At 68.8% G+C, this 389,531-nt stretch carries 366 protein-coding genes, 3 tRNA genes, 1 rRNA gene, 1 other RNA gene and 2 pseudogenes; 218 read left to right on the top strand and 155 right to left on the bottom strand.

Annotated features, from left to right (window positions below):
• Nucleotides 1-540 precede the first annotated feature (540 nt).
• Nucleotides 541-1,760, top strand: a pseudogene (locus BM417_RS33390) (IS110 family RNA-guided transposase).
• Nucleotides 1,761-1,854: 94 nt separating this feature from the next.
• Here BM417_RS33390 and BM417_RS33385 read toward each other — a convergent pair.
• From BM417_RS33385 to BM417_RS33365, 5 genes are all read right to left on the bottom strand, one after another.
• Nucleotides 1,855-2,826, bottom strand: coding sequence for a ribose-phosphate diphosphokinase (locus BM417_RS33385; RefSeq protein ID WP_030482093.1), 972 nt, complete (start codon nucleotides 2,824-2,826; stop codon nucleotides 1,855-1,857).
• 14 nt (nucleotides 2,827-2,840) lie between these two features.
• Complete coding sequence (glmU, locus tag BM417_RS33380; RefSeq protein WP_093602742.1) at nucleotides 2,841-4,313, bottom strand: bifunctional UDP-N-acetylglucosamine diphosphorylase/glucosamine-1-phosphate N-acetyltransferase GlmU; 1,473 nt, start codon at nucleotides 4,311-4,313, stop codon at nucleotides 2,841-2,843.
• A gap of 47 nt (nucleotides 4,314-4,360) precedes the next feature.
• A complete protein-coding gene (locus tag BM417_RS33375; RefSeq protein WP_245822318.1) occupies nucleotides 4,361-6,058 on the bottom strand; it encodes a GGDEF domain-containing protein in 1,698 nt (565 codons plus the stop codon).
• Between the two features lie 13 nt (nucleotides 6,059-6,071).
• Nucleotides 6,072-6,142 (bottom strand) — tRNA-Gln (locus BM417_RS33370).
• 88 nt (nucleotides 6,143-6,230) lie between these two features.
• Nucleotides 6,231-7,370, bottom strand: coding sequence for an alpha/beta hydrolase family protein (locus tag BM417_RS33365; protein ID WP_245822317.1), 1,140 nt, complete (start codon nucleotides 7,368-7,370; stop codon nucleotides 6,231-6,233).
• A 173-nt stretch (nucleotides 7,371-7,543) separates the two neighbouring features.
• Here BM417_RS33365 and BM417_RS33360 point away from each other — a divergent pair, with 173 nt between their 5' ends.
• Nucleotides 7,544-8,485, top strand: a complete 942-nt coding sequence (locus BM417_RS33360; protein ID WP_093602738.1) for an acyl-CoA desaturase — start codon at nucleotides 7,544-7,546, stop codon at nucleotides 8,483-8,485.
• A 33-nt stretch (nucleotides 8,486-8,518) separates the two neighbouring features.
• A complete protein-coding gene (locus BM417_RS33355; RefSeq protein ID WP_143138896.1) occupies nucleotides 8,519-9,118 on the top strand; it encodes a TetR/AcrR family transcriptional regulator in 600 nt (199 codons plus the stop codon).
• A gap of 80 nt (nucleotides 9,119-9,198) precedes the next feature.
• On the opposite strand, the gene BM417_RS33350 is transcribed toward BM417_RS33355, so the two are convergent.
• Both BM417_RS33350 and BM417_RS33345 read right to left on the bottom strand, forming a co-directional pair.
• A complete protein-coding gene (locus BM417_RS33350) occupies nucleotides 9,199-10,308 on the bottom strand; it encodes a PQQ-dependent sugar dehydrogenase (protein ID WP_093602734.1) in 1,110 nt (369 codons plus the stop codon).
• 7 nt (nucleotides 10,309-10,315) lie between these two features.
• The gene (locus tag BM417_RS33345) at nucleotides 10,316-10,849 is read right to left on the bottom strand and encodes a DUF4291 domain-containing protein (protein WP_093602825.1); all 534 of its coding nucleotides are present in this window, start codon (nucleotides 10,847-10,849) and stop codon (nucleotides 10,316-10,318) included.
• A gap of 211 nt (nucleotides 10,850-11,060) precedes the next feature.
• Here BM417_RS33345 and mfd point away from each other — a divergent pair, with 211 nt between their 5' ends.
• Genes mfd through BM417_RS33325 form a run of 4 tightly spaced genes read left to right on the top strand, consistent with a single transcriptional unit; the run spans nucleotide 11,061 to nucleotide 19,685 of the window.
• Nucleotides 11,061-14,612 (top strand): transcription-repair coupling factor, encoded by a 3,552-nt coding sequence (gene mfd / locus BM417_RS33340; protein ID WP_177320728.1) that lies wholly within the window; start codon nucleotides 11,061-11,063, stop codon nucleotides 14,610-14,612.
• A 14-nt stretch (nucleotides 14,613-14,626) separates the two neighbouring features.
• Complete coding sequence (locus tag BM417_RS33335; protein ID WP_093602732.1) at nucleotides 14,627-15,568, top strand: hypothetical protein; 942 nt, start codon at nucleotides 14,627-14,629, stop codon at nucleotides 15,566-15,568.
• Entirely contained in the window at nucleotides 15,565-16,485 is a 921-nt protein-coding gene (locus BM417_RS33330; protein ID WP_093602730.1) for a MazG family protein, read from the top strand. Before BM417_RS33335 ends, BM417_RS33330 begins: the two co-directional genes overlap by 4 nt.
• A gap of 29 nt (nucleotides 16,486-16,514) precedes the next feature.
• Nucleotides 16,515-19,685, top strand: a complete 3,171-nt coding sequence (locus BM417_RS33325) for a S41 family peptidase (protein WP_093602728.1) — start codon at nucleotides 16,515-16,517, stop codon at nucleotides 19,683-19,685.
• 1,403 nt (nucleotides 19,686-21,088) lie between these two features.
• Here the strand turns inward: BM417_RS33325 and BM417_RS33320 are convergent.
• Nucleotides 21,089-21,907, bottom strand: coding sequence for a lysozyme family protein (locus BM417_RS33320; protein ID WP_093602726.1), 819 nt, complete (start codon nucleotides 21,905-21,907; stop codon nucleotides 21,089-21,091).
• A 130-nt stretch (nucleotides 21,908-22,037) separates the two neighbouring features.
• On the opposite strand from BM417_RS33320, the gene efeU reads away from it, so the two are divergent.
• From efeU to efeB, 3 genes are read left to right on the top strand one after another with little or no spacing between them, the layout of a single operon-like run.
• The gene (gene efeU / locus BM417_RS33315; RefSeq protein WP_093602724.1) at nucleotides 22,038-22,862 is read left to right on the top strand and encodes an iron uptake transporter permease EfeU; all 825 of its coding nucleotides are present in this window, start codon (nucleotides 22,038-22,040) and stop codon (nucleotides 22,860-22,862) included.
• A gap of 54 nt (nucleotides 22,863-22,916) precedes the next feature.
• The gene (efeO, locus tag BM417_RS33310) at nucleotides 22,917-23,999 is read left to right on the top strand and encodes an iron uptake system protein EfeO (RefSeq protein WP_093602821.1); all 1,083 of its coding nucleotides are present in this window, start codon (nucleotides 22,917-22,919) and stop codon (nucleotides 23,997-23,999) included.
• Nucleotides 23,996-25,243 carry an iron uptake transporter deferrochelatase/peroxidase subunit gene (gene efeB / locus BM417_RS33305; protein WP_093602722.1) on the top strand — a complete coding sequence of 416 codons (1,248 nt, stop codon included), beginning with the start codon at nucleotides 23,996-23,998 and terminating at the stop codon, nucleotides 25,241-25,243. The genes efeO and efeB overlap by 4 nt, the downstream gene beginning before the upstream one ends.
• Here efeB and BM417_RS33300 read toward each other — a convergent pair whose 3' ends face one another.
• The 3 genes from BM417_RS33300 to BM417_RS33290 are packed head-to-tail and all read right to left on the bottom strand — an operon-like array spanning nucleotide 25,244 to nucleotide 27,685.
• Nucleotides 25,244-25,615, bottom strand: a complete 372-nt coding sequence (locus BM417_RS33300; protein WP_093602720.1) for a tetratricopeptide repeat protein — start codon at nucleotides 25,613-25,615, stop codon at nucleotides 25,244-25,246. It lies immediately after the preceding gene.
• Between the two features lie 10 nt (nucleotides 25,616-25,625).
• Nucleotides 25,626-26,531 carry a DMT family transporter gene (locus BM417_RS33295; RefSeq protein ID WP_177320727.1) on the bottom strand — a complete coding sequence of 302 codons (906 nt, stop codon included), beginning with the start codon at nucleotides 26,529-26,531 and terminating at the stop codon, nucleotides 25,626-25,628.
• A gap of 14 nt (nucleotides 26,532-26,545) precedes the next feature.
• On the bottom strand, nucleotides 26,546-27,685 hold the full coding sequence (locus BM417_RS33290) for a MalY/PatB family protein (protein WP_093602716.1): 1,140 nt from the start codon (nucleotides 27,683-27,685) through the stop codon (nucleotides 26,546-26,548).
• A gap of 50 nt (nucleotides 27,686-27,735) precedes the next feature.
• On the opposite strand from BM417_RS33290, the gene BM417_RS33285 reads away from it, so the two are divergent.
• Entirely contained in the window at nucleotides 27,736-28,185 is a 450-nt protein-coding gene (locus BM417_RS33285) for an Lrp/AsnC family transcriptional regulator (RefSeq protein ID WP_093602714.1), read from the top strand.
• A gap of 1 nt (nucleotide 28,186) precedes the next feature.
• Here the strand turns inward: BM417_RS33285 and BM417_RS48120 are convergent, their stop codons facing one another.
• Both BM417_RS48120 and BM417_RS33280 read right to left on the bottom strand, forming a co-directional pair.
• The gene (locus BM417_RS48120) at nucleotides 28,187-28,360 is read right to left on the bottom strand and encodes a hypothetical protein (RefSeq protein WP_177320726.1); all 174 of its coding nucleotides are present in this window, start codon (nucleotides 28,358-28,360) and stop codon (nucleotides 28,187-28,189) included.
• Nucleotides 28,353-28,988 carry a type IV toxin-antitoxin system AbiEi family antitoxin gene (locus BM417_RS33280; protein ID WP_218164640.1) on the bottom strand — a complete coding sequence of 212 codons (636 nt, stop codon included), beginning with the start codon at nucleotides 28,986-28,988 and terminating at the stop codon, nucleotides 28,353-28,355. Before BM417_RS33280 ends, BM417_RS48120 begins: the two co-directional genes overlap by 8 nt.
• A gap of 107 nt (nucleotides 28,989-29,095) precedes the next feature.
• Between BM417_RS33280 and BM417_RS33275 the strand changes: the two genes are divergently transcribed.
• The gene (locus tag BM417_RS33275; protein WP_177320725.1) at nucleotides 29,096-30,613 is read left to right on the top strand and encodes an AfsR/SARP family transcriptional regulator; all 1,518 of its coding nucleotides are present in this window, start codon (nucleotides 29,096-29,098) and stop codon (nucleotides 30,611-30,613) included.
• A gap of 50 nt (nucleotides 30,614-30,663) precedes the next feature.
• Nucleotides 30,664-31,404, top strand: a complete 741-nt coding sequence (locus tag BM417_RS33270; protein WP_093602710.1) for an SDR family NAD(P)-dependent oxidoreductase — start codon at nucleotides 30,664-30,666, stop codon at nucleotides 31,402-31,404.
• Here the strand turns inward: BM417_RS33270 and BM417_RS33265 are convergent.
• A complete protein-coding gene (locus BM417_RS33265) occupies nucleotides 31,389-32,090 on the bottom strand; it encodes an alpha/beta fold hydrolase (RefSeq protein ID WP_245822316.1) in 702 nt (233 codons plus the stop codon). The two genes, BM417_RS33270 and BM417_RS33265, sit on opposite strands and share 16 nt — an antisense overlap.
• 15 nt (nucleotides 32,091-32,105) lie before the next feature.
• Between BM417_RS33265 and BM417_RS33260 the strand changes: the two genes are divergently transcribed.
• From BM417_RS33260 to BM417_RS33165, 18 genes are all read left to right on the top strand, one after another.
• Entirely contained in the window at nucleotides 32,106-33,332 is a 1,227-nt protein-coding gene (locus BM417_RS33260; protein ID WP_093602706.1) for a cytochrome P450, read from the top strand.
• On the top strand, nucleotides 33,329-34,186 hold the full coding sequence (locus BM417_RS33255; protein ID WP_218164639.1) for a hypothetical protein: 858 nt from the start codon (nucleotides 33,329-33,331) through the stop codon (nucleotides 34,184-34,186). Before BM417_RS33260 ends, BM417_RS33255 begins: the two co-directional genes overlap by 4 nt.
• 108 nt (nucleotides 34,187-34,294) lie before the next feature.
• Nucleotides 34,295-35,581 carry a phosphopyruvate hydratase gene (gene eno / locus BM417_RS33250; protein WP_093602704.1) on the top strand — a complete coding sequence of 429 codons (1,287 nt, stop codon included), beginning with the start codon at nucleotides 34,295-34,297 and terminating at the stop codon, nucleotides 35,579-35,581.
• A 12-nt stretch (nucleotides 35,582-35,593) separates the two neighbouring features.
• Nucleotides 35,594-36,088, top strand: coding sequence for an FtsB family cell division protein (locus BM417_RS33245; RefSeq protein ID WP_245822315.1), 495 nt, complete (start codon nucleotides 35,594-35,596; stop codon nucleotides 36,086-36,088).
• Nucleotides 36,064-36,567 (top strand): DUF501 domain-containing protein, encoded by a 504-nt coding sequence (locus BM417_RS33240; protein ID WP_245822314.1) that lies wholly within the window; start codon nucleotides 36,064-36,066, stop codon nucleotides 36,565-36,567. The genes BM417_RS33245 and BM417_RS33240 overlap by 25 nt, the downstream gene beginning before the upstream one ends.
• Nucleotides 36,568-36,719: 152 nt before the next feature.
• A complete protein-coding gene (locus tag BM417_RS48115) occupies nucleotides 36,720-37,994 on the top strand; it encodes a lytic transglycosylase domain-containing protein (protein ID WP_407656191.1) in 1,275 nt (424 codons plus the stop codon).
• Nucleotides 37,995-38,096: 102 nt separating this feature from the next.
• A complete protein-coding gene (locus BM417_RS33220) occupies nucleotides 38,097-38,927 on the top strand; it encodes a helix-turn-helix domain-containing protein (RefSeq protein ID WP_093602696.1) in 831 nt (276 codons plus the stop codon).
• A gap of 13 nt (nucleotides 38,928-38,940) precedes the next feature.
• Entirely contained in the window at nucleotides 38,941-39,096 is a 156-nt protein-coding gene (locus BM417_RS33215) for a DUF397 domain-containing protein (RefSeq protein ID WP_093602694.1), read from the top strand.
• Nucleotides 39,097-39,207: 111 nt separating this feature from the next.
• The gene (locus BM417_RS33210; RefSeq protein ID WP_093602692.1) at nucleotides 39,208-39,768 is read left to right on the top strand and encodes a GNAT family N-acetyltransferase; all 561 of its coding nucleotides are present in this window, start codon (nucleotides 39,208-39,210) and stop codon (nucleotides 39,766-39,768) included.
• Nucleotides 39,755-40,306 carry a GNAT family N-acetyltransferase gene (locus tag BM417_RS33205; protein ID WP_093602690.1) on the top strand — a complete coding sequence of 184 codons (552 nt, stop codon included), beginning with the start codon at nucleotides 39,755-39,757 and terminating at the stop codon, nucleotides 40,304-40,306. The genes BM417_RS33210 and BM417_RS33205 overlap by 14 nt, the downstream gene beginning before the upstream one ends.
• Nucleotides 40,307-40,315: 9 nt before the next feature.
• Nucleotides 40,316-41,257 carry a Ppx/GppA phosphatase family protein gene (locus tag BM417_RS33200; protein WP_093602688.1) on the top strand — a complete coding sequence of 314 codons (942 nt, stop codon included), beginning with the start codon at nucleotides 40,316-40,318 and terminating at the stop codon, nucleotides 41,255-41,257.
• Between the two features lie 178 nt (nucleotides 41,258-41,435).
• Nucleotides 41,436-43,058 (top strand): peptide ABC transporter substrate-binding protein, encoded by a 1,623-nt coding sequence (locus BM417_RS33195; protein ID WP_093602686.1) that lies wholly within the window; start codon nucleotides 41,436-41,438, stop codon nucleotides 43,056-43,058.
• A gap of 119 nt (nucleotides 43,059-43,177) precedes the next feature.
• Complete coding sequence (locus BM417_RS33190; protein ID WP_093602684.1) at nucleotides 43,178-44,107, top strand: ABC transporter permease; 930 nt, start codon at nucleotides 43,178-43,180, stop codon at nucleotides 44,105-44,107.
• Nucleotides 44,100-45,074: an ABC transporter permease gene (locus BM417_RS33185; protein ID WP_093602682.1), complete on the top strand. Its 975-nt coding sequence runs from the start codon at nucleotides 44,100-44,102 to the stop codon at nucleotides 45,072-45,074. Before BM417_RS33190 ends, BM417_RS33185 begins: the two co-directional genes overlap by 8 nt.
• 9 nt (nucleotides 45,075-45,083) lie before the next feature.
• The gene (locus BM417_RS33180; RefSeq protein ID WP_093602680.1) at nucleotides 45,084-46,070 is read left to right on the top strand and encodes an ABC transporter ATP-binding protein; all 987 of its coding nucleotides are present in this window, start codon (nucleotides 45,084-45,086) and stop codon (nucleotides 46,068-46,070) included.
• Nucleotides 46,063-47,058 carry an ABC transporter ATP-binding protein gene (locus tag BM417_RS33175; RefSeq protein ID WP_093602678.1) on the top strand — a complete coding sequence of 332 codons (996 nt, stop codon included), beginning with the start codon at nucleotides 46,063-46,065 and terminating at the stop codon, nucleotides 47,056-47,058. Before BM417_RS33180 ends, BM417_RS33175 begins: the two co-directional genes overlap by 8 nt.
• 245 nt (nucleotides 47,059-47,303) lie before the next feature.
• Nucleotides 47,304-47,687: a hypothetical protein gene (locus BM417_RS33170; protein WP_093602676.1), complete on the top strand. Its 384-nt coding sequence runs from the start codon at nucleotides 47,304-47,306 to the stop codon at nucleotides 47,685-47,687.
• Nucleotides 47,688-47,690: 3 nt separating this feature from the next.
• Nucleotides 47,691-48,128: a hypothetical protein gene (locus BM417_RS33165; protein WP_093602674.1), complete on the top strand. Its 438-nt coding sequence runs from the start codon at nucleotides 47,691-47,693 to the stop codon at nucleotides 48,126-48,128.
• A 7-nt stretch (nucleotides 48,129-48,135) separates the two neighbouring features.
• Here the strand turns inward: BM417_RS33165 and BM417_RS33160 are convergent, their stop codons facing one another.
• Genes BM417_RS33160 through BM417_RS33150 form a run of 3 tightly spaced genes read right to left on the bottom strand, consistent with a single transcriptional unit; the run spans nucleotide 48,136 to nucleotide 50,548 of the window.
• Nucleotides 48,136-48,672, bottom strand: a complete 537-nt coding sequence (locus tag BM417_RS33160; RefSeq protein WP_093602672.1) for a chloramphenicol phosphotransferase CPT family protein — start codon at nucleotides 48,670-48,672, stop codon at nucleotides 48,136-48,138.
• Nucleotides 48,669-49,094: a GNAT family N-acetyltransferase gene (locus BM417_RS33155; protein WP_093602669.1), complete on the bottom strand. Its 426-nt coding sequence runs from the start codon at nucleotides 49,092-49,094 to the stop codon at nucleotides 48,669-48,671. Before BM417_RS33155 ends, BM417_RS33160 begins: the two co-directional genes overlap by 4 nt.
• Nucleotides 49,091-50,548, bottom strand: a complete 1,458-nt coding sequence (locus BM417_RS33150) for a S10 family peptidase (protein WP_093602667.1) — start codon at nucleotides 50,546-50,548, stop codon at nucleotides 49,091-49,093. The genes BM417_RS33155 and BM417_RS33150 overlap by 4 nt, the downstream gene beginning before the upstream one ends.
• A 30-nt stretch (nucleotides 50,549-50,578) precedes the next feature.
• Between BM417_RS33150 and BM417_RS33145 the strand changes: the two genes are divergently transcribed.
• The 14 genes from BM417_RS33145 (at nucleotide 50,579) to BM417_RS33085 (ending at nucleotide 60,884) form a co-directional block, all read left to right on the top strand.
• Nucleotides 50,579-51,196, top strand: coding sequence for a uracil-DNA glycosylase (locus tag BM417_RS33145; protein WP_218164643.1), 618 nt, complete (start codon nucleotides 50,579-50,581; stop codon nucleotides 51,194-51,196).
• A gap of 10 nt (nucleotides 51,197-51,206) precedes the next feature.
• Nucleotides 51,207-51,563: a CPCC family cysteine-rich protein gene (locus BM417_RS33140; protein ID WP_093602665.1), complete on the top strand. Its 357-nt coding sequence runs from the start codon at nucleotides 51,207-51,209 to the stop codon at nucleotides 51,561-51,563.
• 19 nt (nucleotides 51,564-51,582) lie between these two features.
• Nucleotides 51,583-52,059 carry an SMI1/KNR4 family protein gene (locus tag BM417_RS33135; RefSeq protein WP_218164638.1) on the top strand — a complete coding sequence of 159 codons (477 nt, stop codon included), beginning with the start codon at nucleotides 51,583-51,585 and terminating at the stop codon, nucleotides 52,057-52,059.
• A gap of 81 nt (nucleotides 52,060-52,140) precedes the next feature.
• Nucleotides 52,141-53,274 (top strand): hypothetical protein, encoded by a 1,134-nt coding sequence (locus tag BM417_RS33130; protein ID WP_143138894.1) that lies wholly within the window; start codon nucleotides 52,141-52,143, stop codon nucleotides 53,272-53,274.
• A complete protein-coding gene (locus tag BM417_RS33125) occupies nucleotides 53,271-54,092 on the top strand; it encodes a hypothetical protein (RefSeq protein WP_093602661.1) in 822 nt (273 codons plus the stop codon). The genes BM417_RS33130 and BM417_RS33125 overlap by 4 nt, the downstream gene beginning before the upstream one ends.
• Nucleotides 54,093-54,163: 71 nt before the next feature.
• Entirely contained in the window at nucleotides 54,164-54,763 is a 600-nt protein-coding gene (locus BM417_RS33120; protein WP_093602659.1) for a DUF4129 domain-containing protein, read from the top strand.
• Complete coding sequence (locus BM417_RS33115) at nucleotides 54,760-55,110, top strand: hypothetical protein (RefSeq protein WP_093602657.1); 351 nt, start codon at nucleotides 54,760-54,762, stop codon at nucleotides 55,108-55,110. Before BM417_RS33120 ends, BM417_RS33115 begins: the two co-directional genes overlap by 4 nt.
• Nucleotides 55,107-56,048, top strand: coding sequence for an AAA family ATPase (locus tag BM417_RS33110; RefSeq protein WP_093602655.1), 942 nt, complete (start codon nucleotides 55,107-55,109; stop codon nucleotides 56,046-56,048). Before BM417_RS33115 ends, BM417_RS33110 begins: the two co-directional genes overlap by 4 nt.
• Nucleotides 56,045-57,274, top strand: a complete 1,230-nt coding sequence (locus tag BM417_RS33105) for a DUF58 domain-containing protein (RefSeq protein ID WP_093602653.1) — start codon at nucleotides 56,045-56,047, stop codon at nucleotides 57,272-57,274. The genes BM417_RS33110 and BM417_RS33105 overlap by 4 nt, the downstream gene beginning before the upstream one ends.
• Nucleotides 57,268-57,729, top strand: a complete 462-nt coding sequence (locus tag BM417_RS33100) for a hypothetical protein (RefSeq protein WP_093602651.1) — start codon at nucleotides 57,268-57,270, stop codon at nucleotides 57,727-57,729. The genes BM417_RS33105 and BM417_RS33100 overlap by 7 nt, the downstream gene beginning before the upstream one ends.
• Nucleotides 57,730-57,871: 142 nt before the next feature.
• Entirely contained in the window at nucleotides 57,872-59,197 is a 1,326-nt protein-coding gene (locus tag BM417_RS33095) for an NAD(P)/FAD-dependent oxidoreductase (RefSeq protein ID WP_093602649.1), read from the top strand.
• Between the two features lie 266 nt (nucleotides 59,198-59,463).
• Nucleotides 59,464-59,586, top strand: coding sequence for a hypothetical protein (locus BM417_RS49940; RefSeq protein WP_256238980.1), 123 nt, complete (start codon nucleotides 59,464-59,466; stop codon nucleotides 59,584-59,586).
• Complete coding sequence (locus BM417_RS33090) at nucleotides 59,583-60,689, top strand: hypothetical protein (RefSeq protein ID WP_245822313.1); 1,107 nt, start codon at nucleotides 59,583-59,585, stop codon at nucleotides 60,687-60,689. The genes BM417_RS49940 and BM417_RS33090 overlap by 4 nt, the downstream gene beginning before the upstream one ends.
• Before the next feature lie 118 nt (nucleotides 60,690-60,807).
• A tRNA-Leu gene (locus tag BM417_RS33085) sits at nucleotides 60,808-60,884 on the top strand.
• 220 nt (nucleotides 60,885-61,104) lie between these two features.
• Here BM417_RS33085 and BM417_RS33080 read toward each other — a convergent pair.
• From BM417_RS33080 to BM417_RS33060, 5 genes are all read right to left on the bottom strand, one after another.
• Nucleotides 61,105-61,965: a tachylectin-related carbohydrate-binding protein gene (locus BM417_RS33080; protein WP_093602645.1), complete on the bottom strand. Its 861-nt coding sequence runs from the start codon at nucleotides 61,963-61,965 to the stop codon at nucleotides 61,105-61,107.
• 16 nt (nucleotides 61,966-61,981) lie between these two features.
• Nucleotides 61,982-63,349: a hypothetical protein gene (locus tag BM417_RS33075; protein WP_093602643.1), complete on the bottom strand. Its 1,368-nt coding sequence runs from the start codon at nucleotides 63,347-63,349 to the stop codon at nucleotides 61,982-61,984.
• 19 nt (nucleotides 63,350-63,368) lie between these two features.
• Entirely contained in the window at nucleotides 63,369-64,418 is a 1,050-nt protein-coding gene (locus BM417_RS33070) for a YncE family protein (protein ID WP_143138893.1), read from the bottom strand.
• 294 nt (nucleotides 64,419-64,712) lie between these two features.
• Entirely contained in the window at nucleotides 64,713-65,396 is a 684-nt protein-coding gene (locus BM417_RS33065; RefSeq protein WP_093602639.1) for an SDR family NAD(P)-dependent oxidoreductase, read from the bottom strand.
• Nucleotides 65,393-66,133: an inositol monophosphatase family protein gene (locus tag BM417_RS33060; protein WP_218164637.1), complete on the bottom strand. Its 741-nt coding sequence runs from the start codon at nucleotides 66,131-66,133 to the stop codon at nucleotides 65,393-65,395. The genes BM417_RS33065 and BM417_RS33060 overlap by 4 nt, the downstream gene beginning before the upstream one ends.
• A 117-nt stretch (nucleotides 66,134-66,250) precedes the next feature.
• Here BM417_RS33060 and BM417_RS33055 point away from each other — a divergent pair, with 117 nt between their 5' ends.
• A complete protein-coding gene (locus tag BM417_RS33055) occupies nucleotides 66,251-67,093 on the top strand; it encodes an SGNH/GDSL hydrolase family protein (protein ID WP_177320722.1) in 843 nt (280 codons plus the stop codon).
• Nucleotides 67,094-67,133: 40 nt separating this feature from the next.
• On the opposite strand, the gene BM417_RS33050 is transcribed toward BM417_RS33055, so the two are convergent.
• From BM417_RS33050 to pqqA, 6 genes are all read right to left on the bottom strand, one after another.
• On the bottom strand, nucleotides 67,134-68,279 hold the full coding sequence (locus BM417_RS33050) for a PucR family transcriptional regulator (protein ID WP_093602635.1): 1,146 nt from the start codon (nucleotides 68,277-68,279) through the stop codon (nucleotides 67,134-67,136).
• Nucleotides 68,280-68,297: 18 nt separating this feature from the next.
• A complete protein-coding gene (gene pqqB / locus BM417_RS33045) occupies nucleotides 68,298-69,179 on the bottom strand; it encodes a pyrroloquinoline quinone biosynthesis protein PqqB (RefSeq protein WP_093602633.1) in 882 nt (293 codons plus the stop codon).
• Complete coding sequence (gene pqqE / locus BM417_RS33040) at nucleotides 69,176-70,255, bottom strand: pyrroloquinoline quinone biosynthesis protein PqqE (RefSeq protein ID WP_093602631.1); 1,080 nt, start codon at nucleotides 70,253-70,255, stop codon at nucleotides 69,176-69,178. The genes pqqB and pqqE overlap by 4 nt, the downstream gene beginning before the upstream one ends.
• Complete coding sequence (gene pqqD, locus BM417_RS33035; RefSeq protein ID WP_245822312.1) at nucleotides 70,248-70,526, bottom strand: pyrroloquinoline quinone biosynthesis peptide chaperone PqqD; 279 nt, start codon at nucleotides 70,524-70,526, stop codon at nucleotides 70,248-70,250. The genes pqqE and pqqD overlap by 8 nt, the downstream gene beginning before the upstream one ends.
• Nucleotides 70,523-71,218, bottom strand: a complete 696-nt coding sequence (gene pqqC / locus BM417_RS33030; protein ID WP_093602629.1) for a pyrroloquinoline-quinone synthase PqqC — start codon at nucleotides 71,216-71,218, stop codon at nucleotides 70,523-70,525. The genes pqqD and pqqC overlap by 4 nt, the downstream gene beginning before the upstream one ends.
• A gap of 87 nt (nucleotides 71,219-71,305) precedes the next feature.
• Nucleotides 71,306-71,428 carry a pyrroloquinoline quinone precursor peptide PqqA gene (gene pqqA, locus BM417_RS33025; RefSeq protein ID WP_063758378.1) on the bottom strand — a complete coding sequence of 41 codons (123 nt, stop codon included), beginning with the start codon at nucleotides 71,426-71,428 and terminating at the stop codon, nucleotides 71,306-71,308.
• A 270-nt stretch (nucleotides 71,429-71,698) separates the two neighbouring features.
• Between pqqA and BM417_RS33020 the strand changes: the two genes are divergently transcribed.
• The gene (locus tag BM417_RS33020) at nucleotides 71,699-72,694 is read left to right on the top strand and encodes a PQQ-dependent sugar dehydrogenase (RefSeq protein WP_177320721.1); all 996 of its coding nucleotides are present in this window, start codon (nucleotides 71,699-71,701) and stop codon (nucleotides 72,692-72,694) included.
• A 179-nt stretch (nucleotides 72,695-72,873) separates the two neighbouring features.
• The gene (locus BM417_RS33015) at nucleotides 72,874-73,908 is read left to right on the top strand and encodes a PQQ-dependent sugar dehydrogenase (RefSeq protein ID WP_093602625.1); all 1,035 of its coding nucleotides are present in this window, start codon (nucleotides 72,874-72,876) and stop codon (nucleotides 73,906-73,908) included.
• Here the strand turns inward: BM417_RS33015 and BM417_RS33010 are convergent, their stop codons facing one another.
• The 3 genes from BM417_RS33010 to BM417_RS33000 form a co-directional block, all read right to left on the bottom strand.
• Nucleotides 73,909-75,060, bottom strand: coding sequence for a polysaccharide deacetylase family protein (locus BM417_RS33010; protein ID WP_245822311.1), 1,152 nt, complete (start codon nucleotides 75,058-75,060; stop codon nucleotides 73,909-73,911).
• Between the two features lie 70 nt (nucleotides 75,061-75,130).
• Nucleotides 75,131-75,841 (bottom strand): class F sortase, encoded by a 711-nt coding sequence (locus BM417_RS33005; protein WP_177320720.1) that lies wholly within the window; start codon nucleotides 75,839-75,841, stop codon nucleotides 75,131-75,133.
• Nucleotides 75,826-77,214, bottom strand: a complete 1,389-nt coding sequence (locus tag BM417_RS33000; RefSeq protein ID WP_093602621.1) for an MSCRAMM family protein — start codon at nucleotides 77,212-77,214, stop codon at nucleotides 75,826-75,828. The genes BM417_RS33005 and BM417_RS33000 overlap by 16 nt, the downstream gene beginning before the upstream one ends.
• A gap of 320 nt (nucleotides 77,215-77,534) precedes the next feature.
• Here BM417_RS33000 and BM417_RS32995 point away from each other — a divergent pair, with 320 nt between their 5' ends.
• The 3 genes from BM417_RS32995 (at nucleotide 77,535) to BM417_RS32985 (ending at nucleotide 79,165) form a co-directional block, all read left to right on the top strand.
• Complete coding sequence (locus tag BM417_RS32995) at nucleotides 77,535-78,341, top strand: Bax inhibitor-1/YccA family protein (RefSeq protein WP_093602619.1); 807 nt, start codon at nucleotides 77,535-77,537, stop codon at nucleotides 78,339-78,341.
• A 69-nt stretch (nucleotides 78,342-78,410) separates the two neighbouring features.
• Nucleotides 78,411-78,743: a HEAT repeat domain-containing protein gene (locus tag BM417_RS32990; protein WP_093602617.1), complete on the top strand. Its 333-nt coding sequence runs from the start codon at nucleotides 78,411-78,413 to the stop codon at nucleotides 78,741-78,743.
• An 11-nt stretch (nucleotides 78,744-78,754) separates the two neighbouring features.
• The gene (locus tag BM417_RS32985) at nucleotides 78,755-79,165 is read left to right on the top strand and encodes a GNAT family N-acetyltransferase (protein WP_093602615.1); all 411 of its coding nucleotides are present in this window, start codon (nucleotides 78,755-78,757) and stop codon (nucleotides 79,163-79,165) included.
• Here BM417_RS32985 and BM417_RS32980 read toward each other — a convergent pair.
• The 3 genes from BM417_RS32980 to BM417_RS32970 form a co-directional block, all read right to left on the bottom strand.
• Nucleotides 79,162-79,371: a hypothetical protein gene (locus BM417_RS32980; RefSeq protein WP_143138892.1), complete on the bottom strand. Its 210-nt coding sequence runs from the start codon at nucleotides 79,369-79,371 to the stop codon at nucleotides 79,162-79,164. The two genes, BM417_RS32985 and BM417_RS32980, sit on opposite strands and share 4 nt — an antisense overlap.
• A 163-nt stretch (nucleotides 79,372-79,534) precedes the next feature.
• Nucleotides 79,535-80,755 carry an acetyl-CoA C-acetyltransferase gene (locus BM417_RS32975; protein WP_093602611.1) on the bottom strand — a complete coding sequence of 407 codons (1,221 nt, stop codon included), beginning with the start codon at nucleotides 80,753-80,755 and terminating at the stop codon, nucleotides 79,535-79,537.
• Nucleotides 80,756-80,846: 91 nt separating this feature from the next.
• Nucleotides 80,847-81,719 (bottom strand): SGNH/GDSL hydrolase family protein, encoded by an 873-nt coding sequence (locus tag BM417_RS32970; RefSeq protein ID WP_093602803.1) that lies wholly within the window; start codon nucleotides 81,717-81,719, stop codon nucleotides 80,847-80,849.
• Between the two features lie 118 nt (nucleotides 81,720-81,837).
• Here BM417_RS32970 and BM417_RS32965 point away from each other — a divergent pair, with 118 nt between their 5' ends.
• The 3 genes from BM417_RS32965 (at nucleotide 81,838) to BM417_RS32955 (ending at nucleotide 85,629) form a co-directional block, all read left to right on the top strand.
• Nucleotides 81,838-83,208, top strand: a complete 1,371-nt coding sequence (locus tag BM417_RS32965; protein WP_093602609.1) for a cystathionine beta-synthase — start codon at nucleotides 81,838-81,840, stop codon at nucleotides 83,206-83,208.
• A gap of 90 nt (nucleotides 83,209-83,298) precedes the next feature.
• The gene (locus tag BM417_RS32960) at nucleotides 83,299-84,372 is read left to right on the top strand and encodes an RDD family protein (RefSeq protein WP_093602607.1); all 1,074 of its coding nucleotides are present in this window, start codon (nucleotides 83,299-83,301) and stop codon (nucleotides 84,370-84,372) included.
• Nucleotides 84,373-84,483: 111 nt separating this feature from the next.
• Entirely contained in the window at nucleotides 84,484-85,629 is a 1,146-nt protein-coding gene (locus tag BM417_RS32955) for a cystathionine gamma-synthase (protein ID WP_177320719.1), read from the top strand.
• A gap of 54 nt (nucleotides 85,630-85,683) precedes the next feature.
• On the opposite strand, the gene BM417_RS32950 is transcribed toward BM417_RS32955, so the two are convergent.
• Together BM417_RS32950 and hppD are read right to left on the bottom strand one after the other, a co-directional pair.
• Entirely contained in the window at nucleotides 85,684-85,929 is a 246-nt protein-coding gene (locus tag BM417_RS32950) for a hypothetical protein (protein ID WP_093602603.1), read from the bottom strand.
• Nucleotides 85,930-85,983: 54 nt separating this feature from the next.
• Nucleotides 85,984-87,165, bottom strand: a complete 1,182-nt coding sequence (hppD, locus tag BM417_RS32945; RefSeq protein ID WP_093602801.1) for a 4-hydroxyphenylpyruvate dioxygenase — start codon at nucleotides 87,163-87,165, stop codon at nucleotides 85,984-85,986.
• A 74-nt stretch (nucleotides 87,166-87,239) separates the two neighbouring features.
• On the opposite strand from hppD, the gene BM417_RS32940 reads away from it, so the two are divergent.
• Entirely contained in the window at nucleotides 87,240-87,749 is a 510-nt protein-coding gene (locus tag BM417_RS32940) for an Lrp/AsnC family transcriptional regulator (protein ID WP_093602601.1), read from the top strand.
• 29 nt (nucleotides 87,750-87,778) lie between these two features.
• Here the strand turns inward: BM417_RS32940 and greA are convergent, their stop codons facing one another.
• Together greA and BM417_RS32930 are read right to left on the bottom strand one after the other, a co-directional pair.
• The gene (gene greA / locus BM417_RS32935; RefSeq protein WP_177320718.1) at nucleotides 87,779-88,273 is read right to left on the bottom strand and encodes a transcription elongation factor GreA; all 495 of its coding nucleotides are present in this window, start codon (nucleotides 88,271-88,273) and stop codon (nucleotides 87,779-87,781) included.
• 186 nt (nucleotides 88,274-88,459) lie between these two features.
• Entirely contained in the window at nucleotides 88,460-88,882 is a 423-nt protein-coding gene (locus BM417_RS32930; RefSeq protein ID WP_093602597.1) for a DUF4307 domain-containing protein, read from the bottom strand.
• A 96-nt stretch (nucleotides 88,883-88,978) separates the two neighbouring features.
• Between BM417_RS32930 and mca the strand changes: the two genes are divergently transcribed.
• Nucleotides 88,979-89,848, top strand: coding sequence for a mycothiol conjugate amidase Mca (mca, locus tag BM417_RS32925; RefSeq protein ID WP_093602595.1), 870 nt, complete (start codon nucleotides 88,979-88,981; stop codon nucleotides 89,846-89,848).
• A 35-nt stretch (nucleotides 89,849-89,883) separates the two neighbouring features.
• The gene (locus BM417_RS32920; protein WP_245822310.1) at nucleotides 89,884-90,177 is read left to right on the top strand and encodes a hypothetical protein; all 294 of its coding nucleotides are present in this window, start codon (nucleotides 89,884-89,886) and stop codon (nucleotides 90,175-90,177) included.
• Nucleotides 90,178-90,649: 472 nt separating this feature from the next.
• Here the strand turns inward: BM417_RS32920 and BM417_RS32915 are convergent, their stop codons facing one another.
• Genes BM417_RS32915 through BM417_RS32900 form a run of 4 tightly spaced genes read right to left on the bottom strand, consistent with a single transcriptional unit; the run spans nucleotide 90,650 to nucleotide 95,839 of the window.
• Entirely contained in the window at nucleotides 90,650-91,426 is a 777-nt protein-coding gene (locus tag BM417_RS32915) for a nucleotidyltransferase domain-containing protein (RefSeq protein WP_218164636.1), read from the bottom strand.
• Complete coding sequence (locus BM417_RS32910) at nucleotides 91,423-92,037, bottom strand: nucleotidyltransferase domain-containing protein (protein WP_218164635.1); 615 nt, start codon at nucleotides 92,035-92,037, stop codon at nucleotides 91,423-91,425. Before BM417_RS32910 ends, BM417_RS32915 begins: the two co-directional genes overlap by 4 nt.
• Entirely contained in the window at nucleotides 92,034-94,502 is a 2,469-nt protein-coding gene (locus tag BM417_RS32905; protein WP_093602589.1) for a polynucleotide kinase-phosphatase, read from the bottom strand. Before BM417_RS32905 ends, BM417_RS32910 begins: the two co-directional genes overlap by 4 nt.
• Entirely contained in the window at nucleotides 94,502-95,839 is a 1,338-nt protein-coding gene (locus BM417_RS32900; RefSeq protein ID WP_093602587.1) for a 3' terminal RNA ribose 2'-O-methyltransferase Hen1, read from the bottom strand. The genes BM417_RS32905 and BM417_RS32900 overlap by 1 nt, the downstream gene beginning before the upstream one ends.
• A 53-nt stretch (nucleotides 95,840-95,892) precedes the next feature.
• On the opposite strand from BM417_RS32900, the gene BM417_RS32895 reads away from it, so the two are divergent.
• Genes BM417_RS32895 through BM417_RS32880 form a run of 4 tightly spaced genes read left to right on the top strand, consistent with a single transcriptional unit; the run spans nucleotide 95,893 to nucleotide 99,820 of the window.
• On the top strand, nucleotides 95,893-97,869 hold the full coding sequence (locus tag BM417_RS32895) for a thioredoxin domain-containing protein (protein ID WP_093602586.1): 1,977 nt from the start codon (nucleotides 95,893-95,895) through the stop codon (nucleotides 97,867-97,869).
• Nucleotides 97,870-97,921: 52 nt separating this feature from the next.
• A complete protein-coding gene (locus BM417_RS32890) occupies nucleotides 97,922-98,476 on the top strand; it encodes a hypothetical protein (RefSeq protein WP_093602584.1) in 555 nt (184 codons plus the stop codon).
• Between the two features lie 10 nt (nucleotides 98,477-98,486).
• Nucleotides 98,487-99,290 (top strand): hypothetical protein, encoded by an 804-nt coding sequence (locus BM417_RS32885; protein WP_093602582.1) that lies wholly within the window; start codon nucleotides 98,487-98,489, stop codon nucleotides 99,288-99,290.
• Nucleotides 99,287-99,820, top strand: a complete 534-nt coding sequence (locus BM417_RS32880) for a hypothetical protein (RefSeq protein ID WP_093602580.1) — start codon at nucleotides 99,287-99,289, stop codon at nucleotides 99,818-99,820. Before BM417_RS32885 ends, BM417_RS32880 begins: the two co-directional genes overlap by 4 nt.
• A gap of 5 nt (nucleotides 99,821-99,825) precedes the next feature.
• On the opposite strand, the gene BM417_RS32875 is transcribed toward BM417_RS32880, so the two are convergent.
• Nucleotides 99,826-100,764, bottom strand: a complete 939-nt coding sequence (locus BM417_RS32875; RefSeq protein ID WP_093602578.1) for a DMT family transporter — start codon at nucleotides 100,762-100,764, stop codon at nucleotides 99,826-99,828.
• Between the two features lie 46 nt (nucleotides 100,765-100,810).
• On the opposite strand from BM417_RS32875, the gene pdxR reads away from it, so the two are divergent.
• Nucleotides 100,811-102,163 (top strand): MocR-like pyridoxine biosynthesis transcription factor PdxR, encoded by a 1,353-nt coding sequence (gene pdxR, locus BM417_RS32870; protein WP_093602576.1) that lies wholly within the window; start codon nucleotides 100,811-100,813, stop codon nucleotides 102,161-102,163.
• Here pdxR and BM417_RS48110 read toward each other — a convergent pair.
• Complete coding sequence (locus BM417_RS48110) at nucleotides 102,160-102,309, bottom strand: hypothetical protein (RefSeq protein ID WP_177320717.1); 150 nt, start codon at nucleotides 102,307-102,309, stop codon at nucleotides 102,160-102,162. The two genes, pdxR and BM417_RS48110, sit on opposite strands and share 4 nt — an antisense overlap.
• A gap of 90 nt (nucleotides 102,310-102,399) precedes the next feature.
• On the opposite strand from BM417_RS48110, the gene BM417_RS32865 reads away from it, so the two are divergent.
• The 5 genes from BM417_RS32865 (at nucleotide 102,400) to BM417_RS32845 (ending at nucleotide 108,275) form a co-directional block, all read left to right on the top strand.
• Nucleotides 102,400-103,929: an ATP-dependent DNA ligase gene (locus BM417_RS32865; RefSeq protein ID WP_093602574.1), complete on the top strand. Its 1,530-nt coding sequence runs from the start codon at nucleotides 102,400-102,402 to the stop codon at nucleotides 103,927-103,929.
• A 212-nt stretch (nucleotides 103,930-104,141) separates the two neighbouring features.
• Complete coding sequence (locus BM417_RS32860; protein WP_245822309.1) at nucleotides 104,142-105,050, top strand: GNAT family N-acetyltransferase; 909 nt, start codon at nucleotides 104,142-104,144, stop codon at nucleotides 105,048-105,050.
• Nucleotides 105,051-105,110: 60 nt separating this feature from the next.
• Entirely contained in the window at nucleotides 105,111-106,550 is a 1,440-nt protein-coding gene (locus BM417_RS32855; protein WP_093602572.1) for a GuaB1 family IMP dehydrogenase-related protein, read from the top strand.
• Nucleotides 106,551-106,554: 4 nt separating this feature from the next.
• Nucleotides 106,555-107,508 (top strand): ABC transporter ATP-binding protein, encoded by a 954-nt coding sequence (locus tag BM417_RS32850; RefSeq protein ID WP_093602570.1) that lies wholly within the window; start codon nucleotides 106,555-106,557, stop codon nucleotides 107,506-107,508.
• Nucleotides 107,505-108,275 carry an ABC transporter permease gene (locus BM417_RS32845; protein WP_093602568.1) on the top strand — a complete coding sequence of 257 codons (771 nt, stop codon included), beginning with the start codon at nucleotides 107,505-107,507 and terminating at the stop codon, nucleotides 108,273-108,275. Before BM417_RS32850 ends, BM417_RS32845 begins: the two co-directional genes overlap by 4 nt.
• A gap of 64 nt (nucleotides 108,276-108,339) precedes the next feature.
• Here the strand turns inward: BM417_RS32845 and BM417_RS32840 are convergent, their stop codons facing one another.
• Both BM417_RS32840 and BM417_RS32835 read right to left on the bottom strand, forming a co-directional pair.
• Nucleotides 108,340-109,644, bottom strand: a complete 1,305-nt coding sequence (locus tag BM417_RS32840; protein WP_407656190.1) for a PhoH family protein — start codon at nucleotides 109,642-109,644, stop codon at nucleotides 108,340-108,342.
• A 388-nt stretch (nucleotides 109,645-110,032) separates the two neighbouring features.
• Nucleotides 110,033-111,283, bottom strand: a complete 1,251-nt coding sequence (locus BM417_RS32835) for a DUF885 domain-containing protein (protein WP_093602564.1) — start codon at nucleotides 111,281-111,283, stop codon at nucleotides 110,033-110,035.
• 229 nt (nucleotides 111,284-111,512) lie between these two features.
• Between BM417_RS32835 and BM417_RS32830 the strand changes: the two genes are divergently transcribed.
• Both BM417_RS32830 and BM417_RS32825 read left to right on the top strand, forming a co-directional pair.
• A complete protein-coding gene (locus tag BM417_RS32830; protein ID WP_093602795.1) occupies nucleotides 111,513-111,776 on the top strand; it encodes a hypothetical protein in 264 nt (87 codons plus the stop codon).
• Nucleotides 111,777-111,864: 88 nt separating this feature from the next.
• Entirely contained in the window at nucleotides 111,865-112,134 is a 270-nt protein-coding gene (locus BM417_RS32825) for a hypothetical protein (RefSeq protein ID WP_093602562.1), read from the top strand.
• A 70-nt stretch (nucleotides 112,135-112,204) separates the two neighbouring features.
• On the opposite strand, the gene BM417_RS32820 is transcribed toward BM417_RS32825, so the two are convergent.
• Nucleotides 112,205-112,987 carry an isoprenyl transferase gene (locus BM417_RS32820; RefSeq protein WP_093602560.1) on the bottom strand — a complete coding sequence of 261 codons (783 nt, stop codon included), beginning with the start codon at nucleotides 112,985-112,987 and terminating at the stop codon, nucleotides 112,205-112,207.
• Nucleotides 112,988-113,064: 77 nt separating this feature from the next.
• Here BM417_RS32820 and trhA point away from each other — a divergent pair, with 77 nt between their 5' ends.
• Complete coding sequence (trhA, locus tag BM417_RS32815) at nucleotides 113,065-113,736, top strand: PAQR family membrane homeostasis protein TrhA (RefSeq protein ID WP_093602558.1); 672 nt, start codon at nucleotides 113,065-113,067, stop codon at nucleotides 113,734-113,736.
• Between the two features lie 51 nt (nucleotides 113,737-113,787).
• Here trhA and BM417_RS32810 read toward each other — a convergent pair whose 3' ends face one another.
• A complete protein-coding gene (locus BM417_RS32810; protein WP_093602556.1) occupies nucleotides 113,788-115,182 on the bottom strand; it encodes a class II fumarate hydratase in 1,395 nt (464 codons plus the stop codon).
• 63 nt (nucleotides 115,183-115,245) lie between these two features.
• On the opposite strand from BM417_RS32810, the gene BM417_RS32805 reads away from it, so the two are divergent.
• Complete coding sequence (locus tag BM417_RS32805; protein WP_093602554.1) at nucleotides 115,246-116,214, top strand: NAD(P)/FAD-dependent oxidoreductase; 969 nt, start codon at nucleotides 115,246-115,248, stop codon at nucleotides 116,212-116,214.
• Between the two features lie 28 nt (nucleotides 116,215-116,242).
• Here the strand turns inward: BM417_RS32805 and BM417_RS32800 are convergent, their stop codons facing one another.
• Nucleotides 116,243-116,704, bottom strand: coding sequence for an Lrp/AsnC family transcriptional regulator (locus BM417_RS32800; RefSeq protein WP_093602793.1), 462 nt, complete (start codon nucleotides 116,702-116,704; stop codon nucleotides 116,243-116,245).
• Nucleotides 116,705-116,787: 83 nt separating this feature from the next.
• Between BM417_RS32800 and BM417_RS32795 the strand changes: the two genes are divergently transcribed.
• On the top strand, nucleotides 116,788-117,756 hold the full coding sequence (locus BM417_RS32795; RefSeq protein ID WP_245822308.1) for a Glu/Leu/Phe/Val dehydrogenase dimerization domain-containing protein: 969 nt from the start codon (nucleotides 116,788-116,790) through the stop codon (nucleotides 117,754-117,756).
• 44 nt (nucleotides 117,757-117,800) lie between these two features.
• Here the strand turns inward: BM417_RS32795 and BM417_RS32790 are convergent, their stop codons facing one another.
• The 9 genes from BM417_RS32790 to BM417_RS32750 all read right to left on the bottom strand — a co-directional run bounded on the left by BM417_RS32790 (nucleotide 117,801) and on the right by BM417_RS32750 (nucleotide 123,689).
• A complete protein-coding gene (locus BM417_RS32790; protein ID WP_093602550.1) occupies nucleotides 117,801-118,211 on the bottom strand; it encodes a L,D-transpeptidase in 411 nt (136 codons plus the stop codon).
• A 56-nt stretch (nucleotides 118,212-118,267) separates the two neighbouring features.
• Entirely contained in the window at nucleotides 118,268-118,675 is a 408-nt protein-coding gene (locus tag BM417_RS32785) for a L,D-transpeptidase (protein ID WP_093602548.1), read from the bottom strand.
• Between the two features lie 9 nt (nucleotides 118,676-118,684).
• On the bottom strand, nucleotides 118,685-119,215 hold the full coding sequence (locus BM417_RS32780) for a L,D-transpeptidase (RefSeq protein WP_245822307.1): 531 nt from the start codon (nucleotides 119,213-119,215) through the stop codon (nucleotides 118,685-118,687).
• Nucleotides 119,216-119,358: 143 nt separating this feature from the next.
• Nucleotides 119,359-120,129: a S1 family peptidase gene (locus tag BM417_RS32775; RefSeq protein ID WP_093602546.1), complete on the bottom strand. Its 771-nt coding sequence runs from the start codon at nucleotides 120,127-120,129 to the stop codon at nucleotides 119,359-119,361.
• A gap of 131 nt (nucleotides 120,130-120,260) precedes the next feature.
• Nucleotides 120,261-121,301: a class II fructose-bisphosphatase gene (glpX, locus tag BM417_RS32770; RefSeq protein ID WP_093602544.1), complete on the bottom strand. Its 1,041-nt coding sequence runs from the start codon at nucleotides 121,299-121,301 to the stop codon at nucleotides 120,261-120,263.
• A gap of 67 nt (nucleotides 121,302-121,368) precedes the next feature.
• Nucleotides 121,369-121,602 carry an exodeoxyribonuclease VII small subunit gene (locus tag BM417_RS32765; protein ID WP_093602542.1) on the bottom strand — a complete coding sequence of 78 codons (234 nt, stop codon included), beginning with the start codon at nucleotides 121,600-121,602 and terminating at the stop codon, nucleotides 121,369-121,371.
• A complete protein-coding gene (locus BM417_RS32760; RefSeq protein WP_245822306.1) occupies nucleotides 121,599-121,943 on the bottom strand; it encodes a sugar ABC transporter substrate-binding protein in 345 nt (114 codons plus the stop codon). The genes BM417_RS32765 and BM417_RS32760 overlap by 4 nt, the downstream gene beginning before the upstream one ends.
• Nucleotides 121,933-123,183: an exodeoxyribonuclease VII large subunit gene (xseA, locus tag BM417_RS32755; protein WP_093602540.1), complete on the bottom strand. Its 1,251-nt coding sequence runs from the start codon at nucleotides 123,181-123,183 to the stop codon at nucleotides 121,933-121,935. The genes BM417_RS32760 and xseA overlap by 11 nt, the downstream gene beginning before the upstream one ends.
• Entirely contained in the window at nucleotides 123,180-123,689 is a 510-nt protein-coding gene (locus BM417_RS32750) for a lipid droplet-associated protein (RefSeq protein WP_093602538.1), read from the bottom strand. The genes xseA and BM417_RS32750 overlap by 4 nt, the downstream gene beginning before the upstream one ends.
• Before the next feature lie 63 nt (nucleotides 123,690-123,752).
• Here BM417_RS32750 and BM417_RS32745 point away from each other — a divergent pair, with 63 nt between their 5' ends.
• Nucleotides 123,753-124,697: a 4-hydroxy-3-methylbut-2-enyl diphosphate reductase gene (locus BM417_RS32745; RefSeq protein ID WP_177320716.1), complete on the top strand. Its 945-nt coding sequence runs from the start codon at nucleotides 123,753-123,755 to the stop codon at nucleotides 124,695-124,697.
• A 71-nt stretch (nucleotides 124,698-124,768) separates the two neighbouring features.
• Here BM417_RS32745 and BM417_RS32740 read toward each other — a convergent pair whose 3' ends face one another.
• The 3 genes from BM417_RS32740 to BM417_RS32730 form a co-directional block, all read right to left on the bottom strand.
• Complete coding sequence (locus BM417_RS32740) at nucleotides 124,769-128,146, bottom strand: nSTAND1 domain-containing NTPase (RefSeq protein ID WP_093602534.1); 3,378 nt, start codon at nucleotides 128,144-128,146, stop codon at nucleotides 124,769-124,771.
• Between the two features lie 190 nt (nucleotides 128,147-128,336).
• Complete coding sequence (locus BM417_RS32735; protein ID WP_245822305.1) at nucleotides 128,337-129,062, bottom strand: DUF6542 domain-containing protein; 726 nt, start codon at nucleotides 129,060-129,062, stop codon at nucleotides 128,337-128,339.
• Nucleotides 129,063-129,151: 89 nt separating this feature from the next.
• Nucleotides 129,152-130,063, bottom strand: a complete 912-nt coding sequence (locus tag BM417_RS32730) for a DNA recombination protein RmuC (RefSeq protein ID WP_093602530.1) — start codon at nucleotides 130,061-130,063, stop codon at nucleotides 129,152-129,154.
• Between the two features lie 98 nt (nucleotides 130,064-130,161).
• Here BM417_RS32730 and BM417_RS32725 point away from each other — a divergent pair, with 98 nt between their 5' ends.
• Genes BM417_RS32725 through BM417_RS32715 form a run of 3 tightly spaced genes read left to right on the top strand, consistent with a single transcriptional unit; the run spans nucleotide 130,162 to nucleotide 134,686 of the window.
• Nucleotides 130,162-131,301, top strand: coding sequence for an exonuclease SbcCD subunit D (locus BM417_RS32725; protein WP_093602528.1), 1,140 nt, complete (start codon nucleotides 130,162-130,164; stop codon nucleotides 131,299-131,301).
• Entirely contained in the window at nucleotides 131,298-134,174 is a 2,877-nt protein-coding gene (locus BM417_RS32720) for an AAA family ATPase (RefSeq protein WP_093602526.1), read from the top strand. The genes BM417_RS32725 and BM417_RS32720 overlap by 4 nt, the downstream gene beginning before the upstream one ends.
• 20 nt (nucleotides 134,175-134,194) lie before the next feature.
• Complete coding sequence (locus BM417_RS32715; RefSeq protein ID WP_143138890.1) at nucleotides 134,195-134,686, top strand: hypothetical protein; 492 nt, start codon at nucleotides 134,195-134,197, stop codon at nucleotides 134,684-134,686.
• A gap of 10 nt (nucleotides 134,687-134,696) precedes the next feature.
• Here BM417_RS32715 and BM417_RS32710 read toward each other — a convergent pair whose 3' ends face one another.
• Nucleotides 134,697-135,194 (bottom strand): methylated-DNA--[protein]-cysteine S-methyltransferase, encoded by a 498-nt coding sequence (locus tag BM417_RS32710; protein WP_093602522.1) that lies wholly within the window; start codon nucleotides 135,192-135,194, stop codon nucleotides 134,697-134,699.
• Nucleotides 135,191-136,477 carry a bifunctional transcriptional activator/DNA repair enzyme AdaA gene (locus BM417_RS32705; protein ID WP_093602520.1) on the bottom strand — a complete coding sequence of 429 codons (1,287 nt, stop codon included), beginning with the start codon at nucleotides 136,475-136,477 and terminating at the stop codon, nucleotides 135,191-135,193. The genes BM417_RS32710 and BM417_RS32705 overlap by 4 nt, the downstream gene beginning before the upstream one ends.
• 80 nt (nucleotides 136,478-136,557) lie before the next feature.
• Between BM417_RS32705 and ychF the strand changes: the two genes are divergently transcribed.
• The gene (gene ychF, locus BM417_RS32700) at nucleotides 136,558-137,637 is read left to right on the top strand and encodes a redox-regulated ATPase YchF (protein WP_093602518.1); all 1,080 of its coding nucleotides are present in this window, start codon (nucleotides 136,558-136,560) and stop codon (nucleotides 137,635-137,637) included.
• Between the two features lie 48 nt (nucleotides 137,638-137,685).
• On the opposite strand, the gene BM417_RS32695 is transcribed toward ychF, so the two are convergent.
• Entirely contained in the window at nucleotides 137,686-138,351 is a 666-nt protein-coding gene (locus BM417_RS32695; RefSeq protein WP_218164633.1) for a Uma2 family endonuclease, read from the bottom strand.
• Nucleotides 138,352-138,366: 15 nt separating this feature from the next.
• Between BM417_RS32695 and BM417_RS32690 the strand changes: the two genes are divergently transcribed.
• From BM417_RS32690 to BM417_RS32675, 4 genes are all read left to right on the top strand, one after another.
• Nucleotides 138,367-141,492 (top strand): AfsR/SARP family transcriptional regulator, encoded by a 3,126-nt coding sequence (locus BM417_RS32690; RefSeq protein ID WP_177320715.1) that lies wholly within the window; start codon nucleotides 138,367-138,369, stop codon nucleotides 141,490-141,492.
• Entirely contained in the window at nucleotides 141,489-144,200 is a 2,712-nt protein-coding gene (locus BM417_RS32685) for an AfsR/SARP family transcriptional regulator (RefSeq protein ID WP_093602514.1), read from the top strand. Before BM417_RS32690 ends, BM417_RS32685 begins: the two co-directional genes overlap by 4 nt.
• Nucleotides 144,201-144,262: 62 nt before the next feature.
• Nucleotides 144,263-144,418, top strand: a complete 156-nt coding sequence (locus BM417_RS48105) for a DUF6131 family protein (RefSeq protein ID WP_089909616.1) — start codon at nucleotides 144,263-144,265, stop codon at nucleotides 144,416-144,418.
• A 278-nt stretch (nucleotides 144,419-144,696) separates the two neighbouring features.
• Nucleotides 144,697-145,911, top strand: a complete 1,215-nt coding sequence (locus tag BM417_RS32675) for a mannosyltransferase (protein ID WP_093602512.1) — start codon at nucleotides 144,697-144,699, stop codon at nucleotides 145,909-145,911.
• Here BM417_RS32675 and BM417_RS32670 read toward each other — a convergent pair.
• Together BM417_RS32670 and BM417_RS32665 are read right to left on the bottom strand one after the other, a co-directional pair.
• Nucleotides 145,828-146,718, bottom strand: coding sequence for a glycoside hydrolase family 88 protein (locus tag BM417_RS32670; protein ID WP_177320714.1), 891 nt, complete (start codon nucleotides 146,716-146,718; stop codon nucleotides 145,828-145,830). The genes BM417_RS32675 and BM417_RS32670 overlap by 84 nt on opposite strands.
• A 152-nt stretch (nucleotides 146,719-146,870) precedes the next feature.
• A complete protein-coding gene (locus BM417_RS32665; RefSeq protein WP_093602787.1) occupies nucleotides 146,871-147,164 on the bottom strand; it encodes a 4a-hydroxytetrahydrobiopterin dehydratase in 294 nt (97 codons plus the stop codon).
• A gap of 138 nt (nucleotides 147,165-147,302) precedes the next feature.
• Between BM417_RS32665 and BM417_RS32660 the strand changes: the two genes are divergently transcribed.
• The 6 genes and pseudogenes from BM417_RS32660 to BM417_RS49400 all read left to right on the top strand — a co-directional run.
• Complete coding sequence (locus tag BM417_RS32660; protein ID WP_093602508.1) at nucleotides 147,303-148,301, top strand: thiamine ABC transporter substrate-binding protein; 999 nt, start codon at nucleotides 147,303-147,305, stop codon at nucleotides 148,299-148,301.
• On the top strand, nucleotides 148,277-149,935 hold the full coding sequence (locus BM417_RS32655; RefSeq protein ID WP_093602506.1) for an ABC transporter permease: 1,659 nt from the start codon (nucleotides 148,277-148,279) through the stop codon (nucleotides 149,933-149,935). Before BM417_RS32660 ends, BM417_RS32655 begins: the two co-directional genes overlap by 25 nt.
• Entirely contained in the window at nucleotides 149,935-150,885 is a 951-nt protein-coding gene (locus tag BM417_RS32650; RefSeq protein WP_093602504.1) for an ABC transporter ATP-binding protein, read from the top strand. Before BM417_RS32655 ends, BM417_RS32650 begins: the two co-directional genes overlap by 1 nt.
• A gap of 51 nt (nucleotides 150,886-150,936) precedes the next feature.
• Nucleotides 150,937-151,557, top strand: a complete 621-nt coding sequence (locus BM417_RS32645) for an SDR family NAD(P)-dependent oxidoreductase (protein WP_322789005.1) — start codon at nucleotides 150,937-150,939, stop codon at nucleotides 151,555-151,557.
• Nucleotides 151,529-151,651, top strand: coding sequence for an SDR family oxidoreductase (locus tag BM417_RS50145; RefSeq protein WP_322789007.1), 123 nt, complete (start codon nucleotides 151,529-151,531; stop codon nucleotides 151,649-151,651). Before BM417_RS32645 ends, BM417_RS50145 begins: the two co-directional genes overlap by 29 nt.
• Nucleotides 151,648-151,998: pseudogene (locus BM417_RS49400) on the top strand (HIT family protein); the annotation flags it as partial. The gene BM417_RS50145 and the pseudogene BM417_RS49400, both read left to right, overlap by 4 nt.
• 90 nt (nucleotides 151,999-152,088) lie before the next feature.
• On the opposite strand, the gene BM417_RS32635 reads toward BM417_RS49400, so the two are convergent.
• From BM417_RS32635 to BM417_RS32625, 3 genes are read right to left on the bottom strand one after another with little or no spacing between them, the layout of a single operon-like run.
• Complete coding sequence (locus BM417_RS32635; RefSeq protein ID WP_093602502.1) at nucleotides 152,089-152,892, bottom strand: ABC transporter permease; 804 nt, start codon at nucleotides 152,890-152,892, stop codon at nucleotides 152,089-152,091.
• A complete protein-coding gene (locus BM417_RS32630; RefSeq protein WP_093602500.1) occupies nucleotides 152,889-153,893 on the bottom strand; it encodes an ABC transporter ATP-binding protein in 1,005 nt (334 codons plus the stop codon). The genes BM417_RS32635 and BM417_RS32630 overlap by 4 nt, the downstream gene beginning before the upstream one ends.
• Nucleotides 153,890-154,963, bottom strand: coding sequence for a LolA family protein (locus tag BM417_RS32625; RefSeq protein ID WP_093602498.1), 1,074 nt, complete (start codon nucleotides 154,961-154,963; stop codon nucleotides 153,890-153,892). The genes BM417_RS32630 and BM417_RS32625 overlap by 4 nt, the downstream gene beginning before the upstream one ends.
• 167 nt (nucleotides 154,964-155,130) lie before the next feature.
• Between BM417_RS32625 and BM417_RS32620 the strand changes: the two genes are divergently transcribed.
• Genes BM417_RS32620 through BM417_RS49395 form a run of 3 tightly spaced genes read left to right on the top strand, consistent with a single transcriptional unit; the run spans nucleotide 155,131 to nucleotide 157,871 of the window.
• On the top strand, nucleotides 155,131-155,832 hold the full coding sequence (locus tag BM417_RS32620) for a response regulator transcription factor (RefSeq protein WP_245822304.1): 702 nt from the start codon (nucleotides 155,131-155,133) through the stop codon (nucleotides 155,830-155,832).
• Complete coding sequence (locus BM417_RS32615) at nucleotides 155,829-157,088, top strand: sensor histidine kinase (protein ID WP_093602494.1); 1,260 nt, start codon at nucleotides 155,829-155,831, stop codon at nucleotides 157,086-157,088. Before BM417_RS32620 ends, BM417_RS32615 begins: the two co-directional genes overlap by 4 nt.
• 9 nt (nucleotides 157,089-157,097) lie before the next feature.
• Nucleotides 157,098-157,871 (top strand): (deoxy)nucleoside triphosphate pyrophosphohydrolase, encoded by a 774-nt coding sequence (locus BM417_RS49395; RefSeq protein WP_245822303.1) that lies wholly within the window; start codon nucleotides 157,098-157,100, stop codon nucleotides 157,869-157,871.
• On the opposite strand, the gene trpS is transcribed toward BM417_RS49395, so the two are convergent.
• Nucleotides 157,864-158,787 (bottom strand): tryptophan--tRNA ligase, encoded by a 924-nt coding sequence (gene trpS / locus BM417_RS32605; RefSeq protein ID WP_093602492.1) that lies wholly within the window; start codon nucleotides 158,785-158,787, stop codon nucleotides 157,864-157,866. The genes BM417_RS49395 and trpS overlap by 8 nt on opposite strands.
• Before the next feature lie 185 nt (nucleotides 158,788-158,972).
• Here trpS and BM417_RS32595 point away from each other — a divergent pair, with 185 nt between their 5' ends.
• Nucleotides 158,973-159,275 (top strand): YciI family protein, encoded by a 303-nt coding sequence (locus BM417_RS32595; protein WP_093602488.1) that lies wholly within the window; start codon nucleotides 158,973-158,975, stop codon nucleotides 159,273-159,275.
• Here BM417_RS32595 and BM417_RS48100 read toward each other — a convergent pair.
• Nucleotides 159,272-159,919 (bottom strand): S41 family peptidase, encoded by a 648-nt coding sequence (locus tag BM417_RS48100; RefSeq protein ID WP_177320713.1) that lies wholly within the window; start codon nucleotides 159,917-159,919, stop codon nucleotides 159,272-159,274. The genes BM417_RS32595 and BM417_RS48100 overlap by 4 nt on opposite strands.
• A gap of 713 nt (nucleotides 159,920-160,632) precedes the next feature.
• A complete protein-coding gene (locus tag BM417_RS48095) occupies nucleotides 160,633-160,788 on the bottom strand; it encodes a hypothetical protein (RefSeq protein WP_167974072.1) in 156 nt (51 codons plus the stop codon).
• Between the two features lie 165 nt (nucleotides 160,789-160,953).
• On the opposite strand from BM417_RS48095, the gene typA reads away from it, so the two are divergent.
• From typA to BM417_RS32545, 9 genes are all read left to right on the top strand, one after another.
• Nucleotides 160,954-162,849, top strand: coding sequence for a translational GTPase TypA (gene typA, locus BM417_RS32585; protein WP_093602484.1), 1,896 nt, complete (start codon nucleotides 160,954-160,956; stop codon nucleotides 162,847-162,849).
• Nucleotides 162,850-163,240: 391 nt separating this feature from the next.
• Complete coding sequence (locus BM417_RS32580; RefSeq protein ID WP_093602482.1) at nucleotides 163,241-164,905, top strand: ABC transporter family substrate-binding protein; 1,665 nt, start codon at nucleotides 163,241-163,243, stop codon at nucleotides 164,903-164,905.
• Nucleotides 164,906-165,205: 300 nt separating this feature from the next.
• Nucleotides 165,206-166,984 (top strand): ABC transporter family substrate-binding protein, encoded by a 1,779-nt coding sequence (locus BM417_RS32575; protein WP_093602481.1) that lies wholly within the window; start codon nucleotides 165,206-165,208, stop codon nucleotides 166,982-166,984.
• A 102-nt stretch (nucleotides 166,985-167,086) separates the two neighbouring features.
• Nucleotides 167,087-168,085, top strand: a complete 999-nt coding sequence (locus tag BM417_RS32570; protein ID WP_093602479.1) for an ABC transporter permease — start codon at nucleotides 167,087-167,089, stop codon at nucleotides 168,083-168,085.
• On the top strand, nucleotides 168,078-169,010 hold the full coding sequence (locus BM417_RS32565; protein ID WP_407656188.1) for an ABC transporter permease: 933 nt from the start codon (nucleotides 168,078-168,080) through the stop codon (nucleotides 169,008-169,010). Before BM417_RS32570 ends, BM417_RS32565 begins: the two co-directional genes overlap by 8 nt.
• Nucleotides 169,010-170,182, top strand: a complete 1,173-nt coding sequence (locus BM417_RS32560; RefSeq protein ID WP_093602477.1) for an ABC transporter ATP-binding protein — start codon at nucleotides 169,010-169,012, stop codon at nucleotides 170,180-170,182. The genes BM417_RS32565 and BM417_RS32560 overlap by 1 nt, the downstream gene beginning before the upstream one ends.
• Complete coding sequence (locus BM417_RS32555; RefSeq protein ID WP_093602475.1) at nucleotides 170,179-171,171, top strand: ABC transporter ATP-binding protein; 993 nt, start codon at nucleotides 170,179-170,181, stop codon at nucleotides 171,169-171,171. Before BM417_RS32560 ends, BM417_RS32555 begins: the two co-directional genes overlap by 4 nt.
• 237 nt (nucleotides 171,172-171,408) lie before the next feature.
• Nucleotides 171,409-172,245, top strand: coding sequence for an N-acetyl-1-D-myo-inositol-2-amino-2-deoxy-alpha-D-glucopyranoside deacetylase (gene mshB / locus BM417_RS32550; RefSeq protein WP_093602473.1), 837 nt, complete (start codon nucleotides 171,409-171,411; stop codon nucleotides 172,243-172,245).
• A gap of 110 nt (nucleotides 172,246-172,355) precedes the next feature.
• Nucleotides 172,356-172,835: a hypothetical protein gene (locus BM417_RS32545; RefSeq protein WP_093602471.1), complete on the top strand. Its 480-nt coding sequence runs from the start codon at nucleotides 172,356-172,358 to the stop codon at nucleotides 172,833-172,835.
• Here the strand turns inward: BM417_RS32545 and BM417_RS32540 are convergent.
• The gene (locus BM417_RS32540) at nucleotides 172,811-173,533 is read right to left on the bottom strand and encodes a GNAT family N-acetyltransferase (RefSeq protein WP_245822302.1); all 723 of its coding nucleotides are present in this window, start codon (nucleotides 173,531-173,533) and stop codon (nucleotides 172,811-172,813) included. The two genes, BM417_RS32545 and BM417_RS32540, sit on opposite strands and share 25 nt — an antisense overlap.
• A 152-nt stretch (nucleotides 173,534-173,685) precedes the next feature.
• On the opposite strand from BM417_RS32540, the gene fdxA reads away from it, so the two are divergent.
• Together fdxA and dapC are read left to right on the top strand one after the other, a co-directional pair.
• Nucleotides 173,686-174,012 carry a ferredoxin gene (fdxA, locus tag BM417_RS32535; protein WP_030480843.1) on the top strand — a complete coding sequence of 109 codons (327 nt, stop codon included), beginning with the start codon at nucleotides 173,686-173,688 and terminating at the stop codon, nucleotides 174,010-174,012.
• Between the two features lie 2 nt (nucleotides 174,013-174,014).
• Entirely contained in the window at nucleotides 174,015-175,106 is a 1,092-nt protein-coding gene (gene dapC / locus BM417_RS32530) for a succinyldiaminopimelate transaminase (protein WP_218164641.1), read from the top strand.
• Here dapC and BM417_RS32525 read toward each other — a convergent pair.
• The 3 genes from BM417_RS32525 to BM417_RS32515 all read right to left on the bottom strand — a co-directional run bounded on the left by BM417_RS32525 (nucleotide 175,096) and on the right by BM417_RS32515 (nucleotide 177,509).
• Entirely contained in the window at nucleotides 175,096-176,001 is a 906-nt protein-coding gene (locus tag BM417_RS32525) for a hypothetical protein (protein WP_143138889.1), read from the bottom strand. The genes dapC and BM417_RS32525 overlap by 11 nt on opposite strands.
• A 75-nt stretch (nucleotides 176,002-176,076) precedes the next feature.
• Nucleotides 176,077-177,033 carry a 2,3,4,5-tetrahydropyridine-2,6-dicarboxylate N-succinyltransferase gene (dapD, locus tag BM417_RS32520; RefSeq protein ID WP_245822301.1) on the bottom strand — a complete coding sequence of 319 codons (957 nt, stop codon included), beginning with the start codon at nucleotides 177,031-177,033 and terminating at the stop codon, nucleotides 176,077-176,079.
• Between the two features lie 62 nt (nucleotides 177,034-177,095).
• On the bottom strand, nucleotides 177,096-177,509 hold the full coding sequence (locus BM417_RS32515) for a hypothetical protein (RefSeq protein ID WP_143138888.1): 414 nt from the start codon (nucleotides 177,507-177,509) through the stop codon (nucleotides 177,096-177,098).
• 60 nt (nucleotides 177,510-177,569) lie between these two features.
• Between BM417_RS32515 and dapE the strand changes: the two genes are divergently transcribed.
• The 3 genes from dapE to BM417_RS32500 are packed head-to-tail and all read left to right on the top strand — an operon-like array spanning nucleotide 177,570 to nucleotide 179,964.
• A complete protein-coding gene (gene dapE, locus BM417_RS32510; RefSeq protein ID WP_093602781.1) occupies nucleotides 177,570-178,637 on the top strand; it encodes a succinyl-diaminopimelate desuccinylase in 1,068 nt (355 codons plus the stop codon).
• 17 nt (nucleotides 178,638-178,654) lie between these two features.
• Complete coding sequence (locus BM417_RS32505) at nucleotides 178,655-179,431, top strand: LOG family protein (RefSeq protein WP_093602459.1); 777 nt, start codon at nucleotides 178,655-178,657, stop codon at nucleotides 179,429-179,431.
• Nucleotides 179,413-179,964 carry an LOG family protein gene (locus BM417_RS32500; protein ID WP_093602457.1) on the top strand — a complete coding sequence of 184 codons (552 nt, stop codon included), beginning with the start codon at nucleotides 179,413-179,415 and terminating at the stop codon, nucleotides 179,962-179,964. Before BM417_RS32505 ends, BM417_RS32500 begins: the two co-directional genes overlap by 19 nt.
• On the opposite strand, the gene BM417_RS32495 is transcribed toward BM417_RS32500, so the two are convergent.
• Both BM417_RS32495 and BM417_RS32490 read right to left on the bottom strand, forming a co-directional pair.
• Nucleotides 179,935-180,987 carry a winged helix DNA-binding domain-containing protein gene (locus BM417_RS32495; protein WP_093602455.1) on the bottom strand — a complete coding sequence of 351 codons (1,053 nt, stop codon included), beginning with the start codon at nucleotides 180,985-180,987 and terminating at the stop codon, nucleotides 179,935-179,937. The two genes, BM417_RS32500 and BM417_RS32495, sit on opposite strands and share 30 nt — an antisense overlap.
• Nucleotides 180,988-180,997: 10 nt before the next feature.
• Nucleotides 180,998-182,494 (bottom strand): CocE/NonD family hydrolase, encoded by a 1,497-nt coding sequence (locus tag BM417_RS32490; RefSeq protein WP_093602453.1) that lies wholly within the window; start codon nucleotides 182,492-182,494, stop codon nucleotides 180,998-181,000.
• Nucleotides 182,495-182,612: 118 nt separating this feature from the next.
• Here BM417_RS32490 and BM417_RS32485 point away from each other — a divergent pair, with 118 nt between their 5' ends.
• Together BM417_RS32485 and BM417_RS32480 are read left to right on the top strand one after the other, a co-directional pair.
• The gene (locus BM417_RS32485; RefSeq protein WP_093602451.1) at nucleotides 182,613-182,951 is read left to right on the top strand and encodes a hypothetical protein; all 339 of its coding nucleotides are present in this window, start codon (nucleotides 182,613-182,615) and stop codon (nucleotides 182,949-182,951) included.
• On the top strand, nucleotides 182,951-183,862 hold the full coding sequence (locus BM417_RS32480; RefSeq protein WP_093602449.1) for a glucosyl-3-phosphoglycerate synthase: 912 nt from the start codon (nucleotides 182,951-182,953) through the stop codon (nucleotides 183,860-183,862). Before BM417_RS32485 ends, BM417_RS32480 begins: the two co-directional genes overlap by 1 nt.
• Here BM417_RS32480 and BM417_RS32475 read toward each other — a convergent pair.
• From BM417_RS32475 to BM417_RS32460, 4 genes are read right to left on the bottom strand one after another with little or no spacing between them, the layout of a single operon-like run.
• Nucleotides 183,794-185,095, bottom strand: coding sequence for an amino acid ABC transporter ATP-binding/permease protein (locus tag BM417_RS32475; protein ID WP_245822300.1), 1,302 nt, complete (start codon nucleotides 185,093-185,095; stop codon nucleotides 183,794-183,796). The two genes, BM417_RS32480 and BM417_RS32475, sit on opposite strands and share 69 nt — an antisense overlap.
• The gene (locus BM417_RS32470; RefSeq protein ID WP_093602447.1) at nucleotides 185,092-186,441 is read right to left on the bottom strand and encodes an ABC transporter ATP-binding protein/permease; all 1,350 of its coding nucleotides are present in this window, start codon (nucleotides 186,439-186,441) and stop codon (nucleotides 185,092-185,094) included. Before BM417_RS32470 ends, BM417_RS32475 begins: the two co-directional genes overlap by 4 nt.
• Entirely contained in the window at nucleotides 186,411-187,034 is a 624-nt protein-coding gene (locus tag BM417_RS32465; RefSeq protein ID WP_093602445.1) for a cytochrome d ubiquinol oxidase subunit II, read from the bottom strand. The genes BM417_RS32470 and BM417_RS32465 overlap by 31 nt, the downstream gene beginning before the upstream one ends.
• Nucleotides 187,034-188,194 carry a cytochrome ubiquinol oxidase subunit I gene (locus BM417_RS32460; RefSeq protein ID WP_093602443.1) on the bottom strand — a complete coding sequence of 387 codons (1,161 nt, stop codon included), beginning with the start codon at nucleotides 188,192-188,194 and terminating at the stop codon, nucleotides 187,034-187,036. Before BM417_RS32460 ends, BM417_RS32465 begins: the two co-directional genes overlap by 1 nt.
• 131 nt (nucleotides 188,195-188,325) lie before the next feature.
• On the opposite strand from BM417_RS32460, the gene BM417_RS32455 reads away from it, so the two are divergent.
• The 4 genes from BM417_RS32455 to BM417_RS32440 are packed head-to-tail and all read left to right on the top strand — an operon-like array spanning nucleotide 188,326 to nucleotide 190,225.
• A complete protein-coding gene (locus BM417_RS32455; protein WP_093602441.1) occupies nucleotides 188,326-188,664 on the top strand; it encodes a PadR family transcriptional regulator in 339 nt (112 codons plus the stop codon).
• Complete coding sequence (locus BM417_RS32450; protein ID WP_093602439.1) at nucleotides 188,649-189,326, top strand: permease prefix domain 1-containing protein; 678 nt, start codon at nucleotides 188,649-188,651, stop codon at nucleotides 189,324-189,326. Before BM417_RS32455 ends, BM417_RS32450 begins: the two co-directional genes overlap by 16 nt.
• Nucleotides 189,323-189,640: a DivIVA domain-containing protein gene (locus tag BM417_RS32445; protein ID WP_093602437.1), complete on the top strand. Its 318-nt coding sequence runs from the start codon at nucleotides 189,323-189,325 to the stop codon at nucleotides 189,638-189,640. Before BM417_RS32450 ends, BM417_RS32445 begins: the two co-directional genes overlap by 4 nt.
• Before the next feature lie 18 nt (nucleotides 189,641-189,658).
• Complete coding sequence (locus BM417_RS32440; protein WP_281251383.1) at nucleotides 189,659-190,225, top strand: DNA-3-methyladenine glycosylase I; 567 nt, start codon at nucleotides 189,659-189,661, stop codon at nucleotides 190,223-190,225.
• Here the strand turns inward: BM417_RS32440 and BM417_RS32435 are convergent.
• Nucleotides 190,212-190,997 carry an enoyl-CoA hydratase-related protein gene (locus BM417_RS32435; protein ID WP_093602433.1) on the bottom strand — a complete coding sequence of 262 codons (786 nt, stop codon included), beginning with the start codon at nucleotides 190,995-190,997 and terminating at the stop codon, nucleotides 190,212-190,214. The two genes, BM417_RS32440 and BM417_RS32435, sit on opposite strands and share 14 nt — an antisense overlap.
• Nucleotides 190,998-191,007: 10 nt before the next feature.
• Nucleotides 191,008-191,805, bottom strand: coding sequence for a PaaX family transcriptional regulator (locus tag BM417_RS32430; RefSeq protein ID WP_093602777.1), 798 nt, complete (start codon nucleotides 191,803-191,805; stop codon nucleotides 191,008-191,010).
• A 210-nt stretch (nucleotides 191,806-192,015) separates the two neighbouring features.
• On the opposite strand from BM417_RS32430, the gene BM417_RS32425 reads away from it, so the two are divergent.
• From BM417_RS32425 to BM417_RS32415, 3 genes are all read left to right on the top strand, one after another.
• Nucleotides 192,016-192,183, top strand: a complete 168-nt coding sequence (locus BM417_RS32425; protein WP_065914675.1) for a DUF3117 domain-containing protein — start codon at nucleotides 192,016-192,018, stop codon at nucleotides 192,181-192,183.
• Between the two features lie 138 nt (nucleotides 192,184-192,321).
• Entirely contained in the window at nucleotides 192,322-193,731 is a 1,410-nt protein-coding gene (locus tag BM417_RS32420; protein ID WP_245822299.1) for a leucyl aminopeptidase family protein, read from the top strand.
• A gap of 80 nt (nucleotides 193,732-193,811) precedes the next feature.
• Entirely contained in the window at nucleotides 193,812-195,410 is a 1,599-nt protein-coding gene (locus BM417_RS32415) for an amidohydrolase family protein (protein WP_143138887.1), read from the top strand.
• Here the strand turns inward: BM417_RS32415 and BM417_RS32410 are convergent.
• Entirely contained in the window at nucleotides 195,392-196,285 is an 894-nt protein-coding gene (locus tag BM417_RS32410) for a LysR family transcriptional regulator (protein WP_245822298.1), read from the bottom strand. The two genes, BM417_RS32415 and BM417_RS32410, sit on opposite strands and share 19 nt — an antisense overlap.
• 52 nt (nucleotides 196,286-196,337) lie before the next feature.
• Between BM417_RS32410 and BM417_RS32405 the strand changes: the two genes are divergently transcribed.
• Complete coding sequence (locus tag BM417_RS32405; RefSeq protein WP_093602425.1) at nucleotides 196,338-197,582, top strand: MFS transporter; 1,245 nt, start codon at nucleotides 196,338-196,340, stop codon at nucleotides 197,580-197,582.
• A 1,329-nt stretch (nucleotides 197,583-198,911) separates the two neighbouring features.
• Here the strand turns inward: BM417_RS32405 and glgA are convergent.
• Entirely contained in the window at nucleotides 198,912-200,063 is a 1,152-nt protein-coding gene (gene glgA / locus BM417_RS32400; protein WP_093602775.1) for a glycogen synthase, read from the bottom strand.
• A gap of 88 nt (nucleotides 200,064-200,151) precedes the next feature.
• On the opposite strand from glgA, the gene glgC reads away from it, so the two are divergent.
• Nucleotides 200,152-201,366 (top strand): glucose-1-phosphate adenylyltransferase, encoded by a 1,215-nt coding sequence (gene glgC / locus BM417_RS32395; protein WP_093602423.1) that lies wholly within the window; start codon nucleotides 200,152-200,154, stop codon nucleotides 201,364-201,366.
• A 381-nt stretch (nucleotides 201,367-201,747) separates the two neighbouring features.
• Here glgC and BM417_RS32390 read toward each other — a convergent pair whose 3' ends face one another.
• Complete coding sequence (locus tag BM417_RS32390) at nucleotides 201,748-202,380, bottom strand: O-methyltransferase (RefSeq protein WP_093602421.1); 633 nt, start codon at nucleotides 202,378-202,380, stop codon at nucleotides 201,748-201,750.
• 219 nt (nucleotides 202,381-202,599) lie between these two features.
• Between BM417_RS32390 and sigE the strand changes: the two genes are divergently transcribed.
• From sigE to tatB, 4 genes are all read left to right on the top strand, one after another.
• Nucleotides 202,600-203,181: an RNA polymerase sigma factor SigE gene (gene sigE, locus BM417_RS32385; RefSeq protein ID WP_169746025.1), complete on the top strand. Its 582-nt coding sequence runs from the start codon at nucleotides 202,600-202,602 to the stop codon at nucleotides 203,179-203,181.
• A gap of 62 nt (nucleotides 203,182-203,243) precedes the next feature.
• Nucleotides 203,244-203,708 carry a zf-HC2 domain-containing protein gene (locus tag BM417_RS32380; protein ID WP_322789004.1) on the top strand — a complete coding sequence of 155 codons (465 nt, stop codon included), beginning with the start codon at nucleotides 203,244-203,246 and terminating at the stop codon, nucleotides 203,706-203,708.
• A gap of 65 nt (nucleotides 203,709-203,773) precedes the next feature.
• Entirely contained in the window at nucleotides 203,774-205,294 is a 1,521-nt protein-coding gene (locus tag BM417_RS32375; RefSeq protein WP_093602417.1) for a S1C family serine protease, read from the top strand.
• A gap of 17 nt (nucleotides 205,295-205,311) precedes the next feature.
• Nucleotides 205,312-205,686, top strand: coding sequence for a Sec-independent protein translocase protein TatB (gene tatB / locus BM417_RS32370; RefSeq protein WP_093602415.1), 375 nt, complete (start codon nucleotides 205,312-205,314; stop codon nucleotides 205,684-205,686).
• Nucleotides 205,687-205,767: 81 nt separating this feature from the next.
• Here the strand turns inward: tatB and BM417_RS32365 are convergent, their stop codons facing one another.
• Nucleotides 205,768-206,913 (bottom strand): Mrp/NBP35 family ATP-binding protein, encoded by a 1,146-nt coding sequence (locus BM417_RS32365; RefSeq protein ID WP_177320712.1) that lies wholly within the window; start codon nucleotides 206,911-206,913, stop codon nucleotides 205,768-205,770.
• Nucleotides 206,914-207,015: 102 nt separating this feature from the next.
• On the opposite strand from BM417_RS32365, the gene BM417_RS32360 reads away from it, so the two are divergent.
• Nucleotides 207,016-207,483, top strand: coding sequence for a MarR family winged helix-turn-helix transcriptional regulator (locus tag BM417_RS32360; RefSeq protein ID WP_035913526.1), 468 nt, complete (start codon nucleotides 207,016-207,018; stop codon nucleotides 207,481-207,483).
• A complete protein-coding gene (locus BM417_RS32355; RefSeq protein ID WP_093602411.1) occupies nucleotides 207,480-207,878 on the top strand; it encodes an NUDIX hydrolase in 399 nt (132 codons plus the stop codon). Before BM417_RS32360 ends, BM417_RS32355 begins: the two co-directional genes overlap by 4 nt.
• On the opposite strand, the gene BM417_RS32350 is transcribed toward BM417_RS32355, so the two are convergent.
• Genes BM417_RS32350 through BM417_RS32330 form a run of 5 tightly spaced genes read right to left on the bottom strand, consistent with a single transcriptional unit; the run spans nucleotide 207,868 to nucleotide 211,232 of the window.
• The gene (locus tag BM417_RS32350) at nucleotides 207,868-208,323 is read right to left on the bottom strand and encodes a hypothetical protein (protein WP_093602409.1); all 456 of its coding nucleotides are present in this window, start codon (nucleotides 208,321-208,323) and stop codon (nucleotides 207,868-207,870) included. The two genes, BM417_RS32355 and BM417_RS32350, sit on opposite strands and share 11 nt — an antisense overlap.
• Nucleotides 208,320-208,805, bottom strand: coding sequence for a DUF1003 domain-containing protein (locus BM417_RS32345; protein ID WP_093602407.1), 486 nt, complete (start codon nucleotides 208,803-208,805; stop codon nucleotides 208,320-208,322). The genes BM417_RS32350 and BM417_RS32345 overlap by 4 nt, the downstream gene beginning before the upstream one ends.
• A complete protein-coding gene (locus BM417_RS32340; RefSeq protein ID WP_093602405.1) occupies nucleotides 208,798-210,051 on the bottom strand; it encodes a magnesium transporter MgtE N-terminal domain-containing protein in 1,254 nt (417 codons plus the stop codon). Before BM417_RS32340 ends, BM417_RS32345 begins: the two co-directional genes overlap by 8 nt.
• Nucleotides 210,052-210,066: 15 nt before the next feature.
• On the bottom strand, nucleotides 210,067-210,897 hold the full coding sequence (locus tag BM417_RS32335; protein ID WP_093602403.1) for an aminoglycoside phosphotransferase family protein: 831 nt from the start codon (nucleotides 210,895-210,897) through the stop codon (nucleotides 210,067-210,069).
• Entirely contained in the window at nucleotides 210,894-211,232 is a 339-nt protein-coding gene (locus tag BM417_RS32330; protein WP_245822297.1) for a hypothetical protein, read from the bottom strand. The genes BM417_RS32335 and BM417_RS32330 overlap by 4 nt, the downstream gene beginning before the upstream one ends.
• Before the next feature lie 179 nt (nucleotides 211,233-211,411).
• On the opposite strand from BM417_RS32330, the gene BM417_RS32325 reads away from it, so the two are divergent.
• Nucleotides 211,412-212,371, top strand: a complete 960-nt coding sequence (locus BM417_RS32325) for an HpcH/HpaI aldolase/citrate lyase family protein (RefSeq protein ID WP_093602401.1) — start codon at nucleotides 211,412-211,414, stop codon at nucleotides 212,369-212,371.
• Between the two features lie 146 nt (nucleotides 212,372-212,517).
• Complete coding sequence (locus tag BM417_RS48090) at nucleotides 212,518-212,694, top strand: hypothetical protein (protein WP_157513054.1); 177 nt, start codon at nucleotides 212,518-212,520, stop codon at nucleotides 212,692-212,694.
• A gap of 2 nt (nucleotides 212,695-212,696) precedes the next feature.
• Here BM417_RS48090 and BM417_RS32315 read toward each other — a convergent pair whose 3' ends face one another.
• On the bottom strand, nucleotides 212,697-213,077 hold the full coding sequence (locus BM417_RS32315) for a DUF4190 domain-containing protein (protein WP_093602397.1): 381 nt from the start codon (nucleotides 213,075-213,077) through the stop codon (nucleotides 212,697-212,699).
• A 203-nt stretch (nucleotides 213,078-213,280) separates the two neighbouring features.
• On the opposite strand from BM417_RS32315, the gene BM417_RS32310 reads away from it, so the two are divergent.
• The 12 genes from BM417_RS32310 to BM417_RS32255 all read left to right on the top strand — a co-directional run bounded on the left by BM417_RS32310 (nucleotide 213,281) and on the right by BM417_RS32255 (nucleotide 235,802).
• Nucleotides 213,281-214,477 carry an acyl-CoA dehydrogenase family protein gene (locus BM417_RS32310; protein WP_093602395.1) on the top strand — a complete coding sequence of 399 codons (1,197 nt, stop codon included), beginning with the start codon at nucleotides 213,281-213,283 and terminating at the stop codon, nucleotides 214,475-214,477.
• A gap of 120 nt (nucleotides 214,478-214,597) precedes the next feature.
• Nucleotides 214,598-215,389: a hypothetical protein gene (locus tag BM417_RS32305; RefSeq protein ID WP_093602393.1), complete on the top strand. Its 792-nt coding sequence runs from the start codon at nucleotides 214,598-214,600 to the stop codon at nucleotides 215,387-215,389.
• Nucleotides 215,390-215,427: 38 nt separating this feature from the next.
• Nucleotides 215,428-216,027, top strand: a complete 600-nt coding sequence (locus BM417_RS32300) for a hypothetical protein (protein ID WP_143138885.1) — start codon at nucleotides 215,428-215,430, stop codon at nucleotides 216,025-216,027.
• Nucleotides 216,028-216,310: 283 nt separating this feature from the next.
• A complete protein-coding gene (locus BM417_RS32295; RefSeq protein WP_093602389.1) occupies nucleotides 216,311-223,009 on the top strand; it encodes a LamG domain-containing protein in 6,699 nt (2,232 codons plus the stop codon).
• 21 nt (nucleotides 223,010-223,030) lie between these two features.
• Complete coding sequence (locus tag BM417_RS32290; protein WP_093602387.1) at nucleotides 223,031-229,114, top strand: RHS repeat-associated core domain-containing protein; 6,084 nt, start codon at nucleotides 223,031-223,033, stop codon at nucleotides 229,112-229,114.
• Nucleotides 229,115-229,155: 41 nt separating this feature from the next.
• A complete protein-coding gene (locus BM417_RS32285) occupies nucleotides 229,156-229,509 on the top strand; it encodes a hypothetical protein (protein ID WP_143138884.1) in 354 nt (117 codons plus the stop codon).
• A gap of 159 nt (nucleotides 229,510-229,668) precedes the next feature.
• Complete coding sequence (locus BM417_RS32280) at nucleotides 229,669-230,229, top strand: general stress protein (RefSeq protein ID WP_093602383.1); 561 nt, start codon at nucleotides 229,669-229,671, stop codon at nucleotides 230,227-230,229.
• A gap of 168 nt (nucleotides 230,230-230,397) precedes the next feature.
• Nucleotides 230,398-231,651: an ABC transporter substrate-binding protein gene (locus BM417_RS32275; protein ID WP_093602381.1), complete on the top strand. Its 1,254-nt coding sequence runs from the start codon at nucleotides 230,398-230,400 to the stop codon at nucleotides 231,649-231,651.
• Nucleotides 231,648-232,607: a carbohydrate ABC transporter permease gene (locus BM417_RS32270; RefSeq protein ID WP_093602379.1), complete on the top strand. Its 960-nt coding sequence runs from the start codon at nucleotides 231,648-231,650 to the stop codon at nucleotides 232,605-232,607. The genes BM417_RS32275 and BM417_RS32270 overlap by 4 nt, the downstream gene beginning before the upstream one ends.
• Nucleotides 232,607-233,452, top strand: a complete 846-nt coding sequence (locus BM417_RS32265) for a carbohydrate ABC transporter permease (RefSeq protein WP_093602377.1) — start codon at nucleotides 232,607-232,609, stop codon at nucleotides 233,450-233,452. The genes BM417_RS32270 and BM417_RS32265 overlap by 1 nt, the downstream gene beginning before the upstream one ends.
• Nucleotides 233,453-233,460: 8 nt before the next feature.
• On the top strand, nucleotides 233,461-234,645 hold the full coding sequence (locus tag BM417_RS32260) for an ABC transporter ATP-binding protein (protein WP_093602375.1): 1,185 nt from the start codon (nucleotides 233,461-233,463) through the stop codon (nucleotides 234,643-234,645).
• A 269-nt stretch (nucleotides 234,646-234,914) separates the two neighbouring features.
• Complete coding sequence (locus tag BM417_RS32255) at nucleotides 234,915-235,802, top strand: SDR family NAD(P)-dependent oxidoreductase (RefSeq protein WP_093602373.1); 888 nt, start codon at nucleotides 234,915-234,917, stop codon at nucleotides 235,800-235,802.
• Between the two features lie 46 nt (nucleotides 235,803-235,848).
• Here the strand turns inward: BM417_RS32255 and BM417_RS32250 are convergent, their stop codons facing one another.
• Nucleotides 235,849-236,355, bottom strand: a complete 507-nt coding sequence (locus BM417_RS32250; protein WP_093602371.1) for an SRPBCC domain-containing protein — start codon at nucleotides 236,353-236,355, stop codon at nucleotides 235,849-235,851.
• Nucleotides 236,352-236,654, bottom strand: coding sequence for an ArsR/SmtB family transcription factor (locus tag BM417_RS32245; RefSeq protein WP_093602369.1), 303 nt, complete (start codon nucleotides 236,652-236,654; stop codon nucleotides 236,352-236,354). Before BM417_RS32245 ends, BM417_RS32250 begins: the two co-directional genes overlap by 4 nt.
• A 120-nt stretch (nucleotides 236,655-236,774) precedes the next feature.
• Between BM417_RS32245 and BM417_RS32240 the strand changes: the two genes are divergently transcribed.
• Nucleotides 236,775-237,767, top strand: coding sequence for a hypothetical protein (locus BM417_RS32240; RefSeq protein WP_093602367.1), 993 nt, complete (start codon nucleotides 236,775-236,777; stop codon nucleotides 237,765-237,767).
• Nucleotides 237,764-238,042: a hypothetical protein gene (locus BM417_RS32235; RefSeq protein WP_143138883.1), complete on the top strand. Its 279-nt coding sequence runs from the start codon at nucleotides 237,764-237,766 to the stop codon at nucleotides 238,040-238,042. Before BM417_RS32240 ends, BM417_RS32235 begins: the two co-directional genes overlap by 4 nt.
• On the opposite strand, the gene BM417_RS47150 is transcribed toward BM417_RS32235, so the two are convergent.
• The 3 genes from BM417_RS47150 to BM417_RS32225 are packed head-to-tail and all read right to left on the bottom strand — an operon-like array spanning nucleotide 238,035 to nucleotide 239,740.
• Entirely contained in the window at nucleotides 238,035-238,184 is a 150-nt protein-coding gene (locus BM417_RS47150; RefSeq protein ID WP_177320711.1) for a GNAT family N-acetyltransferase, read from the bottom strand. The genes BM417_RS32235 and BM417_RS47150 overlap by 8 nt on opposite strands.
• 31 nt (nucleotides 238,185-238,215) lie before the next feature.
• A complete protein-coding gene (locus BM417_RS32230; protein WP_093602363.1) occupies nucleotides 238,216-239,079 on the bottom strand; it encodes a ParB N-terminal domain-containing protein in 864 nt (287 codons plus the stop codon).
• Nucleotides 239,069-239,740 carry a metallophosphoesterase family protein gene (locus BM417_RS32225; RefSeq protein WP_093602360.1) on the bottom strand — a complete coding sequence of 224 codons (672 nt, stop codon included), beginning with the start codon at nucleotides 239,738-239,740 and terminating at the stop codon, nucleotides 239,069-239,071. Before BM417_RS32225 ends, BM417_RS32230 begins: the two co-directional genes overlap by 11 nt.
• Before the next feature lie 56 nt (nucleotides 239,741-239,796).
• On the opposite strand from BM417_RS32225, the gene BM417_RS32220 reads away from it, so the two are divergent.
• Entirely contained in the window at nucleotides 239,797-240,885 is a 1,089-nt protein-coding gene (locus BM417_RS32220; RefSeq protein WP_245822296.1) for a DUF2332 domain-containing protein, read from the top strand.
• Here the strand turns inward: BM417_RS32220 and BM417_RS32215 are convergent.
• Together BM417_RS32215 and corA are read right to left on the bottom strand one after the other, a co-directional pair.
• Nucleotides 240,869-241,246 carry a hypothetical protein gene (locus tag BM417_RS32215; RefSeq protein WP_093602358.1) on the bottom strand — a complete coding sequence of 126 codons (378 nt, stop codon included), beginning with the start codon at nucleotides 241,244-241,246 and terminating at the stop codon, nucleotides 240,869-240,871. The genes BM417_RS32220 and BM417_RS32215 overlap by 17 nt on opposite strands.
• A gap of 138 nt (nucleotides 241,247-241,384) precedes the next feature.
• A complete protein-coding gene (gene corA, locus BM417_RS32210; protein WP_093602770.1) occupies nucleotides 241,385-242,455 on the bottom strand; it encodes a magnesium/cobalt transporter CorA in 1,071 nt (356 codons plus the stop codon).
• Nucleotides 242,456-242,742: 287 nt separating this feature from the next.
• On the opposite strand from corA, the gene BM417_RS32205 reads away from it, so the two are divergent.
• Both BM417_RS32205 and BM417_RS32200 read left to right on the top strand, forming a co-directional pair.
• Nucleotides 242,743-243,246, top strand: a complete 504-nt coding sequence (locus tag BM417_RS32205) for a MaoC family dehydratase (protein ID WP_093602356.1) — start codon at nucleotides 242,743-242,745, stop codon at nucleotides 243,244-243,246.
• A 1-nt stretch (nucleotide 243,247) separates the two neighbouring features.
• Complete coding sequence (locus BM417_RS32200; protein WP_093602354.1) at nucleotides 243,248-244,243, top strand: DUF2332 domain-containing protein; 996 nt, start codon at nucleotides 243,248-243,250, stop codon at nucleotides 244,241-244,243.
• 28 nt (nucleotides 244,244-244,271) lie between these two features.
• Here the strand turns inward: BM417_RS32200 and BM417_RS32195 are convergent, their stop codons facing one another.
• Nucleotides 244,272-244,610 (bottom strand): NUDIX hydrolase, encoded by a 339-nt coding sequence (locus tag BM417_RS32195; RefSeq protein WP_407656189.1) that lies wholly within the window; start codon nucleotides 244,608-244,610, stop codon nucleotides 244,272-244,274.
• 215 nt (nucleotides 244,611-244,825) lie between these two features.
• Between BM417_RS32195 and BM417_RS48085 the strand changes: the two genes are divergently transcribed.
• From BM417_RS48085 to BM417_RS32180, 4 genes are all read left to right on the top strand, one after another.
• Complete coding sequence (locus BM417_RS48085; RefSeq protein WP_169746024.1) at nucleotides 244,826-244,984, top strand: hypothetical protein; 159 nt, start codon at nucleotides 244,826-244,828, stop codon at nucleotides 244,982-244,984.
• 87 nt (nucleotides 244,985-245,071) lie between these two features.
• A complete protein-coding gene (locus tag BM417_RS32190; RefSeq protein ID WP_093602352.1) occupies nucleotides 245,072-245,632 on the top strand; it encodes a PH domain-containing protein in 561 nt (186 codons plus the stop codon).
• A 36-nt stretch (nucleotides 245,633-245,668) separates the two neighbouring features.
• A complete protein-coding gene (locus tag BM417_RS32185) occupies nucleotides 245,669-246,526 on the top strand; it encodes a PHP domain-containing protein (protein ID WP_407656187.1) in 858 nt (285 codons plus the stop codon).
• A 12-nt stretch (nucleotides 246,527-246,538) separates the two neighbouring features.
• Nucleotides 246,539-247,153, top strand: coding sequence for a MarC family protein (locus BM417_RS32180; protein WP_281251372.1), 615 nt, complete (start codon nucleotides 246,539-246,541; stop codon nucleotides 247,151-247,153).
• Here BM417_RS32180 and BM417_RS32175 read toward each other — a convergent pair.
• Complete coding sequence (locus BM417_RS32175) at nucleotides 247,150-247,452, bottom strand: ArsC/Spx/MgsR family protein (RefSeq protein ID WP_093602350.1); 303 nt, start codon at nucleotides 247,450-247,452, stop codon at nucleotides 247,150-247,152. The two genes, BM417_RS32180 and BM417_RS32175, sit on opposite strands and share 4 nt — an antisense overlap.
• Before the next feature lie 98 nt (nucleotides 247,453-247,550).
• On the opposite strand from BM417_RS32175, the gene BM417_RS32170 reads away from it, so the two are divergent.
• Entirely contained in the window at nucleotides 247,551-248,390 is an 840-nt protein-coding gene (locus BM417_RS32170; protein WP_093602348.1) for a RecB family exonuclease, read from the top strand.
• A 600-nt stretch (nucleotides 248,391-248,990) separates the two neighbouring features.
• Complete coding sequence (locus BM417_RS32165) at nucleotides 248,991-249,287, top strand: hypothetical protein (protein ID WP_143138882.1); 297 nt, start codon at nucleotides 248,991-248,993, stop codon at nucleotides 249,285-249,287.
• 361 nt (nucleotides 249,288-249,648) lie between these two features.
• On the opposite strand, the gene BM417_RS32160 is transcribed toward BM417_RS32165, so the two are convergent.
• The 10 genes from BM417_RS32160 to BM417_RS32115 form a co-directional block, all read right to left on the bottom strand.
• Complete coding sequence (locus BM417_RS32160) at nucleotides 249,649-250,287, bottom strand: response regulator transcription factor (RefSeq protein WP_093602344.1); 639 nt, start codon at nucleotides 250,285-250,287, stop codon at nucleotides 249,649-249,651.
• 163 nt (nucleotides 250,288-250,450) lie between these two features.
• The gene (locus tag BM417_RS32155) at nucleotides 250,451-251,335 is read right to left on the bottom strand and encodes a type II secretion system F family protein (protein ID WP_093602342.1); all 885 of its coding nucleotides are present in this window, start codon (nucleotides 251,333-251,335) and stop codon (nucleotides 250,451-250,453) included.
• A 1-nt stretch (nucleotide 251,336) separates the two neighbouring features.
• Complete coding sequence (locus BM417_RS32150; protein WP_093602340.1) at nucleotides 251,337-252,944, bottom strand: VWA domain-containing protein; 1,608 nt, start codon at nucleotides 252,942-252,944, stop codon at nucleotides 251,337-251,339.
• Entirely contained in the window at nucleotides 252,941-254,293 is a 1,353-nt protein-coding gene (locus BM417_RS32145) for a CpaF family protein (protein WP_093602338.1), read from the bottom strand. The genes BM417_RS32150 and BM417_RS32145 overlap by 4 nt, the downstream gene beginning before the upstream one ends.
• Nucleotides 254,290-255,444: an AAA family ATPase gene (locus BM417_RS32140; protein ID WP_093602336.1), complete on the bottom strand. Its 1,155-nt coding sequence runs from the start codon at nucleotides 255,442-255,444 to the stop codon at nucleotides 254,290-254,292. Before BM417_RS32140 ends, BM417_RS32145 begins: the two co-directional genes overlap by 4 nt.
• An 8-nt stretch (nucleotides 255,445-255,452) precedes the next feature.
• Nucleotides 255,453-256,202 (bottom strand): Flp pilus assembly protein CpaB, encoded by a 750-nt coding sequence (gene cpaB, locus BM417_RS32135; protein ID WP_093602334.1) that lies wholly within the window; start codon nucleotides 256,200-256,202, stop codon nucleotides 255,453-255,455.
• Between the two features lie 15 nt (nucleotides 256,203-256,217).
• Nucleotides 256,218-257,255 carry a Tad domain-containing protein gene (locus tag BM417_RS32130; RefSeq protein WP_177320710.1) on the bottom strand — a complete coding sequence of 346 codons (1,038 nt, stop codon included), beginning with the start codon at nucleotides 257,253-257,255 and terminating at the stop codon, nucleotides 256,218-256,220.
• A 29-nt stretch (nucleotides 257,256-257,284) separates the two neighbouring features.
• The gene (locus BM417_RS32125; RefSeq protein ID WP_093602330.1) at nucleotides 257,285-257,686 is read right to left on the bottom strand and encodes a TadE/TadG family type IV pilus assembly protein; all 402 of its coding nucleotides are present in this window, start codon (nucleotides 257,684-257,686) and stop codon (nucleotides 257,285-257,287) included.
• Nucleotides 257,687-257,750: 64 nt separating this feature from the next.
• Nucleotides 257,751-257,906, bottom strand: a complete 156-nt coding sequence (locus tag BM417_RS47145; RefSeq protein ID WP_218164631.1) for a Flp family type IVb pilin — start codon at nucleotides 257,904-257,906, stop codon at nucleotides 257,751-257,753.
• A 2-nt stretch (nucleotides 257,907-257,908) separates the two neighbouring features.
• Nucleotides 257,909-258,100: a Flp family type IVb pilin gene (locus BM417_RS32115; protein ID WP_093602328.1), complete on the bottom strand. Its 192-nt coding sequence runs from the start codon at nucleotides 258,098-258,100 to the stop codon at nucleotides 257,909-257,911.
• A gap of 207 nt (nucleotides 258,101-258,307) precedes the next feature.
• Between BM417_RS32115 and BM417_RS32110 the strand changes: the two genes are divergently transcribed.
• Entirely contained in the window at nucleotides 258,308-258,916 is a 609-nt protein-coding gene (locus tag BM417_RS32110) for a prepilin peptidase (RefSeq protein ID WP_093602326.1), read from the top strand.
• Between the two features lie 2 nt (nucleotides 258,917-258,918).
• Here BM417_RS32110 and BM417_RS32105 read toward each other — a convergent pair whose 3' ends face one another.
• The 3 genes from BM417_RS32105 to BM417_RS32095 are packed head-to-tail and all read right to left on the bottom strand — an operon-like array spanning nucleotide 258,919 to nucleotide 262,738.
• On the bottom strand, nucleotides 258,919-259,797 hold the full coding sequence (locus BM417_RS32105; protein ID WP_093602324.1) for an alpha/beta fold hydrolase: 879 nt from the start codon (nucleotides 259,795-259,797) through the stop codon (nucleotides 258,919-258,921).
• A gap of 8 nt (nucleotides 259,798-259,805) precedes the next feature.
• Nucleotides 259,806-261,149, bottom strand: a complete 1,344-nt coding sequence (locus tag BM417_RS32100) for an Rv3212 family protein (RefSeq protein ID WP_093602322.1) — start codon at nucleotides 261,147-261,149, stop codon at nucleotides 259,806-259,808.
• A gap of 5 nt (nucleotides 261,150-261,154) precedes the next feature.
• Entirely contained in the window at nucleotides 261,155-262,738 is a 1,584-nt protein-coding gene (locus BM417_RS32095; RefSeq protein WP_093602320.1) for a DEAD/DEAH box helicase, read from the bottom strand.
• A 226-nt stretch (nucleotides 262,739-262,964) separates the two neighbouring features.
• On the opposite strand from BM417_RS32095, the gene BM417_RS32090 reads away from it, so the two are divergent.
• From BM417_RS32090 to BM417_RS32080, 3 genes are all read left to right on the top strand, one after another.
• A complete protein-coding gene (locus BM417_RS32090; protein ID WP_093602318.1) occupies nucleotides 262,965-263,606 on the top strand; it encodes a ferritin-like fold-containing protein in 642 nt (213 codons plus the stop codon).
• A gap of 43 nt (nucleotides 263,607-263,649) precedes the next feature.
• Nucleotides 263,650-263,874, top strand: a complete 225-nt coding sequence (locus BM417_RS32085; protein ID WP_093602316.1) for a DUF3107 domain-containing protein — start codon at nucleotides 263,650-263,652, stop codon at nucleotides 263,872-263,874.
• 193 nt (nucleotides 263,875-264,067) lie between these two features.
• A complete protein-coding gene (locus BM417_RS32080) occupies nucleotides 264,068-271,555 on the top strand; it encodes a DUF7927 domain-containing protein (protein WP_093602314.1) in 7,488 nt (2,495 codons plus the stop codon).
• On the opposite strand, the gene BM417_RS32075 is transcribed toward BM417_RS32080, so the two are convergent.
• Nucleotides 271,552-271,860 carry a DUF4873 domain-containing protein gene (locus tag BM417_RS32075; protein WP_093602312.1) on the bottom strand — a complete coding sequence of 103 codons (309 nt, stop codon included), beginning with the start codon at nucleotides 271,858-271,860 and terminating at the stop codon, nucleotides 271,552-271,554. The genes BM417_RS32080 and BM417_RS32075 overlap by 4 nt on opposite strands.
• The gene (locus BM417_RS32070; protein ID WP_090065711.1) at nucleotides 271,860-272,543 is read right to left on the bottom strand and encodes a TetR/AcrR family transcriptional regulator; all 684 of its coding nucleotides are present in this window, start codon (nucleotides 272,541-272,543) and stop codon (nucleotides 271,860-271,862) included. Before BM417_RS32070 ends, BM417_RS32075 begins: the two co-directional genes overlap by 1 nt.
• Nucleotides 272,544-272,604: 61 nt before the next feature.
• Here BM417_RS32070 and BM417_RS32065 point away from each other — a divergent pair, with 61 nt between their 5' ends.
• Nucleotides 272,605-273,492, top strand: a complete 888-nt coding sequence (locus tag BM417_RS32065; protein WP_093602310.1) for an AurF N-oxygenase family protein — start codon at nucleotides 272,605-272,607, stop codon at nucleotides 273,490-273,492.
• Nucleotides 273,465-274,247, top strand: coding sequence for an alpha/beta fold hydrolase (locus tag BM417_RS32060; protein ID WP_093602308.1), 783 nt, complete (start codon nucleotides 273,465-273,467; stop codon nucleotides 274,245-274,247). The genes BM417_RS32065 and BM417_RS32060 overlap by 28 nt, the downstream gene beginning before the upstream one ends.
• 36 nt (nucleotides 274,248-274,283) lie before the next feature.
• On the opposite strand, the gene BM417_RS32055 is transcribed toward BM417_RS32060, so the two are convergent.
• Entirely contained in the window at nucleotides 274,284-274,913 is a 630-nt protein-coding gene (locus BM417_RS32055) for a TetR/AcrR family transcriptional regulator (protein ID WP_093602306.1), read from the bottom strand.
• 126 nt (nucleotides 274,914-275,039) lie between these two features.
• On the opposite strand from BM417_RS32055, the gene BM417_RS32050 reads away from it, so the two are divergent.
• The 11 genes from BM417_RS32050 to BM417_RS32000 all read left to right on the top strand — a co-directional run bounded on the left by BM417_RS32050 (nucleotide 275,040) and on the right by BM417_RS32000 (nucleotide 288,668).
• Nucleotides 275,040-275,993 (top strand): alpha/beta fold hydrolase, encoded by a 954-nt coding sequence (locus tag BM417_RS32050; RefSeq protein WP_093602304.1) that lies wholly within the window; start codon nucleotides 275,040-275,042, stop codon nucleotides 275,991-275,993.
• Nucleotides 275,994-276,033: 40 nt separating this feature from the next.
• Nucleotides 276,034-277,026 carry a DUF3152 domain-containing protein gene (locus BM417_RS32045; RefSeq protein ID WP_245822295.1) on the top strand — a complete coding sequence of 331 codons (993 nt, stop codon included), beginning with the start codon at nucleotides 276,034-276,036 and terminating at the stop codon, nucleotides 277,024-277,026.
• A 79-nt stretch (nucleotides 277,027-277,105) separates the two neighbouring features.
• A complete protein-coding gene (gene moeZ / locus BM417_RS32040; RefSeq protein ID WP_093602300.1) occupies nucleotides 277,106-278,278 on the top strand; it encodes an adenylyltransferase/sulfurtransferase MoeZ in 1,173 nt (390 codons plus the stop codon).
• A gap of 87 nt (nucleotides 278,279-278,365) precedes the next feature.
• Complete coding sequence (locus BM417_RS32035) at nucleotides 278,366-279,163, top strand: TIGR02569 family protein (RefSeq protein ID WP_093602298.1); 798 nt, start codon at nucleotides 278,366-278,368, stop codon at nucleotides 279,161-279,163.
• 105 nt (nucleotides 279,164-279,268) lie between these two features.
• Nucleotides 279,269-281,188 (top strand): molybdopterin oxidoreductase family protein, encoded by a 1,920-nt coding sequence (locus tag BM417_RS32030; RefSeq protein ID WP_093602296.1) that lies wholly within the window; start codon nucleotides 279,269-279,271, stop codon nucleotides 281,186-281,188.
• Nucleotides 281,185-282,651, top strand: a complete 1,467-nt coding sequence (locus tag BM417_RS32025) for an FAD-dependent oxidoreductase (protein ID WP_093602294.1) — start codon at nucleotides 281,185-281,187, stop codon at nucleotides 282,649-282,651. The genes BM417_RS32030 and BM417_RS32025 overlap by 4 nt, the downstream gene beginning before the upstream one ends.
• A gap of 97 nt (nucleotides 282,652-282,748) precedes the next feature.
• Entirely contained in the window at nucleotides 282,749-284,053 is a 1,305-nt protein-coding gene (locus BM417_RS32020; protein ID WP_093602292.1) for an MFS transporter, read from the top strand.
• 112 nt (nucleotides 284,054-284,165) lie between these two features.
• On the top strand, nucleotides 284,166-286,634 hold the full coding sequence (gene nirB, locus BM417_RS32015) for a nitrite reductase large subunit NirB (protein ID WP_093602290.1): 2,469 nt from the start codon (nucleotides 284,166-284,168) through the stop codon (nucleotides 286,632-286,634).
• The gene (gene nirD, locus BM417_RS32010; protein WP_093602288.1) at nucleotides 286,631-286,942 is read left to right on the top strand and encodes a nitrite reductase small subunit NirD; all 312 of its coding nucleotides are present in this window, start codon (nucleotides 286,631-286,633) and stop codon (nucleotides 286,940-286,942) included. The genes nirB and nirD overlap by 4 nt, the downstream gene beginning before the upstream one ends.
• Complete coding sequence (locus BM417_RS32005; protein WP_093602286.1) at nucleotides 286,939-288,030, top strand: uroporphyrinogen-III synthase; 1,092 nt, start codon at nucleotides 286,939-286,941, stop codon at nucleotides 288,028-288,030. Before nirD ends, BM417_RS32005 begins: the two co-directional genes overlap by 4 nt.
• Entirely contained in the window at nucleotides 287,982-288,668 is a 687-nt protein-coding gene (locus BM417_RS32000) for a sirohydrochlorin chelatase (protein ID WP_322789003.1), read from the top strand. Before BM417_RS32005 ends, BM417_RS32000 begins: the two co-directional genes overlap by 49 nt.
• A 685-nt stretch (nucleotides 288,669-289,353) precedes the next feature.
• Here the strand turns inward: BM417_RS32000 and BM417_RS31995 are convergent.
• Genes BM417_RS31995 through BM417_RS31985 form a run of 3 tightly spaced genes read right to left on the bottom strand, consistent with a single transcriptional unit; the run spans nucleotide 289,354 to nucleotide 292,009 of the window.
• Nucleotides 289,354-289,677 (bottom strand): MGMT family protein, encoded by a 324-nt coding sequence (locus BM417_RS31995; protein WP_093602282.1) that lies wholly within the window; start codon nucleotides 289,675-289,677, stop codon nucleotides 289,354-289,356.
• 13 nt (nucleotides 289,678-289,690) lie between these two features.
• Entirely contained in the window at nucleotides 289,691-290,680 is a 990-nt protein-coding gene (locus tag BM417_RS31990) for an alpha/beta hydrolase (protein WP_093602280.1), read from the bottom strand.
• Between the two features lie 18 nt (nucleotides 290,681-290,698).
• Nucleotides 290,699-292,009, bottom strand: a complete 1,311-nt coding sequence (locus tag BM417_RS31985; RefSeq protein WP_093602278.1) for a cytochrome P450 — start codon at nucleotides 292,007-292,009, stop codon at nucleotides 290,699-290,701.
• Between the two features lie 182 nt (nucleotides 292,010-292,191).
• On the opposite strand from BM417_RS31985, the gene BM417_RS31980 reads away from it, so the two are divergent.
• Nucleotides 292,192-293,010: an SAM-dependent methyltransferase gene (locus BM417_RS31980; RefSeq protein ID WP_093602760.1), complete on the top strand. Its 819-nt coding sequence runs from the start codon at nucleotides 292,192-292,194 to the stop codon at nucleotides 293,008-293,010.
• A 174-nt stretch (nucleotides 293,011-293,184) separates the two neighbouring features.
• Nucleotides 293,185-295,197 (top strand): putative bifunctional diguanylate cyclase/phosphodiesterase, encoded by a 2,013-nt coding sequence (locus tag BM417_RS31975; protein ID WP_245822294.1) that lies wholly within the window; start codon nucleotides 293,185-293,187, stop codon nucleotides 295,195-295,197.
• Here the strand turns inward: BM417_RS31975 and BM417_RS31970 are convergent.
• Nucleotides 295,194-296,192, bottom strand: a complete 999-nt coding sequence (locus BM417_RS31970) for an alpha/beta hydrolase (protein WP_093602274.1) — start codon at nucleotides 296,190-296,192, stop codon at nucleotides 295,194-295,196. The genes BM417_RS31975 and BM417_RS31970 overlap by 4 nt on opposite strands.
• 17 nt (nucleotides 296,193-296,209) lie before the next feature.
• On the bottom strand, nucleotides 296,210-297,523 hold the full coding sequence (locus tag BM417_RS31965) for a cytochrome P450 (RefSeq protein ID WP_093602272.1): 1,314 nt from the start codon (nucleotides 297,521-297,523) through the stop codon (nucleotides 296,210-296,212).
• A gap of 164 nt (nucleotides 297,524-297,687) precedes the next feature.
• Between BM417_RS31965 and BM417_RS31960 the strand changes: the two genes are divergently transcribed.
• Together BM417_RS31960 and BM417_RS31955 are read left to right on the top strand one after the other, a co-directional pair.
• Entirely contained in the window at nucleotides 297,688-298,503 is an 816-nt protein-coding gene (locus BM417_RS31960; protein ID WP_093602758.1) for an SAM-dependent methyltransferase, read from the top strand.
• 208 nt (nucleotides 298,504-298,711) lie between these two features.
• Nucleotides 298,712-300,721: a putative bifunctional diguanylate cyclase/phosphodiesterase gene (locus BM417_RS31955; protein WP_245822293.1), complete on the top strand. Its 2,010-nt coding sequence runs from the start codon at nucleotides 298,712-298,714 to the stop codon at nucleotides 300,719-300,721.
• A 46-nt stretch (nucleotides 300,722-300,767) separates the two neighbouring features.
• Here BM417_RS31955 and BM417_RS31950 read toward each other — a convergent pair whose 3' ends face one another.
• Nucleotides 300,768-301,715, bottom strand: coding sequence for a chitinase (locus BM417_RS31950; RefSeq protein WP_093602268.1), 948 nt, complete (start codon nucleotides 301,713-301,715; stop codon nucleotides 300,768-300,770).
• 173 nt (nucleotides 301,716-301,888) lie between these two features.
• Between BM417_RS31950 and BM417_RS31945 the strand changes: the two genes are divergently transcribed.
• Together BM417_RS31945 and BM417_RS31940 are read left to right on the top strand one after the other, a co-directional pair.
• Entirely contained in the window at nucleotides 301,889-305,026 is a 3,138-nt protein-coding gene (locus BM417_RS31945; RefSeq protein ID WP_093602266.1) for an ATP-dependent helicase, read from the top strand.
• A 97-nt stretch (nucleotides 305,027-305,123) separates the two neighbouring features.
• Nucleotides 305,124-308,477: an ATP-dependent helicase gene (locus BM417_RS31940; RefSeq protein ID WP_093602264.1), complete on the top strand. Its 3,354-nt coding sequence runs from the start codon at nucleotides 305,124-305,126 to the stop codon at nucleotides 308,475-308,477.
• A gap of 597 nt (nucleotides 308,478-309,074) precedes the next feature.
• On the opposite strand, the gene BM417_RS31935 is transcribed toward BM417_RS31940, so the two are convergent.
• Entirely contained in the window at nucleotides 309,075-309,614 is a 540-nt protein-coding gene (locus tag BM417_RS31935; RefSeq protein ID WP_177320709.1) for a hypothetical protein, read from the bottom strand.
• 76 nt (nucleotides 309,615-309,690) lie between these two features.
• Entirely contained in the window at nucleotides 309,691-310,071 is a 381-nt protein-coding gene (locus BM417_RS31930; protein ID WP_093602260.1) for a DoxX family protein, read from the bottom strand.
• Between the two features lie 62 nt (nucleotides 310,072-310,133).
• Between BM417_RS31930 and BM417_RS31925 the strand changes: the two genes are divergently transcribed.
• From BM417_RS31925 to BM417_RS31915, 3 genes are all read left to right on the top strand, one after another.
• Nucleotides 310,134-311,558 (top strand): M20/M25/M40 family metallo-hydrolase, encoded by a 1,425-nt coding sequence (locus BM417_RS31925; protein ID WP_245822292.1) that lies wholly within the window; start codon nucleotides 310,134-310,136, stop codon nucleotides 311,556-311,558.
• On the top strand, nucleotides 311,555-312,598 hold the full coding sequence (locus BM417_RS31920; protein ID WP_093602256.1) for a potassium channel family protein: 1,044 nt from the start codon (nucleotides 311,555-311,557) through the stop codon (nucleotides 312,596-312,598). The genes BM417_RS31925 and BM417_RS31920 overlap by 4 nt, the downstream gene beginning before the upstream one ends.
• Before the next feature lie 80 nt (nucleotides 312,599-312,678).
• Complete coding sequence (locus BM417_RS31915) at nucleotides 312,679-313,320, top strand: hypothetical protein (protein ID WP_093602254.1); 642 nt, start codon at nucleotides 312,679-312,681, stop codon at nucleotides 313,318-313,320.
• Here BM417_RS31915 and BM417_RS31910 read toward each other — a convergent pair.
• Entirely contained in the window at nucleotides 313,289-313,744 is a 456-nt protein-coding gene (locus BM417_RS31910) for a hypothetical protein (protein WP_143138880.1), read from the bottom strand. The two genes, BM417_RS31915 and BM417_RS31910, sit on opposite strands and share 32 nt — an antisense overlap.
• 43 nt (nucleotides 313,745-313,787) lie before the next feature.
• Nucleotides 313,788-314,357 carry a single stranded DNA-binding domain-containing protein gene (locus tag BM417_RS31905; RefSeq protein WP_093602250.1) on the bottom strand — a complete coding sequence of 190 codons (570 nt, stop codon included), beginning with the start codon at nucleotides 314,355-314,357 and terminating at the stop codon, nucleotides 313,788-313,790.
• An 80-nt stretch (nucleotides 314,358-314,437) separates the two neighbouring features.
• Between BM417_RS31905 and BM417_RS31900 the strand changes: the two genes are divergently transcribed.
• The 3 genes from BM417_RS31900 to BM417_RS31890 are packed head-to-tail and all read left to right on the top strand — an operon-like array spanning nucleotide 314,438 to nucleotide 316,872.
• Complete coding sequence (locus BM417_RS31900; RefSeq protein WP_093602248.1) at nucleotides 314,438-315,106, top strand: response regulator transcription factor; 669 nt, start codon at nucleotides 314,438-314,440, stop codon at nucleotides 315,104-315,106.
• Nucleotides 315,103-316,380 (top strand): sensor histidine kinase, encoded by a 1,278-nt coding sequence (locus BM417_RS31895; protein WP_093602246.1) that lies wholly within the window; start codon nucleotides 315,103-315,105, stop codon nucleotides 316,378-316,380. Before BM417_RS31900 ends, BM417_RS31895 begins: the two co-directional genes overlap by 4 nt.
• Before the next feature lie 12 nt (nucleotides 316,381-316,392).
• Entirely contained in the window at nucleotides 316,393-316,872 is a 480-nt protein-coding gene (locus tag BM417_RS31890; protein ID WP_093602244.1) for a hypothetical protein, read from the top strand.
• Here BM417_RS31890 and BM417_RS31885 read toward each other — a convergent pair.
• The 3 genes from BM417_RS31885 to BM417_RS31875 form a co-directional block, all read right to left on the bottom strand.
• On the bottom strand, nucleotides 316,869-317,762 hold the full coding sequence (locus BM417_RS31885; protein WP_093602242.1) for a neutral zinc metallopeptidase: 894 nt from the start codon (nucleotides 317,760-317,762) through the stop codon (nucleotides 316,869-316,871). The two genes, BM417_RS31890 and BM417_RS31885, sit on opposite strands and share 4 nt — an antisense overlap.
• Nucleotides 317,763-317,774: 12 nt before the next feature.
• Nucleotides 317,775-318,983: a neutral zinc metallopeptidase gene (locus tag BM417_RS31880; protein WP_245822291.1), complete on the bottom strand. Its 1,209-nt coding sequence runs from the start codon at nucleotides 318,981-318,983 to the stop codon at nucleotides 317,775-317,777.
• 127 nt (nucleotides 318,984-319,110) lie between these two features.
• Nucleotides 319,111-320,136 carry a neutral zinc metallopeptidase gene (locus BM417_RS31875; protein ID WP_245822290.1) on the bottom strand — a complete coding sequence of 342 codons (1,026 nt, stop codon included), beginning with the start codon at nucleotides 320,134-320,136 and terminating at the stop codon, nucleotides 319,111-319,113.
• Nucleotides 320,137-320,397: 261 nt separating this feature from the next.
• Here BM417_RS31875 and BM417_RS31870 point away from each other — a divergent pair, with 261 nt between their 5' ends.
• The 4 genes from BM417_RS31870 to nudC are packed head-to-tail and all read left to right on the top strand — an operon-like array spanning nucleotide 320,398 to nucleotide 325,678.
• Entirely contained in the window at nucleotides 320,398-322,038 is a 1,641-nt protein-coding gene (locus BM417_RS31870; protein WP_407656186.1) for a DUF2207 domain-containing protein, read from the top strand.
• 9 nt (nucleotides 322,039-322,047) lie between these two features.
• Nucleotides 322,048-323,331 (top strand): M16 family metallopeptidase, encoded by a 1,284-nt coding sequence (locus tag BM417_RS31865; RefSeq protein ID WP_093602234.1) that lies wholly within the window; start codon nucleotides 322,048-322,050, stop codon nucleotides 323,329-323,331.
• Nucleotides 323,328-324,734 carry a M16 family metallopeptidase gene (locus BM417_RS31860; RefSeq protein WP_245822289.1) on the top strand — a complete coding sequence of 469 codons (1,407 nt, stop codon included), beginning with the start codon at nucleotides 323,328-323,330 and terminating at the stop codon, nucleotides 324,732-324,734. Before BM417_RS31865 ends, BM417_RS31860 begins: the two co-directional genes overlap by 4 nt.
• On the top strand, nucleotides 324,731-325,678 hold the full coding sequence (gene nudC, locus BM417_RS31855) for an NAD(+) diphosphatase (RefSeq protein WP_093602232.1): 948 nt from the start codon (nucleotides 324,731-324,733) through the stop codon (nucleotides 325,676-325,678). Before BM417_RS31860 ends, nudC begins: the two co-directional genes overlap by 4 nt.
• Nucleotides 325,679-325,757: 79 nt before the next feature.
• Here the strand turns inward: nudC and BM417_RS31850 are convergent, their stop codons facing one another.
• Nucleotides 325,758-326,963 carry an FAD-dependent monooxygenase gene (locus BM417_RS31850; RefSeq protein WP_177320708.1) on the bottom strand — a complete coding sequence of 402 codons (1,206 nt, stop codon included), beginning with the start codon at nucleotides 326,961-326,963 and terminating at the stop codon, nucleotides 325,758-325,760.
• A gap of 56 nt (nucleotides 326,964-327,019) precedes the next feature.
• Between BM417_RS31850 and BM417_RS31845 the strand changes: the two genes are divergently transcribed.
• A complete protein-coding gene (locus tag BM417_RS31845; RefSeq protein ID WP_143138879.1) occupies nucleotides 327,020-327,496 on the top strand; it encodes a MarR family winged helix-turn-helix transcriptional regulator in 477 nt (158 codons plus the stop codon).
• Here BM417_RS31845 and BM417_RS31840 read toward each other — a convergent pair.
• Nucleotides 327,485-328,504, bottom strand: coding sequence for a DUF2399 domain-containing protein (locus BM417_RS31840; RefSeq protein ID WP_177320707.1), 1,020 nt, complete (start codon nucleotides 328,502-328,504; stop codon nucleotides 327,485-327,487). The genes BM417_RS31845 and BM417_RS31840 overlap by 12 nt on opposite strands.
• A gap of 61 nt (nucleotides 328,505-328,565) precedes the next feature.
• Between BM417_RS31840 and BM417_RS31835 the strand changes: the two genes are divergently transcribed.
• Together BM417_RS31835 and BM417_RS31830 are read left to right on the top strand one after the other, a co-directional pair.
• Entirely contained in the window at nucleotides 328,566-329,183 is a 618-nt protein-coding gene (locus BM417_RS31835) for a TetR/AcrR family transcriptional regulator (RefSeq protein WP_093602754.1), read from the top strand.
• On the top strand, nucleotides 329,180-329,920 hold the full coding sequence (locus BM417_RS31830; protein ID WP_218164630.1) for a maleylpyruvate isomerase family mycothiol-dependent enzyme: 741 nt from the start codon (nucleotides 329,180-329,182) through the stop codon (nucleotides 329,918-329,920). Before BM417_RS31835 ends, BM417_RS31830 begins: the two co-directional genes overlap by 4 nt.
• Nucleotides 329,921-329,927: 7 nt before the next feature.
• Here the strand turns inward: BM417_RS31830 and BM417_RS31825 are convergent, their stop codons facing one another.
• From BM417_RS31825 to BM417_RS31815, 3 genes are read right to left on the bottom strand one after another with little or no spacing between them, the layout of a single operon-like run.
• Nucleotides 329,928-334,004 carry a TIGR02680 family protein gene (locus BM417_RS31825; protein WP_093602224.1) on the bottom strand — a complete coding sequence of 1,359 codons (4,077 nt, stop codon included), beginning with the start codon at nucleotides 334,002-334,004 and terminating at the stop codon, nucleotides 329,928-329,930.
• Nucleotides 334,001-335,197: a TIGR02678 family protein gene (locus BM417_RS31820; RefSeq protein ID WP_093602222.1), complete on the bottom strand. Its 1,197-nt coding sequence runs from the start codon at nucleotides 335,195-335,197 to the stop codon at nucleotides 334,001-334,003. The genes BM417_RS31825 and BM417_RS31820 overlap by 4 nt, the downstream gene beginning before the upstream one ends.
• A complete protein-coding gene (locus BM417_RS31815; RefSeq protein ID WP_093602220.1) occupies nucleotides 335,194-336,666 on the bottom strand; it encodes a DUF2397 domain-containing protein in 1,473 nt (490 codons plus the stop codon). The genes BM417_RS31820 and BM417_RS31815 overlap by 4 nt, the downstream gene beginning before the upstream one ends.
• Before the next feature lie 72 nt (nucleotides 336,667-336,738).
• Here BM417_RS31815 and BM417_RS31810 point away from each other — a divergent pair, with 72 nt between their 5' ends.
• Nucleotides 336,739-337,671, top strand: coding sequence for a cobalamin biosynthesis protein (locus BM417_RS31810; protein ID WP_093602218.1), 933 nt, complete (start codon nucleotides 336,739-336,741; stop codon nucleotides 337,669-337,671).
• Here BM417_RS31810 and BM417_RS31805 read toward each other — a convergent pair.
• Genes BM417_RS31805 through BM417_RS31790 form a run of 4 tightly spaced genes read right to left on the bottom strand, consistent with a single transcriptional unit; the run spans nucleotide 337,579 to nucleotide 340,118 of the window.
• Complete coding sequence (locus BM417_RS31805) at nucleotides 337,579-338,397, bottom strand: SURF1 family cytochrome oxidase biogenesis protein (RefSeq protein WP_093602216.1); 819 nt, start codon at nucleotides 338,395-338,397, stop codon at nucleotides 337,579-337,581. The two genes, BM417_RS31810 and BM417_RS31805, sit on opposite strands and share 93 nt — an antisense overlap.
• Nucleotides 338,398-338,401: 4 nt before the next feature.
• Nucleotides 338,402-338,950, bottom strand: a complete 549-nt coding sequence (locus BM417_RS31800; RefSeq protein ID WP_245822288.1) for a DUF1349 domain-containing protein — start codon at nucleotides 338,948-338,950, stop codon at nucleotides 338,402-338,404.
• 5 nt (nucleotides 338,951-338,955) lie between these two features.
• The gene (locus tag BM417_RS31795) at nucleotides 338,956-339,687 is read right to left on the bottom strand and encodes a fructosamine kinase family protein (RefSeq protein WP_093602212.1); all 732 of its coding nucleotides are present in this window, start codon (nucleotides 339,685-339,687) and stop codon (nucleotides 338,956-338,958) included.
• Nucleotides 339,666-340,118 carry a low molecular weight protein-tyrosine-phosphatase gene (locus tag BM417_RS31790; RefSeq protein ID WP_093602210.1) on the bottom strand — a complete coding sequence of 151 codons (453 nt, stop codon included), beginning with the start codon at nucleotides 340,116-340,118 and terminating at the stop codon, nucleotides 339,666-339,668. The genes BM417_RS31795 and BM417_RS31790 overlap by 22 nt, the downstream gene beginning before the upstream one ends.
• Nucleotides 340,119-340,247: 129 nt before the next feature.
• Here BM417_RS31790 and BM417_RS49390 point away from each other — a divergent pair, with 129 nt between their 5' ends.
• From BM417_RS49390 to BM417_RS31760, 6 genes are all read left to right on the top strand, one after another.
• Complete coding sequence (locus tag BM417_RS49390; RefSeq protein WP_245822287.1) at nucleotides 340,248-340,658, top strand: hypothetical protein; 411 nt, start codon at nucleotides 340,248-340,250, stop codon at nucleotides 340,656-340,658.
• A 67-nt stretch (nucleotides 340,659-340,725) separates the two neighbouring features.
• The gene (locus tag BM417_RS31780) at nucleotides 340,726-340,932 is read left to right on the top strand and encodes a hypothetical protein (RefSeq protein ID WP_030472678.1); all 207 of its coding nucleotides are present in this window, start codon (nucleotides 340,726-340,728) and stop codon (nucleotides 340,930-340,932) included.
• Nucleotides 340,933-340,968: 36 nt separating this feature from the next.
• Nucleotides 340,969-341,964, top strand: a complete 996-nt coding sequence (gene cobC / locus BM417_RS31775; protein WP_093602208.1) for an Rv2231c family pyridoxal phosphate-dependent protein CobC — start codon at nucleotides 340,969-340,971, stop codon at nucleotides 341,962-341,964.
• Nucleotides 341,961-343,010, top strand: coding sequence for a Nif3-like dinuclear metal center hexameric protein (locus BM417_RS31770; RefSeq protein WP_093602207.1), 1,050 nt, complete (start codon nucleotides 341,961-341,963; stop codon nucleotides 343,008-343,010). The genes cobC and BM417_RS31770 overlap by 4 nt, the downstream gene beginning before the upstream one ends.
• Nucleotides 343,007-343,744 carry a zinc ribbon domain-containing protein gene (locus tag BM417_RS31765; protein WP_093602205.1) on the top strand — a complete coding sequence of 246 codons (738 nt, stop codon included), beginning with the start codon at nucleotides 343,007-343,009 and terminating at the stop codon, nucleotides 343,742-343,744. The genes BM417_RS31770 and BM417_RS31765 overlap by 4 nt, the downstream gene beginning before the upstream one ends.
• A gap of 75 nt (nucleotides 343,745-343,819) precedes the next feature.
• Nucleotides 343,820-344,464, top strand: coding sequence for a hypothetical protein (locus BM417_RS31760; RefSeq protein WP_093602203.1), 645 nt, complete (start codon nucleotides 343,820-343,822; stop codon nucleotides 344,462-344,464).
• Nucleotides 344,465-344,473: 9 nt separating this feature from the next.
• Here the strand turns inward: BM417_RS31760 and BM417_RS31755 are convergent, their stop codons facing one another.
• Complete coding sequence (locus BM417_RS31755; protein ID WP_245822286.1) at nucleotides 344,474-345,028, bottom strand: hypothetical protein; 555 nt, start codon at nucleotides 345,026-345,028, stop codon at nucleotides 344,474-344,476.
• 136 nt (nucleotides 345,029-345,164) lie between these two features.
• Here BM417_RS31755 and BM417_RS31750 point away from each other — a divergent pair, with 136 nt between their 5' ends.
• Nucleotides 345,165-345,722, top strand: a complete 558-nt coding sequence (locus BM417_RS31750; RefSeq protein WP_093602746.1) for a TetR/AcrR family transcriptional regulator — start codon at nucleotides 345,165-345,167, stop codon at nucleotides 345,720-345,722.
• 5 nt (nucleotides 345,723-345,727) lie between these two features.
• Here the strand turns inward: BM417_RS31750 and BM417_RS31745 are convergent, their stop codons facing one another.
• From BM417_RS31745 to BM417_RS31735, 3 genes are all read right to left on the bottom strand, one after another.
• On the bottom strand, nucleotides 345,728-346,555 hold the full coding sequence (locus BM417_RS31745; RefSeq protein ID WP_093602201.1) for a phosphotransferase family protein: 828 nt from the start codon (nucleotides 346,553-346,555) through the stop codon (nucleotides 345,728-345,730).
• A gap of 141 nt (nucleotides 346,556-346,696) precedes the next feature.
• Complete coding sequence (locus BM417_RS31740) at nucleotides 346,697-347,899, bottom strand: HNH endonuclease (RefSeq protein WP_093602199.1); 1,203 nt, start codon at nucleotides 347,897-347,899, stop codon at nucleotides 346,697-346,699.
• A 188-nt stretch (nucleotides 347,900-348,087) separates the two neighbouring features.
• Nucleotides 348,088-348,170 (bottom strand) — tRNA-Leu (locus BM417_RS31735).
• Between the two features lie 65 nt (nucleotides 348,171-348,235).
• On the opposite strand from BM417_RS31735, the gene BM417_RS31730 reads away from it, so the two are divergent.
• On the top strand, nucleotides 348,236-349,312 hold the full coding sequence (locus BM417_RS31730) for a bifunctional RNase H/acid phosphatase (RefSeq protein ID WP_093602744.1): 1,077 nt from the start codon (nucleotides 348,236-348,238) through the stop codon (nucleotides 349,310-349,312).
• A 64-nt stretch (nucleotides 349,313-349,376) separates the two neighbouring features.
• Complete coding sequence (locus BM417_RS31725) at nucleotides 349,377-350,315, top strand: DUF3103 family protein (protein ID WP_093602197.1); 939 nt, start codon at nucleotides 349,377-349,379, stop codon at nucleotides 350,313-350,315.
• Nucleotide 350,316: 1 nt separating this feature from the next.
• On the opposite strand, the gene BM417_RS31720 is transcribed toward BM417_RS31725, so the two are convergent.
• Nucleotides 350,317-350,838 (bottom strand): NAD(P)H-dependent oxidoreductase, encoded by a 522-nt coding sequence (locus tag BM417_RS31720; protein WP_093602196.1) that lies wholly within the window; start codon nucleotides 350,836-350,838, stop codon nucleotides 350,317-350,319.
• 174 nt (nucleotides 350,839-351,012) lie between these two features.
• Between BM417_RS31720 and rnpB the strand changes: the two genes are divergently transcribed.
• From rnpB to BM417_RS31705, 3 genes are all read left to right on the top strand, one after another.
• Nucleotides 351,013-351,404, top strand: an RNA gene (gene rnpB / locus BM417_RS31715) — RNase P RNA component class A.
• A 17-nt stretch (nucleotides 351,405-351,421) separates the two neighbouring features.
• Entirely contained in the window at nucleotides 351,422-352,546 is a 1,125-nt protein-coding gene (locus BM417_RS31710) for a threonine synthase (protein WP_245822285.1), read from the top strand.
• 155 nt (nucleotides 352,547-352,701) lie between these two features.
• Entirely contained in the window at nucleotides 352,702-354,288 is a 1,587-nt protein-coding gene (locus BM417_RS31705; RefSeq protein ID WP_093602192.1) for a DUF6345 domain-containing protein, read from the top strand.
• Between the two features lie 46 nt (nucleotides 354,289-354,334).
• Here the strand turns inward: BM417_RS31705 and BM417_RS31700 are convergent, their stop codons facing one another.
• The gene (locus BM417_RS31700) at nucleotides 354,335-354,598 is read right to left on the bottom strand and encodes a hypothetical protein (protein WP_245822284.1); all 264 of its coding nucleotides are present in this window, start codon (nucleotides 354,596-354,598) and stop codon (nucleotides 354,335-354,337) included.
• Between the two features lie 425 nt (nucleotides 354,599-355,023).
• Between BM417_RS31700 and BM417_RS31695 the strand changes: the two genes are divergently transcribed.
• From BM417_RS31695 to BM417_RS31640, 12 genes are all read left to right on the top strand, one after another.
• Nucleotides 355,024-355,302, top strand: coding sequence for a hypothetical protein (locus BM417_RS31695; protein ID WP_176960163.1), 279 nt, complete (start codon nucleotides 355,024-355,026; stop codon nucleotides 355,300-355,302).
• A gap of 3 nt (nucleotides 355,303-355,305) precedes the next feature.
• Nucleotides 355,306-355,782 carry a hypothetical protein gene (locus BM417_RS31690; RefSeq protein WP_093602190.1) on the top strand — a complete coding sequence of 159 codons (477 nt, stop codon included), beginning with the start codon at nucleotides 355,306-355,308 and terminating at the stop codon, nucleotides 355,780-355,782.
• A 19-nt stretch (nucleotides 355,783-355,801) separates the two neighbouring features.
• Nucleotides 355,802-358,618 (top strand): ATP-binding protein, encoded by a 2,817-nt coding sequence (locus BM417_RS31685; protein WP_245822319.1) that lies wholly within the window; start codon nucleotides 355,802-355,804, stop codon nucleotides 358,616-358,618.
• Complete coding sequence (locus tag BM417_RS31680) at nucleotides 358,615-360,483, top strand: hypothetical protein (RefSeq protein ID WP_093602186.1); 1,869 nt, start codon at nucleotides 358,615-358,617, stop codon at nucleotides 360,481-360,483. Before BM417_RS31685 ends, BM417_RS31680 begins: the two co-directional genes overlap by 4 nt.
• 13 nt (nucleotides 360,484-360,496) lie before the next feature.
• Nucleotides 360,497-361,099: a hypothetical protein gene (locus BM417_RS31675; RefSeq protein WP_093602184.1), complete on the top strand. Its 603-nt coding sequence runs from the start codon at nucleotides 360,497-360,499 to the stop codon at nucleotides 361,097-361,099.
• 3 nt (nucleotides 361,100-361,102) lie between these two features.
• Nucleotides 361,103-362,107: a C40 family peptidase gene (locus BM417_RS31670; RefSeq protein ID WP_093602182.1), complete on the top strand. Its 1,005-nt coding sequence runs from the start codon at nucleotides 361,103-361,105 to the stop codon at nucleotides 362,105-362,107.
• Between the two features lie 18 nt (nucleotides 362,108-362,125).
• On the top strand, nucleotides 362,126-362,599 hold the full coding sequence (locus BM417_RS31665; protein ID WP_093602180.1) for a hypothetical protein: 474 nt from the start codon (nucleotides 362,126-362,128) through the stop codon (nucleotides 362,597-362,599).
• Entirely contained in the window at nucleotides 362,596-362,790 is a 195-nt protein-coding gene (locus BM417_RS31660) for a hypothetical protein (RefSeq protein WP_030481005.1), read from the top strand. The genes BM417_RS31665 and BM417_RS31660 overlap by 4 nt, the downstream gene beginning before the upstream one ends.
• 24 nt (nucleotides 362,791-362,814) lie before the next feature.
• Nucleotides 362,815-364,221 carry an RNB domain-containing ribonuclease gene (locus BM417_RS31655; protein ID WP_093602178.1) on the top strand — a complete coding sequence of 469 codons (1,407 nt, stop codon included), beginning with the start codon at nucleotides 362,815-362,817 and terminating at the stop codon, nucleotides 364,219-364,221.
• A 61-nt stretch (nucleotides 364,222-364,282) separates the two neighbouring features.
• Nucleotides 364,283-364,948 carry an NADPH-dependent F420 reductase gene (gene npdG, locus BM417_RS31650; RefSeq protein WP_093602176.1) on the top strand — a complete coding sequence of 222 codons (666 nt, stop codon included), beginning with the start codon at nucleotides 364,283-364,285 and terminating at the stop codon, nucleotides 364,946-364,948.
• Entirely contained in the window at nucleotides 364,948-365,709 is a 762-nt protein-coding gene (locus BM417_RS31645; RefSeq protein WP_093602174.1) for a helical backbone metal receptor, read from the top strand. The genes npdG and BM417_RS31645 overlap by 1 nt, the downstream gene beginning before the upstream one ends.
• A 50-nt stretch (nucleotides 365,710-365,759) precedes the next feature.
• Nucleotides 365,760-366,185: an RICIN domain-containing protein gene (locus BM417_RS31640; RefSeq protein ID WP_093602172.1), complete on the top strand. Its 426-nt coding sequence runs from the start codon at nucleotides 365,760-365,762 to the stop codon at nucleotides 366,183-366,185.
• Here the strand turns inward: BM417_RS31640 and pip are convergent.
• A complete protein-coding gene (gene pip, locus BM417_RS31635; RefSeq protein WP_093602170.1) occupies nucleotides 366,182-367,123 on the bottom strand; it encodes a prolyl aminopeptidase in 942 nt (313 codons plus the stop codon). The two genes, BM417_RS31640 and pip, sit on opposite strands and share 4 nt — an antisense overlap.
• A gap of 18 nt (nucleotides 367,124-367,141) precedes the next feature.
• On the opposite strand from pip, the gene BM417_RS31630 reads away from it, so the two are divergent.
• Nucleotides 367,142-367,999 (top strand): glutathione S-transferase family protein, encoded by an 858-nt coding sequence (locus tag BM417_RS31630; RefSeq protein ID WP_093602168.1) that lies wholly within the window; start codon nucleotides 367,142-367,144, stop codon nucleotides 367,997-367,999.
• An 8-nt stretch (nucleotides 368,000-368,007) separates the two neighbouring features.
• Here the strand turns inward: BM417_RS31630 and panB are convergent, their stop codons facing one another.
• Nucleotides 368,008-368,862: a 3-methyl-2-oxobutanoate hydroxymethyltransferase gene (gene panB, locus BM417_RS31625; protein ID WP_093602166.1), complete on the bottom strand. Its 855-nt coding sequence runs from the start codon at nucleotides 368,860-368,862 to the stop codon at nucleotides 368,008-368,010.
• A 125-nt stretch (nucleotides 368,863-368,987) separates the two neighbouring features.
• On the opposite strand from panB, the gene BM417_RS31620 reads away from it, so the two are divergent.
• On the top strand, nucleotides 368,988-369,350 hold the full coding sequence (locus tag BM417_RS31620) for a VOC family protein (RefSeq protein WP_093602164.1): 363 nt from the start codon (nucleotides 368,988-368,990) through the stop codon (nucleotides 369,348-369,350).
• Here BM417_RS31620 and BM417_RS31615 read toward each other — a convergent pair.
• Nucleotides 369,328-370,167: an alpha/beta fold hydrolase gene (locus BM417_RS31615; RefSeq protein ID WP_093602162.1), complete on the bottom strand. Its 840-nt coding sequence runs from the start codon at nucleotides 370,165-370,167 to the stop codon at nucleotides 369,328-369,330. The two genes, BM417_RS31620 and BM417_RS31615, sit on opposite strands and share 23 nt — an antisense overlap.
• Here BM417_RS31615 and lysX point away from each other — a divergent pair.
• The 3 genes from lysX (at nucleotide 370,129) to BM417_RS31600 (ending at nucleotide 375,110) form a co-directional block, all read left to right on the top strand.
• On the top strand, nucleotides 370,129-373,431 hold the full coding sequence (gene lysX, locus BM417_RS31610) for a bifunctional lysylphosphatidylglycerol synthetase/lysine--tRNA ligase LysX (RefSeq protein WP_093602160.1): 3,303 nt from the start codon (nucleotides 370,129-370,131) through the stop codon (nucleotides 373,429-373,431). The genes BM417_RS31615 and lysX overlap by 39 nt on opposite strands.
• 66 nt (nucleotides 373,432-373,497) lie before the next feature.
• Entirely contained in the window at nucleotides 373,498-374,577 is a 1,080-nt protein-coding gene (locus BM417_RS31605) for a helix-turn-helix domain-containing protein (protein WP_093602158.1), read from the top strand.
• Between the two features lie 50 nt (nucleotides 374,578-374,627).
• Complete coding sequence (locus BM417_RS31600) at nucleotides 374,628-375,110, top strand: hypothetical protein (RefSeq protein WP_143138877.1); 483 nt, start codon at nucleotides 374,628-374,630, stop codon at nucleotides 375,108-375,110.
• Between the two features lie 2 nt (nucleotides 375,111-375,112).
• On the opposite strand, the gene BM417_RS31595 is transcribed toward BM417_RS31600, so the two are convergent.
• From BM417_RS31595 to BM417_RS31585, 3 genes are read right to left on the bottom strand one after another with little or no spacing between them, the layout of a single operon-like run.
• Nucleotides 375,113-375,763, bottom strand: coding sequence for a response regulator transcription factor (locus BM417_RS31595; RefSeq protein WP_093602154.1), 651 nt, complete (start codon nucleotides 375,761-375,763; stop codon nucleotides 375,113-375,115).
• A 2-nt stretch (nucleotides 375,764-375,765) separates the two neighbouring features.
• Nucleotides 375,766-376,956 carry a sensor histidine kinase gene (locus BM417_RS31590; protein ID WP_093602152.1) on the bottom strand — a complete coding sequence of 397 codons (1,191 nt, stop codon included), beginning with the start codon at nucleotides 376,954-376,956 and terminating at the stop codon, nucleotides 375,766-375,768.
• Between the two features lie 55 nt (nucleotides 376,957-377,011).
• Complete coding sequence (locus BM417_RS31585; protein ID WP_093602150.1) at nucleotides 377,012-378,724, bottom strand: NAD+ synthase; 1,713 nt, start codon at nucleotides 378,722-378,724, stop codon at nucleotides 377,012-377,014.
• A 29-nt stretch (nucleotides 378,725-378,753) separates the two neighbouring features.
• Here BM417_RS31585 and BM417_RS31580 point away from each other — a divergent pair, with 29 nt between their 5' ends.
• Nucleotides 378,754-380,316 (top strand): alpha/beta hydrolase, encoded by a 1,563-nt coding sequence (locus BM417_RS31580; protein WP_093602148.1) that lies wholly within the window; start codon nucleotides 378,754-378,756, stop codon nucleotides 380,314-380,316.
• Nucleotides 380,316-381,839 (top strand): alpha/beta hydrolase, encoded by a 1,524-nt coding sequence (locus BM417_RS31575; protein WP_093602146.1) that lies wholly within the window; start codon nucleotides 380,316-380,318, stop codon nucleotides 381,837-381,839. The genes BM417_RS31580 and BM417_RS31575 overlap by 1 nt, the downstream gene beginning before the upstream one ends.
• Here the strand turns inward: BM417_RS31575 and BM417_RS31570 are convergent.
• Complete coding sequence (locus BM417_RS31570; protein WP_093602144.1) at nucleotides 381,794-383,308, bottom strand: MFS transporter; 1,515 nt, start codon at nucleotides 383,306-383,308, stop codon at nucleotides 381,794-381,796. The two genes, BM417_RS31575 and BM417_RS31570, sit on opposite strands and share 46 nt — an antisense overlap.
• Nucleotides 383,308-383,943, bottom strand: a complete 636-nt coding sequence (locus BM417_RS31565; protein WP_093602142.1) for an LppX_LprAFG lipoprotein — start codon at nucleotides 383,941-383,943, stop codon at nucleotides 383,308-383,310. Before BM417_RS31565 ends, BM417_RS31570 begins: the two co-directional genes overlap by 1 nt.
• 41 nt (nucleotides 383,944-383,984) lie before the next feature.
• Between BM417_RS31565 and BM417_RS31560 the strand changes: the two genes are divergently transcribed.
• The 3 genes from BM417_RS31560 to BM417_RS31550 all read left to right on the top strand — a co-directional run.
• Nucleotides 383,985-385,328, top strand: a complete 1,344-nt coding sequence (locus BM417_RS31560; RefSeq protein WP_093602140.1) for a glutamine synthetase family protein — start codon at nucleotides 383,985-383,987, stop codon at nucleotides 385,326-385,328.
• Between the two features lie 18 nt (nucleotides 385,329-385,346).
• Nucleotides 385,347-388,874, top strand: coding sequence for an FkbM family methyltransferase (locus tag BM417_RS31555; RefSeq protein ID WP_143138876.1), 3,528 nt, complete (start codon nucleotides 385,347-385,349; stop codon nucleotides 388,872-388,874).
• A gap of 481 nt (nucleotides 388,875-389,355) precedes the next feature.
• Nucleotides 389,356-389,531 (top strand): 16S ribosomal RNA (locus tag BM417_RS31550); the annotation flags it as partial.

The raw sequence follows: 389,531 nt of genomic DNA, 5'->3' as shown, positions 1-389,531 counted from the left end.
TGCGTGCTTCCCCTGGGGGCTCTGCCCCCAGACCCCCGGCAATCTGATCGGGGGAGGGCGCCACGGGTGGGTTGATGGCACGCCTGTTGGGTTGGGCGGCTGCGCGTTGCTTTGAGGGGTGCGTTGGCGGTGGGGTCCCGTCACGAGCCGCACCAGGAGCGGGCCACATGCAGGTAGGGGTGTCAACTCGACGAACAGCGTGTCGAGTTGACACCCCTACCTGCATGCAGCAAGAGCTGTGGTGCGACTCGTGACGGGACCCCACCGCCCGGCCCGTTTGGTAAGGACGGCTCGCCTAATGAGTGGTGGGCCGGTCGTCTGGCAGGCTCGTTTCTGGTAGTGCTGGTGGGTGAGCACTCTGCTCGCCTGGACTGTTGAGTCCTTGCCGAAGATCGTGCCCTCGCTGGTGCCGGGAGAACGTGATCGCTGCTGGGATGTCGTGCCCATTCTCAGGGGTGTGAGCACTGTTCATTAGGTCGCTGATGGTTCTCCCGCTGCTGCTGCCGGTGCTGGTGAGGTGCGAGCGGGGAGGGCGAGATGCTGTTGCTGATCGGTGATGACTGGGCCGAGGATCACCATGATGTCGAGGTGATGGATGTCGGCGGGCGTCGTCTGGTGAAGGCCCGGTTGCCCGAAGGCGTGGCGGGAATGGCCCGGTTGCACGCGTTGATCGCCGAGCATTCGGGTGATGCCGATGTCGAGGACGTGGAGGTGCGGGTCGGGATCGAGACGGATCGGGGTCCGTGGGTGGCCGCGCTGGTCGCGGCCGGATATACGGTGTTCGCGGTGAATCCGTTGTCGGTGGCCCGTTTCCGGGACCGGCATGTGGTGTCGGGTGCGAAGAGTGATGCGGGGACGCGCATGTGCTGGCCGACATGGTCCGCACTGATGCCCACCGGCTGAGGCCGGTCGCGGGCGATTCGGCCGAGGTCGAGGGCATCAAGGTGGTCGCGCGGGTGCACAAGACATTGATCTGGGACAACACCCGCCACACGCTGCGGCTGCGGCATTCTTTGCGTGAGTACTTCCCGGCCGCGCTGGAAGCCTTTGCTGATCTGGACGCGCCGGACACGCTGGAGCTGCTGGGCCGGGCGGCTGATCCGGACACCGCGAAGAGGTTGTCGTTCAACCAGATCCGCGGCGCGCTGGCGCGGGCCCGGCGTCGTGACGTCGACACCAGGGCCGCCGGGATCCAAGCCGCGTTGCGCACCGAGCACCTGGGCCGGCCGCCGGTGGTGACCGCCGCTTACGCGGCCACCACTCGTGCCACGATCGCGATCCTGGCCGCGTTGGCCGAGCAGATCACCGGCCTGCAGGGCGAGGTCGAGGCCCATTTTGGCCGGCACCCGGACGCTGAGATCGTGCTGTCCCAACCTGGGATGGGCGCGGTTCTGGGTGCTCGGGTGCTCGCCGAGTTCGGGGACGACCCTGACCGCTATGTCAGCGCGAAAGCCCGCAAGAACTACGCCGGCACCAGCCCGCTCACCGTCGCTTCCGGCCGCAGACGCACCGTCCGGGCCCGGCACGTCCACAACGACCGGCTCCTCGACGCCCTGATCGCCCAGGCGTTCGTCGCCATGCGGGTCAGCCCTGGCGCCCGCGCCTACTACCAGCAGCAACGCGCCCGCGGCAGCAGCCACAACGCCGCCCTGCGCCAACTCGCCAACCGCCTCGTCGGCATCCTGCACGGCTGCCTCAAAACCCGCACCACCTACGACGAGACCACCGCCTGGGCACACCACACCACCGCAGCCGCTTGACAGCCCCAGCAACTGGGATGTCTTCGGCTTCGCTAAAGCAGAGGGGCCTCCCGCGTCCTTTGGACTGCGGAAGGCCCCCACTGGGGAACAGCTCTCAGGCGTTGCCGTCGAACAGTGATGTGACGGAGCCGTCTTCGAACACTTCCTGGATCACGCGGGCCAGTAGTGGTGCGATCGAGAGCACGGTCATGTTCGGGAAGCGCTTTTCCGCTGGGATTGGCAGCGTGTCGGTGAACACGACCTCGCGGGCGCCCGAGTCCTGCAGGCGTTGGGTGGCCGGGCCGGAGAGGATGCCGTGCGTGGCGGCGATCACCACGTCGGAGGCGCCCTCGTTCAGGAGTTGCTTCACCGCGCCGGCGATGGTGCCGCCGGTGTCGACCATGTCGTCGATCACGATGCAGAGGCGGCCCTCGACCTTGCCTACGACGCGGTTCGAGACGACCTCGTTCGGGCGCAGTGGGTCGCGGGTCTTGTGGATGAACGCGATTGGCGTGCCGCCCAGGGTGTCCGCCCACTTCTCGGCCAGCTTGGTGCGGCCCGAGTCCGGGGAGACGACGGTGATCTCGTGGCCCGCGTACTTGCCGCGGATGTGGTCGGCCAGCAGCGGCATTGCCCACAGGTGGTCTACCGGGCCGTCGAAGAAGCCCTGGATCTGCGCGGTGTGCAGGTCTACCGAGACTAGGCGGTCGGCGCCTGCCGTTTTGAACAGGTCGGCTACCAGGCGGGCGGAGATGGGCTCGCGGCCGCGGTGCTTCTTGTCCTGACGGCTGTACGGGTAGAACGGCATGATCACGGTGATGCGCTTGGCGGAGGCCCGCTTCAGGGCGTCGACCATGATCAGCTGTTCCATCAGCCACTGGTTGATGGGCGCGGTGTGCGACTGGATGACGAAGGCGTCACAGCCGCGCACGGACTCCTCGAAGCGGACGAAGATCTCGCCGTTCGCGAAGTCGTAGGCCGACTGAGGAGTCACCGTGACGTTGAGGTGCTTCGAGACCTCTTCCGTCAACTCCGGGTAGGCACGCCCGCCGAAGAGCATCAGGTTCTTCTTCGGTGTGCCGGGCATCTGCGGGTTCACGGTCAGCGACCCTCCTCTGTGTTCTCGTCGGCATTCTGCTTCGCCAGGGCCTCGGCTGCTGCCTGAGCGGCGGCCGTGCCCTCACGACGGCTGAGGACCCAGCCTTCGAGGTTGCGCTGCGGGCCTCCGGACACGGCGAGCGCGCCCGGTGGGACGTTGCGGCGCAGGACGGTGCCCGCGCCGGTGTACGCGCCGTCGCCCACGGTCACCGGCGCTACGAACATGTTGTCCGAGCCGGTGCGGCAGTGGGATCCGACGATCGTGCGGTGCTTGTTCACGCCGTCGTAGTTGACGGTCACCGAGGCGGCACCGATGTTGCTGTGGTCGCCGATCGTGGCGTCGCCGATGTAGGACAGGTGGGGGACCTTCGAACCGTCGCCGATCTGCGAGTTCTTGGTCTCGACGAACGTGCCGATCTTGCCCTTCACGCCCAGCGACGTGCCGGGACGCAGGTAGGCGAACGGGCCGACGGACGCGCTGTCGCCGATCACCGAGTCGCTGCCGTGGGTCCGGATCACCGAGGCGCCCTCGCCGACGGTCACGCCGGACAGCGTCGTGTCGGGGCCGACGGTCGCCCTGGAGCCGATCACCGTGCCCGCGCGGAGCTGCACGTTCGGCTCGATCAGCGCGTCCTGGCCCACCCGCACGTCCGCGTCCACCCACACCGAGGCGGGGTCGACGACGGTCACGCCGGAGCGCATGAGGCCCTCGACGATGCGGCGGTTCATCTCGGCGCCGACGGCGGAGAGCTGCACGCGGTCGTTGATGCCCTCGACCAGCCACGGGTCGGACGCGATCAGCGCGCCGACGCGCAGGCCGTCGCCGCGGGCGATGCCCAGGACGTCGGTCAGGTAGAGCTCGCCCTGCGCGTTGTCGGTGGACAACCGCGAGAGGCCGTCGCGCAGCACCGCCGCGTCGAACGCGTAGACGCCGGAGTTGATCTCGTTGATCAGCTGCTCGACGTCGGAGGCGTCCTTCTGCTCCACGATCCGCTGCACGGTTCCGTCGGAGTCGCGCACGATCCGGCCGTACCCGGTGGGGTTCTCCAGCACGGCCGTGAGCACGGTGACCGCGTTGCCCGCCGCCGAGTGCTCGGCCAGCAGCGCGGTGAACGTCTGGGTGTCGAGCAGCGGCACGTCGCCGTAGCTGACGATCACCGTTCCGCCCAGGTCGTGGGGCAGCTCGGCCAGGCCGCACGAGACGGCGTGCCCGGTGCCCTTCTGCTCGGCCTGCACCGCGACGGTGACCTTGCGCCCGAGTGCACCCGCGAGGGTCTCCAGATGCTCGGTGACGGCTTCACGGCCGTGGCCGACGACGACGGCCAGGTGGTCGGGATCTGTGCCGGCCGCCGCGCGCACCGCGTGTTCCACGAGTGAGCGTCCGGCGATCCGATGCAGCACCTTGGGCGTGGACGACCGCATGCGGGTGCCTTCCCCGGCGGCGAGCACGACCGTGCTGACAGGGCCCTCGAGCATCAATGCTCTCCCTAACAGGCTGGGTGTTTCGAAGTCCGCGGACCAGCCTAAGCCTCCGCGGACGGCTCCCCGGCCACGGCCGCAACCTGGCAGCCACCTTGACGCTTCGCCACGTACATCGCCGAGTCCGCCCGTGACAGGGCCTGGTTGGCGGATTCGCGGGGGCGCAGCGAGATGACGCCGACCGACAGCGTCACGCCCCGGGAGAGGTCGATTGGCAGGCCTGCCACGGCATCCACGGCCCGGCCGAGTGCCGCTTCCGCGGCGTGCAGAGGGGCCCCCGGCAGCAGCACGACGAACTCGTCGCCGCCGTAGCGGGCGACCATGTCGTCACCCCGCAGGGCCTGCCGGAGTGTGCTGGCAATCACCCGAAGAACATCATCACCCTCGGCATGTGAATGCCGGTCGTTCACGCCCTTGAACCCGTCGAGGTCGACCAGCGCGATCGAGAACGGATCGACCTGACCGGCGATGAGCTCGCCCATCTTGTCGTCGAGCGCGCGGCGGTTCGGCAGCCCCGTCAGCGGGTCCTGCAACGCCTGTTGCGCTATCTGACCGTGCGCGCGCGTGAGCCGTTCGTGCTCGCGGCGCGTCTGCAACGTGGCCACGCGGGACTCCCGCATCTGCCACAGCTCCAGCTCCAGGGCCGCGTTGTAGGCCTGCAACGCCGACGTCGTGTGCGGTCCGCTCATGTGCGCGTACTCGCGCTCCAGCGACAGCACCAGCGACGGTTCCGACGTGTCGTGCTCCATCTGCGTGCGGGTGTCGTCGAGCACCTTGAGGGCGTCGTCCAGCCGGTTCGCCTCGACCAGGCACCGGGCCAGCGCGATCGCGACGATGATCAGTTCCCGCGCGTACATCGACAGGCCGCGCAACGACCACAGCCGGTCGAGGTGGCCTTCCTTCGGGTTCGTCAGCGCGTGGGCGGCGCCGAGGATCGGCACCTGCTCGGCGGCGTCGAGGTCGCGCCTGCCGGGGTGCAGCGACTGCCGGAACGGCACCTCGGCGGCCTCGGCGAGTCCGGAGGCGACCTTGAACTGCTCGTGCGCGGCGTCGTGGAGGTTCACCCGTTCGAGTCGCAGCCCCCAGCCGATCCGCAGCCGGGCCCGGTTCACCAGGTGTACGTAGATCTGGTGCGGCTGACCGCTCTCGCGCAACGCGTTGTTCGCGCCCGCCAGCACGTCGTCCGCCATCTCGTAGACACCGAGCTGGGTGAGCACGAGCGCGATGTCCTGCAGCGTCGTGGCGAGCAGCTGGTCCCAGATCCGCTTGTCGAAGACCGGGTCGACCTCGGGTTCCTCGTCGAGCATCATCGCGAGCGCCGACGCGATCTCGGTCAGCGCCTTGTCCTCGGCGTTGCCCAGCAGGAACCGGCGTCCGCGCAACGCCCGCGCGTCCGCCTCCAGCACGATCAGGCCGTGGCGGCGGCAGTGGGCGAGCATCTCGTCGAGCTGCGGGTCGGACATGTCGACGAGACCCGGCGTGACCAGCCTGACCACGGCCGCGGCTCGGAGCAGCTGCGCGACGATGCGGGGCTCACCACGACCCTGCGCCTCGGCGAGGATGTGGTCGATCTCGGAGGCCGCGTCGAGCTGTGCGGCGAGGTGGCTGCTCTGGGCCACGGCGACGAGTTCGGACGCGCGACCAACCAGCCACGCGTCGGACATCTCGTGATGGCGGTGGCCCACGTTGCCCTGCTCGTCGACCGTTTCCTCGGGCAGCTTCGCACCTCCCAAAGACCACACTGACCGTGCCCAGCTCCGCCACCAGGATTCGAACCTGGACCATCTGAACCAAAATCAGAGGTGCTGCCTTTACACCATGGCGGAATGAGCGAACTCGCGTCCGCTCAGGGCACATGTTGTCACGAGTGGTCCTCTTCTTGTCCAACCACCACTCAGTCGGCTCAGTTCAAGATCACGGCTTCGCGCCGACTGACCTGGTCAGAAAGTCGCCGAGAGCGCCCCGGTACGTGTCGGTCGCCACATTCCACCCCGAAGTGTGGTCGGCGCCGGGGATCTCGACGTACTGCAACGGCCACCCGAGCCCGCTCGCCGCCGTCGCGAGGTCGCGCGAGGACTGGGCCGGCACCGTGCCGTCCGCCGAGCCGTGGATGAGCAACGTCGGGGGCTTGAGCGCCGGAGGGTTGCGGATCAGGTCGAACCGGTCGAAGTCGATGTCCGCGCGCCAGCCGGAGACCAGTTCGGCCACGGGCGTGAGCCACGTCGGCACGCCCCGGTTCGCGGCCTGCAGGTTCAGCGTCTGCGTCCAGTTCGTGACGGGGGAGTCGAGCACCACGCCCGTCACGGCCGCCGCGAGCCCGGACCTGGCGAGCGTCTGGCCGACGATCGCGCCGCCCATCGACCAGCCGTAGAGCACGATCTTCTTCGCGCCCTGGCCCTGCGCGTACCTGATGGCGGCCTCGACGTCGTGCCATTCGGTGTCGCCGAGGTGGTAGAGGCCGTCCGGAGACTTCGGCACGCCGGCGTCGTTGCGGTAGGTGATCAGCAGGACGGGCAACCCGGCGCCGTGCAACTGAGGCACCACGCGCAGTGCCTCTTCGCGCGACGCGCCCCGCCCGTGCACGGTGATGACCCACGTGTCCTGGTTCGATCCCGGGACGAACCACGCGGGCATGTCGCCGAGTTCGCCGGGGACCGCGACGTCGCTGTAGACCAGGCCGAGCGACGTCTTGGGGGTGCCCTCGTAGACGTCGGTCTCGATGCGCACCTTCGTGCCCTCCGGCGGTGCGGTGCCTTCGAGCAGAGGACGTTCCACGCGGCCGTCCCTGTTCGAGGCGACGTCGCCGACCTTCGCGGTGCCGCCGGGCCAGACGATGCCGAACGTGCCGCGCAGCGTCGTGAGCTTCGATTCGGCGAGAACGACGTTCTTCTCGTCCACGCCGAGCGCGGTCTCCGGGTAGCGCCGCGGCACTTCCTCCGGTTCCAGCAGCTCACCGCTGTAATACCAGCCGACGACGCCCAGAGCCGCTGTGACCAGCACGAGCACGACGAGCAACGAGGTCACGGTGATCCGGATGATCTTGCGTCTGGCCATCATCCGATGATGCCGGGTCGAGGTCTCGATTCCAGGCGACACAGCGTGCTGATTCTGAGAACTGTCCGTGAGTTTCCAGGCGGGGTATGGCGAAAGCAGGGCAACCTAACTTACGCTTCCGTAAGTTACGGTCGCGTAGGTACGTCCGTCCCCTCACCCCCCGAGGTTCGCGCATGACGACGACGGTGAACCAGTCCACGGATCAGGGCCCCAAACCGCTGTTCGGCAAACGACGAAGTAATGCCGAACAGTCCGGCGTGTACGTGTTCGTCATCGTTCCCCTCATCGCCCTGCTGGCCGCCGTCCCCTTCGCGTGGGGCTGGGGCCTCGGCTGGGTCGACGTGGCCCTGTTCGTCGGCTTCTACTACCTCTCCGGCCTCGGCGTGACGATCGGCTACCACCGGTACTTCACGCACGGCTCGTTCAAGGCCAAGCGCCCGCTGAAGATCGCGCTCGCGATCGCCGGCTCGATGGCGTTGCAGGGCCCGGTGATCGACTGGGTCGCCGACCACCGCCGCCACCACGCCTTCTCCGACCGCGAGGGCGACCCGCACTCGCCGTGGCTGTTCGGCAGCGGCCCCGCGGCGCTGGCCAAGGGCTTCTGGCACGCGCACATGGGCTGGTTGTTCAAGCGCGACAAGACCAACCACGAGCGCTTCGCCCCGGACCTGCTGGCCGACAAGGACATCGTGTGGGTCGACAAGCACTTCGTGCTGTGGACGACGATCTCGCTGGCCGCGCCGGGTGTGCTGGGCGGCCTGCTCACGTGGTCGGTCTGGGGAGGCGTGACCGCGTTCTTCTGGGCAGGCCTGGTCCGCGTCGCGTTCCTGCACCACCTCACGTGGTCGGTGAACTCGATCTGCCACATGGTCGGCGACCGCCCGTTCGCCGCCCGTGACCGCTCCGCCAACGTCTGGGCGCTGGCGATCCTGAGCTTCGGCGAGTCGTGGCACAACCTGCACCACGCCGACCCGACCTCCGCGCGGCACGGCGTGAAGCGCGGCCAGATCGACATCTCGGCCCGCCTGATCTGGGTGTTCGAGAAACTCGGCTGGGCGACGAACGTGCGTTGGCCGAGTGAACAGCGGCTGGCCAGGATCACCGCGAAGACGTGAGCTTTGTAGGCTGACTCGATGGTCAGGGTCAGGATGACGGGCAAGGAACGCCGAGAGCAGCTCCTGGACGTCTCCCGGGCCCTGTTCGCCGAGAAGGGCTTCGACGCGACGTCGATCGAGGAGATCGCCCACCGCGCCAGCGTGTCGAAGCCCGTCGTCTACGAGCACTTCGGCGGCAAGGAAGGCATCTACGCCGTCGTCGTCGACCGCGAGATGCAGCGCCTGATGGACCAGATCATCACGGCCCTCGACGACGGCTCGCACCCGCGTGAGCTGCTCGAACAGGCCGCCTGCGCGTTGCTCGACTACATCGAGGGCTCGACGGACGGGTTCCGCATCCTGGTGCGCGACTCGCCCGTCGCGTCGTCCTCCGGCACGTTCTCGTCGCTGCTGAACGACATCGCGTCGCAGGTCGAGCACATCCTCGGCCTGCACTTCGCCAAGCAGGGCTACGACCGCAAGCTCGCCGCGCTGTACGCGCAGGCGCTGGTCGGGATGGTCGCGCTGACCGGCCAGTGGTGGCTGGAGGCGCGCAAGCCCAAGAAGGACGAGGTGGCGGCGCACCTGGTCAACCTCGCCTGGAACGGGCTCTCCGCGATGGAGCACAAGCCCAAGCTGCGCAGCCGTTCCTGAACCCTGAAACGGTCCGGGCCCCCTGAAGCGATGGACTTCGGGGTGGCCGTTCGTCGAGGGGTCGGGCGGCCATCCGGGTGTCAGGCGGTCCCGGTGAGCCTGAGCAGCTTGTCGTCCGTGCCGTTCGACGACGTGACGTAGAGCGACCCGTCCGGCGCGGTGCGGGCGGCCCGCAGCCGGCCGTACCTGTCGTTCAGCTCCTCCGGGATGCTCACGTTCTGCACCTTGCCCGCGGCGTCGAGCGTGAAGAGCAGCAGCTTCGAGCCCTTGAGCGCGGTGATCGCGAGCTTTCCGTTCCAGAACGCCGCCTGGCAGATCGCCTCGGTCGTCGACCCCGACGACCACGCCGCCGGCACCGCGTCCGGGAACCGTTGCAGGTCGGTCATCGGCACGCTCTCGTCATACCTGGCCTGCGTGCCGCCCTTGGACGGGTCCCAGCCGTAGTTGGCGCCCTTCTGCACCAGGTTGACCTCGTCGTCGACATCCGGCCCGTGCTCGCTGGAGAAGACCTGGTCGCTGCCCGGCCGGAACACCACGCCCTGCACGTTGCGGTGGCCGAAGGAGTAGACCCGGCGCTCGTTGGCGTTCGCCGAGGTGATGAAGGGGTTGCCGGCCGCGCCCTCGCCGGTCTCCGGGTCGATCCGCAGCACCTTGCCGCCGAGACTGGTCTTGTCCTGCGGGTTGCGGGCCTGCGCGATGTCCCCGGTCGCGACGAACATCGAGCCGTCCGGCGCCAGCGTCGGCCGGCAGCCGGAATGACGGCCGCTCGGGTTCGACGGCATGCCGGTGAGCAGGTCCTTGGTCTTGGTGGCCTTCGTGCCGTCGAGCCGGAACGTCACCAGCCGCACGTCCCTGACCGTGTTGTAGCAAACGGTGAAGCGCTGGTTGTCCGGGTGGATCACCAGGCCCATCAGGCCGCCCTCGCCGCGCACCTGCACGTCGGTGAGGTCGATGTCGACGGGAGTGACCTGGCCGTCGCGGACCAGCTTGATCCGCCCCGGCCGTTCGGTGACGAGCATCGAACCGTCGGGCAGGAACCCGATGTCCCACGCGTGCTGGAAGCCGCCCGCGACCTCCTCGACCTTGAGCCCGGCCGGCGCGGGAGCCTTCGACGGCGCGTTGCCGCCAGGTTCCGGCGACGAGCACGCCGCGAGGACCAGCACCAACCCAGCAGCAACGAGTGCGCGCATGTCCCAACTATGCGTTTTGTGCCGTGGAGGTTCCGTAAGGCCGCTCAACGGGCAGCAACGCGCGCGCTCCGTCCAGATCTCGCGCACGCACCTTGTCGTGAACCTCGCGCGCAAGGGCCGTCACGTCGGTGATGCTCGTGATCCACTCGTTGACGTACATGGCCGAGGCCTCACGAGCGAGTCCGATCTGGATGGAGCGGTGCTCCAGCGCCTCGTGGTTCAACCCGCGCTCCGGGTCCCACTGCACGCGCACCGACGGCTTGCCGCTGATCCTGCTGCTGACCGCGTTGGAGACCGCCCAATCGAACCCCGCGCGGGTGATGCGCACGGCCAGCACGCGTTCCTGGCCTTCCTTCCGGGCGTACCCGCAGCGGTACATCATCCAGAGGAACGACGGCTTGATCCACGTCATCCGCTCCGTCTTGAACGGCGGCACGAACCGGTGCGCCGCCACGGCAGCGTCGGCGATGGCTGGCGAATAGGCCTGGTAGACCACGATGGACTGATCGTCGTAGTCAGCCCTGATCTCTCTCGTTGACACGTGCACAGGGTGACGGCTCGTCCTTCGCCGTAGCCACCCGATTTCGCCGTGGCAACCGCAACCGGCCGCGCTCCCGGAGCCCCGCTCAAGCCACCCGATAAGGGGTCGCGGAACGAGCTAAGGTGGGTGGTGAGACCCCTCGTCCCAGGCAGGGGTCTGTCCGGCGTTCGCGCATCGTCCGGCCATTCCGCACTCGACCGGGGTTTCTCACATGCCGCTGCTCGGCCTGCTCGATGGTGTCCTGCCCGACAAAGCCCTCCGCACGTTGATCGACTCCGCCGGTGTCCCCGAGCTGGAGCTGGACGGCCCGCTGGCCGCCCGCCCGCTCGTCACCGCCGCGCTGTCCACGGTCCGGCCGGTGCTGGCCGTGACCGCCACGGGCAGGGAGGCCGAAGAGCTGACGAACGTCCTGAAGGACCTGATCGGCGCGGACAGGGTCGCGTTCTTCCCCAGCTGGGAGACGCTGCCGCACGAACGCCTGAGTCCCCGCGCGGACACGGTCGGCGCGCGCCTGCAGATCCTCCGCAGGCTCAAGCACCCCGAGGGCGACCCGATCAAGGTCCTCGTCACGACGGTCCGCAGCCTCATCCAGCCGATGGCGCCGGGCCTGGGAGACCTCAAGCCCGTGCACCTGAAGGTCGGCGAGGAGCAGGACTTCGCCGAGCTGATCACGCGGCTCGCCGAGAACGCCTACAGCCGCGTCGACATGGTCGAGAAGCGCGGCGAGTACGCGACGCGCGGCGGCATCCTCGACCTCTTCCCGCCGACGGCCGAGCACCCGTTCCGCGTCGAGTTCTGGGGCGACGAGGTCAGCGAGATCCGGCCGTTCTCGGTGCAGGACCAGCGATCGCTGCCGGTGGAGGTCACCGGCTTCGTCGCGCCGCCGTGCCGTGAGCTGCTGCTGACCGACGACGTGCGGCACCGCGCGGCCGAGCTGGCCGAGGAGCACCGGTCCGACGCGCACCTCGCGGAGATGCTGGAGAAGATCTCGGGCGGCATCGCGGTCGAGGGCATGGAGGCGCTCATCCCGGCGCTGTGCCCCGGCGAGCTGCAGCTGCTCACCGACGTCGTCGAGAAGGGCACGCACGTCCTGCTCCACGACCCGGAGAAGATCCGGGCCCGCGCGGCCGACCTGGTCCGCACCGGTCAGGAGTTCCTCGAAGCGTCCTGGATGGCGGCCGCCGCGGGTGGCAAGGCGCCGATCGACCTCGGCCGCAGCGGGTACCAGGGCATCGGCGAGATCTCCGGGCACGCCAAGGCGAACGACCGTCCGTGGTGGACGCTCAGCCAGCTCACCACCGACTCCCAGGACGTCGTGCACCTCGACGTCAAGCCGGTCGAGGCCTACCAGGGCGACGTCGAGCGCGCGTTCGCGGACCTCAAGGCGCACACGGCGACGGGCGGCGCGGCCGTGCTGGTCGTGCCCGGCGCCGGTACCGCGCAACGAGCCGTCGAACGGCTCAAGGAGGCCGAAGTCTCGGCCGTCTGCGTCGAATCTCTTGACGCGGCACCGAAAGCGGGCACCGTCACGGTCGTGCGCGGCGCGCTCGAGGACGGGTTCGTGCTGCCGGACCTCGCGCTGGTGGTGCTCACCGAGACCGACCTGACCGGCGGCCGCGGCGGTACGTCCACGAAGGACATGCGCCGGATGCCGTCCAAGCGGCGCAACGCGGTCGACCCGCTGGCGCTCAAGGCCGGCGACTTCGTGGTGCACGAGCAGCACGGCATCGGCAAGTACGTGGAGATGGTCCAGCGGACGGTCGCGGGCGCCACCCGCGAGTACCTGGTCCTCGAGTACGCCAGCAGCAAACGCGGCCAGCCCGGCGACCGGCTGTTCGTGCCGACCGACCAGCTCGACGAGGTCAGCCGGTACGTCGGCGGCGAGCTGCCGACGCTGAACAAGCTCGGCGGCAGCGACTGGAAGAACACGAAGTCCAAGGCGCGCAAGGCGGTCAAGCAGATCGCGGCCGAGCTGGTGCAGCTCTACGCGGCCCGCCAGAGCGCCCCCGGCCACGCGTTCGCGAGCGACACGCCCTGGCAGCGCGAGCTGGAGGACGCGTTCGCGTTCACCGAGACGCAGGACCAGATGGCCGCGATCGACGAGGTCAAGGCCGACATGGAACGTTCCGTGCCGATGGACCGCGTCATCTGCGGCGACGTCGGCTACGGCAAGACGGAGATCGCGGTCCGCGCGGCGTTCAAGGCGGTGCAGGACGGCAAGCAGGTCGTCGTGCTGGTGCCGACGACGCTGCTCGCTCAGCAGCACCTCAACACGTTCGCCGAGCGCATGCGCCAGTTCCCGGTGAACGTCAAGGGACTGAGCCGCTTCACCGACGCGCAGGAGTCCGCGCAGACGATCGCCGGTCTCGCGGACGGCGAGGTCGACATCGTGATCGGCACGCACCGGTTGCTCCAGAAGAACGTGCGGTACAAGGACCTGGGCCTCGTGATCGTCGACGAGGAGCAGCGATTCGGTGTGGAGCACAAGGAACACATCAAGGCGCTGCGCACGCACGTCGACGTGCTGACGATGTCCGCGACGCCGATCCCGCGCACACTGGAGATGTCGCTCGCCGGCATCCGCGAGATGTCCACGATCCTGACCCCGCCGGAGGAACGGCACCCGATCCTCACCTACGTCGGCGCATACGACGACAAGCAGGTCGGCGCGGCGATCCGGCGCGAGCTGATGCGCGACGGCCAGGTCTTCTACGTGCACAACCGGGTCTCGACGATCGAGAAGGCCGCGAAGCGCATCCGCGAGCTGGTGCCCGAGGCCAGGGTCGTGACCGGGCACGGCCAGATGAACGAGGACAAGCTCGAACACCTCATTCAGGGGTTCTGGGAACGCGAGTACGACGTGCTCGTCTGCACGACGATCGTCGAGACCGGCCTGGACATCTCCAACGCCAACACGCTGATCGTCGAGCGCGGCGACCTGCTCGGCCTGGCGCAGCTGCACCAGCTGCGCGGACGCGTCGGCCGTGGCCGCGAGCGCGGGTACTCGTACTTCCTGTACCCCGCCGAGACCCCGCTGACCGAGCACGCGCACGACCGGCTCGCGACGATCGCGCAGAACACCGAGCTGGGCGCCGGCATGGCCGTCGCGATGAAGGACCTGGAGATCCGCGGCGCCGGCAACATCCTCGGCGCCGAGCAGTCCGGTCACATCGCGGGCGTCGGCTTCGACCTCTACATCCGGCTGGTGGGCGAGGCCGTCGAGGCGTTCCGCAAGCACGCCGGGGCGGACGGCGTCGAAGAGGAGGAGCTCGCCGAGGTCCGCGTCGATCTTCCGGTCGACGCGCACATCCCGCACGAGTACGTGCCGGGCGAGCGGCTGCGGCTGGAGGCCTACCGCAAGATCGCGGCCGCGTCCGACGAGGCCGCGCTGACGTCCGTCTGGGACGAGCTCAAGGACCGCTACGGCACGCCGCCGGAGCCGGTCGAGCGCCTGCTCGGCGTGGCCCGCCTGCGGCACGCCTGCCGCCGTCACGGGGTCACCGAGGTGATCGCGATGGGCCAGAACCTGCGGTTCGCGAAGCTGGAACTGCTCGACTCGCAGCTGGTCAGGCTGCGGCGGCTGTTCCCGAAGGCCGTCTACAAGCAGGCCATGGGCACGGTCACCGTGCCTAGGCCGACGGAGGGAGCGGCGGGCGGCCGGATGGGTGCACCGCAGTTGCGCGACCAGGAGCTGTTGAACTGGTGCGGTGCGTTCCTCGACTCACTCGTGGGGACTCCCGTGACCCCGGTCACCAAGGCGTGAGAGGGTAGATCCTCGTGAGCACTGTTCTGAAGCGTTTCTCGCTGGTCGGTGTGGCTGTGGCGCTGTTCGCCACCGGATGCGCGACCGGGCCTGCGAAGGCCACCTCGGCCGCGATCGTCGGGGACCAGGCGATCGGTCTGCAGACCGTCCAGGACCGGACCGTGAAGGTGCTCAAGAAGGAGCCCGCGGCCCAGCAGATGCAGGACCAGGGCAAGCTCGACCAGGTCTCGAAGCTGGTGCTGGCCGACGAGATCAACCACAAGATCGCCGAGCGGGCGGGTCAGCTCGAGAACATCACCGTCGACGAGACCAAGGTGTTCGACGCGATCAAGGAGAAGGGCGGCCCCGAGGCCGCCGCCAAGCAGAGCGAGCAGGACGAGACCACGATCTACCGCCGTCAGCGCGACGTGCTGGTGATGGGTGAGCTCGCCCGCCGCAACCTCTCCACGCTCGAGGTCGTCATCGACTTCTTCCAGGTCCAGGACCCGAAGGAGGCCAAGGAGAAGGCCGCCGAGGTCACCGCCGACCCCTCGAAGATGTCGAGGTTCGTGCAGGAGGCCCCGCGCACCACCAGCGGTCAGCAGGCGTCGGCGACGAACCAGAAGGTCCGCGTCACCGAGAACCCGTCGCTGGTGCACACGATGCTGTGGGGCGTGAAGCCCGGCACCGTCGTCGCCTTCCCCGCCGACGAGCAGCAGTCGAGCTGGATGGTCGCGCTGGTCAAGGAGCGCAACAAGGTCTCGCCGACGCCCGGCGAGGACGACCTGATCGAGCGCATCGACCCGCAGCTGCTCGCGGCCTTCGGCCTGCGGATCGCGCAGTTCCTCACCGCGGACCTGAACATCGAGGTCAACCCCCGCTACGGCGTGTGGGACCCGACCAACGCGCAGATCGTCGGCAACCCCGGCGAACGCGCCGGTTTCGTCGGTGTGAGCTCGACCAAGAACAAGTCTTGATCACCGTCGTCGTCCTGAGCGAGCGGCTCGACGCCGTCCTGCCCGCCGCCGCCCTGCCCGCGTTGCGCTCGGCCAAGGCCGTCTACGCGGGTGAGGGCGTGCCGCTGGAGTTCTGGTCCTCGCTCGGGGTCGACGGGCCCGCGCCCGCCGTCGTGCCGGACGGCGCGGTGGTGATCACGACCTCGGCCGACGCCTATCCGGACGCGAACGTGATCACGACGCCGGAGCCGTTGGGTGCCGCGTTGCTCGACGCGGCCGCGGTGATGCACCGGCTGCGTTCGCCGGGCGGATGTCCGTGGGACGCCGAACAGGACCACGACTCGTTGCGCCAGTACCTCGTCGAGGAGACCTTCGAGCTGCTGGAGGCGATCGAGGACGGCGACCGCGCGTCGATGCGCGAGGAGCTTGGTGACGTGCTCCTGCAGGTGCTGTTCCACGCCCGTGTGGCCGCTGAGGACCCCGAGGATCCGTTCGACATCGACGCCGTCGCGTCCGAACTGGTCGCGAAGCTCGTCGGACGGCATCCGCACGTCTTCGAGGGCAACGATCCGGCGGTGCACGACGCGACCTCGCAGCAGCACCGCTGGGAGGAGCTCAAGCAGGCCGAGAAGCAGCGCGAGTCCAGTGTGGACGGTGTCGCGCTGGGTCAGCCGGCCGTCGCGCTGGCCGCGAAGCTGGTGCAGCGCACCAAACGCGCGGGCTTCCCCGTCGACCTGCTGCCCGAGGGTGACGACACGGGCACGACGTTGTTCGCCGTGACCGCTTTGTCCAAGCTCGCGGGTGAGGACCCGGAGACGGAGCTTCGCCAGGTCTGCCGCCGCTTCGCCGCGAACGTCCGCGAGGCGGAGGCCAAGGCACGGGCCGAAGGTCTAGATTCGCTTGCGGCTGAGGACTGGCGGCGTTTTTTGCCCTCCTGAAACGGTGAGCGTGGGCTAACGTCGATCTCGTGACTTACCTTCGGTACCCGCATCTGCGCGGTGACTTGGTGACGTTCGTGGCCGAGGACGACGTGTGGCTCGCGCCCGTCGACGGAGGAAGGGCCTGGCGCGCGTCCGCTGATCAGGTACCGGCCCGCACGCCCCGGTTTTCGCCCGACGGCACGCAGTTGGCCTGGGCCAGCTGGATCGACGGCGCACCGGAAGTGCGCGTGGCGCCTGTGGACGGTGGCCCCGCACGCCGGTTGACGCACTGGGGCGTGGCCCGGACGGCCGTGTCCGGGTGGACTCCGGACGGGCGAGTGCTCGCCGTGTCGACCACGGGACAGATGTCGCGCCACCGCAAGCAGGCGCACGCCGTTCCACTGGACGGCGGACCTTCCGAGGTGCTGCCGTACGGGTGGGTCAACGACGTGTCGTTCGGCCCGGACGGCCAGGTCGTCGCGTCCTCCAGCTACATGCAGGAACCGGCGTGGTGGAAGCGGTACCGCGGTGGCACCGCGGGCAAGCTCTGGGTGGACACCGAAGGTTCCGGCGACTTCGTCCGCGTGCTCTCCGGTCTCCAGTCGTCGCTGTCGAACCCGATGTGGGTCGACGGGCGGATCGCGTTCCTGTCCGACCACGACGGCGTCGGCAGCGTGTTCTCGGTGCTGCCGGACGGCACCGACCTCCAGCGCCACACCTCCGGGGAGTTCTACGCCCGCAACGCTTCCACCGACGGCTCGCGGGTGATCTTCCACCAGGCAGGCGAACTGTGGCTGCTCGACGGGCTGTCCGAACTGCGCAAGCTCGACATCAAGCTCGGCGGGCCGCGCACCGGCCTGCAACCCCGGCACATCAAGGCTTCCGGGAACATCGAGTCGTTCAGCGTGGACCACACCGGCCGCGCCTCGGCGGTCGAGGTCCGCGGCTCCGTGCACTGGGTGACGCATCGCGACGGCCCGGTTCGCGTGCTGGCCGACCGTTCCGACGTCCGCGCGCGGCTGCCGAAGGTGCTCGGCGAGACCGATCACGTGGTGTGGGTGACCGACGTCGAGGGCGAGGAGGCCCTGGAGATCGCGCCGGTCGGCGGGGTCGAGCCGGGCAACACCGCGCGCCGCGTCGCTTCCGGTGCTCTCGGGCGGGTCATGTCCCTGGCCGCCGCGCCCGATGGCTCGCGTGTCGCCGTTGCCACGCACGACGGCCGTTTGTTGTTGGTGGACATCGCTTCCGGTGAGGTGCGCGAGGTCGTCAGCGGTGCGAACGCGCACATCACGCACCTCGCCTTCTCGCCGGACTCCGCGTGGCTCGCGTGGTCGCATCCTGGGCCGACTCCGTTGCGGCACATCAAGATGGTGAACGCGGCGGATCTGTCCGTTGTGGACGTGACGCCGTTGCGGTTCGCCGACTTCGCGCCGACGTTCACCGAGGACGGCAAGTACCTGGCGTTCCTGTCGATCCGGACGTTCGACCCGGTCTACGACGCGCACGTGTTCGACCTGTCGTTCCCGACCGGCTGCCGCCCGCACCTCGTGCCGCTGGCGGCCACGACGCCGTCGCCGTTCGCCCCGATGCACGGCGGGCGCCCGGTTGGCGACGAGGACAAGGACTCCGAGGACGACGACGAGAAGGCCTCGGTCACGAAGGTCGACCTCGAGGGCCTCGCCGACCGAGTGGTGCCGGTGCCCGTCGCGGCCGCCGACTACGTGTCGTTGAAGGCGGCTCGCGGCGGTCTGCTGTGGCTGCGCCGGCCGTTGCTCGGCGTCCTGGGCGACAACCTGGCGTCACCGGACGCGCGCCCGCCGCGGACCGCGCTGGAGCGCTACGACTTCGGCAAGCAGAAGACCGAGTGCCTGGCGGACAGCGCGGACGCGTTCGCGGTGTCCGGCGACGGCAAGCGGATGGTCGTCGAGGACCGCGGTGACCTGCGGGTCGTGCCGTCCGACAGCAAGGCCGACGAGGACTCGGCCGACTACGTGGAGATCGACCTCGCCCGCGTGCGCGTCGTCGTCGATCCCGCGCTGGAATGGGCGCAGATGTACGCCGAGAACGGGCGGCTCATGCGCGACCACTTCTGGCGCACCGACATGGGCGGCGTCGACTGGCAGGGCGAACTGGACCGCTACCGGCCGCTGGTGGCCGAGGTGGGCAGCCACGACGACCTGGTCGACCTGCTGTGGGAGGTGCAGGGCGAGCTCGGCACCTCGCACGCCTACGTCTGGGGCGAGTCGCCGCGCGTGCCCGCGTCCCGTCGTCAGGGGCTGCTGGGTGCGGACCTGGTGCGTGACGGGGACTCGTGGGTCGTTGGGCGCGTGATTCCTGGCGAGTCGTCCGACCCGCACGCGCGTTCGCCGCTGTGCGCGCCTGGGGTGGCCGTGCGCGCTGGAGACGTTCTCGTGGCCGTGGACGGTCGTCCGGTCGGGTTGGCCGGGCCTGGGGCGTTGCTGGTGGGGACCGCTGGGAAGCCGGTGGAGCTGACCGTGCGTCCCGGTGGTGGTGGAGAGCTGCGTCGGGTCGTGGTGGTGCCTCTGGCCGATGAGGAGCCTCTGCGCTACCACGACTGGGTCGCCAACCGTCGTGCGTTCACGCACGCGCAGTCAGGTGGCCGTGTGGGCTATCTGCACGTGCCGGACATGATGGGCGCCGGCTGGGCCCAGCTGCACCGGGACCTGCGGGTCGAGCTGGCTCGTGAGGCTCTTGTGTTGGACGTCCGCGAGAACGGTGGCGGGCACACCTCGCAGTTGGTCATCGAGAAGCTCGGTCGCAAGGTGATCGGCTGGTCCGTCGCCCGCGGGTACACGGCGTCGGAGTCCTACCCGCAGGACGCGCCCCGTGGGCCCGTGGTGGCGGTGGCCGACGAGTACGCCGGATCGGACGGCGACATCGTCAACGTGGCCATCAAGGAGCTCGGGATCGGGCCCGTGGTCGGGGTGCGCACCTGGGGCGGTGTCATCGGTATCGACATGCTGTACACGCTGGTCGACGGCACGATGGTCACCCAACCGAGGTACGCGTCCTACTTCAAGGGCCACGGGTGGGCGGTGGAGAACTACGGTGTCGACCCGGACATCGAGGTGGTCATGACGCCGTCCGACCGCGTTTCCAGCCGCGACCCACAGCTGGAGAAGGCCGTTTCGTTGGCCCTGGAAACCCTTTCATCTTCGCCCGCCGCTCACGCTCCGGAGTTGCCGCCGCTGAGCTGAACACCCCATCGTGTGACTAAAGAACTGTGACGGACTGTTCCATGTGGACGATCAACCAGATGGAACAGTTCTCACCGTTCGGGGGTGTGCTGGAGATGAGTCACCGTGAAGAGCCGCGCAGTGGCCGTGGGTGTTTCGGGGCCGTGGTCGTCGTGCCGTTCCTGGCACTGGGCGGCATGTTCGCGTTGATCGCCTTGACGGGGTCGCCGGTCGAGGCGCCGTTGGCCGCGCCTCCGCCCGCTCGGCCCTCTGCCCCTCAGTGGTGGACTGAGCCGTTCGAGACCGGGGTCTCGCTGGCCACCGTTACCGAGACCGTGGTGGCGGAGGGGGCGGCTCGGGAGGTTCGGGCGGCTCGGATGGCCACTCAGACTCGGGTTGTCGGGACCACCGTCACCGAGACTGTTCGGGTTTCCGGTAGCAAGCCTGCTGCTGCTGGGCGGAATGAGCCTGGGGAGCCTGAGGAGGAAGAGCCGGCTTCGCCGCCTTCTTCGGATTCGGCTTCGCCGCCTGTGGTCACGACTTCGGTGCAGTCCACTGTGTCCAGTGTGGAGCCTCCGCCTGTCGAGGCGCCCGTTTCCACGGTTCCGCCTGTGGATCCGCCTGCTGAGGTTCCGCCGTCCACGCCCCGGGCTGAGGATCCTGTTCCGCCTGTTACTTCGCCTGTCACCACGCCTGTTGCGCCTCCGTGTGATCGGACCGAGCCTCCTTCGGAGGAGTCGGGTGAGGAGCCTGTGGTTTTCCCTGCCGAGGATCTGGCCACGTCCTCCGCGCCCTTGGCAGGGGTTTGAGGGTGAGGCTGAGGCCTTCTTCCGCCTGGCCTCAGCCTCCCCTTGTGTTTGGAACGCACAGATTGGTTGTGCAGTGCGGGGTTGGGTGTTGCCCGCCGGTTTGGCTTGACTGACCGGCTGTGTCCCTGGGTCGCCTGGCCTGCGGGGTGGCGGCTTTGCCGCTGCCCCGTTTCTGCGTTGGGGTGTGTGCGTTGGTTGGGTTGCGGGCGGCTGTGGCGGCTGCTTCCTGGGGCTCCGCCCCAGACCCCGCCAATCTGATCCAAAGCCGGGGCCTGCGCCGTGCGTGGGTTGATGGCACGCCTGGTGCGTTGGGCGGAGTTGCGTTGCTTTGGTGGTTGCGTTGGTGGGGTGGCTTCGTCACGAGTCGAGCCAAGAGCGGACCACATCAGGGAAGGGGTGTCAACTCGACGAAAAGCGTGTCGAGTTGACACCCCTTCCCTGATGCAGCAAGAGCTGTGGCACGACTCGTGACGAAGCCACCCCACCCGGACCGCTTGGTAAGGACGGCTCGCCTTCGGCTTCGCATGCGATCAGGCTTGCCATGATCGCGCGCTCGGACGGGCTTGCCTTCGGCTTGAAGCCAAGGGGACCCCTGCGTGAGCCTGCCTGGTGGTGCTACTGGGGCACGCTTGCCCGTGCGTAGGCGTCGGCCCCGCTGAACACGTTTTGGCCGTACTCCACGGAGTTGTTGTAGGTGAGGACGGCTGCCCACCAGCCCTGGCCCGTGCCCAGGTCGCGGGCGCCGCCTCCGCACAGGTAGCGGGCTGCGGTGAGGGCCGCGTCGTCGATGTTCTGCGGGTCTGCCGGTAGGCCGTCGCCTGCTGCTCGTTTTGCCCAGCGGTTCCAGGTGCCCGGGATGAACTGCATCGGGCCCACGGCTCGGTCCCACGTGGTGTCGCCGTCCAGGCGGCCGCCGTCGGTGTCCTTGATCGCCTTTACGCCTGGGCCGCCGTCCAGGGGGATGCCGATGATCGGGCGGGACGGCAGGCCGTTCTCCTGCAGGCGGGCGCCGTTGATGTTGCCGTGGTGCGACTCGATTCGGCCGATGCCCGCGAGGGTGGCCCAGCTGATTCGGCAGGCTGGGAAGTCCTGTTGCATCGTCAGGTCTGCTTGCGCGTAGGCGTGCAGGGCGCGGACTGGGATGTCGGTTTTTCCCGCTACTCGGGTTGCCCAGTCGGCCAACGGGTTGGCGGTTGCCGTCGTTCCCGGGGAGGCGGCGTTGCCTGGGGCGGCCGCGCCTGGTTCTACCTCCTGGATGGGGACCAGGAACGGGGGTGGGCCCAGGGGAGCTGCGTCTTTGCGGTTCAGGGCGCCCAGGCCCCAGGCGCCCGCGGCTACTACGACCATCAGCAGCAGCACCAGGACGATGCGGCCGAAGATGTTGCCGGAGCGGTTGCGGCGGGCGGGTTCCTGGACGGGCGGCGGCGGGACCATTGCACCCAGGCTACGTGCTTCCTGGAGCAGGTGGCGGCGTGAAGCGTGATGAGACCGGCACTGATGGCGGCTGGACAATCAGGTGAGCCTTACCTTAAATAAGGCTGACCTAATTTGTGGAGGCGTCGGGATGCTGTTTGCCAATGGGCTGATCGGGCTGCGCGAGGGCCTTGAGGCTGCGCTCGTGGTGAGCATCTTGATCGCATTCCTCGTCAAGACGGGCAGAAGGTACGCGCTCAAGTGGGTTTGGGTCGGTGTCGTGACCGCTGTGGCACTGTCCGTAGCGGCCGGCGCGATCATCACGTTCAGTGCTGCCGGCATGACGTTTGAGCAGCAGGAAGCGTTCGGCGGGACAATGTCGATCATTGCGGTCGCGTTCGTCACGGGAATGATCTTCTGGATGCGGCGGGCGGCCAAGACGATTGCGTCCGAGTTGCGCGGCAAAATGGACGAAGCGCTCAAAATCGGGCCCTTCGCGATCGTTCTTGTGTCCCTTTTGTCCGTTGGTCGGGAAGGGTTGGAGACGGCGGTCTTCTTCTATTCCAGTGTGCAGGCCGCCGGAGGCGGGACGACGGAGCCGCTCATCGGGTTCCTGTCGGGGATCCTGGTGGCCGTCGTGATCGCCGCGATGCTCTACCAGGGGGCGATCCGGTTCGATCTCGGCAAGTTCTTCACCGTCACGGGTGTGCTGCTCGTGTTCGTGGCGGCGGGCGTGCTCAGTTACGGCATCCACGACCTGCAGGAAGCCGCGATCCTGCCCGGGCTGAACACGCTGGCGTTCGACATCAGCGACACCCTGCCGGAGGACTCCTGGTACGGGGCGCTGCTCAAGGGCTTCTTCAACTACTCGCAGCGGACGTCCGTGCTGCAGGCCATCGCGTGGGTCGGCTACGTGGTTGTGGTGCTGTCCCTGTTCCTCATCCGGCCGCGCCGTCGCGTCGCCGTGGCCAACTGATCATCTACTGGAGCAACCGTGCGCAAGACAGCAGTCATCCTGGGCTCACTCGCGATGCTGGCGGCGTGCAGCGGTAACGGCGGCACGACCGGCGCGAGTGGCAACATCGCGGTCGAGGCGAGTGACGACGCGTGCAAGGTCGCCAGGACCGAGGCCGGCACCGGCAACGTCACGTTCGAGGTGGTCAACAAGGGCACCAAGGTGACCGAGTTCTACCTCTACGCCGAGGGCGACCGGATCCTCGGCGAGGTCGAGAACATCGGGCCCGGGCTCACCCGCAAGCTGATCGTCGAGGTCACGGAGTCCGGCAAGTTCCAGACCGCGTGCAAGCCCGGCATGAAGGGCGACGGCATCCGAGGCGACTTCACGGTCACCGGTGACGCCAAGAAGTCGACCGACGGCAACGCGTTGCTGGCCGAGGCGACCAAGAGCTACGGGCGCTACGTCAACTCGCAGGCCGACCAGCTGCTGGTGAAGACCGAGGAGTTCGTCAACGCCGTCAAGGCCAAGAAGGTCGACGACGCCAAGGCGCTCTTCCCCGTGTCGCGGCTGTACTGGGAGCGCATCGAGCCCGTCGCGGAGAGCTTCGGCGACCTCGACCCCAAGATCGACGGCCGCGAGGACGTCATCGAGGAGGGCATGGCGTTCACCGGCTTCCACCGCCTGGAGAAGGACCTGTGGGAGTCCGGGCTGCAGGCCGACTCGGACAAGATCGCGGACCAGTTGCTGGTCGACGTCAAGGAGATCGTGTCCAAGGCGAAGGCCGTCGAGCTGACGCCCGTGCAGCTCGCCAACGGTGCCAAGGAACTGCTCGACGAGGTCGCCACCGGCAAGATCACCGGTGAGGAGGACCGCTACTCGCACACCGACCTGTGGGACTTCCGCGCGAACGTCGACGGGTCGCAGGCCGCGATCGCCGCGCTGCGTCCCTTGGCGGAGCAGAAGGACAAGGCGCTCGTGTCCACTTTGGACGAGAAGTTCAAGGCGCTCGACGAGGCGCTGGAGAAGCACCGCAAGGGTGACGGGTTCAAGCTCTACACCGAGCTGAGCCAGGACGAGATCAAGGCGCTGGCAGAGGCCGTCGACGCGCTCGGCGAGCCGGTCAGCAAGGTAGCGGAAGTGGTGTCGGCCAAGTGACCGGAGTTCCCCGTCGCAGGTTGCTCGGGTTCGCGGGCGCCGGTGTGGCGCTCGCGGGCGCGGGTGCCGCCGCCGGCGTGCTGGCGGCCAAGCCGTCGTCGCCCGAGGTCGAGAACGTCGCCGCGGCCAAGGTGCCGTTCCGCGGCGATATCCAGGCCGGCATCACCACGCCCGCGCAGGACCACATGCACTTCGTCGCGCTGGACGTGAAGACGAAGAGCCGTGACGAGCTGATCAGCCTGCTCAAGGAGTGGACGCTCGCCGCGGAACGGATGACCGCTGGTCAGGAGGCCGCGGAGAACGGGGCGGTCGGCGGCAACGCCGAGGCTCCGCCGAAGGACACCGGTGAGGCGCTGGACCTCCCCGCGTCCGCGCTGACGATCACCATCGGCTTCGGGCCGTCGTTGTTCGACGACAGGTTCGGGCTCAAGGACCGGCGGCCGGAGCGGTTGATTGACCTGCCGCGGTTCCCGCAGGACGACCTGGATCCCGCGCGCAGCAACGGTGACATCTGCATCCAGGCCTGCGCGAACGACCCGCAGGTCGCCGTGCACGCCATCCGCAACCTGGTGCGCATCGGGTTCGGGCGGGTCGCGGTCCGCTGGTCGCAGCTCGGCTTCGGCCGCACGTCCTCGACCACACGGGAGCAGGCGACGCCGCGCAACATGTTCGGGTTCAAGGACGGCACCCGCAACATCAAGGCCGAGGACACCGAGCATCTCAAGAACCACGTGTGGGTGTCGAAGGAGGACGGGCCGGACTGGCTCGTCGGCGGCACGTACCTGGTGTCGCGCCGGATCCGCATGCACATCGAGATCTGGGACCGCACCTCGCTCGTCGAGCAGGAGCAGATCGTCGGCCGCACCAAGGGCGAGGGCGCTCCGCTGGGACAGCAGAAGGAGTTCGACGAACCCGACCTGCACGTCAAGGGCGCGGGCGGGATCCCGTTGATCGGCGAGATCGCGCACATCCGGCTCGCGGCGCCGGAGTCGTTGAACGGCGCCAGGATCCTGCGCCGCGGCTACAACTTCACCGACGGGTCGGACGGGCTCGGGCACCTCGACGCGGGACTGTTCTTCGTGGCGTTCAACCGGGACTCGCGCACGCAGTTCGTGCCGATGCAGCAGGCGCTGTCCACAAAGGACGACATGATGGAGTACGTGGAGCACACCGGTTCCGGGCACTTCGCGGTGCCGCCGGGCGTGCAGGAGGGCGGGTTCTGGGGCGAGGGCCTGTTCCGGTGATCAGTTCCCCAGGGCCAGCCGGGCTTTGACCTCGCCGAGCGCTTCCTGGTACTCGGGTGACGGGTGCATCGCGACCGCCATCCGCAACTGGGCGAGCGCCTCGGTGAGGCGGCCCTGCCGTTGCAGGGTCTTGCCGAGGGCGAACCGCGCGTAGTGGTCGCTCGGATCGAGGTCGAGCACCTTGCGGAACGCCTCTTCGGCCCTGTTGAGCTGCGCGGACCCGAGATAGGCCCGGCCGGCCAGCAGCTGCACCGACGGCGCCTCCCCGGCTTCGGCCAGCACCTGTTTCAGCTCGCGCAACGCGTCGAGCGGCCTGCGTTGCGCCATCAACGCCTCGGCCTTCCGAAACGCCTCGAAGGTGCCGTCCGTCATTCGATCAACGTTACCTATCGCCTGCCGGTTCTTCGACTGCCGTCCGGGCGACAGAACCTGAATGAGTGGCAGTGCCGAGCCAGCACGCTCCGAAACCGAGCACCAGTCCGGCCACGACCCCGGCCGTCGGCACCTGCCCGAGCAACGGCCACGCGATCAACGCCGTGACGGACGGGACCACAGAGGACAGCGTGGTCATCGCCGCTGCGCCGCCCCTGCGCACCCCGACCAGGAACAGCGACGCGCCGCCCATCGAGTTGACCAGCACCAGGAACGCGAGGGTCAGCCAGAGCTGCCGCCAGTCCGTGACCGGGGAGCTCTCGGTCAGGGCCAGCAACCCGACGACCGGCACCGACACGGCGTGCTGCACGGCGTTGCCGCTGCGGAAGTCCGTGTCCCGGCAGAACCTCTGCTGGTACACGCCACCCGCGACGAACCCGAGCATGCCGAGCACCGTGAACACCGCACCGGTCCCGAACGACCCCAGCCGGTCCCACAACGCCGCCAGCACCGCCGTGACCCCGAGCACCAGCCCGGCGACCTGCCTCAGTCCTATTCGGACACGGAACACCCGGGCGGCCACCACGGCCGTCAGCACCGGCGTGCACGAGATGACCAACGCGGTCACAGAAGCCGGCACACCCATCCGCAGCCCGAGGTACACACCGGAGAACTGGCACGCCTGCACCAGCAACCCGGCCACGCACGTGTGCACGAGCTGCCGTCCGCGCGGCCGGCTCGCGCTCGTCACCAGGGCCACGACCGCCATCAGCGCGGCGGCGATGGCGAACCGGATCGTGGTCATCAGGAACGGCGGCGCCACGGCCACCGCGAGGGCGCCGACCGGATAGCCGGACGCCCAGACCAGCACCGTCGTGGCCGCGAAGCCGGGTTTGATCCGCACGGACTCCAGCACTACCAGCCTCGCCGCTACGGAGCGAGGGTTTCGTTCCACGCCTTGGACATCCGGTGGACCGCCTCGGTGATGATCTCCGGCGAGGTCGCGAGGTTCATCCGCACGAAGCCCTTGCCTCCCGTGCCGAACGGAATGCCGGAGTTCAGCGCGACCTTGCCGCGCTTGAGGAACGTCCTGGCGGGGTCGTCGCCGAGCTCGCGGCAGTCCAGCCAGGCGAGGTAGGTGCCCTGGCCCGGCGTGTACCGGACGGCGGGGAGGTGTTCGGCCAGCAGTCCGGCGAGCAGTCGCCGGTTCTCGTCCAGCCCGTCCAGCAGGGCGTCCAGCCAGTCGACGCTGTGCCGGAACGCCGCGGTGTGGGCGAGGATCCCGACGTGGCTCGGCCCGTGGCCGACCTCCTCCGGCAGCCGGGCGAGATCGTCGGCCGCGCCGGGACCGGCGATGGCGAGCGCGGCCTTGAGCCCGGCGAGGTTCCACGCCTTGGAGGCCGACATCAGCGACAGCCCGTCGTCCGCGACGCTCAGGTACGGCACGAAACCCTCGGCCGTGAGCGGAGCGTGGATCTCGTCCGCCACAACACGTACGCCGTGTGCTCGCGAGATCCGTGCGACTTCTTCGAGCTCGGCGGCGGTGTGCACGGTGCCGGTCGGGTTCTGCGGGTTGCACAGCAGGTAGACCGAGCCCTTGCCCGCCTTGACGAACGCCGCTTCCAGCACGGCGAAGTCGATCCGCGCGTGCGCGTCCAGCGGTGCCTCGACCACCTGGCGGCCCAGGGACTCGACGAACTGGAAGAACGGCGGGTAGACCGGGCTGTTGACGACGACGGGCGCGTCCCGGTGGGAGACCAGCCGGAACATCTCGACGACGCCCATCATCACGTCCGGCACGATCTTCGTCCGTTCGACCGCGGGCGCCCAGTCCCACCGCGTCTTCGCGAACTCGGCGAGCGCCTCGGCATAGGCGGTGCCGTTGGGGTAGCCGGTGTCGCCGCGCTCCACCGCCTCGATGATCGCGCGCGCCACGGGTTCGGCGAGCGGGACGTCCATCTCGGCCACCCACACGGGCAGCACGTCCTCGGGGTAGTGGCGCCACTTCATGCTGGTCCGGCGCCTGAGCTGGTCGAGGGTCAGCTGACGTAACGGGTTCGCACTGGTCATGCAGCAAAAGCTAGGGGAACTCGCGGGCAAGGTGTTTGCGTTCTTTGCTCATGGACGCCGTGGACCGCAAAATTCTTGCTGAACTACAGCGCGACGGGCGAATCACCGTCACCGACCTCGCCCAGCGCGTGCAGCTGAGCATCTCGCGCTGCCAGCGGCGCCTGCGCGAGCTGGAACGCGACGGCGTCATCCACGGCTACCGGGCCGTGGTGGACGCGGCCGCCCTCGGGTTCGGCTTCGAGGCGCTCGTCTTCGCCAAACTGAGGCTGGACACCATGGACGACTTCGACCGCGCGCTGGTCGACGTGCCGAACGTGGTGGAGGCGCAACGGTTGTTCGGCAGCCCCGACTACCTGCTGCGCGTCGTCACCGCGGACCTCGCGTCGTACCAACGGTTGTACGAGGAGACGCTGGCGAAGCTGCCCGGGGTGCGCGGGCTGACGTCGACGATCGTGATGAAGCAGGTGATCGAGCCGCGCCCGCTGCCGGCCAACCCGTGAGCTACCAGCCGAGAGCCGTCGCGTACGTCTGCGACTGCCAGTCCAGTGGGGAGGGCAGCGCGGCGAACTCGTACCTCTGCACCGAGGCACCCGTCGCGTCGCGGACCAGGTCGGCCGCCTCCCGTGTCAGCGCACCCAGTTCGGCGACCGCGACGGGCTCCGCGCGCTCAAGCACCCGCCGCCCCCTTCACCCGTGCCAGCGCCGCCGGTCTGTGCTGATCGCGTGCGAGCTTCTCGGTGACCGTCCAGTCGATCTTCCGGGCGAGCGCTCGCAGGATCGACTCGGCCTCGGCTTCGTCGATTCCGCCGAGCCCGGGGCGAGCGGCGACGTCGAGCGCCGTCTGCTCCGGCGTGGTCATCCACCCCGCCGTGAGATCGGTTTCCACGCGTTCGAGGTCAAGGCGGCGTACGTCGCGCTTCACGAAGACCACGTCGCCCACGTTGGTGCGCAGCACGGGCCGTTGCTTGGGTGCGGCGACGACCGCCGTGCCGATGGCGCGCGGCAGGGCGCCGTGCCGACGGGCCGCGGTGATGCTCATGAGCGCTACGGCATCCCTGCCGTAGTCGGCCTGGGCCACGCCGAGCGCGACCGCCGCTAGATCCGGGCGCCATCGTGGATCGCCCAGCCGTTCCATCGGGGCCAGCGCGTAGTAGCCGGTGCTGATGCGGCTGAGCACCGCCTGCTCGAGCAACCGCTCGAACTCGCTGCGAGGGTGGGCGTACACGTCTCCCGCATCCCTCGGACGCAGCACCTTGTTCTCTCGCCTGGCGAGTGTGGTCGGGATGGTGACGCGGTCATTCATACGATCTCCGTAGGCTTGGAGCCTACGTTCATAGTACTCGTTTCGTTCGGGCATGCGGGGAATGCCCGGCGGCGTTGTCACGTTGCATGAGCCTGCGCTTCTCACTGATGGGTCCGGTACGAGCCTGGCGAGACGACGAGGAGATCGACCTGGGGCCGCGCCAGCAACGCGCGGTGCTGGCGGCGTTGCTGCTGAACAACGGCATGCGCCTGAGCAACGACCAGCTGATCGGCATGGTCTGGGACGACCCGACGCCGAGCGCGGTCATGGCGTTGCGGACGTACACGTACAAGATCCGCAAGGCCATCCCCGAGCTGGACCTGAAGTCCAAGGACGGTGGCTACACGCTCAGGGCCGAGATCTTCGACGACTGCCGCGACGAGCCGCTCGAAGGCCTGAGCAGCACCTACTTCGAGGCCCAGCGCGCCAGGATCGCCAACGAACGGCTGCAGTGCCGTGAAGCCCTGCTCGAACGCGAGATGGACGTCCTCGAACTCCAGAAGCACGTCGCGGCCTTCCCACTCAGGGAACGGACGCGCGCTCTCCTCATGCAGGCCCTCTACCGCGACGGCAGGCAGGCCGACGCCTTGGAGCAGTTCCATCAGGCACGCGCCCTGCTCAACGACGAACTCGGCCTCGAACCCGGCCCCGAGCTGCGCGAAGTGCACGCGCAGATCCTCCGGGGCGAGCTGAACCTGTCGCGCCGGCCCGAGCAGCTGCCGCCCGGCCTGCCCGACTTCACCGGCCGCACGGCCGAGATCGCGCAGGCGCTCCAGACCCTCCCGCGCACCGTCGGCATCACCGGCATGCACGGCAGCGGCAAGACGGCGCTGGCCACCCACGTCGCGCACCTCGCCAAGCACGGCTACCCCGACGGGCAGATCTTCGTCCGGGGCAAGGACGTGGCCAACGAGCTGCTGCGCGCGGTCGGCGTCGAGAACCCCCGCGGTGACAAAGCCGCGCTGTGGCGGGACAAGGCGCGCGGCAAGCGGTTCCTGATCGTCGTCGACGACGTCCACGACCCCGCCCAGATCGCGGACCTGCACACCCCGGGCTCGGCCATGATCCTCACGAGCCTGCGCCGGTGGAACGAGCTGCCCAGCGTGACCTGGGTGAAGCTCGCCGGGCTGACCGAGGCCGAGGCGAACCAGTTCTTCCGCAGAGTCCTCGACCCCGCCAGGGCCGACGCCGAGGCGGACGTCGTGGACGAGGTGCTGGCGCGCGTCTCGTACCTGCCGAACCCCATCCGCGTGCTCGGCGGCAAGCTCACCGGCCGCCCGAACTGGACCGTCACGATGCTGCTGGCCCAGATGAAACGCGAGACGCAGCTCGGCGAGGCCATTCCGTCCGACTGCATGGCCGTGGTGGCGCCGATGATCAAGGCGGACCAGCAGATCACCGAGCGGGAACGCCACCTGCTGCAGTGCTTCGCGCGCCGCGACGCGGACGTGATCGACGTGTGCGAGGCGGCGGAGATGTCCGGCGCCGATCCCGGCGCGATCGAGTTCCTGCTGGAGTCACTGGCCGACGTGCACCTGATCGAACCGCTGGTGCTCGGCCGGTACCGGCTGCCGAGGTTCGTGCGGATGTACTTCGGGTGGCGCGCACCCGCGCTGATCAGCTGATTCATCAGGAATTTATGGCCTGACGATGTGGCGTCGGCAGGTTCGTAGACATGTCAACGAAGGAACTCGCAGGCAAGAAGGCACTCGTCACCGGCGCCACCTCCGGCATCGGCCGCTCCATCGCGGTCAAGCTCGCGGAAGCAGGCGCCACCGTCTACGTCACCGGTCGCCGCGCGGAACTCGGCAAGGAGACCGTCGCGCTGATCGAACAGGCCGGCGGCACCGGTCACTTCATCGTCTCGGACGTCGCCAGCGTCGACGACGTCCGCAAGCTCGCCGAGGAGGTCGGCGAGGTCGACGTGCTCGTCAACAACGCGGGCATCTTCCCGTTCTCGCCGACGCCCGAGCAGTCCGTCGACGTCTACCAGAAGGTGTTCGACGTCAACGTCCGCGGCACCTACTTCCTCACCGCCGCCCTCGCGCCCGCGATGGTCGCCAAGGGCAAGGGCTCGATCGTCAACGTCTCGTCGATCGCGGCCGTGGTCGGCACCCCGGTCGGCTCCGTCTACAACGCCTCCAAGGCCGCGATGGACGCGCTGACCCGCTCGTGGGCCATCGAGTTCGGCCCCGCCGGGGTCCGCGTGAACTCCGTGGCGCCCGGCCCGGTCGCCACCGACAAGGCCCTGGCGGAAGCTGGTGAGGTGTTCGAGGCGATCGCGAAGGACCTCCCCCTCCAGCGCGTCGGCCAGCCCGACGAGATCGCGGAGGCCGTGCTGTTCCTGGCTTCCGACAAGGCCAGCTTCATCACGGGCTCGGTGATCACGGCCGACGGCGGCTACGTCGCGAGCTGAGCCAGCACGGTGCGCAGGGACGAGGGCGACTCGACGTGCACGTTGTGGCCCGCGCCGGGGAACGAGACCGGCTCGGGCACCAGCTCCCGCAGGTGCTCCTGAGGGCTCATCGGGTCGTTCTCACCCGCCGCCAGCACGACGTGGGCCTGCGCGGCCATGATCAGCCCGGCCATGTCCGGCCGGCCCACGCCGAAGGCCCTCATGTCCAGCGACGGCGCCCATCCACCGTCCACTTCGGACACGCCGTGCCGCAGCGGCACCCCCGCCATCTTCGAGGCCCGCTCGACGGCTTCCTCCTCGGTGGCGAAGACCTTCCCGGGCTTCGCGGCGAGCGCGGACGCCTTCCGCAACTCCTCGTCGGTCCACTGAACCTTGATCCCGACGCCGACACAGGTCGTGACCTCGACCCCGAACCACCCGCTCGCCAGCGCCAGCCCGACGACACCGCCCAGCGAGTGCCCGACGATCGTGACGGGCTCACGCGGGATCTCGTCCGCGACGGCCGCCGCGAACGAACCGAACGAGTACCGGTCGATCGCCGCGCTTCGTCCGTGACCAGGCAGATCGGGCACGAGCCAGCTGCCGGACCAGTCCTTCACGACGTCCTGCCACACCTCGCCGGTAGCGCCCAGCCCGTGCAGCAGCACCAGCATCGGCCCGTTTCCACCACGTTCGACATGAAGCACGTCAGAATCCGTTCTATGCCCAGGACCGATGCCGACCTCATCGTCGACCCGGACACGTATACCTCGGGAGTCCCGTACGACGCACTAACCCGGCTGCGTGAGAAGAACGTGGTGCGCATCGACGACTTCTGGGCCGTCTTCCGCCACGAGGACGTCCGCACGGTCCTGAGGACGCCTTCCGTCTTCTCCTCGCACCGCGGCGCCACCCAGATCCGCGACCCTTCGCCAGACGACCTGGCGTACGTCCAGCGCATGATGCTCAACCAGGACCCTCCTGAGCACTCGCGGTTGCGCCGCCTGCTGACCAGGGCTTTCACGCCCCGCGCCGTGGCGCTTCTGGAAGACCGCATCCGCTCGAACGCCCGCGAGATCGTGGCCGGCCTGTCCGGGGACTTCGCGCACGACGTCGCCGACCTGCCGCTGCTGACCCTGGCCGACGTCTTCGGCGTTCCCCGCCAGGACAGAGCGCTGCTCTACGACTGGAGCAACCGCGTGATCGGCTTCCAGGACCCGGACTACGCGCTGTCGTCCAGCTCCACGGCCGGCATGACCGACATGGCGCTGGAAGCGTTGCAACTCCGCCCTGACGACGGCCGCGACCCGCGCGCACGGGACGGCATGCCCGACCTCTACGCCTACGCGCACGCGTTGAGCTCGTACAAACGCGCGCATCCGTCTGAAGACGTCCTGAGCAATCTCATGCAGGAGGACATCTCGCTGGAGGAGTTCGAGAACCTCTTCTGGCTCTTCTCCGTGGCGGGCAACGAAACCCTGCGCAACGGCATCCCCGGCGGCATGATCGCCCTGCTCTCCCACCCTCGCGAGTACGCACGCCTGCGCGCCGACCGTTCGCTGCTTCCCGTTGCGGTGGAAGAGATGCTGCGCTGGTGGACGCCGGTCATGCACTTCCGCCGCACGTGCGTGCGGGACACCTCGTTGTCCGGGCAGGAGATCCGGGCGGGGGAGAAGGTCGTCGTCTGGTTCTCCTCCGCCAACCGGGACGAGCGCGTGTTCACCGAGCCGGACCGGTTCGACGTGGGGCGGCGGGAGGCCGACCACCTGAGCTTCGGGCACGGGCCGCACTTCTGCCTGGGCGCGCAGCTGGCGCGGACGCAGATGCGGGCCGTGTTCGACGCGGTCCTCGATCTGCCGGGGATGCTGGAGCTCGACGGGGAGGTCAGCAGGTTGCGGTCGAACTTCCAGAACGGCGTGAAGCACCTGCCTGTGAAGATGGTGTCGTGAACACCTCGGAATGGTCGGCCGGGGAGAACTCCCCGCTGCTGCTGATGCGGTTCGAGCCGCAGGTGCTGACGGAGGAGTTCGGGATCGTCTTCACCGAAGACGTGGACGAACTCGGTCCGCTGAAGCTCGCCGTGCTGGAGCGCTCGTTCGGGACGATGGGCCTGGTGCGGTACGTCGACTCGTCGATGAGGGGCACCGCCGTCTACGTCGACGAGGCCGCCGATCTCGAACTCGCTCATCGTGCGGTCGTGAGCGAGTTCGGGCTGACCGGCCAGGACATCAGCTGGGCGGCGCGCACGGCAGGTCTTCTGAACGCGGTGCGCGACAACGCGCGTCTGCGGGAGGTGCTCGCGTCCTTCGGGTTCGACGTGAGCCGCGCCGGCGTCCGAGGCACCGCGTCGATCGAATCCGGACTTCCGCTCGAACCGCTTGCCGGTGACTTCGCCGGAGGACGGTTCTACCTGTGCGGAGACGCCGAGTGGGAGCGTCAGGTCCTGTACGCGAGTGCGGAAGGGCAGGCCGGCCTCATCGCGAGCAGTCTGCGTGAAGCCCTGCAACTGGTCATCGGGCTGCCCTCTTGGCAGGACTGCCTGACCTGTGCGGGCGGCGTGCGCATCGACTTGACGGCGGATGCCGCGGAGGCCTCCGAACTCCTCTCGCTCGACCTCCCACCGCAGGACGTGCTGCTGAACCGCCTGCACGCCGCGGTCGCTCGTTCCGCACCCGAGTTCGTCTTCCGGGACGAGACGGGGGAGTACGAAGGCCTCGACGGCTCCTCCCTCCCTGAAACCTCACCGAAAACCGGCGGACACGTGGGCTATGGGCGGCGCGAGGCTTCTGGCACGATTCAGTAGACCGGTGCCGATGGCCCCACTGTGATCCGACGGTGGCGAGCCCCTGCCGGTCACCTGGCCCAAGTAGGCTCGTCGCGAGACGAGACGCAGGAGAAACAGGGAGCGCAAGTGGCGGTCATCGAGCAGGTCGGAGCACGCGAGATCCTGGATTCTCGCGGCAACCCCACCGTCGAGGTCGAGGTGGCGCTGGACGACGGCACGCTGGAGCGTGCGGCTGTTCCGTCGGGTGCTTCGACCGGTGAGCACGAGGCGGTGGAGCTGCGGGACGGCGACGCCAAGCGGTACGGCGGCAAGGGCGTCGAGCGCGCGGTCACCGCGGTGCTCGACGAGATCGGGCCCGAGCTGGTCGGCATCGAGGCCGTCGAGCAGCGCATCGTCGACCAGAAGCTCGTCGACCTGGACGGCACGCCGGACAAGGGGCGTCTCGGCGCCAACGCGATCCTCGGCGTGAGCCTCGCGGTCGCGAAGGCGGCGGCGACGAGCTCCGGCCTGGAGCTGTTCCGCTACATCGGCGGACCGAACGCCCACGTGCTGCCGGTGCCGATGCTGAACATCCTCAACGGTGGCTCGCACGCCGACACCGAGGTGGACATCCAGGAGTTCATGATCGCGCCGATCGGCGCGGAGACCTTCCGCGAGGGCCTGCGCTGGGGCACCGAGGTCTACCACGCGCTGAAGTCCGTGCTGAAGAGCAAGGGCCTCGCGACCGGCCTGGGCGACGAGGGTGGCTTCGCGCCGTCCCTCGGCAGCAACCGCGACGCGCTCGACCTGATCCTCGAGGCCATCGAGAAGGCCGGTTACCGGGCGGGCCGTGACATCGCGCTCGCGCTCGACGTGGCCGCCACGGAGTTCTTCTCCGACGGCGCCTACACGTTCGAGAAGAACAAGCGGTCCGCCGAGCAGATGATCGGCTACTACTCCGAGCTCGTCCGCGACTACCCGATGGTCTCCATCGAGGACCCGCTGTCCGAGGACGACTGGGACGGCTGGGTGCAGATGACCGCCGAGCTGGGCGAGAAGGTCCAGATCGTCGGCGACGACCTGTTCGTCACGAACCCGGAGCGCCTGGAGGAGGGCATCTCCCGCCGCGCCGCCAACGCGCTGCTGGTGAAGGTCAACCAGATCGGCACGCTCTCCGAGACGCTCGACGCGGTCTCGCTGGCCACGTCGTACGGCTACAAGTCGATGATGTCGCACCGCTCGGGCGAGACCGAGGACACGACCATCGCCGACCTCGCCGTCGCGACCGGTGCCGGCCAGATCAAGACCGGTGCTCCGGCGCGTGGTGAGCGCACCGCGAAGTACAACCAGCTGCTGCGCATCGAGGAGAGCCTCGGCGATGCGGCGCGCTACGCGGGTGAGCTCGCGTTCCCGCGCTACACGCCGGAGAGCTGAGAGGCTTAAGGCATGGCCGAGCGCGCGCGTCGTCCCCGTCGCCCCCGCGAAGAGCGGGAGGCGAGGCCCGCACGCGCGCGCAAGCCACCCCGCCCGAAGGCGCCGTCGCGGCGCAGTGAGGGCACGGGCGGCGCGTTCGGCATGACCGGCACGCGACGGGCCGCGATGTTCGCGATGGTGCTGTGCGCACTGGCGCTGAGCATCGCGGTCCCGTTGCGGACCTACCTCTCGCAGCGCGACGAGCTGCGGGACGTGGGCGCTGAACAGCAGAAGCTCAGGGAGACGGTCGCCGCACTGGAACAGCGCAAGGCGCAACTGCAAGACCCGGCGTACGTCGAGATCGAGGCGCGCAAGCGGCTGCACTGGGTGCGGCCCGGCGAGACGCCCTACATCGTGCAACTGCCGGGTGACGAGAGTCGCAACACTGAAACGGAGAGGCCGTCGGGCAAGCAGGCGGCACAAGGGTCTTGGTACGAGGAACTGTGGGAATCGGTGACGCACAAGTAAGTGCTGCTGACCTGGAAACGGTCGCTCAGCAGCTCGGCCGCACGCCGCGCGGGACACGTGCGATCGCCTCGCGGTGCCCCAGCGGGCACCCGAACGTCGTTCAGACGAACCCGCGGCTGCCCGACGGGACGCCGTTCCCGACGCTGTACTACCTGACCTGCCCGAAGCTGAACTCGCTGGTCAGCACGCTGGAAGGCGGCGGGCTGATGAAGGAGCAGCAGGAACGTCTGGCGGTGGACGCCGATCTGGCCGCGGCCTACCAGCGCGCGCACGAGGCGTACCTCGCCGAGCGCGACGCCATCGAGTCGCTGGGTACCCAGGTCACCGCTGGCGGCATGCCGGTCCGGGTCAAGTGCCTGCACGTGCACGTCGCGCACGCCCTCGCGAAGGGCCCCGGCGTCAACCCCATGGGGGACGAGGCGCTGGCACTCCTGGCCGAGCAGGGACTGTGGCCCGCAGGTGAATGTTCGGCGAGTTAACGGTCAACGGAACCGAACGCACGCTTCACTCCGTCTTGGGTACACCTAGGCTTCGGAGTGGGGCAGGGTGGAACAGGTCACCGACGGGGGCGTTCGCCGTAACTGCAGGACGGCGAGCCGCGATGACACACGAGAGGTGAGAATTCGTGGCAATGGCCAAACTGCGCGGACCGTCGGCGTTGACCCCTAGGCAAAAGGGCTTCGCCGTCGCTGCGCTGGCTGCGATGCTCGCCCCGGCGATGATCGTCGGCACCAAGCTCGTCGACTGGGTCAACCTCGCGAAGCACAACGACATCGCCGTCTCGCTCGGCCCCGCCGACGTCTTCGGCGCCCTGCACCGCGACCCGGCGGAGCTCGGCGCGTCCGGCCGCCTGCCGCTGTCCGAGGAACTGAGCGCCGCACTGCTCGCCGACCTGGAAGACGGCGGCCTGGATCTCGACGACGGCGGCCTGGTCGACGACATCCCGGGCGTGCACGACATCCCCGGCGTCATGGTCGAGGCCTACCTCCGCGCCGAGGACAAGATGGCCGAGCTCGTGCCCGGCTGCAACCTCGACTGGGCACTGCTCGCGGGCATCGGCAAGGTCGAGTCGAACCACGCCAACAGCGGCCGCGTGAACGCCGTCGGCGACGCCACCCCCAAGATCCTCGGCCCGGTCCTCAACGGCGCCCCCGGCATGGCCGCCATCAGCGACACCGACGGCGGCCGCCTCGACGGCGACAGCACCTGGGACCGCGCGGTCGGCCCGATGCAGTTCATCCCCTCGACGTGGGCGAGCTTCGGCGGCGACCTGAACGACGACAACAACGTCAACCCGAACAACATCTACGACGCCGCCCTGGGCGCCGGCCGCTACCTCTGCGCCGGCGGCGGAGACCTGACGAAGCAGGCCGACCGAGCCGCCGCCGTCTTCCGCTACAACCACTCCACGACGTACGTCGAGACGGTCCTCAAGTGGGCCAAGCAGTACAGCGAGAACGTCGACATCCTGCCGAACCTCCCGGCCACCGGGGACAACGCGCAGAACCCGGCGCCGGGCAACAACAACCCCGGCACGCCGACGACCCCGCCGCCGACGACGACAACTCCGCCGACGACGACGACCACGACGACCACCACGACGACGCCGCCGAACTGCCCGACCACGACGACGAGCACGACGAGCACCACCAGCTCCACCACGACGTCGACGACCACGTCGACCACCACGCCGCCGTCCACGTGCACGACTACGACCACTACGACGCCGACGACGACCACCACGACCACGACGACAACCACCACGACGACGACAACCACGACGCCGCCGCAGCAGAACTCGTCCACCGGCGCGTCGCAGTCGTCCACGAGCAACGCCGGCAGCAGCAGCGCCAACAGCTCGTCCGCCCCCACCTCGCAGAGCTTGGTCACGAGTACGGCGAGCTAGCACGGCGTGTCGGGTTGGAACGATTCCAACCCGTACTTCGTTCGGGGCGATTCGGGCAGAGACGTTGGAGCGAAGGGGATCTCGTCTCCTAGCTTCGTCTGCATGCCGAAGCGCAACTCAAGCGTGGTGGGCCGGGAGTTCGGTCAGGGCGTCCGCGACGCCATCGAACAGAGCGGCATGACCCAGCGCGGACTCGCCGAACTGCTGGACTGGCAGGAAGCCAAGATCTCCGACGCGGTGAACGGCAAGGGCGGCATCACCGAGGTCGAGCTGATCCGGTTGCTCTCCTACTGCCGCACCCCTTACGCGGAAGTCGAGCGCATGGTCGCGCTCTACCGCGAATCCCGGGAGAAGGGCTGGCTCCAGTTCCCCGAGGACGGAGTACCGGACCAGGTGCACTCGCTCATCAGCCAGGAACGTCTCGCCAGCAAGATCACCGTGTGGTCGATGAACCTCGTCCCCGGCCACCTCCAGATCGCCGGCTACATCCGTGCGGCGTCCGAGAAGTCCGCCAAGATCAAGCCGGCTGACATCGATTCGTTGATCCGGGCGAAGCTCGACCGGCAGTCGATTTTGAGGCCTGGCCGGGAGTTCGTCTTCTACGTGCACGAGCAGGCGCTCAGATTGCCTGTTGGCGGCCCGGATGTGATGCGCGCGCAGCTGAACCACATCCAGGTGATGCTGGTGCGGCAGTACATCACCTTCAGGATCGTGCCGATCGCGATCGGTGCGCACGCTGGGATGTCCGGCTCGTTCACCCAGCTCAACTATCACAAGTTCGAGCCGGTGGTCTTCATCGAGAGTCAGAACTCCGGTCTCTTCCTGGAGGACAAGGGATCGCTGGACAGCTACGCCAACGTTTTGAAGCGGTTGGATCAGGACGCCTTGGATGCGGAACAATCGAGGAGGTTGATCGCCACCATGCTTGCCTGAGGAGGCCTGCCGCATGTCCGAATGGCGCAAGAGCAGCTACAGCCCTGAGGCGAGTGACTGCGTCGAGGTCGGGCACGGCGTCGGCATCCGTGACAGCAAGGCCCCCGCCACCCACCTCCCGGTCTCCGCGAGGGCCTGGGCGGTGTTCCTCGAGCTCGTGAAGTCGTGAGGGTGAAGTTCGTCGTCTGACGAAGTTAACCCGGCGAACTCAGCCCAGTTCGATTGATCGGCTTCCGGTAAATCGGGTGGCACGGACCGAGATCCTTGACATGGTGCCGGTGTGCGTCTCGACTACCCGCTGAAGACCGGCCGTCTCCTCCTGCGCCCCTTCGAACCGGGCGACCTCGACGACTTCCACGCCTACCGCTCGCGCCCGGACGTCTTCCGCTACCTCTACGACGAGCCCGTCAGCCGTGAGGAGTGCGCGGAGCTGCTGGCCAAGCTGGTGAGCGACAACGAGCTCGCCGAGGAGGGCCAACGGCTCGCGCTGGCCGTGCACCTGCCGGACGCGGGCAGGGTCATCGGCAGCACCGTCCTCAAGTGGCGCAGTGAGAAGGACCGGCAGGGCGAGATCGGCTACAGCCTCAACCCCGACTTCCAGGGCCACGGCTACGCCTCCGAGGCGGCCAGGGCGATGCTCGCACTCGGGTTCGACGGCCTGGGGCTGCATCGGATCGTCGCCGAGTGCGACCCGCGCAACGAGCCGTCGTGGCGCCTCATGGAACGCCTCGGCATGCGCAGGGAGGCGCACTTCCGGCAGAACGAGATCTTCAAGGGCGAGTGGGGTGACCTCTTCGTCTACGCGCTCCTGAAAGAGGAGTACGAGCGTGCTCAGGCCTGACTATCCGATCAGGACCGCCCGTCTCGTCCTCAGGCCCTTCCGGCCGAGCGATCTTGACGACGTCTTCGCCTACCGGAGCCTCCCCGACGTCACCCGCTACCTGCACGACGAGCCGTACACCCGCGCGCAGGCCGCGGAGAACCTGGCCAAGTGGATCGGCCAGCGCGAGATCACCGAGGAGGGCCAGTGGCTGGCCACCGCGGTCACGCTCGACGGCCGCGTCATCGGCGAGGTCGACGTCACGTGGCGCAGCGAGGAGCACCGGCAGGGCGAGATCGGCTACATCTTCAACCCCGCGTTCCAGGGCAAGGGGTATGCGCGGGAGGCGGCCGAGGTGATGCTCGAGATCGGGTTCGAGGGCCTCGGGCTGCACCGGATCGTCGCCGAGTGCGAGGTGCGCAACGAGCCGTCGTGGCGGTTGATGGAACGGCTGGGCATGCGCAGGGAGGCGCACTTCCGGCACCACGAGTTCTTCAAGGGCGAGTGGGCCGACTGCTTCGTGTACGCGATGCTTGCCGAAGAACATCGGAACCACTGAGGAGTGCCCATGTCGCGGGTCGCGGCCATCGACTGCGGAACCAACTCGATCCGGCTCTTGATCGCGGACGTGACGAAGCGCGAGGACGGCACCGCGTGGCTGCGGGACGTCCATCGCGAGATGAAGATCGTCCGGCTCGGGCAGGGCGTGGACGCGACCGGGCGGTTGCACCCCGACGCGATCGAACGCACGCGCCAGGCCCTTCTCGACTACGCGCGCACGATGCAGCGCAAGGGCGTGGAGGTCGCACGGATGGTCGCCACGAGTGCCACGCGGGACGCGAGCAACCGCGACGAGTTCTTCGGCATGACCGAGTCGATCCTCGGCGCGCCCGCGGAGGTGATCACCGGGGACGAGGAGGCAAGGCTGTCCTACCTCGGCGCGGTGGCCGATCTTGACCCGGACGAGGGACCCTTCCTCGTCACCGATCTGGGTGGTGGCAGCACCGAGTTCGTCTTCGGCACGGGCGCCGAGGTGGAGGCCGCGAGGTCGATGGACATCGGCTGCGTGCGGCTCACGGAGCGGTTCATCCACTCCGATCCGCCCGAGAAGGACGAAATCGAACAAGCGGAAGCGTTTGCGCGCGCGGCGATCAAAGAGGCTTTCGAAGTCGTCCCCGTCGAGAAGACGAAGACGTGGATCGGGGTCGCCGGCACCGTTACGACATTGTCAGCCCTGGTCCAGGGGCTGGAGGTGTACAACAGCGACGATATTCACCTCTCCCGCATCACACTTGACAATGTTCGTGAAATCACCGACCGTATCCTCTCCATGACGCATGATGAGCGTGCCTCGCTGGGACCCATGCACCCCGGTCGAGTGGACGTGATCTGCGGTGGAGCGGTGGTACTGCGTGCGATTGCCGAGGAGCTGGAGAATCGCGCGCGAATTCGCACGCTCGTGTGCAGCGAGCACGACATCCTCGACGGCATCGCGTTTTCGCTGGTCTAGCGCCGAATTAAGGTGCGCTTGAGGTGATCGTGACAATTTTGTGACCGATTTCGGAGCGCGTACTACTGGACGCCCCGGTTAACGTCCTCTCACGTTTTGGGAGGTGGACGAGACCTCCCGGGGAGGCGCGCGCACGCAATATCTGCGGAGCGGCGCCGGGGAAAGGCGGGAGAGACTGATGTCGCGATCACGGGTTGCGTGGGTGGCTTTGCCAGCCGCGCTCGCCATGACGCTCAGCGCATGCGGCGGCGGTGGCGGTAGCACCAACGCCACCGATGGCAAGGACAACCCGGACGGCACGGTGTCCATCTACGGCACCGAGCCCAAGAGCACCTTGTTCCCGGCCAACACGACCGAGGCCGGCGGTGGCAAGGTCACCGACTCGCTGTTCTCGCGGCTGGTCGGCTACAAGACCGAAGACGGCGCGCCCTACAACTTGATGGCCGACTCGATCAAGTCGGATGACGCCAAGGTCTACAACATCAAGATCAAGCAGGGCTGGAAGTTCCACGACGGCACCGAGGTCAAGGCGAAGAACTTCGTCGACGCCTGGAACTGGGCCGCGTACGCGCCGAACGCTCAGCAGGCGGCATCGTTCTTCGCCCCGATCGCGGGCTTCGAGGACGTCCACCCGGCCGACGAGAACGCCAAGCCGGCCAAGGACAAGATGTCCGGTCTCGAGCTCGTGGGCGACTACGAGTTCAAGGTCACCCTCAACGGCCCGACCTCGGTCTTCACCACGATGATCGGCTACACGCCGTTCTCGCCGATGGCCGACTCGTTCTTCGCGGACCCGAAGGCCGCCGAGGCCAAGCCGATCGGCAACGGCCCGCTCAAGTTCGTCTCCCGCACGCCGAACGCGCTGATCAAGATGGAGCGCTTCGACGACTACAAGGGCGAGGACAAGGTCCACTTCAAGACCTTGGACTACAAGATCTACTCCTCCCAGGAGACCGCGTACCAGGACCTGGTCGCGGGCAAGCTGGACTTCATGGAGGCCCTGCCCCCGTCGGCCAAGGTCGGCGAGAAGTACAAGGCTGACCTCGGCGACGCCGTCGTGACCGCGAACCTGCTCGGCCAGAGCGCGATCGCGTTCCCGCAGTACATCGACGCGTTCAAGAACGTCAAGCTGCGCCAGGCCGTCTCGATGGCCATCAACCGCGAGCAGATCACGAAGACCGTGCTGGCCGGCTCGTACGTGCCGTCCACCAGCTTCGTCTCGCCCGGCATCAAGGGCTACCGCGCGGACACCTGCGGCGAGTACTGCAAGTTCAACCCGGAGAAGGCCAAGCAGCTCTTCGCCGAGTCGGGCTTCACCGGCAAGCTGACCATCCAGTCCAACCAGGACGGTGGCCGCAAGGAGCCGCTCGAGGCGGCGTGCAACAGCATCAAGCAGACGCTCGGTGTTGACTGCGAGTTCGTCGGTGCCACCAACTTCGGTGCGTTCCGTCAGATCGTCGACGGCAAGCAGCTGACCGGCATGAGCCGTTCGGACTGGTCGGCCGACTACCCGTCGATCGAGAACTTCCTCAACCCGCTGTACCGCACCGGTGGTTCGTCGAACGACTCGAACTACTCGAACCCCGAGGTCGACGCGCTCCTCAAGAAGGCCGACCAGACGGCCAACGAGGACGAGGCGATCAAGATCTACCAGCAGGCGGAGGACCTGATCGCCAAGGACCTGCCCTCCATGCCGACCTGGAACGAGAAGGGCATCGGCGGTCGTTCCAAGAACCTGCTCGACGCCAAGATGTCGTTCAAGCGTCAGGGCGCCCTGGAGTCGTTCCGCGTCAAGGCCTGATTGCCTAACACCTGAGTTCTGAACACCGTCCGGCCCCGCGTCCCTCGAGCGTTACGGGCGCGGGGCCGGACCGGTGTTCAGGACCTTGGGCGCCCCCCACCACGCAAGGAGCCGACCTCATGGGTCGCTATGTGCTGCGCCGTCTGCTGCAGCTGATACCGGTCTTCCTGGGGACCACTTTTCTGATCTACGCCCTGGTCTGGGCCATCCCGCAGGACCCCTTCGCGGGCAAGTGCGGCCAGCGGCCGTGCGATCCGGCCTACATCGCCGAGATGAGCCAGAAGCTCAACCTCAACGACCCGTTGGTGATCCAGTACTTCAAGTACCTGGGCAACCTGCTCGTCGGTGACTTCGGCACCACCTTCAACGGCGTCTCCGTCGGTGAGCAGATCGCCACCTCGTGGCCGATCACGCTCAAGATGGGCATCATCGCGCTGATCATCGAGGCGGTCATCGGCATCGTCGCCGGTGTCCTCACGGGTCTGCGCAAGCAGGGCTTCCTGGACAACCTGGTCCTGGTCTCGACCCTGTTCCTGATCTCGCTCCCGGTCTTCGTCACCGGTTTCGTGCTGCGGCTCTACCTCGGCCCGCAGGGCTTCGACCTGATGGACACCTCGGTCAGTTCGGATCCGACGTTCGGCGAGCTGATCCTGCCCGGCTTCGTGCTCGGCAGTCTCTCGATGGCCTACGTCGCCCGGCTGACCCGCTCGAGCATCGTCGAGAACCGGCGCGCCGACTACGTGCGCACGGCCATCGCCAAGGGCCAGCCGCAGAGCCGCGTCGTCGGCATCCACCTGCTGCGCAACTCCCTGATCCCGGTGATCACGTTCCTCGGCACCGACCTCGGCAGCCTCATGGGTGGCGCGATCGTCACCGAGGGCGTCTTCAACATCAACGGCATCGGCGGCCTGATCTTCCGCGGCATCCAGGAGAAGGAAGGGATCATGGTCACGGGCATCGTGACCCTGCTGGTCCTCGTCTACCTGCTGATGAGCCTGATCGTCGACCTCCTGTACGCCGTTCTCGACCCGAGGATTCGCTATGAGTGACCCAGGATCCGTGTCCGGCGGAACCGGACTCGAGGCGTCCGCGGCGGCAGGAGTCGACCAGCTCAGCCACGTCGACGACTCGTCGCAGAAGCAGAAGAAGCCGCGCTCGCTCTGGAGCGACGCGTGGGGCGAGCTGCGCACCAAGCCCACGTTCATCATCTCGCTGGTGATCATCGCGATCATCGTGCTGATGGCGATCTGGCCGACGCTGTTCACGTCGGTCGACCCCCGTCACGCCGATCTCGACAAGTCGCTGCAGTCGCCCTCGGGCGCCGCGTGGTTCGGCTACGACCTTCAGGGCTACGACGTCTACGCCCGTGCGATGCACGGCGCCCGCGCGTCGCTGCTGGTCGGGATCTTCGCGACGCTGCTGACCGTGCTGATCGGGTCGACCGTCGGCATCATCGCCGGCTACGCGAAGACGTGGATCGACAGCGTGTTGTCGCGCTTCAGCGACATCTTCGCCGGCATCCCGTTCGTGCTCGGTGCGATCGTCATCCTGACGACGCTCAACGCGCCCACGGAGAACCCCGGCGTCTTCCGGATCATCACGCAGGTGGTGCTCTCGATCGCTGTGCTGTCGTGGCCGGTGGCCATGCGCATCATGCGTTCGGCGACGCTCGTGGCGAAGCAGCAGGACTACGTCAAGGCCGCCCGCGGTCTCGGTGCGTCCCCGCTGCGGATCGTGTTCCGGCACCTGCTGCCGAACACCGTGGCGCCCGTGCTGGTGTACGCGACGATCGCCCTGGGTGCCTTCATCGGCGCCGAGGCGACGCTGGCGTTCCTCGGCATCGGCCTGCGTCCGCCGGTCGTGTCGTGGGGCGTGATGATCTCCGAGTCGCGCGACTACTTCCAGTCGGCTCCGCACATGCTGCTGTTCCCCGCGGGCTTCGTCACGATCACCGTGCTGGCCTTCGTCATGCTCGGTGACGCCGTGCGCGACGCCCTCGACCCCAAGTCCCGATAGGGGAATCCTGTGACTCAGCCATTGCTGGAGGTCGAGGATCTCCACGTGGAATTCCGCACCCGCGACGGTGTCGCGAAGGTGCTCAACGGCGTTTCGTACCACGTCTCGGCGGGCGAAACCCTTGCGGTGCTGGGTGAATCCGGTTCCGGCAAGTCCGTGACCGCCCAGACGATCATGGGCATCCTGGACACGCCACCGGGGTTCATCACCAACGGTTCGATCAAGTTCCGCGGTGAGGACCTGCTGACCCAGTCGGCGGAAGAGCGGCGTCAGGTCCGTGGCGAGGGCATCGCCATGATCTTCCAGGACGCTCTTTCGGCGCTCAACCCCGTGTTCACCATCGGGTTCCAGATCGAGGAGCAGCTCAAGGTCCGCCGAGGGATGTCCAAAGTGGACGCCCGCAAGCGCGCGGTCGAGCTGCTCGACCAGGTGAAGATCCCGAACGCCAAGGGTCGCGTCTCGGACTACCCGCACCAGTTCTCCGGCGGTATGCGGCAGCGCGCGATGATCGCGATGTCGCTGGCGCTCGACCCGGAGCTGCTGATCGCGGACGAGCCCACGACCGCGCTGGACGTCACCGTGCAGGCCCAGATCATGGACCTGCTGGCGGAGATCCAGAAGGAACGCGACATGGGCATGATCCTGATCACCCACGACCTCGGCGTCGTCGCCGACGTCGCGGACCGGATCTCGGTCATGTACGCGGGCCGCATCGTCGAGCACGCCGACGTGTACGAGCTGTTCCGCGCGCCGGGCCACCCGTACACCGAGTCGCTGCTCGAGTCCCTGCCGCGCGTCGACCTGCGCGGCCAGGAGCTCAAGACCATCAAGGGTCTGCCGCCGTCGCTGACCAACATCCCACCCGGCTGCCCGTTCAACCCGCGCTGCCCGCGCGTGTTCGACAGGTGCTCCACCGAGGTGCCGGTCGTGCACAACCTCGGCATGGGCCGCACCAGCCGGTGCCACATCGCGGAGGAGGTTGTCGCTCGTGGCTGAGCCAATCCTCGAGGTCGAGAACCTCGTCAAGCACTTCCCGGTCCGCGTCGGCGTGCTGTTCAAGCGCACCGTGGGCCACGTCAAGGCCGTCGACGGCGTCTCGTTCAAGTTGAACAAGGGCGAGACCCTTGGCGTCGTGGGCGAATCGGGTTGTGGCAAGTCCACGCTGGCCCAGGTGCTGATGCGCCTGGAACCGCCGACGTCGGGCCTCGCGCGCTTCGAGGGCCGCGACATGTTCGCGATGAAGGGCGCGGAGCTGCGCAAGCTGCGCCGCGACATCCAGATCGTGCTGCAGGACCCGTACACGTCGCTGAACCCGCGCATGACGGTCGGCGACATCGTCGGTGAGCCCTACGAGATCCACACCGAGGTCGCGCCCAAGGGCGACCGGCAGCGCAAGGTCCAGGAGCTGCTGGAGACCGTGGGTCTCAACCCGGAGCACATCAACCGGTACCCGCACCAGTTCTCCGGCGGTCAGCGCCAGCGCATCGGCATCGCCCGTGCTCTGGCGTTGAAGCCCAAGGTGATCGTGTGCGACGAGCCGGTGTCCGCTCTGGACGTCTCGATCCAGGCGCAGGTCATGAACCTGCTGGGCGACCTGCAGTCCGAGATGGGTCTCTCGTACGTCTTCATCGCGCACGACCTGTCGGTGGTCCGCCACCTGTCGGACCGCGTGGCGGTGATGTACCTCGGCAAGATCGTGGAGATCGGCACCGAGGAAGAGATCTACGAGCGTCCGATGCACCCGTACACGCAGGCGCTGCTGTCCGCGGTGCCGGTGCCGGACCCGACCCAGCGCGGCCGGCGCGACGTCATCCGCCTGACGGGTGACGTGCCGTCGCCGATCGACCCGCCCTCGGGCTGCCGGTTCCGCACGCGGTGCTGGAAGGCGCAGGACATCTGCGCGACCGAGGTTCCCGAGCTCGTGGTGCGCAACGACGGTCACCCCGCCGCGTGCCACTTCGCGGAGGAGCGCGCGGTCGTCTGATGTTCATCTGGAGGAGGGGCCACGCCGTCGGTGTGGCCCCTCCTTCGTTTTCCGGGTGCTTCCAGCGTTCACGGTGTTCGGCGGCACCCTGCTGGTGGCTTGGCATCACTCTCTCGGCCTAGTTGGTGATTATCCAAGTAGCTGTCGACCTGGGCGGCCGCTGCTCGTCCAGCGGTATCCCGGTTCAGGTCGCCGTCACTACTTTTCATCGCGTTCAGTTCCCGATGCCTGGGGAGGAAACAGTGATGAAGAAGACGTTCCTGGTCGCGGTCGGAATCATCGGCGCATTGGTCGCCACCGCCGTACCCGCCAGTGCGAGTGAAAGCGGTCTTTCCGGAAATCTGCGGAAAGGCGAGTGGGTCAACTACGGCACCCAGCGGACGGTGACCGTCGGCGGTAGCAACATCTACGTGCGCAAGACCGACGGGCCCGAGATCGACGTCAAGTGGCGTCGCTGTTCAGGCGGGGCCGAGGGATCCGCGGTGCGGCTGCAGAACGCGGACCCGACGCCGTACGTGCGGATCGGCTCCGGCTTCCGCGCGAGCACGGTCTTCTGCCTTTCCGCGAAGTCGTACGGCAGCAACTCCACGGACACCTGGAACGGCAACGTCCGCTGGAACGTGAGCTGAGAAATGCGGTTCGTTCTCCTGCTGGTGTTGTTCGCCGCGGGGTGTGGTGCGAGCGCGGCAGAGCCCGCCGGATATCCGGACGAGGTGCGTTCGCTCTATTCGGCGATGAAATGGCCGTCGGACGTCCGGCCCGACCTGGAGGCGCTGATCAAGGCGACGGCGCCGGCCCAGGGTGAGCAGGGCTTCGCACGCCAGGCGCTGGCGGTCGCGAACACCTGTGCCTGGTATCGCTCGTGGGACGCGGCGGTCACACGGGGAGACAAGGCGCAGGCGGCCACGGCACTCGACGCCATCGAACACCTCGTGACCCGGTACCCGCCGGAGGCCGACACGGCAGGACGCCAGTTCGTGCGGGACGCGGCCGCCAAGGCCTCGTCCGGCGACCCGGCGCTGGTCCGCGACTACGTGGACGCGAACTGCTTCGACACCAGGTGGGCCTAGGGCTCACTCACCCGCGCAGCACGTCGAAGGCGCGCTGCGCGGGTGCCCGGCCGAGGAAGTCCTTGATGGCGAGCGCGCACTCCCGCGGGCCGTTCGTGCTCGTGTCGACCTCGAAGTCGTAGAGCCCGTGCTGATGGACGTTCTGCAGCTGTTTCGCCGCCACGCCCGGCACCCGGTCGCCCCGTGCCCGTTCGCGCCGCTCCAGCTCGTCTGGAGGGCAGTGAACGCCCACGAAGACGACGTCCAGGCCGTCCAGGACGGTGAGGCAGTCCTGAAGGCGCCACGGCTCGCTCAGCACGTGGTCGACCACGAGGTCGTTGCCCGCCTGAGCCATTCCCGCGACGGCGCGGTGGAAGCCCGCCCTCGTGCGGCGCAGGACCTCGGCCACCGCCGGCCCGTCGAGCTCCAGCGTTCGCTCGACCGACCGCATGGCACCGAAAGCGTCGACCGCCAGGTGGAAGTACGGGGTGTCCAGCACCTTCAACAGCTCCGCGGCGATGCTCGACTTGCCGGAGCTGGACGTCCCGTTGAGGAAGATGATCACCGGCTCAGGTCCGTGATCGTCACCCCTGGAGCGACCTCGCGCGTACCGGTCTCGGTGAACCCGCGCTTGCGGTACAGGGCGAGCGCGGGCTCGTTCTTGCTGCCGGTGCTGACGGTCTGCGGACCGCTCGGCACCGCGTCGAGCAACTTCGACGCGATGCCACGGCGATGCGCCCGCGGGTGCACGACCAGCCGGCAGATGTCCACAGTGGACCCGTCGAGCCGGTAGGACACCGCGCCGGCGAGACCTTCCTCGTCGTAGAGCCCGAGAAAGGTCTCGTCGCAGGCACGGAGTTCGCCGAGCGACTCGTGCAGCGGGGGAATGCCGTCGAAGCCGATGATCTCGGCCTCGACGGCGTACGCCAGCCGTTGCACCGTCCACAGCTCGTGCAGGACGGTGTCGTCGGACAGGTCGAGGATCACGTGTTGGACGAGTTCCGCACGAATGCCGCGAGGTCCTCGGACTGCTGGATCCTGCTGGGCTCGTGGACGTACATCATGTGGCCGGCCGGGTAGTAGGCCGACTCGATGTTCGCCGTGAGCTCCTTCGGGATCTGCAGGTGCGCGATCAGGTGCTCGGCCGCGAAGTACGGCGTGGCGCCGTCGAACCAGCCGAACGCGACGTGCACCTTGAGGTGCGGGTTCGCCCGCATCGCCGCCGAGAGCTTGCCCGCCGTCGAGACGTGGCGGCCCTCGAACTCCTTGTACGACCAGTTCTCGATGACCCGCGCGAGGACCTCGTACGGCAGGTCGCTGGAGTAGCCGAGCTCGGCGTGCAGGTAGTGGTTGAGCACGGCGGAGTACGGGCCGAGGATCGCGTCGATCGACGGGTCCGCGGAGATGCCCTCGCGGCCGTAGTCGGTGTCCCAGCCGGTGAAGCGGGCGTCGATGCGGCCGACGGTCCTGCGGTCACGCCGCAGCAGTTCGGTGAAGAACCGGATGTGCTCGATGCGCAGGTCGACCGCGTCCACGTACTCCTCGGACAGACCGGTGAGCCGGGCGAGCTTCTCGATCGTCGCGGCACGCTCGACGTCGCTCAGGCGGTTGCCGCGCGCGAGTGCGTAGGGGTAGTCGCGGACCGCGAACTCCTCGGCCTCGGCGAGCACCTCCTTGAGCGGACGGTCGCCGTGCAGGCCGTGGTAGTGCGCGATCGCCGCGTACGTCGGCAGGAAGAGCGTGTAGCCGAGGTCGTGACCCTCGTTGAAGTCCAGCGTCGCGAAGTCCAGCACCGAGGAGATGAGCATGAGCCCGTTGAGGTACATGCCGTACTTCTTCTGCAGGTGCTCGGCGAGGCCGGCCGCGCGGAGCGTCCCGTACGACTCGCCGCAGAGGAACTTCGGCGACATCCAGCGGCCGTTGCGCGCGGTCCAGAGCCGGATGATCTCGGCGATGGACTCGATGTCGGGCTGGTAACCGTGGTAGCTGCCGGGCTTCTCACCCTGCGCGGCCCGGGAGAACCCGGTCGACACCGGGTCGATGAACACGAGGTCGCTCTCGGCGAGCAGGCTCTCCTCGTTGTCCGCGATCCCGTACGGCGGCGCGGTGAGGTTGCCGACGTCGCCACTGAGGACCCGGCGCGGCCCGAGGAGCCCCATGTGCAGCCACACGCTGGCGGAACCCGGTCCACCGTTGAACGCGAACGTCACCGGCCGCTTCAGCGGGTCGGCGCCGTCGAGTGTGTAGGTGGTGACGAAGACCTCGGCCTTGGGCTTGTGACCCTCGAACACGCCGTCCTTCATCACCTCTTCCTTGAGCACGATCCGCCCGGTGGTGGCGGTGTAGTTCAGCTCGCGGCCCTTGACGGTGATGCTGTGCTGGGTGGTGACCAGATCATCAGCGGGAGACTCGGGCTTCTCTTCGGTCTTCTCCTCGGACATGGGAGCAACACTACGGAACTCGACGATCGAATAACGGCCTGCCGAGCCTGTCCACGCCTGGTCGAGTGGCGCGAGACCGTGGCCGCGGAGAAGCGCGCGGCGTTCCGTTCGGAGACCTACTGGGGCCGGCCGGTACCGAGCTTCGGGCCGTTGGACGCCTCACTTCTCATCGTGGGCCTGGCCCCCGCCGCGCACGGGGCGAACCGGACGGGCCGGATGTTCACCGGCGACCGGTCCGCCGACTTCCTGTACCGGGCGTTGTACGAGGTCGGCCTGGCCTCGCAGCCCACTTCCGTGTCCTTGGACGACGGGCTGGAGCTCTACGGCGTGCGGATCGCCTCACCGGTGCGGTGCGCGCCGCCCGCGAACAAGCCGACACCCGCCGAACGTGACCGGTGCTCGCCGTTCCTGCGCGAGGAGCTCGGGCTGATGACGTCACTGCGGTCCGTGGTGGTGCTCGGGGCGTTCGGGTGGCAGGCCTTCCTGCCGTTGCTGGGGTCCGCGCGGCCCAAGTTCGGGCACGGGGTGGAGGTCGAGCTCGGTGGGCTGCGGGTGTTCGGGTGCTACCACGTTTCGCAGCAGAACACGTTTACCGGGAAGCTGACCCAGGAGATGCTTCAGGACGTGCTGAAACGGGCCTCTGTCTAGGATGCGCGCCATGGGGGACGAAGCCGTCGAAGGCGAAGGGTGGAGCCTGGTCCGCCGGGCCGAACCCGCGCCACGACCTGTGGACGGGGCCTGGTTCGGCTCGTACATCAGCATGAAGAACGTCTACGGGTCCGCGGACGGCGGCCCGTACACCTGCTCGTGTTGCGGCCACCTGACCCTGACCGTGCGCGCCGCCTGGGAGATCTGCCGCGAGTGCGGCTGGGAGGACGACGGTCAGGACGACCACGACAGCTCTGTCGTCCGAGGCGGCCCGAACGGCCCCGTCAGCCTCGACGACGAGCGTGCCGCCTACGTGGCGGAGGGTGGCGTTCGCGGCGACCACGTGCCGCCCGGTCCAGCCGTCTGATCTGTCCAGGATGCACCGCGTGAAGTTCTGGAGCGACAGCACATACGGCGTGCAACCACCGCTCACCGACGAGGCCGTCCGCGACGCCGAGAAGCTCCTCGGCGTGCGACTGCCGGAAGCGCTGCTGGACCTGCTGCGCGTGCGGAACGGCGGCGTCGTGGTCGACGAGCGGTCGGCGTTCCCGAGCGAGCCGAACTCGTGGGCGCCGGACCACGTCCCGTTCGACAGCCTGATGGGCATCGGAGCCGCGGAGCGCACGATGTCGTTGCTCGACACGCCCTACCTGGTGGGGGAGTGGGGGCTGCCGTCGCCTGTCGTGCTGCTGACCGGGGACGGCCACTGGTGGATCGCGCTGGACTACCGCGCGTGCGGTCCGGCCGGTGAGCCGTCGGTCGTCTGGCTCGACGCGGACGGGGAGTCGGAGCTGGCGCTGGCGCCCGACTTCCGGTCGTTCCTCGCCGGTCTGGTGCCCGCCGAGTCGTTCGACCAGGTCTGATCACGTCGCAGATCAACTTCACCCGGTCGTGTTCCGGCGGGACGCTTTCGCAAAGGCGTTCCGCAAACTAACATGTTCCATGTGTCGCGGAACGGCGTTGAACGTGGAACGACCGAGGCTGAGCTCATCTGGTCCGCCTTGCTCGCCATTCGTTCCGCGCTGCCTTCGACCTGGACGATCGAACCCGGTGTGCTGACGATTCAGGCCGGCCTCCGCCGCGCGTACAAGCCGGACGGCCAGTTCGTGATCACGGCGCCGGACGGCTCCAAGGCGACCGTGCTGCTCGAATGCAAGGCCGTCGTGGTGCCGCGGGATGTCGCCGGCATCGCCGAACAGCTCAAGCAGTACGCCAAAGCCGCGGAGGAAGGTGGCGTCAAGATCGGTGGGCTGATGCTGGTCGCCCCCTTCGTGTCGCCGACCACTCGTGCGCAGGCGGAACAGCACCACCTCATGGGCTGGTTCGATCTGACCGGAAATCTGCGTCTGCGGGTTGAACAGCCGGCCGTCTTCCTCGATCGCGCAGGTGCGGATCGCAGTGGGTTTCGTGATCCGGCCGACCGGTTGCTCAAGTCACTTCGGGGGCCCGCAGCGGCAAAAGTTGTTCTTGAACTGTGTGAGACGTCCGTGCCTGTCGGAGTGAGAGACCTCGCCGCGCGAGCGCAGGTCGGCGCCGCCACGAGCGCACGGGTGCTCGAACTGCTCGATCGGGAAGCGGTCATCACGAGAGGCGAAGACGGAGCAGTGACCGCTGTGCGCAAGCGGGCGTTGGTCGATCGCTGGTCGCGGGACTACAAGGTCCTGGCGTCCAACGAAGTTATCGCCACCCTGGACCCACGTGGATTGAGCCATGCGCTGGCGATGTTGCGCGACGAGGATTCGCGTGTCGTGCTGACGGGCTCTGCGGCCGCGCGCGCGTACTTGCCACAAGGCTTGACCGCTGTGTCGCCGTTGGTCTCGCTGAGCTTGTACGCCGAAGACCCGATCGGGCTCATGGATCGACTTGGCCTGAAGTCTGTCGAACGAGGAATGAACGTGCTCGTGATGCGACCGTACGACGACGTCGTCTACGTGAGGTCACGACGCGTCGAAGGGCTCGATTACGCCGCCCCTGCGCAGGTTGTGGCGGACCTGCTGACGGGTCCGGGCCGTTCGACGGAGGAAGCCGAGCAACTGATGACGGTGCTCGACACGAGTGAAGCAGGTTGGAAAGAATGATCTCGCCTGAGTACGTCCAGGCGCGGGCTGTGTTGCTGGAAGCCCTCGAAGGTCTGGGAGCGCACCGAGACGCGGTCGTCCTCGTTGGTGCGCAAGCTGTCTATCTGCACGCAGGGGCCGCCGACTTCGCGACCGCGCCGACCACGACAGACGCGGACCTCGCGCTCATCCCGGGGAAACTCGCGGATGAACCCGCCGTCGTGGACGCGATGCGCGTAGCCGGCTTCGTACCGGGCGATCAGCCCGGCAGATGGCTGGGGCGCGGTGGGATCGCGGTCGATCTCATGGCGCCTGAAGCACTGTGCGGAGGTAGCTCAAGCCACCGATCCGCGCGCCTTCAACCGCCGCACAACGACAAGATGACTGCTCGCAGGACTCTTGGGTTGGAAGCAGCCGTGCTGGACAACGACGTCCGGGTGATTCGCGCTCTGGACGCCGAGGACCCCCGATCGTTCAAGATCAAGGTCGCGGGTCCCGCGGCACTCGTCGTCTCCAAGGTCATCAAGATCGCGGAGAGGCGAGAGCAGCAACCTCACCGGCTGAAGCCGAAGGACGGGCTGGACGTGCTCCGCCTGCTTCGAGCCGAGAAGGATGTTCCGGGATTGGCGCGGAGTCTGCGGGACTTGGTCTCGAACGAGCTGTCGAGCGAGGTGGCGAAGCAGGCTGTCGACGAGCTTCGCGTGCTGGCGACGGAGCCTGATGACCTGCTTCCGACGCTTGCCGCCGAGGCCGAGGCGGTTTTCGGCGATCCTGATGAGATCAAGATGTCGATGGTCGCGCTGGTCGAGGAGCTGTTGCTCGAGTTCGATCGCGGCTAGCAGGCGGGTCACACCCGCGAGATGGCCAAAGGATCATCCCAACTCCGCTGGTGCGTGTAAGGCTGTCCGGCATGAAGTGGTGGCGGGCCGGGGTGGCGGTGGCGGCGTTGCTGATCGTCGTCGTCGCGGCCGGCGGCACGTCGCCGGTCACGTTCGTCAACCGCCTCGACGACCGCCCGCCGCCGCAGGACCGCGCGCCGCAGCTGGACGTTCCGCTACCGACCGAGTTGCCGGACGCGCTCGCCGTGCCGCTCACCGTGTACCTGGTGCTGCTCGCCGGGCTGGTCCTGTTCGGACTGGTCGGGATCATCCTCGCGTTCGAGCTGCCCCGGTGGCGCCGTCCCAGAGGCGTGCGGGGCGTGGAGGTCGAGAGCGGCGAGGTCGGGGAGTCTGCGGTCGTGCGGCGCGTCGAGAAGGCGTTGCAGGAGTTCACCGAGCATCCGAACCGGCCGCCGCGGGACGCCGTGATCGCCGCCTGGCTCGCGCTCGAAGCCGCGGAACCCCGGCAGCCGCACCAGACGCCCACCGAGTTCACCGAGAAGCTCGGCGTGGACGCGGTCGTGCTCAAGGATCTCTACCAACGCGCGCGGTTCGGGCACGAGGCCGTGACGGCCGCGCAAGCTCAACAGGCGCAACAAGAGTTGAGCCGCATCGTCCGGGAGCTCGCATGAGAACCGCGCTGGCACTGGTGATCGGGGTGATCATCGGCGTGGTGATCTGGTGGCTCGGCGCCTCACCGGCGTGGGCCGCGGCGCTGGCGGTGCCGCCGACCGCGTTCGGCGTGCTGGTCACCAGGTTGCCGCGGGCCACCGACATCGTCTGGAGTTCGGCGCCGCCGCCGCCCGGTTCGATCAGCAGCGCGCACGCCAGCACGCTCGCGAGCCGGCTGGCCGAGGCGGCGGAGGAGCCGAGGCGCTACCAGGAACGGTTCCGCGCCCGGCTCGCACGACTGGGGATCGAGGCGTCCGAGATGCCCGACCCGAAGCAACTCGCGGAAAGGCTCAGGAGGGTCGAGTGACCATCGCACACGAGGCCGAGGCGGTCCTCGACGAGATCGGCAAGGTCGTCGTCGGGCGCACCCGCACGCTGCGGCTCGCGCTCGCGGCCGTGCTGGCCGGCGGGCACGTGCTGCTGGAGGACGTGCCGGGCCTCGGCAAGACGTTGATCGCGCGGTCGCTCGCGCAGGCGCTCAGCCTCGACTTCCGCCGCCTGCAGTGCACGCCGGACCTGCTGCCCGCGGACGTCACCGGGTCGTTCCTCTACGACCCCGGCAGCCGCGAGTTCGAGTTCCACCAGGGGCCTGTGTTCGCCGGTCTGCTGCTCGCCGACGAGATCAACCGCACGCCGCCCAAGACGCAGTCCGCGCTGCTGGAAGCCATGCAGGAGCGGCAGGTCACGGTCGAGGGGCGCACGTTCCCGTTGCCGAAGCCGTTTCACGTGCTCGCGACCTCGAACCCCGTCGAGTACGAGGGCACCTACCCGTTGCCCGAGGCGCAGCTCGACCGGTTCCTGGTGCGGCTCGACATCGGCTATCCGCCCGCCGAGGAGGAGGTCGAGGTCCTGCGGCGGCGGATCGCGCGGCAGCGGGAGGAGGCCGAGGTGCCGCCGGTGCTGGCCCAGGGCCGGCTCGCCGAGCTCCAGGCCGAGCTGGAGAAGACCACAGTGGACGACGATCTCCTGCGGTACTGCGTCGATCTGGCCGTGTCCACCCGCAAGCATCCGTCCGTCGAGGTCGGGGCCTCGCCGCGAGGCGCGCAAGCGCTCGTGCTCGTCGCCCGCGCACTGGCCATTTTGGACGATCGCGCGTACGTGACGCCCGAGGACATCAAGGAGTGCGCGGTCGCCGTGCTGGCGCATCGGCTCGTGATGAAGCCCGAGACGTGGACGTCCGGCGTGAACGGCGTGCAGGTCGTCACCGAGCTGCTCGGCAAGGTTCCGGGCCCGCCCAGCTCATGAGCAGAGCGGACAAGATCCGGGAGGCGTTCGCCCAGTCGCACGGCGCGCACTGGCATCCGACCGACGCGTACTCGCGCGCCGTCTGGCTGGGCGTGGGGCTCGTCGTCGGCGGGATGTTCCTGCACCAGGTCGAGCTGGTGCTGTTCGGCGTGCCGCTGATCCTGTCCGTGCTGCTCACGACCAAACCGAAAGGCACGCCCACGGTCAGCGTCCGTCCGGTGCCGCGCGGGGCGGGCGCCGGTGTCGTGCACACCGTCGCGCACCTCGACGGCGCCGACGCCGAGCTCGCGGTGGTCAAGCTGCCCGGCGTCGTCAAGGCCGTCCCGGCGCACTCGCCCGACCTGCCGGTGGAGATCAGGCGCGACGCGTGGGGTCCCGGCGTCGACCTGCGGCTCGACCACCTGTTCGCCGGACCGGACGGTATGCACGTCTACGGGCCGATCGTCGGCATCGAGCACGTCCGCACGATCCTGCCGCCCGTCGAGCACCACCCCGCCGGTCCGCTGCCGCCCCGGCCCGCCGGTCTGGTCGGCATCCACCGCTCGCCCCGCGCCGGCGACTCGACCGAGCTGCGCGACATCAGGGCGTTCCAGCCGGGGGACAGGCTCAAGCGCATCGACTGGCGCGTCACGACCCGCACCGGCACCGTGCACGTCCGCGAACGGCACGCCGAGGCCGACGCGGAGATCGTGCTGGCCCTCGACACCCGTGCCGACGTCGGCGCGGACGTGGCGGAGTGGGCCTCGCCGCACTACGGGGCGACGACGCGTCCCGGCGGCAGCCTGGACCGCGCGGTGCGGCGGGCGGCGTCGATGGCCGCGGGCTACCTGCGGCAGGGCGACCGGGTGGCGTTGATGGATCTGTCGCGCCCGCAGCTCAACGTGCGTTCCGGCGTCGGGCGGCGGCACCTGATGCGCATCCGCACGCAGCTCGTCGTGTGCGTGCAGGCCGCCGGGTGGTCGTCGCGCGTGGCGTTGCGCAAGCTCCCGCACGGATGTGTGGTCGTGCTGCTGTCGCCGTTCCTCGACGACGACATCGCGGAGCTGGCCGTGCAGACGCGCAAGCACGGCCACGTGGTGCTGGCGATCAACACGCTGCCGTTGGAGCTGAAACCCGACCCGGAGACGGCCTGGGGTGAGGTCGCGGCCGAGATGATCGCCGCCGAGCACCGGCTGCGGCTACGGCGCATGGCCGAGCACGGGGTGGCGGTGACGCGCGAATGCTGATGCGTCTGGCGATCGTGCTCGCCGCGGTGCCCGTGGCGGTGATCCTGCACCTGGAGTCCTCGTCGATCGCGCCGTTGCTGATCGTCACGGCGCTGACGGTGCTCACCGTGCTCATGCCGGGAAGCGCGGGCGCGGCGCTGCTGATCGGCTACGCGGCGCTGGCGATGGCGTTCGCCGACGGGCACCCGTTGCGGCTCGGTGTGTTGATCATGATTCCGGCGCTGCACCTCATTCACGTGACGTCCGCGCTCGCGGCGGTCGTTCCGGTGAAAACGAAAATCGAGCCCGCTGCGCTGAAAGCACCAGCGCGCCGGTTCGCCATTGTCCAAGTGATCACATTTGTCGTCACGGCCTTCGCCGCGTTCGTCCCATCGGGTGCCGGCATCGGGCTCATGGAGGTCCTCGGACTGGGGGCTCTGACGGTCGTGATCGGGGTCGTCGCGCTGAGGATCTGAATCGTCCCTCTCAGGGAGAACGCCTCAACTTTGACTCAAGTCGCAGGTCAGCCGCGATCGTGTCCGGCATCACCGCGCGACGGTAGTCACAACAGCCCCTTCGGACGCGCGAAAAAGGGGGTCCTGGTGCGACCATATGTGTATGGCTGCTGTGAAGTCGCACCCCACTCGGATTGTCATTGTCGGCGGTGGGTACGTCGGGATGTACACGGCTCTCGGACTGCAGAAGAAACTGCGCTCCGGTGAGGCGTCCGTGACGGTAATCGACCCGCAGCCGCACATGACCTACCAGCCCTTCCTGCCTGAGGCGGCGGCCGGCTCGATCGAGCCGCGCCACGTCGTCGCTCCACTGCGCAAGGTGCTCAAGCGCTGCCACGTCGTCACCGGCCGCGTCACCAAGATCGAGCACGCGCGCAAGATCGTGACCGCCGAGCTGTCGGACGGCCACGTCGAGGAGATCGAGTACGACGTGCTCGTCTCCGCGCTGGGCGCGATCTCCCGCACGCTTCCGATCCCCGGCCTGGCCGAGGTCGGCATCGGCATGAAGACGATCGGCGAGGCGATCTACGTCCGCAACCACGTGCTGTCGCGCCTGGACCAGGCAGCGAGCACGAACAACGCGGAACTGCGCAAGAAGCTGCTCAGCTTCGTCGTCATCGGTGGTGGCTTCGCGGGCATCGAGACGCTCGCCGAGCTCGAGGACATGACGCGGTATGCGCTTCGGTACTACGAGGGCATCAAGCCCGAAGAGATGAACTGGGTCCTGGTCGAGGCCGCCGGGCGGATCATGCCCGAGGTGTCCGCCAAGCTCGGCGCGTGGACCGTCGAGGCGCTGGAGAAGCGCGGCATGAAGATCTACCTCGACACCCGCGTGAAGTCGCTCGAGGGCGGCCACGTCATCCTCGACGACGGCACCGAGTTCGACTCGGACACGATCATCTGGACCGCCGGCATGAAGGCGAACCCGGTGCTGCGCAACACGGACCTCCCGCTCGACGAGCGCGGCCGCGTCCGGTGCACCGCCGCCATGCAGGTCCAGGGCCTCGAAGGCGTGTGGGCCGCCGGTGACTGCTCCGCGGTGCCGGACCTCTCGCGCACCGAGGAGGACCCGACGGCGACGTGCGTGCCGAACGCGCAGCACGCCATCCGTCAGTCGAAGCTGCTGTCGAAGAACATCGTCGCGTCGCTGCGCGGCCAGAAGCCGAAGGACTACTTCCACAAGTACCTCGGCTCGGTCGCGGGTCTCGGCCTCTACAAGGGCGTCGCGGACGTGTTCGGCCTGCGCTTCAAGGGCGTGCCGGCGTGGTTCATGCACCGCAGCTACCACGTCGCGTTCATGCCGACCGTGAACCGCAAGCTCCGCGTGCTGATGGACTGGACGCAGGCGCTGTTCTACGGCCGCGAGATCGTGGCGCTGGGTCAGATCAACGACCCGAAGTCGGACTTCGATCGCGCAGTGCAGTCCTGAGGTTGTCGACACGAGCGCTCTTCTCGTGTCGACAACCTCAGGAGACTGCTTCTGGGAGTGACACTGACGTTCACTCTCTGTGAGTGACGTGTGCCCCGGACGATCTCCTCGTTCGGGGCACTTCGCTGGACCGCAGGCGGAACTTAAGCGCCCAATCGGAGTAAAGCTCCAAGGGTCGCCTTGACATTGCGTTACGTGTTTCGGAGACTACGGCTGGTGCATCACCTGAATGCGTGATTCGCCATGTGGGGAGAGAGGTGATCCCGATGTCTCTCGAGGAGCTGGCCGCACAGCTTCGTCGTGGCGAGATCGAGGACCCCGCGCTGGCGCAGTACGCCGCAGAGTACGCGCAGGCGGGGCAGGTTTTCCGCAGCAAGAAGGACGATTGAGCAGGTCGGCTGACGGACGGGTGCCAGGTGCCCCGTCCGAGGCTGCCAGACCACTTCTGCTCCAGGGTCAGGAATATCTCTTCCGCTCCCCGCCCAAGTGTCTGGACTTCCAGGAACAGGTCCACCGCCTCGGCATGGTCGACGAGGGCGACGGCAACCCGCAACCCTGCGTGCTCGTCCTGGCCCGCGCCGCCGACATGGAGATGAACGAACTCTCCATCGCACTGGCCGAGCGCGGCATCCGGATGGCCCGCATCGACGCCGACCGCTGCGTCGACCTCCCCTTGTCGGTCTACACCGACCAGCCGCTGATCGAACTCGACCGCTGGCTCCTGCGCCCCCTGCTGGTCTGGCGCCGCCACTTCGAGCTCTCCGCAGTCCCGGTGGAGCCGGGAACCCTGGCCGGCGCCTACGCCGTCGACCAATGGGCCTCAGTGGCCAACTGGCTGTCCTCACGCTCCGACTGGGCTCACGTGAACCCATCACGCTTCTCGACGCACCTGGACCGTCTCACGCAGCTTTCCGACGCCAGCGCGTTCGGCTTGCGTGTACCGCGCACGGCCGTGACGACGCGTCCAGGCCGCACGCGTCCAGGCGGCGGCGCCTGCATCGTCAAAACGGCCGGCAGGCACCTCCTGGAACCACGCCCAGGCGTACAACACGGCCTGTTCCCGCGCCCCCTGGAAACCTCCAGGGCCTCGGACGCCCCCGAACCCGCACCGGTGATCGTCCAGGAGTACGTCCCCTCGGACACCGAACTGCGCGTGTTCGTCGTGGGCGAGCGCTGCATCGCCTACCAGGTCGACAAACTCGACCCGGCCCAGCTCTGGGTGGATCCCGACGCGGTCCGCGTCACGCCGACCTCGGTGCCCGCGTCCCTCTCGGACAGGCTCTTCGCCCTGGCCCGCCACTGGCGCGTCCAGGTGGCGGCGTTCGACCTGCTGGTGACCGGCAGTGGTGACCACGTGTTCCTGGAGATCAACGTCAACTGCGACTGGCGCTGGTTCGAACACAGGGCGGGCGACAACAGCGTCTCCGCGGCCGTGCACGACTGGGTGGCGCTGCGCTTCAAGGAGCTGCTCGGAGCGGGGAGGGCACGCTGATGTTCGGGTCCGTTCGACGCTTAGCCGGATGCTCGCTCTAGTCCAATTCGCTGGGCCGCTCGGGCGAGAAAAGACCATCCGCTCACACAAGCCGACGATCAAGGCCTAGGCTCACCGCGCCCCCGTAGCCCAATCGGTAGAGGCAGGTCCCTTAAAAGGATCACAGTACGGGTTCGAATCCCGTCGGGGGCACCATCTGAATCCACCCCAGGATCTGGTGCCTGATCAGGCATTTCAGCCGTTCTCGGCGGTGGTCTCGCGGTCGTCTGAACGAGCTCCGCTCCCCTCCGAACGGTGTCCGGAGGGGAGCGGAGAGTAATCGTAAGTTGATCTTGGTCAGCGTTCAGGTGGACGCCGAGCCGAGTGAGCGGCGCGTCAACGGTGTGGTCTTGGTCACGACGCCATCGGCGTCAGGTCAGTTCTTCTTCACCTGGTTGAGCCGCGTGATCACGGCCCCGCCGTCCTGCATCCCGAACGAGTTGCACGCCGTGTCCCAGGGGAACCGGCTGCACGCGTTGGACTGCACGACGACGTCCTGCTCGTTGCTCCACCCGCTGCCGATGATCTTCGCGTTCTTCCACGCGTTGGTCACCGGGTTGTAGCTGTACCAGAGCAGGTTTCCGTTGTTCTGGTTCACGGCGTAGAACGCCTCGCCGCCGGCCGAGCTGAGGTTCTTCAGGTTCTGCCACCCCGTCGTGACGGGGGAGGCCGGCGTGAACCACGTCGCGGTCGCGCCCGACCAGAAGTTGATGTAGTAGCGGTACATCGCGCCGGCCGCGTTGCGCGCGTAGACCACGCCACGGCTCGTTGCGACGATCGCGTTGTACTGGGTCAGGCCCGTGGCCAGCAGTGCGCCCTGCACCGCCCACTGCTGGGTGGTGAAGTTGAAGTAGTGCGCCTTGAGGTTGCCGGCCGCGTCGAGGGTGTAGAGGACGCCGTCCTCGTCGACCGAGATGCGGTTGCGGGTGTTCGCCGCGGTGTACGACCAGCCCTGGCCGAGGACGCGGTACTGGCTGCCGTCGAGGTCGTCCCAGTTGGTTCCGTTGTAGTGCAACAGTCTCAGCTCACCGGTGGTGGTGATGCTGAACATCCAGCCGCTCGGGCCTGCGAGCACCCGGCCCTGCCAGCCGGCGCCGACCTGGTAGCTCTGGCCCCAGGCGAAGGTGCCGGTGGTCGGTGTCATGTGCTCGAACAGGAAGAGGTCGCCGGTCGTGCCGCACGGGTAGACCGGAGTCAGGCCGTAGCGGGCCGACAGTGTGGTGCTGGGTCCTGGCATGTCTTCGATCCACCCCTCAGAGATTCAGCATGGCTGTGCTGGCGTCGAGGACGACGCGCTCGGTCGTCCCTGGTGCGGCGGGGCCGCTCGGGCTGAACTTCAGTGGTGCGGGCCAGGGGTAGAAGGTCGTCCACGTGGCCTCGCCGGAGATATCGGGGTTGTCGACCCAGCCGGCTTCGTAACCCCAGCGCACCGCGCCGCCGTCCTGCAGGATGCCGTTGGCCGCCACGTAGCCCTCGGTCTCGTTGGCGTAGGCCATCACCCACAGCTTGCCCGGGGTCTGGTTCCGCAACTTCACCGCGTATTCCGAGAGAACCTCGTGCGACATCGCGAAGATGTTGAGGCCACCCATCTTCCAGCGCTGGATGGGCATCGGGAACACACGGGGAAGGCCCACGCCCGCGATCTCCTCGAGCATGACCTCGGCGTGGCGGTAGGCGAAGTCGCTCGGGGGGAGGTTGTCGAGCCGGTCGCTGTAGCTGTTGCGAGCGCGGATCACCGCGGCCGGGTCGCCGAGGTCCACGGTGAGCGGGAGGCTGAGCTCCTCGTAGTACGTGCTGATCGGGCCGGTGACGGCGGTCCAGCCGCCCGAGTTCACCATCGCCACGACCTCGTTGCCGAGGATCGTGCCGAGGTTCGTGACCTGGCCGGGGCCATGCGGGTCGTTGGGTTCCTGGTCACCGGCGGCGCCCTGGAAGAACAGTGCCTGCACGCCGAGCGCGTTGCTGATCACGTCGGTGGCGGCACCGGGGAAGTCGCTGCAGAAGTACCTGTCGTTGCCCCGTGCCACGGCGTGGCAGGCGTATCCGAAGAGGACGGTGTGCAGGCCGTTGTCGCTCGTGCGGCGGGCGATCAGCGCGTTGACCGTGGAGAGGTCGTTGGGCTCCCCGGCGCGGTTGTAGCCGATCGACGCGTTGCCTTCCTTGTACCACAACGTGACCTGCGTGCGGGCCATCGCGAGGGTCTGCTCCACGAGCTCGATCATCTGCGCGATGAAGACGTTGGTCGTGTCCTCGATCGCGCTGACGTCCGCGGGCGTGAGGCTCATCATCACGTAGGGATTCGGCCGTGTGGTGCCGATGAACGGGCCGGAGTGGGTGTGGCTGCAGATAATCAGGAAGTTGCCGTCGTGGTCGTCCACCATCGGTGTCACGCCGGACCTGATCGCCTGATGGACGTATCGCGGGATGCTGACGACGTCGACGCGGAGCATGACCTTGGGCCCGGCGCCGTCGTCGATGACGATGCACTGGGCGCGCAGCCTGCGGTCGACCAGGCCCTGGTTGCCGCGCGGCGCGCCGCCGTAGCCGGCCATCCAGAGGCTCGGGTAGGGCGGGTAGGCCGGGGTGTAGTCCAGGGTCTTCACGGACATGGAGATGGGCATCGTGGATTCCCTCCGGCGCTCAGGCGGTTTCGACGAACGCGACGGAGGTCGGCGTGTTCGAGTTGGGGGTCGACAGAGAGCTGTCCGGCTTGCCGGAGTCCGTGTCCGCTGAGATGACCTTGCGGTTCTTCTTGTCCAGCACGAACGCGCGCGCACCGTCCTTGCTCATCGCCAGAGGACCGTTCGCCTTGCCGTTGCCCTCCTTCGTCCTGACCTTGTTGGAGTTGATGTTCACCGTCACCAGCTGGGAGTCGGTGGCGCGGCCCGTGTAGAGGCTCACCACCGCGAACGTTCCGTTCGGGTGCACCGCCAGACCGCAGGGGACGCCTTCGAGCTCGGTCGAACCGGACTTCCCGCCGCGCAGGTCGAACGTGATCAGCTCACGCGACGACGCCACGTACAGGCTCTTGCCCTTGGGGTCGATGGCGAGCTGCAACGGCGACTTCTCGGTCTTGAACGAACCCGACACGGCGTTCTTCGCGGTGTCGATGATCGTGATGCCCTTGGCTCGCTCGTCCCCGACGAACAGCTGCGTGCCGTCCGGCGTCAGCGCCAGCGTGCGCGGCAGCAGACCTGCGTTGATCAGCGCGCGCACCTTGCCGGTCGCCGTGTCGACCACGGCCACGTGTCCGCGGGAGCCCCCGGCGCCGCTGGACCCGGTCGCGACGTAGACGGTCTTGCCGTCCGGTGAGACGACGAGTTCGTTGACGAACCCGCCGACCGCGACCTCGCTGGTCACCCGGCCGCCGTCCACGTCCACGACGCTCAGTCCCGGTCCGAAGACCGTCCCCACGTAAGCGCGCAGACCGTCGGGCGAGCCCACGATCCCGTTCGGCTGGCCGTTGACGGCGACGATCGTCTGCTCGCCGGTCAGGCTCGGGTCGGTCAGCTGGACGATCCCGTTGCCGAGCGGATCCACGCTGCCGATCAGGAGTTTCTTGCGGCCGGCCGCGGGCGCCGCGTTGGCGGCTCCGGCGAACAGGCTGTGGCCGACGACGCCCACGGCGGCACCGCCGAGTGCGGCGGTCAGGAGCGTGCGTCGGGAAACTGCTCGGTTCCCAGATGTCATGTCGTCCGTCCCCCTCTGGTCCAGTGCGACTGGTTGAGGTTTCGACGAGAAGGACGTGCCTGTTATCACTCTGGGTAGGCAAATTTTGACATGTGACCGAGTTGAGACATTTCATAGCCGATGGATACGGACCGTGCGCGCTGAGTTACTTATCGCGTCTGACCAGGTTTTTTATCGCCTATAGATGGACACTTCCGGTGGGGTCTTTGTGCCCTGTCGGTCCTGTACGAACTGGTGTAAAACGCGCATGTGATTACTTAGTGTCATGTCGACATGCTGTTGTGGTGACCGGGGTCACCAGGTCGGCCGGGCGGTCACTCCTCCATCGACCACGAGGTCGTGGCCGGTGATCCACCGAGCCAGGTCGCTGGCCAGGAACACGCACGCATCACCGACGTCCTCGGGAGTGCCGAGGCGGGTGAGCGGTGCCGCCGCACGCCACCGGGCAACGCCCTCCGGCCACTGCTCCTCGATGCCGGGGCGCGTGATCAGGCCCGGCGAGACCGTGTTGACCCGGATGCCGCGCGATCCGTACTCCAGCGCCGCCGCTCGCGCGTGCATGATCAGGCCGGCCTTCGAGGCCGCGTAGTGGGCGTGGCCGGGTGCCGGACTCGTGCCCTCGATCGACGCGATGTGCGTGACCGAGCCGCCTTCCGGGAGGTGCGCGGCGGCGGCCTGGGTGACGGCGAACGGGGCCGTCAGGTTGGTGTCCACGACGAACTGCCACTGCGCGGATGTCATGTCCGGCAACGGTTCCACGGGTTGGACGCCGGCGTTGTTGACCACCGCGTCCAACCTGCCGTGCCGGGCGAAGGCGTCGTCGACCACGCGCTTGGCCGACGTGCGCAGGTCGCCGTCCCCGACGCCCCGGTGACGGACGACCTGGGCGCCTGCGGCCTCGAACCGGAGAGCGATGCCGTTGCCGATGGGGCCGTCGGTGCCGGTGACGAGCACGACCCTGCCGCTGAGATCGATCACGAGACGATGCCTTCCATTCGTTGCGCCAGCCAGCCGACGATCTCACCCCGGCCGGCGACGAACCCGTTCGAACCGATCTCGCGGAACTCCCCGCCCGCCTCGCGGACCAGGACCGCGCCCGCCGCGACGTCCCACGGGTGGATGCCGATGTTCGCCGCCGCGTCCGCCCTGCCCGTCGCGACCCACGCGAGCGACAGGGCCGTCGAGTAGACGCGGCGCACGTCAGCGACGTCCAGAAGGTCGTTCAGGAGCTCCATCTCGCCCTGGTGCGGGCTGCCGGGCAACGGGATGTCGGTCAGCACGAGCGGCCGCGGGCTCGTGCCGGGCGGGATCGAGAGGCCGCTGGAGCGGACGCGGAACGGAACGCCGACGGCCGCCGTGAACAGCTCGTCGCGGAACGGGTCGAGCACGCAGCCCGCGACCAGCGTGCCCTCGACGGCCGCCGCGACCGAGATGCACGACAACGGGATGCCGCGCACGAAGTTCCGCGTGCCGTCGATCGGGTCGACGTACCAGGTGAGCGGGGCGGACGAGCTGCCCAGCTCCTCGCCGACCACGGCCGAGCCGGGGGCACCGGAGACCAGGGCCGCCCGCAGGAACGCCTCCACCTCCAGATCGGCCGTGCTGACCTGGTCGAACGTGCCCTTCGGCGACACGTCGACGCGGACGTCGTGCAGCAGTTTGGCGGCGTCCACGCAGGACTGCGCGGCCAACGTGAGGAGTTCCCCAGGAGTCACGAGGCCCATTGTGATCGGTCACAAACACGACCGGATGACTCTGGGCAACGTCCCACCCGCACAAGTGACCTGAGCCACCACGATGAGCAGACCTGACAACGACGTTGGAGGATCGGGATGCGAATCGTGGCCGGGTTGGCTGTCGTGGCGATGTTGGTCGCCGGAACAAGTACCGCACAGGCGGACTCCCTCGACTACGTGGCCCTGGGCGACTCGGCGGCGGCCGGCCCGCTGATCCCGAACCAGGACCCGGCCCTGTGGTGCCTGCGCAGTGACCGGAACTACCCGCAGGTCGCCGCCAAGGTCCTCGGCGCGAGGCTCACCGACGTCACGTGCTCCGGTGCGAAGACCGACGACTTCGGGGGCCGCCAGTTCGGGTTCGTCGCGCCGCAGTACGACGCGCTGAAGCCCACCACCGACCTCGTGTCGCTGACGATCGGCGCCAACGACATCGGCCTGTTCCAGACCGCGCTGAGCTGCGTCAACCTCCTGCCGGAACCGGTAGGCGTCTCCTGTCACGACCGCTACAACGCCGGCGGCACCGACCAGCTCGCCCAGGCCGTCGACGCGTGGGCGCCGGAGTTCGGTGCCGCGCTGGACGAGATCAAGCGCCGCTCGCCGAACGCGAGGCTGCTGGTCACCGGCTACGGCACCTACATCAGGCCCGGTGGCTGCTACCCGCGCCAGCCGGTCTGGGGCCGCGACGGCGACTACCTGCAGAGCGTGATGAACAGGATCAGCGCGACCGCGAAGGCCGAGGCGGCCAAGCGCGGCGCGACGTTCGTGGACTTCGCGGCCGTGACGGTCGGGCACGACATCTGCGCGGCGCCGGCGGACCGCTACCTGGAGGGCCTGATCCCGACGACGATCGCGGCGCCGCTGCACCCGAACGCGGCCGGCATGAAGGCCTTCGGCACCGCGGTGGCGAAGGCGACTGATCTTGTCGGACCCGCTGCGTAAGTTGTGACGCAGGGGTTCCCAGCCAGGGGGTACCCCTGCGTCAGCGCGCCCTCCGCGCCGCCAGCGCCGCCGCGAGCAGCGTGACGTGCTCGATCCGCGTCGGGTCCAGCCCGGTCAACTCCGCGACTCGACGCAACCTGTAGTCCACGGTGTTCGGATGCACGTGCAGCTCGGAAGCAGCCGGCCGCCGCGACCCGCGTCGCAGGTAGACCTCCAGCGTCTGCACGAGTTCCTCGGTCAGCGGCTCGACGATCGACGCCAACGGTCGCAGGGCCGCGCTCGGCCGGGACAGCTGGTACTCCAGCAACACGTCGGCGAGCCGGTAGAGGCCGGGACCCGACCGCACCGCGACGGCCAGCACCTCGCGCGCCAGGACCGCGGCGGCCGCGACCTCGGAGGGTGAGGCCGCGACCGCCGCCACCGTCACCGGTGTCCCCGCCGAACGGGTCACGTCCGCGACGATCCGTTCCAGCGGCGGGTCCTCACCCGGCAGCAACGCGAGGCCGCCCTCGGGCGTGAGCGACGACAGCACCGGCTCCCGGCTGTGCCGCTCCAGCTCGGTCCGCAGGCGGCGCAGCTTCCGCCGCCCGGCGACCGCCGCGTCCACCCCGTCCAGCAGCTCGTCCGGATGCGGCGGTATGTGCAGCGCCAGCACCACGTACGGTCCTGACGCCTCAACGGTTCCGGAGAGCAGACCGGTGAGCAACGTGGCACGCGCCGAGCGTTCGTCGTCGAACATCGTCTGCCGCTCGTCGAGGTACCCGGCGCTCACCACGGGCGTCACGAGCTGCAAGTACCGCAGTGCCAACGCGTTGAGCGCGAGCACGTCCGAGACCTCCTCCGGGCGCGCCTCGGGCACCAGCGTCTCCCACACGACCTGGATGCCCACGTGGTAGGCGGTGAGCACCACGTCGATCGGCACGCCCTCCTCGGCCCGCCGCGCCGCCGACTCGCGCAGGAACCGCAGTTCGTCGGCCGAGGGCAACGAGCCGGTGGCGAGCACGGCCGCGAACCCGCGCAGGGCGTGCTCGGTGACGCGGAAGATGTCGCCGTCGAGCTCCTCCGCGGGCAGCTGGGCGTACGCGGGCACGCGCTGCACCAGCGACGCGATCACCTGCCGCACGAACGACGGCATCTCCGCGACGAGTCGATCTGCCAGCGGCCGGCCACCGATCACGTAGGACATCCGGTGATTGTGGCCGATCTACAGCTCGATCACCGTGCCGTCCAACGGAACCTCGACGCCGGCCTCCCGGACCTTCGAGAACTCCGGCGACGACGGGTCGAGCACCGGGTTGGTGTTGTTGAGGTGCGTGTAGAGCCGGCGGACGGACGGGAATCGCCGCAGCTCAGGCAGGCTCGCGGAGATCGGCAGGTGGCCCATGGCGGCCTGGCCGGACGAACTGCCGGTCGCCGAACCCATCTCCGACGCCGCGTAGAACGTGCCGTCCAGCAGCACGCAGTCGGCCCCGGCCACCACCTCGTCGAAACCGGAGGGCCACGACGCCAGACAGGGCGCGTAGACCAGCACACCGCCGGAAACAGGATCCTCGAACCGGTACGCGACCACCCAATGACCATCCACAGTGGACGAACGGGCGTACTTCGGCCGCTTGCCGCTGATCGGGATCGCCGACACGCGCAGCCCGCTGATCGAGAACGACTGGTCGGCCTCGACCTGACGCCACGCCACCGGCGCGTAGCCGTCGATCACCGTGCGCAGGTCGAACTGGTCCTGCAACGCGTGCAGAACCGGGCCCGGCGCCCACACCGTCAGACCCGCGCCCCCGCGCAGCGTCAGCAGCCCGAGAGTGTGGTCGAGCTCCGCGTCGGTGAACAGGGCGCCGCGCAACGGGGTGTCGCGCGCGCCGGGACCGGGGTTCAGGAACGAACACGAGGCGATCTGCGTCCGGATGTCCGGGGAAGCGTTGACCAGCCACCAGTCGGTGCCGTTGCCGCTGATCGCCAGGCAGTCCTGCGACCGCGACGGCAACGAGCCGGACCGAGCGCGCACGCACAGGGCGCACGCGCAGTTCCACTGCGGGAAACCGCCACCCGCCGTCGTGCCGAGCAGTACCGCCTTCACCGCATCTTCCTCATCGCCATCGCGGGAACCTCGGCCGGTGCCATCTCGGTCTCCAGGATCAGGTCCACAGTGGACCGCTCAGGTGACAGGGAACAGACGGGATCGGTCGCGGCGGCGTCCCCGGTCAGCTGGAACGCCTGACAGCGGCACCCGCCGAAGTCGATCTCCTTGCGCGGGCACGAGCGGCAGGGGTCCTGCATCCACTCGAAGCCGCGGAAGGCGTTGAACGACGGCGAGTCGTGCCAGATCTCGTGCAACGAGGAGTCGCGCACGTTCTCGATCGTCAGCGACGAGATCACCGTGGCGGCGGGACAGGGGAGTACGTCGCCATTCGGTGCCACCGTCAGCTGCCGCGCGCCCCACCCGTACATGCAGGGTTTCGGGTGGGCCTCGTGGTAGTCCGCGATGACGTAGACGATCTCCATCCGTCCGCGCAGACGTTCCTGCGCCGCAGCCACGATCGGGTCAGCGATGGCGAGCTGTGCGCGCGTGGGCAGCAGCACCGCGCGGTTGCGCAGCGCCCAGCCGTAGTACTGGGTGTTGGCGAGTTCCAGGCGCTCGGCGCCCATCTGTTCCGCCATCGCGATGATGCCGGCGATGTTGTCGAGGTTCTGCCGGTGCAGCACGGTGTTGACCGTCAGCGGCAGGCCCTCGTCCAGAACGTGCGCCGCGGCCTCCACCTTGCGGTCGAACGCCTTGATGCCGGCGATCCGGTCGTTGCCTTCCTTCGTCGCGTCCTGCAGGGAGAGCTGCACGTGGTCGACACCCAGGGAAGCCAGTTCCCGCAACCGGTCGCGGGAGAGACCGACTCCCGACGTGACCAGGTTGACGTAGCAGCCGAGGCTGTTCGCGTGCGCCACCAGTTCGGGCAGGTCCGGCCGCAGCAACGGCTCGCCGCCGGACAGGTGTATCTGGAGGCAGCCCAGCGCCCGGGCCTGGTCGAACACCCGCCGCCAGTCCTCGGTCGACAGCTCGGCGTCGCGCCGCACCAGCTCCAGCGGGTTCGAGCAGTAACCGCACTGCAACGGGCACCGGTGCGTCAGCTCGGCCAGCAGGCCGAAAGGCGCCTCAGCCATCGACGTCCACCACCCTTCGTTCGACCATGCGCGCGACCAGTTCGGCCACGTCCTCGGGTTCGACACCGTCGTACTCGTCCGCCAGCACGACAGCGATGTCGCCGACCGACCGGACGCCATCACAAAGCGCTACAACGGAAGCCGCGGTCTCGTTCAGCACCAGCACACCCTCGGGGAACAGCACGACGTGCGCCTCCCGGATCTGGTCGTAGGCGCACTTCACGCCGCGCCGGATCCGCGGCACGGCGTCCAGCGCGACCGCGGTCGTCACGGCCTGCCCTTGCCCGAGTAGTAGTCGACGGCGTCCAGCACGGCCCGCAGCACGTCGCACTTGAACGACAGCGCGTCGACGGCGGCCAGCTGCTGTTCGCGGGTCAGCGAGTGAGCGACCACGATGTCCACAGTGGCCTGTCCCTCGCCGGCGACCGCCTGGATGCGGTTGGTGAAGTAGGCGAAGCCCTCCTCGGCGATCCACGGGTACTGCTCCCGCAACGCCGCCAAGCGCTTGCGCATCAACGCGCCCGAGAACATCTCGGTGAGGCCGGAGGCGATGGCCTCGACCCACGGCTTGGTGCGCGCGAAGTTCACGTAGGCGTCGACGGCGAAGCGCGTGCCGGGCAGCACGTGACGTTCGTCGAGCACCTCTTCCCGCGTCAGCCCCACGGCTTCCGCGAGGCGGATCCAGTTCTCCGCGCCGCCCTCGCCCGGCTGCGTGCCGTCGTGCCAGACGATCCGCTCACGCCACTGGCGGCGGATCTCCGGCGACGGGCAGTTCGAGAGGATCGCGGCGTCCTTCTGCGCGATGCAGCGCTGGTAGTACCAGCGGTTCGCGGCCCACGCCTGAAGCTCGTGCTTGCTCAGCTGGCCCGCGTGCATGCGCAGGTGGAACGGGTGGCTGTCCCAGTACCGGGGTGCGAGGGCGCGCAGCTCGGCGACGAACTCCGCGGGAGAGACGGCAGTCATGGTCGGAAACTCCTCGGTCTACCACGAACGACGCGCGGGAGCCGGGATTCCCGGCATCAGTCGGGAACCCCGGCGCGAAGCCTGACGTCAGCTGCGAGCCGCGTAGGCGGTGACCTCCATCGGGGTCTCGAAGTCGCGGAAGTCGGGCTTGACCCACTCGCGCCTGACCTCGGGGAGCTTGGTCTCGGTGGTGGTGACGGCAACGTTCATGGCGCAACTCCTCGGGTGTCCTGCCTGCCAGCCCGTGGCGGGCGTGCAAGCGCTTTCCGTTGGGGGCGCGGCGGCTGACCACACGGTATGTGGTCGGGCCGTCACGGTCTAGACCGTACATAAAGTTACCTAAAGTCATCGGAGGGGTGACCCGATTGGCGGATGCGCCCGTGACTACACACCGTGGTTGTATCGAGAGGCCCCCAGCCCGAAAACTCCGATTTCGGGCTCGCCGTCGCCGCACGACGCGAAAGTTGAGGGGTCAGCACAATGGGTGCTCGTCGAAGTGCGCACATCGGCGTCCTCGCGCTCGCCGTAGGACTCTCCAGTGCTCCACTGGCGTCCGCGGCAACACCGGACGACGTCGGCGCGATGGCCGTGAAGACCATCGCGAGCGGCCTCAGCCAGGCCTGGAGCATCGACTTCCTGCCGGACGGCACCGGCGTCTTCACGCAGAAGGACGCCAAGACCGTCTCCACCATCACCAAGGAGGGCAAGGTCACCAAGGTCGGCGACATCCCCGGCGTCTCGGTGACCAAGGAGGCGGGCCTGCTGGGCATCGCCGTGTCACCGACGTACGCGGCGGACAAGACGCTCTTCCTCTACTACACAACGGGATCCGACAACCGGATCGCCACCTGGCAGATCGGCGGCGGCGCCCCGAAGCCGATCGTCACCGGAATTCCGCGCGGCTCGCAGTACCACCACGGCGGCCGCATCAAGTTCGGTCCCGACGGCTTCCTCTACGCCGGTACCGGTGACGGCCAGAACGGGAACAACGCGCAGAACAAGAACTCCTTGGGCGGCAAGGTCCTCCGCATGACCAAGGACGGCAAGGCCGCGCCGGGCAACCCGTTCGGCTCGCTCGTCTACTCCTACGGCCACCGCAACGTGCAGGGCCTGACCTGGGTCGGCACGCAGCTCTACGTCTCCGACATCGGCGCCAGCAAGGTCGACGAGCTCAACCGGATCGACGCCGGCAAGAACTACGGCTGGCCGACCTGTGAGGGTTCCTGCAGCACGTCCGGCATGACCAACCCGGTGAAGCAGTGGCCGACCTCGCAGGCCACTCCGTCCGGTCTCACCACCTACAAGGGCTCGCTGTACATGGCCTCGCTCAAGGGCGGCACGTTCAAGCTGAACACCAGCGGAGCGGGCGGCAAGATCTACACCAACCTCGGTCGCACGCGGGACGAGGTCGCCGGTCCCGACGGCTCACTCTGGGTGATCACGCCCGGCGGAATCCACCTCGCCGACGGCAACTGACCCACACAGCTCGGCTACCAGAGGTAGCGGAGAACGCCCCTCGCTTCACCCGCTCGGAGGCGAGGGGCGTCCCGGGACATCCGATCACTATTGCGGGTGCCTGCGATGTGTGATTGCGTAAATACGCCCTGCAACACCGCCGCCGCAGACAATTTACGAGCGGACCCGAAGGAGAGCACATGCGTGCTCGTCGTATCGCAGCCGTGGCGGCCTGCACCGCCGTGGCCGCATCCCTCTGCGCACTGCCCGCCTCGGCACAGGACGGCCCGTCGGTTCTGGCGGAACGGACCCTCGCCACGAAGCTGCACATCCCGTGGGACATCGAGTTCCTGCCGGACGGCAGCGGCATCTTCACCGAGCGGGACACCAAGAAGATCAAGAAGATCAAGGGCACGACCGTGACCGACCTGGACACGGTGGAACAGGCCCAGACGACCGGCGGTGAGGGCGGCCTGCTCGGCCTCGCCGTGTCGAAGAGCTTCGCGACCGACAACTCGGTCTTCATCTACTACTCGACGGCGAGCGACAACCGCGTCGCCAAGCTCCAGCTCGGCGGCACGCCGCAGCCGATCGTGACCGGGATCCCCAAGAACCGCTACCACAACGGCGGCGGCCTCGAATGGGGTCCGGACGGCTTCCTGTGGGCCACCACGGGCGACGGCCAGAACACCGCCAACGCGCAGAACTGGAACTCGTTGGGCGGCAAGGTTCTCCGCTTCGACGCGACGGGCAAGCCCGCTGCCGGCAACCCTCGCGCCGGCAGCGTCGTCTACTCGATCGGCCACCGCAACGTCCAGGGCATCACCTGGATCGGCAGCACCGCGTACGCCACGGAGTTCGGCAACAACACGACCGACGAGATCAACCGGATCGAGGCCGGCAAGAACTACGGCTGGCCCACCTGTGAGGGCAACTGCAACACCGCGGGCATGACCAACCCGGTCAAGACGTGGTCCACCAGCCAGGCCGGTCCGACCGGCATCGCCTTCTACAAGAACGCCCTGTACGTCGGCGCGGTCACCGGCAAGCGCGTGTGGAAGATCCCGGTGAACGGCACCACGCTCGGCACCCCGCAGGCGGTGTTCACCGGCTACGGCCGGGTGCGTGCGGTGACCACGGCGCCGGACGGCACGTTGTGGATCGGAACGTCCAACCGGGACGCGAACGGCTCACCGGGCGCGAACGACGACCGGATCATCTCCACCGACGGCTAGTCACCAGTTGCGAGCAGCGGGCATCCGGCGGAGCTGGTCGAGCACCGCCGGATCCTGCAGCTGCATCCACTGGATCACCTCGGTGTAGGTGGCGCACACCGTGTCCGGCTTGTCGCACACGTACTCCATGAACTGTTCCATCGCGGTCGAGAACGCGTTGCCGTTCCACTCGTTGAAGTGGTTGCCGACGACTATCGGCGCGCGGTTGCCGTTCAGCGCGGCCTGGTGCACCGACTTGTAGGTGTCGAGGACGATCTGGGAGAAGTCGGCCGCCCGCGAGGGTTCGTCCTTCGCCTGGTTGAGCGAGTACCAGAGGTTGAAGTCCATCATGACGACCTGCTTGCCCAGCCCGGGAACCTTCACCTCGGGCATCGGGAACTCGTACAGTCCGTTTTGGACGGTCGGCCACTGCACGCCGAGCGCGACCTTGCTGGTGTCGTAGACGAGGCCGTTCGCGGCCATCGCGGGGAAAGCCTGGTCCCAGTTGCCTTCCAGGCACGGCGTCCGTCCACCCCGGACGGCGTCGGCGGGCAGGTTCAGCCCCGCGGCACGGGACCTGTCGACGATCTGTTTGAACTGGGCGAGCTCCGCGTTCCAGGCCGCAGTGTCCCACTTGTCGACCGACGGCTGCGTGCCGTTCGAGCAGAAGTGCCCGTTGTAGTGCGTGCCGATCTCGTGGCCGTCGGCGATCACCTGGTTCAGGTAGGCGATTCGGGAGTTGACGTCCTGCCGGGTGCCGCCGAAGTCGATGTCGGACAGGCCGCGCTTGAGTCCCGCCGGTGGCTGGTACTGGTTCTTGTCCGGGTCCGCCAGCATGTAGACGCCGGACAGCAGGCCCGTCACGTGCGCGTTCTTGGACTTCGCGATCGGCAGGACCTTGTCCCAGTGCTGCTTGGACACCGCGCCGTCGAAGGAGAAGAGCACGAACTGCGGGGGCTTCTCGCCCGGTGCGAGCTTGTGCATCCACGGCTGCTTCTGCAGCTGTTCGGCACTGGGCGCGGGCACGGTCGGCGTCGGTCCCGCGTCCTTGGGAGCGGGCAGTCTGGGGGCCATCGGCAACGGGCCGGAGTCCGCCTGACTTGTCTGCTCCTTGTGCGACCCCAGGGTCATCACGATCGCCAGAACCAGCCCCAGCGCCACGCCCGTGGTCAACCATCCCCACCGCTTCACACCTTAGGAGACGACTGGTCACCCGAACGGGTTGCGCGGTGGAGGCAATTGGCTACTGAACGGGTTCGGCGATGACCACTCGGTTCGCCTCGTACCCCTGCTGACCGCCGACCCACGTGCCGCCGCAGGTGACCAGCACCAACCGGTGCGGCCCACGCGGCCCGAAGAACTCGACGGCACGCGCCGGGAGCTCCTCCTTGCGGACGGTCTCGATCTGCCTGATGCGGAACTTGAACTCCTTGCCCGCGCTGTCGGCGATCACGACCTCACGGCCGTTCTGCGCCTGCCACAGCTCCGCGAACGGGCCCTTCGCGCCCTTCCAGTCGACGTGCCCCGCCAGCACCGTCGCCCCCTCGGCACCCGCGAGCTCGGTGCCCCACCAGGTCGCCTCGCCGATGCCGTCGGGCACCGGCAGCACGCCGTCCTTGACCTCTTTGCGCACCAGCGTGGCCGAACCGCCCGAGGGCAGCCGCACCGAACCCGGACCGGCCTTGGGCGGTGCGGGCTGTTGCTGCTGCGGGGTGGGGTCGGCGGGCCTGGCGTTGGCCGTGTTCGCCCCGCCGAGCAGCCCGGTGAGGTCGGGGCCGCGGCCGGTGCTCAGGCTGTCCGCCACCGGCCCCGGCCCGACCACCGGGATCTCGTCCGCGACCGCGTGTCCTTTGAGGACCTCGGTCTCGGACGTGGTGACCAGCACGCTGGCAGCGGCGATGCCCGCCACCAGCGTGCCGGTCAGAAAAGCCTTGGGACTCACTGCCTGCGCCACACCAGGAAGCCTGCCAGCGCCGCGCCGAGCAGCACCAGGCCACCCGCCGTCAGCATCAGGCCCGGACTCAGCTGAGTGTCGAACGACGCGGTCGCGACCGGCGTCTGACCGTCCGCACCGGCGGGAATCGTGCTGGGCACGACCGGCTTGTTCGGCTTGTTCACCAGTTCGAGCGCGAGCGTCTGACCCGCCGCGACCGTGCCGCACGAGGCCGGCGGCGCCTTCGGGTCGAAGAACTCCTCATAACCCTTGGGGGCGGCCACTTCGACGAGACAGATCTCCTGCGGGGTGCGCAGGTCCGGCACCTCGACCGTGCCGTCGGGGCCGGTCTGCAGCACCAGCGGCTTGCCGTCCGTGCCGACGAGGTCCGTGTCGTCCTGCTTCTTCGCGGCCGTGGTCTGGTCCTTGGCCGTGACGCGCAGCGCGACGCCCGCGATGGCCTTCTTGGTCTCCGAGTCGATCTTCGTGATCTTCACGGCGCCGGGCGCGGTCTTGGCCTGGCCGTTCGCGGCGGCGTTCAGCTTCTTCTCGCCGCCGGTCGTGACCATGCGCTGCATGTTGTCCGTCTGGATCGGGAAGTGCACGACCGGCCGGTCGGCGGGGGAGTCCGCGACGGCCGCGATCGACGGCTTCGGCCCGGTCGGGATGACCTTCACGGCGGCGGGCTGGCCGTCGGCGCCCGTGGTGGCCGTGCCGCTCGTCTTGCCGTCGGCCAGCTTGGCGTCGGTCAGGGTGAACGCGATCGGGGCGTTCGTCACGCCCTTCTCGTTGGCCTTGATCAGCGACAGCGTCCAGGTGGACTCCGTGTCGATGATCAGCGGTTCCTTCGGCGCGGTCGCGGTGAGCGTCCACGGGCCGCGGTTGGCCTCGGCGTCGGCCTTGATGCGCGCGACGGTGTCCATGACGGACTGCGGCAGCCGCGCGGCGTAGAACGACGCGTCGTAGGCGAGGTACTTCGCGTCAGTCGTGTCGAACCGCACCGCGCCGTCGGGCGCCGAAGTCCAGCTGTGCAACAGGTGTGCGAGCGCGGCGGCCTCCTCCGGCGACTTGGTCGTGGAGTAGCGCAGCAGCAGGTAGGAGATGTTCGCCGCGACGTCCGGGGCGAGGTCCTTGCCCGCCTTGGTGCGCAGCGCGTCGCCTTCCTTGTAACCGACGTTGCTGTCCGGCGCGGGCAGTGCGTACTGCACGCACCACACCTGCTTGTCCTGCCAGACGTATGACCCGTGCCACTCACTGCCCGGTGTGGCGTTGGGCTGGAGCCCTGACGCGTTGTGGCCGATGCCCTTGACGCCGATCGCTGACGCCGTCGCGGGAACGGTCAGGAGCGCGAGCCCCGAAACCATCGCCACGGCGGCCAGACGTTTCCAGCCCATTTTGGATCTTGATCCCCTCTGACCTGCGGATTATCCCGCGTGCGAGCTTGTCGGTCCCCCACACCGGGGACAAGCCGCCACGAGGGGGAAGTCTCTCGCTACTCTGGGTGTGAACGTGATTGGAATGTGACGGGGCTTACGCCCTTCGTGCGGGACACGCCGCGACACGCCGTAGTCACATAACGCTCTGGAGTTGGCGCAGTATTTGCGCACGTGTGATCGTCGTCGGGGGTAAAGTCGCCTTTACCGATGGGGAACATGGCACCGAGCGTGCTCGTTGAACCCAGTGACGGCGTAAAGCAACGCCACAGGAGGACCAGGTGCGCTCGAGCAGCAACCCGGCTTTCCGTAACCTGCCGACCGGCGGCGGGTACGGAGGCTACGCAGGCTTCGGCCAGCCAGACCAGGCTGGCTACCAGCAGGCTCCGCCGCCGCTGACCAGCGAGCGGCCGATGACGATCGACGACGTCGTCACCAAGACGGGCATCACGCTCGCCGTGGTGGCCGCCACCGCGGTCGTCACCTACCTCATGCAGGCGTGGTTCCTGCTGTTCCCGGCCGCGATCGTCGGCCTCGTGCTCGCGCTGATCATCATGTTCAAGCGCATGCCGAGCCCGCCGCTCGTCATCGCCTACGCCGCCGTCGAAGGTGTCTTCCTCGGCGCGTTCAGCGGGATCATCGGCAACATGGTCGACCGCATGACCGGCAACCCGGGTCAGGGTGTCGTGATGATCGGCCAGGCCATCATCGGCACGCTCGGCGTGTTCTTCGGCATGCTCGTGGTCTACAAGACGGGCGCGATCCGAGTCACGCCGAAGTTCACCAAGTGGATCACCGGCGCCATCATCGGCGTCGCCGTCCTCATGCTCTTCAACCTGATCATGAGCTTCTTCACCGCCGGCGGCCTCGGCCTGCGCAACGGTGGCACGCTCGCGATCATCTTCAGCCTCGTCTGCATCGGCCTCGCGGCGTTCAGCTTCCTGATCGACTTCGACGCCGCGGACCAGGCGATCCGCGCCGGCGTGCCGGCCAAGTTCGCGTGGCAGATCGCGTTCGGCCTCACCGTGACCCTGGTGTGGCTGTACACCGAGATCCTGCGCCTGCTGTCGTACTTCAACTCGGACTGACGTTTCGGGTGAGTTGAAGGGGCGTTCCGCTGCGGCGGGGCGCCCCTTCGCCGTTCTGGGGGAGATGGGATGACGAAGAGGTTCGACGAGGGAATGCGGTTGCTGCGCCGCAAGGGCGAGGACCGGGAGAACGGCTTCTGCCTGCTGCAACGGCATGCCGTGGAGCTCCTCGACGAGTTGATCGAGGCGTTCAGGGGCGAAGAGGCCGAGAACATGCGCGTTCTGCTGCTCACGCTGATCGGTGAGGCCCGGTCGCCGCGAGCCCTGCCGATCCTGGCCGAGCACCTGGACCACGAGGACGAGTCACTCGCGTACTGGGCTGTCCGTGGTCTCGAGATGCTCGACACCAAGGAAGCGCGAACTGTCCTTTACCGTCACCGTGCCAACAACGCGCACACGTGAGGGGGAATTCAGTGGACTCCGCATATCGGCTCGTCCTGGAGCCGCCATCGGTCGACGACTACCTGCGCCTGCGCAAGGAATCCGGACTGAGCGCGCGAACTCGCGAAGAAGCCGAAAACGGCATCAACGGCGCGTGGGCCAGCGCCAGTGTCATTCACGTGGAATCAGGCGAAAGCGTCGGCATGGGGCGTGTGCTCAGTGACGGCGGCTGGTACTTCCACGTCATCGACATGGCGGTGCTGCCGGATCATCAACGCAAAGGCGTCGGCGATGCGATCCTCACCGCGTTGCTGGACCACATCGACGCCTGTGCGCCGAACGCGTACGTCAATCTCCTGGCCGACCCGCCCGGCCGTCGTCTCTACGAACGGCACGGCTTCACCGAGAGCGCACCGGCGAGTGTCGGCATGAGGCGGGTCTAGACCCGCCAGCGGACGTCGGGCAGTTCGGTTCCCACCTTGATCAGGCAGGTCGTGCAGAGCGCGCCCGCTTGGGCGCGTGACACCCGTTCGTCGGGCACCGAATGTTCGCAGACGGCCTCGTAAAAGCTGCGCGAGCCGTCGGTCTGGTCGAGGGAGAAAGCATGGCATTGCAGGTCGTATTCGCTTTGCCACCACACGTAGGGCATGTCCGACCCCTCCTTACTCATCGGTAGGGACGGACTTCCCCTCGCCAGATGACGCCATTGCGCGATGTTTCATCTCATCGGCAGAAAGGGTGCCTGCGAGTAGCTCCGTTCGGGTGAAGCGGAGCTACTTGCAGGCGTCAATTTGCAGATCTTGAGCGAAAGGTCAGCTCAGCCGCTCGATGACCATCGCCATGCCCTGGCCACCGCCCACGCACATGGTCTCGAGACCGAACTGCTTGTCGTGGAACTGCAGCGAATTGATCAAGGTCGTGGTGATGCGGGCGCCGGTCATGCCGAACGGGTGACCGACGGCGATGGCGCCACCATTCACGTTCAACCGGTCCAGTTCGATTCCGAGGTCCTGGTAGGACGGAATCACCTGGGCGGCGAACGCCTCGTTGATCTCCACGAGGTCGATGTCGGAGACCGACAGGCCGGCCAGCGCCAGCGCGCGCTTCGAGGCCTCGACCGGGCCGAGGCCCATGATCTCGGGCGACAGGCCCGAGACGCCGGTCGACACGATCCGGGCGAGCGGCGTGATGCCGAGTTCGCGGGCCTTCGTGTCGGACATGATCACGAGGGCCGCGGCGCCGTCGTTCAGCGGGCAGCAGTTGCCGGCGTTGATGCGGCCGTCGGGGCGGAAGACGGGCTTCAGCTGGGAAACCGCCTCGTAGGTGACGCCGGCGCGCGGGCCGTCGTCGGACGAGACCACGGTGCCGTCGGGCAACGTCACGGGCGTGATCTCGCGGGCCCAGAAGCCGTCCGCGATGGCCTTCTCGGCGAGGTTCTGCGAGCGGACGCCGAACTCGTCCATCTCCTGGCGCGAGATCCCCCTGAGCAGAGCGAGGTTCTCGGCGGTCTGGCCCATCGGGATGTAGACGTCCGGCACGACGTCCACCGAACGCGGGTCGACCCACTCGGAAGCGCCGGACGCGGCAACGGAGGCGGTGCGCGCCTCGGCCTCGCCGAACAGCGGGTTGTGGGTGTCCGGCCACGAGTCGGAGCTGCCCTTGGCGAACCGCGACACGGCCTCGACGCCGGCGCTGATGAACACGTCGCCCTCGCCCGCCTTGATGGCGTGCAGCGCCATGCGCGTGGTCTGCAAGGACGAGGCGCAGTACCGGGTCACGGTCGTGCCGGGCAGGTTGTCGTAGCCCAGCAGCACGGACACGACGCGCGCCATGTTGAAGCCCTGCTCGCCGCCGGGCAGGCCGCAGCCGAGCATCAGGTCGTCGATCTGCGCGGGGTCGAGCTGCGGCACCTTGTCCAGTGCCGCGCGAATCATCCGCGCCACCAGGTCGTCGGGCCGCACGTCCTTCAGCGAGCCCTTGCCCGCACGTCCGATGGGGGAACGGGCGGCGGAGACGATCACGGCCTCAGGCATCACGAAACTCCTCGTTGAGAGTCAAGGTTGCCGTCGAGCCTAGTTAACGCCCGCTCACCCCGGCCAGCGCGAGTGACGAGAATTCCGAAACTCAGGCGTGCCGCTTCTGCAGCCACCCCGGCACGCGAGAGGGGCGCACCGCCAGCGCGGCCGCCGACCGCAACGGCAGAGCGGGAGCGACCCAGCCCGGCCACAGCCCCGCTACCTGGCACAACGGCGCCAGCAGCACGCCCGCCGCCGCCTCGTAGCCGACGGAACTGGGGTGAAAGCGGTCCGAGCTGAACATGTCGGCGTGCCGAGCCATGAACTCCGGCGCCAGCAGATTCGCCAACGACACCGGCACGCCACCGGCCGCTCGCACCGCGGCGGTCTGCGCCGCCGCGAGACGCAGGCTGTACTGATGCCCGACCATCCGCAACGGCTGGGGAATCGGCCGCACGATCCCGAGGTCGGGGCACGTGCCGACGACCACGCCGCAGCCGATCGCGCGCAGCTTGCCCACCTGCTCGGCCAGCAGCCGCCCCGACTCGGCGGGGCTCATCCGCGACGTCACGTCGTTCGCGCCGATGATGACCAACGCGACCTGGGGCGCGTCCAGCACGGCCGCGTCGACCTGCGGCACCAGGTCACGCGTGGTCGAGCCGCTGATGGCGTAGGTCGACAGGCGCACCGGCCGTCCGGCCTCCTCCGCCAGCGCCTGGGCCAGCAGCACCCCCGGCATCTGCGAGGGATGGGTCACACCGACACCCACCGCCATCGAGTCGCCGAGCACCGCCAGCCGCAGCGGATCGCGGCCGTCGTCGAGATACACACCGTCCGGCGCGGGCCACAGATGCTCCAGCACGCCGATGGCCGTCCGAGCACGTCTGCCCTGCTCCGTGAGCAGTCCCACCAGTGCGCCGGAGAGGCCTCCGAGCGTCGCGGCGGTCATCGCCACAGCACGCAGCGTCCTGAGTCCGATCATCCGCAACACCCCCTTTCCAGTGGAATCGTCGGTTCCGCTGTTCGAATTAACCTCCGCAGCCACTAGAGCTAGGCTTCGTCCCGCTATCTCGGAGAGTGGGAGCAGGGAGTAGATACCGGTGGAGTACGTCGAACACGTCGTCGATCTGGTCGGCAACACGCCGCTGGTCAAGCTCAACTCCCTGACCAAGGGGATCAAGGCGACGGTGCTGGCCAAGGTCGAGTACCTGAACCCCGGCGGCAGCGTGAAGGACCGCATCGCGCTGCGGATGGTCGAGGCCGCGGAGAAATCGGGTGAACTGCGGCCCGGCGGCACGATCGTCGAGCCGACCTCGGGCAACACCGGCGTCGGGCTCGCCCTGGTCGCCCAGCGCAAGGGCTACAAGTGCGTGTTCGTCTGCCCGGACAAGGTCAGCGAGGACAAGCGCAACGTCCTCAAGGCCTACGGCGCCGAGGTCGTGGTGTGCCCGACCGCCGTCGCGCCCGAGCACCCGGACTCGTACTACAACGTCTCCGACCGGCTCGTCCGCGAGATCCCCGGCGCGTGGAAGCCCGACCAGTACTCCAACCCGGAGAACCCGGCGAGCCACTACCACCAGACCGGCCCCGAGATCTGGCGCCAGACCGCCGGCAGGATCACGCACTTCGTCGCGGGCGTCGGCACCGGCGGCACGATCTCCGGCACCGGCCGCTACCTCAAGGAGATCTCCGACGGCGCCGTGCAGGTCATCGGCGCCGACCCGGAAGGCTCCGTCTACTCCGGCGGCACCGGCCGTCCGTACCTGGTCGAGGGCGTCGGCGAGGACTTCTGGCCCGAGGCGTACGACAAGACCATCTGCGACCAGATCGTCGAGGTCTCGGACGCGGACTCGTTCGACACCACCCGCCGCCTCGCCCGCGAGGAAGGCCTGCTCGTCGGCGGATCCTGCGGCATGGCGGCCGCCGCCGCGCTGCGCGTCGCGAAGGACCTGCCCGAAGACGCCGTCGTGGTCGTGATCCTCCCGGACGGCGGCCGCGGCTACCTGTCCAAGGTCTTCAACGACCGCTGGATGGCGTCCTACGGCTTCCTGCCGCCGGACTCGACCGGCGCGACCGTCGGCGACGTGCTGCGCCGCAAGGGCGGCATGCTCCCCGACCTCGTGCACGCGCACCCCAACGAGACCGTGGGTGACGCCGTCGCGATCCTGCGCGAGTTCGGTGTCTCGCAGATGCCCGTCGTCAACGCCGAACCGCCGATCATGGCGGCCGAGGTCGCGGGCGCGGTCAACGAACGCGACCTGCTCGACGCCCTGTTCACCGGCAAGGCCCAGCTGTCCGACCGCCTCGACAAGCACATGTCGCCGCCGCTGCCCACGCTCGGCGCCGGTGAGCCGGTCGGCATCGCCATGAACGCGCTCTCGAACGCCGACGCCGCCCTCGTCCTGGAGGACGGCAAGCCTGCCGGAGTCGTAACTCGGCAGGACATTCTGGGGTTCTTGGCTGGTCGCTGAGCGTAGAAGCCGGTGCGTCCGATAGCGTGACGCCCCAGATCAACACCTGTCTTACTCGTACACGGCCCAGCCAAGGGGGTTGGAAACCGGATGAACGCTCCGCAGCCGCCAGGAAACCAGTTCGGCGGTCAGCCGCAGCAGGAGCCCAACGCGGACGCCACGCAGATCGTCCCGGGAGGTGGGCAGCCGACGTCGGCATACCCGAACCCGGACGCGACGCAGGTCGTCTCGCCTGGTCAGGCTCCCGCCGCACCGCAGCAGAACGCGGACGCCACCCAGGTCGTCAGCCCCGGGCAGGTGCCGCCGGCAGCTCCCGGTTCGGGTGGCTTCCCAGCACAGGGACCCGGCTCTGGCGGTTTCCCCGCCCAGCAGCCGCCCCAGTACGGCGCTCCGCAGCAGCCCTACGGTCAGCCGCAGCAGCCTTACGGCGCGCCGCAGTCCAACCCGTACGGCCAGCCGCAGCAGCAACAGCCCTACGGTCAGCCGCAGCAGCCCTACGGCGCTCCGCAGTCGAGCCCGTACGGCCAGCCGCAGCAGCAGGCCTACGGTCAGCCCGGCGGCTACGGCCAGCCCGGCTACGGCATGGCCCCGCCGCCTCCGACCGGGTACGCCGAGTGGGGCTCGCGCTTCGTCGGTGCCCTGATCGACTACGTGGCTCCGAGCGTCGTCACGGTAATCCTTTACTACGTGATCGTCGGCATCGCGGTCGGCGCCGACGCTCCTGGCCTCGCTTTGCTCGCCATCCCGATCTGGCTCGCGAACTTCGGCTTCATCATCTGGAACACGGTGGTGAAGCAGGGACAGACCGGTCAGTCGATCGGCAAGAAGATCGCGAAGATCAGGCTCATCGGTGAGGAGACTCAGCAGCCGCTCGGCGGCGGTACGGCGTTCGTGCGCTACCTGTGCCACGTCGTCGACGCCCTGCCGTGCTACGCGGGCTTCTTCGCCCCGCTGTGGGAGCCGAAGAAGCAGACCTGGGCCGACAAGATCATGAAGTCCATCGTGATCAACGCCCCGGAGACGGCGTCGCCCTACGGCGGCACCGGCGGCTACCCGCAGCAGCCCGGCACCGGCGGTTACCCGCAGCAGCCGCAGCCTCCGCAGCAGGGTGGCTACGGCCAGCCTCCGCAGCAGGGTTACGGCGGCCAGCAGCAGGGCTGGTAAGCCCCTCTGCAGCACTTCGACCAGCCCCCGGCCATTACGGCCGGGGGCTGGTCTGTTTTCACTGCTTGGACACTTGCGGTCGGCGGCCAGATGGGTGAGTACCCTTCGGACATGAGCACCCCATACGGCTTCGCCACCAGGGCGATCCACGCCGGTCAGGACCCGGACCCGACCACGGGTGCGGTGAACGTGCCCATCTACGCGACCTCCACGTACGCCCAGGACGGCGTCGGAGGCCTGCGTGAGGGCTTCGAGTACTCGCGCACCGGCAACCCGACCCGCCGCGCACTGGAGACGTGCCTCGCGTCGCTCGAACGCGGCCGCTACGGCCGTGCGTTCTCCTCCGGCATGGGTGCGACCGACGCCGCGCTGCGCACGTTCCTCAAGCCCGGCGACCACATCGTCATCCCGAACGACGCCTACGGCGGCACGTTCCGGCTGATCGACAAGGTCTTCTCGCAGTGGGGCGTCACCCACTCGCCGGCTCCCGTGTCCGACGTGGACGCGATCCGTGCCGCCATTCGTCCCGAGACGAAGCTCGTGTGGATCGAGACGCCCACGAACCCGTTGCTGAACATCGGTGACATCGCCGCCATCGCCTCGGTCGCGCACGAGTCCGGTGCGAAGCTGGTCGTGGACAACACGTTCGCCTCGCCTGCGTTGCAGACTCCGTTGGAGCTGGGCGCGGACGTGGTGCTGCACTCGACCACCAAGTACATCGGTGGGCACTCCGACGTCGTGGGCGGTGCGTTGATCACCTCCGACGAGGAGCTCGACGCGGCTTTCGGCTTCCTGCAGAACGGCGCCGGTGCCGTGCCCGGGCCGTTCGACGCCTATCTGACGTTGCGCGGGATCAAGACCCTCCAGCTGCGCATGGAGAAGCACTCCGACAACGCCGAGCTGGTCGCCGAGGCCCTGACCCGGCACCCTCGCGTGAAGAAGGTCATCTACCCCGGTCTGGAGTCGCACCCCGGCCACGCCGTCGCGGCGAAGCAGATGAGCCGCTTCGGCGGCATGGTGTCGTTCATCGTCGACGGCGGCGAGGAAGCGGCGCTGGAGGTCTGTGCGCGGACCAAGCTGTTCCTGCTGGCGGAGTCGCTGGGCGGCGTCGAGTCGCTGATCGAGCACCCCGGCAAGATGACGCACGCGTCTACTTCCGGGTCGTTGCTGGAGGTTCCGGCGGACCTGGTGCGGGTGTCGGTGGGCATCGAGTCCGGTGACGACCTGGTCGCTGACCTGCTCGAAGCGCTGGGCTGAGTTTCCTGGCAACGCGAAAGGCCCCTCCCGCGTGGGAGGGGCCTTTCGCGTCTGTCACGGTTTCTTCGAGCCGCCGAACCTGTCCACGTTCTCGGCCTCGGCTGTCGGAGCCGACGGTAGGTCGGCGCCGTTCACACAGCCGCCGACGAACTGGATCGCGTCGCCGGTGCGTACGAAGCGGCCGGCCTCGTCACAACCGGCGTGCGCCACGGTCAGGAACGCCGCGCCGGTCAGTGCCACAGCCGTGGTCACGGCTCCGACCAGCGGAATCACCGCGGCCACGCGTCGCGCGAATGCCATGCCACCTCCACCCGATGTGAGTCCCCCGTAAGGCAGCCTACCGGGGGATCGGGGTCAGAGGTTGCCGCGTCGCTCCTGTTCGCGCTCGATCGCCTCGAAAAGCGCCTTGAAGTTGCCCTTGCCGAAGCCCAGTGAGCCGTGGCGCTCGATCAGTTCGTAGAAGACGGTCGGGCGGTCGCCGATCGGCTTCGTGAAGATCTGGAGCAGGTAGCCGTCCTCGTCGCGGTCGACCAGGATGCGGTGTTCCTTCAGGGTCTCGATCGGGACGCGGACCTCGCCGATGCGCGCACGCAGCGCCGGGTCGTCGTAGTAGTCGTCCGGGGTCTCGAGGAACTCGACGCCCGCGTCGCGCATGGCGGTGACGGTCTTGATGATGTCGTTGGTCGCCAGCGCGATGTGCTGGACGCCCGCGCCCTCGTAGAACTCCAGGTACTCGTCGATCTGCGACTTCTTCTTCGCGATCGCCGGCTCGTTCAGCGGGAACTTGACCCGGTGGTTGCCGTTGGAGACGACCTTGGACATCAGCGCCGAGTAGTCCGTGGCGATGTCGTCGCCGATGAACTCCGCCATGTTCACGAAGCCCATGACGCGGTTGTACCACTCGACCCAGTAGTCCATCTTGCCGAGCTCGACGTTGCCGACGCAGTGGTCGACGGCCTGGAACAGGCGCTTCGGCGCACCTTCCGGACGCTTCACGGACGAGCTGCGCGCCACGTAACCCGGCAGGTAGGGGCCGTCGTACTTGGTGCGGTCGACGAGCGTGTGGCGGGTCTCGCCGTACGTCGCGATCGCGGCGAGGCGCACGGTGCCGTGTTCGTCGGACACGTCGTGCGGCTCTTCGAGGACGGTCGCGCCCTGCTCGCGGGCGTGCTTGATGCACTGGTCGACGTCGCCGACCTCCAGCGCCAGGTCGATGACGCCGTCGCCGTGGCGGCGGTGGTGATCGAGGAGTTCGGAGCCGGGCGTGACGCCGCCGTGGATCACGAAGCGGGCCGAGCCCGACTTCAGCACGAACGACTTGTGGCTGCGCTGGCCGGTCTCGGGGCCCGCGTAGGCCACGAGCTCCATGCCGAACGCCACCTGGTAGAGCCACGCGGTCTGCGTGGCGTTGCCCGCGACGAACACCACGGCGTCCATGGCGCGCACGGGGAAGGGGTCCTTGGTCGCGTCGTAGTCGACCAACCCCACGAGCTGCCGGAGCTGGTCGTAGCTCACGTCGTCAAGCTGCTGCGTCATGCTCATCAGCATGAGTCGACCTAGCAGGATGAGCAACAGTCAGCGAATTCACAGGGCAGTTTGTATAGTGATCTATGCCTTTGGATCAGCAGAGTGAGCACTCTGACCAGCCCGTGGACGAACTGGACGCGAAGCTGCTGTTGCTCTTGACGGACGAGCCGCGCCTGGGCGTCCTCGAATGCTCCCGCCGGCTGGGCGTCGCGCGGGGAACCGTGCAGGCCCGGCTGGACCGGCTGGTCGAACGGGGCGTGCTCACCGGATTCCCGCCGGCGCTCGATCTCGCCGCGATGGGCTACGGGCTGACGGCGTTCGCGACGGTGGAGATCGCGCAGGGACGCCGTGCCGAGGTGTGCGAGGGACTGGCCGCGATCAGCGAGGTGTGCGAGGTGCACGCGACGACGGGCCAGGGCGATCTGTTCGTGCGAATGGTCGCGAGGTCGAATGCGGACCTGCAGCGCGTGGTGGATCACATTGTCGACGTACCTCACGTTCGTCGTTTGTCGACCTCCATTGCTTTGTCGACGCCCGTGCCTCCACGCGTGCGGCCCCTTCTGGAACGCGTGAAGGGGCGGCCACCGAAGTGACCGCCCCTTCAAACGTTTTTGTGGCGTGACTACGCCTGGTAAGGAACCGCGGAGATCAACGTGACCTTCTGCTGCTTGCCGTTGGGCAGCTCGTAGGACACGGTCTCGCCGTCCTTCGCGCCGTTGAGCGCCTTGCCGAGCGGCGACAGCGGAGAGTAGACCTCCATCTCGCCGTGCGCGCCCTCTTCGCGAGTCGCCAGCAGGAAGGTCTCCGCCTCGTCGTCGCCTTCGTAGCGGATCGTGAGCACCGTGCCCGGTGCCGCGACACCCTTGGTGGTGGGAGCCTCGCCGACCTTGGCGGCCTGGAGCAGCTCGTGCAGCTGGCGGATGCGCGCCTCCTGCTTGCCCTGCTCCTCGCGAGCCGCGTGGTAGCCGCCGTTCTCGCGGAGGTCGCCCTCTTCGCGACGGGCGTTGATCTCGGCAGCCATGACCGGGCGGTACGCGATAAGTTCGTCCAGCTCAGCCTTGAGCCGGTCGTAGGCCTCCTGGGTCAGCCAGGTCACCTGGGTGTCGCTCACGGTCACCAACTCCTCGTCTTGCTCTGGTGCACACGTGTCACCAGATAGTTCCCGGGCCGCTGGCCCGGAACGGAAAAACACGGCCCGCGCCGGGGCCGTGCTTGAGCGGCAATAGTAACACGCAGACAACGTTCAGCGACGGCGATTTGTTCCTCATCTCGCCGTTTAAACCGCAGATCACCCGCTTGGCCTCTAGCTCGTGGACAAGTAGGCGGGAACCTGGTAGGAGCACCCGAACACCTCGCCGGTGACCGGCGGCTTCGAGGTGCGGAGAACTGTTGTCTCTACGACGACGTCATTTCCCGGCGGCACCAGAACTTCGCGTCTACCTGCTTCGTCCCCGTCCTTGGACCGGGCCCGAATGATGCAGACGGCAGCGCGCTCCGGTTGATCGCGGGAAACCTCGAAACTGACCTTCACCTGGTCGTCGCTGAGGAGGATGAACGCGGTCTGCTTGGCTTCGATCGGTTTAGTGCCGAGATTTCGGTAACCGACGAAGGCGATCAGGGCACCTACCGCAACGGCTACAGCGAGTAACGCCCACCGCGCCCACTTGGCCAGCGGTTTGCGGCTCTGTTTGCTGTAGCGCCCCTCGGGGAGCACGCGCTGTGCCACTTGTCCGCGCCCTCCTCGGCCTCTGGGGAACAATGGTGCCCGGCATTCAGTTGATGAGTGTCGCAGGACCGTTCACACAGGAGGACCACGGGGGTCATGGCCGAAAAGCTGCGCCTTATGGCAGTGCACGCACATCCCGACGACGAGTCGAGCAAGGGCGCGGCCTCGATGGCTCGCTACATCGCGGAAGGGCACGACGTGATGGTCGTGACCTGTACCGACGGTGGTGCGGGCAGCATCCTCAACCCGGCGATGGACAGGCCGGACGTGCTCGAGAACATCATCGAGGTCCGCCGCGAGGAGATGGCCCGCGCGGCCAAGATCCTCGGCATCCAGCACCGCTGGCTGGGCTTCAAGGACTCGGGCCTGCCCGAGGGCGACCCGCTGCCGCCGTTGCCCGAGGGGTGCTTCGCCCTCGTGCCGCTGGAGGAGTCGGTGCCGTCCCTGGTCGAGGCCATCCGCGACTTCCGCCCGCACGTCGTGGTGACCTACGACGAGAACGGCGGCTACCCGCACCCGGACCACATCCGCACGCACGAGATCTCGATGGCGGCCCTCGACGCGGCAGCAGATCCGGCTTTCGAGCCGTCACTGGGCGAACCGTGGGAGACCCAGAAGGTCTACTACGGCCACGGCTTCTCGCGCGCCAAGATCGTCGCGTTCCACGAGGCGATGGAAGCCCGCGGCATCGAGTCGCCGTACACGGAGTGGCTCGCGAACTGGAGCACAGACCGCCCGGACGTGATGGACCGCGTGACCACCCAGGTCGAGTGCGCGGACTACTTCGACGTCCGCGACGAGGCTTTGAAGGCGCACGCCACCCAGATCGACCCGACCAGCCGCTGGTTCGCCATCCCGATGGAGCTCCAGCGCGAGATCTGGCCGACCGAGGAGTACGAGCTCGTCCGCTCCCAGGTGGACTCGACTCTGCCGGAGAACGACCTGTTCGCCGGAGTTAAGGTCTAGGGGTGCTTTCCCCAGACTTCTCCCTCGGCAGCACGGTGGCGCTGGTCGCCGTGCAGCCGTCGAACACGAACGACGGCAATGACAAGGGCGGCCAGGGCGAGGACTTCGGCAAGTCCTCCCCGGTCGGCCTCGTCCTGCTGATCGTCTTCTTCATCGCGATCTTCTTCCTCGTCAAGTCGATGAACAAGCACATCAAGGGCTTGCCGGCGTCGTTCGACGAGCCGGGCGAGGCGCCCGCGCCTTCTGCGGAGGGCGCTGCCGAGGCGGCGGAGCCTTCTGCTTCCAAGGCTGATTCAAAGGCTGCGAAGGCTGCGAAGAAGAAGGACTGACCTCGCGGACCGCGGACCGCGCTGGCGAAGCGACTCGCTCGAGTCTTCATGATCGCGAGTTGTCCACAGGTTGTGGCTTGCTGACCTGCGGAGATGCCGGGGCGCGTTAGCTTGTGGATAAGCGGGAACGCAAATCGCGTTTTCTTCGTTCCGCAAGAGGAGGAAGCGCGGGGGGCGAGGGTCAGGACAGGTCGGGTGGGCCCGGCCAGGTCAGATCTGTTGTGCCACGGCAGTCGGGTTGTCGACCACGGTCGGTCCGGCCGCGTGGTGGCCAGGCCAGCCGAGTCGGTTCAGTCGAGCCAGGCCAGCCGCGTCGGCTCAGTCGAGCCAAGCCAGCCGATCAGGTCAGTCGGATCAGCCGGGCCGGGCCAGCCGGGCCGGGCCAGCCGGGCCGGGCCAGCCGGGCCGGGCCAGCCGAGCCGGGCCAGGTCAGCCGGGCCAGCCAGGCCAGGCGAGCGCGGCCCACCCGAAGTCAGGCCAGCCGCGTCGAGACCACGAAGTCATGCACCTCGTCGAACGCCGGCGGCTCCACCGGCAGGTCGCTGATCTCCCGCGCCTGCCGCAGCTGCTCCTGCCAGTGCGCGACGTCCGCCTCCAGCCGTTCGGGAGCGGGCCGCCCCGGCACTCCGGCCAGCGCCCGGTGCTCGCCGAGGATCTTGGCCTCGATGAGGCCCGGCAGGTAGTTCGGGCCGTCGAGCTTCTCGAGCAGCGTCGGCAGGTGCGCGTTCACCTCGCCGGTGCGCAGCAGGTGCACGCCGGTCAGCAGCGCGCGGAACGTGTAGAGCAGCGGCTTGATCTCGGCGGTCTTCTCGAACAGCCGCCACTGGGTCGCGGCGAACCCGCGGTAGTGGTGCCCGTGCCGTGAGGTCAGGCATCCCGCGGCGAGGTCGGCGAGCTTGCGGTGTGCGTCCGTGGTGTGCACGACCAGCGGTGAGAGCAGTTGCTCCAGCACGTAGCCGTTGGGGCGGGTGAGCAGCCGGCAGAACTTCTGCACGTCGTGCGTGACCAGGTCGATCTCGACGCCGTCGCGCACCCACATCCGTTCCTTGGTCTCCGGGCCGTGCCGCAGGCCCAGGACTTCCGCGAGCGGCAGCACGTGGACGCCGCGCAGGTCCACGTCCGAGTCCCGCGACGGGAAGCCGTACAGGTGCGCGCCGGACACGGTCGCGAACAGCAGGCCGTGCGACTGCTCGGCGACCACCCCGCTCAGGTCGGGTACCTCCCCCAGAAAGAACTCTGAGTAGCTCACAACATCCTCCTGCGCACCGACACCAGCCAGTCCTCGACCCGCGCCCGGTCCGGGTCCTCGGGCAGCGGGCCCTCGGCTCGAGCGATCTCGTCGCCGAGCCGGTGTGCCCACGTCACCGCGTCGTCCCAGGCCATCGAGCCGTCGCGGATCTTCAGCAACGAGCGGTCCGCCGCGATGTCGTAGCGGCCGGTGCGCAACAGATGAAGGCCCACCAGTCGCAGCCGCACGACGTGCATGAGCTGCTTCGGCTTGAGGTTGCGGCCCGCGCGCGACAGCTGCATCTCCGTCGCGCGCGTGAACGCCCGCACGGCGTACCGCGAGAGGAACGCGGGTAACAGGTCCCGCAGTTCCTCTCCCATCGGTGTGCTGATCTCCACCAACGGGCTCACCAGCGTTTCGAGCACCGTCGGGTTCGACTTCAGGCCCAGCTTGCAGAAGTGCTCGACCTCCCAGCTGAGCTGCTCGGCCGAAGGGCCCTCGACCGCCGTCGGCGGCTTCTCCAGGCGCCAGAACGACTCCGTGGGCGCGACGAACACGCCCCGTCTGTCCACATCGGACTCCGGGGTCGCCAGCCCGTAGGCGTGCGACCCGATCACGGCTTCGAGGATCACAGTCGTGGGTCCACCGGTTCCGATTCCAGGGCCAGGACGCCGAAGACGCATTCGTGCACGCGCCACAACGGCTCGCCGCGCACCAGGCGGTCCAGGGCCTCGATGCCCAGGGCGTACTCGCGCAGGGCGAGTCCGCGCTTGCGGCCGAGAGCACGCTTGCGCAGCCGCGACAGGTTCGAAGGCGTCGTGTAGTCCGGGCCGTAGATGATTCGCAGGTACTCGCGCCCGCGCACCTTCACGCCCGGCTGCACTCGTCCGCCGAGGTTCGCCAGCGGCTTCACGACCATGCCCTCACCGCCGTCCGCAGTCAGCGCCTCCCACCAGCGAACGCCCTCAGCCACCTGCGAAGGGTCGTTCACGTCGACCACGAGGTGCCGGGTCTGCTGGAACAAAGGACCTTCCAACCGACCCAGCGTCTCCAGGTGCCACAGGTGCGAGCGGTCGTGGAACGTCTGCCCCTCGGCCGCGAGCAGCTGGAACGGCGCGATCCGCACACCTTCCAACCCCTCCACCGGCCAGCAGTACCGCTCGTAGGCAGCGCTGTAGGCCTCGGCGTTCGAAGCGCGCTGCGACGTGCGCGCCAACAGATCCGCCACGTCCACACCACGAGCGGCAGCGGCGGACAAGGCGTCGACCGCCACCGGCAGCGCACCACCGGCCGCCGCGCCGACCGCCGCGTACTGCTCGCGGATCAGCCCGGAGGCCTTGGCGTTCCACGGCATCAGCTCGGCGTCGAGGAGCAGCCAGTCGGTGGCGAGCTCCTCGAACAGGCCGGCGCACGCCGAACGCACGCGATCAAGCAACGAAGAACCCAGTGCGCCGTCGAAGAAAGCACGTCCGGTTCGGGTGTAGATCGCGCCGCCTTCCTTGCGCACCAGCAACACCGCACGCGAGCCCATGTGCTTCTCTTCGCAGATCACCTGCGCGACACCGGCGGCCTTGTACTCCGCGAACGCCTCCGACGGATGCTCCAGCACGTCGTCGCGCTGCGAGGTCGCCACAGGTGCCATCGTCGGCGGTAGGTACAGCAGGTCGTGCGGGTCGATCGCGAACCGGCTCATGACCTCCAGTGCCGACGCCGACTGCTCCGCGCGGATCGTCACGGCGCCGATGAGCGACGTGTCGATCCGGCGCAGGCCGGTGACGTCGGTGAGCGCCAGCACGTCCGGCGCGCGCTCGACGGGCTTCGCGGGGAACGGCGCGTCGCTCTCGTACCAGACCTGATGCGCCTTGACGGAGACGGTTTCCTTCTCCGGGTAGCGCAGCGCGGTCAGCTTTCCGCCGAACACCACGCCCGTTTCGAGGCACATGGTGTTGTTGATCCACTCGGCCTCGGGCACCAGGACGTGGCCGTACAGCACCATCGCCGCACCGCGGTAGTCGTTCGCCCACGGCAGGCGCACCGGCATTCCGTGCGCGTCGGTCTCGCCGGTCGTGTCGCCGTACAAAGCGAAACTGCGCACCTTCGCGGACGCACGGCCGTGGTAGCGCTCGGGCAGACCGGCGTGCGCGACGACGAGGTTTCCGCCGTCCAGCACGTAATGCGCGACCAGGCCGTCGCAGAACCTCGTCGCGGCCAGGCGGAACTCCTCCGACTCGTGCGCGAGCTGCTCCAGCGACTTCTCCAGCCCGTGCCGGACCGTCACCTTGTGGCCGCGCATCGCCCGCACGAGCTTTTCCTCGTGGTTTCCGCGCACGCTCAAGGCGTGTCCGGCCGCGACCATGCCCATGACCAGGCGCAGCACACCCGGAGTGTCCGGCCCGCGGTCCACCAGGTCGCCGACGAACACGGCCTTGCGGTCGCCCGGCGGGACCGCGTCCACGGCACGGCCTTCGTCGTCGCGAACCAGGGAGTACCCGAGCTCGACGAGCAGTTCCTCCAGCTCGGCGCGGCATCCGTGCACGTCACCGAACACGTCGAACGGCCCGGTCTCGTGCTTGAGGTCGTTGAGCAGGCGCTCGTACACGATCGTCGAGTTGTCCACATCGGACTCCGAGCGCAGCACGTGGACGCGCTTGAAGCCCTCCTTGCCGAGGAACTTCAACGAACGCCGCAAGGCCGACCGGTGCCGCTTCACGACGTGCGCGCCGAAGTCGCGGTCCGGTCGCTGGGCGTTGCGCGCCAGGCACACCTCGGTCGGGGTGTCGAGCACGATCGCGACCGGCAGCACGTTCGCCTTCCGCGCGACGTCGATCAGCTTGGCGCGGTCCGGCGCCTGCACGTTGGTCGCGTCGATGACCGTGACACGCCCGGCCTGCAGCCGCTTCGAGGCCACGTAGTGCAGCACGTCGAACGCGGCCGCGGACGCCGACTGGTCGTTCTCGTCGTCGGACACGAGCCCGCGGAAGTAGTCGCTCGACAGCACCTGCGTGGGCAGGAAGTGCTTGCGCGCGAACGTGGACTTGCCGGAGCCGGAGGCGCCGACCAGCACCACCAGACACAGGTCAGGGATCTTCAGTTCCATCAGTTCTCGTCCTTCAAGCTGAACACGGCCATCTGGGTCGGGGCGCCGCGTTCGGCGTCCTCGGGCCCGATCGGCACGTACCGCACGGTGTAGCCACGTCGTTCCGCGACGCCCTCGGCCCAACCCGCGAACTCCGCCCGAGTCCATTCGAAACGGTGGTCGGAGTGCCGCATCTGGCCTTCCGGCAACGTCTCGAACAGCACGTTGTACTCGACGTTCGGCGTCGTCACCAGCACGGTCGCGGGTCGCGCCACGGTGAAGACCGAGTGCTCCAGCGCGGGCAGGCGCGACGGGTCGACGTGCTCGACGACCTCCATCAGCACCGCCGCGTCGTAGCCGGCCAGCTCGGTGTCGGCGTACGTCAAAGCCGACTGCCGCAACGTGATCCGTTCGCGAGCGCGGTCGGACATGCGGTCCAGGTGCAGCTTGCGCGCGGCCTCCTGCAACGCCTTCGCGGACACGTCGACACCGTGGATCTCGGTGAACTCGGGCTCGTTGACGAGCGCGCGCAGCAACGCCCCGCCACCACAACCGAGGTCGAGCACGCGCTTGGCCCGCGCTTCCTTCAGCGCCTTGATCACGGCCTCCTTGCGCTGTGCGGCAAGGGAGACCTTCGGTTCGGCCAGCGCGTTGTCCAGCTCCTCCGGCTCGACCTCGTCGACGTCCGCGAGGCGTTCCAGGGCGGAGGTGATCAACGGCCGCTTGCGCGCCAGGTACCGGGTGGTGATCAGCTCCTTGTCCGGGTGCGCAGCCAGCCAGCCGTCACCGGCCTTGAGCAGCTTGTCGACCTCGTCGGCCGCGACCCAGTAGTGCTTGCCGCCGTCGAGCACGGGCAGCAGCACGTAGAGGTGCTTCAGCGCGTCACTGAGCCTCACAGTGCCGGTCAGCGTCACGTCCGCGAACCGCGAGTCGCCGTGCTCGGTGACCGCCACGTCCCAGCCCAGGGGCGCGAAGAGTCGCTCCGCGAGCCGGTGCGGCAGCGCGGGAATGCGGATGACCAGCGGAATCGGCGTCGCGGCGAGCTCGGGGTAGCTCTCGCTGCGGCCGTTCATGGCCGTGCGGAACACGCTGCCGAGCGCGACCGTGAGCAACGACCCTGCCGCGTACGGCCTGTCGTTGACGTATTGGGTGAGCGTGCTGCCGGGACCTCGAACGAGCGCGATGGGATCGACCTCCAGCAGGAGGGCGACCGTGCATTCCTCGTTCGTCGCCTTCGGGTAGAAGACGTGCGCGATGCCCGAGCTCGTCGTGAAGGACTGAGCCCGGTCGGGATGCTTGTGCAGCAGGTGGCCGAGATCGGTCGCCGGCCGGTGCGTCGTGGTCATGGTGAGCAACACGGGTCGAGTCTGATCGACAGTCGCTGTTTCCGCAGGCGATTTAGGGTGGAGCCATGGCGAACCGACTTGCGGACGCGACCAGCCCCTACCTGCTTCAGCACGCGGACAACCCGGTCGACTGGTGGCCCTGGTCCGCGGAGGCGTTCGAGGAGGCACGACGGCGCAACGTGCCGGTGCTGCTGTCCGTCGGCTACGCGGCCTGTCACTGGTGTCACGTGATGGCGCACGAGTCCTTCGAGGACGCGGAGGTCGCCGCGTTCCTGAACGCGCACTTCGTGTCGGTGAAGGTGGATCGCGAGGAACGTCCGGACGTCGACGCCGTGTACATGGAGGTCACGCAGGCCATGACCGGCCAGGGCGGGTGGCCGATGACGGTGTTCCTCACGCCCGACGCACGGCCGTTCCACTCCGGCACCTACTACCCGCCGTCGCCGCGGCCGGGCATGCCGTCGTTCACGCAGCTCATCGAGGCCGTCTCGGCGACCTGGGCCGAGCGGCCCGGCGAGATCCTGGAGTCGGCTTCCGCTGTGGTGGACGAGATTTCGCGCCACGCGTCGCCGCTGCCTCCGTCCGCTGTGGACTCGGACGCGCTGGCAGGCGCCGTGGTGTCGTTGCTGGGCGAGTTCGACCGCCGCCACGGCGGATTCGGTGGCGCGCCGAAGTTCCCGCCGTCGATGGCGCTGGAGTTCCTGCTGCGCCACCACGAACGCACCGGCTCCGTCGAGGCCGTCTCGATGGCGACCGCGACGGCCGACGCGATGGCGAACGGCGGCCTGTACGACCAGCTCGGCGGCGGGTTCGCGCGCTACAGCGTCGACGCGTCGTGGGTGGTGCCGCACTTCGAGAAGATGTTGTACGACAACGCTTTGCTGCTCCGCTTCTACACGCACCTGACGCGGGTGACGCGTTCCGAGCGCTACGAGCGGGTGGCGCGGGACACGGCTTCGTTCCTGCTGCGGGATCTGCGCACGGCCGAGGGCGGGTTCGCGGCTTCGCTGGACGCGGACACCGAGGGTGTCGAGGGCCTGACCTACGTGTGGTCGTTCGAGGAACTGGGAGACGCCGCGGCGGCGTTCGGCGTGACCGCCGAGCCGAACTTCGAGGACGGCAAGTCGACGCTGCGGTTCGTGTCGGAGCCGGGGGAGGAGGTGCGGGCCGCGCTGCTGGCGGTGCGTGCTGGAAGGCCGCAACCGGGCCGCGACGACAAGGTGATCGCTTCCTGGAACGGCATGGCGATCGCCGCGCTGGCCGAGGCGGGCGCGTTCTTCGGTGAGCCGTCGTGGATCGCGGCGGCCTCGGAGGCGGCGGAGTTGCTGGCCTCGGTGCACCTGGTCGAGGGCAGGCTGCTGCGGACCTCGCGTGACGGCGTGGCGGGGCCGTCGTTCGGCGTGCTGGAGGACTACGGCTGCCTCGCCGACGGCCTGCTGGCGTTGCACCAGGTCACCGGCTCGATCAGGTGGCTCGATCTGGCGTGCGGCCTGCTGGACACCGCTCTCTCGCGGTTCGCCGTCCCGGACTCACCAGGCGCCTACTACGACACCGCCGACGACGCCGAGACTCTCGTTCGCCGTCCTGCCGACTCGACCGACAACGCGTCGCCTTCCGGCGCGTCCTCGCTGGCCTCGGCCTTGGCGACGGCGTCCCTGCTGTCGGGCGCCGATCGTTCTTCGCTGTACTTCACCGCCGCATCGGAGGCCGTCACGCGGGCCGGTCTGCTGGCCGCGCGGGCACCCCGGTTCGCCGGCCACTGGCTGACCGTCGCCGAAGCGTTGGAAGCCGGTCCGTTGCAGGTGGCAGTGGTGGGTGCGGACGACTCACGCCGTGCGTCGCTGTGGGCGGCGGCGGTGGCCCATGTGCCGGGAGGTGGCGTCGTCGTGGCCGGTGAGCCCGCGTCCGTGCCGTTGCTCGAAGACCGGCCGTTGGTCGACGAAGGCCCCGCGGCCTACGTGTGCCGTGGCTACGTGTGCGACAGGCCTGTCGTGTCGGTAGATGCCCTGGTCAATTCGCTGACGGCGAACACCACCAGCTGATTGCAGGCGTAACGTCGGTTACAACGTAATCATGTAATCAGGGGTGGTTGTAATGGGACGTGGATGGCGAGGACGAGGCGGGTGGCAGCAGGCTGACCTGCCCTCGGCCGACGACGCGGCGGCGTGGTTCGCGGGCAGGCTGCCGGACGGCTGGTTCACCGGCGCGCCCGAGGTGATCATCGACCGCGAGGAGATCACGGTCGTCGGCACGCTGCCCGCGCTGGAGGGCGAGTTCGACGACGCCTCGCGCGCCGCGGCCGAGTCGGGCCGCATCGCGCGCTGGCGTGAGGACACCCGCGAGGAACGCATCGAGATCGCCCGCCAGGCCGAGCACCGCTACGGCCGCAAGGTCGCCTGGGGTGCCGTGCAGGGAAGCACGCGCGAACTCTTCACACACCTGGCCGTGCCGGTCATGACGCGCCTGCGTCAGCCGGAACGCCAGGTGCTCGACACGCTGGTAGCCGCCGGCGTGGCCCGCTCACGGGCAGACGCTCTGGCATGGGCCGTGCGCCTGGTCGGCGAGCACGCGGACACGTGGCTCGACGAACTGCGTGACGCCATGTCGAAGGTTGACGATCTCCGCTCGCAGGGGCCTGATCTGGCCTAATCTGCTCGGCGTGGATCTGACGTCGGTCGCGGAAGCGGTCGTCCGGGACGAGCCGGGCGCGTTCGAAACGTTCATCAACGAGGCCCAGGGCCGCTCGCCCGACGAGATGTCGGCGGCGGCCCTGGTCCTGTCCTCGTCGCCGGACGTCCAGGTCAACGAGCTGCTCGGCAACCTGTTGTTCTACATCGGCGCGTGCGATGCGTTGGAGCCGTTGGTTCTACGCGTGGTGGAAGCCTTCGAACGCGGCGAGGGCGAGGCCTGGGAGCGCGCTCTGCTGCTGCCCCTGCAGGACGAGGACGTCCGGGCCGGCTTGCCGCACCGCGAGCGTCTTCTGGCTGCTGTGCCTGCTGATTCGTGGCTGTACGGCCTGTTGATGGTCGTGGACCTCGAACCGCTGATGGTGCTGCATCGCCCCAGCGGCACCGGTTTCGAGGTGACGATCGGTGGAATCGGCGACAACTTCCAGCTCCACACGCTGCTCGCGTACCGCCTGGTCCCCGAGCACGTTCCTGGCGAGCCGCCGCTGGAGTCGTGGGTGGAGGCGGCGTCGGTGGGCCCGGATCTCCAGCCCGAGGGCGGAATCCGGGGCCAGTTCGAGCTTTCCGACGGCTTCGGTGACACGATCTGGAACGAGGGCCGCCCGTCGGACATCCCGCTGTTCGAGGGGCGTCGGGTCGTCGTGCTCGGCCCGCCGCCGTACCAGCGGTCGTGGAACGCGGGCCGCGTCTACCCGATGATGACGCCTCTCGTCGACATCGCTCGCGTGCTGCCCGCTGACGAGGCCGAGTCGTGGCTCGCGAAGGTGCGCTCGTGAGTTTTTCCAGCGACACGAGGAAAGCCCTCGACACCTCGCTGCCGCTGAGCCATCGCGTCAGCGCCCTGCGTCTGTGCCTGTGGCGCTATCGCCCGATTGGTTTCAACGCATCGTTCAGCTTTCTTCAGTCCGTGGTCGGCGACTTCACCCGCGACCCGGCCTTGCTGCCCGCGGCGGTGGAAATGCTGACTGCGAGCCACGCCGCCTGGCAGTCCGACCTTCGCGCCTACGGCGTTGTCCGGCGGCATGCCAAGCGTTTGGGCTACCGCGTGCCGTACCCTTCCGCGCCCAACCCGAACAAGCTTTCGCACTGGTACGGCGCACCGCGCGAGGCCGCCCTCCACGCCGTGTGGTTCTGGTACTCGAAGGGCGCCTCTGCCGATGTAGATGTGCACAGCCTCGCCGCGGCTTTGGTGGAACACGGGCGGTTCACAGCGGGACAGAGGGAGATCTTCGAACGGGTGCGTGCTGAGCCCGGTGATTCGTGGGCGATCGTGCAGCAGATGGCGGTCGTGGTCGCCCACTCCTGACGCCCTTACGGCGCAACGACTTCGGCAGGAGTGTCAGACCCGTTCGCTATTGTTGATTTTGGGGGTACCCGGCCCGAGTCGTGTGTGTGGCGGGTTCCCGTTGGTTCGTGTGCTGCCGTTGGTTCGTGTGTTCCCCTCCGGAGCCCGATGACGCACCCGAGTGCGACCGTGGTGACACCGATGGCAGACACGAGCGTGAGTTCCTGTGCGCCGAGCAGCACGGACGTCGCCAGGCCGGACACCGGCATCAGGCCGATGAGCACGCCAGCGCGGTCGGAGCCCAGGCGGTTCACGGCGAAGTACCAGAGTCCGAAGGCCAGCGCGGTCACCACCACGGCCAGCAGTGCGAGAGAGAAGCCCTGCCGGGCGTTCGGCATCTGCCAGCCGCCGACGAACGTGCCGAGCACCGCGCCGATCACCGTCGCCAGGATGCACGTCCAGGTGGCCACGCCCAGCACACCAAGGCGCCGTACGACGCCCACGGCGAACAGGGTGAAGCAGACCTCGCCGGCCATCGTGATCAATGCGAGCGCAAGGCCAGGGCCGTGCCACGAGCCGCCGCCCGACAACAGCACGATGCCTGCCGCCACCACCACGGCGCCCACTACGGCGGATGCGGTTCGTTGGCGGGAGAGCAGCGCCAGTGCGATGGGGGCGCCGCCCATGACGGCGGCGACGAAGCCCGGTTCCGCGTACTGCTGGGCGGCGATGAGCACGGCGTTGAAGCCGAGCATGCCCGTGACGACCACACCGAGCAACGGCGGGATGTCACGCCACGAGGGCATCGGCAGACGGCGTGCCACCAGCAGCAACACGGCCGCGCCGAGGGCGTAGCGCATGGCCTGACCGGTCAGGACCGGGTAGCCCTCCAGCATTCCCGTGATCGGAACCGACGCTCCGACGATCGTTGCCGCTGTCGCTCCCGCGGCCACCCCGAGTTTCATGCCTAGAGCCTTGCGCCGGACTGGTCCAGATATAAGCTCCACTTCGATGACTGCGAACTGGACCACTTTTCGCGAGCTGCTGTTGCCGGGGCATCAGCGGCGTCGCGGGGTGGAGGCCGAACTGCGCCGGGCGATCCGGGACGGGCGGCTGCTGCCGGGCACGCGGCTGCCGTCGAGCCGGGACCTGGCCGCGCAACTGGAGGTGGCGCGCGGGACGGTGACGTCGGCGTACACGCAGCTCGTCGCCGAGGGGTATCTCACCAGCCGGCGCGGGTCGGGGACGACGGTCGCGAGCCTCGGACCGGCCGGCTCGTGTGGTGTGCCGGAGCCGCCGCTGCGGTGGCGGTACAACCTGCGGCCCGGCCTGCCCGCGCTGGGCGCGTTTCCCCGTGCCGAGTGGGTGGCTGCTCATCGCTCGGCGCTCGCCGAGCTTCCCGACGACGACCTCGCCTATCCCGATCCGGCCGGTTTCGTGGGGCTGCGCAAGGAGATCGTCGACTACCTCTCGCGAGTGCGGGCGGTCGTCGCGAAGGACGCGGTGATCACCAACGGCGCGGCGGACGGGTTGCAGCTCACCGCCCGGATGTTGAACGGCAGCATCGCGATCGAGGAACCCAGCCACTTCGGCGGCGAGAACATGCTGCGGTCGCACGGACTCAACACCGTGCCGGTTCCGGTGGACGACAAGGGCATCAGGGTCGACCTTCTGTCCAAAACGGACTGCAAAGCGGTGCTGGTCACTGCGGCACACCAGTTTCCGCTGGGCGTGGTGCTGCATCCGGAACGGCGGCGGGCGCTCGTCGACTGGGCGCGCGAGCGGGACGCGTTGATCATCGAGGACGACTACGACGCGGAGCACCGGTACGACCGGCCGGCGTTGGGCGCGTTGCAGGCTCTCGCGCCCGAGCACGTCGTGTACCAGGGCACGACGAGCAAGGTGCTGGCGCCCGCGTTGCGCCTCGGGTGGCTCGTGGTGCCGGAACGGCTGCGCGAAGGCATCGTGCAACGCAAGCAGTACAACGACATGGGCACCGGCACGATCCCGCAGGCCGCGTTCGCGCACCTGTTGCGGACGGGCGGTTATGACCGGCATCTGCGCCGTACGCGCGCGCTCTACCGGAAGAGGCGGGACGCGCTGCTGGAAGCCGTTGCGGAGCATCTGCCCGCATGGCAGCCCATCGGCGTCGCGGCTGGTCTGCACATGGTGCTGCGCATGCCTGACGGGACGGACGACCTCGCGTTGAAGAGCAGGCTCGCGGACCGTGGCGTGCACGTCTGGGCGTTGGCGCAATACACGCGCACGCCCATGTGGCCCGGTCTGGTGCTCGGCTACGCGGCGCTCACCCCTGACCGCCTGCGCGAGGCGGTCAGGGAGATCGCGGACGCTGCCGTCGCTTAGAGGATGTGCTCGCGGTCGGTGCCCATGATGTGCTCGCGGTCGCTCATGATGTGCTCGCGGTCGGTGCCGTCGCCGGCCGCACCGAGCGTCGTCACTGCGGCGGCAGCGAACAGCAGGGCAGCCGCGACGATCTTGAATGCGTTCATGGTTCGGTAAACCCCCAGGTAGAACGGTTGGCGAGGCAGCCTAGCCCGCGCCTCCAGAAATTGTCAGTGCCGGGGTGCACCATTGAACACGTGCTTCTCTCCGAAGTGGTCGACACGTCAGCCGCCGTCGCGGCGACCCGGTCGCGCCTGGCCAAGGTCAAGGCGTTGTCCGCGTTGCTGCGCGCGGCGACGGCGGACGTAGTGGTCGCGGTGGTGTCGTTCCTCATAGGCACACCGCGGCAGGGTCGTATCGGTGCGGGCTGGCGCACCGTCGTCGACCTGGCCGTGCCTCCGGTCGTGCGTGCCGAACTGACGATCGCCGAGGTCGACGCCGCGCTCGCCGAGGTGGCCGCGACGTCCGGCAAGGGCTCGGCGCAGCGCCGGGTCGACCTGCTGACGGCGTTGTTCGGGCGGTCGACCGAGGCGGAGCAGGACTTCTTGCGCAGGCTGCTCACCGGCGAGCTCCGCCAGGGCGCGCTCGAGGGCGTGATGCTCGACGCGATCGCCTCCGCCGCGGACGTGCCGGGCGAGACCGTGCGGCGCGCGTTCATGCTGTCCGGCCGGTTACCGGAGACCGCCGTGGCCGCGCTGGACGGCGGCGCGCCGGCCCTGGAGGCGTTCCGGCTGGAGGTCGGGCGCCCCCTGCGACCCATGCTGGCCTCGCCGGCGGAGTCGCTGGACGAGGCGCTGACCGAGCTCGGCAGCGTCGTGGTGGAGCACAAGCTCGACGGCGCGCGCATCCAGGTGCACCGCTCCGGCGACGAGGTCCACGTCTACACGCGGACGTTGCGCGAGATCACCAAGACGGTGCCGGAACTGGTCGAGCTCGTGCGCGGCCTGCCGTGCACGTCGGTGGTGCTCGACGGCGAGACGCTGGCGCTGACCGACGAGGGGAGACCCCGCCCGTTCCAGGAGACGATGAGCCGGTTCGGCGCGCAGGACGAACGCGAGCTGCTGCTGCACCCGTACTTCTTCGACTGCCTGCACCTCGACGGCAAGGACCTGCTCGACGAGCCGTTGCGCGACCGCCTCGCCGCACTGCGGCAGGTGGCGGGCGAGCACGTCATCCCGGGCGTGCTGGACCCGGCGCCGGAGGAGGCGGCGGCCGTCGTCACGGCGGCGCTGTCGGCGGGCCACGAGGGCGTGATGGTGAAGTCGCTGGCCTCGCCCTACGCGGCCGGCCGCCGCGGCAAGGCCTGGCAGAAGGTGAAGCCGGTGCACACGCTCGACCTGGTCGTGCTCGGCGTCGAGTGGGGCAGCGGCCGCCGCCGCGGCTGGCTCTCGAACCTGCACCTGGGCGCCCGCGACCCGGACGGCGGCCCGCCCGTGATGGTCGGCAAGACCTTCAAGGGCCTCACCGACGAACTGCTGAAGTGGCAGACCAAGGCCCTGCAGGAGATCGCCGCCGAGCAGAACGACTGGGTGGTCATGGTCCGCCCGGAACTGGTGATCGAGATCGAGCTGGACGGCGTGCAGGTCTCGCCGCGCTACCCCGGTGGCGTCGCACTGCGGTTCGCCCGCGTCGTGCGCTACCGACCGGACAAGGACCCGTCGGAGGCGACGACGATCGAGGAGGTGAGGGCACTTCTGCCCGCCGCACGACCGAATCCCGAGGGCTGACCGCCGCCGGCGTGGCGGCATGGGGGAGACGAGGAGTTCAGCCGCGCCTACGCCGAGCCAGACGACTTCGCGCAGTGGCCTGAGTTGGACCGCGGCGCGACGGTGAGCTGGTACGACGGGCGGGTCGTCGTTGACTGGGACGACCGGGTCGTCGGCACTGAGCTGGAGGCAGGGCCTGGGCTGGAGCCACCGCCAAGGACGCCCTGCTCAACGTGGTCGAGCCCTGGCCGGAGGCGTACGGCGCCCGCCTGCTCACCGAGAAGTGGCCGGTCAGCGTGCTCGCGCTCGGCCGGTTCTGGTTCGAAAATCGCGTGCGGCAATCAAAGCCCGGCAATAGCGTGAAGCCAGTGACCGACGCTTCCGCGCTGCTCAGCGCATTCGACACCCAGGCCCGCTCCGCCGAGTGGGAGGCGTATCCCGACGCCGTGCAGGACTCGGAGGTGTACCGGGTCGCCTGGGACCACCGCCGCGGTTTCGTCTCAGGCCCGCCCAACCTCCGCCTCGCCGGCGCCGAGCTGGACGCGGTGATCGCACGCCAGCGCGACTTCTTCGCCGCGCGCGGCCAGTCCGTCGAGTGGAAGACCTGGGGTCACGACAAGCCCGCTGACCTGCCGCAACGGCTGGAAGCGGCCGGGTTCGTCTCCGAGGGTCGCGAGACCGTGCTCATCGGGCTCGCCGAGGAGATGACGGGGCCGGTCCACCTCGACGACGAGATCGTCCTGCGCGAGACCAAGGACGAGGCCGACCTGCACCGGATGGCCGCCACGGCCACCGAGGTGTTCGAGCGCGACAGCAGCTGGCTCGTCGACTACCTGCTGGAGAAGAAGGACGACCCCAACACGGTCGTCGTGGTCGCGGAGGCCGGCGGTCAGGTCGTGTCGTCCGCGCGGCTGGAGATCGTGCCGGGCACCGAGTTCGGCGGGCTCTGGGGTGGCGGCACGCTCGCGCCGTGGCGGGGTAAGGGCATCTACCGCGCACTCGTGGCGCATCGGGCGCGTGTCGCGATCGAACGAGGAGTGAAGTACCTGCAGGTCGATGCGACGGAGGACAGCAGGCCGATCCTGGAACGCCTCGGGTTCGTCGTGGTGACCACGGCCACCGGCTACGTCTGGCAGCCGTGACACGTCCGCCCGCGTGAGACCGTCTGCCCAAGTGAGACGGTGCGGGTATCGTGGAAGCACGTGCGGTTCATCGAAGGGCATCGACCCTCTTACGACCTGACCTATGACGACGTCTTCCTCATTCCCGGCCGTAGCGCCGTGGAGTCGCGGTTCGGCGTCGACCTCTCCACCTCGGACGGCACCGGGGCCACCATCCCGATCGTCGTCGCGAACATGACGGCCGTGGCCGGGCGGCGGATGGCGGAGACCATCGCGCGGCGGGGCGGGCTCGTCGTCATCCCGCAGGACGTGCCCACCGAGGCCGTCGCGGAGATCATCGCGTGGGTCAAGGAGCGGCATCCCGTCTGGGACACCCCGTTGACGCTCACGACGCGTGATGCCGTGGCGGACGCGTGGAACCTGTTGCACAAGCGGGCGCACGGGGCTGTTGTCGTCGTGGATGACGGTGGACGGCCTCTGGGCGTTGTCGACGAGGCCGCGCTCACGGGCGTGGACAGGTTCGCGCGCCTTGGCGATGTCATGAACACCGATGTGCTGAAGCTGTCGCTCGACTCGCGGCCTCAGGACGTGTTCGACGAGCTTCACCACAGCGCGCACAAGGTCGCGCTGGGTGTGGACGAGTCGTTGCGGCTCAGGGGCGTGCTGACCGAACTGACGGCGCTCAGGGCCGAGGTCTACAAGCCCGCGACGGACGACGACGGGAAGTTGCGGGTCGCGGCCGCGGTCGGGGTCAACGGGGACGTGCGGGCCAAGGCCGAGGCGTTGATCAAGGCCGGGGTGGACGTGCTGGTCGTGGACACGGCGCACGGGCATCAGGAGAAGATGATCGCGGCGCTCAGGGCCGTGAAGGAAGCGAACCCGAGCGTGCCGGTCGCGGCGGGCAACGTCGTCACCGCGGAGGGTGTGCGGGACCTGGTCGAGGCCGGCGCGGACATCATCAAGGTCGGTGTCGGGCCCGGCGCCATGTGCACCACGCGGATGATGACCGGGGTGGGGCGGCCGCAGTTCAGCGCCGTCGCGGAGTGCGCCGCTGAGGCACGGAAGCTCGGCAAGCACGTGTGGGCCGACGGTGGCGTGCGGCATCCGCGTGACGTGGCGCTGGCGTTGGCCGCAGGGGCCAGCAGCGTCATGGTCGGCAGCTGGTTCGCGGGGACGTACGAGTCGCCGGGGGACCTGCAGCGGGACGAGCGCGGGAACCTCTACAAAGAATCCTTCGGAATGGCGTCGAAGCGCGCTGTGACGGCACGGACGCGGGGCGACAACGCGTTCGAGAGGGCCAAGAAGGGGCTGTTCGAAGAGGGCATCTCCACGTCGAAAATGCGGTTGGACCCGGTGCGCCCGAGCGTGGAGGATCTGCTCGATGCGATAACGTCCGGCGTTCGCTCGGCCTGCACGTATGCCGGTGCGAACTCGCTGGAGGAATTCCACGACAAGGCTGTGCTCGGCATCCAGTCCGCCGCTGGATTCGCGGAGGGAAGGCCGTTGCCAGGGGGATGGTGAAAAAGTGGACGAAGCGGTCTCGGTAAGAGATCTCCGCAAAGTCTATAAAACGGGACAAAAGCCTGCGGTGGACGGATTGAGCTTCGACGTCCGCCGCGGCGAGGTCTTCGGATTGCTCGGACCCAACGGCGCGGGCAAGACGACCACGGTCGGTGTCCTCACCACGCGCGTCCGCCCCACCTCGGGGCAGGCGTTCGTGGAGGGCGTCGACGTGGTGGCCGACTCCAAGCGTGCACGGCAGCTGCTCGCGGTCGTGCCGCAGCGCAACAACCTCGACCGGTCGCTCAACGCGCGGCAGAACCTGTTGTTCCACGCGGCGTATCACGGCATCGGCCCGAAGGAACGTCAGAAGCTCGCCGACGACATCCTCGAGCGGATGGGCCTCAAGGACCATCAGAACGCGCTCGTCGACACGTTGTCCGGCGGTCAGGCGCAACGGCTGATGATCGCCCGTGCGCTGATGCACCGCCCCAAGGTGCTGTTCCTCGACGAACCGAGCACCGGACTCGACCCGCAGGCCAGGCTCTTCGTCCACGAACGCGTCGCCGCACTGCACGCGGACGGCGTCACGGTCGTGCTGACCACGCACGACATGGACGAGGCCACGAAGCTGTGCGACCGCGTCGGCATCGTCGACCACGGCAAGCTGCTCACCCTGGACACCCCGAGCGAGCTCACGAAGAGCCTGCCCGGCAGCAACACGGTCAGCGTCACGGTGAGCCCGAACGGCAGCGAGCCCGCCAAGATCACCCAAGGACTGTCTGAAGTGGACGGTGTGCAGCGGGTGGAGGACCTGAACGACATGTTCCGCGTCTACACCGACAGCGACACCGCGATCACGTTGCCCGCCGTGCTGAACGTCCTGCGGGACCTCGACGTCACGGTCAGCGACGTCGCGATCGGCAAGCCCAGCCTGGAAGACGTCTTCATCCACCTGACCGGCAGGGAGCTTCGGTGAGCCAACTCAGGACGTTCCAGGCGATCCTGTGGCGCGACGTCTTCGTCACGGGCCGCGAGCTGCCGAGCTTCCTCGCGCAGGTGATCATCCAGCCGTTCTTCATCCTCTTCATCTTCGCGAAGGTGCTGGGGGACATCGGCTACGTGCAGGACGACTTCGCCCAGGTGTTGTTACCCGGCATCATCGCGATGAACGGGTTCCTGGGCGCGCTGCAGAACACGACGCTGCCGCTGGTGCTGGACTTCTCCTGGACGCGGGAGATCGAGGACCGGCTGCTCGCGCCGATCTCGATTCCGCTCGTCGCGGTGGAGAAGATCGTGTTCGGCGCGATCCGCGGGTTCTTCGCGGCCGTGCTGATGGTGCCCGTCGGGTTCGTGATGCTCGACGTGTCGTGGGAGTGGGCGGGGATTCCCGGCGCCCTGCTGGTGATCATCCTCGGCTGCCTCGCCGGTGGCGCGGTCGGCCTCGTCATCGGCACGTCCGTGCCGGCGCGCCGGGTCAACGTGATGTTCGCGGTGATCCTCACCCCGATCCTGTTCACGGGTTCCGCCCAGTTCCCGTGGCGGTCGCTGAGCGACGATCTGCTGTGGTTCAAGGTGGTCTGCGCGCTCAACCCGCTGACGTACGTGAGCGAGGGCATGCGCGCCGAACTGGTGCCGGCCGTGCCGCACATCCCGTTGCCGATCGTGCTGCTAGTGCTCGTCGTCGCGATCGCCGGCTTCGGCGGACTCGGCCTGCGCGGCTTCATGAAACGGGCCCTGGACTAAGCCCTGGAAGCAGAGAACGGCCCCGCGCAACGAAAGCTGCGCGGGGCCGTTCTCCGTCACGGCACTACGAGGCGTAGTCCTCCAGCATCTCGGTGACGAGGGCCGCGATCGGCGAACGCTCCGAGCGGGTCAGCGTGACGTGAGCGAAGAGCGGGTGGCCCTTCAGCTTCTCGATCACCGCCGCCACGCCGTCGTGCCGGCCGACCCGCAGGTTGTCGCGCTGCGCCACGTCGTGCGTCAGCACCACCCGCGAGTTGCTGCCCAGACGCGACAGCACGGTCAGCAACACGTTGCGCTCCAACGACTGCGCCTCGTCCACGATCACGAAGGAGTCGTGCAGCGAGCGGCCGCGGATGTGGGTGAGGGGCAGGACCTCGAGCATCCCGCGGTCCATCACCTCTTCCACCACCGCCTGGCTCACCAGCGCGCCGAGGGTGTCGAACACCGCCTGCGCCCACGGCCCCATCTTCTCGTTCTCGCTACCCGGCAGGTAGCCGAGCTCCTGGCCACCGACCGCGTACAGCGGCCGGAACACCACGACCTTGCGGTGCTGCCTTCGCTCCATCACGGCTTCGAGACCGGCGCACAGCGCCAGTGCCGACTTGCCGGTGCCCGCACGCCCGCCCAGCGAGACGATGCCGACCTCGGAGTCCAGCAGCAGATCCAGTGCGATCCGCTGTTCGGCGGACCTCCCGTGCAGTCCGAACGCCTCCCGATCTCCGCGCACCAGCTTGATCTGCTTGTCCGCGGTCACCCGGCCCAGCGCACTCGAGGTGCCCGCCAGCAACCGGATTCCGGTGTGGCAGGGCAGTTCCGCGATGTGCTCCAGGTCCTCGTACTGGGTGGGGTCGACGACGTTCTCCTTGAACAGGGTGTCCACGAGGGACTGCGGGACGTCCATGTCGGACATTCCCGTCCAGCCTGACAGGGTGACGTCGTGCGCCCGGTACTCCTCCGCCTGCAGGCCGACCGATCCGGCCTTGACCCGCAGCGGCATGTCCTTCGTCACCAGGGTGACGTTGCGCCCCTCAGCAGCGAGGTTGAGGGAGCACGCGAGGATTCGGGCGTCGTTGGAGTCCGTTCGGAAACCTGATGGCAACACCTCCGGGTCGGAGTGGTTGAGCTCGACGTGCAAGGTGCCTCCCAGATCCCCGATGGGGATCGGCGAATCGAGGCGACCATGCCGCAAGCGCAGGTCGTCGAGCAGTCGCAGGGCTTCCCTCGCGAACCAGCCCAGTTCGGGGTGGTGGCGCTTGCCCTCCAGCTCGCTGATCACCACGAGCGGGAGCACGACCTCGTGCTCCGCGAACCGGGTGGCGGCGAGAGGATCGGACAGCAGTACCGACGTGTCCAGCACATATGTCGTGATGGCTGGGGCGGCGGACTTGCGCCGGGAGGAAGAACTGCGCGATGAGCCTGAGGAACGGCTCGCGGGACGTCGTGCGTTCACGGCAACTCCCTCACGAACGCGGCACCCGCGTCCGCTCCTCGCTGGGCCAGGCACCACCCTGATTGATCGTCTTGCCCTCCGCCGGTGTGGCGTCAGGCAGGTCGACCACGAGGGCCGGGTGCCGGCCCCCTCGCGACTTTTTCTGCCACGATCAGAGCCTCCCTGCGCGGTCCGCAGTGGTCGCGTCCCGCCGCTTTCGAAGTTACCTGTGGAAGTGCCCCATCTGCACGAAGCCACACAGGTGAATCCGAATTCGTCATCTGCCCGCAAACATCCCGAAACGTGACCACAACCGTGTTTCCGCTGGTCAGATGCTGTTCTCGTGGGTGTTGTGCGCCAGCCACGACACACCGTCCCTGACCTGGGATTCGAGTGATTTCGGCACGAGCGGCTCGTCGAGAAGCCTCAGATAGCGGGAATCGAGCGACTCGCCGGGCGCGCGGACGTCGAGCCAGGCCCGCACGAGACGCACGCCTTCGACGTACGTCGTGGTGTACGCGCGCCACAGCGGGTCGGCCAGAAAACGGACCATTTGCCGTGCGCGCCGGTCGGGGACTAGCAGCCACCTGCGCAGATGCGCAACCACGTCATCCTGATCCGCACCACGATCGTGTAGCAGCAGGGCGGCGTCCTGCCGCACCGTGAGCAGGCCCGATGCCGCCGACTCGACCTTTTCGGACAGTGCGCCGTCCATTCGCAACCCGAGGTCGCCGAGGATCTGCTCCGTCCAGACGCCCCAGCCGGGCCCGACCGCGGCGTGCAGGCCGAGGTCCGCCATGCCCTCGGCCATCAGGCACTGCGGCGTGTTGATCAGGAAGATCGACTGCTCCGCGTGGCCGCGCTTGGCGACCAGGCCCGCCTCCTTGCGGCAGTGCTCGGTGTGGTGGCCCGGATAGGACTCGTGCGCGACCAGGTGCGGCAGGTTCGACATGCGGTGGCCCATGTCGGCGTTGATCGCGACCCTGCTGCGGTAGCCGCCGAGGTAGTAGTTGAAGCCGCTCCACGGCTTGTTCGTGACGACCTGGTACTCCACGATCTCCTGCTCGGGCAGCGCGTACTTCTGGCGCACCCGGTCCCGCAGAGCGCTCGACAGGGCCTGTACGACGCCCTGGAGCCTGCGTGCGGGCACCTCGTCGTCCTCGCGGAAGTCGGCGAGGCGGTCGGCGAGCGAACCCGGCCCTTCGAGCACCGCGCTGAGGTTGCGGTGGGCCTGCGCGTACGAGTCCTCGTCGCCGGGGCGGATGCGGACCTGGAAGTACTGCTGGACCTCGTCGACGAACGAGATGTGCTCGCCGTCGAGCTTGCGCGCGGTGCACTCCAGTGCCGTCAGATGGGCGTCGAGGAACTGTTTGCGCTGCTCAGTGAGGTCGCTGCCGGGTATCTCCCTGCGCAGCAGGCGCGCGTGGTCTCCCAGTGCCCTGGGGTGCAGGCGCGGCTCGTTGTCGACGGCGCGGCTCAAAGCCGGGTCGCCGGTGAACGAGTCGACGAACCCGGACACCAGGCGCCCGAGGCGCAGCCCCAGCACCAGGTAGCCGCGCACCAGCTCGTTGGCGTCCATGAGTCGGAGAGCGTAGAGCGTCTACCACAGCGCCTTACTCGCGACCGAATCGTGAATCGACGACCACCTGATCGGGGAATGTTGTTGATCTTGACGTCACACAATGGGGTCACGCGGGCGGCCATTCGAGATCAATGCCTATAGCGTTTCCGCCCGGAGACCCCACCGCTCCGGAGATCCCCGAAGACTCCGGAAATGACGGGGATAACCCGACATGAAGGAGAATCACATGAAGAAGGCTTGTGCCGTGGTTGCCGCTGCAGCCGCGCTGTCGCTCGCGTTCGCCCCGGCCGCGATGGCCGGCGAGGGCCACGGTCACGGTGGACACCACTGGAAGAACGGCCCCCTGCTGCTTCTGCTGAACGGCAACAACCTCAACGGCACCATCGGCGCCTGCGGCAACAACGTCGGCGTGCTGGGTGGCGCTGTGCCGATCAACTCGCCGTCGATCACCGAGACGTGCGCCGCCGGCGGCATCGTCGACGAGGGCTGATCTCCCTTTAGTTCCACGTCTGGGGGCGTCATTTCTGGCGCCCCCAGACGCGTTTTTCCAGTTTTAGACCTTCATGAGGAGAAAAATCGTGCTGAAGAAGGCTGCCGCCGCTCTCGGTGTCGCTGCTGCGTTCGTTGCCGTCGGTTCCCCCGCGATGGCCGCTCCCGGCCACCACTGGGTCAACGAGCCGCTGCTGATCGTCGGTAACGCCAACAACCTGAACGGCGTTGTCGGTGCGTGTGGCAACAACGTCGCGGTGCTCGGTGGAGCGGTTCCGGTGAACTCGCCCTCCATCACCGAGACCTGCGCCGCCGGCGGCATCGAGGACGGCGACGACTTCGGCCACTACCACGGCTGATCGTCATCAGGTTGAAAGAAGGGGCGCCCACCGTCGCGGTGGGCGCCCCTTCTGCTGTTCTCAGCTGTTCTCAGCCGCCGTACCTGCGGTGACGCTTGGCGTACTCGCGCATGGCCCGCAGGAAGTCGGTGCGCCGGAAACCGGGCCAGTAGGCCTCGCAGAACCAGAACTCCGAGTGCGCCGACTGCCAGAGCATGAAGCCGGAGAGCCGCTGCTCACCGGACGTGCGGATGATCAGGTCGGGATCGGGCTGCCCGGACGTGTAGAGGTGCTCCGCGATGTGGTCGACGTCGAGGACCTCGGCCAGTTCCTCGATGGTGCCGCCGCGCTCGGCGTGCGACTGCAGGAGCTTCCGGACGGCGTCCGCGATCTCCTGCCGGCCGCCGTACGCGACGGCGACGTTGACCTGGATGCCCGTGCGGTTCTTGGTCTTGTTCGCGGCGTTGGTGAGGCGCTCGGCGTGCTCCCTGGGCAGCATGTCGATCGCGCCGACGTGCCGGACCCGCCACGGCCTGCCGTCCTCGGCCAGTTCGTCGGTGATGTCCGCGATGATGTCGAGCAACGGCGCCAGCTCGTCGATGTCGCGGTTGAGGTTGTCGGTGCTCAGCATCCAGAGGGTGACGACCTCCACTTTGGCGTCACCACACCAGTCGAGCAGCTCGAGGATCTTGCGAGCGCCGGCCCTGTGCCCGTGCGCGACATCGGTGAACCCGGCTTCCCTGGCCCACCTGCGGTTGCCGTCGAGAACCACGCCGACGTGCTTGGGCACCTGCGTGTTCGCGCTGAGCTCGCGGCGGAGGATCCACTCGTAGAAGTGGATAGCGACGTCTTTCACACGGGTGCGGAGTGCCACGTCCGAACAGCGTACGCCGTGCAACGTTCATCACTGAGTCGCGGTAGGAAACCTACGGTCGCGTAACCTAGGACCCTGTGACCTCTGCGACCACTCCTTCTCAGCCCGGACTGCGGCCGCGCCTGCGTGGATGGCTGCACTTCTGGTCGTTCATCGCCTCGGTGGCGACAGGCGCGACACTGATCGCTCTAGCGGCGTCCACGGTGTCCGCGCGCGCTGCCCTGGCCACGTCCGTCTACGGCCTGACCGTCCTGGGCCTCTTCGGCGTCTCGGCGCTGTACCACCGCGTGACGTGGAAGTCCGACCGCGTGCGCACGTGGATGAAGCGCATGGACCACTCGATGATCTTCGTGTTCATCGCGGGCACCTACACGCCGTTCGCGCTGCTGGCGATGGATCCCGGGACCGGGAGCACCGTGCTCTGGGTCGTGTGGATCGGCGCTCTGCTGGGCGTGACTTTGAAGCTGGCCTGGCCGCACGCGCCGCGGTGGCTCGGGGTGCCGATCTACATCGCCCTGGGCTGGGTGGCCGTGTTCGTGCTGCCCGAGTTGTTGCACCACGCCGGGGTTGCTGCCCTGGTGCTGTTGCTGGTGGGTGGGGCGCTCTACACCGTTGGTGCGGTGTTCTACGCGACTCGGTGGCCCAATCCCTGGCCGCAGGTGTTCGGGTATCACGAGTTCTTCCACGCGGCGACCGTGGTGGCGGCGATCTGCCACTACATCGCCATCTGGCTCGCGATGTACTCCTAGCCTCACGTCTGAGCCCGGTGCCGGGAGCCCCGGCACCGGAACCCTTGTGCGTCAGCGGCCGCCGCGCGCCATGTGCAGCACGTCGAGCGCCGCGTCCAGCTGCTCCTCGGTGAGCTTGCCCGGCACGTGGCCGCGCTCCAGCACCACCTCGCGGATGGTCTTGCGTTCCTTCAACGACTGCTTGGCGATCGACGCCGCCTCCTCGTAGCCGATGTAGCGGTTCAGCGGCGTGACGATCGACGGGGACGACTCGGCGTACTCGCGCATCTGCTCGGCCTGGGCCTCGGTGCCGGCGAGGACCTTGTCCGCCAGGAGGCGGGCGACGGCGGCGAGCAGGCGGGACGACTCCAGGACGTTGCGGGCGATGACCGGCAGCATCACGTTCAGCTGGAAGTTGCCCTGCGAGCCGGCGAACGCGACGGTGGCGTCGTTGCCGATGACCTGGGCCACGACCATCATCGTGGCTTCGGAGATCACCGGGTTGACCTTGCCCGGCATGATCGAGCTGCCCGGCTGGAGGTCGGGGAGGGCGAGTTCACCGAGGCCGGTGCGGGGGCCCGAGCCGAGCCAGCGGAGGTCGTTGGCGATCTTGAACAACGCGACGGCGGTGGCGCGGAGCTGGCCGGAGATCTCGACGACGCCGTCCTGGGTGGCCTGGGCCTCGAAGTGGTCGCGGGCCTCCACCAGTGGGAGGTCGGTCGCGGCGGCCAGTTCTGACGCCACCAGGGCGCCGAACTCCGCGGGGGCGTTCAGGCCGCTGCCGACCGCGGTGCCGCCGATCGGCAGTTCCGCCAGGCGCGGGATCGAGGACTGCAGGCGTTCGACGGAGTAGCGGACCTGGGCCGCCCAGGCGCCCGCCTCCTGGCCCAGCGTGATCGGCACGGCGTCCATGAGGTGCGTGCGGCCGGACTTGACCAGGTCGGACCACTCGGAGGCGCGTGACTCCAGGACGCCCAGCAGGTGCGACAGCGATGGGATCACGTCGGTCACCACGGCCTCGGTGGCGGCCACGCGCAGGGTCGTCGGGAAGGTGTCGTTGGACGACTGCGAGGCGTTGACGTGGTCGTTCGGGTGGATGTCGCGGCCGAGCGCACGCGTGGCCAGGGTGGCGATGACCTCGTTGGCGTTCATGTTCGAGGACGTGCCGGAACCTGTCTGGAAGACGTCGACCGGGAAGTGGGCGTCCCACTGGCCGGCGGCCACCTCGTCGGCCGCCGTGGCGATGGCCGAGGCCAGGTCCGCGTCGAGAACGCCGAGCTGAGCGTTCGCTCGGGCCGCCGCCGCCTTGAGCAGGCCCAGGGCTCTGATCTGGGCGCGTTCCAGGCCTCGACCGGAAATCGGGAAGTTCTCGACCGCGCGTTGTGTTTGGGCGCGCCACAATGCGTCGACCGGCACGCGGACCTCACCCATCGTGTCGTGCTCGACGCGGTACTCCTGTTCAGACATACCTCCGAGTCTCTATCGTCGATCACAGCACTGCCACCCACCACTGGCAGAAGGGCACCACTCATGGAGCGTGACGTCGACCTCCTCATCGTGGGAGCTGGTCCCACGGGGTTGTTCGCCGCTTACTACGCCGGCTTCCGGGAAATGAACGTCGCAGTGGTCGACGCTCTGCCAGAACCGGGCGGCCAGGTCACCGCGATGTATCCGGAGAAGATGATTTTCGACGTGGCCGGGTTCCCCGCTGTCAGGGGACGCGACCTCGTCAACGGCCTGGTGGAGCAGGCGGGGCAGTTCAAGCCGAACTACCTGCTCGGCCGCCAGGCACGCACCTGTGAGTCCACTGAGGACGGTCTGCGGGTCGGGCTCGCGGACGGTACCTCGATCACCACCAGGGCCGTGCTGATCACGGCGGGCATGGGCGAGTTCAACCCGCGCCCGCTGCCCGCCGGCGACGGCTGGCTCGGGCGGGGCATGGTCCACTTCGTGCCGGTGCTGGCCGAGCACGCCGGGCAGCACGTGGTGATCGTGGGCGGTGGCGACTCGGCGTTCGACTGGGCGCTGGCGCTGCATCCGATCGCCGCGAGCGTCAAGATCGTGCATCGCAGGGCCAACTTCCGCGCCCACGCCGCCACCGTGCGGCAGGTGCGGGAGCTCGGGGTCGAGATCATCACCGACGCCGAGGTGCTGGCGCTGCGCGGCGAGCCACTGTCCGAAGTGGACATCAAGGTCAAGGGTGGCGACGCGCGGACGTTGCCCGCGCAGACCGTGGTCGCGGCACTCGGGTTCACCGCCGACCTCGGGCCGATCGAGTCGTGGGGTCTCGAGCTCGATCACCGCGCCGTTCTCGTCGACTCCACGATGAAGACCAAGCTGGACAGGATCTACGCGGCGGGCGACGTCGCGCAGTACCCCGGCAAGGTCAAGCTCATCGCGACGGGGTTCGGGGAGGCGGCGACCGCGGTCAACAACATCGCGGTGGTGCTCAACCCGTCGGCGCACCTGTTCCCCGGGCACTCCAGCGACGGCAGCTGACCCCGCGCGGAGGCCTGACCGGAAGCGGTCAGGCCTCCGGCAGCGGTGCGGGGTCGTGCTTGGCCAGGTGCTGGAAGATGATCGACGTGCGGAAGCCGACGATCTCCTTGCGCTGACTGAGCCTGTCGACCAGGAACGCGTGCAGGTGCTCGTTGTCCTGGGCGCCCACGTGGATCACGAAGTCGTCGCTGCCCGCCATCACGAACACCGCCGTCACCTCGGGCAGCCCGACGGTGAACGCCTTGAAGGCGTCGATCACGGCCCGGCTCAGCGGGCGCACCTGCACCGACACCAGCGCCTGCACGCCCCGGTTCAACGCGGACGGGGCGATGTCGGCGTGGTAGCCGCGGATCACGCCCCGCTCGCGCAGCAGGCGGGTGCGCTCCAGGCACGTCGACGGCGCCACACCCACCTTGCGGGCGATGTCGCGGTTCGACTGCCGGGCATCGCGCTGCAGTTCCCGCACGATCGCCGAATCAAGTTCGTCCATCTCGTTCCCCACGTCGCTGTGCCGAATAAAGTTCGGCGAAGCACATCGAGCACTGGAGTTCACCCTAACTTCGAGGTCAGAGCTTGGCCGAAGTTCGGGAGGGAACGCAGATGTGGGAGCACGAACAGCTCGTCGTCCGCACGGGGAGGCGGTCGGGGATGACCACCATGGTCGCCCTGCACTCGACCGAGGCGGGACCGGCGGTCGGCGGGTGCCGGATGAAGACGTACGCGCGGATCACCGACGCCATCACGGACGTGCTGCGGTTGTCCAAGGCCATGACGCTGAAGTGCGCGGTGGCCGGGATTCCGCACGGTGGCGCCAAGAGCGTGATCGTGGTCGACCGGGAGCTCACCCCGGAACTCAGGCGCGCGGTGCTGCTCGACCACGCCGACCTGATCAACGAGTTCGGCGGCGCCTACCAGGCGGGGCCGGACGTCGGGACGGGACCGGACGACATGCTGGTGCTCCGGGAACTGACGCCGCACGCCTACTGCCTGCCCGAGGAACACGGCGGTACGGGCTCGTCGAGCGGGCCTACGGCGCGAGGCGTGCTGGCGGCGTTGAAGGCGGCCTCGCGGCACGTCTTCGGGACGGACGACCTCACCGGCAGGAAAGTGGTGATCAGCGGGTTCGGCTCGGTGGGGGAGCTGATCGCGAAAGGACTCGGCGGTGCGGACATCACGGTGTCCGATGTGGACGAAAGCAGGCGAACGGGCGAGTTCGGCTGGGTGCACCCCGATGAGGCGTACCAGGTCAAGGCCGACGTGCTGATCCCCGCGGCGGTGGGCGGGGTGCTGAGCCCGGAGACCGTGCGGCACCTCGACGTCAGGCTGATCGTGGGACCCGCCAACAACCAGCTCACCGACGACGGTGTGGCCGGCCTGCTGGAGGAGCGCGGCATCGTCTGGGTGCCCGATCACGTCGCCAGTGCCGGCGGGGTGATCTACACGCTGGCCAGGGAGGACGACGGGGCCGACCACGAGACCGCGCTGAAGAGGGTCGACGGGATCGAGGCGACGGTCGAAAGGATGCTCCGGGCGCGAGGGTGAAGGCCTGACCGGTGGGCGGCCAGGCCTTCTGATGTCACCGCCGGCTAGGGCAGTACCTGCACCTGCTCGCCGACCATCAGGTTGTCGTAGAACACGAGCGACGCATCCATGGACATCCGGATGCACCCGTGCGACTGGACCGCGGTGTCACCCTGGTGGAACGCGATACCGGTCGTGGTGAAGTACACCGCGTTCGGCATCGGGCCGTTGTAGGGGACACTCCAGTCGTTCTTCACCTTGCGCAGCACCGAGAACATGCCCACCGGGGTCTCGTACCCCGGTTTGCCGTGGCTGATCGTCACCGGCCCGTAGCTCGTTTTGCCGTTGAAGACCAGCCACGCCTTGTTGGAGTGCTTCTCCAGGCATGCTCCGTTGTAGACGGTGCATCCCGCCTGCGCTTGCGCGGGAACTGCGAAACCGAGGATCAGGAGCACCGTCGCGATCAGAACTCGCATCTCTCATCACCCCTCAGTAGTGGAGTAGCCACCATGGGGTGATCTCAATCATCTTTCTATGGAAGAACCTGGACGCGCTCGCCGGGGAACAGGTTGTTGTAGAACACCTCGGACGCTTCCCAGGTGAGGCGGACGCAGCCGTGCGACTGGGAGTTCAGGTCGCCCTGGTGGAACGCGATGCCGTCGGTGGTGAAGTAGACGGCGTTGGGCATCGGGCCGTTGTAGGGGACGCTCCAGTCGTTCTTCACCTTGCGCAGCACGGGGAAGTTGCCGACGGGCGTGCCGAAGCCCGGTTTGCCGTGGCTGATCCGGACCGGGCCGTAGCTCGTCACGCCGTTGGTGACGAGCCACGCCAGGTTCGTGTGCTTCTGGACGCACGCTCCGTTGTGGACGGAGCAGCTAGCTGCTTGTGCGGGTGCCGCGAAACCAAGCAGGAACAAGGCCGTGACGGCCAGAACTCTCATGGTTGATGATCATGAGACCACCTGGACGGTGTCGCCAATCGAAAGGTTGGTGAAGTAGTACTGCGCCGACGGCGGGTCGAGGTGGATGCAGCCGTGCGACGGCACGGTCAGCGAGCCCTCGTGGAACGCGATGCCGCTCTCGGTGAAGTACGTCGACCACGGCATCGGCGCGTTGTACGGCCGGCTCCACTCGTCCTTCACCTTGCGCAGCACCGGGAAGTTGCCCAGCGGCGTCTCGAAGCCCTTGCGTCCGTGCGTGATCGGCGTCGGGCCGTAGACGATCTTGTCGCCCCGGACGACCCACGACTGGTTCGTGGAGAGCTGGATGCACGCGCCGTCGCTGATGGTGCACGGCGTCGGCTTCACGACGGGCGGAGGCGGCGGCGGGGGAGGAGGTGCCTCCGACGAGGTCGGCGGCGCGGAAGAGGGCGCCGAGGAAGGCGCCGAAGACGGTGGCGCTGTTGGAGTCTCGGCGTGCACGGCCCCCTGCGCGCACCCCGCCACCGACATCAACGCGACCGCCACGAGCAGCATCCTCATCGCGCACCCCCTGGTTGATCCATCCCTTGCCGAAGTAGACGACGGGAGGTGTGCTCAGGTTGCAACGCGAAGGTCCGCCTCCCGTAACGGTTGGGAGACGGACCTTCGGAATGCGTTTACCGGGTTACCGCGTCAGCGTCAGCTCACACGGTGCCGGCGTACTGGCTGATCCACGAGCGGAAGTACGGGACGTCCACGTAGATCGACGGAGCGGTCGCGCAGGTCGCGCCGCCACCGGAACGGCTGGTCGCGCCGATGAGCTCCCAGCGGCCGCCGACCGACTTCACCTGCGGGCCACCCGAGTCGCCGTAGCAGGCACCCTTGTTGCCACCGGTGTTGTTGGTGCAGATCTCCGAGGCGCCGGAGATGCCGGAGCAACGGCTGTCCGTCACGATCGAGGTGTTGAGCTCCTGCAGGGTGATCGGAGCGGAACCGCAGCCACGGGTCGGGCAGGTCTGGCCCCAGCCGATGATGCGGGTGGCGGTGCCGACAGCGCCGGACGAGGCCGACACGGCCGCGGGGGCCTGGCTGACCGAGGTGTTGAGCTGCACGAGCGCCAGGTCGGCGGACGGGTGCGTGACGATCCGGGACGCCCCGGTGGTGGTGCCGCCGCTGGTGCGGTTGGTCGTGCCGATCCGGGTGCGGATCGACGCCGCGGACGAGCCCTGGACGCAGTGCTTCGCCGTCACGACCCAGTTGGCCTTGATCAGCGTGCCGCCGCAGAAGTGGCTGCCGGAGGTGCTCTGCAGGGAGACCATCCAGGAGTAGACCTGCGTGGCGTTGGTGCCGCCGACGATCATCGGCGAGACTTCGCCGTCAGCGGTGGGAGCCGGAGCCGCGGTGGCCGCAGCGGCCGAGGCGAGCAGAGCGCCCGCGGCCACGACGATTGCGGAGAACAACGAACGTGCCCTCATCGTTGAGTTCCTTTCCTGAACCCGGCGCAGGGTTGCCGGGGTCAGGTCGGAAACTAAGGACGAAAGTGACTTGGTCACTAGGGTCACTCGGAGGGTGACCCTCCGTTAACGGTTCACAGATTCACACTGATCTACGGCATCGGCTGCTGCGCGGCCTCGGGCAGGTCGAAGTCCACCGAGGCGTATTCGCGCAGCTTGTGCAGGCTGTGGAAGCCGTCGATCATGCGCACGGTGCCGGACTTGGAGCGCATCACGATCGACTGGGTCGTGCAGCCGCCCGCCCGGTAGTGCACGCCGCGCAGGAGGTCGCCGTCGGTCACGCCGGTGGCGCAGAAGAAGACGTTGTCGCCCGACACGAGATCGTTCGTGGTGAGCACGCGCGACAGGTCGTGGCCCGCGCCGATCGCCTTCTCGCGCTCTTCGTCGTCCTTGGGCCACAACCGGCCCTGAATGGCCCCACCGACGCACTTGAGCGCCGCCGCCGCGATGATGCCCTCAGGGGTGCCGCCGATGCCCACGAGCATGTCCACGCCCGACGTGGGGCGTGCCGCGGCGATCGCGCCGGCCACGTCGCCGTCGGAGATGAAGTGGATGCGCGCGCCGGCCTGACGGACCTCCTGCACGATCTGCTCGTGCCGGGGCCGGTCGAGGATGCACACGTTCACGTCGGACACGTCGCTGTGCTTGGCCTTCGCGACGCGGCGGATGTTCTCCGCGAGCGGTGCGGTGATGTCGATGACGTCGGCCGCCTCCGGGCCCACGGCGAGCTTCTCCATGTAGAACACGGCGGACGGGTCGAACATCGCCCCGCGCTCGGCGACCGCCAGCACGGCCAGCGCGTTCGGCATGCCCTTGGCCATCAGCGTGGTGCCGTCGATCGGGTCGACCGCGACGTCGCAGTCGGGACCCTCGCCGTTGCCCACTTCCTCGCCGTTGAACAGCATGGGCGCCTCGTCCTTCTCGCCCTCGCCGATCACCACGACGCCCCGCATCGAGACGGTGTGGATGAGCTTGCGCATCGCGTCGACGGCCGCGCCGTCACCGCCGTTCTTGTCGCCGCGTCCCACCCACCGGCCCGCGGCCATCGCCGCTGCCTCGGTGACGCGCACGAGCTCCAATGCCAGGTTCCGGTCGGGGGCTTCGCGACGTCGTTCCGCGGGGGTGTTCACCATTGCGCGCCTCCATGCGACTACTCAGCGTGCCGGATTTTGTGATCGGCAGCTGAATCCTTGCACGGGATCACGCCTGCGAAACGTCCTCCTCGACCACAGCGAGAGCTGCATCGATTCGCTCACGCGCACCGGCGAGATGCTGCTCACACGTCTTGGCGAGCGCCTCACCGCGTTCCCACAACGCGAGTGAGTCCTCAAGGGACAGCCCGCCGGCCTCCAGCTTGCGGACCACCTCGACCAGTTCGTCGCGGGCGGCCTCGTAACCCGGTGAAGTTTCCTGCTGACTGGCTTCCGAACTCACGCGGATTGACTCCTCAGACGGCTCAGCACGGTCGCGACGGCCAGGTCGTAGCCGACCAGCGCCTCCGCGAACTCCTCGCCGTCACCCTCTCGCACCGCTTCGTCGATGAGCGCCTCGGCCTCCGCGACGCGCCGGTACTGCACCGTGCCGGCGGTGGCCTCGCTCAGGTCGTGCAACGTGAGGATCAGCGTGCGGCGGCTCGTGGTGTCGCAGTCGCCCACCATCGCCGTCCAGCACTCAGCGGCGGCGCGGTTCGCCGCCTCCGCCTTGGTCCGCAGTCCCGTCGCGCACTCGCCGGCCGCCTCCATGGTCAGGGGCAGGAACACGGCATCACGCATCATCGGTACCTCCCCCTTCCGAGTCGACCTCCGAGCTGGAGACAACCGCTCGCACTGCCCCGTCAACGACGCGTACCCGCAGCTGTGTTCCGCTTGGCGCGTCCGTCACAGAACGCAACACGCCGTCGGGCCCGTCAGGTGTGACGAGTTGCACAACGGCGTATCCGCGGGCCAGCGTGGCGGCTGGTCCGAGGGTCGTCAAGCGTGCTTTCGTCCCTGAGAGGTGGACGTCTTCCCGATCGAGTCGTTGCGTGACGGCCCTGCGTCCCTGGTCGCGAAAACGCTTCACTTCCTCGGAACGCCGTTCCAGCGGCCCGTGAGGATCCGAAAGTACTGGTCGGGAGCGCAGAGCGTCGAGCAGTTTGCGTTCTCGATCAACCCAGCCGTGCAGCGCGCGACGGCCGCGATCGCGCATCTGGCGGACGCGTTCACTCTCTTCAGCGACATCGGGAACCACCCGTTTGCCTGCGTCGGTCGGCGTCGAACAACGCACGTCAGCGACGTGGTCGAGCAGCGGGGTGTCCGGTTCGTGGCCGATCGCCGACAGCACCGGCGTGCGGCACGAGGAGACCGCGCGGCACAACGCCTCGTCGGAGAACGGCAGCAGGTCCTCCACGCTGCCGCCGCCGCGGGCGATGATGATCACATCGCACTCGGGGTCTCTCTCCAAAGTGGACAGTGCGGTCATCACCTGGGTGACGGCGGTCGGGCCCTGCACGGCGACGTTGATCACCCGGAAATGCGCGCCGGGCCAACGGTTCCGCGCGTTCGTGAGCACGTCCCGTTCCGCGGCCGACGCGCGGCCGGTGATCAGGCCGATCTTGTTCGGCAGGAACGGCGGCCTGCGCTTGCGCCGCGGGTCGAACAGGCCCTCGGCGTGCAGCAGCTTGCGCAACCGCTCCATGCGCGCCAGCAGCTCGCCGATGCCGACCGCGCGGATGTCGTCCGCCCGCAACGACAGCGTGCCCCGGTTCGGGTAGAAGCTGATCTTCCCGTGCGCGATCACCCTGCTGCCCTCGGTGAGCTGGAGCTCGCGGATCATCGAGGCGTTGCAGGTGATCGACATCGACATGTCGACGCTCGGGTCGCGCAGCGTCAGGAACGCCGTCGAGCTGCGCGCGTTGAGCTGCGTGACCTGGCCCTCGACCCAGACGTCGCCGAGCCGGTTGATCCAGTCGAGCAGCTTGCGGGCGACCGTCCGCACCGGCCAGGGGTTCTCCGGCGTGGATTTCGCTTCACTCACGACTGTGCTGGTTTATCTGGGCTGCTCACCGTTCGGATCCGGCGGTTGAGCATCCCCACGAACTCAGGCCGCGACTCGTGCGCCTTCTCGTAGCGCAGAAGTTCCTCGAGCTGCTCGACGTCGAGGTTGCGCAGGCGGGCGCGCAGCTGGGCGATCGACAGTTCGTCGTACATCGGCAGGAACTCGGGAACCTCGGCGATCGCGCGTTCCTCTTCCTCCCACGGGTCGTCGGCGGGAGTTTCCTGAGAAGTCGTGACGGGCGTCTCGTCCTCGTCGAACGTCGCCCACTCCGGTTCTTCCTCGGCCGGCCGCAGTCCAGAGAGGACGTCGTCGCCCTTGATGGCGAGTTCGGTCACATGCTGCTGCACGCGCATGGACAACTGCATCGCCTCGCTGACCACCGTCAACGGGAGTCCGGCGAGCTGCTGCGGCAGCTTGCGCGCCTGTTCGAGGGCGGTCACCGCGAGCCCGGCAGCGAGTCGGACCGGCAGCGGCAGTGGCTTCATGGGTCCTAGCCTGCCGCAACTGTGCGGCGAATGCCTAGGAACAGGCCTGGGTACCCTGGAGGCATGCCCAAGCGAGTCCTGTTGGCGAAGCCGCGTGGTTACTGCGCGGGCGTTGATCGTGCCGTGGAGACGGTCGAGCTCGCCCTCGAGAAGTACGGCGCGCCCGTGTACGTGCGCAAGGAGATCGTCCACAACAAGTACGTCGTGGAGACGCTGTCCGACCGCGGCGCCATCTTCGTCAACGAGACGGACGAGGTTCCTGAGGGCGCACTCGTGGTGTTCTCAGCGCACGGCGTGTCGCCCGCCGTCCACGAGGAGGCGGCGCAGCGGTCGTTGCGCACCATCGACGCCACCTGCCCGCTCGTGACGAAGGTCCACAAAGAAGCGGTGCGGTTCGCCAAGGAGGACTACGACATCCTCCTGATCGGCCACGAGGGTCACGAGGAGGTCGAGGGCACCGCCGGTGAGGCGCCGGACCACGTCAAGCTCGTCGACACCGCGGAGGACGCGGCCAAGGTCGAGGTCCGCGACCCGAACAAGGTGATCTGGCTGTCGCAGACCACGCTCTCGGTCGACGAGACCATGGTGCGGGTCCGGCAGCTCAAGGACCGCTTCCCCGATCTGCAGGACCCGCCCTCGGACGACATCTGCTACGCCACCTCGAACCGCCAGACCGCGGTGAAGACGATGGCGCCGTCGTGCGACCTGGTGCTTGTCGTGGGCTCGAAGAACTCCTCCAACTCGGTCCGGCTGGTCGAGGTCGCGCTCCAGCACGGCGCCAAGGCCTCCTACCTGATCGACTACGCCAAGGAGGTCGACCCGGCGTGGCTGGAAGGCGTCGAGACCGTCGGCGTCACGTCGGGCGCGTCGGTGCCGGACCTGCTGGTGATGGAGCTGCTGAAGTACCTGGAGACGCAGGGCTACGGCGAGGTCGAGGAGATCACCACGGCGAACGAGCGCATCACGTTCTCGTTGCCGCGTGAGCTCCGCAAGGACCTCGTGCGCTAGCGGCGTGGGGGCGGTGCCGCGAGGCACCCTGCTGAGCGTGGATTACCTCGCCGACGTTCCGCGTCACGCCGCTAGTTCTCGACCACCCGGAGGGCCTGGGCCATGTCCAGGCCCCACACCTGGATCGCGTCCGCGCCCGCGGACACCAGTTGCGAGCCGTCGGGGCGCCACGCCACGTGCGTGACGCCACGGCTGTGCCCGCGCAGGGTCGCCCACGCGGTTCGTTCGCGCACGTCCCACACGATCACCGAACGGTCGGTGCTCCCGCTCGCCAGCCGGCTCCCGTCCGGGCTGAACTCCAGAGCCTTGACCGCGTCGACGTGTCCGCGCAGCTCGCCGATCTTCTGCCAGCCGGCGGTGTCCCACAACGCGATCAGGCCGTCGTCGCCGCCCGTCGCGAGGATCCTGCGGTCCGGGGAGAGCGCGAGCACCCGCACCGCCGCGGAGTGGGTGCGGGGCAGCGCCAGGTTCTGGTACTGCGTGCCGGGGTCGCGGATCAGCACCTCGCCGTCCTCGCGGGCCAGGACGAGCTGTCCGTCGTGCCCGCCGAACGAGACCGCGGTGCGCGGACCGCTGGAGTCGCCGCCGATGAAGTCCGGCTTGCTCTCCCTGTCCAGCGACCACACCGCGTCGGGGTCCGCCGAGTTCACCACGGCGATCTGGTTGTCGCCGAACGCGATGCTCGTGGCCGAGTTCCCGGCCGGGACCGTCGGCGCGCTGACCGTCTCCCCGGTCCTGGCGTCGCGCACCTGGAGATCGCCGTTCAGGACGACCAGGTCGTGGTTCGGGCTGAAGCGGCCCGAACGGCTTTGCGGCACACCGGTTTCGATGCGTTTGACCGTGCGCAGCGTGCTGTCCCTGCGTTCGATCACGCCGGCCTCGTCGAGGGTGACGATCGTGCCGTCGTCGTCGACGGTGAGCGCGCGCACGGTGTAGCCGGCGGTCCGCGGGACCGCGCCCGGCGGCCAGAACCGCAGGGCCCGCGGAGTGAGCACGGCCAGTCCGCCGTCCGGGGCGAACCGCGCGCTGCGGGCCGGTTCGTTGGTCGTGATGGTCGTGATGGCGGTGCCGTTCGCGACGTCCCAGATGTGCACGCGGCCGTCCTCACCGCCGGAGATCAGCATGCTGCCGTCGGCGCTGAGCGACAGGCTGTTGACGACGCCGGTGTGCGCGGGAGGCGTGGCGACCACGGCGCCGGTCGCGAGGTCCCGCACCTGCACCTGCCCCTCGGTGGTGGCGAGCGCGGCCAGCTTGCCTCCGGGCAGCAACCGCACCCTGGTGATCTCGCCGGACTGCACCTGCAGGCCGCCGGTTCGTTGCCGCGTCTGAAGGTCCCACAACGAGAGGGAGCCGGCGGTCACCAGGGCCAGCACCCGGTCGTCCGCGATGTCGAACGGGCCGTTGATCGGCCCGACCGGCAGCGCGTACCGCACCTTGCGGGTGGCGAGGTCCCAGACGTCGCCGCCGACGACGAGCGAGCTGCCGTCCGCGCTGAAGGCGACACCGCCGCGCGTGCCCTGGCGCTGGAGCACGACCTGGTCGTCCTCCGGGCCCGTCCACAGCACGATCCGGCCGTCGTGCAGGCACACCGCGATCGTGCGCCCGTCCGGCGCGATCGCCCAGGAGAAGACGACGCCGGTCGTGCTCGGGCGCCAGCGGGCTTTCAGCGACAGGGTGGCCGTGTCGTGCACGACCAGCCCTTCCTGGCCCATCAGGCCGACGAAGTCCTTGCCGAACGAGAAGCTCCACCCCTCGAGGTGGTCGAGCTTGCGGCCGCGGGCCGAGGCCGACGCGCTCAGGACGCGGCTGCGTGCCTCGGGCGTGGGATAGGCCCGGTATGCCTCGCCTGCCTTGCGGGCGGACTGCTGGGGGTCGCTGACGGCGAGTGCCTCGGACGCGGACGCCAGCCGCTGGGACTGCGAGATCAGGCCGAGCCGTTCGACCTCACGGCGTTGCTGAACGGCCACGACGGCGCTCGCGGCGGTGGCCACCAGCATCACCGCCAGTCCGGCCGCGGTCCAGCGCAGACGGCGGGTGCGGCGGCGTTCCCGTGCCTTCGAGGCGCCGATGAACTCGCGTTCGGTGCCGGTCAGCTCCGGCCGGGCGCGTGCGACCCACTCGGTCGTCTCGGCGAGCCTGGTGCTGCGGTAGAGCGAGTCGTCGTCCTGGCCCAGTTCCCGCCACGTCCGGGCGGCGTCGGTGAGCCTGCGGTGCGTCCTGAGGCCCTCGTGGTCCTCGTCCAGCCACGCCCGGAGCCTCGGCCAGGCCTGGAACAGCGCCTCGTGCGTCACCTCGACGGTGTGCTCGTCCACGGTGATGAGCCGGGTGCCGGCGAGCACGTCGAGCACCTCCTCGCCCACGACCTCCTGCCGCGGAACGGGCCGCTTGGTGCCGTCGGCACTCAGCCGCAGCAGCAGTTGCTTGGCCAGGTGCTGCTCGGACTCGTCCAGCGTGGCGAACGCGGCCTCGGCGCTCTGCGCGAGCGCGCCCTGGATGCCTCCCGCTGCCTGGTAGCCGCCGAGCGTGAGGGTGTTGCCGCGCTTGCGGTGCCATGTTTCGAGCAGCGCGTGCGACACGAGGGGGAGCACGCCGCTGCGCCCCGCCGCCTCGGCCACGAGGGTGGTCAGCAGGGCTGTTTCGACCGTGCAGCCGACCGTCGCGGCGGGTTGGGTGATCGCGCGGCGCAGCTCGTCCGGCGTCATGGTGCCGAGGAGCACCTGGGCGTCTGTGAGCGCCTCCGCGAGCTTTGGGTACTGGGCGCAGTGCGGGTAGAAGTCGGACCGGACCGCGATCACCCTCCGGCAGTCCGCGGCGAGCAGCGCGTCCAGGAACGCCTGGCGCTGCACCTCGTCCTCGCAGAGCGTGAAGAGCTCCTCGAACTGGTCGACGACCAGCAGGTCCGGGTGTAGCGCGAGCGCGTCGGCGAGGGCCGCGTCCGGATCCGAGCCGGGCGTGCACACCACCGCGTTCGGGAACCTCGCCGCGACGCCCGCCCTGAGCAGCGACGACTTCCCCTCGCCGGACGCGCCGAACACGGCGAGGAACGGCTGCTTCTCGAGCCTGTCGACCAAACGGTGCGTGAGCGCCTCACGGCCGAAGAAGCGGTCGGCGTCTTCTCTCGTGAACGGGTTCAAGCCCACGTACGGCGACGGTCCGTCGTTCGTCCGGCTTTGCGCCATCGCGACGGCGAGGTCGTGCCAGCGCCGTTCCCACACGGACTCGTCGCCCTGGCACGCGCGGACGTACGCGAGCGTGGCGTCGAGACCCGGCAGCTTCCGCCCGCCCGCCGCGTCGGACAGCGTGCTCGCCGAGAAGTGCGCGCGCCGGGACAGCTCCCGGTAGCTCGGCTTCCCCGCGTCGGTACGCAGTCGTCGCAGGTCTGCGGCGAACAGCAACAGCGGGCTGTCGCCCTCGTCCAGTGGACGTTCTCCCCTAGGCATCGAACTCATGCTGGCAGAGTGCGTGCTGGTCAGGGGGTTGTTGTCCGTGATCCGTTGTACGACGTTCTACGGGGCGATCGCGAACAACGACCAGTGGCGTGGCCCGGAACGTCGCCGGGCGAGTTCGCGGTCAGACGGGTGCATCGCGAGGTGCACTGCTGAGCGTGAGTCGACCAGCCGGCGTTCCGGGGTCGCGCTGCTAGCGGTCTTCGCGCGGCGGGCGGGGCCTGCGCTGGCCTGCGGGGCGTTCGCCGCGGGCGGCGCCTTCCGGGCGCGGGCGGCGGGCCGGAGCGCCCTCAGGACGTGGGCGGCGGGCCGGGGTGCCCTCGGCGCGTTCCGGACGGGGGCGGCGCGGACGCTCTTCCTCCTCGGGCTCCTCGCGGGGCCTGCGGACGGGCTTCGAGCGTTCCTTGACCTCTGCCTTGGCCTCGCGGATCTCGTCCTTGGACGGGCGGTTCGGGTCCTTCTGGAGCGCGATCCGCAGGATGCCCAGCGCGACCGTGACGGCGGTGGTGACGGCCATGACCGGGAAGCTGTCGATCAGTGGCTTGCCCAGGCCCAGCGCCATGGCGGACAGGCCGCCCTTCGCGACGCCGCCGGTGAGCAGCACGAGCGTGGGCACCGTGATGGCGAGGATCAGCGGCGGCTGCACCATCGGCCCGAACAGGCTGCGGCGCTGCACCAGCAGGATCGCGGCCAGCGCGCCGAGGAAGAACACCGCGTTGAACGTCCAGCCGACGGTCTTGCTGGAGTTGATGTCGATGAACGCGCCGATGAACGCCGGGACCAGGGCGGCGAGGATCGCCGCCCACCACGGGATGCCCTTGAACTCCCCGAAGATGGCCCGGTAGTTCCACGGGACCGCGTCGTAGTCTTCGACATCGTCATCATCGAAAGCTGCTGAACGCTCGCGCAACGCACTCACGACGCACACGGTAGCCGTTCGGCCATTCGGTGTTCGTCAGTCCGCGGCTTTCTCACCCAGAAGCAACCTGCGGGCACACTGCGTGCGTTCTAAGCGGACTGTTCGTCCGCCCTTCGGACCAGCGGGAGGGGCGTTGGAGTGGCGGAGGCGTCCGTCAGCGGCTCCACGCTCGCCCGGAAACCCTCCAACGCCTCCAGTTCCCGGCGCCTCGCCGAGAGGAAGCGCTGCAGGTGCGTGGTGGAGAGGTTGACGGCCTCGATGGCGCTGTCGGCGGCCCGGTTCGCGCGGCCCGCGGACAGCCTGACCTGCTCGACGTCGTCGGCCAGCGCGCGTTCGGTGACCGCGAACATGGCACTCGACGCGATCACGGCGAACCCGGTCGGGCCGCACAGGAAGACGCGGCGGTCGAGCAGCCAGCGCAGCAGTTCGGGATCGGTGTCCAGCGCCGCGACGACCGCGCCGTCGTTGGGGACGAACATGATCGTGCCGTAGATGGCGTCGGCCCAGCGCTGGTAGCCCTTGCCGGCCAGTTCGGCGGCGCGCGAGCGGATGTTGCGGACGTGCACGCGCAGCGCGTCCTGGCGTTCCTGCGGATCGTCCGTCTCGACGGCTTCCGCCCACGTGGCCATGGACATCTTCGAGTCGACCGGGACCGCGCGGCCGCCGCCGACGCTCAGGACCATGTCGGGCCGGACCGCGCCACCGCCCGCCACGTCCGTCTGGAGCGTGTAGTGGAGGTTCTCCCTCAGGCCGAGTGCGCGCGCCGTTTCGACGAGCACCTGTTCGCCCAGCTCACCGCGTCCGCTGACGCTGGAGAACGCCACTTCGTAGCGTTGCAGGGCAACCTGTTGCGCGTCGTAGCGCGCGCGTTCGGTGCCGATGGCCTGGAGCGCTTCGTCGGTTCGCCGGACGCTGTCCTGGTAGAGGCGCCAGACGAACAGCAGCGCCCCGGCACTGACGAGCGCCAGGACGAGCGAGGCGGTGATGATCACTGCGGTCACGGCACGATGATGCTCCCTCAAAGATGTTGAACTCGATCGGGTGACACGCCGGGAACCCTCCCGGAGATTTGTCAGACCCCGTCTCTACGGTTGGGGCCATGCGGATCCTGCACACCTCCGACTGGCACGTGGGGCGCACCTTCCACGGCCGCGACCTGCTCGTGGAGCAGGAGTCGGTGCTGAGCGGCCTCGCTGACCTGGTGTCTTCCGAGAAGGTCGACGTCGTGGTCATCTCGGGCGACCTGTACGACCGGGCGGTGCCCTCCGCCGACGCGGTGGCGTTGTGCGCGCGGGTGCTGATGCGGATCCGCGCGGCCGGGGCGCGGATCGTGATCACGCCCGGCAACCACGACTCGGCGGCGCGGATCGGGGTGTTCGGGGAGTTCGCGGCGGCGGGCGGGCTGTACCTGCGCACGCAGATCTCGTTGCTGGACAAGCCCGTCGAGCTGGAGGACGAGCACGGGCCCGTCGCGGTGTACGGGATTCCGTTCCTGGAGCCGGAGCCCGCGCGGCACGTGCTCGGGGTGGCGGACAAGGGGCACGCGCCCGTTCTCGGCGAGGCGATGCGGCGGATTCGCGCCGACCTGGCCTCACGCGAGGCGCGTTCCGTGGTGCTGGCGCACGCTTTCGTGACCGGCGGGGCGCCGTCGGAGTCCGAGCGCACCATCGCGGTGGGCGGCGTGCAGGACGTGTCGATGCAGGTGTTCGCGGGCGTCGACTACGTGGCTCTCGGGCACCTGCACGGGCCGCAGACGCTCGCGGAGAACCTGCGGTACTCGGGCAGTCCGCTCGCGTACTCGTTCTCCGAGGCGCGGCACCGCAAGTCGGTGTGGCTGGTCGAGCTGGACGCGGGCGGGCTCGTCGGGGTGGAACGGCGGGATCTGCCGGTGCCGCGGCAGCTGGCCGTGGTGAGCGGGACGTTGGCGGAGGTGCTGGAGGATCCGGCGCACACGCCGCTGGAAGATCACTTCCTCTCGGTCGTGCTCACGGACCAGGTGCGGCCGATGGACGCGTTGCGGCAGCTGCAGAAGCGGTTCGAGCACGCGGTGCACGTGGAGTGGCGGCCGGAACAGGGCCCGCAGCACAACATGACCTACGCGGACCGGGTGCGTGGCCGTTCCGACGAGGAAGTGGCCTGCTGCTTCGTGTCGGACGCGCGCGGCTCCGAGCCTTCCACGGCGGAGATGGCGTTGTTGCGCGAGGCGTTCGCGTCGGTGGCGAGGGAGCAGGAGCAATGAGACTGCACCGCCTGGAGCTCACGGCGTTCGGGCCGTACCCGAAGCCCGAGGTCGTCGACTTCGACGAGCTGGGCGCGGACGGGCTGTTCCTGCTGCACGGCGACACGGGCGCCGGCAAGACGACGCTGCTCGACGCGGTGGCGTTCGCGCTGTTCGGCCGGGTGCCGGGCGCTCGCGGCGACGTGAAGAAACTGCGCTGCGAGTACGCCGATCCCGAGGTGCCGACGGAGGTGTCGCTGGAGCTCACCGTGCAGTCGCGGCGGTTCCGGATCGTGCGCTCGCCGGAGTTCGACCGCCCGAAGAAGCGCGGCGGCGGCTTCACCACGCAGCCCGCGAAGTGTTCGCTGACCTGGCTCGAAGGCTGGGACGGCGAGGGCATCACCCGCATCGACGACGTGGCGCGCGCGGTCGAGGACATGCTGGGCATGTCGTACGAGCAGTTCTTCCAGGTCGTGCTGCTGCCGCAGGGCGAGTTCGCGCGGTTCCTGCGGTCGGACACGGCCGAACGCGAGGTGTTGCTGGAGAAGCTCTTCGGCACCGAGCGGTTCCTGGACGTGGAGAAGTGGTTCCGCGACAAGCGGGTCGCGGCCGGCCGGGTGCTGGAGGACCGCCGCCAGGCCGCGAACGAACTGCTGCACCGGGTGGCCGAGGCCGCCGGCGAGGAACCGTCGTCCGAGCCGGGCTGGCTGGAATCGGTGCTGGAGCGCCTGTCCGCCGCCGTGACCGCGGCGGGTGCGCTGTCGGAGGAGACGGCGGGCCTGGCCGACGGCGCGGACGCGTTGCTGGCGCAGGCCCGCGTGCAGGCCGACCAGATCCGCCGCGTGCGGGAGGCCCGCGAGTTGCTGGCCAAGGTGGAAGCCGCCGACTCGGCGGCGTGGTTCGCGGAACGGGACGCGGCCCGTCGTGCCGTCCCGGTCGTGCCGGCGTTCGGTGAGATCGCGAAACTCCAGCAGTCCTACGAGTTCGCCGTCCGCGACGAGGCCCGCGCGCTCGAATCGTTGGAGCGCCTGGGTTACACCGGTTCGGAGTTGCGCGAGGACGCCGAGCGCTACCGCGAGGAGGCGGGCGGCCTGGGCGAACTGGCCGCCGAGGCCGAACGTCAGCAGTCCGACGTGCGCCGGTTGTCCGTGCTGAAGAACTCCTCGTACCAGGTCGAACGTCGTCTGCTGGCTCTGAACGCCGAACTGGAGGTGCTGCCCGAACGCGTGGCCCAGTGCCGCCTCCAGCTGGACGCGGCGGCGGAGGCCTCCGCACGCCTGGACTCCCTGAAGTCCCGCGCCGACGCCGCCCTGGCGTTGCCGGACGCCGGAAAAGCGTTGGAGCGCACCAAGAAAGAGCTGCACGAGGCCATCGACGTCCACCAGAAGACCAAGGACGTCCTCCAGCAGGTCCGCCACCAGCGCCTCGAGAACATGGCCATCGAACTCGCCGCCGCGCTGAAGCGCGGCAAGCCCTGCGCCGTCTGCGGCTCGCCCTCGCACCCCGCTCCCGCCCAGCCCATGCTCGGCGGCGTCGACGCGACCGACGAGGAGGACGCGGCCGCCGAGGAGCAGCTCGCCCTGGACCGCCGCAACGAGGCCGAGCGTGCCGCCCACGCCGCCGAACTGCGCATCCAGGCCTGCTGGGAGGCCCTGGGCTCCGACGAACCCGATGCGGCGATCTCCGAGTACCGCAAGGCCTTCGACCTGGCCCACACCCGTTCGCAGCGGCAGAACGAGTTCGTCGGCCTGGAAGCCAAGACCCGCGAGCTCGGCGCGGAGAAGGCCCAGGTGGAGCAGGACCTGGTGGGTCTGCAGACCGAACACAGGTCGCTGGTGACCGTGGTCGGGGAACGCGGCGCCCGCCTGGACAAGGCACGGGGCGAGCACGACGACGTCCTGACGCGCCGCGACCACCTGCTCCGGCTGGCGAAGGCGTTGGTGGAACTGGCCGACCGCCGGGCGGCCCGCGACGCTGCCCTCGCCCGCGTCGAAGAACAGCAGGGCCTGGTGGCGGCCATGGCCGCCGACGCCGGCTTCCCCGACGTCGACTCGGTGCTGGCCGCGGCCCGTCCGGCGATCAAGCTGCAGGCCCTGGACGACCGGATCGCGGCCTGGGAACGAGCGCGTGCCTCGGCCTCGGCGACGTTGGAGGAACTGGCCGAGATCGACCCGGCTCACGAGGTGGACCTGGGCGAGGTGACGGCCGCAGCGTCGTCGGCCCGTGCCGCCGCGTCCTCCGCCGCCACCGGCCTGGCACGTGCTCAGGCGGCGTTGGACCGAGTCGGCCAGCTGGCCGCGCGGTTGCGCGCCGAGTGGAAGTCGCTGGAGCCGCTGGAAGCCACCTACGCCGAACTGGACGCGTTGACCGACGTGATCAACGGCCGCGGGCAGAACTCCAAGAAGATGACCTTGCGGTCGTACGTCCTGGCCGCGCGCCTCGAAGAAGTCGCGGTCGCCGCGTCCGCCCGGCTGCACCGGATGAGCCAGGGCCGCTACAGCTTCGTGCACTCCGACTCGGCCGGTGCGCGCGGCACCCGCGGCGGGCTGAACCTCGACGTGCTGGACGACTACTCGGGGCGGGCCCGGCCGGCCAAGACGTTGTCCGGCGGGGAGTCGTTCCTCGCCTCGTTGTCGCTCGCGCTCGGCCTGGCCGACGTGGTCGCCAACGAGACCGGCGGGGCGTTGCTCGACACCCTCTTCGTCGACGAGGGGTTCGGGACCCTGGACTCGGACACGCTGGACATCGTCATGAACACGCTGGACGAGCTGCGGGCCGGTGGGCGGGTCGTGGGGCTGGTGTCGCACGTGGAGGAGCTGCGGCAGCGGATTCCCACGCGCCTGAGGGTCCGCAAGGCCCGGACCGGGTCGACGCTGGAGATGTCGCTGGCGTGAGTTGGCTCTAATCTCGGCCCGTGCTGTCCCATGTGGAAGTCACCGCGCGTGTCACAGTGACCCCGGCCGCCCACTTCGTGTGGTCGAACCGGCTCGACTTCACCCACGACTGCCTCGTCTGCCTGCGGGTCGGGCGGATCATCCAGTTGCAGCACGGCATGCCGTACGCGCTCTGCACCGGCAACGAGCACCCGGCCGCGATGCGCGTCAGTGCGTTCGACGCCACGGAGCAAGGTGCGGAGCGCCGGCTCCGGTGCCGGATCACGTCGTGGTGGGCACCGTTCAACGACCAGATGGAGCCCGACGTCCAGGCCTCGGAACTGACCGCGCAACCGTGGGTGCGGCTCAACTACCGCGTCGGTTGCCACACCTGCCGGGACAACGGCGTCGGCGAGTGGCTGGGCATCGAGGGGCACCTGAGCTCTGACACGGCACCGGTGACCAGCTCGTGCCCCAGGTGCGGCACCGAACTGATCACCGGTGCCGCGCCCGAGATCAACCTCGTCGGTTAGCTCTCGCGAGTCAGTTCTCGTGGGCCAGGAGCCAGCGCTTGACGTCCAGGCCCCAGCGGAAGCCGCCCAGGTTGCCGCCGATCCGGATCACCCGGTGGCAGGGCACGAACAGCGCCGCGGAGTTGCGGGCGCAGGCCGAGGCCGCCGCCCGGATCGCGGCCGGGCGCCCGGAGAGTTCGGCGTACTCGGAGTAGGTGACCGGTTCGCCTGCCTTGACCGTGCGCAGGACGTCCCACGCGTGCTGGAGGAACGGGCCGGACCTCTGGCGGACCTCGATGGTGTCGATCGAGGTCAGGTCGCCTTCGTGGTAGGCGATGACGGCCTTGGTGACGTCGCCCAGATCGGGTCGCGAGGTGATCTCGGACGGCATCAGGGAGGCGTGGATCTGGGGCGTCAGCAGGGCCAGGTCGTCGGTCCAGCCGCTGGCCAGCACCGCTCCGTCCGGCGCGACGATCGCGGTGAACGGCCCCGCCGGGGTGTCCACAGTGGACGTGTGCGCGACGCTCATGATGTTGCTGCCTTTCTGGTCAGGTGTGCTCCGGCGTAGGAGCGCCACGGCCGCCAGTTCGGGCCGTGGGAAGCCAGGTGTCGCGAGGTCTCGGGGAGCACCAGCACGTCCGGCGCTCCGAGCACTCGCATGGCCACCTCGTCGGCCACCGGGGCGCCGACCAAGGGGGTGAGTTCTTCGGTCAGGTCTTCGATCGAGCGGCCCACGTCCACGACGAGTCTGCCGTTCGCCAGCGCCTCGGTGACGGGGTGGTCCCCGGCCGCGTAGAGGTGGGTCAGGGCGCCGTCCGGGATCTGCAGCGGCACGCCGGTGAACGGGGCCACCAGGCGCAGCAGGGTCTCGGCGCCGTCGACGCTGCCCGCCACGCGGATGCCGGGCACCTCGCGGACCAGCGGGCCGATCATCGGGTCGGCACCCAGGAACGAGTCGACGGCCGTCGGGTCGGCGTCGAGGTCCAGGAGACGGCGGACGCGGGCCACGGCCGCACCCAGGTCCCGCACGTCGGCGAGACGAAGCGAGCACAGGACGTGGTCGGTGGGGAACGTCAGGCGGACCGTCGCCTCGCCGTGCGGCAGTGACAACGTCCGCGCGTAGGAGTCGGCGGTCACCTCTTCGACACCGGGCAACGCGTGTGCGCGGAAGTGGGCCAACAGGCCCGTGGCGTCGAACGGCGGGCGGTACGGCAGCCGCAGGACGATGCGGCCCGGCGTGCCCACCGGTGCCTTGCCCCGGCCGCGCATGTCGGACGGGGTCGAGGCGAACACCATGCGGATCGTGTCGTTGAACTGGCGCACCGACGCGAAGCCCGCGGCGAACGCGATGTCGGCGAACGGGAGCTCGGTCGTCTCGATCAGCAGACGGGCGGCGTGGGCGCGGTGGGCGCGGGCCAGGGCCAGCGGGCCGGCGCCGAGCTCGGCGGTCAGCACGCGGGTGAGGTGGCGTTCCGAGTAGCCCAGCTTGGACGCCAGGCCGGTCACGCCGTCGCGTTCCACGATGCCGTCGCTGATCAGGCGCATCGCCCGGCCCGCCAGGTCCGCGCGGAGGTTCCACTCGGGGGAGCCCGGCACGGCGTCCGGCAGGCAGCGGCGGCAGGCGCGAAAGCCCGCGGACTGCGCGGCGGCGGCCGTCAGGAAGAACTGGCTGTTGCGGCGCTTCGGGGTCACCGCGGGGCACGACGGCCGGCAGTAGATGCCGGTCGTGCGGACCGCGTGGATGAAGCACCCGTCGAAACGGGCGTCACGTGCGGAGCACACCCGGTACGCGTGTTCTTCGTCAATGACCATGCCATCGATCCTGCCAGCGGGAACGGTCAATGGCTCGCGGGAATCGGACACGACCGTCGGCTGCCGTAGACTCGCTCACCGTGAGTTTGACCCTCGGTATCGTCGGCCTGCCCAACGTTGGCAAGTCCACCCTGTTCAACGCGCTCACGCGCAACGACGTGCTCGCCGCGAACTACCCGTTCGCGACCATCGAGCCGAACGTGGGCGTGGTGCCGCTGCCGGACGCCCGTCTCACCAAGCTCGCCGGGATCTTCGGCTCCGAGCGCGAGGTGCCCGCCGTGGTGTCGTTCGTCGACATCGCGGGCATCGTCAAGGGCGCGTCGGAGGGCGAGGGCCTCGGCAACAAGTTCCTCGCGAACATCCGCGAAGCGAACGCGATCTGCCAGGTCATCCGCGTCTTCGACGACCCGGACGTCGTGCACGTCGACGGCCGCGTCGACCCGTCGAGCGACATCGAGACGATCAACACCGAGCTGATCCTCGCCGACCTCCAGACCCTCGAGAAGGCCATCCCGAGGATCGAGAAGGAGGCGCGGATGCAGAAGGACCGCCGCGCCGTCCTCGAGAACGCGAAGAAGGCCAAGGACATCCTCGACGCGGGCCGCACGCTGTTCGCGGCGCAGTCCGAAGTGGACGGTGAACTGCTGCGTGAGCTCTCCCTGCTCACCACCAAGCCGTTCCTCTACGTCTTCAACGCCGACGAGGGCGTGCTGACCGACGACGCCCGCGTGAAGGAACTGCGCGAGCTAGTCGCCCCGGCCGACGCCGTGTTCCTCGACGCCAAGGTCGAGTCGGAGCTCCTCGAGCTCGACGAGGAGTCGGCCCTCGAGCTGCTGGAGTCGATCGGCCAGGCCGAGCCGGGCCTGCACGCACTGGCCCGCGCGGGCTTCCACACCCTCGGCCTGCAGACCTACCTCACGGCGGGCCCGAAGGAGGCGCGCGCCTGGACGATCCCGCAGGGCGCCACCGCCCCGCAGGCCGCCGGCGTGATCCACACGGACTTCGAGAAGGGCTTCATCAAGGCCGAGGTCGTGTCGTTCGACGACCTGGTGGCCTCTGGTTCGAAGGCCGACGCGAAGGCGGCGGGCAAGGTCCGCATGGAGGGCAAGGACTACGTCATGTCCGACGGCGACGTGGTGGAGTTCCGCTTCAACGTCTGATCAGCGCTACCGAAGGTCCCTTCCGCTGGGAAGGGACCTTCGACGTGTTCAGCGGTTGACGCGGAAGAGGCTTTCGAGGTCGATGGTGATCGGAAACGGCACCGACGATGTGAGCTGTCCGCGGAAGATTCCGGTCGAGACGTAGGTCTTGGTCGGCTCATCGAGTTCGTAGACATGGGCGACGGGCTGGTTGGCGTCGTCCTCGACCAGCCAGTAGTGCCTGATCCCCGCCTCCGCGTATTTGCGCAGCTTGACGGTGGTGTCGCGGTGCTCGGACTCAGGCGAGATCACCTCGACGACGAGCATGACGTCCTCGGGGGCGAACCAGGTGCGGTCGGGATCGACTGACGCGGTGGTCACCAGAAGATCGGGCTCCGGACGGTTGCGCCGGTCGAGCCGGATGGTCATTTCCCGCTCGACTTCGATGCCATCTGGAACCTGGCCCATGAGCTGGACGGTGAGGCCGGTGACGACGCGGCCGTGCCACGACCGCTGCGGTGACATCATGAAAACGAGAGCTCCGTCGATCAACTCGGTGTGCCGCGGCGCCTCGGGGAGGCGGTCCAGATCCTCCGCGAACCACCCTTCCGCGCGGGGAGGGCGCATCCAGTCAGGCAGAGCGGTCATGAGAACAAGATAGCGGCTGCTCAGCGTGCCGGGCCAGGCGAGCACAAAGCAGCCGTCCAGCGTCGAGCACACGTCCCGGTGGCGCACCTAGACTTCCGACGTGTGAGAGCTGAGTACCGGTTGCTGGGACCGCTGGAGGTAGTGCTCGACGGCGAGCCCGTGGCGGTTCCCGCCGGCCGCGGCCGGGTGTTGCTCGCCACGTTGTTGTTGCGCGCCAATCGGTTTACGTCGGTGGACGAGCTGGTCGAGCGGTTGTGGGAGGGCGCGCCGCCGGATCTGGACCGGGCGCACAAGACGCTGCAGACGGTCGTCATGCGGCTGCGGCAGGCGCTCGGCGAGGCCAACTGCGTGCGGCACGAGCCCGGCGGGTACCTGGCCGAGATCGAGCCGGAGCAGCTCGACCTGCTGCGGTTCCGCGCGCTGGTCGCGCGGCAGGAGTTCGGGGCCGCGCTCGCGTTGTGGCGTGGGCCGGTGCTGGGCAACGTCGTGTCGGAGTCGTTGCACCGCGACGAGGTGCCGTCGCTGCTGGAGGAGCAGCTCGCCGCGCTGGAGCAGCGGATCGAGGCGGATCTCACGGCCGGGCGGTCGGCGGACCTGGTGCCGGAGCTCCAGGACCTCACGCGCCGGCATCCGTTGCGCGACCGCTTCTGGGGTCACCTGATGCTCGCCCTGTACCGGTCGGGGCAGCAGGCCGGCGCGCTCGCGGCGTATCGGCAGGTCAGCGGGATGCTCGCGGACGAGCTGGGGATCGACCCGGCGCCCGCGCTGCGCGAGTTGCACGAGCAGATCCTGCGCGGAGAGGTCGCGCCGCCGAAGGAGAAGCGCGTCACGCCGAGGCAGCTGCCGCCGGCCCTCGCGACGTTCGCCGGGCGCGAGGACGACGTGGGGCGGCTGACGGCGAGCGGCGCGCCGGTGCTGGTCATCGCGGGCACAGGGGGCGTTGGCAAGACCTCCCTGGCCGTGCACTGGGCCCATCGGATCACCGAGCGATTCACGGACGGGCAGATCTTCGTGAACCTGCGTGGTCAGGATCCGGTGCGGGCCATGCTTCCGCAGGAAGCCCTGACCCTCGTTCTCAAAGCCCTGGGCGTCGACTCCGTGCCCGGCGGCCTGGACGAGCAGGTGGCGCTTTACCGGTCGCTCGTCGCGGACCGGAAGTTGTTGCTGTTGCTGGACAACGCCGCGAACGCCGAGCAGGTGCGGCCGCTGCTGCCCGCGTCCGCCGGAGCCCTGACGATCGTCACGAGCCGAGGTGACCTGCGCGGGCTCGCCCTGCACGACGCCGACCTGCTGCGGCTCCCGGTGCTGAGCGACGACGACGGAACCCGCGTGCTGGAGCGAGTGCTCGGTCCGGACCGCGTGCGGGCTGAGACGGAGGCCGCCGCCGCGTTGGTGCGGCTGTGCGGCGGCCTGCCGCTCGCGTTGCGCATCGCGGCCGCGGACCTGTCCTCTCAGGACGCGATGACCATCGCGGACAAGGTCGCGCAGCTCGACGACGACCGCCTCGGCGAACTCGCGGTGCCCGGTGATCCCGCCGCCGCGGTCAGCGTCGTCCTGGACGAGAGCTACTCCTCGTTGCCGGAGGAGACGCGGATGGTGTTGCGCAGGCTGGGTTTGTTGCCCGGCGCGGACTTCACCGCCAACGACGCCGCGGTCATCGCGGGCCTGCCCAATGCCCGCCGCCACCTCAACCACCTGGTCGCTGTGCACCTGGTCGAACAGCGCGGCACCCGCTTCGCCCTGCACGACCTGCTGCGCGTGTACGCGAGGGAACGGTGCACGAGCGAAGAGACCGACGAGGCCATTGCACGGCTTTACGACTTCTACCGCCGCATGACCCACGCCGCCGCCGAACTGCTGTTCCCGGACCAGCGGAGGTACCCGCTCGCGACGATCACGACCCAACTGCCCCACGTGGTGCTGAAGAGCACGGACGAGGCGTTCGCGTGGCTGAACGCCGAGCACACGAACCTGATCGCGACGATGCTCGTCGCGACCGAGCGGGGTGACCACCGACTTGTCGCCGAGCTCGGAGCCGTGGCCAACGCCTTCTACTACGACGTTCGCGACGACGCGAACTGGTCGGTGCTGTGCGAGATCCGGGACCGCTCCAGCCGTGCGTCCGGCGACGATCTGCTGGTCGCCGCCGCGGACCTGGGCACCTCCATCTACCACTTCTGCCAGGGCGACTTCGCGGGGGTGAAGCGGCTGGGGCAGGAAGCGCTCGACATCGGTCTGCGAGAGGGTGACCTGTCGATCCAGGCGAGCGCGCACCTCAACTTCGGAGCGATCGCACGGATGGCCGGCGACCCGGCCTCTGCCGCTGAACACATGCGGCAGGCCCTCGCGAACCAGGAGCAGGTGGGTTCGATCGAGGGACAGGCGTTGGTCCTGCGGAACCTCGCCGCCGTCAGTTTCGAGCTGTCCGACTACCTGGCCACCGAGCAGACGCTGCTCAGGACGAGGGAGCTGACAGGCTCGCCTGCTGTGCACGCGAGTGTCCACGACAGCCTGACCATCGTTTACCTGGAACTGGGCAGGTTCGCGGAGAGCAGGGCGCACCACGAGAAGTACCTCGCGTTGCTGGGTGAGCTCGGAAACTCTCTGCGCATCTCCCTCGGCACCGCCGCCATGGTCAAAGCCGAGCTGGCACGCGGGAAGGTCGACGAGGCTTTCGACCTCGTGCTCGACCTTCTCGAAGAGGTGCGGCACAGGGTTGGCCTGGAGGAGGAGTTCCACGTCTGGCAGGCGCTGGAGGAGGTGCTGGACCGCTGCGGTGAGCACGAGGACGCGCTCGCCGCCGCTCTGGTTCACCTGAGGCTCGCGGGTGAGGACTCCGCAGCCATCGCCTTCCGGCTCACCGCGCATCAGGCGGCCGGACGGGCGTACCGGAACCTCGGCGAACTCGAACCGGCAGCGGGCCATCTGAACGAGGCTCGCGCAGCCAGGGCGGACATCGCCTACAGCGTCGAAGGTGAAGGAGCGCTGTTCAGAGAACGCGCGTTGCTGCACCTCGCCACGGGAGAGACGGACGAAGCACTGCGGTGCGCGGAACAGGCGGTCGCCACGCACCAGCGACACCGCCAGCGGTACGAGGAAGGGCAGTCTCTCCGGGTGCTCGCCGAGGTGCGCCGTGCCGCGGGTGACGAGGAGGGCGCGGCGGCCGCGGCAGCGTCGGCCACCGACGCCTACCGGGACTGCGGCGTGCCGATAGGTTCGTCCGAATGACTGCCGAGTACCGCGTCCTTGGGCCGTTGGAAGTGCTCCTCGACGGCGAGCCTGTCGTTGTTCCCGCAGGTCGCGGGCGAGTGCTGCTCGCGACGTTGTTGTTGCGCGCCAACGAGTTCGTGTCTGTGGACGAGCTGGTCGAACGGGTGTGGGACGGAGAGCCGCCCGCCCTCGACCGTGCGCACAAGACGTTGCAGACCGTCGTGCTGCGGCTGCGGCAGTCGCTGGGCGCAGCCAACTGCGTCCGCACGTCGTCGCGTGGCTACACAGCCGAGGTCGCTCCCGGACAGCTCGATCTCGCCCGGTTCCGCGAGCTCGCCGCGCAGGGCGACCACCGGGCGGCGCTGGAGCTGTGGCGTGGCCCGGTGCTGGGCAACGTCACGTCGGAGTCGTTGCACCGCGAGGACGTGCCGCGGCTGGTGGAGGAGCAGGTCGTCACGCTGGAGCGCCGCATCGACGAGGACCTTGCCCGGGCCGCCGACGTGCTGGTGCCGGAGCTGTGGTCGCTCGTGCGGCAACACCCGTTGCGCGAGGTCTTCTGGGCTCAGCTGATGCTCGCGCTGCATCGCGCGGGGCGGCAGGCCGAGGCGCTCTCGGCCTACCAGGAGATCCGCAAGCGGCTCGCCGACGAACTGGGCGTGGACCCCGGCCGACGGCTGCGCGAGGCGCACGAGCAGGTCCTCAGCGGCGAGGTGCCCGCCTCGCCGGTCGTGCCCCGGCAGCTGCCACCCGCCTATCCGCACTTCGCGGGCCGTGAGCCCGAGCTGGCGCGGCTGACCGAGATGGTCAGGGTGCGCCCCGACGAACCGGTGCTGATCTCCGCGATCAACGGCATCGGTGGCGTCGGCAAGACAGCGCTCGCCGTGCAGTGGGCCCACCGGGTCGCCGACCGCTTCCCCGACGGGCAGCTCCACGTCAACCTGCGCGGCTTCGACCTCCGTGCCGAGCCGCTCGACCCCATCGCGGTGGCCCGCGACTTCCTCGTGGGGCTCGGTGTGCCCGCGAACGAACTGCCGACGTCGGACGAGGCGGTGATCGCCGAGTACAGGTCGTTGCTGGCGCGGCGCCGGGTGCTGGTGGTGCTGGACAACGCGAGGGACGTGGACCAGGTGCGCCCGTTGCTGCCCGGCGGGGCAGGCAACCTGGTGCTGATCACCAGCCGCAACCGCCTGAGCGGACTCGTCGCGCGCGAGGGCGCCCAGCCGGTCTCACTGGACGTCATGGACGAGCAGGCCGCGACCGACCTGCTGACCGAACGGATCGGCGCGGCACGGATCGCGGCCGAGCCGGACGCCGTCGCGCGGCTGGTCAAGCGCTGTGCGGGACTTCCGCTGGCGCTGGGGATCGTGGCCGCCCGCGCCGCCTACGGCGACCCGCTCACGGCACTCGCGGACGAGCTGGAGAAGGAACGGCTCGACGCGCTCGACATCGACGACCCGACCACGGGTGTCCGCCACGTCTTCTCCTGGTCGCTGCGGTCGGTCAGCGAGGACGCGGCCAGGGTGTTCGTGATGCTCGGCCGTCATCCCGGCCCGGAGTTCACGGTCGAGGCCGCCGCGAGCCTCGCGGCCGTCTCGGGAACGGAAGCACGGCGGGCGCTCGCTGAACTGGTCGGGAGCAGCCTCGTCACCCGGACGAGCATCGGCCGATATCTGCTGCACGACCTGTTGCGGGACTACGCCGCTGAACGCTTCGGCGAGCTGTCGCAGGAACGGCAGGCCGAGGCGCAACAGCGCATGTTCGACCACTACCTGCACTCCTCGCTGAAGGCGAACCGATGGACCGAGAGCAGGGCCGTCTGGACGCCACTGGCACCTCCGTCGCCGGCGGCCGTGATCGCGCCGGTGCCGGACGTGCAGGCGGCGAAGGACTGGTTCCGGACCGAGCAGTCGGTGCTGCTGGGCATGTTGACCGAGATGGTGACGGCGGGTGCGGACGACCTCGTGTGGCGGTTGGCCTACACGCTCCACCTGCCTCTCTTGCGAGAGGGACTGCTGGTCGAAGGCGAGGAAGCCGAGTTGCTCGCGCTGGCCGCCGCACAACGGCGGGACGACGTGTTCGGGCGGCAGCGGCTCCACCGGGCGCTCGGCGGGATCTACATCGCGAAACGAGAGTTGCCGAAGGCTGAGCACCACCTGCGCTCGGCGTTGCGCTGCGAAGAGGAGATGGACAACGTCGACGGGCAGGTGGACGTCTCACGCGGGCTGGCGCACGTGTACGAGGAGCTGGGGCACCACGACCGCTCACTGGAGGTCCTGAGCCGCCTGCACCCGAGGATCGCCGAGCTGAACGTGTACCAGCGAGGCTATTACCTCGCGGCGCTCGCAAGGGCCCACCAGCAGGTCGGCGAGCGCGAGCGTGCGATCGAACTCTGCATGGAGGCGGAGGCGTCGTTCGCGTTGGACGACGGCCCGAAGAAGATGCCCCACGCGAACAACGCCGAGACGCTGGGGGACATCTACGTGGAACTGGGCAGGTACGCCGAGGCCGTGGAGAGCTACCGCCTCTCCGTTGACCGGATGCGGGCGATGCACCACACCTACTACCTGGGAGAAGGGCTCTTCCGGCTGGCGAGGACACAGATCGCCGCAGGGGAGCCAGAGGCGGCGCGGGAACACCTGGTGGAGGCCTTGTCGATCTACGAGAAGCTGCACCACCGCGGGACGGAAGAGGCACGTGCGCTACTCGCATCGGTGATCAATGTATGAGGCGAGGTTTGTACCGACCCCCGTGGGGTAATCCAGAAAAGGATTCCCCACCTGGAGGTGTCATGATCGTCCTCGGTCTCATTCTGCTCGTCGTCGGGTGGCTGATGGGTATCAGCATTCTGACGACCCTGGGAGTGGTACTCCTGGTGATCGGCGCGATCCTCGCCGTGTTGGGCGCGGTCGGCAAGCCGATCGGCGGACGGGCGCACTACTTCTAAACACGCGCACTGCTCACCGTTCCTCCCCGGAAACGGTGAAGGGGGAGCCTCCCTTGTGGAGGCTCCCCCTTCTGCTTGTCTCACAAGCTTTTTACACGTTGTTCTTAGCGCGTGCGGCAGCGGCGAACACTCCGAACGCGACCCCCAGCATGGCCAGAGCGGCGACAGCGGCAACTACAAGATCAACAGACATGATCAGAAAACTCCCTCTTGCGATCTCTCCCAGTCCTAATGACGCCGGGGTACCCCGTTTCGTTGCCTCGGGTAACGTTTTCGGGGTGAAACTCCGTGCTGTGGAAGCGCGTGTGCTCTCCGTAGCACCGTGGCTGCTCGCGTTGTCGGTCGCCGGGCACCTGTTCATGGTCGCGTTCCAGGCGAAGATGACCATGATCGACCTGTTGGTGTACCGCAACGGGTCGCCGCACCTGTTCTCCGGCGACCTCTACGAGTGGCGGCTCGACCAGTACGCGGACGTGTTCCCGCTGCCGTTCACCTACCCGCCGTTCGCGGCCGCGATCTTCACGCCGATGAGCTGGGTGCCGTGGGAGGCCTCGCGCTGGATCTGGCAGCTGATCTGCCTGGGCTGCCTCTACTACATCGTGCGCACGGCCCTGAAACTGCTGAAGCTGCAGGACCCGCGTCGCGCCATGATGTGGACCGCGCTGACGCTGTGGATCGAGCCGGTCCGCACCACGCTCAACTACGGCCAGATCAACCTGGTGCTGGTCGCGATCCTGATCGGCACGCTCGCCAGCGCGCGCAACTGGGTCGGCGGCGCCGGTGTCGGGTTCGCCGCGGGCATCAAGCTCACGCCCGCGATCTCCGGGCTGTACTTCCTCATTCAGCGCCGGTGGATGGCCGCTGTGTGGTCGTTCGTCGCTTTTGTCGTGGTGTACGGCATCGGCTGGGCCATCTCACCGTCCCAGTCGGACAAGTTCTGGTTCCAGCTGCTCGGTGACGCGAGTCGCGTCGGGCCGGTCGGCAGCGCGATCAACCAGTCGCTGCGCGGTGCCCTGAGTCGCACTGTCGGTTACGACGTGAAGACCGGGCCGATCTACATCGTCGCCGTGCTCGTCGCGGCCGCGCTCACGTGGTTCGCGGTCAGCAGGACGAAGGACGTGCTGGCGTTGATCGTCAGCGTCCAGATGCTCGGCCTGCTGGTCTCGCCGATCTCGTGGAGCCACCACTGGGTGTGGATGGTGCCCGCCCTGCTGTGGCTGATCTACGAGGGCGGACACCTCCTGTGCAAGATCACTGCCGGCTTGTGGGTGCTGCTGACCGGCGGCTACCTGATCTCGTTCCTGCTGCTCGCCCAGCCGAACATCTGGGACTTCCCGCGGCCCTGGGTCTTCGTGGCGCTCGGCTGGGGCTATCCGGCCGCGGGCCTGCTCACGCTCGTCGCGATCGGTCTAGCAACCCGGCGTGAGAGGGACGAGCTGCTGCCCGGCGATGAGGAAGCTGCCCACAGCGAACCCACCGGTGTCACCGGCTGAGGCCGGTTTCCACGAGTTGCGGGCCGCGACCCAGCCCAGCGTTCCGTCGGCGTCCAGCGCGGTCAGGAGGGCTTGCCAGCCCTTCTGGACGTGCGGAAGGTAGGTCTCCCGGTCGAGCACGCCCGCGTTGATGCCGGCGGCGATCGCGTAGGTGATCATCGCGGTGGCCGCGGAGTCCTTGCCGGTGCTGCCCCAGAAGCCGTCGTGGCGCTGCAGGAACTTGAGCGTCTGCACGCTCTTACGCAGCGTCTTGGCGTACTCGGCGCGGTAGGGGTGGTCGGCCGGCAGCGCGAGCATCGCCTTGGCCAGGCCCTGCACGGCCCAGCCGGTGGTCTGCGCGTTCAGGCTCCACAGGCCCGTGAACTCGTTGAACGTCCGTGCCTTGAGGCTGCGGTACGACTTGAACGAGTAGTCGAGCATGGCCTGGTCCTGGTCGGCCACGGCGACGCGGGTGAACGACGGCAGCGCCATGTTCAGCGCGTCCGGCGACTTCCAGTAGTCCGTCCTGCCGTCCTTCACCTGGGCGCGCAGGGTGTCGCGCAACGGCTGCAGCACCTCGGGCTCCGGGTGGAAGTAGGCCACGTCGAGGTACGGCTCACCGGTCGACTGGGCGTCCGGGGCGTAGGGATTCGCCGGGTCGAGCGGCAGCAGGTACTTGTTCGCCTGCACCCACGGCCACGTCTTGTGGTTGCTGATCCCGGTGGTCCGCACCTGGGCGAGGTTGCCGACGTGGAAGCTCGCGTTGGACCAGTTGTTCGCCGCGAGGTCGGTGCCCTTGGTGACCCACGTCGCGCTGGCCTTGATCATCGTGTCCGTTACGGCACAAGGTACGGCCTGAGCGGCCGCGGGGACGATCAAAAGACTGCCAGCCAGCGCCACGGTGAAAATAGGTGTACGCAACCGCATGAGGGTGTTCCCTCTCATTTCCGCGGGCGGCGGCAGCGCACATCTTGACCGAATCAGCTCATCGCGTCCAGGACTCCGTCGATCTCCTCGGCGAGGGACACGTCGAGCGCGGTGATTCCTCCCTTGTAATGGGTGCTCAGGCGAAATGTCAGCGTCTTGTAGCGGATGTCGATGTCCGGGTGGTGGTTGTCGTTCTCGGCGATCTCCGCGATCCGGTTCACGACCATGATCGCGTGGGAGAAGCTCGCCAGCTCCACGGTCCGGACCAGCGCCGCGTCCTGGGCACTCCAGTCGGGCAGCTTGGGCAGCACGTCGTTCAACTGATCGTCGCTCAACAGCTCGGCCATGTCCTGATCGTCCCACCACGTCACGTAAGCTGCGCGTTTGCCACGGGAGTCCGGTGAAGCGCCGGGCTGAGAGGAGGGCTCGCAAGCCCTCGACCGTCCACCTGATCCGGGTCATACCGGCGTAGGGAGAGGTTTGACGTGAGAAGGATTTTCGCTGTTGTCGCTGCTCTGGCGTTGACCGGTTGTTCGGCCGGTACTTCGACCGCGCCGCAGACGCACGAGGTCACATTGGTGACGCACGACTCGTTCGTCGTGAAGCCGGAGGTTCTGGAGGAGTTCCAGAAGTCCTCGGGAATCACCGTGAAGCAGATCGCCAGCGGTGACGCGGGCGAGCTGACGAACAAGCTGGTGCTCACGAAGGCGAACCCGATCGGCGACGTCGCGTTCGGCGTCGACTCGACGTTCGCCTCGCGGGCGCTGTCGGAGGGCGTGTTCGCCGAGTACGCCTCGCCGGAAGCCTCGAAGGGGGCCGCGCGGTACAAGGCCGACGACACGAACCGCCTGCAGGCCGTCGACGTCGGTGACGTGTGCCTGAACATCGACCCGGCCAAGCTCGGCGGCGTCGAGCCCAAGTCGTACGACGACCTGGCCGACCCGAAGTTCAAGGACAAGCTGGTCGTGGAGAACCCGGCCACGTCCTCGCCCGGTCTCGCGTTCCTGCTCGGCACGATCGCCAAGTACGGCGAGAACGGCTGGCAGGAGTACTGGACCAAGCTCAAGGCCAACGGCGTCAAGGTCGTGAGCGGCTGGGAAGAGGCCTACAACCAGGAGTTCTCCGCCACCAAGGGCGACCGGCCGATCGTCGTGTCCTACGCGTCGTCGCCGTCGGCAGAGGGCGGCAAGACCAAGGCCGTGCTGGACACCTGCTACCGCCAGGTCGAGTACGCGGGTGTGCTGTCCGGGGCCAAGAACTCCGAGGACGCGAAGAAGGTCCTCGACTTCCTGCTGGGCGAGAAGTTCCAGGCCCAGGTGGCCGAGCAGATGTACGTCTACCCGTCGCGTGAGGGTGTCGCGCTGCCCGAGTCGTGGGCCAAGGACGCGCCGTTGCCGCCGAACCCGCAGACCCTGCCCGCGGACAAGGTGAAGGACAACCGCGAAGCGTGGGTCGAGCAGTGGCGCAAGCTCGTGCAGGGCTGAGTGGTCGCGATGGTGACCGGCCGGCGGCGCGTGCTGTCAGTGGCCTGATCCCGGCGCGTTGGGGCTGGTCGGCGGCGGCCTTGCTGCCGCTGGCCTTCCTGGGACTGTTCTTCGCGTGGCCCGTGCTGGCGATCGTGTCGCTCGGGCTGCGCGAAGGTGGCGTGGCCTCCGTGCTCGTCGACGGAGACACCTGGGAACTCGTCGGGTTCACGCTGGGACAGGCCTTGGCGTCGACGGTCGTGGCGGTCGTCGCCGGGATGCCGCTGGCGTTCGTGCTGGCGCGGTGCCGGATCCGCGGGCTCGGCGTGATCCGGGCCGCGGTGATGGTGCCGTTCGTGCTGCCGACCGTGGTGGTGGGCCTGGCCTTCCGGACGTTCTGGCCGGACGGCGGGGTGTTGCCGATCGTGCTGGCGAACGCGTTCTTCAACGTGGCCGTGGTCGCGCGGACCGTGGGCGGGCTGTGGGCGCACACGGATCGGCGAGCTGAGGACGCGGCCCGGGCCCTGGGTGCTTCGCGTCCGCGTGCCTTCTTGTCGGTGGTGTTGCCGGCGTTGGCGCCGGCGATCGGGTCGGCCGCGGCGGTCGTGTTCCTCTTCTGTGCCACGAGTTTCGGCGTGGTGCTGGTGCTGGGCGGCTCGCGGTACCGGACGCTGGAGACCGAGATCTACCTGCGGACGGTCGAGCTGTTCGACCTGTCCGGCGCGGCGGCTCTGTCTTTGTTGCAGTTCCTCGCCGTGCTCGCGGTGCTGGTGCTGGGTGCGTTGGCGCGGCGCCGGCGGGAGACCGCGCTGGCGTTGCGCGACAGGGAAGAGCTGGCGCGGCGGCCGTCCGGTGGCGAGTGGTACGTGGTCTTCGCCGCCTTTGCCGTGGTGGCGGCGTTGCTGACGCCCGTGGTCGGATTGGTGACGCGTTCACTGTCCACTCGGGACGGCTGGAGCCTCGCCGGGTATGTGGCGCTGAACACCCGTGGTGACCGCGGCACGTTGGCGGTGACCGGGATCGACGCCGCGGTGAACTCGCTGCGGACGGCCTTCGACGCGACTCTCGTGGCGTTGGTGGTCGGGGTGTTCTCGGCGGTGGTGCTGGTCGGGTTGCGGCGGTCGGGGAGCCGCGTCTCCGAGGTGCTCGACACCGCGCTGATGCTGCCGCTCGGGGTGTCCGCGGTGACGGTCGGCTTCGGCTACCTGATCACGATGGACGCGTTGCCGGGCGACTTCCGCACTTCGCCGATGCTGGTGCCGCTGGCGCAGGCGCTGGTGGTCACGCCGTTGATCGTGCGGATGGTGCTGCCGGTGCTGAGGGCGGTCGACGAACGGCTGCGGCAGGCGGCCGCGACGCTGGGCGCCTCACCGTTGCGGGTGTGGCGCGAGGTGGATCTGCCGCTGGCCGGGCGGTCGTTGGTGGCGGCGGCAGGGTTCGGGTACGTGGTGGCGCTGGGGGAGTTCGGGGCGACGAGCTTCCTGGCCCGCCCGGACGCGCCGACGCTGCCGGTGGTGATCGCGCGGCTGATGTCGCGGCCGGGGGAGTTGAACAGCCAGATGGCCTACGCGGCGTGCGCGCTGCTGATGGTCGTGACGGTCGGGTGCGTGCTGCTGATCGAACGGTTGCGCGTGCCGAGCAGCGGGGAGTTCTGATGGCGCTGGAACTGGACTCGATCACCGTCCGTTATGGACAGACGGCCGCGGTGTCGGACGTGTCGCTGTCGGTGTCGGACGGCGAGGTCGTGGCGTTGCTCGGGCCGTCCGGGTGCGGGAAGTCGACGTTGCTGCGCACCGTGGCGGGGCTGGAGAAGCCTTCCTCCGGCGCGGTTCGCTGGGACCGCGCCGACCTGGCCGGCGTTCCGGTGCACCGGCGTGAGTTCGGGCTGGTCTTCCAGGACGGGCAGCTGTTCCCGCACCGGACGGTCGCCGGGAACGTGGCCTTCGGCCTGCGGATGAAGAAGGTCGAGCGCGAGACGCGGGACAAGCGCGTGCTGTCGCTGCTGGAACTCGTCGGGCTCGAAGGCTATGCCGATCGCCGGGTGACGCAGCTGTCCGGCGGCGAACAGCAGCGGGTGGCGCTGGCGCGGGCCTTGGCGCCGTCACCGCGGTTGTTGCTGCTGGACGAACCGTTGTCGGCACTGGACCGGGCGTTGCGCGAACAGCTCGCGGTCGACCTGGCGCGGTTGCTGCGGGAGGCCGCGACGACGGCGCTCGTGGTGACGCACGACCACGACGAGGCGTTCACGCTGGCCGATCGCGTGGCGATCATGTCGCGCGGCCGGATCGTCCAGGTCGGCCCGCCGGCCGAGGTGTGGTCGTCGCCGGTGGACGTGGAGACCGCGAAGTTCCTGGGCTGCAACAAGTTCGTGCCCGGATCGTTCGTCGGGCTGGACGTGGAACGGGTCGGGCTGCGGGCCACAGCGCTCCGGGTCGACTCCGACGGCCTGCTGGAGGGCACCGTGCTGGAACGGGTGCACCGGCGCGATCACGTGCGGCTGCTCGTGGAGATCGGCGGCGAGGAGTACGAGGCCGTGGGGCCGGTGTCCGTCGGGGACCGCGTGCGGCTAGCAATTGACTTGGACGGCGTTGCGCGCGTCGGGTAGTCATGGAGCCCTATGGGACTTCATGGGGGACGCGTCGCGCTCGTCACGGGCGTGAGCAGACGGCAGGGAATCGGCTACGCGATCGCATCGCGGCTTCGCGGGCTGGGTTTCGATCTGTTCGTGCAGCACCACGTCGCGCACGACGCTTCACAGCCGTGGGGAGCTGACTCCGTGGACGAAGTGATGGCGGACCTCGGCGCTCAAGGGCTGGGCGTGGATCTTGCCCGGCCGGACGCGCCTGATGAGCTGATGGCCGCGGCTGTCGAGGCTTGCGGACGCGTCGACGTGCTGGTGTGCAACCACGCGCGGTCCGGCGGCGACGGGCCGTTGGGTTCGCTGGACGCCACGATGCTGGACGAGCACTACGCCGTGAACACGCGGTCGTCGATCCTGTTGGCGCAAGCGTTTGCCCGCCAGTGGAGCAGGACTGATGGTGGACGGATCGTGTTCCTGACGTCCGGGCAGAACCTCGGCCCGATGCCCGGTGAGGTGGCCTATGCGGCGTCGAAGGGTGCCCTGGTCGCGATCGTCGCCACGTTGTCGCACGAGCTGGCGGACCGGGGCATCACGGTCAACGTGGTGAACCCCGGCCCGACCGACACCGGCTGGGCCGGTCCGGAGCTGATCGACTTCGTGAACGAGGATGCCGGCGAAGCGCTGGGGCCGGCCTGACGACGCCGCCCGGCTGATCTCCTGGCTGTGCACCGACGACGCCGCGTGGATCACCGGACAGGTGATCAACAGCGAGGGCGGGTTCCGGCGATGATCAGCCACGCGCCGGACGGGTACGAGTGCCCGTTCTGCTTCCTGCTCGCCGGCGGGGAGACCGAGATCGACAGCCAGAGCGACGTGGTGCTGCGCACCGAGCTGGCGACCGCGTTCGTCGCGTCCGGGTGGTGGGCGAACAACCGCGGTCACGTCATCGTGATCCCCAACGAGCACCACGAGAACATCTACGACCTGCCCGCCGAGTACGGCCACGCCGTGCACGACGTCGTTCGTGAGATCGCCGTCGCCATGCGGGAGGCGTACGGCTGTGAGGGGATCTCCACCCGTCAGCACAACGAGCCCGCCGGTGGCCAGGACGCGTGGCACTTCCACGTCCACGTCATCCCGCGGTACCACGGCGACGACCTCTACGGGTCGAAGCCGCTACCGGGATTCGCCACCGGCGAGCAACGCCGGCCTTATGCGGACAAGCTGCTAGCTGTCCTTCGTGACCAGGCGGATCGCCGCCAGCCCCGTGCCGATCAGCAGGTAGCAGCCGGCGAGCAACGTGCTGTCGCCGATCTGCCCCAACGGGATCGGGTCGCGCATCACGTCGATCAGTCCGGGGAAACCGGTGGTGATCAGGAACGGGTGCAGCCAGTCCAGTGACGAGAACTGGCCGAGCACCTGGAACACGATGATCGTCACCATGGTCGCCGCCTGTACCACCAGCGGGTGCTCGGTGGCGGACGAGACGGCGAGGGCGACAGCGCCGATCGACACCATCTGGAACGTCACCAGCAGGATGAACAAACCGATGCGCAGCAGGCCCTCTCCGGTCGAGAGAGTGGTGCCGGACAGCGTCGCCATGCCGTCGGAACCGAGGAACGCGGTGCCGGCGATGATGCCGACGACGGCCATCAGCGTGACGGCGAGCAACGACATCGCGGTGAGGCCGAACAGCTTCACGAACAGCAGCCGCACGCGGGACACCGGCGCGACCAGCAGGCCGCGCAACGTGCCGTGCTGGGCCTCGCCCGCCAGGCCGTCCGCCGCCCAGATCGACGCCACCAGCGGCAGCAACAGGTTGAGCGACAGGAACAACGTGAAGATCGGCACGACCATGCCGTTGCCCTCGATGATCGCGGCGAGCCCAGGGCCGCCGCCACCGTCGTCGCCGGCCGTCCAGATGCCGAAGCTGATGATGATCGGCACGAGGATCAGGCCGAACAACCCGATGAGGGTCCGCGGCCTGCGCAGCATCCAGCGCACCTCGGAACCGAACTGACGCGTGATCATCGCCGTCCCCCGTCCAGAGTGTCCACAGCGGACATTCCGCGTTCGGCCTCCTCGGCCTCGGTGAGCCGGGCGAACAGCTCCTCCAGGCCGGTCTTCCAGCGCGTCGCCTCGTAGACCTGGGCGCCTCCGTGCACGAGCGTCTCGATCACCTGCGGCGCGCTCGTCCCCGCGAGCTCGACCCGCAGGCCGTCACCGAGCGGCCGGGCGGAGATCTTCGCCTGCCGCAACGCGCTCAGTGCCTTCTCGACGTCCGGTGTGATCACCTGGAGCGCCGATCCGCCCGCCTGCAGCAGTTCGGTCAGCTCTCCTTGCGCCACAACGGTTCCGCGGTGCAGCACGGCGACGTGCGTGCAGGTGGCCTCGACCTCGCTCAGCAGGTGGCTGGAGACGAGGACGGTGCTGCCCGCCGCGTGCAGGTCCGCGATGATCTTGCGGATCTCCCGCGTGCCGGCCGGGTCGAGGCCGTTGGTCGGCTCGTCGAGGACGACGAGCTTGCGCGGCACGAGCAACGCCGCGGCCAGGCCGAGACGCTGCTTCATGCCGAGCGAGTACCCCCGGTACCTGCGGTGGGCCGCCTGCGCGAGCCCGACGCGTTCGATCGCGTCCTCGACCGCCTGCTTGATCTGCTTCTTGGGCAGCAGAGGCTCGAACGCGGCACACCTGACGAGGTTCTCCCGTCCGCTCAGGAACGGGTGGAACCCCGGACCCTCGACCAGCGCGCCGACGTGCGGCAGCACCTGCTCGGCTCCGTCGGGAAGACGTCGGCCGAGCAGTTCGATCTCCCCCTGCGTGGGGCGGACCAACCCGAGCAGCATCCGGATCGTGGTCGTCTTGCCGGACCCGTTGGGCCCGAGCATGCCGAGCACGGCACCTTCCGGCAGCTCGAGGTCGACGCGGTCCACGGCGACCGTGCTCCCGTACTCCTTGCGCAGACCCTTGGTCCGCGCGGCGACAGCGTGTTTCGACGGCGCTGTCACCGGCGCGCTGGTCGAGGTGGTCACTTCACCTGTCCGATCGTGTCGAACAGCACCTGCTCGGGCACGGCGCCCGCGACAACACGGCCGTCGTCCGCGATCAGGACCGTGGCGACCTTGGTGTTGAAGATCTTGCCGCTACCCCAGGCACCGCTCACCTTCTTGGTGAACCGGTCGACCATGCCCTGCGCCTCGGCGGGCACCTGGGTCATGGCCTCCGCCGGAATCCTCGCGCCGACGACGGTGTCCCAGCCGGTGCCGAAGATCTGCGGGTCCTTGCCCTGCAGGGCCTGCTCGATGCCCATCTCGGGCATGCGGTCGCGGCCCTTCTCCTCCTTGGCCTCCGGCGTGGTGACCTTGGCGTTGGCGGGCGGCGTGAACTCGAACAGCTTCGAGTCCTGCGGGCCGACGTTGATCTCGCTGAAGCCGACCAGGCCGACCGGCTCGCTCGTGCCGTTGGTCAGAACGGCGACGCGCAGCGGCATCTTGAGCTCGGAGTCGACCGCGATCCGCACCTCGCGGATCAGGGTCTTCTCGCTGGCCTTGGGGGTCAGCACGAGCTCGTAGGCGGCACGGTTCGCGACTCGCGCTGTGCCGTCGACGCTGATGTCGCTGAACTCCTTGGTCAGCCCGACGACCTGCTTGGCCGCCGTGGCCGGGTCCATGGTCTCGGCCTTCCCGGTGTCCGGCTTCGGCTCGTCGGCCTTGTGCTCGGACTTGGTGACCTCGTTGTCCGCGGAGTTCCACGACCACGTGGTCGTGCCGTCGTCGACGATGGTCTGCTCGGACTGGCCGTTCGGCAGGGCGAGCCGGAGCTTGCCGTTGCCGTCCGTCCAGATCCGCGCGCTGTGCTTGCCGTCGGCGAGCTGCGGGATCTCCGCGATCGACGGCAGACCGAGCTTGTTGTCGACCTCCACGGTTCCGCCGAACGCACTCGGCTTGCTCGTCAGAACCTGCTCGACGAGCGTCTCCGCGGACACGTCCGGCAGGGACGGCGGCTGGCCCGCACCCGCCGGCATGGCGAGCAGGCTCAGGCCTGTCGCTCCGGTGATCACTCCGGCCGCCGCAGCGGCCAGGGTCACCTTTCGCTTGTTCATCAGTGGTCCCCTCCTCCAAGGGCTTGTACTCACAGCTTGGTGGTGGGTTCCTGAGATGGTGCTGAGACTACTCCCACCTGCGGTTTTGTGCTCGCTCCAGCACGCTTTCTGAGAGTCGGCTGAGATCTTCCGCGCGACTGAGAGCCGTGCGCGGCATGCTGTGACCCGTGAAGCCTCGGGTGCTGGTCGTGGACGACGAAGTCGGTGTGCGCCGGGCGTTGGAGCGCGGGTTGTCGGCGGAGGGCATGGAGGTCGTCACGGCCTCCGACGGGCCCACGGCGTTGCGGGTGGCGTTGACCGGGGCCTTCGACGTGGTGCTGCTCGACATCATGCTGCCCGGTCTGTCCGGGTACCGGATCCTCCAGCGCATGCGGGCAGACGGGGTGCGGACGCCCGTGCTGATGGTGTCGGCGAAGGACGGCGAGGTCGACCAGGCGGACGGGCTGGACCTCGGCGCCGACGGGTACCTGGTCAAGCCGTTCAGCTTCGTGGTGCTGGTCGCGCAGGTCAGGGCGTTGCTGCGACGGGGTGGCGGGGCTCGCCGGAGGCTCACGCTGGGCCACCTGGTGATCGACCGCGGGCTGCGCGAGGTCACCTGGGCCGGGCAGGACGTGTCGCTGTCGCCGCGCGAGTACGCGGTGCTCGACGTGCTGGCGTCGCGGGCGGGGTCCGTGGTGACCAAGGACGAGCTGTTGCGGACCGTCTGGGGAGACGAGCAGGCCGCCACCCGCAACGCGGTCGAGGTCTACGTGGGGTACCTCCGGCGCAAGCTGGACGCCGTGGGGGCCGGCGAGGTCGTGCGGACCATTCGCGGGCACGGGTACATCGCGTCGACCCCGGACCTGGACAACGCGTTGGGGAACAAGTGAACCCTCGCCGCTGGTGGTTGCGGCGCACGTTGCGCTTCCGCATCACCGTGGTGGCCACGGGGGTGGCGTTGCTGTGCCTGCTGGCGTTCACCGGCCTGGCGCCGGCGTTGATCGGGCTGATCCAGATCACGGCGGTGGACCAGGAACTGGAGAAGTCGCCGCCGCGGGTGCTGGACGTGTCCGGGGCGCCGGTGGACGGTCAGCCGCCGCTTCCGCTGACGGCGCAGGACATCCGGGCCCTGAGATCCGGCGAGCCCGTGCTGCGGATGGAGGGCGAGTCCGCGCTCAGGTTCCGGGGACAGGTGGTGTTCTCGGAGGACGGGTCACCTCGCCTGGAGGTCTACGCGAGCACGTTGCTCGGCTACGGGAAGGCCAACACGCTGGGGACGCGCTGGCTGGCGTTCGCGGCGGTGCTGGTGGCCGGGCTGGTGGGGATCGCGACCTGGCTGTCGGTGCGCTCGTCGTTGCGGCCGGTCGAACGGATGCGGGTCGCGGCGGCGGAGTTGCCGCACGGGGAACGGCTGCCGGTGCCTTTGGCACGGGACGAGTTGCAGGCGCTGGCCGAGGCGTTGAACGCGTTGCTGGCTCGGCGCGACGAAGCGTCGGACCGGTTGCGGCGGTTCACCGGGGACGCGGCGCACGAACTGCGGTCGCCGGTGGCGTCGGTGCGGGCGCAGGCCGAGGTCGCGGTGGCGCATCCCGATCCGGACTTCTCGATCGAGGTGCTGGAGTCGGTGGTCGAGGAGTCGATCCGGCTCAGTGCGCTGGTCGAGTCGCTGCTGATCCTGGCGCGGGCGGACACCGGGGTGCCGGCGCGGGCCGAGGCGGTGGACCTCGTGCTGGAGGCCGAGGCGGCGATCTCCCGGCTGGACACGGATCTGCTGGTCCGGCTGACCGCGCCGCCGTCGGCGTGCCTAGTGTCGGCCACGCGGTCCGAGGTCGAGCTGGTGCTGGACAACCTGCTGCGCAACGCCGCCCGGTACGCGTACTCGACGATCACGCTGACGCTGGTGCCGGTCGGGCGGGACGTGCGGTTGCTCGTGGACGACGACGGGCACGGGATTCCCGCCGAGCACCGGACGAAGGTGTTCGACCGGTTCTACCGGGTCGAGGAGGACCGCGGGCGCCGCTCCGGCGGGTTCGGTCTCGGGCTCGCACTGGTGGCGCATCTCGTCGGGCGGCGGGGCGGATCGGTCCGTGCCGCGGAGTCACCTGCCGGTGGTGCGCGTTTGGAGATCCGCTGGCCGTCCTGGTAGCAAGCTCTGGTGCCAGAGTTGCGAGCGTCGGCGCTGGTCGACGCGCCTGTTGCCGCTGTTGCGGGTGCCCTGTTGGACACGTCGCTGATCACGGGGTTCGGGGTTCGCGTCCCGGGTTCCCTGCTGTGCCTCGGGGATGCGCTGGTCGGGCCGTTCGGGGTCCGGCTGACGGTCACCCGTGCCGATCTGTCCGGTGTGTCGGCCGCCGGTGACTTCCTGGAGCTGCACACGGATCTCGTGGCCACCGGGGCCGGGACGATGGTGGTCGACCGGGTGAGCTGGACGTCCGTGCGTGGTGTCGTCGGGCGGTTCGCGGACGTGACGGTCGGGCGCGGAATGGCGTTGCGGGTGCTGGAGAAGCGTTCGGCGTTGCTCGCGCGGCGGTGCGAGGAGCTGCGGGCGGCCCGGGTCGTGGTCGGGGCGGCGATCGTCCGGGATGGACGGTTGCTGGCGCAGCAGCGGTCCTATCCGGAAAGCCATGCGGGACAGTGGGAACTGCCCGGTGGCCGGGTCGAGCCCGGCGAGAAGCCCTCGGACGCGTTGGTGCGCGAGTGCGTGGAAGAACTCGGTGTGACGGTCGTCGCCGGTGAGCAGATCGGGCCGGACGTGCCGTTGAAGAAGGACCTGGTGCTGCGGATCTTCGCCGCCGAGCTCGCCGACGGTGAGCCGGAAGCGTTGGAGCACAACGCTGTCCGGTGGCTCACCGCCGGCGAGCTGGCCGGCGTGGACTGGCTGCCGGCGGACCGGGTGCTGGTGCCGGCCCTTCAGGACCTCCTCAACTGAGCCCGGACAGGCGCAGGGCCGCGTTCAGCCGGTGCTGGGCGCGGTCGCGGGCCCGTTCCGCACCGGCCTGGCGGATCCTGTCCAGTTCGGCGGGGTCGGCGAGGAGCTCCAGCGTGCGGTCGCGCACGGGTTTGAGCTCCTCGATCACCGCTTCGGCCACGACGTTCTTGAGGTCGGAGAACCTGCTCGTGTAGTCCTCCGGGTCCTTCCCGGTGCAGGAGGAGAGGATCTCGGTCAGGTTCGCGATGCCGTCGGTGGACGAGACGGCCCTGCGGACCTTGCGCCGCACCAGGTCCGGCTCGTCGAGCACGAAGACGACGCCCGCCGAGTTCTGCGCCGACTTGTCCATCTTGCGCGCCGGGTCCGAGAGGTCCCTGATGCGTGCCCCCACCTTCGGCACCACCGCGGTCGGCACGATGAACGCGTCGCCGTACGCGTGGTTGAAGCGCCGCGCGAGCGCACGGGCCAGCTCGACGTGCTGGAGCTGGTCCTCGCCGACCGGGACCTCCGCGGTGCCCTGCAGCAGGATGTCCGCGGCCATCAGCACCGGATAGGTCAGCAGACTCAGCCGCACCGACTCGCGGCCGAGCGACTTCTCCTTGAACTGGATCATGCGCGCGGCCTCGCCGTAGGTGCAGGTGCACTCCAGCACCCAGTTCAGCGCTCCCAGCTCACGGATCAGGTCGCTCTGCACGCACACGCTCGCCGGGTCGATGCCGGACGCGACGAGAACGGCGAGCTGTTCGCGCGTCAGGGATCGCAGACGTTGCGGATTGTGCGACGACGTCATCGCGTGCAGATCGCTGATGAAGTACACGTCCTCGTGGGTGCCCTCACGAGCCCACGTGCGCAGCGCACCCAGGTAGTTGCCCAACGTGGGCTGGCCCGACGGGGTGATGGCGGAGAGCCGGATCATTTTGCTGGTCCTTTCCGTTCGAAGGACCGCCCCGGACGAACGCATCAAAAAAGCCGCCCGTCGGGGCGGCCTGTTGTACGCGTCAGCGGTGATGTCTGCGCGCAGCTACTCCGGCCGCCTGAAGGCGGCCCACCAGAAGGCGTTCAGAGTGCGCACGTAGCCCAGTATAGGGCTACCGTCGAAGGATGTTCATCGTGCTGCTGAAGTACGCCGCGCCACTGGAACAGATCGACTACGCCCTCCCCGACCACCGAGCCTGGGTCGAGAAGCAGTACGAGCGAGGTCTGTTCCTCGCCTCGGGACGTCAGGTGCCGAGGACGGGCGGCGTGATCATCACGCGGCCCATGCCCCGGGGCAGACTCGAGGCGCTGCTCGCCACGGACCCGTGGGCCGAGCAGAAACTGGTGAAGTACGAGATCTGCGAGTTCGAGGCGACGCGGACGGCGCCGGAGCTCGTGAAGCTGAACGAGGCCGTGCTCCAGCACTAGCGCCTCTCGGCGAGCCAGGCGATCGCGGTGTCCAGCACGCGATCGTGGGTGTCGTCTGGGTTCTTGCGGGTGTCGTCTGGGCTCTTCACGTGCTCGTGCGGGGCGTTCATCGTGTGCTCGTGCGGGGCGATCGGCTCGTTGCCGTACGTCCTGCCGGTCCGGTCGGCCATGAACGCGGTCGTGATCGCGAGCCGCGCGCCGTCGGAGAGCCTGAACGTCTGGTTCGCCGTCGCGTAGCCGGCCGTCGGTTCGCCGAAGGTCCGGGTGTTCCGCGCGCCCAGGAACGAGATCAGCACCGCCTCTCCCGAGCTCGCGGTGTGCCGGTCGGTGAGCACCGCCACCGGTTCGGTGCGCGCGGCAGGGATCCTTCGCCACCGGAACGCCGTCTTGCCGCCGTTGTAGACGTGGCCGCGCCGGACTCCCCAGCTCGACGCGTCGCCGTCCGGGCCGATGAAACGGCCCCTCTCGCCCTCGCCGAGCAGCGGGGCGACCACCGTGAGCATCGGGTGCATGTCGCCGCCCCGGTTGCCGCGCAGGTCCACCACCCAACCGGTCGGTCGGCCCGCGATCAGGTTGCGCAGGAGGGTTAGGCCTGCGGAGACGTACGCCCTGCCGTTGCGCGAGTCGGTCTCGGGTAGGAGCAACCAACCGGTTGGGCCAGGTAACTGACCAGTTGGTCCAACCAACCGGTCAGTTGGGCCAGGCAACCGCTTGGTTGGCCTGGCCAAGGGGTCGGTCGGTCCGGCCAACCGGTCAGTTGGGCCAGGTAACTGCTCAGTTGGCTCGACAAACGGGTCAGTTGGTCCAGCTAACCGGTCAGTCGCCCCAGACAACCGCTCGGTTGGCCCGGTCAGCGGGTCAGTTGGCCCGGCCAGCCGGTCAGTCGTCTCAGGCAACCGCCTGGTTGGCCCGGTCAGCGGGTCAGTTGACCCGACCAACCGGTCAGTTGCGCCAGGCAACCGCTCGGTAGGCCCGGTCAGCGGGTCAGTCGGCCCGACCAACCGGTCGGTCGCCCCGGCCAACGGCGTGCTCGGCCCAACCAACCGGTCGGTCGGCCCGACCAACCGCGTGGCTGGCCCGACCAGCCGACCAGTCGGTCCAATCAACCGACCCGTCGGAACGGTCTTCCGCCCAGACGAGGCCGCACGCTGCGCCGTGATCAGATGGGTGTGCGGGTTCCCAAGGCAGGCGATCACGTGACGGATCGCGTCGTAGGTGTCCTCAAAACCGGAAGCCCCAGCGGTGGCGACGTGAGCTTCGGCACGCAGGGCAGGCCAGTCGGCCTTGGAGCTCTCGATCGAGTGACGCTGGAGAAGTTCCAACGCCCTGTCGACGTACGCGCGGGCCTCGGCGGAGCTCAAGCGGCCTTCTTCAGCGCCTTCTTGGCGGCCTTCTCCGCCTTCTTCGCAGCCTTCTTGCGGGCCTTGTCACGCTCCTTGAGCAGGAACGGGACCGGACAGCGCTTGCACTGGGGCTTCGACCGGCAGCACTTCTTCTTGAGCTTTTTACCCACTGGTTGCACTCCACTCCGACACGTTTGGCTAGAGTAGGTGAGGCTCACTTCACTGGCAGTCTTGTGTGGTAATGGCGACGCAGCCGGTAGTATCGACAACGGCTGTGCGCATCGACGTGTCTGGCGCGAGCCCCTCCAACGCCTTCGAAGCTCTAGGAGTTCCGCGTGCCCACGGCCACCGCGTCTGCCCTTCAGACGCGAACTGACCTGCGAAATGTCGCGATCGTCGCGCACGTCGACCACGGTAAGACCACCCTGGTCGACGCGATGCTGCGCCAGTCCGGCGCCTTCTCCGCGCGTGCCGAGCTCGTCGACCGGGTCATGGACTCGGGCGAGCTCGAGCGCGAGAAGGGCATCACGATCCTCGCCAAGAACACGGCTGTGCGCAGGCACACGCCGGACGGCGATGTGATCATCAACGTGGTCGACACCCCCGGCCACGCCGACTTCGGCGGTGAGGTCGAGCGCGCGCTGTCGATGGTCGACGGCGTCGTCCTGCTGGTCGACGCGTCCGAGGGCCCGCTGCCCCAGACGCGCTTCGTGCTGCGCAAGACGCTCGCGGCCGGCCTGCCGGTGATCCTGCTGGTCAACAAGGTCGACCGCCCTGACGCCCGGATCTCCGAGGTCGTCGAGGAAGCCCACGACCTGCTGCTCGACCTCGCGACCGAGGTGGGCGCCGACGAGTCCGTGCTGGACCTGCCGGTCGTCTACGCCTCCGCGCGCGCCGGTCGTGCGTCGCTGAACCAGCCCGAGGACGGCGGCCAGCCGGACGAGGAGAACCTGGACGTCCTGTTCCAGGTGCTGCTCGACCACATCCCCGCCCCCCACGTCGACGTGAACGGGCCGTTGCAGGCGCTGGTCACGAACCTCGACGCCTCGACGTTCCTCGGCCGCATCGCGCTGTGCCGCATCCACCGGGGCACGATGCGCAAGGGCGAGACCGTCGCCTGGTGCCGCGAGGACGGCGAGCCGGTCAAGGTCCGCATCACCGAGCTCCTCATCGCCGAGGCGCTGGACCGCGTCCCCGCCGAGTTCGCTCGCGCAGGTGACCTGGTCGCCATCGCCGGCATCTCGGACATCACCATCGGTGACACGCTGGCCGACGCCGAGGCCCCCGAGGCGCTGCCCCGGATCACGGTCGACCAGCCGGCTATCTCGATGACCGTCGGTGTGAACACCTCGCCGCTCGCCGGCCGCAACGGCGGCACGAAGCTCACCGCCCGCGTGCTCAAGGCGCGTCTCGACGCCGAACTCGTCGGCAACGTGTCCGTGAAGGTGCTCCCGACCGAGCGCCCGGACACCTGGGAGGTGCAGGGCCGCGGCGAGCTGGCGCTGGCCATCCTGGTCGAGCAGATGCGCCGCGAGGGCTTCGAGCTCACCGTGGGCAAGCCGCAGGTCGTCACGCACATGGTCGACGGCAAGATCCACGAGCCGTTCGAGCGTCTGTCCGTCGACTGCCCCGAGGAGCACCTCGGCGCCGTCACGCAGCTCCTCGCGAACCGCAAGGGCCGCATGGAGAACATGTCGGGCCACGGCAGCGGCCGCATCAAGCTCGACTACGTGGTCCCGTCGCGTGGCCTCATCGGCTTCCGCACCGAGTTCCTCACCGAGACCCGCGGCACCGGCATCGCGAACGCCGTCTCCGAGGGCTACGCCCCGTGGGCGGGCGAGATCCGCACCCGCCACAACGGTTCCCTGGTCGCCGACCGCACCGGCTCCATCACCGCCTACGCGATGATCCAGCTGGCCGACCGCGGCACGTTCTTCGTGGAGCCGGGCGCCGACGCCTACGAGGGCATGGTCGTGGGCGAGAACCCGCGCGCCGAGGACCTCGACGTCAACATCACCCGTGAGAAGAAGCTCACGAACATGCGCTCCTCCACGGCCGACGTGATGGAGACCCTGGCCCGCCCCCGCAAGCTCTCGCTGGAGGAGGCGCTGGAGTTCTGCGCCTCCGACGAGTGCGTGGAGGTGGCCCCGGAGGTCATCCGCGTCCGCAAGGTCACGCTCGACGCGAACCTGCGCGGCCGCGAGCGCTCGCGGCTCAAGGCGCGCGGCTGAGCACGACGCTGACGTAACGCCCGGCAGGGGCGGCTGGGCCGATGGCCTGGCCGCCCTTCGTCGTGTGTGGGGCGGCGTGGACGCCCGCGTGAGTGGTGCTGGCGAGTCGAAGCGAGCGCGCTCACGCAAGGGTCCCCTCGAAGTCAGGACCCCCCGCGACCCAACGTACCGAGCGGGTCTGACACTTCTGGACGGCCGAACAGGCCGCGCCCCGCCGGCGGTTTAGCCGCCCTGGCCACACGGTATCCAGGTCGAACCACCCGACCAGGTGAGCCGTACTACCCACCGCGCGGGCAACCCCGTGTCCGCGCGGCACGTCCCTCTTATGGCGCGGGTGACAAATCCTGGGTTGCCCGAACGCCACCACCAACCTTCTGGCAATGTGAGGACCATGAGGCGACTCGGGGGAGTGCTTGCCGCTGCCGTTCTGTGCGGCACAGCCGCGGCGTGCACGAACGCGCCTCCGCCGCCTCTGGTCGCGAAGTCCGAGGCGCCTGTCATCACGACCACGGGACCCAAGGTCACCGAGATCGTGGTGGGCGTGGACGACGTGGCGGGTGGTTACAACCCGCACGCTCTCGCGGCGCAGAGCCCGATCACGACGGCGCTCAGTTCGTTGTTGCTGCCCAGTCCGTTCCGGCCAGGCAACGACGGCGCCCCGCAGCTCGACCGGAACCTCATGGTGAGCGCGAAGGTCACCAAGGCCGAGCCGTTCACGGTCACCTACACGATTCGCAAGGACGCCAGCTGGTCGGACAGCGCTCCCATCGCCGCCGAGGACTTCTACTACCTCTGGCAGCGTATGCGGACGGAACCCGGTGTTGTGGATCCGGCGGGTTACCGGCTCATCAACAACATCAGCGCGCGTGAGGGCGGCAAGGTCGTCGAGGTCGTGTTCGGCAAGCCGTTCCCGGGGTGGCGGTCCCTCTTCTCGAACCTGTTGCCCGCGCACCTGCTCAAGGACGCGCCCGGTACGTGGTCGAACGTGCTGTCCACCGGCTTTCCCGCCACGGCAGGGCCTTTCCAGGTGCGCAGCCTCGACGAGCCGCGCGGTGAGGTCGTGCTCGAACGCAGCGATCGGTACTGGGAGGTGCCGACGACGCTCGACCGGGTCGTCATCCGCCGTGCCACGCACAGCGCGATGGCCGAGTCACTGTCCAAAGGCGACAACCAGGCCGCGCTCCTGCGGGCCGACGCGGCGGATGTGAACCTGCTCAAGGGGATCCAGAACGTCGCCACGAAACCCGTGCCGCGCAACGAGGTCGTGCAGGTTCTGCTGCGGCCAGCCAGTGAGCAGCTCAAGGACGTCAAGACGCGCAGGGCGATCGTGGCCGCGCTGGACCGCGAGGCGCTCATCGCGTCCGGGACGCAGAGCGGGCCGAGCGCGCCGTTCCGGGCCGACTCGTACGTGGTGCCGCCCAGCCGCGCCGGGTACGTCAAGACGATCACCGCGAACACGCTCGACGCGGCGGTGAGCGACCAGTCGCTGACCGAGGCCGGGTACGTGAAGACCGGCACCGAGTGGCAGAAGGCCGGCAAGGCGCTGAAGCTCAGGATCGCGGCGCCGGAGAAGGTCGAGCCGTACGTCGGCATCGCGAACCGGATCAAGGCTCAGCTGAAGGACCGGGGCATCGACTCCGAGGTCGTCACGCCCGCCGCCGAGGACCTCTTCAGCAAGCAGCTGACCGAGAAGGACATCGACATCGCCGTCGTCCCGCGGGTGGACGCCGGTGACTCGGCGGCGGCGCTCGCGAGTGAGTACGGGTGCGCCGGTGACGCTCCGGACGGGGCGACGCCCAGCCCGCAGAACATCGCCGGCTTCTGCGACCCGGCGATCCAGGCCGACATCGACGCCGCGCTGAACGGCAAGACGCTGGTGTCCGATGTGCTGGCCCGAGTCGAGCCGTTGATCGCGGCCCAGGCCGTTTCGGTACCGCTGTTCCAGATTGTCGATCTGCTCGGTGTCCTTCCGGCGACGGTTTCGGGCGTCGACACCGGGGCACCCCTGGCGGGCGTGCTCAGCGGTGCGCCCGAATGGCGGCGTCTCGACAAGTAGCCGGCGGGTGGGAAATCCGTTGCGCGAGCCTTTTCGCGTTGCTACGTTCGGCCGTTCTCGTTGACAGAATTTCACGCGCCCGGTCAACGAACGCTGGCGCCCGGTAATCGGGCCATTGCGGCGTGCAACAACCTGTTTCCATTGGGTCACGATCCCCCTCTCAGGTAGTGACCGCTCCCTCAACGGGTTCTTACCGTGCTGCCCACGATGTGCCGGTTCGGGGCGCGTATGGCACATCTCGGTTATGGGCGTGCATGCCGACCTGGCCACGGCCGCCCAGTGCTAGGAGGGCACGTGTCAATGAGGAGAACCAAAGCACTTCCGGCGATCGCGCTGGTCGCCAGCGCGTCTCTCGTGCTGGGTGCCTGTGGTGGCGGTGGCGGAACCAGCGACGCGGACGGTGGCGACGCCACGGTCGCGGAGATGGCGACGGCCCGCGGCGAGTCCGCGGACGGCTACACCGCGCCGGATACGAAGCAGAGCGACCAGGTCGTCGTGTCGACCGACAAGCCGTTCACCTCGTACAACAACGCGACGGAGGACGCCAACCAGTCCTACAACACGTTCGCGCTGACGCTCGTGCAGCCTGGTGCGCACCTGCTGAACGGCAACAACAAGGTCATCCTGAACAAGGACGTCATGGAGTCGGTCGAGGTCACCTCGAAGTCTCCGCAGGTCGTGACCTGGAAGCTGAAGAAGGGCGTCAGCTGGTCCGACGGCGAGGCCTGGGACTGCGACGACTTCTACATGGCGTGGTTCACGCAGAGCAACACCGCGAAGAAGGCCGACGCCAGCAAGTTCTTCAAGCCGGCCGGCACGACCGGATATGACCTCATGACCGGTGAGTGCAAGGACGACCAGACGTTCGTCGGCACGTTCTCGGCTCCGTACCCGGACTACGAGGACATGTTCAACAACGACGTCCTCCCGGCGCACATTCTCGAGAAGAACGCCGGCATCGCCGACATCACCAAGCTCAACAAGGACAGCGCCGCCGCTGACATCCAGAAGGCAGCCGACTTCTGGAACGAGAAGTGGAACGGCTTCACCAAGGACCTCATGCCCGGCGCGGGTTCCTACGTCCTGACCGGCTTCGAGCCGAACCAGTCGGTGACTCTGGAGCGCAACCCCAAGTGGGTGGGCAAGCCCGGTGGTCCCGCGAAGATCATCCTGAAGGCGATCCCGGACCCCGTCGCGCAGGCCCAGGCGCTGGAGAACGGTGAGCTCGCCGTCAACTCCTTCGCTCAGCCGGACGCGAACGCGGCCACGAAGCTCAAGGGCCTCAACGCCCAGGGTGTGACGTTCGGCGCGGGCCCCGGCCTGTCGTTCGAGCACCTCGACATCCAGATGAAGAACCCGGTGCTGGCCAAGGAAGAGGTCCGCAAGGCCTTCTTCATGTGCGTCAAGCGCCAGGACATCATCGACAAGCTCATCACCGAGGTCCAGGCCGACGCGAAGCCGATGGGCAGCCTCATCTTCTTCCCGAAGGACGAGGGCTACAAGGACGTCTACGCGGACAAGGCCAAGGGTGACGCGGCCGAGTCCAAGAAGATCCTGACCGCAGCCGGCTGGGCGCAGGGTGCCGACGGCGTGTTCGCGAAGGACGGCGTCCGCGCCTCCTTCCGGATCAGCCACACCGACATTCCGCGTCGCAAGCAGACCGTCGAGCTGATCCAGGGCCAGTGCAAGGACGCCGGCATCGAGGTCAAGGACGACACCGACCCGAACTTCCTCGACGAGCGCGTCTCCGCGGGTGACTACGACGTCGCCCTGTTCGCGTGGTCCGGCTCGCCGTTCAAGGGCGGCAAGAAGTCGATCTACGAGACCGGTGGTGGCCAGAACTGGCAGAACCTGACCGTGCCGAAGGCCGACGAGGCCATGAAGCAGGCCGTCTCGCAGACCGCGATCGCCGAGTCCCTGAAGTTCTGGTCCGAGGCTGACTCGGAGCTGGCGAACGCCTACGGTTCGCTCCCGCTGTTCCAGATGCCGAACATGTGGGCCTTCAAGGGTCTCGACCGCGTGTACTTCCAGAGCTACTACGGCGCGCTGTGGAACGCCAACGAGTGGCAGACCAAGTAATTCGCCTTAGCTCATCAGCTGAAGTGCGCAACGCCTGACCGGGCGGGGCCGGACCACGAGTCCGGCCCCGCCCGAGCCGGGTTGCCCCCTAGGAGCCCGCCCGTGATCCGCTACATCATCCGGCGCCTGCTGATCTCCATACCCATCCTGCTGATCGGCAGCTTCGCCTGTTACGTCCTCGTCGCGACCGCCGGAAACCCGTTGGCGGAAATGCGATTCCGGCCCGGTGTCACCGAAGCCGACATCAAGGCCGCGGAGATCTCGCTGGGCCTGGACAAGCCCGTGATCGTCCGCTACTGGAACTGGCTCACCGACTTCGTGTCCGGTGACTGGGGCCAGAGCATCGCCCTCGGTCAGGCCAAGACCGCTGTCTTCCCGGCCGTCACCGACGCGCTGTGGACCACCGGTCGCCTCGTCATCGGCGCCGAGCTTCTCGCGCTCACGCTGGGTGTCTCGGTCGGCGTGCTCGCCGCCGTGCGCCAGTACTCGATCTTCGACTACCTCGCCACCAGCACCGCGTTCCTCATGTTCTCGATGCCGATCTTCTGCGTCGCGGTCATCGTGAAGAACTACGGCATCCAGTTCAACAACGTCCTGGAGTCGATGGGGCTGGACCGCTGGCTCACCACCGCGGGTCCCCGGCCAGGTGGTTTCAGCGGCAGCTTCGGTGAAGTGATCTTCAAGTACACCGGCACGTTCCTGCTTCCGACGCTCGCGCTGATGCTGATCAGCTTCGCCGCGTACAGCCGGTTCGAACGCGCCTCGATGCTCGAGATCCTGCACTCGGACTTCGTGCGCACCGCGCGGGCGAAGGGCATCTCGCAGGGCCGCGTGATCTTCAAGCACGCGTTCCGCAACGCGCTGATCCCCGTCGCCACGCTGTTCTCGCTGAACTTCGGTGCCGTGCTGTCCGGCGCGATCATCACCGAGACCGTGTTCGGCTGGTCCGGCATGGGCACGTTGCTGGTGAACTCCGTGCGGCAGTTCGACCCGCCCATGCTCATGGGTTGGCTCGCGGTCACCGCGACCCTGATCGTGCTGTTCAACCTCTTCGCCGACATCGTGTACGGCGTCCTCGACCCTAGGATTCGCCTTGGCTAACATCAACCTGGCGTCCGAGGGCGGAGTGGTGAACAGCGCTCCCCAGTCAGACTCCCACGAGTTCGACGCCTCCAAGACCCGCACACAGAGCCAACTCGTCCTGCGGCGCTTCCTGCGCCATCGGCTCGCGATGGTGAGCCTCGGCGTGTTCATCTTCCTCGTGCTGTTCGCGTTCCTCGGGCCGTTCATCTGGACGTACGACTACGAGGATGTGACCAGCAAGTCCTACCAGCCGATGAGCGGCATCCACCCGCTCGGCACCACCCAGGTCGGCAAGGACATGCTCGCGCTGCTCATGCGCGGCACCGGCTACTCGCTGCAGATCGCCCTGATCGTGGCCGCGCTGGCGACCGCGATCGGCGTGATCTTCGGTGCCCTGGCGGGATATCTGCGCGGTTTCGTCGACACGGCGCTGATGCGCCTGGTCGACCTGCTGCTGATCATCCCGCAGATCGCGGTCGCCGCGATCGTCGTGAAGGGCTTCTCCGGCAGCTGGTACGTCGTCGCGCTGGTGCTCGCCGCGTTCGCCTGGATGCAGATCGCCCGCATCACGCGCGGTGAGACGCTTTCCCTGGCGCAGCGGGAGTTCATCGAGGCGGCGCGGGCCTGTGGCGCCTCCACCTCGCGGATCATCTTCAAGCACCTCGTGCCGAACATGATCGGCAGCATCACCGTCAACGCCACGCTGGCGATCGCGTCCGCGGTGCTCACCGAGGCCGCGCTGTCGTTCCTGGGACTGGGCGTCCAGCCCCCGGACACCTCGCTCGGCGTGATCGTGCTGGAGAACTACGGGCAGTTCATGAACCGGCCGTGGCTGTTCTGGGGTCCGTTCATCGTTCTCGTGTCGCTTTCCCTGGCCGTCAACTTCATCGGTGACGGTCTGCGCGACGCGTTCGACCCGAGGCAGACGAAGGTGCGTGCCTGATGACCACTGTTTCCGAACTGTCGGAGGACTTCCTGCCCTCCAACACCACCGCACCGCTGCTCTCGGTCAAGGACCTGTCGGTCACCTTCCCGACCGACGACGGCGACGTTCGCGCCGTGCGCAACGTCTCGTTCGACCTCAACGCCGGCGACGTGCTCGGCATCGTCGGCGAGTCGGGCTCCGGCAAGTCCGTGTCCTCCATGGCGATCATGGGCCTGCTGCCCAAGAACGCGGTCATCGAGGGCTCGATCCGGTATCGCGGCGAGGAGCTGAACGGCCGCAGCTACAAGCAGATGCAGCCGTTCCGCAGCAAGCACATCTCGATGATCTTCCAGGACCCGATGACGTCGCTGAACCCCGTCTACACCGTGGGGTGGCAGCTCGCCGAGACCTATCGCGCGCACCACAACGTCTCCAAGAAGGCGGCGTGGGCCAAGGCGGTCGAGTCACTGGAACTGGTCGGCATCCCGCAGCCGGACAAGCGTGCGAGCCAGTACCCGCACGAGTTCTCCGGCGGCATGCGGCAGCGCGTGGTGATCGCGATGGCGATCATCAACGACCCCAGCGTGATCATCGCCGACGAGCCGACCACCGCGCTCGACGTGACGGTGCAGGCGCAGATCCTCGACACCATGCTGCGCATCCAGACCGAGACCGACGCGGCGATCGTCATGATCACGCACGATCTCGGCGTGGTCGCGGGCATGGTCAACCGCGTGCAGGTGATGTACGGCGGCACCGTGGTCGAGTCCGGCCCGGTCGACGACGTCTTCGAACGGCCGCGGATGCCTTACACGGTAGGACTTCTGGGTTCGGTCCCGAACCCGGCCACCCTGGGCAAGCGCCTCACCCCGATCAAGGGCGCGCCGCCGTCGCTGGTGAACCTGCCGACCGGCTGCTCGTTCTCGCCGCGCTGCCCGCTCGTCACCGACGTGTGCCACGAGTGGGAACCGCTGCTGGAGGAGGCCGGCGCCGCGAACCACACGACGCGGTGCCACCGCTGGGAGCACCTGGCGACGTTCGAGCAGCCGCAGAAGCTGTTCCTGCACGACGAGATCGGCACGGTGGAGAACCCGGCCGCGTTCGCCGCGGCCAACCCCGACGAGTCGCTCGAAGTGACCGCCGTGCACGGATCTCTGATCACCGAACTGAAGGATGAGGAGGCGAAGTGACCGCGCCACTGCTGGAGGTCACCGACCTCGTCAAGGAATTCCCCGTGCGGGGCAAGGGCATCATCCCGCGCAACACCGGTTCGGTGCAGGCCGTGTCCGGGGTGTCGTTCACGCTGCACCCCGGTGAGACGCTCGGCCTCGTCGGCGAGTCCGGCTGTGGCAAGTCCACGACCGGGCGCGCGATCCTGCAGCTGCACAAGCCGACCTCGGGCTCGGTGAAGTTCGAGGGCCGCGAGCTGACGTCCATGAGCGCCAAGCAGCTGCGGCCGCTGCGCAAGGACATCCAGATCGTCTTCCAGGACCCGTACGCGTCGCTGAACCCCAAGTGGCAGGTCAACGACATCATCGCGGAACCGCTGGTGATCCACGGTGTCGAAGGTGGCGTGCAGCGGCGGGTCAACGAACTGATGGAGCTCGTCGGGCTCAACCCCGAGCACCGCAGCCGTTACGCACACGAGTTCTCCGGCGGTCAGCGGCAGCGCATCGGCATCGCCCGCGCCCTGGCGCTCAACCCGAAGTTCCTGGTGCTGGACGAGCCGGTGTCCGCTTTGGACGTCTCGGTGCAGGCCGGTGTCGTGAACCTGCTGGAGGAACTGCAGGAACGGCTCGGGCTCGCGTACCTGTTCGTCGCGCACGACCTCTCGGTGGTGCGGCACATCTCCGACCGGGTCGCGGTCATGTACCTCGGCAAGATCATCGAGATGGGCGAGCGGGAGGCCATCTACGGCAAGCCGATGCACCCGTACACGCAGGCGTTGCTGTCCGCGGTGCCGATGCCGGACCCGAAGAAGGAACGTCAGCGTCAGCGGATCGTTCTGACGGGTGACGTGCCGTCGCCGGTCAACCCGCCGTCGGGGTGTCGCTTCCGCACCCGGTGCTGGAAGGCCCAGGACATCTGCGCCACCGAAGAACCGAAGCTGGAAAGGCGCGGCGGCCCGGAAGGAACGCTGTCCGCCTGCCATTTCGCGGAGGAACGTTCGGTGGTCTAGCGGCTGCGGTCCGCCCAGTGAAATCCCTGTTCAGGGGCAGGTGGCGGACGCGGAACCGCGAGATCGCGTCGGTCGTCCGGTCAACCGCTCACCTCGAATTCGGCGAAGCCCAATTCGAGGTGAGCGATTCGGCCGGACGACCGACTTCTGGGCGATCTCGCCGCCCGTCCGGAGGACGGGCCAAATGACACGGCCCCTGCGGAGCGGGGGCCGTAAACACCGCTTTACTCTTTTCCGGTGACGCTGACTGCCCCACCACGGTTGCTCTTCGTGCACGCCCACCCGGACGACGAGAGTCTCTGGACCGGCGGCACCATCGCGCGCTACTCCTCTGCCGGCGCGCACGTCACGGTCGTCACCTGCACGCTGGGAGAAGAGGGCGAGATCATCCCGCCCGCGCTGGCGCATCTGGCCGCCGACGCCGCAGACCAGCTGGGCGGGTACCGCGTGGGCGAGCTGAGATCGGCCTGCGCCGCCCTCGGCGTGACGGACCACAGGTTCCTCGGCGGCATCGGCCGCTGGCGCGACTCCGGCATGGTCGACGTGCCGTCCAACGCGAAGGCGCGCGCGTTCGTCCAGGGGGCGCTCGAAGACCAGACCGCCCAACTGGTCGAGATCCTGCGCGAGGTCAAGCCTCAGGTCGTCGTGAGCTACGACGCGTTCGGCGGCTACGGCCACCCCGACCACATCCGCGCGCACGAGATCACGGTCGCCGCGTGCGCCCAGGTCTCCGACGTCGAGCGGCTCTTCTACGCGGTGACGTCCCGCGACGCCACGAAGGCCGGTGTGGCCGCGCTGGAGAACGTCCCCGAGGCGTTCCGGCTGCCCGAGCCCGGCGAGCTCCCGGTGACGCCGGATGAAGAGATCACAACGGTTGTCGACGTGTCGGAGCACCTGACGGCCAAGCGCCGCGCGTTGCGTGCACACTCGACGCAGGTCAGTGTGTGGGACAGCGGGTACGCGTTGTCGAACGACATCGCGCAGCCGCTGGTCGGTGCCGAGTACTACGTGCTCGCGAAGGGCTCACCGGAGGGTGCGGCCGCGGATCTTTTCGGAGGACTGGGTGACCGATAGTGCGGTGACCACAATCGCCACCGGGTTGTTCTGGCGCTCAGCAGGGCACCTCGTGGCCCCACCCCCGCGCCCCCATATGCCCGATATGAGGACGCGGGGGTGGGACCACGATGCACCCGTCTGACCACCAGAACAACGCGGCGACGGTTGGTGGTCACCGCACTGGCTGGCGAGTCGTCTTTTTGCTGCTTCTGTGCGTCGAGGCAGCGGCACTCGCCGTGCTGGAAACGATGTTCCTGCCCCTGCGCTTCGACGGCACGCTGCTGCCGAGGCTGGGGGACTGGCCGTTCCCGATCACCATCGTGGTGGCCGCCGTCACGACGCCGTTGCTGGTGTCGTGGGCGGCCTCGCTGTCCGAACGGGTCTTCACCGCCGCACTGCCGCTGATCGTGTGGTTCGGGACGCTGATGGTGTTCGGCTACTTCGAGCCCGGGTACGCCGCGGGCAGCCCCGTCCTGCTGTTGCAGGACTGGCGCGGGCTGTTGTTGCTCGCGGGCGGTGCGCTGACGGGCGCGGTGGCCGTGGGGGCCGTGATGGCGCGCAACGCGGCCAACCGGCCGGGCCTCTACGAGACCGCCGGGATCCAGTAGCGGTAGCGGTGGTGCTCGGTGCAGCCGAGTTCCTCGTACAGCCGGATCGCCGGCTCGTTGTGCTCGGCGACCTGGAGCACGCACGTCGTGGCGCCCTGGGCGAGTCCCCAGCCCGCCAGCTCACCCATGAGCCGCCGTGCGAGGCCCTGGCGGCGGTGTGACGGCCGCACGGCCAGCCGGGCGACGTGGAGCAGGTCCTCGACGACGGCGCCCCGCACAGCCGCGATCACGACCCCGTCCTCGGTGATCGAGGCGAAGCAGACGTTCCCGCCGCTGCCGAGGACGTGCCGCTGGGCGGCGGAGACCTCGGATCCGGCCGTGAGCTCCCACCATCCGGGAAGATCGCGACTCTCGGCGACGCCGTCGGCGAACTTCTCCAGCGGACCGGTCATCACCAGCGACTCGGCCCCGCCGGGGTGATCCAGATCGACGATCCAGCCCGCCGCGCCGATCTCGGGTTCCGGCGGTGAGCCCTTGATCACGTGGGCCGTGGGTTTGATGCCGTGCTCGCGGGCGAACCCTTGAACGGCCCTCAACGCGTCCGGAATCGGCATGCCGGGATCACCGCAGGTCAGCGCGCTGTTGGCGCGGCCGGTGAAGCCGTCGGCAGCGCGCATCAACCAGTCTCCAAGCGGAACTTCTGCCAGGACGGGCCATGCTCGCGCGCAGAGTGATTCCAGGTGATCCACGGTGTGCACACGTCCATCCTGACTATGTTGGCGAGGGAGTTTCCGGTCAGGAGTTGTGACGTGGCACACCGCACAGCTAAGGCAAGCCTGACCGGGTGATACTCGAACGTGCCGCGTACTCTCCGGCTTGCGCGGTGTGACCGATGAAGTTGGAGAGCGCAGTGACTTATGTGATCGCCCAGCCGTGCGTGGACCTGCTCGACAAGGCCTGCATCGAAGAGTGCCCTGTCGACTGCATCTACGAAGGCGACCGGATGCTCTACATCCACCCCGACGAGTGTGTGGACTGTGGCGCGTGCGAACCCGTGTGCCCGGTGGAAGCCATCTACTACGAGGACGACGTCCCCGATGAGTGGAAGGACTACACCAAGGCGAACGTCGACTTCTTCAACGAGCTCGGCTCGCCCGGTGGCGCGTCGAAGGTCGGCAAGGTCAGCGCCGACCCGGAGTTCGTGAAGGTCCTCGCGCCGCAGGCCGAGGGGCATTGATCATCAACCGCAGGGGCCCGGCGCTGCCGGACTTCCCGTGGGACCTGTTGGCAGACCACGCCGCCAAGGCGCGCAAGCACCCCGGCGGCGTGGTCGACCTGTCGGTCGGCACCCCTGTCGACCCGGTTCCCGCGGTGATCCAGTCCGCGTTGTCGTCGGTCGCCGACATCCCCGGCTACCCGACCACCCACGGCACCCCTGAGCTGCGCGCGGCCTTCGTCGCCGCGGTGGAGCGCCGGTACGGGATCGTCGGGCTCTCCGAGGCGGCGGTGCTGCCCACGATCGGCTCCAAGGAGCTCGTGGCGTGGCTGCCCACCCTGCTCGGCGTCGGGCCGGGTGACGTCGTCGCGGTGCCCGCCGTCGCGTACCCCACCTACGAGGTGGGCGCGCTGATGGCGGGGGCCGAGGTCGTGCGCCTGGCCGACGGGGAACTGCCGCCCGCCGGCACGAAGCTGGTGTGGCTGAACTCGCCGTCGAACCCGACCGGCCGCGTGCTGTCGGCCGAGCAGCTGCGTGACGCCGTCGCCGCGGCTCGCGCGGTCGGTGCGATCGTGGCGTCGGACGAGTGCTACCTCGCGCTGCCGTGGGACTCCTCGCCGGTGTCGGTGCTGCATCCGTCCGTTGTGGACTCCTTCGACGGGGTGCTCGCCGTGCACTCGCTGTCGAAGTCCTCGTCGCTCGCGGGCTACCGGGCCGGGTTCGTCACCGGCGACCCGGAGCTGATCGCGGGTCTGCTGGAACTGCGCAAGCACGCCGGCATGATCGTGCCGCGGCCGGTGCAGGAGGCCATGCGGGTCGCTCTCGAAGACGACGCGCACGTGGCCGAGCAGCGGTCCCGGTACCTGGCCCGGCGTGAGGTGCTCAAGCCCGCGCTGGAGGCGGCCGGGTTCACCGTGTCGCACTCCGAGGCCGGGCTCTACCTGTGGTCGTCGCGCGGTGAGGACGCCTGGGAGACGATCTCCTGGCTGGCCGACCGCGGCATCCTGGCGGCCCCCGGCACGTTCTACGGACCGGCCGGCGAGAAGCACGTGCGGATCGCGCTCACGGCCACCGACGAGCGGGTCGCCGCGGCTGCGGAACGCCTCAAGGCTTGAGAGCCGACCAGACCCTGCGGGTGAACTGGTTGGGCGGCACCGCGTCCGTGGTCAGACGCACGCTGGTGCTGATCTCCTCGCCGCTCAGGCCGAGGCCCAGCACGAGGTGCCAGTGCAGGTCCCAGAGGTCGGAGAACGAGTCCAGTTCCACGTCGGCGTCCGCGCTGACGTGGAGCACCGCCGGTTCCGCGACCCGCACGACGCGTTCGACCGCCCGCACGTCCCGCGTGTTGGTGCGGAAGCTGAACGCCAGGTCGACCGTCTCGCTGTCGAGCCCGTACGTCGCGTACGAGTGGCATCTGTGGTGCGGCAACGACAACGGCTGGTTCGTCTCCAGGTAGAGGTCGCCCTCGAACCGCAGCGTCGGCGAGTGCTGGCTCAGCGTCGCGCGGGCGCTGACGAACTCCCAGCCGGGCATGTCCAGCTTGGGCACCAGCAGTTCCAGCACCTCGCTGCGGCGCGCGGACCTGGTGCGTTCACCTGAGCGCCACGGGATTTCCCTGCTGTAGGGCTCTTTCTTCGTGACGAACACGTACGGCGCGTTGTCGGTCTGCAGGCTCAGCACGACGACCGTGCGGCCTCGCGCCCAGTCGAACGCGACGGTGGTCAGACCCGGTGCCACGCCGTCGAAGTGGCTCTCGACCCGAGGCCACCAGCTCGACAGCTCCTCGGCCAGCGCGCCTTTGACGTACCGGCCCTTCTCGTCGACGCCGACGATCCACATGGCCTCCGACCCGCGTGCGGCGTTGCACAGCGCGGCGATCTGGCGCGCGGCCTTGCCGTGGTCGATCGGCCACTGCGTCTTGAACTCCACGAAGGAGTCCTCGGACTGCGCCCCCTCCAGGGCACGCTCGATCGCGGCGCGAGCGTTCAACTCAAGTCGCTGTTTCAGCACGTGCACCTCCTAGAGTTGGCAAGGGCCCAGTCTGCCTTCGCAGACCGGGCCCCAGACACCGAGTTTCGCGTTCCCTCAGTCGTTCGCGTGCAACGCGGCGTTGAGCTCGACTCCGGTGCCCTTCCGGGGCTTCACCTTCACCGTGCCGGTCACCGAGTCCCGGATGAACAGCAAGTTCGATTGTCCGCTCAAAGTGACCGCCTTGACGACCTCGCCGTCCGGCGCCGTCACCTTCGTGCCCGCGGTGATGTAGAGGCCGGCCTCGATCACGCAGTCGTCGCCGAGCGAGATGCCCAGGCCGGCGTTCGCACCCAGCAGGCAGCGCTCGCCGATGCTGATGACCTGCTTGCCGCCGCCGGACAGGGTGCCCATGATCGACGCGCCGCCGCCGACGTCCGAGCCGTCGCCGACCACGACGCCGCCGGAGATGCGGCCCTCGACCATCGAGCTGCCGAGCGTGCCGGCGTTGAAGTTGACGAAGCCCTCGTGCATGACCGTGGTGCCGGCCGCGAGGTGGGCGCCGAGGCGGACCCGGTCCGCGTCGCCGATGCGGACACCGGACGGGACGACGTAGTCGACCATGCGCGGGAACTTGTCGACGCTGAAGACCGTCACGGGGCCGCGCAGGCGCAGGCGGGTGCGGGTCTGCTCGAAGCCGTCGACCGCGCACGGGCCGTGGTTCGTCCACACGACGTTCGTCAGCAGGCCGAACATGCCGTCGAGGTTCGCGCCGTGCGGCTTGATCAGGCGGTGGCTGAGCAGGTGCAGGCGCAGCCAGATGTCGTAGGTGTTCTCCGGGGCGGCGTCCAGGTCGATGACGACCTTGACGCCGACGACCTCGATACCGCGCTCCAGGTCCTCGCCGAGCAGCTTCGCGGCGGCTTCGCCGAGCGCTTCCGCGATCTCGGCGGACGACACGCGGACGGTGCCCAGGTCCGCCGTGCCGCCGAGGGCAGGGGAGGGGTACCAGGTGTCGAGGACGGTGCCGTCCGGGGTCACAGTGGCCAAGCCGATGCCGTATGCGGTGCTCACGGCTACCGAGCTTAGTCCGGTGCGCACACTCCGCCGCAGCTCGTGCGGCCGAGCCCGGCTGGTCAGTCGGGCACTTCCGCCGAGAAGTACAGCGAGCCCAGGTCGCCCCGAGTCGCGATGAGGGCCTCGTTGCACTTCGACTGCCGTGCGTCGGTGCTGGACACGTTGTCGACGCGCACCTCACCGCACCGGTGCGCCTCGAAGTCGCCGACCGCGGTCATCAGGCGTGGCAGCACCTCGCTGACGTCCTGCTGGACGGACTTGCCCTGCAGGGAGCCGTCCAGCCGCCGGGTCATGGTGCTGACCTCGTCGACCCACGCGGCGCAGTCCGCGGGGGTGAAGCTGTGCTGTGAGCCGCACGGGGCGGTGAACAGCGCCCGGATCTCGCCGCACTGCCGGTCGCACGCGGCAGGAGCCTCGCCGCAGCCGGTCGCCGGCAGCAGCAGGGAGATGACCAGGAGTGTTCGCTTGATCACGCACGGCACGGTATCGGCTGAACGGCCTAGTGCCCAAGCCGCCTGGGTAGGGTGAGCCGCGTGTCCGACACCCTTGATCTGTTCGCCGACCCGATCGACCTGACGACCTCGCTGGTGGATGTGCGCAGCGTGTCCGGGGAGGAGGCGGAGATCGCGGACCTCGTGGAGCGGTCGCTGCGACTCCACGCGCCCCACCTGGAGATCACCCGATCAGGGAACTCGGTGCTGGCCCGCACGAACGCCGGTAAACAACGCCGGGTGGTGCTCGCCGGGCACCTGGACACCGTGCCGATCAACCAGAACTTCCCGAGCCGCCGCGAGGGCGAGATCCTGCACGGCTGCGGCACCGTCGACATGAAGGGCGGCGACGCGGTCATGCTCGCGATCGCGGCCCTGAGCGAGAACGCCCGCCACGACCTCACGTTCGTCTTCTACGACTGCGAGGAGATCGAGGCCGAGCGCAACGGGCTCACCAGGATCCAGCGCGAACTCCAGGACTGGCTGATGGGCGACCTCGCGATCGTGTGCGAGCCGTCCAACGGCACGGTCGAGGCCGGCTGCCAGGGCACGATGCGCATCGAGATCAGGACCACCGGCAAGCGCGCCCACACCGCCAGGGCGTGGATGGGCCGCAACGCCATCCACGGCCTGGGCGAGGCGCTGCGCAGGCTGGAGGCCTACGAGCCGCGCCGTCCCGAGATCGACGGCTGCCACTACCACGAGGGCCTGCAGGCCGTGAGGATCAGCGGCGGCGTCGCGGGCAACGTCGTGCCGGACGAGGCCGTGCTCACGGTCAACCACCGGTTCGCGCCCGACCGCACGGTGGAGCAGGCCGAACAGCACCTGCGCGAGGTCTTCGAGGGCTTCGACGTCACCGTCACGGACCAGGCCGCCGGCGCGCTGCCGGGCCTCAACGCCCCCGCCGCTCAGGAGCTCATCCAGGCCGCCGGTGGCACGCCGGTCGCCAAGCTGGGATGGACGGACGTGGCGCGGTTCGCGGCGCTGGGCATGCCCGCGGTCAACTTCGGGCCGGGCGATCCGACGCTCGCGCACACCCAGGAGGAGAACGTGCCGGTCCAGCAGATCACCGGGTGTTTCGACGTGCTTAAGCGTTTTTTGCTGGACTGATCACTAAGATCTCAGTGATGACGGAAGAAAAGAACGGTGCCGTGGACGAGCACCCCGCAGAGAAGCGGCGCGGTCCCGTGCTGCTGCGACGTGACCGCAACGACGAGCTCACGACCACCGATCAGCGCCTGCTGGACTCCCGCGGGCCGACGGACTGGGTGCACACCGACCCGTGGCGGGTGCTGCGGATCCAGGCGGAGTTCGTCGAGGGTTTCGGCGCGCTGGCCGAGGTGCCGAGCGCCGTGACGGTCTTCGGATCCGCGCGCACCGGCCGTGACCACCCGGAGTACCAGACCGGGCGTGACCTGGGCAAAGCACTGGCCGAGGCCGGGTTCGCGGCGATCACCGGTGGTGGCCCCGGTGCCATGGAGGCGGTCAACCGCGGTTGTTCGGAGGCCGGTGGCTTCTCGATCGGGCTCGGCATCGAGCTTCCGTTCGAGCAGGGCCTCAACCCGTGGGTCGACCTCGGCGTGAACTTCCGCTACTTCTTCGTGCGCAAGACGATGTTCATCAAGTACTCGCAGGCGTTCATCTGCCTGCCGGGTGGTTTCGGCACGCTCGACGAACTGTTCGAGGCGCTGACCCTGGTGCAGACGAAGAAGGTCACGAAGTTCCCGGTCGTCCTGTTCGGAACCGAGTACTGGCAGGGCCTCTACGACTGGATCCAGAACTCGGTGCTCCCCGGTGGCAAGGTCGGCGAGAAGGACCTCGCGCTGCTGCACCTCACCGACGACATCGACGACGCGGTGAACGTGGTCAAGGACGCGCACAAGGCATGGGCGGACGCACACTGATGTATGTCGCTGTCTACTGCGGAAGTCTCGCGACCGTCCCGCGGAGCTACATCGACCTCGCCGCCGAGGTGGGGCGCCAGATCGCGGCACGCGGCTGGCACCTCGTCTGGGGCGGCGGGCAGACGTCGATGATGGGCGCGGTCGCGCGGGAGGCCCGCGCGGGCGGCTCGCACACCTACGGCGTGATCCCGAAGGGCCTCGCCACCAGGGAGATCGCCGACCGCGAGTCGACCGAGCTGCACGTCGTCGACACCATGCGCGAGCGCAAGAAGATGATGGACGACAAGGCGGACGCGTTCCTGACGCTGCCGGGTGGCATCGGCACCGCCGAGGAGTTCTTCGAGGTGTGGACGGCCGGCGTGCTGGGCATGCACGGCAAGCCCGTCGTGCTGCTCGACGTCGACAACCACTACAAGGGACTCGTGGAGTGGCTGATGGAGTTGCGGGACAAGGGTTTCGTCTCGCACGCCGCGTTGCAGTCGCTGATCGTCACGGACGACGTGTCAGTCGCTCTTGACGCCTGCGTCGTCTAGTCCCTTGGCCTGAGCCAGGATCTGGGTCTCCGGCAGGAGATCCGGCAGCGGGCGGTACGGCGTCGCCGTCACCTCGAACCGCTTGCCGGACACCACCCTGCCCTGCCAGGAGCCCGCGATCTCGCCGTCCACCAGCACGGCGCCGCGCCGGCCCAGGATGCGGAAGATGTCCTTCTGCGCGGCCTTGTCCGGCAGCAGCAGGTCGCGGTCACGGGCCTGGAGGTACGGGTCGGTCGGCGGCAGCAGGCGCACCTCCGGCGGTTCGGCGTCGACGATCTCCAGGTCCTCCGGCAGCCACGCCTTCTCGCCCTCGACGGTCACCTCGACCAGGCCGTCCTTCGGCCACCGCTTCCTCACCTCGCGCGTCGACGTGCCGAAGTAACTGGCCACTTCGGACGGTCCGGCGGGACCGTGCAGCGTCAGGTACCGGTGCACCAGCTCGTCGAATCCCGCGGTCCTGCGCGGCACGCCCGGCCAGCCGTGGATGCGTTCGAACGTCACGGTCTTCTCCTCCGGGATGATCCGGAGACCCGCGGGCAGTGCGCCGAGCCGGAAGATCGGGTCGCTGACGTGCTCGGTCTGGCAACCCCGGCACGGTTCGATCGTCTGCTTGGGCGCCAACGGGGTCAGCGCCTTGCTCACCTCGCCCTTGGTCATCGGCTTCGTGACGATCGACCTCATCGCGGTGGCGATGTGCCGCAGTGACGCCACCATGTCGTCCACCTTCGGACGTGCGGCGCGGGCACGGGCGTCGGCATCGCTCCACGGCCACAGCGCGCGGGAGAACGCCTTCAGCTCACCGGCCCGGTGCAGGTGGGGAGCACCGCGGACGGACCAGGTGAGGGTGAACTCCTCGGTCGACGGTGCGCTCAGGCGCGCGGCGAGACTCAGCAGGGCCGAGCCGGAGGTGTTGTCCTGGATGCCCAGTGACAGCACCGCCAGCTCGGCCGCGTCAGAGATCCGCCGGTCCAGTTCGTGCTGATGGATCCGGTGGAGGAGCACCTGCTGCCGGGTGAGGTCCACCCGGACATTCTTACGCCTTCGGAACCGTGAGGCTCGACGGTCCGAAGGTGACGGTTGAGCCGCGAGTTGACTCCGTCAGATAACGCGGGTCCACCGTGTCGATCACGAGCGCCAGCCGGTTGCCCGAGTCGACGTTCCACACCGTCGGCTCCAGCTCCACGTCGAGCGTCTGCGTGCGGCCCGCGCCGGTCACCTTGACCGGTTTGTGCGTGATCAGCGCGCCCAGGCCCAGCGGTCCCACCTCGTACAGGTACGCGAACAACGTCGTCGTCTCCGCACTCGGGGTGACCTGGAGCCTGAGCTTCGGCGTGCCGGCCACCGTCGCCCCGCGGGGATACGAGGGCCCGCTCCACACGCCCGCGACGTTGCGGTCGACGAACGGCAGCGACACCCCGGTCGGGATGTTCAGGAACCCTTGCAGCGCACCGGAGAGCAGGATCGTGCCGCTGTCGGCCACCGTGCCCCAGCCCGCGGCGATCCGCTTGCCGTCGAGCTGCACGGTGTCCACGTTGCCGTTCGGCCAGGCGCCGAACGTCCTCCACGCGCCGCCGTTGTTGGGCTTGAGCCGCACCGGCTGTTCGGCGTCGATGCCGTTGGCCGTGCCCTTGACGTAGCGGTCGAACCAGCGGCCGACCGACTCCCAGATCTCGTTGGGCAGCCCCGCCGCGCCGAACAGCTCGGCGGTGGCGTGGTCACCCGGCGAGAGCATGAGCCGCTTCGGGCCGGTCAGCTTGCCGTAGAAGTCCGTGATCTGGCCCGGCGCGAAGATGCCGTCGTTCCAGGCGTTGCCGAGCAGCACCGCCGTGCCGTTGGCGTTGATCTGGGCGATCTTCGAGGCGGCCGAGCGTTCCGCGGAGATCGGCACGACCTCCCAGAACCGGCCGTCGCGGTAGGCGTCCTCGGCTTCGACGAGGACGGGGCCAGGCCGTCCGGTGGCCTTGCCCGCCGCCAGCAGGACCTCGACGGCCTGCTTGTTCACGGTGTTGTTGGGGTAGAGCGAACGGGCTAGGTCGGTCCACGTGCTCAGCGCCGCCGCGGCCTTGATGCGCTTGTCGTTCGCCGCGGCCAGCAGGGACTGGCCGGCGCCGTAGGAGATCCCGGCCGCGCCGACCTTGGTGCCGTCGGCGTGCGCGTTGGCGATGGCCCAGTCGATGACCTTGCTGACGTCACCGACGGTGTCAGGGCCGGCGACGTCGATCGTGCCGGCCGAGTCCCAGAAGCCGCGGCTGGTGTAGCTCACCACGACGTACCCGGACTGCTTGGCGAGCTTGGCCGCCGCGCCGACGTACTCGATGTTGGGGACCGCCCAGCTGGACGGCATGACGAGCAACGGGAAAGGGCCGTTGCCCTGTCCGGTCGGTTCGACGACGAGGGCCTTCAGCACGGTGCCGCCGACGCCGGGGATCGACCGGTACGAGATCTGGTGTCCAGGGGCCGCCGTGGCGGCGACGGGAGCACCGAGCAGGGTTGAGAGGAGTACCAGGACTAAAACAAGTGATCGTCGCACTCTGGTCCTCCTTGACCATGACGTAGATCACACAGGGTTTGTTACTGCGGAGTAAACCAGGTGGCTACTCATGAGTAGCAAGGAGCTGTGAGCCAGCTCACTGTCTACGCTGGGTGGTGTGAACCGATTCCGCGTCACTGAGCTGCCGAAAGACCGTGTGCTGGTCGTTGCGCATCTGACCAGCGCGGACGCCCTGGCGCAGGCCGTCAGCGACGGCGCCGACGTCGTCGAGTTCGACGGCGATCTGGAGCTGCCGTCACTGCCCGAAACGTTGGATGTGGTGACGATCCCAGCGGGGGACGAGGACTTCACGCTCGCGGCTGCCACAGTGGCTGCGATGTCCGGAGCACGCGCGGTTCGTGCTTCCGACGTACGGCAGGCGAGGAAGGTCGTGGAGATGGTCGCGAGCGTGACGGGCACCCGTCCGCCGGTCCGGGCGATGCGGGCGCTCGCCTGATGCTGCCCTCCGTCGAAGCCTGGTTCGCCTCGCACACCTGGCAGCAGCCCACCTGGACACCGGACGAACTGGTCGCCTTGAAGCGCGGCCGGACCGTGTCGGTGGTGCTGCCCGCGCTGAACGAGGAGGAGACCGTCGGGGACGTGGTCTCCGTGGTCAAGCCGTTGCTCGGGACCCTGGTCGACGAGCTTGTGGTGATGGACTCCGGGTCGACCGACCGAACCGTGGAGGTCGCTTCCGCCGCCGGGGCACGGGTGGTGCTGCGCGAGGACGTCGTGCCGTGGCTTGAGCCGTTGCCCGGCAAGGGTGAGGTGCTGTGGCGGTCGCTGGCCGCGACCACCGGGGACCTGATCGTCTTCCTGGACTCCGACCTGGTGGATCCCGAGACCGCGTTCGTCACGGCGTTGCTCGGGCCGTTGCTGCTGGACTCCGGCGTGCACCTGGTGAAGGGGTTCTACCGGCGGCCGTTGCGGCTGGAGAGCAGCGGGGGCGGGCGGGTCACCGAGCTGGTGGCGCGGCCGTTGCTGAACACGTTGCGGCCGGAGCTCTCCGGTGTGGTGCAACCGCTCGGCGGCGAGTACGCGGCCACCCGGTCCTTTTTGGAGTCCGTTCCCTTCGCGGCCGGGTACGGCGTGGAGATCGGGTTGCTGCTCGACGTGCACCGGGTGCACGGGCTTTCCGCGCTGGCGCAGGTGAATCTCGGTGTGCGCAAGCACCGGAACCGGTCATTGCTGCAGCTCGGCGCGATGTCGTCGCAGATCATGGGGACGGCGCTGGCCCGGTGCGGAGTGTCCGCGGAGTCCGGGCCGTTGACGCAGTTCGTGCAGGTCGGTGGCGAGTGGCTACCCGACTCGACCGACGTGCTCGTGGCTGATCGGCCCCCGATGACGCACGTGATCGAAAAGGGCTAGCTGCTCGGTCCGGTGGGTGACGACCAGGGCGGTGCCCTGGCAGTGGTCGAGGACCTTGCTCAGCACGCGGTCCGCCTGCTCCGGGTCGAGGCCTTCCGTCGGCTCGTCCAGGAGCAGGACCTCGGGGTTCGCCAGCACCGATCTGGTGAGGATCAGGCGCTGGCGCTGGCCGCCGGAGATCTCCTCGCCGCGTTCGCCGACGACCTGGTCCCAGTCGAGGTCCAGTTCGGTGATCTCGGCCGCCCTGTCCAGTTCCTCCTGGGTGGCATCGGGTTTGGCCAGCAGGACGTTGGTGCGGACCGTGGTGTGGAAGACGTGCGCGTCGGCCAGTGCGCCTTTGCTCGGTTCGAGACGGTGGGCGAGGGCGTTGAGCAACGTGGTCTTGCCCGCGCCGCTCGGGCCGACGATCGCGGTTCTTCCTTGCAGGTCAGGGGTTTCTGTCGAGCAGGCCGGTTCGGGCTCGTCGGTGGGTTCCTGGCTGGGCCTGGTCAGTGCCGCGAGCGGGACGGTGATCTCGAACGTGGCGATGGCGGCCATGATCAGCCAGGCCGGTTCGTGCTGGGCGAGCATGAGCAGGGCCGCGCCGAACTGGACGGCGATCGCCAGCGGGGTCAGATCTCGCGTGCGTTCCTTGCGGGACAGCTCTTTCGCGGTCCTGGTGGCGGCGTGAAGTCTCTCGTCGAACAGGCCGTAGGCGATCAGTTCTTCTTTGCTGTGGACCAGTTCGGTGGTTTGTTCGGTCAGCTTGGCGCGCAACGGCGTGAGGTCCTGCGGGGTGCGGATCGCGAGCCACGGGAGCAGGGCCAGGTTGATCAGCAGGCCGGCGATCAGCGGCAGCGAGAAGCCCGACGCGACCGTGACGACGGCGCCGACCAGGGCCGCGGTGATCCACGGCAGGGTGGTGCGGAGCTTGGCGTCGAGCCGCTGGTCGACGTTCGTGACGATGCGGGTCAGCGCCGTGCCGGACGGGATGTGCCGGCGGTGCGCGAGGTCGTCGTAGACCCGCCCGCGCAGCTCGACGGCCTCGCTGAGCACGGTCTTGTGGCTGGCCAGGCGTTCGAGGTAGCGCAGGGCGCCCTTGGCCAGCGCGAGGGTGCGGACCGCGACGATCGCCACGGTCAGCGCCTGCATCGGCGGGTGCTCGGCGGCCCGCATGATCAGCCAGGTCGCCGTGGCGGTGAGGCCGACGCCGGCCAGTTCGGCGAGCGTTCCGACGAGGATTGCGAGCTTCACACCGTTACCACCCTGTCGACCTCGTTGAGCAGTGTCGGGCGGTGCGCCACGATCACCGCCGTCCTGCCTTGCGTGAAGTCGCGCGTTGCCTTGAGCACCAGTGCTTCCGTCTCCGCGTCGAGGTGCGCGGTCGGTTCGTCCAGCAGGAACAACGCGGCCTGGCGCCGGTCCAGAGCGTTGGCCAGTGCTACCCGCTGCTGCTCACCGGACGAGAGGTTCGCCGGGACGAGCGTGGGCCGTTGCGGCACCCATGACAGGGCTTCCAGCCACTTCCTGTGGTCGATCTCCTGCAGATCAACGCCGCCGACGAGCACCCTGCCATCGTCGGGCCGCACGAAACCCAGCAACAGCCCCAGAATCGTGCTCTTGCCCGCACCGCTCGGGCCGACCAGCGCGATCCGTTCGCCGGGCTGGACGCGCAGCGAGAAGTTCCTGAGGCTGCGGACGCTCACGTTCTCGAACACGATCTCGGCCTGGGCGAGATCCGGCGGCGCCTGGCCCGTGGTCTCGGTCCGGGCCGGCACCTTGGCGAGCACCTCCCGGCCCTGAGCACTGGCGTGGTACTGCGCGCCTGCGGCTCTGAGCGGCAGAAACGCCTCCGGGGCAAGGAAGAGCACGAGGAGCGCGGTGTACAGCGGCACGCCGCCGTCCAGCAGCCTCAGGCCGACCGGCACGGCGACCATCGCCACCGACATCGTGGCGACCAGTTCCAGCACGAACGCCGACAGGAACGCGACGCGGAGCGCCGACATCGTCTCGGTCATGTGCTGCGCGGCCAGTCTGCGGACCGTCGTGGACTGCGCCTCGGCCCGCCCGAACGCCCGCAGCGTGCCGATTCCCTTGACCACGTCGAGGAAGTGGCCGCCGAGAGTGGCCAGCGCGTCCCATTGGCGGGCCGTTCGTTCACGGGTGTGGGCGCCGACCAGCGCACCGAAGATCGGGATCAACGGCAGCGTCGCGAGGATCGTCAGGGCCGCGGTGAGGTCGGCGAACGCCAGTCTGATCACCACCGCGAGCGGCACGGCCACGGCCAGGATCTGTTGTGGCAGATACCCGACGACGTACGGCGTCACGTCGTGCACGCCGCGCGTGACCAGCGTGGCGACCTCGCCGGCCTTGGTGCCGGGCGACCGCAGGAACGCCTCCCGCAGACGTGCGCGAGTCCGTTCGGCGGCCCTATGAGCCCACTCGCGGTGCCCCCACCACACCAGCACCCGCAGCCCGATGACCAAGCACAGCAGGAGAAGTCCCGTTCCGCCGCTCAGCACCGACGCCAGGAGTTCCGCCTGGGCCAGCACCAGGAACGGGATCGGGATCAGCGCGAGGAGATGGCGACGATCGACCATTGCACCAACACCACCAGCGGGATGATCGGGATCGCGACCCACGCGAGCAGGCCGAGCGTGTCGTTGTGCGCCATGAGTCCGGTGACGTCGATCGAGCTGAACGCGAGCGGGATCGGCAGCGCGCACAGCAGCGCGGTGACCGGGAACACCTTCCAGCGCCGGGCCTGGAACACCCAGCCGTGCACCGCGAACAACACCGGCATGACGAACGCGACGGGCCACGGCGCGTGCAGCAGATGCGCCAGGAACAGTCCCCAGCCCACGGACACCATCAGCGCGCCCATGAACACCAGCCACCACCACAACCGCAGCTGCACGGCCGCCATGAACAGCACCAGCCCGGCCAGGACCAGCGTGAACGTGCTGTGCGCGCCGGAGAGCAGTTCGCCTTCGAGCCGAGGGAACGCTGCGAACAGCACCCCGATCGCGGCGACCAGCCACACCTCGTTGCCGAGGAAGAACGGGTTCATGCGTTGCAGAGCGATCTCACGCCTGCGGAACGGCAGCAGAAGACCTGTGCCGTAGTCGAAACCGGCCAACGCGAAGTAGCCGACGGTCAGCGTGCCGAGCACGACGAGCCAGAGCGTTTCCATCAGAGGGTCACCACCAGCGGCGAGACGGGAGCGGGCGTCACGTCCGGACCCCGGCGGACCGCACGTGCGATCAACGCCCAGTCGGTGACGGCCAGCACGACGAACAGGGACGTGAAGACGATGAGCGACAACAGGATCTGTGAAGCGTCCACATGCGACACCGCGTCCTCGGTCCGCAGCAGCCCGTAGATCAGCCACGGCTGCCGTCCGATCTCGCGGAACAGCCACCCGAAGATGGCCGCCACGAACGGCAGCGGAATGCCGATCACCATGAGGTACAACGGAAAGCGCATCCGGATCACGGCGTCTTTGATCAGCAACGGCAACGTGAGCCAGCTGACCATCGTCAGCGTCATCCCGATGATGATCATGAACCCGAGCGGTGCGCCGATCCACGGCGCCGCCTCGGTCTTGTGCGGCTGGTACTGCGCGATGACCGGGAACTGCGCGAACCCGGCCCCGATCAGCGACGGCGTGGCCAGTGCGGTCGTGACCACGCCCAGCCGCAGCGACCGCCGGAAGAAGTCGACCTCGGGCGTCCTCTTGATGAAGTGGTAGGCCGAGATCCCGGTCATGAACACGCCGCCGACCGTGATGGACGCGAAGATCACGTGCATCAACGCCGAGGTGAACGTGGGGTTCGAGAGCAGCGCGCTGAAGTCGTCCAGCCGCAGCACGTTCCCGTCGACCCGGTAGCCGACGGGGTGCTGGAGGAACCCGTTCGCCGCCATGATCCAGAACGCCGACGCGAACGCGGTCAGCGCCGTCAGGTACAGCAACGACAGGTGCACCCAGCGATTGAGCCTGCCCCAGCCGAAGATCCACAGCCCGAGGAACGTCGACTCCAGGAAGAACGCGATCAGCGTCTCCATCGCGAGCGGCGCGCCGAACACGTCGCCGGCGTAGGTCGCGAGGCCCGACCAGTTCAGCCCGAACTGGAACTCCATCACGATGCCGGTGACGATCCCCAGCGCGTAGTTGATCACGTAGATCCGGCCCCAGAACCGCGTCATCCGCTCGTGCACGGGCGCGCCGGTGATCGTGAACCTCGTCTGCATGATCACCAGCAGGGTGACCAGACCCAGTGTGAGCAGCACGAACAGGAAGTGGAACGAGGTCGTCAACGCGAACTGGAGGCGGGCGAGGTCTACTGCGCTCATAGGTGGGGACGCTATGTGTAGCTCCGCTACTTATGAAGGCTCGAAGGCGCATTTCAGGGGGATCTCAGGGCTGACCCTGAGCGCGGATTTCAGGGACCGCTTTCAGGGCTGGATCAGTAGACTCGCTACCCATGAAGCCCGACGCGCTACGCGGCCATCTCGACGCGTTGCTGCTGGCCACGCTCGACGGCAGGCAGCTGCACGGCTACGCGATCATCGAAGCGTTGCAGCAGGGCAGCGGCGGTGCGCTCGACCTCCCGACAGGCACGGTCTACCCGGCACTGCGCAGGCTGGAGCGGGCCGGTCACGTCGTCAGCGACTGGAGCACGGTCGGCGGACGCAAGCGCAGGACCTACAAGCTCACGCAGGCGGGGCAGCGCGCCCTGAACACCGAACGCACCGCGTGGCGCGAGTTCACGACGGTCATCGACGGGGTGCTGGGAGGTGACGGCAAATGGGCACAGACGTGATCGAGCGCTACGTGACCGATCTCGGGTCGCGGTTGCAGGGCTCGCGCAAGCAGGTCCGCGAGCTGCTCACCGAGACCCGCGACAGCCTCGCCGACGCCACCGAGGCGCACCTGGACCGCGGGCTGACCGAGAAAGAGGCGCAGAAGCGCGCGGTCGAGGAGTTCGGCCCGGTGCGCGAGATCGCGAACGAGTACCAGGCCGAACTGGCCGTGGCGTATGGCACGCGCACCCTCATCTGGCTCGCGATTGTGCTGCCGCTGATGCACATGGCGTGGGAGTACGGGCGGATGCTGCTCATCGGTCCGTGGCAGGACTTCGGCGCGATGCCGCCGGCCTGGTACCTGTTCATCGCCAAGGCCAACGACCTGACCAGCGGCATCGCGTCCGGCGTGGCGCTGCTGGCGTTGATCCTCGGCCGGTTCCTCGCGCGCAGGTGCGACGCGAAGCTGCTGGCCAGACTCGGTGCCACCATCGCGATCGGCGCTGTCGCGGCGGTGCTGCTGGGCAACCTCTCGATCATCCTGGCCACCGCGCATCTCGACGTGTCGCGGCTGATGCAGTCGTTGCCGATGACCATCGCGAGCATGGTCACCTGGATCGTGATCATTCGTCTCGGTCTGCTCGCTCGCCGCTGCCTGAGCTGTGTCACGATCGTCGCGTGACCAACGCCCTGATCTACCTGATCGTGATGATCGCCGTCGCGGCAGTGGTGTTCCTGCTCGCGGCGTTGGTGTTCGGGCGCGGCGAGGAGCTCGCGCCGCTGCCGCCCGGTGCGTCGCCCACGCGGCTGCCCTCCGACGACATCACCGCGGAGGACGTCCGCGAGCTGAAGTTCCAGCAGGTCTTCCGCGGCTACAAGATGTCCGAGGTCGACTGGGCGTTGCAGCGGCTCGCGACCGAGGTCGAGACGCTGCGGGCGCGCGTCGCGGAGCTCGAGGACGCCGACAACCTGGAGAGCAGTGAGCACCGGGCCTGAGCTCGCGGAGGAGTGCACGTGATCGTCCGTTGTCCCTGGGGTGACTCGACCCCGGACTACGCCGAGTACCACGACACCGAGTGGGGCGTGGAGCTGCACGGCACCCCCGAGCTGTACGAGCGGATGTCGCTGGAGGCGTTCCAGTCCGGGCTGTCGTGGATCACGATCCTGCGCAAGCGGCCGGCGTTCAGGGCGGCGTTCGGCGACTTCGACCCACAGCTGGTCGCGAAGTTCGGGCCCGCCGACGTGGAACGGCTGATGGCCGACGCGGGCATCGTCCGGAACCGGCTGAAGATCGACGCCGCGATCCACAACGCACGGGTGATCGTGTCGGAGGGCGTCGACCTGGACGCGCTGCTGTGGTCGTTCGCGCCCGCCAGGCACAAGCGGCCGAAGACGTTGGCGGACGTGCCGGCGATCACGGACGAGTCCAAGGCGATGGCCAAGGAACTGAAGAAGCGCGGCTTCAAGTTCCTCGGCCCCACCACGTGCTACGCGCTGATGCAGGCGACCGGCATGGTCGACGACCACATCTCGACGTGCTTCCGGGCCAAGAAGGCGACCCGGCGCGCTACTTCCCGCTGAACTTCGGGGCGCGCTTGGTCACGAAGGCGTCGACCGCCTCGCGGTGATCCTCGGTCGCTCCGCAGTCGGCCTGGGTGCGGCGCTCCGCTTCGAGAGCGTCCTCCAGGGTCCCGTCCGCCGCCGCGGCCAGCGCTTCCTTGATCTTCGCGTACGCGGTCGTCGGGCCCGCGGCGAGCTTCGCGGCCAGCAGGTGCGCGGTGGACAGCAGTTCCTCGTCCGGCACGACCTGGTTGACCATGCCGACCCGCAACGCCTCCTCGGCGCCGACGGGCTGCGCGAGCAGCATCATCTCCATCGCGCGGCCGTGGCCGATCAGCCGCGGCAGCGTGTAGGACGCGCCGGAGTCCGCAGTCAGGCCGACGTTCGCGAACGCCATCAGGAACTTCGCCGACTTGCCCGCGATGCGCAGATCGGCGGCGTAGGCGAAGGACGCGCCCGCGCCCGCCGCGCTGCCGTTGACCGCGGCGATCACCGGCTTCGGCATGCCGATCAGCTCGCGCACGATCGGGTTGTAGTGCTTCTCCACGGTGTTCAGCGGTGCCGGATCACCGGCCTGCAACAGGCCGATGTGCTCCTTGAGGTCCTGACCCGCGCAGAACGCCCTGCCCGCACCCGTGATCACCACCGCGCGCACCGACTCGTCCGCCGAGGCTTCGCGCAGCGCGGCGAGGAACGACTCCTTCAGCGCGACGGTGAAGGCGTTGAACGATTCGGGGCGGTTGAACGTGAACGTGCGCACACCATCGGCGTCGTCGACGAGGAGCTCGGACACTGGACCTCCATCAAGCAGTGGAAACGTTGCGCACCGGCCGCAGGCACTCGTCGACGAACCGACTCGTGCCCGGTGCCAGCCGCAGTGTCTGTTCGTCGAAGAACGACGCTGCCGCGTGGCCCGGCCAGTCCGGTGGCAACAGTTCAGCAGGAAGACCGGGATCGCGGAACAGGAACTTCCGCCACGCGTGCAGCAGCCGCTGTGACGCGGCGAACGCCGCCGCGTCGTCCGTTGCGTCCACAACGGACACCTTCTCGTGCCAGTGCGCGACGAACCCGGCGTAGTCGCGCCCCAGCTCGGCCAGGTCCCAGGCCTTGGCGGCGAGCTCGGCGTCGCCACCGTCGTGTGAACCGTGAAAAGTTCGTGCGGGAACCTCTCCGGCGGCCAGCACGTCGGCCAGCTCCGGGGACGGCCGGGGAGCGATCCACGTCACAGGGCCGAGCGCGCCGTAGCCGAGCAGCTGTAGTTCCGAAGCCAGGTGATCGCGCGAGTCGCGGCCGGGGATCTCCTCCAGCACCACCACGTGCCAGCGACCGTCCCACGTGGACGGCCCGGTGCGGTAGATGCGGGCGGCGGCCTCGTCGAGCCGCCGTTCCCCGCGAGGTGTCATCGCATATCCAGGCCCGTCAGGCAGCCTGGACGGCTGCAACCAGCCCTGCCGGACCGTGCGGGACACGGCCGTGCGGACGGCCGGCGCGGCGAATCCCAGGGGCTCGAGCAGCCGGACGAGCGCGGCGATGGTGGCGGCGCCACCGCGTTCGCGAAGGTGGCCGCCGTAGACGTCGAAGAGCGCGGAACGGGCTCGCACCCGGCCCATCCTGTCACGACACGACCTGGTGTGCCGAAAGTGTTGCCTTGTCGTGAAAACAGGTGTTGATCAGGCACAAGTCAAGATCGACAAATGTCACCCGGACTCGCCAAAAGATCGGTTCGGTTTCGCCCCTGAGTCGCCATAGGGGAGAATGGAGCAGATCCGGCCCTGGCCGGACGGGGAAGATGTTGACGGAGGGAGCACGCGATGGCGGCCATGAAGCCCCGGACCGGCGACGGTCCCCTCGAGGTCACCAAGGAGGGACGCGGCATCGTCATGCGCGTGCCGCTCGAGGGTGGTGGGCGCCTCGTCGTCGAGATGTCGGCGGACGAGGCCAGCGCCTTGGGCGACGCGCTGAAGGCCGCCGCCGGCTGAGGCCTCCCGGTGAGAAGCACGTGAAGCCCCGGTTTCCACAGTGGAGACCGGGGCATCGCTTCGTTCTCGGTCTGAGAGAGAATGAACGGTCGTTAATGCAATAGGGGAGGTCCAACCGTGGCGTCGACGGTGCCGTCAGTGCCAACCAAGCTCGTGGACGTCGAGGTGGCCACCTCGACGCGCCGCAACGTTCCGGCGGTCGTGCTCGCGGCCACCGGACCGGCGCTGGGACCGGGCGGCGACGGCATCGACGTCTCCGACCTGACCGGCAAGGCCGGCGAGGCGGTGCGGCACGACGAGGCCTGGACCCTCGGCGTCGGCACCGGAACGCTCGCCGACTACCGCACGGCCGGGGCCAGCCTCGTCCGCGCGCTGAGCGGCGAGGACGCGCCCAGGACCGCCGACGTCCTGCTGACCCCGGACTTCGACGCCGAGAAGGTGCGCGCGTTCGTGCTGGGCGCGGCGCTCGGCGGCTACCGCTTCAAGGTCACCGGTGAGGACGGTCCGGCGCGCGTCGGCTCGTTGCGGCTGATCACGGCCGACGACGGGTTCGAGGAGGTGCTCACGTCGGCCGCGCTGAAGGCCCACGCGCTCGCCACCGCGACCTCGCTGGCACGTGATCTCGCCAACACGCCGTCCAACGTCAAGGACCCGCGCTGGCTCGCCACGACCGCCGCCAAGCTCGCGGACAAGGTCGACGGACTGCACGCCACCGTGCGCGACGAGAAGTGGCTGGCGCAGCAGGGCTTCGGCGGCGTGCTCGCGGTCGGCGGCGGATCTGCCCGGCCACCGCGGTTCCTGGAGCTGACGTACGGCACCACCGGCCCGCACCTGGTCTTCATCGGCAAGGGCATCACGTTCGACACGGGCGGCATCTCGGTGAAGCCCGCGGACGGCATGCACCTGATGCGCACCGACATGGCCGGAGGTGGCGCGGTGATCTCCGCGCTGCTGGCCGTGGCGCGCCGGCGGCTCCCGGTCAGGGTCACCGGGCTCGTGCCGTGCGCGGAGAACCACGTCTCCGGCTCGGCGTACCGGCCGGGCGACGTCGTGCGCCACTACGGCGGCGCGACCACCGAGGTGCAGAACACCGACGCCGAGGGCCGCATGGTCCTGGCCGACGCGATGGCGTACGCGGTGAAGAACCTGAAGCCGGACCTCGTCGTGGACGTGGCGACGCTGACCGGTGCGATGAAGGTGTCGCTCGGCCTGCGCACCGGCGCGGTGTTCAGCGCGTCCGACGACCTCGCGGCCGAGGTGGTCGCCGCGGGTGCGAACGTCGGCGAGAAGTGGTGGCGGATGCCGTTGCTCGAGGAGCACGTCAGTGCCGTCGCCAGCGAGGTCGCGGATTACAAGCAGTGCCCTCCCGGTCCCGGCGGCATCACGGCGGCGCTGTTCCTGCAGAAGTTCGTGGGCGACGTGCCGTGGGCGCACCTCGACATCGCGGGTCCCGCGCGGTCGGAGAAGGTCTACGACGAGGTCGTCGCGGGAGCCACCGGCTTCGGCGCGCGGACGCTGATCGAGCTGGCTGAAAAATATTCGCGTTAGTACCTACGATCTGCCGATACGAGACGGCGAAGTTCCACGGCATGATGTGAGCGCCTTCACACCGTCGTAGAGGAGCTCTCGTGTTACTTCGCCTGGCTCTCGCCGTCTCGCTGGTCCTGGCGGCCATATCCCCTGCCACCGCGAGCACGCCGTGGTGGGAACCCGTGGCGCGGCCCGCGGTGGACTCGCAGATCAACGTGACCGGCGAGCCCTTCAAGGGCACCGACGGCCAGGGCAGGGTGCGCGGGCTCGTCGACGCGCACAACCACCTCATGACCAACGAGGGCTTCGGCGGCAAGCTGATCTGCGGCAAGCCGTTCTCCGAGCAGGGCATCGCGGACGCGCTGAAGGACTGCTCCGAGCACCACCCGGCGGGCCTCGGCGCGATCTTCGAGGCGATCGTGACGGGCGATTTCGACGGCCACGACCCGGTGGGCTGGCCGACGTTCAAGGACTGGCCGTCCTCCACCACGGTCTCGCACCAGCAGAACTACTACGCCTGGCTGGAACGGGCGTGGCGCGGCGGCCAGCGCGTGCTGGTCCAGGACCTGACGAGCAACGCCACGCTGTGCGTCATCCACCCGTTCAAGGACAAGCCCTGCGACGAGATGCAGTCGGTCCGGCTGCAGGCCCAGCGCACCTACGAGCTTCAGACGTTCATCGACAAGCAGTTCGGCGGCGCGGGCAAGGGCTGGTTCCGCATCGTCACGTCGGCCGAGCAGGCGCGGGACGTGATCACCCAGGGCAAGCTCGCGGTGGTGCTCGGCATCGAGACCTCTGAGCTCTTCGGCTGCCGGACGTTCCTCGACATCCCGTTGTGCAACAGGGGCGACATCGACCGCGGCCTCGACGAGATGTACGCGCTCGGCGTGCGCAGCGCGTTCCTGTGCCACAAGTTCGACAACGCGCTGTGCGGCGTCCGGTTCGACTCGGGCACCCAGGGCGGCGTGATCAACGCGGGCCAGTTCCTGCGCACCGGCCAGTGGTGGCAGACCGAGGTGTGCAAGGGCCCGCAGCAGGACAACCCGATCGGCACCGTCGGACCGAACGCGCTGATCCCGGCTTCGGCCGTCGCGCCCGCGTACGACCCGGCGAAGCGGTGCAACGTGCGCGGCCTGACGTCGTTGGGCGAGTACGCGGTGCAGGCCATGATGAAGCGGCACATGATGATCGAGATCGACCACATGAGCGTGAAGGCCGCCGGCCGCACGCTGGACCTCGCGGCACAGGCGAAGTTCCCCGGCATCATCTCCAGCCACAGCTGGATGGACGCCCAGTGGACCGAGAAGGTCTACGGCCTCGGCGGGTTCATCGCGGGCTACGAGAACAGCCCCGAGGGGTACGTCGCCCAGGCCGCCGCCGCGGAACCGTTGCGGCGCAAGTACGACGTGGGCATCGGGTTCGGCTCCGACTACAACGGCGTGGGCTCGCACCCGGCGCCGCAGACCGGCGTGACCTACCCGTTCCGCAGCTACCCGGAGGGCCCGCTGGTCGACCGGCAGCGCACCGGTGACCGGGTCTGGGACATCAACGTCGACGGCGGCGCGCACATCGGTCTCCTGCCGGACTGGGTCGAGAAGGTCCGTCAGCTCGGCGGCGATCAGCTGGTGAAGGACATGCTCGGTGGCGCCGAGTCGTACCTGCGGATGTGGTCGAGCACTCAGCGCTGGACGCCGTGAGTCCGGAGCGCGTGCTCACGGAAGGCGCGGACGGCGGGCGGCAGCGGGTGGTCCTTCAGCCACGTCAGCCCGAAGATCCGGCCGGTGCGCGGGGTCAGCGGTAGCTCGCGCAGTCCGGGAGGTGGAGTGAACTCGGCGTGGGTCAGCAGTGCCACGCCGAGTCCCGCCGCCACCAGGCCGCGCACCGTCTCGATCTCCTGGCACTCGAAGACGTAGCGGGGCGTGAATCCGGCGGCCGCGCACATGTCGTCGGTGATCTGACGCAGGCCGTAGCCGTGCTCCAGGGTGATCAGGTCCTCGCCCTGCAGGTCCCCGATCCGCACGGACCGCCTGGACTCCAGCCGGTGCCCCGCCGGCACGACGACGATCAGGGGCTGCTCGAACACGACCACCGACTCGAACTCGGGACCGACCGGCGGCGGGGCGACCAGGGCGAGGTCGATCTCGCCGCTGACGAGTTTGTCGATCACGGCCTGGCGGGCGTTCTGGACCAGGCCGAACCGCACGTGCGGGTGCTCGGCGCGGTAGCCGCGGACCAGTTCCGGCACGATCGCGCGGCCGAGCATGTGCAGGAAGCCCAGCACGACACGGCCCTTCTCCGGGTCGAGCTCCTCCTTGACCTCGCGCAGACCCGGTTCCAGCGCGGCCAGCGAGCGGGTCGCGGCCTCGGCCAGCAACCGGCCGGGGCGGGTCAGCCGGACCCGGCGGCCGGACTTCACGAGCAGCGGCGCGCCGAGTTGCTCACCGAGCTCGGCGATCCAGCGGCTGACGGTCGGCTGGGGGAGCCCGACGCGTTCTGCGACGCGAGTCACGTGCTCATCGGCGGCAAGCGCTTTCAGCACCGCCAGCTTCGGTGCCAGCTCCAATTCATCCACAGATTGATTCTGGCGCATTTCCGTATTGGACGTATGGCTTAGCGTCAGATGCGTGAACAGGTTGACCGCATCGATCGCCGCTTCGGGGTTCGCGTGCTTCGCGTTGCTCTACACCCCGCAGCCGGTCATGCCGCAGATCGCCGCCGAGTACGGGCTCGGGCCGGGCAGCGCCTCGCTCGCGCTCTCCGCCGCGACGATCGCGCTGGCCGTGGTCGTGGTGCCGATCGCGATGCTGTCCGAACGCCTCGGGCGTCGCCCGGTGATCGTGGTCAGCGTGCTGGTGGCGGCGTTGCTCGGGCTCGTGCTGCCGTTCGCGCCGAACTACGAGGTGTTCCTGGGCCTGCGGGTGCTGCAGGGGATCGCGGCGGCCGGGGTGCCCGCGGCGTCCATGGCCTACCTCGCGGACGCGCTGGACAAGAAGAAGCTCGGCGCCGCGATGGGCGCGATGATCGCCGGGAACAGCCTCGGTGGGATGTCGGGGCGGCTCGTCACCGGCATGACCGTCGACTGGCTCGGATGGCGTGGCTCGGTGCTGCTGGCCGGCGTGTTCGGGCTGGTCGCGGCGTTGATCGTGGTGTTCTTCCTGCCGAAGGCCCAGGCGATGCCGAAGCGCGCGCCGAAGGGCATGAAGGCGGCGTTGAAGGACCCAGTGCTGCTGTCGATGTACGTGGTCGCCGTGCTGCTGGTGGGGACGTTCATCTCGTTCTACAACGTCGCCGGCTTCCAGCTGAAGGGCCCGGCGTGGCTGGAGACGCTGGTCTTCCTCTTCTACGGGCTCGGCAGCACCTCGGCGGCGTTCGCGGGCAGGCTGGCCGACCGGTTCGGCCGCGGCAAGGTGCTGCTGCTGTGCATCGGCGTGCTGGCTCTCGGTGCCCTGGCGAGCCTGGTGTGGGTGCCGCTCGGCCTGGCGATCGTCACCGCCGGGTTCTTCGCGTCGCACACCACGGCGAGCGGCTGGGTCGCCGCGCGGGCTCCCGAACACGCCCGCGGCCACGCGTCCGGGCTGTACCTCGCCGGGTTCTACGTGGGCAGCAGCGTCGGCGGGACGTCCGGCGCCACGGCTTACGAGGAGTGGGGCTGGGGCGGGCTGGTGCTGGTGATCCTCGGCTGGCTGGCCCTCGCCGCGATGCTGGCTCAGAACTCCAGGGCGAGGGTGGCGCGCGAGTCGACCGGCGCGATGGTGGTCTTGCCGAGGCGCGGCAACTCCACGGTCCCGTCGACCATGCCGACGGTGACCGAACGGGTGTCCGCCGGGACCTCGACCACGATCGCGAACGGCAGCGGGCCGCCGTCGTAGCGGGCGCCGACCTGCCGGGCGGTCGAGCCGTCCGGCAGCGTGACGGTGATCAGGTCCTTGGTCAGCAGGCCGCCCGCGGTGTCGGGCAGGTTGCCGGTCGCCTCGACCCGCACCTCCAGCAACGCCTTGTCGGGCGCGGAGATCGTGGCCACGTCGTACTGGCTCTCGCCGAGCTTGACCGGGCGCTGGCGGCCGAGCCGGACGCCGGTGACCTTCATGCCGAGCTCGCGGTCGCCGAAGCGGATCTTCTGCGTCTGGTCCTTGAACTGGGAGGGGGCGGCGGCGCGTTGCAGCACGTGCGGCGGGTTGTCGGTGCGCTTGCCGGACGGGACCTCGGCGCGCTGCTCCAGCGACTTGGCGCCGAGCGTGCCGAGCGCGAGCGACTCGGCGCCCTCCTGCGGGTCGGGCACGGTGTAGACGACGAACACCGAGCCGTTGGCCGGCAGCCGGTCGGCGGGCAGGACCTGGCGCTTGCCCGGGACCTCCAGCGCGAGCTCGGACGGCTGCGGGGCGAACCCCTGCCAGTTGGTGCGGTGGAAACCGCTGTCGGTCTCGTTGAGCTTCTCGACCTTCATCCTGATCACGCGCAGCCGTGACCCGGCCTCCGCGCGCACCGTGCCCTCTGCGGTGAACCAGATGTCCGGGTTCGCCCAGCCGGTGATGGCGGTGCTGAGGAGGTCGTCGCGCAGCTTGATGTCGGCGTTGCCGAGGCCGAGGTCGACGTTGTTGCGCTTGCCGTCGTCGGGCAGCACGGCCAGGAAGTCGCGTCCGGCGGTCATGTCCTGCTGCTTCGACGGGTCGAACTCCTTGCCGTCGGTGCGCACGAGGATCCCGGACGGCGTGCTGCGGTTGCCCTTCTCCGGCACCTGCGGCGACTGCACCTCGTAACGGACCTCATCATCCGTCTTGGTGACTTCCTTGAGCGGCACGGGCACCCAGTCGGTGCCGGCACCGGTGCCGGGGACCTGGACCGGCCCGCACCACAGCCGTTTGTCCACCTCGGACTCAAGGCCCGTCTTCGCGAACCAGCAGCTGACCGCGGCGGCGCCCGCCCGTGCCACGTAGCCGTACTCGAGCGTGTAGGCGAGCTGCGCCTCGGCGTTCGACTGCAGGTCAGAGGCTTCGGCGAGCTTCTTGCCGTCCACCGTGAGCTGGACCGCGGCCGGCTGGGCGGCGGGAGCTGTGGCACATCCGGTCACTGCCAGGAGGACCGTCAGACCCAGCACCGCACAACGCACAGTCCTCGCGCCCCTCACCAGTTGAAGTCAAAACGTCACTACTGGTTAAAGGCGGTGCTCACTCTTCGGGGTTGCCCTGGTCGAGTGTGACTCAAATCACACTGCGGTACACCTCGACCGTTTGCGCGGCCATCGTGGACCAGGAGAACTCCTGCTCAGCCCTCGTGCGTCCGGCGGCCCCGAAACGCTTCGCGCGTGCGGGGTCTGTGACGAGTTCGTTGATCGATTCGGCGAGCTGTTGTCGATATGTCGACAAATCATTCTCGTCGTAGTGGACGAGAAGGCCCGTCTCGCCGTGCACGACGACCTCGGGGATGCCACCGACGTCGCTCGCGACGACCGCCGTGCCGCACGCCATCGCCTCCAGGTTCACGATGCCCAGCGGCTCGTAGACCGACGGGCACGCGAACACCGTCGCGTGGCTCAGGATCTGCCGCACCTCGGCGGGCTGCAGCATCTTCTGGATCCAGAAGACACCCGGCCGTGCCTGAGAGAGCTCGCTGACCGCCTGCCGGGTCTCCTCGGCGATCTCCGGCGTGTCCGGTGCCCCGGCGCACAGCACGATCTGCGCCTCCGGGTCGATCTGGTGCGCGGCCGCGACGAGATGCCCGACGCCCTTCTGCCGGGTGATCCTTCCGACGAAGGCCACGATCGGCTTCGCGGGATCGATTCCACGAGACGTCAGTGCGTCTGACTCCTCGACGGGGTGGTACGCGACGCTGTCGATCCCGTTGCGGACGACGTGCACCTTCGCCGGGTCGAGCGAGGGGTAGGCGTCGAGCACGTCGGTCCGCATGCCCTCGCTCACGGCGATGACCGCGTCGGCGTGTTCGTACGCCGTGCGCTCCGCCCACGAGGAGATCCGGTACCCGCCGCCGAGCTGCTCGGCCTTCCACGGCCGACGCGGCTCCAGCGAGTGCGCCGTCACCACGTGCGGGATCCCGTGCAGGAGTTTGCCCAGGTGGCCGCCCATGTTGGCGTACCAGGTGTGGGAGTGCAGGAGGTTCGCCGCGGACACCGCGGCGGCCATCTCAAGATCGACCGCGAGGGTCGTGAGGGCCGCGTTCGCCTGCTCCAGGCTGTGCGGTGGGTTGTGGGCCGTGGCGTCCGATCGGGGTGCACCGAAGCAGTGCACGTCGACGTCCACGAGTTCGCGAAGATGGGGCACGAGGAAACCCACGTGCACACCAGCTCCACCGTAAACCTCCGGCGGATACTCCCGCGTCAGCAGCGCAACTCGCACGCACTCACCGTAGATCACGGACGTCCCTGTTGGGACAAACCGGTTTGCGTCTGGTTCGAGAACGATCGCACGGATAGGGTCACATACCGTGAAGGGGCAGCCGCACGTTCTCGGAATTGTGCTTGCCGGTGGTGAGGGCAAGCGCCTGTGGCCACTGACGGCCGACCGCGCGAAACCGGCTGTGCCCTTCGGGGGCAACTACCGGCTGGTCGACTTCGTGCTGTCGAACCTGGTCAACGCGGGGCTCGCGAAGCTCTGCGTGCTGACGCAGTACAAGTCGCACTCACTGGACCGCCACATCTCGACGACGTGGCGCCTGTCCAATGTGCTCGGTCAGTACGTGACACCGGTCCCGGCACAGCAACGCCTGGGCCCGCGCTGGTACACGGGCTCGGCGGACGCGATCTTCCAGTCGCTGAACCTCGTCCACGACGAGAAGCCGGACCACGTGGTCATCTTCGGCGCGGATCACGTGTACCGGATGGACCCAGGCCAGATGATCTCGCAGCACGTCGAGTCCGGGGCGGCTGTGACCGTCGCCGGTATTCGGGTGCCGCGCAACGAGGCCAAGGCGTTCGGGTGCATCGACAGCGATGCGTCCGGGAAGATCACCCGGTTCCTGGAGAAGCCGTCCGAGCCGCCGCATGTGCCGGATGATCCAGAAGTAACTTTCGCTTCAATGGGCAACTACGTGTTCACCACCGAGGCGCTGCTGGATGCGTTGCGTGGGGACGCGTTGAACCCCGACTCGGATCACGACATGGGTGGGGACATCATCCCCATGCTGGTGGATCGCGGGAAGGCGCACGTCTACGACTTCCAGGACAACGATGTGCCCGGTGCTACCGACCGGGATCGTGGGTACTGGCGGGACGTCGGGACCATCGACGCCTACTACGACGCGCACATGGATCTGGTTTCGGTCCATCCGATCTTCAACCTGTACAACCAGTTGTGGCCTATTCGGACTGCCACGCCTCCGTTGCCTCCGGCCAAGTTCATCGCTGGAGGGTCCGCTGAGGACTCGATGGTGGGGCCTGGGTCGATCATCTCCGGGAAGATCCACGGGTCGGTGATCTCTTCCGATGTGACGGTTGAGGTTGGGTCTGTGGTGCAGGGGTCTGTGCTGTTGCCTGGGGTTCGGATCGGCAAGGGTGCTGTGGTTCGGCGGGCTATTTTGGACAAGAACGTTGTTGTGCCTGATGGGGCTTTGATCGGGGTTGACGCTCCTATGGATCGGGAGCGGTACACGGTTTCGGCTTCTGGGGTCACGGTGCTTGGTAAGGGTGTTCGGGCTTACTGAGTCGCTACTTTTGCGTAGGTGGTCGCCTTGCGGGCGGCGACGTTGCGGTTGCGTGCTTCCCCCTGGGGGCGCTGCCCCCAGACCCCCGGCAATCTGATCGGGGGAGGGCGCCGCCTGCGGGTTGATGGCACGCCTGTTGCTTTGGGCGGCTGCGCGTTGCTTTGAGGGTTGCGTTGGCGGTGGGGTCCCGTCACGAGCCGAGCCAAGAGCGGGCTGCATGTGAAGAGGAGGGTCAAGTCGACGAAAAGCGTGTCGACTTGACCCTCCTCTTCACATGCAGCAAGAGCTATGGCGCGACTCGTGACGGGACCCCACCGCCCTGACCGCGCGCTAAGGACGGCTCGCCTTCGGCTTCGCGGGCGAGTTGCGTGCCCATGAGTGTCAGGGCCTGCGGGCTGCTACCAGTAGGCCGTCGCCCAGCGGGAGGATCACTGGCACCAGGCGCTCGTCCTCCTTCACCAGGCGGGCGATGTCGCGCATCGCCTGGGTTGAGTCGTCCCGCTTGCTGGGATCCACTACCGCGCCGTGCCACAGGACGTTGTCGAACGCGATCACGCCGCCTGGGCGCAGCATGCGGACGCCGTGTTGCAGGTACTGCGGGTACTCGGGCTTGAAGGCGTCCACGAAGACCAGGTCGTAGGCCGCGTCGGTCAGGCGTGGGAGGACGTCCAGGGCCTTGCCCATGATCAGGCGGGTGCGCGACGGGGAGATGCCGGCGGCCGCGTAGGCCTCGCGGGCTGCTCGTTGGTGTTCTGAGGCCACGTCTATCGAGGTCAGGATGCCGGACTGGGGCATGCCCGCCAGGAGGTAGAGGCCGCTGGTGCCCGCTCCGGTGCCGATCTCGACCACCGCGCGGGCCTGGAGTGCGGTCGCGAGGAACCGCAGGGCGGCGCCTCCGCCCGCGCCGATGGGCACGCAGCCCAGTTCTTGGCCGCGTGCTCGTGCTGCCAGGTGCACGTCGTCCTCGGGGAGGTACTGCTCGACGTACTCCCGCAGGGCCGATTCCGGGGTCACGGGGTAGCAGGTTAGTGCTTCGAGTGCCCAAAACGGGTGAACGTGGCCCGAACCGAGATTCTCAGGGTGCTCTCAGCCCACTCTCACGATCGTTTAAAGGGAGCAGGAGAAGGTACAGAGGCAAGAAGCCAGGCTCTAGTCGGGAACAAGCCGGACCCGTCGCCCGTTGAGCCGCATAAGGGTCGCCGGGCGGCCCACATGGAGGTGCCGAAACACCTGATGCGCACGCAGTCGAGTTCGCCGGAGGCCGTCGCGCCCATCGAGACGGCCGACTGGACGCCGCCCTCGTGGGACGCAATCGTCCGAGAGCACGCGGACAGGGTCTACCGGCTCGCGTACCGCTTGACCGGCAACCAGCACGACGCCGAGGACCTGACGCAGGAGACGTTCATCCGCGTCTTCCGGTCGCTGGCGTCGTACAAGCCGGGCACCTTCGAGGGGTGGCTGCACCGCATCACCACCAACCTCTTCCTCGACATGGCACGTCGGCGTAGCCGTGTGCGCATGGAGGCGCTGCCCGAGGACAACGACCGCCTCGAGGGTGACGACCTGTCCCCTGAGGAAATCTATGACGAGAACCACCTGGACCCCGACCTGCAGGCCGCGCTGGACGAGCTCCCGCCGGAGTTCCGTGCCGCGGTCGTGCTCTGTGACGTGGAAGGTCTCTCCTACGAGGAGATCGGCGCCACGCTCGGGGTGAAGATGGGTACGGTGAGGAGCAGGATCCACCGGGGCCGCCAGGCTCTGCGGGTCGCGCTCGAACGCCGTCGTCAAGAATCGTTGCTGGAGGACTCTGCATGACCGACCTCCGTGGTTGGGGCCTGCCTGAGCAGCATCTCTTGCCGGATGCCGTGGTTGCGTTCGTGGACGGAGAACTGTCCTCGACCGCCCACGAGCGAGCCTCGGCGCACATCCAGCGCTGCGGTTTCTGCGCATTCGAGACCTACACGCAGCAGCAGGCGCGCTCCGCCGTGCGCACCGCTTCGGCGCCCACGGCGTCCGCCTCGCTGCTGGACAGGCTCGGCGCGATCCCTCAAGAGGTCGAACTGCCGTCCGCTCCGGACGGGCTCGCGATCACCGAGGACGGTCAGTTCGTCGCCGTGCAACGGACGGACAAGCCCGCGTTCGGCTCAGGGCCGGTGCTGGGTTCGTCCAGACCTCTGGGCAGCAACGGCTGGTTCAACGGCCGCCGTGCCCGCCAGGGCGCCGGGGTCGTCGTGAGCGGCATGCTGCTGAGCGCGCTCGCGTTCACCACGCCGGAGAGCGACGCGCCCGCCACGACGCCAGTGCCGCAGAACGCCGGCGCGATCTTCGCGACCACCCCCTGACAGTCATTTCACTGTTCGTGAGGCACGCTGTAGTTCAGCACTCCTAGCGGAAAACTCGGGGAGAGATGAGCCAGCAGTCGCCCAACGGCCAGACGTCCACACCCGTTTCCGGAGTGGACGACGGAGCCCATCGCCGGCTCCGGCCACGGCCCCTGGTGCAGCCGCCGGTCGACCCCGCGTCCGCCACCGCCTTCGGCCGCCCGGACGGTGTCGCCGGCGCGTTCGCGGCGCGTGACGTGCCCGTGTCCCAGCTCCAGTCCGCGCCGCCGCCTCCCGAGTCCCTCGTGACGGCGTTCGGCCGCCAGGGTTCCCAGGAACTGTTGCAGCGGCCGCCGCAGCCCGTGTCCGACCCGGATCCGGACATCGATCCGGTGTTCTGGGGCGACAAGCCCGCCGGTGACCCGTGGCGCGACCCGGCCTCCGGTGCCGTGATCGGCCCGCCCGCCGTCGGCGAGGATCCCCCCGGCGAACCTGAGCGCAAGCCCGAGCCCGGCCCGCAGCTGAGCGTTCCCGAGCTGCTGTTCGGCCGACGCGTGAAGCCGACCGCGATGGCGTTGCTGCTCACGGTCGCGCTCGTGCTCGGTGCCGTCGGTGGTCTCGTCGGCTGGCTGATCGGACGGGCCGGAAACCCCCTGACCGACTCGACGGTCACGCTGGCCGAGATCGCCGAGGGCAAGGAACGTCCCGCCGGCTCGATCTCGGACATCGCCAAGCGCGTCACACCCAGCGTCGTCTCCATCGAGTTCAAGGGCACGAACGTCGCGGGCGTCGGTTCCGGCGTCGTCATCGAGGGCGGCGGCTACATCCTGACCAACGACCACGTCGTCGCCCCGGCGGCCCAGGACTCGTCGGCCAAGCTCAGCGCCGTCTTCACCGACGGCACCCGCGCCCAGGCCCGCGTGGTCGGCCGCGACCCGAAGACCGACCTCGCGGTCATCAAGGTCGAGGTCACCAACCCCACCGTCCTGCAGTTCGGCAACTCCGACGAACTCGAGGTCGGCGACAGCGTGATCGCCATCGGTTCGCCGCTTCAGCTGTCCAACACCGTCACCGAGGGCATCGTCTCCGCGTTGCACCGCCCGGTGACCGCCGCGGGTGAGAACGGCGGCCCGCAGGTCACCTACGACGCGATCCAGACCGACGCCGCCATCAACCCGGGCAACTCGGGCGGCGCGCTGGTCGACTCGCGCGGCGCCCTGATCGGCATCAACTCGTCGATCCGCACCGAGACCGGCGGTTCGGTCGGCCTCGGCTTCGCGATCTCCGGCAACCAGGCCCGCAAGATCAGCCAGGAGCTGATCCGCAACGGCCAGGTCAAGCACGCGGACATGAACGTCAACGTGAAGTCCGTGTCCGCCGAGACCTCCGAAGGCGCCCAGGTGCAGAACGTCCCCGCCGGTGGCGCGGCCGCGGCCGCGGGCATCCAGGAGGGCGACGTGATCACCAAGGTCGGCAACCGCATGGTCCGCAACGCCGCCGAACTGGTCGTCGCGGTCAGGGAGCACGAAATCGGCGAAACCGTGCAGGTAGTGCTGGCACGCCAGGGCCGTGAGCTCAAACTAGACGTGACATTGAAGAGCGACTGAGAAGTAGGCTGGGACCTGTGTTCGACAGCATCGGATGGGTAGAGATCCTCATCATCGTCGTCGCGGGTCTCTTCATCCTGGGGCCCGAACGCCTGCCATCGGCCGCGGCCTGGCTGGGCAAGACGGTGAGGCAGGTCCGCGAGTACGCGACCGGCGCGCGAGAACAGTTGAAGCAGGAGATGGGGCCGGAGTTCGAGTCGCTCCGCAAGCCCCTCGAAGACCTGCGGGAACTGCGCAACTTCGACCCGAAGCGCGCGGTGACCAAGCACCTCTTCGACGACTCCGAACCCACCAAGTCCAACGGCTACCCGACGCCGTCGACCCCGCCCGCGGCCGAACAGCGGCCGCTCGCACCGGGCGAGCGTCCGCCGTACGACCCGGACGCGACCTGAGCTCGTTCTGAAACGCACGCGGGGACCGTTCGTACTCATCGGGAGTACGAAAGGTCCCCGCGTGCGTTCGAGCGAAAGGGGTCAGCGGCCGGCGGGGGAGACGTTCAGCAGGCGCCCCGCCAGTCCGCGCGAACGGACCGAGAGCTTCGTGGCGATCCCGGTCAGCACCTGAGCGGCGGCCGAGTCCGGCACCGCCTGCACGATCGGCGTGCCCGAGTCACCGTTCTCCCGCAGGCGCGGGTCGAGCGGCACCTGGCCGAGCAGCGGCACGTCGGAGCCGATGGCCTTGGTCAGCGACTCCGCGACGGCCGCGCCGCCACCGGTGCCGAAGACCTCCATGCGCGAACCGTCGGGCATCTCCAGCCACGACATGTTCTCGATGACACCCGCGAGCCGCTGACGGGTCTGCAACGCGATCGACCCGGCGCGCTCGGCCACCTCGGCGGCGGCCTGCTGCGGCGTGGTGACGACCAGGATCTCGGCGTTCGGCACGAGCTGGGCGACGGAGATCGCGATGTCGCCGGTGCCGGGCGGCAGGTCGATCAGCAGCACGTCCAGGTCGCCCCAGAAGACGTCCGCGAGGAACTGCTGCAAGGCCCGGTGCAGCATCGGCCCGCGCCACACGACCGGCGTGTTGCCCGGCGTGAACATGCCGATCGAGATGACCTTCACGCCGTGCGCCTGCGGCGGCATGATCATCTTCTCGACCTGGGTGGGACGGCCGTCGGCGCCGAGCATGCGAGGGATCGAGTGGCCGTAGATGTCCGCGTCGACGATGCCGACGGACAGTCCGCGGGCGGCCATCGACACGGCGAGGTTCACGGTGACCGACGACTTGCCCACGCCGCCCTTGCCGGACGCGACGCAGTACACGCGCGTCAGCGAGCCCGGCTGGGCGAACGGGATGACCGGCTCTTCCGCGCCGCCGCGCAGCGTCTTGCGGAGCTCGGTGCGCTGGGCGTCGCTCATCACGTCCAGGTCGACGCGCACGGACGAGACGCCGTCCAGAGCCGTGACAGCCGCGGTGACGTCCTTGGTGATCTTGTCCCGCATCGGGCAGCCCGCGACCGTCAGGAAGATGCCGACCACCACGACGCCGTCGGCGCCGACCTCGACGTCCTTGACCATGCCGATCTCGGTGATCGGGCGGCGGATCTCGGGGTCCTGCACACCGGAGAGCGCCTTGCGGACGTCCTCGACGGTGGGGAGTGGCTGTGTGGTGGTCACCTGGCCCATGCTACGTCCGGTTCGTGCCACTCCTACCGGCCGGTCACTTTCAGACAGGCCCAGGTCGTAGCCGGGAGCACGCTGTCCGTAACATCGACGCCCGTGCCGGAATCGGGTAGTTCCCGGTTGCCCACCCGTGTCGAGCTAGGGGTGTGGCGATCGTTCCTCCGCGCGCATGCACGGATCACGAGGGTCCTCGAGGCCGAACTGATTGCTGAGCAGCGCCTATCGCTCGCGGCGTACGACGTGCTGGTTCAACTGGCCGAGACGCCTTCCATGCGCATGCGCATGACCGAACTGGCCGATGCCGTCCTGCTGTCCCGATCTGGCGTGACCCGCCTGGTGGACCGTCTGGAACGTGCCGGTCTTGTCGGGCGGGAACGCGCCGACGGTGATGGACGCGGCATCGTGGCCGTGCTCACACCGCTGGGTGCCGAACGTCTGCGCAGTGCCTCCACCACCCACCTCGCCGGCGTCGCCGAGCACTTCGGGGAGAGCTTCGGCCCCGGTGAGCTCGAGGCCTTCGGCCGCACGTGCGACCGACTGGCCGCGGACGACGTCTTTCCGTGATCACGGTGGTGGGACTTGTGCACGTCGAGGCTGGCCGCCTCCTCGTTGTTCGCTCACGCAACAAGAAGGCCTTCTACCTTCCCGGCGGCAAGATCGAGCCCGGTGAGACCCCGGCCGACGCCGTGCGTCGCGAGGTCCGGGAAGAACTCGGCATCGAGCTCGAACGCCCCGAGGTCCTCAAGCGGTATGTCGCCCCGGCCTACGGTGAGGGCGAAGGCGCGATGGTCGACATGACCTGCTTCACGGCTTCGTTGCTGGGCACGCCGCAGCCCACGAGCGAGATCGCCGAACTGACGTACGTGACGCGCGACGAGTACCGCGAGCACGCCGAAACCGCTCCCGCGATCCACGAGGTCCTGGCGGACCTGGTCGCGAGTGGACAGATCAGGACGTGAGCCGGCGCACTTCCGCCAGCACCAGCTGGTCCACATCGGCCGACGACAGGTCCGTGTACTCCAGCGTCTTGTAGGTGCCGTCGAGGTAGGCCAGCGGTTCCGCGTCCGGCAGTCCGTACCCGAAGCTGTCACGCACCCACGCGGCCAGTTCTCGCGGGGACATCGCCCCGGAGCGCGTCCGCCGGGCCATCAGTCGCAGACCTTCGGTCCGTCCGCCCTCGGTGTGGTGTTCGTGGTGGTCGAGTCCCAGCTCGCGCAGCGCGTCCCCGAGCAACGGCGGCATCTCCTCCCACGCGTGCTTCAGCGAAGCACCGGCCAGCGCGCTGACCGCGGGACCATCGACACCCGCGACGACCAGCTCACAGGCCGCGAGCACGACGTCGGTGTCCCTGGCCTCGTCCACGTGCCACAGCGCCACGACGTCGCGGAACTCCTCGACGGTCAAGGCCGGACCTTCTTCAGGTTGTTCTGCTCCTTCACCAGCTTCTCCAGCTCACCGCGGATGAAGTCACGCGTCGCCACCTCGCCCAGCGCCAGCCGCACCGCCGCCAGCTCACGTGCCAGGTACTCGGTGTCCGCCTTGGTCTGCGCCGCCCGCGCCCGGTCCTCCTCCAGCGACACCCGGTCCCGGTCGTCCTGCCGGTTCTGCGCGAGCAGGATCAACGGCGCGGCGTAGGCGGCCTGCGTCGAGAACGCCAGGTTGAGCAGGATGAACGGGTAGGGGTCCCAGCGCAGTGACACCGCGACGAGGTTGACGGTGATCCACGCGATCACGATCAGCGTCTGCCAGAACAGGAACTTGCCGGTGCCGAGGAAACGCGCGAGCCGTTCGGAGAGCTGACCGAAGGTGTCGGGGTCGATCGAGAAGCGGAACCCTCGCGGTTCGCGCGGCAGGTCGAGTCTGCGCCGAGGCAGCAGTTCAGGCATGGCTCAGTCCCGTCTCGCGCCAGTTCGCCGGCAGCAGGTGGTCCAGCACGTCGTCCACGGTGACGGCGCCGAGCAGGTGCTCGGCCTCGTCGAGCACCGGGGCGCACACCAGGTTGTAGGTCGCGAAGTAGCGCGTCACGTCGCTCAGCGAGGCGTTCGGCGACAGCCGGGCCATGTCCGTGTCGAGCACTCCGGCGACGAGGTCGAACGGCGGTTCGCGCAGCAGCCGTTGGATGTGCACGCAGCCGAGGTAGCGGCCGGTCGGCGTCGCCGAGGGCGAGCGGCAGACGAAGACCATCGACGCCAGCGCGGGCGTGAGGTCGGGATTTCGCACTCGTGCCAACGCTTCCGCGATCGTCGCGTCCGGCGTGAGGATGATCGGCTCCGGTGTCATCAGGCCACCGGCGGTGTCGAACGAGTACTCCAGCAGGCGGCGGACCGGTGCGGACTCCTCGGGTTCCATCAGCTCCAGCAGCCGGTCCTTGATGCCCTCGGCCAGCTCGCTGAGGAGGTCCGCCGCGTCGTCCGGGTTCATCGCCTCCAGGACGTCCGCGGCGCGTTCCTCGTCCAGGTGCGACAGAACACCCTTCTGGTCCTCTTCGGACAGTTCCTCGATGACGTCCGCGAGTCGTTCGTCGTCCAGCGCGTCGGCCACCTCGTAGCGGCGCTTGGGCGGAAGTTCGTGCAGGGCGTTCGCGACATCGGCCGCGCGCATGCCCTCGAAGACCGCGACGAGCTGGTGCGCGCTCTGCGGCTGGCCCGCGATCTCGTTGACGCTCAGGCCGGTGACGTCCTCCCAGCGCCACACCTGCACCGGGCCCTTGAGGCTGAACCGGCCGGTGCGCTCCCGCCCGGCGACGCGGACCATGCGCCAGTCGCGGGTGCGGGTCAGCTCCATCGCGGCGTCCACGACGACCGCCGTGCCGGCGTCCCCGACCTGGATCTTGGCGTCGAGCAGCTCGCCGATCACCAGCACCTCGTTGACGCGCTGGTGGAACGGCCGCAGGTTCACCGACCCGGTCGCGAGCGTGACGGCGTTCGGCTCGATCGAGGTGACCCGCAGCATCGGCACGAAGATCCGCCGGCGCGTCACCAGCTCGACGACCATGCCGAGCACGCGCGGGGGCAGCCGGTCGATGCGGAGGCTGATCACGACGTCACGGGCCTTGCCGATGGGTTCGCCGTCGGGGCCGAAGACGGGAAGTCCGGCCAGTTGGGCGATGTAGATCCTGTTCACAGCCACCACAACGCCCAGGCTAGATCAGGTGGAGGCCGCCCACCCGGCGATCTCGGCGCAGATCACGGCCGTCTCGTCGTCTTCTTCCAGGCACCAGATCCAGTTCGTCACCGCGCGATGCAGCGTCCAGTCCCTGGCCTTCTCGGCGTCGAGCCCACCCGCGTCGCACACCGCGTGGAACCGGTCGGCGAGTCCCTTTCGTCCGTCCATCTCGTCGAACCTGTTGCGCAGCAACGGGAGCACGCCGAACTCGGGATCGCCGGACAGCGGTTTCGGGTCGATCATCAGCCACGGTTCCCGGTGGCCGCGCAGCACGTTCTCGTAGTGCAGGTCCTCGTTGACGAGCGTCGTGCCCATCGGCCGGGTGCCGGCCTCGCGGGCCGCGTCGAGCAGCCTGCGCGGCACCGCCGGGTGATCTTCGAGTTCGCTTTCGAACCGCCGGATCTCGCTCGGCGCCCGGAGTCCGCGATGGCGGCGCATCAGGTCACCGATCACGCCGACGGCCAGGTCGACCGGTTCGTCGTCGAGCGAGTGCTGCTCGAGGCGTTCCAGCAGCAACGCGCCCAGTTCGGCGTCGTGGTCCAGCAACCGCACGGAGCCGTTGCCGTCGTAGAGCTTGAGAGCCAACGGTTCGTGCTCGGTCTCCTCGTCGACCCAGCTCAGCTTGAGCACCGCGGGATGCCCGTCGGCCTGGCGCACCGGCAGCACGACCGCGCAGAACCCGTTCATCAGCGCGCCGTCCGGAGTCAGTTGCCAGCGCGCACACGCCTTCGTCGCGAGCTTCGGCAGCGTCGCGACCCATGCTTCGGCGCCGTCGCCCAGGCCCTCGCCGAAACCTTCCGGCACGGTGATCATGAGCTGAACTCCAGGCGGTACACCACGTCCCACTCCGGTTTGGTGTTGAGCCGGGCGGTCTTCAGAGCGAGCGCCGTCTCGTCGTCCGGCTCGGTCAGGTGCGCGACGGCCTGGGCGTCGATGAGGTGCGAGTGCGTGCTGGGGGAGCGGACGGTGACGGTGATTTGCGCTCCGTCGGCCAGTCCCGGCAACGTCGGTTCGGTGCCGCCGGAGATGACCCACAGCGCGTCGGCACGCCAGTGCGCGTGCACGAGACGGGGTTCGTGGCCGGTTGAAGTGATCCAGACGGCCGCCGCCTTGCGCAGCGCCGCGTCCAGTACTCGAGTGATCTCCACCGGTTCAGCCTGCCAGTGTTGGATGGCCGCTGCTCCGCAGACGGCGGCGAGTTCGCCGGTTGACCGGACGACCAACGCGAACTCGCGTTTGTGAAACGGGACTCAGGGAATATGCGCCCGGAGATGATGCGTGCCACTGTGGCGCTCATAGTTACCGGCCGGTACAAGGAGGTACTCCAGTGGTCGACCAGCAGCGTCCCCGTCGCTCGTGTCTGGCGGTCCCCGGCTCGAGCCAGAAGATGATCGACAAGGCGCGCACGCTGCCGGCGGACCAGGTGTTCCTGGACCTGGAGGACGCCTGCGCGCCGCTGGCCAAGCCCGACGCCCGCAAGACCATCGTCGCGTCGCTCAACGAGGGCGGCTGGGGTGACAAGGCCCGTGTCGTCCGCGTCAACGACTGGACGACGGAGTGGACCTACCGCGACGTCACCGAGGTCGTCGAGGGCGCCGGCGCGAACCTCGACTGCATCATGCTGCCGAAGGTCCAGACGCCCGAGCAGGTCGTGGCGCTCGACTTCCTGATCACCCAGATCGAGAAGACGATGGGCTACGAGGTCGGCAAGATCGGCATCGAGGCGCAGATCGAGAACGCCCTGGGCCTGAACAACGTCAACGCGATCGCCACCGCGTCCCCGCGCGTCGAGACGATCATCTTCGGGCCGGCGGACTTCATGGCGTCGATCAACATGAAGTCGCTGGTCGTCGGCGAGCAGCCGCCCGGCTACGACGTCGGTGACGCCTACCACTACATCCTGATGCGGATCCTGATGGCCGCGCGGGCCCACGACAAGCAGGCCATCGACGGCCCCTACCTGCAGATTCGCGACGTCGAGGGCTACAAGCGCGTCGCCGGTCGGTCCGCGGCGCTGGGCTTCGACGGCAAGTGGGTGCTGCACCCCGGCCAGATCGACGCGGCCAACGAGGTCTTCAGCCCGAAGCAGGACGACTACGACCACGCCGAGAACATCCTCGACGCATACGAGTTCTACACGTCCGAGGCGGGCGGCAGGCGCGGCGCGGTCATGCTCGGCGACGAGATGATCGACGAGGCGTCGCGCAAGATGGCGTTGGTGATCTCCGGCAAGGGCCGTGCCGCGGGCATGGCGCGCGCGAACGTGTGGACGCCGCCGGAGGACTGATTTCGTTACGGATTGTGCTCCACTTCACCCTGATTGTCACTGGACGTGTTCGACCGTCACAGGTTGCGTTCAAAGCGGGTGAAGTGGAGCACAATCAGTCACCGAAGTTTGCGGTCCGCCCCCGGCATGGGGGCATGCTCTGGGGCATGTCACGTTCGAGTAACGGCAAGGCGAGCAGACGGTTGCGGCTATTCAAACGCCGCGAAGACGACCTGCTCGAGCGCAGCTTCCGCAGCTGCCCTGGATGCGCTGCCGACGTCCACGTGTTCGCCGACGTCTGCCGCCACTGCGGTGGCGCCCTGGAGATCGCCCTCGCGGGCTGAGCTCAGTAACTGCCCTGGTTCGCGGCCGCGATGATCGCGATGATGATGAACGCGAAGTAGAGCAGCCATCCACCGATGACGAAGTAGCCGACGATCAGGCCGGCCATGGCCATGCCGTGCCCTTCCTCCTCGCCCCGCTTGATCTTCCCCATCGCGATGTGGCCGAAGATCACGCCGACGATCGCCGTGATGCCACACGTCACGAACCCCACGCAGGACAGAACCAGTGCGAGGATCGCGTTCTGCTGCGGCTTCGGCATGGGCGGCGGGTAGCCGTAGCCGTAGGGCGGCTGCTGGCCGTACGGGCCGGGCTGGCCGTAAGGCGGCTGCTGCTGGCCGTACGGATCCCCTGGCTGCTTCGGGTTGTACGGGTCGTAGGTCATCGAGGGTCCCCCTAGAAGTGTTGAGGCGGGATCTTATGGTCCTGCCTCTCAGTTCGTCGCGTGTGGGTGCGCGATTACACCTGTCGGGGATGCTGTTTCGGTACAGCGGGCGCTCGCGTTGTTGCGGAGAGCACACCCCGGTCGCAAACGGGCGTTAACCGGTCCATACTCGCCGGTAACCAAAGCCTTGGAAGGGAAGTGCGATGGCGCGCCTCGCCCAGACCGCGGGTCTCACGGACATCCAGGAAGAAATCCTCGCGACCGTTCGCACGTTCGTGGACAAGGAGATCATCCCGCACGCCCAGACGCTGGAGCACGGCGACACGTACCCCGCCGACATCGTCGAGGGCATGAAGGAGATGGGTCTCTTCGGCCTGACGATCCCCGAGGAGTACGGCGGCCTGGGCGAGTCCCTGCTGACGTACGCGCTGGTGGTCGAGCAGATCGCGCGCGGCTGGATGAGCGTCTCCGGCGTCATCAACACCCACTTCATCGTGGCGCACATGCTCAAGCAGCACGGGACGCCCGAGCAGAAGCAGAAGTACCTGCCGCGCATGGCCACGGGCGAGGTGCGCGGCTCGTTCTCCATGTCCGAGCCCGAACTCGGCTCCGACGTCGCGGCGATTCGCACCCGTGCCGTTCGCGGCGATTCCGGCTACACGATCAACGGCCAGAAGATGTGGCTGACGAACGGTGGCACGTCCAACCTCACCGCCGTGCTGGTGAAGACCGACGAGGGCGCTGAGAAGCCGCACCAGAACCTCACGACGTTCCTGGTCGAGAAGCCCGAGGGCTACGGCGAGGTCCTGCCGGGCCTCACGATCCCCGGCAAGATCGACAAGATGGGCTACAAGGGCGTCGACACCACCGAGATGGTGTTCGACGGCTTCGAGATCGCCGCGGACCAGGTGCTCGGCGGCGTCACGGGCCAGGGCTTCCGGCACATGATGGACGGCGTCGAGGTGGGTCGCGTGAACGTGGCCGCCCGCGCGTGCGGCATCTCGATCCGCGCCTTCGAGCTCGCGATCGAGTACTCGCAGCAGCGCCGGACGTTCGGCAAGGCCATCGTCGAGCACCAGGCCATCGCCTTCAAGCTCGCCGAGATGGCGACCAAGGTCGAGGCCGCGCACCTGATGATGGTCAACGCCGCCCGCCTGAAGGACTCGGGCCAGCGCAACGACGTCGAGGCCGGCATGGCGAAGCTCATCGCCTCCGAGTACTGCGCCGAGGTCACACAGGAGTCGTTCCGCATCCACGGCGGCTACGGCTACTCCAAGGAGTACGAGATCGAGCGCCTGATGCGCGAGGCCCCGTTCCTGCTGATCGGCGAGGGCACGTCCGAGATCCAGAAGACGATCATCTCGCGCGGCCTGCTCCGCGACTACCAGTCACGCGGGTAGACGAACCTGCTGATTCCTCCGTTAGGGGCCAATCTTTCACGGGACTGGCCCCTAACGGTTTTCGCCTGCGGGCCATAAGGTTCGCTCACTTTGAGCACAGATCTGACACTCCCGAGACCTGTGTCGCCGCCACACGTGGTCCGTCTGGAGCTGGACACGTTCTCCGGCGTCGACCGTCCCGCGCTGGCCAAGTGGTTCGGCGACCTCTTCACCGGCCTGCTCGCGCCCCTCTGCCCGGCCTCGGTCGAGGAGCTCGTGTCGGTGGCCCGTGACTACCGCCCCTCCGACACAACGCCCTGGGGGCCGCCGGGATATGCCCGCCTGCTGCTCTCTTCGGGTGACTTCACTCTTCCGTCGTGGTCGGCCGCCCTCGACGACCTGCCTTCGTTCCTGCGCGTGCAACTCGTCCAGCTCGACTCCCAGGGCCTGCCCCTGGTCGACGACGGCTGGTGCGCGGAGATCCTGCTGAAGGACGACCCCGCGTTCCCGCACCAGATCACGGTCACGGCCGCGCGCTCGTTGTTCGGCGGCTGGATCTCCCATGTAGTGCAACAGGAATGGCTGTCGGTGTTCCGCACGGGCGCCTCGCTCGTGCAGGCCTGCGGCGGCTGGATCACGCTGGACCGCGTCGGCGTGCGCACCGCGCACGAGGTGGCCGCCGGAGTGGGCCTGGACGAATCCCTTTTCATGGCAGCGGAGTTGTCCCGCGGTCCGCACTGGGCGACGTTGCTGGGGCCACGTCAAGTCGCCGCTTTGGGTGGTGTGCAAGAAGTCTGTGCCACGGCGCCGGTCGCCTCCGTCGAGCACTTGGGCGGCGGTCGCATCCTTCTGCGGCTGACGGAACACCTCGACGAGGTGCCACCGGACGTCCTGCGCAAGCTGACCGAGTTCCTCACCCCGGTCCTGCACTGACCCGGCGGGATGCGCCGTCGTTTGGGACCCTGTCCTCCGTGAGGCCTTCACCGAAAACCGACGTGCTCATGGCCGTGGACACCGCCCTGCGCTCCACGGGCTTCGTCCGCCGCGGCCACGTCTGGCTCCAGGAACGCGGTGACGGCGTCGCCGGCTGGCTCGGCTTCGGCCTGGCGGGTTCGCTGGAGGTCACCCCGCTGGTCGGCGTCTGCTTCCGCCGCTACGACGAGGTGTGCCGCGCACTCGGCGTCGGAATCCCGGCCACGCCTTTCGTTTCCGCGCCTATCGGTTCGCTGATGGGCGAGAAACCCGTGTGGCGCTGGACCTTCGAGCCCGGCGGCGACCACACGGCGACCGCTTCCTCTTTGGTGAGCGCGTTTCTGAAGCACGGCAAGCCCTACATCGACAAGCACGCCAAGTGGGACGCGCTGGCGCGCGCGCTCGTCGCGAAGCCGGAGACGTTGCTCGACTTCGAACGGGCGCGGAAGCTGGCGATCATCCACGTGCTCAACGGGAACGCCGCCGCCGCGGGTGAGGTGCTGAAGAAGGAACGGGAACGGGTCGCGGACAGCAGGGACGTCTACGCGAGGTCGTACCGCGCGTTCGCACACCGGTTCGAGCTGGTGTTCGCGAACTAGAGTCGAACGCCTGTTCGAATCGGCCTGTTCCTTCTGGTGTCAAATGACCAGCCGGTATCCGAAATGTCCGAACTCACAGTTTGCTCACACGTGACGGTCATCACCCAATCGGACTATAGGTATCGGACTGTCCATTTGTGAGTATTCGGCCGTTGATGTTTAGTCCGCGTGTTGTCGGGGGACATGCGCGTGACCACGGGGGACCCACTTGTTCGACCGCCGAGGGGCGGCGACGCAGTCATGCCTGCGCGCGCCCAGAAATCTGGTCGGGGCACTTCTCGCCGTGACGATCGCGGCCACCGCTGTCGTCGTCACCGCCAGCGCGCCGAAGGCTCCACCTGTCGCCGTTCCCGTCACCGAGGCGCCGGACACCGGCAGTGCGCTCGTGGCCGCTCGCGCGCAGGGCACCGAGGTCGAGGCGCTCAACCTGCGCACCTCGACGCGTGAAGTGTTCGCGCAGCCGGACGGGCAGCTCAAGGCACTTCTCTCGGCGACACCGCAGCGGGTGCAGACCGACGGCAAGTGGACGTCGATCAACACGGACCTCGCTCCCGAAAGCGGCGGAGTCGCGCCCAAGGCCACCGGGACCGGCCTCGTCTTCTCCGACGGCGGTGCGAACGAGCCGCTCGTGCGGCTGAGCAAGGACGGCAGGTCGTTCGAGCTGACCTGGCAGGGAGACCTGCCGGCGCCGGCGCTCGACGGCCCGGTCGCGACCTATTCCGAGGTCCTCCCCGGCGTCGACCTGCGGATGATCGCGCGAAACGACGGCTACCAGCAGCTCCTCGTCGTGAAGAACCGCGAGGCGGCGAAGGAGGTCGCGCGCGTCCGGTTCGGCGTCAAGACCGACGGGCTCACGCTGAAGCCCGGTGAGAACGGCGCGTTCACCATGGTCGACGCGGCCGGCGCGACGGTGTTCGAGGTGCCTGCGTCGCTGATGTGGGACTCGAAGAAGCAGGAGAACCCGGAGGCGCCGCGCACCGACCAGCAGGTCGTCGGTGTGGAGCTCACCGCCGACTCCCTCACCCTGGTGCCACACCAGGGCATGCTCACCGATCCCGCGACGGTCTACCCGGTGTACGTCGACCCCGGACCGCACACCGGCACGAACGACGGCTGGACGACGGTCTACGACGACGGCACCCACAACATGCGTGAAGGCACGCACTGGAACGGCTTCAACACCCAGGCCGAGGACCCGAACGCCTGGTGGATCGGGATCAACCCCACCGCCAGGTCCGGCAAGGCCTACGGGTGGAACCTGAAGACCAGGACGTACTTCCAGTACAACACCAGCTTCCTCTCGGGCAAGGAAATCTCCTCGGCGAGGCTCGACGTCGCGGTCGTGCACTCACCCACGTGCAACGTGACGCACAACCACCGCCTGTACCAGTCCCAGTGGGACGTCGGCTCCGGCACGAACTGGAACAACCAGCCGGCCGACTGGGGCTCGATCAGCGAGATCGGGATCCCGGCCGTGTACAACGGCTGCTCCGGGCACAAGTACCTCTCCTTCACGGCCGGCAACTTCCCGGACCAGATCGACAAGGGCGGCAACTCGACGTTCTCGATCCGCGCCGCGGACGAGGGCAACCAGGACTTCTGGCGGAAGTTCAACCCCGGCGAGACGAAGCTGGTCATCTACTACAACGGCACCCCGAACACGCCGACCGAGCCGTCGACCGACCTGAACCTCCAGGCGTGCGCCAACTGCGACGGCATGCCGTGGGTCGGCGACTCGACGATCCAGCTGCGCGCGCGACTGTCCGATCCGGACGGTGACCAGGTCAACGGCGTCTGGGACGTGTACGACGACGTCGTTCCCGGCGATCCGGCGAAGCAGAACAAGCGCGTGTTGTCGTCCGGTCCGCACGGCTCGGGTTCGCTGGCGGCGAAGGACGTCTCGCTCGCGAAGGTCGACGACGACCGCCTGGTCACGTGGTTCGTGGCGGCGTCCGACGGCGCGAAGCAGGGCGGCTACGTGATCGGGCCGAAGCAGTTCCGGGTCGACCGCACGGCGCCGGTGAACATGCCGGACGTCACGAGCCTCGCCTACCCCGCGGACAACCGGTGGCACGGCGGCACGACCGTGGCGGGCAAGTTCACCTTCACCGCCAAGGACGCCGACGTCGACAGGTTCGAGTACACCTGGGACGACGGCCAGTGGACCGAGTCCGTGAACGCGGACCGGCTGGGCGGCACGGCCACCGTCACGCTGACGCCGCCCGGTGACGGGCCGCGCGACCTGTTCGTGCGCGTCAGGGACAAGGCGGGCAACCCCGGTCCGAAGCAGATCCACCACATCTACGTCCGCGCGGGCAGCGGCGCGATCGCCCAGTACACAATGGACGGCAACGTCAACGACAGCGCGTACCTCGGCGACCGGCACGGCACCACGCACGGCACCACGAGCTACAGCGCGGGAGCCTCGGGTTCGGCTCTGACGCTCGACGGCATGGGCGGCCACGCCACGGCGCCGAACTCGGTGCGCACCGACTCGAGCTTCAGCGTGTCGGCGTGGGTGCGGCTCGACGGCGGTCTCGACCAGTGGTGGCGCGGCGCGGTGAGCCAGGACGGCAACTCGGTGTGCGGCTTCTGCCTCCAGTACCAGGCCGACGTTCGGCGCTGGGTCTTCGTCATGCCGCAGCAGGACTCCGCGAACCCGGCCAACTGGGCGTTCGTGAAGTCGTTGGAGGAGCCCACTCTCGGCGCGTGGACGCACCTCACCGGTACGTTCGACGCGGAGACCAAGCAGGTTCGGCTGTACGTCAACGGAGTCCCGCAGGGCACCGGTCTCGCCACCTCTCCGTGGAACGCGGCGGGCGACCTGCGCATCGGCCAGGGCAAAGCGGCGAACGCCTTCGGCAACAACTGGCTCGGCGCGATCGACGACGTGCGCACGTACGACCGCGCGCTCACCGACATCGAGGTGCGCGGTGAGGTCCGTCGCGACAACGTCCAGGCCGGCCACTGGCGCTTCGAAGAGGACCGCGCCACAGTCGCGCGCAACTCCGCGACCAACGGCGAGTCCGCGGCGCTGTCGGGCGGTGTCTCGTTCTTCGAGCAGCGGTCTTTGCCGAAGGACTACGCGTTGCGCTTCGACGGCTCCGGCCAGGTCCGCACCACGGGCCCGGTCGTGCGCACGGACAAGAGCTTCAGCGTCTCGGCCCACGTCACGCTCACGGACACGAACGTCCCGATGACGGTGCTGTCGCAGGACGGCCCGGACTCCAGCGGGTTCGTGTTGCAGCAGAAGGACGGCCGCTGGCAGTTCGGCATGACCGAGGGCAACGGCAACACCGCCTGGAACGTGCTCGCACAGACCGCCCCCGGCACCGCCGTCAAGGACACGCCGACGCACCTGGCCGCGGTCTTCGACTCCGGCACCAAGAAGGCGACGCTCTACGTGAACGGCCTGCAGCCGGCGGTGAGCGCCGCCGCGACCAAGCCGTTCTGGGACTCGGCCGGTGCGTTCGTCATGGGCAACGACCAGCAGGGCGCCGCTCTGCAGGGCGACCTCGACGACGTCCGGGTGTACAGCAGGACCCTTGCGGCGGACGAGATCGCCGACATCGTCGAGCTCGACGCCGGTCCCCTTCGCCAGTGGCGAATGGACGACGTCGGCGTCGACACGTCCGGCTACAACGGAACCGCGTCCCTCGGCGACCCGGTCAGCTGGGTCGGCGGGCAGAGCGAGAACTCCGACCCGAAGGACCTCGCCGTTCGCCTGACCGGTGTCCCCGGCGCGTCGCTCTACGCCTCGCACGTCCTCGACACCTCGCGCAACTTCTCCGTCAGCGCCTGGGCCCGGCTCGACAAGGTCGTCGCCGGCCAGTATCCGACGGTGCTGTCGCAGGACGGCAACACGACGAGCGCGTTCCAGCTTCAGGCGACTCCGGACGGCCACTGGGCGTTCGCGATGTTCGAGTCAGACCAGGCAGGCGGTGGTGCGCGCCACGACCGGGCGATCGGTGCGGTGGCCCAACTGGGCGCGTGGACCCATCTGGTGGGCACCTACGACGCCGCGCGCGACGTGATGACGTTGTACATCAACGGTGTTGAGGCAGCGACCGCCGCGCACCCCAACGCGTGGAACCACGCGACGGGCCAGTTCCGGATCGGTCGCGGCCTGTGGAACAGCGCGCAGGCGAACTACTTCCCCGGTGCGATCGACGACGTCGAGGTCCACAACCGCGTGCTGTTCGCGGACGAGATCCGCGACAAGGCGGGCCGTGACCTCAGCCTCGTGCACAAGTGGCAGTTCGACGAGGGGGTCGGCACGAACGCCGCCGATTCCGTTGGTGGCAAGGCGGGCACGCTGACCAACGCCACCTACGCGCCTGGCCGTCTCGGCAACGCGGCGTCGTTCAACGGCACCAACGCGGAGGTCTCGACCGGAGCCGTCGTCCGCACCGACCAGAACTTCACGGTGTCGGCGTGGGTCAAGCTCCCCGAAGACGCCTGCACCGCGACCTGCAAGCGGGTCGCGGTGAGTCAGGACGGCGAGCACAACAGCAAGTTCCGGCTCGGCTTCCTCAAGGACCGCGACCACCTGGGCAACTGGGTGTTCGAGATGACCGAGGACGACACCGACGCCACCAGGGTCACCGTGGCCGCCGTGTCGGCGGAGATCGATGACTTCAGCGGCTGGGTGCACCTCGTCGGCGTGTACGACCGCGCGGCGAAGCAGGTGCTGCTCTACGTCGAAGGCAACCGGGTCGGCGAAGGTGTGGTCAACTCCACGTGGCAGGCGAACGGTGGTCTGCAGATCGGCCGCGCCAAGCTGCGCAGCGCACCGGCCGAGCGGTGGCTCGGCTCGATCGACGACGTCCGCTTCTACACCGGTGCCCTGGACAACGAGGGTGTGTTCGGCCTCTACGGGTCCTACCCGTCGCAGGACCAGCCGGTCGCCACGCTGCCGGTCGCGGACGCCGGTCACTGGAAGTTCCGCGAGGCCACCGGTCTCACCGGCGCCGACAGCAGTGGCCGCGGCAACACCGTCACCCTCAGCCCTGGCAGCGGCTGGATCTCCGGTCCGGCGAACGGCGGCGTGTGGCTGAACGGGACGAGCCAGGCGGGTGAGACCGCCGGTCCGATCATCGACACCTCGCGCAGCTACAGCGTGTCGGCTTGGGCGTACGCGGAGAACGGCATCACCGGAAACAAGTCGATCGTGGCGCAGGACGGCACGCACGACAGCGCGTTCGCCCTGTCCTACAACGGTGATTCCGGCAGGTGGGCGGTCGTCGCGCCGAACCAGGACGTGAACGGCGGCTCGGCGACCGTGCTCGTCTCGTCCGAGCCGGCGCAGCTCACCCGCTGGACCCACCTCACGGTGGTCTACGAGGCTCCGCCGCACGAGGGTTCGCCGGACAACGCTTCGTCGAAGCAGCTCCGGCTTTACGTCAACGGTGTGCTGTCGGCCGTGCAGGTCGGCGTGGTCGGGTGGAACGCCACCGGTCCGTTCACGATCGGCCGCAGCAAGTGGGACGGCGTGAAGGGCAGCTGGTGGTACCGGGGCGTCGAGGACGTCCGTGCCTACAGCCGCGCGCTCACCTCCGGTGAGGTCGGCAAGGTCTACGGTGACCACTCGCCGTCCGAGTTCGGGTTGTACGACTTCAACGGCGGCAACGCGAACGACAGCTCGTGGCGGGCGAACAACCTGACGCCGTCGAGCGGGACGTCCTACGTGCCAGGCGTTTTCGGTTCGGCGCTCAAGTTCGACGGGACGGCCTCGGCCCCGGCGACGGCGCTCGGTGCCAACACCCGTGACAGCTTCTCCGTGCAGGCCTGGGCCCGCCTCGACGACGACAAGCGGACCTACACGGTGTTCAGTCAGGACGGCAACCGCGTGAGCGGTTACGCCCTGCAGTACCGAGCGGAGTCGAAGAGGTGGTCGTTCGGCTCGCACGTGCAGGACTCCGACGCGGCGCCGATGATGAAGGCGCTCTCGGCCGAGCAGGCCGTTCCGGGCCGGTGGACGCACCTGGCCGGTGTCTACGACCACGCGGCGGGACAGCTGCGGCTGTACGTCGACGGGAAACTCGCCGGCACCGAGAAGTTCCAGATGTGGAACGCCGAGGGGAGGTTCGCGCTCGGCCGTGCCAAGGCACAGGGCGCCGACGCCGACCGCTTCGCCGGCCTGATCGACGAGGTCCGCGTGCAGCAGGGCGTCGCCACTGAGGCGCGGATCCTCGCCAACGCCTCGCGGCCACTGCCGGCGGCGGGCCAACTGGGTCGTTTCGTCAACGAGAAGGGCGAGCACTACACCGGTCCCACGGACGTGCCCGCGCTGCCCGGCTACCGCTTCGAAACGCCGCGCGGCATGACGGTGGCACCGACGGACCCGAACACCGTCCGTCTCTACTCCTGCAAGCAGGGAGAGGACCACTTCACCGCGATCCAGGCGGACTGCGAGGGAGCGACGCTGCTGAGCGAGATCGGGGCCGTCTACTCGGTCAAGCCGACCAACATCCCGACGATCGGTCTCTACCGGTGCTTCACCGGCGTCCAGAGGTTCGACTCGACCGCGGAGAACTGCGAGGGGTCGATCTTCCAGAAGCAGCTCGGCTGGGTCCGCGCATACACGATCCTGAGCCGCCACTTCAACGGCCAGTGGCCGACCGACCACTGGAGCTCGCCGCACAACACCTCGCCGGGTTACTACCGCGAAGGACCGCTCGGCACGGTGCTGCTGATCGACATCCCGGGCCAGACGGCCTCGCTGAACATCTGCCAGGACGGCTCGGACGTGTACACGTCACTCGACGCGAACTGCGATGGCAAGACCCGGATCTCCGGTGGCGGCCGCGTCTACAGCTCACCGCCGGATGGCCTGCCGTCCAAGCCTTTGGACCGCTGCAAGCAGACGGGCGTCCCCAACCTCAACCGCTTCGACTCGGTGACGGGCTGCGGCACCCACGAGCTCCAGCAACGCCTGGGCTATGTCCTCGTGTCCGCACCGACCGTCGCTCCGACTTTCTGACCCTGGGGGAGAAGCACCATCATGAAACTCAAGCGCGCCCTCATCAGAGGGCTGGCGGTCTGCCTCGCGCTCACGGCGGTCACAGCGACCGTCCAGCAGCAGGCGATCGCCGCCCCAGGCCCGTCGGTGAACGCACCGGACGTGAGTTCCGTCGCGACCAGCAACGGCTCCCTGTCCTCCCGCGGCCCGGACGAGGCGACGTCCCGTGCGTTGCAGGGCAACCAGCCCGCCGCGAGCAACACCCCGGGCGGCGGCTCCTTCGGCGCCACACCGTTCTCCGCCTCGGCTTCCTGGGAGGTGTCGAAGCAGAGCGGCGACTTCAGCTGGTCGTACCCCTTGAGGGTGCCACCGGCGCCGGGCGGCTTCGTCCCCTCGCTGGGCCTGTCGTACCGATCGTCCGCAGTGGACGGTCTGACGTCGGCCACGAACAACCAGCCGTCGTGGATCGGCGACGGCTGGGACCTCTCGGCCGGGTTCGTCGAACGCGCCTATGGTCCCTGTGCCACGGACACCGAAGGTGGCACGACGCCTCCCAAGACCGGCGACCTGTGCTGGCGCAGCGACAACGCCACGGCGTCGTTCGGCAGCAAGGGCGGCATGCTGATCAAGGACGATCAGACCGGCGCCTGGCGGATGAAGCAGGACGACAGGTCGCGCATCGAACGCGTGACCACTGCCGGCAACGGTGACCGCTTCAACGAGTCGTGGAAGATCACCACGGTCGACGGCACGCAGTACTTCTTCGGCTCAAGGGTCGACTCGAAGTCGACGTGGACCGTGCCGGTGTTCGGCGACGATGCCGGAGAGCCCTGTCACGAAAGTACTTTCGAGGCTTCCTCGTGTGACCGGGCCTGGCGCTGGATGCTGGACAAGGCCGTCGACCCGCGCGGCAACGTGATCCTCTACAACTACGAGACCGAGACCAACAAGTACGGCAAGAACCTCAAGGACGCCGCTGTCTCGTACGTCCGCGCAGGCACGATGAAGTCCATCGAGTACGGCCTGCGCGACGACGTCGCCGCGCCGGCGACCGGCCGCGTCGAGTTCGGTCTGGCCGACCGCTGCGTGAAGGACAGCGAGTGCACCTTCGCGAAGAAGGAGAACTGGCCGGACGCCGCGGTGACGGACAACTGCGACGCCGCCACGTGCAAGGACAAGTACAGCCCGTCGTTCTGGTCGACCAAGCGCCTGTCGACGATCACCAGCCAGGTGCGCAACGGCACCGGCTACCAGAACGTCGACCGCTGGACGTTGCAGCACGAGTTCCCCAAGACCGATGACGTCTACCAGGCCGCCCTGTGGCTGAAGAGCATCCAGCACACCGGCCTCGTCGGCGGCGAGGCCCCGCTGCCGGAGGTGTCGTTCGAGGGCGCCAAGATCCCGAACCGCGTCGACACCCCGACCGGCATCGGCCCGCTGAACCGCTACCGCGTCACCGGTGTGGTCTCCGAGGCCGGCGGCGTCACCCAGGTCAAGTACGCCGCGCCGGACTGCGTGCCCGGTCAGTCGATGCCCGCCAACCCGGAGACGAACGGCCTGCGCTGCTACCCCGTGAAGTGGGCGCCGCCGCTGGGTGCGGAACGCGAGGACTACTTCCACAAGTACGTCGTCGAGTCGGTCACGACCTCCGACAGGGTGGCCGCGAGCGCCGAACAGATCGTCCGCTACGAGTACTTGGACGGCGCCGCCTGGCGCCGCAACCAGTCGGAGTTCACCAAGGACGACAAGCGGACCTGGAACGAGTTCCGCGGCTACGGGCGCGTCCGGGTGCGGACCGGCCACGACGGCGATGCGGCCGGTCCGGTCACCATGACCGAGGACCGCTTCTACCGCGGCATGCACGGCGACAAGCTGCCGAACAACGGCACGCGCACGGCCAAGGTGACCGACTCCGAAGGCGTCGAACGCGAGGACTCCGACTGGCTGTCCGGCATCGGCTTCGAGTCGCAGGTCCACGACGGCACGAGCGAGACCGTCATCTCCAAGTCGATCGCGAACCCGGTCTGGGCAGGCCCGACCGCTTCCCGTGGCGACTACAAGTCGTACTGGGTGGCACGCGAGTCGACGACCAACTACGTCGCGCTGCGGTCCGGCGGGTGGCGCAAGACCAAGAACTCGGTCAAGTACGACGACCACGGTCAGTTGACCGAGGCCAACGATCTCGGTGACCTCGGCACCGACGCCGACGACCAGTGCGCCAGGACCTCGTACGTGCAGGACGAGCCGCGGTGGAGGTGGACCTCCGTCGCGGAGTCCGAGACCGTCGCGGTGCGCTGCGACGTTCCGGCGACGTTCCCCGGCCAGGCGCTGAACGCGGTCAAGAACACCTATGACGGCGTGGGCAACCTGACCAAGGCCGAGCTGCTCGGCCAGCGGCCCGCCACCGGTCCTGTGTGGACGACGGCGACCACCGCCACCTACGACGTCTACGGCCGGACGCTCACCGCGAGCGACGCGCTCGGCAACGTCACGAAGACCGATTACGTCCCCGCGACCGGTGGTCCTGTCACCGGCCTGGTGACGACCAACGCGCTCGGGCACACCGTCACGTCGACGATCGCGCCGGCGTGGGGCACGCAGGTCAAGATGGTCGATCCCAACGAGAACGTGACGGAGGCGGCGCTCGACGCGCTCGGCAGGACGACGCACGTCTGGCTCGCGAACCGGCCCCGCGGGGACTACCCCGACGAGCCGACGCAGTCGATCGAGTACGGCGTCAACAGGGACGCTCCGAGCTCGGTCACGACCAAGCAACTCGCCGCGAACGGCAACTACCTCACCAGCGCCGTCGTCTACGACGGCCAGTACCGGCTGCGGCAGACCCAGACGCCCACCGACGGCGGACGGCTGATCGTCGACACCAGATACGACTCGCAGGGGCGCACATCCCGCGTCACGCAGCCGTTCTTCAACAACCAGGCGGTCGACAAGAACCTGCTCACCTTCTCGGAGACCGATGTTCCCGGTCTGAACCGCACCGAGTTCGACGGTGCCGGCCGTGACCAGAACACGATCTTCCAGGCCGGTGGCCAGGAGAAGTGGCGCACCATCAAGGCCTACGGCGGCGACCGGGTCGACGTCACGCCCCCGAAGGGCGGCACGCCGACCACCAAGGTCCTCGACGCGCAGGGCCGCACCACCGAGCTGTGGCAGTACAAGGGCCTGACCGCCAGCGGTGACCACGACACCACCCGGTACGCCTACTCGGCGGCCGGAAAGCTCACGTCCTCGACCGACCCCGCGGGCAACACGTGGCGCTGGGAGTACGACCTGCGTGGCCGCGAGGTGCGGACGGAGGACGTCGACCGCGGCGTCACCACGATGACGTACGACGAGCTCAACCGGATCAAGACGTCCACCGACGCGTTGCAGAACACCCTGACCTACGACTACGACCCCCTGGGCCGCGCGACGACGGTGAAGTCCGGCGCGACCCTGCTCAAGGAGTACAAGTACGACACCGCGGGCTACGGCGTCGGGTTGCCGGCGTCGTCGACCAGGTACGTCGACGGCAACGCCTACACCAACCGCGTGAACGCCTACTCGTCGCTGAACAAGCCGTTGTCGGTGCAGACGGAGATCCCCGACGTGGAGGGCCCGCTCAAGGGCACCTACAAGTCGAGCTTCGTGTACCGGCCGGACGGCAGCCTCTTCAGCGAGATGCTCAACTCGCTCACCAACGCGGACATGCCGACGGAGACGGTGTCGCACAGCTACGACGACTTCGGCCGTCAGGTGAAGACGTTCGGCGGTCTGTCCGGCCAGGGCACCGACACGCTCGTCAACAACACCAGCTACACGCGGCTCGGTGAGCTCTACCGCCTCGAACTCGGCTCGGGCACCAAGCGAGCCTGGCTCTCGTACTACTACGACGACAACACGCGCCGTCTGAACCGCTACATCGTCGACGCCGAGGTGGCACAACCGAAGCAGGCCGACGTCAGCTACGGCCAAGACGACGCGGGCAACGTGCAGTCCATCACGGACACCACGGTGCTCGGTGTCGACAAGCAGTGCTTCGGCTACGACCACCTCCGCCGTCTGACCCAGGCGTGGACGGTCAGCGGCAACTGCGGTGACCCGGCCAACGCCGCCCTGTCCGGTGCGACCCAGTACGCGCACTCCTACGAGTACGACCAGACCGGCAACCGCACCAAGGAGATCCAGCGTGCGGCGACCGGTGGTGACACCACCCGCACCTACGAGTACGCGGGCGCCCACAACCTGAAGTCCGTGACCACCCAGGGCCCCGGCGGCAGCCGCCTGGACCAGTTCACGTACGACGCCGTGGGCAACACCAAGTCCCGCAACCTCGCAGGCGCGGTCCAGAACCTCGACTGGGACGTCGAGAACAAGGTCGCCAAGCTCACCGAAGGCGCCAAGGAAACGAAGTACGTCTACACCACCGAAGGCACCCGCCTGCTGCGCCGCGACCCCGACGGCACAACGCTGTACGTGGGCATGCAGGAGCTCCGCCTCGCCAAGGGGGCAACGAAGGCCGTCGCCACGCGCTACTACTCGCAGGGCGGCCAGACCGTGGCGATGCGCGAGGGCAAGACCAAGATCACCTGGCTGGCCTCCGACCACCAGGGCACGTCCCAGATCGCGGTCGACAGGGCCACCATGGCGGTGACCAAGCGCCGCCAGCTCCCGTTCGGCGGCCCGCGCGGCTCCGCCGCCTTCCCCGGTGAGCGCGGGTTCGTCGGCGGCACCAACGACCCGTCAACCGGGCTCGTGAACATCGGTGCTCGTCAGTACGACTCTGCTGTGGGCCGGTTCCTGTCGGTCGATCCGATCATGGACCCAGCGGACCCGCAGCAGTGGAACGCTTACGTCTACTCGAACAACAGCCCGATCACCTTCTCGGACCCTTCGGGTCTGTGGTGCGACAGCTGCAACGAGGGCGCTGGCTGGCCGACGGAGCACGGCGACTACGAAGTCACCAAGAACCCCAACGGCGACGTCGTCATCGACCAGTCGAACCTGCCCAAGAACACCAAGTACTCCCGCGACTACTGGAGCAGGTACGTCGATGCGGAAGGCCGCCCCAACAAGGGAGCCGAGAAGTACTTCAACCCGGTGCAGGTCGCGAAACTGGGCGGATACCGGGGCTGCTTCGACGAGAACTGCGCGTTCGGGCGCGGCGTTCTGGTCACCGCTGCCTGCGACTACCTGACCAAGGGGCGGATTGCGATCCTTTGCGCTGCGGCGGGTGGTGCTGCCGCAGCGGCGACCTCGGCCTCGCTCAAGGGGGACGATCCGTGGGCTGCTGCCCTTGATGGTGCCATCGAGAGCGGCTGGTCGGCGGCGATGGATCCGGGGATTCCCAGCAAGATCATCCCCAAGAGCGCGGCCAAGGCGGTGAAATGTGAGAACAGCTTCACCGGTGACACCTTGGTTCTGATGGCTGACGGCACGACTAAGCGGATCGATGAGGTCGAGGTCGGTGACGAAGTCGCTGCCAGCGAGCCGGAGAGCTCGAAAACCGGTGAATACACCGTACTCGCGGTGTTCGTCACCGATGCGGACAAGAAGTACACCGATCTCACGGTGGCTACGCCGCTCGGACCGAAGGTCATTCACGCCACTGCGAACCACCCGTTCTACGACGCGACTTCAGGCGAGTGGGAGGACGCCTCTGAACTGAGCCCTGGTGATCTGCTGCAGACTCCGGGAAATGGTCGTACGGCCCTTGAGAAGAGCCGTACGTACGAGGCGACCATGCGCACCTACAATCTGACTGTTGAAGGTGTGCACACCTACCACGTGCTCGCCGGTGGTACCCCCGTGCTCGTGCACAACTGTCCGAGCGACGGACCTGGCGCCGGAAGTTCCAATGCCGGCAACGGTGGAACGAGTAGCAGGGACATTCATGGGAATCTTCGTTCCTCGCAAAGACAGGTCGACGTCGATCATGTTTGGAACAACGGAGAGTTGTACATCCAGAATGATGGCCAGCTGGTCAAGGTGCTCGAAAACGGTGACGGAACCTACTCGGCCGTCGTCAGGGATCCGAGTAACATGAGCGGTGCGCCAACCACGGTGCTGGACAGGTTGACCCAGTCAAGTCTCGACAAGCGAATCGACGAGGGAAGATGGCAGTAGATCCTCGCTCCGGGCCGAGATCTGAACCCAGCAGATCCGATGTGAAGCGAATCTGGCGAGAACTGATCGAGGGCCGCGTCGATCGGAGACAGGTTCATGGCTGGGCTGCGACATGGGTGGAAACGGACGCGACCATCTCAGATCCGATGGTCGAGAACTCCCTCCAGCACCTGCACGGGTTCGACCTCATGTACTCGTCGGATGCGTCCAATCTCGTTAGCCATGGCTGTGGTGAGCGATGGTTGGTTGATGACGACGGCATCGCTGACGCGCTCGCTCGGTGGGAGGCGCTTTGTCTGCGTTACGACGCAGATCCCGCTGCCTTCCGCAGGGCGGCGCGGTCGGAGGCGATGCGGGCGATCTCCGCGGAGGGAAATCAGCCGGGACCTGAATGAGCGTCGGCTGAACGGAGCGCAGCAGCCGTCGTGAACTGGGTCGGCAGGAGGGCCGGTCGAGCTGTTGGCTCGACCGGCCCTCCTGCTTGAGCCTTTCGCTCCCCGATCCCGGCAAAACACCCGTAGGCGTCTCGGCACCCCGCACCCCGCACTGGCAGGATGGAACGATCAGCGCGTCCGACAGAGGTGGTCCCCGTGACGAGTCCGTTCGCCAACCCGAACCGGCCCGGCGTCCCCCCGCGCCTGCCCACCCCGCCGACAGGGTGGCCGATCGGCTCGTACGCCACGTACGAGGAGGCGCAGCGCGCGGTAGACCACCTCGCCGTCGAGGACTTCACGGTGCAGGACGTCATGATCGTCGGCGTGGACCTGATGCTGGTGGAACGCATCACCGGCAAGCTCACCTGGAGCCGCGTCCTCATGACCGGCGCGGCGAGCGGCGCGTGGTTCGGTCTGTTCGTCGGCCTTCTGCTGACCCTCTTCAGCCCCGAACCGGGGGTGACCGTCGGACCGGTGCTCACGGGTCTGATCACCGGTGTGTTCTTCGGGCTGGTGTTCGCGGCGGTCGGGTACGGGTCGGCGCGCGGTAAGCGGGACTTCCAGTCGGCCAGTCAGCTGGTCGCGAACCGGTACGACGTGTTGTGCCACCCGAAGTCGGCCGAGAAGGGTCGTGACCTGCTCGCACGGCTCGCGATGCGACCCGTGAACCCCGGCAATTGAGACGCTCGCGACGCCCATTGGTTCTGAATCGTTGCTTCCCTTGGTTGCGGCTCCTGATCACCAGGCCTAGGTTCGGTTGACCGGTCCGCCCGGTGCGGCCGGTGGCACGACGAGGTGCCGGGCGCTGCGGTCTGGCTCCTCCGTGTAGTCGGGAAGGAGGCAGGGCCGATGGGTGCGACACGGCGCTATCGACTTGCCGCCGGAGTGGGAGCCGCGGTACTCGCGGCAGGAACGCTCACGGCGTGCGGGTCGGGCGACGGCGGCATCACCGTCAACGTCTACAAGTATCCCCAGGAGAACTTCCAGGCCATCGTCGACAGCTGCAACGCGAAGGCCGGCGGGCGATACAACATCGTTTACAACAAGCTGCCGCGTGAGGCGGACGGTCAGCGCGAACAGATGGTGCGCAGACTCGCTGCGGAAGACGACAGCATGGACGTGCTCGGGCTCGACGTCACGTGGACGGCGGAGCTCGCGGAGGCCGGGTGGCTCAAGGAGTTCACCGGGTCCGTCAAGTCCCAGGTGGAGAGTGGCACGCTCAAGACGCCGCTCGAGACGGCGACCTACGACAACAAGCTCTACGCGGCGCCGGACAACACGAACGTCCAGCTGCTCTGGTACCGCTCTGATCTCGTACCGACGCCTCCCAAGACGTGGGACGAGATGATCTCGATGGCCGAGGCGCTGGTGGCGGACGGGAAGCCCGGCCGGATCGTGGGACAGGGCAAGCAGTACGAGGGGCTCGTCGTGCTGTTCAACACCCTCGTCAACTCCAACGGCGGCACCATCATCGACGAGACCGGTACCAAGGCCGTCGTCGATGCCAAGGCAGTGGAAGCGTTGGCGGCGTTGAAGAAGCTCGCCACGTCCAAGGCGATCGACCCGTCGTTCTCCAACGCGGCCGAGGACAATGCGCGCCTGGCCATGGAGAACGGTGAGGCGGCGTTCCAGCTCAACTGGCCGTACGTCTACGCGGCGGCGCAGAAGAAGCCGGACTTCGCGAAGAACTTCAAGTGGGCGCCGTATCCCACGGTCAGCGGTGACGCCGCGAAGGTCACCGTCGGCGGGATCAACTACGCCGTCAGCAACTACACCACGCACGCGGACGAGTCGTTCGACGCCGTCCTGTGTCTGCGTGGTGCGGAGGCTCAGAAGCTCGCCGCGCTCAAGGACGGTGTGCCGCCGACCATCGAGTCCGTCTACGACGAGCCCGAGATGGCCGAGGCGTACCCGATGCGCGACGACATCAAGGAGACGCTGAAGAACGCGAGTGTGCGGCCGCGCACGCCCGCGTACCAGAACGCGTCGACGGTCATCTCCACGATCCTGTCGCCGCCCGCGAGCATCGACCCGCAGGCCACGGCGGACCGGCTGCGCAAGGAACTGCAGGACGCTCTCGACTCGAAGGGGGTGCTGCCGTGAGCCAGACAGCAACGGAAGACACGGCGACGACCGGGGCAACACCTGCGTCGGTCGCCCCCAAGAAGAAGGTCGCGCTGAGCGAGGGCAAGAAGGCCGAACGCCGGCTCGGCTGGCTGCTCTGCGCGCCCGCCGCGATCACCATGATCGCGGTGACCGGCTGGCCGATCCTCTACTCGCTGCTGCTGTCGATGCAGAGGTTCGACCTGAAGTTCCCGGACCGCACCGAGTGGATCTGGTTCGACAACTACGTCACGGTGCTCAGCAGCCCGTACTGGTGGAACGCGGTCTGGGTGACGGTGTTGCTCACCGTCGTCACGGTCGCCGTCGAGCTCGTGCTGGGCATGTCGCTCGCGCTGATCATGCACCGCGCGCTGGTCGGCCGGGGCATCGTCCGCACGACGACGCTGATCCCGTACGGCATCGTCACGGTCGTGGCCGCGTTCTCCTGGCGCTTCGCCTGGACGCCCGGCACCGGCTACCTCGCCGAGGCGCTCGGTGGCGATCCCGTGCTCACGGAGAAGATCCCGGCGCTGATGGTCGTGGGGCTCGCGGAGATCTGGAAGACCACGCCGTTCATGGCCCTGCTGCTGATGGCGGGCCTGGCGCTGGTGCCGGACGACCTCCTCAAGGCCGCCGCGATGGACGGCGCGAACGGGTGGCAGCGGTTCATCAGGATCACCGTGCCGATCATGAAGCCGGCGATCCTGGTGGCACTTCTGTTCCGCACGCTCGACGCGTTCCGCATCTTCGACAACCTCTTCGTGCTCACCGCGGGTTCGCAGGGCACGTCGTCGGTGTCGATGCTGACCTACAACAACCTCATCAAGGGCTTGAACCTCGGTATCGGATCCACGATGTCCGTGCTGATCTTCATCATGGTCGCGATCATCGCGTTCGTGTTCATCAAGCTCTTCGGCACCGCTGCCCCCGGCAGTGACGACGGAGGGAAGCGCTGATGGCGGGCATCGGAGGAGCGGAGACCCCGGCCAAGAAGTGGGGCTGGGGCGTTCTCAACACGGTCGTCGTGATCTACGCGCTGATCCCGGTGCTGTGGATCGTGTCGCTGTCGTTCAAGTCGTCGAAGACGTTGTCCGACGGCAACTTCATCCCTCGCGAGTGGAGTCTGGAGAACTACCAGAACATCTTCTCGACGTCGGAGTTCACGCGGGCGCTGATCAACTCCATCGGCATCGCGGTCATCGCGACCGCGATCGCCGTGGTGTTCGGCACGATGGCCGCCTACGCCATCGCGCGGCTGGAGTTCCCCGGCAAGAACCTGCTGGTGGGCGTCTCGCTGCTGATCGCGATGTTCCCGCAGGTCTCGCTGGTGTCCCCGTTGTTCGAGATCGAGCGCTCGCTCGGCCTGTTCGACACGTGGCCCGGCCTGATCCTGCCGTACATCACGTTCGCCCTGCCGCTCGCGATCTACACCCTGTCGGCGTTCTTCCGCGAGATCCCCTGGGAGCTCGAGAAGGCGGCGAAGATGGACGGTGCGACGCCGGGGCAGGCGTTCCGTCGCGTCATCGCGCCACTGGCCGCGCCGGGTGTGTTCACGACGGCGATCCTCGTGTTCATCTTCTGCTGGAACGACTTCCTGTTCGCGATCTCGCTCACCTCGACCGAGCAGTCGCGGACCGTGCCGGTGGCGCTGTCGTTCTTCACCGGTAGTTCCCAGTTCGAGGACCCGGCCGGGTCGATCGCGGCGGCCGCCGTGGTCATCACCATCCCGATCATCCTCTTCGTGTTGTTCTTCCAGCGCCGGATCGTCGCCGGCCTGACCTCCGGCGCCGTCAAGGGGTGAGTTGACCAATGGCAGAGATCGTTCTGGACAAGGTGACCAAGAGGTACCCCGACGGCGCGCTGGCCGTGCAGGAGGTCAACCTCGAGATCGCCGACGGCGAGTTCATCATCCTGGTCGGACCGTCCGGCTGCGGTAAGTCCACCACGCTCAACATGATCGCGGGCCTGGAGGACATCACCGACGGCGAGCTGCGCATCGGCGGGCAGCGCGTCAACGAGAAGGCGCCCAAGGACCGCGACATCGCGATGGTGTTCCAGTCCTACGCGCTCTACCCGCACATGACGGTGAAGGAGAACATGGCCTTCCCGTTGCGGCTGGCCAAGGTCGACAACGCGACGGTGGAGAAGAAGGTCAAGGAGGCCGCGGAGATCCTCGATCTCACGCAGCACCTCGACCGCAAACCGTCCAACCTGTCCGGTGGCCAGCGGCAGCGCGTGGCGATGGGCCGCGCGATCGTGCGCAACCCCAAGGCGTTCCTGATGGACGAACCGCTGTCCAACCTGGACGCCAAGCTGCGCGTGCAGATGCGCACCTCGGTGTCGCGCCTGCAGAAGCAGCTCGGCACGACCACGGTGTACGTGACGCACGACCAGACCGAGGCGATGACCCTCGGCGACCGGGTCGTCGTCATGCGCGGCGGTGTCGTGCAGCAGATCGGCGCGCCCCAGTTCCTCTACGACCAGCCGGCGAACCTGTTCGTCGCGGGCTTCATCGGCTCCCCGGCGATGAACTTCGTGCCGGCGACGCTGGAGAACGGCTCGTTGCGCTCGATCCTCGGCGACGTCACGCTGACGGACCGCGTGCGGCAGCTGGTGGAGGGTGCCGACGCGCCCCGCGAGGTGATCATGGGCATCCGCCCGGAGCACTTCGAGGACGCGGCACTGGTCGAAGCGGCGGCGTTGTCGTCGGGCGGCAAGTTCACGCACCAGGTGGACGTGCTGGAGTCGATGGGCTCGGACAAGTACGCCTACTTCAACCTCACGGGCGAACAGGCGGCCTCGGCCGAGCTCCAGGAGCTCGCGGCGGACGCGGGATCGGACGACGTGCCGGGTGACGGCATCTCGCTCGTGACGCGCCTGTCCTCGGCGTCCGGCGCGGTGGAAGGCGCCTCGTCGGAGATCTGGTTCGACGCGGACAAGGTGCAGCTCTTCGACCCGTCCAACGGCAGGAACCTGACTTACACGGAACGGTGAATTCTCGTTTCTCGGGCCGCCTTCCCCTCGCGGGAAGGCGGCCCGTTTTTGTCACCCGATCGAGTTAGGGCCAAAGGACCGTGTTCGCGAGGGCCGATTAGTGCGGGTCATCTGCCCGGCCGAACTCGGTTCGCCATTGGGCGCTCGGCAGCGTCATCTCATCGAAACATGTTCTGCGCGCCCGCGGGCAGTCCGCACTCTTGTCGAAGGCGGGTACAGGACCACAGGGGGGTTCCGGGGAACCGCCGCCGAGTGAAAGAGAGCGTGCAATGGGGATCCTGGACGGTAAAGCGGTCGTCATCACGGGGGCCGGTCGAGGGCTGGGCGAGGCCTACGCCATGCACGCCGCCCTCGCGGGCGCGTCCGTGGTGGTCAACGACAACGACGGTGACCTGGCAGAACGGGTCGCGGAGCACATTCGCGAGTTCGGTGGTCGTGCCGTGGCCTCGAACCACACGGTCGCGGACCCGAGCGAGGCCGCCAAGATCGTCGACCTGTGCGTGGACGAATTCGGGCGCGTCGACGGCTTGGTGAACAACGCGGGCCTGAACTACGAGACCGCCCCGTGGGAAGACGACCCCGAGACGATCAAGCAGGTCGTCGAGGTGAACGTCCTCGGTGTCATCTACGTCGGAATCGCGGCGATGCGGGCGATGCGCGCCACCGGTGGCGGCTCCATCATCAACATTTCCTCCGGCGCCTCATTCGGCCAGCGCAAACTCGCCACCTATTCGGCGACCAAGGGCGCGGTGGCCTCGCTGAGCTACTCGTGGGCTCTCGACCTGGAGTCCGAAGGCATCCGCGTGAACGCCGTGTGCCCTGTCGCGCACACGCGGATGGTGTGGAAGTCGGAACGTTCTCTGCGTGCCATTCCGGCCGACCGGACGCCGGGCAAGGTGGCGCCGCTGGTGCTGTTCCTGCTCTCGGACCGCGCCGAGGGCATCACCGGGCAGGTGATCCGCTGCAACGGCAGGCAGCTGCACATCGTGGGCCAGCCGTACTTCAAGCAGCCGATCCTGGAGAGCGACAACTGGGACACCGCTTCGGTGGAGCGGGCGTTCACGGGCGTGTTGCAGGCTCACCTCGAACCGTACGGGTTGGAGAAGAGGATGCCTCCCCGGCTCCGTGCGCTGGTGGAGCCTTCGCAGACCGCCTGAGCCCGCTGGGGAGGCGCCGTCTGGTGCCCTGGGCGGCGCCTCCCCTCTACCTCCACGCCGGATACGCGGGCGCGACCTCGGCGTAGCGCTCGGACCAGTTCGGCGGCGTCTCGTTGCGCAGGAAGGCTTCCGCGCGGTCGAAGAACGCGTGCGTGCCGGGCGCGAAGCCCTTGGCGTTGCGTTCGGACAGCCCGCTGTGGGTGAACTGGAGCAGAGTCTCGTCGCCTTCCGCGGTGAGCTCGTAGCGCACGACGCTGTCCTCCACGATGCGCTGGTGCCACTCGTGCTCGAAGACCGCGCGGCCGTTCTCCGGAGGCTGCCACGTCAGGATGCGGCCCGTGACGCGCTTGGCCTCCATCGGCGCGGGCGGGTCCTCGGGTTCGATGACGACCGTTTTGCCTTGCGGGTCAACGGTTCCCTCGCCGAACCACGCCTTGCGTTCGGCGTCGTCGGTGATGGCCGCCCAGACGCGGTCGATCGGGAACCGGAACCTGCGGTGGAACGTGAGGACGGCGTGCTCGCCTTCGGCGGTGATGGTGCCGAGGTCGTTCATTCGTTCTCCAGGTGCTGTCGAAGTGCGTCGAGGTGGTCGCGCCAGAAGCGGCGGTACGGGGTGATCCAGTCGTCGATGCGTTGCAGGCCATCGGGTTTGAGCGCGTAGATGCGGCGCTGGCCGTCCGGTCGCACCTCGACCAGTCCCGTCTCCCGCAGGATGCGGAGATGACGGGACACGGCGGGCTGGGTCAGCGCCGGGAGGCTGTCCACGAGTTCGCCCGCGGTGCGTTCGCGTTCGGCCAGCAGGCTGATCAGGTGCCGGCGGGTCGGTTCGGCCACTGCCTCGAAGACGTCCACGGTCAGTTTTATAACCCAGTACGTATATAAGCACAAGTGTATATAGGCGTTCTGGTGACGTTTGCGCACGTCACACGGATGGCTGCGGAAATTGTCGGTGTCGCCTGTCACCATCGGGACATGGCCGAACGTAAACCCAGAGTCACCGACTGGCGGCTCGTCGTGCAGTCCCGGTTGGACCGGGTCCGCGCGGATCTGGCCGCGCTCGGCCCGTCCGATCCGGTCGATCCCGAGGGCGACGTGTGGCGCCGCACGGCCGAGGCGCAGGCCGCCGTGGTCGAGGCGATGCTCGGCAGCCGCGAGCCGTGGTGGCGCATGCTGCCGTCGTGGTGGTCGGGCTGGCACATCGAACGTGCCTGGCGCGCCCTGCACGAGGCCGAGGTGGCCACGATCTCGGCGGAACGCGGGTTCCTGGGGCGGTTGCCGGGTCTGCAGGCACGGGTGGCGCAGTACCTGGACGACGACGATCCGCGCCGCCGAGCCCTGGAAGCGTTGCGGCCGGGGGAGTTCACGCCCGCGGTCGAACGGGCGATCGTGGTGGACGCCCTCCGTGCCGCCTACGACAACTCGGACTTCGCGCACGCGGGCTCCCGCGCGTTGCGCAACAAGCTGATCGCCGCGTCCCTGGTGCTCTTCGTGATCAACACGGTCCTCGGCGTCGTCGGCATCGTGAAGCCGGGCATCATCCCGCTGTGCGTCGACCCGAAGGAGAACGCGCTCCCGACCGTCTGTCCCGGCGGCACCGCGAAAGCGTCCGGTGTGGACGTGTGGCTCGTGCAGGTGCTCGGCTCGTTCGGCGCGGTGCTGGCCTCGGTGGTCCTGCTCTTACGCCGCCGGCCATCGCTCTCGCCGTACGTGATGATCGGGTACCAGGCACTGATCAAGATCATGCTCGGGGCGGCACTGGCGGTGGTCGGCATCCTGGCACTGGGCGCCGGCGTGACGAGCGGGCTGATCGGCATCCCCTCGGCGGCCGCTTTGCTGCTGTGGGCGGTCATCTTCGGGTACGCGCAGCAGATCGGCACCCGGCTGCTCGACAAGTACACCGACGAGGTGCTGGACCAGGCGCGGCCGCTGCCGGACGCGGACGGGCCGCGGGTGGCACCCCGATGAGCGTGTCGGAGCGGGTCGCCGCGCGGGTGCGCCGGGACTTTCGCGGCGACGAGGCCGACGAGGTGCTGGGCAGGCTCGCCGGCGCGTTCACCGACAACCAGGACGTCGAACGGATGCACGCGGCCGTCGTGCTGGCGGCCGCTGGAGACCTGGCGGCGGTCCGGTCGCAGGTTCGCGCGCTGCGGGTGGACTGGCGTGACGTGCTCATGGCGGGTGGCGTCGGGCACGGTGACTGGCCCGAGGTGCTCGACCGCGAGTTCGGGCCGGTCAGCTGACCATGCGCTGGTAGCCGATCGGCTCGCCGGTGCTCTCGAACCGGGTGAAGCCCGCCTTCTCCAGCACGCGGGCGGAGGCGCGGTTGGCCGGCTCGACGTGCGCGTGGACCGTGTGCACGCTGTCCAGTTCCAGCGACCCCACCCACCTCCTAGGTGGGACGATCAGCCGTGCGCTAGCCACGACCGCGGCCGTGCGAGCGGGTTTCCTCGCGCACGGCGTTGATGACCTCGGCGTCCCATCGGTGCGTGCGGATCAGCCGGTACCGCTCCGCCGCGACCCACATGTACGCCTCGGTCTCGGTCCGGTCGCCGATCATGTCGGCCTGCCGCAGCATGGCCACGACCGGCGTGTACTCCTCGGCGTACCAGCGGCGTGCGACCTCGCCGCGGTCCAGGAACTGGCCCGTGTCCTGCATCAGCCGGAACCCCCACGCCTCGACGTGCTCGCCGAGCTGGGCGTAGTGCCAGGGGTCGGACAGCACCACGGCGGCGCGGGCCTCGCCGCCCAGCGGCACGCGGTCCAGGAACAGGCGCCGGTAGTCCTTGACGATCAGGTCGCCGCGGTACCGGATGCCGGAGGAGTTGATCCGCGTGATCACCTGCGTCACGTACGCGTCGATCGTGGTCAGCCCGAGGGCGTGCGCCACCGACACCCGGTGGTGGCCGTCGATGATGAAGTGCAGCTCGCCGATCCGGTACACCTCGATCGGCGGCACGCTCTCGCCGCGGCGCGCGGCCAGGGCCAGTCGCTGCCACCGTTCGCGGACGCGGCCGGAGGTCGGGCGGAAGCGGCGGTCGAAGTCGCGGGTGCGGTCGACGCTGCCGACGATCGAGTCCAGCCGGATCGACTGGAGGCCCAGGCGCTTCTCCGACGCCATGCCCAGCGCGTCCACGACCTCGTGGAACGGCAGCATGATGTTCACGTCGTCGGGTTCGCGGCGCAGCCAGGTGGCGAGGCGCGACATCACCTGGCGGCGGCGGGCGCGCAGGAAGTCGCTCTCGGCGTCGGCGACGGGGAAACCGGTGTCACGTCTCATCGCGACCTCCCGAGATGTCCAGCACCTTCTGCGGAACCACGTTGATCACGCGGGTCGTGCCCAACGAGCGGTCCGGGCGTGGATGGCCGTGCGGATGAATGTGGCCGTGCAGCATGAACGACGGCTGCAAGCGCGAGACAAGTCCACGTAAACACTCGAAGCCTCGGTGCGGCGCGTCGGGTTCGTCGCCGCAGTCCAACGGCGGTGAGTGGGTCAGCAGCACGTCCACGCCACGTCCGTCCCGCAGCCTGCGCCACCCGGCCAGCCGGGACACCCGGCGGGCGCGGCGGGCCTGCTGCCGTTCCGTCCACTGGTTCGGGCCCTTGTTGTAGCGGATCGAACCACCGAGACCGGCGATCCGCAGGCCGGCGACGTCGATCACGCGTTCGTCCGCGTTCACCGCACCGGCTGGACCTGGCCAGCGCACCGGAACGCCCGCCTTGGTCCACAGGCCGCGCACGTTCGAGTAGCCGGACAGGTCGGCGTCGTGGTTGCCGGGGACGAACACCAGCGGCTTGTCCAGGGCGTTGGCCAGGTGTTCCAGGTAGTCGAACGGCAGGTCGCCCGCCGCGACGATCAGGTCCACTTCGGCGTGCTTGTGCACCTGATCGGTCCACAGCTGTTCGACCACTTCGTCCGCGACAGCCAGAATCCGAGCCATTCCAGCAGCGTAATCAGGTCTTTCACCACATGACGGGCGGCGGAGCTGCCATTAGCGTGGACGTCGTGCTTGCCGAGCTGTTCGCCGCGGCCGCCCACGCCTGCCGCGACCGCAGTCCGCTGACCCAGCGACTCCTCACCGACGCCGCCGAGGACCTGAGACAGGGCGGGGTCACGACCAAGATCATGGCGGGCTCCGAACGCGACCGGGAGGGCACCGTGCCCGGTCTGCGGTTCGCGGGCGCCGTCCACCGGCTCGTGCTCGAAGGGCGTGCGCCGGGCCTCGCGAAGCACTACCCGTCCGTCGGTGGCCAGCCGAACCTGCCGACGCTGTGGGAGGACGCGCTGCCCGCGCTCAACGAGCACGCGGACGCCCTGCGGCAACGCGTCCTGGCCACGGTCGTGCAGACCAACGAACCCGGCCGCAGCGCGCCTCTCTACGGCGGCCTGATGGTCGCCGCGCAGGAGGCCGCGAAGGCCGCGGGCAGGCAGGTGCCGTTCTGCGTGCGGCTGCTGGAGGTCGGCGCGAGCGGCGGACTCAACCTGCGCCCGCACCACGTCGGCTACCGGCTGGAGGACACGGTCCTCGGCGATCCGGACAGCCTGCTGGTCCTCGACCCGGAGTGGACCGGCAGGCCACCGGCGGACCTGGGCCACCGGCTGCGCGTCGTCGGCAGGGCGGGCTGCGACCTCAACCCGGTCGACGTGTCCACAGAGGACGGACGGCTGCACCTGAGCTCGTTCGTCTGGGCCGACCAGCTCGGCAGGTGGAACCGCCTCAGGGACGCGCTCGACCTGGCCGCCACGGATCCCGTGAAAGTCGACCGGTCGGCAGGGCCGGAGTGGCTCGCGAACCAGCTCGCCCGCGCCGAGCGCGACGTGCTCACCGTTGTGTGGCATTCGGTGGTGTGGCAGTACGTCTCGCCCGCCGACAGGGCGATGGGCAGGGCCGTGCTGGCCGACGCGGCCGCGAAGGCGACACCCACGTCACCGTTGGCACTGCTGGTCTTCGAGCCGCGCCGCACGGACGACGACTACCGGTTCGAACTGCTGCTCAAGCTCTGGCCGGCCGGGATCTCGCTGAACCTCGGCCACGGCGCGGGCCATGGCACGCCGTTCACCTGGGACGTCACCCCTTGGGAGTGACGACGGGGTTCACCACGTACCGGCCGTCCTGCATCTCCACGGGCAGCCGGAACTCCGCGCGGGTGCCGTCGTGCGTGTACTCGACGACGACGGCGCCGTCGCGGTAGACGCCGCGCTCCACCTGTGCGGTCTGGAACTGGTCCGCGGTCGACTTCGCGACGTCCTCGCCGCCGACCGCGAGCAACGGCTCCAGCTTGTGGAAGTCGTGTGCGCGCAACGCGTTCGTCACCTCGGCGGCGAGCTCGTCCGGTGACGCGGCGCCCGGTGACGGCCAGACCGCGATGGAGACGAACACCATCGCGAGCCAGCCGATCGGGAACACCAGCAGCCAGAACCTGAGGTTCGTCAGCCGCTTGTACACGTCAGGGCGTTCCGCTGATCAGCACGAACACGGTGGTGATCCAGCAGAGCAGGAACGCGAGGATCCAGAAGCGGATGTTGGTGAGCATTCTGGTCATGACAGGGCCCTTCTACAACGAAAAAGCGGGCGAAACCGGGACTAGAGCCAGCGATTTCGGCGCAGTATTCGGTAGAGCGTCAGGCAGGCGATCAGGACCAGACTCATGATCAGCGGGTAGCCGAACTTCCACTTCAGCTCGGGCATGTAGTCGAAGTTCATGCCGTACACACCGACGACCATGGTGGGCACGGAGATGATCGCGACCCAGGAGGTGATCTTGCGCATGTCGGTGTTCTGCTGCAACGTGATCTTCGCGAGCGTCGCGTCGACCAGCGTCGTCAGCAGTTCGTCGAACGCGGTGACACGCTCGGAGACCTCGGTGAGGTGGTCGTCGACGTCGCGGAAGAACGCCCGCACCTGCTCGGGGATGAGCGGCGTGTAGCCCTCCGCCAAGCGGCGCAACGGGTTCGCGAGCGGCATCACCGCGCGGCGCAGCTCGACGACCTCGCGCTTGAACATGTAGATCTGCTCCGCGCTCACCTCGGTGCGCGGCGCGAAGACCTTTTCCTCCATGCGGTCGATGTCGTCCTCGATGTGGTCGGTGACCTCGAGGTAGTTGTCGACCACCTGGTCGGCGATCGCGTGCATCACCGCGGACGGACCGATCTCCAGCCGCTCCGGGTCGGCCTCCAGCACGTGCCGCAGCTTGGACAGGCCGGAGTGGTTGCCGTGCCGCACCGTGATGACGAAATCCTTGCCCAGGAACACCATGATCTCGCCGGACTCGACGATCTCGTTGGCGGCGTCGGGGGATTCGTTCGTCACGTAGCGAACGGTCTTGAAGACCATGAAGAGCGTGTTGTCGTAGCGCTCCAGCTTCGGGCGCTGGTGCGCGTGCACCGCGTCCTCGACCGCGAGCTCGTGCAGCCCGAACGTCTCCGCGATGCCCTCGATCTGTTCGGAATCCGGCTCGTGCAGGCCGATCCAGACGAACCCGTCCTTGCGCTTGCGCACCTCTTTGACGGCGTCGGTGTGCGTCCAGCGGCCGGGCAAGCGCTTGCCGTCCACGTACACCGCGCAGTCGACCACGTAGTGCGACAACGGCACGGAGATGTGCGGCGTCGGGCGCTGCTGGGCGCCGCGTCCGCGGATCGAGGGCAAGCTGGGCATGGTGAGTTCCTCCAGGGCCACACGTCGTCGAAGTGCACGAAAAGCACGACGGGCGTCCTACCGGGGGAAACTCAGCGAACTAGAACGATCTAGCAGGCCACCTCGGTGAGGACGCGCTTGGTACTGGCAGGGTGGGGGTCCTTGCTCATTTCGGGGTCCTCACCTCCTAAGGGCGAAAGGCACGGGTGGTGGAAATCCTCACACACCGGTTGCCGAGGGTACTCCCTCCGCGTAAAGACTGTCTCCCCACCTGAGACAGATCTCGATCACACGTAGTTGGAGGCGCAGTGCAGTTCGGTCGGTACTACGAGGAGTTCGAGGTCGGAGCGGTCTACAAGCACTGGCCTGGCAAGACGGTGACGGAGTACGACGACCACCTGTTCTGCCTGCTCACGATGAATCACCACCCGCTCCACATGGACGTGAACTACGCGGAGAACACGACGGACTTCGGCAAGAACGTCGTCGTCGGCAACTACATCTACTCGTTGCTGCTGGGCATGTCCGTGCCCGACGTCTCCGGCAAGGCCATCGCCAACCTGGAGATCGAGTCGCTGCGGCACGTGAAGCCCACGTTCCACGGTGACACGATCTACGGTGAGACCGAGGTGCTCGACAAGACGCCGTCCAAGTCGAAGGACGACAGGGGCGTGGTCTACGTGGAGACTCGCGGCTACAAACAGGACGGCACGGTCGTGTGCGTCTTCAGGCGCAAGGTCATGGTGCCGAAGCAGTCCTACGGTGACGCTCGCGGTGGCGAGCAGCCTGGACGCCCTGAACCCAAGGAGTGAAGTGACTTCTCTGGATCTGGCACAGCAACGGTTGCGTGCGTTCGCGGAGGAGGCTGCGGCGATCTCGCCGCTCTACGAGCACCTCGCGTCCCGTGCTGCCGCCGATCCGGAGGTCGCCGACCTGCTGACCGCCGCCGGCGAGGACAACGCCACGGGCGAACTCCTGCTGGCGGCGGCGCACCGGCTGGTGCAGGCCGAGCCGTTCCACCAGCTCTCGAACTACTACCCGTCGCTCGGCGGGACGTACGGCGCAGACGAGAGCACCTGGCCGTTGTTCCGGGACTTCCTGCTGGAACGCGGCGACCGCGTGCGGGCCCTGGTGAGCACCCAGGTGATCCAGACCAACGAGGTGCGGCGCGCGGCCCTGCTCTTCCCGGCCGTCGTGGCCGCGGCGAAGCAGGCGGGCGGGCCGATCGGGCTCGTGGAGGTCGCGACGACCGCCGGCCTGCTGCTCGGGCTCGACCAGTACTCGTACCGCTACCAGACCGCGGAGGCCGGTCAGCTCGTCGCGGGCCCGACGAAGGCCGCGCTGGGGCTGCACTGCGCGCTGGAGCTCGCGCCGGGCGCGGCGCTGCCGAAGCTGCCCAAGACGGTCAAGGTGGCCGCGAAGGCGGGCATCGGGGTGGCACCCGCCGACCTGGCCGACGAGGACGCCTACGCGTGGCTGGAGGCCTGCGTGTGGGCCGACCAGCCGGAGCGGCTGCGTCTGTTCGGAGTGGCGTGCGGGGTGCTGCGCAAGAACCCGCCGCGGTTGGTGACCGGCGACCCGCTCACGGACCTCGCCAAGGCGGTCGAGCCGATCGACGCGCCGCTCGTCGTGATCTCCAGCGGGTCCGGGCTCGACCTCGTGCCCGCATTGTCGGCTTTGGGCCGGCCTGTCTGGTGGGCCGCCCACGAGGCCGGTGAGCTGCGGCTCATCCATGTGCGTGACTCAGGCGTGGAGACGACCACTCTGGCCACCACCGAGGCTCACGGGCAACGTCTCGTTTGGCGTTGAACGCGGGCCACTAACGCGTGAACCCTGATCAGGTCCTGGGCAGGCAGTTCCACTGGGAGAGCGCTTCCACCAGCCCGTCGGTGGTCGGAAGTGTGTCCAAGGTCGCACCGTCGACCCAAGCGACATCCGATGCGTCGTCGCCCGCTCGGAGCAAACCCGATGTGACCTGGCATTCGTAGTCGAAGATCGAATAAACCCCGTTCGGGGCAGCTCGCTCCACGTGGCCGACGAGGCGGCCGACGGTGACGGAGAGTCCCGTCTCCTCGGCTAGTTCCCTAGTCACGGCAGTCTCATCCGTCTCATCAGGCTCCACGCGCCCGCCTGGTATCGACCACAGGCCCTCACCAGGAGGATTGGCGCGTCGCACGAGCAGTAGTCGCCCATTCGAGTCATGAACGATGGCTCCGACGCAACGGATGGTGCGCTTGCTGCTGGCCGTCACGATCACGAAGCGTAGTCACACCGGAACGGCGGTGCTCTCCGCTACCCCGGCTGCGGTACAAATCTCCCAAGGTGCTGAATCGTGCTGTACAACGGTCACGAACGGCGCCAAACGGGTGCGACGCGGACGGGGTGGACACCGTGAACTTGAAGAAGATTCTCACTTTCGCTGGAATCGCCTTGCTGCTCTTCTTCCTCATCGCGGAGCCCCAGCAGGCGGCCCAACTGGTGCAGAACATCCTCAACTCGCTGCGGACCGCGGCTGAGGCTCTGATCACCTTCGTGCGCTCCGTCTTCTAGGCTTCCTGGTAACCGGCTACCCATCGAGGTGGCCGGGGGAGCAGGATGGACAGGGCAGTGCCTGGTACCAGGAAGGGCTGGTAGCGCATGTTCGCACCACGTGATCCGGACGACTACCTGCTCCAGAGCGAGCGTCGGGTCATCCGTGTGCGCAGGCACTGGTCCTATCTGATCTGGGACGTCCTGGAGGCGGCGGCGCTGCTCGCCGGCTTCATGATGATCTCGTACCTGCTCCCGGCGGACGCGGGCGTGATCCAGAACGTGCTGTGGTACGGAGCTTTGCTCGTGCTGCTGCGCGTGGCGTACTTCATCATCGAGTGGTGGGTGGAGCGCATCGTCGTCACCGACAAGCGCTTCATGCTGACCTCGGGCGTCTTCGAGACCAAGGTCGCGATGATGCCCATCACCAAGGTCACCGACCTCACCTACGAGCGCACCGTGGCCGGACGCATGTTCGGCTACGGCACGCTCATCGTGGAGTCGGCGGGTCAGATCCAGGCGCTGAACCGCCTGGAGTTCCTGCCGAACCCCGAAGAGGTCTACGACGCCATCTCGGAGCTGACCTTCGGCGACAAGAAGGCCCAGGCCGAGCGGTTCTCGATGATCAAGGCCCAGCGCGCGGCGCGCGGCAAGAAGATGGTCCCGTAACACGGGTCGTTCGTGACGTCGTCCACACTGGACGACGTGGTCATCGATCTGCACACCCATTCGTCCGAGTCCGACGGCACCGACAGCCCTGCCGACCTGGTGAGGGCCGCGTCCCTCGCGGGACTCGACGCGGTGGCGATCACGGACCACGACACGGCGGCAGGGTGGGCAGAGGCCGTTGCGGCGTTGCCTGCCGGCCTGCGGCTGGTGCGCGGAGCAGAGCTGTCGTGCTCCTCGCCGGACGGCTACGGCCACACCATCACCGTTCATCTGCTGGCGTACCTGTACGACCCGACGCACGCCATGCTGATGAAGGAGCAGTCCCGCCTGCGCGAGGAGCGGCGGCAGAGGCTGCAGAAGATGGCCGAGATGATGCAGGCCGACGGCTTCCCGATCGACCCGGTCGACCTGATGTCCCGCCTGCCGTTCGACGCGCCGGCCGGACGCCCGCACCTCGCCCAGGCGCTGATCCGCGCCGGGGTGGTGTCGTCGGTCGACGAGGCGTTCGCGACGTTCCTGACCGGCGGCCAGTACTACGTGGGCCGCACCGACACGCCCGTCGAGCGCGCGATCGAGATGATCACCGAGGCCGGCGGCGTCACCGTGCTCGCACACCCCTTCGCCCGGTCCCGCGGCCCCGTCGTGGCGCCGGACGTCGTGCGGTCGCTGGCTTCGGCCGGCCTGGCCGGGGTCGAGGTGGACCACCCGGACCACGATCAGGAGACGCGCCGGTCGTTGCGTTCGCTGGCAGACTCGCTGGGACTGATCGTCACCGGGTCGAGTGACTACCACGGCACGAACAAGACGGTCCGGCTCGGCGCGGAGACGACGGCGCCGGAGATGCTGGATGCTCTGGCCGAGAGGGCGACAGGCGGCAAGATCCTCGTCGGATAGGGCGGTGTTGCGGTGTTCAACCTGCGGCTCTTCATCGAGGCCTCGATCACGCTGCTGGTGATCATGGATCCGCCCGGCACCGTGCCCGTGTTCCTGGGCCTGGTGGGCCGCAAGTCCCGCGAGGCGCGCAAGAAGGCGGCGCGGCAGGGCGTGCTGGTGTCGTTCCTGGTGATCACGCTGTTCGCCGTGGCCGGCAACTCGATCCTGGCCTACATGCACATCGGCATTCCCGCCCTGCAGGGCGCGGGCGGGTTGCTGCTGTTGCTGATCGCGCTGGACCTGCTGACGGGCAAGGGCGCGACCAACCATCCCGAGGTCGAGGACGTGAACATCGCCCTCGTGCCGCTGGGAACGCCGCTGCTGGCCGGACCCGGTGCCATCGCCGCGACGATCGTGTTCGTGCGCCAGGCCGACGGTGCCTGGGGTTCGTACTTCGCGCTGGCCGCGGCGATCGTGGCCGTGCACCTCGTGCTGCTGGGGACACTGCGGTCCGCCGGCCTGCTGATCAAGGTGTTCAAGGAGAGCGGGATCCTGCTGATGGCCAAGATCGCCGGCCTGCTGCTGGCCGCGATCGCCGTGCAGCTCGTCGCGTCGTCGGTCGCGGGCTTCATCGCCTCGGGCGTCTAGCGCTCGATGCGCGCGGTGTTCCCGTCGATGATGATCGGGCGTTCGATCAGGCTCGGGTTGGCGACCATGTGCGCGATCCATTTCGCGCGGTCGTGTTCGAGGTCCTTGGGGTAGGCCGCTTCCTTGGCGCGCGCGATTTCCCAGGGGTGTTTGCCGAGCAGTTGCAGGACGTGGTCCAGCTCTTCGGCGGTGGGGACGTCGTCGAGGTAGCGGCGTTCGGTGTACTCGACGTTGCTGTCGTCGAGGCGTTGCTTGGCCGCGCGGCTCTTCGAGCAGCGCGGGTTGTGCCAGATCTCCATGCGGCGAAATGTAGCGAGTTCGTGTCGGTCGAACTCACAGCCATCCGCGGAGCAGGGGCGATCCAACACTGTCAGGGGTGCTGAGTAACTTGGTTGGGGTGGAACAACTCGGCTTCGACTTCGGCACCGCGGCACCACGTCGGCTCGTGCGCGTCACGCCCGCGAAGCTCTCGACGTGGACGAGCTGCCCGCGCCGCTTCCGCATGACGTACCTGGACCGCCCCTCGCCACCCAGGGGCGGCGCGTGGGCGCACAACACCCTCGGCGCCGTCGTGCACAACGCCCTGAAGGCCCTGTTCGACCTGCCGCCGGACCGCCGCACCCCGGACCAGGCAGTGGCACTGCTGAACCGGCAGTGGAAGTCCGAGGGCTTCCGCGACGTCGACCAGGCCGCCGAGTACCGCACCCGCGCCCAGGGCTGGGTCCACGACTACGTGACCTCGCTCGACGTCGACTTCGAACCACTGGGCGTCGAACGCTGGGTGTCCTCGCCGACCGAGCGCATCGTGGCCGAGGGCCGGGTCGACCGCATCGACTACCGCGACGGCGAACTAGTCATCGTCGACTACAAGACCGGCCGCCACGTCCTGACCACCGACGACGCCCGCGGCTCGCAGGCCCTGGCCCTGTACGCGCTGGCGGCCCGCCGAACGCTGCGCAAGCCGTGCCGCCGCGTCGAACTGCACCACCTGCCGTCGGGAACGGTGGCGGAGTGGGAGCACACGGAGGAGTCGCTGGCCAGGCACGTCCGGCGCGCCGAGGAGGCCGCGGACGAGATCGACCTGGCCACGGAGACGCTGAAGGCCGGCGGGGACCAGGAGATCCTGTTCCCGCCGGTGACGGGGCGGCAGTGTCAGTGGTGCGACTTCCGGCGGAGCTGTGCGGAGGGGCAGGAGGCGGCGCCTTCGCTGGACCCCTGGGCGCTCCTGGCTCCGTAGGGGCCGGCGGGTCTTTTGGGGCATGATCGCGAGTTGTCCACAGGTTGCGGCTGTTTGACCTGCGGTTATGTTCGGTCGGTTGGCCTGTGGACAGCCGGGAACCGAAGTCGTGTTTCGCTCGTTGCGTGACAAGGAAGCGCGCGGGGGCAGCCGGCTCGGGGGCGGTCGGCAGGCTGCTGGTGTGAGTCGGCAGGCTGCTGGTCTGGGGCAGCAGGCTCCTCGGCTGGTGCGGCGGCTCCTTGTGCTCCGTGTCCCTTGGTCGTTCGTGTGCTTCCAGACGGCCGCCGAGATGGACGGCGGGTGGCGTCTCGGGCGGGCGGCGTCGGGCGGGTGGCGTCGAGCGGGTGGCGTCGAGCGGGTGGCGTCGAGCGGGTGGCGTCGAGTGGGCGGCGTCGAGTGGGCGGCGTCGAGTGGGCGGCGTCGAGTGGGCGGCGTCGAGTGGGCGGCGTCGAGTGGGCGGCGTTGGGCAGGCTGCGTCGGGCGGGCTGCATCTGCCCCGTACGGATGTCTGGAGTGCGGCTTTTGCCGTAGGGCGTCGCCAGGGCTGCTGGGCCATGACTGCCCGCGTACCCCTTGCCCCGTAGGGTGGCGGGAGTGGACGTGGAAGCAGCAAAGCGGCCGTCGCGGACCTTCGGAATCCTGCGCGCTGTGAGCGGTGTGCTCGCGGTGGGCATGGTGCTGCTGGCCCTGGGGAACATCGGCGTCCAGTTCTACGCGAACTCCCGTGATCTGCCTGGGCCCGGCACGTTGTCCGTCGTCGCGCACGTGGTGGCGGCGTTGCTCGTGGTCGGCGGGCAGATCGTGGCCGACCGGTACGCGGACTGGAAGGCGCCGGTCGCCTCGCTGGCGGTGCTGGTCGTGAGCGGCGCGACGCTGTGGACCTTCTGGTGGGCGTAGCCCCAATGCGGTCGGTGCGGATGCCGAGGAGTAGCCGCGGGAACGCTCGCCCGGCTGTGGGCAGCCCGCATGGCAGTAGCTCTGCGCTCGATGATCATGAGTTGGCCGTACTTGCGCGCGCCCGAACTGCCACGAGCGCGAACATCGAGATCTGCGACCGACAGGAATTGGGCCTGGGTGCGGCCGCGGTGGGGACCGGGCGGCTCGCGGGGGACTTCGGCTCACAGGGACTTCAGCCAGCGGGGACCACAGCCCCCAGGAACGTCAGCCCCAGGAACGTCAGCCCCCAGGAACGTCAGCCCCCAGGAACGTCAGCCCGCTGGGACTTCAGTCCGCGCGACCGGGCAGCCCACGAGCGACGTCAGGCGGTCGCCGCGTCGCTGTGGATGAGGCCCATGCGCAGCGCCGCCATGAGTGCCTGGGCGCGGTTGGACACGCCGAGCTTCTCGTAGAGGCGGGAGACGTAGGTCTTGGCCGTCGAAGGCGAGACGTACAGGGTGCGAGCAATGGCCGGGATCGAGACGCCGTCGCGCAGGAGGTCCAGCACCTCGCGTTCGCGCGGGCTGAGGACCAGGCGGGAGGCTTGGCGGCGGGCCATGGCGTTGGCGAGGCCTGCCGCGGTGAACGAGGACGCCGCTACGGCGGCGTGCCGGATGGCGCAGAGGATTTCCTCTATGGGGGCGGTTTTGCCCACGAACGCCGACGCGCCGGTTTCCAGGGCGCGGAACAGCACGTCGTCCTCGCCGTGTGACGTCATCACCACGATGCCTAGGGCGGGATGGCGGTCGCGCAGGTCTCTGGCCAGCCTCAGGCCGTCGCCGTCGGGCAGGCCGACCGCCACGGTGACCACGTTCGGGGTGGCCGCCGCGATCACGGCGGGGGCATCGGCCGCGGTGTTCGCCTCCGCCACGAACTCCAGGTCTGTGTTGGCGACGGCGAGCATCTTCAGGCCGAAGCGGGTGAGCGCGTGTCCGTCGACGACGACAACTCTGATCACCATGAGCTGTCCCCTCTCCTTGAAGGTTCATCCCGCATGTCGCTCAAGGAGTCCTATTTGGTTACACCGAACGGACCAACAGGGTTGCCGGAAGGAGCAACAGGGTCATCGGTCCTGAGTGGACAGGGACCTAGGGATTCACGGGGATCTGCGGAATCACAGGGACCTACAGATTCATCAGGACGCGGGCGATGCTGATGGCGCCGGGCCCGATGATGATCACGAACATGGCCGGGAAGAGGCACGTGATCAGCGGAAACAGGATCTTCACGGGGACCTTCTGGGCTTGTTCCTCCGCGCGCTGGCGGCGGCGGACCCGCATTTCGTGGGCCTGTTCGCGCAGTACCGCGGCGATGGGGACGCCCAGTTCGCCTGCCTGGGCCAGCGCCGAGACGAAGGCGCGGAGCTCGGCGACGGTGGTGCGCAGCGTCAGGGAACGCAGGGACTCGTTGCGGGACTTCCCGATCTGCATCTCCTGCAGGACGCGGGCGCACTCCTGGGCCAGCGGGCCCGAGGTGTTGCGGGCCACCTGGGCCATGGCGGCGTCGAAGCCCAGGCCTGCCTCCACGCACACGGTGAGCATGTCGAGGGCGTCGGGCAGGGCGCGGCGGATCCGCTCCTGGCGTTTCTGGCCCGCGTTGAGCAGCAGCAGGTCGGGCAGGAAGAAACCGAACACGGCGCCGACGATGACGCCGGTGACCAGCCAGCCCACCGAACGGACGCCGAGCAGGCCGCCGAGGGCGGCGCCGAGCAGGAGACCCAGGCCCTTGGCGGCCAGCACGCGGTCCGGGGTCCACGCGGCGGGGTTGCCGGCGAGGTCCAGGCGCCGTTGCAACCCCGCCGCGACGCCTGCCGGGGACAGCCGCACGGCGATCGAGCGCAGCCAGCCGGGCGAGACGACCGCGTCTGGCGTGGAGGAGACGGCGGCCGAGTAGCTCGTCTCGATGAGTGCGAGGGAGCCGGCGGCGGTGGCGCGTGGTTTGAGGACGACGGCGGCGGTTCCGAGGAACACCGCGAGAAGTAGGCAGCCAAGTCCGAGGTACAGCGCCATGTCACACCTCCACGCGCACGAGTTTGCGCATCCACAAGGAACCGAGCACGACCAGCACTGCGGCGCACGAGAGCATCACGACGCCGATCAGCGTCGTGTAGAGCGGCCGCATGTACTCCGCGCGGAACCAGAACAGGAACCCCGCCAGGAAGATCGGCAGTCCTACCAGGACGTACGCGGACAGGCGGCCTTCCGCGGACAGGGCGCGGACGTGGCGGTGGGTCTGGGAGCGGTCGCGCATGGTCGCGACGGTGTTCATCAACACCTCGGCGAGGTTGCCGCCGACCTGGCGCTGGATGCGGATCGCCATCACCACCCACGCGAGGTCGGCGCTGTGCATGCGCGAGGCCACGCGGTCGAGCGCGTCCTCCAGTTCGGCGCCGATGCGGGTGGCGGCCAGCGCGCGGGAGAACTCGCCCGCGGTGGGCTGCGTGTCGTCGCGGACGACGGCGTCGATCGACTGGGCCAGCGAGAAACCGGAGCGCAGCGAGCTCGCGACCAGCTGCAGCACGTCCGGGAGCTGGTCGGCGAACGCGGCGCGGCGCTTCGAGGTTCGCGCCCGCACCACCAGTGCCGACAGCAGCCAGCTGAGCAACGCGCCCAGCGGCACGCCGATCCACCACGTCGTCAGCACCGTGAACAGCGCGGCGAGACCGGCGCCAGCGCAGAACCGCAGCACGGTCCACTCGGCGGGGCCGGCCTTCATCCCTGCCAGGTCGAGCCGGTCGGCGAGGCGGGCGGCGCCGTCCTCGCTCATCACCCGCCGGGTCCACACGACGGCGGTCTGGGCGGCCTGACTTTCCTCCTGCCCAACGGGTTCCTGCGCGCCGTAGTGCTCCAGGTGCCGTTCCAGCCTGCGGCCGGCCGCCGAACGGCGCGGCGCCAGCAGCATGATCACGACGAGGAACACCACCAGGAACGTGCCGGCGATCAGCATCCCGACCGCCCAGTTCCGCCCGGGAGACGGAGCGGGCACGACGACCGGCAAGGGCGTCGGCTCGGGCGTCGCGACGGCGGACGGAGGAGCCTGGGAAGGCACGGCCAGTGCGGCGAAAGCGGCGGCGAGGGCAGCGGCGTCCGAGGCGGTCAGCAGACGTCCGCCCGCGGCCGCGGCGATCCGGCGCAAAGCCTCGTCGCTGTACTGGAAGCCGATCACGTCCGTCGGCACACCGGCAGAGGCGACGGCCGACACGGCACTGTCCACAGTGGAGCGAGACACCGTGTCCTCGCCGTCGGACACGATCACCATGCGCCGCTCGTCGATCCCCTGCAACGCCGACAGGCCGACCGGCACGGCGTCGAACAACGACGTGTCACCCTTGGCCTGCAACCGGTCCAGCGCACCGGAGAACGCACTTCTGTCCGCGGTGGGCGCGAGAACCAGCGAGGGCTGCGACGAGAACGCCACCAGCCCGACCTGGACGTCGGCGGGCAGCTGGGCCACGTACGTCGCGATCGCCTGCCGGGCGACGACGATCCGGTCCGGCGCCATGGACCCGCTGGTGTCGAGCAGCACGACCACCCCGCGAGTCGGCGCGGCGAAGGCGGAAGCGCTGAACACCAACGTCAGCAGAAGGCCGGCCAGGAAGCCGGAGAGAAGCCGGGTCATCGCGGACCACCTCCGAACAGGTGCGGTGGAACGTCGATCCCGCGGTCCCGCAACCGCTCCACGAAGTGCGGCCGCAACCCGGTCGACTGAAGGGAACCCCGGTAGATCCCGCGCTCGTCGACGCCGGCGTGGAAGTCGAACGTGAAGATGTCCTGCAGGGTGACGATCTCGCCTTCCATCCCGATGACCTCGGTGATGTGCGTGATCCGCCGCGTGCCGTCCTTCAGCCGCGACTGGTGCACGATCAGGTCGATCGCGGACGCCATCTGCTCGCGGATCGCCCGCGACGGCAGGTCCACGCCCGCCATCAGCACCATCGTCTCCAACCGGGACAACGAGTCGCGCGGCGAGTTGGAGTGCACGGTGGTGATCGAGCCGTCGTGGCCGGTGTTCATGGCCTGCAACATGTCCAGTGCCGCACCGTCGCGGACCTCGCCGACGATGATCCGGTCGGGCCGCATGCGCAACGCGTTGCGCACCAGGTCCCGCACGGCCACCTCACCCCGCGACTCCACGTTCGGCGGCCGGGCCTCCAGGCGCAGCACGTGGTCCTGGCGCAGCTGCAGTTCCGCGGCGTCCTCGATCGTGACGATCCGCTCGTCGGCGGGCACGAACGACGACAGCACGTTCAGCGACGTCGTCTTGCCGGAGCCGGTGCCGCCGCCGATCAGGATGTTCATCCGCCCGTGCACGCACGCCTGCAGCAGGTACGCCGTCGCGGGCGTCAGCGTGCCGAACCCGACGAGGTCGTCGACCGTGAACGGGTCGGCGGCGAACTTGCGGATCGTCAGCACCGAGCCGTCCAGCGCGATCGGTGGCACGACGGCATTGACGCGGCTGCCGTCGGGCAGGCGGGCGTCGACCATCGGCGAGGCCTCGTCCACCCGGCGGCCGACCTTGGCCACGATCTTGTCGATGGTGCGGCGCAGGTGCGACTCGTCCGCGAACGCCACGGGCACCGGCTCCAGCCGCCCGGCGCGTTCGACGTAGATCTGGTCGAACCCGTTGACCATGATCTCCGAGATGCCGGGGTCCCGGAGATAGGGTTCCAGCGGACCGTGGCCCAGGATCTCGTCCAGCACCTCCAGCGCGACGCGGGCGCGGTCGGCGTTGGTCAGCGGTGTCTCGTCGCGCTCCAGCACCGCCTGCAACGTCTGGCGGACGCGAGTTTCCAGCTCGCGCTGGTCGAGGTGCGCGTCGTAGAGCTTGGGGCCCAGCACTTCCAGCAGACCCGCGTGCACGCTGCGCTTGACCTCGGCGAACGGGTCGGCGGCACGGGACTGGCGGCGCACCGGCGGCGTCGGCGAGGACGATTCCCGTTGCGCGGCAATGCGATTGGCCAGGCTCATCGGAACCACCTCTTCGAGGACCTGGCGGCGGCCACGGGTTCGGCGAGCACGTGTTCACGGGCGAACCGCGAGATGGCCTCGCTGACGGGGTGCCTGGGCAGGTCGAGGACGATCGGGTTGCCCTTGTTGACCGAGATCGGCACGTCCCTGCTGGACGGCACGTGGGCGCGGATGTCGTTGCGCACGACGCGTTCGATGTCGTCCATCGAGAGCCCGACCTTGGAGTCGGACCGGTTGAGCACGATCGACCGGATGTCGTGCGCGTACGACAGCAGGTCCAGCATGTCCAGCGTCACGCGCAGGTTCTTCAACGCCGGCACGTCCGGCGTGGTCAGCAGGACGTGGTGGTGCGAGGCGTCCATCGCGGCCAGCACGTGCTCGCTGAACGCGGACGGCGTGTCGACGACGACGAAGTCGAACATCGTCGGCAGCACCTCCAGCAGTTCGCTGACGAGCGTCGCCGGAATCCGTTCCGCGTCACCGGGTTCGACCGGCGCGAGCAACGCGCTCAGTCCCGGCCGGCAGGCCGTGAGCAGCGACGACGCGCCCGCGGCGTCGACGTGGCCGACCATGCCGAGCCCGTGCACGATCGTGCGGACCGGCTCGGCCCGCAGGCAGATGCCGACGTCGCCGAACGCGAGATCGAGGTCCACCAGGCACACCGACCGCTCCCCGCCGGCGGCGAGCACCGCGGCCAGGTTCACCGCCAGCGTCGTCTTGCCGCACCCGCCCTTCGCGGCGAACACGGTGATCACCTGACCGTGCCCGCGTTCGTCGGCCCGGGGCAGCGGCACTCCGGTGACCTGCGCGGACAGCGCCCGTGACCGCGTGCAGGCGTCCACCAGCGCCGCGAGGTCGTCCCGCGCCACGACCTCCCGCACGCCGGCGCGCAGCGCACTGGTCAGCACCACGACGTCGAGCACGTCGCGCAGCAGCACCACGCCGGCGGAAGGACGTTCGACCCGCAGGCCCGCGGTGAACGCCAGGGCCTCGTCCAGGTCGATGGCGGGACCGACGACGACCAGGGTCTCGGCGGGGTCGGCGGCGAGCAGCCGCGAGGTCTCGCCCAGGGTCCCCGCGGTGCGGACGTCACCGCCGAGCGCAGGGGAGAGCTGTCCGGCGAGAGCGGCCGGTTCGCACAGGATCGTCATGGCCCGCCTCAGCTTCCGAACAGGGTGCGGTTGTCGACGCCGGTGCCCGGCGCGATCTCGGACTTGCCGCCGAGCAACGCGAAGTAGAGCGTTCCCGTCTGCTGACCGTGGATCAGCTTCTCCGCGTCCGCCTGCTTCACCGCGACGGTGACGATCGCCTTGCCGACGTCGCCGTCCTCGGCGGCCTTCTTCTCGTCGACGACGGACAGGACCTCGAGGCTGGCCAGCAGCAGCCGGGTGGACTGGTTTCGTTCGTACTGCTTGGAAAGCCCGTCACCCGCCGGGGTGTTGCCCTTGCCGTCCATCACGGTGAAGGTGTCGAAGACCGCGACCTTCGACCCCTTCTGGATGAGCCCGCCCGCGCGCTGCCAGGCCTCGGTCGGCACGGTCACCGCGATCATGCCGTCCGGGATCGAGATTCCCTTGGCCAGCGACGCCTGTTCGGTGAACAGCGCCCTGGTGAGCAACTGCCCCTCGGGGATCTCCGACGACGTCACGAGCTCCGCCACCGACGAGTCCACTTCGGACATCGTGTTCTCCGGGACGCTGCTCTTGGGCATCTGCTGCTGCTCCACGAGGTCCTTCAGCGAGTCGGCGCTCGTGCCGGCGGGAATGCGGTCCTTCGCGACGAGCACGGTGACCGCCTGCTGGCCCGCGATCGCGCGGGTGTCGGCGCCGCGGACGTAGAGGAACACCCCGGCGCTGCCGCAGAGGGCCAGCACCACCGCCAGGATGATGACGAATGCGCGGTTCTTCATGACGACTCCTGGGTTTCAGCCGGTGAGCTGGACGATGCGGGCACCGAGATCGGGGCCGCCGATGGTGCCGGTGTTGGGCATGAGGCCCTCGACGAAGTAGCCCGCGACGCACTTGTCCGAGCCCTTGCACTCGTTCTTGTTCGTCAGCCAGTCCTTCTGGTTGGCGCCGGGCAGCCAGTAGCCGGTGACGACGAAGCCCGCGAAGCCCGCCAGCGTGTAGGTGCCGCCGGTGCCGGTGCCGGTGACCTTGGTGTAGATCGGGAAGTAGACGGCCTCGCGTGAGGTGAACGCGTCCGCCAGCGCGGTCTTGCAGTCGTTGCCGGCCGAGGCACCGGTGTTCGCGCTGTAGGTGTTGTTCACGATGTCGACCGAGCAGTCGGAACCGGTGTCGTCGACCCAGCCGAACATGCCGGGACCGTCCGACCCCGCCGGACCGCTGGGGCACGTCGTGCCGCCGGTGGTGTGCAGCTTGAGCACGCGGTGCACCGACAACGGTGGCGTGGTGGGCGGTGTCGGGCCGAAGTTCGTGCCGTTCGAGGTCGCCTGGTCCCACTCGCACCACGAGATCGTCAGAGCCATCGTGGTCGCGGTCTTCGGCGGGCCCCACCGGGCACGGGCACACGCGGCGACCCGCGAGCCCCCGTAGGAACCGTTGTCCAGCAAGGAGCGAGCGAACATCGGTGGCAACAGCGTGTCGCCACCGGACGTCTGCGTCGAGGTGTGCACGTCCACGTACGTGATGCCCGCGGCGGGCTTCGCGGGGCAGTCGGTCATCGCGCCCGTCGAGGCGGGGCAGGAAGGCAGCACGCCCCCTTTGTCATACCCGCACACCACCTCCACAGTGGACACGCCGTCCTTCGCGTTGTGGTTGGCGAAGTAGTTGGACTTGTTCACCAGGCAGGGCTCGGCGGCGCAGCTGTGGGCGACCGCGAGTGCCCCGGCGTCGGCCCCGTTCTGCAGTTCGGCACGCTCCTTGAAGAGGAAGCCGACGTCGATCACGACGGCGCCCATGCCGAGCAGGACGCCGAACCCGAGCAGGATGCCGAAGAGCACTCCGAGAGCTCCTCGGTCGTCACGCGTTCTCATCCGCATGGCATGACTCCCGTGGCGCTCAAGGAGATCGGGGCCCCGAAGCCACCGCCGCCGAACAGCCCGGCGAGACCGCCGACCGGCGTGATGAAGTCGTACGTGTGGCTGACCACGACCTCGGCGCTGTCTTCGCCAGGGGTCCCACCTGCGGGGCAGGCGTCGACCGCGACGTCGACGTCGTCGAGACCGGTCGCGGCGAGCACCGCGCGACCGCTGGGATCAGGCTGCCCCAGTGCGGCGACCCGGACGCCTTCACGCGCGGCCTGCGTCAGGGTGATCTGGGCGCGCACGGCCCAGCCGAAGTCCACGATGCCCATCACGAGGACGAGCACGATCGGCATCAGCAGGGCGACTTCGACAGCGGTCGCGCCGCGATCGCGAGCAAGGTTCGTCATGACCGCTCCGAAGAAAGGCGCGCGGCCGGCGGAGGGGAACGCCGGCCGCGCGGGACAGGAGACTTCAGCCATCGATGACGTCGGCGACGAACTCGAACATGGCGGCCATGTTCTCGCCGACCGCCGTGATGGCCACCAGGGCGGTGACCGCGATCAACGCCAGCATCAGGCCGTACTCGACGGCGGTGGCGCCGCGGTCCGAATCACGCGGACGCTTCACGGTCAGACCAGTTCGGCGGCGATCTCGTTGAACAGCGCCAGAAGGTTCACGCCGACCGCTGTCACACCGACGATGATGACGATCGCGATCAGGGCGACCATCAGGCCGTACTCGACGGCGGTCGCGCCTCTGTCGTCGTCTTCGCGCTTGGTGCGGGTGAGGAACGTCTGCACGTAGCTGAGGAAGGTGAGCATGGCGGTCTCCTGAGGGATGTGAGATCCAAGTCGGGACGCCGCAACTCTGCGTGATGGGGAACGGTCGCCGGTATCGGGCGATGAGGTGTAACGAAACCGCAGATCGGAGGACGTTGTCGGCCGACAGGGGGACACGCTGTAGACCGCTCGGCCAGACCTGCTCTCGTCACGTTCCGTCGCGATCGTACGCGCTCTACCGTCGGCCGCATGATGGTTCTCTGGGCCGCCGGCGGTGCCCTTGGTGGACTCGCCTCCGGTGTCGCGCTGCGCGGGCTGGTCAGCCGGTTCACGCACACCGGCATCGCGCTGCCGCTGGTGTCAGCGGCCGTTCTCGCCGTGCTCGCGCTCAAGTTCTCCGGCTCGGTCGAGGTGCTCGCGTTCGCGTGCCTGGGCGCCGTCGGGGTCGCGCTGGCGTTCATCGACACGGCCGTGCAGCGTCTGCCGGACGTGCTGACGCTGCCCGCGTACCCGTTGGTGCTGCTCCTGCTCACCGTGGCCGCGCTGACCGGCGGAACGTTCGGCGCACTCGGCCGGGCGGTGCTCGGCGGACTGACGCTCGCGTTCGTCTACCGCGTGCTGGAGTTCGTCAACCCGGCGGGAATGGGCTTCGGCGACGTGAAGCTGTCCGGTGTCATCGGGATGGCGCTCGGGTGGCTCGGCTGGCCGGTGCTGCTGTTCGGCGCGGCTCTCGCGTTCGTCCTGTCGGCCGTGGTGTCGCTGGTCCTGTTGCTGCTGAGGCGGATCACGCTCAAGAGTGCGTTGCCCTTCGGGCCGTTCATGTTGCTCGGCGCGTTCACCGCGGTCCTGTTGTCCTGACCTCAGGAAGTCAGCCAGGCCCGCCACGTCGGCAGCAGCGTGGAGATGAGCTCCAGCGGAGCCTCGGTGTTCGGCGAGTGCATCACGCCCGGCAGCACGGCGAAGTCGGCGTCCAGCCGTTCCGCCATGTCGCGCTGGGCGGCGGGCGTCCACGCGTCGTCCGCGTCGCCGCACACCACCAGGCAGGGCGTGCCGGACGAACGCAGTGCGCGGGCCAGCTTCGCGACCTGGTCCGGTTCGTAGCGCAGGCCGTTGCCCATGCCGAGCAGCGCCGCGGCCTGCGACTTGAGGAACCTGGTGCGGTAGAAGTCCTTCAGCTCCTGCGGCAGCGCCACCCAGGCCGGGTTCTGGGACGACCGCAGCTCGTTCAGCCGCTGGGTGCCCTCGACGCCCTGCTCGGTCAGCACGTGCTCGCCGACCTCCAGCACCGTGCGCCGTTCGCCGGCGGGCAGTTCGGACGGGCCCGACGACATGAGCGTCAGACCCGTGATCGGGGCGCCCGCGAACACCGCGGCCCTCGACACCAGACCGCCGTAGGAATGGCCGAGCAGCAACACTTTCCGGCCGTCCGCCGCGATCTTCCCGATCAGCTCGGCGAGCACCGAACCCAGCGGGCCGGGCCGGTAGAGCGCCTCGTCGTCAGGGCCCTGCGAGTCCTGCTGGCCCGGCAGGTCGATCGCGACGACCTCGAAACCCGCGTCCGCGATCGGGTCGATCATCGGCGCGAAGTCCTCTTTGGAACCCGTGTAGCCGGGCACCAGCAGCACGGTCGTGCGCATCGCGTCGTCGCCCATCGCGGGCGCGCGCAGAGCCGCGATCGTGCCGTAGCGGCCCGGAAAGTCGACGCGTTGCGCCCGGTTCGGGCTGATCTGCGAGTACACGAGCTGAACTATCGCAGTGCGACCAGGGTTTCGCCACGCTGCTCGAGCACGACGGGACCGGCTGTGGCGAGTTGCACAGGGCCCGTGAAGCCCTCGCGGTTGAGCTTGATCGTGCCCACGACGGCACCGGTGGCCTGCTCGTACACCCGCAGGCCTTCCTTCACCGGGATGAGCGCGCGGCCCGCGAGCGTCGTGCCGGCGCCCAGCGTGCCCTCGGCGGTCCACAGTGGAGTGAGCGTCTCCAGTGACAGCGCGACCGTGCGGGAACCGCTGAACCAGAAGGCGTTCGTCTTCGTCGTGAAGACGCGCGCCACGTGGTTCGGCGGGTCGGTGAAGTCGGCGTCGGGGATGTCGAGCGGCGCCTCGCCGACCTGGTTGCCGGTCTCCGTGTCGAAGATCTGCAGGCGGCTGGGGCCCGGCACCGCCACGGCGACGAGCTTCTCCGTGATGGCGACGATCTGCACGTTCCTGCCGCCGGTCATCGCGGTGGAGAACACCTTGGGCTCGTCGGACTTGTCCGGGTTCGGCTTGAGCACCGTGACCCGCTCCGACGCGTCGTCCGGGCAGCGTTCGATGATCGCGAACTTGCCGGACGTGACGGCCGTCGAGCCGTACGTGCAGCCGGCGCGCGGCTGCTTGCCCGGGTTCACGATCGCGCGCAGTGAGCCGTACTCGAGCGAGCGCACCAGGTCGTCACGCCGGTAGACCTCGACGAACTTCGAGCCGGTGGTGATCAGGTGCGAACCCTCGTTGAGCAGTGCCGTGCCCGGTTCCGCGTCGCCGTTGCGCTGCGCCCGCCGCTCGCCGGTGACGCCGTCGAGCGAGGAGAGCTCCGAGCAGTTCGTGCCCTTGGAGTACAGGGCCATCGCCCTGCCCCACGCCGAGCTCACCACGCACAGCGGCAGGTCTCGCTTGTACGTCCACCGGACGTCCCCGGTCAGCGGGTCGCGCCCGTTGACCTCGCCGCCGTCGCCGGTCACGACCGTCGACGGCTTCTCCTCGCCCGTGTCCTTCGACGCGGTCTGCACGACCACGGGCGACTGCGTGGCGCCGCTCTTCGCGCGCCACACCTCGCCGAGCGACGGCGGCAGCGCGGTGACCTCGGGCAGCTGCTCCCACGACGACGGCCCGGTGACCGACGTCGTGGCACGAGCATCGCTGAACGCCCAGGTCAGCACGGACGCGGTCACCGACACCACGGCGATCAGCGCGACCGCGATGAAGTCGGCACGGGTGCGCCAGGAGCGGGCGGGCGGACGTTCCTCGACGGGCCTGGACTCGGGCACGCTCTCGTGCGCGGGCTCATCGAGGACGTCCTCGACGTCGGTGACGTCGGAACCGGGGGACGACATGGTGATCAGTCTGCCGAAGGTGCGGCCTGTTCGGCAGAGCTTCGGCGACGCCGACGCCTGCGCGGCTTGTCCGAGGCGGACTTCGCGGAGCTCTCGCCGCCCTCGGCCGACGGCGCCTGCTCGCCCTCCTGCGTCACGCCCGCGCGGCTGCGCGTGCGCGAGCGGGAACGCTTCGGCCTGGTCTCCTCGGTGTTCGCCTCCGGAGCCTGCTCGGCGCCGGCGGGGGTGGAGCCGGGACGACGACTGCTGCGGCGCTTGCGCTTGCCGGTGTCGAGCTTCTCCTCCTCCTCGGCGTCGAGGCCCGCGCGGGTGCGGTGGCTCAGCGGCAGCCGGCCCGTGGAACCGGACGGAATGCCCAGGTCGGCGAACAGGTGGTCGGACGTGGAGTACGTCTCCACCGGCAGCGGCTGGCCGAGGCCGAGCAGGTCGTTGACCGAGGCCCAGCGGTGCGTCTCGTCCCAGTCGACGAACGTGACCGCGACACCGTTGCGCCCGGCACGGCCCGTGCGGCCGATGCGGTGGACGTAGGTCTTCTCGTCCTCGGGGCACTGGTAGTTGATGACGTGCGTCACGTCGTCGATGTCGATGCCGCGCGCGGCGACGTCGGTGGCGACGAGCACGTCGACCTTGCCGGCACGGAACGCCCGCAGCGCCTTCTCGCGCGCGCCCTGGCCCAGGTCACCGTGCACGGCGGCCGCGGCGAACCCGCGTTCGGTCAGGTCGTCGGCGACCTTCTGCGCGGTCCGCTTGGTGCGCGCGAAGACCATCGTCAGGCCTCGGTCACGGGCCTGCAGCGCGCGGGCCAGCATCTCCGGCTTGTCCATCGAGTGCGCCCGGTAGACGAACTGCGAGGTGTTCTCGTGCGTCTGGCCGGCGTCGTTCTCCTCGGCACGGATGTGCGTCGGCTGGTTCAGGAACGTGCGCGCCAGCGTGATGATCGGGCCCGGCATGGTCGCCGAGAACAGCATGGTCTGCCGCTCGTCGGGAACCATGTTCAGGATGCGCTCGATGTCGGGCAGGAAGCCCAGGTCGAGCATCTCGTCGGCCTCGTCCAGCACCAGCATGCGGACCTTGCCGAGCACCAGGTGGCGCTGTTCGGCCAGGTCGAGCAGACGGCCGGGCGTGCCGATGATGACATCGGCACCCTTGCGGAGCTGCGCGATCTGCCGCTCGTAGGGGATGCCGCCGTAGATCGCGGCGACCTTCACGCCCAGGTGGCGCGACGCGTCGGTGAGGTCGTGCGAGACCTGGAGACACAGCTCACGGGTGGGCACGACCACAAGGGCCTGCGGAGTGCCGTCGCCGGGCAGGTCGACGCGGTGCAGCAGCGGCACGCCGAACCCGAGGGTCTTGCCCATGCCGGTGCGGGCCTGGCCGATGAGGTCGTCACCGGCGAGAGCGATGGGGAGCGTCAGCTCCTGGATGGCGAAGGTGCGTTCGATGCCGGCTTCGCCGAGCGCCTTGACGATCTCGTGACGCACGCCGAGCTCGGCGAACGTGGGGGATTCGGACTGCACCGGGGCATCTGCCAGCAACGGGTGCGACGTGTCTTCCTCGGGAACTCCGGCCTCGCTGTGTTCGAGTGCCACCGGGTCCAGATGTGCTTCTACTTCAGCGGTCAGGGTGATCAGCCTCTCTCGTACCAAGCGCGTACGAGCCCTGGCCGGGCCTCTCGACCGCGCTAGATGAGCAGCTGCGGGAAAGGTGTACGCGCACCATTTCTGCGCCGCGCAGCGTGGTCGTCACACTCGTCACGCCGGGCGTCCGAGGCCATTCTACCTGCCCAGACACATTTGACCACTAGGCTTGCGTCTCATGGGTGTTGCGGAGGGTGTTGTCGATCTTCTGGGAGCGCTTGCATATGGCGAGCTCTCGGCTTTCGACCGGATGACGGAGGACTCGCGCACGGCGCCGACATTGGCGGGACGCGCTGCGCTCGCGCAGATGGCCGCGGCCGAGATCGGGCATTTCACGCTGCTTCAGAAGCACCTGGCGACCGAAGGCATCACCGTCGAGGACGCGATGACGCCGTTCGTGAAGGGTTTCGACGCGTTCCACGAGTCGACGAGCCCCAAGTCGTGGCTGGAGTCGCTGGTGAAGGCGTACGTCGGGGACGGGCTGGCGGCGGACTTCTACCGCGAGATCGCGGAGTGGCTGGACGCGCCGACCAAGGCGCTGGTGCTCGCGGTGCTCGCCGACACGGGTCACTCGGCGTTCGCTGAACGCGAAGTCCTGGCCGCCGTGGAGACCGATCCGCGGGTGCGCGACCGGCTCGCGCTGTGGGGCCGGCGGCTGCTCGGCGAGGCGTTGACGCAGGCCCAGTACGTGGTGGCGGAGCGGGACGGCCTCTCCGAGCTGATCATCCGGGGCTCCGGGGACCTCGCCGGGATCGGTCAGCTGTTCCGCCGGCTTCAGCAGTCGCACGCGCGGCGCATGACGCAGCTGGGTCTCGGCTAGGTAGGCTCGGCCGTAGATTTTTCTCTTGAGCACGGAGGTCAGCGTGGAGGTCAGGATCGGCGTCGCGGACAGCGGGCGCGAACTCGTCGTGACCAGTGAACTCAACCCGTCCGAGGTCGAGGCTCTGGTGGCGGACGCGGTGTCCGGCAAGTCCAGCGTGCTGTCGCTGGTGGACGTCAAGGGTGCGCGGTTCGTCGTGCCCGCTGGCCGCGTCGCGTACGTGGAGATCGGCCCGCAGGACTCGCGCAAGGTCGGGTTCGGCGCCTGAGACGGCAGAACGTGAGAGAGGCCCCGGTCGTCACGACCGGGGCCTTTTTCGTTCAGGAACGGCGCAGTATCGATCACCGCCGCCCGACCCGCAGTCCGGCTGGGCGTCGAGGTCGCCTGAAGCGGTGACTTCGCTGGTAGGAGCATGTGCGCGCACCTAGCGTGACGGAGTCGTCACGCTCTTGAGGAGTGCTATGCGCGCCGCCCTGCTGGCCCTGTTGCTCGTGGTCTCGGCAACGACCTTCTCCCTGCCCGCGCAGGCGTACCAAACGCACGCGGCCGGGTCTTGGTCCACGAGTTCCTCGTTGCCGGCGGTGAACGCGTCGGCGCGTTCGACGTTGACGTCCGGTGCGGTCGTCACGGCGTCGGTGTCCGGAGCGAACCTGCGGCTGACCACGCTGAACTCGCCTCCCGGTGACCGCGGGGCGGTGCCCGGCAACTTCCGGCCTCAGATTCCCGCGAACACGGCGTTGATCGGTCTCACCGCCGCCGGTGCGGGATGTGCCGCGTTCGTGGACTGCTTCAACCGGGGCACGCTGACGTTCTCGTTCAACCGGCCGGTGCGCGACCCCGTGCTGCACATCGCGGGCAGCGGCGCGACCATCGGCAACACCGGCAGCACGCACGTCGCGCACACCCTGACCACGCCCGGAGTGACGCTGGACGGGCCGCTCGCGGGCGCGACGAACATGACGATCGGGCAGAACGGCACCCGCATCGAGGCGCCGAACCGCAACCTCAACGTGCTGTGCAACTCCAACGGCGCGAGGTCGGCCCCCGCGTCGTGCGGCAGCGTCCGCATGAACGGCACGGTCAGCTCCGTGAGCTTCCAGGTCGACATGCTCACCAACAGCAGCAACGCGACTGACGACTTCTACGTCGCGGGCGTCTCGGTGGACGAGGACTTCGGTGACGCGCCCGCGAGCTACGACACCGGTGCGGCGGCCAGCCACGTCGTCGGCGATCTGGCGTTGGGCTCGGGCGTGTCGGTCGACAACCCCGCGACGATCAACCTCGGTTCGACCACGCCGAGCCCCAAGGCGGTGGCGGCGGGCGCGGACAACAACCTGCCCAACGGCGACGACCTCGACGACGGCGTGGCGGCGTTCCCGCGGCTGGCCCGCTCGAACGCCGGTGACGACTACTCGGTGCCCGTGACGTTGTCCGGCGCCTCGCAGGCCGGCCGGGTGTGCGCGTGGATCGACTTCAACGGCAACGGCTCGTTCGACACCAACGAACGCGCGTGCGCGAGCTTCGCGGCCGGCGCGGGATCAGCGACGATCACCTGGAAGATTCCGCAGAACGTCAAGTGCGGTAACACCTACGCGCGGTTCCGGGCGAGCTACAACACCGATCAGGCGGCCAACGCGACGGGTCTCGCGGACAGCGGCGAGGTCGAGGACTACCGGCTGCCGGTCGAGTGCCTGGACATCAAGAAGTCCACTCCCCAGACCACCGCGAACCCCGGCGACCAGGTGCCGTACACGGTCACCATCACCAACTCCGGCGCCACGGACGTCACCGGCCTGACCGTGTCCGACGACCTCACCGAGGTGCTGGACGACGCGACGTTCAACAACGACCAGGCCGCGACGTCGGGCACGATCTCTTATGCCGCACCGAAACTGACGTGGACCGGCGACGTCGCCAAGGGCAAGACGGTCACGCTGACCTACTCCGTGACGGTCAAGAACCCGATCACCGGCGACCACCAGCTGCGCAACGCCGTCGTGAGCAGTGCGGGCAACTGTCCGCCCGGATCGACGGACCCGGACTGCTCGACCACGGTGAACACGCCGGGCCTGAAGATCGAGAAGTCGGTCGACCGGCAGTCCGCCAATCCCGGCGACACGGTGAAGTACACGGTCAAGGTCACCAACACCGGCAAGACGCCGTTGAACGCGATGTTCGCCGACGACCTCACGAAGGTGCTCGACGACGCGACCTGGGGCAGCGCGACGGCCTCCTCCGGCACGGCCACGTTCGCCTCGCCCAAGCTGACCTGGACGGGTGCGCTGGCCGTCGGGGCGTCGGCGACCGTCACTTACACGGTCGTCGTCACCGGCAACGGCGACAAGCAGCTGACGAACGTGGTCACCTCGGAGACGCCTGGCAACAACTGCGTGCCGAGCTGCACGACCGACACCCCGGTGTCCGGTGTCCGGTTCGAGAAGCAGGCCGACAAGCAGTCGGTGAACCCCGGCGAGACCGTGACCTACACCGTCACCGTCACGAACACCGGTAAAACTCCTTTGCAGGGCGCCACTTTCACCGACGACCTGGCGAAGGTGCTCGACGACGCGGCCTGGGTCTCCGCGACGGCCTCCTCCGGCGTGGCGGAGTTCGTCTCGCCCAAGCTGACCTGGATCGGCAACCTGCCCATCGGCGGGTCCGCGACCGTCACGTACTCGCTGAAGGTCTCCAACCCGGTCAAGGGCGACTTCCAGCTGGACAACGCGATCACGTCCAGCACGCCGGGCGGCAACTGCCCGCCGGGATCGACGGATCCGAAGTGCGGCACCACGACTCCGGTGGCCGGCCTGAAGATCGAGAAGGCCGTGGACAGGCAGTCCGCGAACCCCGGCGACACCGTCACCTACACGGTGAAGGTCACCAACACCGGCAAGACGCCGTTGAACGCCACGTTCTCCGACGACCTGTCGAAGGTGCTGGACGACGCCGACTGGATCGGCACCAGCGCGGGCACGTTCACCTCGCCCGTGCTGACCTGGACGGGGGCGCTCACCGTCGGTGGTACGGCGACGATCACGTACACCGTGAAGGTGACCGGCAAGGGCGATCACCTGCTGGACAACGTGATCACGTCGACCACGCCCGGCAGCAACTGCCCGGAAGGCTCGGCGGACGCGGACTGCCGCACCTCGACGCCCGTTTCCGGAGTGGAGATCAAGAAGGAGGTCGACCGGCAGACGGCGAACCCCGGCGACACCGTGAAGTACACGGTGACCGTGTGGAACACCGGCAGGACGCCGCTCGACGCCTCTTTCACCGACGACCTGACGCAGGTGCTCGACGACGCGACCTGGGGCAGCGTGACGGCTTCCAGCGGTACGGCGAACTTCGTGTCTCCGACCCTCACGTGGAACGGCGCGCTGGCCCCCGGCGAGTCGGCGACCGTCACCTACACCGTGGTCGCGAACGGCAAGGGCGACAAGCAGCTGACGAACGTCGTCACCTCGGAGACGCCCGGCAACAACTGCGTGCCGAACTGCACGACCACGACGCCGGTGTCCGGTGTCGAGTTCGAGAAGTCGGTGGACCGGCAGTCGGCCAAGCCCGGCGACACCGTCAAGTACACGGTGACCGTGCGCAACACCGGCAAGACCCCGTTGCAGGGCGCCACCTTCACCGACGACCTGACCGACGTGCTCGACGACGCCGAGTGGGTTTCCGCTGAGGCCTCAACGGGTTCGGCTTCCTTCGCGTCTCCTCGCCTGACCTGGACCGGTGACCTCGCGGTCGGCGGCACGGCCACCGTCACGTACACGGTGAAGGTCGGCGATCCGGCGGACTTCAAGCTGGACAACGTGATCACGTCGACCACGCCGGGTGCCAACTGTCCTGGCGGCGAGAAGTGTTCGACCAGCACGCCGGTCGCCGGGCTGCGGATCGAGAAGTCCGACGACCGCGACCAGGTCGTGCCCGGCGACACCGTGACCTACACGATCAAGGTCACCAACACCGGCCAGACCGTCCACACAGGAGCGTCGTTCACCGACGACCTGACGCAGGTGCTGGACGACGCGCGCTACAACGACGACGCGCAGGCGACAGTCGGCGCGGTCACGCTGGTGTGGCCGAGGCTCGAGTGGAAGGGCGACCTGCCGATCGGCGGTACCGCCACGATCACCTACACGGTGACGGTGAAGAACCCGAACCCCGGCGACAAGAGGCTCAACAACAGGATCACCTCGGACACGCCCGGCAACAACTGCCCACCCGGCTCCAGGGACCCTTCGTGCAGCACCGAGACGCCCGGCCGTGAGCTGACGATCGAGAAGAAGTCCGAGCCCGCGTCGGCCAAGCCCGGTGACGCGGTGACCTACACCGTGACGATCACCAACACCGGCCAGGTGCCGCTGACCGGCGAGAAGGTGACGGACGACCTGTCCGGCGTGCTCGACGACGCTGCCTGGGTGTCCGTGCAGGCCTCCACGGGCAAGGCGGAGTTCGCCGCGCCGACGTTGACGTGGACCGGTGATCTCGCGGTCGGCGCCTCGGCGACCCTGACCTACGTGGTGCGCGTCAACGACCCGATCAAGGGCGACCACAAGCTGGTCAACGTGGTCAGCAGCGAGGTTCCGGGCAACTGCCCGCCGGGTTCGGCCGACCCGAGGTGCTCGACCACGACCCCGTTGCCCGGCATGGAGATCGTGAAGGAGGTCGACCGGAAGTCCGCGAACCCCGGCGACACCGTCACCTACACCGTGACCGTGCGGAACACCGGGCAGACCGAGCTGAACGCGTCGTTCCGCGACGACCTGACGAAGGTGCTGGACGACGCGACCTGGGGCGGTACCGACGCGGGCACGTTCACGTCACCGGTGCTGACGTGGAACGGTGTGCTGCCGATCGGTGGCTCCGCGACCATCAAGTACACGGTCGTCGTGACCGGCAAGGGTGATCACCAGCTGACGAACGTCGTCACGTCCGACACCCCCGGCAACAACTGCGTGCCGAACTGCACGACCACGACACCTGTGTCGGGTGTGGAGATCAAGAAGACGGCCGAGCCTGCGTCGACCAAACCGGGCGACACCGTGAAATACACGGTGACCGTGCGGAACACGGGTCAGACCGTGCTCGACGCGTCGTTCCGCGACGACCTGACCGGTGTGCTGGACGACGCGACCTGGATCGGCACGAGCGCCGGGGTGTTCGCTTCGCCCGTGCTGACCTGGTCCGGGCAGTTGGCCGTGGGGGAGACGGCGACCGTCACGTACACGGTCAAGGTGACCGGTGCGGGCGACAAACGGCTCAAGAACGTCGTCACGTCCGACACCCCAGGCAACAACTGCGTGCCGAGCTGCACGACCGACACCCCGGTCGCCGCGCTGAAGCTGGTGAAGAAGTCGGAGCCGGCCACGACGAAACCCGGTGACGCCGTCAAGTACACCGTGACGATCAGCAACACCGGGCAGACCGTCCACAGTGGAATCTCGGTCGCCGATGATCTGACCGGGGTGCTGGACGACGCTACCTGGAACGGTGACCAGGCCGCGTCAGCGGGTTCGGTGTCGTTCGTGGCGCCGAAGCTGACGTGGACCGGTGATCTGGCGGTCGGTGCGTCGGTGACGGTCACGTACTCGGTGAAGGTCACGGGTGCGGGGGACAAGCGGCTCAAGAACGTGGTGTCGTCGGAGACCCCGGGCACCGACTGCTCCGAGGGCTGCACCACGGACACCCCGGTCGCGGGGCTGGAGATCGTGAAGAAGGTCGCGCCGGAGAAGCCGGTGCCGGGTGATGTCGTCACGTACACGGTGACGGTGAAGAACACCGGCCAGACCGCGCAGAACGCGTCGTTCGGCGACGACCTGACCGGCGTGCTGGACGACGCGACCTGGAACGACGACGCGGCGGCGACCGTGGGCGAGGTGTCGTTCGCGGCACCGGCGTTGACCTGGACCGGCACGCTGCCGATCGGGTCGCAGGCCGTGATCACGTACTCGGTGAAGGTGACCGCGGCCGGCGACCACCGGCTCAACAACGTCGTCACCTCGGACACCCCCGGTGGCAACTGCCCGCCGGGATCGACGGACCCGAAGTGTTCGACGTCGACTCCGTTGCCGGGCATGGAGGTCAGCAAGAGCGTGGACGTGAAGTCGGCCAAGCCCGGCGACACCGTCACGTACACGGTCAAGGTCGTGAACACCGGCCAGACCGACCTGGTGGGTGCGTCGTTCGTCGACGACCTGAGCAAGGTGCTGGACGACGCGACCTGGGCCGGCACGAGCGCGGGCACGTTCACGTCGCCGAAGCTGACCTGGACAGGTGACCTGCCGGTCGGCGCGACGGTGACCGTGACCTACTCGGTCAAGGTGAACAACCCGGTGAAGGGTGACTTCAGCCTCGACAACGTCGTGACGACCGACACGCCGGGTGGAAAGTGCGTCGAGTGCACGACGGTCACACCGGTCGCCGGACTGAAGCTGGTGAAGACGTCCGAGCCCGAATCGGCGAAACCCGGTGACGAGGTCAGGTACACGGTGACGATCACCAACACCGGCCGGACAGTCCACAGTGGAATTACGGTCACCGACGATCTGAGCGGTGTGCTGGACGACGCGACCTGGGTCGGCACGAGCGCGGGCACGTTCACGTCGCCGAAGCTGACCTGGACCGGTGACCTGGCGGTCGGCGAGTCGGTCACGATCACGTACTCGGTGAAGGTGACCGGCGACGGCGACAAGCGGCTCAAGAACGTGGTGTCGTCGGACGTCCCGGACACGGACTGCACGGAAGGCTGCACCACGGACACCCCGATCGCCGGCTTCCAGATCGTCAAGAAGGCGGACCGGGCCGAGGCCAGGCCGGGCGAGAAGGTCACCTACACGATCGTCGTCACGAACACCGGCGCCACGATGCTGCGCGACGCCGCGTTCGTCGACGACATGACCGAGGTGCTCGACGACGCCACGTACAACGGCGACGCGGCGTCGACCTCGGGTCTCGCGACCTACGCGGCGCCGAAGCTGACGTGGAAGGGCGATCTGGCTGTCGGTGCGTCCGAGACGGTGCGGTACTCGGTGACCGTCACGGGCAAGGGCGACCTGCGGCTGAAGAACGTCGTCACGTCCGACACCCCCGGCTCGAACTGCCGCGACGGCTGCGCGGTCGAGGTGCTGGTGCCGCGGCTCGAGATCCTCAAGAAGGCCGACCGGACCTCGGCGAAGCCCGGCGACCTCGTCGCCTACACCGTGACGGTCACGAACACCGGCCAGACCACGTTGCCCCAGGCGAGCTTCGTCGACGACCTGAGCGGCGTGCTGGACGACGCGTCCTTCGTGGACACGAACGCCGGTGTGTTCGCCAAGCCGAAGCTGACGTGGACCGGTGAGCTGGCGATCGGGGCCACGAGGACGGTGACGTACCGGGTGCGCGTGAACGACCCGCCGACCGGGGACTTCAAGCTGCGCAACGTGGTCACGTCGGACACGCCGTCGAACTGTCCCGGTGACGCGTGTGGCACCGAGACCCCGGTGTCGGGCCTGGAGATCGTGAAGAAGGCGGACCGGGCGGACGCGAAGCCGGGCGAGAAGATCACCTACACCGTGACCGTCCGGAACACCGGCCAGACGCCGATCACCGGGTCGTTCACCGACTCGCTGGCCGACGTGCTGAAGGCGGCGACGTGGGGCGGCACCGACGCGGGCACGTTCACGTCGCCGGTGCTGACCTGGTCCGGCGAGCTCGCGGTCGGGGCCTCGGCCACGGTGACGTACTGGGTGACCGCGAGCGGCCCCGGTGAGCTGCGGAACGTGGTGAGCTCGGACGTGCCGGGCTCGAACTGCCGGCCCGGCGGCTCCGACCCGAGGTGCTCCGCGACCGTGAAGGTGCGGCAGGACCCGCCGATCGCGTGGACCGGTTTCCCGGCCCTGCCCCTGGCGGCGTTCGGCCTGGTCCTGCTGCTCGCGGGTGTGCTGATCAGGCGAAGGGCCTAGGCCGGCTCTTCGATCTTGTAGGGCGGAGTGGAGATGCCACCGACCCGGTAACGGCCCCACGGGTCGGGGTCGGTGAGCGTCCCCTCCGCCTGCCCGGTGGGGGTGCGCAGCAGTGCGGTCCGCGCGCCTCCTTCGACCCGGCTGGTGACGTCGTCGTGCTTCTTGATCCGCCCGTACCAGTGGTAGCGGCCGTCGATCGGCTGGAAGTAACCCCGCAGATCGACCTCGACCGCGACTTCTTCTTCTCCGAAGACGAGGGTGGCGGTGCCGCTGTAGCCCTCTTCGTCGTGCTCGTGCTCGCTCATCAGTCAACCAATCGCAGCGGGGTGAGTGGCTTTGCCGGGTCTGCCTGGACGCCCGCCGAGCGCAGCAGCCCGTCGATGGCGTGCCAGATCAGCGTGGTGAGGTACTCGCTCAGGTTCGTGCGGGACATGGTCTGGCGGTCGAGCCACCAGTCGCCCGCGTTCTGCACCATGCCGACGAGCGCGTGCGCCCACGGCTCGGCGCCGCCGGAGTCCATCTCGAAGGAACGCAGGTAGTCGCCGAGGATCCTGGCCAGCGTCGACGCGATGAGGTTCTTGTCCTCGGCGACGACGTCCTTCTCGACCGGGCGGTCCACGAACGACCCCTTCACCACGAACCGGTAGAGGTTCGGGTTCTCCTCGATCACCGACAGGTAGGCGTCGACGATCCCCAGGATGCGGCCGCGGATCGGGCCGTCGGCGATCAGCGCGGGACCCATCCGGTCCATCAGCAGCTCGGTGGCCTTCTGACCCACTGCCAGGTACAGGTCGGACTTGTCGGTGAAGTGCCGGTACAGCACGGGCTTGCTGACGCCCGCCTCCGCGGCCACGTCGTCCATGCCGACGTCGGGGCCCTTCCTGGCCACGGCGGCGATCGTGGCCTCCACGAACTCCGCCCTGCGCTGCTCGCGATGACCCTTCCACCGCTCACGTCGCGCGTCCGGCCCCTTGACAGTGCGTGCCATGTGACGCACGCTACCAGAAGTAACCGTTACCTCAAGTAACACTTACCGGGGAGGGCAACCGATGAGGGTCGCCGATCGGGAGAAGACAGCGGAACGGCTGCTCAAGTCGTCCGCCGAGAAGTTCTACGACCCCGAGGTGGACATCGACTGGTCCGCACCTCTGGTCGACGGTCTCTTCTACATCCCTGAACAGCGCATTTCGCTCTACGGCACGCCTCTCTACGACTCGCTCTCGCAGGAGCAGCGCATCGAGCTGTCGAAGCACGAGCTGGCGTCGATCGCGTCGGTCGGGCTGTGGTTCGAGTTGCTGCTCATGCAGATGCTGGTGAAGGTCGTCTACAACACCGACCCGACCACGCGGCACGCCCAGTACGCGCTGACCGAGGTCGCCGACGAATGCCGTCACTCGACGATGTTCGCGCGCCTGGTCGAACGGATCGGCTGCCCGGCCTACGGGCCCACGCGCCACACGCACCGCATGGGCAAGCTGCTGCCGATCATCGGCTACGGGCCCGCGATGTACGGCTCGATCCTGGTCGCGGAGGAGATCCTCGACCGGTTGCAGCGCGAGGCGATGACCGACGACACCATCCAGCCCCTCGTGCGGATGGTGAACCGGATCCACGTGCTGGAAGAGGCCCGGCACGTGCGGTTCGCCCGTGAGGAGCTGCTGCGGGGCATGTCGGAGCTCAAGGGCTACGAGCTGCCGTACCAGAAGTGGCTGGTCGGGTACGTGTCGATGATGATCACCCGCGCGATCATCAACCCCGCCGCGTACGCCGCCGTCGGGCTGGACGTCCGCGAGGCCCACCGGGTCGCGCTGGGCAACGAACGGTTCCAGGAGACCATCCGCTGGTCCGGCGAGCGGATCATGACGTTCCTCGACGAGGCCGGACTCGTGGGAAGGCCGGGGATGCGCTCATGGCGTCGCTCGTTCTTGATCGGCTGAACGTCGTCACGTCGGGGACTTCGCCCTCCGACGTGACCGCGGTGCTGCTGCACGGCTGGACCATGGATCTGACCACCTGGGATCGCGTCGCCGCCGCACTGCCTGGCCGGGTGGTGCGGTACGACGTGCGCGGTCACGGTCGTTCGGCCGGCGGCACCGGGACGATCTCCGAGCTGGCCGACGACCTGGCGGCCGTTTTGGAGGAGCACGCGCCCACCGGGCGGATCGTGCTCGCCGGCCACTCGCTGGGCGGCATGACGATCATGGCGCTGGCCGAGCAACGGCCGGAGCTGTTCGCGCGGGTGTCCGGGGTGGCGTTGATCGCCACGTCGTGCGGGAACCTGCCCCGGCAGAGCGGTGTCGAGCGGCTCGCCGGGAAGTGGCTGGTCAGACGGCCGAAGGTCGGGTTCGGCCGGGTGATCACGCCGGGGCTGCGGGTGACGTTCGGCCGTCGTCCGCGCTGGGCCGACGTGCGCGCGGCCGCGGCGATGGCGGGCAACACGAGCGGTGCGGCGTTCGTCGGGATCCGGGAGGAGCTGACGCTGCACCAGCGGCGGGAGGCCCTCGCGGTGCTGGCGGACATCCCCGCGGTCGTGATGGCCGGGTCGTGGGACGTGCTCACGCCGATGCGGCACTCGCGGGTGCTGGCCGAGGCGTTGCCGAGCGCGCAGTTCGTGATCTATCCGAAGACCGGGCACATGTTGCCGCTGGAACGGTCCGAGGACGTGGCGAGACGAATAGCCGCGCTGATGTGAGAAAGGGCCCGCACTCGCGGGCCCTTTTTCGTGTGGTCAGTGCTGCAGCGGGAACCCGCCGCCGATGCCGCGCCACGCCAGGTTCGAGATCAGCGCGACCGCGTCCTCCTTCGGCACCCGCCGGTTGTCCGCGAGCCACGACCGAGCCGTGACCTGCGACAGCCCCACGAGTCCGACGGCCAGCAACCGGGCGCGCTCGGGGTCCAGCCCGGCGTCCGCGGTGATGGTGTCGGTGATGGCGTCCACGGAGTCCGTGGTGGCGCGCTCGACGGCCGACTGCACGGACGGCTCGGAGCGCAGGTCCGACTCGAACACCATGCGGAACGCCTGGCCCTCGCCGTCCACGAAGTCGTAGAAGGCGGCCACGGCGGCGCGCACGCGGAGCTTGTTGTCCGTGGTGGAGCCGATGGCGGTGCGGACCCGGCCGACCAGCTCGTCCACATGGGACTCGAGCAGTGCCATGTAGAGCTCGAGCTTGCCGGGGAAGTGTTGGTACAGCACCGGCTTGGACACGCCCGCGCGCTCGGCGATCTCGTCCATCGCAGCGGCGTGGTAGCCGTTGGCGACGAACACGTCCTGCGCCGCTGCCAGCAGTTGCGCGCGGCGGGCGGTGCGCGGCAGTCGAACGCCCCTGCCTGCGGGTGCGCTCTGCGCCGTCTCCGTCATGGTGCCTCCAGCACGAGTGATCCGGCCGTCGGAGAGGGGTTGCCAGACCGAGGCTGACCGCAACCTTACTCGCTGGTAGCCCACATCCGGGAACCATCTGAGCGTTCTTTCCCGCATCCTGGTCCGGTGAGCGCCATCATTCCCGCCCCGTTGTCCACGGTCGCGCTGCCGCCGCTGGACAAGTCCCAGACGCCGTGGCCCGGCGAGTTTCACCAGGTCGACGACCACGAGGTGCACGTGAGGGTCACTCCGGGCGACGGCCCGCCGGCCGTGTACGTGCACGGGCTTGGCGGGTCCGCGACGAACTGGACAGATCTCGCGGCGCAGCTGAAAGAACACGTCAGCGGCTACTCGATCGACCTGCCCGGGTTCGGGCGGTCGGAGCCGATTCCCGGGTACGACTTCAGCCTCGCGACGCACGCCCGCACGGTGATCAAGTACCTGGAAACGCTCTCACAGCCCGCGCACCTGCTCGGCAACTCCATGGGTGGCGCGATCTCGGTCATCGCCGCCGCGGGCAGGCCGGATCTCGTGAAGTCGCTCACGCTGGTCTCGCCGGCCGTGCCCGACCTCAGGCCGCGCCTCGACCGCATGTCCGACCCGCGGATGGCGCTCGCCGTCCTGCCGGTCGTCGGGTCCAGGGTGCGTCGCGAGCTCGCGAAGCTGACCGCGCACCAGCGCACGAAGCAGATGCTCGAACTGTGCTTCGCCGACCCGAGCGTGGTGCCCGACCACCGCATCGAGGAGTCGATCAAGGAGAACGAGGAGCGCGCCCGGCAGAAGTGGGCGGGACTGGCGCTCAACCGCAGCACGTTCGGCCTGATGCAGAGCTGGCTCACGCCCGGCCCGAAGTCGTTGTGGCGGCTGCTGCCCGCGGTCAAGGCGCCGACGCTGGTGCTCTGGGGCGAGAACGACCGGCTCGTCAGCGTGCGGAAGGGCCCGAAGACGGTGCGCCTGCTGCCCAAGGGACGACTGCTGGTGCTCCCCAGGACCGGCCATGTCGCCCAGATGGAGCGGCCCGCCACCGTGGCGAGGGCTGTGCTGGGCATGTGGGAGGCGGTCGACCGACACTCATGGTGAACAACGACGGCCATACGGGGGATGTGGGACCCTGGACCACGTGAATCGCGCCCCCGAGCGAGGACGTACTGCTCCGCCCGCTGACCGCTACCGCCGTGGCGAGCGCCGGACCAGCGCGGAACCGCTTGCGGCCGCCTGGGAACCGGAGGGCACGCAGGCCCTGCGAAGGCCGCGCAGACGTCGCGGCGTGAAGAAGCTCGTCGCCAACTACGGGTGGCGGATCTACGCGATCCCGGTCCTGCTCGTGCTGACGGCGCTCGTGGTGCTCGACACGGTCCAGCCCAAGTCGCCCGCGACCGGTGGCGCGAACACGAACGCCGCCGAGACGCCCGTGAGCACGCCTGAGGCGCCCGCGTCTGAGGTTCCCGGCAAGAAGCCGATGCTGAACATCCCGACCGCCGAGCTGCCGGGCGGCCCGGCCTTCTCGGAGGACGGCGTCGGCACGTTCAAGGTGATCGCCGGCAGCGGTCCGCGCGTCGGCGAGGCGAACGCCCCGAAGTTCCGCAAGTACGCGATCGCCGTCGAGGACGGCGTGAAGCCCGCCGACTACAACGACGACCCGGCCGCGTTCGCGCGCACGATCGAGGGGATCCTGTCCGATCCGCGCAGCTGGATCGGCACCAAGCAGGTCGCGCTGCAGCGGGTCGAGGCGAACCAGAACCCGGACTTCTTCGTGGCGCTGACCACCACGAAGACGACCCACACGCTGTGCGGCAAGGAGATCCCGTTCGAGACCTCCTGCTGGAACCCGGGAACCAAGCGCGTGATCATCAACGTCGCCCGCTGGGTGCGGGGAGCCATGGTCTATGGCCCTGACCTGGCCGGATACCGCACCTACGTGATCAACCACGAGGTCGGTCACGCCCTGGGCAGCGGCCACGCGGCCTGCGGGGAGAACGGTGCGCCCGCCCCCGTGATGATGCAGCAGACGTTCGGAGTCTCGAACGACTTCGTGTCGCAGCTCAACGCGGGCCAGGACGTCGTTCCCGCCGACGGCAAGGTGTGCACGCCGAACGCGTTTCCCGCAGGCTGAGACAGCTTTCCAACGGGGAAGAGTCGAGGCAGGGTAGACGTTGTCTCGGACACGGAGACATTCGTCGAGGAGGACCAGCATGGCGCTTCCGCCGCTCGTTGAGCCAGCCGCGGAGCTGACCAAGGAAGAAGTCGCGCGCTACAGCCGGCACCTGATCATCCCGGACGTCGGGGTGGACGGGCAGAAGCGGCTGAAGAACGCGAAGGTGCTCGTCGTCGGCGCGGGCGGCCTGGGCAGCCCGGCACTGCTGTACCTGGCCGCGGCCGGGGTCGGCACGCTCGGCGTCGTCGACTTCGACGTCGTGGACGAGTCGAACCTGCAACGCCAGGTGATTCACGGCCAGTCCGACGTCGGCCGCCCCAAGGCGGAGTCGGCGCGCGACTCGGTCGCCGAGATCAACCCGTTCGTCAAGGTGATCCTGCACCAGACGCACCTCAACTCCGAGAACGCGCTGGAGATCTTCCGCGACTACGACCTGATCCTCGACGGCACCGACAACTTCGCCACCAGGTACCTGGTGAACGACGCCGCGGTGCTGCTGGGCAAGCCGTACGTGTGGGGTTCGATCTTCCGGTTCGAGGGCCAGGTCAGCGTCTTCTGGGAGGACGCCCCGGACGGCCAGGGCCTCAACTACCGCGACCTCTACCCGGAGCCGCCGCCTCCCGGCATGGTCCCGTCGTGCGCCGAGGGCGGCGTGCTGGGCGTGCTGTGCGCGTCGATCGGTTCGATCATGGTGACCGAGGCGATCAAGCTGCTCACGGGCATCGGCGACCCGCTGCTGGGCCGTCTGATGGTCTACGACGCGCTGGAGATGAGCTACCGGACCATCAAGATCCGCAAGGACCCGGAGTCGCCGAAGATCACCGAGCTGATCGACTACGAGGCGTTCTGCGGTGTCGTGTCCACGGACGCGCAGCAGGCGGCCGCGGGCAACACGATCACGCCGCTCGAGCTCAAGCACAAGCAGGAGTCCGGTGAGGACTTCCTGCTGGTGGACGTGCGCGAGCCGCACGAGTTCGAGATCGTGCGGATCCCGGGTTCGGTGCTGATCCCGAAGGACAAGATCCTGTCCGGGGAGGCGTTCTCCGAGCTGCCGCAGGACAAGCCGCTGGTGCTGCACTGCAAGTCCGGTGCTCGTTCGGCGGAGGCGCTCGCGGCGCTGCACAAGGCGGGCTTCAAGGACGCCGTGCACGTCGGTGGCGGTGTGCTGGCGTGGGCCCGCGAGGTCGACCCCAGCCTGCCAACGTACTAACGGTTATGGGCTGTTCGGGTGGTGGCATGAATCACGGCACGTCAGGGTCCACCACCCGGACGGTCTAGGCAGGTAGCGTGCCCGACCGTGACCCGGTCCCCCGAACCGCCCCCAGCGCACGTGCGTGCGGCGTTCGGGGCACGTGACGCCGAGCCAGAGCTCATCGACGGCGGCCCCGCCTGGCGGTGCGGCGACGCCACGATCAGGCCCGCGCCCAGGCCCGCCGAGGCCACCTGGATCGCCAAGACCCTCGACGGTCTGGACGTCCACCACCTGCGCGTCGGCAGACCGCTGCGTTCCACGGACGGCAGATACGTCGTCGGTGGCTGGTCCGCCACCAAGTTCCTCGCCGGCCGGGCGGAGGCGCGCCACGACGAGGTCATCGCCGTCGCCCAGCGCCTGCACCAGGCCACGGCCGAGCTGCCCAAGCCCCGTTTCCTGGACGCGCGCACCGACGTGTTCGCCGTCGCCGACCGCAAGGCGTGGGGCGAGGAGGACGTGCCGCTCGACGCCGACCTCGGCGGCCGGCTGTTCGACCTGCTCAAGGAAACGCAGAAGCCGCTCAACCTCAAGCCGCAGGTCGTGCACGGTGACCTGTTCGGCAACGTGCTGTTCGCGGGCAACGCGCCGCCGGCCGTCATCGACTTCACCGCCTACTGGCGTCCCGCCGAGTGGGCCGCCGCCGTGATCGCGGTGGACGCCGTCGCGTGGGGTGGCGCGGACTCCGGCCTGTTCCACCGGTGGAGTCACCAGGCCGAGTGGGAGCAGGCGCTCGTGCGCGCGATGCTGTTCCGCCTGGCCGTGCACGCGCTGCACCCGTTGTCAACGCCACAGTCCTTTGCGGGCTTGGAACGAGCTGCTCACCAGGTGACGACCCTGCTCTGAGCGGGCCATTTTCCACCGACGAAACATTGCGGAGCATCGGGTTAACGCGGGCTTCTTAGCGTCAGCGGCGTGACCCATTGCCCCTACTGCGCCCTGCAGTGCTCCATGAGCGTCATCGACGGCCAGGTGACACCTGGTCCCGGTGGGCTGTGCCAGAAGGGCTGGACGGCGGGGGAACTGCTGCGCCATCCCGGGCGGCTCACCACGCCTCTTCTGCACGGTCAGCCGGTGTCCTGGGACGAGGCGCTGGACTTCGTCGCGGCACGGATCGCCGGCTACGAACCCGACGAGGTCGCCGTGTTCGGCGGTGGCGGGCTGACGAACGAGAAGGCCTACGCGCTCGGCAAGTTCGCGCGCGTCGCGTTGAAGACCTCGCAGATCGACTACAACGGCCGGTTCTGCATGTCGTCGGCCGCCGCCGCGGGCAACAAGGCGTTCGGGCTGGACCGCGGGCTGCCGTTTCCGCTGACCGACCTGCGCGGCGCCGACACGGTGCTGCTGGCGGGCTCGAACCCGGCCGAGACCATGCCGCCGTTCCTGCGGCACCTGGAGGGCGCGCGGCTGATCGTCATCGACCCGCGCCGCACGCCGACCGCCGAGCGCGCGACGTTGCACCTGCAGCCCGCGCCGGGCACGGACCTGGCGCTGGCACTGGGGTTGCTGCACACCGCGGTCATCGAGGGTGTGATCGACAAGGAGTACATCACCTCCAGGACCTCGGGTTTCGACGACGCCTGGCGGGTGGCGGCGGGGTGGTGGCCCGAGCGCGTCGAACGCGTGACGGGCGTGTCCGCCGCCGACCAGCGTGCCGCCGTGCACATGCTGGCCGGGCGGTCGTACGTGCTGACCGGGCGCGGCACCGAGCAGCACGCGTCCGGCACCGACACCGTCTCGGCGTGGATCAACCTGGCGCTGGCGCTGGGACTTCCCGGCCGGGCCGGCTCCGGGTACGGCTGCCTGACCGGGCAGGGCAACGGCCAGGGCGGGCGCGAGCACGGGCAGAAGGCCGACCAGCTGCCCGGTTACCGCAAGATCGACGATCCCGTCGCACGGCAGCACATCATGGACGTCTGGGACGTGTCGTGGCTGCCCGGCCCGGGACGCAGCGCGTACGAGCTGCTGGTCGCGGACGACATCAAGGCGATGCTGGTGTTCGGCAGCAACCCGGTGGTGTCCGCGCCGCGGGCGTCCGGTGTCGCCGATCGGTTGCGGGCGCTGGACCTGTTGGTGGTGGCGGACTTCGTGATGTCGGAGACCGCCGCGATGGCCGACGTCGTGTTCCCGGTGACGCAGTGGGCCGAGGAAGACGGCACGATGACCAACCTCGAAGGCCGCATCATCAGGCGCCGCAAGGCACTCGACCCGCCCGCGGGCGTTCGCAGCGACCTGGAGCTGTTGCACGGGCTCGCTTCACGGCTCGGCGTCGGCTCGAAGTTCCCCGTCGAGCCGGTCGAGGTGTTCGAGGAGCTGCGCCGGGCGTCCGCCGGCGGTCTGTCCGACTACTCCGGTATCACCTACGAGCGGCTGGAGTCCGAACAGCTGCACTGGCCGGTGCCGTCGGTGGATCATCCCGGCACGCCAAGGCTTTTCCTCGACGAGTTCGCGCATCCCGACGGCCTGGCGAGGTTCATCCCCGTCGACCACCGCGGCCCCGCCGAGCCGCCGGACGCGGAGTTCCCGTTGCAGGCCACCACCGGACGGGTGTTGCAGCACTACCAGTCCGGGGCGCAGACAAGGCGGATCGGCGAGCTTCTCGCGGCCGTTCCCGAGATGTACGTGGAAGTGCACCCGGACACGGCATCGCGGGCAGGGCTTGCCTCCGGTGAGTCCGCGCACGTCGTGTCCAGGCGGGGAACGGTGACGGCCGTCGTCCGGTGCGTGCCGAGCATGCGCGCCGACATGGTGTTCCTGCCGTTCCACTTTCCCGGTGACGGCCGGGCGAACCTGCTCACCAACCCCGCGCTCGATCCCACGAGCCGGATGCCCGAGTTCAAGGTCTGCGCTGTCCGATTGGAGCCGGCATGAGGCGAGTAGTGATCGTCGGGTACGGCATGGCAGGGGCGCGGCTGGCGGACGAGTTGCGCCGGCGGGACTCCGACATCTCCATCACCGTCGTGGGTGCGGAACCGCATGCCGCGTACAACCGAGTGCTGCTGTCGACCGTCGTGGCGGGCTCGATGACGCCGGAGTCGACGCGGCTGCACGACGACAGGTGGGCCGCGGAGCACGACATCGACCTGCGGCTGGGCTACGAGGTGCGGGAGATCGATCGCGCGAGTCGAACCGTGACGGTCGCACAGGTTCCCCGCGGTGCCGTCTCGACGCCGTCCGATCCCGCCGAGTCCTTCCCCTACGACGCGCTCGTTCTCGCCACCGGCAGCGTGCCCTGGGTGCCGCCTGCCGAAGGCCTGGTGGAGGACGGCAGGCTCGCCCCCGGCGTCGTCGCCTTCCGCACCCTCGACGACTGCGCCGAGATCGAGGCCAAAGCCCACAAGGGCGCTCCCGTCGCGGTCCTCGGCGGCGGACTGCTCGGCATCGAGGCCGCCCGTGGCCTGGCCGGACGCGGTTGCCTGGTCACCGTCGTGCACCCCGTCGGCCACCTGATGGAACGCCAGCTCGACCCCGGTGCCGGCAGTGTTCTCGCCCGCACGCTCGGCAAGCTCGGCATCGAGTTCCGGCTGAACGCGATGGCCGCCAAGTACCTCCCCGGCGACGGCCTGATCCTCGACGACGGCTCCCGCGTTCCCGCCGAGCTCGTCGTGGTCTCGGCGGGTGTGCGCGCCGAGACGTCGCTGGCGGTGAAGGCGGGGGTGACCGTCGATCGCGGCATCGTCGTGGACGACGCGTTGCGCACCAGCGACCCGCGCATCCACGCGATCGGGGACTGCGCCCAGCATCCCGGCACGGTGTCGGGCCTGGTGCAGCCCGCGTGGGACCAGGCCGCCGTGCTCGCGGACCGGCTGACCGGCGCGAACCCGGCCGCCCGCTACCGGGGGACCTCCGTCGTCACGCGGTTGAAGGCGCGTGACGTCGACCTGGCGGCGTTGGGCGACGTGCACACCGACGTGGACTGCCCGGACTCGGAAGTCCTGTGCTTCCAGGAACCCTCGCGCGGCCGGTACGCGAAGCTCGTCCTGCGCGACGACCGGGTGGCGGGCGCGATCGTGCTCGGCGCACCGGACGCGGCCGCCACGATCACCCAGCTCTACGACCGCGGCATCCCCGCGCCGACCGACCGCCTGGCGTTGTTGCTGGGCAGGGCGTTGCCCGCCGAGGCCGCGTCACCGGCCGACCTGCCGTCCAGCGCGGTGATCTGCCGGTGCAACACCGTCTCCAAAGGACAGATCGTGTCGGCCTGGCGGGCGGGTGCGGAGTCGTTGCCGCAGCTCGCGGAGGCCACTCGCGCGACGACCGGGTGCGGTGGCTGCAAGGACGCGGTGTGCGGGCTGATCGACTGGCTCGGGGCCTCACAGCCCGCCTCGGCGTGATGTGCGGTGGAGTTGCCGCCGCCGTCATCGGCCAGAACGCCCAGGTAATGCGCGTTTCCTAGGTTTCCCGGCAACGCCGACCCCGCGGAGGACTTCAATGAGCTGGATCGACCACTGGGAGCCGGAGAAGCCCGAGTTCTGGGAGAACAAGGGCAAGCGGATCGCCCGCAAGAACCTCGTGTTCTCCATTCTCGCGGAGAACCTCGGGTTCAGCGTCTGGGTGTTGATGAGCATCGTCGTCGTGAGCCTCGGCTCCGTCGGCTTCGCCTTCAGCGTCGGCCAGCAGTTCTGGCTGCTGATCGTGCCGAACCTGGTCGGCGCCGCGCTGCGGGTGCCGTACACGTTCGCGGTGCCGCGCTTCGGCGGCCGGCTGTGGACGACCATCAGCGCCGGGTTGCTGCTGATCCCGTGCGCGATGCTCGTCTACGCGGTGTCGACGCCGGGCACGCCGTACTGGTTCTTCCTGCTCACCTCGGCCGCGATGGGCCTCGGTGGCGGCAACTTCTCGTCGTCGATGGCGAACATCTCGTTCTTCTACCCTGAGGGCAAGAAGGGCCTGGCGCTCGGCCTGAACGCGGCCGGCGGCAACCTCGGTGTCGCGATCACGCAGCTCGTCGTGCCGATCGTGATCACCATCGGCACCGGGATCCACCTCGCGTACGCGGCGCTGATCTGGATGCCGTTCATCGTTCTCGCCACGGCCTGCGCGTGGTTCTTCATGGACAGCCTGACCCAGGCCAAGCCGGACGGGCAGTCGTACAAGCTCGCCCTGTCGAACCCGCACACCTGGGTGATGTCGTTCCTCTACATCGGCACCTTCGGGTCGTTCATCGGGTTCTCGTTCGCGTTCCCGTCACTGATCAAGATCAGTTTCGTGGACTACAAGGGCTGGGTGGCGCTCGCGTTCCTCGGTGCGTTGATCGGCTCGGTGGCCCGGCCGCTCGGTGGCTGGCTCGCGGACCGGATCGGCGGCGCGAAGGTGACGCTCGGGACGTTCGTCGGTCTCGGGGTGGGCACGGTCGGCGTGATCCTCAGCGTCGACACGCGGAACTTCGCGCTGTTCTTCGGCTCGTTCATCGCGTTGTTCGTGCTGGCCGGAGTGGGCAACGGCTCGACGTACCGGATGATCCCGGCGATCTTCCGCACCCAGTCGGACTGCGACAAGTCGGCCAAGCGGCAGGCTGCCGCCGTCGTCGGCATCGCGGGTGCGATCGGTGCGGCCGGTGGTGTGCTGGTGAACCTCGTCTTCAAGTTCTCGCTCGAAGGTTCTTCGAAGAGCCTGACGCCCGCGCTGACCGCGTTCCTGGTCTTCTACGGGCTCTGCGTCGGCACCACGTGGTGGTTCTACCTGCGACGCAACGTGTTCGCGGCGCGTCCTTCGCTCGCCTACGCCGGCGTGTGACGCACAACGCGCTGAACTGCGAAGAGAGTTTCCTTTAACAACCGCGAAATGTTGCGGACCTTGGGATGACACGCCGCCCGGTGAGCATACCGGGCGGAAGGAGGGATGCCCGATGACTGCGTCGACTACCCAGACCCTGGTCGTGATCGGCAACGGCATGGTAGGCCACCGGCTCGTCGAGATCCTTCGTGATTCGTCCTGGCGGATCGTCGTGTTCGGCGAGGAGTCCCGTCCCGCCTACGACCGCGTCGCCCTGTCGTCCTATGTGGACAGCTGGAGTTCCGCGGACCTGGAACTGCCGGCGCTGACCGGCTGCGAGCTTCGTCTCGGCGAGAAGGCAGTGTCCGTGGACCGTGCCCGCCGTGTCGTGGTGGGTGCCTCAGGTGTCGAGATCTCCTACGACGCTCTGGTGCTGGCCACCGGTTCGGTGCCGTTCGTGCCGCCGGTGCCCGGTCGTGACCTGCCCGGTTGCCACGTCTACCGGACGATCGACGACCTGGACGAGATCCGGGCGACGGTGGAGGCCGCCGACCGGCCCGGCCGGCGTTCCGGCATGGTGCTCGGCGGCGGTCTGCTCGGGCTTGAAGCGGCCAACGCGTTGCGCGGCATGGGAGTCTCGCCGCACGTCGTGGAACTGGCGCCGCGGCTGATGCCGATCCAGGTCGACGACGGTGGCGCCGGGTTGTTGAAGCGGCTGGTCGAGAAGCTCGACCTGACCGTGCACACCGGGACTTCCGCCTCCTCGATCGAACGCGACGGGACGCGGTTGGTCGCTCGGTTGGCGTCTGGTCTTGAGCTGGACCTGGACGTTGTCGTGTTCAGCGCCGGCATCCGGCCACGCACCGATCTGGAGCTGGGGCTGGAGCTGGGGCCGCGCGGCGGCTACCTGGTCGACGCGGCCTGCCGGACCTCCGACCCGCACGTGTTCGCGATCGGGGAGTGCGCCGCCGTCGAGGGCGTGACCTACGGGCTCGTCGCTCCCGGCTACTCGATGGCCGAGGTGGTCGCGGACCAGATCTCCGGTGGCACGCGGGTGTTCCCCGGCGCTGACGTGTCCACGAAGCTGAAGCTGCTCGGGGTGGACGTGGCGTCGTTCGGCGATGCGCACGCTGCCACCGAGGGTGCGCTGGAAGTCGTGGTGAACAACGCTGTCGCCGGGACCTACAGCAAGCTCGTGGTGTCGGACGACGCCCGGACGTTGCTCGGTGGCGTGCTCGTCGGCGACGCCTCGTCGTATCTGTCGCTGCGGCCGTTGGTGGGCAAGGAAGTTCCGGCCGCGTTGTTGCAGCCGGGCGGCGCCGTGGACGTGGAGATGCCTGCTGACGCGCAGGTCTGCTCCTGTCACGCGGTGACCAAGCAGACGATCACCGACGCGATCAGCTCCGGTGTGGCGTGCGACGTGGCCGAGCTGAAGGCGTGCACCAAGGCCGGTACGGGTTGTGGTTCGTGCGTGCCGATGCTGAAGAAGCTGCTGACCGAGTGCGGTGTCGAGCAGTCCAAGGCGCTGTGCGAGCACTTCACGCACTCCCGTGCGGAGCTGTTCGAGATCATTCGGGCGACGCGCGTCCCGACGTTCTCGGCGTTGATCGAGAAGCACGGCACCGGGCGTGGCTGCGACATCTGCAAGCCCGCGGTGGCCTCGATCCTGGCGTCGCTGGGCAACGGGCACATCCTGGGCGAGACGCAGGTCTCGTTGCAGGACACCAACGACAGGTTCCTGGCGAACCTCCAGCGCAACGGCACGTACTCGGTCGTGCCGCGCATCCCGGGCGGCGAGATCACGCCGGAGAAGCTGATCGTCATCGGCGAGGTGGCCCGCGACTACGGGCTCTACACGAAGATCACCGGTGGCCAGCGGATCGACATGTTCGGCGCGACCGTCGACCAGCTGCCGGAGATCTGGCGTCGTCTGGTCGACGCGGGCTTCGAGTCCGGGCACGCGTACGGCAAGTCGTTGCGCACGGTGAAGTCCTGCGTGGGCACGACCTGGTGCCGTTACGGAGTGCAGGATTCTGTTGGTCTGGCGATCGAGCTGGAACTGCGCTACCGGGGATTGCGGTCGCCGCACAAGCTCAAGTCGGCCGTCTCCGGGTGTGCGCGCGAGTGCGCTGAGGCGCGTGGCAAGGACTTCGGTGTGATCGCCACCGAGAACGGGTGGAACCTTTATGTGGGCGGCAACGGCGGCTTCACGCCCCGTCATGCCGACCTGCTGGTGTCCGATGTGGACACCGCGGAGCTGATCAAGGTGATCGACCGCTTCCTGATGTTCTACATCCGTACCGCCGACCGCCTGCAGCGCACCTCGGTGTGGCTGGACGGCCTCGAAGGCGGGCTCGACCACCTGCGTGAGGTCGTCGTCGACGACAAGCTCGGCATCTGCGCCGAACTGGAGGCCGCGATGGAGTCGCACGTCTCCGACTACGCCGACGAGTGGCGCGGTGTGCTGGAGGACCCGGAGAAGCTGGCGCGGTTCACGTCCTTCGTGAACGCGCCGGGTGTTCCCGACCCCACGATCTCGTTCCGCGCTGAACGCGGTCAGCGCGTCCCCGTGTCCCTGGGCATTCCGGAGGTCGTCAGGTGATCGTCTGTGACTTCGACGTGTTACGGCCCGAGCAGGGCGTCGCGGCGCTGCTGCCGGACGGCTCGCAGGTGGCGGTCTTCCTGACCGCGGACGGCACGGTGCACGCGCTGGACAACATCGACCCGTTCAGCGGCGCCGCCGTGTTGTCGCGCGGAATCGTGGGCGACCGGGGCGGCGTTCCCGTTGTCGTGTCGCCGGTCTACAAGCAGGCGTTCGAGCTGGCGACCGGCAAGTGCCTGGAGCAGCCTTCCGTTTCCGTTGCCGTGCATGGTGTGCGGGTGCGCGACGGTGTTGTGGAGCTGACATGACAGGGCCTCTGGCGGGCTTCACCATCGGCGTCACGGCGGCCCGTCGCGCCGACGAGCTCATCGCCATGCTGGAACGCAAGGGCGCCTCGGTGTTGCACGGTCCCGCTTTGAGGATCGTGCCGTTGCCCGACGACGCGACTCTGCACGCCGCGACGTTGGAGCTGGTGGCGTCACCTGTTGATGTTGTTGTGGCTACTACGGCGATCGGGTTCCGCGGGTGGTTCGAGGCTGCGGAGGGGTGGGGGCTGGCCGGGCGGTTGCACCGTGCCTTGGAAGGTGCGGTCGTGTTGCCGCGTGGGCCCAAGGCCAAGGGGGCGGTTCGGGCGGCGGGGCTGGTCGAGGCCTGGTCGCCTTCTTCTGAGTCGAACGCGGAGCTTCTGCAGTACCTGTTGCGGATGGGCGTGTCCGGTAAGCGGGTCGCCGTTCAGTTGCACGGCGAGCCGTTGCCGGATTTTGTGAACACTCTGGCTGCCGCTGGGGCTGAGGTTGTCGAGATTCCTGTCTATCGGTGGGAGCCGCCGGCTGATCTGGGGCCGTTACAGCGGTTGATCGAGGCTGTGGTGGCGGGGCAGGTGGACGCTTTGACGTTCACCTCGGCGCCCGCGGCTTCTTCCGTTCTGCGGACCGCGCCGGACTTCGGTGCTCTGGTTTCCGTGTTGCGTCGGGATGTTCTGGTTGTCGGCGTCGGTGCGATCACCGCCGGGCCGTTGGTGGCCGCCGGGATTCCTGTCGTGCAGCCTGCTCGGTCCCGGATCGGGTCCATGGTCCGGGAGTTGGCTCTGGAGTTGCCATCGCGGGCGTTGCGGTTGCGGATTGCCTCTCTGGACATGGAGATGCGTGCTCAGGCCGTGGTGATCGACGGGGAGCTTCGACCTGTTGCTCCGGCGCCGATGGCCGTGTTGCGGACCCTGGTCGCCGCTCGTGGGCGGGTGGTCTCTCGGCAGGACCTGTTGGCTGCTCTGCCTTCTGGTGGCGAGGAGCACGCGGTCGAGACGGCGATCGGGCGGTTGCGGACCGCCTTGGGGTCGCCTCAGATGGTGTGCACTGTGGTGAAACGTGGTTACCGGCTTGCGATGGAGCCCGCGTGAAACTTGTACTGGCGTTTCATGGGACTCGTGATCCGCGTGGGATTGCGGTTTGCTCGGAGATCGCTTCGTTGGTGCGTTCGTCGGTGGACGTTCCGGTGGAGGTTGCTTACGCGGACGTCGTGCAGCCCGATGTTCGGTCTGTTGTGGACGGTCCGTGTGTGGTGGTGCCGGTGTTCCTGGCTGCTGGGTATCACGTTCGTGTGGACATTCCCGCGCAGATCGGGCGTCGTCCCGGGGTGGTGCTGACGTCGCCGTTGGGGCTGGACGCGGTGCCGGCCGTGCGCGATCGGTTGCGGGAGGCAGGTGTCCGCCGCGGCGACGCAGTAGTGCTCGCCGCGGCGGGATCGTCTGATTCGCGGGCACTGGCGACCGTTCGTGCTGCCGCAGCGTTGATCGGGGCTTCTGCGGTTGGGTACGTGGCGACCGCGACGCCCCGCGTGCCCGACGTCGTTGCCGGGCTGCGGGGGCGCCGCGTGGCCGTTGCCTCGTGGCTCCTGGCACCAGGGGCATTCCACGGGTCGCTCGCCGAGTGCGGTGCGGACGTGGTCTCCGAACCGGTCGGGGCGCATCCTCTTGTGGTCGATGCGTTGTTGCGCAAGTACTACGAGGGTCGGGCCGGGTTGCTGCGTACAGCATGAGGGCTGGTGCTGATCGGCCTCAATGGAACTGTTCCACTGGGTGGTTTGACAGGGATTGAGTTTCGCTGGGGTCGGCTTGTGCTGGTTGGTCGCGTTCCTGGCGTTCAGTCACCTTGCGAGGGTGGGCGCGCGGGTCGTGACGAAGTGCGGGGTTGCGATTGGGGCTTGACCTTGAGCCTCTGGCGGGATGCGTAGTCGGCCTCACAAGCCGGGGTTCACAGAGCCCCGGCCGAGCCCACGAGGGTGGCATCCCGCCCCCTCAAGGTAAAGCCCCAATCGCCATGAGCGGGGTGCACCGCATCCCGGGCGGCATCGGTTCACACGGCTCGCTTCGCATCGCCACGCCAGGCCTCGTACGTGGTTGCTTTGCGAGGGCGGGCGCCTGGTGGCACCGCGCGGGTCGTTTTGCGTTGGCGGGCTCGGCCGTGGGGGTCGGCTTGCGGGCGTTCGTTGTGTTCCAGCGGAGGGGCGCCTGCCGTGCGGGCGTCGCCTTGCGAGGGTGGTCCCTTGGGCCTTGCGGCGGCTGGCTTGCGAGGGCGGTGCCTCGGAGTGCGGACGGTCGCCTTACTCCGCTCTACTCCGGCCCGGCCTCGCAGCGGCCCGATCCCGCGTCCGCCTCGCCCCTCGCCACCCTGCCCGTTGCTGGCGCAGCCTCCGCTCTCGCGGCGCGGGCCTGCCGACAGCTCTACCAGAGGCCCGGTACCTCGGGCTCCTCCTTGCGGGCGTCCTCCCAGCGGTACTCCCGCAGGTTCACCTTGCCGTCGAGGTTCGGGACGCCCTCCTCGTGCAGCATCTGGAGTTGCGTGTCGCGGAGGTGCGCGGCGCAGGTGCCGTCGGCCTTGAGCACGCGTTGCCACGGCAGGTCGTGGCCGTCCTCGTTGAGGATTCGGCCTACCAGCCGTGGCGACGGCGCCTTTGCGAGATCTGCGATGTCGCCGTACGTGGCGACTCGTCCGCGCGGGATCGCCTTGATGAACTCGCGGACTCGCTCGTGGATCTCTTCGTCCATGCCGTGATTCTAGCTAGATGCCCTCGGACCACTGGGCTACGGCGGCGTGGTAGTCGGGGGCGTTCGGGGCGTAGTTGATGGAGTGGCCGTAGCCGTTGAGGACGTAGGTGTCCAGGCGGGGGGCTGCTGGGAAGAACGGCAGCTCGTCGGCCTTCAAAGCTGCAGGGGAGGAGCAGTCGCTGCCCATCAGGGGGAGGCCGGAGCTGCAGAAGTGGGTGTCGTTGCCCACGACGATGAGGACTGGGACGTTGATCTGGCGCGAGATCGGGATGATCACCGTGTTGAGCAGGATGGTGTCCACGGCCTCTGTTACGGCGAAGACGTCCTTGGTGGTCTCGTCGAACGAGATCGCGCCCGGGATCAGTGGGCCCGGTTTGTGGAACGAGTTGTAGCGGGTGTCCGGCATCGTGGTGAGGTAGCCGAGGTCCAGGCTCGCCGGGATCATGTTGGCGAGTACCGGGACGACGGTGATGTAGTTCATCTTGTGCGTGAAGCCGGTGACCAGGACGCCGTCCACGTCGCGGTTCGTGCCTGCCTCGATCATCGCCATCGCCGAGCCGATGGAGTGGCCGGCGACGATCACCTTGGTGAAGCGGGGTTTCAGGGTGGAGATGACCTGGTGGACCGCGCTGGCCTGGGTTGAGGCCGTCACGAAGGCGCTGAGAGGTTTTGTGCTCTTGCCGGTGCCCAGGCGGTCGAGTGCGAGGGTGGCGAAGCCCGCGTTGTTCTGGGACTGCGTGAACGAGTGGGTCGACGGTTCGAAGCCGACGTCCCAGTAGGTCCGGTCGTAGGTGCCGCCTGGGATCAGGACCTGCACGGTGGACGCGCCCGAGGGGACGCAGAGCCTGCCCGCCATGGTCTCCTGCGAGGTCACCAGTGGGGTGAGGCCGATTCGCACGGGGTAGGCGACGTCCTGGCAGGACGTGGCCGCGGAGGCCGGGAGCGGGGCTAACAGGGTTCCGGTGGCGAGCAGAGCCGCGGCGATGAGCCTGCGGAAACGCATGGGAGAAATACCTTCCGGCTAGTTGCGGGGGACGGCCTTCATGAGCAGGCCGTTCGGGTACGGCGCGGACGTGAACTTCACGCGCGCCGGACGGGTGGGGACCAGGCGCCAGCGTGCCGCGATGGTCGCGAGGGTGATGACGATCTCGGTCTGGGCGAACGTGTTGCCGAGGCACTGGCGGTTGCCGCCGCCGAACGGGATGAACGCGCCGCGCGGTAAGGCGGCGGAGAACTCCGGGGTCCAGCGGTCGGGCCAGAAGCGTTCCGGTGAAGGGAAGTAGCGTTCGTCGTGGTGCAGGGCGTGCGGGCTGACGATCACCTCGGCGCCCGCGGGCAGGGAGACGTCGCCGAGCTGTACCTCGGTGAGCGTCCGGCGCATCACGAACCAGATCGGGTACTTCCGCAGCGTCTCCTGCCCGATCCGGGCGGTGTAGGTCAAGGACGGCACGTCGGCGAACGTCACCGGGCGGTCGCCCACGACGGAGTCGACCTCCTCGTGCAGGCGGCGTTCGATCTCCGGGTCGTCGCCCACCTCGTACAGCGCCCAGGCCAGTGCGATCGCCGTGGTCTCGATGCCCGCGGTGAGCAGGGTCAGGACCTCGTCGTAGGTCTGCTGGTCGGTCATGCGGGTGCCGTCTTCCTCGGCCAGCAGCAGCATGGAGAGGACGTCGCCGTTGTCGGTGCCGTCGGCGCGCCAGCTCTCGATCACTTGCAGCACAACGGCTTTCATGCGGGCGATGGCCGCGTCGAACTCCTTGTTGCCCGGCAGCGGGAGTTTCTCGACGAACGTGGGGGACAGCGCGCGGATCATGCCTTGCTGGATGACCGTGAAGATGGACCTGCGGACCTCCGCGACCGCGCGCTTGCCGATCTCCGTCGAGAAGAGCGTCTCGCCGACGATGGTGACCGCGAGCTCCTGCATGTCGTTCTCGATCGTGCGGATCTCGCCTGGTTGCCAGCGCGCAGCCAGCGAAGAAGCAGCACGAGCCATCGTCGAGGCATAGGCTTCAATCCGTTCCCGATGGAAGGCCGGCTGCATCATCCGGCGTTGGCGCAGGTGGTACTCGCCGTTCGACAGCAGCAGCCCCGTCCCGAGATACGGCTGGAACTTGTCGAACATGGCGCCCTTGCGGAACTTCGATCCTTGCGACACAAGCACTTCGTGAGTCAGCGAAGGACTCGTGACGAAGTGCGCGTGCAGCGGGCCGAGGTCCAGGCGCACCACGTCGCCGTGTTCGCGCAACGCGTCGGTGAACTTGGCGCGGTGGGCGAGCATCGACGGGGTGTGCCCGAGCAGCGGCCAGCGGCGAGGAGCCACCGGGACGGGCACTCGGACTCCTGAGGAGTTGGGCCGAATGGGGACGGACCACCCTAGGAGCCGTTTGGGGGAAGACGACAGTGCCTGAACGGGTGGTTCGCCATCACTCTGATGGTTCAGTGCGCACGCCGCTCGGGTGACTAAGCTCGTGCGTCATCCCCGAACCGCCACGTAAGACCGAAGAGGTGTTCCCCGTGGCAGAAACCCAGAACTGGGTACCGCTCGGCATCGACACGAACGTCCCGAGCATGGCCCGCGTCTACGACTACATCCTCGGCGGCGCCCACAACTTCGCCGCGGACCGGCAGGTCGGTTCCCAGATCGAGACCCTGGTGCCAGGGCTGCGCCACGTCGCCAGAGTCAACCGAAGATTCCTCGGCCGTGCCGTGAACTTCATGATGGATCAGGGGATTCGCCAGTTCCTCGACATCGGTTCCGGCATCCCGACCGTCGCGAACGTGCACGAGGTCGCGCAGGAACGCGACCCGGCCGCGCGCGTCGTCTACGTCGACAAGGACCCCATCGCCGTCGCGCACAGCGAATTGATGTTGGCTGACAACAGGAACGCCGCCGTGGTGAATGCCGACATGCGCGACCCGGACGCCGTGCTGTCGAGTCCCGAGGTGAGGCGGTTGCTGCGCCGCGACGAACCGGTCGGCCTGTTGATGCTGCTCATGATGCACTGGGTGCCCGACGAGGACGGCCCGGAGAAGCTCGTCGCCCGCTACCGCGACGCGCTGCCCGCTGGCAGTTTCCTGGCGATGACGCACGTGGCGAGGGACCAGATCGACGACAACGTCGACCAGGCCGCCGCCGTGGTGAACCGCAGCAAGAGCGCAGACCAGATGCACATGCGCACGCACGCGCAGGTCAGCGCGTTGTTCGAGGGGTTTTCCCTGGTGGAGCCCGGTTTGGTCGGCTGCGGGGAGTGGCGCCCGTTCGGACCTGGGGATTTCGCCGACGAGGCGTCCATGAACATGTTCTTGTACGCTGGGGTCGGTCGTAAGGACTGAAACCACGCTGTAGTGTCGGAGGATCACACGGTTGGCGCAGTGGGCGTCGACTGCCGGTGGGTAAACTGCCGGACACTCTCCAACCCATACAGGGCAACGGGAATGACGAATCCAAGCCGAAGACCCGATGCCGCTCCACCTTCGGACACCGCCGCCGTCCGAGCGCGAGAAGCCTTGTCGCGCAAGTGGAGCTACCTGCTCAGCAGCGTCGTCGTAGTCGCGCTGAGCAGGGATGAGCTGGACGCCGAACTGGGCGCCCAGCTCGACGCATTGTGCGCGGCGCTGCACAGCGAACCGTTCGACCCTGCTCCGTTCGAGGAGATGGGCGAACGGCTCGTCGCTCTCGGCTACGTGAACGAACCCGGCCTCAAGCGCACCGTCGACGTCCTCGGCAAAGGCTTGCTGGCGCTGGAGGAGTTCAGCGCGAGCGACCAGCACACCGTCCGCGTCGTCGGCGGCATCGGTGCGCTGACGTGCGGCTTCACCACGGCGCGGGCGCGTTCGATCCTGGACCAGCAGGAGAGCATGCAGCGTTCGCTGCTCAAGGCCGCCCATGACGCGCAACGGGATCAGCGCCAGAGCGAGGCGAAGTTCGAGGGCATCGCGACCTCGTCCACCAACGGCGTCCTGATCGTCGGCCTCGACGGGCGCCTCGCGTGGGGCAACGAGTCGATCGCCGTGATCATCGGACGTCCGCCGGAGCCGGGCACCCGGCTCGTCGAGCTCATCGCGCCGACGTCGATCGTCGTGTTCCGCGAGATGATGGAACGGGTCCTCTCCGAACGCGACGAGTTCGAGCGGGAACCGATGCAACTCCTGCGCGGCGACGGCGAGTTCGCCAAGGTGACGCTCACGGCGTCGCTGCTGCGGGACGACGAGGGCAAGCCCAGTCACGTCCTCGTGATGGCGGACGACGACACGGAACTGGCGCTGCTGCAAGGAGAACTGCGCCGCCAGTCGCTGCACGACGTGCTGACGGGACTGCCGAACCGGCAGTTCTTCACCACCCACCTGGAAACCGTGCTGCGCAGGGCCGACCCCGAGTTCGGCGTGACCATCTTCCACCTCGACCTCGACGCGTTCGGCCTGGTGTGCAACAGCCTCGGCGCTCGGGTCGGCGAACACCTGCTCCAGCACGTCGCGCGCAGGCTGCGGACCGTGATGTCGCACGAGCAGACCATGATCGCGCGGTTCGACGGCGACGAGTTCGGCATCGTCGTGGAGAACACCGCCCTGACCCCGGACATCGCGACCACGATGGCGACCATCAACGCCGAACTGGGCGAACCGACCTATGTGGACGGTCACGGCCTCGCGGTGTCGGTGAGCGCGGGCGTGGTGCACCGGCCGTTGTCCGACGTCGACCCGGTGGAACTGCTGCGCACGGCCGATCTGGCGTTGCGGCAGGCCAAGCGCGACCGCCGCGGGCAGTGGGAGTTGTTCCACACCAGCGAGGACGCCGACGGACGGCGGGACGCCGCGCTGGCCGTGGTGATGCCGGGAGCGTGGGAACAGGGCGACATCGGCGTGGTCTACCGGCCCGTGCGCGAGCTGGCGACCGGCGACCTGGCAGGCGTCGAGGCGTTGCTGCACTGGGATCTGTCCGACCGCTGCGCCGCACTCGCGGACGAGAGCGGGCTCATCCTGCCGATGGGCGAGTGGCTGATCAGGATCGCGGCCGGCCAGGCGCAGTGGTGGCGCCAGCGCGGCGAGCTCGACCAGCAGTTCGGCGTGCGGCTCACGCACCACCAGTCGACCGACGCGGACCTGGTGTCACGGGTGGCGAAGGTGCTGGAGGAGACCGGGATGCCGCGCGGCAGGCTGACGCTGAGCATGCCGGTCGGCGTGCTGGGCGTGGCCGACGCGGCGGACAGCCTGAGCACGCTCGCGGACATGGGAGTGCGGATCGCGCTCGCCGACTTCGGGCTCGGGCCGCGCGACCTCGCCTGGCTCTCGGAACTGCCGGTGGTGTCCGTGCTCGTGCCGCACGACCTGGCGCGGCGGCAGGATCCTCGTTCCGCCGCACTGGTCCCGGCCGTGCGCGAACTCGGCATCACCCTCTGCGTCGACGGCATCGAGACCGCCGAGCAGGCCAAGTGGTGGACGGAAATGGGCGCCGACCTCGCGATCGGCGCCCACCTCGGTTCCCCGCTCGACGCGGGAGAGTTCCTGCAGAACTTGGTCTAGATCGTGCGCTGCCAGGCGACTACGGCGTCGTGGTAGCGCGCGGCGGCGTTCGTGTCGAAGTTGAAGACGTGCCCGTACCCGTTGACTACGAAGCCGTCCAGCCGCGGTGCCCTGGGGTAGAACGGCCTCTCGGACCTGACCAGCGCGTCCGACGACGAGCAGTCGGCGCCGAGCGGCGGGGTGCCGCAGAAGTAGTCGGCCGAGGTCTGGACGGTCATCACCGGCACGTCGATGAGGGCGCTCACGGGCAGCACGAGGTTCGACATCAGGGCGGTGGTGACGAACTCACCCGCCGAGACGACGTCCTTCGTGGCCTCGTCGAGGTCCACGACCGCGGGCACGTTCGGGCCCGGCGCGTGGAACATGGTGTAGCGGCTTCCCGGCACCGTGGTCAGGTAGCCGACGTCGAGACCGCGCAGGCTCAGCTTCGCGTCGAGCGGCGCGGGGATCAGGTTGGTCAGCGCGGGCACGGCCCTGATGTAGTCCCACTGGTGCGTCATGCCGGTGACCAGGACGCCGTCCACGTCGCGGTACCTGCCCGCCTCCGCCATCGCGATGGCCGAGCCGATCGAGTGCCCGCCGACCAGCACCTTGGAGAACCGCGGACGCAGGTTCTGAATGACCTGGTGCACCGCCTCGGCCTGGTTCGGGACGTCGACCAGGATGCTGAGCGGCTTGGTGCTCTTCCCGGAGCCGATCCGGTCCACGACCATGGTCGCGACGCCCGCGCCGTTCATCGCCCGCGTGACCGAGCGGGTCTCGCCTTCCACCGGGATGTCCCAGTACCCGCCGGTGTACGTGCCGCCGGGGATGAGCACCTGGACCGTCGTGGCCCCCTGCGGGACGCACAGCCTGCCGTACATCGTCTGCCGGATGAGCCCGAACTGAACGGGCGTGTACACGTCCTCACAACTGGTCTGCGCGGCGCTCGCCTGCGTGGGTACCGGTATGAACGCGGCGAGCAGCACGGCGGCACAGAGCCGACGGAAACGCATGGGGGAACAACCTCCAGCTAGCGGGGGACGACCTTCATCATCAGGTCGTTGGGGTAGGCCGCATTGGTGAACTTGGTGCGCACGGGCCGGTCGGGGACCAGCCGGTAACGCGAGCAGACCGTCGCCACCACGATGGCGATCTCGGTCAGCGCGAAGTGGTTTCCGATGCACTGGTGGACGCCGCCGCCGAACGGGACGTACGCGCCCTTCGGCAGCAGCGCGGCGCGTTCGGGCGTCCAGCGGTCCGGGTCGAAGCGCTCGGGGTCCGGGAAGTGCGCGGGGTCGTGGTGCATCGTGTACGGGCTGAGGATCACCTCGGTGCCCGGTGCCAGGACGGCGCCGCCGAGCTCGACCTCCTCGGCCGTGCGGCGCATGACGAGCCAGAGCGGGTACTTGCGCAGGACCTCGTTCGCCACCTGGCCGAGGTACGTCAGCTTCGGCACGTCGTCGATCGTCACCTGACGCCCGGCCAGCACGTCGTCGATCTCCGCCTGAACCCGTTGCTCCACCTCGGGGTTGGCGGCGATCTCGTGGAAGATCCAGGCCAGTGCCAGCGCGGTGGTCTCGATCCCCGCGGTCAGCAGCGTGACGACCTCGTCGAAGACCTGCTCGTCGGTCATCGGTTCGCCGGTCTCGGGATCCCTGGCGGCCAGCAGCATCGTCAGCAGGTCGCCGTGGTCGGTGTCATCGTCGCGCCGGCTCTCGATGACCTCGTGCACGATGGCGCGCATCCGGGCGATGGCCTCGTCGAACTCGCGGTTGGCCGGAATGGGCAGCTTCTCGACGAACCCCGGCGAGAGCGCGCGCAGGATGCCGTTCTTGATGATCACGAAGACCGACCGGCGGGCCTCGTCGATCGCCTTCTCACCGATCTCGGTGGAGAACAGCGACTCGCCGACGATCGTGACGGCGAGGCCCTGCATGTCGGCCTCCAGCTGCCGCACCTCGCCGGGCCGCCAGCCGTCCAGCAGGTCGAGCGCCGCGCGGGACATGATCTCCGCGTAGCCCGCGATCCGGTCGCGGTGGAACGCCGGCTGCATCATCCGGCGCTGGCGCAGGTGGAAAGCCCCGTTCGACAATGCCAGGCCGTTGCCGACGAACGGGCGGAACTTGTCGTACATCCGGCCTTTGTGGAACTTCGGCGCGTCGGTGACGAGCACCTGATGCGTCAACTTCGGGCTGGCGACGAAATAGGTCCGCATCGGCCCTAAGTGGACTTCGACGAGATCACCCTGACCTCGCAGATTCCCGGTGAATGCGAATCTTTTCCTGAGCATAGGCAACGAATGCCCGAGAAATGGCAGCCTGCCGGGTGCCACCGGGACGGACATCTTCGCTCCTCGCGAGGCGGAAAGAGATCGGGCCACCCTATGAGTCGTTCGGGGCAGAGTGACAGTGCCCGATCGGGTGGCGTGCGTTCACACTTGCGGCGTAGTCGAGTGCGCTTTGTGCATGACTAAGCTAGTGCGTCCGCAACCTGAAGAGGGTGATCCCCGTGTCCAGCGAGCAGAACTGGATTCCACAGAGCGTGGATGTTTCCGTGCCCAGTGCGGCGCGGGTCTACGACTACCTGCTCGGGGGTGCGCACAACTTCGCGGTCGACCGCGTGATGGGCGACAAGGCCGAGCAGATGATGCCGCACTCCCGCAGCGCGGCCAGGCTCAACCGGGCCTTCCTGCGCCGCGCGGTGCGGTTCATGACCGAGCAGGGCGTGCGCCAGTTCCTGGACATCGGCTCGGGCATCCCGACCGTGGCCAACGTGCACGAGGTCGCGCAGGAGGAGGCGCCCGAGTGCCGCGTCCTGTACGTGGACCGCGATCCCGTCGCCGTCGCGCACGGCGAGCTGATCGTCGCCGGCAACGACCGGGTCGGCGTGCTGCAGGCCGACATGCGCGATCCGGAGAGCATCCTGAACAGCGGTGAGCTGAACCGGCTGCTCGACCTGGACCAGCCGGTCGGGCTGCTGATGCTGTTCATGGTGCACTGGGTGCCGAACGAGGCCGATCCGCAGAGCCTGCTCAAGCGCTACCGGGAGGCCCTGCCCAGCGGGAGCTACCTGGCGATCTCGCACATGGCCGGCGACCACGTCAACGACGAGGCCAGGGCCGTGACCGACAGGATGAGCAAGTCGGGCGGCGGCGCCGTCACCTATCGCGACCGCGACGAGATCGAGGGCTTCTTCGGTGATTTCGAACTGGTCGAGCCCGGACTGGTCAAGTACGCCGAATGGCGACCTGCCGGTCCTGGCGACATCTCGGATGATCCGGCGGTGAACAAGATCGCGTTCGCCGGCGTCGGACGGAAGCCATAACGATTATCGATGGTGTGAAGTTGATTCACGCGGCCGGTTGAGGCGTGAGCGACTGTGCGTGGGTAAACTGCCGGGACCTCCGAGCCTTTGCGAGGCTGCCCGAATGTCCAACCCGGGTCGAATCCCTGGTGTAACGCCCTCGCCTCAGGACAATGCGCGGGCGCGGATGACTCTTGCCCGCAAATGGTCATATCGCCTGCTCGGAGCGGTGGCCATTCCGCTGGGACGCGAAGATCTCGACCAGGAACTGAGCATCCGGCTCGACGCGTTGTGTTCGATGTTGCACGAAGAACCGTTCGTCACTGCCCCGATCGAGGTCGCCGGCGCTGATTTGGCGACGCTAGGTCACCTCGGGAAGTTCGGGCTGCGCTGCACGAGCGAGGTGCTCGGCAAGGGGCTGCTCGCGCTGCCGGAGTTCCAGCCGGTGCAGCGATACGCGGAACGGATCGCGCTCGCGATGGGCGCGCTCGGCGCCGGCTTCACCGCGGCCAACGCCGAGTCGGTGCTCGCGCAGCAGGAGAGCATGCAGCGCTCGTTGCTCAAGGCGGTCCGCGACGCGAACTGGAACCTCAGGGAGAGCGAGGCCCGGTTCAACGAGGTGGTCACCGCGTCCACCAACGGCGTGCTGATCGTCGACCTCGACGGCCGGCTGCGCCAGGTGAACGGGGCCATCGGCCAGATCCTCGGGCTCACCTCGGACGAGCTCACCGGCACGCCGCTGCTCGACCTGATCGAGCCCGCCTTCACCGAGATGCTGCGGGAGGCGATGACCGAGCTCGCCGGCGGTGTCGTCGACCGCGTCCGGCAGTCGCAACGGTTGCTGCGCAAGGACGGCGAGTCCGCGCGGGTCACGCTGACGGCGTCGCTGCTGCGCGGTGCCGACAACAAGCCGATGCACTTCGTCGTGGTGGTCGAGGACGGCACCGAACTGGCGTTGCTGCAGAGCGAGCTCAAGCGGCAGGCGCTGCACGACGTGCTGACCGGGCTGCCGAACCGCCAGTTCTTCACCACCCAGCTGGAGATCGCGCTGCGCAGGGCCGATCCCGCGCACGGCATCACCGTCCTGCACCTCGACCTCGACGCGTTCGGCATGGTGTGCAACAGCTTCGGCGGCCGGGTCGCCGAACGGCTGCTCCAGCACGTCGCCCAGCGGCTGCGGGTGCTGATGGCCGGCGAGAAGGCCATGATCGCCCGGTTCGACGGCGACGAGCTCGCGCTCCTCGTGGAGAACAACGCGAACACGCCGTCCATCGGCACGATCATGAAGAGCATCAACGACGACCTGAACGAACCGACCTATGTGGACGGTCACGGGCTCGCGGTGTCGGTGAGCGCCGGGGTCGTGCACCGGCCGTCGAGCGACATGGAGCCGGTGGACCTGCTGCGCGCGGCGGACACGGCGCTGCGCAGGGCCAAGGTGCGCAGGCGTGGCCAGTGGGAGGTCTTCCACACGGGCCAGGACGCTGAGGAACGCCGTGACCACGCGATGGCCGTGACGATGCCGGGCGCGTGGGAGAACGGCGAGATCACCGTGCGGTACCGGCCGATCGTGCGGCTGGCCGACGGCGTGGTCACCGGCGTCGAGGCCGGACTGCGCTGGGACCGGCCGGAGTCCGGCGTGCTGGAGCACGACCGGGTCGCGGGCCTGGCCGAGCAGACCGGGCTGATGCTGCCGCTCGGCGAGTGGCTGTTCCGCGTCGCCGCCGGTCAGTCTGTGTGGTGGCGGCAGCGTGGCCAGTTCGACCGGCTGCTGGCCGTCCGTCTCACCGCGCACCAGTCGTCCGACGCGGACCTGGTCTCCCGCATGGTCGGCGTGCTGGAGGAGACGAGTCTGCCGGTCGAGGGCCTGGCGATCGGCATGCCCGCCGGGGTGCTGTCGCTGACCGACGCCGCGGACAACCTCGCGACGCTTGCGGGCATGGGTGTCCACATCGTGCTCGACGACTTCGGCCTGGGGCCGCTGGATCCGGCTGTGGTGGCCGATCTGCCGGTGAAGTCGGTGCGGGTGGCTCGGGATCTGGTTGAGCGCCGCTCTCCGTACGTCGCGGCGCTGCTGCCGTTGGTGCGGCAGGCCGGTGTGACGGTCGTGGTCGACGGGATCGGCGGCGCGGAGCAGGCTCAGTGGTGGCGTGACGCCGGTGCGGACTTCGCGACCGGCGACCACTTCGGGGCGGCCCGTGAGCCTGGTGAGTTCCTGGAGGGTTTGGAACTCCGGTGACCGGACGGGGTCGGGGTCACGTCCGGCCACCGGAGGAGTTCGTGGTCTAGCCAGTGAACCTGGCCAGCGCCTTGGTGAATTCGTAGGTCTGCTGGTTGATGCCGCTGCATGAGGAGCTCATTGCCCCGCAGTTACCGCGGTCCCGGTTCACGGCCCAGAACGAGACGCGCGACAGGTGCTTGGAGTTCGACCAGGCCACGATGTCGCGGAAGTTCTGCGGGGTGACGGTCTCGCCGGTGTCGGTCTTGCCGTTCATCGACGACAGGCCGCTGCGCCGGTACGCCGCGTCGTCCGTGAGGCCGAACGTCGACTTGACGTGGTTCTTCAGGCCGTCGACGGCGCTCTTGGTGTACGCGAACATGTCACCGCCGCTGCCCCAGTCGAACGGCATGACGGCCCACGTGTCGATCGGCGCGCCGAGTTCCTTGGCCCGCGTGATCAGGCGCTTGCCCCAGGAGTTCGGGCCGGTGCGGTCGGTCGGCATGGTGACGACCGTCTTCACACCGGGGTTGTTCTGCTTGATGATCTTCAGCGCGCCGAGGACCCGGTCCTGCGTGGTGTTGTTCTCGAACTCCGCCGCCTCGATGTCGATGTCGATCGCCTTGAGCGCGTAGGCGTCGATCACCTTCTGATAGGCGCCCGCGAGCGCACTGGCGGAACTGCAGAACTGGCCGAGCTTGTTGCCGGACCAGCCGCCGATCGACGGCACCGCGTCACCGCCGGCCGCGCGGATGTTGTTGATCAGGGTCTTGTCCGACCCGGTCAGCGAGCGGCTGCCGTCCCACTTCGGGTTGCAGGTGCCGTCGCTCAGGATGAACGCGAGGGTGAACGACTTGATGCCCGTCTGCTGCATCACCGTGGCGGGGTTGGGCTGACCACCCCACTGGTAGAGGTACGGAGCCGCGAGCACGGGGTTGACGGCCGCCTGTGCGGTCGTGGGCAGCATGATCGCCGCGCACGTGGCAGCGACAGCGCCGACGAGGAACCGCTTCATCAGTCCTCCAAGACTGCTCGGTCCAGGGCGGCGGAGCTGGCAGTGAGGGGGCTCACAACGTCTTCAAAAATGGACTAGACCATCACTATCTGTCAAGAAGGTAGACGAAATCGGCCGCGCCTCGTCCGGCAGGCTTTGACGATCTTGTCGGTGCCGCGTGGTGCAATCGAGTCGTGCCACTTCCACCCCAGCTGGTCCGCCGGAAGCCGGAGACGCGCCCGCGTCCCCGGTGGGACGCCGCTGCCCAGCGGGTCTTCGAGCACGAGGGCTTTGTCCGGGTGCTCGGCGGGCCCGGCACCGGCAAGACGACGTTGCTCGCCGAACTGGCCGCGCACGTCGTGCTGGAGCACGGGGCCGATCCCGAGAACGTCCTCGTGCTGACGGCGAACAGGCGCGCGTCCGTGGCGTTGCGCGCGCAGATCACGCAGCTGTTGACGGGACATCTGTCGGCGATTCGCGAGCCGTTGGTGCGGACCGTGCACTCCTACGCGTTCGCGGTGCTGCGCAACCAGGCGGTGCTGCTCGACGAGCCGCCGCCGCGGTTGCTGTCCGGGCCGGATCAGGACGCGATGGTGCGCGAACTGCTCGCCGGTGACGTCGAGCTGGGCGCGTTGAAGTGGCCGGAGCGGTTGCGGCCGGCGCTGGAGCTGCCGGGGTTCGCCCACGAGCTGCGGGATCTGCTGCTGCGGGCGGCGGAACGCGGTCTCGGGCCGGAGGACCTGATCGAGCTCGGCGAGCAGCACGGGCGGGACGAGTGGGTGGCCGCCGGGCGGTTCGGGGCGCAGTACGAGGCGGTGAACCTGCTGTCCGGCATGGACTCCGCGACGGCGTACGCCCCCGCCTACGACGCGGCCGAGCTGGTGTCGTCGGCCTACGCGGCGTTCGTGAACGACGAGGACCTGCTGTTCGGCGAACGGCGGCGCGTGCGGTACCTGCTGGTAGATGACGCGCAGCACCTCGATCCGATGCAGTACTCGCTGATCCGCTCGCTCGGGTCGGGGGCCGCGCGGTTCGTGCTGGCCGGCGATCCGGACCAGGCGATCTTCACGTTCCGCGGCGCCGACCCGGAGATCCTGCGGGACGCCGACGGCGAGACCGTGGTGCTGCGGCAGTCGCACCGGATGATGCCCGAGGTCCGGGACGCGGTGGCCCGGCTGGCGGCCCGTCTGCCCGGTGCTTCTCCTGCGCGCCTGGTGGAGCCGGTCGAGGGTGAGGGGTCCGTGCAGGTGAGGTTGCTCGCGTCGTCCGCGCAGGAGGCGACGTGGGTGGCGGACCAGTTGCGGCGCTCCCACCTGGCCGATGAGGTGCCGTGGTCGCAGATGGCCGTGGTGGTGCGGTCGGCGACGTTGTCCTTGCCGGTGCTGCAACGGGCTTTGCTCGCCGCCGGTGTGCCGGTGTCCGTGGCGTCGGACGAGTTGCCGTTGGCGCAGCAGCCTTCCGTACGTCCGTTGCTCGCCTTGGTTCGTGCCGCGGCCGCGCCTGGAACGTTGGACGAGGACACGGCGGCCATGTTGCTGTCGTCGTCCTACGGCGGCGCGGATCCGTTGGCGTTGCGGCGGTTGCGGCGTGGTCTGCGGCGGCTGGAGATGGCGGCGGGCGGGGACAGGCCGAGCGGTGACCTGCTGGTCGAGGTCGTGGAGACCGCGGACCGGCTGGCGGCGCTGGAGGACGCGGAGTCGTTGCCCGCGCGGCGGATCGGGCACCTGCTGGCGTTGGCGCGCAAGGCGATCGAGGCGGGGAAGTCCGTCGAGGTCGTGCTGTGGGACCTGTGGACCGCGACCGGCCTGCAGGATCGCTGGGTGGCGCAGTCGGCCCGGCGCGGGATGCCGGGCATGCAGGCGGACCGCGACCTCGACGCGATCGTGGCGTTGTTCGAGGCGGCCGCGAAGTACGTCGACCGGCTGCCGGGGTCGGGGGTCGCCGGGTTCGCGGACTACCTGGAGTCGCAACGGATCGTGGGCGACACGCTGGCCGCCTCCGCCCCGACCGGGGAGGCGGTGTCCGTGCTGACGGCGCACTCGGCGGCCGGGCGCGAGTGGGAGGTCGTCGCGGTGCCCGGTGTGCAGGAGGGCAGCTGGCCTGATTTGCGGCTGCGCGGCACGGTTCTGGGCGTCGAACGCATGGTGGACGTGCTGGCCGGGATGGAGCCCTCGGTGTCGGCGGTGGCGCCGATCCTGGCGGAGGAACGCCGGTTGCTGCTGGTCGCGGCCTCGCGGGCCCGGTCGAAGCTGCTGATCAGCGCTGTGCGGGGCGAGGACGAGCAGCCGTCGCGGTTCCTGGACGAGATCGAGTCGTCCGCTGAGGACGAACGGAAGCTGCACCGGCCGCAGCGCGGCCTGGTGCTGGGCGAACTGGTCGGCGAGCTGCGCCGGGTGGTGTGTTCGGACACCGAGGACCCCGATCGCCGGTCCCGGGCCGCCGAGCAGCTGGCCCGGCTGGCGGAGGCGGGCGTGCCCGGTGCGCACCCGGAGTCCTGGTACGGCCTGGCGGAGGTGTCCATCGACGCTCCACTGTGGACGGAAGACCAGAAGGTCAGCGTGACGCCGTCGACCATCGAGGTGATCACGAAGTGCCCGCTGCGCTGGGTCGTGGAGCGGCACGGCGGCCAGGACCCGGCCGAGCTGGCCTCGGTGACGGGCACGCTGGTCCACGCGCTGGCGCAGGCCGCGGCCTCGGGAGCGGACTCCGCGCAGCTGCGGGTGAAGCTGGACGAGGCGTGGGCCGCGGTGGACGCGGGCGCCCCGTGGTTCTCCCGCCGCGAACGTCTGCGCGTGGAGAAGATGCTCGACACGTTCCTCGCGTGGCTGACGATGAGCCGCAGCCAGCTCACGCAGGTCGCGGTCGAGGAGGAGATGGTCGTCGAGGTGCCCAAGCGCGACGGCGGGCCGTGGTTGCAGGTCAGGGGCCGAGTCGACCGTCTCGAACACGACGAGGACGGCCGCCCCGTCGTGATCGACCTCAAGACCGGCAAGAGCCCGGTGTCGCGCGAGGCGTCGCAGGAGCATCCGCAGCTGGCCGTCTACCAGCTGGCGTCGTCGCTGGGCGGCTTCACCCACATCGGACTCGGAACCGAGCCGGGCGGTGCCCGCCTGCTCTACGTGGCGAAGGAGGACAAGAAGACAGGAGCTGTCGAACGCACCCAGGCGCCGTTGGACGAACAGGGCGTGCGGGCGTGGCTGGAGGTCGTGCAGGGTGCCGCTGAGTCGGTGCTCGGGCCGCAGTACACGGCTCGGGAGAACGCGGACTGCGATCGTTGCCCGGCGCGCACGACGTGCCCGGTCCACCCGTCCGGGCGACAGGTCAGTGAGTAAGTACTGTTGACCTGCGCGTTTCTCGCTTCCGAACTGTCGGCGAACACACCGTCCCGGGTGGTGCGGCCGCTGGTGAGCCGGGTAGGAAGATGTACTGGTGACCGTCAGCCCGTTTGAGATCGCTGAGGCGCTCGGGCTGAACAAGCCGACTCCCGAGCAGGCCGAGGTGATCGCCGCACCCGCGCAGCCCGCGCTGGTGATCGCCGGCGCAGGAGCGGGCAAGACCGAGACGATGGCCGCGAGGGTCGTCTGGCTGGTCGCGAACGGGCTCGTGCTGCCCGATCGCGTCCTCGGCCTGACCTTTACGCGCAAGGCCGCGCGTCAGCTCGCGGACCGCGTGCGTGCCCGGCTGCGCAGGCTGGCGGGCTCGTCCCTGCTGGACGAGCTCGATCCCAGCGGCGAGCGCAAGATGGCCGTGCTGACCGGCGAGCCCGTCGTGCTGACCTATCACGCCTACGCGGGGCGCCTGGTCACCGAGCACGGGCTCCGGTTGCCGGTGGAGCCCGGCGTGCGGCTGCTGACGCAGACGGCGTCGTGGCAGCTCGCGCACCGGGTCGTGTCGACGTGGGCGAAGGACCTCGACACGGACAAGGTGCCGGCGACGGTCACCGGGTACCTGCTGTCGCTGGCCGGTGAGCTGGGCGAGCACCTCGTGACGCCCGAGGCGTTGGAGGCGCACGCTCTTGAGCTGTGCGCGTTGATCGAGAACGCGCCGCGTGCACCTCGCCAGCGGGACGCGTTGCCGGAGAAGCTGAAGGAAATCGTTGCGGCGCAACGGTTGCGGGTCGCGATGCTGCCGTTGCTGGACGCGTACCAGCAGCGCAAGCGCAAAGAGGCCGCTTTGGACTTCGCGGACCAGATGTCGCTGGCGGCGCAGCTGGCCTCGTTCGACGAGGTGTCGACCGGGGAACGTGAGCGCTACGGCGCCGTTCTGCTGGACGAGTACCAGGACACCGGGCATGCGCAGCGCGTGCTGCTGCGGTCGTTGTTCGGCGAGGGCGAGCCGATGCCGGTGACGTCGGTGGGCGACCCGGCGCAGGCCATCTACGGCTGGCGCGGCGCGTCCGCGGCGAACCTGCCGCGCTTCGCCGACGACTTCCCGCCGACGCGGAAGTTCGGGCTGCTGACCAGTTTCCGCAACCCGCCCGAGGTCCTGGAACTGGCGAACGCCGTGTCGTTGCCGCTGCGCGAGGCCGGTCTGGACGTCGAGGAGCTGCGCGCTCGGCCGGGGGCGGGGCCTGGCGACGTCCGGCTCGCCCTGCACACCGACATCCGCGCCGAGCTCGACTGGATGGCGGACAACGTCGCCGCGCAGTGGGAAGCGCACCTCGACGCCGAGGGCGTCCCGCCGACCGCCGCCGTGCTGGTGCGCCGCCGTTCGGACATGGCCGCCATCGCCGTGGCGTTGCGCGAACGCGGCCTGCCGGTCGAGGTGGTCGGCCTCGGCGGCCTGCTGGACGAACCCGAGGTGCGCGACCTAGTGTCCGCTCTGCGAGTTCTCGTCGATCCCTTGGCGGGCACCGCCGCCGCTCGGCTGCTGACCGGTTCGCGCTGGCGACTGGCCGCCGTCGACCTTGCTGCTCTGTGGTCACGGGCCCGCGAACTGGCGGGTGTCGCACCGCGACAGTCCGTTGTGGACGATCCGCTGATGGTCCTGGCGGACGCGTTGCCCGGCGAACACGCCGAACAGGCAGGCCTCGCCGACGCCCTGGACGACCCCGGCGACCCCGACGCCTACTCCACCGACGGCTACCGGCGAATCCGGCGGCTCGGCGGCGAGCTGGCGACGTTGCGGCGCAGGCTCGACCAGCCGCTGTCCGAACTCGTCGCCGACGTGGAACGCACGCTGCTGCTCGACATCGAGTCGATGTCGCGTCCCGGCATGGTCGGCCGCGCGCACCTGGACGCGTTCTCCGACGTCGTGACGGACTTCGCCGCCGCCTCCCCGTCCGCGACGCTCCCGTCGTTGCTCGACTACCTCTACACCGCCGAGCACGCGGAAGACGGCCTGGAACCCGGCGAGGTGGAGGTCTCCGAGGACCGCGTGCAGATCCTGACCGTCCACTCGGCGAAGGGCCTGGAGTGGCGGATCGTCGCGCTGCCGCACCTGGTCCGCGACGTGTTCCCGGGCCGCAAGAAGTCCTCGTGCTGGCTCAAGTCCGTAACGGAACTGCCGGCTCCACTGCGTGGTGACTCGGCCGACCTGCCCACGTTGAAGCTGTCCGCCGGCTACAACCGCAAGGAGGTCGACGAGGCGCTGACGATCCACGCGGAGGAGTTCGAAGACCGCCGCCTGGTCGAGGAACGCCGCCTCTTCTACGTCGGCGTGACCCGAGCCGAGCACAGCCTGCTGATGTCGGGCCACTGGTGGGCGGAGGCCGGCGACAAGCCGAAGGGCCCGTCGGTGTTCCTCCAGGAGATGCACGAGGTCCTGCAACGCGACACCGCACCGGGCGACATCTCCGTCTGGACCCCGGAACCCGACGCGGACACCCCGAACCCCCTGGCCGAAGACGTCAAGACCTCGCAATGGCCGGCCGACCCCCTCGGCAAACGCCGCGACGCCGTGGTCGAAGGCGCGACGATGGTCCTCTCAGCCCTGGACGCTCTGCGCAACGCCCCGCCGGCCCCACTCCCGCTGATCTTCGACGAGCCCGAGGTGGTGGACGAGGACTACCCGCCCCCCACCGACGAGCCCCCGGACGACGACTTCCCGCCGGAGCCCGAACCACTCCCCGACGACGTGGTCCCAGACGACCCGGAAATGCCTCTGGACGAGGACCCGGAAGGCTGGGCCCGCGACGTCGACGTGCTGCTGGCAGAACGCGCCGCCTCGCAGAACCGCCGCGAACAGGTAGCCCTCCCAGACCACCTCTCGGTCTCACAACTCGTGGAGCTGGCCAAGGACCCGGACCTGCTGGCCCGCCGCCTGCGCCGCCCACTCCCGTTCCCACCGAACCCGCTGGCCCGCCGAGGCACCGCCTTCCACACGTGGCTGGAGAACCGCTTCGGAGCCACCCGCCTTCTCGACATCGACGAACTCCCCGGAGCCGGCGACGCCGACGCGGCCCCGGACGCGGACCTGGAGAGGCTGAAGGAGTCGTTCCTGGCCAGCGCCTGGGCAGACCGCACCCCGCACGACGTGGAGGTGCCGTTCGAGGCGGAGTTCGACGGCATCTCGGTACGCGGCCGCATGGACGCCGTGTACCGCGACCCGGACGGCTGGACCGTCGTCGACTGGAAGACCGGCGCCGTCCCGGACTCAGATGCCCTGCCCGCGCTGTCGGTGCAGCTTGCCGCGTACCGGCTGGCTTGGGCCGCTCTGGTCGGCGCGCCGTTGGAGCAGGTGCGGGCCGCTTTCCACTACGTGCGGCACGACCACACGGTGCGGCCGGCGGACCTGCTGGAGGAGCAGGGCTTGAAGGACCTGATCCGGTCCGTGGAGTCGTGATGGCGTGGGAGCTGCGGACCGCGTGGGCGGGCCCGTGGGCGCGACCTGCGGCCGGCCGGACTGCGTGAGCTCCGGACTGCGTGAGCTCCGGACTGCGTGAGTTGATCAGTCTGTGGACCATGATCGCGAGTTGTCCACAGGCCGCGGCTGTCTGACCTGCGGTTATGTCCGGTCGGCTAACCTGTGGATAGCCGGGAACCGAAGACGCGTTTCACTCGTTGCGTGACAAGGAAGCGCGCGGGGGCAGCGGCTGCTCGCGGCGGCTGCTCAGACTTGGGGTGCTGCGGCTGTCAGACTCGCGTGCTGCGGCTGCTCAGGATCGGGACTGCTGCCGAGCGGTGCGCGAGGCCTCGGGACCGACGTGCTCGGGGACTTGGGGCCGACGCGCGCGAAGCCTTCAGGGCTGCGGCCGGCTGGTGCACGTGAGGCCCTGGGGTGCTGCCAGCCGGCTGGTGCACGTGAGGCCCTGGGGCGCTGCCAGCCGCCTGGTGCGCGTGAGGCGTGCTGCGGTTGCTCAGACGCGAGGGCGGCTGCTCATGCTTGAGGCCGCTGCCAGCAGGCGTGGCCGAGGCCTGAAGGGCTGTCGGCTCGTGCGCGTCAGGCCTGAGGGCTGCTGCTGGCCGGCGCGTGCGACGCCTTCAGCACCCGTTCGTAGAGCACCTCGAGCAGCCACCGCCCGAACAGCGAGGGCCCGAACTCCGGCGAGCGGTCCTCCGGCGGCACCATGAGGTCGGCGGTGGTGTCGTCGCCCACCACGACGCCGATGCCGTAGTAGTCGAGTTCGATGTACGACCAGGCCTGGGACTCTTCGGTGCGGGGGAGCATCACCGCGCACGGGGCCAGGGTCAGGAGGGTGCCGCACGACTGGAGGGCGCGGTCCGTGGTGGACTCGCTCACCAGGACGCCGACCAGTTCCACTGCGGCCACCGGGAGGCGGTCGTGTGCGTCTGGCTCGAACCACGAGCGGAACCAGGACGGGTCGGCTCTCGGGGGCCAGCCGTTCTCGGTTCTCCACTCGTGCACTTCGGGCAGCAAGCGCACCACCGCGGACACCTGCTGGCCCAGGACGGCGACGTCGGGAACGACGACTCCGTCCCAGCCGAGCGCGGTTGCGGCGCGTTCAAGGAGCGATTGCACAGGGCGCATCCTAAGGTTCCTCGCGCGGAAAATGACAGCGTTTGCGGGACACTTGGTTAAGGATTACCCAGGGTGGTCATGGAGCGCGTTTCGCGACTTTCCACGCCCATGCGACGAGCGGGATCTGCAGCGGCAGGCGGCCGTAGGCGATGGCGCGGGCTTTGGGCGACTTGTCCCGGAAATCCAGAGCCATTTTCACGTTTGCCGGAAACACGGCTACGAACAGCGCTGCGGCGGCGAAGCCGCCCATGCGGCGCGTTCGGGGAGTGGCCACGGCCGCTGCCACGGCGAGTTCGGCCACGCCTGACACGTACGTCCACTGCCTCGGGGTGCCGGGCAACGAGCGGGGGACGATCGCGTCGTAGTACTTCGGCCTGGTGAAGTGGGTGGCTCCGGCCAGGCCTAGCAGTGCGGCGAGCGCCAGCGCCGACCGCGCTCGGGAACGGGTTGGTTCCATGGCGTCACCCTGTCATGCCTACGCCGCGTAGGCGAGGTGGGGCTGGCCTATTCTCCACGGGCGTGGCAGGTGATTCTCGTCATTCCGAACGCGCCGCTGTCGCCGCGCTGACCGATTCCTTCGTCGCCGGGCTCTGCGACTGGATCAGGATTCCGAGCATCGGGGTGGATCCCCGGCATCACGTTGACGTGCGGAGATCTGCCGAGTGGCTCGCCGATCAGCTTCATGCGGACGGGTGGCCGGAGGTCGCGATCTGGGGTGACGGGCCGGCCCTTCCCGCCGTGTTCGCGTGCTGGCCCGCAGCGGATCCGGACGCACCGACCGTGCTCGTTTACGGGCACCACGACGTGCAGCCGGTCGATCCGGTCGAACGGTGGGAGCATCCGCCGTTCGAGCCCGTGATCAGCGGCGATGAGATCAGGGGGCGGGGCGCGAGTGACGACAAGGGGCAGGTCGCGATGCACCTGCTCGCGGTGAAAGCACATCTGGCCGCCACCGGACAGAATGCGCCGAGCGTCACGCTGAAACTCTTCGTCGAAGGCGAGGAGGAATCGGGTTCGCCGCATCTGCGAAAGCTCCTCGAAGATCACCACGACGAACTCGGCTGTGATCTTGTGGTGTTCACCGACACGGCATTGCACGAACGCGAGGCGCCGACGGTCAACACCGGGCAACGGGGTGTTCTCGGCGGCGAGATCACGTTCTTCGGCGGCACCGATGACGTCCATTCCGGGCGTGCGGGCGGCGCGATTCCGAACCCCGCGACGGCGCTCGCGAAACTCGTCGCCGCGTTGCACGACGACGACAACAGGATCCAGCTCGAAGGCTTCTACGACGACGTCCGGGAACCGACCGCGCGGGAACGCGAGGACTACGCGGCGCTGCCGTTCGACGAACGGAAGTGGCTGGCGCACAACGGAGGCGGCGCCCAGGCGACGCACGGTGAGACCGGCTACAGCACGTTCGAACGGATCTGGGTGCGGCCCACCGCCGAGATCAACGGCATCAGCGGCGGCTACACCGGCCCCGGCCTGAAGACGATCGTCCCGGCGTCCGCCACGGCGAAGATCAGCTTCCGGCTCGTGCCCGACCAGCGGCCGGACAGGATCAGGGACCAGCTCGAGCGGTTCGTCGCCCGGCACACGCCGAACGGCATCAGGGCCGTGGTCACCTTCCGCGGCGAGGGCGTCCCGCCGTACGCGATCAGCCCGGACGACCCGGCGAACGAGGCGGTCAAGGACGCCATGGAACTCGCCTTCGACCAGCCCGTGCGGTTCGCGCGGGCCGGCGGATCGGGACCCGCCGCGGTGTTGCGGGAGCGGCTCGGGGTGCCCCTCGTCTACCTCGGCGCGACCTTGCCGGATGATCGCGTCCACGCGCCGAACGAGCGCGTAGTGGTGCCGTTGCTCCTCAAAGGCGCGGAGGCGGCCGCTCACCTGTGGCGGATGCTTGCGAAAGCAGAAATCGCGAAGAGGTTGTCCCGATGAGCCTGTCTGAGGAAGCGTCGCACTCGCTCGTCGGCGTGATCAGGATGCCGGACCAGGCGCAGAGCCCGGCCCGCGCGATCCTCAAGCGCGTTGTCGGAGCGATGGCGGCGCTGCTGCTCGCGGTGCTGATCGTCTACTTGGACCGCGACGGCTATCGCGACGTGAACGAGGACGGCGTGTCGTTGCTCGACGCGTTCTACTACGCGACGGTGTCTCTCTCGACGACCGGCTACGGCGACATCACGCCCGCGTCGTCGTCGGCGCGGCTGATCAACGTCCTGGTCATCACGCCGTTGCGGGTCCTGTTCCTGATCGTGCTGGTCGGCACGACACTCGAAGTTCTCACCGAGCGCTCCCGTCAGGCGTTGCGCATTCAAAAGTGGAGGCGGGTTGTGCGGGACCACGTGGTGGTCGTCGGTTACGGCACGAAGGGACGTTCGGCGGTCGCCGCGCTGCTCGGTGACGGGGTCGAGCCCGGCTCGATCGTCGTCGTCGACACCGTGCAGGAGTCGCTCGACGCGGCGTCCGCCATCGGGCTCGTGACCGTGCATGGGTCCGGTACCCGCAACGACGTGCTGAGGGTGGCCGGTGCGGCCCGTGCGCGTGCGATCGTCGTCGCCCCGAACCGGGACGACACGGCGGTGCTGGTGACGTTGACGGCCCGCGAGCTCGCCCCCAAGGCGCAGATCGTCGCGTCGGTGCGGGAGCGGGAGAACGAGCACCTGCTCAAGCAGTCCGGCGCCGACTCGGTGGTCGTGTCGTCGGAGACGGCCGGTCGCCTGCTCGGCATGGCCACCGCGACGCCGTCCGTCGTGGCGATGGTCGAGGACCTGCTCACGCCGGACGCGGGCCTCGCGATCGCCGAGCGGGACGTCGAGAAGAGCGAGATCGGCGGGTCGCCGCGGCACCTGTCCGACATCGTGCTCGGTGTGGTGCGGGGCAAGACGTTGTTCCGGGTGGACGCTCCGGAGGCGGACGCGATCGAGCCGGGCGACCGGCTGCTCTACGTCAAGAAGGTGACTCCGCCCGGAGAAGAGTGATAGCGGCGCACGCCGTGTAGTCCAATGAGGGGCTCCCCGCGACCGGGGAGCCGTGCCGGCGAACGTTCCTCGGAGGACGCATGGATCTGCCGCAGGTCCTGATGGTGATCGGGGCCCTCGTGTTGATCACGATCATCGTGGCGTCGATCATCAACGTCGGGCAGGAGAACGCACAGGCCCGCTCGCTCTCGGTCGGCGCAGGCGCACTCCGGCGCCAGGCGGGCAGTTCCCGGTGGCGGCGGCTCGCCGACGACGAGGACGTGCCGGCGGGGCGGATGGGCGAGATGGACCGGACGCGGCACGCGGCGGTGGCGGGAACACACGACGGGCGGGCCGTGTGGGTCGCCGTCTTCGCCTCGTCGAGGGTCGCCGGGACCTATCAGGGCGTCCCGACCAGGTGGGCCTTCGTCCCGGGCCTCGTGGTGGCGGTCGACGCGCCGGAACTGCCGGGAGACCTGCAGCTGAACCCGATCCAGGGCCCCAGGCGCTACGGGATCCTGGGGAGCCTGGCGCCTCTCCTGTCGGGAGACACCGAGCGGAAGGTCCTCGCCCAGCTGAGGTCGTACGAGCCGCCCGCCGTGGACATCGCCGACGGCGTCGCCTGCTTCACCTTCACCGACATGGACCTCGCCGAGCAGATCGACGACGTGGCCGCCATGGCGTGCGACGTGGTCGGCATCCTCGCGGACGTCAGGAAGTCAGCTCCGCTCGGCGAGGAGTAGGCAGCACGGCCGGCGCGCGCAGAGGCGCGTAGCGGAACAGAAAAGCGTAGAAGCCGCCCGCCAGCGCTGCCATGCACAACAGCAGCGCGGTGAGCCGGCGCCCGACCGGAAGTCCGACGGGCAGGGAGGCGGCGGAGGACACCATCTCGCCACCGGTGTTGATGATCTCGACGGTCTCGCCCTTGGTGTGACCGCAGCCGTCGAGCTTGGCCTGCTTCTTCTGGCCGCCGGCATCCCACTCGACGGTGTCCATGCCCTGGCCGCACGAGCCGCTCTCGACGACGGTCGCGGTCACGGGTCTAGGGGGTTCCTTGGCGCCCAGCACCTTGGCGGGCACCAAAAGCGCGACCGCGACCCCGATCCCGACCAGTCCGACGACCAGCAGGATGAACACCCATCTGTCGGGGCTTCGCGGAACCGCCACACTGCGATGTTCGCAGACGCGGCGGCCCGCGTGGAGCCCAGGTTTACTTCGGCAGCTGACGCAGCTGGTCGACCTTGATGGTCTTGCCGTCGGAGACGGTTCCGGTGATGGCGACGAGGTCGCCGTTCTTCGGCTTCTCGCTCACCGACGACAGGTCGAGCGGCGTCTGCAGACCGTCGACCTGCACCAACGTCGCGTTGTTGCCGTTGACGTCCTTGACGGTGCCCCGCACCTGCGCCTTCGCCAGCGCCACGTTGAGCGCCTTGCCGTCCTTCACGCGCACGGTCACGCGCTGGTCGGCCTTGAGTCCGGCGAGGTCGCCACCGCGCAGCTTCGTCGCGCCGTCAGTGGTCAACGACACCTCGCTGCCGTCGTCCTTGGTGATCGTGAGCTTGCCGGTCTCGACCGACTTGACCCGTCCGACGACCAGAGTGCTGTCCTTGAGCTTGGCCTTGTCCGCACGGCCGCCCTTGCCGGGACCGCCGGGGTGGCGTTCCGCGAACGCCGCGGCCGGGCCGTCCGGGCCCTCGGCCGCCGTCGCGACAGCAATGCCGCCGACGGTCAGGCCGACGGCCGCGACGATGGCGCCGGCCCACGCTGATTTCTTCGACATGCGCCCCAGGGTGCGCGTGCAATCTGAGCGCAAGCTGAAGGCGAGTCGCCCGAAGTCCCGATGATCAGCAGAATGGTGAGGTGTCCGCCAGGGTGTTGGTGATCGAGGACGCCGAGGCGATCGGCGCCGCAGTGTCTTCCGCGCTGCGTGAGTCCGGGTACGAGGTGCAGCATCGGCTGGACGGACGTCAGCTGGAGGCCGACCTCGGCCGCTTCCGCCCCGACCTGGTCGTGCTCGACGTGATGCTGCCCGGCCGCGACGGCTTTCAGCTGCTCGAGGTCATTCGCCGCTCGTCCGGTGCCGGCGTGGTCATGCTGACCGCGCGCGACGGCGTTCCCGACCGGCTGCGCGGGCTTTCCGGCGGTGCCGACGACTACGTGGGCAAGCCGTTCGTGCTGGCAGAGCTCGTGGCACGGGTGTCGGCGGTGCTGCGGCGGCTGGGCAGGACGCCGTCGACCGTGCAGGTCGGCGACCTGGTCGTGGACGCCGACGCGGGTGTCGTCATGCGCGCCGACCAGCCGATCGAACTGACCGCGACCGAACTGCGGCTGCTGGTGTACCTGGCGGCGCAACGCGGGCGAGTGGTGTCCAAGACGCAGATCCTCACGGCCGTGTGGGGCTACGAGGACTACGACCCGAACCTCGTCGAGGTCCACGTCAGCGCCGTGCGCCGCAAGATCGAGGAGCACGGCACACGGCTCGTGCACACCGTGCGCGGCCTTGGGTACGTGCTGCGGGCCGAGGAATGAACCTCCGCACGGTCTCGCTGCGCCGGCGGGTCGCGGTGTCGGTGCTGCTGGTGCTGTTCCTCGTGCTGGTGGCGTTGGTGATCTCGGTCGACCGGACGTTCGCCGGGCAGTCCTCCAAGGACGTCGACGGGGTGCTGAACAGCACCGAGGCGCGCGCGGTGGCGATGCTGAGAGCCGGTGCGCCGCCGCGTGAGGTCGTGCGTCAGCTGACCAAGCGCAACATCCACGTCACGGTGGAACAGCCGAACGGCAACGTGGTCGGCGAGGCTCCCGACGAGGGGCAGTTCGAACGCAAGACGCGCAACGTCCTCGGCAACAAGCTCACCGTGTTCGCCGACACCGAGGCGATCTCGCAGGCGCAGCACCGGTTGCGGAAGCTGCTGGTGCTGCTGGGGCTCGGGGCGATCGCCGTCATCGGTGTGCTGATCATCGTGGTGGTGCGGCGGGCGCTGGCCCCGCTCGACGCCATGACCTCGCTGGCCCAGGCCATCGCCGCCGGGCATCGGGGCGGGCGGCTGAATCCGTCGCGGACCGACACCGAACTGGGGCGGACCGCCGCCGCGTTCGACGGGATGCTCGACTCGCTGGAGGGTTCTGAGCAGCGGACCCGGCGGTTCGTCGCCGACGCCGCCCACGAGCTGCGGACGCCGATCACCGGCGTGCAGGCCGTGGCCGAGGCACTGGTGCAGGCTCCGGTGGACTCGCCGGACCGGGACCAGATGTCGTTCCTGCTGGTCAGAGAGGCGCGCAGGGCCGGGCGGCTGGTCGACGACCTGCTCGCGCTGGCCCAGCTGGACGCCGGGTACGAGATGCAGCGCGAGTCGGTGGACCTGCTGGGACTGGCCGAGGCCGAGGTGTCACGAACCCGGTTCGTCGCACCGGACTTCGACATCTCGGCCGAGGGGGTCTCGGTCGCCGTGGTCGGTGACGGGCAACGGCTCGCGCAGGTGCTGGCGAACCTCGTGGACAACGCTCGGCAGGCCACCGGTCCACAGGGGACCGTCCGGATCCGGGTCGACCTGACGGGGTTCACCGTGTCCGACAACGGACCCGGCGTGCCCGAGGCCGAACGGGAGCGGATCTTCGACCGGCTGGTCCGGCTCGACGACGCCCGCGACCGGCGCTCGGGCGGATCCGGGCTGGGGCTGGCCATCGCCCGAGGGGTGATCCGGGCCCACGGCGGGGACCTGACCTGCGAGCCGTCCGAGCAGGGGGCTGTCTTCCGCGTGACGCTGCCCGCGGTTAATCCAGTCGCTGAGCCGAGCCACGTTTGATTCCATCGGCACGTGGACGCCGACGTGGTGGTGCAATGGGTGAAGACCGAGTGGACCAAGCAGTCCCGCGGTGCGCCTGGGGCGACCCGGCGCAACGCCGTACCGGTCGGGTTCGCGTTGCCACACCTGATGCCGGCGGTGCACGAGGTGCGGCTGGAGGAGTGGAACGACTTCGAGCCTGTGTGGTCGAAGGAGAGCACCGAGATCGACCGGATCGCCCTCACCCTGCGCGAGGACGACGACGTGCTGTCCGTGCAGCTCCAGGACACCATGCACGCCACACCACGACGGTGGAACCGGCCTTCCCCGGTCCGGCTTGCCCGCGGCGAGTGGGTGCGCTGGCAGCTCAACCACCGGTGGCAGCGGCCACGGGACGGCGGCTACAACTACCTGCTGACCACGCTGAACCTGGCCTACGGATCACCCCGTGACGCGAAGGTGTTCCTGGGAACGCCCACGCGTCACGTCGACGAGCAGACCTACCTGCGTTAACCGACCTGCGGAGCCGGAGCCGCGAACGTGTTGCAGGCGTCCGTCGAGTTCGCCTTGAAGCCCGCGGCCGCCCACTGCGCCTGGTTCTTGGCGGAACCGTGCGCGTTGTTCTCGGGCTTCTCCTCGATGGCGAACTGGAAGTCCTCCTGCGCCTGACGCGCCAGGCTCGCCGTGACGGAGCCCCGTCCGGCCGCCGACATCAGGAACATGCCCGCGAAGCAGTTCGCCTGAAGCTCGATGCGGCGGGACATCTCCAGGCCCGCCGGGGTCTTCTCGCCCGCGTCGGTGATCTTCAGGTCCGCCGCGCGCAGCAGGCCCGTCAGCGCCTGGACGTGGTGGCCGTACTCGTGGGCGAGCGTGGCCAGGTGCGTGGCCGGGGCGTCGCCGCCGCCGTTGTCACGCAGCCGGGCCGTGGGCATGTAGATCGTGCGGTTGCGGCCGCAGTAGTAGGCCACGGCGTGGTCCGACTCCGGCGCCGCGCCGCACGGACCGTCCTTCAGCTCCGGTGAGGCGTCCAGGACGGGCTTGTCGAACGGCAGGTTCGCCGCCGTCAGCAACGGGCCCCAGGCGGCGTCGAGGCACTCCACGCCGGCCGCGTAGTAGGCGGCCAGCTGGGCGTCCTGAACGCCGAACGGAGGCATCGCGCAGGTCACCTGGGGCAGCGAGACCGGCTTGACCAGGAACGGGTGGTCGGCCAGCCGGTAGACCGCCCGCGGGCGGATCGGCGTCGACGGCTCGGTCGACGGCGACGTGGCCGGGCGCGACCCCGCCAGCGCGTGGCCCGTCACCACTCTCGGACGGCTCAGTTGACCGATTCCGAGGACGAACGCGACCACCAGCACGAACACTCCCGCGAGCAGGACCGGGTTGTTCTTGGCTGGTTGGGTCACGTTCTCCCCTTCCTAGGAGACAGCGCCTGGGTCGGCTGCCCAGGTGTTGCACTCGGACGCCTTGTTCGACTTGTAGCCCCGGTCGACCCAGGACGCGTTGTTCTGCGGTGTGCCGTGGTCCTTCGTCGGGTAGATGTCGTAGTCGCCCCGGTTGCCCGCGTCGGTCAGGGCCACCCGGATGACGTCTATCGGTATCGCGCCGTGGGACAAAGGGGCCAGCGACATGCCGCCGAAGCAGGTGGCTTGCAGCTCCATCCGGCGGTTCAGGTCGAGGCCCTTCGGAGTATCCCATCCGCCCGCGTCGTACTGCGCGCGGTCCGAGGCTTTCAGCATTCCGGTGAGCCACTGGATGTGGTGGCCGTACTCGTGGGCGAGCTGGCCCAGGTACTTGCCGGGGTGGTTCGGGTTGTTCGGGTTGCGTTCGGCGGCGTAGGCGTTCGCCGTCCAGTAGATGCCGCCCTGGCAGTACCGCGCCGTCTGGTCCGGACGGACGGTGCCGCACGGGTACTGCGCGCTCTCGGTGATGATGTGCAGCTCAACGGGCTGGTACGGGAGGTTCGCGGCGTTCATCGCCGGCTTCCACATGCTCTCGATGCACGGCAACGCGGCGCGCAGGTAGCGGTCCTGGCCCGCCGGGGAGTAGTCCATCGCCGGCAGGTTGCAGCCCGAGATCGTGTTCGCGCCGAAACCCGGCTTGAGGAACGGGTGGTCGGCCAGCGCGTAGACGGCCTTCGGGCCCGCGGGGGTCGGCGGAGCGGAAGGCGTGCGGGACGCGGACGGGCGGGCCGGCGCGGACGTCTCCGTGGGCGTGTCCGTCGTGGTCGGGAGGCTGAACGTCGGGCTCTGCGTCGTGTACGCCGAGTAGCCCGTGTCCTTCACCTTGTTGTTCAGGGTCGCCGCGAAGACGCCCACCGCGCCGAGGCCGAGGATCACGACGCCGCCCAGGATCAGGGCGATCATCGGGCCGTTGCTCTTGCGGCGCGGCGGCATGCCCGGATAGGGCCCGTAACCGGGAGGCGGCGGGCCCCACGACGGCTGCGGTGGCGGCATGACCGGACCGGGCGGCGGCGGGCCGTAGTAGCCGGGCGGCGGGCCTTGCGGTGGCGGCGGGCCGTAGGGAGGCGGTGGGCCTTGCGGCGGACGCTGTCCGAGCGGTGCGGGCATCGGCGGCGGGCCGACCGGGCGCGGTGGCGGCCAAGAGCCCGGCGGTGGTTGCGTCATCGCCTGAAGTCCCCCCAATGGTCATCCTGGGTCGGGTACGAGCATAGGCGGACCGAGATCGCGCGTCCCCCGACCGGGCTAACACGACCCACCCACGTACTTGAGACGCGCGGGCCGGGGGATCGGTTCATGAGACGTCCCCGGAACTCGCCGCCCAGGTGTTGCACGCCTTGATGTCGTTCTGCTTGTGGCCGTGCATCACCCAACGCTCGTTGTTGGGCGCGCTGCCGTGGTCCGGCCTGCGGTCGTAGTCGCCGCGCTTGCCCGAATCGCTCAGGCCGGTGTTCACGACCTCCATCGGCACGACGTTCTTGTGCGAGAACGGCGCGAGCGTCATGCCGCCCAGGCAGGTGGCCTGCAGTTCGAGCCTGCGGTTGAGCTCCAGGCCCTTCGGGGTGTCGAAGCCGCCCACGTCGTACTGGGCCTGGTCGGCGGCGCGCATCATGCCGGTCAGCCACTGGATGTGGTGGCCGTACTCGTGACTGAGCTGACCGAGGTAGACGCCGGGGTGCCGGACCGTCGTGCCGCCCTCGTTCGCGTAGAAGCCGCCCGGCCAGTAGATGACGCCGCGGCAGAACATCGCCGTCGAGTTGGCCTGGCGCGAGCCGCACGGCGTCTGCGTGCTGCCGGTGAACACCTGCAGCTCGGCCGGCTGGTACGGCAGGTTGGCGGCCTTCAGCGCCGGCTGCCAGGCCTTCTCGATGCACGGCAACGCGGCGGCGAGGAACCGTTGCTCGCCCGCCGGGTTGTAGTCCATCTGCGGCAACGGGCACGAGTCGAGGTCGTTCGCGCCGATCCCGGTGGCGAAGATCGGGTGGTCGGCGAGCTTGTAGATCGCCTTCGGGCCTGCCGGGGTCTGCTGCGTGCTCGACGTCCGTGTCGACGACGTGCGCGTGGCCGCTGTCGTCGTGGTGGTCGTTGTCGTCGTCGTGGTGTTGGCGTAGGTCGGGCTGTACGTCGTGTAGTTCGAGTAGCCCGTGTCCTTCACCTTGCTGCTCAACGTCGCCGCGAAGACGCCGATCGCGCCGAGGCCGAGGATCACCACGCCGCCGAGCACGAGTGCCACGATCGGGCCGTTGTTCTTGCGCGGCGGCATTCCCGGGTACGGCCCGTACCCCGGAGGCGGGCCCCAGGCAGGCTGTGGCGCGGGCATGACCGGACGCGGCGGCGGCATCATCGGACGGGGCGGCGGAAGCGGCGCACGTCCGGGCGGCGGGCCGTACGGAGGGGGCGGGCGCATGCCGTGCGGAGGTCCCTGAACTGGGCGAGGAGGCATCGGCCGCCCGTACGGCGGTGGAGCGGGCACGGGAGGCGGGCCCACCGGGCGTGGCGGCGGCCAACTGCCTGGTGGCGGTGGTTGCGTCATCGCCGAAGATCCCCCAGATGGCGTCTGTTCGAAAGTCCGCCGGAGCATATGAGGACTCCGCTATTGTCCGCAGCCGTGTTGAAGAACTGGGGAGCGGCGATCCTCGTCGCCGTCGCGCTGACGTCCACGACGGCTGTTGGCGCGCTCGCGCAGCCGCTTCCCGGCACCGTCAGCACCGAGGTGCGGATGAAGCTGGAGCGCGACGCCAGGCTGTCCGTCACCGAGACCGTCCAGGTGCCCGACGGCAAGACCGTCAAGCGGACCGTCCCCTTGCGACTCGCGGTGGGCAACGACCTGGAGCGCCAGTACCAGGTCACCGACGCCAAGATCGAGGGCAAGGGCAGCACCTCCACGGACGACGACAGCTTCTCCGTCACCCTGGAGGGCGGCCAGGCCACGCTGACCTACACGGTCGTCGGCGCGGTCGCCCCGGTCGGTGACGCGCTGGAGGTCCGCTGGCAGGTCGCGGGCGGCTGGGACACCGAACTGGACAAGGTCGCCGTCTCCTTCTCCGCACCCGACTCCCCGACGTCGGTCAACTGCCTCGCGGGCCCCGTCGGCTCGTCCCAGCCGTGCACCAGCGCCGACCTCGCGGACGGCAAGGGCGTGCGCGCACAGGAGATCAAGCTCGGCGCCGGTGAACGCGTCGACGTCGCGATCGGACTGTCCGCCGGGGTCGTGCCGCCCAACGCCGTCGTGGTCGAACAGTCCGGCCTGGCCGCCGCGTTCGCGCTGACGCCCGTCAGCGGTGCCGCGCTCGGCGGGCTGCTGGTGTTGCTGCTCGGCGGTGTCGCCCTGCTCTGGTACCTGCGCGGCCGGGACGCGGCGGCGCTCGCGAGCGAGGTCGGCGCGGTGACCGTGCTGGTCCGCGACCAGGGCGGCCGGGTCGCGTTCGCCTCGCCCGACGGCGTGCTGCCCGGCCAGGTCGGCACCGTGGTGGACGAGCACGTGGACGTCGTCGACGTGACCGCCACGGTCATCGACCTCGCCGTCCGCAACTACCTGTGGATCACCGAGGTCGAGGGCCACGACTGGCAGATCGTGCGCCGCAACCCGGTCGACGACTCGTTGTCCGGCTACGAGAAGGCCGTCTGCGAAGCCCTTCTGCCCCAGGGCGTGGACGCGGTGAGCGTGTCGGAACTGCGCGGCCGGCAGATCGATCTCGCGGTCGTGCGCGAGCGGCTCTACGCGGACGTCGTGGAGAAGCGCTGGTTCGTGCGCCGCCCGGACGCCGAGCGGAACCTGTTCTGGTGGGCCGGCATCGTGATCGCCGTGCTGGGCGTGGTCGCCACGGTCGTGCTGGCATTGACGATCGGCAACGCGCTGTTCGGGCTCGTGGTCGCGGTCGGTGGTGTCGCGCTGGCGTTCGGCGCGCGGTCGATGCCCGCCCGCACCAAGCGCGGCAGCGAGTTGCTGGAGCACGTCCGCGGCCTGCGCGGCTACCTGCACGGGGTGACACCCGAGGACGTGCCCGAGGCCGACCGCGAACTGGTGTTCTCCCGGTCGCTGCCGTACGCGGTGGTGCTCGGCGAGACCGAGCGCTGGCTCACGGCGTTCGGGCAGCAGGACCTGTACTGGTACGGCAACGCGTCCGATTTCCGGCGCAGCTTCCCGGCGTTCCTGGGGGCCCTCGACGGCGTCCTCGCCCAGGCGGGCCACCTGCGATCGCTCCGGACGCCGAACCCGTAGTCTTGCGCCATGGCCTCACCCGAACTGCACAGGTTCACGTTGCCCAACGGCCTGCGGGTGGTGCTCGCCCCCGACGCCAGCGCACCGGTCGTTGGCGTCAGCGTGCACTACGACGTCGGCTTCCGTTCCGAGCCGGAGGGGCGCACCGGGTTCGCGCACCTCTTCGAGCATCTGATGTTCCAGGGCAGCGAGAGCCTGGAGAAGCTGGCCCACTTCCGGCACGTGCAGTCGTCGGGCGGCACGTTCAACGGGTCCACGCACCCCGACTACACCGACTACTACCAGGTGCTGCCGAGCGCGGCGCTGGAGCGGGCGCTGTTCCTCGAAGCGGACCGCATGCGCGCGCCGAAGCTCACCGACGAGAACCTCCGCAACCAGATCGACGTGGTGAAGGAGGAGATCCGGCTCAACGTGCTGAACCGCCCGTACGGCGGGTTCCCCTGGATCCTCCTGCCCGCGGTGCTGTTCAAGACGTTCGCCAACGCGCACAACGGCTACGGCGACTTCGTCGACCTGGAGAGCGCGACGGTCGACGACTGCGCGGAGTTCTTCGACACCTACTACAGCCCGGCGAACGCGGTGCTGACGGTGGCGGGCGACCTCGACATCGAGACCACGAAGACGTTGGTGGAGAAGCACTTCGGCGACGTGCCCGCGCGGCCGCGCCCGGAGCGCCCCTCGTTCGCGGAGCCCGGCCCGCAGGGTGAGGTGCGGCACGAGCACGGCGACGCGCTGGCCCCGCTGCCCGCGATCGCGATCGGCTACCGCGTGCCGGACCCCGTCACCGACATCGACGGCTACCTCTCCTACCTCGTGCTCGCCGGCGTGCTGGCGGACGGCGACGGCTCGCGCCTCCAGCAGCGCCTGGTGCACCGCGAGGGCATCGTGATCGACCTGAACGCCGGCTGCGGCCTGTTCGGGCCGCTGGAGGCCCGCGACCCCGACACGTTCAGCATCACCGCGATCCACGCCGCCGACGTCTCCGCGGACCAGGTCATCGCGGCCATCGACGAGGAACTCCAGAAGCTCGCGCAGGAGCCGCCGTCGGCCGAGGAGCTCGCGAAGGTCACCGCCCGCTGGGCGTCGACCATGCACAAGGAGCACGACCGGCTCACGAACCGCACGCTGGGCCTCGGCTCCGCGGAGCTGCTGTTCGGCCGCGCCGAGCTCATCTACGAACTGCCCGAGCGGATCGCCTCGGTGACCGTGGACGAGGTGTCCGCCGCGGCCAAGGCGCTGCGTCCCGACTCCCGCGCCCTTCTCTTCGTCAAGCCCACCGGAGGAGCCCAGTGACTGCCTCGATTTCCTCTTCGGGGATCAAGACCCACCGGTCAGCCGAGGAGATCGGACGCACGTCGACCGGCCCGCGTCCGCTGCCGGAACTGGGCACGCAGAAGGTGTCCGCCGAGCTGTCCACTGTGGACACCACGCTGCCGAACGGCCTGCGGGTCATCGCGGTCCAGCGCGCCACGGTGCCGATGGTCGAGGTGCGGCTGCGCGTCCCGTTCGCGGACCCGGCCGGCACGAGCGTCGGTTCCCGGCACTCCGCGGTGGCCGAGATCCTCGCGAACACCGTGCTCACGGGCACCGAGAAGCGTTCGCGCGTGCAGATCGACACCGAGCTGGCACTGGTCGGCGGCGAGCTCGACGCCGTGGTCGACCCGGAGCGCCTGAGCTTCACCGGCAACGCCCTGGCCACCGGCCTCGGCACCGTGCTGGAGGTGCTGGCGGACGTCCTGACGAACGCCTCGTACCCGGCGGACGAGGTGGAGCGCGAGCGCGGCCGTCTCGTCGAGCGCATCACGATCGCCCGGTCGCAGCCGAGCGTCATCGCGCGTGAGGCGTTGCAGAAGATCCTGTACGGCGACCACCCGTACGCCAAGGAGATGCCGGAGGCCGACGAGGTCGCCGCCGTCTCCCGCGAAGACGTGGTGGCGTTGCACGGCAAGGGTCTGCTGCCGCGCGGCTCCGTGCTGGTCGTCGTCGGCGACGTCGACCCGGCTGCCGCCGTGGCCCAGATCGGCGAGGCCCTGGGTGCGTGGCAGGGCGACGGCGAGGCCGTCCAGCTGCCGCCGCTGCCCGCGGTGTCCGGTGGCGACGTGGTGCTCGTGCACCGCGCCGGTGCCGTGCAGTCGCAGATCCGCCTTGCCGCGCAGTCGATCCCGCGCACCGACGAGCGCTACCCGGCGTTGCAGCTCGCGAACCTGGTCTACGGCGGGTTCTTCTCGTCGCGGCTGGTCGAGAACATCCGCGAGGACAAGGGCTACACCTACAGCGCCCGTTCGCACCCCGAGTTCACCGTGCACGGCGCGACGCTGCTGATCGACGCCGACACGGCGTCCGACGTCACCGCCGCGGCGCTGCTGGAGACCCGGTACGAACTGGCGCGGCTGGGCCTCGTGCCGCCGTCGGAGTCCGAAGTGGACACCGCGCGCAGCTACGCCGTCGGGACCCTGCTGACGTCGACGTCCTCGCAGTCCGGCCTGGCGTCGTTCCTGGTGAACCTCGTCGGCCTGGGCCTCGGCCTCGACTGGCTGGTGACACACCCGCAGCGCCTCGCGGCCGTCACGCCGGAGCAGGTGGCCGCGGCCGCGCTGGAGTTCTTCGCGCCGGGCAACTTCACCGGCGTGCTCGTCGGTGACGCCGACCAGCTCAAGCCGAAGCTCTCCGCACTGGGTGGGGTCTCGTTCCAGTGAGTTTCGAACTAGTCGGTCTGCCCGCGCTGTCGCGGTTCGGGGTCGACCGGGGCGAGCCGTTGCGCGGCGACGAGGAGAAGCTCGCCGCGCTCTGGCCCAAGGCACGGATGCTCGTCGTGGACACGCGCGGCCGCACGCTGGTCGCCGATCGCGGCACGCGGGTGGTCGACCGTCCGGCTCTCGAGTTCGGCGACCAGCCGCCCGTGAACGCCGTCCTGCTGGGTGAGCAGGACGGCGTGGCCTGGTTCGCCGTGCTGATGCCCGCCGTCGAGGAGGGTGAGGTCCCCGCCACGCGCGTCTGGGGCCCGCCGGAGCTCACGGACGAGCCGCAGTGGCTGGACCTCAGGCAGGCCGGCGCCACCCTGGACGACACGTCGGCCGGGCTGTTCACGACGGCCGCCGCGTTGTTCCAGTGGCACCGGCTCGGCAAGTACTGCGCCAAGTGCGGCGCCAGGACGGTGCTGGAGAAGTCCGGCTGGACCTCGGTCTGTTCCGGGTGTGGGCGGGAGGAATACCCGCGCACCGACTCCGCGGTGATCTGTCTCGTGCACGACGGCGCGGACCAGGTGCTCGTCGCCCGCGGCCCGGAGTGGCCGGAAGGCCGGTTCTCCGTGCTGGCCGGGTTCGTCGAGGCCGGCGAGTCGCTGGAAGCCTGTGTGGCGCGGGAGATCTCCGAGGAGGTCGGCGTCGCGGTCCGCGACATCCGGTACCTCGGGTCGCAGCCGTGGCCGTTCCCCCGGTCGTTGATGATCGGCTTCGAGGCCGTGGCCGATCCCGCGGAACCGTTGCGGCTGGCCGAAGGTGAGATCGCCGAGGCCAAGTGGGTCTCGCGGGCGGACGTGCGGAAGGCGATCGAGGAGCCGGGGAGCGTTCCTGGGCTCGGACTCGCCGGTGGCGCGTCGATCGCGTTCCGGATGCTGCAGAGCTGGTCGCGTTCGGTCTAGCCGGATCGGCCCGGTCGAGGTGACGGTCGACGCCAGTGGCATCGTCACCCTCGACCCGGCCGCGTGGCGTCGGTGACCCTCATCGCGGACCGATCCAGGAGATGTGACCGTCCGGGCGGACAGTGGTCTCCAAGCCGTCGAGCACGGTGGTGGTTCCCTTGCCGGCGGACAGGTCCAGGCCGGGGACGAAGGTGCCCGCCAGCGGGTGGTCGCAGTCCGTCTCGTAGCGGATGTCGGTGCCCTGGACCATCGCCGAGATCCGGGCCTTGACCTCGGGGAGGTCGAGCAGGTCGCTGACGAGCGAGTGGAGTTCGCGCGACCGCGGGTCCGGGCGGGTCAGCGCGACCTGGGCCAGGGTGTTGCGCAGGACGCGGTCGGCCACCGGGTGGCGTTCGGTGGTGTAGGTGTCGATGAGGGCCGAGTCGCCGGTGGCGAGTTTCCAGCCCAGGTTGAGGGCGTCCTGGAGGCCCAGGTTGAGGCCCTGGCCGCCGAACGGCGAGTGGACGTGGGCGGCGTCGCCCGCCAGCAGGACGGTGCCCCGGCGGTAGGTGGTGGCCTGGCGGGTGTTGTCGGTCCAGCTGGTGGCGGTGTGGATCTTCGTGATCCGGACGTCGCGGCCGCTCACCCGGCGCAGGGCGGCTTCCAGGCTCTCGCGGGTGACCTCGCGGGACGCCGGCGGGCCGTCGTACTCGATGAGCATGATCCGGCCCTGGAGCGGGCCGGAGGCGTACACACCGGTCGGGGTGAGGTGCCAGCCGTTCGGGAGGTCGCCGTCCACGTCGGCGATCGCCTGGTAGCCGGTCAGGGTGGGGCCGGTGCCCGGGAAGTCGAAGCCCGCGAGCCTGCGGACGGTGCTGCGGCCACCGTCGCAGCCGATCACGTACTCCGAGTCCAGGTTCAGGTCGGTCACCTCGACGCCGCGGCGGATCCGCACGCCCAGGTCGAGGGCGCGGGCTTCGAGGATGCGTTCCAAAGCCTGCTGGGACAGCATTGTCAAAGGCAGACCGTCCAGTTTGAACAGTCCGGCGAAGTGGCCGGTGGAGCGGCGGACCGGCCACGCGAGGCGGGTGGCCTCGTCGGCGCTCGCGGCGTCGATGGCGGGACCGAAGCCACGCATGGCGAGCATCTCGTAGGTGCGGCCGCTGATCATCTGGGCCTTGATGGTGTCGGCCTGGGTGGTCAGGCGTTCCAGGACAGTGGTGCGGACGCCTTGCAGGGCCAGTTCGCTCGCCAGCAGGAGGCCGACCGGGCCGGCGCCGACGACGGTGACATCTGAAGCTTTCATGCTCAACATTTGAGCGTGAAAACGTCGCGCCGTCAAACTTGTTTTAGACTGACGTGGTGACAGAGCCGATCTACTCGTGGCTGTACGTGCAGCAGGGCGTGGACGCCGTGAAGGCCGCGATCGGGCGGCGCATGGAGGCAGAGGCCGCGTGCTCGCTGCTGGAGCACGTGGCGCTCTACCAGCTGCACCACAACGGCGGGCGGCTGCAGATGTCCGAGCTCGTCGAGTTGCTGGACGTCAGCCCGTCCGGCGTCACGCGGCTGATCGAGCGGCTGGTCAAGCGCGGCTGGGTGGTCCGGGAACAGCCCGCGGACAACCGGCGGCTGGTCATCGCCGTGCTCACGCCCGAGGGCGAGGAGGCCTGCGTGGGGACGACGGCGCGGGTGTACCGGGAGACGCTGGCCGAGGAGTTCACCGAGCTGCTGAGCGAGCGTGACCTCGCCGACCTGCGACGGATCGGCCGCAAGCTGATGGAGGGACACGGGCGCTGGGACGTGAAGAGGTTCGCGCCCGCGGAGTCGTCAGAGCAGTGACGGCAGGACGTGTTCCTCGGTGACCATCAGGCCCGTTGTGGCCATGGTCTCCGCGAGGGCCGGATCCCAGCTCGCTTCCTCAGGGTGGCTGTTCAACGTCGGCAGCTCGACCCCGCGTGCGATCAGCGTGGCGACGGCCTCGCGGTAGTCGGCCGCCGACATCCGCCACGCGGTGCCGCCGGTCCAGGCGAGGACCTCGTTCATCACGCGGATGCCGTCGGGCGTGAAGTCGTGGTGGCACCGGACGGTCCTGCCGTCGAGGTGGTGCCTGGCCTGCGGGGTGAGGCCGTCCGGGAGCACCAGCAACGGGCCGGGCACGCCGGATTCGAGCAGGCGCGGGCTGCGCACGACGGTGATCTCCTGTGCTGCCAACGAGTCGTTGAGCGTCAGGTAGCCCTGCGAGGTGAGAACGGGGTTGCTGTAGGCGTCGGGCAGGACCCCGGCGCGTTCCCAGTCGGTGCCGGCCAGGGCCAGCGCCTTCCGCACGATGCGGGTGAGCGGGCGGCCGTCGTCGAGATCGTTGCCCGCCAAGGCGAACCGGGTCGTCCAGCGCCGCGGTTCGGGGCGCAGCCGGGCGAGGATCGACGCGGCCTGGTTCGCGATCATCGGCAACGCGGGCTGCGGGATCTTGCCGTACCTGCGGACGTGCTCGATCCACTCGGCGGCCCACGGTTCCTGCAGCAGACCGTGCTCGCGCAACGCGAACTTCAGCACGGCGTCCGCGGTCGAGGACTCCTGGGACGTCGACAGGCCGATCGGCTTGCCGTGCACGGATTCCAGGACTTCGGGCAGCGAGCTGCCGTGCGCGCGGATGTGCTCGTCCAGGCGTGCCAGCGAGATCTGGCGGCGGGCCGGATGTGCGACCGGCTTGCGCAGCAGCTCGCCCAGCACGGTGGCGGTGCCGGCGTCCTCCACGCGGAAGCTGAACGCGGAGCGGCCGCCGCCCTCCATCGTCTCGCGGGCCAGGCGCCAGAACTCGGCGAGCTCGGGGCGGTCGTACTCGGTCACCTCGCCAACATAGCCGGTGGGCCTTGACAGCCAGGGGGTGAGGAGCGGACTCTGCCTAACTATGAGCGTTCTGCCTAATCGTGATAGGCAAGCCGAACGGCGTGAGGCAACCCGGCGGGAGATCGTCGACGCCGCGTGGGAGATCGCGCGGCGCGACGGGCTGGCCGCCGTCACGTTGCGGGAGGTGGCGGCCATGATCGGGATGCGGTCGCCGTCGCTGTACTCGCACTTCGACTCCAAGAACGCGATCTACGACGCGATGTTCGGGCAGGCCTGGACGCTCTACCTCGCCGACATGAGGGAGCACCACGCGCGGCTGCCCGAGCCGCCGCGGGAGGCGGTGCTGGCGATCGCGGAGCACTTCTTCGCGTTCTCGCTGGCCGACGCCGCCCGCTACCAGCTGCTGAACCAGCACGCCATCCCCGGCTTCACGCCCTCGGAGGCCGCCTACGCGCCGTCGGTCGAGGTCATCGGCCTGTTGCAGGACACCCTGCGGGGGCTCGGTGTCACCGGCACCGCCGACGTGGACCTGTTCCTGGCCCTGTGCGGCGGCCTGCTCGACCGGCAGCTCGCGAACGAGCCCGGCGGTGACCGCTGGCTGCGGCAGCTTCCCCGCGTGATCGACATGTTCGCCGACGAAGTCGGCCTGCCCGGACCGTCCCTGAGGAGCTCACGATGACCGCCGCACTCGCCGCCAGACCCCGCACCTCCGCGCTCGACCGCGACACCGCGATGCGGCTCGCGGCCACCGAGTACGAACGGGTCGTCGCCCTGCTGCAAGGGCTCACACCGCAGGACTGGGCCAGGCCCACGGACTGCCCCGCCTGGGACGTCCGCGCGATGGCGGCGCACCTGCTCGGGATGGCCGAGATGTCCGCGTCGATGCGGGAGAGCATGCGGCAGGTCAAGGCGGCTCAGGCGCGGGGCGGGGTGTTCATCGACGAGCTGACGGACCTCCAGGTGGCCGAGCGGACGGGCATGGCTCCCGCCGGCATCGTCGCCCGCTACGCCGAGGTGGCCCCGAAGGCGGTGAAGGCACGGCGGCGCATGCCGTGGTTCGTGCGCAGGCAGAAGATGCCGGCCGCGCAGGTGGTCAACGCGCGGGAGGAGACGTGGACGCTCGGGTTCCTGTCCGACGTGATCATGACCCGGGACCCGTGGATGCACCGGACCGACATCGCGCGGGCCACGGGCGCGCCCATGGTGCTGACCGCCGAGCACGACGGTGTGCTGGTCGACGACGTGGTCAGCGAGTGGCGGGAGAGGCTGGGCCGCCCGGTCACGTTGCGCCTGACCGGGCCCGCGGGCGGCACCTGGGGCGAGGGCGGTCCGGAACTGGAGTTCGACGCGGTCGAGTTCTGCCGCGCGCTCTCCGGTCGCGGGACCGCCCCGCTGGACACCGAGGTGCCTTTCTAGGGGTGCTTCAGGGGTCGATCCGGTCCAGCGCCGCGCCGTCCCACGTGGTCTGCGTGCACGCGACGCCCCGGCCGTTCTTGGGCCGCAGCACGTCGAAGATGTGCATGCGCGGGATCTTGTCCGACACGCCCCAGCCGCTCGGCCAGGTGATCACCCAGTCCATGTCGAGGTCGACCAGCAGGCCCAGCATGCGCGCGATGGTCGGGTCGTCGAGTCGTTCGAAGGCCTCGTCCAGCAGGACCAGGCGCAGCGGGTCGAACTCGTCGCTGACGGCGTCGTAGAAGCTCGCCGCGGCCGCGAACAGCGTCACGTACGAGATCAGCCGGGTCTCGCCGGACGAGAGCTGGCGCAGCCGCCGTTCGCGCGGGTTGCCGTCCGGGCCCGTGTCGGCGACGGTCACGGTGAACTGGTGCCACGTGCGGTAGTCGAGGGCGCGCGACAGGATCTCGGCGTAGCCACCGGAGTGCGTGTCCCGCTCGTTCTCGATGCGCTCGGTGAAGACGCGGCGCAGCGTGGCGTCCTGCTCGGGCGTGCGTTCGCCGAACGGCAACCGCACGAGCGCAAGCGCTTGCCGCGTCGAGTCGTCGAGGGCGCTGGACGACTTCCACGCGAGCTTCACGTGCACGCCCTGGCTGGAACGGGCCTGGCCGAGCACCTCGTTCATGCGCTTGGTGAGGCTCTCGGCGACGGAGATCTGGCCGCGCAGCCACTCGGCCAGGTCACGGATCAGGTAGTCGGCGAAGATCCCCTGGTACTGCTCGTCCAGGAACCCGCGCTGCTCGGCCAGCTTCGTCGTCACCTGACGGGCGGCGACGGCGACGGGCTTCGCGCCCTCCTCGCCGGTCACCGTCACGGTCAGCAGGCCCGCGTGCTGCTCGGCGGCGATGTCGTGGCTGCCGGCGAGCGCGGTCTGCAACGCCTGGAGCTTGGCGATCACGGTCGCCTCGGTGCCGCCACGGCGGTCGGGCGTCTCGGCGATGGCCTGCCGGACGGAGGCTTCGAGGGCCGCGCCGGCGGGCTGTGCACCCTCCTCCTGGTTCGTGGAGCCGTCCGCCATCTCCGGGAACGCCGCCACCACCAGCCCCGGCGCGCGCACCGTCGCCGTGAAGTTCGCGCTCGCCCGGTCCCGCGCTTCGGCGGCCTCCGTCACCTGCGTGGAGTTGCTCTCCAGCAACGCTTCCAGCTTCGCGGCCTGCTCGCGCGCGGTCGTGATGCTCTCGCGCACGCCCTTGAGGTCCTCGCGCATCTTCTTGCGCGACTTCTCCAGCGACGTGAGCTGCTCGCTGATCTCCCTGGCCTCGCCGCCGACCGCGTCGGTCAGCTCGGCCAAGGTCCCGGCCTGGGCCGCGTAGTCGAGGCAACGGCTGTCGGCGTCGGCCTCCGCGGTCTGCCGGTCGGCGACGGCCTCGTGGTAGCGGTGCGAGGCGTCGGTGAGGTCGGAGATCGTGCCCTGGCAACGCCTTCGCACCGCGTCGCCGAGCAGGTCCGCGGTCCGCTGGGCCTCACCGGCGGCCGCTTGGGCCTGCCGGAGCGCCTCGGTGTCGGACGACAGGTCGGCGTCGCCCGCCTGCCTGGTCAGCTCGCCGCGTGCCGCTTCGAGCCGGGAGTTGGCGTTCTCCAGGGCCTCCCGCAGTTCGAACGTGCGCTGCTGGGACCGTGTCGCGGACTCCTCGGCGGCCTGGACGCGGCTGTGCTTCGCGATCAGCTCGCCATCGGCGGGGAACGCCGCGAGGTGCGCCTCCCAGGTGGCGACGTGCTCGTGGGCGCGCGCCAGCTCGTCCTCGGCGGTGCCGAGCCGGGTGCGCAGGTCGGCGAGTTCCTCTTCCAGGGCCACGATTCGACGGCCGCGGGCGGCTTCCCGCGCGCCCGCGCCGATGAACTCGGCCTCGGGCTTGGTCCAGCGGCCGGTCAGCACGCCCGTGCGCCAGTCGCCGGTGGTCGTCATGTCGTCCAGCGACACCGCTTTGAGCAGGTCCGCGACGAACGCCTCGGGCACCGGCGAACCCTCGACCGCCGGCACAAGGTAGTCGGTCAGGGTGCGGCCGTCGGCAGCGGGCCTCGGCACGGCCAGGACGTCGTTCAGCTCGGCGTCGGCCGGGGTCACCCAGGCGTCCAGCAGACCGCTCGCCTGCAGCGCGGCCTCCAGCCCGGCCCGTTCCTCGTCGGTCAGCGACGGCACGAAGTCGACCAGCCGGTAGAAGGGCGCGCCGACGGCGGAGTCGCGGTCCGCCGACGTGTACTGGCCTGGCATCGGCACGCGCTCGTTGCCCGAACGCAGGCCGATGAGCTCCTCGTCCAGGGTGTCGAGCCGGGCGCGCAGGTCGGTGCGCTGCTGGGTGAACGCGTGCGCGGCGTCGCGAGCCGTCTGCACGAGCGGTCCGGCCCATTCACGGGCGGTGGTGCTCAGCGTCTTCGCGGCGGCCGGATCGGCGGTCTGGGGCAGCTTCAGGGCCTCGGCCGGGCGTTCGTCGAGCAGCGGGCCGCTCGACGTCCACACCTCGACCTGCTCCAGCCAGGCCTGCACGACCTCGGCCAGCTCCTGCATCTCCTGGTTGCGCAACGAGGTCGACTCGGTCGCGCCGAGCTGCGCGTCGCGGGCCTTCTGCCGCAACGACTCCACCTCGCGCTGCTGCGCGTCCAGGGCCAGTGCCTGCTCGTGCAACGCCAGCGCGAGCGCACCTCGTTGGCGGGCAAGGGAAGCGATGCCCGCGGCCTGGTCGACCACCGAGGTCAACGCGGTCAGCACGTCCTCGGTGGCGGCGGCGGGCGGCACGCGGCGTTCGATCGGCAGCGGACCGGCCTCGGGATCCGGCTTGGCGCGCACCGAGGCCGTGGTCACGGTGGCTTCGGCGGCCGGGACCTGCGGCACGTCCGGCGCGAGGTCCGAGTCCATCCCGGCCAGGCGCAGGTTCTCCCGCAACGGGTCGCTCAGCGCGTCGGCGGCCTGGAGATCTTCCGCGAGGCGCTTCAGGAGCCGCAGCACGTTGTCGACGGACGCGTCCTCCTGGGCGCGCTGGCGGTGGGCCGTTTCGAGCGCGGCGCCGGCGGCGGAACGCATCTGCTCCACCAGGTTCTCGCGCGTCTTGAGGTCCTGCAGATCGCGGAACGCCGGCAGCTCCTTCAGCGCCGCGATGGTCTCCTCTGCCTGCTGCTCGCCGGTCTCCATGTCGACCAGGGCCTGCTCGGACGCCGTGCGCTCCATCCGAGTGAGGTCCAGCTCCTGCGTGAGCTTCGCCTGCTCGCGCCGCAGCTTGCCCACCGACTTCTCGGCGCCCTCCAGCCGTTCGGACGCGCTGCGCAGCCCGCCGAACGCGTAGTCGCTGTAGGTCTTGAGGAACGTGCCGAGCGCACTGTCCGCGGAGGACAGTCGCACGATGTTCTCGCGGATCGACTCCAGGTCGTCGAACGACGTCGCGAGCTGCTCGACCATCGCCTGGTCCAGCGGCGGCAGGGCGTCGCTCAGGATCTGTTCGAGCTGGCCCTCCAGCACCTTCAGGCCGACGTCCGGGTTGCGCAGCGTCCGCTGGAGGTGCAGCAGGTCGCCATAACGCGCGGCCGGAACGCCGTAGACGGTCTCGGCGACCTTCGCGCGGAACGCCGGCTCCTCGAACATGCAGTCCGCGCCGATGAGGTCCCGCAGCTGCGCCGGGCCGTGCGGAACGCGTTCCGGGCCCGCGAGCTGCAGTTCCGCGCCGACGCGCATCGGCGTGACGAAGCGCCAGGAGTCCGTGATGGCCTGCGAGGTCTTCGACGCCTTCACACCGAGTCCGCAGGTCAGGTACTCGTTGCCGGAGTGGTCCTCGGCTTCGCGGATCAGCTCGACCCAGGCGTAGCCGATGCGGTTCGGGCCGCCGTCGTAGTCGTCCAGCATGAGGCGCCGCAGGCTGACCGTGTCGAAGCCCTTCGAGCCGAGCTGGCGCAGGTCGCCGTCCAGACACAGCGGGAGCAGCAGCTCCAGCGTGCGGGACTTGCCGGAACCGTTGGTGCCCTGGAAGATCGCGCGGCCACCGGAGAAGTCGAACGTCTGCTCGGTGTACTGCCAGATGTTGACCACGCCGCCGCGGTGCAGCCGCCACCTGCTCATGAAACGTTCTCCTCGTCGAACAGGGACCAGCTCGGTACTTCGGACACCACGACGGGTTGTTCCGGTTGTTCTCGTTCCGGGTCGCCGTCCGGGGACGGCAGCCAGCGGTGCGCGGCCGCGCTGACGGCCCACGCGCCGTCCTCGGTCTGTGCCGCCAACCCCATGCGGCGCAACAACTCCGTCACCTCGGCGACCAGTCGGTCGAGGTCGTCGGTGAACTGCTTCGACCACGCCGCGGGATAGTCCTCGACCAGCCCGGCGCAGACCTCGCGCAGCCGTTCCACGGTGACGACGTGCCGTGCGGGCGCGTCCTCGTCCTCGGTGTCCAGCAGGTCCGGCAGCGCGAGCAACGTGATGCGGGCGACCGTCGAGACGCCGGGGAACGACAGGTCGGTCAGGAAGTCCTCGGGGTCGGCGGCGAGCACGCCCTCGACCCTGCACTCGGTGTGCAGGCCGAAAGCCTGCTCCAGCAACGCCGTCTCCTTGCGCTGGTTGCGGCGCAGCCACTCCGCCTGCTCGTCCGGCAGGTCCGCGTAGAGCACCAGCGGGGTCTCGACCAGCTTCCGTCTGACGGAGTGCTCCACACCGCGTGGTCCCGGACGGGCGGCGAGTTCGATCAGACGCTGCGGTGTGTCCGCCTCACCGACCGGACCCGTCACGAGCTGGCCCAGCAGGTCGGTGTCGATCGTGATCAACGCTTCCTGAGGCAGCAGGTCCTGGGCGACCGAACCCTCGGTCTCGTGCAGCACGCCGAGGGAGACGAGGTGGCGCAGGGCGGCGGTGAGGGCACGCCGTTCGGTGACGTCGTCCGGCGCGTCGATGCCCGCTTCCACTGCGGCGGAACGGATGTCGGCCACCAGGCGGGACAGCAGGGTCTGCCGCCCGATGCCGGTGAGGACCGCGAGCGTGAGGGCCAGGTACGCGTAGCCGCGCGGGGACATGCTGAGCACGCCGCGCGTGTCGTCGTTGCCCGGACCCGACTTGTAGAGGCGCGCGAACCGGCGTTCCACGACCAGCCGGTAGCCCAGCAGGGCCGCGAACATGTCCTGCAGGGTCGCCCGGTGCCGGTAGACGAGGCTGAGCAGCTCGCCGTCCGGGCCGTCCGAGCGCAGCAAAGGCCTGCGCAGCAACGTTCGCGCGCACCGCACCACGTTGGCGGCGTCGATGTCGGAGAGGTTGTCCAAGTGGTTCATTGCTTCAGTGCCACCGTCGCGTCGTGCAGGGTGAGCGTCCCGGCGGCCGACCTGATCTGAGTCGTCGTGCCGTGGGCGATCTCGAGTTTGAGGCCGCGCACGGGGTCGCTGGCCGATCCGCTGTCGTGCGGGGAGTCGCGCTGAGCCATCGCGAGCGTCAGCAGCTCGCAGAAGACCTCCAACGCGCCGTGCGTGAGCGTGGAGTTCTCCAGGTTTCCGGCGGCCTTGGTCAGTTCCGCGACGTGCCGCGCGCGGATCTCGTCCGCCTCCCGGGCCTCCGCCAGCAGCGACTGCTCGGTCATCGGGTCGTCGAGGATCCTGGACGGCCTGCCGCGTCCGCCCCGGTCGCCTCGGGTTCTGACGCTCACGGTGACGTCGCAGACCGGGCCGTCGCGCCACGGCGTGCGCTCGTTGTCCGAGTCGTGTTCCGGCGCGGGGGAGAGATGCCGGGCGCTGTAGAGGCCGAACGCGGAGGCGTAGATCTCGTGCGCCTCCTCACGACTCGAGTTGTCGAACCAGCTCGCGAGCTTCAGCAGTTCGGCGCGGCGTCCGGGGAGGAGCCCGCCGCCGGACGTCGCGCGCTTCACGCTGGCCAGGAGGCTGCCGATCGCGCGTGCGGTGGCTTCCCGCAGCGCCGTGACCTGGCTCGGGCGTCCCGGCCGGTCGACGAACCAGTCCGTCAGCTCCTGCCAGTCCTCCGGCGTGCGGCCACGGGCGCGTTCGACGTTGTGGCCGAGGTCGGTGCCGAGGAGCCGCAGGAGCTCGGTGCGGGCCTTCGTGAACCCGGCGAGGGCCTCCGCGATCGGGGGCGTGTACTTGAGGACGTCCTCGACGACCCGCTGGATGTACTCGACCAGCAGGTTCCGGAAGCCGGCGATCTCCTCGGGCGCGAGGTGGTTCCTCGTGACGACCTGGCCGAGGTAGGCGTAGAAGTCGCGGACCGTCGCCGCGAGCTCGGCGTGCTGGAGGAACAGCGTCGTGACGCGTTCGGCCAGCAGCTCCTTGGTCTTGTCGCCTTCGTTGAGCAGGGCGACGCTGAGCGATCCGCCCAGCTCGTTGAGGCCGCGTTCGATGGCGGGGAGCAGCTCGCGGGAGACCTCGCGGGCGCCTTCCGGCACCCTGAGCAGCTCGTCGACGTCCCGTTGCACGCGGACGGCGAGCTTGGAGACCTGGTAGCGGACGCTGCCGTGCTGGAACTCGGCGATGCTGGCCGCGACGACCTCGCGCCGTCCCTGGACCAGGTTGCCCCACTCGACCAGCTGCTTGAGGCGGTTGATGACGTTCTCGATGCGGCTCTCGCCCTGCTCGACCCTGCCCTCGCGCTCCTGCCCGGCCAGCGCGCCGGCGACCTCGCCCGCGCTCAGGTCCGCCAGCAGCGTGGAGGTGAACAGCCGCATGATCGCCAGGTACGTGCGCTGGTGATCGCGCGCGTCCAGATAGGCGTACAGCTTCAGCCGCTTGTGCTCCACGACCGGCCACCCTAATGCGCGTGCGGGTGTGCTGCGGCGCTACGGTGCCTTCGACGAGCTGGGGAGGCTGCCGTGGGTGCGGGTCGCGCGTTGGGGTTGTTGCTGGGCGTGGCGGCGGACGCGGTGTTCGGCGATCCCCGCCGATTTCACCCGGTAGCGGCATTCGGGTCGTCGGCCGCGGCCCTCGAAAAGCGTCTTTACGCCGACTCGCAGGTCGCCGGTGCGGCGTACACGGCCGTGCTGGTCGGCGGGACCGTGGCAGCCGGCGTCGCCGTGGAGCGGCTCGCGCGCCGCCACTGGCTCACTCAGGCGTTGGCGACGGGCGTGGCGACCTGGGTGGTGCTGGGCGGCAACTCCCTGGCCACCGAGGGCACGTCGATGGGCCGCGAACTCGCCGACGGCGACCTCGGGGCGGCGCGGGAGCGCTTGCCCAACCTGTGCGGCCGCGACGCCGCCCGGCTGGACACCCTGGGCCTGGCCCGCGCGACCGTGGAGTCCGTGGCCGAGAACACCTCGGACGCCGTCGTGGCGCCGTTGTTCTGGGGCGCGGTCTACGGGGTCCCCGGCCTGCTGGGCTACCGCGCCGCCAACACGCTGGACGCGATGGTCGGCCACAAGTCGCCGCGCTACCTGAAGTTCGGCTGGGCCTCGGCCCGCCTCGACGATCTGCTGAACCTGCTGCCCGCGCGGCTGGCCGCTCTTCTGACCGTCGGCGGCGCCCCGGTAGTCGGCGGCTCGGCCTCGCAGGCGTTGGAGACGTGGCGCCGTGACGCGTCAGCCCACCCGTCGCCCAACGCGGGTCAGATCGAGGCGGCGTTCGCCGGCGCCCTGGAGATCCGCCTGGGCGGCCGCACCGTCTACTCGCACGGCGTCGAAGAACGCCCGGTGCTCGGCCACGGCCGCAACCCGGACTCAGGTCACGTGACGCGTGCCGTGGAACTGTCCCGCGTCGTCGGCCTCGGCGCCGGCGTCGTCAGCGCCTTCGTCGCTCTCTTCCGCAAGTAGCTCGGCGATCGACTTCTTTTTCTTCTTGCCCTCGTAGAGCACGCCACCCGGCCGTGCCTCACGAATCGTGAAGTACAGCCAGCCGCCGACCGCCATGACCCCGAACGCGATCCACTGCAGCGCGTAGGAGAAGAACGGCCCGGACTCGAGCCGCGGCAACGGCAGCGTGTCCAGCGCACCCGGCTGGTTCTCGATCAGCTGGTAGTAGCCGGGCTCGATGTTCTCCCCGACCGCGTTGTTGTTGATCGAGTAGATCTGCCGGCGACCGTCCTGCTGGAACGCGGGCTGGTCGTTCGACTCGTTGGGCCGCGCGAGCCCGATGAGCGTGACTTCTTCCGTCGGCGGCTTGGCGAAGTCCGGCGGCTTGATGCCGTTGACCGGCCGCACGTACCCGCGGTCGATCAGGATCCGGTGGCCCGTCGTGGTCTCGAACGGCGTGATGACCTCGAACGCCGCCTCACCCTGCACGGTCCGAAGCCGCGCCAGTGCTTCCAACTCCGGCAGATAACGGCCCTTGATCTCGACCTTCTGCCACTCGTCGTGCCGCGCACCGAACTGGGCGGGGTCGCTCTTCAACGACTTGGTGATGGCGGAGTTCTGCTGCTGCCGCTCGTCGTTGCGGCCGAACTGCCACGGCGACAGGAAGTAGACGCAGGCACCCGCGAACACCCAGACGGCCAGGGTCAGCGCCAGCCAGCCCGGCTTGAGGAGGAACTTGAACCGCACGTCCTCACGGTAGTTGCGTGAGCTGGACCTCGTGGAACTGGGTCACGAACCCCTCACCCTCAGGGCTCGCCGCCATGATCCCGACCTTGGCCTCTCGCTCCGGCGGGAAGTAGGCCTTGCGCAGCAGGTTCGCGGGCTCCTGACCATCGGTCCCGTACCGCACCCACACCGCGTCGCCCTTGCGCTCGGCGCTGATGGTGAAACGCTCGAACGGCCCCGTGAGCGCCAGGTTCCAGTCCGAGAAGCCCCGCGTGACCACCGTGCTGGCCTGCTGCCTCCCGTCGAACACCTCGACCCCGGCCTTGATCCAGTTCTCGCCGTCGACCAGCAGCCCGACACCGGCGTGGTCGTACTGCGCCGCGTACTCGCCGGTGAACGTCGCCGTGATCGTGAAGTCGCCGGTCAGGCTCACGCCGTAGAGGTGGCCGTTGTCGCGGACGATGCCGTTGCCGGTGAGGCGCCAGAAGTCGCTGCTCGGGTCGGCGTGCACGGTGAGAGGGTCGGTCGACCACTTCCGCGGTTCGTTGAGCCACGTCCAGCCGGTGAGGTTCATGAACCTCATCCTCGCAGGGCCGCGTGGGCCGCGGCCACGGCTTCCGACCGGTAGCCGCCGCCGAACAGCACGGCGTGCACGAGCAGCGGGAACAGTTGGTGCAACGGCACCCGCGCCTGCCACCCGTCGGCCAGCGGCGCCACCTCCTGGTAGGCACCCAGCACGTGGTCGAGGAACGGGCAGCCGAAGAGCCGGAGCATCGCGAGATCGCTCTCCCGGTGCCCGCCGTGGGCCGCGGGGTCGATCAGCCACACCTGGCCGTCGGCGCCCCACAGCACGTTGCCGCTCCACAGGTCGCCATGCAGTCGTGCGGGAGGTTCCGGTGGACCGGAGATCTCACCGATCCGCGCGCACACCTCGCTCACGTCGATGCCCGCTTGCCGCGCGTACGGCTCGATGCGTTGTGACGCGAACCACGACGGCCACTCCGCTGCGGGCTCGTTGACCATCGGTGCCATGCCGATCGTGGCCTCGCGCGGACCGCCGGGTGGCGCGGAGCCGAACGCCTCGGCTCCCGCGAGGTGCAGGGTGGCCAGACGGCGCCCGAAGGTCACGGCCGCCTGAAGATTCGGCTCACCGGCCGCGACCTCGTCGATCACCAGCGCGCTGCCCTCGGCGCTGTGCACGAACGGAACAGGCGGCCCGCCGTCGACGCGCAGCCACCGCAGCCCGGCCGCCTCGGCAGCCGTGGCCCGGGATGACTGGTGCTTCGTCCTCAGAGCCGCTCGCGAACCCACGCGATCAACCCCGGCATCGCCGCCTCCGTCATGACCAGCACCTCGTCAAACCCGGAATCGTCGCCGTAGTACGGATCCGGCACGTCCGCGCCGTCGGCGTCCGGATCGAACGAACGGAGCAGCCGGACGCGGCCGGGATCGGCCATCCGGCGCAACGCGCGGGCGTGCCCGGCGTCGAGCGCCACCAGCAGGTCCGCGTCCAGGTGCAGATCGGACACCTGTGCCGCCACGTGGTCAGTGGGATATCCGTTGGCCGCCAACGTCTTCAGCGTCCTCGGGTCGGCGGGGTCGCCGGCGTGCCAGCCGCCGGTGCCGGCACTGGACACCTGGACGTGGGACGACAGTCCCTCCCGCGACAGCCATTCCCGGAAGACGAGCGCTGCCATGGGGGAGCGGCAGATGTTGCCGGTGCAGACGAACGAGACGTGCATGTCGCGCAGCCTAAGGGATTTGGTTACGGAGGTCGTCCGACCGAGTGGCTTTTCAGCACTGCGGGTAACGGGCGGGAGGTCCGGCTCGACGCAACGGCCGAACTGCCCGCATCGGTCTTGGAGCACACGATGAAGCTGCACCTGAACAAGAGGAACTTGTTGCCGGCGACGGGTGCGGTCTTCGCGTTGTCCGTTGTCGGCGCGTGCGGCTCTACGGCAGGTGTGGGGTCTCAGGCGACCAGCACACACGTTGAGACGAGGACGTCCACCGCCACGGCCGCCACGACCGCGGCGCCTCCTGTCGCCGCCGCGCCCACGACCTGCACCGTTCCCAACGTGGTCGGCATGGTGCACCAGTACGCTCAGGACACGATGCAGGCCGCCGGCCTCTACGCGCTGCAGGAGAAGGACGCGACGGGCCAAGGCCGGATGCTCGTGCTCGATCGAAACTGGGAGACGACGGCGCAGAGCGTGGCCGCCGGTCAGGTTGTCGAGTGCACCACGGTGATCACTTTGTCGGCCAAGAAGATCGGCGAGTGAGTACCGCCGCACGGTAACGCTCAACCGTTGTCGCAAGATGTATGGACAAACGACATGGAGGCCGCCCATGCAGACAGGTACCGACGTGCCCCCGCAACGGGAGATCATCGGATGTACCGACGCCCTCGGGCGCCGTCGTGCGTTCGAGGTGTACCTCAACGAGAAGGGTCGCGTCTGCTTCCGCACCCCGCCCGGTGAGTCCGCGCAGCTCGACGCCTTCCAGCTGGACGAGCTGATCAGCCACCTCACCGAGCTCCGCCGCTACATGCAGTGACGCGGGCACCTGAGCCCGTCGCCTAGAATTCCGGCGATGACCAGCTCAGATCTGCGCCACCACGGTGACGTCGACGCCGCGCCAGGCCTCGCCGACTTCGCCGTCAACGTGCGGGTGCCGCACCCGCCCGATTGGCTGCGGGCACGGCTGGTCGCGGCGCTCGACGGACTCGGGCGTTACCCCTCGAAACCGGCTGAAGAACGCGCTCGTGAGGCCGTCGCACGCCGCCACGGGCGCTCACCGGACGAGGTTCTGCTGCTCAACGGTGCCGCGGAGGGCTTCGCGCTGCTGCCGAAGCTCGCGCCGCGCCGTGCCGCGATCGTCCACCCCGGGTTCACCGAACCCGAGGTGGCTTTTCGCGATGCCGGAATTCCGGTCGAACACGTGCTGCTCGACGGTGACTTCCAGTTGGGCGACGTGCGGTCGGACGCCGACCTGACCGTCATCGGCAACCCCACGAACCCGACGTCGGTGCTGCACGAGGCCGTGAAGCTCAAGGCGTTGCCCGGTCGTCTGGTCATCGACGAGGCGTTCATGGACGCCGTTCCCGGCGAACCGGAGTCGCTCGCGCACGACCCCGGCGTGCTGGTCCTGCGCAGCCTCACCAAGACCTGGGGTCTCGCCGGCCTGCGCGCCGGCTACTTCCTCGGCGACCCGGAGACCCTCGCGCGGCTGGCGCACGGCCGTCCGCACTGGCCCGTGGGCAGTCTCACGCTGGAGGCGATCACGGCGTGCTGCGAGCCGGAGGCGCTCGAGGAGTCCGCGCGGTTCGCGCAGGAAGCCGAACAGCACGCGGCCTACGCGTTGGAGCAGCTCCAAGACTTCGTCGTCGTTGCCCCGAAAGCGCCGTTCCTGCTGATCAGGGCGCCGAGGGGTGCGAGGCAAGCGTTGCGGGACAAGGGGATCGCGGTACGGCGCTGCGACACGTTCCCGGGACTTGACGACACGTACCTGCGCGTGGCGATCCGGCCGCCGGAGGAGTTCGCGGTGTTCGTGGACGCGTTGCGGGTAGTGATGGAGGAACTGGCGTGAAGCTCGCCGACGTGATCGCGGTCCTGGAGTCCGCGTATCCGCCGAAGACCGCCGAGAAGTGGGACGCGGTCGGCCTGGTCTGCGGTGATCCGCAGGAGGAGGTCAGCAGGGTCCTGGTCTGCGTCGACCCCACGTCGTCCACTGTGGACGAGGCCGTCGAACGCGGCGCGCAGCTCGTGCTCGCGCACCACCCGCTGCTTCTCAAAGGCGTCAACGGGGTTCCGGCCGACGACCCCAAGGGCGCGTTGGTGCACAAGCTGATCCGGAACGGCGCCGCCTTGTATTGCGCGCACACCAACGCCGACGCGGCGTTGCCGGGCGTCTCGGACGCGCTCGCGAAAGCCATCGGGCTCACCGTCACCGGCCCGCTCGACGCCGCCCCGCACGCCGCGATGGACGTGCTGACCACGTACGCGCCGGCTTCGGACTCGGAGCAGGTGCTCAAGGCGCTGACCGAGGCGGGCGCGAGCGCGGTCGGCGAGTTGACCGGGCACGAGGAGACGCGCATCGAGGTCGTCGTGCCGCGCGCACGCCGCAACGCGGTCATCAGCGCACTCCGGAACGCCCACGAGGAACTGGCCTTCACACTGCACGAGACCGTCGACCTGCCGGGCGCCACCGGCTCGGGCCGCATCGGTGAGCTCGCCGAACCAGAGCCGCTCAGGGCGTTCGCCCAGCGAGTGGCCGACGCGCTGCCCGTCACCGTGCAGGGCGTGCGGGCGGCCGGAGACCCGGAACGCCTGATCAAACGGGTCGCCGTGTGCGGCGGCGCGGGCGACAGCTTCCTGAGCACGGTGAAGCGCGCCGGCGTCGACGCCTACGTCACGGCCGACCTGAGGCACCACCCGGCTTCGGAGCACATCGAGTCCGGCGGACCCGCGTTGGTCGACGTCGCCCACTGGGCCAGCGAGTGGCCGTGGTGCGAGCAGGCGGCGGAGATCCTGCGGGAGGCCTTCGGCGGTAGGGTCGACGTACTCGTCTCCACTCGCCGGACCGATCCGTGGACCGTCGGTGTGACGAGCACAGCAGCAGGAGGACATGCGTGAAAGCCGATCCCGCAGTGCAGCGCAGGCTGCTCGACCTGGCCGAGGTCGACGCCGAACTGGCGCGTGTCACCCACCGTCGCCGCACGCTGCCCGTGATCGCGGAGATCAACGAGGTCGAACAGCAGGTGCGGACGAAGCAGGACGCGCTGGTGGCCGTGGAGACGACGCTCACCGACCTCGACCGCGACGTGAAGCGCCAGGAGACCGAGATCGAGCAGGTTCGTGCCCGCGGGGAGCGCGACCGCAAGCTGATGCAGTCAGGCTCGGTCGGCGCCAAGCAGCTCACCGAACTGGAACACGAACTCGCCACCATCCAGCGCCGCCAGGGCGTCCTCGAAGACGACCTGCTGGAACTGATGGAACGCCGCGAAGCCGTCGACGCCGACGCCTCCTTCGCGCGCGTGGAACTCGACAAGGCCCGCGTCGCCCTGGAGGACGCGAGCCACCGCCGTGACGAGGCCCTCGCCGACCTGGAGGCGACCGAGACCCGCCGCACCGCCGACCGTTCGGTGATGGCGAAGGGCTTCCCGGACGACCTGCTCAAGGCCTACGACCGCCAGCGCGAGCAGCGCGGCATCGGCGCGGCCCTGATCCAGTCCCGCCGCTGTGGCGCGTGCCGGATCGAACTGGACCGCAGCGCGGTGTCGAAGCTCAAGGAAGCCGCGGCCGACGAGGTCGTGCGGTGTGAGGAGTGCGGCGCGATCCTGGTCCGCACCACGGAATCGGGCCTGTAGCTCGGAAGATCGTCGTTGAAGACAGGGGCTGCCCGGCTGGGCGGCCCCTGTCTGGCAGCTGAAGGGTTTCTTCGCGTGGGCGAGTTCACCGCGGCCACGGCTTTCCGGGTAGAGGACGCGGGAGCCGTGCTTGCCGCAGCCGGCAGGTTCTTCGCGGAGCACTCCTGCCCGGCGGCTCTCGTCCCGGACGCGGATCCGGCGACGGAAGACGAGGTGCAGGTCTTCCCGCCGGTGAACGGGTGGACGGTGATCCTCTGGCCGGCGTACTTCTTCGAGTTGGCCGCCGCGGAGTTCATGAGCCTTGATCTCGGTGCCCTGGCAAGCACGGCGCGCATCTACGACGGCGACTACTGGAACCATTCGCTGCTGCGAGACGGCGTGCTGCTGGACACGTTCGCCTCGATGCCGGACTACTTCACCGACGACGCCGACGAAGTCGCCCGCCTCAGTGCCAAGTACGCGGGCCACCCGGCGGTGATCGCCGAGGCGGTCGGCTGCCCGGTCGGCGATCTGGTGCCGTACCTCGTGCATCTGGGAGACGACGAGGCAGGCAAGGCCTTCCCGGACGACGAGTTCGCGCTGGACTCGCCGTGGGTGTTCGTCGACTTCTGGCGCCGGTTCGGCCCCATCTATCCGGAAGACCTGTCGTCACACGTGGGACGGATCCGGCTGGCACCTGGATGGCTGGACAAGCTGCCCAGCGGCGACGCCGGACTCTGAAGGCACGCGTCACTCGCCGGTGCGCCCGCGCCGCAGCCGCAGCGCCGAGACGAGGAAGAACACACCGCCGATCGCCGCGTAGCCCGCGAGGTTGCTCAGCGTCGCGTTCTCACCGCTCGCCTGCAGGAAGAACGACGTGCCCGCGAGCGTGGAGATGGCACCGCTGATGATCATCGGCCACTGACCGCCGAGGCTCCTGCGGACAAGACCGGCGGCCAGCTGCGCCAGGCCGGACACGACGGCCCAGACGCCCCACACCCGCAGCACGGCCGGGATGCCGGACGTCACGGCGAACGCCAGGCCCGCCGCCGCGAGCAAGCTGACGGCGATGTTGGCGTAAAGGGCCGCAGAGGCTCGCCCGGCTCGTGCCGCGCGGCTGTCGACGACGATCGCGGCCACGTCGAACAGCGGGTAGAGCACCAGCAACGTGCCGCTGACCGGCCCGATCTCGGTCCCGGTGAGGAACAGCAGCACCGCCCACACGATCGCGAAACCGAAGCGGACGAGGTAGAGCGAGCGGAGGGCGGGCGCGAGGGTGGCGGGTGAGGCTGCGTCGATGCTCACGAGGTGTCCTTGAGGTAGGGAGAACGTTCTTTCTGCTTCGAGGCTGTCAGCACGGAGCCGCCGCTGTCAAGACCGAACGTTCTCTCTCCCAAGACCGAACGTTCTCTCTGCTACCGTCGAAGGGGTGACCCGCACCGTGTCCGACGCCCGGAACCGCCTGCTGGGGACGGCCAGCCGGCTGTTCTACGGGGAGGGACTGCACTCCGTCGGAGTCGACCGCATCCTCGCCGAGGCGAAGGTGACTCGAGCGACCATGTACCGCCACTTCGCGGGCAAGGAAGACCTGGTCCTCGAATACCTGGCGGAGGCCGACAAGGCGACCCGACAGAACGTCGAGGCAGGCGTCGCCGCGGCCACGAACGACGCGGACGCCGTGCGCGCCGTCGCAAGGGGAATCGCCGGACACATCCAGGTCGAGGGCTTCCGCGGCTGTGCGTTCCTCAACGCCGTGGCGGAGTACGCGGACCCCGTGCACCCCGTGCACATGGCAGTGCAGGCACACCGCAAATGGTTCCTCGACACCGTCACGGGCCTACTCGCGCGCGTAGGTAACACTCCGGTCGAACTCGACGCCCGGCACTTCGTCATGCTGCGCGACGGCGCGATGGCGGCCGGTTGCCTCTCGGACCCGGGCCCGATCGCCGACACCTTCTGCGAGGCGGTCGAAGGCATTCTCCGAGCACGCATGTCCTGAACGCCTCAGGCGTTGTCCTCCAGCCAGGGAACGACCGCGGCGACGAAGCCGTCGGGGCTGGTCATAGGACGGCCGTTCATGGTGGCGACCAGGTGGCCGACGCCGAACAGGGCGTCCCACGTGCGGGCCCGGCGGTAGGTGGCGCCGGTGACGGCACGACGGACGTTGTCCCAGCCGTGCCAGGCCATCAGGGCGGCGTCGATGGCGGGGTCGCCGGGCATCGCCATGTCCCAGTCGAGAATGCCGAGCAGCCTCCCGTCCGCGGACCAGTGCACGTTGGAACCGCTCAGATCGCCATGCACCAAGGCATCGGGCACAGGCTCCAGCGCCAGAGCGGCGTCCAGCCGCCGCAGTCCCTCTGACCACCAGCGAGCGGGCAGACGGGGAATGATCTCCTCAGCGATGATCGCCGACCACGACGGACCCAGCGCCCGGCCGTCCAAAGCCTCCGTCAACGAGTCGCCGAGCGGCACAGACCGAACGGCCTCCAGGACCTCGGCCACCTGCGACGGATCTCCGACACCTTCGGGCAGGGCGACACCGTCGAGCCACGACACGGCGACAGCGGCCCGATCGCCGAACGTGGTCACGGGAGTGAGCGGCTCCGGCACCTGGAACGGCAGCTCGGCGGAAGCCAACCGCCGCAACGCCTCGACCCGGCGGGGCATCGACGCGGCGCCCAACGGCCGTTTGCTGACTCGCACGGCGGCGATGCCGGGGATCAGCAGCACGTCGTGGATGTTGCCGTCGGCCGCGACGAAGGCGTCGTCCAGCCGCACGCCGGGCAGCAGTGCGGAGGCGATTTCCAGCAGGTCCGGAGCGGCCTTGATCATGTCCGGAACCTACAACGCGACAGGGCGGGTGCTCGATGTGAGTGTCCGCCCTGTCGGCGTGATCAGTGTCCGAGGACGACTTTCTCGCTGAACTCGCCTCATCTGAGCTGTGCAGGTCCTCCAGAGCAGAAGTTCTTGTCGCTATCCGCGGTAGACGTTGGCGCGGTGCCAGGTGAAGTAGGGCTGCGAGCTGGCGCGGTGTGCTCCGCAGAGACGTCCGTGCAGCTGGTTCAGGTGATCGTGCAGCCGGCCGCGGAGTCCGTCCTCGAACGAGGAGCGAACGCGACCGGTGTCGTCCACGGTGATGTGGCCGGATTCGAACAGGCTGTCGCAACCGAACTTGCATGCCAGCATCGCCACGTTGGCCAGGTCGTTGCGCTCGTCGTCGGTGCACAACGACCGCTTCTTGATGTGGGCCGCGACGAGGAAGTCCCCTGGGAAGTCGTGTCCGCACAGGTCGCAGGGTGCGGCGGTGCGGCCGCCGAGCAGCAACCTGCGCAGCTCCCTCTGCTCCTTGCGGGTCGTGACCTGCGCGCTGCCGTCGAGCACGGCGAACTGCCGGATGCGCACCGGGAACTTCGGGTCGTGCAACGTGATGATGGCCGGCCGGAGAGAGACGACTGTGCCGGGAATGGTTGCCAGTACAGCTCCGACGAACGAGGAACGGTGCCCGAGCTCGTCGACGCTCACGAGTACCGACCCCTGCGCGTGCAGCTTCTCCAGGCCGGCCTCGACATCGCGAACATCGACCCATTGCCCCTGTGGCGACCGGTCGGTGGTCACCCGTACCTGCTTCTGGTTGACCTCGACGATGGTGTTCACACTGCCGGTCACCGTCTCGATGGGATCTCCTATGAGCGAGCGCAGCAAAGCCGACGCGTCCGGTGCCTTGCCGCGGTTCGCCGGTTGTGCCAGGTCCGCAGCCAGACGGTCGGCGTCGTCGGCGGCGTATCCAGGCACCCGCAGCCTGAGCCGGATCTGCTTGGTGGCGTTGCCGTCCGGGTTTCTTCCGATCTTTCCCTGCGCGCGGCCCAGCTTCTTGCGCAACGCCTCGATGCCGGGCGTCGTCACCAGCACGACCGGCGACTCGACGATCGTGCGTTCGGTCTCGGGCAGAAGCTTGACCAGGGCGGAGTCCACGACTCCGCTCTCCAGTACTGCGCCGCGCTCGCGAAGTCGGTGGAGCAGCAGCTCCAGGGCGAGGTTGTACTGGTGGTTGCGGCCGTGCGGGCTTCCGTTGACCTTGCCGCCCGCACTCTTCATGACCAACGCGAGGTGGTCGCCGTCCGGCTCTATCTCGAACTCCGCGTTGAGCACGGCACCGGCGTCGTCTGTTGCGCGCATGCCTTCATCATCGGCGCCTGCCGCAACCTGGTTACCGCAAGCATGCGCTGGGGACGCCGGGCGCGGGAGCATTTGCTCAGCCACCGGTGATCGATGTCGCTCTACGGGAGACCCGGGATCGAGCTGAAGTACGACAAAGCAAAAGAGGCCGTCTATGCGACGACCTCTTCGCGTGTGGTTAACGCTCGTGTCCGAGGGGGGACTTGAACCCCCACGCCCTTTCGGGCACTAGCACCTCAAGCTAGCGCGTCTGCCATTCCGCCACCCAGACTGATGTGAACAGAATACAGGCCGTCCGGAGGGGCCTGAACGCGGGGTTACGATCGGCCCGTGAAGGTGATCGTCGAGGCTGATGGCGGCTCGCGGGGCAACCCCGGTCCTGCCGGGTACGGCGCGGTTGTGCGGGACAAGCTCACTGGCGAGACATTGGCCGAGCGCAAGGGGTTCATCGGTGTCGCCACCAACAACGTGGCCGAGTACCAGGGGCTCATCGCGGGGCTCAGGGCTGCCAGGGAGCTGAACGCCGAGACCGTGGACGTGCGGATGGACTCCAAGCTCGTCGTCGAGCAGATGTCCGGGCGCTGGAAGATCAAGCACCCCTCGATGCAGCCGCTCGCACGGGAGGCGCAGGAGGTCGCGGGTGCCTTCCAGAAGGTCGCTTACGAGTGGATTCCGCGCGAGCGCAACAAGCAGGCCGACCGGCTCGCGAACGAGGCCATGGACGCCGAGAACAAGGCCGCGAACGAACCCCCGGCAAAGGCCGAGGGTGCCAAGCAGCCGCACTGGAGTGGCGCGATGGGGGAGCCCACGCGGGTGATCCTGTTGCGGCACGGGCAGACGAGGCTGTCGGTCGACCGGCGTTACTCGGGGCGGGGCGATCACCCGCTGACGGAGCTCGGGCTGGAGCAGGCGGAGAGGGCGGCGGCTCGGCTGTCCAAGATGGACGGTGTCGCGGCGGTCATCTCGTCGCCGTTGCAGCGGGCTCAGCAGACGGCTGGGAAGCTCGCGGACAGGATCGGGCTGGACGTTGTCACCCATCAGGGGCTCATTGAGACCGACTTCGGCACGTGGGAAGGGCTGACGTTCGCCGAGGCGAGCGCGCAGGACCCCGAGGTGCATCGGCGGTGGCTGGGCGACACGAGCGTGAAGCCGCCTAACGGGGAGAGCTTCGACGAGGTTCACGCGCGGGTTCGCAAGGCGCGCACGGACATCATCTCGCGGTACGGCGGCAAGACGTTGGTGCTGGTCAGCCACGTGACGCCGATCAAGACGATGCTCCGGCAGGCGCTGGACGTCGGGCCGCAGTTCCTGTTCCGGATGCACCTCGACCTCACCGGCATCTCGATCGCCGAGTTCTACCCGGACGGGCACGCGTCGGTGAAGCTCGTGAACGACACCTCGCACCTGGGTTGACCTGGGGTGAAGTAGTCCTTCGGAGGCTTGCCGGGGCGGCCGGGGGTCTCCACGATCCGAAGACATGAGAGCCAACACCCTGCGCGCAACTCTCGTGGTCCTGACCCTGGTCGCTGCCGCCGTGTCCACCGGTACGGCAGCAGCGGCGCCCGCCAACGTCAACCAGATCCTCGACCGGCTCGCCCACGACGTCGCCACGTCGGGCACCAAGGCCGTCGCCGCGGCCGAACGGCAGATCGCCAAGGCCAAGGGCCTCCCGGATGGCCACAGCCTCGTCACGATGCGCCGCGCCGGCGCCCTGCACGGTGAACAACTCGTCGCGGCCGCTCCCGACGACGACAACGCCACCACCATCAAGGCCTACGACAGCAAGGGCAGGACCCACGAGCTGACGACGGCGCACGAGCCGAACCAGCCGCTTGTTCTCGTCGACGTCGACGTGGAGAAGGCGGCGAAGCTCGGCATGGACGTGATCCGCCAGGCCATGCCCACCCCGCAGACGAAGCAGCTCGCCGGCTACTGGGCGACGCAGGTCACTCAGGTCCGCGTCAGCGACGTGCAGGAACCGTGGTTCAAGGGCGACGCGGAGATCTTCGCACTGGTGTCCGGGTTCGGACTCGACGGCAAAGTCCGCGTCGATCCCGTCACCATGCCGTATCTCGACGACGAGAACACGACGTATTCGCCGAACCAGCTCCTCGTGCACTGGAACAACTACAAGTACGACCTCGCCGACGTCGTGATGATGGAAGACGACGGCGACACCAACTACAAGGCGCTCGCCCAGGCATTGGCGGCGGCCCTGCTGACCATCGTGGACGGCGGCGCCTACATCCCGCTGGTGAGCGCGGTGCTCGACGCCATTCCGGACAGCTGGTACACCGACGATCCCGATTACGTCGAGTCCTGGTACACCCTCTCCGAGCAGGGAAGCGGCGTCATCAACGGCGCTTCCGGGCGCGGCTGGATGAACACGCGGCCCTATTTCGTCCGCGAGCTCTGAATCAGCTGACCTTGCGCAGCCGGGGCGTCAGCGCCGCGGTGAACCGATCGGCCGCCGCTTCCAGAGCGGCGGCCGCTCCGGGCGTGTTCACGTTCTGGTCCAGCACGAACTCGCCGCGCACCACCTGGTCCGCGCCCTTGGCCGCGAGCAACGGGTGCAGCGCGTAGTCCATCGCCACCAGGAAACCCTGGCTGCCGCCCGTCGCCAGCGGCAGCACGGCACGGCCGCGCAACGCCTTCTTCGGCAGCAGGTCGAGCAACGCCTTCACCAGCCCGCTGTACGCCGCGCGGTACACGGGCGAGGCCACGACCACGCCGTCCGCGGCCAGCACGCTGCTCACGGCCTCGGCGATCTCCGGATCGCGCAGGTCCTCGGTGAGCAGCGACAACGTGGGCAACGCCCGCACGTCGAGCAACGACACGCGGTGGCCGGCGGCCCGCAGCTGCTCCTCCACGAACGACACGACGACACCGGTCGGCGCGGAGTGGGACGGCGCACCGGAGATGATCAGCAGATCGGACATGACAAGGCACTCCCTGAGGTCGCGGGCACGAAGAACGCACTCAGCGGAGGCAACACAGGCTTGCTGCCACGCGGCCGTAGTCGACGTGGCGACGTCGTGTCATGCCCGAAGTCAACCAACGTCCGCACCGGTGGACAACCACTCCCAGCCGCTGGGATATCCTCGGAAAGCGGATGAGTCGGCAGGGCGGCCGCGGCGCGAGAGCGTCGAGGAAAGTCCGGACTCCACAGGGCAGGGTGGTTGTTAACGGCAACCAGGGGCGACCCTCGGGACAGTGCCACAGAGAACAGACCGCCTCGGCGAAAGCCGCGGTAAGGGTGAAACGGTGGTGTAAGAGACCACCAGCGCCCCAGGTGACTGGGGCGGCTAGGTAAACCCCACCCGGAGCAAGGCCAAGAGGGCACCGGATCGCAAGTGAAGGTGCTGCGCGAGCGTTCGAGGGCTGCCCGCCCGATGCTCGCGGGTAGGCCGCTAGAGCCTGTCGGCAACGGCAGGCCCAGATGGATGGCCGCCGACTGGGACCTCGGTCCCACGAACAGGATCCGGCTTACATGCCGGCTCATCCGCCTGTATGCATGAAGTCATGCTCTCGCATCTGGAATGCGCCCGTTGCGGCCGCGAACACGACGCCGACGCCGTCCAGAACCTCTGCCACGAGTGCGCGTCGCCGCTGCTCGCTCGCTACGACCTCACCCGAGCAGGGCGCCCGACGAGCGAGAACTCGCTGTGGCGCTACCGCGACGTCCTCCCGGTCCGCGACCCCGACCCGGCGTTCAGCCTCGGCGAGGGCATGACCCCGCTCGTTCCGCTGCCCGCGCTGAGCCGGGCGCTGGACGCGAACGTCCTCATGAAGGACGAGTCGCTCATTCCGACCGGCTCGTTCAAGGCCCGTGGCGCGGCCGTCGGCGTCGCAAGGGCCAAGGAACTCGGCATCGAGGGCATCAAGATGCCGACCAACGGCAACGCGGGCGCCGCCTGGGCCCTGTACGCGGCGCGCGCGGGCATCCGCAGCGTCATCGCGATGCCCGAGGACGCCCCGCTGATCACCCGCGAGGAGGTCGAGGCGAGCGGCGCCGAGCTGCGGATCGTGCCGGGCACCATCGCCGACGCCGCCAAGGCCATCGCGGACGTCGACCTGTTCGACGCCTCCACGCTCAGAGAGCCCTACCGCATCGAGGGCAAGAAGACGATGGGCTACGAGATCGTCGAACAACTCGGCTGGCGCGTCCCCGACGTGATCATCTACCCGACCGGCGGCGGGGTTGGACTGATCGGGATTCACAAGGCACTGCACGAGATGCGCGAGCTCGGCTGGATCGAGGGAAAGCTGCCGCGCCTGGTCGCCGTGCAGTCCACCGGGTGCGCGCCGATCGTGAAGGCGTTCGACGAGGGCAAGGCCGAATCGACCTTCTGGGACGCCGCCTACACCGACGCGTTCGGCATCAACGTGCCGAAACCGTTGGGGGACTTCATCATCCTTCAGGCCATCAGGGAAACCAATGGCACGGCCGTAGCGGTGACCGACGAGCAGATCGCGGCGGACCGCGCCGAAACCGCCCGGCTCGAAGGCGTGTTCCTGTGCCCGGAAGGCGCCGCGACGATCAGCGCCGTCCGTTCACTGCGCGAGGACGGCTGGCTCAAGGCCAGCGACGAAGTGGTCGTGCTGAACACCGGCGCGGGCATCAAGTACCCAAGTATCCGCCTCTAGGTCCTTCACTGCCCCAAGGGTGTTACAGAATTACGGCCGTTCGAGTGGTGCGCCCGCCGCAAATGTCCACTCTCGGTATCACGGCGAATAACGCCAGATCCTCCTGTCAGACGGTCGGCCCCTGCAGCCGGCCGTCCCCAAGGGAGGGAACAGACATGCAACGCAAGCTGACGGTGGTGCTGGCCCTGTCCAGTCTCGTCACCGCGGGAGCGGTCGGTGTCGCGACCGCCGACGCCACGGAATTGCCCGTCTACGGGGTGAAGAGCTCCGGTCTCGACCAGGAACAGACGCAGAAGCTGCAACGGGCGTTCGGCCTCAAAGACGTCCAGAGATCCGAGGCGGGCGCGGTCTCCTTCGCGGACGAGCAGCGCTACCAGTACCTGCCGACCGTCGACAAAGGACAGGGCAGGCCCGACGAGGACGGCAACGACACCACGCAGACCGCGCTCGACACCGAGGCGATCAAGCGCATCAAGACCATCCCCACCGAGGACGCGGCCAAGCGCGCGCAGGAAGGCCTGAGAGCAGCCGGTGTGCTGCCGGCCAACGCGACGCCCAGCGCGCAGTACACGACGTTCGAACTGTCGGACGCCAACGGGCGCAACGCACTCACGGCGAACCTCGACACGAGCGTCTCGTACACGTTCCAGCTCGACGGCCTTCCGCTGGAGGGCGAGGGCGCGAACATTCGCGTCTCGTTCGACGCGCAGGGCGTGACGGCGGTCAGTCACGCCGCCCGCACCTACGACAAGGCCGGCACCGTCCAGGTGAACGACCTCGCCTACGGCGCCAAGCTGTGCCAGAAGTACCTGGGCGCCTCGGTGAAGCCCGAGGTGAGCTACGTCTACGTGGCCCCGCCGCTGGAGGAGAAGGTCGACAAGATCGAGCCCTCGTTCCGCTGCGCCGGTCGCAACGACGACGGTGGCGCACCGCAGGCCATCACCCTGCCCGCCGCGGTCGGCGCCGAGCTGCCGCAGCCGGGACCGGGCCAGGAGCCCCGCCCGGACGCCCAGTTCAAGAGCCAGGCGGTCGGCACCCAGGTCGGCAGCGAGGGCACCGGCAACTGCTCCGGCCTGCCCAACACCGTCGCCAACATCGGCACGTTCAACACCGAGGCGAGCAACCACGGCATCGCCCGCGACTTCACCTGGCTCAACGCCAACGCGTGGGAGAGCGACTTCAAGGACCCGATGTTCGCCGGCGGTGACGACACCAACTGGGCCGACGACGTCGACCTCACCTACTGGCAGGGCCACGGCTCCGGCACCGGCTTCTACTTCACCGGCTGCTCCAACCACACCGACAACAAGCTCGCGAACACCGACGCGCGCTGGGGCCAGAACGACGTCGAGTGGATGAGCCTCTTCACCTGCCTGATCCTCGAGGACAGCACCGGCGGCCAGACCTGGGCGCAGCGCTGGGGCCAGTCGTTCCGCGGCCTGCACCAGATCAACAGCTTCACGACCATCAGCTACAACTCCGCCAACCACGGCGGCAAGTTCGGTCACTACATGTGGCGCTCGCCGTTCCTGTGGTGGAACAACCCGATGAAGGTCCGCGACGCGTGGGCGCAGGCCAGCATCGACACCCAGCCCGCCTCGGTCCGCTGGGCGACCATGGGCCCCGTCACCTCGTCGGGTGGACTCGGCAACTTCAACGACTTCTTCTGGGGCAAGGGCACGGGCGTCGGCCCGGACTACGCCTCGACCGGCCTGTTCTGGCGGATCTCCGGCGCCTCCTAGGAGCCGAACGCTCGACGAAGCCCGGTGACCCCGCGGTCGCCGGGCTTCACCGGTTGGCCGGCCGCCCCGAAGGCATCCGCAGCACCGGCCGGAACGGCTCCCCCGAGTTGTAGAGCTCCTCCAACTCGGTCACGTAGGCGAGCACCGCGGGATTCACGATGTCGGCGAGCGACCGCACCCCCGCCTGGGGCTCGTACGAGGCGAGGTAGGTGGCCGCCGCACGCGCGCGCTCCAGCACCGACCTGTCGAAGTTGATCGTCCTTTGGACCCGGCGCCGGGATTGCGTGCTCTGCCCGGTAGGCTCATCCACGCCTGGAGCATTAGGGGAGGCTGTGATTCCGTCCACACTTCCGTCCGGCACGAGGTCAGGTTCGAGCATCGGCGAATCTCCTCGGAGTCGTCGCTCCGGATTGCGCCCGCTGTGTCCGTCACAGGGGTCGCGAACCGGCCGATCAGGGCGTTCACATGGATGTACACGTGCGTGTGTTTAGGACCCACGCACTGTGGGTGACCAGGGCGTTCGCAGTCGGGTGAACCTTGCCAGCGACGGAGAGAATCTCGATCCGGGTGTTCCCCACTGACGTCTCCTCAGTGATGATGTGTCGGCCAGATTAGACGTAATTCCTCCCAGGGGGAACGGCCAGATGATCTACACCCCGCAGCAACAGCCCCACACGTCGTGACGAACTCGTGTTCTACTCGTAGCGCAAGCCCCAGCGCACTCTGGAGTAAGAAATGACCGCCATGGACCTGGTGACACTCGCTCAGCAGCAGCCGACGGTGCCGGGCACAGGCAATGTCCGGAACTGGATCCTGGACAACATCGTCCCGCTGCTCCTGCTGACCGTCGCGCTGCTCCTGCTCTGGCTCGGAGGTGGCAAAGGTGACAACGCGGGTGTCATGCGCCGCCTCGGTGGTGTGATCGTCGCGCTGGCCATCATCGGCCTCGCCGTCACCACTGACGCCGGCGCGAACATCGGCCAGTGGCTCGCCGGTTTGTTCGTCGGAGGCTGACACGTGCGGGTCCGCACCGACGACGAGGTCTACCGGGTCGACGCCGTCTGGCTCGGCCCGCCCAAAGCGACGTTTCCCTGGCGCGCGCGATACGTCGCGTGGGGCGTCGGGATCGTCGTCTTCCTCCTCGTGCTCACGATCGAACGGCAGATGGGCGTCGGGTTCGGGTTCTTCTCGACCGCCTGGGCCCTCGTCGCGACGATCATCCTCACCCGCTTCATCACCCAGCGGATCAGCCATGAACGGCCCCTCACGGCCGTCATGTCGATGTGGGTCCGCGAGCTGACGGCACCTCGAGAGCGCACGGCAAGCACCGGCGGAGCGGCCAGTGCCGCCCGGATCCGGGTCAGTCCGCAGCGGCCTCGTCCCAAGTTGAGCAAGAAACAACAACGACGGGCGAGACAGCAGGCCCAGCCCCGCCGGACGTCAGACAGCCGTAAGAAGGAGGTTCGCGGTGTTCGGACGCCGGCGAGACCGTGACCGTCGCTCCGCCCAGCACATCGCCCAGCACGCCGCAGCGGACCCGCGCGAGCGCGACAGGGCGGCGTATTCGAAGCGCGGCCGCCGCCTGCCCGGCGAGCAGTCCGTGCCGAGCTACACACCGTCGATCGCGGCTCGCAGCATCGACGGTCACCTGCTGCGCACGGGCCAGGAGGTCTACGCCTGGTACCGGCTCGCGCCGCAGCGCTGGTCGTTCCGCAGCGACTCGCAGCGCCAGGACCTGATCGCGGCCATCGCGGGCCAGTACGCCGAGCTCCAGGGGCGCTGGATGCACCTGCGGGTCACCACGCGGCCGTACCCCATCCGCATGTGGGCCGAGGCGCACGTGCACAACGCCGTCAAGCGCCTGCCGGACACTCCCGGCACGCTGTCGTTCGACGACTACATGGTCGGCGAGCAGCAGCAGCTCATGGGCCGCTCGATGGCGGAGAAAGAGGTCTACCTGGGCGTTCAGGTGCAGACCCGCAACATGATGGACCGCGCCGTCGAACGCGCGGCCCCCGTGCTGCGCAAGGTCTTCCCGGATGCCGTCGACGCCGAGCTGGTGGCCCTGGACTCCGAGGTCGAGCACCTCGACCAGGTCATCGGGTCCGCGGGGCTCGAAGGCCGTCCCGCGACGGCCGAGGAGATGTCCTGGCTGATGCACAGGTCGTGCTCGCTGGGCCTGCCCGCGCCGCGCAACCTGCCCGCCGTGCCCGGTGCCGCGTGGGAGCCGGAGGACCTGGCGTCCTTCACCGACGCCGCGGACTTCCACCAGGAGCCGTACTCACCGACGGTGACCGTGCGCGGCCGCACCGGCTCGAACGCGGGCATCAAGCGGCACGTCTGCGTGCTCACCGTCGGCCTCATGCACGGCCTGCAGATCCCCGAGGTCGACGACCCGTGGGTGCAGCGAGCCGACCGGCTGCCCGCCTCCGTCGAGTGGTCCGCGCGTATTTATGTGCGCAAGCCCGAAGAGGTGTCGGGTGAGCTGTCGCGGCAGATGAGCAAGGTCCGCTCGCAGGTCCGGCACTACACCGACGAGCACGAGCTGGAACCGCCGCAGTCGCTGGCCCGCCAGGCCGGCCGCGTGCTGGAGATCGACGACGAGATGACGTCGGGCTTCACCGCGCTCGGCACCCGGGTGCGCTCGTGGTGGCGCCTGGCCGTCTCCGGACCGACCGAGCGCGAGGCACTGCGGCTCGCCCAGTCGTTGCTCGAGCTGTACAAGCCGAAGGTCTCGATCGACCACCCCGAGGCCCAGTACGCGATCGCCCGCGAGTTCATCCCCGGCGAGCCGCTGTCCAACGGCGCGTACCTGCGCCGCGGCAGCGTGTTGTGGGCGGCGTCCGCTGTCCCGACGGCGACCGCCGAGGTCGGTGACCGGCGCGGGATCCTGCTCGGCGAGACCGTCACGGCCACCCGCCGCCCGGTCGCGTGGGACCCGTGGATGGCGCAGGAGCTCCGGGACGCCTCCGGTCTGACGGCGATGGTCGCGGGCCTGGGTGCCGGTAAGTCGTTCCTCGGTGGTGGCATGGTCTACAAGACCCTGCGGGCCGGCGCGCACTGGACGTTGCTCGACCCGTCCGGTCCGCTGTCCGCGCTGTGCGACCTGCCGGAGCTGCGGCCCTACGCGCGGCCGATCAACCTGCTCAACGCCCAGCCCGGCATCCTGAATCCGTACCGGGTGGTCGCCGAGCCGATGCTCGACCACTTCCTCGACGAGGAGGACCCGGAACGGGCCTGGCGCCGGGAGAAGGCCCTCGCGGCCGCCACCCGCCGCCGTCTCGTGCTGGACGTGCTCACCGGTCTGCTGCCCTACGAGGTCGCCCGCCTGCCCCAGACGCGCATCGTGTTGCTGCGCGCGGTCCGCACGGTCGGTGGCCGCTTCGACGCCCACCCCGGTCTCGTCTTCGAGGCGCTGCGCCGGGACGCGTCCGAGCACCACGAGCACGCCGTCGTCGTCGCGGACTTCCTCGACGAGATGCGCGAGCGCATGTCGTTGCTGATCCCCGAGGAGAACCACGACCCGTACAACGAGGTGCGCGACGACCGCCTCACCGTCCTCACCATGGCGGGCCTGAACCTGCCCAAGGACGGCGTCGGCCGCGAGCACTGGACCGACGCGGAGTCGCTCGGCGTCGAGATGCTGAACCTCGCCGCCTGGCTCACCCAGCGCTCGATCTACGAGAAGCCGAAGGACCAGCGCAAGGGCGTCTGGATCGACGAGGCGTTCTTCCTCTCCGAGGTCCCGACCGGTCGCGTGCTGATGAACCGCTTCGCGCGTGACTCGCGAAAGTGGAACGTCCGCGTGCTGCTGTCGTCGCAGATCCCCGCCGACTTCCTGAAGATCCAGGGCTTCGTGACGCTGCTCGACTCGGTCTTCGTCGGCCGGCTCGACGACGACTCGGCGCAGGCGGACGCGCTGCGGCTGCTCAAGGTGCCGATCGGCGCCGGGTACGAGCAGGTCATCGCGTCGCTCGGCCGCCGCCCCGGTGGCGAGCGCAACGCGACCGAACGCGACCGCGCGCCGCGCCAGTTCATCTTCGGCGACGGTGCCGGTGGCGTGGAGCGGATCCGCATCGACTTCAGCGGCCCGCACCTGGAGCACCTGCGCAACGCCCTCGACACGACCCCCGATGCCAAGCGCGACAACGGCAAGGGCGAGATCGTGCCGGCGGACGATCCCAACGCGGCCCCGCAGCCGCCCGCCTACGTGCCCGACGAGATCGACGACGAACTGGCGGCGGACATGGAGCTAGGACTGACGGAGGAAGAGGCCCAGCTGGTGGCCCACGGTGACGGCACCAACCGCCACCGGGACGGCGGCGCATGACGGCGCTGACGATCGTGCTCGCGATCGCCGCCTTGCTCTGGGCAAGGCGGCGCTTCGCGCTGCGCGCGTCAGCACGCACCAGGTCGGTCGGCCTCGTGGCGGCCATCCTGGCGTTGCAGGTGGTCATGGGTGCCCCGATGGCGCACGCTCAATCCTGCGGCGAGGCACCGAATCCCGAACGGCCGGGCGCCGGCATGGTCGGCGCGCTCGACCCGCCCGTCGGCAACGGCCTGCCCGGCTCGCCGTACCTCGAGTACGGCTACGCGGGCATGGTCTGGCACAACTACAACGCCAAGTGCAACGTCCTGCCCGACGCCAACGCCACGCTCGACACGTGGGCGGGCAACGAGCTCTTCAGCATCGGCAAGAACATCGTCGGTGCCACGAACGCGTTGCACTACACCGTGATGGGCCGTGGCCTGCTGGTCCCGCTGGACGACGCCGTGAAGAACGGCGTGCAGAAGGTCTACGACAACGTCTACCTGCGCTGGTTCGGCCTGGTGGCGTTGCTCCTCGCGATCCTGATGTTCCGGCAGATCTGGACCGGCGACTTCGCCGCGATCTCCAAACGCGGGCTGTGGGCGCTGGCGGCCATGTGGCTGGCGACGTCCACCTTGGCCTTGCCGCAGTTCTACAACCTCCTCGACAACACGCTGGTCTCCAAGACATCGGAGATACAGGCGGGGTTCATCGAGGCGCCTGAGGAACAAGGCACACTCCACGTCCTGCCGACGAAACTGCACGACGCCGTCGTCTACCAGAGCTGGCTGCGCGGCGCGTTCGGCACGCCCGAGGCACCGCAGGCCGCCGAGTTCGGCCCGCGCGTCCTCAAGGCGCAGGCCTGGACCACCGCCGAGATCGCCGAGGGCAAGGACGGCGACCAGGCCGCCCTGGACGCGAAGAAGGCCGAGTGGAAGGCCCTCGAAGCGCAGCTCGGTACCTCCAAGGGCTACTTCGACGGCACCGACGGCAGCCGCACCGGCGCGGGTTTCCTGGCACTGCTCCAGTCCGTCGCGTTCTCGCTGTTCCAGCTGTTCGCGAAGGCCGCGGTGCTGCTGGCCCAGCTGCTGCTGCGCATCCTGACGCTCGCCGGGCCGCTCATCGGCCTGGTCGCGTTGCTGCACCACGACCTGCTGCGCAAGGTCGCCCGCGCGGCCGCCGTGACGGTGTTCAACGTGCTGGTGCTCGCGGTCCTCGCGGGTGTCCACGCGTTGCTGCTCCAGGCGATCTTCAACGCGACCGGGCTCTCGTTGCTGACGCGCACGTTGCTCGGCCTGATGCTGACACTCGTGTGCTTCGTGATCGGCAAACCGTTGCGCCGCATGTGGCAGATGGTCGAGATGTCGGTCGGTTCGGCGAGCAACGTCCTGCCGATGAGCGGTGGCGTCTGGTCGAAGATGATGGGCCGCAAGAAGCAGACCGGCCCGACGCCGCAGGACGAGTTCTGGGAGTCCGTGCGGGACAACGACACCGAGGGCGACGCGGCACCGCAGCGCGGTCGCGGCCGGGTGCGCCCGGAGGCCTCGAACCCGGTCATGGCGACGGCGCAGCGGCTCGACCGCGACTCGCAGCCAGGCCAGATCATCAGTGGCCCCAACGGTTCCGGCGTGCGGGCGGGCGCGCTGCCCTCGGGATCGGGTCCGGCGGCACTGCCGGTCGCCCGGTCGCGCGTGGTGGACAGCCCCACGGTCACCGACAGGCAGTGGGACCGGGTCGACGACGCGGTGCTCGTGCCGTCGCGTTCCGGCGGTTACTCCGCGCCGGTGCAGGAACCTCGCAGGGCCGAGACAGAAGTCGTCGCAGGGCGTCCGGTGCACGTGATCTACCGGCCGTCGCGCGGCTTCGAAGTCCGGGACAACGGCTGAGGAGGGAGCGTAGATGCCGATCCGTACCAACCGCGGCCGTGCCGCGGTCTATCGCAGGCTGTGGGGCTGGCCGCTGCGTTCCCCGCGGCACCTGGCCGCCTCGATCATCATCTTCGTGGTGCTGGTCGTCGGGCTCGGCGTGGTCATCCCCAGGGTGCTCGACCGCAAGGGCGCCGACCCGTCCGCCGCGGGCCGGACCTCGACGTCCTCGTCGGGCACCCAGGTCGGTCAGCTTCCGGGCAGCAGCGGCGTCTCGCTGCCGACCAAGCAGCCGCCGCCCACGAACGCCGCGTCGGCCGCTCCTCCCGCGGCGGACGCGCAGCTGATCGCCGAGCTGTGGGCGGAGAACTGGATCAAGCCGCCGCCGGACAACGACGTCACCAAGTGGCTCGCGCAGCTTCGTCCGTACACGACGGAGGAGTTCCTCGCGCAGATGGCGACGATCGACCCGAAGAACGTGCCGGACAAGATCACCCAGAAGGTCGCGGCCAAGCGGTCGACCGTGTCGTCGGCGGACTTCGAGGTGGGAACGGACACCGGCAAGGTCGTCATCACGTTGATCAAGCTCTCGCCCAGCAACGAGTGGCGGGTCAACGGCTACACGAAGGCGAGTTGACCCATGCGCGTGATGCTGCTGATCGGGGCGCTCGCCGCGATCGTCGTGATCGCCGTGGCGACGTCGGGCGTGTCGCAGGTGGTCAGCAACTCCACGAACCCCGCGGCCGGCGGCAACATCCTGAAGATGAGCTGCAACGCGGCCATCGGGCCGTGGGACGCGGGCGGCGGTGCGGCCAAGGGGCAGGCTGACGCGGCGCGCCTCAACGAGGAGCAGCGCAACATCGTCGCGCGGATCATCTCCATCGGCCAGGAGCGCAAGCTGCCGCCGCTCGCGTGGCAGATCGCGATCCAGGCAGGCATGACCGAGTCGGGACTGCGCCCGTTGAACTACGGCGACCGCGACTCGCTCGGCATCTTCCAGATGCGTCCGTCGATGGGCTGGGGCACACCCGCCCAGGTCATCGACCCGACGTACGCGATCAACAAGTTCTACGACGTGCTGCTGAAGGTGCCGGACTGGGAGAACAAGCGGCCCGGTGACTCGGCGCAGGCGGTGGAGCGCTCGGCGTTCCCCGACCGGTACCACAACTGGGAGTCCATGGGGGCGTTCCTGCTCAGCGAGCTGGGCGCGATCTCCGACCCGGCCGGCTGCGGTTCGGGCGCGGGGGAGTTCCTGCTGGCCTCGAACGCGGCGGGCGTCGCGATCCAGTTCACCAAGGAGCAGCTGGGCGAGCCGTACCTGTGGGGCGGCAACGGCCCGGACGCGTGGGACTGCTCCGGCATCCTGGTGAAGGCCTTCGGCGCGGCCGGTGTGAGCATCCCGCGCGTCGCGAACGACCAGTACGAGAAGGGCGGCGCCCACCTTCCGGTGCGCGACGCCCAAGCCGGTGACTTGATCTTCTGGGCGTACAACACCGCGGACCCGCGCTCGGTGCACCACGTCGGCATGTACCTCGGCAACGACGAGTACATCCATGCCCCCCAGACGGGTGACGTCGTGAAGATCAGCAAGATCAACTGGAATTATCAAGAGTTGATGCCGCTGGCCGTCCGGCCGGGCGTGTAGATCGCGGGGAGGCGCTGCATGTTCAACCACGACCCCATCCCGAGGCCTTCCGGACCACCCGCGTCGAGCACACCAGTGCGTGACTACGTGGCGGCCGGTGCTCCGGGAGTCTCTGCCGACTACGTGGTGATCCCACGTGCGCTGGCCGAGGCGATGCCGTTGCCGTGGCAGCAGCACCTGGTGCACCTGCTGGCGGACTTCCACCGGACGTACGGCCACCTGAAGTGGCCGGTCTACCGCGTGGTGCCGTCGCGCTACGAGAAGCTCGCCGATCTCGACGAGGAACAGCTGGCCGAGGTCGGAGCCATCATGGAGATCGACTCCGACGGATCTCTCGTCTACCGGGACCGTTCCGGACGTAAGATCGAGAACGCCGAGGACCGCACGGTGCTGGTCTCGTGTTTGGACCCGATCCCGTCGGAGTACGCCAACGCCAACCAGTCGACGCCGCCGCGGGGATTCCCGGCGCCTTTGGGAGGCGAACGCAGATGAGTGACAGCAGCGGGTGGTACTTCTGCCTGACCCACCAGACCGTGGAGCAGGGCAAGGGGTGCAAGGGCCCGGACCGCATGGGTCCGTACCCGGACGAGGCCACCGCGGCCCGCGCCCTGGAGATCGCCAGGGAACGGACCAAGGCCGCCGACGAGTCCGACAAGAAGTGGCGCGGCGACGACGAGGACTGATCTTCTGGTCCTTAGTCTGTGCGGGTGGCTTCCCTGGTGATCCGCACGGGCCGTGCGGACGTGTCCTTCGACGGCATCCGCACCGAGTTCAGCCTGCCGTCATCCTTTGACGCGGCTGTGCTCGCCGAGGCAGAGGCGGCGGTTTCCCGTTCCGCGGGAGACCGCCCCGACCTCACCTCGCTGCCGCTGGTGACGATCGACCCGCCCGGTGCCAAGGACCTGGACCAGGCTTTGTGCGTGCTGAAGTCCGGTGACGGCTTCGTCGTGCACTACGCGATCGCCGACCTGGGGCTGTTCGTGACGCCCGGCGGCCCGCTGGACGCCGAGGTCCGGCGTCGCGGTCAGACCATCTACCTGCCTGACGGCAACGTGCCGCTGCATCCCACCGTGCTCTCCGAGGGTGCCGCCTCTCTCTTGCCCGGTGTCGTACGTCCCGCGGTGCTGTGGACGTTCACCTGTGGAGCTGACGGCGTTCCGACGGCTGTCGAGGTGCGACGGGCGTTGGTGCGGTCCACGGCCCAGTTCGACTACGAGTCGGTGCAGAAGTCGTTCGACGCGGGCGATCCGCACCCGTCCGTGGCGGCGCTGGCGGAGTTCGGGCCGTTGCGGCGGGCGCTGGCTCGTCAGCGCGGTGCGATCGAGTTGCAGCTGCCCGAGCAGGAGATCGAGTCCAACGGGGACGGCTGGAAGCTGGTGACCAGGCCACGGGCCCAGGTGGACTCGTGGAACGCCGAGATCTCGCTGATGACCGGGATGGCGGCCGCGTCGATCATGCTGGAGGCGAAGGTCGGCATCCTGCGGACGCTGCCCGACCCGGACGCCCAGGCCGTGGCCTCGCTGCGGAAGGACGCGGCGGCTCTGAAGGTGGCGTGGCCCGCGGACCTGTCGCCGGGCGCGTTCCTGGCCGGTCTGGACGCCTCGACGCCGGAAGCGTTGGCGCTGTTCACGGACGCCACGCGGCTGCTGCGCGGTGCGGGCTACTCGGCGTTCAACGGCTCCGTTCCCGAGGTCGTGACGCACGCCGGTGTCGCGGCCCCGTACACCCACGTCACCGCGCCGCTGCGCCGCCTGGTGGATCGCTTCGCCACCGAGGTGTGCCTGGCGGTCACGGCGGGGCAGGAGCTGCCGTCCTGGCTGGCCGAGGCGCTGCCACTGTTGCCGTCGCTGATGGGGTCCTCGGACTCGCTGGCGTCGAAGGTGGAGCGCGCGTCGCTGGACCAGGCCGAGGCGTGGGTGCTGGCCGGACGGGTCGGGCAGGAGTTCGACGCCGTGGTGCTGCGGTCCGGTGACAACGACGCCGAGGTGTTCGTGTCCGCTCCGCCGATCCTCGCGAAGTGCACCGGGAAGCGCCTGCCGGAGGGTGAGCGGATTCGCGTCCGGCTGGACGAGGCCGACCCCGTCAAGCGGCGCGTCCGGTTCAGGGCGGTGTGAGCATCGAGCCCAAGGTCACGTTGGGCAGCCCGCTTCCGGCGGATCGTGTGAAGATGCAGGGGTGACTGACATTCGTGACCTCACCGTCGGCGTCCTGGGCGGCACCGGAGCCCAGGGCAAGGGCCTCGCCATCCGCTGGGCCAAGGCGGGCCTCAAGGTGATCATCGGTTCCCGCAGCGCGGACCGGGCCGAGCTGGCTGCCAAGGAGATCGTCGAGATCGCCGGCGGCGACGTCCGGGGCGCGGACAACTCCGACTGCGCGGCCGACTCCGACATCGTGCTGGTCGCGGTGCCGTGGGACGGTCACGGCGACCTGCTGGCGTCCCTGCGCGACCAGCTGGCCGGGAAGATCGTCATCGACTGCGTGAACCCGCTCGGCTTCGACAAGCAGGGGCCGTTCGCGCTGCCGGTCACCGAGGGCAGCGCCGCGCAGCAGGCCGAGCTCCTGCTGCCGGAGTCCAAGGTCACCGCCGCGTTCCACCACGTGTCCGCCGTGCTGCTGGCCGACCTCGCGGTGTCCGAAGTGGACATGGACGTGCTCGTGCTGGGCGACGACCGCGAGGCCACCGACACCGTGCGCGAACTGGCGGAGCTGGTGCCGGGCTTCCGGGGCGTCTACGGCGGGCGGCTGCGCAACGCGCACCAGGTCGAGGCGTTCACCGCGAACCTCATCGCGATCAACCGCCGGTACAAGACCCACGCCGGCCTGAAGATCACGGGAGTCTGATGCTGCCCGTCGACGACCTCGGTGAGCCGGTCCCGCTCGACCAGCCGCGACGCGTGGTCAGTCTGGTGCCGTCGATCACCGAGGCCGTCGCCGTCAGCGTGCCCGGAGCTCTGGCCGGGGCCACGGACTACTGCACGCATCCGTCCGATTTGGACGTTCCCCACGTCGGCGGCTCGAAGTACCCGGACGTCGACAAGGTCCTGAGCCTGAACCCGGACCTCGTGATCGCCAACTCCGAGGAGAACCGCGCCGAGGACGTGGACCGGTTGCGCGCCAACGGCATCAACGTCTGGGTGACCGAGGCGCCGAAGACGGTCCCGATGGCGCTGGCATCGCTCAGGAGGTTCTTCGGGCTCGGCTGGGACCTTGAACCAGAGTGGCTCACGAAGGCCGAAGAACTCTGGCGCGAGACGGCACCGGCGAAGCTCACGGCGTTGATCCCGGTCTGGCGCCGCCCGTGGGTGGTCGTCGGCAGGGATACTTTCGCCACCGATGTGTTGCGCCGCTTGGGAATCGAGAACGTCTACGCCTCCGACGAGGAGCGCTACCCGCGTCCGAGCCTCGAGGAGCTCAACGACAGGCGCCCCGACCTGGTGATCCTGCCCGACGAACCGTACGTGTTCACCCACGAGGACGGCCCGGAGAGCTTCCCGGGACTGCCGTACGTGCTGGTCAACGGCAGGCATCTGACCTGGTACGGGCCTTCGCTCGTGGAAGCAAGACGTAGTCTTCAGAGGGCACTCGACTACGGCCAGGGTTGACAACCGTGGGTGGATTCGCGGAATCCCCGACGCTGACAGGATTCTCGCCCATGGGGAAACTAGCCGCGATCATCGCGACAGCCGCCGCCACCGTCACGCTCACCGCCATCCCGGCCAGCGCCGAACCCGTTGTCGTCTACCAGCTCGCCGGTAGCACCCGCTGCCTCGCCGACACCGGCAGCAACGTCGTTCTGAGGCCGTGCAACGAACTGGCCGACGAGCAGCGCTGGATCGTCCCGATAAGCGGTGGCGTCGACTGGCCGCACAACATGGCCACCGACAAGTGCCTGGGCGCCACCGCGTCCGGTGACGTGCTCGGCCAGGCCTGCACGACGAGCGCCAACCAGCGCTGGCGCCGCGTCGCGTCAGGTACCTCGTTCCAGTTCCGCAACGTCGGCACCAACAAGTGCCTCACCGCGCAGGTGGCGGTCGAGACCTGCACGACGTCCAGCGCGAAGTGGATCGGTCTCCGCTAGTCGCGGAACCGATCCGTCGCTGCCAGCAAAGCGGCGAGGATGCCGGGCTCGTCGTACGCGTGCCCGGCATCCGGCACCAGCACCAGTTCCGACTCCGGCCATGCCTGGTGCAGGTCCCACGCCGACACCGCGGGCGTCGCGACGTCGTAGCGGCCCTGCACGATCACGCCGGGAATGTCCTTCAACCGCACCGCGTCCCGGATCAGCTGACCCTCCTCGAACCAGCCGCCGTGCACGAAGTAGTGGTTCTCGATCCGCGCGAACGCCAGCGCGTACTCCGGCACGGCGAACTCCGCCACCAGCTCCGGCCGCGGCAGCAACGTCACCGTCGCGCCCTCCCACGTGCTCCACGCGACCGCCGCCGGCCCGTGCACCTCGGGGTCCTCGGAAGCCAGCAACGTCGCGTACAGCTCGACCGGGTCACCCGAGAGACCGGCGAGCGGAGCCATGAACTTCTCCCACAGGTCGGGGAAGAGGTTCGCCGCGCCGCCGCGGTAGTACCAGTCCACCTCGGACGAACGCAGCGTGAAGATCCCGCGCAGCACCAGCTCCGACACGCGCGAGGGATGCTTCTCGGCGTACGCCAGCGCCAGGGTCGACCCCCAGGAGCCGCCGAAGACCTGCCACCGGTCGATCCCGAGTGACGTCCGCAGCAGTTCCATGTCGGCCACGAGGTGCCAGGTCGTGTTCAGCGACAGATCGCCGGACATGGACGCGTGCGGCAGCGAACGTCCGCAACCGCGCTGGTCGAACAGGATGATCCGGTAGGCGGAGGGGTCGAAGAGGCGCCGGTGCGACGGCGAGCAGCCGCCGCCGGGGCCGCCGTGCAGGAAGACGACGGGCTTGCCGTCCGGGTTGCCGCACTCCTCCCAGAACACGAGGTTGCCGTCGCCGGTGTCCAGGTGGCCTGACGCGTGGGGCTCGATCTCCGGGTACATGGGCCTATCGTCGGACACATGGCGCAGTTCTCGCAGGAGACCTCCACCACGGGGGCGTTCGTCCGGCAGCCCAACCGCTTCACCGCGCGGCCAGAACCCGAACCCGGCCGCTATCGGCTCGTCGTCAGCCTCGCCTGTCCGTGGGCGCACCGCGCGGTCATCGTCCGCAAGCTCCTCGGCCTCGAAGACGACATCTCACTGGCCGTCGTCGACCCGATCCGCGACGAGAAGGGCTGGCGTTTCCAGGGAACCGACCCGGTCCTGGGCATCGACTACCTCAAAGAGGCCTACGACAAGGCCGACGGGAGCTACGAGGGCCGGGTGACCGTCCCGGCGCTGGTCGACACCACCACGGGCGAGGTCGTCACCAACGACTACCCGCAGATCACCCTGGACTTCAGCCTCAAATGGCGCCCGGAGAGCACGCTCTACCCGGAGCACCTGCGCGAGGAGATCGACGCCTGGATCGAGCCGATCTTCCACCACGTCAACAACGGCGTCTACAAGGCCGGTTTCGCCACGTCACAGGAGGCCTACGAGCAGGCTTACACGGCCCTGTTCACCGGACTGGACCGCATCGAGGAGCACCTGACCGACCACACCTACCTGGTCGGAGAGCAGCTCACCGAGGCCGACATCAGGCTCTGGACCACGCTCGTCCGGTTCGACGCGGTCTACCACGGCCACTTCAAGTGCAACCGGAACAAGCTCACCGAGATGCCGAACCTGTGGGCTTATGCGAAACGCCTCTTCGCGCAATTCGGCGACACGGTCGACTGGGATCACATCAAGCGCCACTACTACGTGACGCACCACGGCATCAATCCGACCGGAATCGTGCCTGCGGGTCCAGACCCGGAGGTCTGGACCCGCTGAACGAACGATCAGTGGAAGGTGTGCTCGGGGCCGGGGAACTGGTGCCCGCGCACCTCGTTGGCGAACTCGGAGGCTGCGCCGAGCATGACGTTGCCGATGTCCGCGTAGCGCTTGACGAACCTGGGTGCCTTGCCGCGGTTCAGGCCCATCATGTCCTGCCACACCAGCACCTGGGCGTCGGTGTCCGGACCGGCGCCGATGCCCACGGTCGGGATGACGAGGTCGTGCGTGATCTGCTTCGCGACCTCGGCGGTCACCATCTCCAGCACGACGGCGAACGCGCCCGCCTCCTGCACGGCCAGCGCGTCCTGCACCACGACGTCGTGGTTGTCGTGACGCCCCTGCACGCGGTAGCCGCCCAGCTGGTGCTCGGACTGCGGGGTGAAGCCGATGTGCGCCATGACCGGGATGCCCGCGGCGGTGATCGCCCGGATGTGCGGCGCGAAGTACGCGCCACCCTCCAGCTTGACCGCGTGTGCCTGGCCTTCCTTCATGAACCGGACCGCCGTCGCGACGGCCTGCTCGACCGACACCTGGTAGGAGCCGAACGGCAGGTCAGCGACAACGAGAGAACGCTTGACCGAACGCGTCACCGCACGCACCAGCGGTACGAGTTCGTCCACCGTGACCGGCAGCGAGGTCTCGTTCCCGTAGACGGTGTTCGACGCCGAGTCGCCCACCAGCAGGACGGGGATGCCGGCTTCGTCGAAGATCGAGGCGGTGAAGGTGTCGTACGAGGTGAGCATGGGCCACGCCTCGCCACGTTCCTTCATCTCACGCAGGTGATGAACGCGGACCCGCTTGGCCGGGGGCTTCTGGCCCGCTCCGGAGCCGTAGGGCGCGGAAACATCGGCATTGGTCATCGTCGACCGTTCCTTTCCTTGAGGCCCACGTCGGTGGGTCCCCAGGCGCTTGGTGCACGGTTGCCGAACACCAGAGTGGCACCGTCAGACGGAAACGGAATGCAGATGCGGTTACCGTCACACGCGTGGCCGCACGAATCACTGAACTGGTACTCGACTGCACCGATCCCGAACGCCTTGCCGCCTTCTGGGGAGAAGTTCTGGGCTACGAGATCCTCGATCGCGACGACGTGTCGGTCGAGATCGGACCGAAGGACCAGCGCACGACGCTGCTGTTCCTGCGCAACCCCGACCGCAAGCTCCAGAAGCTCCGCCTGCACATCGACGTGCGGGCGACCGACCGCGAGCAGGACGAGGAACTGGAGCGCCTTCTTGCGCTCGGAGCCACGCGGGCCGACATCGGTCAGGGCGAGAACGTGAGCTGGTACACGCTGCACGACCCGGAGGGCAACGAGTTCTGCCTGCTCAGTGGTCGGGTAGACCCCTGAGCACCTCCCGGACGGCCATGACCACGGCGTCCGGGCGGTCCATCTGAATCATGTGCCGACTGCCGGGCACCGGCACGTTGCGTCCCCACGGCACGAGGGCGGCCAACGACCGGTGCTCCGGCCACACCTTCCGTCCGGCCGTGAGCACGAGGAACGGCACGCGCGGCAACGGCCGGCGTGCCCGCAGCCGTTCGAGCGTCGCCACCTGGCCGGGGTACGACGCGAGCTCCCACAGCACCGCCCGCCCGACACCGGGCCGCCGGTAGACGAGCTCGACCAGGTCGGAGGGCGCCGGATCGGTCATGCCGAGCGTCGAGACCGCGGTCAGCAGGTTGCGGAACGAGTGCCCGAACCGCCGCGTGATCCGGGCGCCGAGCCAGCGGCTGCCGATGGCCCGCATGCCCTGCGCGATCATCGCGGACGGGTCGAACGGGGCTCCCGCACCGGGCGTCTCGGCGTCCGGATCGAGCAGGATCAGTCCGCCGACCCGGTGCGGCCGCAGCCTCGCGTAGGCCTCGACGTGCATCGACGCCATGGAGTGCCCGACCAGGATCGCCCGGGGCACCCCGCGCAGCACCGCGTCGAGCACCGCCACCTCCCGCGCCAGCGACGGCCCGCGCCGGGCAGGACCGCTCAGCCCCAGGCCCGGCCGGTCGAACACGATCACCCGTGCGAGTGGTTCGAGCAGGCGCACGGTCCGGTCCCAGTCGAACCAGGCCCCGCCCAGGCCTGAGCTGAGCACCACGACGGGCGCCTCGACACGCCCGGAGGACGCGACATGCACTCGTCCGGCCGAAGACGGAATCATGACGGTCATCGGCTGACCTCGGGAGATGCAGTGGCACCGGCGTGGAAGTGGAAGACCGCGGGCACGATCGCGACGATCGTGCAGCTCGCCGGGGCGTTGTCGCTGCTCAGAGTGATCCTGCCGGAGGACAGCTGGTTCACCGACGTCGCGGACGGCATCGGGTACTTCTTCGGTCTGCCGATCGACGGCAACCTGTTCATCGCCATGGTGTTCTTCGTGCTCGGCGCCGCCCTGCGCAGGCACAAGCGAGCGGCGCTGTGGACGCTGCTGCTGTTCCAGGTCATGGGTCTGCTGCTGGTCGGCTTCATCATGGTCATCCTGGCCCTGGCGCCTGAAGAAATCCTGGATGAGGGCGAGAAGCCGCACTGGGTGTTCCTCGGCGTCGGGATGACGACCTCGCTCGTGTTCGTCGTGCTGTTGTTCGTGGTGCGCGACGCCTTCCCGGCACGGGTGGCGCGCGGTGCGTGGCGGCAAGCGCTTGCGTCGTTCGTGCTGGGCATGATCGCGCTGGTCCTCCTCGGCTGGGGGCTCACCGAGATCTTCTCCGGCAAACTGGTCGAGCAACTCGACAAGGTCGCGTGGGCGGCGAACCAGGCGACGGGTGAGGTCGTCCGGCTGGGCCGCCTCGACATTCCCGAAGGCCCGCAGTGGCTCAGCGTGCTCCTCGGTCTGGGCGGCACGCTCGTCGCGGCCCGCGGGATGTACATCTTCTTCCGCGGCGTCCGGTCGCAGAGCATGATCACCGGCGAGCAGGAGCTGGACGTGCGCCGGCTGCTGGCCGCGGAGGGCGAGCCCGACTCGCTGGGCTACTTCGCGACCCGGCGCGACAAGAGCGTCGTGTTCGCGGCGTCCGGGCGGGCGGCGTTGACGTACCGGGTGATCGGTGGCGTGACGCTGGCGTCGGCCGACCCGATCGGCGACGAGGAGCACTGGCCGGAGGCCGTGCTGGCGTGGCTGTCCGAGGCGCGCACCTACGGCTGGATGCCCGGGGTTCTGGGCGCCTCCGAACGAGGTGCGCAGGTCTACTCCGACGCCGGGCTCAAGGCGCTGGAGATCGGCGACGAGGCGATCCTTGACGTCCGCGAGTTCAACCTGGCCGGTCCGGAACGGCGCGGGCTGCGCCAGGCGGTGTCGCGCGTCGAACGGGCCGGGTACACCACTCGCGTCCGCAGGCACAGCGAGATCGCGCCGGACGAGATGGCGTCCATTCTGGACCTGGCGGAGGCGTGGCGCGGCGCCGAGACCGAGCGCGGGTTCTCGATGGCGTTGGGGCGCCTGGGAGATCCGAGCGACGGCCGGTGCGTGATGGTCGAGGCCTATGACGAGTCGGGTGCCCTGCGCGGCCTGCTGTCGTTCGTGCCGTGGGGCCGCCGGGGCGTGTCGCTGGACCTGATGCGCCGCGACCGCGGCGCCGAGAACGGCCTCAACGAGTACATGGTCGCCCAGCTCGCGGCCGCCGCCGGACACCTTGGCGTGCAACGGATCTCGTTGAACTTCGCGATGTTCCGCGCGGTGTTCGAGGAGGGCGAGAAGATCGGCGCCGGCCCGGTGCTGCGGGCGTGGCGGCGGGTGCTGTCGCTCGCCTCGCGGTTCTTCCAGCTGGAGTCGCTGTACCGGTCGAACGCCAAGTACCTGCCGGAGTGGGAGCCGCGTTTCCTCTGCTACCAGCGCTCCCGCTCGTTGCCGCGGGTCAGCATCGCCGCCGGTGTCGCCGAGGGTTTCGTGCCGTCGCTGCGGTCGTTGCGCAAGCGGGCGTTGCAGAAGACGGACGTGAGCTCCGAGTTCGCGCTGAAGGTCGCCGAGATCGACGCCATCCGGGTCGAACCGAAGGCCGTGCGCAGGCCCGAGCAGGTCCGGGTGCGGATCGCGAAGGTCGAACGGCTCCTGTCCCGAGGTGTCGACCCGTATCCGGTCGGGTTCTCCCGCACGGATCTTCTTGCCGGGGCACGGGAACGCTTCGGCGAGGACGTGTCGGTCACCGGACGCGTGGTGGCGTTGCGGGAGATGGGCAAGCTCTGCTTCGCGCGGATCCGGGACTTCAGCGGCGAGATCCAGCTGATGCTGACCGTGGACGCGCTGGGCGAGGCGTTGGCGTCGTGGAAGTCGGACGTCGACCTCGGCGACCACGTCGGCGTGACCGGACGGGTGATCAAGTCCGACCACGGCGAGATCTCCGTGCTGGCCTCGTCGTGGACGATGACCGCGAAGTGCCTGCATCCGTTGCCGGACAAGCGGAAGGGCTTCACCGACCCGGAGGCGCGCGTCCGCCAGCGCTACCTAGACCTGGTGGTGAACCAGGACTCGGCGCACCTGCTGAAGCTGCGCAGCGACGTCATCCGCAGCGTGCGCGAGTTCCTGCACTCGCAGGAGTACCTCGAAGTCGAGACGCCGATGCTGCAGGCGGTGCACGGCGGCGCGAACGCCCGGCCGTTCGTGACCCACATCAACGCCTACGACATGCGCATGTACCTGCGGATCGCGCCGGAGCTGTACCTGAAACGGCTGTGCGTCGCGGGCGTTGACCGGGTGTTCGAGCTGAACCGCAACTTCCGCAACGAGGGCGCGGACGCCACCCACAACCCCGAGTTCACGATGCTGGAGGCCTACCAGTCCTATGCGGACTACCGGGTCATGCTCGACCTGGTCCGCACGCTGATCCAGCACGCGGCGCGCGAGGCGTTCGGTTCCGAGGTGGCGCACCGCCCGGACGGCATGTTCGACCTCTCGGGGGAGTGGCCGGTGATTCCGGTCTACACGGCGGTTTCCGAGGCTTTGGACGCGGTGGTCACCCCGGACACGTCGGTAACGGAGCTGCGGTCACTGCTGTCCGCGCGAGACGTGGAGATCAACGACGACTGGGACCACGGCCAGCTGGTGCAGGAGGCGTACGACTCGTTCGTGGAGGCCTCCACCGTGGGCCCGACCTTCTACATCGACTTCCCGACCTCGGTGTCGCCGCTGACCCGCCAGCACCGCGTCGACCCGCGCCTGGCCGAGCGGTGGGACCTCGTGGCGTTCGGCGCGGAGATCGGCACCGCCTACTCGGAGCTCACCGACCCGCTGGAGCAGCGCCGCCGGTTGGAGGCGCAGTCGTTGAAGGCCGCGTCCGGTGACGTCGAGGCGATGGAGCTGGACGAGGACTTCCTGCGCGCGTTGGAGCACGGCATGCCGCCGACCGGTGGGCTCGGCATGGGCGTCGACCGGTTGCTGATGATGCTGACCGGCACGTCGATCCGGCAGACCGTGCTCTTCCCCTTTGTTCGTCCGATGTAGCACCTGATCCGGTCACGTTCTGTGGTCAAGTGTGACGCGGCTATCAAATTGTGCGAAAATCGCACCATGGCGGAAGTGCGAGAGTGGAGCGAGGTGGGCGAGCGGGTACGCGACGCCCGAATCGGTGCTGGGTTCTCCCAGGCCGAACTCGGCGCTGCGCTATCGCTCGATCGAACCATGATCGCGAAGATCGAAGCCGGCACGCGCAAGGTCGACGCATTGGAGCTGACCAGGCTCGCTGCCGCACTCGCCGTGCCGCTGGACTTCTTCCTGCATCGTGCTCCAGCGGTGTTGTCCAATCGTGCGGAGCTGACCGAGGACACCTCCACTGACGCGGGCCGACAGGCTTATCGCCTGGAAGCACAGCTGGAAACGTGGGCGCGGGATGTCCGGCAGCTGCTCGACTTCGGCACGCTCTCCGCGGCCAGGATCTACCGGTCCGAGGGTGCGGCCGACGAAGACGCCGCGAGGCTGGTGTCCTCCCGCTTCAGATCGCACTTCGGCCTGCGGCTCGACCCGATTCCCACTCTCATGGACGTCTGCGAGAGCGCTGGGCAGTTCGTGCTCGTAGCTGATCTTCCAGGTGAAGGCGCATCGATGGTGGTCGACGACGAACTGGCGGTGGCGGTGGTCAGCCGGTCGGGAGATCCAGGTCGACGCAGGGCGACAGCGGCACACGAACTAGGGCACATGGTGCTCGGCGATGCGTACTCCAACGACATCGGCGTCCACGCTTCCCAGCGTGACCGAGAGTCGGTGGTCGATGCGTTCGCAGCCGAGCTGTTGCTTCCCTCAGAGGTGGTGTCGAGGGTGAACGGGCGAGCGGGCCTGGTTGAACTCGCTGCTCGTTACCGCACGTCATGGTCGCTCGCGACGCGCCAAGCAGTGCATGTTGGCGCGATCAGCGCTGACGAGGCCCACACGTGGAACCAGCAGAGACCGACCAGGGCGGAGCTGATGAATGCGATCGGGTGGGCTCCTCAGCCCGATCTTGAAACAACCAGAGTGCCGCGTCACTACGCCACAGCGGTGATGGAATCGCTCACGCGCAACATGGTGACACCGTCGCGCGCGGTCGAGCTCATGCATGGTCAGCTCGTCGAGAGCGATCTACCTGTGGCTCCTGAGGACGAAGTCGCACCATGACACGGACTGAACCGCTGGTTCTGGACACGATGTGTTTGTCGCACTTCGCCTTGATCGAGCGGCTGGACGTTCTCGGTGAGTTGTTGAGCAGCAGGGAATGCTGGACGACGGCGATCGTCAAGGGCGAACTGGCCCGCGGTGCCAAGGACCGCCCGCTGCTTCGCAACTCGCTCGACCTGCCATGGCTTCACGTCGCCGCGCTGGATGAACTTGACGAGATCCTGCTCTTCGCGAAGTGGTCGAGGCTGATCGGTACGGCCGAGCGCGACCATGGAGAAGCAAGCGTTTTCGCGGTCAGCGAGCTGCTCGGCGGCATCGCGCTCACCGATGACCAGAAGGCGACCAAAGTCGCCCGCGCCAACGGATTGAACGTGCACGGCACGATCTGGTTGCTAGCTCAGCTGTGCCGCGACGGCAAGATCACCGAGGCGGGTGCGGGCAACCTGATCGACATGCTGCGTGAGAGCGGCATGAGGTTGCCCTGCACAGGCGCACAGTTCGGTTCGTTCGGGACAAAGCACGGCTTGCTGTGATCTCAGTGATCCAGGTACGCGAGCACGGCCTGCACTCGTCGATCGCCTGAACCGTCCTCGCTGTTGAGACCGAGCTTCAGGAAGACGTTGCCGATGTGCTTGTGCACGGCTCCCGCGCTGAGAACGAGCTTCTCGCCGATGGCGGCGTTCGACAGCCCTTCCGCCATCAGCCCGAGGACCTCGCGCTCGCGCGGTGACAGCACGCTGAGCGCGTCGTCCGCCTTGCGCCGCACCAGAAGCTGCGACACGACCTCGGGGTCGAGCGCCGTGCCGCCGTTCGCGACCCGGTGCAGCGAGTCGAGGAAGTCCGCGACCTTGCCGACGCGTTCCTTGAGCAGGTAGCCGACGCCGCCGCCTCCCGCACCGGCGAGCAGTTCGTGCGCGTAGCTCTGCTCGACCCACGCACTGAGCACCAGCACGGCCAGCTTGGGGTGCCGTCGTCGTGCTTCGACCGCGGCCCTGAGGCCTTCGTCGGTGAACGTCGGCGGCATCCGCACGTCGACCACGGCGATGTCCGGCTCATGTTCGGCCACGGCCTTGAGGAAGTCGTCCGGGTTGTCTGCGGCCGCGGCCACGTCCAGCCCTTCGTTGCGCAACAACAACGTGAGCCCCTCGCGGAGCAACGCGTCGTCCTCGGCGATCACGATGCGCATGGTCACCTCCCCACCGGCAGCACGACGGTGAGCACAGTGGGCCCACCCTCGGGACTGCTCATCTCCGCGCTGCCGTCCAGCGCCGCCACCCTGCCACGAATGCCTACCAACCCGGTCCCCTGCTTCTCGTCCGCGCCACCCTTGCCGTCGTCGTGCACGAGAACGGTGAGCTGATCATCGTCCACTCCAAGACTGACCCAGGCATGCCTGGCGCCGCTGTGCTTGGCCACGTTCGTGAGCGCCTCGGCCACCGCGAAGTAAGCCGCCGCCTCCACCGCCGCGGGCAACCGCCCGAGATGCTCGGCCGTGAGCACGCACGGCACCGGACACCGCGCCGCCAGCGCCTGGATCGCCCCGTCCAGCCCCAGATCCTCCAGCACCGGCGGATGAATGCTCCGCACGACGTTCCGAAGCTCTTCCAACGCCTCGCCCGCCGCGTCCTGGGCCCGCAGCAGCGCCTGTGCCGCGTTGTCCGGGTTCTGCTTGAGCGTCCGCTCCGCGATCCCGAGCATCATGACCACGCCGACCAGCTTGTTCTGCGTCCCGTCGTGCAGGTTCCGCTCGATCCGCCGCAGTTCCGCCCCGTGCGCCTGCAACGCGGCCGCCCGCGTGGCCACGACCTCGGCCAGCCGCTTCTCGAGCGACGCCTTGGGCGGTGCCAGCAGCTTCCGCGCCCATCGAGCGTCCACGTCCGCCAACCGGGGGAACTGGAGCAGGATCAGCGTCAGCACGATCCCGATCGGCACGCTCAGCAGCGCCTTCGGCCACGAGTCGACGTGCACCCCGAACGAGTTCTCGAACCCGCCAGGGATCGCCCACCAGATCAGCGGCACGAACGGTTGCTGGAGCAGCGCTCCGGGGACCCCGATCGCGATCGCCCCGAACACCGTCCCGAACAGGGCGTGCGTGATCAGCCACATCCCGTCGCGGCGGCTGTCCGGATCAGCCAGCACCCGCTGGGCCCGGTGCAGCCACGGCCCGTCGAGCGGCGGCGACGCCGGCACCCGGACCCCGGTGAACCGCGCGAGACGCCGCCGGTCGAGGTCCACGATCCGCCGAATCCAGGGCGCGGTGATCGGCAGCAACGGCAGCACGACCACGGACAGCAGCAGGACGCCGATGGCGAGCCACGACGCGATGGCCGTCAACAGGCCGCTCGCGAGGTAGACCAGCGCCGCCCAAATCCGTTTCATGCGGGCAAACGTATCGGTCTGACCAGGCACGGCGCGGTAGAGCAGGCTCTACGAATCAGCCCTCGCGCCATCCGTTGGTGATCGGCAGCCGCCGGTCCCGCCCGAAGGCCTTGTTCGAGATCTTCGTGCCCGGCGGGTACTGCCGCCGCTTGTACTCGGCCTTGTCGACCATCCGCAGCACCCGGTCGACGAGCTCCGGCGGGTGCCCGGCGGCCATCAGGTCGTCGTACCCGCGGTCGCCGTGGACGTAGTCGTCCAGCAGGGCGTCGAGCACCTCGTAGTCCGGCAGCGAGTCGGTGTCGACCTGGCCGGGGCGCAGTTCGGCCGACGGCGGCTTGGAGATCGAGTTCTCCGGGATGGGCGGGGTCTCGCCGCGCTTCTCCGCCTCGGCGTTGCGCCACTTGGCGAGGTCCCAGACCAGGGTCTTCAGCACGTCCTTGATCGGGGCGTAGCCGCCGACCGCGTCGCCGTAGATGGTCGAGTAGCCGACGGCGAGCTCGGACTTGTTGCCGGTCGCGAGGACGAGGTGGCCGTTCTGGTTCGACAACGCCATCAGCAGCATGCCGCGGCACCGGGCCTGGATGTTCTCCTCGGCCAGGCCGGTCAGCTTGAGCTGCGAGACGTACGTCGACACCATCTCGCCGATCGGCTCGGTGGTGAAGTGCAGGCCCGTGCGCACGGCCATGTCGGAGGCGTCCGAACGTGAGTGCTCGGACGAGTAGGAGGACGGCATCGAGACGCCGTAGACCGAGTCGGCGCCGAGAGCGTCCACGGCCAGAGAGGCCACCACGGCGGAGTCGATGCCACCGGACAGACCGAGCACCACGGACCGGAAGCCGTTCTTGTGCACGTAGTCGCGCAGACCGGTCACCAGCGCGTGCCACACCTCTGCCTCATCGGACAGCGGCTCGAACACGCGCGGCGCGGGCAACGGCTCGTAGGCCGCAACCGCGTCCGACAGGAACACGCGGCGCACGGAGAAGTCGCCGACCTGGCCCTGCTGGTAGTCGCGGCCGCCCGGCAGGTCGAAGTCCGCGAACATCAGGTGCTCGACGAACTGCGGCGCCCGCCCGATCAGCTGACCGTCGGCCGCCACGACGAGCGAGTCGCCGTCGAACACCAGCTCGTCCTGGCCGCCGACCAGGTTGCAGTAGGCGAGGGGCGCGCCGGCTTCGGCCGCACGACGCGCGACCAACGGCAGCCGCTGGTCGTCCTTGTTGCGCTCGTACGGCGAGGCGTTGGGCGAGACCACCAGGTCGACCCCGGCGTTGCCGAGGGCGGTGATCGGGCCGCCGTCCTGCCACAGGTCCTCGCAGATCACCATGCCGACCTCGACACCGTTGATCCGCACGACGTCCAGCGACGAACCCGGCTTGAAGTACCGGCGCTCGTCGAACACGCCGTAGTTCGGCAGGTGGTGCTTGTTCTGCCGCGCGACGACACGCCCGCCGTGCAGCACGGCGACGGCGTTGCGCGGGCCGACGGAGTCGTGCTCCAGATAGCCGACGACAGCGGCGATGTCCCCGAGGCCCGAGGCTTCCAGCGAACCCGCCAGCGCCTGCAGGGCCTCGCCCGAGGCGCGGGCGAACGACGTGCGGATCGCCAGGTCCTCGACCGGGTAGCCGGTCAGCACCATCTCGGGGAACACGACGAGGTGCGCGCCGCCCTCACGGGACTTGCGCGTCCACTCCACGACCAACGACGAATTGCCGGCAAGGTCACCAACAGTGGCGTTGACCTGGGCGAGCGCGATCCGAAGCTGCGGCATGCCCTCATCATCTCCCATACGATCGGGCTGTGGCCCGTCTCTTGAGCGTGTTGCTCGTCATTCCGCTGCTCGCGTCCTGCACGTCGATCATCGAAGGGACGTCCAAGCCCGGCGTCATCTTCGAGGAGACGGGACCGGCCGGCACCGTGCCCGCCGGTCTGGAGGAGTTCTACGGCCAGAAGCTCGGCTGGGAGAGCTGCGCTCCCTACGCCACGACCGGGTCGAGCCGGGAGGCGTACGGCACCAAGCGCGACGTCGAGTGCACGCGCCTGAGGGTTCCCCTCGACTACACGAAGCCAACCGGCGACACGATCACCATCGGCGTGCTCCGGTACAAGGCCACCGGGCAGAAGATCGGCTCGTTGCTCACCAACCCCGGCGGCCCCGGCGCGTCCGGCATGGCGTCGGCCGCGGGCATGATCACCGCCTACCGCAAGACCGACCTCGCGGCGAAGTTCGATCTCGTCGGATTCGACCCGCGAGGCATCGGCGCGAGCGAGCCGGCGGTCAAATGTCTGACCGGACCGGAGCGCGACGCGGAGCGTTTGGACCTCGATGTGGACACGAGTCCGGCCGGAATCGCCCAAACGGAGCAAGAGAACAAGGCATATGCCGAGAAGTGTGCCGCCGAGACAAAATTCGGTGCATCAATGCTCGCCAACTTGGGCACGCGGGACGTAGTTAAGGACATGGATGTCCTCCGCTCTGCGCTCGGCGACGCGAAGCTGAGCTACGTCGGGTACTCGTACGGCACCCGGATAGGCACTGAGTACGCCGAGACCTTCCCCCAGAACGTGCGCGCACTGATCCTCGACGGCGCAGTCGACCCCACCCAGGACCAGCTCGCGTCGCTGGTCGCCCAGGCAGCCGGCTTCCAGAAGGCCTTCGACGAGTTCGTGAAGTGGTGCAGAGGGAAGAACGACTGCCCTCTCGGCGACGACGCGAACGCGAGCTTCCGCCAGCTGACCACCCCGTTGATCCAGAAGCCGGTCACCGTGGGTGATCGCAAACTGTCGTACAACGACGCCATCACCGCCGCGATCCAGGCGATGTACTCGGAACAGCTCTGGCCGATCCTGCTCAACGGCCTCCAGGAGCTGAAGAGCGGCAAGGGCACGACACTGTTGCGCCTCGCCGACGCCTACTACGACCGTGACGACCAGGGCAGCTACTCGACCATCACCGATGCGTTCAACGCGGTGCACTGCGTGGACGACGCACGGCTGACGGACAAGAACGCGCTGCTCGAGACCGCGAAGCAGTACAAGGCGGCGGCGCCGTTCCTCGACGACGGCAACCCGCCGGGCGCTGCCCTCGACGCGTGCTCGTTCTGGCCCGCGCCGGTGAGCGCCACCATCGCGCCGCCCAAGGCAGACGGGATCCCGCCGCTGCTGGTCATCTCCACGACCGGCGACCCCGCGACGCCGTACGAGGCGGGCGTGAACCTGGCCAAGGCGCTCAACTCGCGGCTGCTCACGTTCGAAGGCGTCCAGCACACGGTCTTCCTGCAGGGTGACCAGTGCGTGGACGGCGCGGGCGTGAAGTACCTGATCGACCAGACATTGCCCGCTGACGGAACCCGGTGCGCCTAATGACGAAGAGGCGATCCCGAGTCACCGCGGCCTTGTTCGCCTTGATCGTTCTGTTCGGCACGTCCACGTCCTTCGCGCGCATCGACGGCTCGCCCGTCGCCGGCCGCAAGGGCATCGAGCGCTTCTACTCGCAGGTGTTGTCGTGGGGTGCGTGTCAGCCCTACGCGACCGATGCGAAGAGCAAGGGCCTGTACGAACGCGAGGGCATCCAGTGCGCGCGTCTGCAGGTCCCGCTCAACTACGAGAAGCCGGACGCGGGAACGATCACCGTAGGACTGCTGCGCCGGCCCGCAACCGAGAAGGACCGGAGGGTCGGTTCACTTGTGCTGAACCCCGGCGGTCCGGGAGGCTCGGGCATGGCGCACGTCGCGAACATGCAGCCGAACAACCCGGTCGGCAAGCGGTTCGACGTGGTGGGTTTCGACCCGCGCGGCGTGGGGGCGAGCCAGCCCCGCGTCCAGTGCCTGACCGACGCGGAACGTGACGCGCAACGGCTGCGGCCCAAGGGCGAGAGCGCGAACCAGACGGAACAGGAGAACAAGTTCTTCGTCGACCGCTGCGCCGAGCGCAGCGGCCTCGACCTGCTGCGCAACGTCGGAACCCGTGACGTCGTGCGCGACGTCGACGTGCTGCGCGCCGCGCTGGGGGAGAAGAAGCTGAGCTACCTCGGCTACTCCTACGGCACGCGCATCGGCACCTTGTACGCCGAGATGTTCCCTCGCAACGTGCGCGCGATGGTGCTCGACGGCGCGGTGGAGGTCGACGGCGACAAGGTGGCGGCGTCTGCCCGTCAGGCGCAGGGCTTCGAGGAGTCGTTCCAGCGGTTCGCGGGCTGGTGCGCGCAACGCGACTGTCCTATCGGGAGGGACGCGGGCACGGCGGAGTCCAAGTTCCGGCAGATGATCGAGCCGCTCAAGAAGACCCCGATGCAGGTCGGCGACCGCAAGCTGTCCCACTCGGACGCGAACACCGCCATCATCCAGGCGATGTACACCGACCGGCTGTGGGAGACCGCGCTCAAGGGCCTCCAGGAACTGCGGCAGAACAAGGGCACCACCCTGCTGCAGCTCGCCGACCAGTACCTCGGCCGCGCCCAGGACGGCACCTACAGCCGCATCCAGGACGCGTTCGTGGCCATCCGCTGCGTCGACGAACCGCCGATCAAGGACCGGGCCACCCTGGAGTCCAACCGTCGGAGGCTGTTGGAACTGCTGGGCAACGACACGATTCCCACCGACGAGACCGCGCTCGGCCCGTGCGCGTTCTGGCCGGCCCCGCACACGTCGGAACCGCATCCGCCGAACGTGAACGGGCTGCCGCAGGTGCTGGTGGTGTCGACGACCGGTGACCCGGCGACGCCCTACCAGTCCGGCGTGGACCTCTCACGTGCACTAGGGGCGAGGTTGCTGACGTACAACGGAAACCAGCACACGGCGTTCCTCGCAGGCATTGGCTGTGTGGACACCGTGGGCACGAACTACCTGGCGGACCTGCGACTGCCGGAAACAGACGCAGTCTGCTGAGCCCGTCCAGGCAGAAGGATCGAGCCCAGCGCTCCAAGCGCGCAAATCACCGCCGTGATCAGGAAGATCTCGTGGTACTCGGTGAGCAGCGCCTCGGTGAGCCCGCGCTGGTACTCGGCCATCTGCCGGTCGAACTCGGCTTTCTCGACGCCGAACGGCAGCGGCGTGTTCAGGCCTGCCGTGAGCTCGCGGAACCGGTGAAGTCCCCACGCGGACAACGCCGCCACACCGACGAGCATGCCCGTCATGCGCGCGACGACGACGAACGCCGACGCCACGCCGTGACGCACGGCGGGCACAACCCGCAGCACAGCACCGGACAATGGCGCGATGACCAGGCCCAGCCCGAAACCGGCGATGGCCAGGTCACGCGTGAGCACGAGCCCACTGACGTCAGCGGGCCACTGCGCGATGAACACGTACGACACCGACGCCATTGCGAGCCCACCGAAGGACACCCAGCGGTCGCCGAGCCGTGAGGCGAGGAATCCACCCAGGACAGCGCCGACCGGCAACGCGATCAGGAACCGCGTCAGCAACGTCGCCGCGGACGCCGAATCGCGGCGCAACACCGTCTGCGCGAACAACTCCACGTCGACCAGCGTCACCATCAGCGCGGCACCGGCGGCCAGCGACACCCCGAGCACGGCCCAGAACGGTCGCCACTGCACGCCATCAGGGTCGATGAGCCGCACGGCGCTACGGCGCTCCCACAAGAAGAAGCCGCCCAGCACGACAAATGCCGCGATCAGCGTCGGCCAGCCCCACGACGGGAGCACCGACTCGGCGGGCGTCGGGTTGTAGAGCGCCACGACCAGCAAAGACAACGCGGCAGCGAGCAACACCCCGCCCACGACGTCGATGCGCACCTCGCGCCGTGTGTTCGGCACGGACCGTTGCACGATCACCATCGCGATGACCGCCAACGGGATGTTCACCCAGAAAATCCACCGCCAGCTCTGCGGCTCCCACGCCTCGAACAACGGCATGGCGTTGAACAGCGACGCCACCGCGATGCCGTACAGCGTGCCGAGAACAGACCCCAACTCCTGAGCAGCGCCAACGGTCCCGAGAGCGGACGACCGCCGTCGCTCCTCCCACAGGTCCGCGACCAGCGCCATCGTCACCGGCAGCAACGCGCCACCGGCAAGGCCCTGCACGACCCGGCCCACGACCAGCAGGGGCACGTCCGCGGCCAGCGCCGTGATCACCGAGCCCACCAGGAACCCGAGCAGCGAGATCTGCAGCACGAACCGCCGCCCGAGCCGGTCCGACAGCTGCCCGAGCAACGGCATGCCCGCCACGTACCCGAGCAGGTACCCGGTGACGATCGGCGTCGCCTGCTCCAGTTCGTTCACCGCGATGCCGAGGTCGCGCACCATGTCCGTGAGGACACCGACGACGACGTACGCGTCGAGCGCGCCCAGCAGTACCGCCGCGCCGGACGCGGCGAGAGCGATTTTGCGCATTAGGCAGGCGCTGTCACAGTGACGGGCTTGTCGAAGTCGGTCAGACCGATGTCGACCTTCTGACCAGCCGGAAGCTCGAACAACGCGCTCTTGAGCTTGTTGTCCTTGTCGATCGAGAACGTCGCCTTCACGTCCGCGGAGATGCCCGGCACCAGCCCGGCCGCCACGTCCTTCGGCACCGTCGCCTCGACCACCGACACGTCACCGGACGACTTGGTCTTCGCGTCCTTGGAAGAAGAGAGCACCTTCGCGACGCCCTTCTCGGGGTTCAGGATCGCGGACGGGTCGTACACCTGGCCCGCGAACGCCGCTGGCAGCTTCGTGAACCCGCCGGTCGGGCCCTTGAAGTGCAGGTTTCCCCCGGTCAGGACGTACTCGATGGCCAGCAGCTGCCCGGCGAAGTTCACCTTCGCGGTGCCCTTCGAGTCACCGGCCGAGGTGAGGTCGCCGTCGGCCTCCTTCACCGGCACGTCCGGGAGCTCACCGTCGACCTTGATGGTGAAGTGGACGCTCTGGACCGAGCGCATCGATTCGGCCGACTTCGAGAGCAAGGTCGCACCATCGGGGAGATCTCCACCGGACGTGCAGCTCGTGAGCAGGGCGAGTGCGCAAACCAACAACCAACGGGCGGACATGCGTTGATCGTAGAGACTCCGGAGCCCTTAAGCTGCGCTCTATGGACCGCCAGCAGGAGTTCGTGCTCCGCACGCTCGAGGAACGCGACATCCGGTTCGTCCGGCTCTGGTTCACGGACGTCCTGGGCTTCTTGAAGTCCGTGGCGGTCGCACCGGCCGAGCTCGAGGGCGCCTTCAGCGAGGGCATCGGGTTCGACGGCTCGGCGATCGAGGGTTTCGCCCGCGTCTACGAGTCGGACATGGTCGCGAAGCCGGACCCCGGCACGTTCCAGGTGCTGCCGTGGCAGACGCCGGAGGGCACCAACTACTCCGCGCGCATGTTCTGCGACATCACCATGCCGGACGGTTCCCCGTCGTGGGCCGACCCGCGCCACGTGCTGCGCCGCACGCTGTCGAAGGCCAGCGAGGCCGGGTTCACCTGCTACGTGCACCCCGAGATCGAGTTCTTCCTGCTCAAGGACCTGCCCGGCGACGGAAGCGAGCCGATCCCGGCCGACAACGGCGGGTTCTTCGACCAGACCTCGCACGAGACCGCCACGCACTTCCGCCGCCATGCCATCGAGGCGCTGGAGGCCATGGGCATCTCCGTCGAGTTCAGCCACCACGAGGGCGCGCCCGGCCAGCAGGAGATCGACCTGCGCTACGCCGACGCGCTGACCATGGCGGACAACGTCATGACGTTCCGCTACGTGGTGAAGGAGGTCGCGATCACGCAACGCGTGCGCGCCTCGTTCATGCCCAAGCCGTTCTCGGAGCAGCCTGGCTCGGGCATGCACACGCACTTCTCGTTGTTCGAAGGCGACCGCAACGCGTTCTACGACGACGAGGACCCGTACCAGCTCTCCGACATCGGCAAGCAGTTCGTCGCGGGCATCCTGAAGCACGCGCGCGAGATCTCCGGCGTCACGAACCAGTGGGTCAACTCCTACAAGAGGCTGATCGTCGGCGGTGAAGCCCCCACGGCCGTGTGCTGGGGTCACGCCAACCGCTCGGCATTGGTCCGTGTGCCCATGTACTCACCGGGCAAGTCGTCGTCGCGCCGCGTCGAGGTCCGTTCGCTGGACTCCGCGTGCAACCCGTACCTGGCCTACTCGGTGATCCTGGCCGCCGGCCTGCGGGGCATCGAAAAGGGCTACGAGCTGCCGCCGCCCGCCGAGGACGACGTCTGGTCGCTGACGGATCGCGAACGACGCGCGGCCGGATATGCGAACCTGCCGCAGAACCTCGGCGAGGCGCTGACCGAGATGGAGAACTCGGAGCTGCTCCCCGAGGCGCTCGGCGAGCACGTCTACGACTTCTTCCTGCGCAACAAGAGGACGGAGTGGGACGCGTACCGTCGAAGCGTCACCCCGTACGAGTTGCGCACTCTTCTCCCCATGCTGTGAGGCGGATACGTGCTCTCCGTGACTGACGTACCCGAGTTCCAGCCGACGATCTGCGCGTGCACCGTTGCCACGGCGGCGGAGCTGCCCGCGGTCAAGGTCCTGTCCAGCTCGTTCCTCGCGGAGCACCCCGAGGGCCGGTTCGTCGCGCTGATCGTCGACGCGCAGCCGGAGCACGCGGGTCCCGGGCTGATCACGCCGATGGAGATCGGTGTCACCGAGGACGAGCTGCACGTGCTCGCGACCTCGCTGGACGCCGCTTCCCTGAAGGCCGCGATGGTGCCAAGGCTGCTGGAGGCGTTGCTGTCGCAGGGCATGCCCGTGCTGTACCTCGACCCGTGGGTGCAGGTGTTCGGGTCGCTCACGAAGCTCGTGCTGGAGGCGTTGCGCACCGCACCGGTCGTGATGGTGCCCCGCACGTTGCGGCCGTTGCCGTCCGACGGTCTTCAGCCCGGCCCCGCCGACCTGCACGACCAGGGTGCCTTCGACCCCGGGTTCATCGCGGTCGGCAAGGGTTCCGAGCCCTACCTGACCTCTTTGGACATGCCGGCGATCGTGCCGCATTTCGTCGTGCGCGACGCACGGCTCGGATTGTCCGTGTGGAACGTCGCGGACAGGCCGTTGCACCGCACCGAGTCCGGTTCCTTGGCCGTGGTCGGCCAGGACCTGCTGACCGTGCACTTCCGCGGGTTCGACCCGCGCCGGCCCTGGCTGCTGTCTGCCGACTTCGCGGAACGCCCCCGCGTGCTGCTGTCGGAGCACGCCGAGGTCGCCGAGCTCTGCCAGTCCTACCGCGCCGAACTGGTGCGAAGTGGTTGGTCCGCGGCGCCCGTGCCGTACCGGTTCGACTCCCTGATCGACGGGACCCAGATCCCGTCCGAGCTGCGGGCCGACTACCGGGCCTCCGCGTTGACGCCGCCGCCCGCGTTCGGTGAGGACGGTGGCGGCGGGTTCCTCATGTGGGCGTGCGAGGCGACCGAGCACGGTGGCACGCGCTGGGCCGACGCGGTGTGGCGTGCGGATGCCTCACTGCAACAGCAGTTCCCGGCGCCTTTCGCCGCGGACGCCGACGCCTGGCGCGAGTGGTGCTCCGGGGTCGGTGTCGCTTCCGGACGGTTGCCGGCGCCCGCCGTGCCGCAGCCCCGGTCGGAAGGCCCGGCACTGCTCGACCAGCTCGGCGTGTCCGTCGTGGGCTCGGGACCGCTGGCCGAGCTGATGCTCGCCGCCGCCCGTGCGTCCGGGCTGCCCGTGTCGGCCGCCGCGGGTTATCCCGTCGTGGTGCGCGCTTCTTCGGACGAGGTGCCTGCCGGACGGTTCGTGGTCGACGTCGCGTTGGACGCCACGGCTGCGGACGACCGCACGGGCGTGAACGAACTTTGGCTTTCATCTGACGTGTCGCGTGCCGCCGCCGAACGCATCGGCGGTCCCATCGTGCGTGTGGTGCCTGTGCCCGTGCACGACGTTGGCGCACGTGAGCACCAGTCCGGCGAAGTGGTGGTGTTCGCGGCGCTCGCGGACCACGATCTGGACAGGCCCGGCAACGTGCTGGGCGCCGTGTCGGCGTTCCTGACCGCGTTCCCCGACCGCACCGACGTCGAGCTGCGGATCGCGGTGTCCGGCGCGCTCGAGCACCCGGAGGCGGCCGAGCGACTGCGCCTCGCCACGGGTTCTGACCAGCGGATTTCTTTGATCGATGACCTCGACGTGGCGGCCGTCGCCGATGCCGTGGTGTCGCTGCACCGCGGTGGGGCGGACGACCGGATCGCGTTGCGCCTGGCCGAGCTGGCCGTGCGGGGAGTCCCCGTGGTGGCGTCGGACCACGGCGCCGTTGCCGAGCTGTTCGGCAAGACGGCGGTTCTCGTGCCGTGTCACCAGGGCGCCGAACCTGATGTGCAGGCCGCCGCGAAGCTGCTGCGTTCATTGGCCGATGACCTGCCCACGGCCGAGGCGCTCGGTGCGGCCGGGCGTGAGCACGTGTTGTCGGTGCGCTCGGTCGCACGCGTGGCCGAAGTCCTCCGTGAACGCGTCGAGCACGCGTACCGGGGATGGCGGGCACGCCGGCCGAAGCCGAAGGCCGAGGTCGACCCGATGCTCGCGCTCCAGTCGGCCAAGCACGCGTTACTGCGGCAGCCGACCGTGGACGGCCCTCATCGGACGCCGATGGCACCCGCGCTGCGCAAGGTCGTGTTGCGCGCGCTGGACCACTACGACAACCACATGCGCCAGGTGCTGCACACCCTGATCGACGGGGTCGAGCGCACGGTGTCCGAGCTGGTCAACCGGCAGGACGCGCTGAAGGCCGGCGTCGGAGCCGGTGAGCTGGAACTGCTCCGCGCCGAGGTAGAGCAGGTCGCGCAACGCCAGTCGCACTTCGCCGACCAGCTGATCGGCGTCGACGACGGGGTCGTGCGCGTGCGCGCGGACATGGCCGGTCAGGGCCGCCGGCAGCGCGACGTCGAGGACGCGGTCGTCGCCGAGGCGGCCAAGCGCGCGAAGTCGGACGAGGTGCTGGCCGAGCGGATCGACAAGCTGACCGTCGCCCTCGACCGGACCCTGGACCGGATCGACTCGCTGGAGTCGAAGGTCGTCGAGGTGTTCCGCGAGCGCGACACGCGCCTGGACGTCGCGATCCGTGCGGCCAGTCACGCCCAACAGACCGCGGACGCGTTGCGGCGCGTGGTCGTTCGTCAGCATGAGAACGCTGGTGACGCGCCCGCCGTGCGTTCGTCGTTGGTGTTGTGCGACGCGGGCATGATGCGGCTGCCCTCCGACGACGCGTTCATGCTTCCGCTGTTGTCGTCCAACGGCGTGTGGGAGCCGGACCTCGCGGAACTGCTCGACTCCGTGCTGGAACCGGACGGGATCTTCCTCGACGTCGGCGCGTACGTCGGCTACCACTCGATTCGGGTGTTGTCGCGGCTCGGGCTGATGGGCGCCGTTGTCGCCGTCGAACCTGACGCGTCCGCCGCCGCTCTGCTCAGGCACAACGTCTCGGCGAACCTTCCCGCCGCTGTCGCCGATCGGTTGACCGTGGTCGAGGGCGCCGCGTGGGAGAGCGCGGGCGAGCTCGCGGTGTCGCCGACGTTGACCGGCGGTGTGTCGGTGTCGCCGCTGGCCGCCGATGCCGGCGAAGACGTGGCACGGGTGAAGTCGGTGCGCCTGGACAAGGCGCTCGAGGAGATCGCCCTGGTTCAGGGGATGAAGCTCTCCGTCGTCAAGGTCGACACGCCTGGACGTGGGCATCGCGCTCTCGCGGGACTCGTCCGGTTGTTGCGTCGCGACAGGCCGCACGTGTTCCTCGAGTTCTCCGCGACCTCGACGGCGGACTTCGGTGACGATCCGGTGACGGTCCTCAAGGAGTTCGGCGTCTGGGGCTACGACCTGGTGCCGGTGGCGACCCGTCAGCCCGCCGCGCCGGACCAGATCGTGCGGGCGATGGAGGGACTTCGTTCCATCACCCTGTGGCTGCGTCCGCGTCCGGTCGGGGCCAAGCCGGCTGCTCCGTCGCCGTCCGTGCCGATCAAGCAGCCCGCTGACCAGGCGATTTGACTTTGATCCTCCCCATCAGTAACTTTCTCCAAGTCGCAAGCGAGACCCCGGAACGAGCGGTTGACACCGCGGATCGGGCCGGGTAAAGTCTCACGGCGTCAAACCCCCAGAAGTAAATGAACGGCCTAACGTGCTGTCCGGGATCTGAAAATGACCCCGATTTGACACCGGGAAAGCCTCTCAGATAACTTCTGAACCAAGCAAAAAACTGAATGCGAAGCGAGTTTGCGCCGAGCTAAAGAAGCCGAAACGGCCGATTTGACAAAGCGAAAACGAACTGGCTAAGCTTTCAACACAAGCCCCGAGAGAAAGCCTCCGGAAACGGAGACTGGAACCGGTGAGCGCGTGTTCTTTGAGAACTCAACAGCGTGCCGAAACACAGCCAGTAATATATGAATTACCTCCTCGTCGAGGTAGTTCCTTTGAGGCAAGACTAGATTGATGCCAGACATATTCCGTCTGGAGCGATCAAACACAATCCTTATTGGAGAGTTTGATCCTGGCTCAGGACGAACGCTGGCGGCGTGCTTAACACATGCAAGTCGAGCGGTAAGGCCCTTCGGGGTACACGAGCGGCGAACGGGTGAGTAACACGTGGGTAACCTGCCCTGTACTCTGGGATAAGCCTTGGAAACGAGGTCTAATACCGGATACGAC

The organism is Lentzea waywayandensis, assembly GCF_900115955.1.
GTDB lineage: Bacteria > Actinomycetota > Actinomycetes > Mycobacteriales > Pseudonocardiaceae > Lentzea > Lentzea waywayandensis.
The sequence above is the reverse complement of the archived record's forward strand: the minus strand, read 5'-3'. Positions and strand labels throughout refer to the sequence as shown.

What these genes read in the sequence shown, in the direction of transcription:
- BM417_RS32595 (WP_093602488.1), top strand. Translation starts at nt 158,973, where the DNA reads ATGTTCATCGTGCTGCTGAAGTACGCCGCGCCACTGGAACAGATCGAC.
- BM417_RS33125 (WP_093602661.1), top strand. Translation starts at nt 53,271, where the DNA reads ATGATCTCGCCTGAGTACGTCCAGGCGCGGGCTGTGTTGCTGGAAGCC.
- BM417_RS31950 (WP_093602268.1), bottom strand. Translation starts at nt 301,715, where the DNA reads ATGAAGCGGTTCCTCGTCGGCGCTGTCGCTGCCACGTGCGCGGCGATC.
- BM417_RS32635 (WP_093602502.1), bottom strand. Translation starts at nt 152,892, where the DNA reads ATGATCACGCGTCAGTTCGGTTCCGAGGTGCGCTGGATGCTGCGCAGG.
- BM417_RS32090 (WP_093602318.1), top strand. Translation starts at nt 262,965, where the DNA reads ATGGGTGTTGCGGAGGGTGTTGTCGATCTTCTGGGAGCGCTTGCATAT.
- BM417_RS32500 (WP_093602457.1), top strand. Translation starts at nt 179,413, where the DNA reads ATGGGCGGACGCACACTGATGTATGTCGCTGTCTACTGCGGAAGTCTC.
- BM417_RS31850 (WP_177320708.1), bottom strand. Translation starts at nt 326,963, where the DNA reads ATGAAAGCTTCAGATGTCACCGTCGTCGGCGCCGGCCCGGTCGGCCTC.
- BM417_RS50145 (WP_322789007.1), top strand. Translation starts at nt 151,529, where the DNA reads ATGCCGGCGAAGCGCTGGGGCCGGCCTGACGACGCCGCCCGGCTGATC.
- pqqA (WP_063758378.1), bottom strand. Translation starts at nt 71,428, where the DNA reads ATGAACGTTGCCGTCACCACCACCGAGACCAAGCTCCCCGAGGTCAGG.
- BM417_RS32450 (WP_093602439.1), top strand. Translation starts at nt 188,649, where the DNA reads ATGGGCACAGACGTGATCGAGCGCTACGTGACCGATCTCGGGTCGCGG.
- BM417_RS49390 (WP_245822287.1), top strand. Translation starts at nt 340,248, where the DNA reads ATGAAGCTGCACCTGAACAAGAGGAACTTGTTGCCGGCGACGGGTGCG.
- BM417_RS32255 (WP_093602373.1), top strand. Translation starts at nt 234,915, where the DNA reads ATGGGGATCCTGGACGGTAAAGCGGTCGTCATCACGGGGGCCGGTCGA.
- BM417_RS31640 (WP_093602172.1), top strand. Translation starts at nt 365,760, where the DNA reads ATGGGGAAACTAGCCGCGATCATCGCGACAGCCGCCGCCACCGTCACG.
- BM417_RS31800 (WP_245822288.1), bottom strand. Translation starts at nt 338,950, where the DNA reads ATGAACCTCACCGGCTGGACGTGGCTCAACGAACCGCGGAAGTGGTCG.
- corA (WP_093602770.1), bottom strand. Translation starts at nt 242,455, where the DNA reads ATGCCCAGCTTGCCCTCGATCCGCGGACGCGGCGCCCAGCAGCGCCCG.
- BM417_RS31615 (WP_093602162.1), bottom strand. Translation starts at nt 370,167, where the DNA reads ATGACCGTCATGATTCCGTCTTCGGCCGGACGAGTGCATGTCGCGTCC.
- BM417_RS33215 (WP_093602694.1), top strand. Translation starts at nt 38,941, where the DNA reads ATGTCCGAATGGCGCAAGAGCAGCTACAGCCCTGAGGCGAGTGACTGC.
- BM417_RS31780 (WP_030472678.1), top strand. Translation starts at nt 340,726, where the DNA reads ATGCAGACAGGTACCGACGTGCCCCCGCAACGGGAGATCATCGGATGT.
- BM417_RS32425 (WP_065914675.1), top strand. Translation starts at nt 192,016, where the DNA reads ATGGCGGCCATGAAGCCCCGGACCGGCGACGGTCCCCTCGAGGTCACC.
- BM417_RS31930 (WP_093602260.1), bottom strand. Translation starts at nt 310,071, where the DNA reads ATGGAACCAACCCGTTCCCGAGCGCGGTCGGCGCTGGCGCTCGCCGCA.
- BM417_RS32720 (WP_093602526.1), top strand. Translation starts at nt 131,298, where the DNA reads ATGAGACTGCACCGCCTGGAGCTCACGGCGTTCGGGCCGTACCCGAAG.
- BM417_RS32315 (WP_093602397.1), bottom strand. Translation starts at nt 213,077, where the DNA reads ATGACCTACGACCCGTACAACCCGAAGCAGCCAGGGGATCCGTACGGC.
- BM417_RS31880 (WP_245822291.1), bottom strand. Translation starts at nt 318,983, where the DNA reads ATGACGCAACCACCGCCGGGCTCTTGGCCGCCACCGCGCCCGGTCGGC.
- BM417_RS32975 (WP_093602611.1), bottom strand. Translation starts at nt 80,755, where the DNA reads ATGCCTGAGGCCGTGATCGTCTCCGCCGCCCGTTCCCCCATCGGACGT.
- trpS (WP_093602492.1), bottom strand. Translation starts at nt 158,787, where the DNA reads ATGATCCGGCTCTCCGCCATCACCCCGTCGGGCCAGCCCACGTTGGGC.
- BM417_RS33245 (WP_245822315.1), top strand. Translation starts at nt 35,594, where the DNA reads ATGGCCGAGCGCGCGCGTCGTCCCCGTCGCCCCCGCGAAGAGCGGGAG.
- BM417_RS31595 (WP_093602154.1), bottom strand. Translation starts at nt 375,763, where the DNA reads ATGCGCATCGTGATCGCCGAGGACGACGCGTTGCTCCGCGAGGGGCTC.
- BM417_RS32895 (WP_093602586.1), top strand. Translation starts at nt 95,893, where the DNA reads ATGGCGAACCGACTTGCGGACGCGACCAGCCCCTACCTGCTTCAGCAC.
- BM417_RS32800 (WP_093602793.1), bottom strand. Translation starts at nt 116,704, where the DNA reads ATGGACGAACTTGATTCGGCGATCGTGCGGGAACTGCAGCGCGATGCC.
- BM417_RS33260 (WP_093602706.1), top strand. Translation starts at nt 32,106, where the DNA reads ATGCCCAGGACCGATGCCGACCTCATCGTCGACCCGGACACGTATACC.
- BM417_RS32990 (WP_093602617.1), top strand. Translation starts at nt 78,411, where the DNA reads ATGACGAAGAGGTTCGACGAGGGAATGCGGTTGCTGCGCCGCAAGGGC.
- BM417_RS31565 (WP_093602142.1), bottom strand. Translation starts at nt 383,943, where the DNA reads ATGTCCGCCCGTTGGTTGTTGGTTTGCGCACTCGCCCTGCTCACGAGC.
- BM417_RS32265 (WP_093602377.1), top strand. Translation starts at nt 232,607, where the DNA reads ATGGCGGGCATCGGAGGAGCGGAGACCCCGGCCAAGAAGTGGGGCTGG.
- BM417_RS31645 (WP_093602174.1), top strand. Translation starts at nt 364,948, where the DNA reads ATGCTGCCCGTCGACGACCTCGGTGAGCCGGTCCCGCTCGACCAGCCG.
- BM417_RS32650 (WP_093602504.1), top strand. Translation starts at nt 149,935, where the DNA reads ATGGCGCTGGAACTGGACTCGATCACCGTCCGTTATGGACAGACGGCC.
- BM417_RS32710 (WP_093602522.1), bottom strand. Translation starts at nt 135,194, where the DNA reads ATGAGCGTCGCGCACACGTCCACTGTGGACACCCCGGCGGGGCCGTTC.
- BM417_RS32890 (WP_093602584.1), top strand. Translation starts at nt 97,922, where the DNA reads ATGGGACGTGGATGGCGAGGACGAGGCGGGTGGCAGCAGGCTGACCTG.
- BM417_RS33200 (WP_093602688.1), top strand. Translation starts at nt 40,316, where the DNA reads ATGTCGCGGGTCGCGGCCATCGACTGCGGAACCAACTCGATCCGGCTC.
- BM417_RS32725 (WP_093602528.1), top strand. Translation starts at nt 130,162, where the DNA reads ATGCGGATCCTGCACACCTCCGACTGGCACGTGGGGCGCACCTTCCAC.
- BM417_RS31570 (WP_093602144.1), bottom strand. Translation starts at nt 383,308, where the DNA reads ATGCGCAAAATCGCTCTCGCCGCGTCCGGCGCGGCGGTACTGCTGGGC.
- BM417_RS32345 (WP_093602407.1), bottom strand. Translation starts at nt 208,805, where the DNA reads ATGCCTGAACTGCTGCCTCGGCGCAGACTCGACCTGCCGCGCGAACCG.
- BM417_RS31905 (WP_093602250.1), bottom strand. Translation starts at nt 314,357, where the DNA reads ATGTCGAAGAAATCAGCGTGGGCCGGCGCCATCGTCGCGGCCGTCGGC.
- BM417_RS32115 (WP_093602328.1), bottom strand. Translation starts at nt 258,100, where the DNA reads ATGCTCACCTTCCTCAGCTACGTGCAGACGTTCCTCACCCGCACCAAG.
- BM417_RS31790 (WP_093602210.1), bottom strand. Translation starts at nt 340,118, where the DNA reads ATGCACGTCTCGTTCGTCTGCACCGGCAACATCTGCCGCTCCCCCATG.
- lysX (WP_093602160.1), top strand. Translation starts at nt 370,129, where the DNA reads ATGCACTCGTCCGGCCGAAGACGGAATCATGACGGTCATCGGCTGACC.
- BM417_RS32740 (WP_093602534.1), bottom strand. Translation starts at nt 128,146, where the DNA reads ATGAGTTCGATGCCTAGGGGAGAACGTCCACTGGACGAGGGCGACAGC.
- BM417_RS33100 (WP_093602651.1), top strand. Translation starts at nt 57,268, where the DNA reads ATGCTGATGCGTCTGGCGATCGTGCTCGCCGCGGTGCCCGTGGCGGTG.
- BM417_RS32225 (WP_093602360.1), bottom strand. Translation starts at nt 239,740, where the DNA reads ATGGCTCGGATTCTGGCTGTCGCGGACGAAGTGGTCGAACAGCTGTGG.
- BM417_RS33070 (WP_143138893.1), bottom strand. Translation starts at nt 64,418, where the DNA reads ATGACATCTGGGAACCGAGCAGTTTCCCGACGCACGCTCCTGACCGCC.
- BM417_RS32175 (WP_093602350.1), bottom strand. Translation starts at nt 247,452, where the DNA reads ATGGAGATCTGGCACAACCCGCGCTGCTCGAAGAGCCGCGCGGCCAAG.
- BM417_RS33290 (WP_093602716.1), bottom strand. Translation starts at nt 27,685, where the DNA reads ATGACCAGTGCGAACCCGTTACGTCAGCTGACCCTCGACCAGCTCAGG.
- BM417_RS32460 (WP_093602443.1), bottom strand. Translation starts at nt 188,194, where the DNA reads ATGAGCGCAGTAGACCTCGCCCGCCTCCAGTTCGCGTTGACGACCTCG.
- BM417_RS31820 (WP_093602222.1), bottom strand. Translation starts at nt 335,197, where the DNA reads ATGAACCACTTGGACAACCTCTCCGACATCGACGCCGCCAACGTGGTG.
- BM417_RS32835 (WP_093602564.1), bottom strand. Translation starts at nt 111,283, where the DNA reads ATGGACGCCAACGAGCTGGTGCGCGGCTACCTGGTGCTGGGGCTGCGC.
- BM417_RS32470 (WP_093602447.1), bottom strand. Translation starts at nt 186,441, where the DNA reads ATGGTCGATCGTCGCCATCTCCTCGCGCTGATCCCGATCCCGTTCCTG.
- nirB (WP_093602290.1), top strand. Translation starts at nt 284,166, where the DNA reads ATGACTGCGTCGACTACCCAGACCCTGGTCGTGATCGGCAACGGCATG.
- BM417_RS31670 (WP_093602182.1), top strand. Translation starts at nt 361,103, where the DNA reads ATGCGCGTGATGCTGCTGATCGGGGCGCTCGCCGCGATCGTCGTGATC.
- BM417_RS33355 (WP_143138896.1), top strand. Translation starts at nt 8,519, where the DNA reads ATGACGGGCAAGGAACGCCGAGAGCAGCTCCTGGACGTCTCCCGGGCC.
- BM417_RS33150 (WP_093602667.1), bottom strand. Translation starts at nt 50,548, where the DNA reads ATGTCCGAGGAGAAGACCGAAGAGAAGCCCGAGTCTCCCGCTGATGAT.
- BM417_RS33365 (WP_245822317.1), bottom strand. Translation starts at nt 7,370, where the DNA reads ATGGCCAGACGCAAGATCATCCGGATCACCGTGACCTCGTTGCTCGTC.
- BM417_RS33120 (WP_093602659.1), top strand. Translation starts at nt 54,164, where the DNA reads ATGAAGTGGTGGCGGGCCGGGGTGGCGGTGGCGGCGTTGCTGATCGTC.
- BM417_RS33300 (WP_093602720.1), bottom strand. Translation starts at nt 25,615, where the DNA reads ATGACGGACGGCACCTTCGAGGCGTTTCGGAAGGCCGAGGCGTTGATG.
- BM417_RS32560 (WP_093602477.1), top strand. Translation starts at nt 169,010, where the DNA reads ATGACCACTGTTTCCGAACTGTCGGAGGACTTCCTGCCCTCCAACACC.
- cobC (WP_093602208.1), top strand. Translation starts at nt 340,969, where the DNA reads ATGACCAGCTCAGATCTGCGCCACCACGGTGACGTCGACGCCGCGCCA.
- sigE (WP_169746025.1), top strand. Translation starts at nt 202,600, where the DNA reads ATGCGCACGCAGTCGAGTTCGCCGGAGGCCGTCGCGCCCATCGAGACG.
- BM417_RS32505 (WP_093602459.1), top strand. Translation starts at nt 178,655, where the DNA reads ATGACGGAAGAAAAGAACGGTGCCGTGGACGAGCACCCCGCAGAGAAG.
- BM417_RS31970 (WP_093602274.1), bottom strand. Translation starts at nt 296,192, where the DNA reads ATGCGTTTCCGTCGGCTCTGTGCCGCCGTGCTGCTCGCCGCGTTCATA.
- efeU (WP_093602724.1), top strand. Translation starts at nt 22,038, where the DNA reads ATGCTGTTTGCCAATGGGCTGATCGGGCTGCGCGAGGGCCTTGAGGCT.
- BM417_RS31740 (WP_093602199.1), bottom strand. Translation starts at nt 347,899, where the DNA reads ATGCGCGCAACAGACGACGCCGGTGCCGTGCTCAACGCGGAGTTCGAG.
- BM417_RS33350 (WP_093602734.1), bottom strand. Translation starts at nt 10,308, where the DNA reads ATGCGCGCACTCGTTGCTGCTGGGTTGGTGCTGGTCCTCGCGGCGTGC.
- BM417_RS31665 (WP_093602180.1), top strand. Translation starts at nt 362,126, where the DNA reads ATGTTCAACCACGACCCCATCCCGAGGCCTTCCGGACCACCCGCGTCG.
- BM417_RS31660 (WP_030481005.1), top strand. Translation starts at nt 362,596, where the DNA reads ATGAGTGACAGCAGCGGGTGGTACTTCTGCCTGACCCACCAGACCGTG.
- BM417_RS31705 (WP_093602192.1), top strand. Translation starts at nt 352,702, where the DNA reads ATGCAACGCAAGCTGACGGTGGTGCTGGCCCTGTCCAGTCTCGTCACC.
- BM417_RS32070 (WP_090065711.1), bottom strand. Translation starts at nt 272,543, where the DNA reads ATGGCACGCACTGTCAAGGGGCCGGACGCGCGACGTGAGCGGTGGAAG.
- BM417_RS31695 (WP_176960163.1), top strand. Translation starts at nt 355,024, where the DNA reads ATGACCGCCATGGACCTGGTGACACTCGCTCAGCAGCAGCCGACGGTG.
- BM417_RS33020 (WP_177320721.1), top strand. Translation starts at nt 71,699, where the DNA reads ATGGGTGCTCGTCGAAGTGCGCACATCGGCGTCCTCGCGCTCGCCGTA.
- BM417_RS32025 (WP_093602294.1), top strand. Translation starts at nt 281,185, where the DNA reads ATGAGGCGAGTAGTGATCGTCGGGTACGGCATGGCAGGGGCGCGGCTG.
- BM417_RS48105 (WP_089909616.1), top strand. Translation starts at nt 144,263, where the DNA reads ATGATCGTCCTCGGTCTCATTCTGCTCGTCGTCGGGTGGCTGATGGGT.
- moeZ (WP_093602300.1), top strand. Translation starts at nt 277,106, where the DNA reads ATGGCGCTTCCGCCGCTCGTTGAGCCAGCCGCGGAGCTGACCAAGGAA.
- BM417_RS32465 (WP_093602445.1), bottom strand. Translation starts at nt 187,034, where the DNA reads ATGGAAACGCTCTGGCTCGTCGTGCTCGGCACGCTGACCGTCGGCTAC.
- BM417_RS32375 (WP_093602417.1), top strand. Translation starts at nt 203,774, where the DNA reads ATGAGCCAGCAGTCGCCCAACGGCCAGACGTCCACACCCGTTTCCGGA.
- BM417_RS32955 (WP_177320719.1), top strand. Translation starts at nt 84,484, where the DNA reads ATGAGCACCCCATACGGCTTCGCCACCAGGGCGATCCACGCCGGTCAG.
- pqqE (WP_093602631.1), bottom strand. Translation starts at nt 70,255, where the DNA reads ATGGCTGAGGCGCCTTTCGGCCTGCTGGCCGAGCTGACGCACCGGTGC.
- BM417_RS31825 (WP_093602224.1), bottom strand. Translation starts at nt 334,004, where the DNA reads ATGAGCAGGTGGCGGCTGCACCGCGGCGGCGTGGTCAACATCTGGCAG.
- BM417_RS32545 (WP_093602471.1), top strand. Translation starts at nt 172,356, where the DNA reads ATGCACCCGTCTGACCACCAGAACAACGCGGCGACGGTTGGTGGTCAC.
- BM417_RS33115 (WP_093602657.1), top strand. Translation starts at nt 54,760, where the DNA reads ATGAGAACCGCGCTGGCACTGGTGATCGGGGTGATCATCGGCGTGGTG.
- BM417_RS33275 (WP_177320725.1), top strand. Translation starts at nt 29,096, where the DNA reads ATGGGTCCGGTACGAGCCTGGCGAGACGACGAGGAGATCGACCTGGGG.
- BM417_RS32875 (WP_093602578.1), bottom strand. Translation starts at nt 100,764, where the DNA reads ATGAAACTCGGGGTGGCCGCGGGAGCGACAGCGGCAACGATCGTCGGA.
- BM417_RS33055 (WP_177320722.1), top strand. Translation starts at nt 66,251, where the DNA reads ATGCGAATCGTGGCCGGGTTGGCTGTCGTGGCGATGTTGGTCGCCGGA.
- BM417_RS32060 (WP_093602308.1), top strand. Translation starts at nt 273,465, where the DNA reads ATGGCGTCGCTCGTTCTTGATCGGCTGAACGTCGTCACGTCGGGGACT.
- BM417_RS32785 (WP_093602548.1), bottom strand. Translation starts at nt 118,675, where the DNA reads ATGAGAGTTCTGGCCGTCACGGCCTTGTTCCTGCTTGGTTTCGCGGCA.
- BM417_RS33050 (WP_093602635.1), bottom strand. Translation starts at nt 68,279, where the DNA reads ATGTCCTACGTGATCGGTGGCCGGCCGCTGGCAGATCGACTCGTCGCG.
- BM417_RS32670 (WP_177320714.1), bottom strand. Translation starts at nt 146,718, where the DNA reads ATGATCAAGGCCAGCGCGACGTGGGTCACCAAGGGCACCGACCTCGCG.
- BM417_RS31680 (WP_093602186.1), top strand. Translation starts at nt 358,615, where the DNA reads ATGACGGCGCTGACGATCGTGCTCGCGATCGCCGCCTTGCTCTGGGCA.
- panB (WP_093602166.1), bottom strand. Translation starts at nt 368,862, where the DNA reads ATGACCAATGCCGATGTTTCCGCGCCCTACGGCTCCGGAGCGGGCCAG.
- BM417_RS32230 (WP_093602363.1), bottom strand. Translation starts at nt 239,079, where the DNA reads ATGAGACGTGACACCGGTTTCCCCGTCGCCGACGCCGAGAGCGACTTC.
- BM417_RS31725 (WP_093602197.1), top strand. Translation starts at nt 349,377, where the DNA reads ATGAGAGCCAACACCCTGCGCGCAACTCTCGTGGTCCTGACCCTGGTC.
- BM417_RS32760 (WP_245822306.1), bottom strand. Translation starts at nt 121,943, where the DNA reads ATGATGCGTGATGCCGTGTTCCTGCCCCTGACCATGGAGGCGGCCGGC.
- BM417_RS32160 (WP_093602344.1), bottom strand. Translation starts at nt 250,287, where the DNA reads ATGGTGATCAGAGTTGTCGTCGTCGACGGACACGCGCTCACCCGCTTC.
- BM417_RS32750 (WP_093602538.1), bottom strand. Translation starts at nt 123,689, where the DNA reads ATGAAGCCACTGCCGCTGCCGGTCCGACTCGCTGCCGGGCTCGCGGTG.
- BM417_RS33360 (WP_093602738.1), top strand. Translation starts at nt 7,544, where the DNA reads ATGACGACGACGGTGAACCAGTCCACGGATCAGGGCCCCAAACCGCTG.
- BM417_RS32665 (WP_093602787.1), bottom strand. Translation starts at nt 147,164, where the DNA reads ATGGCCGAGCTGTTGAGCGACGATCAGTTGAACGACGTGCTGCCCAAG.
- BM417_RS31865 (WP_093602234.1), top strand. Translation starts at nt 322,048, where the DNA reads ATGGCCTCACCCGAACTGCACAGGTTCACGTTGCCCAACGGCCTGCGG.
- BM417_RS33075 (WP_093602643.1), bottom strand. Translation starts at nt 63,349, where the DNA reads ATGCCCATCTCCATGTCCGTGAAGACCCTGGACTACACCCCGGCCTAC.
- BM417_RS32145 (WP_093602338.1), bottom strand. Translation starts at nt 254,293, where the DNA reads ATGAGCCTGGCCAATCGCATTGCCGCGCAACGGGAATCGTCCTCGCCG.
- BM417_RS31920 (WP_093602256.1), top strand. Translation starts at nt 311,555, where the DNA reads ATGAGCCTGTCTGAGGAAGCGTCGCACTCGCTCGTCGGCGTGATCAGG.
- BM417_RS33270 (WP_093602710.1), top strand. Translation starts at nt 30,664, where the DNA reads ATGTCAACGAAGGAACTCGCAGGCAAGAAGGCACTCGTCACCGGCGCC.
- BM417_RS32805 (WP_093602554.1), top strand. Translation starts at nt 115,246, where the DNA reads ATGGAGCGTGACGTCGACCTCCTCATCGTGGGAGCTGGTCCCACGGGG.
- BM417_RS31830 (WP_218164630.1), top strand. Translation starts at nt 329,180, where the DNA reads ATGACCGCCGCACTCGCCGCCAGACCCCGCACCTCCGCGCTCGACCGC.
- BM417_RS33165 (WP_093602674.1), top strand. Translation starts at nt 47,691, where the DNA reads ATGCGGTTCGTTCTCCTGCTGGTGTTGTTCGCCGCGGGGTGTGGTGCG.
- BM417_RS32290 (WP_093602387.1), top strand. Translation starts at nt 223,031, where the DNA reads ATGAAACTCAAGCGCGCCCTCATCAGAGGGCTGGCGGTCTGCCTCGCG.
- BM417_RS33190 (WP_093602684.1), top strand. Translation starts at nt 43,178, where the DNA reads ATGGGTCGCTATGTGCTGCGCCGTCTGCTGCAGCTGATACCGGTCTTC.
- BM417_RS32190 (WP_093602352.1), top strand. Translation starts at nt 245,072, where the DNA reads ATGTTCGCACCACGTGATCCGGACGACTACCTGCTCCAGAGCGAGCGT.
- BM417_RS32455 (WP_093602441.1), top strand. Translation starts at nt 188,326, where the DNA reads ATGAAGCCCGACGCGCTACGCGGCCATCTCGACGCGTTGCTGCTGGCC.
- BM417_RS32140 (WP_093602336.1), bottom strand. Translation starts at nt 255,444, where the DNA reads ATGACGATCCTGTGCGAACCGGCCGCTCTCGCCGGACAGCTCTCCCCT.
- BM417_RS32240 (WP_093602367.1), top strand. Translation starts at nt 236,775, where the DNA reads ATGGCCGAACGTAAACCCAGAGTCACCGACTGGCGGCTCGTCGTGCAG.
- BM417_RS33285 (WP_093602714.1), top strand. Translation starts at nt 27,736, where the DNA reads ATGGACGCCGTGGACCGCAAAATTCTTGCTGAACTACAGCGCGACGGG.
- BM417_RS31575 (WP_093602146.1), top strand. Translation starts at nt 380,316, where the DNA reads ATGACGAAGAGGCGATCCCGAGTCACCGCGGCCTTGTTCGCCTTGATC.
- BM417_RS33185 (WP_093602682.1), top strand. Translation starts at nt 44,100, where the DNA reads ATGAGTGACCCAGGATCCGTGTCCGGCGGAACCGGACTCGAGGCGTCC.
- BM417_RS33385 (WP_030482093.1), bottom strand. Translation starts at nt 2,826, where the DNA reads ATGCCCGGCACACCGAAGAAGAACCTGATGCTCTTCGGCGGGCGTGCC.
- BM417_RS31590 (WP_093602152.1), bottom strand. Translation starts at nt 376,956, where the DNA reads ATGAAACGGATTTGGGCGGCGCTGGTCTACCTCGCGAGCGGCCTGTTG.
- BM417_RS33095 (WP_093602649.1), top strand. Translation starts at nt 57,872, where the DNA reads ATGGCTGCTGTGAAGTCGCACCCCACTCGGATTGTCATTGTCGGCGGT.
- BM417_RS32150 (WP_093602340.1), bottom strand. Translation starts at nt 252,944, where the DNA reads ATGACCCGGCTTCTCTCCGGCTTCCTGGCCGGCCTTCTGCTGACGTTG.
- BM417_RS32980 (WP_143138892.1), bottom strand. Translation starts at nt 79,371, where the DNA reads ATGCCCTACGTGTGGTGGCAAAGCGAATACGACCTGCAATGCCATGCT.
- BM417_RS48110 (WP_177320717.1), bottom strand. Translation starts at nt 102,309, where the DNA reads ATGAACGCATTCAAGATCGTCGCGGCTGCCCTGCTGTTCGCTGCCGCC.
- BM417_RS32830 (WP_093602795.1), top strand. Translation starts at nt 111,513, where the DNA reads ATGAAGAAGGCTTGTGCCGTGGTTGCCGCTGCAGCCGCGCTGTCGCTC.
- BM417_RS32275 (WP_093602381.1), top strand. Translation starts at nt 230,398, where the DNA reads ATGGGTGCGACACGGCGCTATCGACTTGCCGCCGGAGTGGGAGCCGCG.
- BM417_RS33000 (WP_093602621.1), bottom strand. Translation starts at nt 77,214, where the DNA reads ATGGGCTGGAAACGTCTGGCCGCCGTGGCGATGGTTTCGGGGCTCGCG.
- BM417_RS32125 (WP_093602330.1), bottom strand. Translation starts at nt 257,686, where the DNA reads ATGACGAACCTTGCTCGCGATCGCGGCGCGACCGCTGTCGAAGTCGCC.
- cpaB (WP_093602334.1), bottom strand. Translation starts at nt 256,202, where the DNA reads ATGAAGAACCGCGCATTCGTCATCATCCTGGCGGTGGTGCTGGCCCTC.
- pqqC (WP_093602629.1), bottom strand. Translation starts at nt 71,218, where the DNA reads ATGACTGCCGTCTCTCCCGCGGAGTTCGTCGCCGAGCTGCGCGCCCTC.
- hppD (WP_093602801.1), bottom strand. Translation starts at nt 87,165, where the DNA reads ATGACGCAGCAGCTTGACGACGTGAGCTACGACCAGCTCCGGCAGCTC.
- BM417_RS32250 (WP_093602371.1), bottom strand. Translation starts at nt 236,355, where the DNA reads ATGAACGACCTCGGCACCATCACCGCCGAAGGCGAGCACGCCGTCCTC.
- BM417_RS31870 (WP_407656186.1), top strand. Translation starts at nt 320,398, where the DNA reads ATGAGGACTCCGCTATTGTCCGCAGCCGTGTTGAAGAACTGGGGAGCG.
- BM417_RS32005 (WP_093602286.1), top strand. Translation starts at nt 286,939, where the DNA reads ATGACAGGGCCTCTGGCGGGCTTCACCATCGGCGTCACGGCGGCCCGT.
- BM417_RS31560 (WP_093602140.1), top strand. Translation starts at nt 383,985, where the DNA reads ATGGACCGCCAGCAGGAGTTCGTGCTCCGCACGCTCGAGGAACGCGAC.
- BM417_RS32055 (WP_093602306.1), bottom strand. Translation starts at nt 274,913, where the DNA reads ATGACGGAGACGGCGCAGAGCGCACCCGCAGGCAGGGGCGTTCGACTG.
- BM417_RS32155 (WP_093602342.1), bottom strand. Translation starts at nt 251,335, where the DNA reads ATGGCGCTGTACCTCGGACTTGGCTGCCTACTTCTCGCGGTGTTCCTC.
- BM417_RS32905 (WP_093602589.1), bottom strand. Translation starts at nt 94,502, where the DNA reads ATGGAACTGAAGATCCCTGACCTGTGTCTGGTGGTGCTGGTCGGCGCC.
- BM417_RS33080 (WP_093602645.1), bottom strand. Translation starts at nt 61,965, where the DNA reads ATGCCAGGACCCAGCACCACACTGTCGGCCCGCTACGGCCTGACTCCG.
- BM417_RS32580 (WP_093602482.1), top strand. Translation starts at nt 163,241, where the DNA reads ATGAGGCGACTCGGGGGAGTGCTTGCCGCTGCCGTTCTGTGCGGCACA.
- BM417_RS31895 (WP_093602246.1), top strand. Translation starts at nt 315,103, where the DNA reads ATGAACCTCCGCACGGTCTCGCTGCGCCGGCGGGTCGCGGTGTCGGTG.
- BM417_RS32075 (WP_093602312.1), bottom strand. Translation starts at nt 271,860, where the DNA reads ATGAGCGAGCACGAGCACGACGAAGAGGGCTACAGCGGCACCGCCACC.
- BM417_RS31965 (WP_093602272.1), bottom strand. Translation starts at nt 297,523, where the DNA reads ATGTCCGTCCCGGTGGCACCCGGCAGGCTGCCATTTCTCGGGCATTCG.
- BM417_RS32780 (WP_245822307.1), bottom strand. Translation starts at nt 119,215, where the DNA reads ATGAGGATGCTGCTCGTGGCGGTCGCGTTGATGTCGGTGGCGGGGTGC.
- BM417_RS32940 (WP_093602601.1), top strand. Translation starts at nt 87,240, where the DNA reads ATGCCTTTGGATCAGCAGAGTGAGCACTCTGACCAGCCCGTGGACGAA.
- BM417_RS31710 (WP_245822285.1), top strand. Translation starts at nt 351,422, where the DNA reads ATGCTCTCGCATCTGGAATGCGCCCGTTGCGGCCGCGAACACGACGCC.
- BM417_RS32810 (WP_093602556.1), bottom strand. Translation starts at nt 115,182, where the DNA reads ATGTCTGAACAGGAGTACCGCGTCGAGCACGACACGATGGGTGAGGTC.
- BM417_RS32080 (WP_093602314.1), top strand. Translation starts at nt 264,068, where the DNA reads ATGCGCGCCGCCCTGCTGGCCCTGTTGCTCGTGGTCTCGGCAACGACC.
- mca (WP_093602595.1), top strand. Translation starts at nt 88,979, where the DNA reads ATGGCCGAAAAGCTGCGCCTTATGGCAGTGCACGCACATCCCGACGAC.
- BM417_RS32970 (WP_093602803.1), bottom strand. Translation starts at nt 81,719, where the DNA reads ATGATCGGACTCAGGACGCTGCGTGCTGTGGCGATGACCGCCGCGACG.
- BM417_RS32235 (WP_143138883.1), top strand. Translation starts at nt 237,764, where the DNA reads ATGAGCGTGTCGGAGCGGGTCGCCGCGCGGGTGCGCCGGGACTTTCGC.
- BM417_RS32960 (WP_093602607.1), top strand. Translation starts at nt 83,299, where the DNA reads ATGAACGCTCCGCAGCCGCCAGGAAACCAGTTCGGCGGTCAGCCGCAG.
- glpX (WP_093602544.1), bottom strand. Translation starts at nt 121,301, where the DNA reads ATGGTGAACACCCCCGCGGAACGACGTCGCGAAGCCCCCGACCGGAAC.
- BM417_RS31675 (WP_093602184.1), top strand. Translation starts at nt 360,497, where the DNA reads ATGCCGATCCGTACCAACCGCGGCCGTGCCGCGGTCTATCGCAGGCTG.
- BM417_RS31835 (WP_093602754.1), top strand. Translation starts at nt 328,566, where the DNA reads ATGAGCGTTCTGCCTAATCGTGATAGGCAAGCCGAACGGCGTGAGGCA.
- BM417_RS32030 (WP_093602296.1), top strand. Translation starts at nt 279,269, where the DNA reads ATGAGCGTCATCGACGGCCAGGTGACACCTGGTCCCGGTGGGCTGTGC.
- BM417_RS49940 (WP_256238980.1), top strand. Translation starts at nt 59,464, where the DNA reads ATGTCTCTCGAGGAGCTGGCCGCACAGCTTCGTCGTGGCGAGATCGAG.
- BM417_RS32625 (WP_093602498.1), bottom strand. Translation starts at nt 154,963, where the DNA reads ATGAACAAGCGAAAGGTGACCCTGGCCGCTGCGGCGGCCGGAGTGATC.
- BM417_RS32745 (WP_177320716.1), top strand. Translation starts at nt 123,753, where the DNA reads ATGCCCAAGCGAGTCCTGTTGGCGAAGCCGCGTGGTTACTGCGCGGGC.
- BM417_RS32100 (WP_093602322.1), bottom strand. Translation starts at nt 261,149, where the DNA reads ATGTCGTCCCCCGGTTCCGACGTCACCGACGTCGAGGACGTCCTCGAT.
- BM417_RS31630 (WP_093602168.1), top strand. Translation starts at nt 367,142, where the DNA reads ATGGCGCAGTTCTCGCAGGAGACCTCCACCACGGGGGCGTTCGTCCGG.
- BM417_RS33170 (WP_093602676.1), top strand. Translation starts at nt 47,304, where the DNA reads ATGAAGAAGACGTTCCTGGTCGCGGTCGGAATCATCGGCGCATTGGTC.
- BM417_RS32705 (WP_093602520.1), bottom strand. Translation starts at nt 136,477, where the DNA reads ATGGTCATTGACGAAGAACACGCGTACCGGGTGTGCTCCGCACGTGAC.
- BM417_RS32020 (WP_093602292.1), top strand. Translation starts at nt 282,749, where the DNA reads ATGAGCTGGATCGACCACTGGGAGCCGGAGAAGCCCGAGTTCTGGGAG.
- BM417_RS32310 (WP_093602395.1), top strand. Translation starts at nt 213,281, where the DNA reads ATGGCGCGCCTCGCCCAGACCGCGGGTCTCACGGACATCCAGGAAGAA.
- BM417_RS32950 (WP_093602603.1), bottom strand. Translation starts at nt 85,929, where the DNA reads ATGGCATTCGCGCGACGCGTGGCCGCGGTGATTCCGCTGGTCGGAGCC.
- mfd (WP_177320728.1), top strand. Translation starts at nt 11,061, where the DNA reads ATGCCGCTGCTCGGCCTGCTCGATGGTGTCCTGCCCGACAAAGCCCTC.
- BM417_RS33280 (WP_218164640.1), bottom strand. Translation starts at nt 28,988, where the DNA reads ATGAATGACCGCGTCACCATCCCGACCACACTCGCCAGGCGAGAGAAC.
- BM417_RS32685 (WP_093602514.1), top strand. Translation starts at nt 141,489, where the DNA reads ATGACTGCCGAGTACCGCGTCCTTGGGCCGTTGGAAGTGCTCCTCGAC.
- BM417_RS48115 (WP_407656191.1), top strand. Translation starts at nt 36,720, where the DNA reads ATGGCCAAACTGCGCGGACCGTCGGCGTTGACCCCTAGGCAAAAGGGC.
- pip (WP_093602170.1), bottom strand. Translation starts at nt 367,123, where the DNA reads ATGTACCCGGAGATCGAGCCCCACGCGTCAGGCCACCTGGACACCGGC.
- BM417_RS32065 (WP_093602310.1), top strand. Translation starts at nt 272,605, where the DNA reads ATGAGGGTCGCCGATCGGGAGAAGACAGCGGAACGGCTGCTCAAGTCG.
- BM417_RS31995 (WP_093602282.1), bottom strand. Translation starts at nt 289,677, where the DNA reads ATGGACGAAGAGATCCACGAGCGAGTCCGCGAGTTCATCAAGGCGATC.
- pdxR (WP_093602576.1), top strand. Translation starts at nt 100,811, where the DNA reads ATGACTGCGAACTGGACCACTTTTCGCGAGCTGCTGTTGCCGGGGCAT.
- BM417_RS33015 (WP_093602625.1), top strand. Translation starts at nt 72,874, where the DNA reads ATGCGTGCTCGTCGTATCGCAGCCGTGGCGGCCTGCACCGCCGTGGCC.
- BM417_RS48090 (WP_157513054.1), top strand. Translation starts at nt 212,518, where the DNA reads ATGTCACGTTCGAGTAACGGCAAGGCGAGCAGACGGTTGCGGCTATTC.
- BM417_RS32575 (WP_093602481.1), top strand. Translation starts at nt 165,206, where the DNA reads ATGAGGAGAACCAAAGCACTTCCGGCGATCGCGCTGGTCGCCAGCGCG.
- BM417_RS33105 (WP_093602653.1), top strand. Translation starts at nt 56,045, where the DNA reads ATGAGCAGAGCGGACAAGATCCGGGAGGCGTTCGCCCAGTCGCACGGC.
- BM417_RS32480 (WP_093602449.1), top strand. Translation starts at nt 182,951, where the DNA reads ATGCTGCCCTCCGTCGAAGCCTGGTTCGCCTCGCACACCTGGCAGCAG.
- BM417_RS31990 (WP_093602280.1), bottom strand. Translation starts at nt 290,680, where the DNA reads ATGCGTTTCCGCAGGCTCATCGCCGCGGCTCTGCTCGCCACCGGAACC.
- BM417_RS31585 (WP_093602150.1), bottom strand. Translation starts at nt 378,724, where the DNA reads ATGCCGCAGCTTCGGATCGCGCTCGCCCAGGTCAACGCCACTGTTGGT.
- BM417_RS31915 (WP_093602254.1), top strand. Translation starts at nt 312,679, where the DNA reads ATGGATCTGCCGCAGGTCCTGATGGTGATCGGGGCCCTCGTGTTGATC.
- glmU (WP_093602742.1), bottom strand. Translation starts at nt 4,313, where the DNA reads ATGCTCGAGGGCCCTGTCAGCACGGTCGTGCTCGCCGCCGGGGAAGGC.
- BM417_RS33195 (WP_093602686.1), top strand. Translation starts at nt 41,436, where the DNA reads ATGTCGCGATCACGGGTTGCGTGGGTGGCTTTGCCAGCCGCGCTCGCC.
- BM417_RS33140 (WP_093602665.1), top strand. Translation starts at nt 51,207, where the DNA reads ATGGGGGACGAAGCCGTCGAAGGCGAAGGGTGGAGCCTGGTCCGCCGG.
- BM417_RS32775 (WP_093602546.1), bottom strand. Translation starts at nt 120,129, where the DNA reads ATGAGGGCACGTTCGTTGTTCTCCGCAATCGTCGTGGCCGCGGGCGCT.
- BM417_RS32790 (WP_093602550.1), bottom strand. Translation starts at nt 118,211, where the DNA reads ATGCGAGTTCTGATCGCGACGGTGCTCCTGATCCTCGGTTTCGCAGTT.
- BM417_RS31745 (WP_093602201.1), bottom strand. Translation starts at nt 346,555, where the DNA reads ATGATCAAGGCCGCTCCGGACCTGCTGGAAATCGCCTCCGCACTGCTG.
- BM417_RS31875 (WP_245822290.1), bottom strand. Translation starts at nt 320,136, where the DNA reads ATGCCCGCGCCACAGCCTGCCTGGGGCCCGCCTCCGGGGTACGGGCCG.
- BM417_RS31720 (WP_093602196.1), bottom strand. Translation starts at nt 350,838, where the DNA reads ATGTCCGATCTGCTGATCATCTCCGGTGCGCCGTCCCACTCCGCGCCG.
- efeO (WP_093602821.1), top strand. Translation starts at nt 22,917, where the DNA reads ATGCTGGCGGCGTGCAGCGGTAACGGCGGCACGACCGGCGCGAGTGGC.
- BM417_RS33220 (WP_093602696.1), top strand. Translation starts at nt 38,097, where the DNA reads ATGCCGAAGCGCAACTCAAGCGTGGTGGGCCGGGAGTTCGGTCAGGGC.
- BM417_RS32280 (WP_093602383.1), top strand. Translation starts at nt 229,669, where the DNA reads ATGGAACGATCAGCGCGTCCGACAGAGGTGGTCCCCGTGACGAGTCCG.
- BM417_RS32335 (WP_093602403.1), bottom strand. Translation starts at nt 210,897, where the DNA reads ATGATCACCGTGCCGGAAGGTTTCGGCGAGGGCCTGGGCGACGGCGCC.
- BM417_RS31605 (WP_093602158.1), top strand. Translation starts at nt 373,498, where the DNA reads ATGGCGGAAGTGCGAGAGTGGAGCGAGGTGGGCGAGCGGGTACGCGAC.
- BM417_RS32110 (WP_093602326.1), top strand. Translation starts at nt 258,308, where the DNA reads ATGATGGTTCTCTGGGCCGCCGGCGGTGCCCTTGGTGGACTCGCCTCC.
- BM417_RS33320 (WP_093602726.1), bottom strand. Translation starts at nt 21,907, where the DNA reads ATGGTCCCGCCGCCGCCCGTCCAGGAACCCGCCCGCCGCAACCGCTCC.
- BM417_RS32260 (WP_093602375.1), top strand. Translation starts at nt 233,461, where the DNA reads ATGGCAGAGATCGTTCTGGACAAGGTGACCAAGAGGTACCCCGACGGC.